Genomic DNA, 323,190 nt, shown 5'->3' with positions numbered 1-323,190 from the left:
CGCCGTCCACACCGGGGAAGCACAGGTGACAGCGGCGGAGGCAGGAGTGGCGGCGGTGATCAGGCCGCCGGCGGAGGCGAAGGCGGCCGTCGCGGCGAGCGCGCTCAACCGGGTACGAGTCATCACAGAGGAAGGGGCCCCTTTCGGACCAACGTCGTTCACGTGAAAGGGAATCACGGGAACTTCAGACGCTCTTGTGACTCGTGAGGCGGGGGCAGGGTTGCCCCGCCCCCGCACGTATTTTCGAGATGGACGTCCGGACCGCTAGCCGTACCGGCGCGGCGTCCAGGCGATCGTCCGGCCGTCGCCCCGCTCGACCGCTCGCGTCTGCGACGAGCCGATCAGCAGCAGCGTCCGCATGTCGACCTCCGACGGCTCCAGGGTCTTCAGGGTCACCACGCGAACCGACTCCTCCGGCCCGCCGACGTCCCGCGCCACGACCACCGGCGTTTCGGGCGCGCGGAGTTCGAGCAGCAGCTCGCGGGCCGCCGCGACCTGGTGCGTACGGGACTTCGAGCCCGGGTTGTACAGGGCCAGCACCAGGTCCGCGCCCGCCGCCGCGCGCAGCCGCTCGGCGATCACGTCCCACGGCTTGAGCCGGTCCGACAGCGAGATCGTCGCGTAGTCGTGGCCCAGCGGGGCGCCCGCCTTCGCGGCGGCGGCGTTCGCGGCGGTCACGCCCGGCAGGACGCGGACCGGGACGTCCGCGTACGCGGGCTCCGAGGCGACCTCCAGGACCGCCGTGGCCATGGCGAACACGCCCGGGTCGCCGCCCGACACCACCGCCACGCGGCGCCCGCGCCGGGCCAGGTCCAGGGCGAACTCGGCCCGCTCCGACTCGACCTTGTTGTCGGAGCCGTGCCGGTTCTGGCCGGGGCGTACCGGGACCCGGTCCAGGTAGGTGGTGTAGCCGACCAGGTCGTCGGCGTTCACCAGCGCGCCGCGCGACTCGGGCGTCAGCCACGGCGCGCCCGCCGGACCGGTGCCCACGACCACGACCTCGCCGCCGGTCTCCCGGCTCGCGGGCGCTTCGGCGTCGATACGGGAGGGCAGCACGGCCACCGAGAAGTACGGCACGGACTCCGGGTCGACGTCCGCCAGCGCCCCGGTCCGCTCGCCCGCCATGAACGCCCGCTCCACGTACCGGGCGTCGTCCAGCCGGCCCGCCCGCTCCAGGGCGCGGCGCACGGTCGGGAAGGTCCGGCCGAGCTTCATGACGACGGCCGAGTCCGTGGCCGCCAGCCGCGCCGCCAGCTCGTCCTCCGGCAGCGTGCCGGGGATGATCGTCAGGACCTCCTCGGCCTCGCACAGCGGCTCCCCGAGCCGGGCGGCCGCCGCGCTCACGGAGGTGACCCCGGGGATCACCTCCGTCTCGTAGCGGTGCGCCAGCCGCTTGTGCATGTGCTGGTACGAGCCGTAGAAGAGCGGATCGCCCTCGGCGAGGACGGCGACGGTCAGGCCCGCGTCCAGGTGGGCGGCCAGCCGCGCCGACGCCTCCTCGTAGAAGTCGTTCAGCGCGCCCCGGTAGCCGCCCGGGTGGTCGGTCGTCTCGACGGTGAGCGGGTACATCAGCCGCTCCTCGATATGGTCCTCGCGGATGTGCTCCGCCGCGATCGACCGCGCTATCGAGCGGCCGTGCCGCGCCGAGTGGTACGCGATCACGTCGGCGGCCGCGATGGCCTTCACCGCCGCCACCGTCATCAGGTCCGGGTCGCCGGGGCCGAGCCCCACGCCGTACAGCTTGCCGCTCGTGCCCGTCATGCCCGTCATGCCTGGATCTCCGCCTCGTGGGCGATCGCGTTGATCGCCGCGGCCGCCATCGCGCTGCCGCCCCGCCGGCCCCGCACCACCAGGTGCTCCAGGCCCGGGAACGCCGCCAGCGCGTCCTTGGACTCGGCCGCCCCGATGAACCCGACCGGGATGCCGATCACCACCGCCGGGCGCGGCGCGCCCGCCCCGATCATCTCCAGGAGCCGGAACAGGGCGGTGGGGGCGTTGCCCACCGCGACGACCGACCCTTCGAGGCGGTCACGCCACAGCTCCAGCGCGGCCGCGCTGCGCGTGGTGCCCAGCTCGGCGGCGAGCGCCGGGACGGACGGGTCGGAGAGCGTGCAGATCACGTCGTTGCCGGCGGGCAGCCGTTTGCGGGTGACGCCGCTCGCGACCATCTGCGCGTCGCACAGGATCGGCGCGCCGGCGCGCAGCGCCTCGCGGGCGCGGGCCACCACGTCCGGTGTGTACGCCAGGTCGCGGACGAGGTCGACCATGCCGCAGGCGTGGATCATCCGTACGGCGACCTGGCTGACGTCGGCCGGCAGGCCCGCGAGATCCGCTTCGGCGCGGATGGTGGCAAAGGACTGGCGGTAGATCTCCGCCCCGTCCTTCTCGTAGTCGAACACTCTGCTCTCGCTCATTTCGTCGATCCTTGTACGGTCACCACGGTCTGCTGGTACGCACCTTCGCCGGTCGCCACCATGTCGGTCCACGCGCCCTGCGGGTGGCCGCAGCGGCGGGCGCACCCCGACCAGTGGACGGGCAACTCACCCTCGCGGGGCCGCGCGTCCGTCCGTACGTCGGACAGGGACTTGGCGCAGCCGGGGCGTCCGGTGCACGCGGTGACACCGATCCAGGGGGAGTCGGTACGGGTGAGGAACCCGGCCTCGTCGAGGGCGCGCAGCCGCTCCTCGGCCGCCGCCCGGCCGGCGAGGCCCGGCAGGACGAAACCGCGCCACGGGGTGACGCGTACCTCACGCGCGGGCAGCAGCGCCCGGAACTGGGCCGTCGTCACCCGGCCGAGGCGGGCCAGGACGGAGACGACGGAGTCCGTGCCGTCGCCGATGACGCCGGGCGCGGGCGGCCCCCCGGCCGGCAGGCCGGCGTCCGGTACGGGCTCCGCCGCGATGCCGGCCCGCCGCAGGTGTCCCGTCACGTCCACGTCCTGCCCCGCCGGCAGCTCCCGCACCCGCCACGCGCCGGTGCCCGCCTCCCGGGCGGCCGCGAGGAACGCCCCGGCCGCCGCGAGCGCGGCGCGCGGCGCGTCGGCGGCCGCCACGCGGTATGTCCGGTCGGCGACCCGCAGCAGGGCACCGCCCCCCGAGGCTGCGAGCAACGTCACATCCGGGGCCAGGCCCGCCACGTCCCCCCGCCCGTCGTCCACGGCGAACAGGAAGCGGCCGGAGAGCTCGGGCGTCCAGTCCTCGGCGCACAGGAGCTCGTCCAGGCGCGCGGCCCACGCCTGCACCTCCGCGCCCGCGAGCGGCGAAACCACCATGTTCCGTACCCGTTCGTGCCGTTCGGAGGGGAGGAGACCCGCCTCCCGCAGCACGTCCGCCAGCCCGAGCCCGCAGCCCTCGCCGAGGCCCCGCAGCTCGATGTTGCCGCGCGAGGTGAGGGAGAGGTGCCCGTCGCCCAGGCGGTCCGCCGCGTCCGCGAGCAGCAGGACTTGACGGGACGTCAGCACTCCGGTGGGGAGGCGGAGGCGGGCCAGGGCGCCGTCATCGGCATGGTGCAGCCGCAGCGCACCCGGGCAAGCGTCACCGCGGTCGCGGACACGGTCCCGTATGTGAGCTTCACCCCGGTCCTGGGGATTTGGTGAGCTGGGCGGCATGGCGGCGAGCATACGCGCAGCCTCTACTATGCAGACGGCACAGGGTCCCAGGGCCCTAGGGAGGAAGCCCGGTGAGAATCCGGCGCGGTCCCGCCACTGTGAGTCCGGCCGAACCGGACGAGTCAGGAACTCCCGCCGTCCTACGACCACCCGGGGCGCGGACACCCCGAGGAAGGCCTGCGCACGCCATGACGCACGCGACCACGCCCGCCACCAGCCCCGAGGCGACGACGATCCTGCTGCTGTCGCACTCCGACACGGACCTGCTCAGCGCCCGCGCGGCCGGCGGGCCCGTGGAGTACCGCTTCGCCAACCCCGCCCGCCTCCCCCTGGACGACCTGGACGCCCTCCTGGGCGGCGCCGACCTCGTCGTCGTACGGCTCCTCGGTGGCATCCGCGCCTGGGAGGACGGCCTTCAGGTCCTCCGCGCGACGGAGAAGCCCCTCGTCGTCCTCACCGGCGAACAGGCCCCCGACGCCCAGCTGATGGAGACCTCCACCGTCCCGATCGGCATCGCGGCCGAGGCGCACGCCTACCTCGCCCACGGCGGCCCGGACAACCTGGAACACCTCGCCCGGTTCCTCTCCGACACCGTCCTGCTCACCGGCCACGGCTTCGAGCCCCCCGCCGCCGCCCCCACCTGGGGCCCCCTGGAGCGGACCGCGCGCACCACCACCGGCCCCACCGTCGCCGTGCTGTACTACCGCGCCCACCACATGAGCGGGAACACGGCGTTCATCCACACCCTGTGCGACGCCATCGAGGACGCCGGCGCCCAGGCCCTCCCCCTGTACGTGGCCTCCCTCCGCGCCCCCGAGCCGGAGCTCCTGGAGAGCCTGCGGACGGCCGACGCCGTCATCACCACCGTCCTCGCCGCCGGCGGCACCAAGCCCGCCGAGGCCCAGGCGGGCGGCGACGACGAGTCCTGGGACGCGGGCGCCCTCGCCGCGCTCGACGTACCGATCCTCCAGGCCCTGTGCCTGACCGGCTCGCGCTCCACCTGGGAGGAGAACGACGAGGGGCTCTCGCCGCTCGACGCCGCCAGCCAGGTCGCCGTCCCCGAGTTCGACGGGCGGCTCATCACCGTCCCGTTCTCCTTCAAGGAGATCGACGCCGACGGCCTGCCCGCGTACGTCGCCGACGCCGAGCGCGCCGCGCGCGTCGCCGGGATCGCCGTACGCCACGCCCGGCTGCGCCACATCCCGAACGCCGACAAGCGCCTGGCGCTGGTCCTCTCCGCGTACCCCACCAAGCACTCCCGCATCGGCAACGCCGTCGGCCTCGACACCCCCGCGTCCGCCGTCGCGCTGCTGCGCCGACTCCGCGAGGAGGGGTACGACTTCGGCGGCGAAGAAGTCCCCGGTCTGGCGTCCGGCGACGGCGACGAGCTGATCTACGCCCTCATCGAGGCGGGCGGCCACGACCAGGACTGGCTCACCGAGGAGCAGCTGGCCCGCAACCCGGTCCGCATCCCGGCCGCCGACTACAAGCGCTGGTACGCCACCCTGCCGGAGGAGCTGCGCGAGAACGTCGAGCAGCACTGGGGCCCGCCGCCCGGCGAGATGTTCCTCGACCGCTCCCGCAACCCCGAGGGCGACATCGTCCTCGCCGCCCTCCGGCGCGGGAACCTCCTCATCCTCATCCAGCCGCCGCGCGGCTTCGGCGAGAACCCGATCGCGATCTACCACGATCCCGATCTGCCGCCCTCGCACCACTACCTGGCCGCCTACCGCTGGATCGGCACCCCGGCCTCCGACGGCGGCTTCGGCGCCGACGCCATGGTCCACCTCGGCAAGCACGGCAACCTGGAGTGGCTGCCCGGCAAGAACGCGGGCCTGTCCGCCGCGTGCGGCCCAGACGCGGCCCTCGGCGACATTCCGCTCATCTACCCGTTCCTGGTCAACGACCCGGGCGAGGGCACCCAGGCCAAGCGCCGCGTCCACGCCACCCTCGTCGACCACCTGGTGCCGCCGATGGCCCGCGCCGAGTCGTACGGCGACATCACGCGCCTGGAGCAGCTGCTCGACGAGTACGCGCAGATCTCCTCCATGGACCCGGCCAAGCTCCCGGCGATCCGCGCCCAGATCTGGACGCTCATCCAGGCCGCCAAGCTCGACCACGACCTGGGCCTGGAGGACCGCCCGGACGACGACGGGTTCGACGACTTCCTCCTCCACGTCGACGGCTGGCTCTGCGAGGTCAAGGACGCCCAGATCCGCGACGGCCTGCACGTCCTCGGCGGCGCCCCCACCGGCCCCGAGCGCGTCAACCTCGTCCTGTCGATCCTCCGCGCCCGCCAGATCTGGGGCGGTACGCAGTCCCTGCCCGGCCTCCGCGAGGCCCTCGGCCTGGACGAGTCCGCCGCGACCCGCACCACCGCCGACGAGGCGGAGGCCAAGGCCCGCGCCCTGGTCGAGGCGATGGAGGCCGCCGACTGGAACCCGGCCGCCGTGCCCTCCGTCGCCGAGGGCCACGGCGAGCAGGTGGCCGCTATCCTCGACTTCGCCGCCCGCCAGGTCGTCCCGCGCCTCGCCGCCACCACCGACGAACTCGACAACGCCGTCCACGCCCTGAACGGCGGCTTCGTCCCGGCGGGCCCCTCGGGCTCCCCGCTCCGGGGCCTGGTCAACGTCCTGCCGACCGGCCGCAACTTCTACTCCGTCGACCCCAAGGCCGTCCCCTCCCGCCTCGCCTGGGAGACCGGCCAGGCCCTCGCCGACTCCCTCCTGGAGCGGTACCGCACCGACAACGGCGAATGGCCGACCTCCGTCGGCCTGTCCCTGTGGGGTACGAGCGCGATGCGCACCGCCGGCGACGACGTCGCCGAGGCGCTCGCCCTCCTCGGCATCCGCCCCGTCTGGGACGACGCCTCCCGTCGCGTCACCGGCCTGGAGCCCATCCCGCTCGCCGAGCTGGGCCGCCCGCGCATCGACGTCACCCTCCGCATCTCGGGCTTCTTCCGTGACGCGTTCCCGCACACCATCGGGCTCCTCGACGACGCCGTCCGCCTCGCCGCCTCCCTCGACGAGCCGGCCGCCGACAACCACGTACGGGCCCACGCGCAGGCCGACCTCGCCGAACACGGCGACGAACGCCGCGCCACCACCCGCATCTTCGGCTCCCGGCCGGGGACGTACGGCGCGGGCATCCTCCAGCTCATCGACTCGCGCGACTGGCGCACCGACGCGGACCTCGCCGAGGTCTACACGGTGTGGGGCGGTTACGCGTACGGGCGCGGCCTCGAAGGCAAGCCCGCCCGCACCGAGATGGAGACCGCGTACAAGCGCATCGCGGTGGCGGCCAAGAACACCGACACGCGCGAGCACGACATCGCCGACTCGGACGACTACTTCCAGTACCACGGCGGCATGGTCGCCACCGTCCGCGCGCTCAAGGGCACGGCCCCCGAGGCGTACATCGGCGACTCGACCCGCCCCGAGACGGTCCGCACGCGCACGCTCGTCGAGGAGACCTCCCGCGTCTTCCGCGCCCGGGTCGTGAACCCCCGCTGGATCGAGGCGATGCGCCGCCACGGCTACAAGGGCGCCTTCGAACTGGCCGCGACCGTGGACTACCTCTTCGGGTACGACGCCACCACCGGCGTCGTCGCCGACTGGATGTACGACAAGCTCACCGAGACGTACGTCCTGGACCCGGAGAACAAGGCGTTCCTGCAGGAGGCCAACCCCTGGGCCCTGCACGGCATCGCCGAGCGGCTCCTGGAGGCCGAGTCGCGCGGCATGTGGGCCAAGCCCGACCCTGCCGTCCTGGAACAGCTGCGGCAGGTGTTCCTGGAGACCGAGGGCGACCTGGAGGACAAGTGACCATCACGGTGGGCGGCGAGGACAAGGAACTGTCCGCGCGCCTCGACAAGGAGCTGACCGCCTTCAACAACGCGGCCACCGGCGCCCACGACGAGGCCGAACTGTCGGTGCGGGCCACCGACGACGAGTCCGGCGAGATCGTCGGCGGGCTCACCGGCTGGACGTGGGGCGGCCTCGGCGGCGTCAGCATGCTGTGGGTGCGGGACGACCAGCGCGGTACCGGGCTCGGTACGAAGCTGATGCGCGCGGCGGAGGACGAGGCGCGGCGGCGCGGCTGCGACCGCATGATCGTGTCGTCGTTCTCGTTCCAGGCGCCGCCCTTCTACCGGCGCCTGGGGTACGTCGAGACGGGCCGGTCCGAGGGCATCCCCGGCGGGAACGTCGACGTCCACTTCTACAAGTCCCTGGAGCCGTCCGCCGCGCCCCTCTTCCGGCTGGCGGTGCTGCTGGACCATCCGGCGGACGCGGTCGAGGACGCCCTGGCGTACGAGGAGAAGGCGCTCGCCCTCCTCCCGCGCCACGGCGGCCGGCTGGAGCGGCGGCTGCGCACGGCCGACGGCCTGTCGGAGGTCCACCTGCTGACGTTCCCGTCGGAGGACGCCTACCGCGCCTACCTGGCCGACCCGGAGCGTACGCCGGACGGCCGCATCACCGCGCGCGTGCTGGAGGTCACGGAGGTCTACGGCTGACAGACTCGGCCGTATGTCCTCCGTGATCGCTGTGACCGGGGCGAGCGGCCGTATCGGCGGCCGCGTCGCCCGCCGCCTCGCCGACCGGGGCGTGAAGACACGGCTGCTCGGCCGCGACCCGGCCCGGCTGCCGGAGCTGCCGGGCGCGGTGAAGGCCGCGCCCGCGCCGTACGGGGACGGCGAGGCGATGCGCCGCGCCCTGGACGGCGCCGGCACGCTGTTCCTGGTGTCGGCGCACGAGAGCCCCGACCGGATCCAGGAGCACCGCACGGCGATCGACGCGGCGCTCGCCGCGGGCGTCGGGCGGATCGTGTACGTGTCGTTCCTGGGCGCCGCGCCGCAGGCCACGTTCACCTTCGCGCGCGACCACTGGCACACCGAGCGGTACATCGAGGCGAAGGGCGTCCCGCACACGTTCCTGCGCGACAGCTGGTACCTGGCCGGGTTCGCCGCGATGACCGGCGAGGACGGCGTCATCCGTGGCCCGGCGGGCTACGGCCGGGTCGCGGCGGTCGCCCACGAGGACATCGCGGACGTCGCGGCGGCGGTCCTGCTGGGTGAGGGGGACCACGACGGCGCCACCTACGACGTCACCGGCGAGGAGGCCCTCACCCTCGCCGAAGCGGCCGCCGAACTCTCCCGCGCCACCGGCCGCACGATCACCTACGTCCCCGAGACCCGCGCCGAGGCCTACGCCTCCCGCGCCCGGTACGGCGCCGAGCACTGGGAGGTCACCGGCTGGGTCACCTCCTACGAGGCGATCGCCGCCGGCGAGATGAGCACGGCCGCCGACACGGTTCGCCGCCTCACCGGCCACGCCCCGATGACGCTGCGCCAATACCTCACGGCCCACCCCCGCTCGTACGCCCACCTGGACTGACGTCACGGCTCCTGGGCGTAGAGGAAACGCTGCCCCTCGTCCGTCTTGGACGTCACCGTGAACGTCCCCTTCAGGCTAGGGGACGTGAGCGTCAGCGTCCTGCCCTTCAGTGACACGGTCCTGTCCCGGGGGTCGAGGGGGGTCCCGAAGTAGATCTGTCCTTCCATGGGGACCTCGGCGACGGTGACGCCGTCGATGTCGAGATTTCCACCGCGCAGCCTGAAGTGCAGACGGGCCTTGGGGACGATGGTGAGGGGCACTTCGTCCGTGGTGTAGAAACCCGACCCGCCCAGGGTGCTGATGGCCGCGCTCAGGGGAGCCAGCAGAATCCACTTGCTCTTGTCGTTCATGCCGGCGACGAAGGGCTCGATGTCCGGCGCCAGTTTCCTGTCGGAGGCGGCCGCGCTCTCCTCGATGCCGCGCTTCACGTCCGGGGGCATGGACTGCGCGGCGGGCACGACCCCTTTCAGGACGACGTCCTGGGGAGTCACCGGCTCCTCGACGAGGGCCTGCCGCGCGTTCAGCCCCATGGCGTCGGCGGTGAAGAGGGCGCTCGCGCCCACCGCGTACGGCTCGAAGTTCTTGTTCACGGCCCTCAGCGGCTTCAGAGTGCCGGTCAGCCGGCCCCGCACCTGGGCGGGGTCGTCGGGATCCTCCACCAACGCCATGGCCACGGCCATCGACTCGAAGTACCGCGCCGAACCTTCCAGCGCGTCCAGCATGGGCTGGGCCTTCGCCTCATCCGGGTACTTCGCCGCCCAGGTCCGCTGCCAGTGCGCGGCCGCCGCCAGGTGCTTCCGGCGCTCGGCCGGCTCCTTGTAGGCGGCGAGGAGGCTGTTGTAGACCATCGCGCGGTACATCCGGGGCTCGGTCCGCGTCGGATAGTGCTGGGCCCGGGTGTCCTCGCCGCCCTCTGCCTTCTCCTCCAGCGCACGGAGCGACTCCCAGACCCAGCCGCCCTTCTTGTCCTGCTGTACGTAGGTGTGGAACTGCTCGTGCGTCGCGAGCCCGAAGGTGCGTCCCGCCACGTCGGCCGTGTCGAAGCCGGTGGGATCCACACCCGCCGTGCGCGCCGGCCTGACGATGATGCCCCGGCGCCCGTCCCAGGTCACGGCCCCGAAGCCGCCCTCGTTCGGCGGGACGGTGACCCCGCCCTTCGCCAGATCCGCGAGCGGCACCTCCCGCTTCCCGTCCTTGTCGACCGCCCACGCGCCCCGCCCGTCCGAGACCAGCAGGACATGGCGGGTGAAGTCCGCGCCGGGCCAGATCCTCGACGTGCGCGGCCAGACGGCGGCCACGTGCTCCTGAAGCCGGGACGCCAGCTCCGGCAGGGGCGGGGCGGTCGCCTCGGCAGCGCCGGCGCTGCTCACGGCCGAGGGCGGCGCCTCGGGCTGCGCCGCGTCGGCCGCGCATCCCGAGGCGGCGGCCAGGAGCAACGCCACGAGGCCGGACACGTACGCATTGCCTGTCGATGTCACTCCCCCACGGTGCGTGCGCCAAGGCCCTCCCGCACGGCCGGACCCGCCGAACGGGTCATCGGCTCCTCTCAGTCCTCGCCCCGGACGATGTTGCCGTCCCACACGGGCGCTTCGGGCTCCGTACCGACAACGGCGGCCTGGTACAGGCGGATACGTCCACGGAGTTCACGCCTCATCGCGATCGGCCGGTCAAGGGGCTCCGTGACCTCGGGTATGCCGGGCACGGGGTCGCTGCTGGGCCCTGCTTGCGTCTTCATACGGTACGGGTACCCCATAAACTCGGACGAAACGGTCAACAGGCTCCGGGTGTGGGCGTGCTGTTCATGGTGGCCGCGTGGCCGCCGCCCCCCGGGGTGGACGCCCCGCCCACCGTGGGCAGGGCGCTCACACCGAGGCCGTGGCGTGAGCCAGCCAGTTGGGTGATCATTACGCTCGGCCACCATGACGCACATCCGCGACTTGCACCCGAGCGCGCCGCCGCTGGACTACGTGGCTCCACGCCCTGGTGATGTGGCACCAACCGCCGCATTGGTTCCGGCCCGGCCGGCCGCCCCACCTCCTGGCGGAGCACCGCCTCGCTGAGCACCACCCGAAGGAGCGGCGGACTTGCAGGCTGCGGCCCTCTCCGTGGGGGAGTCAGCGGCGCTGATCGCCCGCGTACGGGAGGAACGCCATGGGGACCAACCAGCATCTGACGGGCGCACAATGGCGTAAGTCCCGCTACAGCGGCGACACCGGTGGCGACTGCGTCGAGGTCGCCGACCTCGACCCCCACATCGCCGTCCGGGATTCCAAGCGCCCCGACGGGCCGGGCTTCCGGGTCGCCCCAGATGCGTTCGCGGTGTTCGTCGGGGCGGCGGCCGAGGGCGCCGTCTAGGACGCGTCCCGTTCCGCGAGGCTGCGCTCGACGCAGAACTCGTTGCCCTCGGGGTCGGCCAGGGTCACCCAGCCTCTCCCGTCGGGCACGCGGTGGTCAGCGACGACCGTGGCGCCCAGCGCGACGAGGCGCTCGACCTCCTCGTCCCGGGACCGGTCCTGGGGCTGGAGGTCGACGTGGACCCGGTTCTTGACGGTCTTGGCGTCCGGCACCGCCACGAACAGCAGCGCCGAGCCCGGCGCGATGACCAGGGCTTCGGGGTCGCCCGGGGAGTCCTCGTCGGTGACCTTGCCGTCCAGTACGGCGGCCCAGAACTGCGCCAGGCTGTAGGCGTCGGAACAGTCGAAGGTGAGGTGGCGCACGAGAGAAGCCATGGGGCGCACTATCCGGCGGGGGTGGTCCGCCTGTCCACCGCATTTTTCGTGGACGTACATCCTTCGATGTACCGCGAGTTCGTCTGTGCTCACGACGTTTCGGGCCCGGGCCGCCGGGACGCTGGATGCATGACCGAGACTCTTCGCGTTCCCGCACCGACGACCGCCGGTTCCCCGAAACGCCTCGCCCTCCTCGACGTACTGCGCGGGGTGGCGATCCTCGGGACGCTCATGACGAATGTGTGGGTGTTCACGGGGCCGGGGGCGGAGTGGGGCGTCCTGCAAGGCTCCTTGGGTGAGACGTCGTTCGGGTCGTTCCCGGACGCGGCCGAGAGTGTGTTCCGGCTGCTGGCGGACGGGAAGTTCCTGTCGATGCTGACGATCCTGTTCGGGGTCGGGCTGGCGATCCAGTACGGCTCGGCGGCCAGGCGCGGGCAGCCGTGGCCGGGGCGGTACAAGTGGCGGGCGCTGTTCCTGTTCGGGGAGGGGGCCGTGCATTTCGTGCTGGTCTTCGCGTGGGACGTGCTGATGGGGTACGCGGTGACCGCGCTGCTCGTGGCCTGGCTGCTGACCCGCTCGGAACGGGCGTGGCGGCGCGTGATGTGGTGGGCGGCCGGGGTGCACCTGACGGTGATCGGGCTGCTGACGGCGGCGCTGGCGTCGGCCCCGGCGGGCTCCTCGCCGGACGGTGGCGGCGCCTCGCGGGAGGTCGTCGAGCTGTACGCGCACGGGAGCTGGGCGGACCAGATCGCCTTCCGCCTGGAGAACGCGATCGCCCTGCGCATGGAGCCGGTCCTGACGTTCTTCCTGCTCCTGTTCCTCTTCCTGCTGGGCGTGCGGCTCTTCCGGGCGGGCGCCTTCGGGGCGGACGAGGCGGCGCGGCGGATCCGGGCGCGGATGCTGGCGTGGGGGCTGGGGCTGGGTGTCCCGCTGAACGTGGCGGTCGCGGTGGGCGGTGGGGACTTCTTCCTGCTGGGGCGGTACGGGGCGGCGCCGCTGATGGCGGTCGGGTACATCGGCCTCATCGGGGCGGTGGTGGACCGCGTACGGCGTCCGGGGCCACTGATGAACGGCCTGACGTCCGTGGGCCGGATGGCACTGTCGGGTTACGTCGCACAGAACGTGATCTGCATGCTCGTCTCGTACGGCATCGGCCTGGGCCTCGCGGCTGAGCTCGGCGAGCCGTGGCGGCCGTGGTGGGTGATGGGGCTGTGGGCGGCGGTGTCGGTGGTGCTGCTGGTGGGCTCCACGCTGTGGCTGCGCCGCTTCTCGACCGGCCCGCTGGAATCCGTACAGAAGTGGGCGCTCCGTCGCTGACCGCCGACCGCTGACCGCCGACCGCCGACCGTCACATCGACCCGATCCGGAGGATCAGCGCGGCTCCGGCGGCCAGGGTGAGGACGGCCGCCGGGGCGAGCGCGTAGTCCCGTGCGCGTATGTGGGTGAGGACGGCCCCGAGGAAGTACAGCACCACGCCGATCGCGGCGGCGGACCCGATGAACGGCACGACGAGCCCGAGGAGCAGCCCCGCGGCGCCGGCCGCCTTCGCGGTGGCGAGTGCGGGCAGCCAGGTGTCCGGCACGCCCAGCTTGGTCATCGAACCGGTGATCTGGTCGTTGCGGGCGTAGGTGAAGGTGGCGGAGGCGGTGAGGACGAGGGCGAGGGCCCCGGCGACGACGGCGTACGCGATGAACATCTGATGCACTCCAATGGTCGATGGCGCTGAATGATTGAACAGTATAAATCATTTATCCAGCTCCACAATGGAGTGACTGTTACGGTGTCCGCATGGCAGCAGCAGACGGCAACCCCGCCCCCACGGACCGCCTCGGGTTCGTCCTCGCCTGGCGCGGTGAGCTGGCCGGCGCCCGGATCCGCCGCGCGCTCGGCGTCACCGGACTGCCGCCGCGTCAGGCCATGACGCTCATGCACCTCGCGGCCGGCCCCACGAGCCAGCGGGCGCTCGCGGACACGATGGAGGTCGACCCGAGCCAACTGGTCGCCATCCTCAACGACTTGGAAGGCGCCGGCCTCGCCGAACGCCGCCGCGACCCCGCCGACCGCCGCCGCCACATCGTCGAGATCACCGACAAGGGCGCGACGACGCTGCGTGAGGTCGACACCGCCCTGAACGCGGCCGAGCGCGAGCTGTTCGCCGCCCTCTCCGAGCGGGATCGCGCCTCGCTGCGCACGCTCCTGGAACGGCTCAGCGGTTCGCGCGAGGGGCTGGACTGCTCGGAGGAGTAGCGCGATCGGACAGCGTCCGTACGGCGTCGATGATCAGGTCCCAGAAGGCGGGGGCGTCGACGGCGGTGCCGACGCGGGCGTTGGCGGGACGGCCGGTGACGCCGTCGAGGTCGACGACCGTGGCGCCGCGCGTGTGGGTGCCGGTCAGCTCGACGGCGACCGGGGCGCGGACCGTCGTGACAAGGTCCGGGTCGATGAGGTGGGCGACGGTCAGCGGGTCGTGCAGGGGCGGTGCGGCGAAGCCGAAGACCTCGCGGTAGGTGGTGCCGAAGTACGTCAGCAGTTCGACGCACAGCCGTGACAGGGGCGTGCCGAGCGCCTCCAGGCGGGTGAGGACGTCGGGGGCCGCCGGGGCCTGGTGGCTGACGTTCAGCCCGATCATGGTGACGTCCAGCCCGCTGGAGAACACGATGTCGGCGGCCTCCGGGTCGGCGGCGATGTTGAACTCGGCGGCCGGGGTGCGGTTGCCGCGCCCGGTGGAGCCGCCCATCAGCACGATCCGGTCGATCCGGTCGGCGGCCAGGTCCGGGTGGGCGAGCAGGAACGCGGCGATGTTGGTGAGCGGGCCGGTCGGGACGAGGGTCACGGGCACGGGGTGGGCGAGCAGCGTCTCGCGGAGGAGCGTGATCGCGTCGCGCGGGTCGAGCGGGACGGTCGGCTCGCCGAAACCGGGGCCGTCGAGGCCCGACTCGCCGTGGAGGTCCCCGGCGACGATCCCGGCCCCGTGCAGCGGCCGCGCCAGCCCGGCGGCGATCGGTACGCCCTCGATCCCGGCGACCGTGCACACGCGGCGCGCGTTGAGGGCGGTCTTCGCGACGCTCGCGTTGCCGGCGACGGCGGTGATCGCGAGGAGCTCGATGGCGGGGTGGGCGGCGGCCAGCAGGATGGCGAAGGCGTCGTCGTGCCCGGGGTCGCAGTCCAGGATCACGGGGATGTGTGTCATGGAGGCAGTGTCACGGACGACGGCGGACGGCGGCCGGGCACGCGCGGCAAGGCGTCACACATGGGCCCGCGATCAGCGCCGTGGACGACATCCGGCACTGGATGCGCAGAGGGCGCGTGTCCGTTCCGGAGGTCACCGACGACCACCTCGGCGTGGCGCAGTCGGTGCGCGCCCGCTACCGCGCGCTCGACCTCGACCTTGCCGACGCGGTGAACGTCGCCTTGGCCGCCGAGTACGACACCGACGCCGTTCTCACCCTCGACCGCCGGGACTTCCGTTCCGTGCGGCCACTCGGCCGTCACAAGGTGTTCCGGGTTCTGCCGGACGACCTGCCCCTGTGAATCAGCGCGGGGCACGGCGGCGCACCAGCCACAGCGTGGCCGCCGCCAGGCACGCCGACCCGACGAAGGTGACCGGCAGGAACAGCCGTGGGCCGTCCTCGCCGGCCGGGTCGGGGAGGGTGGCGACGGAGACGGCGGCGGTCGGCGGGACCGAGCGCGCCGGCGCCGGGGCCGGCGGGGCCGCCGCGCTGACCGGGAGGGCGGCGCGCGGCGGGAGGAGGGAGCCCACCGGGCGGGCGTGGGGCGCCGCCGCGAAGCCCCAGTCGAGCAGGTCGCGGGCCTCCTCGTACACCGCGTAGGCACCGCCCCGGCGGGGGTTCATCACCGAGACGACCAGGGTGCGCGGGCCCTTGCGGGCGGCGGCGATCAGGGTGTGGCCGGCGTTGGTGGTGTAGCCGTTCTTGATGCCGAGGATCCCCGGGTAGCGCCGTACGCCGTCGGCGCCGGTGAGCAGCCGGTTGGTGTTGCGGATGCTGTAGGTCCAGCGCCCGGCCGGGAACTTGGCGTAGGCGGTGGCGGCGTAGCGGGCGAAGTCCGGGTTGCGCAGCCCCGCCCGGCCGAAGACCGCCAGGTCGTAGGCGGAGGAGACCTGGCCGGGCGCGTCGTACCCGTCGGGGGACACCACCCGGGTGTCGAGGGCGCCGAGCGACCGGGCCGTGGTCTGCATCTCGCGGGCGGTCTCCGACCAGCCGCCGTTGAGGCCCGCGAGGACGCGGACGGCGTCGTTGCCGGAGCTGAGGAACACCCCGCGCCACAGGTCCGCGACCCGGTAGGTGACCTCCTCGCGTACGCCGACCAGGCTGCTGCCGTCCCCGATGCCCCGCAGCTCGTGCTTGCTGACCGTGTGCTGCCGCTCGGGTGACAGGCCGGGCAGCGCGGCCAGCGCGAACAGGGCCTTGAGCGTGGAGGCGGGCGGCAGGCGCCGGTGGGCGTTGCGGGCGGCGAGGACCTCACCGGTGGCGGCGTCGGCGACCAGCCAGGAGCGGGCGGACAGCCGGGGCGGGGCCTTGACGCCGGGCGGGAGGCGCACCTGGGTGCCGGGGCGGTGCAGGAGCGCCGGGTCGACGGGTACGGCGGCCGGTGGCGGCACGGGTTCGACGGGGCGCGGGCCGGCGGCGGGGTCGGCGGCCGGCATCGACGGGAGCAGCAGCAGGGCGGCGGCCACGAGTGAACTGACGATCATTCAGCCACGGTATGGACGGGCCGGAGGGGCCGCAGGGTGATGTGCGGCCGACCGGAGTATCGCGGGTTTCCCGGGGCACCTGAGAGGGGGTCCTCGTCACCCATTCCTCTGGAGGAACGACATGAACGCGGTCCTGCGCGACAAGGTCTTCATGCGACTTCTCTCGCCGGACGGCCACGAGCTTCCCGTCCTGGCCCACCTGGTCTACGACACCCGCGACCCGTACGCGGTCACGGTCGGGTTCACCCACGGCGGGTTCGTGTACGCCGAATGGCGCCTGGACCGCGACATGCTGCGGGACGGCATGGCGCAGCCGGTCGGCGAGGGTGACGTACGGATGTGGCCGGCGCTCAACGGCAGCCGCGAGGAGCTGCGCATCGAGCTGCTGGACACCGCCGTGTTCACGGTGTGGGTGCCGTCGCTGTGGCGTTTCCTGGCGCGGACGTACGAGGAGGTCCCGGCGGGGCAGGAGCGGCTGGAGGACCTGGACGCGTTCCTGGCGGAGCTGCTGGCCACCGGGTGACACCGCCCGGGGGCCGGTTCACATCGGCCGGGCTTCACCTCCGCGAGGCTGCTTCACATCGGCCACGCTTCACATCAGCCAGGACGCCGCCGCCGTCGCCGCGCCCAGCGACGCGCCCGCCACCGTCTGCGCCACCGTGTGGTACCCGAGCGCCACGCGCGACCAGCACACGGCGACGGTCATCGCGTACGCCGCCAGCCACCAGGGCGAGTGGACCACCGAGAGCAGGGCGACGACGGCCGAGGCGACGGCCGAGTCGACCGAGATCTTCCAGACGGTGTTGACCACCAGCAGCCCGACCGTCATCACCCACAGCGCGAGCATCGCCACGAGGATGCCCGTGGGGGCGTGCCCGAGGACCATGACCACCGAGCCCGTACCGATGGAGCCGAGTATCACGAAGAAGATCGGCGCGCGCTTCGTGCGGTCGACGACGTGCCGGTCGCCCCACGTGCCGCGCCCCCGCTCCCACTCGATGTACCCGGCGGGGATCAGCCCCGCGCACAGCGCGCCGAGGAGGCCCCAGGGCAGGCCGGACCAGTGACCGGCCGCCGCCCACCCGATGGCGAGCATCCCGACGAGCAGGACGTTGCGGGGCTGGAGGACATCGGTGACGGTACGGGCGGTGTCGGTACGGGCGGTGGTGTCCGTGCTGGTCATGCGCTGTGCTCCAGGGACGCGAGAAGGGCACGTGCCCGGTCGTCGTCGGCTCTGCGGTACGCGGCCGCGACCCGTACCAGCCACGCCACCTCGTCGTCCTGGTCGGTGGCGTGCCTGGCCTCGACGGCGGCGGCCTTCCCGGCGGGCGTGCCGCCCGCCTTGGCGGCGAGGGCGGCCTTGATCCAGTACGCGTCGGCGAGCGGGCCGGGGCCGCCCGCGGCGTCCGCGGCCGCGCCGACCAGGCCGTCGGGCACGTAGTGCCGCAGCTTCTCGACGGCGTCGGCGATGTCGGCGGCCCAGCGGTCGACGCGCAGGTCGGCGGGGGTGTCGAACCGGGTCAGCTCCCGCACCAGCGAGGCCGGCGGCTCGAACGGCTGGTCGGGGAAGGCGGTCATCAACGCGCGCCACAGCGGATGCAGTTGGGCCTGCGCCCGCCAGAGCTTCACGCGCCGCCAGCCCTTGCTGAAGGCGGGGAGGGAAGCGCCCACCGCGAAGAGCGCGAACAGCACGATCTGCGCCAGCTCGGTGACCTTGTCGAAGGTCTGCGCGAAGCCGTGGCTGGGCCGGTGGACGACGCTGATCCACATGAACAGCGTCCGGCTGACGGTGTAGCCCACGCCGATGAACATGGCGGCGGTCATCATGCCGAGCCCGACCCGCAGGTGCCGCAGCCGCGCGTTCCCGGTCGCGAGCGCCCATTGGTACGCGCAGACGGCGGACGCGGCGCCCAAGTACAGGTAGAACACGCTCATGTAGAGCGTGGCGCCCCACTGTCCGGCGTGGTCGGAGACGAACCGGTCGGAGGGCACGGACCGGTCGACCACCGTGAAGAACAGCACGGTCAGCAGGATCAGCGTCGCGACGGACGCCTTCGCCGCCACGTGCTGGACGGCGCGTGCGAACCGCACGTGCCGCGGGACGCTGCCGCCCTCCGGGTAGTGGCCGTAGATGGCGACGATGTAGCTGAGGATGGCGAGGATCGCGATGGTCGCCGTGTAGTGCTTGATGAGGACGGCGAGGTCCACGACGGGGCTGTTGTTGAGCCCGGTGCGTACGGCCTCGGTCTTGGTCCACAGCGCGGCGGCGAACCCCGCGTAACAGCCCCACAGAGCCCGGCGCCGCTGGTCCTCCTCGTCGCCCCACAGGGCGGCCGGCATACGCCACAGGGCGACGGCAGTCATCAGACCGGCTATGAGGTAGCCGGCGAGGTCGAGCGCGGTCACGCGGAATCCTTGGGGGTACGTCGGAACAGGCCGCGCCGCCGGTGGGCGACGGGCCGGGACAGCGAGTTGGCGAGCCGTCCCACCATGTCATCGCTGGTCATGTCGCGCGCCATCCGGGGTATGAGGGAGGCCCCGAACTCTGCGACCCGCTCGTCGTGCGTGTCGTACTGCGCACGGGCCTGGACGGTGGCGCCGGAGTCGAGCACCCGGGAGATCAGCGAGGTGTCGAAGACCGGGAGCAGGCGGCGCAGTTGGCCGACGTCGAGTGAGGTGCCGTGGTCGAACCACTCGTGGCACAGCTCGTGCAGGATGACGTGCTGCGTCTGGTACGCGGTGGGACGCTTGCGGTACAGGACGATGCTGGTCGTGCCGGAGCTGAGGCGCAGCCCGCAGGCGGCGTTGACGCGCGCCAGGTGGTCGGGCAGTTCGCGCAGGACGATGGTGCGGCCCCGGGCGGCCTCCATGTTGGCCACGAGCCCTTCGATGGTGAAGGGGGCCGGGATGGGAAGGTCGGCGAGGCCGGCTTCGCACTCTCTCCGCAGCTCGCGCATGGACATGAACGCCTCTTGCCCTCGTGATGATCCGCGAGTTTACCGGCCGTCCGGTTGCCGCTCGTCGGAGTCCTTCTGCTTGGTCTCCTCCAGCAGCGAGAGGGCGAACTCCAGCAGCTCCGCCGGGATCCCGTCCTCGTCGTTGCCGCGCGCGGCGACTCCGCTGATGTCCCCGCTGCGCCGTTTCGCGAGGAATTGCAGACCTGCGACGACATCGCCGACGACTTCCGATTCGTCCTTGAAGAAGCGCCAGTCGACGCCGAAGCCGATGCCCAGCGCCTTGAGGATGTCCTCGGAGGGGTGGGTGACCTTGCCGGCCAGGATGTTGGAGAAATAGCTGTGGGAGAGGGAACCGCCGCGCTGTTTCACCAGGTCGGCGAAGACCCGCCCCGAGATCTTCTGGCCCGGGAAGGTCTTCTCGACCATGTACTCGACCTTCTGCTGCAACGTCCGCAGTTCGGGCGGGCGCTGCTCGCCGTTGCGCTGTTCGCCGTTGTCCATCCGGGTCCCCACGTCGCGCGATGTTCGAGTTCGGTCAACGGGCTCGTACTGTAATCGACACAGAACGTTGGCGTCTTTGCATCAGCGACAAAGTGGAGCATCCCACTCCCGCACCAGAAGCGGACTTGCGCAAGCACTCTACGTCACTGTTAACTCGAAAAAACACGGGCAGGGGGCCACGAGGGGAGTCCCTTGCCCGTGTATGACCGATGCGGCGTGCCCGGATTGGGGCCTGCACTGGGTCTGGACAGGGATGTAGCCCATCGCGACGGGGGATGCACGATGGGCTACATTCGCATTATGACACCTCGTCAAGGGTGTCGGGTCGGCCTTCGGCCGAGTTTTCGTCCGCGCCTCGCCCGGTTTCGGCGAGCGTATCGGCGTATCGCTCGCTAGCGTGACAATCCGGACCACGTATCGAGTGCGAGCGGTAAAGGGACGGAACCATGGCGGTACAACCCGAAGGCGCGCCGTGCTGGGCGGACGCGATGTTCACGGACGTCGAGGGCGCGAAGAGCTTCTACGGCGACGTACTGGGCTGGACGTTCGGCGAGGCGTCGTCGGAGTTCGGCAACTACACGGAGGCGTACGCGGACGGCAAGGCCGTGGCGGCCGTCGTGCCGCCGATGCCCGGCGCGGAGGAGCAGTCGGCCTGGTGCCTGTACTTCGCCTCGCCGGACGCGGAGGCCACCGCGCGGAAGATCCGCGACAACGGCGGCGAGGTGGTGATGGGGCCCATGCAGGTCGGCGACTTCGGGTCCATGGTGCTGGCCCGCGACCCCGGCGGCGTCGTCTTCGGGGTGTGGCAGGCGGGCGCCCATGAGGGGTTCCAGGCGCGTGGCGTGACCGGCGCGTACTGCTGGTCCGAGATCTTCACCCGCGATCCGGCGGCGTCCGACGCCTTCTTCCCCGCCGTCTTCCCGTACCGCGCCAAGACGATGGAGACCCCCGACGGCATGGACTTCAGGGTCTTCCACGTGGGGGACGACCCCGTACTGGGCCGGATGGGGATGACGGGCGAGGTCCCGCCGGAGGTCCCGCCGTACATCAACGTGTACTTCGGCGTCGACGACTGCGACGCGGCGGTGGCGAAGACCACGGAGCGCGGCGGGGCCGTGCTGTTGGGGCCGATGGACACCCCGTTCGGCCGGTTCGCGACGCTGAGGGACCCGCAGGGCGCGTCGTTCTCCGTCATCGACATGGGTACGGCCAAGGGGGACATGCCCACGATGACCGACGTGCCGTAGGGCCGCGCCCGGCCGCTCAGTCCCCGTCGTCCCCGCCCAGGGTGCTCGGCGTCACCGCGATCTCCACCTGGGGCGTGTCCGGCGACGTCGTGTCGGGCGAGAACAGCGCCATGCCGACCAGTACGGCGGCGAAGAAGGCCACGGACCCGGCGATCAGGCTCGCCACCCGGGGCCGCCGCCTGACGAATTGCCGGGCGGCGCCCGCGCCGGACTGCGCGGGCAGGGCGCGGCGGCCCCGGCCGCCCTGGCGGGGGGTGTTGGGCAGCATGTACGTGGTCGCGGTGCCGCTCTCCGGCGACCCGGGCACGGGCGCCGGCGTCGGCAGCGGGCCGCCGGGACGGCCGGGCGGCGCAGTCATGGACGCGGCGTGCCCGGCGCCCGGCGCGTGTACGCCTTGCGTCGCGTGCACGCCTTGCGCGGGCCCGGCGGCCGGTGCCGGGTGCGGGTCCGGGAGCGACTGCGCCCGCCCCTGCCAGGCGCCGGAGGCGAACCAGTCGGCGACCTCCTGGGCGGTGGGCCGCTCCTCCGGCTGCTTGGCGAGCATCCCGAGCAGGTAGTTCTCGAACGCGGGCGGCACGTCCACCCCGAGACGCAGCGGCGGCACCGGCGCGGCGTCGATGTGCTGGTACAGGATCGCCGTCGCGGTGTCGGCGTGGAACGGCGGCCGTCCCGTCAGCAGGTGGTACAGCACGCACCCGAGCGAGTACACGTCGGACGCCGGACCGGCCGGCTGCCCCAGCGCCCGCTCGGGCGCCAGGTAGAGGCTGGTGCCGACGATCTGCCCGGCCGTGGTGAGCGCGGCGGCCGGATCGTCGACGAACCGGGCGATCCCGAAGTCCCCGAGCTTGACCGTCCCGTCCGCGTCCGACATCAGGTTCCCGGGCTTGATGTCCCGGTGCACGATCCCCTGCCGGTGCGCCGACGCCAGCCCCGCCGCGGTCTGCGCGGCGACAGCCGCCACGCGCGGCGCCCGCAGCGACCCGTCGGCCGCCAGCTCCTGCGCCAGGCTGCGGCCCTCCACCAGCTCCATGACCAGGTAGAAACGGCCCTCCCACGCCCCGAAGTCGAACACCGCCACCACATGCGGGTGGCTTAGCCGCGCCGCGGTCTGCCCCTCCAGCCGGAAGCGCGCCGCCGTCTCCGCGTCCGAATCGTCCCCGAGCAGCAGCTTCATGGCCACCGGCCGGCCCAGCACCTCGTCCGTGGCGCGCCACACCTCGCCCATCGCGCCGCGGCCGATGGGCGACTCCAACCGGTACCGATCCGCCACCAGCACCCTGTGCACCTGCCTGATTCCGATCGATCCGCCACCTCAGCCACCGCCGGCGGAACAACTGCGCCGTACGGGCGAGGTGATGGGAGAGTCCGCGACGGGCTCAGGGTACCTACCGCGCGCCGTGCGCACTGCGCCACCATCGACGTACGCCACGCCACCCTCACCGAGCGGAGACCACACGTGCCCCACCAGCGCCGGCCGAAGCCCTTCCTGTACGTCGTCGTCTGCGCGGCCGGAGTCGCCGGCGACGTCGGCAAGCTCATCACGGCCGCGCAGGAGCGGCAGTGGGACGTCGGTGTCGTCGCCACCCCCCTGGCCCTCGGCTTCATCGACGCGGGCGGCATCGAGGCGCAGACCGGCTACCCCATCCGGTCCGCCTGGCGCCGCCCCGGCGATCCGCGCCCGCTGCCCGACCCGGACGCCATCGCGGTCGCCCCCGCCACCTTCAACACCCTCAACAAGTGGGCCGCCGGGATGTCCGACACCCTCGCGCTGGGCATCCTCTGCGAGTCGTACGGCGCCGGTGTCCCCACCGCCGCCCTCCCGTGCCTCAGCACCGCCCAGGCCGCCCACCCCGCCTACCGGCGCAGCCTGGACGCGCTGCGCGCGATGGGCGTCCGCATCGGCACCCAGGAATCGGACCGCATCAAGGCCGACGGCTTCCGCTGGGAGGAGGCCCTGGAGCTGCTGAACATCACTTCTGACAGCGGCCGTTGAGACCTACCCTGGAGCGGGGAGGTACGGATGCGGGCGCTCGTGGCCGGAGTGGAGTCCTACGAGGCGGGGTCGGCCTGGGACCTGGACGGGCCGGTGCGCGACGCGCTCGGCTACGTACACTGGCTGCGCGAACTCGGCGTACCGGACCAGGACATGACCCTGCTGCTGTCGCCGCTCGCCCGCAACCGGACGCTCGCCGACACCGCCGGCCTGCCCCACCGGCCGGCCGACCGGGACACCGTCCACCGGGTGCTGGCCCGTGAACTGGCCGACGAACGCAGCGACTGGCTCCTCGTCGCCTGGTCCGGCCACGGGCTCATCGACGCCGACCGCAACCGCCGGCTGCTGTTCGCCGACGCGGTCCAGCGCGACCTGCGCTGCCTCGACGTCGAAGCCGCCCTCGCCCTCTACCGCTCCGACGGCGCCCCCGGCCATCCGCGCCAGCTGTGGCTCCTCGACGCCTGCCAGACGTACGCCGACACGGCCGCGACCGCCGGCGCGCTGCGCCCCGACCCCCTGCCCCGCGCAATCCCCCGCCAACGGGCCGACCAGCACGTCCTGTTCGCCTGCGGCCCCGGCGAAACCACCCGCAACGGCATGCGCTCCGGTGTGTTCAGCGCCGAGGCCCTCCGCCTGCTGCGCGACCACCCCGACTGGCGCACCTCGCCCCGGCCGCTCGCCGAAGCGCTGCGCGGCAGGTTCGGGAACACCACCTCGCTCTGGTTCGAGGGCGACGGCGAAGCGCACCGCACCGTGGGCCACCGCTCCACGGTCGTCCCGGCTCCCCGGCGTGCGACACCGCGCCGCAGACTGGAACTGGCCGACAAACGCCGCCTGCACGACGCGCTCGCCGCCGTGGAGGTGATGCGCCGCCCCGAGTCGCGCGGCCAGATCATCGGCCTCCTGCCCGAAGCGATGGCGGGCAGCGTCCCGAGACAGGCGCAGACACGCCTGGAGATCCTGGGGCTCATCGACACGTGCGTGACCTTCAGCGACGGACTGACCCCCCTGTGGGAGGCGGTGTCCCTGGTGGACCCGGGCACACCGGCGGCGGAGGCCCTCCTGGGGGTTCTGCGGGACTACCCGGAATGGTTCACCGACCCCGGCCCGGACGGCGGTTGAGCCTCCGCGATTCGGCCACGGCGCCCCGGGCGGGGTGCAGGCTGTCCGGTAGCGCATGTTTCCAGCGGTGGGTGCTTAGGACATCATGTAAGGGCGGCGGATCGAACACCGCTCGGACACCGGGGGAGGTCTACGGCAGTGGAAAAGCCGGAAACCGCCATCATGTCGGACCTGCCCGACCTCACGGGCACCTCCCTGGAGGAGCTGCGTTCCCGGCCCGACGAGAGCAGAGCGGTTGCCAAGGCCCGGCTGCTGGCGGACGCGGGACGTACGGCGGGCAATGTCGGCGGCGGGACAGGTGGGCAAGACAGCTGGACCGCTTGATGCGCCGATACGGCGGTGGCGACGCAGAGGGACGGTATGCGCCCTGACTCACTGCACGCAGCGGAGTCGCGGCATTCTCTGACACCAGGCCAGTTCCATGAACTCAGCCGCGGGGAAGGCGGCACAGGAGCACTCCAGGTGCTGGCGCGGGCCGAGTTCAGCCATCGCCTTCTGTTGTTCGATCTCCTGATGGACGCGCTCGCCCCGCTGACCGGGGTGACCGGACCCCTGCCCGCCGCCCAGCGGGCCTGGGACCTCCTGGCCGCCGCGCAGCGGTACGCCCCTGATCCCGTGGAGGAGTTGCTCCTCCTTCCCGACACCGGGCTGTGGCTCAACCGGCTGCTGGCCCGGCTGGGCGCCTGCGGCCGGGACGCCGGCCCGCTGTGGGCGGACACGGGCCACCTGCACACCCTGGCCGCCGTCGCCGCCGCACGTGCCGGACTCGACTTCTCGTTCCCCGTCCCGGCCCACCACGGCACGGTGTGGCTCCCCACCCTGGGCCTGGCGCGGCTCCCCACGGCGCACCGGCAGGGATGCGCCTGGGACACCGCCGAGGTCCGGGCGTCCGGCGGGCGGGTGACCCTCACCGGCCGGTACGGCCGGCTCCACCTGCCCTCCCGCCCCGAACGGTCCGCTCCCGGCTGGCTGCCCGTGCGGCGCGCCGCCCTCGCCCCCGGCGCCGCGCGCCACGTCATCGTGGACGACCTGGGCACCCACCGGATCGCTCCGCTGCCCTATGGCGCCGCCGAGCGGCTGACACCGACCGCGTACGACACCTGGAGCGGACTGCTGCGCGAGGCGTACGCCGTGCTGGCCGACGTCGATCCGCCGACCGCGCAGGCCGCCGCCGTCCTGCTGCGCTCCGTCCAGCCCATGCCCGCCCACGAACCCTTCCGGGTCCGCAGCGTCACCAGCGGGCACGGCGTCGGCGGCCTGGCGTCGTCGCTGCCCGATTCGGTCGCCCTGTGCGCGGCGACCCTCGTGCACGAACTCCAGCACAGCAAGCTCAGCGCACTGATGCACCTGTGCCCGCTGTACCAGCCGGAGAAGGCCGGGCGGCTGTACTACGGGCCCTGGCGCGACGATCCCCGGCCGCTCGGCGGGATGCTCCAGGGGGCGTACGCGTTCCACGCGGTGGCCCGGTTCTGGCAGGCGTACGCGACCCGCCGCTCCGGCGAACCGGGCGGTGCCATAGCCCGGTTCGAGTACGTCCTGTGGCTGGGGCAGCTCGAGCGGGTCGTGCCGGAGCTGGCCGCCGATCCGGCGCTCACCGCCGCGGGCCGCAGCGCGTTACAGGACCTGCTCGGTGCCGTACGCCGGCGGGGCGACGGGTACGGCGACAGGTGCGGCGACGGCCCCGAGGAGCGGCTCGCCCGCCGGATGGCCGCCGACCACCGGGCATCCTGGCGGCTGGCCCACGTACGCCCGTACCCCGAGGACGTGCCGGCCCTGGCGGCCGCCTGGAGCGCGGGACGGCCCCCACGGCTCCCGGCGCGCCGGGAGGCGATACGGGACGCCGGGCACCGGCACCTGGACGCGCGCGCCATGCTCGCCCGCATCGCCCTGGCGGACCCGGCGGCGCTCGACAAGATGCGTGACACGGTGCGTGACCGCCCCGGCGACACCGTGCCGGGCGTCACCGGGGCGAGCCGGGGCGACCTGCTGTGGGCGTGCGGGGACACGGAGGGTGCGCGGCGCTTCCACGTCCGGGACCTGAGCCGACGGACCGGGGCGTGGACAGGACTGCGGCTGGCCCTGGAGGACACCGGTGACGCACCGGAGGCGGTCAGGGCCCTGACGGCGGTGCCTGAGCTGGTCGCGGCCGTTCACCGGGCCGTGAGGGACGGCCGCGGGCGTACGCCCGACCCGGTTGCCCTGGCCCACTGGCTGGGCCAGGGCGCTCTGGAATCGCCGTACGAGAGTCGGTCCGACTAGAGCGTCATCGGGTCGATGTCGCAGTTGGCCCGCCGCCAGTCGAGCATGTCCGTGCAGGCCGGGTGCTCCTGGCCGAGCCTGGCCCGGATGCCGTCGATGGCCGCCCTGTGGAGTTCCTCCGCCTCGCCGGTACGGCCCAGCGCCCGCAGATCCGCGGCCGTGTTGCCGCGCGTCACCAGCACGGTCGGGTGCTCCTCGCCCAGTGCCTCCACCAGCAGCGGAAGGACCCGCTCGTCGATCTCCAGCGCTCCGGCCGCGTCACCCTGCGCGAAGAGGTCGTTGGCGAGATTGACCTGGCAGATCAGCGTGTGCGGGTGCGTGTCGCCCACGGCGGCACGGAACCGGGCGATGGCCGACTCATTGAGCCTGCGGGCCTGCTCGACCTGGCCCAGCAGGCGCATGGTGATCGCCGCGTTGGCGTCCGCGGCGGCCGCGTGGGGATGGTCCTGCCCGAAGACCTCCGCGTACAGCGCCCTGACCCGCTCGCCCAGCCGCAGGGCCTCCTGGAACGACCCGTTCTGACGGAGGTCGATGGACAGGTTCAGCGAGGCGTGCAGGGCGTCGGGGCTGCGCTCGCCGTACCGCTCGATCAGCGCGTTGCGCGCGTTGCGGGTATTGGCCTCCGCGGCCGCGTGATGGCCGGCCTTCCGCTGGGCGACGCCCAGTCGTGCGATCGCGTTCAGTGTGCCGGGGTGCAGGTCACCGAACGTGTCGCGGTAGATGTCGATCGCTTCCTCGTACGCCTTCTCCGTCGCCGCGTACTCGCCGAGCTCCTGCTGGTCCAGGTGGAACGACGCCTCGGAGCTGAGGGTGGTGGGCGCGTCGGCGCCGAACATCTGCACCTTGGTGCGCCAGCTCGCCTGGTCGAGGTCCCGCGCTCGCGCGTACAGGCCGTTGACGCGGAGTGTGACGCCCAGGTTGTGGGCGTGCAGCAGCGTCTCGGGGTCCTCGTCGCCGTACGCCCGTACGGCCCGCTCGTAGACCTCCTCGTCGAACTCCAGCGCGCCCCGGAAGTCGCCGCGCGCCCTGCGGTCGCCCGACACCTGGCCCTTGACGCGCAGGTATTCCTCCTCCAGATCCGGGCCGGCGCCCTCCAGCGTGGCGAGCATGCGCTCACCGAGCTCGGCGGCCTCCTTGTAGCGGCCGTCCCGCCACAGGACGAACCGCAGGTGCCTGCCGAGAGCCAGCGTCTGCTGGTCGTCCTCGCCGAAGAGCCGGCACCAGTCGCGGTAGGTCTCCTGGGCGAACTCCAGGGCCGCCGCGTGGTCGCCCCAGTAGAAGAGGTACCGGGCGACGTTGTAGACCAGCTGGCGTACGTTGCGGTGGGCCGACAGCGCCGCCTTCGACGCGATGACGTGCGGATACAGCTCGCCGAACCGCTGCCAGTTCTGCGGTGCCAGCGGATCGCTGGGGGCGTTCGCCGCGAGCAGCAGGTGCGCGCCGTGGCGGAACATCCCGCGCTGTTCCTCGGTCATGCGCGCTTCGAGCACCGCCTGGACCAGCCGGTGCATCTGGATCGAGTTGGTGCGGTGGTCGATCTTCGCCAGGGAGTACCGGCTGATCTCCCGGATCGCGCGGCTGAGCCGGATGGGGTCGGTGAAGATGCGGTCCAGCTCGGGGGCGATGGGCTCGGACACCGAGTTGGAGAAGAACTGCCGGTTGACCGGTTCGGGCGCGAAGTACGTGCACAGCTTGAGGAGTTGGATGGCGCCCGCGTTCTTCCCCTCCACGTGGTCGAGGGACACGTTCCACGCGGTGGCGACGGTCTTCTCGTACTGGGTGGGCGGTGACACCGCCATCAGCTCGGCGCTCTTTTCCTCGAACACCCTCCGATATTCAGCCGGGGGCATGCCCGTTTCGGCGCGCCACGCCGATGCCTGCTCCACGGCGAGCGGCAGGTCACCGAGGATTTCCGCGAGCATGTCCGCGTCTTCGTCGGACAGGTCGGGATTGCGCCGCCGGAGCAGCTGGATGCTCTCTTCCCGTTCGAACACATCGACTTCCAGCGGATGGGCCAAGGTGTTCCACTGAGGGTTGCGCGATGTCACGATGACGGAGCCTACCGGCCCGCCCTCGGGAGTGCTCGGAAAGTATTCCTGTACGGCTGCCGGGCTTTCGGCGTTGTCGAACACCAGTAGCCAGCTGTTGTACGGGTTCCCGGTGCGCAGTGCTTCCAGCACGGCGGGTACGGCGGTAATGGCCTCGGTGCTGGCCGGGAGGTGGAGGCGCCGGGCCAGTTCGACGAACGCCTGCTGAATTTGCGTGGTCCGTTCGGCGGGGATCCACCAGACGACCTGGTATTCGGACGCGTGCCGGTACACGTATTCCAGCGCCAGCTGGGATTTGCCGACGCCGCCCATTCCGTGCAGTGCGTGCGGGAGCACGGCGGTGGGGCCGTCGCGCAGCCCGCTCTCCAGGGCGACCAGCAGCTCTTCCCGTCCCGTGAACACCATGTTCCTGGGCGGCATGTTCCCCCAGACAGCGGGCATGGCGGGTCGCGCACCCCCTCCGGCCGTAGGCTGCTGGGCCGGGGTTTGTGCCGGGGCGGGGACCGTGCTCACTTGGGGGCCTCCAGACGGGGGAATGGCGTAGTCGCTGTCGTCGGGGAGTGTCTCATCGGCGGGACCCGGAGGTGGGGTACCGATGTGTTCGCCGAGCCTTCGGGCGCGGCGCAGATGGGAACCGGAGATCGCCTGGAGCGCCGCGTGTTCGGCCTGCCGGAAACGGAGGTTCTCGGCCGTCGCCTCGACGGCCTCCAGGCTTTCCTCGCGGAACGCGGGAGCCGCTGAATGCGAGGCGCTTTCCAGGTAATCGAGGAGTTCCCGGGCCGCCTCATTGTGCGGTGCGAGGAATTCGGCGGCCTTTCTCAGGGCGCTTTCCGTGGCCGTCCTGCTGCCGGCGGCGAGGAGTTCCTCCCGTACGCCGTCGACGAAGAGATACGAATGCCCGTCGCAGCCCGGCAGCGGTTCCACCAAGGGGCTGATGAGGAGTTCCGCCAGATGGGCGTCCGTGGCGTGCGGCATGGTCTGTCGCCGCACCTCCCGCATGGTGTCCAGGTCGAGCTGGACGGCGGCCAGCCGGGTGGCCAGGCCGAACGCGGCGAGGGAGGCGCGGTTGCGGAAGCGGGCCACCAGTTCGGCCGCCGTCGGCCGCCGCGACGGGGGTGACGCGGCGTGCGACGGCGGGCGGGTGCTGGTGAGGATCGCCGGCAGGTCCGCCCAGCGCGGGGTCGTCCCGGAGACGAACCGGGCCCACGGGTCGAGCCACTCGGGGCTCAGCTCCAGGACCGGTACGGCCACCACGCGGCCGGGGGTGTCCGGCAGCAGGGACGCGGCGAGCGGCTCGGCGGGCCGCCACCGCACCTGCCCGCCCGCCGACCCGGGGCCGTGGGCGCGCAGCCGCACCCGGACCGGGAACAGGCCGGTGCCGGCCCACAGCCGCTGCGGCAGCATCTGCACCACGGTGACCGGCTGGAACCTGCCCCACAGGGCGGCCAGCCGCTGGGCGGCGCCGGACCGCCAGGCGGGGGCGGCCCCGTCCGTCAGCAGGAACACGATGCGCCGTCCGGTCGGGTCGACGAGGCCGCGCGGTGGCCGCGGCCGGCCGGCCGTGCCCGGGCCGCGCAGCACCGCCCGCTCAGGGTGGGCGGTGTCGAGAGTGAGGACGTCCACGTCACGCAGCCCGCCGTAGCCGCCCAGCGCCGAGCGGAACCGGTCGACGGCAGGTCGCCACAGGGCCATGTGCGGGGCGCTGTCCACGACGAGGACGGCGCTCCAGTGCCGTTCCGGCTCGGGGACGAGCACGGGCGGCAGGTGCGGGGCGAGCGCGATCCGCTCCGCGGTGGCCGCCTCGTCCAGGGTGTGGGCGTGCGCCGAGTCGAGGTGGGTACGCAGTGGGCGCAGGGCCCGGCCCAGTTCACGTGGCCCGGGCGTGCGGGTCAGCGCGACGGTGGCGGGGGCGGGGGTTGAGGGCTCGTCGTTCAGGTGGACGGGAGCGTCCGGCGCGGGTGCCGGTACGGGGAGTGCGGGGGTGTTTGCGGGGGCGTCGGGGGTGTCGAGGGCTTCGGGTGCTTCGGGTGCTTCGGGTGCGTCGGGCTGTGGGTGGGACGGGTCGTCGTCGCCGGGCACGGGGCCGGGGGCGGGGTCGTGCGGGGACGGCCGGTCGTCGGCGGTCGGCGGCCGCTCCGGGGCGTCGGTCTTCTCCTCCTCCGCTCCCTCGGCCTCCTCGCCGCCGGCCAGCCACGGGTGGTTGGCCGCCAGCCACACGGCGTCGGCGACCTCCCACGCGTACAGCCCGGTGATGGGCAGGCGGGTGTCGGACAGCCCGGTGTCGGGCAGGCGGGGGTCGCCCGGCAGGTCTGCCGGGCCGTCCCGCCGGTGCCGCCCTTCAGCGCCGCGGGCCGCCGATGATTCGCCGGTCACGCCGTATCCGCCCCTTCACCACCCAGAGGGTGCCAAATGGCGGCGAGGACCGATTGCCACTCCCCCGCATCGCTTCCGTCCTGCCGGTAGAGGCCCGAGGTCGCCAAATGGGCGGCGTTCAGCAACTGGTCGGCGGCCAGTCCGCCCACCCGGCCGCTGCGCCGGAGGAAATCCTGGATCAGTGCTTCCTGCGCCGGTCCGAGGCGGTCGCCGAAATGGCCCGAGACGAGTTCTCCCAATGTGTCCGCGTCCGGGTCGGGAATGTCGAGCCGCAGGCAGCGGCGCATAAAGGCCTCGGGGAACTCCCGTTCGCCGTTGGAGGTCATGACGACGACCGGGAACGTGTGCGCCCTGACCACTCCGTTCTCGACGACGGCGGTGCCCCCGGGATCAGCCGTATGGACGGTTGCCGTCGGCTCCGTCTGCTTCACCCGTACGAGTGGTGGCACGTCGAACCAGGCGTCCTCGAAGAGCGTGAGCAGGTCGTTCGGGAGGTCCGCGTCGCACTTGTCGATCTCGTCGATCAGGACGACCCTCGGCAGCCGGTACGGCAGCAACCCGGTGCCCAACGGCCCCAGCTGTACGTAGTTCCCGATCCCCGGCCGGGTCGCGGGGGCGTCGTCGCCGCCCTCCCGGGTCGCCTGGGCGCGGCCGATGGCGTCGTACTCGTACAGCCCCGACGCGAGCGTGGTGCGGCTGGTCACCGGCCAGTGCAGCACCCGGCCCAGCCGCAGCTCACGCGCGATCCGGTACGCCAGGCCCGACTTGCCCACCCCGGGGCGACCCGTCACCAGCAGCGGGCGGCGCAGCAGCAGCGCGGCGTTGACCAGCCGCACCTCCTCCGGGCGAGGCGTGCGGGGCCTGCCGGGCGGGCCGAGGCGCCGGTCGGCCTCGTCGTCCTCCGGCGGCGGGGGCATGGTCGCCGGGGCGCGGAAGTCACGCCACGGCGGGCCCTCGGGCCAGCTCCTGTCTTCGTACGGTGTGTCCGGTAACAGCTCTCCGGTGCCCCGGTAGAGCGGCCCGCCATGGTGCGCCGCGTTCACTCGGTCCCCCCTACAAAGGTGGCGGGAGCGCTCTGCCCGCCCTCGAGAAGAAGCTCGGGGTCGTCCCAGATCATGCTCATGGACCGGATCGCTTCGACGTCCCGGTCGGTCACGGCGCTCGCCCCGCCTGCGGCGGTGGTGGTGGCACGGACGGCGACGTCGGACTTCCACTGTTGCGCACGCTCGGGGAGCCCTGCCAGTCCTTCATTGGCCAAGGTCTCTCGGATCATGCTGCGGAACACCTCCGACGCCGGGTCGTCGCGGTGATACACCACTATGGGTACCCCGAGGTCGAGGGCCAGACTCATCTCCCTCAAGCCCAGCTCGCTGTCCCGGTGGGGCGGTCTGCTGAGGACCATGCCGACCACGTCGTCGTCCCGTCCGATCTTGGCGTCCAGCAGGGCGAGGTGCTCGGTGTCGGACAGCGTCTCCGGGTCGCACTCGTGCACCAGGCCGGGGCCCTCGCCGGTCCGCCAGTGCGCCCAGCGGGCCCGCCAGGCGTTGTGGAAGGCGGGGCGCTGCACCCGCTCCAGGCTGTGCAGCAGGATCTCCCGGTAGCGGCTCAGCAGGGAGTTGGGGAAGCCCAGGGCCGGGTCGCGGTCCCACCACTCCACGGGTTCGTTGAGGAGCTCCGCCGGGAGGAACAGCTCCAGGGCGGCGTTCTCGGCGCGGGAGTGGCGTAGCTGCGTCATATGCGTGAGCAACTCTGCCACAGCGACGGGGAGTTGGGAGCGGGTCACGGACTCTCGTGGCTCGGTGTGGGGGTCGCGGTGAAGGGCGCTGGAGTCCGTGTACTTCACGCAGGCGGAGACGTAGTACCGCTGGGTGCGGGCGGCGCGGCGCCGGCCGACGCCGCCCTGGGGGGTGCGGTCGGGCTCGACCTTGACGTAGATCCTGATCAGCGGTCTGACGATCGGGGCGGGCCGGCCGGGGTGCGGGTCGTGGGTGACGCTTCCGGTCAGGGGTGTGCCGCTGAGGCTCGTACGCAGGGCGGTCAGCGGGCCGGTCAGGTGCCACTGCCGGGCGAAGTGGTCGTTCCACGCCCGTAACTCGCCGATTCCGGACGCGACTTCGGGGCACAGGGCTGCCGTGTACTCCAGGAACGCCAGCGCCGGCATGAGGTCGCCGGGCCGGCTGTTGCGGTCGGCGAGGTGGACGAACGCCTCCCACGGCGTGCTGCAGTGCTCCGGCAGCGGTACGAGGCCGTCCGTGGCCCGGTCCACCAGGCCGCCCAGCTCGGACACCGGGACCTCCAGTACGCGGCGCAACGGCGTCCAGTCGGGGCCGGGGAAGGCGAGGCGGGCCTTCCACTCGGCCAGCAGCAGCGCCAGGACCGGCTCCAGGGCGGGTGCGACCAGGCAGGTGGCGTCGACGAGCCCGTCCATGCCGCCGTCGATCGCCGCGCAGTTGTTGACGACGCTGAGAAACTCCTGGCGCGGCACGGAGAAGCTGACGGCCGTCAGGCCGGGGATGTGCTGGTGCACCATCTGGCGCCACAGGTCCCTGCCGCTGTCGTTGATCAGCCGGACGGCCGGATCCTCCAGCGCCTCCACGAACGCGCGCAGGATCCGCAGCTGTACGCCGTCGAAAACTCCCGTGGCGGCCACGCGCGTCCCCCCTCGCACCGTGCCGTGTGCTCACCTGCCGACCGGCTGGCCCAGGTTAAGGGCTTTTCCGTTCAGCCGGGAAGCGCTGTGGACAACACCCGGTAGAACTGATCGTTGGCCCAGTAGGAGCTGTGGGCCGCCGAGACCGGCTGGCGGTTGTCCACCGGTACGTCGGTGATCCTCGGGTCGTTCCCGAAAGCCCCGGCGGCCAGGTAGGACAGCAGGTCGCGGCGGTCGTAGACGTTGAGCCAGCGGGGGAACGCCCCGGGCAGCCCGGCCCCGTACGGGCGGGAGGGCAGCGCGTCCAGTTCGTACAGCAGCGGGGCCTGGGAGCCGACCGTCACCAGCAGGTCCACGGACACGCCGGCGGGCGGATCGGTGAGCAGGTCGACGGCGATGATCCCGCCGAGGCTGTGGCCGAGGACGACGACCGGCCCGGAGTCGCCGGGCAGCGCGCGGATCGTGGCGGCGACGTGGTCGCGCACGGCCTGGCCGCGGGTGAGGTAGCTGAGGACGTCGCCGAAGAAGCCCACCGAGCGGCCGCTGAGCGCGGCCCGCCGGGACACCAGCAGCCGGGAGCCGAGGGAGCGCTCGAAGAGCCGGGCGGAGAAGCCGAGCGCGGAGACCAGCGCGTCGCTCAGGCCCTTGACGTCACCGCCCAGTTCGGCGGTGACCGTGTCCACCAGGTCGTCGCGCGCCGCGACCGGCACCTGGCCCGCCGCGTGCTCCGCGCGTACCAGGGCCCAGGCGGTGAGCGCGCGGGCGGTCAGCCGGGGCAGGGCGTCGCCCTCGGGGGCGGCCGTGGCGGCGGCGCGGCGCAGTCGCGGTGCGGCGAGCAGGGCGGCGACGGCCTCGGCGAGGGGTACGGCGGGGACGGCGGCGTTCCAGGCGGTGCGTACCGCCGCCGATCCGTCCAGCCGGCCGATCCGGTCCAGCAGCGCGTCGCCGGGCGCGACCGCGCCGGGGACGAAGCCCGGCGTGTTGCCCGGGGGGTGGTCGGCGAGCGCGTAGGCGCCCAGCTCGGCGAACGGGTCGGCGTACAGCATCGCCCACCGCAGCCGGTCCTCGTCGTCCTCCCGTACGGGCTCATCGGTGACGTACCCGGGGATGGAGACGCCGCCCGCCCGCAGGAACGAGCCGAGAGTGGAGCCCCAGTCGCACGGCTCGACCCGCACATCGGGCCGCACGCGCGCGAGGCCGCCGCGGATGGTCTCCAGGGCGGCGGCGTAGGACGGCTCGCGAACCCCCGTACCGTGCACGAACAGGACCGTGACCATGTTCCCCCCAAGTCGCCCCGGAACAAGCACCGTTCGGTGAGTCTAGGGCGCCGCGCCGTCACGGGGACGGTGTTCGGGTGACCGTCCGGCCCAGTCCGGCCGCCGCCCGCGCGAACAGGGCGGCGTCCCGGACGGCCGCGCCGCCCGGGTCGTTGTTGAAGTACACGTACACGTCGGCCTCGTCCGCCCAGGCGGCGGTGATGCGCCCCGCCCAGGACGCCAGCGCCTGGCGCCCGTAGCGCGGCCACGGCCGGGCGGCGCCGGCGTGGAACCGTACGTATCCCCAGGGCGCCGTGCGCCACAGCGGTGTCACGGGGCGGGAGCCCCGGTCGGCCCAGCACAGGGCGGCGCCGTACCGCTCCAGCACCGCCCGCAGGTCCCGTTCCGCCTCCCACCAGGAGGGGTGGCGCAGCTCGACGGCCACCCGGACCGTGCCCGGGAAGCAGCGCAGGCAGGCGTCGAGCGTGCCGGTGTCCGCGCGGAAGTTCGGCGGCAGTTGCACCAGGACGGGCCCCAGCCGGTCGCCGAGGCCCACGGTGCGGCCCATCAGCCGTTGCACCGGCTCCTCGGGATCGCGCAGCCGCTTGATGTGCGTCAGGTAGCGGCTGGCCTTCACCGCCATGACGAACCCCTCCGGGGTCCGTTCGCGCCAGGCGGTGAAGACCTCCGTGGACGGGAGCCGGTAGAAGGCGTTGTTGTTCTCCACGGTCGCGAAGTGGCGGACGTACTCCTCCAGCCACAGCCGCTGCGGCAGCCCGGCCGGGTAGAGGCCGCCGCGCCAGTCCGCGTACTGCCACCCCGAGGTTCCGACAAGCATGGGCACATCACCCATGCTCCCCGCTGTCTACGGCTTCCACCACGCGGCGGAGGCGTCGCGCAGCGTGTTCGTCCCGCAGTGCACCTCACCCATGCCGAGGTGGTAGGTGTACCAGTCGTCGATGTACGAGACCTTCATCCCGGCGCCCGTGTACGCGGCGGTCACGGCGGCCGTGAAGATGTCCTTGCCGCCGATGACCGGCCCCCACTGGCGCGGGGCCAGGTAGCGGTCGGTGCCGAGCAGGATGCCGTTGACCGCGCCGGGGACGTACGCGCTGGTCATGACCGTGCCGGGGCCGGCGGACCGGCCGTCGCGCTCTTGGATGGCCTTCTGCTGGCCGTACTCGCTGACCACCTCCGGTACCTCACCGGCGCCCAGCCGCGTCAGCCGGGGCATCCGGTCGCCCCGCTCGCCCACCTGCTCCGTACCGCGCGTGTAGAGCGCCGGTACGCGTACCACCTCGGCGTCCGTGACGCCCGTCTCGCGCTGGAGGACCGCCAGGTTCGCCTTGATGCGTGCGGCGGCCATGGTGTTGTCGGTGACGAGCCACTTGGAGGCGAGTGCCTGGTCGATGGTCTCCTTCGGGGCGAGTCGCTCCTGGGAGTCCGGCACGGAGAACATGCGCGTCTTGCCGTGCCCGCCCTTCTGCGCGTTGCGAAGCAGCTTCAGCCCCGCCTCGGGGTCGGCGATGCCGATCTTCCAGCCGCGCGGGGTGCCCGGGGCGGGGAGGAACTGCACGAACTCGTCCACATGGCCGACGTGCAGCCAGGAGGTGTCGAGGAGCAGCGGGTCCTGGAAGCCCTGGGAGGCCAGCATCGTGCGCATTGCTTGCGCGGGCTTGGAGCCGTCGTCCTTGCGCTCGCCCATGATGATCCGCCCGGCGGGGAAGGACCGGCCGCCGTTCGCGTACGGGGGAATGGTCTCCAGGTTCCCCATCGAGTTCAGGGTCCACTCCTCCGAGTCGCGGACCCCGGAGACCTGGACGACGCCTATGCCGTTGCCGCGTATCTTCTCGAACAGTTCGCGGCCCGCCTCACGGTCGGGCTGCGCCGAGCGCAGCATCACGCGGATGACCTGACGGCGCCCGTTGGGGCCGGTCATGCTCACATAGCCGGGCTCGACGAAGTCCTGCGCCCAGATGTCCTGGTACTTGTCGAAGGTGATCAGCGGTTGGCTGATTCCCGCCGACTTCACCTCCTTGGCCAGGCCGTTGACGAACGCCTGCTGGCGGCGCGCGTAGTCGTCCTTGCCGGGCACCTTGGTGGCCAGTACCTGCTGGGCCTGCTGGAGGTGGTGGTGGGTCAGCAGCGGCGCGACGCGGAGGGTGATGTCGTCGGTGGTGGCCGGCCTGTTGGGCGTCGTCACGATCAGGCGGATCACCGCCCGGCCGTCCCAGACCTTGCTGTCGCGGACGATGTCGGTGCTCTCGACCCCGAACTCGAGTCCGGCGCGCAGCTCGGCGGCGGTCAGGCGGGTCTTGCCCGTGACGTGGGCCCAGCCGGTGGCGCGCTTGACGAACACCCGGGTGTGCTTTCCGCCGGCCGGGACGCTCACGGCGCCGGTCGCCGTGGCGGGCAGGTTCGCCATCGGTACGGAGCGGACGCGGGCCAGGTCGGCGAGGTCGGCGGTGCCGTTGACGACGGCGTCGGACGCGTCGTTGCAGGCGGCGAGCTTGGCGTCGGACAGCGGCTTGCCGCCGGGGCCGGCGGTCGGGCACCGCTTGGTGTCGTCGTCGATGTTGGGCAGGAACACCGTGCCCCGGGCGGGGGTCCAGGCGTCCTCGCCGACGGTGTCGGTCGCGCCGGTGACGTCGACGCGTCCGTCCCGGTTCACGTCCGCCCGGAGGTCGACGCGGGGCGGGGGTGGGGCGGCGTGCACCGGTGAGACGGGCGCCAGTACGGCGCCGATCGCGGTGAGTGCCAGGGTCGCTCGTCTCGCGTTGCTCGTAACCACCATGCGTCCCTTCGTGGGGGATTGGGTTGCGGTTGCCGAGCCGGAAGAGGGCGTGGAGGAGCGTTGCGTTGCCTGGGGGCGTGGGGAATGGCGGGATTGGTGTGGGTGGGGCGGCGGTCGGGTCAGCGGGGTACGAGGGTGACCTCGGTGAGGGTACGAGCAGGGCGGCGGCGGTCCATGCGCCAAGCTGGAGTCGCCCCCTCGCCCCGACGCGCTTCCGCCGGAAGGACCCCGCCACCGTGCTCGTCGCCCGTTCCGCCGCCCTGTTCGCCGTCGCCGCGCTCTTCGAGATCGGAGGCGCCTGGCTCGTGTGGCAGGGCATCCGTGAGCACAGGGGCTGGATCTGGATCGGCGCGGGAGTGATCGCCCTCGGTCTGTACGGGGTGGTCGCCACGTTCCAGAGCGACGAGAACTTCGGGCGCATCCTGGCGGCCTACGGCGGGGTGTTCGTCGCCGGGTCGATCGCCTGGGGCATGGTCGCCGACGGCTACCGGCCCGACCGCTTCGACGTCATCGGGGCGCTCGTCTGCCTCGTCGGCATGGCGGTCATCATGTACGCGCCGCGCGGCGGCTGAGGGGTCACCCCGTCGTCAGCATCGCGGCCATGGCCGCGAGGACGCCGGGGGAGACGCGGTAGTAGACCCAGGTCCCGCGCCGCTCGGACGTCAGCAGTCCGACGTCCTTGAGTTTCTTCAGGTGGTGGGAGACGGTCGGTTGCGAGACGCCGACGTCGGAGATGTCGCACACGCACGCCTCGCCGCCCGGGTGCGACGCCACCCGCGAGAACAGGCGCAGCCTCACCGGATCGCCCAGCGCCTTGAACATGGCCGCCGTCCTGACCGCGTCCTCCTCCGAGAGCGCCTCGGAGGTCAGCGGCGGGCAGCAGGGCACGGCTTCCCCCGGCTCGATGAGCGGCAGGCCGGCCGGCTTCGTATTCGACATATGTCTATGTTGACGGCTGTCGATACAGCTGGCAAGCTCGGAGCCAGGACATCGACATCTGTCGAATCAGCGAGGGAGACCAGCCATGAGCGAGCAGCACCTTCCGGTGGTCGTGATCGGCGGCGGCCCGGTGGGCCTGGCGGCGGCGGCGCACCTGGTCGAGCGCGGCCTGGAACCGCTCGTACTGGAGGCCGGGCCCTCCGCCGGTACGGCGGTACGGGAGTGGGCGCACGTCCGGCTCTTCTCGACGTGGGCGGAGCTCGTCGACCCGGCGGCCGAGAAGCTGCTCGCGCCCACCGGCTGGACGGCGCCCGCGGGGGACACGTACCCCACCGGCGGTGACTGGGTGGCCGCCTACCTCCAGCCGCTCGCCGACGTCCTGGGCGACCGGGTCCGCTTCGGCGCCCGGGTGACCGGGGTGTCCCGGGCCGGACGTGACCGCGTGGTCGACGCGGGCCGCGAGGACCGGCCCTTCACCGTCCACATCCTGTGGACGGACGGCGGTGGGGGCGGCCGCGAGGAGCGGATCCTCGCCCGTGCCGTGATCGACGCCTCCGGCACCTGGTCCACCCCGAACCCGCTCGGCGGCGACGGCCTCCCGGCGCTCGGCGAGCGGGCGGCCGCCGACCGTGTCGCGTACCGCGTGCCCGACCTCACCGACCCGGCGGTCAGGGCCCGTTACGCCGGGAAGCGCACCGCGGTCGTCGGCTCCGGCGCCTCCGCCTTCACCGCCCTCGCCCTCCTCGCCGGCCTCGCGAAGGACGAACCGGACACCCACGCCGTGTGGATCCTGCGCCGTGGCATCACCGGCTCCACGTTCGGCGGCGGCGAGGCCGACCAGCTCCCGGCGCGCGGCGCCCTCGGCCTGCGCGCCAAGGCGGCCGTCGAGGCCGGCCACGCGAGCGCGGTCACCGGTTTCCGTACGGAGGCGGTGGAGCGCCGCCCCGACGGCGGCCTGGTGCTCGTCGGCGACGACGGCCGCCGCCTGGACCCGGTGGACGAGGTCGTGGTCCTGACCGGGCTGCGCCCCGACCTGTCGTTCCTCGGCGAGCTGCGCCTGGGCCTGGACGAGCGCCTCCAGGCGCCCCTCGCCCTGTCCCCGCTCATCGACCCGAACGTCCACTCCTGCGGCACGGTCTACCCGCACGGCGCGAACGAGCTCGCGCACCCCGAGAAGGACGTCTACCTGGTCGGCATGAAGTCCTACGGGCGCGCCCCGACGTTCCTCGCCCTGACGGGCTACGAGCAGGTCCGTTCCGTCGCGGCCGCCCTCGCCGGCGACCGGGAGGCCGCCGAGCGGGTCGAGCTGACGCTCCCGGAGACCGGGGTGTGCGGCGGCGCGGGCGTCTTCGACGAGCCGGACGCGTCCGAGGCCCCGCAGAGCGGCGGCTGCTGCGGCGCGCCCGCCACCCTCCAGATCGGCGGGACGGTGACGTCCGGCGGGTGCTGACCGCCGCTCACACCAAGAGCGCGGGGCCGCGACCGGGAGTGTTCCGGTCGCGGCCCCGCGCTCTTGGTGCCGCTCTTGGTGTCGCCGTCAGCGCACGGCGGTGAGCGTGCTCAGCAGGCCCTGCGCGAACTGGGTGGCACCCGAGAGGCCGAGTGCGCCGGCGCTGTTGAGCGGGGCGGTCACGCTGCCGAGCGGGCCGGACGCGCTGTCGAGGAGGCCGCCGCCCAGGTTTTCGGTGAGACCACCGGGCAGGCCGCCGGGCAGGCCGCCCGGCAGACCGCCGGGCAGACCGCCGGTGACGCCGCTCAGAGGGTCGGCGGCGGCTGCCTGGGCGGTGGCGGCGCCGCCGAGGGCGAGGGTCGCGGTGGCGGCGGTGGTGGCGACGATACGGGCGGTGACGCGGCGGGTCCTGGTCATGAGCTTCTTTCCGGGTCGGTTTCCGGGCCGGTTTTCCAGTGGGTTGCGCTACCCCGTCAACGCCGCCACCCCGCCGCAAGGCACGGTTCGGGCCTGCTTGTAGCGCCGAACGGTGGCGGAATGACGCCATCATGCGCCACAGATGTGCCATAGGGTCTTGCGATGACGCCATAGTGGCGCCACTATGGCACTGGGTGGCCGTGGGCCAGCCGCACACGCTCCACCAGCTAGCACCTCGACCAGTGCCACCAGGACGGGACACACATCGCCATGCACCAGGAACCCACCCGGTTACCGACCGACCGCCCCGAAGGCTGCCCCTTCGACCCGCCCACCGGCCTCGCCCGGCTGCGCGAACGGCAGCCGCTGACCCGGATGCGCTACCCCGACGGCCACGTCGGCTGGCTGGCCACCGGCCACGCCACGGTTCGCGCGATCGCGGCCGACCCCCGCTTCAGCTCACGGCAGGAGCTGATGCACTACCCCCTCCCGGGCGGCCCCGAGGGCGCGTTGCCCCCGGCAACGGTCGGCGACATGACGGGTATGGACGCGCCCGAGCACACCCGCTACCGACGCCTGCTCGCCGGGAAGTTCACCGTACGCCGCATGCGTGAGCTGACCGCGCGCGTCGAGCAGATCACCGACGAGCACCTGGACGCCATGGAGCGCCACGGACCGGCCGTGGACCTGGTGGAGGCGTACGCGCACCCCGTCCCCGCGCTGATGATCTGCGAACTGCTCGGCGTACCCGAGGCCGACCGCGAGGCCTTCACACGGCGCGCCGCCGCGATCAGCGACCCGGACGCGTCCCTGGACGAGCAGGTCGCCGCCATGACCGGGCTCGGCGAGTTCGTCCACGAACTGGCCCTCGCCAAGCGGAAGCACCCGACGGACGACCTGCTCAGCGACCTGACCGGCACCGACCTCACCGACGAGGAACTCGCCGGCGTCGGCAGCTTCCTCCTCGCCGCCGGGCTCGACACCACCGCCAACATGATCGGCCTCGGCACCTTCGCCCTGCTGAGCAACCCGGACCAGGCCGCCGCCCTGCGCGCCGAACCGGAGCTCGCCGACCAGGCCGTGGAGGAGCTGCTGCGCTACCTGAGCATCGCCCACACCGGGGCGCGGACGGCGCTGGAGGACATCGAGCTGAACGGGCAGCTGGTCAAGGCCGGGGAGACGGTCACCGTCTCGATCCAGGCCGCGAACCGCGATCCCGCCCGGTTCGCCGACCCCGACACCCTGGACCTGCACCGCAAGGCCACCGGGCACCTCGCCTTCGGTCACGGCATCCACCAGTGCCTGGGCCAGCAACTGGCCCGCGTCGAAATGCGGGTGGCGTTCCCGGCGCTGTTCACCCGCTTCCCGACGCTGCGGCTGGCCGTGCCGCCCGAGGAGGTGCCGCTGCGGACCGGCATGAGCATCCACGGCGTGCACCGGCTGCCCGTCACCTGGGACCAGGAGGGGTGACCGATGCCGGAACTGCGCGTCGACCGTGACCTCTGCGCCGGCTCCGGCATGTGCGCCCTGACCGCCCCGGAGGCGTTCGACCAGGACGCCGAGGACGGCCGCGTCGTGCTGCTGGACGCCCAGCCGCCGCCGGGGCCGGTCACCGACGCGGCCCGCGAGGCCGCCGGGCTCTGCCCCGCCGGGGCGATCACCGTGCTCGGTCGGCCCCACCCGGGCAGCGCGCCCGGGCAGCTGGGGGACTGACCGCCACCCCACCACCCGGCCGGCGGGGGACCAGGGCCAGCCCCGCCAGCGGTGCGGCCGCCAGTGCCGCCCACGGCCAGGCGCCGGCCGCCTCCACCAGGGCCCCGGCCGGGGCGCCGCCCGCCGGCACCACCACACCCGACAGGGACGACAGCGCGCCCGTGCAGAACCCGAGCCGGCGCTCGTCCACCAGGTCCGGCAGCCACGCGCGGGTGGCGGGCACCACCAGCATCTGGCCGGTCGTCAGCAGCACCACGAAGACCAGCGACGGCCACAGCCCGCCCACGGGCAGCAGCGCCCCGGCAGCCGCGAACGAGGCGGCGATCAGCAGCAGCCCGATGCGGACCGAGGCGCCCCACGACAGCCGGGCCGCCGCCCAGCGTTCCAGCGGGAGCTGCCCCGCCACCACGAGCACCGACGACAGCGCGAACAGCCAGCCGAGCGCGGCCTGCGACCCCGTCGCCCGCTCCAGCTCGGCGGGCAGCGCCAGATACAGCTGGTTGTAGGCCAGCAGACAGGAGGAGTACGCGAAGGCGAGGGCGAGGAAGCGGCGGTGGCGGAGCAGTTCCCGTACGGGGGGCGGAGGGGTGGGCGGGCCGGCCACGTCCGTCGGCTTCCGGCGGGGCATCAGCCGCCAGTGCCCCGCCAGGACGAGGGCGAAGACCGCCCCCCCGCCACACAGGCCGCGCCGACCCCCCCGTACAGCAGCAGGACGCCCAGTACCGGGCCGATCAGTGCGCCCGCCCGGCCGCCCGCCGAGAAGCGGGCGAGCAGGCGGGTGCGCGGAGTACCGGTCGCCGTCTCGTGGCGTACCGCCTCCCGCGCGATCTCCGACTCGACGGCGGGCGAGAACAGCGCGGCGGCGAAACCGACCAGCAGGACCGCGCCGGTCACCGTCCACACCGACCCCGCGACCGCAAGCCACAGGAAGCCGGTGACGCGGAGGGCACAGCCGGCCAGCTCGCAGTGCACCGTGCCCACGCCCGGTCCGTGCTCACCCGTCGTCCCGGCGTCGAACAGCGCCGGTGTGGCCGCCGGTGACGGCCGTCGCCGCGTCAGCCGGTGCCGAGGATCCGGCAGATGGGCCCCTCCGGGCAGGTGGCCGGGTCGGTGGCGTCGGCCTTGTCTTTCAGGTCGAGGAGCGCGGTGCGGGTTCGGGTCAGTTCGGCGATCCGCTCCTCGACCTGCTGGAGGTGCCGGGCGACGAGCGCGCCGACGTGGCGGCACGGGGCCTCGCCGCTGTCGCGGATGGCGAGGACCTCGCGGATCTCGGCGAGGGTGAGCCCGGCGGCCTGGGCGTTGCGGATGAAGGCCAGCCGGTCGGCCGCCCGGGGCGGGTAGTCGCGGTAGCCGGAGGAGGTGCGGGGCGGTTCGGGCAGCAGCCCGGCCTGCTCGTAGAACCGGACCGCCTTGGTGCTGATCCCGGCCGTGGTGGCGAGGGCTCCGATACGCATGCCTCCACCGTACGCCTTGACCTTCCACCGCACTGGAAGGTCTAGCGTCGCCGTCATGGACGACATGGACGACATGCGACTGACTGTGCTGATGGTGCCGGGGTGCCCGACGGCCGGCGTGCTGCGGGAGCGGCTCGCCGAAGCCCTCGCCGGGCGCGACGACGTACGCGTGGAGTGGCGGGAGGTGCGGGACGAGGCCGAGGCGGTACGGCTCGGCATGCACGGCTCGCCGACCCTGCTGGTGAACGGCGCCGACCCCTTCGTACGGGACGGGGAGACGGCGAGCCTGTCGTGCCGGGTGGGCGCGGGTGCGCCGTCCGTGGAGCGGCTGCGTGCCGCCCTCGCGGAGGCGGGGTCGGGGGCCGGGGCGGGAGCCGCCGGGCTGGTGGGGCGGGGCGGCCGGGGGCGGCTGGCGCCGGTGGACGGCGGGCAGCGGGCGGTGCAGCAGGCGGTGCTGCGTGCTTTCGCCACGCACGGCCGGGCGCCCACGGAACAGGAGCTGGCGGCGGCGGCCGAGCCGTACGCGGTTCCGGTGGACCGGGTGCTCGCGGCCCTGTCGGCCGCCGACCACCTGAGCGTCGACGCCCGGGGCCGGATCCGGGCGGCGTACCCCTTCTCGCCCGTTCCCACCGCGCACCGCGTCCGGATCGAGGGCGGCCCCGAGGTGTGGGCCATGTGCGCGGTCGACGCCCTCGGCATCGCGCCGATGCTCGGGCGGGACGTCGAGATCCGGTCGGCCGACCCGGTGACGGGGCAGACCGTCACGGTCGCCTTCCAGGACGGTACGGCGGTGTGGGAGCCGCCCTCGGCGGTGGTCCTCACCCGGGCCGGCTCATGCGCCGGCCCGGCGGTGGACGTCTGCTGCGGCACCCTGAACTTCTTCGCCGGCCCCGCCTCGGCCCGGCGCTGGGCGGACGACCACCCGGACGTGCCCGTCGAGATCCCCGGCCACGACCGGGCGGAGGCGCTCGGCCGGGACGTCTTCGGCCCGCTGCTGGGCGGGCCGGCCTGACGCGCCTACCGCAGCGGGCGGCTGCGGGAGCGCCGGGACCAGCGGACGCCGAAGAAGATCAGGTCGATGACCAGCACGACGATGCCGATGATCAGCAGGTACATCAGACCCTCGGCGACGACACCGATGAGCCCGAGGATGATGGCGACGATGATCAGGAGCAGGAACAGCGCCATGGGATGAGCACCTCCTGGATGACGGGGCGGACGGTCAGCGGCGCGCGAGCTTCCGTTCGCCGTTGGCGCCGGGCTCGTAGGACATGCCGTAGTGCTGGAAGATCGCGACTTCGCTCTCGGCGGGCAGAACGTCGTCCGTGCCGATGGACGGGGACTTGCGGACCTCACCCTTGGGGTGCGACACCTTCAGGTAGCCCGGTCCGACGATCGCCCCGTCGAGCGGGACGAACACCAGCCGCTGCCGGGTGGGCAGCCCCGTCTTGACGGTCGCCATGGCCGGTTCGTCGGTGATGGTGTCCACGTAGATGGCTTCCAGCACCCCGATCTTGTGGCCCTTGGGGTCGACGACATCGTGATTGCGCCACTCGCGGATGTCTGCTGACTGAATCATGCGTTCTGCCCTCTGAGCGGGTCTCACCTACGGTCGGTCTCGTGTTCTCGCTGTCCAGCCTCCGCCCGCGCGCCGACGGGCGCCACCGCACCGGATCCGGTACGTCATGGCTCGTCCTCCTGCGGAGGGGCGTCGGCCGACGACCTGCTGGAGGAGAGCCAGGACCGGGCGGGTTCGGCCGCGCGGGTGGTGTCCAGGGTGAGGTGCAGCCTGGTCCCACCCTCACCCCCGGCGGGGTAGCTGCGCTGCTCCGTGGCGTCGAAGCAGCGCCGGAGGACCTCCGCGACGCGCCGCGCCGTCTCGGGAGACGCGGCGACGATCCGGACCTCGGCGTGTCCGGCCGCCGGCATGGGTTCCGCGGTGCTCATGGTCAGGTCGTTCCTCACGCGGGGGGCCGTGCGTCGGGTGCGTCGGGCTGAGCGCGTCGCCGCCGCTCCGCCGTCGGTCACCCCCTGCGACTTCCCGGCCCGCGGCGTCCGTAACGTCACTGCGGCGAGGGCAAGCGGAGTACGGTGAAATCACCGACCGGCCGAAGCGCCGGATCCGTAGACGGGCGGCACCACCATGACGCACTCGGACTCCTCCTCCCCGCCGCCGCACAAGCTCCTCCCGGACGCCATTCACCACGAGGTGAAGCCGGGTACGGCGCTGCTGAGGCTCCAGACCACCCAATCCCGTGAGGGAATCCTCGACGGCGCGTGGTGGCCGCGCTCGCGCGACATCGGCACCGAGCTGCCCAACCTGATCAGCGCGCTGACCGAGCACCTCGGCCCCGTCACGCGCGTCGGCCTGGACGCCGACGCGTGGGAAGAGCTCCCCGTACGCCTGGTCATCGACGACCGCGTCGTGCACATCGACGCGTTCCCCGTCGGCGACGACACCGTCCTCATCACCCGGGGCGAACGCGACTACTTCACCCTCCTGGTCGTCCCGCCGCACGCGACTGCGGACGCGGCGCGCAGCGCGATGGCCCGAGCGGTCCGGGCCGACAACGTCACCGACGCCACCCACATCCTCATCGACACCGGCACGGGCGCCGGCAAGGGCACGGGCACGGGCACGGGCACGGCAGCACCGTGAGCCGGACCCGGCCGCGCCCGAAAGTGGTTGCAGAACGGGACTAGATGGTTCTAGATTGCAACCATGTCCGGTCGCCCCGACGACGCTTCGGCGGAAGCGTTCTCCGATGCCTTCGTACGCTTCGTACGCACCTTCGGCCTGCTCGACGCCGATCGCACCCCCTGCGGTGCCCCGCTGTCCACGGCGGAGGCCCACGCGGTCACCGTGCTGCGCCCCGGACGTATGTCGCAGCGGGCGCTGGGCGAACGGCTGAACCTCACCAAATCCACCACGAGCCGGCTCGTCGACCAGCTGATCACGCGCGGCTGGGCCGACCGGGCCGCCGATCCCGCGGACGGCCGCGTCCAACTGGTCGGACTGACCGAACAGGGCCACCGGGTCGCGGCCGACGTGGCACGCCGCCGTGCCGACCGGCTCTCCACGCTCCTCGACAGGGTGCCCAAGGCGCAGCGCCCGGCCGTGATCCGAGCACTGCGCCTGCTGGAGGAAGCAAGCCGTGACCTGTAGAGGCGTACGTCTGCTCGTGCCGTTCGTGGCGCTGCTGAGCATCGGATGCGGCGCGTCTCCGGAGGGGGCGCCGTCCCGGCAGGAACAAGTGGCCCGCAACGGCGCCTCCGTCATGCCGTTCGACCTCGAACGCACCACCCATCGGTTCACACCGGACGCCGACGGGCTGGTGGAGCAGGTCGTCACCGACGATCGTGGGGACGCCGGGCAGATCAGGCTGATCCGGGAACACCTGGCGGACGAGGCACGGCGGTTCCGCCAGGGCGACTACGCCGACCCCGCCCGCATCCACGGAACCGACATGCCCGGGCTCAAGGAACTGGCCGCGGGCGCGGCCGGCATCCGGATCTCGTACGCCGATCTCCCCGACGGCGCCGTCGTACGGTTCCGCACCACCGACCCCGCCCTGGTGGACGCCCTGCACCGGTGGGGCGCCGCACAGACCTCCGACCACGGCGAACACGCTGACCACTGACCGGGCCACCGGTCAGGCCGCGGGCCGGGCCGCCGGGACCGGCGGCCCTGGGGTGTACTGCCCGTTCGCTGATGGCTTATGTTGCGGAGGCAAAGCAAGGGGGACGGACGACACATGGCACGGGACTACGACAGTCAGCTCCTGGAGTCGGTGGCGGTACGCCGGCGCAGAATGCGGGACGCGTTGCTGTTCGGCGCGCAGCGGGCGCGGCGCACGGCGGACGAGCGGCTCGGGAAGGTCTTCGCGGGCATCGCCATCGCGGCCGTCCTGTGCGCGGGGTGCGTCGGGTGGTCCTTCCTCCAGCACACGTTGGCCAAGCAGAAGGCCGAGCAGCGGAAGCAGGAACAGCGGTACGAGCAACCGGCGAAGCAGGAGAAGCCGGAGAAGTCCGCGGAATCCGGGAAGAGTTCGCAGTAACTCCCGTAAAGGGAATGGGGGAACGCTGGCAATGCAGACGAGCGAGACCGGTGGAACCGGCCTGATAGGTTCCCGCAAGTGGTGAGCACAGCAACGACTACCCGGGCGCAACTGAGCCGGGTGACCCTGGTCGGAGAGCGACGCCGGGCCGACATCGTCCTGCCCTCCGACACCCCGATCGGTCAGCTGCTCCCGGACATCCTGCAGTTGCTGGACGACCGGGCCGCGGCCCGGCCGATGACACGGCAGTTGATCACCTCCGACGGTTCCGCGCTGCCGCACGACGCCACGCTGGCGTCGGCCCAGGTCGCCGACGGCGCCGTCCTCCGGCTCGTCAGGGCGCACTCCGCGCCGCCCGCGCCCGTGGTGCACGACGTCACCGACCAGGTGGCCGACGACCTCGACCTCCAGGCCTGGCGCTGGCGCCCCGCCGCCCGCCGGGCCGGGGCGGGCGTGGCGACGATCGCCTTCGCCGTGATCGCCGCACTGCTGGCCCGCCGGGAGTTCGCGCCGGGCGCCCTGGCCGGTGCGCTCGCCGCCGTCACGCTGCTCCTCCTGGCCGCCGGCGCGCTCGTCGCCCGCGTCGGGCAGGGCAACCGGGGCCTCGCGACCGCGCTGTTGCTCGCCTCCGGCAGCCTCGGCGTCCTCGCGGCCTGGAACGCGGCCGACGCGTACGACTGGTCCGGCGCCGTGCGGCTCGCGGCCGTGGCGGGCGCGCTGGTCGTGACGCTGGCGGCGCTCGGGTACTTCTCACCGCTCGGCCGGGGCGGGCTCGTCGGCGCCGCGGCCACCGCCGGGATCACCCTCGTCTGGGAGGCCGTCGCCGCCGTCCAGGACGAACCGGCCCGGCTCGGCGCCGTCATGGCCGTCTTCTCCGTGGTCCTGCTCGGCCTGCTGCCCCGGCTCGCCCTGATGGCATCCGGCCTCACCGCGCTCGACGACCGCCGCTCGGGCGGCGTCTCCGTCAGCCGCCACCAGGTGGCCAACGCCCTCGCGGCCACGCACCGGGGACTCGCCCTCGCGACGATCGTCACCGCGCTGTCGGCGGCCGCCGGCGGCTGGCTGCTCACCCTGGCGGACCGGCCGACCGTCTGGACGGTCGTCCTGCCGTCGGTCATCGCCGTGGTGCTCCTGTCCAGGGCGCGGGCCTTCCCACTGGTCGCGGAGGTCGTGGCGCTGTTCGTGGCGGCGGCCGTCCTCGTCGTACGGCTCCTGATGTTGTGGATGGATCACGCGGGCGGTGCCGGGCCGCTCACCGTGCTGTGCGCGGCCGCGGTACTGCCGCTGGCCGCCCTGGCGGTCCAGCCGCCGGAGCACGTGCGGGTGCGGCTGCGGCGCATGGCCGACCTGGTCGAGTCCATCGGCATGGTGGGGCTGTTCCCGCTGGCGGTCGGTGTGTTCGGCGTGTACGGACAGCTGCTCGACAAGTTCTGAGTTCTGCGGCAGGGCGGGAGAAGGGCAGACATGCCGAACGGAGACAACTGGCAGGGCGACGTCCTGCGCGACCTGCGCGCCGGCGCCCCCCGGCAGGCCACGCCGGAGGAGGGCGCCCAGGCCGCAGGCGCGGGCCCGGAGACCCCGGGCACGTCCACGCGGGGCGGGGCGCCGGCCCCGCAGGCCCCCACCGCGACGCCGGGTACGGGCCCGGACACCCCGGGCGCGTCCGCGCCGGGCGGTGCGCGGGCCCCGCGGACCCCCGCCGCGGCGCCGGGCGTGGGCAGTGCGCCCGGACCCGGGGGTGCCTCCGGTACGGGGATCGCCTCCGGCGCGCCCGGTCCCGGTGCGCAGGCCCAGGCCTCGCAGGCCGCTGCTCCGGGCGGGGCGCAGACGCCGCACGGCCCCGGCCGGCAGGGCGCGCCCGCCCCGGCGGGGTACCCCCAGGCACCCGCGTCCGTCCCGGTGACGGCCCCCGGGGCCCACACCCAGCCCCCCGGCGCCCCGGTCACCGCCGGACACGGCGCGCCCGGACAGGGCCCCGGCGCCTCCGCGTACGAAGCGCAGGCCCAGCCGGGCGAGGCGGCCCAGGAGGGAGCGCCGGTGCCACCGGCCCATCGGGCCGAGATCCCGCGGGCCGAGGTCGCGCCCGGCGCCCCCGCCGCCCCGGGCCCGCCCGGCCCCAGCGCCTCCGCGCACGGCTCGTCGGTGCACGGCGCGCAGGTCCAGCGAGCCGATGTCCCTCATCCCGGCGCCCCGGTCGCCGCCGGACAGGGCGCGCCCGGGCACGGCGCGCCGGGCCAGGGTGACCCCGGCGCGTCCCGCCGGGCCGGGGCCGTCTCGGCGGCGCACCCCCACGCCCATCCTGGGCACGCGTCGCAGCCTCAGGCCCAAGCGCAGGCCCCCCAGCCGCCCGCCCCCGCCGCGTACCTCCCGCCCCAGCAGGCCCACGACCCGCACGCCCAGGCGCGGCTGACGCAGGCCGCCCAGGAGCGGCAGGCCCGTGCCCAGCACGGCGGGACCCCGCACGTCCCGCCCGCCCAGGCCCTGAACGCCCCCGCCCCCGCCGGGTACGCGCAACACCCCGCCGCCCCCGATTCGCGTCCCGTCGTCGACAAGGGGCTCGCCGCCGCCGGGCGGAAGCCGCGGCATGGGGAGGGGTTCGCCACCCGGGCCGTGCGGGCCGTCCGCCGTACCGTCTCCTCCTCCGCCGCGCGGGAGGTCGCCGAGACCACCCGTACCGCCGAGACGCTTCAGCAGCCGGTGACGACCGGGCGGCAGATCGCCGTCACGTCGATCCGCGGCGGCGCCGGCAAGTCGACCGTCGCCGCGCTGCTGGGGCTCACGTACGCGCACTACCGGCAGGACCCGGTCCTCCTCGTGGAGGCCGACCCGGCGCTCGGGTCGCTGCCGCTCAGGCTCGGCGCCGAGACGCTGCGGTGGACCACCGGGGACGTCGCCGGGATCGTCGAGCCGCAGATGTCGCTGCTCGACGTCACCGGCTACCTCGTCCAGCTCCCCGACAACGCCTGGCTCCTGCCCGGCAGCCAGGGCCAGATCGGGGCCATGCTGGACACCAAGGCGTACGAGCGCGTCATGGTGGCGCTGCGCCGCTACTTCGGCGTGACCGTCGTCGACTGCGAGACCCTGCCCGCCGAGGTGGCGCGCGTGGCGCTGTCCGCCGCCCAGGCCCGTGTCCTGACGACGCCCGCCACGCTGGAGGGCGTCACCAGCACCCACGCGGTGCTCCAGTGGATGCAGGGCCTGCCCCGCCACGTCATCGCCGGCACCGTCGTCGTCCTCACCGAACTCGTACCGCACGCCGGGCTCGACCTCGACCAGGCCGCGCGGAAGCTCGGCTCCACCGGGGCGAGCGTCCACGTGCTGCCGTACGACCGGCACTTGGCCGCCGGTGGCCCCATCCGTACCGGGCTGCTCGCCCACCCCACCCGGCAGGCCGCCACCCGCCTCGCCGCCGACGTCTTCCAGCTCTCCCAGAAGCGCCACTGAGAGGGAGGGAGACCGATGAGCACCCGGCTGATACACCGCCCCGCCCGGACCACCCGGCCCCCGGCCGCATCCGAGGCGCGCACCATCGAGGCCCCGCCCAACCTCCCGGAGGGCAAGGCCGGCAACGTCGCGATGTCGCTGCTGCCCGTCGCCGGTGTCATGTCGTCCGTCGTGATGATGACGGTCGTCCGCAACAGCCAGTTCGCCGCGCTGGGCGCGCTGATCCTCGTCGTCACCATCATCGGCTCGCTCGTGCTGGTGTTCTCGCAGCGCGGCAAGGCGCAACGGACCCGCCGTACCCAGCGCGAGGCGTACCTCGCGTACCTGGAGGATCTGCGCGAGGAGCTGTCCGCCGAGGAGCGGGAGCGGCGTGAGCGCGCCGACGTGCTCAACCCGCAGCCGCACGCCTTGTACGACATCGTCCGCGACCCCGCCCGGCTGTGGGAGCGGCGCCGGCTCGACGCGGACTTCCTGCGCGTACGCGTGGGCACCGGCGAGATGCCGGTAAGGGATCTGAGGATCGCCGACCAGGGCGGCTCGTCCGTCCTCACCCCGCCCGACCGGTTCATGCTCAACGAGGCGTCGGCGCTGATGGACCGCTTCCGCACCGGCACCGAACTCCCGCTGACCGTCCCCCTCGACCGCGTCGGCAACATCAGTGTCGTCGGGCCACGCGAGGACTGCCTGCGGGTCGCGCGCGCCCTGCTCGTGCAGGCCGCCGCCCTGCACGCCCCCGACGACGTGGCCATCGCGCTCGCGGTGCCCGGCGAGCGGCTCACCGACTGGGAGTGGGCCAAGTGGATGCCGCACCTGCTGGACACCGAGCAGTTCGACGGCCCGGTCGCCGCCCGCCGTATCGCCCCGTCCGCGCCCCAGCTCGCCCGGCAGCTCGGCCCCGAACTGCGCCGCCGCGCCTCCTACGCCGCCGAGGTGCGCCGCGGCCTGTCAGGCAAGGACGCCCTGTCCATGTCGTCCCGCCTGCTGGTGGTCACCGACGGGCACGGTGAGGACGCCGTCGAGCTGCCGCGCCCCGACGACGCGGTGGGCCTGCGGGAGATGGGCGTGACCGTCCTGCACCTGCTGGAGCGGCGCGTCCAGGAGCCCGGCCACGTCGGCGTACGGATCACCGTCGACGGCGACCAGGTGCTCATCGAGGACCTCCGCCAGGACGAGCCGATCAGCGCGCACGGCGCGGTCGACGAGGTGTCCGTCCCGTTCGCGGAGGGCCTGGCCCGGATGCTGGCGCCGCTGCGGCTGTCCGCCGAGTCGCTGGTCGACGCGCCGCTGTCCGGGCCGGTCGACTTCGCCGACCTGCTCGGCATCGACGACGTGGCGCGCCTCGACCTCGCGACGCTGTGGGCGCCGCGCGGCGAGCGCGCCTTCCTCCGCGTACCGATCGGCATCAGCGACGCGCGCGAGCCGGTGCTGCTGGACCTGAAGGAGTCCTCCGAGCTGGGCATGGGCCCGCACGGCCTGTGCGTCGGCGCGACCGGCTCCGGCAAGTCGGAGCTGCTGCGCACCCTCGTCCTGGCGCTGGTGGCCACCCACCCGCCGGAGGACCTCGCCCTGGTCCTCGTCGACTACAAGGGCGGCGCGACCTTCGCCCCCTTCGCGGACCTGCCGCACGTCGCCGGTGTCATCACCAACCTGGAGAACCAGGCCGGTCTCGTCGAGCGAGTCCACGCCTCCCTCGCCGGTGAGGTCAAGCGCCGCCAGCAGGTCCTCAAGGACGCGGGCAACGTCGCCGACATCGGCGACTACGCGGCGCTGCGCGCCGAGAAGCGGCCCGACCTGGAGCCGCTGCCGCACCTGTTCGTCGTCATCGACGAATTCGGTGAACTCCTCACCGCCAAACCGGACTTCATCGACCTGTTCCTGTCCATAGGCCGTATCGGCCGCTCCATCGGCGTGCACCTGTTGCTGTCCAGTCAGCGCATCGAGGGCGGCAAGCTCAAGGGCCTGGACACCTACCTGTCGTACCGGCTGGGCCTCCGCACCTTCTCCGCCGACGAGTCCCGTACGGTCCTGGACACCACCGACGCCTTCCACCTGCCGCCGCTGCCCGGCTTCGGCTACCTGAAGGTCGACACCAGCCACTACGAGCGGTTCAAGGCGAGTTACGTATCCGGCGCCTACCGAGGCCCGGTGCGGCGCGCGGAGGACGAGGACACCGGTCCGCTCGCCCTGGAGTACGAGGCGTACAACACCCTCGGCCCCTCGGAGGAGACCGGCCCCAAGGAGAGCACGGTACGGCGCCGCGAGACCGGGCCGACCGAGCTGGGCGTCATGGTCGAGCAACTGGAGAACGCCCCCACCGATCCGGTACGCCGCATCTGGCTCCCGCCGCTGCCCGCCGCCATCGCCCTCGACCAGGTCGCGGGCCCCCTCCAGGCCGGCCCGCGGGGCATGCAGCTCGCCGCCCGCCGGGGTCCCCTTCAGGTGCCGCTCGGGCTGCTCGACGACCCGACGAAGCAGTGGCAGGGCCAGTGGTTCCTGGACCTCACGGTGGCGGGCGGCCACGCCGCCGTCATCGGCGGCCCGCAGTCCGGCAAGACCACCCTGCTCCGTACGCTCGTCCTCTCCCTCGCCCTGACGCACACCCCGCAGGAGGTCGGCGTCTACGGCCTCGACCTCGTCGGCGGCGGCCTCCAGGCGCTGGCCGGCCTGCCGCACGTCGGCGGCATCGCGAGCCGCGCCGACCGGGAGCGCGCCGCCCGTACCGTCGAAGAGGTCCGGAACATGCTCGCCCTGCGCGAGGAACTCTTCCGCGAGCACACCATCGACTCCGTCGAGCAGCTGCGCACCCTCCACGCGGCCGGCCGGCTGCCGGAGTTGGCCTCGGCCGAGATCGTGCTCGTCATCGACGGTTTCGGCGCGCTGCGCGACGACTTCGACGAGCTGGACGACGCCGTCGTCGACATCCTCAAGCGGGGCGGCGGGTACGGCATCCACGTCGTCGCCGGCATGCTCCGCTGGAACGACGTCCGCATCGCGACCCAGTCGTACTTCGGCACCCGCGTCGAGCTGCGCCTCAACGACGCCACCGAGACCAGCATCGACCGCAAGCTCGCCGAGACCCTCGCGCCCGACGAGCCGGGCCGCGTCCTCACCGACGGCAAGCTGTTCGCGCAGGCCGCCCTGCCCCGTACGGACTCCCTCGCCGACGCCACCGAGCTGGGCGCCGTCCTGGAGCGCACCGCCCGGCAGGTCCGCGCCGCCTGGAGCGGCGAGGTCGCCCAGCCGGTGCGGGTCCTGCCGCACGTCCTGGAGCCGCACCTGCTGCCCGGCCCGGTCGCCGAGCCCAAGCGGGTGCCGATCGGCCTGGACCAGACGGCGCTCGCGCCCGTGCTGCTGGACCTGTTCGCCCATGACCAGCACCTGCTGGTGATGGGCGACAGCGAGTGCGGCAAGACGAACCTGCTGAAGACCATCGCGGCCGGGCTGATCGAGCGGTACGGGGAGGACGAGCTGGTCTTCGCCGTCATGGACCCGAGGCGGGGGCTGCGGGGCGGCGTGCCCGAGGAGTTCCTCGGCGGGTACGCGTACAACGCCAAGCTGTGCGGGGGCCTCGCCGCCGGAATCGCCACCGAGCTGGAGAAGCGGCTGCCCGACGAGAGCGCCGCACTGGAGGACCTCGAGCCGGGCAGCTGGGGCAGCGGCCCGCGGATCGTGGTCCTCGTCGACGACTACGACGTGCTGACGACGGCCGGCCAGGCGCCGCTCGCGCCGTTCCTGCCGTACATCCCCTCCGCCGTCGACATCGGCCTCCACTTCGTCCTGACGCGCCGCGTCGCGGGCGCCTCACGCGGTATGTACGAGCCGCTGGTGCAGGGCCTGCGCGAGTCGGGGGCGTCGGCGATCCTCATGGCGGGCGACCGCAGCGAAGGACAGCTGTTCCCGGGCGTGTACGCCTCGCAGCAGCCGCCCGGGCGGGGTGTGCTCATCCGCAGGGGCCAGTCGAACCGCCTGATCCAGACGGTGTTCACACCCGAATCATGACGAAGAAGGACCGGACGGACCCATGACCAAGGACGTCATAGCCCTCACCACCCGTATGCCCGACCCGTGGGTGGTGCTCGCCGGCCTGCTCTCCGGCGGCCCCGACAAGCTGGTGAGGACGGCCGGCGAGGACGCCGTCGTACAGCTCTGCGACGAGGAGGGCCGGCCGCTCGTCTCCGTCGAGGCGCCGCTGCTGGTGCAGGTGGCGGGCGAGGCAGAGCGGCTGCTGGGGGCGACGCCGCCGCCGGTGCCGTTCTGGTGGACCGAGGCCCGCGCCACCACCGGGGTGGCGGAGGCGGAGCGGCTGGCGGGCACGTTCGCGGCCCGGCTGGCGTCGCTGACGGGCGGCTCGGCGTGGCCGCCGGAGGCCGCCCGGTCGCTGGCCGTGGTGGCGTCGGACGGGGTGGGCGTCGCGCCGCCGCAGGCCGCTGAGCGGCCCGCCGTGGACGTCCTCACCGACAAGGTGGCCGTCGTCATCCAGGACCGCCCGGTGGTGGCCATGACGGCGTGGCTGGCGGACGCGTTCCGGGCGGCCGCCGAGGGCGGGCTGGGGCTCCAGATCGTCAGTCCGGCGGGCACCACGCTGTCCCCGGCGGTACGGGGCGCGTTGTCCGGCTGGCCGTCGCGGTGGGTCGTGCAGGACGAGCGGGACGGCTACTACGACGGGCTGTCCGGGGCGGTGCTGACCTGGCAGGAGGGGATGTTCTTCCCGGTCGCGGGGCCCGACTCCACGGAGGAGGAGCTGCGGGCGCGGGTGGCCGCCTCGTACCAGGAGGGCGTCGAGGACACGGGGGAGCGGCAGTTGGCGGTGACGTTCCGCACGGTGCACCCGGCGGACGACCGGCTGGTGCTGGGCGGCGCGCTGGAGGCGGTGTGGCGTGAGCTGACCGGTGCGGCGCCGGCCGGGTGGGGTACGGCGGAGCCCGCCAACCTGCCGTGGTCGCTGCGTCGGCTGACGGACGTGGCGCACGAGCGGGCGCCCGAGCCGACGTGGGTGGTCGTGGTCGGCAGCCCGGAGCGGCCGGGTCTCGCCACCGTACGCGTCAGCCGTACGAAGGCGGGCGTGGAGGAGGAGGTGACACTGGCGTTCGGCTACGGGCCGGACGAGGAGCCGCCGGTGGCCGCCGTGCCGAGGGCGGCCGAGGTGCTGGCCACCCGGCACCACCTGCGGTCGATGCTCGTACAACTCCGCAAAGCGCGACGTGATCTGGCGGTGCCGCCGCGTTTCGAGGGGCCGGGTGTTCCGCTGGCCTTCGTGCTCGGCGCGGAGGAGGTCCGCGCGATGCCCGCCGACCGGGCCCGGAACACGCCGCTGGCCGAGGCGCCGGTCCAACTCGGCCCGAAATCCCGGCCGGCGCTGTACTACCCGCTGCCCGGCGACCCGTCCGACCTGTCGGGGTGGCAGGACTTCGAGCGGCTGGTGCGGCACCTGAAGGGCGAGTGATGTCATGTGTTCGTCACAGACAGCCCCCTGTGTGCGATTGCTGATTGCAGGAGCGACGCGTGAGTTGATAGGCATGTAGTCGTACATTCGATCCATCCATACGATCGTCCATCGCAGCGGGGGTAGCCCGATGAAGTTCGATATGGGGGCGCAGGTCCTTTCCACCCTGATGTCCCAGTCGCAGGGTTCGAGCAACGACCTGGGCCTGTTGATCCGTCAGCTGGTGCAGGCCGCAGCACCGTTGGAGGGCAAGTTCCACGGCTCGGGCAAGGTGGCGTTCGACTCGTTCAAGTCGCGCTCGGACGAGATCACGGCGGCGCTGAACGGTTCGCTGGCGGCCATCCTGGGCGGCCAGTCGGGCATGGAGTCGGCGTTCGGCTCCGGTGACCAGGAGCAGGGCGACAACGCGCGGACGCAGATGTCGTCGGCGAACTTCGACGCGGCGCGTTTCTCGGGGCGCTAGACCGATCTGTACACCGATCCGTACACCGATCCGTACACGGGGAGTTGATTGCTGATGGCTGCTGCGGGTGGCGACCGTCGTGCGTACGACACGGGTGCCTCGTCCGAGGCGCAGATGAACATCCAGGCGGTGATCGCGCGGCTGGAACAGGTGATCTCCGCGCGGGACGCGCAGGTGAAGGCCGCGATGACGGACTTCGCGGCCGATGGCGTGGCGGACGACTACCACGGCAAGGAGCTGCGCTGGAACGCGGCCTCGCAGGAGGTCCGCAACATCATCCAGCTGCTGAAGACGACGCTGGAGAAGAACGACGCGACCGCGCAAGCGACACTGCAGCGCGCGAAGGCCGCGGTCGACAACATCGGCTGACGCGGGTACCGGGGGAGCGTTTCTCATGACGGCGTGGGACATCCAGCCCCAGGGGGTGCAGGGTCAGCTGAAGGTCGTCGGCACGCATGCCGGGGACCTGGAGAAGGCCCTGAACGCCCTGGTCACGGACATGCAGCAGGCCGCGCAGGCGGCCGGTACGGCAGTGCCCGGTTCGGCCGCGAACATTCCCTTGCAGGGGCCGACGGCCTCGGGCGCGCCCCTGACGCAGAAGGCGACGGGCCCGGTGGGCGCGGCGCTGGCCGAGTACATGAACGGGCGCAAGACGACGCACTTCATCCCCATGGCGCAGCGGATTCAGGCGGCGGTCATGGGCGCGGCCAAGGCGACCAACGAGTACGTCGAGGGTGACCTCGACCAGGCCAAGGAGGCCCAGGACGCGGCACGGCAGGTGCGGCTGGACCTGCTGAAGGAGCTCGGGGGGAAGAAGTGAGCGAGAACCAGCCGGTCAACCCGGCCGAAGTGCCCGTCTTCACCGGCAATCTCGAACTGCTCGACGAGAAGGTGAAGGCGCTGTCCGGCGCCGGTGGCAAGATCGCCACCGCCGCCGGCGACGTCCACAGCTCCTTCGGCGGCCTGAGCGCCTTCTACAAGGCCCCCGAGGCGGACCAGCTGTTCGCCACCACCCAGCCGGTGAAGGACAAGGCCCTCACCATCAGCTCGGACCTGTGCACCATCGCGGGCGCGCTGGGGACGTACGCCAGTGACATCCGCCCCCTGAAGCAGAAGCTGGACGAGCTGCGCCAGGACGCCGTCACCTTCCGGCAGAAGATCGCCGAGGACGACAAGTGGCGTGAGGACGGCGACCTGGTCGAGGAGAACAACGACCGCCGCAACGAGATCGCCGAGGTCTGGACCCAGTTCCAGGCCGCCGAGCGCGCCGCCCACGCCAAGATCGTCGCCCTGGTCGGCGGCAAGGCGCTGAAGGTCAACGACGGCTCCAACGGCGAGGGCATGTACGGCTACGACGCCGAGGCCCTCAAGCAGGCCAAGAGCCTGCCGTGGGGCGACGCGGTGGAGGAGTCGACGCCGTGGTGGCAGGTGTGGGAGCACGCCTACGACTTCGGCAAGGGCGTCATCGTCGACGGCGTGTGGGGCACGATCAAGGGCCTGGGCACCCTGGTCGGCTTCCAGGGCTGGGAGGCGGCCGGGCAGGCGTGGAAGGGCCTGGGCCTGCTGGCCACGGGCCTGGTCATCTCCGCCACCCCGCTGGCCGCGGTGTACTGGACGGCCGACGACAAGCACCTCCCCGGCTGGATACGGGACTCCCGTACGGCCATGAAGGAGACCGGCAAGGCGCTGGTCGCCTGGGACCAGTGGGGCTCCAACCCGGCCCGCGCGGCCGGCGCGGTCACCTTCAACGTCCTGACCACCGTCTTCACCGGCGGCGCGGGTGGCGCGGTGTCCGGCGCGGGCAAGGCGGGCGCGGCGGCCCGGGCGATCTCCTTCGCGGGCAAGGCCGGCCGGGCGATCGACCCGACGACGTACCTCTTCAAGGGCGCCGGCGCGGGCATCACGAAGATCGGCGACGTGATGACCGGCCTCAAGGGCATGGGCAACATCGACCTGCCGCCCATCCCCGAGGGCACGGTCGTCCTCCCGGAGGGCTCCCTGATGCGTCCCGACGGCACGGTCCACCTCCCGGACGGCGCGCCTGTGCCCGAGGGCGCCATCGAGGTCCCCTCCAACACGGTCCGCCTCCCCGAATCCACGCCCATCCCCCCGGGCGTGGTCGACCTCGGCGACGGCGTGGTCAAGCTCCCCGACGACACCCCGGCCCCCGCGGGCTCGACGCCGCTCCAGGAGGGCACGGTCGCCCTCCCCAAGGACACCCCGGCCGTCCCGGCGGACGCGACGCCCCTCCCCGTCAAGGACGGCGACCCGCCGCAGTACCTGGACGGCAAGGGCAACATCCTCGACGAGAACGGCAAGGTCGTCAGCGACGTCAAGAACGCGCCCAAGGACGTGGTGGACCGGGGCACCGACCCCGACGCCACGCCCACCACGGGCGCGGACAACCCCCGCGTGGACACCCCGGCCAAGGTCCCGGCCATGGCGGGCGCGGCGGTCCACGCGGGCGACAACACCGCCATCAGCCTCGGCAACAGCCTGGACAACAACCTGGGCGACGTGGGCCGCGTCGGCGACGACGCCCCCGTACGCGTCCCGGACACCCCGGGCGGCCTCGCCGACAACATGCCCGCCGCCCAAGCCGGCAACAACCTCCCCGGCGGTGGCGCGGGCGACCACCTGCCCACCAACAACCTGGACAACACGCCGAGCACGGGCGGCAGCCGCGACGTACCGCCTACCGGCGGCCACACGGACACGCCTTCCACGGGCGGCGGCTCCCGCGACGTCCCGCCCGGCGGCTCGACGGCCGACAACGGCGTCCCGGGCGGTACGGGCGCGGACAACGGCATCCCCAGCTCCGGCCTCCCCGACACCCCGGGCGCGGGCGCCCTGGACGATGCGGCCGCCGGCGCGGACGACGCGGCCCGTGCGGGGGACGACGGGACCACGCCCGCGGGTCACGGTGCCTCGACGCCGCCCAGGGTTGAGCGGCCCGACTTCATGCGCGAGGACGGCAACCCTTACGGTGAGCGCGGTTCGCTGACGCTGCAGCAGATCGAAGAGATTCAGGTCTACAGGGCGAACGAGGAACCGGGGTACTTCGAGCGGCACTACCGCAAGGACGGCACTCGCAAGAGCCTGGAGCGTTACGACGAAAGCGGCTATACCCCGCCTCAGCTCACCAGGTTGTCGGAGGATGCGCCGTGGATCCGGGCCAAGGACGCTCCGGCGCCCCCGAAGCCTCACTTCCTGGACGAGGATTACATCCGGGTGGGGGCGGACACAGTCACGAGCCCGACCAGGCTCAAAATTCTGGAAGAGGCTGCGCAGAACCGGCACTTCGCCATCCAGTGGGACAATCTTGTCGCCGACTGGAAGGCGGAGGCCGGAAGGACTCACGCCGCTCAGGGAACCCTTGAATCGGCTGGACTGTGGGGTGAGGCCAAGGGGGCCTACAAGGAGTCCCACACTGAAATGGGCGACGCAGCGGAGGCGTTCGGAGAGAAGGCTGCTGAGCATCACTTCATTGCCGAGCGTTACCCGGACTTTGACAGGCAACCTCTCCTGGGTCCCAAGAACGGCAATGACCAGTTCGATCAGGTGTGGAAGCATGAAGACGGCCGAGTCGTCGTCATCGAAGCCAAGAGCAGTCCCGGTACGGAGCTCGGCAGCCGTGCCCTTCCGGGAGGTAAGCGGGTCTCGCAAGGTAGCCGGGAATACTTCTTCGACATCATTGAGCACATGAGAAAGCGAGGCGAATTCGAGGTCGTTGAGGCCCTCGAAAAGGCGCTCAATGACGGTAAGCTGGAGTATGTCGTCGTCAAGGGTGAAAAGAACTCCGGCACGTATACTGGCTACCAATACCGACGATTCGACATCAGCAAGGGGACTCTTCCGTGACCGTAGTTGTTGCCAGGCATGCCATGCCTGGAGGACCAGACGCCGAGCGGTTCGCGGAACGCCTCGGTGAACACGTCGTCAAAGGAATGGAGAGCATTGAGGAGTCGGTCGGCCTGATCGACTCCCGATTCGGCGCCGCTGTCCAGTTGGTTCACGCTCGCTGCGTGGTTGACCCGCGAGCCGCGGAGGCGGAGACGTGGGACGCCGTGGTCAACGCGATGCAGTTGGGTTCGGCGTTGTTCGCCGTGACGGGCACGCTTGAGGGAACCGTCGAGTGCCGTATCAACCGGAAGTTGCGGAATCTTCCGGCAGTCGGACCGCTGCCGACCGCCGATGCGCGGAACTGGTTGACGGCGTTCTGGCTGGCAGTTGTCTGTCGTGAGCAGGAGCGGATGACGCAGTTGTGCGAGATCCCGCTGGAGCGGCTGCGTTCTCCGGAAGGTCAGTACGACGAGTACGTCTACCACTGGGTCGACACGCTCCAGACGTACTGGCTGCGTCGTCCCGGACTGGTGGAGAAACTCACCGCCACGCTCCAGGCGTCGGATCCGTCGGTGGCGCGGATCGCCCCGAGGGACATGCTGCAGGGCCTGCTCTATCCGCCGATCAACCTCTTCTACCACTTCGTCCGCCGTGACGAGGAGGGCTTCAGCCCCGCCCTGGTGGAGGCACTCAAGCTCCACAAGGCGTACTGGACGCTGACCGAGGACCGGGCGACCGACATCGACGGGAGCATCGCCCTGGGCCCGCTGGCGATCGCCTGCCTGGCGTACGACGGGAAGCTGCCGATCGACGTGGAGTCGGAGTACCTGCCCAAGCACCTCCTCCAGCACGGCTGGCTGGGCGAGTACCCGACCTGAGGGCTGCAATGACGGTGAGCGTGGGACGGCATGGCGCTCCGGGGCCCGACGACCAGGAGTACGCGGAGTCGCTGGGGGAGGAACTTCTGGAGGACATCGGCTCTTTCGAGGAGTCGCCCGGACTGCTCGACGGAGCCTTGGACACCGCGATGCTCCACCTCCAGGCACGCCTGGCCGTCAATCCCGACGCGTCCGCCCTCCCGACCTGGGAGGCCACCGTCACGGCGATGCAGGTCGGCTCGGCGATGTTCGCCGTCGCCACTCGGTCCGAGGGCACCGTCGAGTGCCGCATCGCCGATGAGATGCGCACCCTGCGGGCGTTGGGACCGGGGCTGCACGCCAACCCCGGCAACTGGATCACCGCGTTCTGGCTCGCGATCGTCTGCCGTGAGCAGGCGCGGATGACCGCGCTGTGCGAGGTGCCGCTCGACGTGCTGCGCGCTTCGGGCACTGAGTACGAAGAGTTCGTCTACCTCTGGATCGACGCCCTCCAGACGTACTGGCTGGAGCGCCCAGGGCTCGGCGACAAGCTGCTGGCCGCGATCGAAGCTTCGTACCCCAACGCCATCGAGGTCGCGGACATGGAGCTGGTGGAGCGGATCCTCTACCAGCCGGTCAACCTCTTCCAGTGCTTCCTGCGCAAGGACCACGCGGCGTTCAACCAGGCGCTCGTCGAAGCCCTGGAGATGCACAAGCTGTACTGGACGGCGTCTGAAAAGCGGGAACGCAGCGTCGCCGGGTATCTGGCGCTGGGCCCGCTCGCCATCGCCTGCCTCGCCCACGACGCCGGTTTCCCGATCGAGGTCGAGTCGGACTACCTCCCCAGCGAGCTGCTCAACCGTGCCTGGCTGGGCGAGTTCCCGACCTGAGCGGCATGCGCCAGGGTGTCTGTGCCGGTCGAGCGCCCGCTCGCCGGCGCTTCCTGTGCGGCCCCCAACGGACGGACGACAACCGGAACTGCTGATGGCTTCTGTGCCGCGAATCGATATCGATGATCCAGCCGTCGACATGGATGGTTCTCAGCGCCTGCTCTACCGTGGCCGGCTTTTCACCGGCGAAGTGGCCGAGTACCAGAACGGACACCTGATCAGCCTGGACGAGTACACCGATGGGGTCCCGAACGGACTGTCCCGTGAGTGGCACCAGGACGGGACCCCGCGGTCCGAAGGCGTGGCCCGGCACGGGCACCCGGTGGGCGAATGCAAGGAGTGGTACCCCAACGGTGCCTTGCGGTCCCGGCAGCCTCACTCCGTGACGAGGACACGTGAGACGAAGACGGCGTACCGCTGACCACATGGCGCCGCGACGGCGGCGGAGCACCTCTATGACCGAAAGCGTGGGCGGTCGAGTCAGTCGGCGGGGGTGCCGTCTTCGGACTGCTGGGCGCGCGGCCGCTCAACGACAAACGAACCCTTGCCGCGCACGGTGATCACCAGGCCTCGCTCCCGGAGCTCCTGCGCGGCTCGGCGCGCAGTGAGTCGCGCAACGCCGTACTCGTCGGCAAGGTGATTCTCCGAGGGGATCGGCCTGTCCGGGGCCAGCTCCCCGGAAGCGATCCTCCTGGCGATGATGTCGGCCAACTGGACATACAGCGGTCTGGCGCTCATCGGGTCCAAGGGACCGGATCGGTCTCGCTCCTCGCTCATTTGTCCAACATAGACAGAGCCATACGCACACATTCGAGTGGATCCCTCTGTACTTGTATACAGAGGGCTGTAGCTCGGCATAGTCTCGTAAAGGAAGACCCCGGCGAGGTGGCCAGACCTCCCGGGGCGTGGCCAACGCTGAAATCGGAGCGTCGACATGCATGACCTTATCCGCGCTTTCGCCCTGTGGGCGAGGCTGGTGTTCCGGCCGCGTGCCGGGGGCCGGCATCGTGCTCGTCCAGCCGCCCGCGCGGCTGATCGCGCCGCCGTTCCCGTGCCGCCCCGGCCGGTACCGCTGCCCGCGGCGCGGTCGCCGTATGGGCTGGACGTGCCGTTGAACGGGCGTGAGAGCGCCATGGTCCGCCCGTATCTCGTGGCGGACGAGCAGCGTCAGCGGCGGCTGGCGTTGGTGCTCGCGGCGGACTTCGGGATCGACCTGGACCCGCATCTGGCCGGCGCTGGGCAGGTGGCCTGGTGAGCGCGGCGGGGGAGCGTCTGGAGCCGCAGGTGCCCGAGTGCGCCCGGTGCGGGAACCGGCGCGGTCCGTGGCGTCCGGACCCGTACGGTGCCAAGGCGGTCGTGTGCGCCGCGGGCTGCCCGGCCGGCACGGCGGAAGGTGTCCCGCCGGGCACGGCCACCACCGGCACCGAGGCCCGTGCTCGGCGGGTGGACGCACGGAAGCCGGTGCGGATGTGCGTACGCTGCGAGCGGGTTACCGCGACTCCGGTCGTCGTCTCCGAGGTGCACTCCGCTTCGGGTCCCGGCTTCAACGTTTACGCCTGCACCGACTGCGCGCCGTTGTTCCCGAAGCTGCCCGACGCGCTCGACCTGCTGGCGACCGGCCGGCACGACCGGGCCCAGACCGACTTGCCGCGCGTGCCCGGGAACGACAATGTCATCTGAACGCCATGGTCCGGGTGATGGCCCGGGAACAGCGATGCTGAGGCGTGCGCCGAGGGAGTGCGGTTCGTGGTTCTGGGACCTTGACGGCGTCACGGAACCCGGCCTGCGGCCGGCTCTGGCGACGGCGGGCCGCATGGCTGCCGTGCTGCGGGAGTACGAGTTGCTCGAGCCGGCCGACCTGGAGTGGAGCTGGTTCGAGGTGGGCAGGGGCGGCCTGGGCATTCACAGCCGCCTCGGTCTGATGGGGCGCTCTCTGGATGACACCGCGCAGCTCGCGCAACAGGTGCGGGCATGCCGCCCGGTCGGCCACCCGGCGGCAGAGGTGTCGGCGATTCTTGTGACGGGCCCGGGGCTGTGGCTCGACGCGGAGGGAAACCGCCGTCGCGAACCTCGCCTTGTCGAGCTGACCGTGTCTCCCGACCCCGGCGGTTCCTGGGCGGAGCTGTCGGTCCACCACGACATATGGGGCCCATGTGACTTCCGGGGCAGGCCGCACCTCACCGTGTACGCGCACAACGCCCCGCGACTGTCAGCGGCCCTGCGTAGTCTGGACGTCGAGTTGGAGGTCGTGGCCGCGCCTGTGGAGCCGACGTATTTCGGAGTTGCCGAAGGGCGTGGGATCAAGGCCCCCGAGATCATTGACGGAGTGGGTCCGGACCTGACCGACCTCCCGTGACGGGCCCGGTACGAGGTGCGATCAGATGGTCACGCGCATTGCGCGCCACGATTTCCGTACGGACGACGCGGCCGAGGCCATGGCCCCGGTCCTCAAGAGCGCCGAGGACGTGCTCGCAGAGCTCGAGACCTCGGAGTTCGACCGCTTCGACGCGCTGGACCAAACGCTGGCCGCCGCCAGGTGGCGGTGCCTGACGGACCCCGCAGCCGCGGAGTTCCCCACCTGGGAGGCCTGGGTCACGGCCATGCAGACCGGCTCGGCGCTGTTCGCCGCCGGTACGGCGGGCGAGGGGCCCGTGCCGTGCCGGATCGGGAGCATGGGGCAGGTGAGGAACCTCCCCGCGACCGGGCCGCAGGACTACCTGCATGCGGGGAACTGGCTCACCTCGTACTACCTCGCCGTGATCTGCCGCGAGAACGACCGTGCCCACCGGCTGGCCCAGGTGCCCGTCTCCTTCCTCCGGGCGTCCGGTGCGGAGTTCGACGAGTACGTCCACGCGTGGGTGGAGACCCTGCAGAACGCCTGGTTCGGACGGCCGGAGATGTGGGACACCCTGGTCGCGGCCGTGGACGGAACCGATCCCGAGAGCGCCCGGGTGGCGAGCCGCGAGTTGATGCTGAAGATCCTTTATCCGCCCATCGAACTGTTCCACCGCTACCAGCGCCGGCAGGTCGAGGAGTTCAACAAGGCGCTGGCTGACGCCCTGACGTGGCACAGGGAGTACTGGACCGCCGACGAAGCACGGACGCTCAGCGGCGACGGACTGGTGGCGCTCGGGCCGTTGGCCATCGCGTGCATGGCGTACGACGCCGGCATGCCGGTCGAGGTGGAGTCCGAGTATCTGCCCAAGCACCTGCTTCAGCGCAGTTGGGTAGGCGAGTACGACACGGGAGGCAGCCAGGAGCCGGAAGCGAGGGCAGCCGTCGCGTACGACCCCGACCTCCCGGCCCTGACGACGCGGCAGGCCGACTACCTCCGGGACCTGGTGCGCGGGTACCACTCCGGCCGTGGCGCGACCGTCACCGTCACCGGTGCCACCGTCCATGCCGCACAGGGCACCCGGGCCCTGCACAACCTCGCCGAGTTCTGCCGGCGCGCCGACCCGCGGGACTGGCCCCGGTTGGTGGACCGGCATTTCGCTGCCCTGGACAGCGCCGCGCAGGCGACGGCGGACGCCCCTGAGCAGATACTCCGGAGCGTCTACCTCCGCCTCGTACCGGAGGACGCCATCCCGCCGGAGGCCGCGTCCTCGTTCCGGTACGTCCGGCACATCGCGCCTGGACTGGTCGAGGTCCTGGCGCAGGACCTCCCCGACGCCGTACGCGTCCTCGACGACCAGGCCGTTGCCCGCGTGGGGCTGGAGGCGCTGCGGGCGGCCGGTCGCGCGAACCTGATCGAGGAGCCCGTCGAGCACGAGACCATGCGCACCGAAAGCGGCGCGCTGCTGCACGCCGTGACGGGCGAGTCGATGTTCGTGGCCGGCAAGGTGCTGGTCCTCGACGAGCTCGCGCGTGCCGTGACCGGGCGCGGACTCCCGGAGGACGGCGCACTCTTCGTGGTCCCCAGCCGGCACCACCTCGTCTTCCACCCGCTGGCGGACCAGCATGTGGTCGCCGCGGTGAACGACCTGGCCGCCTTCGGCCTCGGGGCGTACCAGGACAATCCGGGACCGCTCTCGCCGCGGCTGTACTGGTGGCACAAGGGCGTCGTGTCGTGCCTGACGCACATCGACGAGGCGACGCGTTCCTTCTCGGTCGCCCCACCCGACGAGCTGACGGCCATCATGCGCCGACTGCACGCCGCGGCGAACTCCTGAGAGTGGGCGGACTGGGACACCACCGGCGCACAGGTGGCCTCCCCGGCCGTCCCACTGCGCACGCTCTTCGTTCCGGCGGCGGGTCAGCCGTCGGCGGCGAGGGCGTCCAGGGCGGCCGGGATGCCGGCCGGTTCGGCGCGCGTGGTGTAGTCGGTGGTGACGAAGGCGCAGCGAATGGTCGGTGCGGCGCTCGGCTCGGTCGGTCGCACCTGCTAGGCCGTACGGGGTCGTCGGCCCGCCGTCGCCAGGGCGATCAGGAGCCCGAAGGCGGCGATCGCGGTGAGCGTACGCAGGGTGTTGAACAGGTCCCAGCGCCACAGGATCTCCGCGTGGTCGGCCGGTGCCGAGGTGACCGCCCACTCCTTGATCCGCCCGTTGATCGGCACATTGCCGAGCCGGGTGATCAGGAACGACGCCAGGGCCAGCAGGCCCGCCGTACCGGCGAGGAGTCGTGTGCGGCCGCGCGTCAGGGCGGCGAGCGTGAAGGCGCTCAGCGCCGATGTCCCCATCGCCGCCTGCATGGTGATGCCGTTCATCTTCATCAGCTCGGCGTGGAAGGACAGCCGCATGTCGAGGGGGACGGCGTCGAAGGTGGGGGCGAGATTGGCCGCGCCGTAGCCGAAGGCGCCGGCGAGCAGGCCGGTGGAGAGGAGGGCGAGCGCGTGGAGGGCGCGGAGGGGCGTGGTCATCGTCCCTCCGGGAGCGTCCGGGTGAGCTGGTGGCTGTGGCGCATCCGGCCCTCCGGGGTGAACTCCCCGAAGAAGTGCACCTCCGTGGTGATGTCCCGCCCCTTGCGCATCCGGCCGTGGATGGTGAGCCGCGCGGCGACCCGGTCGCCGGCCATCAGGGCCTCGTGTACGTCGAACCGGTACGCGACGAGGTTCTTGCGCAGCGGGCGGAGGTGCGCGACCAGCTTGTCCCGGTCGAGGTGGACACCGTCGCTGATCTGCACGATGTCCGGGGTGAAGTACCGGTCGACCACGTGACCCGGGTCCTCGTCGTCCCGTAGGGCCTGCTCGGTGAATGAGGTGAAGAAGTCGGCGATGAACTGCTCGGGTGGCTGCATGACGCTCCGTTCGGGGTCGTACGGTCGTTCCCTCGCTGGCATTTTTGACAGGCTTGTAAGATATGTAGGAGCCGACACTTTTGACAAGGGTGTAAGAATTGATGACGTCCAAGCCTGCCGGGCGGCGCCGGGCCGATGCCGAACGCAGCAGAGCGGCCATTCTCGACGCGGCGGTACGGCTCCTGGCCGGACAGCCGGACGCCGGCATGGGGGCCATCGCGGCCGAGGCGGGGGTGACCCGTCAGACCGTGTACGCCCACTTCGCCTCGCGCGACGACCTGCTGGCGGCGGTGGCGGACCGGGTGACGGAGGAGGCGACGGCGGCGATGGACGCCGCCGAACTGGACGAAGGCCCGGCATCGGCCGCGCTGCTGCGGCTGCTGGACATTGGCTGGCGGTCGTTCGCCCAGCACCCGGTCCTGCTCCAGGCCGGCCGGGCGTCACCCATGGGCGAGCGGGAGCGGGCCCGCCACGAGCCGGTCACCGACCGGCTGGTGCGGCTGATCCGGCGCGGGCAGGCGGCCGGGGAGTTCGACCCGGGAGCGTCACCGGCCTGGCTGGCGGCGGCGACGATCGCGCTCGGCCACGCGGCCGGTGACGAGGTGGGGGCGGGCCGTATGTCCCTCGACGAAGCCTCCGCCGCCGTACGTACGGCCGTGCTCCGCACCCTCGGGGCTCGGGCCGCCGCACCGGGCGACGGCCCCGACGAGCGGTAGGTGCGCGACAGGCCCCCGCCCTACGTCGCCGGAGCGGGGGCCCGGACCGTCAGCAGTACTTCGACGACCCGGTGGATCCCCACGAGCAGGAGTCGACGAGCGTGCCCGACGCCTTGCGGAGGTACGCGGTGTCCCCGTCGTTGTTCCACACGTACGCCGCCCGGCCCCAGTACCGGTGCCCGGCGGTGTTGCTGCCCCTACCGGTGTGGACCGTCACGTACCGCTTGGCGCCGATCGTGCCGCTGAAGGTGTACGTCCAGCCGGCCCGGTCCTTCAGCTTCCAGTTGGTGAGGGAGATGGCGGAGGAGCTGGAGTTGTACAGCTGCACCCACTCGGCGTTCAGCGACGTGTTGGAACGGTCGTCGGTGCCGGGTGAGTTGTAGTACACGCGATGGATGCTGACGCCCCCGGCGGCCTGGGCGGCCGGAGCGGCGGTCAGCAGGCCGCCGGCGACGGCGGTGGCCACCACGGCGGCCGAGGCGGCGAAACGAGCCTTCAAGAGTCCTCCCCAAGGTGAACCGTGGATTCCACGGCGGGGAAAAGCACACCATATGGCGATGTGGTTACTGGCTGGTTTCGCCCATTCACGATCGACCCGGTGCGGTCTCGTTCCGGAGCCGTACCGCGCGTAGCGTGATGCGCCCTACTGGAACGCGAGTGGCAGGGAGCCGCTGATGCGCGAGCAAGTCCGCTTCGAACAGGCCCGCTTGGTGATCGACCCGACTGGCCGCGACATACACGGAGAAGCCGCCCGCTTACGTGAGCGAGGTCCCCTCGCGCGCGTCGAACTCCCCGGTGGGGTCGAGGCGGTGGCCGTCAGCAGCCCCGAGCTGCTGAAGCGGCTGCTCACCGATCCCCGGGTGTCCAAGGATCCGCGCCGCCACTGGCCGGCCTGGATCAACGGGGAGATCTCCCCGCAGTGGCCCCTGTTCACCTGGGTCGCCGTGCAGAACATGTTCACCGCGTACGGAGGCGAGCACAAGCGCCTGCGCACGCTGGTCGCCAAGGCGTTCACCGCCCGCCGGACCGCCGCGCTGCGGCCGCGCGTCGAGGAGATCACCACGGACCTGCTGGACCGTATCGCCGAGGCGGGGCGGCACAACACCGTGGTGGACCTGCGCGAGTCGTACGCGTACCCCCTCCCCATCCAGGTCATCAGCGAGCTGTTCGGGCTGCCGGAGGAGCGGCGGGAGGAGCTGCGATCCATCGTCGACAGCATCTTCCACACCTCCGCCGACCCGGACGAGGTCACCGCCACCTACGCGCGGCTCTACGCCGTCATGGGCGACCTCGTCGCCGCCAAGCGGCAGGCCCCCGGCGACGACATGACCAGCGGCCTCATCGCCGCCCGTGACGACGAGGGCGACACCCGGCTGACCGAGGAGGAGCTGCTCGGCACCCTGGTGCTGATGATCGGCGCCGGTCATGAGACCACGGTCAACCTCATCGACAACGCCATCCACGCCCTGCTCACCCACCCCGAACAGCTCGCGCACGTGCGGTCGGGCCACGCCTCGTGGGACGACGTGATCGAGGAGACGCTGCGCTCGGACGCGCCGGTCGCCAGCCTGCCCCTGCGGTACGCGGTCCAGGACATCGCTCTGGACTGCCCGGGCGGGGGAGTCATCCGCAAGGGCGAGGCGATCCTCGCCGCGTACGCCGCGGCCGGCCGCGATCCGGAGCGGTACGGGAAGGACGCCGACCGCTTCGACGTCACCCGGGCCGACAAGGAGCACCTGGCCTTCGGCTACGGCGTCCACTACTGCCTGGGCGCCCCGCTGGGCCGCATGGAGGCACGTATCGCGCTACCGGCGCTCTTCGAGCGGTTCCCGGACATGGTCCTGGCGGTGCCGCCGGAGGAGCTGCGGCCCGTGGACTCGTTCATCTCCAATGGGCACACCTCCCTGCCCGTGCGGCTCCGCTGACGGTTCATGGGCCGGCGGCGTGTAGAGCGCGGCGGCCAGGGGGGCGGCGCGGATGATCGCCGCGACGTGGTCGCGCCGGGCGGGTCGCCGTGTCACGGCCGGGTGCGCAGGCCGCGGCGCCGGCGGGGGCAGCCGTGGGCGGCGGCGAGCAGGGCCTGGACGCGGTCCCCGAACTCGGCGGCGTCGCGCAGGGGTGCGGTGAACGGCAGCCGGACGTCGTGGTGGGCGCGGGCGTGTTCGAGCCGGAGCGTCACGCCGTACCGGTCCACGGCCAGGGGCGCCACGCGGCGTACGCCGTGCAGGTGGTGCGGCGGAACGAGGCGCGCCAGCCGCTCCACCGCGTCGGGGTGGTCGTCGGTCAGGTGCAGGAGCAGCCCGGCCTCGTGCTCCGCGAGCGGATCCGGCTCGGCGAGGACGAGTTCGTCCAGGCCTACGAAGACGACGTCGTCCGCCGTGCCGAAGGTGACGCGCACGGGGTCCAGGCGCAGATCGACGCCGCCCGCCGCGGTGGCCGCGCCGGCCTGGGTCAGCCACCCGGAGAGCGTCACGCGGGCGCGTACCCGGTCCCGTACGGCGGTCGGCGCCACATCGGTGAACTGGAGCATGGCGGCGAGGTCGCCGTGGGGCGCGCCGGCCACGGCCGCGGCGAGGTGCCCGTCGGCCGGCAGGCGCAGCGTCAGCCGGGCCCGGTCGTCGAGGCGGTGGGCGCCGGCCAGGTCGCAGCGGTACCCGTGGGTGATCACCGTCAGCGACCGCGCGGCGGCCAGCACCGAGCGGACCCGTTCGGCGGGGGTCGGTTCGGGCGGGCGGGCGCCGGTGTCACTGCTCATCACTCGCTCCTCGTCCTTCGTGGCGTTCCGTCTTAGGTAAGGCTTGCCTAACTTATCGGAGGGAGGGTGGCTCCCGCCACCGGGTGGGCGGACTGGGGGCGAAAAACGGACGAGAGTCGAACACCGGTCCGCCACTACGCTGTCCCAGCCCGGCCGACCTGGGCGCCGTAGCCCTTCCGTCCGAGGAGCCCCATGACCGTCACCGCGGCCCGCCGTGCCTGGCTGACCGACCTGCCCGTACTGCTGGTCGCCGTCGTCTGGGGCTCCAGCTACCTGGCCGCGAAGGGCGTCACCACGAGCCAGACCGTACTGGCCGTCCTGGTGCTGCGGTTCGCCGTAGTCCTGCCCGTACTGGTCGCCACCGGGTGGCGGAAACTGCGCGCGCTGAGCGGCGCGCAGATACGCGGGGCGGGCGTGCTCGGGCTGATCCTGGCCGCGATCTTCCTGCTGGAGACGTACGGGGTCGTGCACACCTCCGCGACCAACGCCGGGCTCATCATCAGCCTCACCATGATCTTCACGCCCCTCGCCGAGAGCCGGCTGCGCGGCACGCGCCTGCCGCGCTCGTTCGTCGCGGCCGCGGGGCTCTCGGTCGCCGGCGTGCTGCTGCTGACCCAGGGGGCGGGCTTCAGCGAGCCGTCGCTGGGCGACCTGCTGATGCTGGGCGCCGCCGTCGCCCGTACGGTGCACGTGCTGGCGATGTCGCGGATGCGCTCGGTCCAGGGCGCGGACGCCATGTCGCTGACGACCGTTCAACTTGGCGGCTCGGTCCTGGTGTTCGCCCTGCTGTGCGCGGCCCCGGGCATGGGAGCCACCCCGTGGGCCGCCGCGGCGGACTTCGGGCCCGCCGACTGGGCGTGGCTGCTGTACCTGTCGGTGTTCTGCACCCTGTTCGCCTTCTTCGTCCAGATGTGGGCGGTCCGGCGTACCTCCCCCTCCCGGGTCAGCCTGCTGCTCGGTACGGAACCGGTGTGGGCGGCCGTGGCCGGCATCGCCCTGGCCGGTGACCGGCCGGGATGGCTGGGCCTCGTGGGCGTGGTGCTGATCCTGGCCGGTACGGCATGGGGCCGTACGGCGGCCGACCCGGGACCCGGTGCGGCCCAGCAGCGGCGGCCGGCCGCCGTGGCGAGCGAGGAGGAGCCGGACGGCACCCACCCCGGCCTGGAACCAGCCGGCCGGTCGTGACCGGGAGAGAGCCGGACGGAGCAGGCCCGTGCCGGCCCTCCGACGGGTTGGCGGAGGCGCCCACCTGGTACTTCGTCGGCAGGCTCATCGCCCGCGTGGCCGTGGACCGCCGCCCCCGGGGAGCTGCTGCCACGATGACGGGACGGCGGGCGCGCCTGTGCCCGGTGGCGCCTCCAACTACCCATCGCCGCCGACTGATCCGACCGGCCACGTTAGTGTGAGTGCGTGAGCCTTCATGTCGTATGCGGATTCGGGCCCGCCGGGGCGGCCACTGCTCGGCTACTGGCTGAACAGGGCCATGAGGTACGGGTCGTCACCAGGTCGGGCGGTAGCCCGGAGCCGGGTATCGAGCATGTCGCGCTGGACGCCACGGACAGCGCGCGGCTGATCGAGACGGCGCGGGGCGCGGCCGCGATCCACAGCTGTGCCGCACCGCCCTACCACCGCTGGGCGAGCGAATGGCCACCGCTGGCCGCGTCCGTCTGCGCGGCGGCCGAGGCGACCGGCGCGGTCCTGGTCATGCTGGGCAACCTCTACGGCTACGGCCCGGTGGACGGCCCCCTGACCGAGGACCTTCCGCTCGCGGCCACCGGCCCCAAGGGCCGCGTACGCGCCGCCGTCTGGGAGCAGGCGCGGAAACTGCACGAGCAGGGGCGCATCAAGGCGGTCGAGCTGCGGGCCTCGGACTTCTTCGGCCCCGGCGTGACCGACGGCGGGCACCTGGCCGCGCGGGTCATGCCACGCCTGCTGCGCGGCAAACCGGTCTCCACCCTCGGCAACCCCGACGCCCCCCACAGCTGGAGCTACCTCCCCGACGTGGCCAGGGCCATGGCCGAGGCCGCAGCCGACGAACGTGCCTGGGGCCGGGCCTGGCACATCCCGACCGAGCCCCCACTGTCCACCCGTGACATGGTCGCCCGCCTCGCCACCCACGCGGGAACGGCACCGATCACGGTCCGCAGGCTGCCACCGGCCGTACTGGGCGTCGCGTCGCTGTTCTCCCCACTGATCCGCGAACTGACGGAGATCCGCTACCAGTTCGACCGCCCCTTCGTCGTCGACTCACGCGCCTACGAGGCCGAGTTCGCCGTACGAGCCACACCGGTCGACGAGCAGATCAAGGCCACGGTCGCCTGGTGGCGCGAGCGACGGCCCACCGCCGGCTGACGAGGCGTCGGACGCCGTTCAAGACCCTGCGGTCACACCGTCCCCACCGTCAGTACGCTGCTGCGCGGATGGACCGGGCCGAGCGGTGCATCCCAGTCAGGTGAGGTGAGACCCACGGCAGCGCCGGTCCTCAGGACCGCGATCAGGGCCTGAGGACCGGCGCTTCGTGGTGGCTAGCTGCCGACGCGCTCCTCGGACAGGATCTGCTGCCGCAGCTCCACCAGGGCTCGCAGAGCAGTGCTGTACATCTGGATGCTCTTCTCGCTGTGCGAGTTCACGGCGGTCTTGACCTCGTTGAAGGTCTTGGCGATGACCTCGTCCAGGTCGTTCTTGTCGATGCCGTTCATGCTGTTTCTCCTTTCGGTGGGCGTGGTCAGTCCCGGTTGACCGGCCACGACGTGATGGTGTGCCAGGGACCGCAGTCCTGGACGTTTTCGGTGCCCCTGCACACCGCGAGCCGGCCGGTGGTGGTGAGCCGGTAGGCATGGCGTGCCGTGATGGCGACAGTGCCGGGGCCGCACACCTCGGCCAGCTTGGTGAGCGGGCCAGGGGCGAAGTCGTTGACGAACCGGGTCCATACCGAGTAGCAGCCCTCCCCGGTGTGGGAGAGCGTTCCGCTGAGCACCAGGTTCCCGGACTGCTCGATCCACCGGTCACCGGCAGCGGTGGCGCCCCCGTGTCCGGCGGACCACGCGACGGTCCGCGCCGGCTTGCCGCCGTCCGCGGTGGTGGACGCGGCGGTGGCCGGGGCGGCGGTGGCGAGCAGGGCGCCGGCGGTGGCCGCGGCGGCGACCGGGATGCGAGCGCGCATCACATCAACTCCTTCTTCTGTGGGGACAGGTTGGGCGGGGTCCGTATGCCGTGGTGGCGGCGGAGCGCGGACAAGGCGGCGAGATGGCCGCACATGCCGTGCACGGAAGGCCCGGGAGGGGTGGACGCCGAGCACAGGTACACGCCGGGCAGTGGGGTGGTGTACGGGTCCCAGCGCGCCGTCGGGCGGGCCAGCGACTGGCGCAGGGTCATGGCTCCGGCGGCGATGTCGCCACCCACGTAGTTGGGGTTGTACGTCTCGTACTGGGCTGCCGAGACGCCACGGGAAGCGATGACCGTGTCGGTGAAGCCCGGTGCGTACTCCTCGATGCGCCGGCGGATCAGCTCGACCGGGTCGCGGGTGTCGCCGTGGGGAACGTGGGCGTAGGCCCATACCGGGCGCCTGCCCCCCACGTCCCGGGACGGGTCGGTGACGGCCGGGTCGACGACCAGGACGAACGGGTCGGGGACCGCGCTGCCCGCGGCGGTGGCGGTTTCCTGGCGGAAGATGTCGGCCCGGGTGCCGCCGAGGTGGACCGTGCCGGCCTGCCCCACGAGCGGGTTGACCCACGGGATGGGGCCGGAGACGAGGAAGTCGGCCTTCGCCGCGCCGGGGCCGTAGCGGAAGCGGCGCAGGGCGCGCCGGTAGCCGGAGGGCAGCCGGTCACCGGCGATGGCCAGGAGTTCCTTGGGGCTGACGTCCAGCAGGACGAGCGGGACGTCGCCCAGTTCGGACAGGTCCCTGACGCGGTGCCCGGTGTGGAAGACGCCACCGTGCGCGGTGATGTCGGCGGCCATGGCGTCGGCGATGCGGGCGCTGCCCCCCTGCGGCAGGGGCCAGCCGCTGCTGTGGGCGGTGTGCGCCAAGAGCATCGCGACCGCCGCCGACGCGACCGACGGCAGCTTGCCGACGGCGTGCGCGGCCACACCCGCCAGCAGCGCCCTCGCGGGCTCGGTGGTGAAGGGGGTGCGCTCGGTGGCGTGGGCGAGCACGCGGGGGGCGAGGAGCAGGGGCGTCAGAAGATCCGGCGGTGGGGTGCGCTGGCTGGACAGGAGCAGGTCGACCAAGGCCCGGGACCGGGTGGCCAGGGGCCCCATGAGCCTCGCCCAGCGCGGGCCGTCGGCGCCCAGGTGGTCGGCGGTGCGGGTGACGCTGCGCCACGCGGCGGCCGCCCGCCCGTCGGGCAGGGGATGGGCGTACGGCATGTCGGGCTGCAGCAGCCGCACTCCGCGCGCGGGCAGGTCGAACTGCCGGAAGAACGCGGAGGCAGCGGCCATCGGGTGGACGGCCGAGCAGATGTCGTGCACCACGTCCTGGTCGAAGAGCGGCTCGGTACGCAGGCCGCCGCCGATGGTGCCGGCCGCCTCGAACAGGGCCACGCTCAGGCCGGCCCGGGCGAGGGTCACGGCGGCGGCGAGCCCGTTGGGCCCGGTGCCTACGATCGCGGCGTCCGTCGTACGACTCATGAGGCGACCCCCGAGCGGGCGGTCCCGGTGGTGGCGGTCCCGGCGGTGGTGGTCCCTGCGGTTGCCGTCCCGGCGGTTGCCGTCCCGATGGTGGCCGTCCCGGCGGTTGCGGCCCCGGCGGTTGCGGCCCCGGCGGTGGCGGTCCCGGAAGGCGCGAGCTGCCGGCCCGCGAGCCGCCGGTAGGTGCTGTCGCCGTCCATCAGTTCGACGTGCGTGCCGATGGCGCGCAGGCGGCCGTCCTCCATGACGAGGATGCGGTCGGCGCCGATGGTGGTGGACAGGCGGTGCGCGATCGTGAGGACCTGACAGCGGGCACCGATGGTGGTGAGCGCGTCGCGCAGGGCCGTCTCGGAGTCGGAGTCGAGGTTCGAGGTGGCCTCGTCGAGGAGCAGCACATCGGGCCTGGCCAGCAGGGATCGGGCGATGGCGAGGCGCTGCCGCTGGCCGCCGGACAGGCCGGTGCCGCCTTCACCGAGCTCGGTGTCCAGGCCGTCCGGCAGGTTGTCGATCACCTTGGTCAGGTGGGCGGCCTCCACCGCCTCCGCGATGTCCTCGGGGGTGGCGTCCGGGCGGGCGTACGTGAGGTTCTCCCGCACCGTGCCGCGCATCAGGGGGGAGTCCTGCTCGACGAGGCCGATCCGGGCACGCAGTTCGCCGAGCGGCATGGTCGAGGTGTCGGCTCCGGCCAGGCGGATCGTGCCGCGGTCGGGGGTGAGGAAGCGCTCGATGAGCTGGAACAGCGTGGTCTTGCCGGCGCCGGACGGGCCGACGATCGCGGTCACTCCGGTGGTGGGCAGGGCGAACGACACGTCGTCCACGGCGGGGGCGACGGTGTCGCCGTAGCTGAAGCTGACGGCCTCGAACTCGACCGCCGGAGCCCCCTCGACGGTGCCGGAGCCGGTCGCGTCGCCGGTCTCCTCCTGCTCGATGGCGGCCAGGTCCCGCACCCTGTCGATGGCGGCCCGGCCCTGCTGGAACTCCCCGAGCGACATGAACAGCATCACCAGCGGGGCCACCAGATAGAACAGATACATGATGAACGCCGTCAGGTCCTGGACGGGCAGGGCTCCGGTGGCGGTGCGCGCCATGCCCCATGCGATCACCACGGCCAGGGACACCTGCGTACCGACGTTCATGGCGGGCATCAGCATCGCCGACAGCCGGGTGACGCGCAGCCCGCTGCCGCGTGCGGCGTCGGCGAGAGTGTGGAGGCGCTCCTCCTCGCGCTGCTCGGCCCTCGACGCCTTCACCGTGGTCAGGGCTCCCAGCACCCGCAGGAGTCCGGAGCCGTAGTCGCTGGTGTCCTCCCGGTTCTCCACCGCCGCCCTGCGGACCGCGCGGGCCAGCCCGAGGGAGACCACCGAGGCGGCACCGAGGCAGCCGGCCGTGGCCAGCAGCATCCGCCAGTCGATCCACGCCATGACGGCGATGCAGCCGACGGCCGTGAACCCGGAAGTGATCATCTGCGCCACGGACGAGGACAGGGCGATCCTGGCGATCGAGGTGTCCGCGACGGTCCGGGTGAACACATCGCCGTGCTCCAGCTTGGTGAACGCCCGTATCTGGGCGTGCAGGAGACGGCCGGTGAGCGTGGTGCGCATGTCGAGGACGATGTTCTCCCCGGCACGTCCGATCAGATAGAAGTGCGTCGCCGCCAGAGCCGCGTCGGCGGCGAACAGGGCGGCGATGAACACGATCGGCCACAGCACCGGCCGGTCCGTCGCGACGGCCTCGATCAGGTCGCCGATGAGAAGCGGCTGTACGAGGGTGGCGACGGTGCCCATCAGGCCGAGGAGGGTGCCGGCGCCCAGCAGCAGCCGGTGACGGCGGACGATCGAGGAAATGTTCACTGGCTGCCCTTACCGAAGACGACCGCGATGACCGCGGCGACGGCCGCGGCGAAGACGAAGCTCTTGACCCACGCGTCCCGAGTGACCACGCCGTTGTCGCGGAACATCACCAGCGTGCTCGGTACGGCGAAGGCGAAGGCGATGACGAACCACGTCAGACGGCTTGCTGTCAGCACTGCCGGACCCCTCCCTTCCTGTCTGCTCGGCGGCGTCTACGTGACGGCGTCTACGTGGCGGCGCGCGCGGTGTACCAGTCGTACGGCTGCGGGCTCTGAGCCGCGTACACGCGCTCGACGGTGAATCCGGCCCGGCTCAGGCAGGCTTCGACCTCCTCGCGCTCGATGAGGAGGACACGTTCGCCGAACTCCACCGGCGGCTCGCCGTCCGCGTCGATGCGGGTGCCCATGGTGAGGACGTCCGCGTCGTCGAGGGTGATGGTGAAGGTGGTGGTGCCGCCATGGTGCGGGGTGGGCAGCGTCACCGTGTGCTGTGCCACGAGCGGCCGGTAGGTGCCGGTGGCGTAGTACTCCAGCGACAGGGTCGCGCCCGGTGCCAGCACGGCGCGTATGTGGGAGAGGGCGGCCGTCAGCTCTTCACGGTCGGCCACGCACGCCAGCGAGCCCATGGTGGAGTACGCCGCGTCGAACGGGCCGGCGACCGGCAGCGGCTCCCGGAAGTCGGCCCGCACCAGCGACACGTTCCCGGGGACGGCCTTGGCGCGGAGCTCGTCCAGCATGGGCCGGGAGTTGTCCAGGCCGACCACCTGGGCGGCGATGGCGGCGACGGGCAGGGCGACACGGCCCGTCCCGACGCCGATCTCCAGGACGCGGGCACCGGTCACGTGCGGGCGGAGCCGGTCGACGGTGGCCTCGGCGGGCAGGGCGGGTGCGATCAGCGAGTCGTACACGGACGCGACCGCGTCCCCGTACTGCACATCCCATGTGTCCCGCGTGTGCCGCGTGTCCAGCGCGTTCTGAGTCACGGGTTCACCTCTTCGTAGTCGAAGACCATGTCGTACGTGGGGTCTTCGCTGTGGTCGTAGCCGGAGTAGCGCACCAGCAGCACCTGGAACAGCGGGAATCCCGGCTCCGGAGTGAGGCGCTGACGGACGAACTCGTTGACGAGCCGGTACGCGGACTCCTTGGCCTCCTGGTGCAGCGGGGTCATCGCACCCGGGTTGTTCAGCAGGGTGGACGCCACGTCGAAGATGGCCTTCTCGGCGCGGCGGCCGGGGAACCAGAAGGCGTGGATCAGCCTGCGGGGGGCGATGGAGTACACCTCCCGCCACTCGGTGTGCTCCGTCTTGTCCTCATTGGCGAGCCGGTAGAGGAAGTGCTGGTCCTCCACGGCCGGGTTGGGCGCGAAGAACCGCCAGTTGGGGATGAGGATCCCCGTGCCCGTCTTGTCGCCGCTGCGGACCTTGTCGTAGCTGCGGTCGGGGTGCTGGCCCAGGACCGACGCCACGAACCAGCCGGCGAGGACCGCCGGTACCGCCCGTTCCATCACCGTGGACGTCCTGCTCACGCCGCCTCCCCCTGCTCCTGCCGGTCTTCTCCGGCGTACCGCGCGGCGGCCGCCGCCACGGCGTCCTCGATGGCCCTGGTGGTGAGCGGGGCGTGCGCGACCCCGCCCGTGATGGACAGATGGGTGGAGCCGGGGATGGTCACGATCCGGCCGCCGCTGCCCGACGCGAGGTACTCGTCGTACAGGTCCTGGTGCTCGGGGGTGTCCCGCATGGTCGACTCGGCCGCGACCACCGAGACGGGGATCCGCAGCCGGTCGAGGGGCCGCCCGCCGTCGAGCATGAAGGCGTACGAGTAGTCCCACTCGCGCCGCCCGGCGCGCCAGGTGGAGGGGGCGGAGCCTTCCAGACGCAGCGTCCGCAGGTGGGGGCTGTTCTCCGCGAAGGAGAACAGGCCCTTCTTGTCGATGAGCAGACCGGCGCCGAACACCGACGACCACGGGCCCAGCTTCATCGTCAGGTTCACCCCGCGGGAGCCTTCGCGCTGCCGGCGGGAGTGCAGCAGCTCACGGGGATGGGTGGGGTCGACCAGTACCAGTGCGTGGACCCGGTCGGGGGAGGCGGCGGCCGTGCGGTGGGCGAGGTAGCCGCCCAGGGAGTGCCCGGCCAGCACGCAGGGGCCGTCGGTGGAGACGGCGTCGGCGATGACTTCGGTCAGGTCGTTCACGGACTCGCCGAGCGCGTAGTCCTCCGGGCAGCGCCGCAGCGACGACCGGTATCCGGCCCGGTCGTACAGCACCAGCGAGATCGCCGGGTCGAGGTGGTCGGCGACGAGCAGCCACGCCGCGGACGAGTTCATCAGGCCGGCGTCGCACACCAGCGTCGGACCGCCCGCCTCACCACGCCGTACGTGGTACGTGATGAGGTTGCCACTGTCGCAGCGCAGGCGGCGCCGCTCGAAACCCGCGTGGCCGGACTGGGAGGCGAGTGTGGCGTAGCCCTGGTGGGCGAGACCTGCGGCCAGGCACGCGGCCAGACCGGCCGTGGTCAGCCTCGGGAACGTCAGCCTGCTCATGCCGCCTCCCCCGTCCCCTTGGCGAGTGCCCGGACGGACGGATACGTGGACGCGAACGCCCAGGCGAAGCGCGACAGGCCCATGAAGCGGGCGTTGGCGATGTGGAAGGCGCCCATGACGAGCAGTCCGGCGTCGATGTACTTGCCCTTCTTGAGCAGCAGCAGCGGGAATCCGCACTCCAGGGCGAGAACGGTGTGGCAGACCGCCCGGGAGACGGCCGGGTACTTCTCCAGCTGGTGGTAGAACCACTCGTCGCCGTACGTCTGGGTGCGCATGATCTTCGCGAGGGCGTCGCCGGACCGCCAGGCGTCGCCGGGGAGTTTGGCCCAGCCGGACGCCCCGTAGGACAGGACGGTCTGGGCGCCGATGAACTGCACGGCGGCGGTACGGGTGGCGTCGGTGCCGCCGGCCCGGCCGAGTGCGGCGGCTGTCTGCACCAGGAACGACACCTGATCGGATCCGTCGGTGCCGAACAAGTGGCGGGGGTAGATGAGGAGCTGGCTGCCCGCCAGGTAGGCGTTGGCGACCATCCGCACCTTGTTGCTCTTCACCGGTGAGATGAGTACCGCCGCTGCCAGGGCACGGGAGCCGTGGAGGGCCTGCGTGACCGGTTCGCGGGCGATGAAGTCCTTGACGGCCTGCATCGCCTTCGTCTTGGCGGGGACCTGGGACCTGGTGTGGGTCCAGTCGTTCAGGCCGCCCGGTTCCCGGTCGGTCCTGCGCACGAGGTACTCGAGGCTGGACAGCAGGTGTGTGGCGGCGGACAGCCGCTCGGCGGTGGTGAGCGGCTTGGCGCACGCCGACTCAGCGGCTCTGCGGAGACGTGACAGCATGATCTGTTCCTGGTCGCATGTCAGTTGAGGGGCGTGGGGCGTGAGGTGGCGCGGGCCGGCGAGGACACGGGGGCGAGGACGCGCGGGGCGGCGAGGACGCGCGGGCGGTGAAAGGGAGAGGCGGGAAACCCCGAACTGCTGGAGGCTTCCCGCCAACGCCCCCTACTTCTGGGCGGCCTTCACCGCGGCGCCGACGCCGGCGGCGGCAGTCATGACGGCGGACACCTTGCCGCCGGCCACAACGCCCGCCACGAACGCGGCGGGGGTCGCCATCACAGGAGCGACCGAGCCGTCGGCCGCCTGGCCGGCGCCTGCGTTGACCTTCTCAACGAGCACGGACATGGTGCATCCTCCAATAATCTGATACATGGGAAGCGCTCCGGTTCTGGCAGACACGTGCACTGTCTGCCAGAACCGGAGTCCCCCGGAACCGGGGGCTCACCGGGCTCAGCCGGTGGCCACCTTGTACGCCGCGTAGGCAGCGCCGGTAACCGCACCGGCACCGACCACGGCACCAGCGGCCTTGGCGATCACGGGGGTCGCGAAGATGGCCGGAGTGGCCATGACGGGAGCCGTGCCGCGAGCGGGCGCGCCCGCCTCGAGCGCCCCCTTGAGGGACGCGTCGGCGTTCACCTTCTGCGTCAGCATGTGTTTTCCTCCTCTCCGTTGTGTGTCGGGGCAGGGAATATCCCGCCACCGCGCAGAATGCCCGCGGCGGGAAGTGGGATGGATGCGCTCGCCGAATTCACGGTAGGCCCGGACATGGAAAGTCGGGGCGATGGTCACCGTGAAAAGAAAACCCTGAACGTACGTCAGGCAGGGCTTCTGATGAATGGCTGATTACTTCGGCTTTACCGAGGCATACGCGGGCCACGGAGAATCGGGCGTGCGTACGCGGGTGTGGCAGCGGCGGCTGTGACGGACGCCGCGAGGTGCTACTTGACCGCCTTGGTCGCCATGTACGTGGCAACCGCGACGCCGACGCAGGCGCCCGCCTTGACGGCGGCCGGCGTGAAGATGGCAGGAGTGGCCATGACGGGCGCGATGCGCGCCCCGGGGCCGTGCTCAGCAACGAAACCCGCGAGCGAGACGTCCTGATTCACCTTGTCCAGAAGCATGAGATTCCCCCTTGACTGAGATCACGTGAACTGCGCGGACGGCCCGGGACGGCCACACCTGGAGGGCGGGGCGAGGAAGCATCGGGCGATCCGCGGCACCGGGCGGAAGATGGTCAGTCCCCGCCGTCGGTGAACGTGCCGTCAGTATATGAGCGACCAGCTCCACTTGATCAAGTAATTACCTGCGTGACCGGCGTCACAGCGTGATTATTTTCGCGGAATTTGAGGTTCCGGTTACGTCTGCCCGCTTTCACGGAATCTGCAATTCCATGCCTCGCGTCTCACTGTTCCCGCGTGAAAGGATCGATCCCTCACCCATTCATTTGAGGAAGGGTCCATGGGGCAAGAGGTACGCACTCATATTCATGCCGAGGACGTATGGCGCCGATACGGGCGGGGGAAGGGCGCGTTCGACGCCGTACGGGGAGTCAGCTTCACCGTCCGGCCCGGGCAGCTGTTCGCTCTCCTCGGAACCAACGGCGCCGGCAAGACCTCCACCGTCGAACTCCTCGAGGGCCTCGCCGTCCCGCATCGCGGTCGCATCCGTCTGTTCGGCGACCTCGATCCGGTCGCCGACCGGGCCCGGATCCGGCCCCGTACCGGGGCGATGCTGCAGGAGGGCGGCTTCATATCCCATCTGACCGTGGCGGAGAGCGTGGAGATGTGGACCCGGCTCACCTCCAGGTCCCGCCCCGTCGCCGAGGCCATCGAACTCGCCGGGCTGCCCCACCGCGCCGACGTGATGGTGCAGAACCTCTCGGGCGGTGAGAGGCGCCGGCTCGATCTGGCCGTCGCCACGCTGTCCCATCCCGACGTGCTGTTCCTGGACGAACCGACCGCCGGCATGGACGCCGAGGGCCGACACGCCACCTGGCAGCTCGTCCGGAGCCTGCAGGAGCAGGGCACGACGATCCTGCTGACCACGCACTACCTGGAAGAAGCCGAGTCCCTCGCGGACGAGTTGGCGATCATGCACCGCGGACGGATCGCCGCTTCCGGCACCGTCTCGGAGATCGTCGCCGGCCACCCGTCGACGCTGTCGTTCGGTCTGCCGGACACCTGGGCCGTTCACGACCTGCCCGTCAGCGGCAAGGCGGAGGAACGGGGTGGACGGGTGACCGTCACGACCGGGCAACTGCAGCAGGACGCCACCCGGCTCCTCGCCTGGGCCGAGGATCACGGCGTGGCGCTGGACCGGTTCACCGCGCGTCCGGCCTCCCTCGAAGAGGCCTTCATCAGCATCGCGAGCCAGGAAGGGGCGGCGGAGTGAACGGTCCGGCCATGCGGCACATGAAGGCCCTGTTCCGTATCGAGTGGAAGCTGTTCAACCGGATCAAGGCGAACTACATCTTCGTGTTGTTCGTGCCCTTGATGCTCCTGGTGTCGATGAGGTTCGTGCAGGACCAGATGGAGCTCGCCAAGCACGGCCTGAACCCGGGCCCGGTGATGGTGTCGACCGCTGCCGGGATCCTGATGATCTTCTCCCTGTACTCGTCCGTCACCGGACTGTACGTGGCGCGCAGGGAGGAGCTGGTACTCAAGCGACTGCGTACGGGAGAGGTCTCCGACCCGGTGATCCTCGCCGGCGGCGCGTCCATGTACATCACGATCGCCGTGGTGCAGATCGTGGCGGTCGCGACCGTACTGTCGGTGATGTTCGGTGTGGTGCCCCGGCAACCGCTGGCGGCGGCCGCCGGGTTGCTCACCGGAGTCGTACTGATGACGGCCATGGCGGCCGCGACGGCCGCGCTGTGCCGGACCGTCGAGTCCGTGCTGGTCGCCACGCTCCCGGCCATCTTCGTCCTGCCGATGATCTCCGGGATCTACGTCCCCCGCGAGGTGCTGCCCGAGGCGCTCGGCGACGCACTGCTGTTCGCGCCGCTGTCCCCGACGGTCGACCTGGTGCGCTCCGGGTGGACCGGTGAGCTGACAGCGGGGGAAGGGTTGATCCGAGGCGTGCTGGCGATCGCGTGGACAGCTCTGTTCGCCTGGATCGCGGCCCGCAGATTCCGCTGGGAGCCCCGCACCTGACTCCCGGCCGGAAGGCGGCGGCTTCACCACCGGCGCCGGGCGCGGGCCTCGGCATCAGGGGCGCACGTTGCCCGGGGCGGGCCTGGGGAGACGTCGGTCAGGCGATCAGCGCCCGGATCGGCATGGCGATGTAGAGGGCCAGCAGACCCACGCCCGCCAACCCGAGGGGGACGGCGCCGTCGGAGAACGTGCCCGAGAGGTAGGGCAGGGCGGCCAGCAGCACGCCGGTGACGGCGGTGGCGTGCACGGTCTGGGCGATCGGGGACCACGCCTGCTCCTGGAGGCTGTCGGCCTCCGCCGCGATCGCTGTCGGGAGCATGAGGATCAGCACCAGGATCAGGGGGAACACCGCGATGGCCGTCCCGGACAGCGTGGGTCCCCAGTCGCGGTCGAGGTAGCGGTCGAGTGGTTCGCCCTCCTCCACCACGCCGCCCAGCTCGGGTGCGGTGGGGGCCCAGAGCGTCTGGACCCGGTCGCCCGGCTTCGGCCTGTTCTCCGTGTAGGCGCCCTGGGAGCGGATTCGGCTGCCATCCGGGAGTGCCAGGACCAGCGTGGCGTGGTGGCCCGTCAGCTGGTCCTCGTCGTCGCGTATCTCCGTGACGTCGGTGGCCTCCGCCACTGTGGCTGTCGAGTAAGCGGCTCCCGCCTGGACCAGCGAGCGGACGTACTGCGACGCGTGCGATTGGCCGAGCACGTTCAGCGCCGCGATGGAGACCAGCATCAGCAGCCAGACGGCGGCCTGCCGCAGGTACACCCAGGGCACGCTCTCGTACTCGTACGCCGCCAGCCGCCGGAGAACGCCGGGCCGCTGCCGGGGTACCTTGCCGGCGCCCTTGTCCAGGGATACCGGCCGGGCCTCCGACTTCTTCGCGTCGGACCAGTGATGCGGCATCCAGTGGTAGTTGTCGTACGACCACCAGATCCAGAGCGTGACCACCCGCAGCCAGACCAGGCCGACCACCGTCCAGGCCATTGCGACGAGCCCGGGCGCGGGCAGCGGGACGCCGGCCGGCAGCCCCAGGACCCACAGGCTCAGTGATGCCGCCCCCGTGAAGGCGAGCACGCCCGATATGCGTACGAACCAGGCCGGCACGCCACCCCCCCCGTTGATCGATGACGGCCGAGTATCGCAGTCGCGCGTGGATGACGGCAGGGCCCACGACGACGATGGGGAGCTCGCCGCTTCGGCCGACTCCCGGCAGGAGCGGCGAGCTCCGGGGTGAGGGGTGGAGCCTCGGGGCGGGCCAGGGGACAGCGCGGGTTACGTGATGAGCACGGCCCACGCCGCCCCCGTCGCCGAGCGGCGCGGCCCGGGTCGGTTACAGGGAGGTACGGAAGGGGCCGGTGACCTCGTAGGTGATGCCGCCGCTGCTGGAGCCGGACGTGCCTCGCTGGGAGGAGAAGTACAGCCGGTTACCGGCGGGGTTGAACGCGGGGCCGGTGATCTCCGAGGAGGACTGGCCGGTCACCCGCAGGAACGGGGCGACGATGTCGTCGGGGGTGATGATGCAGATCTCCATGTTGCCGCCGTCCTCGGCGACGTACAGGTCGCCGACGCCCGCGGCGGTGATGTTGTCCACGCCGGTCAGCGGGGCGCCGGTGACGTTGTCGTCGTAGACCACGGCGATGGTGTTCTCGGCCGCGTTGTAGGCCCAGACGCGGTTGTCGCCCTTGGTGGTGAAGTAGCAGATGTCGGAGCGGTAGTAGCAGCCCTCGCCGCCGTTGAACACCTTCGCGCCGGAGACCTGCTTGCGCGTGGTGGTGGGGCTGCCGTCCGGGTCGGGCACGTTCGCCCAGGACAGTACGCCGGAGACCTCCTTGAGTACCTGGAGGGTGCCGGACGACAGGTCGCCCCAGGTGGTGGGTACGAACCGGTAGAAGCACCCGTCGGACTTGTCCTCGGTCAGGTAGATCACCTTGCGGACCGGGTCGGCGGCCGCGGCCTCGTGGTTGAACCGGCCCATGGCGGGGCGGCGGACGGCGGCGTTCACGCCCCACGGATCGGTCTCGTAGACGTAGCCGGTGTCGACCTCCTCGCAGGACAGCCAGGTGTTCCACGGGGTGGACCCGCCGGCGCAGTTGCGGTTGGTGCCGCCGAGGATCCGGTACGCGCCGGTGATCTGGGCGCTGCTGTTGAACTTCACCGCACTGGCGCCGCCGCCGGCGCTGCCGACCTCGGCGTTGGAGACGTAGATCCAGCCCGACCCGTCGGCGAAGCACTCGCCGCCGTCCGGGGCGTTGTGCCAGGTGTAGCCGGTACCGGACACGGTCTGGCCGGAGCGGGCGATCACCCGGCTGGTGAAGCCGGCGGGGAGCATGATGCCGTTGGCGTCGGCCGACTGCAGTCCTCCGTACGGGCTGGAGCCGGGGAGTGCGGGATATGCGGCGGCCTGCCGCCACAGCGAACCGGACAACGCTGCCGCGCCGGCGCCGACGACGGCGGCACGAAGAAGACTTCGACGTTCCACATCTACTCCTTCATCCAGGGAAGGGTGAGCATTTCGTGTTACGTGCCACCGACTGGTCACCGGGAAGCGAGAGTAGGGCCGCCGCACCGGGCCGATAAGGCTCGCCGAGGAGAACACTTTCCGGCCATCCGGTGAGCGGCGGTATCGCGCAGAATCGATCAGGCATGGAGCGGGTGAACGAGAGCCGAATTCCACCGAGCTGATGAGGAAGCCGGACAGGCGGCTCCGATACGGCGTCGTGGCGCGGCAGGCCGTGACGGCCCTGTGGAGAACGGCGCTCAGCGGCCCGCGCGGTCGGCATGCCCGGGATTCAGCCTCGCAGGCCGGAGTAGTCCCGGCCGATGGTCAGGGTGACGACATCAAAGGCGGCATTCGCGTCGACCCGCGGTACGACCGTGGTCCTCAACCGCGCCGCCACGGCGAGTGCCTGCTGTTCGAGGCCCGGGGGATGCGTCACGGTCGTGGTCGCGGTGGGCTCGGGGGCGTTGCCGGTCGCGGTGACGGTGTAGCCGGCCGTACGCAGGTGCTCCGCGGCTTCGGCCGCCGCGCCCGTGGTCCCGGTGCCGTTGAGCGCCTGGACCCTGACGCCGCGGGCCGGTGCCGGGGCGGGGGTGGTCATCCGGGACTTGTCGACCTCCTGGTCCTTCGCCAGGGCGGTGAACAGGTTCTGGGCGTGCGGATACTGCCAGGAGATGTTGGCCTTGTCGGTCGGGACGTCCAGCTCTCGCGGGTAATGGGGGACGGTCAGGAAGGTGAGGCGGTCCTTCGGTATGCCCTGGAGGGTGGAGGCGAGGTCGGTCAGGGGCTTTATCCCGGCGAGGGACGGGTCGGTGCTCACCGACTTGGTCGCCGAGTCCAGTACGTCGTAGAGGGCGCCCGGGCTGGTCAGCTTGTCCTGTGCCTTGGCGGCGAGAGCCTGCATGAACTCCTGCTGGCGACCGATGCGGCCGATGTCGGAGCCGTCGCCCACGCCGTAGCGGGTGCGGACGTAGCCGAGGGCCTGTTCGTCCTTGATGGTCTGGCAGCCGGCCTCCAGGTCGAGGCGTGCCTTCTTGTCACGGATCGCCTGCTCGGGGCAGACCTCGATGCCGTCCAGGGCGTTGACCATCCCTTTGAAGCCCTGGAAGTCGACCGACAGGAAGTGGTCGAGGCGCAATCCGGTGTTCTGTTCGATCGTCTTGATGGTGCAGGCGGCGGCTCCCCCGACGTCGCCCTGGGCGCCTCCGATGGCGAACGCTTCATTGATCTTGGCGTGGTGAGGCTCGGAGGTGGAGCCGTCCCCGCGGTCGCAGGCGGGTATCCGGATCCAGGAATCCCGGGGCAGGGAGACGACCGCGGCCCATTCCCGGTTGGCGGCTATGTGGAGGACCATCAGTGTGTCCGACTGCATGGTGTCCAGGTCCTTGCCGTACTCGGCGTTCGCGCCGGCGCGGCTGTCGGACCCGACGACGAGGATGTTCTTCGCGCCCGGGCTGAGATTGACCGGCCGGTCCTGCCCGATCTTGCCGTCGATGTCGCCGGCGCGGATGTTGCCGTCCAATTGCCGATAGAGCCACGCCCCCGTCCCGCCCGCCCCGAGAAGCAGGACGACCAGGACGCCGCCCGTCCAGGCCATGTACCGGCCGCGCCGGGTCAGCCGGGATGTCCTCGCGCGCCCCGCTCGCCTGCGGCCGCCCTGCTGCCTTCTCATGTTGCTGCCCCTCCCGCACCCCGGCCCTGCCGGCCCTGCTGTCCGTCTCGTGTCCCGTCCGGTCCCCGATCCGGGTCGACGGATGCACGAATCTACAACGACGTAGAAGATGAGTGGTGAGGGGCGGCGCACCTGGATGCTCGGCGCCTGTGGCGCGCCATGGCTCGCGTGCCATGCCACGGCCTCGCCAACACCAGCCGAACAACGGCCGACGACCGCGCCGCGACTCAGTACGATGAACCGCTCCAGCGACGGATGCCGGCCGGAGGTACGGGAGGGAGACGGCGTGACGGACCAGAACCAGGGCGGTGCCCCTCGCCAACCCCGCCGGCGCGGCCAGGGTGAGCTGGAGGCGCAGGTACTGGCCGCGCTGCGCGAAGCGCCCGGACCCGTGAACGCCGGGTGGGTGCAGGAGCGGCTCGGGGGCGGACTCGCGTACACCACCGTGATGACCATCCTGACCCGCCTGCACGCGAAGGGCGCGGTCACGCGGGAGCGGGCCGGCCGGTCCTTCGAGTGGACCCCGACCGCCGACGAGGCGGGGCTGGCCGCCCTGCGGATGCGGAAGGTGCTGGACGCCGAGGCGGACCGGGAGGCCGTCCTGGCCAGCTTCGTCACTGCGCTGTCACCGGGGGACGAGCAGCTGCTGCGCGACCTGCTGGCCCAGGCAGCCGACGAAGGGGAAGACTGACCGCCATGGGGGTCTTCGTCTTCCTGCCGCTGGTGCTGCCCTTAAGCGCATGGCCGATCGCCCGGCTCGCCGAGCAGCATCTGCATCCGCGCGCGGCCACCTGGCTCCTGACCGGGGTCGCCGGCGTTCTCGCCGTGTGCAGCACGCTGTGCCTGGCGCTGCTCGTGGTGGTCGGCACCGCGCAACTGCCCGGCAATCCGCTGCCGGACGGCTGGTCGGATCCGGAGGTGCGGGAGGCGGTGCCGTACGACGAGATCGCGGGCAAGGTGTCCATCCCGGCCCTGCTCGTAGTGATCGCGTCGTGCGCGAGGACGGCGTGGCGGCATTACCGCGTACGTCGCCGCGCCACGTACGCCCTGGCGTCGCTGCCTGCCCGGTCGGTGGCCGTGCTGCCCGACGAGACGCCGTACGCGTACGCCCTTCCCGGCAGGCGGCGCGGCCGGGTCGTGGTCACGACCGGGATGCTGGCCGGATTGAGCGCCTCCGAGCGCCGGGCGCTGTTCGCCCATGAACGGGCTCACTTGGTGGGCCGGCACCATCGCTTCCTGCTGGCGGTGCAGCTCGCGGCCCGCGCCAACCCGTTCCTGCGCCCCTTGCGTACCGCCGTGACCTACACCGCGGAGCGGTGGGCGGACGAGGAGGCGGCCGCGGCGGTCGGCAACCGGCGCGTGGTGGCGCGGGCGATCGGCAAGGCGGCTCTGGTCTCGCGCGGGGCGCCCATCGCGACGCTCGCGGGGTTCGCGACCACCGGCCCGGTGCCGCGCCGGGTGGCCGCCCTGCTGGAGCCCGCGCCCGCCGAACGAGTCTGGCCGCCCGTCTCCACGACGGTGGGCCTCGCGGCCTGGGGCGCGGCAGCCGGGACCACGGTCTCGGCGCTGTCGTCGGCGAACTCGGCCGTCACCCTCTTCTTCATCCTGAAGGCGGCGACCCCGCTCTGAACGCGTGGCCCCGGGCCGGGATTCGCTGCGGGCCTTCCCGCCCTTCAACGGGCAGAAGGGCGGGAAGGCGGTCGGAGGGGGCTTCGCCGCGTCCGAGGGACGCCACGCCTGCCAGTCACGGGAGACTGCGGACGGACCGGGCGATGCCCTCGTGCCGCGCCGGCATCGTGGCCGCGATCGTGATCGCCGCCTTCTGGGCCTACTCGGCCGACTGGTCCCGCAGAGACACCGGCGGCATCAGAGGTCGAACTCGTGCGGCGGAAGTTCGAGCACGTAGCAGGCTTCGCGTACGACGGCCTGCTCGGTCTTGTCGAAGTCGCCGTCGGCACCGCCGATGACGATGCCGATCTGGACGACGGCGCGGGCCTCGGCGGGCTTCTTCTTCGCCTTGGCGATCTCCTGGAGCACGCTGACCTTGCCGAAGTCGAAGTCGGCGGTGAGCCTGTTGAGGTTGTCGTCGAAGCGGCGCTGGAGGTCGTCGGCGGGGAAGTTCTGCAGCACCTCGTTGGTGGCGATGAGTTGGGCGACGCGGCGCCGCTCGGAGGGGTCGATGGTGCCGTCGGCGGCGGCGACCAGGGCGCACATCGCCATGGAGGCGTCACGGAAGGCACCGCTCTTGAGGTCGTTCTTCTTCGCCATGAGCTGGGTCTGCATCGTCGATGCGGACTCCTTGAGGCGGTCCCACAGGGCCATGAGAACTCCGTAATCGTCGGGGTGGTCCGGGCCGGACGGGGGCTCCAGCCGACCCGGACCACCGCGTCTTCTACATTGATGTAGAAGCTATCAGGGGCGCAAGAGCGCCTCAGCCTTCTTCGCCCTCGTCCTCCTCGCCTTCGAAGAAGTCCCCGACCTCGTCGACGACTTCGGCCGCGACCATGCCACCGACCACGCCGACGGCGAGTCCGGCCGCGCCGGCCGCGACCACGGTCCCCATACCGGGGCCGGACCGGTGGCCATGTCCGTCGCCGTGGTGGTGGTCGCTGTGTCCGTACGACGCGTGGGTGCCGTGCGAGGAGCGGTGCTCGATCAGCCGGCGTACCCAGCCGTCGACCTCGGTGTTCCAGTCGGGGTGGGCGACGCTGTCGTGGGTGACGGTGAAGCGGGTGAGCGCGTCGTGGCCGCCGGAGAACAGTCCGCCGCGCTTGTCGGCCTCCAGGACCACCTCCATGCCGCCGGGCGTGGCGAGGAAGGTCACCTCGATCTCGTTGACCGCGTGCGCGTACTGCGGAGACGGGGTGATCTCGATCTCCTGGTAGAACGGCAACTGCTGGCCGGTGCCGCCGATGTGGCCGTACTCCAGGTCCGCGGACTTGAAGCCGAAGCCGAGCTGCCCGAACGCCTCAAGGATCGCCTCTTGGACCGGCAGCGGGCCCACCGTCAGCGGGTCCAGGTCGCCTTTGTCCTTGGCGCCCGCCACCCCGAGCTCCGTACGTACGCCCAGCACGATGCCCAGCGCCTGGCCGTACAGCTCGGTGATCGGGGTCTCCCACGGCAGCGTCACCGAGAACGGAATGCTGCGCTGCTCGCCTTCGGCCAGCCGGAAGCCGCCGGCCACCACGTACCGCTCGAAGGCGACGGTGCCCTCGTGCTCACCGTCGTCCGTCTCGGCCTCGGCGCGGGCGACCAGCTCCAGGCTGATGTGCTCGATGTCGAAGTCCGCGTTGCCGCCCTTGAGGTGGACCTCGCCGGTGAGGCTTCCCCCGGGAAGCACCGTTCCCGGGGCGAGGACCGTGTCCACGGCGGGACCGCCGACACCGATCGAGCCGAGCAGCCGTTTGAACACCATCGTGGCGTTCACTCCTTCGTGATGCGTGTGGTTCTCTCGTCATGGCCCGTCGCCCTGGCTGGGCGGCGGTCCGGTGGTTACTTCGCCGCTTCGAGGGCGGCCAGGGCCTGCGCCCAGCGGACGTATTTCAGTTCGGCGAGGTCGGCTATGGACTCGACCCCGAACGCCTCCTTGAGGAGTTCACCGTCCCGCTCCGACACACCCTTCAGGGCGGCAACCGGTGCGGCGAGGACGTCGGCCAGGGGTTTGTCCGTCCATGCCTTGTCCAGCACCTTGTCCAGGTCGATCGACGTCATGACAGCTCTCCCACGGATACGGATGGATGGTGCGCAGCCGGAAGCCACGCCACCGCGCGATGTATCTACACGCATGTAGAAGCATAGGGGCGGAGCACCCTTGTGATGCGGGAAACCTCGGGACGTCCGGCAGCGAGTCTTGAAACGGCCCCTGGCGGGCTCCGCCGGCAGCCTGGCCTGCCCCGGCGCGGCAGCGCCCCGGCGGCGCGCCTGCCGTCTTCGTTTGCCTTTCCTTTACAGTGGGTGTAGAAGCATGCTGCTTCTGGCCTCACCGTCTTCCGCATATGAGAAGGAGCTACGGACCCGCGATGGGTGAACCTCCCAGTCCCAGCCGTGTCACCTCAGCCCGCACGACGCAGGAACGGGGGTGACACGGTGATCGAAGTCCTGCTGCTCCTCCTGGCACTCGCGCTGACGCTGGCGTGCGCGGTGTTCGTCGCGGCCGAGTTCTCCCTCACCACCGTCGAGCGCGGCGAGCTGGAGCGCGCCGCCGAGAACGGTGAGCGCGGCGCCGAAGGCGCACTGAAGGCCGTACGGAAGCTCACCTTCCAGCTCTCCGGTGCCCAGCTGGGCATCACCGTCACCTCGCTGGTGATCGGCATGCTCGCCGAGCCGTCGCTCGCGGCCCTGCTACGTGGCCCACTCAGGGCCATCGGTCTGGGCGGCGCGGCCTCGTCCGTCGCCACCGTGCTGGGTGTCGCCGTGTCCACGGTGGTGCTGATGGTGATCGGTGAGCTGGTCCCGAAGAACTGGGCGATCTCGCATCCGCTCGCGGTCGCCAAGGTGGTGGCGGGGCCGCAGCGCGGCTTCACGGCCGCCTTCGGGCCGTTCATCCGGCACCTGAACCACACGGCGAACCGGTTCGTACGCCGCTTCGGGTTGGAGCCGGCCGAGGAGCTGGCCTCGGCCCGTACCCCACAGGAGCTCGTGGCACTCGCCGAGCACTCCGCACGGCGGGGCGTGATCGAGCAGGACTCCGCCGAGCTATTCGTACGCACCCTGCACCTGAGTGAGCTGACCGCCGAGAACGTGATGACCCCGCGTGTGGACGTCGTCGCGCTCGAGGCCCACGCCACAGCCGCCGACGCCGCCAACCTCTCCCTGGCCACCGGCCTGTCCCGCTTCCCGGTCTACCGCGACAGCCTGGACGAGGTCATCGGCACGATCCACATCCGCGACGTCCTCGCCCTGCCCCCGCAGGAGCGGGCGACCACCCCGGTCACCGCCCTCGCCACCCCGCCGCTGCTCGTGCCGGACACCCTCCCGGCCGACCGGTTGCTGGAGCGGATGCGCGCCGAGCGCACCATGGCCGTCGTCATCGACGAGTACGGCGGTACGGCGGGCGTCGCGACCGTGGAGGACATCGTCGAGGAGGTCGTCGGCGAGGTGCGCGACGAGCACGACCCGCTGGAGATCCCCGACCTGCTGCCCGCGCCCGCGACCGAGGACGGCCGCGCCACCTGGGAGGCCGACGGCAGCGTCCGGATCGACCAGCTCGCCGCCATAGGGCTCATCGCGCCCGATGGGCCGTACGAGACCGTGGCCGGCCTGGTCGCCACCCGCCTCGCGCGCATCCCGGCCCAGGGGGACACGGTCCACGTCGACGGGTGGCGGCTGGACGTCCTGGACGTCGAGCACCACCGCGCCGACCGCGTCCACATCACCGAGCCCGCCCGCGAGACACAGCAGGTGCAGTCGGCCCGGGAGCAGCAGCTGGAGGAGGCCCGATGACCACCGTGCAGCTCTTCATCGGCGCACTCACCCTGCTGACCAACGCGTTCTTCGTGGCGGCCGAGTTCGCCCTGATCTCCGTACGCCGCAGCCAGATCGAACCGGCCGCACGCCAGGGCAACACGCGGGCCCGGATCACCCTGTGGGGCCTGGAGCACCTGTCCCAGATGATGGCCACCGCCCAGCTCGGCATCACCGCGTCCTCGCTGGTGCTCGGCGCGGTCGCCGAGCCCGCCATCGCCCACCTGCTGGAGCCGGGCTTCGCAGCCGTCCACCTCCCGTACGCCCTGGTCCACCCGGTCGCTTTCGTCATCGCGCTGTCCCTCGCCACGTACGCGCACATGCTGATCGGCGAGATGGTCCCCAAGAACATCGCGCTGGCCGCCCCGGCCAGGACCGCGCTGCTGCTCGGCCCGCCGCTGGTCGCCCTGACCCGCGCCCTGCGCCCCCTGGTGTTCTCCATCAACGCCTTCGCCAACGCCCTGCTGCGACTGATGAAGGTGGACGCGAAGGACGAGGTCGAGTCGGTCTTCACCGATGACGAGCTCGCCCGTATGGTCGAGGACTCCAGCGAGGCCGGACTGCTCTCGCCCGCCGACAGTGAGCGGCTGCGGGACGCCCTGGAGCTGGGTTCCCGGCCGGTCGGCGAGATCGCCGTACCCGCCCAGAAGATGCACACCGTCCCCCACACGATCACCCCGGCGGGGCTGGAGCGGACCGCGGCGGCCGCCAAGTTCTCCCGGTTCCCGGTCACCGGCCCGACCGGAGCCGTCCTGGGCTACCTGCACATCAAGGACACCCTGGGCGTGGCCGACCGGGACAAGCCCTTCCCGCGCACCGCGCTGCACCCGGTCACCCGGGTCCGTATAGACACGCCGCTGGACGACACCCTCACCGCGCTGCGCGCAGCCGGCAGCCACCTGGCCGCCGTCACCGGCGAGGCGGGCGCGGTCATCGGCTTCGTGACCATGGAGGACGTGCTCGAAGAGCTCGTCGGCCCGGCGGCCCCCGTGTAACCGGCCGACGCCGGCGTTGCCTTGATCCACCCATCCAGAAGGCCATCCAGAAGGCCATCCCCATGGCCATCCAGAAGGAGCACCCCTTGTCCGCCAGACCGACGGACCCCCCGGCGGCACCGCGATGACCGCCGCCGTACTCGGCCTGCTGGCCGTCCTCGTCCTGACCGCCGGCACCGGCTACTTCGTCGCCCAGGAGTTCGCGTACGTCGCCGCCGACCGCCTGGCGCTCGCCCGCGAGGCGGAGGCGGGGGACAAGCGGGCCGCCCGCGCCCTGAAGGTGCTGGAGCGGCTCTCCTTCATGCTGTCGGGCGCCCAGCTGGGCATCACCGTCACCGGCCTGGTGGTCGGCTTCCTCGCCGAGCCGTCCGTCTCCGTGCTGCTCAAGCCGGTGCTGGGCGGCCTCGGCCTGCCCGGCGGCGCCGTCTCGGTGATCTCCGTCGTACTCGCCTTCGTCCTGGCAACGGTCGTGCAGATGGTGCTGGGCGAGCTGGCCCCGAAGAACCTCGCGCTGGCCGTTCCCGAGCGGCTGGCGAAGTCCCTCGCCGCCTCGACCCTGGTCTACCTGAAGGTCGTGGGGCCGGTCGTGCACGTCTTCGACGGTGCCGCCAACAAGCTGCTGCGCAAGGTCGGTATCGAACCGGTCGAGGAGCTCCACCACGGCGCCACCCTCGAAGAGCTGAGCCATCTGATCGGGGAGTCCCACGAGCAGGGCCACCTGCCCGCCGACACCGCCGAACTCCTCGACCACGCGATGGAGTTCTCCGAGCGCACCCTGGACGAGGTGATGGTGCCGCGCGTGGACGCCGTGTTCGTACGCAAGGACGCCACCGTCGCCGAGGCCGTCGAGCTGATCGCCGAGCACGGCCACTCCAACTACCCGGTCCTGGGCGACCACCCCGACGACGTCGCCGGTGTCCTCGGCGTACGGGATCTGATGCGGCTGCCGGCCTCCGGCTTCGAACACACCACGGCGGGGGAGGCGGCCCGCCGGCCGCTGCTGCTGCCCGACACGCTTCCGCTGCCCGACGCGGTGGCGCAGATGCGGGAGCGGGACGACGAGTTCGCGGTCGTCCTGGACGAGCACGGCGGCGTCGCCGGGATCGTCACGTACGAGGACATCGCCGAGGAGCTGGTCGGCGACATCGCGGACGAGAGCGACACCGTCGTCGAGCTCGCCGTCGCCGACGGGGACGGCTGGCTGGTGGACGCCGGGCGCCGCCTGGACGAGGTCGAGCAGGCGACCGGCATCGCGCTGCCCGAGGAAGAGGATTACGACACCGTGGCCGGCCTGATCATCGACCGGCTCGGCCGCTTCCCGGCGATCGGCGACCGTCTGACCGTGGACGGGGTCCGGATCCAGGTCCTGAGCCTGGACCGGCACGTCCCCGAACGCGTACGCATGCAGCGCATGGAGCAGCCGGCCGAGGAGGCACAGGCATGAGTTTCCCGATGGCCCTCTTCGTCACCGTCCTGCTTCTGATCGGCAGTGGGTTCTTCGTCGCCGCCGAGTTCGCCCTCGTCGCCGCCAAGCGGCACCGCATGGAGAAGGCGGCCGCCGACGGGCAGCGCGGCGCCAAGGCCGCACTCGCCGGTATGCGCGAGCTGTCCCTGATGCTCGCGGGCGCCCAGCTCGGCATCACCATCTGCACCCTGGGCCTCGGCTCCATCTCCAAGCCCGCGATCTCCCACCAGGTCGACCCGCTGCTGGTGAAGCTCGGCCTGCCCAGCGGGCTCAGCTACGGCATCGCGTTCGCCTTCGCCATGATCGTCGTCGTCTTCCTGCACATGGTGCTCGGCGAGATGGCGCCCAAGTCGTGGGCCATCGCCCACCCCGAGCGCTCGGCGATGCTGCTGACGCCGCCCTTCCGCGCCCTGGTCAATGCCGTACGGCCACTGATCTGGCTGCTCAACAAGGTCAGCAACGCTCTCGTACGGCTGTGCCGCGTCCACCCGCGCGACGAGCTGACGGCCGTCCACAACCGCGAGCAGCTCACCCACCTGGTCGCCGAGTCCGAGCGCCTGGGCCTGATCAACAAGACCGACTCCGAACTGATCACCCGCTCCCTGACCGAACCGCAGACGCCGGTCTCCGGCCTCCAGACCCCGGCGGGCGACATCATCACCGTCCCCGCCGACGCCGGCCTGGACGCGATCCTGGCCGAGGCCACCACCGCCGACCGCTCCCGCCTCCTCGTCCGCGACGGCGACACGATCCTCGGCTCCGTCCACGCCCGCGACGCCCTGGTCGCCCGCACCCGCGGCCGCACCGTCACCGCACGCCAACTGGCCCGGCCCGTACCAGAGCTGAACGCCGACGACAGCGCCTCCCACGCACTCGAAACCCTGCGCCGGCACCGTGCGTCCCTCGCGGTCATCCGCGACGAGGGCGGTCGGCTCACCGGACTGATCAGCCTGGACGACCTGATCGCCCGGCTGCTCCATCCGCGGACCGCACGGTGAAGGACGCGGGGCATCGGCGTGGATGCCGCCGCTGAGGTGACCGCGGCAACAGGCGGCTCCCCACGGCCGGGCAGGTCCCTACCGGGCCACCAGCGTCACCTCGGTGGCCTTGACGCTGGTGAAGACCGGTGTGCCGTCGGCCAGGCCCAGGTCGGTGGCGGCGGCCGGGGTGATCTCGGCGACGAGGTCCGGGGCCTCGTCGGAGGTGACGAGGACGCGCATCCGGCTGCCGACGGCGGTGATCTCGCGCACGGTGCCGGGCCAGGAGTTGCGGGGGCTGCCGGTGGGTTTGTCGCGGTGCAGGGACACCGCTTCGGGGGCGATGATCGCGAGGGCGTCGGTACCGGCGGTGACGGGTTCGGCGGCGATGACGGCCGTGCCGTCCGGCAGGGTGAGGCCGTCGGTGGTGGCGGTGCCCGGCCAGGCGTTGCGGCCGAGCATGCGGGCGACCCAGGGAGAGCGGGGGTGGCGGGTCACCTCGGCCGGGGAGGTGTCCTGGAGCGCCCGGCCGTCCTCCAGGACGAGGACGCGGTCGGCGAGGGAGACGGCCTCGACGGGGTCGTGGGTGACGATGAGGCAGACGCCGCCGAAGCCGTCGAGGTGGCGGCGCAGGGTGTGGCGGACGTGGGCGCGGGTGGTCTGGTCGAGCGCGGCGAGCGGTTCGTCCAGGAGCAGCAGCCGGGGGCGGGTGGCGAGTGCGCGGGCGAGGGCGACGCGCTGGGCCTGGCCGCCGGAGAGCTGCGTGGGGCGGCGGTGGGCGAGGTGGCCGACGCCGAGGCGGTCGAGCCACTGCTGGGCGGAGACCCGGGCCTCGGCGCGCGGTACGCCTTGGGTGCGCAGCCCGTACGCGGTGTTGGCGAGGGCGGTCAGGTGCGGGAACAGGGCGCCGTCCTGCGGGACCCAGGCGACACCGCGCCGGTGGGGAGGGAGGCCGGTGACGTCGGTGTCGCCGAGCCGGAGGCGGGCGTGGGCGCGGTCGGTGAGGGCGAGCAGGGCGCGCAGGAGGGTGGACTTGCCGGCGCCGTTGGGGCCGACGACGGCGATGGTGGTTCCCGGTTCCGCGTCGAGGGTGAGCCGGTTGTAGCCGGTGACGTCGGCGTGCAGGGCCCAGAAGGCGTCCGGTTCCGGCACCGGTTCGGAGGATGACGGCGCCGGGAGCGGTACGGACACCGTGTCGTTCCGGTCGGGTCGCCGCGGTGCCGCGCCCCCCGGTGTGGGCGACGTCGTCCAGCGGCCGCGCAGGGCGACGAGGACGGCCATGGCGATGACGAGCAGCAACAGCGAGACGGACGTCGCCGCCTCGGGCTCGTCCTGGAGCAGCAGGTAGACCTGGAGCGGGAGTGTCTGGGTGCTGCCGGGCAGGTTGCCCGCGAAGGTGATCGTCGCGCCGAACTCACCCAGCGCCCGCGCCCAGGTCAGCGCGGCGCCCGCGGCCAGTCCGGGGGCGACCATCGGCAGCGTGACCGTGCGGAACACCCGGAACGGCGGCGCCCCGAGGGACGCGGCGGTCTCCTCGTACCGCTTGTTCAGCCCGGCGAGCGCGCCCTCCAGGCTGATGACGAGGAACGGCATGGCGACGAACGTCGCGGCGACGACCGCGCCGGAGGTGTGGAACGGCAGGGTGATGCCGAACCAGTCCTCCAGCCACGGCCCGAGCACCCCGCGCCGCCCGAACGCGAGCAGCAGGGCCACCCCGCCCACGGTCGGCGGCAGCACCATCGGCAGCAGCACCAGCGAGCGGACCAGCGCCTTACCGGGGAAGGACACCCGGGCCAGCAGCCAGGCGAGGGGCACGCCCAGGAGCAGGGACAGGCCCAGCGCCCAGAACGACACGACGAGCGACAGCCGCAGGGCCTCCACGGACTGCTCGCTGCTCAGGTGCTCGCCCAGCTCGCCCCAGGACGTACGGGCCAGAATCCCGACCAGGGGCAGAAGCAGGAACGCGACGGCCACCACCGCGGGCAGTGCCAGGGCGACGGGCGTGCGCGGGGCGAAGCGTTTCATCGGTGGTTCCTGCTGGTACGGGCACGAGGGCTGCCCGGTCCCCCGAGCGGGCAGCCCTCGTACGGATGGGGGATGGGGATCACGGCTTCTGGAAGCCGGCGTCCTGGAGGATCTTCTGGCCCTCGGGGGAGGACAGCCAGGCCACGAAGGCGGCAGCGGCCTCCGCGTTCTTGGAGTCCTTCAGCGTGGCGGCGGGGTACTCGGTGATGGCGTTCTGGGCGTCGGGGATCGTGACGGCGTCGACCTTGTCCGGCGCGCTGTCCGCGTCCGTCTTGTAGACGAGGCCCGCGTCGGCCTCACCGAGCTCGACCTTGCTGAGGACGGCGCGGACGTTGGGCTCCTGGGAGACCGGCTTCACCGTGATCTTCTGGGCGTCCAGGATCTTCTGGCTGTACTTGCCGGCCGGCACCTCGGGCGCCGCGAGGACGACCTTGAGCTGCGGGTCGGCGAGGTCCTTCAGCTCGCCGATCTTCTTGGGGTTGCCCTCGACGGTGGCGATGACCAGGCGGTTCTTCGCGATGACGGCCGGTGTGCCGGTCTCGCCCCGCACGCTGTCCATGCTCTTGGTGTCGGCGGTGACCAGCGCATCGGCGGGGGCGCCCTGCTTGACCTGGGCCACGAGTTCCTGGGAGCCCGCGAAGGAGAAGGTGATCTCCGTGCCGGGGTGGGCCTTCTCGTACGCGGCGCCCGCGGTCTTGAACACGTTCGTCAGCGACGCGGCGGCCAGCACGGTCAGGTTCGCCTTCGGCGCGGAGCCGGCGCTCCCCTTGGGCGACGCCGCGGAGTCCTTCTCGCCGTCGTCGTTGCCGCAGGCCGCCAGCGGCACGAGCAGGGCGGCGGCCAGGACGGCGGCCGCCGCGCGGCGACGGGTGAGGGTCTGGGGCATGAGGGTCGACTCCTGGTGTGACGTGCGTACGGGCGGGCGCCGCCCGGGGCGGTGGATGGGGTGAGCAAGCCGCGCCGGGACGGCGACGCCGCTGAACGGAACGAGCGAGAGCCGGGCGATCAGGTCCGGTCGATGTGCACGCTCGTGGACTTCACGCGGGCGGTGGCCTGCATGCCGACTTCCAGCCCCAGTTCCTCGACGGCCTCGCGGGTGAGCAGGGAGACGAGCCGGTGCGGCCCGGCCTGGATCTCGACCTGGGCCGCGACATCGCCGAGCTTGACGGCGGTGACGATGCCGGGGAAGGCGTTGCGGGCCGTGGTGTACGAGCTGTCGTCGTCTCCCTGGCCGCCCTGGGCGACCTCGATCGAGAACGCGGCCAGGTCCCGGCCGTCGATGAGGCGGCGGCCTGCTTCGTCACGGTGGGTCGCGACCCGGCCGGCGTCCGCCCAGCGGCGCGCGGTGTCGGGGCTGACGCCCAGGAGCCGCGCGGCCTGGCCAATTGTGTAGGACTGCATGTGCGACACGCTAGGGGGGTTCGGCTCGCATCTGCAATTCTTTGCGCCTTCCTCCGTGGCAGATGAGATGCCGATGGGAGGAAGCGCCAAGGGCCGCCTGCAGCGGCCCCCTGGGCTTTGCCGCGCCATGCGTCGGCACCTCCTGGTGGCTGCGAGGCAGGCCCGGCGGGCTGCCGCGAGCGTGGCTACAGTGATCAGGACGCGACAGGCAAACCCTCACAATTCGCCTCCTGTGGAGCATTCATCATGAGCTTGAGCATTCGGAACCAGATCCCGGGCACCGTCGTATCCGTCACGCCCGGCGAGGTCATGGCCACCGTCAAGGTGCGGCTCGACGGCGGGCAGGACCTCACCGCCGCCATCACCGTCGACGCGGTCAAGGACCTGGGTATCAACCAGGGTTCGGCGGTGCGCGTGCTCGTCAAGTCCACCGAGGTGTCGCTCGCCACCGGCCCGGTGCAGGGCCTGAGCATCCGCAACCAGCTCCCCGGGACCGTCACGGACATCGCCACCGGCGGTGCCATGGCGGGCGTCAAGATCGATGTCCGGGGCGCCGAGCTGACAGCCGCCATCACGAAGGAAGCAGCCGACGACCTGGGGCTCGCCGCCGGCGCCTCCGTCGTCGCTCTGATCAAGTCGACCGAGATCTCGCTGGCCACGGCCTGAGCCCGGCCGGTGCCCCGGCGCGCTGCCGCCGGGGCACCGGGGCACCGGGGCACGCCAGCCCGCCGAGGGCATGCCAGCCGGTGGTACGGGGCAGGGCCCGACCCGCACGCGCGTGATGGCGCTGACGTAGCGCGCGCCGCAGCGGTCGGACGGGACGACCAGCTGGCTGCCCTCGGCCTGGTGAGCTCACACCAGGGCCGACGCTGTATGACGAGGCCCCAGGCAGTGGATCCGCGCGGCGCGGGCGTCCGACGGGCACCTCCCGGGACTGCTCCTGGTGCTGGAACCCTCGGGCCTGTGCCGGCAAGACGGCTGTCCGTCAGTGATCTGGACGTGGCTCGGCGGTGCCACCCGAGGTCGTTTCGGCCTTGGCGTAGAGGACCTCGCGGGACTGCTCGGCGGCGCGGGTGATGCTCTCGCTGATGAAGTCGCTGAAGCGGGCGATGTTCTCGAGGCGGACGGCGGCGGGGGTGTCGGGGCCCAGGATGCCCACCCCCTGCCGCGCGATCTCGGCGAGCTGGGCGCTGGACCGGGCGGCGGCGATCGTCGACTGGTACCAGACGTCGTTGTCGACGACGTAGCGGTCGCGGCGGCGTTCGTCGCGTTCACGGCGGACGAGGCCCTGGCTTTCGAGGAACGCGATCGCTTTGGAGACGGACGCCGGGCTGACCTGGAGGCGCTGGACGAGTTCGGACGCGGTGAGGCTGCCCGCGTCGGTGGTGAAGAGGCAGGTCAGCACCCGAGCCGTCATCTTGGGCAGGCCCTGTTGCATGAAGAGGGTGGTGAACGTCTCCTCGTACTCGCGCACGGCCTCGGCGTCGCGTCCTGGGGCCGCCGCTGGGGCCTGCTGCCCTCTGGGTGCGGTCTGCCTGCGCCGGTGGGCGCGGCGTTCGGTGGCGCGGTGGGCCAGGTCGGCGCGGTAGTCGACGGGGCCACCGTTGCGCATGACCTCGCGTGTGACGGTCGAGGTCGGGCGGTCGAGACGTCTGGCGATCTCCGCGTAGGCGAGCCCGTCGGCCAGCCCCAGCGCGATCTGCTGACGTTCCTGCTGGGTGAGTCTGCCTCCCGGCATCGCGGTCTCCCTTCACGGTTCCTCAGATGCCCGCACTGTAGCTTTCACCGCTCATCCAATGCAACGCGCATGCTGCTGATGTTGCGTTAAATCTAGACCAGTTGCAACGATTCCACCCCTTCTACCTGCATTAACGCTGTTCATATGCAACGAACTCGTTGCCCAATGTCCGAACGCAACGTAGCTTTTGCGATGTCGGAAACACCAGCGAGTACAGGAGAGCACGATGCAGAAGTTCGACACCCCCGCCCCGGTCGCCGTCGTCGTCGACATCCCCGCCGGACGCCTTCAGGTCATCGCCGCCGACCGGACCGACACCACCGTCGAGGTCCGGCCCGCCAACTCCGCCAAGAGCCGCGACGTCAAGGCCGCCGAGCAGGCCACCGTCGACTACCGCGACGGTGTTCTGCGAATCGACGCCCCGGCGGCGAAGAACCAGTACTTCGGCCCGTCCGGATCGGTCGAGGTCACCGTCCGGCTGCCGGCCGGCTCGCGCATCGAAGGGAAGTCGTCCTGCGCCGAATTCCGGGGCGTCGGACGGCTCGGCGACATCACCTTCGACGGCGCGAACGGCGCGATCAAGATCGACGAGGCCGCGAGCGTCCGCCTCGCCGCCCTTGCCGGTGACGTCGTGGTCGGCCGCCTGGGCGGCCCGGCGGAGATCAGCACTCAACAGGGTGACATCAAGATCGCCGAGGCGGTACGCGGCACGGTCGCGCTGGCCACCCAGATGGGCGACGTGTCCATCGGCGCCGCCCGCGGAGTGTCCGCCTCCCTGGACGCCGGCACCGGCTACGGCCGGATCCACAACGCGCTGAAGAACACCGACGACGGCGCCGCCGACCTGAACATCCACGCGACCACCTCCCACGGCGACATCACCGCCCGCAGCCTCTGACCTCCGAAGGAGCACCCCTCATGACGAACCTGGCCATCGCGGTGAACGGGTTGCGCAAGTCCTACGGCGACAAGCTCGTGCTCGACGGTGTCGACCTGGCCGTCCCGGAAGGAACGATCTTCTCCCTGCTCGGACCGAACGGCGCCGGCAAGACCACCGCCGTCAAGATCCTCTCCACCCTTGTCTCCGCCGACCCGGGCACCGGCGCCGTCCACATCGGCGGCCACAACCTGGCCACCGACCCTCAGGCGGTGCGCGCCGCGATCGGTGTCACCGGTCAGTTCTCCGCCGTCGACGGCCTGATCACCGGCGAGGAGAACATGCTCCTCATGGCGGACCTGCACCATCTCTCCCGGCGCGAGGGGCGGCGGGTCGCCGCCCAGCTGCTGGAGCGCTTCGACCTGGTCGAGGCGGCGAAGAAGCCCGCTTCCACCTACTCCGGCGGGATGAAGCGCCGCCTGGACATCGCCATGACGCTGGTCGGCAGCCCGCGGATCATCTTCCTCGACGAGCCGACCACCGGCCTCGACCCGCGTTCCCGGCACAACATGTGGGGCATCATCCGCGAGTTGGTCTCCGACGGCGTCACCGTCTTCCTCACGACCCAGTACCTGGAGGAGGCCGACGAGCTCGCCGACCGTATCGCCGTGCTCAACGACGGCAGGAGCGCCGCCGAGGGCACCGCCGCCGAGCTGAAGCGGCTCATCCCCGGCGGGCACGTGCGACTGCGCTTCGCCGACCCGGCCGCGTACCAGAGCGCAGCCTCCGCCCTGCGCGAGGCCTCCCGGGACGACGAGGCGCTGGCGCTGCAGCTCCCGAGCGACGGCAGCCAGCGCGAGCTGCGCGCCATCCTCGACTGGCTCGACTCGGCCGGCGTCGAGGCCGACGAGCTGACCGTGCACACCCCCGATCTCGACGACGTCTTCTTCGCCCTGACCGGCGGCGGCGCCGGCGTCCCCAACCAGCCCATGGAGGCGGTCCGATGAGCTCCCTGTCCCTGGCCGTGCGCGACTCGTCCACGATGCTGCGGCGCAACCTGCTGCACGCCCGTCGCTACCCGTCGCTCACGCTGAACCTGCTGCTCACCCCGGTCATGCTGTTGCTGCTGTTCGTCTACATCTTCGGCGACACGATGAGCGCCGGAATCGGCGGCGGGGACCGCTCCGATTACATCGCCTACCTCGTGCCGGGCCTGCTGCTGATGACCATCGGCAGCACCGTGATCGGGACCGCGGTGTCCGTCTCCAACGACATGAACGAGGGCATCATCGCCCGCTTCCGCACGATGGCGATCCACCGCCCATCGGTGCTCGTCGGGCACGTCGTCGGCAGCGTGCTCCAGTCGATCATGAGCGTCGTCCTCGTCGGTGCCGTCGGCGTGGCCATCGGCTTCCGGTCCACCGACGCCACCGCCCTGGAGTGGCTGGCGGCGTTCGGGCTGCTCACGCTGTTCGCCCTGGCGCTCACCTGGATCGCAGTCGGCATGGGCCTGGTCAGCCCCAACGCCGAAGCCGCCGGCAACAACGCGATGCCGCTCATCTTCCTGCCGCTCATCTCCAGCACCTTCGTGCCGGTCGACGCGATGCCGGGCTGGTTCCAGCCGATCGCCGAGTACCAGCCGTTCACACCCGCCATCGAGACCCTTCGCGGCCTGCTGCTCGGCACCGAGATCGGCCACAACGGATGGCTCGCGATCGCCTGGTGCCTGGCGCTGACCGTTCTCGGCTACCTGTGGTCGAAGGCAGTGTTCAACCGCGACCCGAAATGACCCGCGGCCATCCCGCCCGAGGGCGGCGTACACCGACACCGCGTCGGCGCACGCCGCCCGTCGGCGTTCACGACCGGGCCGGCTCTCTGGGAGCGATAGGCCTGGGCAATGGTGGAGCGCGGACGTGCGCCGTACGCAGTCCCGGGCCCCACTCGGGGCGAATCGACGGGGGTGGTGCGTCATCGCCGTTCGGTCGAACAGTGCGAGGACACCTTCCGTGCCCGGCTCGAAGAGGGGCCATCGGCGCCGCCTTGAAATAGGCTCCGTGCCCATGAGCGCCATACAGCTGTGGAGACGAGTGCGTCAGGCGGACAGGCCGGTCGCTGTCATCGTAGGTATGGCGAACCTGCTGCTGTGCGGGCTGCTCCTCCTGATGCTGATCGGAGGAGTGCTGATCTTCGAGGCCACCACCCGGGAACAGGAGACCGCCGCTCAGCAACTCGCGGCCCGCATCTTCGGTTACTGGCTCGCGGGCGGGCTGCTGTTGTTCTCCGTACTGCGTATGATGCGGGCCTTGTTCAGCCACCTGGCCACGATGCTCCTGCCTCCCCTCGTGCTGATCTCGAGCTTGGCGTTGTCGATGTGACGCGCAGCACGGTGAAGCGCAGGCGCCGAGTCTCAAGTGCTGCGGGAGCCTGGGGCCACTGACCCGGTCCGGACGACAACAAAGCCCCGGGCCACTGGCCTGGGGCTTTCGCGTGGAGCGGGTGACGGGAATCGAACCCGCGCTCTGAGCTTGGGAACGCGGCCTGCGGTCGTGCCGTGGCTTCGTCACACGGCAGTCGTAGCTTCGCGGATGTGCTCGGTCTCGCGGTTCAGACGCTGAACTGTGCGCCGGGAAGTTGGCTGGCTTTCTTGACCATGGGGGAATCCAGCAGATGTACGCGACGGTGGCCGCAAGCACCGTCGAGGCCGTGCTGAGCCAGACTCCAGGACCACCCGCCACGGACATGGAATGCACGGGTGGTGAGGTGCCTTGCGCTCGTCTCGTGGGGGCATGACTCACTGCTGGCTCATCTGCGCCGCCAAGGGGAGGGCGTGATGTTCGGTGCGCCGAGCCTGCCGACGACGGAGCCGATCAGTTGTCCTGTGGGTCTTCCAGTTCCTGGAGCCGTTCTGCGATGTCATCGGCCCACTCCTGTGCCCATTGGCGCAGGGCAGCAATGGAGTGTGCGTCGAGTCCGTAAGCGGCGAACTCGGTGTCATCGATCCAGTCGGCGCCGCCGAGGCGGGCCTGGAGGTCGGTGAGATCGAAGGCCTCACGGGCGTGGCGGCGGCCGAGTTCTTCGAGTTCGAGATGGCTCCAGTGCTCCGTGGCGGCGCGTACGTCGATCAGGTCGCGGGCGAGTCCGCAGTGGGCCAGGGCGCGGACCTTGGTCCCGACGACATCCTCGAGGGACAGGACCAGGCCGTGCTCTGTCTGCACGGGCGGGCGCCAGAGTGCTTCCTTCAGAATGTCGACTTCGCACTCTTCGCCGCTGCCAGGGTCGGTGACGATCAGCCGGGCTGAGAGCGGTTCGGTCTCCAACGCATGCACCAGCCAACCACGCTCCTCCAGCCCGGCGCGTACGGTGTTGGCGATGTTCTCCATATGGGCAGGGCTCTCGGTGGCGACGTCTAGGTCCTGGCTGAGCCGGTCGACCAGGCCGTGGGCCTGTACGGCGTATCCACCGGTGAGCGCCAGCGGATAGGCGTCGCCCACGCTCAGTACGTCGGTGAGCAGGCGGCGGTGGAGTTCTGTCAGGTTCACGCAGCGGCCCGCGTGTCCGAGGTCAGCTCGGGGAACGCGTCTTCCCAGACAGCACGGAGGTCGCGGCTGATCAGCGTCCGAAGCTCAGGCCACATGCCGAGGAGCGTGTCACGGTTGAGGTGGCGCATCAGATCCTCGCGCATACCCTCGGCAAGGACGATCCGGTAATAGCTCATCCGCAGTCGCGGCTGGTCGAGATCGAACTCGGTCAGTCCGGACCACGCCAGGTGCAAGGGCAGGCGCACAGTTCCGTGGGCCGGGCCGGCGAGCATCGACAGCTCGGTGGGGAGCCGCCGGGCGAACTTGGCGCGGCGGAGCTCGGTGACGCTGGGCATGGATGCCATGCCACGATTATTCCGCAGGGCTCACGCCGGAACGCGGGACAGGCCCCAGTCGTGCGGATCTGGTGCGCGACGCCTGGCGTGGCCGGACAACAAGAAAGGCCCGGGTCTGCGACCTGGGCCTTCTGCGTGGAGCGGGTGACGGGAATCGAACCCGCGCTCTGAGCTTGGGAAGCTCATGTTCTACCATTAAACTACACCCGCGTAAGTCGGACCGGAGGACCGGTGCCGTACCGTCGCTCACTGTACCTCATTGGCAGGCCCCCGGTGTATTGCGCCGCGGGGTCTTTGTGCTGTGTGGGGGATGGATCCGGGTGCGGGGGGCGGGAGTTGAGGCGTACGGTGTGGGGGCGGAGTGCCGCCTGGAGTGGTGTCCCGTTGATCCCCTAATGTGGCTTTCTCGTCCACGCATTGGTTGGGGAAGAGACTCGATGGACTCCATGGAGCGCACCGTCGTCCGCTGTGCCGAAGGGCACGTTTTCAGTACCGCTTCGTTCCCGATGCAGCAGCTCGGTGCCGGCCGGATCGGGCCCGGGCGGTTGCTGCGGTGTCCGCGGTGTGCGCGGTTGCGGCAGGCCGTGCCCGTGGAGCTGCAGCGGCGGTAGCGCGGCGGTGGGAAGCGCGCGGAGGCTGTCCGATTGGGGCGGGCCCGCGCGCTCTGCGTATCCTCGGGGCGTGCTTCTCTCAGACAAGGACATCCGGGCCGAGATCGACGCCGGGCGGGTACGCATCGACCCGTACGACGACTCCATGGTGCAGCCCTCGAGCATCGACGTGCGGCTGGACCGCTACTTCCGGGTGTTCGAGAACCACCGCTATCCCCATATTGATCCGGCCGTGGAGCAGGCGGATCTGACGCGGCTGGTCGAACCCGAGGGGGACGAGGCGTTCATCCTGCACCCGGGGGAGTTCGTGCTCGCGTCCACGTACGAGGTGATCAGCCTGCCGGACGACCTCGCGAGCAGGCTGGAGGGCAAGAGCTCCCTCGGGCGGCTCGGGCTGGTGACGCACTCCACCGCCGGGTTCATCGACCCCGGCTTCTCCGGGCACGTGACGCTCGAGCTGTCGAACCTCGCCACGCTGCCGATCAAGCTCTGGCCGGGCATGAAGATCGGGCAGCTGTGCATGTTCCGGCTCAGCTCGCCGGCCGAGTTCCCGTACGGCTCCGAGAAGTACGGGTCGCGGTATCAGGGGCAGCGGGGGCCGACGGCCTCGCGGTCCTTCCAGAACTTCCATCGGACGCAGGTGTGAGCATGAGTGACGTACGGGAGAACCTGACCTACGAGAAGTTCGGGACCGCGATCCGCCAGCTCGCGCAGACCATCGCCGACGACGGGTACGAGCCGGACATCGTGCTGAGCATCGCCCGCGGCGGGGTGTTCGTGGCCGGTGGGCTCGCGTACGCGCTGGACTGCAAGAACATCCACCTGGTCAATGTGGAGTTCTACACCGGGGTGGGGACCACCCTGGAGATGCCGGTCATGCTCGCGCCGGTGCCGAACGCGATCGATTTCAGCGACAAGAAGGTGCTGATCGCCGACGATGTCGCCGACACCGGGAAGACCCTGAAGCTGGTGCACGACTTCTGCCTCGGCACGGTCGCCGAGGTGCGCAGCGCGGTCATCTACGAGAAGTCGCACTCCCTCGTGAAGTGCGAGTACGTCTGGAAGCGCACCGACGACTGGATCAACTTCCCGTGGAGCGTGGAGAAGCCCGTGGTGCAGAGGTCGGGGCAGGTGCTGGACGCCTGAGCCCGGACATGACGAAGGCCCCCGCCTTGGGCGGGGGCCTTCGTCGTACGTACGCGCGCGTCAGATCGTGCCCAGCTTGATCAGCGACAGCAGCGCCACCAGCTGGATCGCCGACGCGCCCAGCGCCTTCGGCCACGGCAGGTCGTGCGACTTGCTGACCATCGACGTGAACAACGCTCCCGCCGCCACCCAGGACAGCCACCCCACGACCTGTACGAGGGTGTTCTCGCCGCCCAGGAACAGCGCGAAGACCAGGCGCGGCGCGTCCGTCATCGACATGATCAGCATCGAGAGGCCGACCGTCGGCTGCCACGCGCCGTCACCGCCGAGCTGGCGCGCCAGGGTGTGCGTGACCGCGCCCATGATGAGGCCGCCGATGACGAACATCACGCCGGTGAGCAGGACGGACGGGATCGCCGTCGACAGCGTCGCGTTGATCGCCTCCTCGCGGGCCTGGTCGAACCCGAAGAGGGCCAGGAGGCCGTAGAGGAACGTCACCACCAGCGCGGGGCCCCACACCGCGTGGTCGCGCATCTGCCAGAACGTCGGGCCCGGGCGCTGCACGATGCCGCTGAGCAGCTGCTTCCAGTGCAGGCGCGGGCCGGCCGGCGTGGGGCCGGCGCCCGCCTGGTAGGTGGCGCCGTCCTGGTACGCGGCGCCCTCGCCGTACGCGTCGTCGTGGATGCTGAAGGCGCGCGTGTGGCCCGGGTTGTTGGCCGCGTACGGGTCGTGCGGGGCGGCCGGGGGCTGCTGCGCGTAGGGGTCGCCGAAGTACTCCGGCTCACCGTACGGTTGCCGGCCCTGCGGCCACTGCTGCTGCGGCCCCGCGTACGGGGGCGGCGGCGTGCTGCCGTACGGCGCCTGCTGCGGTGCCTGCGGGTGTTGTTGCCGTGTGCGGTTGTCCCGGCCGCGTCCGATCCTGAATCCAGCCACCCCTTGAAACTACCGGCTCCCGCTGTGGGCGGTGTCCGGGGCCGGGACGAAGGGCGCCTTTGCTGCTGAGCTGTGACATCCCCTAGGGGAGACTGAAGCGGCCGGACCCGCCCCCTGGGCAGGTCCGGCCGCTTTCGTACGAGGGGCTACTTCACCGGCTCCGGCTCGGCGTCCGCGCCCTCGTCCTCGCCGTCGCCCTCCGCCGGGGCCTCGGCCACGGGCTTCTTGACGGACTCCAGCAGCAGCTGGGCCACGTCCACGACCTGGAGGGACTCCTTCGCCTTGCCGTCGTTCTTCTTGCCGTTCACGGAGTCCGTGAGCATGACGAGGCAGAAGGGGCAGGCGGTGGAGACGATGTCCGGGTTGAGGGACAGCGCCTCGTCGACGCGCTCGGTGTTGATGCGCTTGCCGATCCGCTCCTCCATCCACATCCGGGCGCCACCGGCGCCGCAGCAGAAGCCCCGCTCCTTGTGGCGGTGCATCTCCTGCTGGCGCAGGCCCGGGACGGCCGACATGATCTCGCGCGGCGGCGTGTAGACCTTGTTGTGGCGGCCCAGGTAGCACGGGTCGTGGTACGTGATGAGGCCGTCGACCGACGTGATCGGGGTCAGCCTGCCCTCGTCGATGAGGTGCTGGAGCAGCTGCGTGTGGTGGATGACCTCGAACTCGCCGCCCAGCTGCGGGTACTCGTTCGCGATCGTGTTGAAGCAGTGCGGGCAGGTCGCGACGATCTTCTTGGCCGACTTGGGCTTCTTCGTCGACTCGTCCTCGTCGTCCTCGCCGAACGCCATGTTCAGCATCGCCACGTTCTCCTGGCCGAGCTGCTGGAACAGCGGCTCGTTGCCCAGGCGGCGGGCGGAGTCACCGGTGCACTTCTCGTCGCCGCCCATGATCGCGAACTTGACGCCCGCCATGTGCAGGAGTTCCGCGAAGGCCTTGGTGGTCTTCTTGGCCCGGTCCTCCAGGGCGCCCGCGCAGCCGACCCAGTACAGGTAGTCGACCTCGGAGAGGTCCTCGACGTCCTTGCCGACGATCGGGACCTCGAAGTCGACCTCCTTGGTCCACTCCACGCGCTGCTTCTTGGCCAGGCCCCAGGGGTTGCCCTTCTTCTCCAGGTTCTTCAGCATCGTGCCGGCCTCGCTCGGGAAGGCGGACTCGATCATGACCTGGTAGCGGCGCATGTCGACGATGTGGTCGACGTGCTCGATGTCGACCGGGCACTGCTCGACGCACGCACCGCAGGTGGTGCAGGACCACAGGACGTCCGGGTCGATGACGCCGTTCTCTTCGAGGGTGCCGATGAGGGGGCGCTCGGCCTCGGCGAGGGCGGAGGCGGGGACGTCCTTCAGGGCCTCCTCGGAGGCCTTCTCCTCGCCCTCCATGGTCTTGCCGCCGCCGGCGAGCAGGTACGGCGCCTTGGCGTGCGCGTGGTCGCGCAGCGACATGATCAGCAGCTTCGGGGAGAGCGGCTTGCCCGTGTTCCAGGCGGGGCACTGCGACTGGCAGCGGCCGCACTCGGTGCAGGTGGAGAAGTCGAGGATGCCCTTCCAGGAGAAGTGCTCGACCTGGGAGACGCCGTAGACGTCGTCCTCGCCCGGGTCCTCGAAGTCGATCTCCTTGCCGCCGGACGTCATCGGCTGGAGCGCGCCGAGGGCGGTCGAGCCGTCGGCGTTCCGCTTGAACCAGATGTTCGGGAAGCCGAGGAAGCGGTGCCAGGCGATGCCCATGTTGGTGTTGAGCGAGACCGTGATCATCCAGATCAGCGAGACGCCGATCTTGATCATCGCGGTGAAGTAGATGAGCGTCTGGAGCGTGCCGACGTCCAGCCCCTCGAAGGCCAGGACCAGGGGGTACGAGGCGAAGTACGCGGCCTCGTAGTGCTCGACGCCGTGGATCGCGCCCTCGAGGCCGCGCAGGACCAGGATGGCGAGGCCGATGGTGAGGATGACGTACTCGACGAAGTACGCCTGCCACGCCTTGGAGCCCGCGAAGCGTGACTTGCGGCCGGCCCGGGAGGGCAGGTTGAGCAGCCGGATCGCGATCAGGACGGCGATGCCGACCACCGTCATCAGGCCGATGAACTCGATGTACATCTCGAACGGCAGGAAGCCGCCGACGACCGGGAGCACCCAGTCGGCCCGGAACAGCTGCCCGTAGGCCTGCGCCAGCGTGGGCGGCAGGGTCAGGAAGCCGATCGCGACGAACCAGTGGGCGAAGCCGACGATCCCCCACCGGTTCATCCGGGTGTGGCCGAGGAACTCCTTGACCAGGGTGATCGTCCGCGCCTTCGGGTCGTCCGTGCGGCTGCCGGCCGGCACGGGCTGACCGAGCTTCACGAACCGGTAGATCTGCGCGACGGCTCGGGCGATGAGAGCAACGCCGACCACGGTCAGGGTCAGCGACACAATGATCGCGGCGAGTTGCATGGGGGCTCCTCGGGCCTGCGAGGTGGGAGATTCGGCACAACCAGTGTCACCGCTCGGCGCACTGCCTGAGTACTACTAAGTGGTAACTTATTCAGTTCGTGCTGAGCGTACCCACTTAATCGGCCGCACTGTAGCCGCGCAGGCGGTGATCTGCGTCGCTCAGGCGAGCCTGACCCGCCACCCTCCGCAACGTACGCAGCAGGAGGGCGAGGTCCAGGCCGAGCCAGTGGTGCTCCACGTAGTGCTGGTCGAGCAGCAGCGGCTCGTCCCACGGCAGGGTGGAGGAGCGCCGGATCTGGGCCAGGCCGGTCAGCCCCGGCCTGACGCTGCGGCGCCAGGGGGCATCGGCGGCAGGGGTGCCGGGCGGCAGGGGCGCCGGGCCGACGAGCGACATCTCGCCGCGTACGACATGGGGCAGGCGGGAGAGCGCGTCGAGCCGGAAGCGGCGGACGGGCAGGTGGCGCAGGGTGAACGGCCGGCCGTCGAGACCGGTTCTCGTCTCCGTCACGAAGACGCCGCCGGGCGGGCATCTCAGGGCGGTGGCGACGGTGGCCGCGAGGAGCAGCGGCGCCGCCAGGGCGAGCAGGGCCGAGCCGAGGACCAGATCGAGGATGCGCTTGGGGTGGGGGGAGGGGCGCATGGGTACACACCTGACGACTTTGCGGCTAATGGCAGCTAATGCGGCTTTTGGTTCGTTGTCCAAACGATCGCACGGTGGTGTGTGAGGGGGTGGCGGTTCTCGGGTACGCGGCGGGTCGCGCCTTCGTTCCGCGCCGTCGCCCCGCGTATAAGTTGAGCGTAAGTGACTCAACTCTGTTGACTCTGGTCTGGCTGTCGTGCATCCTTGAGCCTGTTCCACTCAAGTCAGCTGGAGGAATCGAAAATGGCACGTGCGGTCGGCATCGACCTGGGCACGACTAACTCCGTCGTCAGCGTTCTGGAAGGCGGCGAGCCCACCGTCATCACCAACGCCGAGGGCGCCAGGACCACGCCGTCCGTCGTCGCCTTCGCCAAGAACGGCGAGGTGCTGGTCGGCGAGGTGGCCAAGCGTCAGGCGGTCACGAACGTCGACCGGACCATCCGGTCCGTCAAGCGTCACATGGGCACCGACTGGAAGATCGAGCTCGACGGGAAGAACTTCAACCCGCAGCAGATCAGCGCCTTCATCCTGCAGAAGCTGAAGCGCGACGCCGAGGCGTACCTGGGCGAGAAGGTCACCGACGCGGTGATCACCGTCCCGGCGTACTTCAACGACTCCGAGCGCCAGGCCACCAAGGAGGCCGGCGAGATCGCGGGCCTCAACGTCCTGCGCATCGTCAACGAGCCGACGGCCGCCGCCCTGGCGTACGGTCTCGACAAGGACGACCAGACCATCCTGGTCTTCGACCTCGGTGGCGGCACCTTCGACGTCTCGCTGCTGGAGATCGGCGACGGCGTCGTCGAGGTGAAGGCCACCAACGGTGACAACCACCTCGGTGGTGACGACTGGGACCAGCGCGTCGTCGAGTACCTGGTCAAGCAGTTCCAGTCCGGGCACGGCGTGGACCTGTCCAAGGACAAGATGGCCCTCCAGCGCCTCCGTGAGGCTGCCGAGAAGGCCAAGATCGAGCTGTCCTCGTCCACCGAGACCTCGATCAACCTGCCCTACATCACGGCGTCCGCCGAGGGCCCGCTGCACCTGGACGAGAAGCTCACGCGCGCCCAGTTCCAGCAGCTGACCGCCGACCTGCTGGAGCGCTGCAAGACCCCGTTCCACAACGTCATCAAGGACGCGGGCATCGCCCTCTCCGAGATCGACCACGTCGTTCTCGTCGGTGGCTCCACCCGTATGCCCGCCGTCGCCGAGCTCGTCAAGGAGCTGACCGGCGGTCGCGAGGCCAACAAGGGTGTGAACCCGGACGAGGTCGTCGCCATCGGCGCCGCCCTCCAGGCCGGTGTCCTCAAGGGCGAGGTCAAGGACGTCCTGCTCCTCGACGTGACCCCGCTGTCCCTCGGCATCGAGACCAAGGGCGGCATCATGACCAAGCTGATCGAGCGCAACACGACGATCCCGACGAAGCGCTCGGAGATCTTCACGACGGCGGAGGACAACCAGCCGTCGGTCCAGATCCAGGTCTACCAGGGCGAGCGCGAGATCGCGGCGTACAACAAGAAGCTCGGCATGTTCGAGCTGACGGGCCTGCCGCCGGCCCCGCGCGGCGTCCCGCAGATCGAGGTCGCCTTCGACATCGACGCCAACGGCATCATGCACGTGACCGCCAAGGACCTCGGCACGGGCAAGGAGCAGAAGATGACCGTCACCGGCGGCTCCTCGCTGCCGAAGGACGAGGTCGACCGGATGCGTGAGGAGGCCGAGCGGTACGCGGAGGAGGACCACAAGCGCCGCGAGGCCGCCGAGACCCGCAACCAGGGCGAGCAGCTCGTCTACCAGACGGAGAAGTTCCTCAAGGACAACGAGGACAAGGTTCCGGGCGACGTCAAGACCGAGGTCGAGACGGCGGTGAACGAGCTCAAGGAGAAGCTGAAGGGCGAGGGCACCGCCGAGATCCGCACCGCCACGGAGAAGGTCGCGGCCGTCTCCCAGAAGCTCGGCCAGGCCATGTACGCGGACGCCCAGGCCGCGGGCGGAGCCGCCGGTGCCGGTGAGGCCCCGGGTGCCGCCCAGGGTGCCGCCGCTGACGACGATGTCGTCGACGCCGAGATCGTCGACGACGAGAAGCCGAAGGGGGCCGCATGACGGAGGAGACCCCGGGCTTCGAGGAGAAGCCCGACGTCCCCTCCGGCGCCACGCCTGATGACGCCGCCGAAGCCGCCGCCGCCACTCCCTCCGCGAACCCCGCGGAGGAGGGCCCGGCGGCCCCGGCAGGGGACGCGACCGCACAGATCGCCGGCCTGACGGCCCAGCTGGACCAGGCCCGCACCGCGCTCGGCGAGCGCACCGCGGACCTCCAGCGGCTCCAGGCCGAGTACCAGAACTACCGCCGCCGGGTCGAGCGCGACCGGGCCACGGTCAAGGAGATCGCCGTCGCGAACCTCCTGACCGAGCTCCTGCCGGTGCTCGACGACATCGGCCGCGCCCGTGAGCACGGCGAGCTGGTGGGCGGCTTCAAGTCGGTGGCCGAATCGCTGGAGACGGTCGCCGCCAAGCTGGGCCTGCAGCAGTTCGGCAAGGAGGGCGAGCCCTTCGACCCGACGATCCACGAGGCGCTGATGCACTCGTACGCACCGGACGTCACCGAGACGACCTGCGTCGCGATCCTGCAGCCGGGGTATCGCATCGGCGAGCGGACCATCAGGCCCGCGCGCGTCGCGGTGGCCGAGCCCCAGCCGGGGGCGGCACCGGCGGCCCCAGCGGCCCAGGCCCAGGCCACCGAGGCGCCCAAGGAAGAGCAGCAGAAGTCGGCCGACGAGGAGAGCGGTGGCCCCGAGGAGGGCTGACGCATTGACCGGTCATCGGGAGGAGGGACGTCGATGAGCACGAAGGACTTCGTGGAGAAGGACTACTACAAGGTTCTCGGCGTCCCCAAGGACGCCACCGAGGCCGAGATCAAGAAGGCGTACCGGAAGCTCGCCCGCGAGTTCCACCCGGACGCCAACAAGGGCGACGCGGGCGCGGAGGCGCGCTTCAAGGAGATCTCCGAGGCGAACGACATCCTCGGCGACCCCAAGAAGCGCAAGGAGTACGACGACGCCCGCGCCCTGTTCGGCAACGGTGGCTTCCGCGCCGGTCCCGGCGGCGGAGCCGGCGGCACGTTCAACTTCGACCTGGGCGACCTCTTCGGCGGCGCCCAGGGCGGAGCCGGTGGTGCCGGTGGTGCCGGTGGCTTCGGCGGGGGCCTCGGGGACGTGTTCGGCGGCCTGTTCAACCGGGGCGGCGCGGGCACCCGCACCCAGCCGCGCCGGGGCCAGGACATCGAGTCCGAGGTGACGCTCAGCTTCACCGAGGCGGTGGACGGGGCCACGGTCCCGCTGCGGATGTCCAGCCAGCAGCCCTGCAAGGCCTGTTCGGGCACCGGCGACAAGAACGGCACGCCCCGGGTGTGCCCGACCTGTGTCGGCACCGGCCAGGTCTCGCGCGGCGGCAGCGGCTCCTTCTCGCTGACCGACCCGTGCGTGGACTGCAAGGGCCGCGGGCTCATCGCCCAGGACCCGTGCGACGTCTGCCACGGTAGCGGCCGCGCCAAGTCGTCCCGCACCATGCAGGTCCGCATCCCCGCGGGCGTCTCCGACGGGCAGCGCATCCGGCTGCGCGGCAAGGGCGCGCCCGGCGAGCGGGGCGGCCCGGCCGGCGACCTGTACGTGGTCGTGCACGTCGACGCCCACCCGGTCTTCGGCCGCAAGGGCGACAACCTGACCGTCACGGTGCCCGTCACGTTCGACGAGGCGGCCCTCGGCGGCGAGATCAGGGTGCCGACCCTCGGCGGGCCTCCGGTCACGCTGAAGATCCCGGCCGGCACGCCCAACGGCCGCACCATGCGCGCCCGTGGCAAGGGCGCGGTCCGCAAGGACGGCACGCGCGGGGACCTGCTCGTCACGGTCGAGGTGGCCGTGCCCAAGGACCTGAGCGACAAGGCGCGCGAGGCGCTCGAAACGTACCGGGAGGCCACGGCGGGTGAGGACCCGCGGGCCGAGCTGTTCCAGGCCGCGAAGGGGGCTTGAGATGGACGGACGCCGTCGTAATCCGTACGAGCTGACCGACGAGACACCGGTGTACGTCATCTCGGTGGCGGCCCAGCTCAGCGGGCTGCACCCGCAGACCCTGCGCCAGTACGACCGGCTGGGCCTGGTCTCGCCGGACCGTACGGCCGGGCGGGGCCGGCGCTACTCGGCCCGCGACATCGAACTGCTGCGGCAGGTGCAGCAGTTGTCGCAGGACGAGGGCATCAACCTGGCGGGCATCAAGCGGATCATCGAGCTGGAGAACCAGGTCGCCGCCCTCCAGGCCCGGGTCGCCGAGCTGACGGCGGCGGTCGAGGGCGCGTCGGCGGCGATGCGGCAGCGCGAGGCCCAGGTGCACGCCTCGTACCGGCGCGACCTGGTGCCGTACCAGGACGTGCAGCAGGCGAGCGCGCTGGTGGTGTGGCGTCCGCCCAAGCGCGGCGAGTGACACACGTGGTGAGGCCCCTTCCGTTCCGGCGGAAGGGGCCTTCCGTCCGTACGGGCGCGGTCGAGGTCACGCCCTGGGCGCCGTACGACCGGACCTAGGGGATCAGCTCGGTCACGGCGTCCAGGGTGGTTTCCCACAGCGGCCGGGCGCCCGTCCCGAAGGCCGCCGCCAGGGCGGTGCCCACCGCGACGTCCTGGGCCAGTACCTTGGCGTCCCCGTCCCAGTCGGCGGTGACGCGGCCGTTGCCGGAGGACTCCAGCTCGCCGAGCCGTCGGCCGTCGCGCAGCAGCCGGCTCTCCTCGCCCCCGCACGGCACGAGCCGGTAACGGGCGTCACCCACGCGGGCGTCGACGCGGTAGGAGCGGCGTGACAGCCGCCCCTTGGCGGGCGAGATCCTGGCCGGCCGCCCGTCGACGGTGAGCGTCAGCAGGGCCGGGTCGCGGGTGCCGATCGGGATGTGCGGGTCGGGCTCCGTGCCGGGCGCGCGGACGAGCCGTACGTGCGGGAGGCCCGGGCCCCTGACGTCGAGCGTGCCGGCACCGGACCGCAGACTGACGGAAGGCGTGGTGGGGACGTGGTCGCGCATGGTCAGTGGTCCTGCTCCAGGATGCCGGACTGGGCGATCAGGTACCCCAGTTGCGCGCGGCTGCCGCTGCCGAGGACGGACGCCAGCTTGGCGATGTGGGCGCGGCAGGTCCGTACGTTCATGCCGAGGCGGCGGGCGATCGCCTCGTCGACATGGCCCTCGACGAGGAGCTTGGCGATGGAGCGCTGGACGCCGCTGATGCCGTCCGACTTCAGGTCGTACGGGATCTCCTCGTTGATCGGCACGGCCAGCTGCCAGAACTGGTCGAAGACCCCCGCGAGGTAGGCGACCAGACCGGGGTGGCGCAGTTCCAGGGCCACTTGACGGTCACTGCGCGCCGGTACGAAGGCGACTTCGCGGTCGACGATGATCAGCCGGTCGATGATCTGCTCCAGGGTGCGCACCTGCACCTCGGGTCCCACGTGTTCCAGGTACGTCAGCGTCAACTCGGTGTGCCGGGCCGTGTGCTGGTAGAGCGTGCGCATCCGGATGCCCCGGCCGAGCAGCGGCCGTACGCGGCGCAGCGCCTCGCTCAGCCCGTGGGCGGGGCGTCCGCCGCCCGGCTGGACGGTCAGCAGCTCCTTCTCGCAGCCGGCGACGACGCGGTCCAGCGTCGCGTTGATCCGGCTCAGGCCCTCCAGCACGGTGATGGCGTGCGTGGTGGGCGCGTTCTGGGCGCTGATCGCCATGAATGGCTCGAACGCGTCGGACAGTTCGACGGTGAGACGTCTACGCTCCAGGATCTCGCGCTCGATGGGCTGGAGCAGCTGCGCCAGGGCCGAGGAGGGCGGGACGGGACGGAGCCACTGGGCGTCGTCCGGGTCGGGGTGCAGGAGCGCCAGGTCGAGGAGGCACGGCACCTCATCCGCCTCTGACCGGGGTATTCGTCCGCTGCGCAAGGCGTTGGCGTAGAGCTCCGAACCCGCCTCGCACAACTCCGCGTGGGAATGGGGGTGGCCAGGCTCGTCCGGTTTTGCGCTCATCTGTACACCCCCAGGCTCCTGCATCTCAGGAACATGATGCCTGTCGTAGGTGGTGGAAGCGTGGAGAGTGAGCAATCGTCGTAGCCGCGGGGGTTGGAAAGAGACGTTGCCTTCAAGTGAGGTTGCTCGGTGATGACGAAGAGACTCATACGCGCAGTGGTTGCCAGTGCGTTCATCGCTGTCGGCGCGGTAGGGGTTCTGGGGGCGGCCGAGGGTCAGGACTCGCAGGCGGCTCCCGGCACCGGAACCACCACGCAGGACCCCGGCTGGACCGCCGCGCCCGCCACGTCGGGCCTGGTCGTGAACGACCCCTCGTGGACCGCCGTACCCGTCAGGTCGGGTACGGCCGTCGCACAGGACCCAAGTTGGACCGCCGCGCCCGCCGGGTCGGGCCTGGCGGAGAATGACCCCAGCTGGACCCGCGTCGGCGCATGAACGTTCCCGACGACTCGCGCTTCCGGCGCGAGATGGCATCTGCTTACCGGTCCGGGTGGCATTTCATCGACCTCGTCACAGCTGTGCCGCACAGTGGCGATTCGTTGATGGTCACCCTCTTCGGGGAGCCGATCGTCATCACGCGCGGAGACGACGAGGACATCCGAGCCTACCGATGCCTTCGGCGGCCCCGCGGAGCTCCGCAGCCCGTCCGATGTGCCATCCGGTACGGCATGATTTTCGTCAACCTCGACCAGCGTGACCACCAGCTGGTCGAGCCGGAGACCACCACCGCCACCCCCCGCAGCGCCTGAGCGATTCCCCCGTCGTTGTAAATCGCCCAGGTGCTTCCCCCACACAGCGGCGCCATCGTGGACCTGAACACGATGGCGCCGCTGTGCTGTGCGTACACGTGCTGTGCGTGCACGTGCTGTGCGTGCACGTGCTGTGCGTGCACGTGCTGTGCGTACACGCGCTGTGCGTACACGCGCTGTGCGTACACGTGCTGTGCGTACACGCGCTGTGCGCGCGCAGCGATGCTCTGTCCGCCCGGCTCGGGCGCTACGCCCGCCCCATCGCCCGCGTCAGGGCGATCTCGATGACGACCCGGTCCGGGTTCGGCGTCGGCGTGCGGCCGTAGCGGGCCGCGTAGCGCTCGACCGCGTCCGCGACGGCCTCCGGCTCCGTACGGACCGTCGCGACGCCCTCCAGCGTCGCCCAGCGCCCCTTGTCGACCTGGCACACCGCCACCCGCGCGCCCTCGGGGCCCGCCGCCAGGACGTTGGCGACCTTGTGGCTGTGCTTGTTGGTGATCACCCGGGCGATGCCCTTCTCGCCGCCCTCGGGGTCGTACGTCACGCCCACCGCCACCACGTGCGGGGTGCCGTCCGGACGGGGCGTGGTCAGGGTGCACATGTGGTACTCGCGCCAGAAGCCGAGATACGAGTCGCCGGGGTTACGGGGGTCGATGGCCATGCCCGCGAACCTACCGGCGACGGGTGTCGCCAACCACCTTGAGTGGAATAGACTCAACTTTGCAGACGTTGGACGAGTCATAGTAGTGGGACCCCGCAGCAACGAGGAGGAGAGACCGCCCGTGGACGCCGAGCTGACCAACAAGAGCCGGGATGCGCTGAATGCCGCGACCAGCCGCGCCTTGTCCGAAGGACACCCGGACCTGACCCCCGCGCACCTGCTGCTCGCGCTGCTCGCGGGCCAGGACAACGAGAACATCACCGACCTGCTCGCCGCCGTCGAGGCCGACCAGGCCGCCGTACGGTCCGGGGCCGAGCAGGTGCTCGCCGCGCAGCCCAGCGTCACCGGCTCCACCGTCGCCCCGCCGCAGCCCAACCGCGAGATGCTCGCCGTGATCGCCGACGCCTCGCAGCGCGCCAAGGGGCTGGGCGACGAGTACCTGTCGACCGAGCACCTGCTCATCGGCATCGCCGCCAAGGGCGGCCGGGCCGGCGAGGTGCTGGAGCGGCAGGGCGCGAGTGCGAAGAAGCTGCTGGAAGCGTTCGAGAAGGCGAGGGGAGGGCGCCGCGTGACCACACCGGACCCGGAGGGCCAGTACAAGGCGCTGGAGAAGTTCGGCACGGACTTCACGGCCGCCGCCCGCGAGGGCAAGCTGGACCCGGTCATCGGCCGGGACCAGGAGATCCGCCGCGTCGTACAGGTGCTGTCCCGCCGGACCAAGAACAACCCGGTGCTCATCGGCGAGCCCGGCGTCGGCAAGACCGCCGTCGTCGAGGGCCTCGCCCAGCGCATCGTCAAGGGCGACGTCCCGGAGAGCCTGAAGAACAAGCGTCTGGTCGCGCTCGACCTCGGCGCGATGGTCGCGGGCGCCAAGTACCGGGGCGAGTTCGAGGAGCGGCTGAAGACCGTCCTGTCCGAGATCAAGGCCAGCGACGGCCAGATCGTCACGTTCATCGACGAGCTGCACACGGTCGTCGGCGCGGGCGCCGGCGGCGACTCCGCCATGGACGCCGGCAACATGCTCAAGCCGATGCTCGCCCGCGGCGAGCTGCGCATGGTCGGCGCGACGACCCTCGACGAGTACCGCGAGCGCATCGAGAAGGACCCCGCCCTGGAGCGCCGCTTCCAGCAGGTCCTGGTGGCCGAGCCGAGCGTGGAGGACACCATCGCGATCCTCCGCGGCCTCAAGGGCCGGTACGAGGCCCACCACAAGGTCCAGATCGCCGACTCCGCGCTCGTGGCCGCCGCCACGCTCTCGGACCGGTACATCACCTCCCGCTTCCTGCCCGACAAGGCCATCGACCTCGTCGACGAGGCCGCGTCCCGGCTGCGTATGGAGATCGACTCCTCGCCGGTCGAGATCGACGAACTCCAGCGCGCCGTCGACCGCCTCCGCATGGAGGAGCTGGCGCTGAAGAACGAGTCCGACCCCGCCTCCGTACAGCGCCTGGAGAAGCTGCGCCGCGACCTCGCCGACAAGGAGGAGGAGCTGCGCGGCCTGACCGCACGCTGGGAGAAGGAGAAGCAGGGCCTCAACCGCGTCGGTGAGCTCAAGGAGCAGCTCGACGACCTGCGTGGCCAGGCCGAGCGCGCCCAGCGCGACGGCGACTTCGACACCGCCTCCAAGCTGCTGTACGGCGAGATCCCGGCCGTGGAGCGGGAGCTGGAGGCGGCCAGCGAGGCCGAGCAGGAGGCCGCCAAGAGTGGTGACATGAAAAGCAGCATGGTCAAGGACGAGGTCGGCGCGGACGACATCGCCGACGTCGTCGGCTCCTGGACCGGCATCCCGGCCGGGCGGCTGCTGGAGGGCGAGACGCAGAAGCTGCTGCGGATGGAGGACGAGATCGGCCGCCGCCTGATCGGCCAGACCGAGGCCGTACGGGCGGTGTCGGACGCCGTGCGCCGCACCCGCGCCGGGATCTCCGACCCGGACCGGCCCACCGGCTCGTTCCTCTTCCTCGGCCCGACCGGTGTCGGCAAGACCGAGCTGGCCAAGGCCCTGGCGGACTTCCTCTTCGACGACGAGCGGGCCATGGTCCGCATCGACATGAGCGAGTACGGCGAGAAGCACAGCGTCGCCCGGCTCGTCGGCGCGCCTCCCGGCTACGTCGGGTACGAGGAGGGCGGCCAGCTGACGGAGGCGGTGCGCCGCCGCCCGTACAGCGTGGTGCTGCTGGACGAGGTGGAGAAGGCCCACCCGGAGGTCTTCGACATCCTGCTCCAGGTGCTGGACGACGGCCGCCTGACCGACGGTCAGGGCCGTACGGTCGACTTCCGCAACACCATCCTCATCCTGACCTCCAACCTGGGCAGCCAGTTCTTGAGTCAGCACAGCCTGATGGACCCGGTGACCCCGGAGGAGCAGAAGAAGGAGCGGGTGCTGGAGTCGGTGCGGGCCTCCTTCAAGCCGGAGTTCCTCAACCGCCTCGACGACATCGTCGTCTTCTCGGCCCTCGACCGGGACCAGCTCGCCCACATCGCCCGGCTCCAGATCGACCGCCTCGCCGCCCGCCTCGCCGAGCGCCGGCTCACCCTGGACGTCACCCCGGAGGCCCTGGAATGGCTCGCCGTCGAGGGCTTCGACCCGGCGTACGGCGCCCGCCCGCTGCGCCGCCTGGTCCAGACGGCCATCGGCGACCGCCTCGCCAAGGAGATCCTCGCGGGCGAGGTCACGGACGGCGACACCGTGCGCGTGGAGCGGGTCGGGGACGGGCTGGTCGTGGGGGCGGTGACCGACAAGGCTGTGTAATACGTTTTGCGATACGCTGTCTCCATGGGAACTCTCAACGTCCGCACGGACGAGGCCATGGAGACAGCCATAAGGACACTGGCCGAGGAGTACGGCTCGCGCACCGAGGCCGTGCGGTACGCGCTGCTGCGTACGTACAAGGAGAAACTGATCGAGCAGGCGAAGGCAGACGCGGCCCGCGCGGAGGCCGACCCTGTCGACCAGGCGGAGATGCTCGCGATCCAGCGCTTCATGGGCGTCGCTGAATGATCTTCCGGGGGGCGATCCACGAGATCAAGGCGACGCCCGGCGCACGCGGGCATGAGCAGCAGGGCAACCGCTATGCCGTAGTGATCCAGTCCGATCAGTTCGCGACCTCGCTGGTGACGATCGCCATGACCTCGGCCAGCGCTGTGCCGACCGTCTACCGGCCGGAGATCGAGTTCGACGGGCAGGTGACGCGGATCCTGACCGATCAGATCTACTCCGTCGATCCGGCCGTCCGCTTCGGCGCTTTCAAGGGCGCCCTGGAAGCCCACGAGCTCATGGATCTCGACCGGGCCCTGATGCTCAAGCTCGGGCTTTTCTGAGCGCCGCTTGCCACCTCCCGCCCGGCATGGGAGAGGATGGCAGGAATCGTACGAAGGGAAATTCACGGTGAGCATCGACCCGGCCTCCATTCCGAACTTCGGTGGGCAGCCCGAGCCCCAGCAGGCCGCAGGACCGGCGGGCCCCGTCGTCCCGGACCAGGACCTCGTCAAGCAGCTCCTGGAGCAGATGGAGCTCAAGTACGTCGTCGACGACGAGGGTGACCTCGCGGCGCCGTGGGAGGAGTTCCGCACGTACTTCATGTTCCGTGGCGAGGACGAGCAGCAGGTCTTCTCGGTGCGGACCTTCTACGACCGCCCGCACCCGGTCGAGAACCGCGCGCAGATCCTGGAGACGATCGACGACTGGAACCGCCGCACCCTGTGGCCCAAGGTCTACACGCACCTCCACGAGGACGAGCAGGGCGGCGCGACCGTGCGGCTCATCGGTGAGGCGCAGATGCTCATCGGCACCGGCGTCAGCCTGGAGCACTTCGTGCAGTCGACGGTCAGCTGGGTGCGCGCGTCGATCGAGTTCGACAAGTGGCTCGTGGAGCAGTTCGGCCTGGAGCCGTCCGAGGGCGACGAAGAGGCCTGAGCCTCACAGCGCCATCGGGGCGAGCGCCAGCAGATACGTCCCGTAGCCGAACGACAGCCCGGCCAGGGCGGCGACCACCACGGCCGCCGCCCTCGGCCGGGCTCTGCGCAGCGCGCACGCGAGGGGCAGCAGCAGCGGGAACGCCGGCAGCAGGAAGCGCGGCTTCGACTCGAAGAACCCCGACCCGCCCACCGCGATCACCACCAGCACCGCCGTGTACACCAGCAGCGGCAGCGGCGGCCGCTCCAGCACGAGCAGCGCGAACAGCACGACCCCGACGGCCGTGAGCGCCAGCGCCACGGTGAAGCCGAGGTCCATCGGCCTGGTCACCACCGTGCGTACGAAGCCGAAGGTGCCCACCCCGAAGTCGAACCGCGACGTCCAGCCCGCCTGCACCGCGAAGTACCCGCCCAGCGGATCGCCCTTGCGCACCCCCACCCACAGCAGGTAGCCCACCCAGCCGGCCGGCGCCACCGCCGCACCCACCCACGCCCGCCGGTCGCCCCGGTCGCGCGCCAGGGCGCAGGCGGCCGTCACCACCACCGCCGCCGCCACCGCGATCCCGTTCGGCCGGGCCGCCCCCGCCAGCGCCGCCAGCGCGCCCGCCCACAGCCAGCGGCGGGTGAGGACGGCGTACAGCGACCAGGCCGCGAACGCCGTCAGCACCGGTTCCGTGTACGCCATGGACAGCACGATCGAGTGCGGCAGCAGGCCCCACAGCAGCACCAGCGTGGTCGCCACGCCCCGCCCGTACAGCCGCTCGCCGAGCAGGAAGATCCCCCACGCGGCCGCCCCTGCCGCCGCCCAGGACACCAGCAGCCCCGCCGTCCCGCCCTCCAGCGGCAGCACGGTCGTCACCGCCCGCACGAGCGCCGGGTAGAGCGGGAAGAACGCCAGGTCGGACTGGACGGTGCCGTCCGGCCAGTACAGGGTTGTGCCGTAGCCGTACGCGGCGATCCCCAGGTACCAGTCGGAGTCCCAGGACATGGCCAGCAGGGCGCGCGGCGAGCGGCCGGTGTGCCACGCCCACAGCGCCATCACCAGCATCCCGGTGAGCCGGGCGGCGGCGAACAGGCCCAGCGCCGGTGCCGCGCGGTGCAACGCCGCCAGTGGGCGCGGCACCGGGCGGGCGCGGGAGGCTGTCACGTGGTCGAAGGTCTCGGCGGACAGGGGGCACCTCCGTGCGCGCGTGAGCGGTCACCCCGACCTTGGGCGCCGCCCGCGCCCGGCGCGAGTGCTGGCAGCCCGCCCGGGTGGTCCCCGCCGCCAGGCCGCCGCACGCGCGCGTGTCGCCGTGACAGCGCGCCCTCCAGGGGCTAAAGGGGCTGAAGAGTGCCGAGCCGCTTCACCGCGTCCTGGAGCACCTCGGTCCGCTTGCAGAACGCGAACCGCACGAACGGCGCCCCCTGCTCGCGGTGGTCGTAGAAGACCGCGTGGGGGATGGCGACGACACCGCAGCGCCCGGGCAGGGCGCGGCAGAACGCGATGCCGTCGTGCTCGCCCAGCGGGCGGATGTCGGTGGTGATGAAGTAGGTGCCCTGCGGCCGGAACACCTCGAAGCCCGCCTGCGCCAGCCCGTCCGCGAGGACGTCCCGCTTGGTCCGCAGGTCCTCGCGCAGCTCGCCGAAGTACGTGTCCGGCAGGCGCAGCGCCTCGGCGATCGCGTACTGGAAGGGCCCGGCGGAGACGTACGTCAGGTACTGCTTCGCCGAGCGCACAGCCGTGATCAGCTCGGGCGTGGCGGTGACCCAGCCGACCTTCCACCCCGTGAACGAGAAGGTCTTCCCCGCACTCGAAATGGTGACCGTGCGCTCGCGCATGCCGGGGAAGGTGGCGATGGGGAGGTGTCCGGCGTCGTCGAAGACGAGGTGCTCGTACACCTCGTCGGTGACGACGAGCAGGTCGCGCTCGACGGCGAGCGCGGCGATGGCGGCCAGCTCCTCGCGGGTGAGGACGGTGCCGGTGGGGTTGTGCGGGGTGTTGAGCAGGATGAGGCGGGTGCGGTCGGTGACGGCGGCCCGCAGCTCGTCCAGGTCGAGGACGAACCGGCCGCCGCGCGGGCGCAGGGTGACCGGGACGCGGGTGCCGCCCGCCATGGCGACGCAGGCGGCGTACGAGTCGTAGTACGGCTCCAGCGCGATCACCTCGTCGCCCGGCTCGACCAGCCCGAGCAGGGCGGCGGCGATCGCCTCGGTGGCGCCGGCCGTGACGAGGACCTCCGTGTCGGGGTCGTACGCCAGTCCGTACCGCTCGCGCTGGTGGTCGGCGACGGCGGTACGCAGCTCGGGGACGCCGGGGCCGGGTGGGTACTGGTTGCCCCGGCCGTCCCTGATGGCCCGGACGGCCGCCTCGGCGATCCGGTCGGGACCGTCGGTGTCGGGGAACCCCTGGCCCAGGTTGACCGAGCCGGTGGAGACGGCGAGGGCCGACATCTCCGCGAAGATCGTCGTTCCGAACTCGGCGAGGCGGCGGTTGAGCGGCGGTCGTTTCATGGCGGCCATCCTGGGGCGAAGCTCTGGAGTTGCTCAAGTGGGCTTTGAGGCGTGATCACCGGGGGGATCCCCCTGCCACACATACGGAACATCCGGAGTAAAGGCAGGTGGGGGCCATGGTGGACGCAGGGATCTTCGAGGTGTGGTTCATCTTCGTGGGGGTTCTCGTCGTCATAGGGATCGTACGGGCCGTGCTGGGAGGCGGGGCCCCGAAGCGGCGTGACAGCTGGTGGTCCGGGGACTCCTCGTCCTCCTCCTCCTCGTCGTGCTCCAGCTGGTCGTCGTGCGGCGGCGGCTCCAGCTCCTCATGCGGAGGCGGCGGCGGATCGTCCTGCAGCTGAACCTCTGGACTTCCTCAATTCGGATTGGGAGGGGTGGGCGCGGGGGCATCCCCCTCTCACGTACGACACGGGGGATGGTGATCCGAATGGAGATAGGCCTGGTTGTCGCTGGACTGGTCGTTCTGGTGGGGTTCCTCATCGCGGTCGGTGCGGCGGGCGGTGGCAAGAGCCGGCGCCGTTCGCGCTCGGGCTCCGGCGGTTCCACCGGCGGCGGTTGGTGGTCCGGGGACGGGGGCGGATCGTCCTGCGGGGGAGGGTCGTCGTCCTGCGGGGGCGGGGGCGGGGGCGGGGGCGGCGGCGGTGGATGTGGTGGCGGAGGCAGCTGACACGGGGCAGCCGGTCCGCGACCACGGGAAGGCGCCCGGCAGTGAACTACAGCCGGGCGCCTTCGTGTTGGCACTTTGTGGAACCACTCGGTCGGTTCTTGTTGAACAGTTGAACCGGCAGGCCCCCCAGGGGATGGAAACCACGTCAAGTTGGGTAAAAACGCTGTGAGTCACTCGCAGTTCATGATTCCCTCGCTGTCGAAAACATCCAGCCCGCGGACCTCGTGTGTGGATTTCGAGACGGAGATCCCCCAGTCCCCCTGAACGTCTTCCGGGACGCCCCCGGTCCACCCGTCAAACCCTGTTTGCGGAGCCGACCCATGCTCACGACGCTCAAGACCTCCTACACCGACACGCGCGCCGCCGACCTGGCCTGGGCGCTGGGACGCGAGGCGCTCCCGGCCCTCGCCGTGCTCGACCTCGAACTGTCCGGTGCCACGCTCCAGCTCAGACTCCTCGGCGCCTCGCACCAGGTGCTGCTGGAGGAGGAGCGGGGCCGTTGTTCGGAGACCGTCGCCTGCATGCCGGGGAGCAGCACCCCGCTGCCGCTGGCTGTGGCGAAGCGGATCGGGGCATGGGAGTACGAGTTCGCCGCGCGCGTCGAGACCCTGTCCAAGGGGTCGTTCGCGGGGCGCGCGCAGGAGCTGCTGGCGCTCGTGGCGGACCACCCGAACGGCCTCGCCGGTACGTTCCCCGGTTCGCCGCACGCCTTCACGGCCATGCTCGCGCAACGGGACGAGGGCCAGGTGCGGTGGCGCACGTGGCACGCCTATCCGCAAGAGGGACAGCTGGTGGTCACCAGGACCAGCGTGGGCGTCCGTATGCACGCACCGCTCTAGTTACACCCGTGTGGGTGACAAATAGCCATCGGATCGTAACGTAGCGTTAAGTGTGTGATCGAAGCGCCGCACGTCTCCGTCGCCGTGCCGCCCGCACCGGGCGGCGGTCCGGCCCCGCCTTCCGTGCGGCAGCGGGCGGGGCGCTTCCTGGTGCTGGCCACGGTCTTCATCTGCGCGGCGTGCGGATTGGTGTACGAGCTGGAACTGGTCGCACTCGCTTCGTACTTGATCGGGGACTCCGTCAAGCAGGCGTCGGTCGTCCTGTCCGTGATGGTCTTCGCGATGGGCGTGGGCTCGCTCCTCGCGAAACGGTTGCGCTGCCGGGCGGCCGTCGGCTTCGGGCTGCTGGAGGCCGCGCTGGCGTTGGTCGGCGGCTGCTCGGCCCTCGTCCTGTACGCCACGTTCGCGTGGATCGGCGAGTCGCGGTACGCGCTGGTGGCGTTCTCGCTGGCCATCGGGGTGCTCATCGGGGCGGAGATACCGCTGCTGATGACGCTGATCCAGCGCATCTCGCGGCGGGCCGAGCAGGACGCGGGCGGGACGGTCGCGGACCTGTTCGCCGCCGACTACGTGGGGGCGCTCGTCGGCGGGCTGGCGTTCCCGTTCCTGCTGCTGCCGTGGCTGGGGCAGTTGACCAGTGCGCTGCTCACCGGGGCGGTCAACGCGGTGGCGGGCGGGGCGCTGGTGCTGTGGCTGTTCGGGCGGGACCTGACCGCGCGGGCGCGGTGGCTGGTGGTGGTGGGCAACGTGGCGGTGCTCGGCGTGCTGGCGACGGCGACGGTGCTGGTGGACGACTTCGAGCGGGCGGCGCGGCGGGCGGTGTACGGCGAGCGGGTGCGGGTCGCCGTCCAGACGGACGTCCAGGAGGTGGTGCTGACGGGCGGGCCGGGGGAGCCGCCCGAGCTGTTCCTGGACGGGCGGTTACGGGTGAGCGGCCGGGACGAGCACCGGTACCACCGGGCGCTGGTGCACCCCGTGATGCGTGGGCCGCACGCGCGCGTGCTGATCCTGGGCGGGGGCGACGGGCTGGCGGCGCGGGAGGTGCTGCGGCACGGCGGCGTGGAGTCGGTGACGGTCGTCGAGCTGGACCCGGGCGTCGTGCGGCTCGCCCGGACGGACCGGGCGCTCGCCCGGCTGAACGGGCAGGCGTACGGCGACCCGAGGGTGCGGGTGGTGTACGGGGACGCGTTCGCCCGGCTGCGGGAGTCGGCAGCGACGGGCACGGCGTACGACGTGGTGATCGCGGACCTGCCGGACCCGGGCATCACGGCCAGCACCAAGCTGTACTCGGCGGAGTTCTACGGCCTGGCCGCGCGGGTCCTCGCCGACGGCGGACGGCTCGCGGTCCACGCGGGGCCGATGGCGTCGAGGCCGCACACGTACTGGACGGTGGACGCCACGCTGCGGTCGGCGGGCTTCACGACCCGGCCCTACCGCGCGACCGGGCGGCTCTCCGGCTTCGCCGCGGGCCCCGACCGGTCCACGGACGGCACGGCGGCGCCGTACGACTGGGGCTTCTTCCTCGCCGCGCGGCACCGGGCGCCGCCGGACCCGGGCGAGGTGGTGGGGGTGCGCCGTCCGGCGGGGGCGCGGCCCACGGGCCTGCCGCCGTCGACGCTGGTGCACCCCAGGTACGGCGAGTGACCCCATTGGCCTTGCGCACATGGCAGACGTGAGGGCCGGGCGTGGGTAGGCTCGGGCTCCATGGAGCATGAGGTGTTCGTTCCGGTTGACGTCGAGACCCTCCGCGCCGTGCTGGCGGACCCCGCGCGGGTCGCCCCGTGCGTACCGGGACTCCAGCAGGACGCGGACGCGTCGGCCGGCCCCCTCTCGGGCCGCCTGAAGGTGCGCGCCGGCGGGCATTCGATCACCTACCGGGGCGCCCTGCACATCGTCGCCCAGGAGGACGGTGCGTATGCCGTGGAGGGCGAGGGCGCGGAGGTGCGCGGCACCGGCTCGGCGAAGCTGGCGCTGACGGTACGGCTGTCCCCGGTGGACGGTGGCACGACGCTGCGCTTCACGGGAACGACGAGCGCGGAGGGCCGGCTGGCGGAGCTGTCGGACGACGCGGCGGTCTCGGCGGCCCACCGCCTGCTGGACCGTTTCGCCGAGTCGCTCGCGGCGACGACCGCGACCTCGGCCGCGCCGACCGCCTCCGCCACGGCCGAGGCACCCGACGACGTCACCGACGACCAGGACGTCGACGACGACGGGGTGGACCAGGGCGCCGAGAGCGCGGGGTCCGTGTTCGACGCCCCCGTACCGCCGCCGTCGCTGGACCCGCTCGCCGAGGCCGAGTTCGAGGTGCCCGACATGCCCGACGGGACGCTGCCCGACCCGGGCGTCGAGGCGGCGCACGCCCGGCGCACCATGATCGGGCGCAGCGCCGAGGAGGTCGACCACGCCCCGCCGCGCGGCCGGTACGCGCCCACGCCCGGGCCGGAGACCGCGTCGACGACCGCCACGCTGCGGTGGCTGGCCCCCGCCGCCGCGCTCGCCCTCGCCTCGGCGGTGGTGGTCGGGCGCGCGCTGCGGCGCCGCAAGTAGGGCGCAGGTGGTGCAAGTAGTGTCGGTGATGTGACCAGTAGCGAACAGAGCGTCCGGCTCGCGGCCGGAGACGTCGAGTTGACGGTGCGTCCGGACAACGGATGCCGCATCGAGAGCCTGCGGATCGGCGGGTCGGAACTGCTGCGGCAGGGCGAGAGGTACGGCTGCTTCCCGATGGTGCCCTGGTGCGGACGGATCGCGAACGGCCGGTTCCTCAGCGGGGCGACATGGCACCAGCTGCCGCTCAACTCCCCGCCGCACGCCATCCACGGCACCGGCCGCGACACCGCGTGGCGTATCGCCCTCGCCGACAAGGCGGAGGCGGTGTTCACCTACGATCTCGCCGAGCCCTGGCCGTATCCCGGCCGGGTCACCCAGACCGTCCGGCTGACCGAGGACGCGCTCACGCTCCAGCTCGGTGTCGAGACGTACGGCGATTCCTTCCAGGCCCAGGCCGGCTGGCACCCGTGGTTCAACCGCACCCTCGGTGACCGTGCCGTACGCATCGACTTCACGCCCGAGTGGCAGGAGGAACGGGGCGAGGACCATCTGCCCACCGGCCGCCGAATCGCGCCCACGCCCGGCCCCTGGGACGACTGCTTCGGAATGCCGGACGGGGTGGACGTCACCCTCACCTGGCCCGGGCAGCTGGAGCTGAAAGTGACCAGCCGCGCCCCCTGGGTCGTCGTGTACGACGAGCAGGAGGCCGCCGTCTGCGTGGAGCCCCAGTCGGGCCCGCCGAACGGCCTCACCACCGCTCCTGAGCTGGTCACGCCCATCGAGCCGCTGGAGATCGCCACCACCTGGACATGGCGGCGACTGCGGCTCGGCGGCGCTTAAGCTCGAAGGCATGACTGACGTACGAGCCGATCTGCTTCAGCAGATCAAGGACAAGGCCGTGGTGCACGGCAAGGTGACCCTCTCCTCGGGTCTGGAGGCCGACTACTACGTCGACCTGCGCCGGATCACCCTGGACGGCGTGGCCTCGCCGCTCGTCGGTCAGGTCATGCTCGATCTGACCGCCGACATGGACTTCGACGCCGTCGGCGGCCTCACCCTGGGCGCCGACCCGGTCGCGACGGCAATGCTGCACGCCGCCGCCGGGCGTGGCCGGACGCTGGACGCCTTCGTCGTACGCAAGGCCGCCAAGGCGCACGGCATGCAGCGCCGCGTCGAGGGCCCGGACATCAAGGGCCGCCGTGTCCTGGTGGTCGAGGACACCTCCACCACCGGTGGCTCGCCGCTGACCGCCGTCGAGGCGGTCCGCGAGGCCGGCGCAGAGGTTGTGGCCGTGGCGACGATCGTGGACCGGGCGACCGGCGCGGCCGAGAAGATCAGCCAGACGGCCGGGGTGCCGTACCTGTACGCGTACGCGCTGGACGAGCTGGGCCTGGCCTGAGCGGCATAGGGCTTGACCTGGCTTGACCTGCGGGTTTTCCGAGGGGCGGACTGTTTCACGTGAAACGGTCCGCCCCTCGCGGCATGCGGGGTGGAGCCCACGGCGGAGTCTGGAAAGATAGGTGCGACGATGACGTCGCCCCCAGGTCAGGGATCAGCAACGCAACGCAACCGCAGATCACAAGGAGCGGACAGATGCCCATCGCAACCCCCGAGATCTACAACGAGATGCTCGACCGGGCGAAGGCAGGCAAGTTCGCCTACCCGGCCATCAATGTCACCTCGTCGCAGACTCTGCACGCCGCCCTGCGTGGTTTCGCGGAGGCAGAGAGCGACGGCATCATCCAGATCTCGACCGGTGGTGCGGAGTTCCTGGGCGGCCAGTACAGCAAGGACATGGTGACCGGCGCGGTCGCCCTGGCCGAGTTCGCGCACATCGTCGCCGCGAAGTACGACGTCACCATCGCCCTGCACACCGACCACTGCCCGAAGGACAAGCTGGACGGCTACGTACGTCCGCTGCTCGACATCTCCGCCGAGCGTGTCGCCAAGGGTGAGAACCCGCTCTTCCAGTCGCACATGTGGGACGGTTCGGCCGAGACCCTCGCCGACAACCTGGCCATCGGCCAGGAGCTGCTCGCGAAGGCCGCCGCCGCCAAGATCATCCTCGAGGTCGAGATCACCCCGACCGGTGGCGAGGAGGACGGCGTCAGCCACGAGATCAACGACGAGCTGTACACCACCGTCGACGACGCCATCCGCACCGCCGAGGCGCTCGGCCTGGGCGAGAAGGGCCGCTACCTGCTGGCCGCCTCGTTCGGCAACGTCCACGGCGTCTACAAGCCCGGCAACGTCGTGCTCCGCCCCGAGCTGCTCAAGGACCTCCAGCAGGGCGTCGCCGAGCGCTTCGGCAAGGCCGACCCGTTCGACTTCGTCTTCCACGGCGGCTCCGGCTCCACGGCCGAGGAGATCGCCACCGCGCTGGAGAACGGCGTCGTGAAGATGAACCTCGACACGGACACCCAGTACGCCTTCACCCGCCCCGTCGCGGACCACATGTTCAAGAACTACGACGGTGTGCTGAAGGTCGACGGCGAGGTCGGCTCCAAGAAGACCTACGACCCGCGCACCTGGGGCAAGCTGGCCGAGGCGAGCATGGCCAAGCGCGTCACCGAGGCGTGCGCGGCGCTGCGTTCGACCGGTACGAAGCTGAAGTAACCCCCTGATCGCACCCTGATCGCAGCCCGATCGTCCGACACAGGCCCGGCATCGCCTCCGCGGTGCCGGGCCTGTGACACTGGGGGCATGGGTATCCACGAAAACCTGCTGGGGGGACCTCCCCCCACTCACCTGCCCGACGACCCGGAGCCGCGCGAGCTGCTCGCGAGCGGCGCCGCGCCGGCGGACGTCGCCGCGAAGTACCCCGCCTCCTCCCTGGCCTGGGCCCAGCTCGCCGACGACGCGTTCGAGGCCGGCCGGGCCGTCGAGTCGTACGCGTACGCCAGGACCGGCTACCACCGGGGCCTGGACGCCCTGCGCCGCAGCGGCTGGAAGGGCCACGGCCCGGTGCCGTGGGAGCACGAGCCGAACCGCGGCTTCCTCCGGGCGCTGAACGCCCTGGCGCGCGCCGCGCAGGCGATCGGTGAGCAGGAGGAGTACGAGCGGTGCTCGACGTTCCTCCGTGAATCGTCGCCCCTGGCCGCGGACACCCTCGGCTGACCTGGGGTTCTCACCCTGCTGAGGCCCGCCTGCCCGGACTGGTTCCTTCCGGCCGGAGTGAGGCGGGCCGCAGTTTTTGATCTTGGTGACCGGTACGCTCGCGCCCACCGTCGGAACGGAGATCTGTTGTGGGCAAGCGTGCCGCCGCATCGCGAGGGCGTCGTCGCCGTCGGAGCACGCGACGCGGAAGAGCCGGCCGCAGCCCGGTGGGCCGGATAGTCCTGCTGTCCCTCACCCTGGTCGGCGTCTGCCTGGGCGGTGGTGCCGCCCTCGCCCACTGGCGGGGCGACGCCACCCCGCCGGCGGCCGGCCCCGGCAACGCCGCCGGCCCGCCCGCGCCCCCGGCGGAGCAGCCGGTCACCGGCCGGGACGCCTCCCCGCGCGCCGACCGCAGCGCCCCGCCCCGGCGGGACGCACCCGACACCCCCGCGACGGTCCCGTCGTCCGGTCCCGGGACCTTCACCACCGCCCGGTCCACCGGCGCCAAGGTCGACACGGGCACGTTGCGCCGCTACCGCGTCCAGGTCGAGGACGGCATCGCCCTGTCGGCCGTGCAGGCGGCGGAGGAGATCGAGCGGATCCTCGCCCACCCGCAGGGTTGGGCCGCCCACGGCCGGGGCTCGTTCCAGCTGGTCGCCGAGGACGCCGACTTCGTCATCCGGATCGCCACGCCGAAGACCGCCGACGCGCTCTGCGGCGCCCAGGGGCTCGACACGGGCGGCGAGTTGAACTGCGAGACGGCCGACGGTGTCGTGGTGAACCTCAAGCGCTGGATGCTGGGCTCGCCGACGTTCACGGGTACCCCGGCGGAGTACCGGCACCTGATCATCAACCATGAGGTCGGGCACGAGATCGGCATCCGCCGGCACATGGGCTGCGGCGGCCCGGGCAAGCCCGCGCCCGTGATGATGCAGCAGATCAAAGGCTTGAACGGCTGCGTGTCCAACGCCTGGCCGTACGGCCCCGCCGGCCGGTACATCGAAGGGCCGCTCGTGTCATGATGCGACTGGGACCCGGAACAGAACCGCGGTCCCGAGGGGACCGGGGCTCCACCTGCCGGGTCGCATCGCGAGTGAGCCAAAGGGGCGCGCGGGCGTCGAAAGGGAGAACGCGCGGAGGGTCGCGAGGTACGAGCGGCCCGAGCACGGTCGACCGTCGACGCACGCAACAGGCGCCCCGGAGGCGAACCGAGCGCCCGGAAAAAGGCGAGGCAGACCGCTACCCGGTAGCACGCATTGATGGAGACAGCGATGTCTACTCCCCCCGATGCCTCCGCGCCCGGTTCGGACACCCCGAACCTGGAGTACATAGGCACGACGCCGTACGAGGACTATGTCCAGGCGGATGTCCTCACCCACCTCCAGCACCCGCTCTCGGACGATCCGGGAGAGATGGTCTTCCTGGTCACGACCCAGGTCATGGAGCTGTGGTTCACCGTGATCGTCCACGAGTGGGAGACCGCGAGCCGCGCCCTGCGCGAGGACCGGATCCCGGTGGCGATGGACGCGCTGGAGCGCTCCGTACGCGAGCTGGAGGCGCTGAACGCCTCCTGGAAGCCGCTCGCCCGGCTCACGCCCGCCCAGTTCAACTCCTACCGGGGCGCCCTGGGCGAGGGCTCGGGCTTCCAGTCGGCGATGTACCGGCGGCTGGAGTTTTTGCTGGGCGAGAAGTCCGCGTCGATGCTGGTGCCGCACCGGGGCGCGCCGCGCGTCCACGCGGAGCTGGAAAAGGCGCTGCACGAGCCGAGCCTGTACGACGAGGTGCTGCGGCTCCTCGCGCGGCGCGGGCTGCCGGTGCCGGACAGTGTCCTGAAGCGCGACCTGTCGCAGAAGTACGAGCCGTCGCAGGCGGTCGAGGACATCTGGGCCCGGATCTACGCCGACCCGGACCAGCACAGTGAGCTGATCCGGCTCGGCGAGGCGTTGACGGACGTCGGCGAGCTGGTGTGGCGATGGCGCAACGACCACCTGGTGGCGACGCGGCGCGCGATGGGCTCCAAGACGGGCACGGCCGGTTCGGCCGGGGTGGCCTGGCTGGAGAAGCGGGCCCGCAAGAACGTGTTCCCCGAGGTGTGGACGGCGCGCAGCCATGTCTGACCTGACAGCGAAGGCGGCGGCGCTCGACGCCCACGACCGACTCGCCAAGCACCGCGAGCTGTTCGCGCTCGACGACGGTGTCGTGTACCTCGACGGCAACTCGCTCGGCGCGCTTCCCCGCCACGTACCGGACCGCATGGCCGACGTCATCGGTCGCCAGTGGGGCGAGCTGCGCATCCGCTCCTGGGAGGAGAGCGGCTGGTGGACCGCGCCGGAGCGGATCGGTGACCGGATCGCGCCGCTCGTCGGCGCGGCGCCCGGCCAGGTGGTGGTCGGCGACTCGACGAGCGTCAACGTCTTCAAGGCGCTGGTGGGCGCCGTACGGCTGACCGACGAGACGCGGGACGAGATCGTCGTGGACGCCACGACGTTTCCCACGGACGGGTACATCGCCGAGTCGGCCGCCCGCCTGACCGGCAGGCGCCTGGTGGCCGTGGCGCCCCGGGATGTGGCGGACGCGGTCGGCCCGCGTACGGCCGTCGCGCTCGTCAACCACGTCGACTTCCGCACGGGCCGGCTGCACGACCTGCCGGGCATCACGGCGGCCGTCCACGCGGCGGGCGCACTCGCCGTGTGGGACCTGTGCCACAGCGCGGGCGCCCTGCCGGTCGGGCTGGACGCGCACGGCGTGGACCTGGCCGTCGGCTGCACGTACAAGTACCTCAACGGCGGTCCCGGTGCGCCCGCCTATCTGTACGTCGCGCAGCGGCACCAGCCGCGCTTCGACTCCCCACTGCCCGGCTGGAACTCGCACGCCGACCCCTTCGCGATGACGCCCGGCTACGCGGCGGCGGAGGGCGTGGTGCGCGGCCGCGTCGGCACGCCCGACATCCTGTCCATGCTGGCGCTGGAGGCGGCGCTGGACGTGTGGGACGGGGTACCCATCGAGGCGGTACGGGAGAAGGCGCTGGCCCTGATGGACTTCTTCCTGGAGTGCGTACGGGCTTACGTCCCGGACGGCCGGGTCACGTCCGTCACGCCCGAGGCGCACGACGAGCGCGGCAGCCAGGTCGCACTGAGCTGCCCGGACGCACCCGCCGTGATGAAGGAGCTGATCGCCCGGGGTGTGGTCGGCGACCTGCGCCGCCCCGACGTGCTGCGGTTCGGCTTCACGCCGCTGTACGTCTCCTTCGCGGACGCGGAGCGCGCGGCACGCGTTCTCGGGGACGTGTTCGCGGACGTCCTTTCGGGGCGTACGGGCTGATGTTCGGCCTGATCTGCGGGGGCGCCAGTCCTGGTACCGTCCCCGCAGGTCAGGCCAATTCGGCCCCGTCACCGAAAGGTTGAGCACCATGCCCGACCCCGCCGCGCGCGACGCCGCCGAGGAAGCATCGGCCCTGTCGCATCCGGCCGTCGACCCGGACTCCACCGCTTCGTACGGTGCGCACCCGGACCAGGTCGTGGACTTCTACGCCCCTCGCGAGGCGCGCGGGGGCGACCGCGCACCGCTCGTCGTCGTGCTGCACGGCGGGGCGTGGCGGGCGCCCTACGACCGGCGGCACATCACCCCCTTCGTGGACTATCTGGCCCGGCGCGGCTTCGCCGTGGCCAACGTCGAGTACCGGCGGGGCAGGGACATCCCCGCGCAGGGCGGCGGCGGTCCGGTCGCCGGGCGGTGGCCGGAGACGTTCGACGACGTGGCCGCCGCGCTGGACGCGCTGCCCGGTCTCGTACGCGCCCACCTGCCGCAGGCCGACCCGCGCCGTACGGTCGTCACCGGCCACTCGGCGGGCGGACACCTGGCGCTGTGGGCCGCCGCCCGGCATGTCCTGCCCGTCGACGCGCGGTGGTGGCTGGACGCCCCGCCCCCACTGCGCGGGGTCGTCGCCCTGGCGCCCATCGCGCACTTCGAGCGGGCGGTGGAGCTGGACGTGTGCGGGGGCGCGGTGACGCAACTGCTCGGCGAGGGCGCCGGCTCCGAGCTGCGCGCCGGGTACGCCGACCCCGCCGCGCTGCTCCCGACCGGGATCGCCACGGCGGTGGTCCAGGGCCGCGAGGACACCGTCGTACCGCAGGCCGTCGCCGAGGCGTATGTGGACGCGGCGGCGAAGGCTGGCGAGATGGTCGGGCTGACGCTGCTGGACGGTGTCGGGCACTTCCCGCTGATCGACCCGGCGGCGGACGCGTGCGCGGTGGTCGCGGAGGAGATCGCCCAACTGGCCTGGTGAGTCGAGCCGTTGAGGACAGGAGCTGACCGCGAGGGTGCGTAGCGTCAGCGGCATGACGAACCACACGAACCACACGAACCACACGAACCTCGTGACCGGAGCAACCGGAACCGTCGGCCGCCAGGTGGTCGCCGAACTGCTGCGCCTCGGGCAGCCCGTCCGCGCCCTGACCCGTGACCCGGCCACGGCGGACTTCCCGGACGGCGTCGAGGTCGTACGCGGCGACCTCACGGACCCCGACACCCTCACCGCCGCCCTGGACGGGGCCACCGGCCTGCACCTGATCACCTTTGGCGGCGCGTACTTCGCCCCGCTGGAGACCGGCCCGCACATCATGGGGCTGGCCCGCGAGGCCGGCGTACGGCGCGTCACCGTCCTCAACGGCGGCGGCCCCACCCCGCTGGAGGACGCGGTGCGTGGGAGCGGCCTGCCATGGACGGTGCTCATGCCGGTGGAGTTCATGGGCAACGCCCTGGAGTGGGCGGAGGGCATCCGTACGAAGGACGAGGTGTGCGAGCCCTTCACCGGCCGGCTCAGCGCCATGGTGCACGAGGGGGACATCGGCGCCGTCGCGGCGGTGGCGCTCACCGAGGACGGGCACGCCGGGCAGGAGTACCTGATCACGGGTCCCGAGGTGCTCACGCTCCAGGACAAGGTCGACGCGATCGCGGCGGCCCGGGGCCGGGAGATACGGCTGGTGGAGCTGTCCGAGGCGGAGGCGGTCGAGCGGTGGCGGGCGGAGGGCCGGCCGCAGGACGTGATCGACTTCCTGGTGGAGGTGTACCGGGACACTCCGCTGGAGGGGCGTACGGTCCTCGACACCGTGGAGAAGGTCACAGCGCGCCCGGCCCGGACGTTCGCCCAGTGGGCCCGGGATCACGCGGACGCGTTCCGCGCCTGATCAGCGCCCTACTACCCCGCCGTAGTACCTGAGGGGGACGCGGAAGGATCCGCATTCAAGGTGACGACCGCGTCCCCGCCCTTGCTTACCGTTGCTGACGTGACCGACACCAAGACCCGCAGCCCGGAGTACCGGCTGGCGCAGGGCCTGCTCCAAGGGCTGCGCCGCGAGCTGTTCCATGACGTCCTCGCCTACCGGCTGCTGCCGCCCATGCGCACCGACGGCCCGGTGACCAGGCGTCTCCCGGGCCGGATACGCCAGTACGCGGCCTGGACGCCACACGCCCTGGTGGCCGGAGCGGCCCTGATGGTGCTGGCCCTCGCGCACGACGTGAGCCACCTCGTGTACGGCGTCGTCCCGGCCGCCGCGGTCCTGCTCACGCTCGTCCGGCCGGTCGCCGCCTTCTGGCTGTCGATGCTGGCGACACCGTTCGTGGTGTTGATCGGCGGCACCTGGGAGGACTGGCCCTGGTCGCCCGACTACATGGTGGCGCACCTGGTGGTGCTGACCGTGGTGGCGGCCAGGACCCGGCCGCGGACGGCCGTCTGGATGTGGGTCCTCACCGCGCTGTACGGGCTGTTCGCCGACACCTTCATCAGCCGGGGGTACGGCTCGAGCACCGGGCCCATGCTGGTCGTCTCGGCCATGGCCCTGCTCGTCGTCACCGTCCTCCACACCCGCCGCGAGGCGAAGGAGGAGGTCACCGCCCAGCAGACGGTCACCGCGCAGGAGCGGTCCAGGCGCACGCTGCTGGAGGAGCGCACCACCATCGCCCGCGAGCTGCACGACGTGGTGGCCCACCACATGTCGGTCGTCGCCATCCAGGCGGAGGCCGCCCCCTACCGGGTGGAGAACCCGCCGCCCGAGCTGGAGCAGGCCTTCGCCACGATCCGCGAGAACGCGGTCGCCGCGCTGACCGAGCTGCGCCGCATCCTCGGTGTCGTACGGGCCGAGGACTACGAGGCGCCCGACGCGCCCCAGCCGACGCTCGCCGACCTGGACGCGCTGATCGCCAACGTCCGGGAGGCGGGCCTGAGCGTGGACGCCACGGTCACCGGCGCGGCGCGTGAGCTGCCGCAGGGCGTGGAGCTGTCGGCGTACCGGATCGTGCAGGAGGCGCTCAGCAACGTGCTGCGGCACGCCCCGGGCGCGGCGGCGAAGGTGGAGGTGTCGTACGTGCTCGGCGGCCTGGGCCTCAGGGTGGTGAACGGCCCGGCGCGCGGCCTGGTGAAGCCGTCCCCCGGTGCCGGGCACGGCATCACGGGCATGCGGGAGCGGGTGGCGATGCTGAACGGCGAGATGACGGCGGAGGCCACCGGGGACGGCGGCTACGAGGTCGCGGCCTTCATCCCCGCGCAGCGGCAGGAGTCGGCATGACCATCCGCGTACTGATCGTCGACGACCAGATGATGGTCCGGGAGGGCTTCTCGGTCCTCCTGAACGCGATGCCCGACATCGAGGTCGTCGGCGAGGCCGTCAACGGCCGGGAGGCCGTCCGGCAGGTCGAGGTGCTGCGCCCGGACGTGGTCCTGATGGACATCCGCATGCCGGAGATGAACGGCATCGACGCCACCCGCGAGATCGTCGCCGCGGACGGCGACGCGAAGGTGCTGGTCCTGACGACGTTCGACCTGGACGAGTACGTGTACCAGGCGCTGCGCGCCGGGGCGTCGGGCTTCCTGCTGAAGGACGCCTCCGCGCGGCAGCTCGCGGACGGGGTACGGGTGGTGGCCGGCGGCGAGGCGCTGCTGGCGCCGACGGTCACCAAGCGCCTGATCACGGAGTTCGCCAAGACCGCCGAAGCGTCCCGCCCGCCGGCCCTGGCCCAGGTGGGCGACCTGACGGAGCGGGAGACGGAGGTGCTGGTGCTGATCGCCCAGGGCCTGTCGAACGGCGAGATCGCGTCCCACCTGGTGGTCGCCGAGTCCACGATCAAGACGCATGTGAGCCGCATCCTGGTGAAGCTCGGCCTCCGCGACCGTACGCAGGCGGCGGTGTTCGCGTACGAGGCGAGGCTGGTGACTCCCGGCTGAGCCCCGCATAAGGTCGGGCGCATGGACTTCGACCCGTGGTCGCCCGCGTTCGTCGCCGATCCGTACCCCGCGTACGCCGAGCTGCGTGCGCGGGGCCGGGTGCACTGGTTCGAGCCGGCCCGGCAGTTCCTCGTCCCGCGCCACGCCGACGTGTCCGCGCTGCTGCGTGACCGGCGGCTGGGGCGGACGTACCGGCACCGGTTCACGCACGAGGAGTTCGGCCGTACGCCGCCCCCCGCCGCGCACGAGCCGTTCCGCGTACTGAACGACCACGGGATGCTGGACCTGGAGCCGCCGGACCACACCCGCATCCGGCGCCTGGTGTCGAAGGCGTTCACGCCGCGTACGGTCGAGAGGCTGAAGCCGTACGTCCACCGGCTGGCGGGCGAGCTGGTCGACTCGCTGGTCGCGGAGGGCGGGGGCGACCTGCTGACGGCCGTCGCCGAGCCGCTGCCGGTCGCCGTCATCGCGGAGATGCTCGGCATCCCGGAGTCCGACCGGGCGCCGCTGCGGCCGTGGTCGGCGGACATCTGCGGGATGTACGAGCTGAACCCGGACGAGGAGACGGCCGCCCGTGCGGTCAGGGCGTCGCTGGAGTTCTCCGCGTACCTCCGGGAGCTGATCGCCGAGCGGCGCGGATCCCCGGGCGAGGACCTGATCAGCGCGCTGATCGGCGCATACGAGGAGGGCGACCGGCTCAGCGAGCAGGAGATGATCTCCACCTGTGTCCTGCTGCTGAACGCGGGCCACGAGGCGACGGTGAACTCCACGGTCGGCGGCTGGTGGACCCTCTTCCGCCACCCGGAGCAGCTCGCCGCCCTGCGAGCCGGGCGGGTCGAGGTGTCCACAGCTGTGGAGGAGCTGCTCCGCTACGACACCCCGCTGCAGATGTTCGAGCGCTGGGTGCTGGACGACATCGAGATCGACGGCACCACCGTTCCACGCGGCTCGGAGATCGCCCTGCTCTTCGGCTCGGCCAACCGCGACGCGGACGCCTTCGACCGCCCCGACACGCTGGACCTGTCCCGCCGGGACAACCCGCACATCTCCTTCAGCGCGGGCATCCACTACTGCATCGGCGCCCCGCTGGCCCGTATCGAGCTGGCCGCGTCGATGGAGGCGCTGCTGGAGCGGGCGCCCGCGCTCCGGCTCGTGAAGGAGCCGGAGCGCAAGCCGAACTTCGTGATCCGGGGGCTGGAAAGTCTGCTGGTGGAGGCCTGAGAAATGAGATCATCGACGGATGCCTGTTGCCTTGCGCCGGATAGCCGCGGTGATCGTCCTGCTCGCCGGAATCGCCCTCGGCTTCTGGGTCGTGTTCGGGTCCCCGCACGAGTGGGTGGGCGGGATGCGGCTGCTGAAGTTCGCCCTGGGACTGACCTCCATGGGCCTGATCAGCGCGAGTGCGTGGCTGATGTTCCCGTCCGACCCGGACGATGACGACGACGAGCCGCCGGCCCCCCTCACCACGGGCCCACTGGACGCCGTGTTAGGCCCTCAGCCCGCCAGCAGCGTCAGCCCGCCGGCAGCCTCATCCCGCCGGCAGCGTCAGCGACCAGGCCGCCGGGCGCACCGTCCACGTACGCGTCCACACCGGCCCCGTCACCAGCGCGTCCGCCCGGTAGCGGAACGAGGCGCCCGAGATGGTGACGGCGGTCGCCTCCGCCCGTACCGGTTCCGCCGCCCGGGGGCGTACGACGACCTCGGCGACCCCGCCCCGGGAGAGCACCGTCACGCCCTCCACCGGGTCGTTCAGGTCGCACAGGACCCGCCCGTCGGCCTCCACGCGCAGCCGGTGCGGCCGTGCCGTACGTATCGCCGGAACCGAGGGCGCCGGGCGGACCAGCGTCCGCACGAGTGACCGGCAGGTGTCCCACACCGAGCCGGGCTCGACCACCGACAGCCCCGAAGGCCCCTCGGGGACCCGCAGCCCCCGTACCACCACGCCGTCGCTGTCGTCGACCAGCAGGTCCAGCCGCCGCGCCGCCCCGTCCAGCACCGCCCGCGCGGCGGCCACCGCGCCCAGCGGCACGCCCAGCGCCCCGGCCAGCTCCACCGCGCCGCGCGGCCCCACCGGAACCAGCGACAGCGCCCCGTCCGCCAGCTCCCGCTCCCGGTGCAACAGCCCCACCGCCCGCAGCAGCGCCCGGTCGTCCCCGATCACCACCGGCCGGCGCGAACCCCGCCGGGAAAGCGCCCGGGCGAACTCCGCCGGAGTGTCCGGCAGGCAAATCTTCGCGCTCGCCCCGGCGCACAGGACGTCCTTCGCGATCCGTACGGATTCACCGTCGTTCCGGCGCGCGACCGCGTCGATGACGACCAGCAGCTGGTCGGGAGCCGACACCTCGGTCCTTCCTCGGGTAGCATCTTTGTGCAAGAGCCCCTTGCGCTATTGCGCCAGGGGCTTCGTCTATTCCGGGGCACCCGGTCCGACGGCTCAGGTTGTGTCGTACACCGTCGTACGACGTATGTACTCCCCGCGCCTTGGACATGCCCCGCCCGGAAGGGGTGTACGCCTGTGCCCGCACTTGTGCTGCTCGGTGCTCAGTGGGGTGACGAGGGCAAGGGAAAGGCCACCGACCTCCTCGGTGGATCCGTTGATTATGTGGTGCGCTACCAGGGCGGCAACAACGCCGGCCACACGGTTGTCGTAGGCGACCAGAAGTACGCGCTGCACCTTCTCCCTTCCGGAATCCTCTCGCCGGGGTGCACCCCGGTGATCGGAAACGGTGTCGTCGTCGACCCGGCGGTCCTGCTCTCCGAGCTGAGCGGGCTGAACGAGCGCGGCGTCGACACGTCGAAGCTGCTGATCAGCGGTAACGCTCACCTGATCACTCCGTACAACGTCACCCTCGACAAGGTGACGGAACGCTTCCTCGGCAAGCGCAAGATCGGTACGACCGGGCGCGGCATCGGCCCGACGTACGCCGACAAGATCAACCGCGTCGGCATCCGCGTCCAGGACCTCTACGACGAGTCGATCCTGACGCAGAAGGTCGAGGCGGCGCTGGAGCAGAAGAACCAGCTCCTCGCCAAGGTCTTCAACCGCCGCGCCATCGAGCCGGGCCGGATCGTCGAGGAGATGCTCCAGTACGCGGAGCAGATCAAGCCGTTCGTCGCCGACACGACGCTGATCCTCAACAACGCCATCGACGAGGGCAAGGTCGTCCTCTTCGAGGGCGGCCAGGGCACCCTCCTGGACGTCGACCACGGCACGTACCCCTTCGTGACCTCCTCCAACCCGACCTCCGGCGGTGCCTGCACCGGCGCGGGCGTGGGCCCCACGAAGATCAGCCGGGTCATCGGCATCCTCAAGGCGTACACCACGCGTGTCGGCGCCGGCCCGTTCCCGACCGAGCTGTTCGACGAGGACGGCGAGGCGCTGCGCCGCATCGGCGGCGAGCGGGGCGTCACCACCGGCCGCGACCGCCGCTGCGGCTGGTTCGACGCGGTCATCGCCCGGTACGCCACCCGCGTCAACGGCCTGACCGACTTCTTCCTCACCAAGCTGGACGTGCTCACCGGCTGGGAGCAGATCCCGGTCTGTGTCGCGTACGAGATCGACGGCAAGCGCGTCGAGGAGCTGCCGTACTCGCAGACCGACTTCCACCACGCGAAGCCGGTGTACGAGTACCTGCCGGGCTGGTCCGAGGACATCTCCAAGGCCAAGACCTTCTCCGACCTGCCGAAGAACGCGCAGGCGTACGTGAAGGCGCTTGAGGAGATGTCGGGCGCGCCGATCTCGGCGATCGGTGTCGGCCCCGGCCGCACCGAGACGATCGAGATCAACTCGTTCCTGTAGGCGCGTGGACGACGGGGAGCCCGGTCAGTACTTCTTCACGTACTCGCCGGGCTCCCCGTCCGCGCTCATGCCGTACACCAGCAGCACGTCCTTGCCCTCGGCGCGCTGGATGCGCAGGTTCTGCGACGAGCCCAGCAGGTAGTCCCGGCACTCCGGGTCGGCGCCGGAGTCCAGGGTCGGCGGGCCGATGACCACCAGGCCGCCCGCGCCGCCGACGACCGAGGTGCTCGCGCAGTTCAGCGAGCCGCCGGTCAGTTCGCCGGTCTCCTCGTCCGTCTTCGGGTGGCTGTCCTGGAAGTGGACGAGCTGCGCGCCGATCGGGCCCTGGCTGATGGTGATCTCGGAGGTGTAGAGGTCGCGTTCCGCCTCCGGGATCTCCGCGTGCGGGACCTGCTCCCAGGTGCCGACCATCTTCGGCGGCACGACCTCCGGCGCCGCCTTCACCTTCCGGAACGTGGCCGTCACCGCGCCTGACCTCCACTGGAGTACGTCGGGGGAGGTGAGGGTGAGCGTCTGGTGCGCGGCCGGGGTGCACTCCTTGGCGGGCACGCTCGTCGTCACGTCGCTCTCGCCGAACACCACCTTGTTCTCGTCCGCCGAGACGAGCTTCGAGCGGCCCATGCACAGCCGCTCGCCGGTCACCTGGACGTACGTCCCCGTCTTCTCGCCCGGCACGCCGGGGACGATCTCGATGCGGGCGGTTTCGTACGGGGCTTCCTGGGTGCCCTTGACGACACCTTCCCAGGCGCCGTGGAAGGCGACGGGGATGAGGCTTTCCACCCTGAACCCGCCCATGGGGGCGTTGTGCGTGCGGGGCCAGAAGGTGAAGGCGAGGCCGCCCGCGACGGCGAGGGCGGTGACGGTGGCGGCGCCGATGAGGAGCGGGCGCCGGCTCCTGCGGGGCTTGTGCGGTACGGGGGTGGGCTCGCCGTCCTCGTCCAGGAGCCGGGCGGCCAGCCGCCCGAGCTGGGCGAGCAGCCCGGCGGGGAGCCACGGCTCGGTGGCCTCGACGTGCGCGGCCAGGTGGGCGGCGGTGGGGCGGGCGGCCGGGTCCTTGGCGAGGCAGGAGCGGACGAGGCCGTCCAGCTCGGCGGGCAGCCCGGTGAGGTCGGGCTCGTCGTGGGCGATGCGGAACATCATGGCGTGGACGCCGCTGTCGGCGGTGCCGAACGGCGGGCGGCCGGTCGCCGCGTACGCCAGGACCGAGCCGAGGCAGAAGATGTCCGACGCGGGGCTGAGCCGCTCGCCCCGCACCTGCTCGGGCGACATGAAGCCCGGCGACCCGACGACCGCGCCGGTGCTGGTCAGCCCGCCGTCGGTGACCGTGTCGACGGCGCGGGCGATGCCGAAGTCGATGATGCGGGGCCCGTCGACGGTGAGCAGGACGTTCCCGGGTTTCAGGTCCCGGTGGACCAGCCCGGCGGCGTGGATGTGCTCCAGGGCGCGGGCCAGCCCGACGGCCAGCGACCGCACGGACGCCGGGGGCAGCGGCCCGTACTCGTCCCCGACCACGGTGCGCAGGGACGGTCCGGCGACGTACCCGATGGCCACCCAGGGCGCCTCGGCGGCGGTGTCCGCGCCCAGCACGGGCGTGGTGCCGGCGCCGCCGACCTTCTCCAGCGCGGCCACCTCACGGGCGAAGCGGCGCCGGAACTCGTCCTGGGCGGCGAGTTCGGCGTGCACGACCTTGACCGCGACGGTCCGGCCACCGGCCGACCGGGCCAGGTAGACGCGGCCCATGCCGCCGGACCCGAGCCTGCCGAGGAGGCGGAACGGGCCGATCTGGACGGGGTCTTCACCACTCAGAGGCTCCACGTGAACAGAGCATGCCAGAGTCCCGAGGCGGGTCATCCCTCACCGCAGACCCGCAGCCCCTCCGGCGTCGCGCAGGGCAGGTGTCCGTGCGTACGGATGACGTCCTGGCCGCTGCCCCGGCTGAGGTAGGTGAGGAAGGAGGAGGTGAGCGAGTCGGCGGGCGGCTGACCGTAGGTGTACGCGTACTCGATCTCCCGGTACGGGTAGCCGCTCCTGCGGATCTGGTCGACATCCGGACTGCGCCCGTCGATGGCGAGCCGGTGCAGCCCGCCGAGGTCCCTCCCCGAGCGCACCTCGCTGTATCCGATCGCCCCGGTCAGCCGGGCCACGGTCGCCAGGACCTGTTCCGTGCTGTCCAGCTCGCACCGCAGGACGGGAGACTCGCGGTCGTCCTTCGTCGCGCAGTCGCGGGACGACGGGCCGGGCTCGTTGCGGCCGAGGACGCGGCGCTGGAAGACCTCCCGCGTACCGGAGTTGGCGTCCCGGCTGACGAGGAGGACGGGCAGGTCGGGGCCGTCGAGCTGGGTCCAGTTGGTGACGCCGCCGCTGTAGAGACGCCTGATGTCCTTGAGGGCGAGGTTGTCGACGGTCACGCTGTCGTTGACGACGAGGGTGAAGAGGGAGACGGCGACGCGGCTCTCACGCAGCTGCGGGTAGCCGCCGGGCTTGGGGCCGTCGGACAGGGCGATGACGGCCGGGGATCCGTCCTTGCTCTTCGCGCCCCGGTCCGCGAGCTCACGTATCCCCGCCGTGCTGCCGTGCGCGTCGACGTGCACGGTCGCGCCGGGGCAGTCCTTCTCGTACTTCGCCGCCAGCTCCCGTACGACGGGCGCGAAGGCCGTGGAGCCGGTGACGGTCAGGGTGCCCGTGGCGCAGCCCATGGGCGGCGGGGGCTCCTCGCGCACGATGATCGCGGCGAGCGTGATGACGCAGGCGGTGAGGACCACGGTGACCGTGCGGGCGGCCCGGCTGAAGAGCGGGGGCTTCTCGTCGGGGGTCGCGGCGCGGTTGGGCCGTACCTTGCCGTCCCGGATGCCGCCGGTGACGGTGACCGGGCTGCCGACGCCGGCGCCGGTCAGCAGCACGAGGAGCTTGAAGTGCTCGCCACGGTTGAGGGGGACGCGGGGCAGGTGGATGGTGCCGTCACGGTGCTGGAGACCGGCGGCGGCCGTGAAGTGCTCCATGAGGTGGTCGGCGCCGGGGGACTGGGTGACCGCGATGGCCCGTACGGTCCGGTCGGTGAACTCCACGGTGAGGCCGTGGGAGCCGCGCGCGGTGTAGTCGTCCCCGGCGATGGACTGGGCGCCGTCGTTCTCGACGCGGAGCAGCACGAGCGTGGCGTCGGACATGTCGGGCGTCTCGTTGAACAGCCCGAGCCGTACGTTGGCCCGGCCGCCGTTGCGGGGGTCGCTGCCGATGGGGGTGTCGAGCTGGACGCGGTAACCGATGCGCTTACGGCGGGGCGGGACGCGGCGCTCGTACCAGAGCATGGCGGCCGAGACGAGGACGCCGAGCAGGGCCGTGGCGACGGCGATGACATTCTCGGGATTCAGCCACTCCACACGCTTCACGGTAGGTACGCATCGACTCGAACTGGCGCCGTACGAGCAGGAGTTCGCCAAATGTTCAACCGTCACAGGCCCTGGTCCAGACCTTGACAGGTACAGACCATTCGCGCTTCCGTATGGGCCAATCCCCCCACGGAAGGGCCCGCCCATGCTGCGACGCCTGTTGACCCTGTTCGCCGCTCTCGCCACGGCCGTCGGCCTGGCCGTCTTCCTCCCCGCCTCCACCGCGTCGGCCGCCGAGTGCGCGGCGCCGTGGAGTTCCGCCACCGTCTACACGGGCGGCAAGACCGCCTCGTACAACAGCCGCAACTGGCTGGCGAAGTGGTGGACCCAGAACGAACGCCCCGGCTCCGCCGACGTCTGGTCCGACCAGGGCGCGTGCGGTGGCGGTGGCGGTACGCCGAACCCGTCCCCCTCCGGCTTCGTGGTGAGCGAGGCCCAGTTCCACCAGATGTTCCCGAACCGGAACTCCTTCTACACCTACAGCGGCCTGACCGCCGCGCTCAGCGCGTACCCCGCCTTCGCCAACACCGGCGGCGACACGGTCAGGAAGCAGGAGGCCGCCGCCTTCCTCGCCAACGTCAGCCACGAGACGGGCGGCCTGGTCCACATCGTGGAGCAGAACACCGCCAACTACCCCCACTACTGCGACCGCAGCCAGCCCTACGGCTGCCCGGCCGGCCAGGCCGCGTACTACGGCCGCGGCCCGATCCAGCTCAGCTGGAACTTCAACTACAAGGCGGCGGGCGACGCCCTGGGCATCGACCTCCTGAACAACCCCTACCGCGTCGAGCGCGAGCCTGCGGTCGCCTGGAAGACCGGGCTCTGGTACTGGAACACCCAGAACGGCCCCGGCACGATGACCCCCCACAACGCCATGGTCAACGGCGCCGGCTTCGGCCAGACGATCCGCTCCATCAACGGCGCCCTGGAGTGCGACGGCAAGAACCCCGCCCAGGTCCAGAGCCGTATCACCAACTACCAGCGCTTCACCCAGATCCTGGGCGTCCCGACGGGCTCGAACCTGAGCTGCTGAAACGGCTCACTCCCGCGGGTGAATTCGGCATATGACAGAGGGGTGGCCACCGGCGGGTGGCCACCCCTTTCCTCGGTATATCCGCAGGTCGCACCGGAGACCGGCGTTCAGGCTCCCGGCTTTCGAATGACCGTATGGCTAACCGTTGTTGATTGCGGTGTTCGCTTCGCGTGGCGCTGGATTCACGGCACCCGAACGAAATGCCCCCGCGTGGTGCGCGCCGGCTGCTGAAAGCTCCCGGCCGCCGATCGGCGGACGGGTCAACCCAGGACCTGATCGCCGAGCTGGCCGGGGCGACGCCCACCAAGGAAGAGTTCCGGAAGCGGTACGAGGAGACCAAGGCGTACTGCGAGACGCACTTCGGCGTCACGCTGACGCACGAGACCACGACCGCGCCGAGCAGGTCTGGCAGGAACTGGAGGCCGGGCGGCCTGTGGACAGCCTGTGAGCCGGTCCACCGCAGTCGTGTACGACGAGTCCGCGCTGCTGGCGCTGGGCTCGGGCAACTCCCTGGCGTCCCAGTTCATCGCCAACACCCAGCGCGGTCCCACTCGGCACGTCTACGTCCCCGCCATGTGCCTCACCGCCGCCGACGGCGTCCGCAAGGGCCTGGCCGAGCACGTGGGCGCGCTGCCCGCCGCCGAGATCGTGGAGCTGGACTTCGCGGGCGTGTGCGCCGTGGGCGCGCTCATCCGGGACGGGGTGGAGTGGCGGCTGGGCCACGCGATCCACCTGTCACGCCCGACGCCGGACTGGCCGGACGGCCGGCCGATGCTGACGGCGGAGCCCCAGCTGTACGCGGACATGCCGCTCGTACGGACGATCAGGCTGCCCGGGCAGCGCTGACGCACGCGAGGTGCGGGGCCGGAGCGAGACCGGCCCCGCACCCGTCAGTGCATGGGCATCGGCGCGTCGGACGGCTCCAGGCCCGGCAGCAGCCAGCCCTGGGACGGCGCGAGACCGGCCAGCACCAGGAAGGCGAGCCCGACCGCCGTCGAGAACACCGGCCCCAGCCGCCACAGCTTCTCGGTGAAGATCACCGCCGCCAGCCCGGCCATCGCCGCGACGTTCATGACCCCGAGTGGGACGAGGACGACCATCAGCCCCCAGCAGCAGCCGACGCAGTACAGCCCGTGGTGTGCCCCCACCCGGAAATCCCGGGCCCACGGCCGGAACTGCGCGTAACGCATCAGCTGGCTCATCGGACTGCGGCAGTGCCGGAGGCAGACGTTCTTCAGCGGCCCGAGCTGCTGGAGCCCGGCCAGCAGGAACGCCGTGAAGCCGATCCACCGCCCCGCGTCGGGGTGCGCGTGGACGAGGTCTCCGGTCGCGGCCAGGGCCGCGTACGCGAGGAGCCCGAAGGCCGTCCAGACCAGCAGGTAGCCCCCGACGAACCCGGCCGTCCGGGCCGCCCGCGCCACGCCCGCCGAGTCCCGGCCGATGCTCCGCGCCCAGGTGATCGCCACCGGAGCGACCGACGGCAGCATCATCGCGGCCATCATCGCCAGCCACAGCAGCAGGAACAGCGGGACGCCCATCCCCATGGTCCCCGGCTCGATGCCCATGTGCCGGGCCTGCCCGACGGTCAGCACCCACGCGAGGACGGCGATCAGCACGAGCAGGGACCAGGCGGTCACGAGCACCCGGGGCGGAAGCAGGTTGCCCGGCCGCAACGGGGGCTCGGTGGTCATCCGGCGGTGATACGCGGTCGTGCTGGTCGTCCGGGAGTGGTTCACGGCGCTCCTCCCCTTCCAGGACAGCACGCCGGCCCTGGTCCGGCGATCGGTGACGGGTGCAGCATGGAAGGTGAGGTGGAGGAGGTCCGAATATGACCGATACGGATCAGACACCGAAGACCATTCCCCGATGGCACATCAAGGGAGACTGGTTCGACACCTGCAAGTGCAACGTCCCGTGCCCGTGCACCTTCGCGCAGACGCCCACGTTCGGCGACTGCGACGGAGTCCTGGCCTGGCACATACGTGAGGGCAGCTACGGAGACGTCGTCCTCGACGACCTCAACGTGCTGATGCTCGGCTCCTTCGTCGGCAACGTCTGGGCGGCCGAGCACTCCGACGCGTACGCCGCGATCTTCATCGACGAGCGAGCCGACGCCGGGCAGCGCGACGCCATACAGATGATCTTCGGCGGCCAGGCCGGCAGCTGGCCCGCCGAGTTCGTCAGGATCGCCAACATGGAAATGCGGGGCATGGAATTCGCCCCCATCGAGTTCGCGATCGACGACGACCTGGGCTCCTGGAGCGCCGTCATCCCCGGGCGCATCGAGGCCCGCGCCGAGGCGCTCACCGGCCCGACGACCCCGGAGGGCGCACGCGTGCAGAGCACAAACCTCCCGGGTTCCGAGACGGGACCGGGCCAGGTCGCGACCTGGGGCCGCTCGACGGCGGACCGGGCGGACGCGTACGGATTCCAGTGGAGCCGCGAGGGCCAGTCCAGCAAGCACATCACCTTCGACTGGGCGGGACCCGACCAGTAGCACTCCGACCAGCAACAGGATGCGGGACCCGGATTCCGGGCCCCGCTTTTCGCCTACGCGCGCCGTTCGAGCAGGTCCTTGAGGTGCTGCTCGTTCCTCGGCAGCTCCTTCTTGACCTGCGGGCGGACGACGAGCGGCACGATCACCTTCCCGATCCCGTGCGTCTCGAAGTCCAGGTCCAGCGTCACGCGCGACCGCTCGCCGTCGCCGATCGGCTCGACCGTCCCGTGCACATGACCCCGGACGGGGCCGTCGATACCGTCCATCCGGAAGCTTCGCGGAGGGTCGTACTCGCGCATCTCCATGGTCATCGGCATCTGCCGGCGACCGATCTGCCGAGTCACCCTGACCCGCGAGCCCACGCCCACGGGGGCGTCCCCTACCGGGGTGGCCGATACGGCACTCTCCTGCCATTCGGGCAGGTGGGAGGGGTCGGTCATGTAGGAGAAGACGTCCTCGGGACGACGCGAGATCTCGACGCTCTGCCTGATCGCGGACATGTCGCCCCCTTTCGGGTGATTCCTACGATCAACCCTACTCGGCCGTGCCCCGGAGGTGGGCGCGCTGTTCATGGTGGGCGTGTGGGCCGCCCTCTCTCCGAGTGTGGCGGGCTCCGGCGCCCCGTCAAGGGCGCTCCCTTCGGTCGCGTCGCTTCGCGATGTCGCTGCGCTCCACCCTTGACCGGCCGCCTCCGCCCGCCTTTTCCCACTCGGAGGGCGGCCCGGGGGGATGGGCCCGGGAGGGGCCGCCCTTTGCCGGTGCCGTTCGTGGCCGGGAGGCGGGCGCCGGAGGGGACGCGGCAGTGGAATGGGGCGGTGGCGGCTTGGCTTGGCGGCTGGCGGCCGTCTCTGGGTTGCGGTGCAGGACCTCGCTTCGGTGGGTGGTGGGTGCGCCCCAGTGGAGTGGGGCGTCCGGGGTCGGCTCGGCGGCTGCGGGTGCGGGTGGGTGGTTGGGGTTCGGGCGGGTGGCTGCGGTGGAGTGGTGGCTGGGCCTGGGTGTTGCCCGTCCGGCCAGGTGAAGGCGTGGGTGCGGCAGGGCGGCCGGCCACTGGCTGCCCGGCTTGTCGGCTCGCGGGCCCGGTCCGGTCCTGTGCCGCCCGTGCCTGCTTCCGGGCACCTCACCGGCTCCACCTGCCACACGGAACGGTCCCATCCGTCTCCTTGGTCACACCAGCACCGGGATAGGGGAGTTGTGTGCGGTGTGGGACACCTTCTCGCCGTGGTGTGCGGGCTCTGGGTGTCCGATCCCGCCCACAACTCCGGCCATGCGACACGGCTGTGACTGGAGAGTCCGAAGGGGCCCGCCCCTTCCCGGACTTCGCGCGCCCCGCGCAGGGGAGCAGCGGACCCGGCGCCAGTGTCGGCGGCCGGACCGACCCAGCCGTACCCGACTGCCCGGGAGACCGTAAGCCCAGGCCCGAGCCGGAGGCCGGGCCGTGCCGGGAGCTTCACCGTCCAGGCGCCCGACGCCCCCGCGTACCTCGGCCGGGCGGGGCGACACCACGGCCCAACACCCACCCACCCTAGCCACCTGCCTGAACCCCGACCACTCATCCGCCCGCAGTCGCCGAGCCGAGCCCGGATGCCCCATGCCACTCGGGCGCACCCACCACCCACCGGAGCGAGGTCTTGTGCCTCAGCCGGAGGACGGGCCGCAGCCGCTTTGCCCACCAGCCACCGCCCCATTCCACTGCCGCGCCCCTCCGGCAGCCGCCTCCCGGCCACCACGGAAGGGGGACGGTGCGCCCTCCGGGTGCCTGCTCCCCGGGGCCGCCCTCCGAGAGAAAACGCGCGGGTGGAGGCGGCCTGTCAAGGGTGGGCGAAGCCCATCGGCGAAGCCGACGCGAAGCGCCCTTGACAGGGTGCCGGAGCCCGCGACTCTCGGAAGGGAGGGCGGCCCGGAACGGTGACCTGGCTGGTCGGCCCGGCCGAGGAACCTCGGCCGGGCCGAGGGGCCGCCGGGGTTCTTGGAGCCACGGATGTGGACGGTGTCGGGACAGGCGGATGCCGTTCAACGCGTGCCACGGCACCGTGAGTTACGTGCCGGTGCCCGCGCTCGGCGACGTACCGCCGAGCGGCTCGTGCACCCCGTGCTGCTCCACAGCACGCTGGTCGCCGCCGACGGCCTGCCTACTCCCGGGTGCCTATGACGACCGTGGCGTACAGGTCCTCGCAGGTCACCACGCGCGGGGTGAGGCCGTCGGCGGCGACGACGGCCGTGGCGGTGGGCGCCTGGCGCTCGCTGGTCTCGAAGAGCAGGCTGCCGCCCGGCCTGAGCCACGCCGCCGCCTCGGCGGTCACCCGGCGCAGCACGTCCAGCCCGTCCGCGCCGCCGTCCAGCGCGACGCGGGCCTCGTGGACGCGGGCCTCGGCGGGCAGCAGCTCCACCTCCTCGGTCGGTACGTAGGGAACGTTGGCGAGCAGGACGTCGACGCGGCCCCGCAGCTCGCCCGGCAGCGGCTGGTACAGGTCGCCCTCGAACACCCGCCCCCCTGCTGCCGTGACGTTCCGCCGGGCGCACCGTACGGCCGCCGGGTCGATGTCGGCCGCGTACAACTCGGCGCCGTCCAGGGCGGAGACCAGGGCGGCGCCCAGCGCGCCCGTGCCGCAGCACAGGTCGACGACCACCGCCCCGGGAGGGGCGAGGGACTCGGCCTGGGCGACGAGGAACTCGGTGCGGCGGCGCGGCACGAAGACGCCCTCGTCGACGGTGATGCGCAGGCCGCGGAACTCGGCCCAGCCCAGGACGTGTTCGAGCGGGTGTCCGGCGGCGCGACGGGCGACCATCGCGTCGAGTTCGTCGTCCGTGCGGGCGGTGGACAGAAGCAACTCCGCCTCGTCCTCGGCGAATACGCAGCCGGCGGCGCGCAGCCTGGTGACGGTGGTGGAGAAGGAGAGAGGAACCGGTGTTGCGGACATGGGAAGCGGAAGCCTTTCGGGACGCCTGTGAGCGCTCCCGCGTGACTCGATGACCTGTGTCCGTGTCCTACGAGCCGTGGGAGGGGAGAGCCCGGCCTGACCTGGCGTTGATGGGTCTCACCTCCTCGGTGGGTCTCCTGCTGAAGACGGCAACACTACCCGACGGGTTTATGCGGACAGGCATTGACCTATTGGCCTCCTACGGTCGTTGGCGGAGGCGACGTCGTACGTGAGGAGACCAACCATGTCCGTACAGGCTGTTCCCGAGGGGTACACCACCGTCACGCCCTGGATCATCACGCATGACACCGCTGGTCTGATCGACTATCTGGAGGGGGCGTTCGGTGCCGAGGATCTGGGCCGGTTCGTCATGGAGGACGGCACCATCGGGCACGCCGAGTTGCGGATCGGCGACGCCCGGCTGATGGCGTTCGACAGCCCGCCCGGCTGGCCCGCGACGCCCGCGTTCCTGCGCCTGTACGTCGAGGACGCGGACGCCACGCACCGGCGGGCGGTCGAGGCGGGCGGCACGTCCGTCACCGAGGTGACGCACCTGTTCTTCGGCGACAGGGTCGGCAGGGTCCGCGACCCGTTCGGGAACCTGTGGTGGATCCAGACGCACGTGGAGGACGTCGACGAGGCCGAGATGGCACGGCGGATGACCGACCCCGTGTACGTGAAGGCCATGGAGTACGTCATGGGCGCGCTGTACCAGCCTGGCCGGCCGCAGTGATCGGCGACGCCGTGACGGTGTCCATCACCTCCGACAGCCGCTCCAGCACCCGTGCCGTCTCGGCGAACCCCTCCTCGCCCAACTCGGCGGCCAGGCGGGTCGCCAGTTCGGCGTGAGCGGGCTCTATGCGGGCGACCGTCACCCGGCCCAGGTGTGTCGGCGCGAGGAGCTTGGCGCGGCGGTGGGCCGGGTTGGGCAGGTACTCGGCCAGACCCTCGTGGACCAGCAGGTCCGCGATCCGCTGCACGCTCTGCCGGGTGATGCCCATCGCGCGGGCGATCCCGGAGACCGGCAGCGGCTCCGACAGCACGGCCCCGAGGACCTGCCACCACGCGGCGGTGAGCCCGGCCGGCCTGGCCAGTTTCTCCGATACGGCGAGGAACTGGCCGTTCAGCCGGAAGACACCGAGCGCCGTGCGGCTGAGCAGCTCCTGGAGGTCCTTTTCGAGACGGGTCACGAGCTCAGTTCCTCGAAGGCGGCCGGGTCGGAGTCGTGGAACAGCCGGTACCAGGCGTCCAGCTTCGTACCCTCGAACGCGCCCATCTTCCCGAGCACTTCGCGGGCGAAGGCGACCGGCTCCGTCGGCCCGGCGGTGATCAGGTCGCCGTCCGTGACGGCGTCGGCCTCCACGTACCGCTCGCCGCCCTTGTAGCCGGTGGCCGCGAGGTAGAAGGAGACGGCGCTGGTGTGGTCGCGGTCGTCCAGCAGCCCCTCGCGCGCCAGGCCGGCGGTCGCGCCGCATATCGCGGCCACCGGCACGCCCGCGTCGAGGAAGGCCCGCGCCTTCGCGGCGAACGGCGCCAGGTCGTCGCCCGCGTCCCACAGGTCGCCGCCCGGGAGGATCAGCAGCGCGCTGTCCTCGGGCCGCAGGCCGGTCAGGGCCAGGTCGGGGGTGATGCGCAGCCCGCCGATGCTGGTCACCGGGTCGGTCGTGGGGCCCACCGTGCGGATGTCGTACCCGCTGCGCGCGAGCCAGGCCGTGGCGTGTCCGGTCTCCCAGTCGGCCAGCGTGTCGTAGACGGCGAGATGAACGGTCTTTCCGGGGGCGGGGGTGGTGCCGGACATGGTGGCCTCCTGAGCCCGTGCGTTCAGTTGTTCGGTCGTTAGTCGTTCAGTCGTCAGTCGTTCGTTGCCGATGACAGAATGCTGTCACTTCGACAGAATGCTGTCAAGACCCTCTCTCGCGCGCCCCACGCCCGACACCCTGCCGACCCCCGCGCCTTCCGGCATACAAGATGGCCATACCGGCGCCCACCAGCGCGTCCTTACCCTGGGCGGCATGACCCCTCATCCCGCTCTCGCCGATCCCGAGGCCGGTGCCGCCGTCAAGGCCGCCGACCGCGCGCACGTGTTCCACTCCTGGTCCGCCCAGGGCCTGATCGACCCGCTCGCCGTCGCCGGCGCCGAGGGGGCGTACTTCTGGGACTACGACGGGAACCGCTACCTCGACTTCACCAGCGGCCTCGTCTACACCAACATCGGCTACCAGCACCCCAGGGTCGTCGCCGCGATCCAGGAGCAGGCGGCGAAGATGACGACCTTCGCGCCCGCCTTCGCCATCGACGTACGCTCCGAGGCCGCACGCCTCATCGCCGAGCGCACCCCGGGCGACCTCGACAAGATCTTCTTCACCAACGGCGGCGCCGAGGCCGTCGAGAACGCCGCCCGGATGGCCCGGCTGCACACCGGCCGCCCCAAGATCATGAGCGCCTACCGCTCGTACCACGGCGCCACCTCCACCGCGATCAACCTCACCGGCGACCCGCGCCGCTGGGCCTCCGACACCGCCTCCGCCGGCGTCGTGCGCTTCTGGGCGCCGTTCCTCTACCGCTCGCCGTTCTACGCCGAGACCGAGGCCCAGGAGTGCGAGCGGGCCCTCCAGCACCTGGAGGACACCATCGCCTTCGAGGGGCCGGCCAGCATCGCCGCGATCATCCTGGAGACCGTCCCCGGCACCGCCGGCATCATGACCCCGCCGCCCGGCTACCTCGCCGGCGTACGCGAGATCTGCGACCGGTACGGGATCGTCCTCATCCTCGACGAGGTCATGGCCGGCTTCGGCCGCACCGGCGCGTGGTTCGCGGCCGACCACTTCGACGTCGTGCCCGACCTGCTGACCTTCGCCAAGGGCGTGAACTCCGGGTACGTGCCCCTCGGCGGCGTCGCCATCTCCGCCGAGATCGCCGCGACCTTCGACAAGCGGCCCTACCCCGGCGGCCTCACCTACTCGGGCCACCCGCTCGCCTGCGCCGCCGCCGTCGCCACCATCCAGGTCATGGAGGACGAGAAGGTCGTCGAGCAGGCCGCCCACCTCGGCGAGAACGTCCTCGGCCCCGGCCTCCGCGAGCTCGCCGAGCGTCACCCGTCCGTCGGCGAGGTGCGCGGCCTGGGCGCCTTCTGGGCACTGGACCTCGTCCGGAACAAGGAGACGCGCGAGCCGCTCGTCCCGTACAACGCGACGGGCGAGGCGAACGCCCCCATGGCGGCCTTCGGCGCGGCCTGCAAGAAGAACGGCCTGTGGCCCTTCATCAACATGAACCGCACCCACGCCGTCCCCGCCTGCAACATCACCGAGGCGGAGGCCAAGGAGGGCCTCGCCGCCCTCGACGCCGCCCTCTCGGTCGCCGACGAGCACGTCGACGAGCACACCGCGTAACCATCTCCGTACGCCCCCTCCGGCTGGCTTAAGGTGTCCGGAACCGGACGGAGGGGGCCAGAAGCCATGCCCGCGAGCGGAGCTGTCACCCGCAACACCCTGCGGCAGCAGATCGCGGACGCGCTGCGTGACGAGGTGCTCGCGGGCCGTCTCCAGCCGGGGCAGGAGTTCACGGTCAAGCACATCGCCGAGCAGTACGGGGTGTCGGCGACGCCCGTACGGGAAGCGCTGGTCGACCTCACGGCACAGGGCCTGCTCGACTCCGACCAGCACAAGGGCTTCCGCGTCCACCAGTTCTCCGTCGAGGACTACCGGGGCATGGTCGAGGCCCGCGCGCTCATCGTGGACGGCATCTTCCGCCGCCTGTGCGACCGGACGGGCGCCCTCCACGCGCACGGGGCGCCGCTGGTGTCGGTACGGCGGCGGGCGGAGGAGGCGGCGCGGGCGGCGCGCGCCGGGGACCTGGACGTCCTGATCGGGTACGACCTGCGGTTCTGGCGGGAGCTGAGCGGCTTCGTCGCCAACCGCTACATCGCCGACTTCCTGCACCGGCTGCGCGTCCAGGCCTGGGTGTTCGCGGTGCCGCACCTGCGCGCCGCCCGCGAGCCCGGCGCCTGGCTGTGGAACGGCCACGAGGAGCTCGTCGACGCGGTCACGCGCGCCGACCCCGAGGCGGTGATGGCGGTCGTCGACGCGTACAACGAGCACTCGATGCGGTGGGCCGACCATCTGGACGGGCTGCGCTGACGGCTCGTACGGCTCTTACCGCCCATGCCGTATGGGTATGGGATGTGCACCCGAGCCGCGCATTAACCTGTCCCGACCGTCTGTCCCGACCGCCTGCCGTGAACGCGAACTGAAGGAGAGCGAGTCTCCCTTGGCCTGTGACCTGTGGTTGGTCCCCCTCGTCGACGTGCTGTGCCACAGCCCCGACAACCCCTTCGCCGAAGAGATCGCCGCGTACGACAAGGCCCTCACCGATTCCGGCCTGCCGACCGTGCCCGTCTTCGCCTACATGCCGGGCCTCTCGGGCGACGTCGCCCCGGTCGCCGGCTTCGACTACGACGCCCTGCACTTCCTGCGCCGCGCCTACCTGCTCCAGATCTGCGGCCTCGCCGTCACGCCGGTCGACGAGCTGGGCGGCGACTACGAGCAGCTGTTGGAGATGTTCGAGTCGACGGCCCAGCAGTCCCACCTGGTGTGGCACTACGACCACGCGGGTGCGTACGTGCCCGTCGACTTCCCCGCGCCGCTGTCCAACGAGGAGCTGCTGGCGGGCGGCGGCCCGCTGGGCTCCGCCCAGGGCCTGCTGCGGGAGCTGGAGTACGTCGCCCCCTCGATCGGCATCGACCCCGCGAACCCGCCGGCCGCGCCGCACCCGCCGGAGCGGCCCACGGCCCTGGAGGAGCCCGCGGGGCCGATCCCGTACGACGAGAGCCCCTTCGCCCGCGAGCGCCATGTGTGGCTGGGGCTGCACGCCGCGGCGACGCGCAGCCTGGGTCAGGGCTCGATGATCATCTTCAGCTGATGGCCCGGAGCGGGGCGGTCAGCGGGGCTCCGGTGGGCGCTGGCGCGGCATGTTGGGGCGGGTGCCGGGAGGGAGCGGAATGCGGCCCGTAGGGTGGCCGCCCTCCGCCCGGGGCGGCGCGCACGACAGCGTCGACTGCATCACGAGCGGCGCCGGGCCGGACCGGAACTCCACCATCCAGTCCGCCGTCTCCGCCCGCACCAGCTCCGTCACGTCCTCCGAGAACCGCCGCAGCACCCCCAGGCACCGCTCCGCCGCCTCGCTCGCCGTGCCCTCCGTCGGGCCCAGCACCTCCCGGATGCTCTCCGCCGCCCAGTCGAACTGGAACGCCTGGAGTCGCCGCTGCACCGCCTGCGCCGTCGCCACGTCCCGCATCCACCCGGATGTGAACCCGAAGTACCGGTCGCAGGCCAGGCACGCGGCGCCCAGCAGCAGCGACACGTACCCCCACCCCGACGCCCCGTCCAGGGCGCCCGTCAGGTCCAGCAGCGGCAACCCGGCGCCGGCGATCGCGCCCAGCGCCGTACCGATCCGCAGGGCCCGGGCGCCGCGCCGCTTCCAGAGGCGGTCCTCCAGGTACCACTCGGCCGTCCGCAGCGCCTGGCTCTCGACCCACCGGTAGAGCTCGTCCAGCCGTTCCGCCGGTTCGCCCCAGTCGCCGAGCGGAAACGGCCGCCCGGTCAGATCACCGCCGTGGCCGCCGTACCGGTCGTGGCTGTCGCCCTCCCCCCGGGCGGGGCCCCCGGGCTGCATCTCCGGCTGGCTCACCGGGGCACTCCTCTGCGCTCTGCGTGACAATCCGTATCGTGCGGGCGGTGCGGTGCGCGTGTGCGTACTGGTGCGCATGCCCTTTCCTACCGCCGAATGGTGGGCCGGAAGTGCGGAATCCCGCTATTTCCGCCCGCAAGAGCGCCTTGATCAGCTAGGGGGCACGCCCGTTTCTCACTCGAAAGAGTGAGGCCGTGTGGATGGGGCACACCGTCCGGCGACCACGTAGGCTCGGCGTACCGAATACTCATCGTCGAAATGCCAGGAGTGACCGTGATTCCCGGTGGTGGCCAGCCCAACATGCAGCAGATCCTCCAGCAGGCCCAGAAGATGCAGCAGGACCTCGCCCGCGCCCAGGAGGAGCTGGCGCAGACCGAGGTCGACGGGCAGGCGGGCGGCGGCCTGGTGAAGGCCACCGTGACCGGCGCCGGAGAGCTGCGCTCCCTGGTCATCGACCCCAAGGCGGTCGACCCGGAGGACACCGAGACCCTCGCCGACCTCGTCGTCGCCGCAGTCCAGGCCGCGAACGAGAACGCGCAGGCGCTCCAGCAGGCCAAGCTCGGCCCGCTGGCCCAGGGCCTGGGCGGCGGCGGCATCCCGGGCCTGGGCTTCTAGGGCCCGGCGGCACCCCGGGCCTGGGCTTCCAGGGCCCGGCGGCCCTGGGCCTGGGCTTCCAGGGCCCGGCGGCCCTGGGCCTGGGCTTCCGGGGCCCCGCCCAACGGCTCCGGCGCCCGCCCTTCTAACCCGTACGCACAGCAACTACCGTAAGCATCACAGCACTCCACGAGAGGCGTTCCGTTGTACGAAGGCGTGGTTCAGGACCTCATCGACGAGCTGGGCAGGCTGCCAGGCGTCGGTCCCAAGAGCGCCCAGCGGATCGCCTTCCACATCCTGCAGGCCGAGCCCACCGACGTACGCCGCCTCGCCCATGCCCTCCTGGAGGTCAAGGACAAGGTGCGGTTCTGCGCCGTGTGCGGCAACGTCGCGCAGGAGGAGCGGTGCGGCATCTGCCGGGATCCGCGCCGTGACGAGGCGGTCATCTGTGTGGTCGAGGAGCCGAAGGACGTCGTCGCGATCGAGCGGACGCGCGAGTTCCGTGGGCGGTACCACGTGCTCGGTGGCGCGATCAGCCCGATCGAGGGCGTCGGCCCGGACGACCTGCGGATCCGCGAGCTGCTGGCCCGTCTGGCGGACGGAACGGTCACCGAGCTGATCCTGGCGACCGACCCCAACCTGGAGGGGGAGGCCACCGCGACGTACCTGGCGCGCATGGTCAAGCCCATGGGCCTGAAGGTCACGCGCCTCGCCAGCGGACTTCCCGTTGGCGGAGACCTGGAATACGCCGACGAGGTCACGCTCGGGCGTGCGTTCGAAGGGAGACGACTCCTCGATGTCTGACGCCACACTGCACGCGCACTCCCTGGACCCCGACAGCTTCGCGGTCCAGATCGCCGACTCGATCGAGTCCTTCATCGTCGCCACCACGGAAGTGGCCAAGGGCGACGAGCCCGACAGCGCGGTCCCGTTCCTGCTCCTGGAGGTCTCCCAGCTGCTGCTCACCGGCGGCCGGCTGGGGGCGCACGAGGACATCATCCCGGAGGAGCGGTACGAACCGGACACGGGACCGGACCAGGACGTCGACGACCTGCGGATGCGGTTCGCGGCCATGCTCGACCCGGTGGACGTCTTCTCGGAGGTCTTCGACCCGTACGAGCCGCGCAAGGCGCCCGTACCGTGCCGGATCTCCGACAACCTGGCCGACATCGTCATGGACCTGCGCCACGGGCTGGCCCACTACCGGGCGGGCCGCACCACGGAGGCCCTGTGGTGGTGGCAGTTCTCGTACTTCTCCAACTGGGGTCCGACCGCCTCGGCGACCCTCCGGGCCCTCCAGTCCCTGGTCTCGCACGTCCGCCTGGACCAGCCGCTGGAGGAGCTGGACGGGCTGGACACGGACGAGGACCTGACGGAGGAGGCGCTCGCGGAGGAAGCGGGCCGGGTGATGGCCCAGGAGATCCTCGGCCCGCTGGGGATGCGTACGGTCAAGTAGATCCGGCGCCTCGGGCTTCACGGCACGGCTTGGCGTACGCACCCGCCACGTACCCCGGCGCGTGACCCGCCACCTGCCCCGGTACGTGACCCGCCACACATTCCGCGTACGCCCCACGGGGAGGGGCAGGCACAAGCCGAGCGGCCGTGAAGCGCCCCACGATGATCGCGTCGTGATCGCGTTGTGAGCGGGACATCTCACGATGTGATATGGCGGGGGCGTTTCCCGGCCGCTCGTTAGACTGAGCTGACCGCAAACGGACTGAGCGAGGAGCGCACGTGGGCCTTGTCGTGCAGAAGTACGGAGGCTCCTCCGTTGCCGATGCCGAGGGCATCAAGCGCGTCGCCAAGCGAATCGTCGATGCCAAGAAGAACGGCCACCAGGTGGTCGTCGTGGTTTCGGCGATGGGCGACACGACGGACGAGTTGATCGATCTCGCCGAGCAGGTATCCCCGATCCCTGCCGGGCGTGAGTTCGACATGCTGCTGACCGCCGGAGAGCGGATCTCCATGGCCCTGCTGGCCATGGCGATCAAAAACCTGGGCCACGAGGCCCAGTCGTTCACGGGCAGCCAGGCAGGCGTCATCACCGACTCGGTCCACAACAAAGCGCGCATCATCGATGTCACGCCGGGCCGGATCCGTACGGCGCTCGACGAGGGCAACATCGCCATCGTCGCGGGCTTCCAGGGCGTCTCCCAGGACAAGAAGGACATCACCACCCTCGGGCGCGGCGGGTCGGACACGACCGCCGTCGCGCTCGCCGCGGCGCTCGACGCCGAGGTGTGCGAGATCTACACCGACGTCGACGGTGTCTTCACCGCCGACCCCCGGGTCGTGAAGAAGGCCCGGAAGATCGACTGGATCTCCTTCGAGGACATGCTGGAGCTCGCCAGCTCCGGCTCCAAGGTGCTGCTGCACCGGTGCGTCGAGTACGCACGCCGTTACAACATCCCGATCCACGTCCGGTCGTCCTTCTCGGGGCTCCAGGGCACATGGGTCAGCAACGAACCGCGAGGGGACCGCAAGGTGGAGCAGGCCATCATCTCCGGTGTCGCCCACGACACGTCCGAGGCGAAGATCACTGTCGTCGGAGTGCCGGACAAGCCGGGCGAGGCCGCCGCGATCTTCCGTACCATCGCGGACAACGAGGTCAACATCGACATGGTGGTGCAGAACGTCTCCGCCGCGTCGACCGGGCTGACCGACATCTCCTTCACGCTGCCCAAGGCGGAGGGCCGCAAGGCCATCGACGCCCTGGAGAAGCAGAAGGCCCTCATCGGCTTCGAGTCGCTGCGCTACGACGACCAGATCGCCAAGATCTCCCTGGTCGGCGCGGGCATGAAGACCAACCCGGGTGTCACGGCCGGCTTCTTCGAGGCGCTGTCCGACGCGGGCGTGAACATCGAGCTGATCTCGACATCCGAGATCCGCATCTCGGTCGTCACCCGTGCCGACGACGTCAAGGAGGCCGTCCGCGCCGTCCACACCGCCTTCGGCCTGGACTCCGACTCCGACGAGGCAGTGGTGTACGGAGGCACCGGGCGGTGACCGCGCGATGAGCCGTAAACCGACGCTCGCGGTCGTGGGAGCGACCGGGGCCGTCGGTGCGGTGATGCTCCGGATCCTGTCGCAGCACGCTGACGTCTGGGGCGACATACGCCTGATCGCCTCCCCGCGCTCGGCCGGCCGCAAGCTGGCCGTGCGCGGGGAGCAGGTCGAGGTGCTCGCGCTGTCCGAGGAGGCCTTGGAGGGCGCCGACGTGGCGGTGCTCCTGGTGCCGGAGGCGGTCGCCGCCCAGTGGGCGCCGGTCGCCGCCGCCAAGGGCACCGTGGTGGTGGACGCCTCGCCGGCGTTCCGGATGGGCCCGGACGTTCCGCTGGTCGTCCCCGAGATCAACCCGCACTGCGTACGCGTACGCCCGCGCGGGATCGTCGCGTGCCCCGGCGACACCACGCTGGCGCTGATCGTCGCGGTGGGCGCCCTGCACGCCGAGTTCGGCCTGAGCGAGCTGGTCGTCTCCGCGTACCAGGCCGCCAGCGGCGCCGGGCAGGCCGGCGTCACCGCGCTGCGCGAGCAGCTGTCGCTGGTCGCCGGTACGGAGTTGGGGGCCTGCCCCGGTGATGTGCGCCGGGCCGTCGGCGACGACACCGGGCCGTTCGCCGCCCCGCTCGCGCTGAACGTGGTGCCCTGGTCGGGGGCGCTCCGGGAGGAGGGCTGGTCCTCGGAGGAGCTGCGCATCAGGGCCGAGGCCCGCAAGATCCTGGACCTGCCGGAGCTGCGCGTGGCGGCGACCTGCGTACGCGTACCGGTCCTGAACGCCCACTCCGTCTCCGTACACGCTCGCTTCGAGCACGAGGTGACGGTCGCGCGGGCGCACGAGATCCTGGCGACCTCGCCCGGTGTGGTGCTGTACGACGATCCGGCGGCCGGGGACTTCCCGACGCCGGCCGACGTCGTGGGCACCGACCCGACGTGGGTGGGGCGGGTGCGGCGGTCGCTGGACGACGACCGGGCGCTGGAGCTGTTCGTCTGCGGCGACAATCTACGCAAAGGCGCCGCCTTGAACGCCGCTCAGATCGCGGAGGCCGTCGCCGCCGAGTTCTCGGCCTGATCCAGCCTGATCCGGACTTGTCCCGTCCTGATCTCGGCGTAATCCGCGATGATCGGATCGTCGGATCTTTGTAGAATCTGTGAACGCCCTGTGAGCAAGTCTTCGGTCTGTGCCACTTGAACTGGGGCGATGGCATGTTCGACGATGCTGTACCCCCTTGCCGCAACCGGTGGTCGGGCGGGAAGCGTCTATGCGGTCGCCCCTTCGCGGCGCCCGCCATTTCGGGGCATTGGGGCGGGTACGCATGAGGGCAAACGACGCACCGTCAAAAGCGGCTGCGTGCGCGTACAACCCTGACGGGGGGAAGCGTGTCCAACAGGCGTGGCAGAGGTACTCGACATCACAGCGGTGGTTCCGCTCCGCGCTCGCGGAGCAGGGGCCGGCGGCGGGGTCGGCGTGGGCATGGGCGCTGTGCGCCCGCTCCGGCGGCCTCGTCGGCCCGGCGGCATGCCGGTGATCGCGCCCATGCCCGCCGCTAGGCGTACGACCCGTATCCCGTCCCAGCGCGGCGCCGAGACCGTCGAGAGCGCCGAGGCGACGCCGACCGCGGGTACGACCGTCGACCACCTCACCGAGACCTACCGCGCCCACTACCGGTCGTTGCTGGGTCTCGCCGCGCTGCTGCTGGACGACACCGCCTCGTGCGAGGACGTCGTCCAGGAGGCGTTCATTCGCGTCCACTCCGCGCGGAGCCGCGTCCGTGACCCCGAGAAGACCTTGGCGTATCTGCGCCAGACCGTGGTCAACCTGTCCCGGTCCGCGCTGCGCCGCCGCATCCTGGGTCTGAAGCTGCTCTCCAAGCCGATGCCCGACATGGCGAGCGCGGAGGAGGGCGCGTACGACCAGCTGGAGCGGGACGCGTTGATCAAGGCCATGCGCGGGCTGCAGCGCCGCCAGCGGGAGGTGCTGGTGCTGCGGTACTTCGCGGACATGACCGAGGCGCAGGTCGCCGAGACGCTGGGCATATCGCTCGGCTCGGTCAAGGCGTACGGGTCACGTGGCATCGCGGCGCTGCGCGTCGCCATGGAGGCCACGGCATGAGTGCATTTGAGCGGTATGGGCCGGACGGGCCGTTGAACGAGAACGACCGGACTGGGAACGGAACTGTGAACAACGGCCACAACGGGCACAACGGGCCGGAAAAGAAGCTCTCGGATCTCCCGGATGCCCAGGATCTTCCGGGTCTCCCGGATGTCCCCGACGTCCCGGGCCTTCCTGGCCTCCCGGACGCCGGTGAGCTGGGTGCCGACGAGCTGGCGCTGCGCCGGATGCTCCATGGCGCGGTGCAGGACCTGCGGCCCGCCGACGGCTCCCTCGACCACCTGCGCCGGGCGGTGCCCGCGCGGCGGGCGCGCAAACGGCAGGCTCTGGTGGGGGCGGCCGCCGCCGCGCTGCTGTTCGGCACGGCGGTCCCCGCGTTCGTCCACGTCGCGAGCTCCGGCGGCACCTCCGACGACCGCCCCGTGAACGCCGGGCACGGCGAGCAGGTGCAGGGCGGCACGGGTGAGGAGACCGGCGGCGAGGCCGGCGGACCGGGGGCGCCCAGCACCGCGGCCGGTCAGGGGACCGGCGGTGGCGGCAAGGACGGCGAGGACCCCGTGGAGAAGCCGGGCGAGCCCGCGGCCGGCACCTCGGACGGCACCGTGGGCGGCACGGCGGCACCGACCAGTTCGGTCCCGGAGAGCGTGCCGCTGTGCGAGGCGGCCCAGCTGGGTGTGGCCTCCGCGGAGGCCGGCCAGCCGGACGCGGAGGGCAAGGTGTACGGCACCTTCCGCATCGCGAACGTCTCGGGCACCGACTGCTCGATCGCCGGCGCCGGAAGCGTCGCCTTCCAGGCGATGGGCGCGGCCGACCAGGCGAAGATCACGGTCGTCGCCCACGCCGCGGGCGACCCCGCGACGGGCCTGCCCGACCCGTCCCAGGAGGCACCGGCGCCGATGCTCCTCAAGCCGTCGGGCGCGTACGAGGTGAAGTTCGCCTGGGTGCCGAGCGAGACGTGCCCGGTGGACGGCGGCGACGGCAGCGGCGGCGCGGGCGGCGGCGAAGCCTCGCCCGACCCGACCACGCCCACGGACGGTACGTCGTCGGAGGGCGCCGGCTCGGACGGTACGGGCTCGGCGGCCACGGAACCGCAGCTCGGCAAGGAGGACGACGGCACCGGCACCCGTGCGGAAGGCAGCGTCACGGTCACCCACACCGCGGAACCGGGTGCCCCGTCGGCCGAAGCCGCCATCCCCAACGCCTGCGCGGGCACCATCTACCGGACGGGCCTGCTGCCGACCCAGTAACGCGGCGGTGCGGCGCCCCGGCGCGCGCGGTGGGCGTGGTGGGCGCGGTGGGCGCGTCCCGTGCGGCGCCGGACAGGCGGGGGTGCGGTGGGTGGCCCGTTGCGCGGGCGCGGGGCGGGCGACGAGGGCGGGGGCCCCGGCGGGTGGCCCGTTGTGCGGGCGGGAAGGTCTCCGTCACTCCTGAGTGCCCGGCACTGACCACCGGAGCTCCACGCCCGGCTGCAGGCGCCCGACTTCGGCCGCCCAGGCCAAGCCCTCAGGGCCGCGCGGCAGGCTCCGGTCCCGGCCGGGGCTCGGGCGCCGCCCCTGCCTCCGCCCCGGGCTCCACGGGCGTGCCAAGGCCCAGGGCCTCGTCGCGCGCCTGCTCGGCCTCCCGGCGGAACAGGCGGAACCACATGAAGAGCACGAAGCCCGAGAAGGCGAACCACTCACCCGTGTACCCGAGGTTCTGGAACGCCTTCAGGTCCAGCCCGCTGCCCTCCGCGGCGGCAGCCGGGACCGGGGTCAGGCCCGCCGGGGAGTGCGTGAGGGTGATCCAGGCGTCGTAGACGTCGTCCTGGACGACATTCACCAGGGACGCCGCGCTGATCATGCCGACCTGACCACGCGGAAGGGCGCCCGTCGCGTGCACACCCGCGCTGCCGGTGTGCTCCGATGCCTGGAGGGCGCCGGTCACCGTCACCTCGCCGGCCGGCGCGGCCGGGGCCTTGCCGCCGTCGGGCAGCCAGCCGCGTACCACCGGCAGCGACTTCCCGCCCTCGGTGCGCAGCAGGGTCAGGACGTACGAGCCGTCCTTGCCGTCCAGTTCGCGCCCCGGGACCAGGAACTGCTCCCCGTACCGCCCGGTCGCCGTGGCGTGGCGGCCCGAGGTCTCCTTGTCGACCGGCAGCAGCTCGTCGAGCGGCGCGGCCTTCACCGAGCCCGGGTCCGGCCGCCGCTCCGCCTCCTGGTGGGAGTCGACGCGGTCCTCGAACCTGCCGAGCTGCCAGGTCCCCATGAAGATGCAGAAGGGGATCGCCAGCACGACGAAGATGTTGATCCCCCACCAGCGGGGCGTCGTCAGGAACCGGTACACACCCCCACGGTACGGAACACGGTCACCTCCCCTACGCCCGGGTCCCGAGATATCTGGCCGCGAAGGCCAGTTCCAGCCGCACCTGCTTGATCCGTTCCTCCACCACGAGCGAGCCGTGCCCGGCGTCGTACCGGTACACCTCGTGCACCGCGTCCCGGGCGGCGAGCCGGTCCACGTAGTTGTCGATCTGCCGGATCGGGCAGCGCGGGTCGTTGACGCCCGCCGAGATGTACACCGGCACCCGCACCCGGTCCACGTACGTGATCGGCGACGACGCCTCGAACCGCTCCGGGACCTCTTCCGGCGACCCGCCGAAGAGGGTGCGGTCGAGGGCCTTCAGAGCCTCCATCTCGTCGTGGTACGCCGTGACGTAGTCGGCGACCGGTACGGCGGCCAGGCCCAGCGCCCAGGCGTCCGGCTGCGTGCCGAGCCCGAGCAGAGTCAGGTAACCGCCCCACGATCCGCCGGTGAGGACCAGCCGGTCCGGGTCGGCGAGGCCGGAGGTCACCGCCCACTCCCGTACCGCCGCGATGTCCTCCAGCTCGATCAGCCCGACCCGGTGCTTGAGCGCGTCCGTCCACTCCCGCCCGTAGCCGGTCGAGCCCCGGTAGTTGACCCGCACCACCGCGTAGCCGTGGTCGACCCAGGCGGCGGGGGCCGCGGCGAACGCGTCGCTGTCGTGCCAGGTGGGGCCGCCGTGGATCTCGAACACCGTCGGCAGCGGACCCTCCGCCCCGGCCGGCCGCTGCACGAGCGCGTGGATGCGCCCGCCCGGCCCCGGCACCCACACGTCCTCGACCGGCACCGAGGAGGGCGCCTTCATGCCGGGCGCTTCCAGCACGACGCCGCCCGCTGTGGACCGCACCACCGGCGGATGCGCGGCGGACGACCACAGGTACTCCACAGCCCCGTCCGGCCGTGCCGTCGCAGCGGACACCGACCCGGCCGGGGTGTCCACCCGCACCAGGCGGCCCGTCGCGATCTCGTACCGCCACAGCTCGCTGCGCGCCTCGAAGCTGTGCACGACCAGCAGCCCGGACCCGTCCGGGTACCACTCCGCCGACACGTCACCGGGCAGGTCCAGGCGCAGCTCCGTCTCCGCACCCGACGCCACGTCCCACAGCATCGGCTCCCAGCGCCCGCGCCGCTGGTGCCCCACCAGCAGCCGGGTGTCCCCGTCCACCGGCGCGAAGCCCAGCACGGTGAGCCCCAGCTCCTCCGTCCCGCCCTTGGTGTCGTCCAGCTCGGCCACCACGGCCCCGTCCGGCCGGACCACCCGCACCGCCGCGTGCATCGCGTCACCGTGCTCGGTGTGCTCGAGCGCGATCAGCGTCCCGTCGTGCGACAGGTCACCGACCCCGGCCGACTCCCGGTGCCGGTAGATCTCCACCGGCGGCCGCCCGCGCCGTACGACGTGGATCGTCGAACCGTCCTCGTCCGTCGACCGCCCGACCACCGCCGTGCCGTCCCGCCCGATCGCCAGCCCCGCCGGATACGACGGCTCCAGCCCCCGTGTGGCCGGCTCGTCCTCCCCGCCCCCGAACGGCTGGCGCATCCACACGCCGAACTCGTCGCCGTCCGTGTCCGAGAACCACCAGATCCACTCCCCGTCCGGCGACAATACGCCGTCCGTCGTCCCGTTGGTCCGGTCCGTCACCTGCCGCTGCTCACCGGTGCCCCGGTCCCACGCGTACAGCTCGTACGTCCCGGTCGCGTTCGACACGAACAACGCCCTGCCCGGCGCGTCCCACGCCCACTCCGGCAACGACACCCGCGGCGCCCGGAACCGCTTCTCCCAGTCGGGCATGGCCTGTGCCTGCGTATCTGTCGGTTCAGTCATGCGTCCATGTAACCCGATGGTCGCAGCGGCTCGTGCGGGTCACTTCTCCTTGTAGATGTCCGTACCCTCGGGCGCGCGGTAGCAGCGCGAATCGACATCGACGCCGATCATGTCCTTGAGCGAGCCGGCCCTGTTGCTGAGCCACTCGACCGTGAGCGTGTGGTGACTCTTGCGGTCCACGGCCACGATCTGCGGGTCCTTGTCCCGGCTTTTCATCGGGCCGTCCTTCGTGATCTCCCAACCGTGCTTCGGCAACTGGACACGGAGGTTCTGCATGGCCTGCTCGAAGGTTCCCTTGCGCAGGTCGTAGATGCTCCACGGATGCGAGACGACGTAGTACTTCGTCAGCTTCGGGTCGACCGCGTCGCAGGCGCGCACTCCGGCCGCCGGCTCGGAAACGGTTCCTTCGACCCCCATCCAATCGAGGACACGACTGGAGATGTCGTTCACCTGCCGCTTCGCCGGTGCGATCTCCCGGACCTCAGGCTGGTAGCCGAGAATCTGCTCGGCGCTCGGCTCCGTCATGGATGAACATCCCATCATCACTACAAGGCCCAGCGCCGAAGCGGAACCGAGCACGGTTCGTCGAATCATGTACTTGAACGCAGAGCGGTTCTTATTCAACGGTCACCTTTCCGTAGTCGCCGACGATGACACGGGCCTGGTTCTTCAGGCTGACGGACGCGTTACCGTTCTCGCTCACATCCCAGTAGCCACTGTGGTCCTGCGAATCGGTTTCCATGATGTTGGCCCCGAATTCGGGATCCGTCGGGACGACCCCATGGTCGCCAAGGCCGACCAGCGAACCGAGCAGGGGCACTTGGTCCTTGGAGCTGGGTGCGGCCATGGCCCACATGTGGCCTGGCTCGACTCCCAGGTCGGCCGCATGGTCCGCCTGCATGCCCGGACTGCCCACCGCGATGATGTCGTCCGCCTTCAGGGGGCCGTCGAAGAAGCCCGGCGAGTAGGACTTCACGGCGTCACCGATGAGCGTGGTGCCGTAACTGTGGCCCATGAGCGTGGTGTGTCCCTTGTCGCCGCTGGCGACAAGGTGGGCCTCCCGGTTGCCGTCGAGAAACGCGCGCAGGTTGGGACCGCCTTCCGCGGCCTGGTCGTCGTACATCGCTTCAGGGAGCAGCCCCCCTCCGTCGGTGTACGGTTTCGCCGACAGCGGGGCGTCGTAGTCGAACCAGGTGATGGTGGACACAGTCGCCCCGCCCGCCATCTTGTTGCTCTGCACCCACAGCGCCTCGCTGCGGTTAAGGTCACCTTCAATGCCACGAAGGTTCGTACCCGTACCGGGTACGTAGATGGCCGTGTGGTCCGCAGTGTCCGGGTTGCCGTTGGCCAGAATGACCTTCCCCTTGCCCATGCCCTCAGGGTCGAAGCCCAGGAGATACGCCTCCGGGAGGCCTTCCCTGCCGGTTTCGTTGAAGCGGCTCTGGATGGCGCTCATCCCGTCCAGGCGGCCCTGCAGCCGTTCCCTCTCCTCGTTCCACTTCTTCCACTCGTCGGTCTCCCGTTCCCCGATCGGGTCACCGCGAAGGGTGTACTTCATCTCGTAGCGCTTCGGCTCGCCCGACAGGTGCTTCTGGAGCGCGATTGCCGTACTGCTCTGCTCGTCGCGGAGCACCACGCGGTTGGCCTCGTCGCGGACCGTGGCCGGGAGACCGTCCATCGCACCGATCGTGGCCGAGTTCAGCGAGAGGTAGCTCTCCTGCTCCTCCTGGGACAGGCCCTGCCACCATGCCGCGTTCTGCGCGGGACTGCCGTCCTTGGGCGGTGCCTCGATGCTCTTCAGGTAGTCCTTGGCGCCCGCGCGGACCCCACCCGTGTCAGCGTGTACGTCCGCCCAGTCTTCCTTCGAGACGGTCAGGTCGTCGTCGGCCTTCAGCGCGCGCAGCTTCGGTGCCCACCGCGCGTCCGCCTCCGTGGCGTCGGAGATCGCCTGGGCTATGCGGTTGGCGAACTCGACCGCCCGGCCGAAGTTCGGGTTGGGATGGATGTTGGCCGCCTGCCGCTCCAGGGCGCTCGCCAGGTCGTTCGCGTCCCCGGCCGGGTCGATCGGGGCGGAGGATCCGGCTCCCTTGGCGCTTCCGGTGACCGTGCCGCCCTCCGGGACCTTGCCGTCGACCTTCTCCCCACCGGCGGGATAGCGGACCGACCCGTCCGGCAGGACGGCGAAGTTGGCGGCCTCCGCGTCCGCGACGGCGGCGTCAAGTGCCTTCTTGGGGCCGGTCAGGTCCGCCGCGAGCGCGTTGAGCGCCGTGCTGATGAGACCGCACTCGACCTGCGTGTAGTGGAAGTTGGTTGCCAGGTCCCGCAGCTCTCCGGCGGCGGCGTCCAGGGCCTTGCCCTCAAGCTGCTTGCGCATGCCGGCGGTGATCTCGTTCTCGATCCGGTCCTTGGCCTTGCTGGCCATGTCGCAGGCCGCGCGGTACCCGTCCGCGGCCTCCTCGAACTCGGAGATCTTCAGGGCCTTGAGCGTCGCGTAGTCCATGGCTGCCGATCACCGGCCTCGGCTCTGGCCGCCGACGGCGGGAGTGTCCTCGTACGACTTGCCCAGCTTCGCGAACTCGGACTCAATCGCCTGGTCGGTCTTGAGCTGGTCGCTGCCGACCTTCTCCAGCAGGCTCTGAATGGCCCCGCACCTGCCGCTGACGTTTTCCATATAACGCTTCCACGAGGTGTGCAGCTCCCGCTGGGCAGCCGCGCTCTGCAAAGCGCCGCTGCCGGTGGATCCTGCACCGAGGCCTTGCTGGGCGTCCTCCAGCTTTGTCAGGCCCTCCCTGATGGTGCCTCTCAGCGACCCGACGCCGCTTCCCGCCTTCGTCCAGGCGGCCTTACTGGTCTTGAGCCCGCCGCTTCCCTCGCCCCCGCCCCAGCCGTCGCCGTCCGCGCCGGCGAGGTTCATCCGCGCTGCGGCGTCCTGTTTGACATGAGTCCATTCGTCCGCGAACGTCACCCCGTACCTCCCGATTCGCGTTCTCCTGTGCCGTGAGCCCCCTGTGACTCACATGACATGGCCAGTAGTCCAGAGTTGCCTTTCTATCAGTTGCGATCGCAAGTGGTCTTCGCAGGCCGGGCGACAAGATCGGGTCATCCGGCGGTAGTTCGGCGCACACGTCCGTGACATGGCGCGTACCGTCCGCTGCCTGCTTCCTCAGTCAACCCGATCGCCACGACAATTCGCTCGCCGTGCCCCCAGCCTGTGGATAACCTCCGGCGCATGTACTCCCCGACCCCCGGTGACTGGCGCGAGGCGAACCGTTCCCTCTGGGACGAGCGCGTGCCCATTCACGTCGCCAGTGACTACTACGACCTCGATGCCTTCCGGGCCGGCAAGGACACGCTGCGCGACTTCGAGGTCGCGGAGGTCGGCGACGTCGGTGGGCGGTCGCTGTTGCACCTGCAGTGCCACATCGGGCTGGACACCCTGTCCTGGGCGCGCCGCGGGGCCTCTCGGGTCGTCGGGCTGGACTTCTCCGAGCCGGCCGTCGAGGCAGCCCGGTCCCTCGCCGACGACATCGGGTTCACGCCCGAGCGGGCCGCGTTCGTGACCGCGGACGTGTACGACGCGGCCGAGGCGGTGCCGGACACCGCGTACGACATCGTCTACACGGGCACCGGGGCGCTCAACTGGCTGCCGGACGTCGACCGCTGGGCCGAGACCGCCGCGTCGCTCGTCGCGCCCGGCGGGTTCCTCTACCTCGCGGAGTTCCATCCGCTCACCGACATCCTGGACGACGAGACCGGCTCACGGCTCGTCCACGACTACTTCGCCCGCGACGCGTGGCTGGACGAGACGCCGGGCACGTACGCCGACTTCGACGCCCCGACCATCCACCACCGCAGCGTCGAGTGGCAGCACCCCATCGGCGAGGTCGTCTCCGCCCTCGCCGCGGCGGGGCTGCGCATCGAGTTCCTGCACGAGCACGACGTCTCGCTTTTCGCGCGCTTCACGGCGCTCGCGCGGCACGAGGACGGCTACTACCGCTTCCCGCCGGACCGGGCCCGTGTCCCGCTGATGTACTCCCTCAAGGCCGCCAAGCCCGCTCGTCCCTGACCGGCGCCGCCCAGCCGGCCGGATACGGCCCCTCAATGCTTCATGGGCGCCACGGGGGTCGTGTCCTCGGCGCACAGCGCCCAGATGACGAAGACGGCGATCGCGATCGAGACGATGGCCCAGACCGGCTGGTACGGCAGCCAGATGAAGTTCGCGATCACCGCCAGCGCGGCCAGCGCCACCCCGATCGCCTTCGCCCACTCCGCCCCGCTGAGGATCCCCGCACCGATGGCGGCGACCAGCAGCCCGAGCACCAGGTGGATCCAGCCCCACGCACTCACGCTGAACTCGAAGACGTACTCCCCGACGCGCCCATAGACGTCGTCCTCGGCGATGCCCGCGATCCCCTGGAGCATGCCCAGCACGCCTCCCACCATCAGCAGTACGCCGGCGAACATGGCTCCGCCGGAAGCCCACCCACCTCCACCGCCGCCCCCGGCTTCCTGGTGAGCGGTGTGATGGGCATACGCGTGATGAACCGGGCCACTCGGCCCCTCGGACGGGTTGCTCATTCCCCGAGCGTCCCGCGCCCCCACCCACCGGGCGACCGCACCGGGCCCATCCGGGTGACGCCGCCCTTCGGCAGTGCCCTGTGCCGTCTCGCCGCGCCGGAACGGGCGCCTCACCAGTGTGGTGAGTCCTTGCCACGCCTGGCGGCCGGCTTCGGTGCCGACGCTTTCCGCCAGTGCCGCGAGGGCCACTGGTTCTTCATCAGGCTGTCCACCACGGGTGTGGCGGACGCGGACCCGTGGCGATGCGGTGGTTCTGAGATGGGGGCCGCCTCGGCCGTACGGGACTGGCTTGGCCGCCTGTCCTGGACGGCCGAGCGCCTTTCGCGTTCCGCCGGGGCCGGCCGGAAAAACCCTGGGGATGGGCAAACCCCCGTTTCGATACGATGGTGGTGGCCTGTAGACCCGTTCCGTCACCATGCGTGACGGAACGTGCCGATGCGTGTGATCGCATCGGCTGCAGCCTCCCGACTTGGGTCCGCCGTGGCACTGTCACCGGCGCCGTACGTACGAAATGGAGCATCCGAGGATGGCTCGACACCTGATTACCAGCGCGCTTCCCTACATCAACGGGATCAAGCACCTGGGCAACATGGTCGGGTCGATGCTTCCGGCCGATGTGTACGCCCGGTACCTCCGCCAGCGCGGTCACGACGTCCTCTACATCTGCGCCACCGACGAGCACGGCACGCCGGCCGAGCTGGCCGCCAAGGAGGCTGGGCTCTCCGTCGCCGAGTTCTGCGCGCAGGCCCACGATGCCCAGAAGGCCGTGTACGACGGCTTCCAGCTGGCCTTCGACTACTTCGGCCGGAGCTCCTCCCCGCAGAACGTCGAGATCACCCAGCACTTCGCGCGCAAGCTCAAGGAGAACGGCTTCATCGAGGAGCGCGCGATCCGCCAGGTGTACTCGCCGGTCGACGGCCGCTTCCTGCCGGACCGGTACGTCGAGGGCACCTGCCCGCACTGCGGCTACGACAAGGCCCGCGGCGACCAGTGCGAGAACTGCACGCGCGTCCTGGACCCGACCGACCTGATCGAACCGCGCTCCGCGATCAGCGGTTCCACGGACCTCGAGGTCCGCGAGACCAAGCACCTCTTCCTCCTGCAGTCCAAGCTTCAGCACGAGGTCGAGGCGTGGATCGACTCGGTGAGCGAGAAGTGGCCGCACCTGTCCTCGTCGATCGCCCGCAAGTGGCTGACCGAGGGCCTGCACGACCGCGCGATCACCCGAGACCTGGACTGGGGCGTGCCCGTCCCCGCCGACACCTGGCCGGAGCTGGCCGCCGAGGGCAAGGTCTTCTACGTCTGGTTCGACGCCCCGATCGCGTACATCGGCGCGACGAAGGAGTGGTCGGACGCCGCCCCGGACGGTGAGAGGCGCGACTGGAAGTCGTGGTGGTACGAGGCGGACGACGTCACCTACACCGAGTTCATGGCGAAGGACAACGTCCCCTTCCACACGGTGATGTTCCCGGCCACCGAGCTGGGTGTCCGCGAGCCGTGGAAGAAGGTCGACTTCGTCAAGGGCTTCAACTGGCTGACGTACTACGGCGGCAAGTTCTCCACCTCCCAGAAGCGTGGCGTCTTCACGGACGCGGCCCTGGAGGTCCTCCCCGCCGATTACTGGCGCTACTTCCTGATCGCCAATGCCCCGGAGTCGGACGACTCGTCCTTCACCTGGGAGCACTTCACCGCCACGGTCAACAAGGACCTGGCCGACACCCTCGGCAACTTCGTCAACCGCGTGCTGTCCTTCTCCCGCAAGCGGTTCGGCGACGACGTCCCGGCGGGCCGCGCCGCCGGCGAAGCCGAGGCGAAGCTGGGGGACGAAATCGCGCGTCTGCTGGCCGAGTACGAGGAGCACATGGAGGCGCTCCAGTTCCGCAAGGCCGCCGCAGCGCTGCGCGCGCTGTGGTCCGCGGGCAACTCCTACCTGGAGGAGAAGGCGCCCTGGCTGGAGATCAAGACGGACCCGGACGGTGCCGCGCTGACCCTGCGTACCGCGATGAACCTGATCCACCTGTACGCGGTCGTCTCCGAGCCCTTCATCCCGGCCACGGCGGCCGCCATGCGGGGAGCCTTCGCGCTGGAGAACGACACCGCGACCTGGGTGACCGCCGAGCAGGCCAAGGCCCTGGACGCCGTACCGGCCGGAACCGCGTTCACCGTACCGCCGGTGCTCTTCGCGAAGATCACGGAAGAGGACCTGGAGTCCTACCGAGCGCGCTTCGGCGGTGCTCCGGACGCCTGACCGTGTCTCTGGTGCGGGGCGCCCACGCCGACCGGTTCGCGTCGGCGAGGCGCCTCGACCGAGGGCGGGCGGTCGGCGGCTGCCGGTTCGTGGGGTGCTCCCCGCTCACTCCCCGGCACCCCGCGAGTGCCCGAGCACTCAGGAGCTGTTGGGGGTGTCGCCCTCGCGACGAGCGGAGGGGAGCAGGAGGTCGCGCTCGGGGTGCTTCTCGCCGGAGACACTGCCGTCCACGCCGAGGTCCCTGCGTGCCTGCTCGTGGAACTCGTTGATCGCCCGGAACACAGCGCGGTTCCGCTCGCGCCACTCCTCCAGGGTCCCGTCAGCCTTGCCGTTGGCCTGCCAGTCGACCCGGAGGGCGACGGCGTTCAGCTCGTGCGCGGCCTCCACCACATTGTCACCGGCGAGGAGCATGATCCGCTCGAAGGCCCGGCCCCGGGTCCGGCCGGCTTCCGACATCTCGGCCAGCAGCTCTTGGTCGGACTTGTCCCGCTCCCGGAGGCCCTCGCGGCACTCATAGAGGTGGACCGCCAGGAAGATGCAGGCGCGGACGCTGTCGATGTAGTGCTCGTACGCTTCAAGTTTCCTGTTGTCCCAGCGAGTCACCAGCTCGTGCTTCTTGCGCTGGCGCTCCATGGCGTACGTCGTGAGGTGGGTGGTCAGCGCGCCCAGCAACACCGCGGCGATCGTGACCCATTGCTCGGCGCTCCCCATGCGTCCCCGTCCCCCGGACATGATGCTGATTCAGGTACCCACAGCATCTTAGGAGTTGCTGCCGCACCCCACCGGCCGGGGCCCGGTACTAGCCGAAGAGTCCCAAGCCGCTGTCCAGTGACCAGGTCTGCCACCCCATGCCGAAGAAGGCGACGGCCGAGATCAGCGCCATCATCAGGTTCTGTCCCTGCTCGCCCCAGTCGTGAATCATCAGGATCAGGTAGATCAGGTTGAGGATCAGCCCGGCGATCAGCGCGATCGGGGTCAGGAACCCGAAGACGAGCCCGAGACCGAGGGCCAGCTCGGCATAGGCGACGAGGTAGGCCATCAGGCGCGGGCGGGGCTTCACGACGTGGTCGAAGCCCTGGCGGACGAAACCCCAGCGGTGCTCGGCCGCCACCCCCGCCGCCCAGCGGATCCCGCCGCCGGCGAACCAGTCCTTCTTGTCCTTGTGGCGCCAGCTTTCCAGCCACCACAGGCCGAGGCCTATCCGAAGAACCGCCGTCCACTCGGCTCCGTCGAGCCAGATCGTCTGCATCGAGGGCCCCTTTCCAGTTTGTCTGACGGATCGTCAGTTCAGCGGAACGGCGCTCGACTGACAAGGGGTACCGCCGCCGCGTCGGCCTTGCCGCTTGCGGGGCCTGCCCATAACCTGCATCTGATGGATCGTCAGATCCTTGTCGGGAGACCGGCGAGGGGCAGGGGGTAAGCGGCGTGGCTACCGACGACAGCGGCACCATGGATCTCCCGAGGGTGATCAGCGTGGACGATCACGTGATCGAGCCCGCCCACCTCTTCGAGACCTGGTTGCCGGGCAAGTACCGCGACCGGGGGCCGAAGCCCTTCACCGCCGGCATCGGGGAGCTGGAGTACATCGGCGGGAAGTACCGGTTCACGACCGACCCGGACGGCCAGCTCACGGACTGGTGGCGGTACGAGGGCGAGATCTTCCCGTACAAGCGGATCATCGCCGCCGTTGGCTTCTCCCGCGACGAGATGACCCTCGACGGCATCACCCGGGAACAGATGCGCCGTGGCTGCTGGGACCCGAAGGCCCGGCTCGCCGACATGGACATGAACCACGTGGAGGCCTCGCTCTGCTTCCCCACCTTCCCGCGCTTCTGCGGACAGACCTTCGCCGAGGCGAAGGACAAGGAGGTGGGCCTGGCCTGCGTCCGCGCGTACAACGACTGGATGGTGGAGGAGTGGTGCGGCGACAGCGGCGGCCGGCTGATCCCGCTCTGCCTGATCCCGCTGTGGGACATCGACCTGGCAGTGGCGGAGATCCGGCGCAACGCCGCCCGGGGCGTGCGCGCGGTGACCTTCTCCGAGATCCCGACGTACCTGGGGCTGCCGTCCATCCACTGCGGCTACTGGGACCCCTTCTTCGCGGCCTGCGAGGAGACCGGGACGGTGGTCAACATGCACATCGGGTCGTCGTCGCAGATGCCCGCGGCGTCCCCGGACGCCCCGCCGGCCGTCCAGGCCGCGCTGAGCTTCAACAACGCGATGGCATCGATGATGGACTTTCTCTTCAGCGGAGTCCTGGTGAAGTTCCCCCGGCTGAAGCTCGCCTATAGCGAGGGCCAGATGGGCTGGATCCCGTACGCGCTGGAGCGCGCCGACGACGTGTGGGAGGAGCACCGGGCGTGGGGCGGGGTCCGCGACCTGATCCCCGAGCCCCCGTCCACGTACTACTACCGGCAGATCTTCTGCTGCTTCTTCCGCGACAAGCACGGCATCGAGGCGATCGAGACAGTCGGCGTCAACAACGCCACCTTCGAGACCGACTACCCCCACGTCGACTCGACGTGGCCGCACACGAAGCAGGTGGCGGCGGATCACGTCGCGGGGCTCCCCGACGATGTCGTGTACAAGCTCCTGCGGGGCAACGCGATCCGGATGCTCGATCTGCCCTTCGACCGGGATCTGTCCGCCGTTGCGGGCACCCGCTGAGCGGTAGGACGCAGTCCGGCGGCCGGCTCGCACGCCGACCGCCGGACGGGTGGCGGTACGGAATGGCCGTACGGCGCTAGATCCAGCCCGCTGCCCTGGCCGCGGCAATGGCCGCCGCCTCCGCGTCCTCGGCCTTGCTGTTCAGTTCCTCGTCCCGCCCCAGGGCCCGGCCGCCCGCCGCCTCCGCGGCGGCCAGGGACGCCCGGAGCGCGCTCCGGTAGGCGGCCTCGGCAAGCTCGCCACCGCCGTCGTGCGACAGCGCCACCTGGGCGGCAACGGTGGCGGTGGCGGCGGCGTTCCGGGCACACCGCGCGTCGGCCGCAGGGTCGGGAACGCTCTCTGCCAGGGCGTCGACGGACTGGCCGGCCAGGCGTACCGCGTGGGCGGCCTTCGACTCGGGGCTGTTGGGCACGAGCTTCGCCTGGCTGTCGACGACTCGGGCGTGGCGGCACGCCGCCACCGCCCGGTCCACGGCACTCCGTGCGCGGGCACCGTGGCGGGCGCGAAGGGCTGCCTCGGACTGGGCGGTGCCGTGGGGTGCGGTCATGACCGTCTCCTCGTCTGCCGGTGCGCTCGTCGGCGGCAGGGTGACACGCACCCTTCGAGGAGGCCAGAGCAATGCCGGAATTAATTGACCGAGGCAACAAGACGCGGGAGCGGCACCGAGCGCTACGGTTCCAGGTGAAGCCCACAGAGAGGCAAGCGGATGATCACCCCCGTCTCAGAGGCCCTGGTGACCCTCGGACGCCGGTACGTACGTGATGCCCCCGTCTCCGCGGGCAAGACCCTGCTCGCCCGCCGGGTCCTCAACCGCCACCTGCGGGAACACCCCCGCCGGCGCGTCACCGAGACGAGGTTCGGCGCCCTGGTCGCCGTCGACACCCAGGACCTCATCCAGCGGTACCTCTACCTGTTCGGGGTCTGGGAGCCGTACATGACCGGCTGGCTCCGGAGGCGACTACGACCCGGGGACACGTACATCGACGTCGGCGCCAACATCGGCTACTTCAGCCTCCTCGCCGCGCAGCTCGTCGGGGACGAGGGCCAGGTCGTCGCCATTGAGGCATCGCCGGAGTTCCACCAGCGCCTCCTGCGGAACGTCGCACTCAACGACTACCGGAACATCCGCGCGGTCAACGGCGCCGTCTCGGACACCGAGGAGACCCTGACGTTCGTGTTGGCCAGCTCCGCCAACATGGGCGCGAACAGCATCGTTCCGTACGAGGGGCCGGCCGAGTCGGCCTTCGAGACCGAGGCGCGACCGCTGCCGGATCTCCTCACGGCGGAGGAGATCGCCGGGGCCCGCGTGATCAAGATCGATGTGGAAGGCGCCGAGGGAAGCGTCGTGCGCGGGATGGCCCCGCTGCTCTCCCGGCTCCGGCCCGACGCGGAGATCACTGTGGAGGTCACCCCGGAGCGGATGGCGCAGCTCGGAGACTCCGCCGACGAGCTCCTGGAGGCGATGGGGGCGTACGGCTTCCATCCGTACCTGCTCGTCAACGACTACACGCCGGAGAGCTACGTGGCGGCGCTTCGCGGGGCCGCCCGCGTTCCGGAACGACTCCACGGGCCCATCACGGGCGAGAGCGATCTGGTCTTCTCCAGGGTCGACGCCGACACGCTCTACTGAGGGGGAGTGGCCGAGGGCGATCGTCGTGCCCGCCGCGCTGTGCGCGATGGTCTACGAGGTTCCGGTCAGCCGTTGGCCCTCGGCCGGGTAGCGCCACTGCAGGTCCGCGAGGGAGCGCGCCCGCGCCTCCACGACAGCCATCCGGGCATCCCGCTCCGCAGCCTCCGTGTGGGAGGGCTGACTCGTCGCCTGTCCGGGCCACTTGCGGTAGAGGAGGCCCACCTCCGGCGAGAACCAGCCGCGGCTGGTCGCGTTGAGGGCCATCAGCAGTCCGGTGTCCTCCGAGGCGGGGAGGGCCATCCAGCCGCCGAGAGCGAGGAGCAGGTCCCGGCGGACGAGGAGCGTGGCCGGGTGGACCTGGGCGCGGAAGTCGTTCGCCTTCCAGTACGCCAGGACCTCGCCGCGCTCGATCGCGCCGGGCTGCGGGTCGCCGGGGAAGCCGGCGGTCGAGCCGTCCGGCAGCAGGTCGAGCACGCGGGAGGTCGCCCAGCCGATCGACGCGTCCGCTTCGAGCGCGGCCAGATCGCGGGCCAGCACCCCGGGGGCCAACTGGTCGTCGGCGTCCAGAACCTTGACGTAGTCGCCGTCCGCGTGGGCCAGCGCCATCATGCGCGCGACGCCGGGGCCGCCCGGCCGGCCCTGACGGAAGGTCACGCGCTCGTCGTCGGGGACGTGCGGGGCGACCTGGTCGGTCTTGCCGTCCTCCTGGATCACCCAGTGCCACTCCCAGCCGTCCGGGAGGTCCTGCTCGCAGACCGACTTGTACGCGTCCGGCAGGAACGGGGCCGACGGGGCGTGGACAGCGGTGACGATGACGATGCGCCGGGTCACGGCACTCACCACCTTTCCAGAGGGGTGGTGAACAGCATTTCCGTGCGGTCGCCGGGCAGCGTCACGTCGGAGATCTCCACGGCCCGGTCGTCGGTGTCGTAGGACGTCTTGCGGAGGACGATGACCGACGTCCCCGGCGGGAGCTCCAGTTCCTCGGACTCTTCGGGCGTCGGCGGGCGGGCGGTGATCCGCTCCTCGATGCGGTCGAGCTCGATACCGAGCGTCAGCAGCTGATTCTGCGTGCCGCCGGGCCAGGGCTCCTTGGTCTCGTCCAGGAGGTCCGGGTTCACGGCGACCATGTCGCGTACGAGGTACGAGCTCACGAGCGCGAAGGGCGCGGTCTCCGCCGCGTACCGCGTCCGGTAGATCCGCTCGACCAGGGCCGTACCCGCAGGAACACCGAAGGCCTCGGCCAGGGACGTGTCCGCCTTGGCCTCGCCGTAGGAGGCGTGGAAGACGAGGTCGTTCACCTGGAGGCCGGTGTCGTGCTCAGTGGCGCCGGTCTGCAGCCGCTCCTGCTCGGGCTCGCGGGCGCGGCGCTTCTCCCACTGGTGGCGCGTGTTGGTGCGGAGTACGCGGGTCCGGGGCCGGCGGACGAAGTTGCCGCGCCCGTGTTGCTTTTCGATCAGCCCTTCGTCCTGCAAAAGGCGGAGCGCCTCCCGCACCGTCGGGACGCTCTTCCTGTGCCGCTCGGCAAGCGCGGACTCGGCCGGAAGCCGGTCGCCCGGGCGTAGGCGGCCGGCGCGGATGGCATCTCGCAGCTCATCGGCGATCTTCTCGTACGCCTTCGCCATGGGTGCTCACCGTTCCGATCGAGGGGCATTGCCAGCATATGACTCCTCAAGAGGTCTTGACGACCGGAGGTGGGCTTCTCCTCAGGACATGAAAGTGCCCGACCGCTGGCGACGGGGGATGCACCAGCGGTCGGGCTGTGGGCAAGACTAACAAGGCTGCCTGTGCGGCGGGAGTCGAATGCTCAGCTGTAACGGTCTGTGACCGGGATCACGCAGGCTCCTTTACTCATCGCACGGAGGCGCGTACGAGAGGCGGGGCAGATACTCGTGCCACTTTTCCGGCGTCAGAACGCCCCGAGTGGTCGAGCAAATGCGGCTGATGGCCTCGTCGACGTCGAGATTCCACAGCCGGACGGTGTCGGTCCCGCTCGACACTCCGAGCATGTGGCTTCGGGGGCTGAACGACAGGAAATTGCCTGTCTTGGCGTTGGGGCTCATCGATTGGCCGATCGGAGCGGTCTTGGACGGGACCGTGACGTTCCAGAGCCGGACCGTGTTGTCGTTGCCACCGCTCGCCAGGGTGCTGCCGTCCGGGCTGAACGTGAGCGACACGACCGCTTCGGTGTGGCCGGTGAGGGGAGAGCGCAGCCGGGTCGCCTTGCGGGAGTCGGTGACGTTCCAGAGCCGGACCGTGTTGTCGTCGCTGCCGCTGGCCAGGGTATGGCCGTCCGGACTGTAGGCGAGCGCGTTGATGGGGCCGAGGTGTCCCCTGAGCGGCGCGCCGAGCTGGGCGGCATGACGCGGGTCGGCCACGTTCCACAGCCGGATGGTGTCGTCCGCGCTGCCGCTGGCGAGAGTGCGGCTGTCCGGGCTGAAGACGAGGGCGTTGACGTAGCCCTTGTGGCCGGTGAGCGGCGCGCCGAGGGGACGGAGGCGGGACGGATCGCTGACGTTCCACAACTGTATGGTGCGGTCGTCATGGGCGGTTGCCAGCGTGCGGCCGTCCGGGCTGAACGCCAGCGCGCCGGGGCCGGCGAACCGCGTCCGCAGCGCGACGGGCGGCCCATGAGGAACAGGCCGAGTCGGGTCGGTGACATCCCACAGTTGCACTGCGCGGCTTCCCGTCAACACCGCCAGTGAGCGGCCGTCGGGGGAGACCGCCAGCGAACGCACGTCACCCTCCCCGGGCATGAACGGTTTGCCCAGCGCGACGGGCCGCTTGGGGGTCTCCACGTTCCACAGCCGAACCCTTCCGTCACGCGCGGCCGTGGCGAGCACCCGCCCGTCCGGGCGGAACGCTCCGATCCGGCCGATCATGTCCGACGTCGGTATCGACCACAGGCGGACCTTGTTGTCGCCGTTCCCGGTGGCGAGGGTTCGGCCGTCCGGGCTGAAGCCCACGGCGTACATCTCGCCGCTGCCCCCTGCCAGGGGCTCGCCGACCTGGGACGGGTATGCCGGATCGCTGACGTTCCACAAGGTCGCCGTGCTGTCCGCGCTGCCGGCGGCGAGCATGGTTCCGTCGGGGCTGAAGGCCACGGACCATACGCGACCGGTGTGGCCGGTGAGCGGCGCGCCGAGCGGTACCGCGTGACGTGGGTCGGCCACGTTCCACAGCCGGATGGTGTCGTCCGCGCTGCCGCTGGCGAGCGTGCGGCCATCGGGGCTGAAGGCCACGGAGTGCACCGTGCCCGCGTGGCCGGTCAGCACCGTGTCGATTCGCGTCGGACGACGCGGATCGGCCATGCCCCACAACCTGATCGTGTCGTCGTCGCCACCGGCTGCCAGCGTCCGCCCGTCGGGGCTGAACGCTATGGAGCGCACGGCGTCGGTGTGGCCGGTCAAGGCGCCGAGCGCCTTGGGGCGGCGCGGGTCGGCCACGTTCCACAGCCCGACGGTGCGGTCTTCACTGGCGGAGGCCAGGGTGCGCCCGTCCGGGCTGAACGCGAGCAGATAGATCGTGCCGTCGTGACCGGTCAAGGGCGCGCCGAGCGGCTTCGGACGGCCGGGATCGCGTACGTCCCACAGCCGGACCGTGCCGTCGTCCGAAGCGCTGGCGAGGGTACGGCCGTCCGGGCTGAACACCGCGCTGCTCACCCAACTCGTATGGCCCGTCAGGGGCTTGCCCAATGCTTCCGGGCGAGACGGATCCGCCACGTCCCACAGTCGAACGGTCCGGTCGTAGCCGGCGGTGGCCAGGACCCGCCCGTCCGGGCTGAACGAGGTGAGGTAGACGGCGCCGGTGTGGCCGAGAAGCGGCGTGGCCAGCGGCGAGTTCACGATCGAGATCAACCGATTGCTCGTGCCTTCGTCGTCCGGCCGCAAGCGGTGCGCCACCAGGTCGAGTTGAGCGGACAACGACGGGTCCGTGTACTGGACGCGATCGGCTTCGGCGACCACCTGCTCGAAGACGGCATCGTCCCGCTGCTGCCACGCGACCACCGCCGAACCGACAGCCAGCATCGCCAGGACGACCAGAGCCGACACCGCACCACGGCTGAGCCAGACCGTGCGCCTGCGCAGCCTGACCGAAGCAGCCAGGAATTCCACCGCGCTCCGGGTCAGCGAGGCGTCACCGGCAGACTTCGCCCACGTGTGGGCCTGCTCCAGACGAGAACCCCGGTAGAGCAGCGACGTGTCGCGGTTCGCGCCCTCCCACGCCCTGCCGTCCTCCTCCAGCCGCTGGCGCAGCAGGTTTCCGTTCCTGTCCTCGTCGATCCAGTCACGCAGGCGTGGCCAGGCGTGGAGCAGCGCTTCATGGGTGATCTCCACGGTCTCGGCGTCGAGTGTCACCAATCGGGCGTGAACCAGTGCTTCGAGCGATTCTTCCGTCTTGTTGGGGTCCGTCGACTCCTCCGCCAGTTGGCGCCGCGTACCCCGCCTACGGGTGGCCTGGGTGTCCTCGCCCAGCCTGACCAGCCTGAGCAGGAGCAGCCTCGCGGCCGTGCGTGCTGCCGGATCGAGGCTCGACCAGGCCCGCTCGGCGGTCGCCGCCACCGCTCCCTGGATTCCGCCCGCCGCGCGGTAACCGGCCAGTGTCAGCCTTCCCGCCTTCCGCCGCTGCCAGGTGGCGAGCAGGGCGTGGGAGAGGAGCGGCAGCGCCCCCGCGCCGTGCCCTCCGCGGGGGCCGTCGGCGCTCACTTCCCGGACGATCAGCTCCGCCAGGCCCGGTTCGAGTTCCATACCCACGGCTTTGGCCGGGCCGGTCACCGCTTCGCGCAGCTCCGTGGTGGTCAGTGGCCCGAGCACCATGTGCCGGTGCTGCAGCGCGTCGGCCAGTTCGGGATACGAGAGGCATTGCTCGTAGAAGTCGGCGCGTATGCCGAGGACTACGAGCACGGGGGCCGGGTCGCCCGAGTCGGCGGGCGTGCACGCGGCGTGGAGGAGCTGGATGAACGTGCGCCGGTCCGCCTCGTCGGAGCAGAGGGTGAACGCCTCCTCGAACTGGTCCACGATGACGACGGGACGTGCGGTGGCGGACGTCCGGCGTCGCGCCCATGCGGTGAAGGCCTCCCTCGCCGCGTGCTCGAATCGCGGAGTGCCGGGCTCCTCCGCGGCAACGACGGGTGCGAGCTCAGGGATCCGGTCGGTCAGCTCCGCGGCAGGACGGCCTCCCGGGACGAGCTGGAGCACCTCCCTCGCGCCGTTCCGCAAGGTGGGCACCAAACCGGCATTCAGCAGGGAGGACTTCCCCGCCCCTGAGGCGCCCACGAGCATGACCAGGCCACCGGTCTTCTCCGTCGCGCGGAGCTGAGCGACGAGGGCGTCCGTGCTCCGCTCCCGGCCGAAGAACCATCGGGCGTCCTGCTGACGGTACGGAGCCAGCCCCCGGTACGGGCACACACCACCGGGGACGGCCGGGGCTTCGGCCGGGGGCCGTTCCTCCGGTTCCGCGGGTGCCGGGGGGCGGTCGCCGACCGGGTCGGCGACCGCGCTCTCCCACAGGCGCTGCCACTGGGCCAGGTCGTACAGGCCGGGGGAAACGGGCTGGGGCCGCGAGCGCCGCGCCTCGGGTATCAGGATGTGCAGCACTACTGCGAGGGCGGCGAACTGGGCAGGCACGTTCTTGGCCCGTCGCCAGTCGCTGATCCGCTGCGCGGACACCCGCACTGGCCGCCCACGTTCGTCGACCCGCTGAAGCCGGACGACGGTCTCGGCCACGCGCTTGAGGGGCGGGTTACCGGCCTCCTTGTACAGCAGCGCAAGACGTTCCGCGAAGGCTGTGCGTGCCCCTGAGTCGGAACTCAAGGTCTCCACTCCTTACTTCCCCCGCACCTGGACATCCGGACCGGAAAACACACCCTATATGGCTGACCTGCGGTTAAGTCGCCGGCTCGATGCCGGAGCCTCCTCGGTGGGAGCCACGGCTGGCAGGATCTCGACGCAGTAGCGCATCTACCCGGGCGTCGCCCAGACAGCCCATGGCAGACCACGGGTCAGGCCCTTACGCGATCCGCGCCGGCACGGCACGGATCGACGCCGCCCGTATGATTCGGCACCGGTCCCCACGAGGGGAGGGACCGGTGCCGAACGACGCGGCGAGCGGAGGGCGCGTGGGTCGGTACGAGGCGTCCGGCGTAGGCGCGATCACCGCGAAGGCCCGCGAACGGTTCAGCCCGGCCACCAAGGGCACCGACCACGCTGGCCGACGCGGACGCGGGGCTCCCGAAAACCACTCAGGGGCCCGACCCGCTCTCGCGGATCAGGCCCCTGATCTGGTGTTTCAGCTGTCGGGGTGGCGAACGCTTCGGCGGTGCTCCGGACGCCTGGCCGTGTCTCTGGAAGCTGGACCTTCCGTTCGTGCCGGTTGATGTCCGACCGTGCCGCGTGATGCTGTTCTGCTCCTGATCAGTGCCACTCGGCGGGACGGTCAGTCCGACTGTGGTGGGTGGTGTGTTCTATCCGCTTACGCACGCTGGCACGCTGTCCCGGCATCCGGCGAAGGGTTACTGCGCTGAGGGATGGTCTGCCATCACTGTGACTGCCTTTCGTCGGAATGGCGGTGCTGGTGACGTAATGCCTACCCCTGCCGGCAAGCCTCCGCCGGAAATTCACTGGCTGGCCTTCAGGCGGTTGTCGAGGTGCTGGATATGGTGCCAGGCGGAGGGGTCGGTGCCGTCGCCGAGGGTGTAGTGCATGGCGGGGCGTCCGGCGGGGCCAAGGCGTGTCGAGCGTGGGTGCTGTACGGATTCGGCGTGGGCGCGGCCGAGGCGGTGTACAGCGTCGGGGCCGAGGGTGAAGGAGAGCGGGACGGGGGGCGGCTCGTGGTGGGGCGGTGTGGTCAGATCGGCGCGGGCGGGGCGCAGGTGGGTGAGCATCGACGTCAGATTGTGCCGGGTGGCGAGGGTCTCGGCCAGCTCGGGAAGAACATCGAGGGGCGCGATGCGGTCCGTGGTGTAGCCGAGAGCGAGGCTGATGTGCTCCTCGATCCCCGCCGGAGTGTGGATCACGCGGCAGGTGGCGATCGCCGGTCTGTCGGGGGCGCCGACGGCGACCAGCCAGGTCGAGACGCACTTCTGGGCACGGGTACGGGCCAGTTCGGTGAGCTGTCTTGGAGCCCAGGGCAGGTTGACGGGTTCGGCGGAGGACCAGCCGGCAGGTGGGGTGCCCGTGAGGGTCTGCCATGCGGCTTCCAGGGCGCCACCGAGGAGGAGGTCGTCGGTCGCGGGGTGGATGGTCCGGATGGAGAGGTGCAGTTGCTGTTCGTCTCGCGCGAGCGCGCCGGTCTGAAAGGCGTCCGCGAGGGGGGTACGGCCGTCGGCCGGTGTCACCTCGACGAAGCGGTCCTCGTGCCAGTGGAGTACGGCGCCGGTGAGGCCGTCGTAGTAGCCACACTCGGGGTGCTGGACGACCCAGCGGCCCGGGACCTTGGCCAGGAGTTTGCGAGTGGGCAGGGTCAGCCGAGTGCCGGGCGGGGTGACGATCTGCAGCTCGCGTCCTGACGGGATGGTGCTCTGCATCACGTCGGTGAGCCAGGTGGTCGCGGCGACAACCGGACGGTCCATGAGGATCACGGCGGCCCGGGGTGTGAGGACATCAACCGCGAGCGGACTGTCGACGGGGCCGTCACCGTCCGCGGAGGGGACGGCGACGATGCTGGTGTGCGCGGCGTCATGCGGCCAGGTGGACCCGCCCAGCAGCGATGTCAGCCGCCCGGCCACCGACCCGGCCAGATGCCCGGCCTCCGCAATCGACGTCGTCGCCCGCACCTCGGTCCACCACACCGGCGCCTCGGCCTCCACACCCGTACCGAGCAACCGGCTCACCTCACCCGGCACTTGCACGAACAGTGGCACGTCGACCGTCACGACAGGCCGTCCGTCCTCCGCGTGCAGATGGACGACAGCGCCCTCGGCGCTGCTGCTCACCCGCAGATCGGGCCCTCCGGCGTACAGCCCGGCGAGCATGCTGCGGGCATCCGGCATCTGTGGGGTGAGGGCGATGACGTCCTGTGTCACAAAATTCCTTCAGGCGGCTCCCGGCCGTCGGCGCCGGAGGAAGTCAGTGGGGCCGACCCGACGGGAAAGACCAACAGTGAACCGATGCATCAATTGCAAGTTTTCCCTGCCCATGCCCACGGCATAGAAGGAAAGGGAACCGGGCAGGAAATCAGTCCTCTTGGATCTCCGGAGTCAAGTGCAACGCCAGCTCCGCACTGGCGAGCATCCGAATGACCTCAATGGGAAGGTTCCGAAATTCAAGCTGCACGACGTCAACAGGGTCGATCCTGTGGATCTCTCCATCGCGGCCCTCTGCCTCGATGATGTAGCGGTAACCGCGAGGTGCAGTCGGGTCATCCACCACATTCCATCGGGCGCCATGCTTCTGGATCAGAAAATCCGCGACATATGCCATCAAGTCGGTTTGCAGTGTCACCCAGTCCGATTGCTCAAGCTGGCTGAGCGGAAGGCGCGACACATAATTTTGGAGTGCTGGGATCAGGCTTATTGGGTCATTGACGTAGACACTCGGAGGGACTCCCAGCATATCGGCGACGTCGATGATCGCTCGACGCCCCTCGTCCATCCACCGCTCGAGGTCCGGTTCGGGGGCACCCGCCCTTGCCATTTTTTTACCTTTCACCATGAGCAGCTATTTGGGAGCTGGCCCGTATTCAACAAATATAACACGGGCTTGCGTTAGATAATTCCGTAGAGCCTGGGAAGGTGGCGCGTCGGTAAATACCCAGCGAGGGTCGTAGCCCGGATCCAAACGCCGCAACGCCAGGTCCTTATTAATCTGCTCTATCAGGCCCTTGGCCAACGGCACCTCGTTTTTGACACTCTGCTTGGTTCCATCTGCCAGTGTGATCGTGCGCCACTCCAGGTAGTGCTTAACCTCGACGGCCAAGGTCCGTCCGTCCGGCAGATCCACAGGCGCGTCGACCTTCCGCCCGCCCGGCAGCTCCACAGGATAGTACGGGTGATCATTCAATGGAACCGGGAATAGACGCTCGGGACCAGCGTCGAACCATTCCCTTGCCGTCCCCTCCGCCGCGTTGAACCTTTCACGGAATCCGCGAACGGCGCGCAGCTCCCGTAGAGACAGCTCCGCCTGGCCCGGTGGTAGTGAGGGGCGCGTGAAGTCGGGCTCGACGTCCCCTGGGTCGCGCTGCCCCGACTCTTGAGAAGTGCCGTTGTCTCGGTCGCCAGTTGGTTCTTCGTGCCCCTCGTACGGCTGACCGTCCCCATCGGGGGCGTTATGACCGTGTTCCGGCTCATGAGGAGCGGAAGACTCAGGCCCTCCCTGCCGGTTGTCACCGCCGGTCCCCTGCTCGCCAGAGCCATCTCCATGCGTGCTCCCGGAGACGGGCGCATGATCCAGTGGAGAAGCCCCCTGAGAACCGCCACGGCCAGCGACGCCCGCACCATTCGCAGCTGAGCCTGTGCCCGGTGACGAGGCCCCGGAACTTGACCCATGAGCTGATGCCGCTCCGCCCCTCGGGATATCGCGGCCATTCGCATTGGCCGAACCTCCCCCACTGCCGGCCACTGGCTCGTGGCCGGCGTGTGCTGGCAGGTTCTCGCCCGCGTGTGCAGTGGCATCCGGCGTGCGGGCGCCCACGCCGACCAGCTCGCGCTGGTGAGGCGCCTCGACCGAGGGTGCGCGGTCTGCGGCTGCGGGTTCGTGGGGTGCCGGGGTGGTGTCGGGTATGCCCTTCTTCCCGGGGGTGAACTGGCCGTCCTGCACGCGAAGCTGGGAGCCGTCGGGGAACTCGAGGACGCTGTGGGCGGCGTCCGAGGCCGCGGCGGCCGCGGGGGCGCCTCGTACGCCGGCGACGAGGTCCGCCACCCGGGGCAGTTTGCGGGTGGCTGCACCGACGATTCTGGCTGCTGCGCCGATCGGGTCCAGGACCTCGCCGACTTTGGCGAAGGTGCCGGCCACCCGTGAGCCGGCACCGGCCTTGCCAGCCGCCGAGCCGGCTTTCGAGACCGCGCCCAAGGGGCCGGCGCCCAGGGTGAGGCCGTTGAAGACGACCGTGCCGAGTGCCTTGCCGGGGTTGGTGGACCAGTCGTCCCAGGCGACGAACGATGTGGCGAACTCCTTGGCGTACGGCTTGCTGTCGCCCATGAACTTCTTCATGAACGGCGAGAGGTTCGCGTCGCCGTGCGGGTCGACCAGGTACGCCTCAGCGCCGACAATCACCCGAAGCAGTCCCTCACGGGCGGCGTCTCCCTCCTCACCTGGACTGAACAGATCGACGAGTCCCTCGACCGAACCGGAAGCGTTGTCCCACAGGCTGACCCCGAACTCCTGCAGGTGGTGGTCGATCCCGAACGGCAGGACCTCGCGATGTTCCGGGCTGCCCCAAGGAAGGGAGTCGGCCTGGGACAGCTGCTCGGCGCTGAAGCCGTAGGGGTTCTCCTGCTTCGGACTGCCGTCGTTGATGTGCCACTGGGTGCCGCCCACCAGGGCGGTGATCTTGTCGGCACAGGTCACCTCGGCCTGCTGGAACGCGGCGACTGCGGCGTTCACCCCGTCCCACAGCGCCTGGTGCTCGGCGACCTTGTCCGCGTCCTTGCGCCAGTTCCCAAGCGGTCCGTCCTGGTCCTTGACCGACTCCACGAACCTGCCGGCCTGCCAGCGCAGCATCTCCAGCTGCTTGACGATCTCGACGACCTCGACCGCGTACGTCTCCAGAGCCCCGGCCACCGTCTCCAGCCGGCCGGCGAAAGAGCCCGAGGTGTCCTGCACGGCCTGTGTCGTGCCGAAGAGCTGCCCGGCCTCGGGAGCCTTGTACGAGGCGCTCAGGTGCTGGAAGCGGGTGTGGAGGTCGCTGCCGTTGTCGCGGATAGCCTTCGCCGCCTGCCGCAGAGCGATGATGTCCCGCTGCAGCTCACCCAGGTCTCCGGTGAAGGTGGGTATCTTCTCCGGGCCGATCACTTCTCGCCCGCCCCCTTGCGAGTGGCTTCCAGGAACGCCGTCACATCAGGCGCCAGCGTCGCCTGCCGCTGGGCGTTCCACGCCTGCTCCAGGCTTCCCGCGAGGTACGCATTGGTCGCCTCGATCGCGCCGTTCGCCGACCTGCTGGCACGCAGCGGCAGAGCCACCACGTCCCGCTCCGTCCCCTCGACGAACTCCCCCAGAGCTACCGCCACCAGACCGGCCGCCTGGGTGCCGCTCTCTCCGCCGACGGCCAGCGTGCCAGCCGACGCCATCGCCCCCTGAACGCATGCTCCGTACAGCTTGATCCCGGCGTTCATGCCGTCAGCGGCCTCCCTCACCTGAGAGATCACCGACTGCACGCCCATCGGATCTATGTCCCACCCCGTCACACCAACCCCCGTGGCTCACCTGGCAGATACGTTCCTGCGGTCCGTCTGAGTATCACTCGCGACATAGACAGTAAGATCTTCGTCCGTGGCCCGCAGGTCCACCAACGCACTTCCGGCCAACGCGACGGCCCGGCAAGCCCCCGTGACCTCTGAACTCACCTGGAGCAGGCTTCGGCGCTCAGGCACAGGGCTGTCCGCTGACGGTCGCGTCGCGGCCCGACGAGCTGCCGTTGATCTCAGACAGCCCGGGACCTACTGTCACTGCTTGTGCTCTCAAGGGCCGGAGCCTGATCACCATGCCGAAGCAGGGTGGGAGCGGTGGACGCCACGGTCGTACCGTCTGTACCTGCGGCGGCACAACCCTCACCGGGCGATTCCTCCGGCGCCTGAGAGGGACTTCAGAGGAGCTGACGTGACGTTCGCACGGAACCGGCGCCGCTCAGCATGACGGGCGCGATGCGCACGAAATGGCATTTCATGACTTTACGCCTGCCTTGTCTTGGAGCTGGCCAAGACTGGGTGACCCGGGTCAAACGACGGAAGGAAGCCTCATGCACAAGCGAGCACTGCAACTCGTACCCGAGGGCACCCACACTGCGGACAAGACGCGCCGCAGGATCCGAGCGCATGACGCCTGGGCGTTGGAGCTGCCCGTCCTGCTGGACACGATGAACGCCCGGGCAGTGGAGATGGACCTGGGGCAGCACGGCATTCAGGCCGCACTGACCGTCCTTTCGGGGCGGCTCTGCGTGCTGGTGCGTCCCGGTCTGAGCGAGCGGCAACTGTCGGTCGGCATTCGGTCGCTTCTCGCTCGTTACATTCACCGTCCCGCCCCTCTCCTGCTTCTTTGGCCGGAGCCCGACGGGCAAGGCGTAGTGGTGAAGGAACCGGATGACGTGTCGGACATGGCACTGGAAGACCCGCCGGACGTGACGGCCGAGGTTCTGCATCTCTACGGGGACGGAAACTGGGCGCCGAAGGACGGCTGGCGAAGCGACGACGAAGTCCTCAAGGAACTGCTGAAGCTCGCTGACATCTACCTGAAGGGCGTCGTCGAGGACATCCCTGAGGAGATGTACCCGTTGCCTGACGGGCTGGGGGCTGTCGCAGCCGCCGGCTACGACAGTGAGGGGCTGGCTCACCCGCTGGTGTTCATTCGCGGAGATCTGCCCGTCGGCCTCCGTGTCGATCTCCTCGGCTTCTGTCTCGCGCTGGCCGTCGGCGCAGAGTACGCGGACCGGGAACCGGACGAGAACGGCCTTTTTTACGTCGGCACGGAGGCGGGACCGGTGTGCGGCCCGGGTGCCGCGCTCCTCGGCGCTCTGATGGTTCAGCGCTTGGGACGGCGTCCGGGGGACTGCGCCTTCAGGCTCCTCGACCCACCGGAGGAGATCGCCCCATGGCTGGAGCCCGCTGCTTGACCGCGGGGAGGCCCTGATGGGCATCGGTCTCAGTAAGCGTCTCGTCGAGGCGCTGCTCGGCAGTCTCATCGGCGGCCCTCTGGGAGCCGGATCCTGAGATCGGCTCGCAAACGGCTCCCAAGAGCACTCCGCAAACCACTCAGGGGCCCGACCCGCTCTCGCGGATCAAGCCCCTGATCTGGTGTTTCAGCTGTCGGGGTGGCGGGATTTGAACCCACGACCTCTTCGTCCCGAATGAGGTCCGGCAGGGGGCGCGGCCTGGCCATTTCGGCAACAGTGCAGGTCAGAGGCTTGGTATGCGTGGGCCTGCGTTGGTCTGAGGGGGCGGCTGGGAGAAGATCGTCTCCCAGGATTCTCCCAGAGTGGCTGCTCGTGCGCTGGTCGATTTCTGCGAACGAGGCGTTGCAGACGCACCGTCGCCGGGTCAAGCGCGCACGTTCGCCGAGGTGGCTCGGCACATGCCCAGGCGGGTGGGTGTCCCAGGCCGGGCGGGGTGTGCCGCCGCCCCCCTTCGTTCGGGCGAAGCTTTCGCCATTCACCGCGGGTCCGGTCTCAGAGCTCCTAGCGTCGGCCACGTTGCGTTGCCCGGCGAAAGGAGCTGAGTATGAGTGCCCTTGTTGAGGATGCGCCCCCACCGGCCGTGTCACGCAGGCTTCCCGGCCGGGCGAGGCGACGAGCGGATGTTCTCCGCGAGTACGAGGAGTTCAACGCTGAGCGCCGCAAGCGGATCCCTGCGCCGCTCTGGCCCTTCTTCGCTCCCGACCCCGCCCGGTACTACCGGTGGCGCGTGCAGCTGGATTGCACATGCATCACCGAGCTCATGACACCCGACGACCAGACCCCGCCAAGTGAAAGGCGATGGCGCGCGCCCGGCGACGGCGAAGCCTTGCCGACAGGACAGCTGTACTGTCACCACGACGACAGTGGACACGACCCGTACCGGACGATCGTCGAATGGCGAGACCGCCGAGAGATCGACTTCCCACCGGATCCTGTCGAGCCCCCCGAATGGATCGACGACGCCGACACCTGGTCCAAGATTCGCCACGACGAACCGCACACTTCGGCGTTCTGGCATGTCCTGCTCGATTGCGGACATGTTGAAGGTGCCGTAGCAACAGACCTCGACTGGCTGCCCGATGACGGGCCCCGCCTGGTGGACACCACTAGGTTGAAGCGAATGACTGAGGATTGGGAGCGGCTGTGTGCGTCAGATCCGACGTGTCAACCTGAGCACCAACGGGAGCACATGCGCCGCATGCTGGCAGCCGGCTGGCCAATGCCGCGCCCAGAGCAGCCGTGCTACACCTGCCCGAACGCTCGCCAGACCATCGCCTACCAGCGTGTTGGCTGGCTCGTCCCTCGCGATTCGAAGCCTGGGCCGGAACGCCGGGCGCGACCGTCCCGTGTGGCCCTGGAACGCCAGCTGAGCGAGGCAGAGGCTCAGGCTGAGCGGCTACGAGTCCAGCTGGCGCAGCATGATGAACGAGAGGGCGTCTGACTGTCGGCGCTGGCGGCAGCGACGGGCGCGATCAACTTGGCTCAGGGCTTCCCTCCGGCCTGTCTGTACGTGAGGCTGCTGTACGAGCACTGCGCGACGGCCACGGCAACCATTACCCGTCGGGCCCAGGCACGGAATCGCGTGCCGCCATCAGCGACCACCAGTGCCAGTCCTACGACCGGAGCTTCGCCTCCGACGGAGGCAATCGCCGCGACGATGCTCGCGTCGCTGGAGCTCGACGGCGAGGCGATCGCCTCCGATTCCCGCATCGCATGGCCGGCGCGCAGCGCGTACCACCCACTTGCGCGCCTCTCGCTCCAACCGAACCTAGCCGAGTTGCGTGCCGTCGGGTTGGGGGGCAATCCGCTTTCGCCTACTCGTTTCGGGTGGGTGGATCGGGCTCTCGATCACGGAGCCTGGCCGGGTCTCTCTCGTAGATCCCAAAGAGAGTGCACCCTCTATCGGACCGTCAGAACCCCGCTCGGCCCTGAGGAAATCCCAAACTCCGTGCACTCAGTTCCTCATGTGTCGCGTCTTCTACTGTCCTACCTGACACCGGGGATCGGGTAGCTCGCTCGCACTCTTCGAGATCCCCCTGGCATCGGGAAGGAAGCACGTGCAGCAGAAGTCGATGTATGTGATCATCGCGGTCCTCGCGGCGTTGGTGGCAGCTCTCGCCGGCAGTCTCGTGGCTGTGGTGGAGGGCGGAAGGCCCACGATGGCGCTCAAGACCGGAGTGACGACCTTCGCCGGCGCCCTGACGCTCGTTCTCGGGGTCATGGTCTGCCTGGGCGTGGTGGGCTCGTGAGTGCCATGGGAGCCTCCCGTGGGGGTGCGGGTGCGGAGGACTCTGCCGCGCTCAAGGTCTTTGCAGAGGTGCGCCACCACCGGGCACGCCTGTCCCGTTTGATGAACGCCCATGACTCGGCCCGCCTCGTCCTCGGGCTGCTCTACCTGAGCCGGACCGCGCACGCTGCCCCGAGGTCCGGTGTTGCCACGTGGTCGTGGCTGCAGGGCAAGGCCGCGGAGCGTAGCCCGCGGATCGGGGCTGCCGTGAGCGGGTGCCTCGCCCATTGGCTCGCGGCGCCTGGCATTGGTCTCGACGACACAGGTACGAGGGACTCGATGCCCGTTCCGCCTCCCGGCGCCGACGACCCGCTCCGTGGTCTCATCCTGGCGATCAGCTCCGCCCAGCAGGTCGGAGCGCTGCTCGACCTGTGCTTGAGCGACCTCTCGGCGGAGCAGGCCCGCGGAAGCCACTACTTCACGCCGAGCGACATGGCCCGCCTCATGGTGGGCGCTGCCGCCCCGCAGGACGGGCACAGCGTGCTGGACCCCGTATGCGGTTCAGGCGGGCTGCTGGCCGAGAGTCACCGCTACGTCCGCGAATGCGTCGGGTTGACTCCGGCCATGACCTTGCGAGGAAGGGATCAGCACGCCCCTACCTCACAGGTCGCTCGCATGAACCTGTCCGTGCGGGGCATCAAGGCGCACATCTTCCCACCCGGGGACAGCCTCGCGGAGCCGGAGCCCGATCCCTACGACATCATCCTGGCCAACCTTCCCTTCAACCAGCACGACTGGGTGCTGGAGAACCAGATGGGCGTGGGCAGCCGCCACGGTCGCTCCATCCCCTCCGATCCCCGATGGCCGGAGCAACCTCCGCCCAAGGGATCCGGCAACGTCGCCTGGATCCTGCACATCGCGCACGCTCTGGCTCCGAGAGGCCGCGCGTCCTTCCTGATGGCCGACAGCGTGGCCAAGAGCTCCCAGCCCTCCACACAAAGGCTGCGCGAACGGCTGCTACGAGCCGACCTCGTCGAGTGCGTGATCGCACTGCCGCCCCGCGTGTTCGGCCATACCGATGCCACCGCCTGCCTGTGGGTGCTGAACAAGGACAAGCAGGCACAACCCGGCTGGGGCACCATCGACCGCCGCGGACAAGTGCTGTTCATCAACGCGCGGCGGTCCTTCGAGCGCGTTGCGAAGTCGAGTGCGCGGCGGCTGGGCGACGTCCACACGGCGCGAATGCCTGGGCACCCTGGCGGCTTGGCGCGGTGCCGTGGTGGACGGGGACGCGGCCATGCCCTACCTCGACGAGCCCGGCTGGTCTCGCGGCTGCTCGATCAAGGAGATCACCCGGCGCCGGCACGAGCTCATGCCCACCTCGTACGCCGTAGAGTCCCCCGGTCTCGAACGCGACACGCTGAGCCGGATCAACCAGTTGAAGCACGAGTTGGTCGAGAAGCTCAGCCGTGGGCACGAACTCGAGTCGCGGCTGCTGGACGTACTGGAGGAGATCTGATGACTTCGGCGGCCCACCGCGACAGCACCAGCACCGAAGCATGGCAGGCGACCGCCATCGCCGATTTCCACCCGAAGGACATGTACACCACGTCCGGCCTCCTCGACGACGACGCGCCCGAACAGGCGGGCATCGTGAGCTCGACGCATGTCAGAGACGGGAGGATTCAGTCGCCCCGCACCGGCGGGCGCAACCCTGGGGACAGCCCCCCCAGCCGGGCGACCCTCAAGGAGGGCGACCTGGCTGTCGTACTTGTGAGGCGGACGGGCGACACCGCGGTCGTCACCGCCGAGTACGCGGGATGGACCGCGACCAGGTCGATCGGCATCATCCGCGCGGCCCCGCACGTCGTGAGATGGCTTCGCATCTGGCTGCAGACGCCCACAGCGAAGGCCCGGATCGACGAGGACGTGACGGCACACGTCGAGCCCACCGTGAGCCTGGACACTCTCCGCCGCATGCAGTTCCCGCTCCCCCCGCCGGACGTGGTCGCCACGTACCACCGGGCCTTCAGCCTCCTGGAGGAGTTGATCACCCTTCACGGGGAGGCCGCACGCGACGCGGTGGAACTGGCCGACGCGATCAACGACGACTGGTGCTCCACAACTGCGGCATGGGAGAAACGGCCGCTTCGCGAAGTCGCCAAAGCGAAGACGGGTACGGGTTCCGCGCGTGCGCTCGCCCCTCACTCAAATAGCCTCGGCGTCGACGCGATCACCCCGACTGATCTCTTCGGCCTCACGGTGCCTCACGTGGAGCGGTTCCGCCTGAGCAGCCCGGCGGACGCCACGGAAGTGTGGCCACCTGGCACCTTCATGTTGAGCACCCGCCCCGATGGAGCACACATCGCCGTGACACAGCACCCGGCGACACCCACCAGATGCGTACTGGCGGTGCGGCCCGTGGACGACACGGACGGCTGGTGGCTGCTCCACGAGCTGAGAAACCGGAGCAGTGACATCACGCAGGCGGCTCAGGGACGCAACGCCCGGGAGATTTCCGCACGTGCCTTCTCTCGCCTGAGCGTCACGTGGCCCGATTCCTCCACCCGCGCCCGCTTCCACGCCTTGGCCGACCCGCTGCACACCGTCGCCAGGCAGCTGGTCTCCAAGGTCGCGACCCTGCATGACCTGAAGGACGCGCTCCTGCGCGACATCGCGGCGAAGGCCGACGTTGTCCTGGAACAGGAGGCGGAGCCCGGCGAGGAGCACGTACACCCCACTCGCCCCCCTGCGATCCCACAACCGCGTGAGGTGACGACCAGGCCACGCGTCAGGATGGTTGCCGGAGAATCTGTGGGGACCTGAGTGAGGACGATGGCGATGTGAACGCCAGGCCGCTGTTGAACCGAAGGCTGGACGGACTCGAGACAACCATCGTCGCCCCGACACAGAGGTCTTGGTCACCGCGGGCGCCACGAGGGGATCGCAGTCACCATGCTGGCGAGCCGTTCCACCAGCAGCAGCGCGGCCTGCGCCACCGTCCCGGTGCCGGACAGGTACAGATCCGTCAGCTCGTCCGCGGGGTCCACCAGCGCCACTCCCTCGGCGCGGATCTCCATCCGCGTGCTGACCCGTTCCAGCCCGTCCTGGGGCTCAATGCCGCCGGGCGCGGTCACGAGCTCGGCCAGTTCCCTGAGTCCCCGCTCGACCAGTGCGAGCAGTTCGTTGCTCACCTCGCGGGCGGCATCGGCCTCAGCCAGGGCGCCATCGGCGTCCCGCTGGATGCGCTTGCCCAGCTTCGACAGCTGGTAGCGAGCGCGGGACCGCTGGTACTCGCTGATGCTGGACGCTTTCACGGTGTGGCTGCTGCGCAGCAGATTGCCCCACCGCGCCAGCTGTTGCAGCCGGACAGTAAGGGAGTCGGCGTCGAGCCCGACGGCAGGGCCGTCGGCCTGGCGCAGCTTCGCAAGGACGTCCGGGACGGCCAGGTCCGCCAGCAGTGTCCCGCAGAAGACCTGCATGATCGCGATGTGCTCCAGCCGCTCGGGCGCGCTGAGATAGCTGTACGCGTCCAGTCGCCGGCGTGCTTCGCTGTGAGCGTCCTGGGCTGCAGGATCCCGCGCTAGGCGTTCTGCCCTGCGGCGTCCTGCGCTGCGCCGGATGAGGGAGGCTCCATGTCTGCGAGGTTACGCCGCGCGTTCGCCCCGCCACCGGTGAGTGGCTGAAAATGCCGCCTGGCTTGTGCCTGGCCAGGGCTCTGCTCCCGCCGTAAACCGGCTTCGGCTGCTTCTGCGCGCGATAGGCTCGACCAGGCACTTTTGCATCGTGGTCCGTGAGGAAAGCCTGGGGAGGCCGGACGGTGACAGCTCATTCAGGCACATCGGCACCGAGGCCCGGCGCACTCAAGCCGGGCCCGCCGCGCCCCGCACGGCAGTGGTTCCAGGAGCGTCCCTCGCCGTACCCGTGGGAGCAGGACGCGCTGGACCATGTGCGGGCTCTCATGCCGCAGGCCGAGCCCTTCCGCGCCTGGGCCACGTTCTCCTTCACCGCGATGTCCGGCCGCGTCAACGAGTGCGATCTGCTGATCGCCGTTCCCGCCGGTCTCTTCCTCATTGAGATCAAGGGGCATCCGGGGCAGCTCCGCAACACCGGGTCGACCTGGAACTTCCAGGGACCTGACCGCATGCGGACCATCAACAACCCCCTGCACCTGACCGACCTGAAGTCCAAGGAGCTGAAGAGCCAGCTCCAGTGGGCGGCCCGCAAACTGGGCCTGTCGGAGCGGGTGGTCCCGCGGGTCGAGCCCGCCGTGTTCCTGTCGTCGCCCGACCTGGAAAGCCACCTGGACGAGGTCCAGCAGATCAAGGTCTATGGCCGTGACGACGGCGGCAGCGGCCTGAAGCGGATCTGGCAGGACTTCCTCGGTCTGCCCCCGGACCGTCCCGACCGGCGCATCACGCCGGAGTTCGCCCGGCACACCCTGCCACAGCTGCTCAAAGCGATTGGGATCCGCCAGTCCGCGGCCAACCTCCGCTTCGGCGACGCCTGGAAGATGGAGCCGCACCCGCTGGACGCCGGACCGTCCTGGGAGGACCGCCTGGCTACCCGGGACGACGGTCTCGTCCAGGAGGAGGGCCGGGTCCGCATCTATCTGGTGAGCCAGATGGCGACGGAGGCGGCCCGCAGAGCCACCGAACGCGCCGCGCGCCGCGAGTACCAGGTGCTGCAGGGCATCACCCACCGCGGCATCGTCGACGCGCTCGACTACCGCGAGCACCAGGGCGGACCGGCGATCCTCTTCCGCCACCGCCACGGCGATCTCCGCCTCGACCAGTACCTGGACACCTATGGCGGCAGGCTCACGCCCGAGATCCGCCTGGACCTGGTCCGGCAGCTCGCCGAGGCGGTCCGCTACGCGCACAACCGTTCGCTCTACCACCGGGCGCTCGCGGCCCGCTCCGTGTACGTGTCGTTCCGGGCCGACGGGGCCAACCCCGAGCTGCGGATCACCGACTGGCAGACGGCAGCGCGGGACTTCGACAGCAACGCCACGTTCTTCCGCTCCATCGGCGGCTCCGCCCTCGACGCCGCCCTGATCGAGGACGCGGCCCGCGTCTACCTCGCCCCCGAGTCGGACCAGCCGTACGCGGACCCCGCCGACCTGGACATCTTCGGTCTCGGCGCACTCGCCTACTTGATCCTCACTGGTCGGCCGCCGGCCACCCAGCGCAGCGGCCTGGCCGAACGCCTTCGCAGCGACGGCGGGCTGCGCCTGTTCGCGGTGACCGATGGCCTGCCCGACGCCCTCGACGACCTGGTGTTCCGGGCGACCCGGGCCGATGTCAACGAGCGGCTCGGCTCGGCCGAGGCGTTCCTGGACCTGCTGGACGAGGCGGAACGCGCCAGTATCCTCCCGGACTCACCGGCGGCGGCCTGTGTCGACCCGCTTGAGGCGGTGCCCGGGCAGTCGCTCGACGCCGAGTGGACGGTACGCCGTGTCCTGGGTACCGGCGCCACCGCCCGCGCCCTGCTCGTGGAGCGGGCCACCGAGGACGAGGACGGCCGCACCCAGATCGACGAGCACGTCTTCAAGGTCGCCCTCGACGAGGAGAAGGCGGGGCGGCTGCGTGCCGAGGAACGGGCGCTGCGGAATGTCGGCGGAGGCTCTGTCGTCCAGCTGCGCGGCGAGGGACTGCGGGAGCTCGGCAGGCGGACCGTCCTGGAGCTGGAGTACGCCGGCGAGCAGTCGCTGGGTGAGCGACTGCGGGGCAAAGGGCGGCTCAGTTACCACGAGCTGGAGCGCTTCGCGGACGATCTGTTTCACGCCTTGGACCAGCTCGCCGCTCAGGGTGTGCGCCACCGCGACATCAAACCGGACAACTTCGGCATCCAGCGCCGCAAGGACCGCACCTGGCAGCTCAAGCTGTTCGACTTCTCTCTTACGGACGCCTCCGACCGGGATGTGAAGGCCGGCACGCGCGGCTACCTCGACCCGTTCCTCGGCTCGATGCGCCGCGCCCACTACGACGACCACGCGGAGCGGTACGCCGCCGCTGTCACCCTCCACGAGATGGCGAGCGGCGAGCGCCCGCTGTGGGGCGAGGGGCAACTAGACCCGCTGACCAACGAGTCGGCCGAACTCCACGTCGCCACCGAACTGTTTGAGCCCGCGCTGCGCGAAGGACTTACCGCCTTCTTCCAGCGTGCGCTGCATCGCGACACCGAGCAGCGCTTCGACACGCTGCGGCAGATGTGGGACGCCTGGCGTGAGGTGTTCCGGGCGGCCGACGCGACCGCGCCCGCCACGACCCCCTCCACCGTAGGCACCTCGTCCGACGACCCGGAGGAGGCCCGTGACCGCGCCGCCACGGCGGCCGACCTTACGACGCCGCTGGAGGCCGCGGGCCTGTCCCCGCGCGCCGTGTCGGTGGCGGGCGGACTGGGCGCGACGACGGTCGGGGAGCTGCTGGACATCCAGCCGTACGCCATCTCCAAGGCCCGCGGCGCGGGCGCCCTCGTCCGCAAGGAACTCAACCGGCGCCGCAAGCAGTGGGCATCCGCGCTTCGCCCGGCGGCGCCGTACGCATCCCGCCGGCAGGCGCCGGACGAAGCCGCCCTGGAGCAGTCCGCCCACGGCTCCGGCGAGGCCCGCATCCTGTCGATAGACGACATGGCTGCGCTCCTCGCTCCCGAGCCGGGCCGGAAGGGTTCCCACCGTGCCGAGGTCGTACGCCTCACTCTCGGGTTGCCCACGGACGACGGCGGGCTGTCCCCTCTCGGTACCTGGCCCGTTCAGGCCCGGATCGCCGACCACCTGGGCATCAAGCAGACCTCCGTCTCCCGCCACCACCGGGGTGAGATCAGGAGGTGGGCGGAGGCGGACTGGCTGGCCCCGGTCCGCACTGAGCTGACCGAGATCGTCCAGGCCGTGGGCAGGGTGATGACCGCCGACGAGGCCGCGGCCGAACTCCGGGCCCGGCACGGCGCAGGGTCGGACACGCCTGAACGGACGCTCGCCAGGGCCCTGGCCGTCGTACGTGCCGCGGCCGACGCGGAAACCGCCGAACGCCTGGACGAGGAACCCGCGGAGCAGCACGAGCCGAGGTTCGCCGTGCACCGGCGCGGCGACACGGTCCTGCTCGCCGCCGAGTCCCTGCCGGGCGCGGACGATCCCAGCCCGCGGGAGCTGGCGGAGTACGCGGCGCTCCTCGGCCAGGCGGCCGAACGCCTGGCGCGGCAGGACCCGCTACCCGGCCGCGGCGAGGTCCTCCGCGTCCTGCGGTCCGTGCCCGCACCCGACGGGCTGGCCCCGCTGGCCGACACCCGCCTGGTGTCCCTGGCCGCCGCGACGGCCCCCGGCGTCGCGGCCACGCCCCGGCTGGAGCTGTACCCGCGTGACCTCAGCCTGGAACGGGCGCTGCGCATCTCCCAGGCGGGAGCGGGTGTCCGGCGCGACCGGGGGATCACCGTCGGTGAGCTGGTGGCCCGGCTGCGTGCCCGCTTCCCCGCCCTGGACCTGGTATCGGGCTCCCGGGAACCCACCCATGTGGAACTGCTGGACGCCCTGGAAGGGGCGCGCTTCGACCTCGTGTACGACGACGAGGCGGAGAAGTTCTTCCCCAGGGCGCCGGAGTCGAGGGGCCCGTGGAGCTCCACCGGCGCCCTCACCAGCTACCAGCCGCCCACCCCCGTCACCCGGGCCGACCGGGAGGACCCGCACGGCCCGCTGCGGGAGCGGCTCACCGCCGTGGCGGAGCGGGGCGGGTTCCTCGCCCTCACGGTGAAGGCGACCGCGTTCGCGGGAGCGGCGGAGACCGTGGCATCCGTCTTCCTGGTCAAGGCCGTCGACCTGTCGGACGTGTTCCTCACTGCCTTCCGCGCCCTGGCTGCCGAGAAGGGACAGGACTGGCAGAAGGTCCTGCGCGCCGACAGCCTCTCCACCCCCGGCAACATCAAGCCGGGGCTGGCATCCTTCGTTCGGGTGGTGTGGCAGCGCGTGGAGGAGGCGGTGCTGGCCCGCGCCGACGCGCCGCGCACCGTGCTGTTCCTCCACGACGCCGGCCTGGTCGCCCGGTACTGGGACGAGGGCGGTCACGCCTTCCTGGTCCGGCTCCAGAACGCGGCCCGCCGCCCCGCCGACGCGCCGCACGGCCTGTGGCTGCTGTGCACGGTCGAGACACGCGCCCAGGAGCCGAAACTGGACGGCCGGACGGTGGAGGTGATCGGCGGCGACGGGGAACGGGCCCACCTGGACCGGGAGTTCCTGGAGTCACTGCGGGTGCCGTCCGGCACCGGCTGACGGCTCACGCCTTGCGGGGCACCCCGCCCTTGCGGCCGATGTTGAACGCCAGCCGGTACACGTCGGGGAGGTCGAGGGCGCCGCTGGTGCGTTCGGTGAGGACGCCGAGATCCACCAGTTCCTCTATCAGTGCGAGTGGATCACCGGCGTCACGGGGACCGCTGCTCTCGCCGTCGTCCTCCCGCATCCGGCGCAGGGTTTCGGCGAGTCCGCCCCGCTCCCAGCATTGACGGACGTGTGATGGCTCCATCGGCACCTGCCCGCCCTCGAGTTGCTCGATGGCGGCGGCGGCCCAGGCGATGTCCTCCGTCAGCTCCTCCACCCGGACCCGCGACGCCTCGTGCAGGCTCTCCCGGATCGCCTCGTAGTGCAGCGGGTACGGGTGTCCGGCGTACCGTTCCGTTGTCAGGGCCGCGGCCGAGCGCAGGGCGAGCAGCCAGGTCCTCGGGCTTACCCGTCCTTTGCCGTCCTGGAGGTGGTTCGGAACCCAGGTGAAGGTGTGGCCCTTGCGCCGGTCGGTGCCCATGTACGGCCCGGCCAGCGAGACGAAGACCTTCTCCTGGCACTTCTCGTCGGCGATCACATCGACCGGCGCGATGAACCGCCCCTCGTCCTCTGCCCGCCACTCGCCGTACTGGGCCCGGAACTTCGCCGCTTCGGCACTCGGATCGTTGCCCAGCCGGTGGAAGAGCAGCCCGTAGAGGTTCTCCCGGCTCCATTCCAGGTCGGCCGCGTTCGCCCCGAGCTTGGAGGCGTCCGGGAACCTCTTGGGTGCGCTGTCGTACATGTCCGGGCGTACGAAGATCTTGGCGCGCAGAGCCCCCGTGGTCAGCCGCAGCTCCAGTGCCACCTGGAACAGCGCCGACACCAGCCGGTCGGCCGTCGCCCGGTCCGCGTGGAGATGGTCCAGGGCGTCGAAGAGCAGCACGCGCGTCTCCCCGCTGTCCCGGGCCTCCCGGTCGGCCTTGCGCAGTGCGTCCTCGTAGGCGTCCTCGTTCTCCTCCGCCCACCGGATGCGGCCGGCCCAGTCGGGGATGCTCGCGATTTCCGGTACACCGAGCGCCATCATCACGACCGTGTACCAGAAGAACTCGAAGACCTCAGGGCCGGCCACCTCGCGCAGCAGTCTGGCGATCTTGCGCTTGCTCGGGTACGGAGTGTCGCTCCCACCCCCCGTGGTGAACCCGGTGGTAACCCTGACCCGCCGCAGCCGCGGCATCATGTACGACCTCGCGGCCACCTCCCGCAGCTCGGGGTCGGTCAGCGCCTTCGCCCAGTAGGTCTTGCCGGTGCCTCGCGCTCCTCTGACCACGGTCACGTCCGGGTCGAGCGCGAGGCGGTGGCTGGACGGCGTGAACAGCCGTCGCAGGTCGGGGCTGTCCGTGTCCGCGTCGAGCGCGACACCGAGGGCCCTGGTGATCAGGGTGCGGTACTCGTCGGTGGTCGGTGCGGCGGTCATGAGGACTCCGGGGCGGGGTGCGGTGGCGGCAGCAGACGCTCCACCGTAGTCGTGAAGGTCCGGTATGCGGCGTCGACGAACGGCAGCTCGGGCCAGTCCCGGCTGCGCAGGGGGTCCAGCCCCACCAGGTCGTTTCCGAAGAGGATGGGGATGGCGGCGTGCGGCGCGTCGTCGTCCTCCAGGGGAGGGTGGTAGAGCTCGTCGCCTTCGTCGTCCGCGCCCTCCTCGTCTGTGTCGAGCTGGTCGTAGAGCGTCGAGGCGAACAGTCCCTGGGCGCGGTCGATCAGGACGGGCAGCCGCTTCGCGTCCCCGGCGGAGTGGAACATGGCCGCCACGATCCGCAGCCGCTCCCGCAGCTCCCGGGCCAGGGCTGGGCGCTGCTGCCACTGCGTGAACAGCATCCGGTAACCCTCCCAGGTCGAGGGGTTGTCCACCGCGAACAGCAGCGCGAGCCCGCTGAGATGGGTCAGGGTGACCGCCGCGATGTCGTGCATGCCGGCCCTGCTATCCAGCAGGACGACGTCCGGTGGCCGCGACAACTCGGTCACCTGGTCCTCGCAGGCGGCGATCGCCTCTTCCAGTCGCAGTGCGAACGGCCGATCGCCATCACCGGGATTGAGCCCGGCGAGGTCGCTGTAGATGCGGTTCAGCTTGGCGAGGTAGTCGTACGGTTCCCCCTCCAGCGGCGAGCCGCCCGCGGGCGCCAGCCACACCTCCCCGTTGCCCTTGAAGGGCAGCGCGGAGCTGCGCGCCACCAGCTCCAGCCCGTCGGCGTTGCCGACACCGGCCTCTACCAGGTGGTCGACGATGCCATGGCGGGGGATGCCGGCGGGGTCCTCCAGCAGGTTGGAGACGCCCGGGGACTCCAGATCCAGGTCCACCACGAGCACGCACCGGCCCGTTCCGGCCAGGTATCGGGCGAGGACGGCGGTGGCGGTGGTGCGCCCCACTCCGCCCTTGAAGCCGTACAGCGCCACCCGCCGGTCCCGCCGCCGTGAGGCTCCGGCGGACGGCGCGGGGGTGCTCCGTGCCCACTCGGTGCCGATGACGGTCCGCTCCAGGACGTGCACACTGCCGGGCCCGGTTCCGGTGGCCTGCCGGGGGGTGACCTCCACGCGGTCGTCGGCGTCGAAGTACAGCTCGGGCGCGAAGAGCTTGTCGCCGAAGAGGAGGGGTTCCAGCCCGGTGAAAGGGCGCGTGGCGGCGGTGAACGCGTCCCGGAGGTTCACCACGGCGGGGTCATTGGGTGTGAGAGGGCTTTGCCGGTCGTCGATGAGGAGGCAGGCCCGGCCGAGCACGTCCCGGGTGACGACGACGTCCATGCCGAACTGCGCCGCTGCCTGCTGGGCGTGGTCGAGGGCGACCTGCCAGGCGGTGTCGAATCGCACGGGGGAACGGCTCATGCGTGGGTCCTCGTCCCCAGAATGCTCGCCTGCTCGTGGGCGGCGATGAGGTCGTACGCGGCCTTCAGATGTCGGTCGAGAGCGGCGTCGGTAATCGTGGTGCCGTCGCAGTACCGGTCACCGACGTCCCAGCCGGCGAACGGGTTCTTCCAGATGAGCTGAGTGAACAGTGCGCCCGATCCGCCACCCCGGCGGCGGTGGGCGACGGCGGTGAGGTGTTCCCACAGCTCGGGGAGATGCCCGTGTTCCTGCGGTTTCCTCGTCCGGCTGCCCGGGGCGCCCTTCACGGTGGCCACTTCGGCGTTCTCCAGCCGGTTCCGCGTGTTGAGCCGGGAACCCAGGAAGTCGGCCAGGATGGCCTTGATGCCGCATTCCGCCGCCAGCCCAGCCAGATGATCCGCAGATATCCGCAGGTCCTTGGCAGCGGCCAGCGTGGCCGCGCGATAGTGATTCCTGCTCGCCGTCGCGAATGCGGGCGGCGGCTGTGTTGCGGAGGGTGTCGAGGCCGTCACGACGATCACTTTAGCGAGTCGTTCAAGAGGGCTGCGGGGGCTTCCCCCAGATCGTGGCGACCCTGGGCCGTCGTACGGGGGCGTGGGTGCGGCAGGATGGGAGGTCCGGTCCGCGGATGACGCGGTGGGGCGCTGACGCGGTGCAGGGAGAAGGAAGCGAAGAGTGACGGTGACGACTACGGGCACGGACAAGGCGGCCCTGCTCAAGGACCTGAAGAAGCTGGTCGTCGCACTGGAGGACGACCTGCGGGCCCGCAGCGAGTCCGAGGAGGAGTTCCGCACCCGCCTGGACCGCGAGTGGCGCGAGGCCAAGGAAGCCAGGCGCACCGCCCTGTCCTACCCCGCCTGGCGTGATGAGCGTGTCACGCAGGCCGCGGTGGCGTGGGTGCTGGGCTGCGTCTTCGTCCGCTTCTGCGAGGACAATGGCCTGATCGACGAGCCGTACCTCGCCGGCCCCGGCGAACGCCTCGCCGAGGCGGAGGCCCGGCACGAGGCGCATTTCCGCACCTACCCGCACCACAACAACCGCGACTGGATCATCGAGGCGTTCCGCCACCTGGCGAGCACCAACGAGACGACCGCCGGCCTCTTCGACGAGCGGCACAACCCGCTGTGGGGACTGACCCCCGGGTACGAGACGGCGACGGAACTGCTGATGTTCTGGCGCCGTTGGGGTGCGGACGGCGAGATCCGCTACGACTTCACCGACCCCGAGTGGGACACCCGCTTCCTCGGCGACCTGTACCAGGATCTGAGCGAGCACGCCCGCAAGACCTACGCGCTGCTGCAAACCCCGGAATTCGTCGAGGAGTTCATCCTCGACCTGACCCTGGAACCGGCGGTCGCCGACGACGGGCAGGGCTTCGGCCTCAACCCCGTGTGGACCGGCCCCGACGGCCGGGAACGCCGCGGCCTGCGCACCATCGACCCAGCGTGCGGCTCCGGCCACTTCCTGCTGGGTATCTTCCACCGCCTGCTGGACAAGTGGCGCCAGGCTGAACCCGGCACGGACGACTGGACGCTGGTGCGCCGGGTGCTGGAGTCCGTCCACGGCTGCGACAAGAACCCCTTCGCCGCGACCATCGCCCGCTTCCGGCTCCTGGTCGCCGCGATGCGCGCGGCGGGTACGCGGCGTCTGGCGGACGCGCCGCCGTTCCCCATCAACGTGGCCGTGGGTGACTCGCTGCTGCACGGGCGGGACGCGGCGGGCATCCAGACCGATCTGGACACGCTGTTCGCGGAAGCGGTCGTGGGGCGTAAGGAGGGGGAGACGTACGCGTACGCCACGGAGGACGTGTGGGAGTACGCGAAGCGGGTGGACCTCCTGGGGCGGGGGTCGTACCACGTGGTGGTGGGGAACCCGCCGTACATCACGGTGAAGGATAAGCAGGAGAACGAGAACTACCGAGCGGCGTACGACGCCTGCGCGGGGACCTATGCGCTGTCGGTGCCGTTCGCGCAGCGGATGTTCGAGCTTGGGGTGAAGGGGCCCGGCGGGCGGCTGGGCGGGGGTGGGTTCGTGGGGCAGATCACCGCGAACTCCTTCATGAAGCGGGAGTTCGGCAAGAAGCTGATCGAGGTCGTCTTCCGGAACCGGGTCGAGCTGTCGCATGTCATCGACACCTCGGGCGCCTTCATTCCAGGGCACGGTACTCCCACGGTGATTTTGGTGGGGCGCAACCGCATTCCCAGCCCGGAACGAATGCTGCGTGCGGTGCTGGGCGTGCGGGGCGAGCCTGCGCAGCCGGAGGACGCGTCGCAGGGGGCCGTTTGGCGGGCGATCGTGGAGCAGGTGAACAGGCCGGGCAGTGAGTCGGAGTGGGTTTCGGTGGAGGATGCGGCGGCTGTCGAATACTCCGCGCATCCTTGGTCCTTGACTGGCGGTGGAGCAGGAGACCTGTTCGCTATTTTCGAGCGGGCGCGCGCCAAATTGTCGGATGTTTTGCTTGAAGGCGGTCGGACTACGCATACGGGCCTGGATGATGCGTTTTATCTGCCGCGCTCGGCTGTGCACACCCGCAGCCTAGCGCACGGATGTGTCGCCGTGGTTCGAGGTGAGGGGCTGCGCGATTATGTTCTTTCGGCCCCGATGCAGACCTTCTTCCCCTACTCGGAGGAGGGGGAGCCGCGCGGGCTTTCCCAGCGTGAGGAGCAGTTCCTCTGGCCTAGCCGAAGCGTACTGCGGCAGCGCATTGATTTCGGTGAAACGCCAGAGGAGAGAGGGCTGCGTTGGTTCGACCACAGCATGTTCTTTCCGCGTCGTTTCCGGAGTCCGCTCTCTGTGGCCTTTCCATTTGTGGCGACGCACAACCACTTCGTGCTGGACCGAGGCGGCAAGGTATTCAACCGTACTGCTCCAGTGATCAAGCTGCGCGAGGGGGCAGGTGTTGAAGAGCACCTGGAGTTGTTTGGACTGCTCAACTCATCAACCGCGTGTTTTTGGCTAAAACAGGTAAGCCAGTCCAAGGGGAACGGCGGTATCGGTGGCGGCATCTCGGATGAGCTGTGGGAGCACCGTTTCGAGTTCACCAGCACCAAGCTGCACGAGTTCCCCCTCCCTGCCAAGCTCCCGCGCCACCTTGGCTGCCTTCTCGACACCCAGGCGCAGAAGTTCGCCGCGTTTGAGCCTTCGGCCGTGGCCGCGACTGTCGTACCCACGCGGCAAGCGCTGGATGACGCGGAAGCCGCGCACGCCAAGGTCCGCCGTCGCTTGATCGCCCTGCAAGAGGAGCTGGACTGGCAGGTATACGGCCTCTACGGGCTGCTCACCGATCGCGAAGTCGCCAGGACCGTGGCCCTGTCACCCGACCCCGACACCATCCCCGAGGTGCAGCTCGGCGAGCGCGCCTTCGAGATCGTCCTCGCCCGGAAAGTCGAGGCCGGGGAGGTGGAGACCGCCTGGTTCACGCGCCACGGCTCAACCCCCGTCACCGAGATCCCCGCCCACTGGCCGGACTGGTACCGCGAGATCGTCCAGGCACGCATCGACCTGATCACCAGCCGCAAGGACATCGCCCTCGTCGAGCGCCCCGAGTGCAAGCGCCGCTGGGCCTCCGAAGCGTGGAAGAAGAAGGAACGCGCCGCGCTGCGGAACTGGTTGCTGGACCGTTGCGAAGCCGAGGACCTGTGGTTCGAGGTTCGTGACGGACTGCGACGCCCCCGGACGCTGACCGTCAACAACCTCGCTGACCGGCTCGGTTCCGACCCCGACTTCACGGCCGTCGCCGCCCTCTACGCCGCCGACCACCTGAAGAAGCCGGACCTCCCCCTCGCGCAGATCCTCAGCGAGATCATCGCTGACGAGCACGTGCCCTACCTCGCCGCCATGCGCTACAAGGACTCCGGGCTGCGGACCCGCCGGGAGTGGGAGAAGGTCTGGGAGAAGCAGCGCGAGGAGGACCGTACGGGCTCGCGGCTCGACATCGACGCACCCACGAAGTACAAGTCCTCGGACTTCCTCAGGCCGTCCTACTGGTCCCACCGTGGCAAGCTCGACGTCCCCAAGGAACGGTTCATCTCCTACCCGGAGGCGGGTCCGGACAGTGACTCCACGCTGATGCTCGGCTGGGCCGGCTGGGACCACAAGGACCAGGCGCTGGCACTCACGCAGCTCATCGAGACGCGCGTCAGGAACGATGCCTGGGGCGCCGAAAGACTTGTACCGCTGCTCGCAGGGCTCCGTGAGGTCATGCCGTGGGTGCACCAGTGGCATAGCGCCTACGACGACGAGTGGGAGGGCTCACCGGCCGAGGACCTGGAGGCGGAGTTCCAGCGATACCTGCGCACGCACGGGGTGAGCGAGGCACAGATGGAGGACTGGCGTCCGGTGCGGAAGACACGCGGGCGGAAGGCCGTACAACGCCAGGAGACAACCGAACAGCCCGAGCTGGACGACGCGTAGAGCAGGGCAAGGGGAGAGCCGCTGTGCTTGACCCGCAGTACGGGGCCGGGCAAGAGGTCGGGGCGGACCTGGATCGCACCGCAGGAACCGGCGCCGGGTATCCCGCGTGAGCACACCCGGCCATCCGCCCCCGGATGATCACCCAGCGTGAGACCTGGTCCTGGGGGCGTCACGATCTCTCCTCGCGTTGGCGGACCCACCTGGCAAGATGGAGGTCGCGCCAACGCCAGAGGGGGGCGCTGTCCGGGCCGGCCGCCAGCACAGTGAGGGAAGATCGCCTGATGTCGACCACAGAGTTGTTCCTCCGGGATGTCATCGACATCAAGGAGGACGTCCACGCGGGCGATTTCAAGGTCGACCTCTCCCAGGGCTTCCACGAGGCCGATGAGCGGGTGGCGGAGTACGTCGTCACCGAGCAGTTGCAGAAGGCGTTCCGCAAGGCGCTCGGCATCGTCGCGAAGGCCGTCCGCACAGGCGACTCGCACGCCGCGTACCTGCACGGCTCGTTCGGCGCCGGTAAGAGCCACTTCCTCACCGTGCTGCACGCCGTGCTCAACGGCCACGACGGCGCCCTGGACAAGCGGGGGCTGAAGGAGGTCGTCGGCGAGCACCGGGACTGGCTGGGCGGCAGCCGGTTCCTGATGATCCCGTACCACCTCGTCGGATCGACTGACCTCGACTCGGCGCTGCTCGGCGGGTACGTCCACACCGTGCGGGAGCTGCACCCGGACGTGCCGACCCCCGCCGTCTACCGGTCGGACGCGCTGCTTGCCGACGCGGACAGGCAGCGGAAGTTCCTCGGCGATGACGACAAGTTCCGGCAGTGGCTCGGCGCCGGTGCGGCGGTGGCCACCCCCGGCGGCGGGGCCGAGGACGACGAGGACGACCTGCCGGGCATCGACGGGGGAGCGGACCTGCCCGGCACGGGCGGCTGGAGCAGCGCGGAGCTGGACCGGGCCTTCGCCGCGCCGCCCGGCAGCGAGGAGCGGGAGCGGCTGGTGTCGGCACTGCTGACCGGGCCCATGGCCGCGTACACGCAGGCCGCCCGCGGCGACGCGCACTCCTTCATCCCGCTGGAGAACGGCCTGAAGGTCATCTCCCGCCACGCCCGGTCGCTTGGCTACGACGGCGTCGTCCTCTTCCTCGACGAGCTGATCCTCTGGCTCCAGGCGCACATGGGTGACCAGGACTTCGTCCGTGACCAGGTGCAGCGGTTGGTCAAGCTGATCGAATCCGCCGACAGCGGTCGGCCCGTGCCGATCGTCTCCTTCATCTCCCGCCAGCGCGACCTGTCCCAGCTGATCGGCTCCGACGTGGCGGGCGCGGACGTGCAGAACCTGGAGCAGCAGGTCGACTACCTCGCCGGCCGGCTGGACGTCGTGGAGCTGGAGGACAGCAACCTCGTCGAGATCATCAAGCACCGGGTGCTCGCTCCGAGGCCGGGCATGGAACAGGCGCGCGACGATGCGTTCAAGCTCGTGGAGTCGTCGCGGGACGAGGTGCGGCAGGTGCTGCTCGACGCACAGGGGCGCACCGAGGCGAGCTGGGACGACTTCCGCACCCTGTATCCGCTGTCCCCGGCGCTGCTCAATGTGCTGGTCGACCTGTCCGGTGCGCTCCAGCGCGAGCGGACCGGTCTCAAGCTGGTGCAGGAGCTGCTGCGGCGGCACCGCGACGACCTGCGGCTCGGCCAGCTCGTTCCGATAGGCGACCTGTGGGACGTGATCGCCGAGCGGACCGGTGAGGCGTTCACCGCGAAGCTCCGCAAGGAGTCGGAGATCGCGCACCGCTTCCACGCCCGCGTTCGCGAGCACCTGCTGACGAAGTACGGCTCGGCGGACGACAAGCGTTTTCAAACCGACGAGCGGCTGGTCAAGACGCTGCTGCTGGCCTCCCTCGCGCCCAACGTGCCCGCCCTGACCCGGCTCACGGGCGGTCGGCTCGCCGCGCTGAACCACGGCACCATCAGGACCCGGGTGGGCGATGCGGGGGCCGTCGCCGTCAAGCGCCTGCAGGAGCTCCAGGCCGAGGGCTTCGACGGCGAGCTGCGCAGCGAGGGCGACCCCGCTGATCCGGTCTTCCACCTGCACCTGTCCGATCTGGACGTCGAGCCGCTGCTGGAAGAGGTGCAGGGCGTCGCCGACCAGGACGGCTACCGCCGCCAGTGGATCAAGGACCAGCTGTGGGCGGCGCTGGGCATCCCCGACGCCCAGGCGTTCGTGTGCGAGCGGACGGTCGTCTGGCGCGGCACCAAGCGCACGGTCGAGTTTGTCTTCGGCAACGTACGCGACCCGCACCTGCCGGACGCCGAGTTCTCGCCGCAGACCGAGGGCAACCTCCGCTTCGTCTTCGACTACCCCTTCGACGACCACGACCACTCGCCGATGGACGACGTTCAGCGGGTGGAGCGGATGAAGCGCGCCGGCAGGACGGTGCCGACGATCGTCTGGCTGCCCCACTTCCTGTCCGAGCAGAAGGCACGCAACCTCGGACGCCTGTTGAAGATCAACTACCTGCTGGAGCGCGACCGGCTCGACGACCACACGGCGACCCGCCCCGCCGAGGAGCGCATCCAGATCCGCAACCAGCTCAAGGCGTCCCGCGACAGCCTGACCAGCCAGCTCACCGACGCGCTGCTCCAGCTGTACGGCATCAACCGCGCTGACCCCGGCACCGCGGGCGCCGAGGTGCCCGAGGGCCACCACCTGATCTCGCTCCAGCCGGGCTTCACTCGCACCCGGCCCGAACCAGCGGTCGGCTTCGAGGAGAACCTCCTCTTGCTTGCCGACGGGCTCCTCAGCGCCCGCCATCCCAAGCACCCCGACTTCGACCCGCGGCTCACACGCAAGGCCGTCACCACCCGCGAGCTGAAGACCACGCTCGAATGGATCACGAGGGCGATGGAGGACGGCTCTCGGCGCGTTGTGGTCGACAGCCAGCACCTCCCCGTCGTCCGACGGATCGTGCACGCCCTCCAGCTCGGTGAGGTCCACGATGGGCCGCTGAACGTGACCACCGACTGGCGCCTGCGCATCAACAAGAAGGCTGCGGAGACCCCCGACGCCGGCCCGGAACTGTCTGTCGACGACATCCGCCGGTGGATCGAGGACCTCGGTTACACCGGCCTCGACCGCCACGTCAGCAACCTGATCATCGCCACGTACGCCCTGCTCGACGACCGCACCTGGGTCTACCAGACCTCGCCGCTGCCCAAGGCGCCGGAGCTGGAGCGGATCGGCCCCGGGTACGGCCTGAGGGCTGTGGAACTGCCCACCGAGGACGAGTTCCACACCGCGCTCGGCCGCGCCGGGACGATCTTCGGCAGGACCGTCTCACGTGTCCTGTTCGCCCGTAACGTCGCCCGGCTCGCCGAAGGCGTGCGCGCGGTCGCGGAGGAACACCGCGTGGCCCTTGGTGAGGTGCGTACCCTGCTGACGGAGCATGCCGCCCACCTCGGGCTGACCGGGCCCGGTGGAGCCGACGCGCCTCGCCTGAAGTCCACCAAAGCCGCCGCCGACCTCGTTGCCCGGCTGCTGCGCACCGCCGAACCGGCCGCGTGCGTGCGGGAGCTGGCCGCCGCCGCTTACGACGTGACCGACGAGGAGATCGCGGGCGCCCTGCGGCACGCGCCGGAAGTGGCCGCCGCGCTGCGCGGCACCGACTGGTCGCTGCTGGACACCGTGCGCCGTGACCTCGTCGTACGCGAGGACAGCGTCGGCGAGCGGGCGGCCCGGTTCCTGGACGAGGTGCACCGTACCGCCCGCGACCACGAGCAGGCCATCTCGCTGGTGCCCGTGCTGGACCGGCTCCCGGACACCGTGATGGCGCTGCTGCGCGAGGCCACCCGCCTCGCCCAGGCAGCGCAGCCCGCCCAGCCGGCCACTCCGCCCGCGCCGGTCACGCCGGAGCCAACCGCCGAGGACGTCAGCCTCACCGATCACGGCAAGCCCCCAGTCCCCTCGACGCCCGCGCAGGACCAGCCCTCCACACCGGACGACGCCTCCCGCGGCCAGGGCGGCGCAGAGGCCGTCGTCCCGGCTCGGGCCGGTCGCCGACCTGCCGTCCACCTCATCGAGCCCACCCGGCTGGAGGTGTCGCTGGCCACCACAGTCGCCGAGCTCGACGCCGAGATCCGCGCCTACCTCGCTGCCCACCCCGGCACCCGCATTCAGGTCACTTGGCAGCCGGTCACCGAGACCGGGTCCGGTCCCGACGGTTCCGCCGGATCTGCGGCGGAACCGGGCGACGGGAACGCCGGCTGATGGCCCCAGCCCTGCCCCGGGTGGGCCGTCGTACCGTCGAGGCCCTGCTCGCCGCGAACGCCGAGGATCTGCGCGCGCGCAGCCTCGTGCTCGTCCACGGCCAGTACGCGTCAGGCGCCCCGCCCCGGTTCACCGTCACCCTGGACGGCGAGGCGCGGCGCGTCCACGTACGGGACGAAGCCTCCGTCCTCGGCGTCGTCGCCGCCCTGCACGAGCACCGGAGCGCAGGCGCTTCCTCCGACGTGCTCGTGGTGACGACGGGCGTCGACGACGAGCAACTCGGCTGGGATGTGCGTGGCAGGGCCGTACGGCGCAAGACCCTCACTGTCGAGAACGCCGAGGTCGTCCTCCAGCGTTTCGGCGCCACTGCCCTGGACCCGCGCATGTACCGCGAGCGGTGGCTTCTGGAAGCTCTGGTCGAAGCGGAGCCCGCCGAAGGCGGCTGGCCGCGCGTCGGCGGAGTGCTGACCCGGGACGCTGCACTGCGTGCCCTCGCCGCCGAACGGCTCGGCCTGCGCGCGGTGCACGGCTCCGGCCAGGACGGGCAGGTCACCCTGGACGCCGACACGCTGCTCGCCTGGTCGCACTCCCCCGCCGGTCCCCGGCGATTCGCCGAACTGGGCTCCACCGAGCGCGCCGAACTGAAGAAGTGGCTCGCGGAGGTCGCCGGACCGGCCGTCCCCGTCTTGCTGTCCCTCGCCGAGGCTGGACTCGGCCACGACGCCCTGGCGCTCGGGCTTCTCGGCGCGGCACTGCGGAATCCGGGCGCCCAGCCCGACACTGTGCTCGCCCTCGGCGGACTATTCGGGCAGGTCATGCCCCGGCGGTCGGAACTCGCCGTGTTCACCGACGCCGTGGAGGGAACCCTCACCCGCTGGATCGCCGATGCCCGGACCAGCCAGGACGCCCGCCGGCGCGTCGTCGCCGTACTGGACCGGGCCGACGAGCTGGTCGGCAAGGCGGGTCTCGCCCAGGGACTCACCGCGAGCCGGTTCCTACCCTTCAGCTTCACCGCGCAGCTGCGCAGGACCGTCGCGGAAGCCCGCCGTTCACCGGCCGCCGGCGAGGCCGCGCTGGCCGACCTGCTCGGTCACGCCCTGGCCGGCCTCCGCCCGGACCACATCCAGGCCGCCGAGACGGCCGTGCGGGTGGCGCGCCGACTCAGTGGCCACGAATCAGCCGTCACCAGCGTGGCCGCCGCCGTACGGGCCCATGTCTCCGACTGGGGCTGGCTGGACCGAGCGATCACCGTGCTGTGGGCGGGCGACCCAGACGGCGACCTGGAGACCGGCCGGGACCTGCGCGCCCTCTACGAACAGGCACGTGACCTCAGGCAGCGTCTCGATCAGGAGTTCGCCCGGAGGCTCGCAGCCTGGGCCGCGCACGCCACCGCCCAGCACCCCGACGGCTGCCTCGTCGTCGAGAACGTGCTGGACACCGTTGTACGCCCGCTGAGCGGCCAGGCCGCTCCGCTCCTCCTCGTCCTCGACGGCATGAGCAGCGCGGTCGCCGCCCAGCTCGGCGAGGAGGCGGAACGCGACGGCTGGCGCGAAATCGTGCCACGTCCGGAGGCAGGTGAGGCCCCGGCACGGCTCGCCGCTGTCTCGATGTTGCCCTCGATCACCCGCGTCAGCCGTGCCTCACTGCTGACGGGTGAAGCGGCGAGTGGCGGTCAGTCGACCGAGACGAGCGGCTTCACCGCCTTCTGGAAACGGCGGCGCAAGGCGGCGGCCCTCTTCCACAAGGCCGCCATCGGCGGCGAGGCAGGCCACGCGCTCTCGCATGAACTCATGACCGCCCTTTCCTCGGACGCCGTGGTGGGCGTGGTCCTCAACACCATCGACGAGGCACTGGACGACGGCCGGCACGGCCGCGGAACCACCTGGTCCCTGGCCGACGTCACGCACCTGCGCGAACTGCTCGCAGCCGCCCGCAGCTACGGGCGCCCGGTCGTCATCGTCGCCGACCACGGACACGTCCTGGAACGCGGCAGCCGCTCCGACGCCCCGACGGCCGCCGCCGACGGCGCGGAGTCCGCCCGGTGGCGCACCGGTGGCTCGGCGGGCGAAGGGGAGATCGCCGTTCACGGCCCGCGGGTGCGCGAGGGCGGGGGGACGGTGATCCTGCCGTGGCGCGAGGACATCCGCTACACCGGGCGGCGCGCCGGGTACCACGGAGGAGCCTCCCTGGCCGAAGTCACCGTCCCGGTGCTCGTCCTGCTGCCGGCCGGGGAGGAAGCCCCGAAGGACTGGGTGCCGCTGCCGCGCGAGCTGTCCACACCGAGCTGGTGGCGGACACCGGTCACTGGCGCTGGCAATGCTCCGGCCTCCACTGCCGCGACCGCTGATCAACCTGCGGTGTCGGAGCAGCCCTCGCCCGCGCGGCCCACGGCGCCCTCCGAGAGCGCGAAGGCCGCCGAGTCGCGGCCGTCCGCCCGGACGGAAGCCGGACCGCCGGTGGCCGAGTCGTTGGGCAGCACGGTGGTGAGCAGCGAGGTATACGCGGCCCAGAAGGAGTACGTCCGCAAAGCGCCCGAGGCGAAGGTGGTGGCTGCGGTCATCGACGCACTCGTCACAGCGGGCGGCACCATGTCCCCGGCTGCTCTCGCCGCGGCCATCTCGGCGACCGGACGGGTCCGCCGCAACATCGAGGGCTTCGTCGCCACGGTGCAGCGACTGCTGAACGTCGAGGGGTATCCCGTCCTCGGGTTCATCGACGGTGGACACGCGGTCAAGCTCGACGTGCCGCTCCTGCGCGAGCAGTTCCTGCCGAACTCGCAGGACGACGGAGGGAACGAGAAGACGGACGAGGTATCGAGCCGGGAGGAGGAGAAGGCGTGACCGACCTCGCCTCCGTGAGCGCGGTCCGGCGCCGTGAGGTCATCGACGCCCTGCGGCGCGGCACGGTCCCGCAGTCCGGCCTCGACCTGTTCGCGGTCGGACTGGACCGATTCCAAGCCGCTCTGGACGACGACCTGGCGACCGTCACGCGCGGTGGTGCCGCCTTCCACGCCGTACGCGGCGACTACGGCTCCGGCAAGACCTTCTTCGCCCGCTGGCTGGCCGAGCGTGCCAAACGTGCGGGACTCGCAACCGCGGAAGTGCAGATCTCCGAGACCGAGACACCGCTGCATCGGCTGGAGACGGTCTACCGTCGGCTCACCGAGCGCCTGGCCACCGCCACCCACCAGCCCAGCGCCCTGCGCGCAGTCGTCGACTCGTGGTTCTACACCCTGGAGGAGGAGGTCCTCGACGGCTCGGAGATCGACGAAGACGACGAGGAAGCCCTCGCTGCGGCCGTGGACACGCTGATGGAACGCCGGCTCGCCGACGTCGCTCGCACGACACCCGCGTTCGCCGCCGCCCTGCGCGGCTACCGCCGGGCCGTCACCGCCGGGGACGGGGCGACGGCGGAAGCCCTGATCGCCTGGCTCGGTGGCCAGAAGTCCGTGGCCGCCTCCGCCCGTCGGGCCGCCGGAGTGCGTGGAGATCTGGATCACTTCGCCGCGCTCGGCTTCCTCCAGGGACTGTTGACCGTGCTGCGCGACTGCGGCCACCCGGGACTGCTCCTCGTACTCGATGAGACGGAGACCCTGCAACGCGTCCGCGGCGATGTGCGGGAGAAGGGTCTCAACGCGCTGCGCCAGCTCCTCGACGAGATCGACGCCGGACGCTTCCCCGGACTCTTCCTCGTCATCACTGGAACGCCCGCGTTCTACGACGGGCAGCAGGGTGTCCAGCGGCTCCCTCCACTGGCGCAGCGGCTCGCCACCGACTTCACGACCGATGCCCGGTTCGACTCGCCCCGGGCCGTGCAGCTGCGGCTGCCAGGCTTCGACCTGCCGCGGCTCGGGGAACTCGGCCGGACTGTGCGGGACCTCTACCGAGGGGCGGCACGCCATCCCGACCGTGTCGCCGCGCGCGTCGACGATGCCTACGTCAGCGAACTCGCCACCGCCGTCACCGGCGGTCTCGGCGGAAACGTCGGGGTCGCCCCCCGTGTCTTCCTGCGCAAGCTCGTCGCCGATGTCCTCGACCGAGTCGACGAGTTCGCGGACTTCGACCCGCGTGAGCACTATGAGCTCACCGTCTCCGATGGCGAGCTCACCGACGTCGAGCGCAACGCCGCCGCCGACCAGGCGGACGACATCGACTTGGAACTGCCGTGAATGCCGCGGACGGCCTGGAACCGGCGCTGGTTCACCACATCGTGAACACCCTGGGCTGGAAAGGACTTCGTCCGCTCCAAGAGGCCGCAATCGAGCCACTGGCCGCGGGGGACGATGCCCTGCTGCTGGCACCGACGGCCGGGGGGAAAACGGAAGCCGCGTGCTTTCCCCTGCTGTCCCGGATGCACGCCCAGAGATGGTCCGGCACCTCGGTGCTGTACGTGTGTCCGCTCAAGGCGCTGCTGAACAACCTGCTGCCGAGAGTGGAGACCTACACCGCCTGGCTCGGCCGGACCGCGGCCCTGTGGCACGGCGACACACCGGCCGGTGCCAGGCGGCGCATCCTGGCGGCCCGGCCCGATGTACTGCTCACCACGCCCGAGTCGCTGGAAGCGATGCTGGTCAGCGTCAACGTCGACCACGCGTCCTTTTTCTCCGGGCTGCGGGCTGTGGTGGTCGACGAGGTCCATGCTTTCGCCGGCGACGACCGCGGCTGGCACCTGCTGGCCGTACTGGAGCGGCTACAAAGAGTCGTGGGCCGCCCTGTACAGCGGGTCGGCCTCTCCGCGACCGTAGGCAACCCCGAGGGCCTGCTCACCTGGCTCCAGGGGTCGGGAGCCGGGAAGCGCCCCTGCCGCGTCGTCGCCCCTCACCTGTCCGAGACGGAGCTCACGTCGCGCGTTCGGAACTCTGTACCACCCGGTGATATCCAGCTCGACTACGTCGGATCGCTAGACAATGCGGCCACCGTGATCAGCGCCCTCCACCGAGGCGAAAAACGTCTGGTCTTCTGCGAATCACGGCGCCTCGTCGAAGAGCTGGGCGCCAAACTACGGGCCAAGGGCGTGACCGCCTTCCTGTCGCACGCTTCGCTTTCCCTCGACGAACGCAGACGTGCGGAGACCGCGTTCGCCGAAGCGCGTGACTGCGTCATCATCTCCACGAGCACACTCGAACTAGGCATCGACGTGGGCGACCTGGACCGTGTCATTCAAATCGACGCACCCACCTCCGTCGCCTCGTTCCTGCAGCGCCTGGGACGTACCGGACGCCGTCCCGGAACGACACGCAACTGCCTCTTCCTCACACTCGACCAGGGCGGTCTGCTGAGCGCCGCCGGACTCCTGCTCCAGTGGTCGCGAGGCTGGGTGGAACCCGTGATCGCGCCGCCCGAGCCCCGGCACATCGTCGCCCAGCAGCTGCTGGCACTCTGCCTTCAGGAACACCGCGTCGGAGACCGGCTGTGGCAGGAGTGGTGGAACGGCTTGGGGCCGTTCGGAGGGTCGGCGGAACCGATCGTCCGGCACCTCGTCGAGGAGGGTTACCTCGACCGGGACGGCGGATTGTTGTTCATCGGCCCGGAAGCCGAACGGCGTTACGGGCACCGCCATTTCATGAACCTCACCGCCGTCTTCACTGCCCCACCGCAGTTCACCGTCCTTCAAGGCCCCACCGAGATCGGCCGTACCGACCCCGCCCTGCTCACCGAGCAGGTCGCCGGCCCTCGTCGGCTTCTCCTTGCCGGCCGCAGTTGGCAGGTCACCTACGTCGACTGGCGGCGCAAGCGCTGTTTCGTTGAGCCGGCCGACGGGGGCGGCAAGGCGAAGTGGAGCGGCACTGGATTCGGCCAGGGGGCATCCTTCGAAGTTGCCCGTGCGGTGCGTGAGGTGCTGCTCGGCGCCGATCCTCCTGTCTCCCTGACCCGGCGCGCCACCGCGGCAATGGTGGAGGCACGTGAGCACTTTCTGGAGAGGGTCCATCCGGGAGGCACTCTGGTCGTGCGCGACACAGCAGGGCAGGCGCGCTGGTGGACCTGGGCGGGCCACCGTGCGAATGCCACACTGGCCGCGACCCTGGAAGGCGTCGCGGTGCCCGCCCAGAGGATCAACGACCACTGGATCCGGCTCCGGGAGGACCTCACCCCCGTGTCATGGAAGGAAGCCGTGAGCGAAGCAACGGAGCGGCTGTGCCTTCCCGCCGTTGACGAGCGGGCGGTGCGGGGATTGAAATTCGGTGACGCGCTGCCGCCGAGGCTGGCTGAGGCAACGCTGTCCGCCCGGCTGGCCGACCTGGACTCCGCTGCTGCCATCCTCGCCGAGCCGGTACGCTTCGTCCGCGCGGGCGTGTAGGAGCCCGAGACGACCGCGGTCGCCCGGCTCGATCTCAAAAGAGGGCAACGTACCTATGCGAGAACGGCAGCTCGGGCTGAAGCATGGGCTGGATGCTGCCCGTTGGGTCTGGATTCGGCCGAGTGCGGCTGCGGTGGCGCCGTGTCCCTATGATGATGATTGCCTCGGCCGTCCGGGACTCGCTTGGCCGCCTGTCTCGGACGGCCGAGTGCCTTTCGCGCTCCGCCTGAGCCAGCCCCGAAACCCAGGGGAGTGGGAGACCCCAGTTTCGATACGATGGCGGTGGCTTGTAGACCCGTTCCGTCACCGTGCGCGACAACAGCGTGCGATTGGAGTGATCGCATCGGCTGCAGCCTCTCGACTTGGGTCCGCCGTGGCACTGTCACCGGCGCCGTACGCATGAAATGGAGCATCCGAGGATGGCTCGACACCTGATTACCAGCGCGCTTCCCTACATCAACGGGATCAAGCACCTGGGCAACATGGTCGGGTCGATGCTTCCGGCCGATGTGTACGCCCGGTACCTCCGCCAGCGCGGTCACGACGTCCTCTACATCTGCGCCACCGACGAGCACGGCACGCCGGCCGAGCTGGCCGCCAAGGAGGCGGGGCTCTCTGTCGCCGAGTTCTGCGCGCAGGCCCACGACGCGCAGAAGGCCGTGTACGACGGCTTCGAGCTGGCCTTCGACTACTTCGGCCGCAGCTCCTCCCCGCAGACCCGCGAGATCACCCAGCACTTCGCGCGCAGGCTGAAGGAGAACGGCTTCATCGAGGAGCGCGCGATCCGGCAGGTGTACTCGCCGGTCGACGGCCGCTTCCTGCCGGACCGGTACGTGGAGGGCACCTGCCCGCACTGTGGTTACGACAAGGCCCGCGGTGACCAGTGTGAGAACTGCACGCGCGTCCTGGACCCGACGGACCTGATCGACCCGCGCTCGGCGATCAGCGGTTCCACGGAGCTGGAGGTCCGCGAGACCAAGCACCTGTTCCTGCTGCAGTCCAAGCTTCAGCACGAGGTGGAGGCGTGGATCGACGCGGTGAGCGAGAAGTGGCCGCACCTGTCCTCGTCGATCGCCCGCAAGTGGCTGACCGAGGGCCTGCACGACCGCGCGATCACCCGTGACCTGGACTGGGGCGTGCCCGTACCCGCCGACACCTGGCCGGAGCTGGCCGCCGAGGGCAAGGTCTTCTACGTCTGGTTCGACGCCCCGATCGCGTACATCGGCGCGACGAAGGAGTGGGCCGGCGCGGCCCCGGACGGTGAGAGGCGCGACTGGAAGTCGTGGTGGTACGAGGCGGACGACGTCACCTACACCGAGTTCATGGCGAAGGACAACGTCCCCTTCCACACGGTGATGTTCCCGGCCACCGAGCTGGGTGTCCGTGAGCCGTGGAAGAAGGTCGACTTCGTCAAGGGCTTCAACTGGCTGACGTACTACGGCGGCAAGTTCTCCACGTCCCAGAAGCGTGGCGTCTTCACGGACGCGGCCCTGGAGGTCCTCCCCGCCGACTACTGGCGCTACTTCCTGATCGCCAACGCTCCCGAGTCGGACGACTCGTCCTTCACCTGGGAGCACTTCACCGCCACGGTCAACAAGGACCTGGCCGACACCCTCGGCAACTTCGTCAACCGCGTGCTGTCCTTCTCCCGCAAGCGGTTCGGCGACGACGTCCCGGCGGGCCGTGCCGCCGGCGAGGCGGAGGCGAAGCTCGGGGACGAGATCGCGCGTCTGCTGGCCGAGTACGAGGAGCACATGGAGGCGCTCCAGTTCCGCAAGGCCGCCGCCGCGCTGCGCGCGCTGTGGTCCGCGGGCAACTCCTACCTGGAGGAGAAGGCTCCCTGGCTGGAGATCAAGACCGACCCGGACGGCGCCGCGCTGACCCTGCGTACCGCGATGAACCTGATCCACCTGTACGCGGTCGTCTCCGAGCCCTTCATCCCGGCCACGGCGGCCGCCATGCGCGGAGCCTTTGCCCTGGAGAGCGACACCGCGCCCTGGGTGACCGCCGAGCAGGCCAAGGCCCTGGACGCCGTCCCAGCTGGCACCCCGTTCACCGTGCCGCCGGTGCTCTTCGCGAAGATCACGGAAGAGGACCTGGAGTCCTACCGCGCGCGCTTCGGCGGTGCCCCGGACGCCTGACCGTGCCTCTTGAAGCTGTGCCGTCCGTTCGTGCCGGATGATGTCCGACCGCGCTGAGTGATGCTGGTCCGCTCCTGACCAGTGCCACTCGGCGGGGTGGATCCCACCCGTGGCGGGTGGTGTGTTCCACGCTCACGCAAGATGTCCCGGCATCCGGCGAAGCGTGACTGCGCTGAGGCGCTCTGCCGCATCGGTACCTGCCGCGCCGGCCCCCGCGGTGCTGCCGGTGACGCAATGCCCACCCGTGTCGGCGAGCCTCCGCTGGAACTTCACTGGTCGGTCTGCAGGCGGTTGTTCAGGTGCTGGAGACGTTGCCAGGCGGTGAGGTCGCTGCCGTCGCCGAGGGTGTAGTGCAGGGCAGGGCAGACAGCGGAACCCAGGCGCATCGGTCGTGGGTCTTCGAGAGATTCGGCGTGGGCGCGGCCGATGGCGTCTACAGCCTCGGGGCCGAGGGTGAACGAGAGCGGGACGGGGGGCGGCTCGTGGTGGGGCGGGATGGTTAGATCGGCGCGGGCGGGGCGTAGGTGGGTGAGCATCGAGGTGAGGTTGTGCCGGGTGGCGAGGGTCTCGGCCAGCTCGGGAAGGACATCGAGGGGCGCGATGCGGTCCGTGGTGTAGCCGAGGGCGAGTGTGATGTGTTCCTCGATCCCCGCCGGGGTGTGGATCACGCGGCAGGTGGCGATCGCCGGCCTGTCGGGGGCGCCGACGGCGACCAGCCAGGTCGAGGCGCCCTTCTGGGCACGGGTCCGGGCCAGTTCGGTGAGCTGTCTGGGAGACCAGGGCAGGTTGACGGGTTCGGCGGAGGACCAGCCGGCGGGTGGGGTGCCCGTGAGTGTCTGCCATGCGGCTTCCAGGGCGCTACCGAGGAGGAGGTCGTCGGTCGCGGGGTGAATGGTCCGGATGGAGAGGTGCAGTTGCTGTTCGCCTCGCGCGAGCGTGCCGGTCTGGAAGGCGTCTGCGAGGGGGGTCCGGCCGTCGGCCGGTGTCGCCTCGGTGAAGCGGTCCTCGTGCCAGTGGAGGACGGCGCCGGTGAGCCCGTCGTAGTAGCCGCACTCGGGGTCTTGGACCACCCAGCGGGCCGGGACCTTGGCCAGGAGGCTGCGGGTGGGCGGGGTCAGTCGAGTGCCGGGCGGGGTGACGATCTGCAACTCGCGTCCTGACGGGACCGTGCTCTGCATCAGGTCGGTGAGCCAGGTGGTTGCGGCGACAACCGGTCGGTCCTGGAGGATCACGGCGGCCCGGGGTGTGAGGACATCAACCGCGAGCGGACTGTCGACGGGGCCGTCACCGTCTGGCGAGGGGACGGCGACGACGCCAGTGTGCGCGGCGTCGGCAGGCCAGGTGCACCCGCCCAGTAGCGATGTCAGTCGCCCGGCCACCGACCCAGCCAGCCGCCCGGCCTCCGCAACCCTCGTCGTCGCCCGCACCTCGGTCCACCACACCGGCACCTCGGCCGCCGCCTCCGTACCGAGCAACCGGCTCACCTCACCCGGCACTTGCACGAACAGTGGCACGTCGACCGTCACGACGGGCCGCCCGTCCTCCGCATGCAGATGGACGACAGCCCCCTCGGCGCTGCTGCTCACCCGCAGATCGGGCCCTCCGGCGTACAGGCCGGCGAGCACACCACGGGCATCCGGCATCTGTGGGGTAAGGGCGATGACGTCCTGGGTCACAACATTCCTTGAGGTGGTCGCGGACCACCGGATGGCCGAGGGAGTCTTCCTTCGGCCATCCGGGCGGTGCCTTACTCGCGGCCGGAGAGTTCCTGTAGATCTTCCAGCGAGGAGGCTTGTCGCAGTGAGGCGGGCACGATGGCCCCGGCCTGTGAGTCGTCGGGCCACGCCGACAGGTCGCGCAACGCCTGAGTCGGAGATAGTCCGCGGTTTTTTGCGTCGCTCAGGCGCGTCAGCCATGTGGGCCCAGCATCTACGGCGTCATCGCCGGCCGGGGTGCGCGGTTCATACCCCGCGGCGTCGTCGACATCAGATGCCCACAGGTAACCGATAACGCGATCGCCAACGGCCACTTCGACAAACTCGACAGGTGACTCGGTCTCCAGGCTGTATGAGACAGCGTCCGACGGAAGCCTCGCCAGCATCTGATCAGTCCGGCGCGGAACTTCGAACATGTACCACGAATCCAGCAGATCCGGATCTTCGTCCGGAAGGTCTTCGAAACCGTTCTTGCTTGGAATGCCGTACGAAGTGGAATCCGAAGGAATGGTCTCAGCCGCCATCAGATCCTCGATAGCGGCGAGGGCGGACTTAAGGCGTGGCGCGTTCTCTTTCTGCACCTCGGGCTGCTTGTGGCCTCGCAGGTTGTGGGACATCCAGGCGTCGGAGAACGTGTGAAGTGTCAGGGTTCCCGCACCGCTGGCCCAGGCATCAACTGAGATCGTGAAAAGCTTTCCCACGTGATGGGGCTCGCCGGCCCGGAGGCAGGTGCCAGGGACTGAGAGGTCGATCGTGACCACGCCGACACGGTCCCAGTCGACAGTAGGCACGTCGCTGAACATTTCATTCCTGGAGAGGGCGCTTTGCAGCTCTACATGCACTCTCTTCAGGCTGACGAGGACGGCGGCGCCATCCTTCGCTCTGATGGTGAGGTCGGCTTGCGCGGCATTGTCGGCGAGACCGCGCGCGCGGAGGACCAACCACGCGTTGAGTGCCTCTTGTGCGCACCGTGTTGTCGGATCGCCGCCCGAGACCTGTGTTTTGGTCTCCCAGGACCAGCCACCGACGGGGAGAGTCGTAATCACAGAACACCTCGTGGGTCGACCTTGGAGCCGGGCGGAATAATGATCGTACCGTCGTCGAGCCGGAGCACAAACATGATGCCACGCCCCTTCTCGCTCTTGAACGGATGCTCGCCTCGATGAACCTGCAGGAGTTCCTCCGGAATCCCTCTGGCTTTCCACTCGGCCACTGACCCCTGGCCGTCAATGAGCATGATTTTGTGGTCGGCCGCAGACTTTGACAACTGCCCCAGATTGTCTGGCTTGGTAATCGAGTCGAATGGATTCTTAGGGTTGTTGAGCCGTTTCATCTGGTAGCCGTAGGTGTTTCCTGCGTCGTCTGTCACGCGCACGTCGAGGTCTGCTTTGATCGAGGGGTTTTTGACCTCAAGCTCGATGGTCTGCAATCCGGTTTTGTGGAATTGGTCGGCGAGTCGGAGCTGGTCCATGGCGCGAGGGGCCTGGTCCGCGATTCCGGAGCCCAACATGGACACGGTGTCCCTGTAGCCGGGGAACTGTGACAGATGGCCGGAAATGATGATGTCGGCGATCTCGCGCCCGGAGGGGGATTCGCCCAGCCTTTGCACGATCTTCTCGATCACCTTGGGCTTCATTGTGTTCCTGGGAATGTTGCTGATTCCCTCGCGGAGCTGACGCTCGGCCTCGCCCCCTCGTTCCATGGGGCCTGAGGTCGTGGTGTCGGGCTTCTCACCGCCCGCGTGGCCATCGTCTGCATGCCCCGTTCCATCGCCGCCACCAACATTGGGTGTGGCTTCGGAGTGCCCTGAAGAACCTGAGTCCGGGGTTTCGGCTCCGTGCCCGCCACCGGAATGTGGCTGTGCTCCGGCTTTCTGACCTCCGTGCTGGTCACCTACGCCCGCGTGACCGCTGTGGGGTGTGGAGTTGTCGTGAGAAGGCCCGCCTCCACTGGGCGCCTCGTGACTGGCCTGGGGCGGCAGGTTCTCGCCCGCGTGAGCGGTGGCATCGGGCGTGCGGGCACCCGCGCCAACCAGTTCGTGTTGGCGCGGTGTCTCGATCGAGGGCGCGCGTTCGGCGGCTGCCGGCTCGTGAGGGGCAGGGGTCGTGTCGGGTTCGCCCTTCTTCCCGGGGATGAACTCTCCGTCCTGGATGCGGAGCTGGGAGCCGTCGGGGAACTCGAGGACGCTGTGGGCGGCGTCTGCGGCCGCGGCGGCCGCGGGGGCGCCTCGTACGCCGGCGACGAGATCGGCAACCCGGGGAAGGGAGCGAGCGGCCGTGCCGACGGTCTTGGCCGCCGCGCCGATCGGGTCCAGGACCTCACCGACCTTGGCCAGGGTGCCCGCCACGCGGGAGGCCGCACCCGCCTTGGCTGCCGAGCCCGCCTTCAGTGGTCCGACGCCCAGGGTGAGGACGTTGAAGACGACCGTGGCGCTGGCCTTGCCAGGGTTGGTGGTCCAGTCGTCCCAGCCGACGAACGACTTGGCGAACTCCTTGGCGTACGGCTTGCTGTCGTCCATGAACTTCTTCATGACCGGCGAGAGATCCCGGTCGCCGTGCGGGTCGACCAGGTATGCCTCAGCGCCGACGATCACTCGGAGCAGTCCCTCGCGGGCAGCGCCTCCCTCTTCGCCCGGGCTGAAGAGGTCGACCAGTCCCTCCACCGTGCCGGCCGCGTTGTCCCACAGGCCGACCCCGAACTCCTTCAGGTGGTGATCGACCCCGAACGGCAGAAATTCGCGTTCCTCCGGGGTGCCCCAGGGAAGGGACTCGGCCTGGGACAGTTGCTCGGCACTGAAGCCGTAGGGGTTTTCCTGCTTGGGGCTGCCATCATTGATGTGCCACTGTGTGCCGCCCACCAGGGCAGTGATCTTGTCGGCACACGTCACCTCGGCCTGCTGGAACGCGGCGACCGCGGTGTTCACCCCGTCCCACAGCGCCTGGTGCTCGGCGACCTTCTCCTCGTCCTTGCGCCAGTTCCCCAGCGGGCCGTCGTCGTCCTTGACCGACTCCACGAACCGGCCGGCCTGCCAGCGCAGCATCTCGAGCTGCTTGGTGATCTCGACGACCTCGACGGCGTACGTCTCCAGAGCCCCGGCCACCGTCTCCAGCCGGTCCGCGAAGGAGCCCGACGTGTCCTGCACGGCCTGCGTCGTGCCGAAGAGCTGCCCGGCCTCGGGCGCCTTGTACGAGGCGCTCAGATTCTGGAACCGGGAGTGGACGTCGCTGCAGTTCTCCCTGATGGCCTTCGCCGCCTGCCGTAGAGCGATGATGTCCCGCTGCAGCTCACCCAGGTCGCCGGTGAAGGTGGGTATCTTCTCCGGGCTGATCACTTCTCGCTTGCCCCCTTGCGCGTGGCTTCGAGGAACGCCGTCACATCAGGCGGCAGCGTCGCCTGCCGCTGCGCGTTCCACGCCTGCTCCAGGCTTCCAGCGAGGTAGGCGTTGGTCGCCTCGATGGCGCCGTTCGCCGACCTGCTGGCACGCAGCGGCAAAGCCACCACGTCCCTCTCAGACCCCTGGACGAACTCCCCCAGAGCAACTGCCACCAGTCCGACCGCCTGGCCGCCGCTCTCTCCGCCCACGGCCAGCGTGCCCGACGAGGCCATCGCCCCCTGCACAGCCGCTCCGTACAGCTTGATCCCGGCGTTCATGCCGTCAGTGGCCTCCCTCACCTGAGAGATCACCGACTGCACGCCCATCGGCTCGATGTCCCACCCCGTCACACCAACCCCCGTGACTCACTTGGCAGATACGTTCCTGTGGTCCGTCTCAGTATCACCCACGGCACTGACAGTAAGATCTTCGTCCGTGGCCCGCAGGTCCAGCAACGCAGTTCCGGCCAAGGCGACGGCCCAGCAAGCACGCGTGACCTCTGGGGGCTCGCCTGGAGTATGCCCCGGCGCTCGGCACAGGGCTGTGTGCTGAGGGTCGCGTCGCGGCCCGACGAGCTGCCGCTGATTTCCACCCACTCGGACCATCCGGCGGCCACACTCGCGCGAAGGCCGACCGACAGCCAGCGTTAATCAGCAAGGCTGCGGAAGCTGGCGGAGAACGACAGGCAGAGCCTAATGCAGCTTCTGTCGCCAGGGGTGCCCTGGCGCGGTCGTCGCGAGGGCGTCCAGCAGCCAAGCCCGCTGGTCTCTGTCCAGGAGCGGGAGGACCGCCTCGAAGTCCACCTCGTCCTTCTCCCTGGTGTGCTTCGACTTGTAGAAGAGCTGTACCTCAGGTGCGAGGTACGGTGTGCCGTCCGGGGCGACGCGGCTGAGACGTGCGAGTGGCATCCGCACGCGTCGGTCGCGCCTCGACACCCATTCATCTTCGACGGCATCGTCGAGCATGAGCTGCACTGACCATGGCGAGTCCGGCGTTCGGCGACACCAAATGTCATGAAGGGGCTCTTCGAGAACCTCGCCAAACCGCCATACGCGGAGCTTGCCGGTGCCCGGTGGGTCTGCGACATGGAGATCCCAGCCTGACAGGCACTCCTGGACTTGTGACTGATCGCGCCGCAGCACGAGAACGTCAAGGTCTCCATGTGTCCGCAGCTCGTGCCCGACGGCGAGTTCGATCGCGCGACCACCGGCAACCCACCACGAAAATTCAACCGCCCGGAAAAGCTCAGCCAGTTCGCTGATTGGAGCGGGACTCCACTCCTCAGGATCGTTGGTCGTCACGAAGTCATCCTGCCAGCAAAGCGACAAGCCGCCAGGCATCACGGTGAAGGTCCCAGCTGAAGCGCTTGCGGACGTATTCTCCGAACGTGGCGAACTTCGAACGGGACTGGGCGTACAACCTGGCGGGTGGGCTGCTGGCTGAGAGTCTGCCGCGCAGATGGGCGCACACGCAGGGGGTGGCTGCGTGCGCCAGACGGCTCGGGCCGCTCTTGAAGGGGGAGAGGGCCGCAGTTCTGGAGGCGGCGGCCGTACTGCACGACATCGGATACGCGCCGCGGCTCGTCGATACCGGCTTCCATCCCCTGGACGGTGCGCGCCACCTGCGGGACGTTCAGTTCGCGCCCGAGTCCGTCGTGCGGCTGGTGGCGAACCACTCCTTTGCCCTCTTGGAGGCGGAGGAGCGTGGGCTCCGCTCGGAGCTGGCCGGCGAGTTTCCGTTGCTTGGTGATCCGCTGCTCGTGGACGCGCTGGTGTACTGCGACATGACCACGACGCCTGACGGCGGGCGTACGACGTCGGAGGAGCGAGTCGGCGAGATCCTCGGCCGCTACGGGGAGGACAGTGTCGTCGGGCGGTTCATCCGCCGGGCCGCCCCTGCGATCCACGGCAGCGTGGAGCGCGTAAGGGCGGCCGCGGTCGAGGCGGACGTCGTGCTCTGAGGGGTCTATCTCAGGTGGGGATAGTCGCCGGCCAGGTAGTGGCCGAGCTGTTCGTGCATGCTCGGGTGGATGTCCAGCTCGCCGAAGTCCTTCGGGTGGACCCAGCGGACACCGTCCGCTTCCTCGTTGACTGTGGGCTTCCCGCCGACGGGACGGCCGATGTACACGGCCTCGTACTGCTGCCGGATCTCGCCGTCCGTGTACTCGATGATGTGCTCCGGGTTGGAGTAGACGCCGAGGAAGCCGGTGACCTCCGCGACGATGCCGGTTTCCTCCTCGCACTCGCGGACCGCGCATTGTGCGGGGCTCTCTCCTATGTCCTGGGCGCCGCCGGGCAGGGCCCACTGGCCGGTGTCGCGCCGGCGCTGGAGCAGGATGGCGCCGTCGTCGTTGACGACGAGCATGTTGCTCGCGGGGATCAGGGTGTTGGCCTTGGGGGCCTTGGGGTCGTGGTAGTACTCAGTCCTGCCCACGGTGGTGCTGCTCCTGCCTGTCGGGCGCCCAGGGGCGCGCGGATGACCAGACGGCCTCGAAGCTCTCGCCGTACCGCTCGAACCATTCTGCGTTGGTCGTGCGCCTGAGCTGGAGGAGCGGGTTCGCGCTGGCCGGCCGGCCCCAGATGTGGGGGTTGAATCAAGAGGTGGTCGTCGTAGCGGAAGATCGAGTTGTAGAGCGTCGTGTCGTGGAGTCGCACCTCACAGCCTGGATGGCCCACGAGGTCTCGGTAAGTGAGCGAGGCCCTGATCTTGGCAGCCAGTGCGTCGCCGATGCCTTCCTCGCGTCCACATGTCCGTTACTGAGACCGCGTCCTACGGCCGGTTATGGGGTGAGCCGGTTTGGCCCGCGGAAGAGGAAGGTCGCCTCGCGGATCGAGTCCAGGCCGAGCAGCACCATGAGCACTCGGCCGAGGCCCATGCCGAGGCCGCCGTGCGGCGGGCAGCCGTACCGGAACGCGTTCAGGTAGTCCTGCAGCGGCTCGGGGCTCATGCCCTTCTCGGCGGCCTGCTTCAGCAGCACGTCATACCGGTGCTCACGCTGGGCGCCGGTGGTGACCTCCAGGCCCTTCCACAGCAGGTCGAAGCTCAGGGTCAGGCTCGGGTCGTCGGCCGGCCGCATGTGATAGAAAGGCCGGATGCTCACCGGGTAGTGCGTGATGAACACGAACTCGTGCCCGGTGGCCTGCTTGATGTGAGCCGAGATGCTCCGCTCGCCCTCCGGGTCCAGGTCCACCTTGACCCCCTCCGGGTCCCAGCCGCCCTTGCGCAGGATCTCGTGCGCCTCGGCCATGGTGATGCGGGGGAAGGGAGTCGTGGGGACGGTGACCTCGACGCCGAAGTGCTCGGCAATCGCCTCGCCATGGGCGTCGGCCACCTTGGCGATCGCGTGGGCGAGCATCTGCTCCTCGAACGCCATCACGTCCTCGACGCCGTTGATCCAGGCCAGCTCCACGTCGACGCCGGTGAACTCGGTGGCGTGCCGAGAGGTGAACGACGGCTCGGCGCGGAAGACGGGCCCGATCTCGAAGACCTTGTCGATCCCGGCCGAGATCGCCATCTGCTTATAGAACTGGGGCGACTGTGCCAGGTAAGCGCTGCGGTCGAAGTAGCCGAGCTTGAAGACCTCCGCGCCGGACTCCGAGGCGGTGCCCATGAGCTTGGGGGTGTGCATCTCGGTGGCGCCCTGCGCGTAGGCGTACTCGCGCATCCCCTGCTCCAAGGTGGTCTGCACGGCGAACATCAACTGCGTGGCGGGACGGCGGCGCACGTCCAGGAAGCGCCAGTCGAGCCGTTGCTCCAGGCCGGTGTTCTCGTCGATCGGCAGCGGCGTGGCGGCCAGGTTCAGGACCTCCACCGCTTCGGGCACGATCTCCAGGCCGCCGAGCTTGACCTGGGCAGCATCGACGACAAGGCCCGTGATCTTGACTGCGGACTCGGGGGTGAGGGCTTCGAGCTGCGCTTCCAGCGGCCCCTCGTCGCGCTTGTGGGTCACCTGCACCATGCCGGTGCTGTCCCGAACGATGACGAACTGCATCTTGCGCTGCAGGCGGGGGGTGTTCACCCACCCGCAGACGGAAACGGTACGGCCGACGTGTTCTCGCAGGTCGGAGACGTGTACGCGGCTGTGGATCATTGCGGTCCTCCGAAGGACGTCGTCATGATCCCTTGGGAGTGCGGGCGAGAAGGGCAACTCGCGGTGCCACCGCACTTTCGCCGCCACATAGTGGCGGCCTCATTCGGGCCCGGTGACGGGGGCCGGCCGGCGGGGCATTGGACCCACGAACGGGGTCGTTCCTCCCCGCGCTCAGGAGGGTCTTCACCCGGGAGCGCGAGACCGCCTTCCCAGCTTCCGGCGGCTCTCTGGGCTCGCGTGATCCCTGGCTACTCGTCTCCGTCATCGCGTTGCACGGAAGGATACGGACACCGCGACCGCCTCCGCAATCAAACAGAGCCACAACGACCACCCAAGGCTCGTATGGGGGTCTGGGGCGGTGCAAGGCGGTTCTCACCTGGGAGAAAGCCGTTGGCGGCTAGCCCGGTGAACCCGGCCGGACGGGGGCGAATGAGACCAGAACTGAGACGATGGCGGGGTGCCAGGTGTGCGGTGCCCGTGGCCCGAGAGAAGGGCCAGTGCCGGATGGTGACGGCTGCCTCTCGCGAACTACGCTGGGTGTCACCTTGATCCACTTCACGTAGTAGCGGACTTCCTGGCGGGAAGCGTGTCGTCATCGCGTAGCGGTCTGAAGGCCGTGGGTGTCAGCCTCGTTCTGCTTGCAACTGTCGGGTGCGGCGGTGATGACGCCGAAGCCAAGGCTGCTGGCACCCCGAGCGCAAGTGGGGTGGCTTCGGCAACGCAGCCTGGAGCGCAGCGCGAGATCCCTGTAGACCCCCAGGCGGTGCTCTGTAAGGACTGGTCCGGGGGCTTGAGCGCGACGCAGCGTGACAGAGTTGTGCGCCACCTCCTTGTGGACAAGAGGCGGGAGGAAGGCATCCAGGCGGACCCGCCCGAGAGCATGTTCCCCCGCATGGCTGCTGATGTTGACCGGTACTGCGGGACAGCGCCTGAAACGTTGGTTAGTGCGGCCGTGTCGACCATGTTCATCTTTGGCAAGGACACATACCGGCAGTAGAGGACGCGAGCGCCCCCTCAACTTCCGCCGAGTCTCCCAGCAGGTGTCGACTGGGCGTACGAGCTGCTGCGTAAGGGTCTCCCGCGCAGGCGGGTAGAGGGGGCGGGCGAGTGGAGGGCGAGGACGGCCGAAAAGCGTTGGTATGGGGGTAGGGCGAGTGGTCCGGGGTGGAGGCTCCACGTCGGTACCCTGGAGCGCATGTCTACTGCCCCGGTTCGCGTTCGTTTCGCCCCGTCCCCGACCGGCATGTTCCATGTCGGTGGTGCACGGTCCGCTCTCTACAACTGGGCGGTGGCACGACAGTCCGGCGGCACGTTCGTCCTGCGGATCGAGGACACCGACGCGGCCCGGAACAAGCCGGAGTGGATCGACGGGATCATCAACGCGCTCGCGGCGATCGGCATCCATGGCGAGGACCCGGCCTTCGAGGGGCCGTACTTCCAGTCGCACAACGCCGACCGGCACCGGGAAGCGGCTCAGCAGCTCTTCGCGGCTGGCCGGGCGTACTACTGCGACTGCACCCGGGAACAGCTGAAGGAGCGCACCGGGTCGGACCACCTCGGGTACGACGGCTTCTGCCGCGATCGCGGGCTGGCCTTCGAGGAGCGGCGGGCCCTGCGGTTCCGTACGCCGGACGAGGGCGAGACCGTCGTGGTCGACCTGGTCCGCGGGGAGCCGGCTTTCCCGAACAGCGCGATCGAGGACTTCGTGATCGCCCGTGGCGACGGGTCCCCGGTCTTCCTGATCGCCAACGTCGTCGATGACCTGGACGAAGGCATCACGCAGGTCATCCGCGGCGAGGAGCACCTGTCGAACACGCCGAAGCAGCAGCTGCTGTGGGAGGCGCTCGGCGCCACGCCGCCGGTGTGGGCGCACCTGCCGGTGATCGTGAACGAGAAGCGGCAGAAGCTCTCGAAGCGCCGTGACAAGGTCGCGCTGGAGGACTACCTCGCCGAGGGCTTCCTCCCCGAGGCGATGGTGAACTACCTCATGCTCCTCGGCTGGGGCCCCGGCGGTGACCAGGAGATCATGCCGTACGAAGAGCTGGAGCAGCTCTTCCGTATCGAGGACGTCAACACCGCGCCGGCGTTCTTCGACGTGAAGAAGCTGACGGCGTTCAACGGCGACTACATCCGCGCGCTCTCGCCGGAGCAGTTCGCCAACGCCTGCGCGCCGTGGCTCGTCGCCCCATACGCGCCGTGGGCGCCGGAGGCGTTCGACAAGGACCTCTTCGAGGTGGCGGCCCCGCTGGCTCAGACCCGACTGGCGCTGCTGTCGGAGATCACCAGTTACGTGGACTTCCTGTTCCTCGACGAGCCGGTCGAGGACGAGGCGTCGTGGAACAAGGCGATGAAGGCGGGCGCCGGCGACATCCTGTCCGATGCCCGTGCCGAGCTGGCCACCGTCGCGGACTGGAAGGCGGACGACCTGAAGGCCGTCCTGCTCGCCGTCGGTGAGAAGCACGGACTCAAGCTGGGCAAGGCGCAGGCGCCCATCCGGGTCGCGGTCACCGGCCGGACGATTGGGCTCCCGTTGTTCGAGTCCATGGAGCTGCTCGGCCGGGACCGCGTACTGGCCCGTCTGGACGCGGCGGCCAAGAAGCTGGCCGCCGCGCAGGCGTAGTCGCCGTTCAGGCGACCTTCGCGAGAAGGTCGCCCCAGGCGTTGCCGAAGTAGTTCAGATCGAACCGGGCCAGGGCCTCGTACGCGGCCTTGGTCTCTGTCTGGCGTGCCGCCGCGCGTTCCCGGACCTGCGCAGGCAGTCGGCCGAGGTCCGGGGTTGGCTGGCCGGTCAGCGTGGCGAGGTCGCCCAGGCCGGCCACCGGGCGGATCAGGCAGGGCAGGCCAAGCAGTAGGGCCTCGGCCGCGCAGCGGCTCCAGCCCTCCCGCATCTGGGGGAGGAAGATGCCGACGTCGCACGCGCAGAGCAGCCGCAGGTACCGCTCGCGCTCCACGTCGTAGTGGGCGCCGTCGAAGCCGATGGTGTTGCTGCCGCTGGTGATCACCCGCAGCCCGGGCGCGCCGGCCAGGGCCGCCGAGACCTCTTCGGTGCCCTTCCAGTGCACGGCCTTGCCCGCGTACACGCCGATCACGTCCGGGGGCAGGTCGAACTCGGCGCGGCATTCGGCGCGGTCGAAGCCGCGTGCCCGCTCGACCTCCGTCATGTCGAAGGCGTTGTAGATCACCCGTACGTCGCGTACGCCTCGGGCCCGGAGGAAGTCGGCCCAGTACGGGGCAACGCAGACCACGGCGGCACACTGCGGCAGAACTCGGAACAGGTGTTCCCAGAGCATGGCCTCGATGGGGGTGGAGTCGTGCTGCAGCGGCTCGTAGTGGTGCAGGAGAAATACCGTGCGGGCCCGCATCTCCGGCGTGAAGAGCAGCAGGCTCAGGTCGTCCCACACGAAGATGCCGCTGGCGCTGTCCAGGGCCCGTACTGTCGGGGCCAGGCGGGCGAGGTGGCGGAGCTTGCGCCAGCGGCGGACGCGGTAGGTGCGCTTGTAGTCCGGGACCGTGCGCCACTCCACGTCGTCAGCCGTCGCCTCGTGGAGCATCCGCAGGTAGACCCGGCCTCCGGTGCGACCGACCGGCTCCATCGAGTAGACGACCCGCTTCACGGACGTACCTCCTGTCGGTGTCGGACGTACTCAGCGTGGAGCCGTGCGTGCATGGCCTCCAGGTGGGGGCTGAGGCCGCGGGCGGCGTCGGCGAGCGGGAGGTGGAAGTCCTCCAGGCCCTGAACGAACCGCCGGCGCCTGTCGAGGTTCGGAGAGGCGGCGAGATCGCGGAGGTTGTGGAGGCGGTCGGCGAGCCGGACGAGGAGGTCCTCGGGCGGGAGCGCTGCCTGCTTGAAGCGCCAGCGGGTCTCGTCGCCGGCGGCCTTGGGCCGCTGTTCCAGGCGGTGGTCCGCCGTCATCGCCCGCAGGCGGGCGGTGAACGGGGCACCGAGGTGCTGGACGAGCAGCGCCTCCGTTGCGGGGGCTACCTCCAGGGCGTCGTGGAGGAGGGCGAGGAGGAGGGTCTCGACTTGGCTGACACCGATCTCCGTCCTCAAGAGCGTGATGATTGCGAGCGGGTGCTCCAGGTACGGGGTGCCCTGGTCGCGGGTGTGGCCGTTGTAGACCGTGCGGGCGAGGGCGCCAGCGACGCGGGCGCGGGACTGCTCGTCCGCGCTCCACGCATCGGCGCCGAGGACGGTCAGGACGTGGGACAGGTCGATGGGGTTCATCCGCCTCACCTCGTACGGAGGGTTGTGGCACGGGGGTCGGGCACGTGGTCGGCGAGCAGCAGGGTGTCCCCGACCGCCAGAGCGTCGAGGCCGAGGTCCGCCGCCGCTGCCACGGCCTGCTCGGCGGTCCGCAGGATGGGAGTGCCCTTACGGTTGAAGGACGTGTTCAGCAGCAGCGGCAGTCCGGTGCGGTCGTGGAACCGCTCCAAGAGCACGCGCAGGCCCTGGTGGTCGGCGGCGACGGACTGGACGCGGGCCGTGCCGTCGTGGTGGGTGACCGCGGCAATGTGGTCGGCTCGGCATCGGCGGACGCGGGCGACACGGTTCATGAAGGGGTCGCCCGCCGACATGAACCACTCCGTGGCGTGCTCGGCGAGGACGGCCGGGGCGAAGGGCCGGTAGGTGGCCCGCTTCTTGATCGCGTTGAGCCGATCGCGCGTGGTGGCGTGGCCGGGGTGGGCGAGGATCGAGCGATGGCCGAGGGCTCGCGGCCCGAATTCGAGTTGTCCCTGCATCCAGCCGACGATGTGGTGTTCCGCGAGGAGCGCGGCCACTGTGGGTGCCAGTTCCGGTCCGAGTTCGGTCAACGCGCGGTACCCGGCCGGCACCGCCTTCGTCGGCAGAGCGCCGGGGGTCGGGCCCCAGGCCGCGTCGGTCGGCACAGGGAGGCGCTCCTGCCCGAGCTGGTAGTGCCAGCCGTACAGCGCGGCGCCCACGGCGGTGCCCGCGTCGTGTGGCGCGGGTGCCACGAAGAGGGTGTCGTAGCCGCTGTCGGCGGCCAGCTGACCGTTGAGGTGGGAGTTCAGGGCGCATCCGCCGGAGAACACCAACGTCGAGGCTCTGGTAAGCCGTTGCAGGTGGCGGGCGATGTGGACGACGGACTCGGCGAAGACCTCTTGTACGGCGGCGGCCAGGTCGGCCCGCTCGTGTTCCGGCTGCTCGGCGACATTGTCGGTGGTCCATGCCCGGCCACCGAGCAGCAGCGGTGTGCTGCTGTCCGCCGAGCCCCAGGGGTGGTCGATGCGGACCTCGCCGTCGTCGCCGAGCCGGATCAGCTCGCGGATCTGTGCTCCGTAGCGCTGGGGATCGCCGAAGGCTGCGAGCGCCATCGTGCTGCCCTCGGGCTCGTCGCCGGGCGGGATCACCCGCCGCGCGAGGTTCCGGTAGAAGTGCCCGAGCGAGGAGTGAACGCGCCGGGGCCCGGCCGGGCTGGGCACGACGGTCGGCATGCCCTGGTGGAGGCGGTCGATGCGATCGGGCCGCAGGTCGTACCCCGTGATGCGCTCCCGTCCCGGACCGAAGTCGGAGCCGAGGGAGGAGCCCCCGGCGTCGATGACGAGACCCGCCGTGTGCTCGTGGCCGGAGAGCAGATAGCCGGAGAGCACGTGGGCCGTGTGGTGGGAGAGGAGGCGGAGGTGTTCGCCGAGCGGAGCGGGCAGGAGGGCGGCGAGTTCGTCGCGCTCCTCGGCCAGCCACCAGCCGGCGGCGGGGTTCGGGCGCATGGAGGCGGCCCAGACGGCGTCGATGTCTTGCGGTTCGATGCCGGCGGCCTCCAGGCACCACTGGAGCGCGCGGGTCGGGGAGGTGAGCGTGCCCTTGCGGGTGGGGTGGTTGTGCTTGACGCCGCTCCACCGTTCCTCTTCGGCCGCGTAGAGGCGGCCGTTGACGACTAAGGCTGCGCTGGTGTCGTGGTGGAAGTTCAGTCCGAGGACTGCGGGCATGGTCGTGTACCTCCGGTCTGAGGTCAGATAGTCAAGGCCGGTGCGGGGAGGAGGGTGGCGCCCGAGTCGGTGTACTCGTGGCAGCGCAGGCAGAACCGGAAGTGGTGGCCGCGCGGCGCGAACACCTTGGCCGCGAAGTCCTCGTCCCAGATGCTGAACTCGCTGTCGTCCTTCGCCATGGCGTTGAAGCAGCGGTAGCAGGACCCGTCCATCTCGATCATCAGGTGCTGGTCGAGGTAACGGTCACAGAGGCCACGCAGCTCGTTCGCCGGCTGGCCGACGTCGACGTGGTGCACATGGTTGGTGACGTGGATGGCGCCGTACGTGCGGCACAGGCTCGCGAGCTGCGTGAGGTGGGAGGAACTGATGCCTTCCAAGACGCTGTTAATGACCACGGTCTTGCCGGCCTCGCGAAGGCGGGGCACGACGGCGTGGACCTCGTCGTAGTTCTCGTGCTCGTCGTCGCAGCCGATGAGGACCTGGTCGTACGAGCGGAGGGTGGCCTCCATGATCCGCTTGTTGCGGGCCAGGGTGATGGCGTTGGTGCCCAGAACCATGACCTTGTCCGGCAGGCGGGTCCGGGCCGCGTCGCTAAGGGCGGGGAAGTCCCGGTGCACGGTGGGCTCGCCGCCGTTGATGTGCAGCTGCTGGAAGGGGATGGTTTCCAGCCGGGTCAGGATGGTGGAGAACAGCTCTTGGGGCATGTTCTCGCCCTGGGCGCCGTCGGCGAAGATGCAGAAGTCGCAGGACCGGTTGCACTTCGTCGTGATCTTGATCTTCGCCGTCTTCAGGGCGCGGGGCAGGGGTGCACGCGCGGGCATGGCGGAACTCCTTGGGTCAGGGGTGGACGTCGATGGCGGCGAGGCTGAGGAAGTCCTGCACGGTTGACTTCTGCCGGTGCCAGAGCGAGAGGGTCGCGCGCAGGGTGCCGGCGGTGGTCGGGCCGGTGGGGATCAGGGCCGCCATCCGAGCGGCCAGCCGCTGGGCAGAGGTGCCCTCGTCCGCCGCGAGCGTGTTCAGGGTCTGCGCGGCGGCTCGGAGTTCCTTCGCCTCGCGTCGGATCAGGTACTCGGTCGCGACACCGGGCGGCGGATCGAGGTAGTACAGCCAGCGGGCGACGCGGACACGTAGCATCCCGGCGGTCATCACCCAGTCGGTACGGGCCTGCTCATCGATCTTGCTGGCAGTGCTGGCCGCGTCGGGAACGCGGCGCATCGCAGCCTCCAGGGCGACATGGGCCGTGCGGAGCAGGTGACGCGGGCTCCGCGGACGGGCATCGGGTCGATCTTCGGCGTGCCCGAGGAACAGCTCGGCGTACCCGTCCAGCCCGTCCGGCCGCCATTGCGTGAGGGCGGCCGTCTTGCCGGGGCAGCGGGTCCGTGTCGCGAGCGCGGCGGCGGCGAACCAGCACGGCGCGAGGTAGTGCCAGGCCACGCAGTGGCGCCGGTACGCGGTGATGTCCTCCGCCACGTTGTCGGCGCTGTCGGCCGCCAGTTGGTACCGGCCGCCCAGCCGTCCGTGCAAGATGCCCCGGTAGAACCGCTCGTCGACCTCGCACCACGGCGCCATCTGGGCCCGGGACTTCCAGCGCTGGAAGTCCCGCGAGCTCCCGCTGATCAGCGACCAGGTCGCGAGCTCTGGCGCGGAGACGAGCCGTGCGTCGGCCTCGGCCACGGTGAACGCGAAGCCGGGTGGATGCTCCAGGAGACGTCGGTGGGAGACCTCCCTGCCGACCGCGGCGGCGTGCGCGGAGGCCAGGCGGTGGTTCCACTCCTCCCAGTCCGCCGGGGCCTGGGGGAGGAGGACCCGCACGTCGATGTCGGAGTGGGGAGCCAGCAGGTCGGCCGGCTGCCACTTGTGGGTGAGCATCACCGCGCCCACGCCGTGAGTGTCCAGCTCGCGTTCGTACAGCGCTCCGAGCCCCAGGTAGAGGGGCGGCGCTCCGACCACCGCCATCACCGCTCGCTCGTGGAGGCGCGGGAGCAGGCGGGCCGAACCGCGTCCGTGGTGAGGAGAGGCAGCACGGGCAGGACGGGGGTGCCTTCGGGGCGCTCCATCCGGTCCCAGCGCAGGTCGTAGTCGACGTAGTGGAAGCCCTGCCAGGCGTCATTCGAGTTGCGGTCGAGCATGGCCTGGAAAAGGTGCGCGAAGGCATCGCCAAGGGTGCCGTCGGCGAGGTGGGGCTTCAGGGGGATGTCGCGGTTGTGGAGGATGCACGGGCGGGCCACACCGGTGGGCGTGATCTTGATGCGGTTGGCGTCGGAGCAGGTGGCGCAGCTGGAGTTGGAGATGAAGCCGATCGATCCGGCCCAGCCGTCGGGGCGGAGGTACTGCCCTGGGCTGCGGACCCCGAGCTCGTCCCTGCGTACTTCGCCGGCGTTCGCGAACCACTGGTGGAGGTGATCGCGGACCTCCGCCTCCTCGATGAACTCGGCGTCGAAGAGCGTCTGGGCGGGGCCGATGTTCTGGAGTTCGATCAGCCGGACGGCGACGGGCAAGTCACGGGCGAGCTCGGCCACGGCGAAGGCGTCGTCCAGGTAGGTGCGCTGGAGAACGCAGTTGATCTTCACGCGCAGGCCGAGGGTGAGGGCGGCATCGAGGGTGCGCCGGGTAATGCGCGGGTCGCCGCCGCCCATGATCTCGGCGGACCGGTCGGGGTCGAGGCTGTGCAGGCTGAGGTTGAGGTACGTCAGGCCGGCGCGGTGGAGCTTTTCGACGCTCAGGCCGCGGCGCAGGTTGCCGTGGCTGGTCATGCCGATCGCGGCGTCGGGCCCGAGGCCGTCGGCCAGGCCCGCGATCACGTCGAGGATGTCCGCCCGGAGGGTCGGCTCCCCGCCGGAGCAGTGCGCCTTCCTGATCTCCCAGGCTCCGGCCTCGGCGGCGATGGCCGCGTAGTCGGAGGCGGTCAGGGGACGGTCCTTGTGCCCGTAGTCCGGCATGCAGCGTGGCTTGCAGAACACGCAGTCCAGGTTGCAGAGCGAGTTCAGGGTGAAGGCCAGATAGGGATGGTTGCGGCCGGTCGCGGCGAAGGCGGCGGCCAGATTGCGGTGGCGCGTGATGGGCATCGGTCAGCCTCCTACGAAGGGAGAGCGGGCAGCGGGCACCTCGGCCAGGCCGTTGAGCGGCTGGTCGGTGAGGTAGCGGCGCAGGTTGTCGGCGAAGAACGCGACCGCCTGATCCATGTACGTGCGGCTGAGCGTGGAGCTCTTAGGCGTGAGTACGACCCGGGGGTGGAGCCGCAGCGGATGGCGGGCGGGCAGCGGTTTCGGCTCGAAGACGTCCAGAGCGGCGCCTCGAAGGCGGCCGGCGTTGAGGGCGGCCAGGAGCGCCGCCTGATCGACGGTCGCCGCGCGGCCGAGGTTGAGGAAGAGGGACCGGGGCTTGAACGCCGTGAAGAGGTCGTGGTCGAAGAAGCGGTCCGTGGCGCGCGTGGCGGGCAGCAGATCGACCACCACGTCGGCGGCGGTGACCGCCTGGTGCACCGCCGACGTGTGCATCCATGTGATCCCGCCCTCGGCGGCCACTGGCGGCGTCCGCCGTACGCCGATGACATCCATCCCGAAGGACCGGGCCGCACGAGCGAGGTGTCCGCCGATACTGCCGCAGCCGACGATGGTCATCGCCGCGCCCGCCAGGTCGAAGAACTCCTCGGCGAGGTCGTCCTTCCACCAGGACCGGTTCCGCTGGACTCGCTGACTCATGAACAGCCCGCGGGAGAAACCCAGGACCAGCCCCATGGCGTGCTCGGCCATGGGCCGGCCGTGGAACCCGTAGGAGCGGGTCAGAGCCACCCCGACGGAATGGGCCTCGGCAACGGGCAGATGGTCGGTGCCGGCGGCCGGGGAGGCGATCCACCTCAGATGAGGCGCGCCGAACAGCCACGACGACTCGAACCTCCAGCCGAAGTAAATGTGCGTCTCGGCCAACTGGTGCGGCACGGCCTCCTCGGTCGCCGTACGGAACTCGACACCGGGGAAGGCGGCGGACAGTGCCCGCTCGTGCTGGGCGGACAACCGCCAGAAGGAGTGCGGGGACTCCAGGCTGATCAACACCACCGGTCGGTTCATCGTGCCCGGCCCTCCGCGGTGGGCGACGGTGCCAGAGCCCAAGGGGCGATGCGTTCGATGAAGGAGCCGATGCTGGCCTCGTAGTCGTGGTGCGAGCGCACCAGGGCCGCCCCGGCGCTCCGGAGCCGATCGCGTTCTCGGGGCAGGACAGTGAGGGCACGGTGCAGGGCGGAGGCCAGAGATCGGGCGTCGCGCGGGGCGGCGGTGAAGCCGGTCTCGCCCTCGACCACGGTCTGAGCCAGCCCGCCGGCAGTGGTCGCCACCACCGGGCCCGCACCGGCCGCGAACGCCTCCAGGGGGATGCGCCCGAAAGGCTCCTCTCGGGAAGGAACGACGACTGCGCGCAGGGCCGGGCTGTGCAGCCAGGCACGGATCGCGGGAGTGAAACGCGTGATCGGGGTCGCGTCCAGGCCGTAGGTGCGGATGCGTGCTGCCAAGTCCTCCTGGTACGAGGTCGGGCGCTCCTGTTCGTCCGAAGTCACGGCCGCCAGGAGAAGGTGAGGAGCGCGGACTCCGCGCTCCTTGAGGATGCGCAGCGCCTCCAGAAGGTCGTCGAAGCCCTTCGTCGGCACGGCACGGCCCATGGCAAGCAGGAAGCCAGCGCGGGCCTTGAAGGGCAGGGTCGGCGCGCTCGTCGGACGAGCCATCTCCTCCTGGATCAGCCCGTTCGGGACGCTCACGATGCTTCCCCGGGGGACGGCGTAGCTGACGATGAGGTGGCCCCGCATGTGGGAGGAGATGGCGCCGATCCGCCCGCCTCGGACCGTCGCCGCCCGCAGAGCGTCCCGCTCCCAGCGGACTCGGGACATGTCCTTGGGTCGCGTCAACGCCGTCGTGGAGCGGGGAACGAGTAGCAGGTCCGTGGTCGGCGAGGTGTAGGGGGCCAGTCCGAGGAACGGGATGTCGAGGCCGATGAGGAGGCACCGGCTCGCTCGTTCAGCGATGCGTACGGCCGCCTCGCCCGCCAGGTCGCACAGCTGCACGGAACCGTGGATCGACTCCGGCGCCGCCTGGACCTCCGGGATCGTGATGACGTCGGCCTCGGCCTGCCGCAGCATCTGCTGGACCTCGCTGGCCCACCGCCGGTCATGGGCTCCTGCCGTGTCCGACACGTACGGGGTGATCACGGAGAGGCGGCCCGGCGGCAGCAGGCGGGCGAGTGCCGTGAGGAAGGCCCGGTTGCTGAAACCGGTGCCCGACGCGGCGCCGTAGAAGCCCTCGTGGAGGGCGACGACGACACGGGGCTGGCGGACCAGCTCAGGTACGGCCGTGGGCGGGGGTGGTGGAGTCGCTTGGTCGATGCGCACCGTGTGGTGCCTCCTTCACAGACGGGGTATCGCGGGCGTGGGCATCAGGTGTTGGCCGTCGAGGGGCGGGCCTCGCGGGCGAGTCGGCACCAGGCGCGGGTGCCGTGGGTGTCGGTCGTCAGCGACCAGGCATCGGCCAGGGCCTCGACGATGACGAGCCCTCGTCCCGATTCCGCCTCCTCACCAGGAGCCGACGGAGCGGACGGTGCGGGGGGACAGCAGCCGCCGTCGGTGACGGTGATCTCGACCTCCAGGCCACCGGTGGGCGGGGTCGTGCGGTCGACGCACAGGACCAGGGGCGGGCTGCCCGAGGCGAACGCGTTCGTCGCGAGCTCGGACGTGATCAGTCGGGCGTCATCGAGGAGGTCCGCCTCGGTGCCGTGGAGTGCGACAGCCACAGCCTTCCGGGCGACCTCGGCCGCCTTCGGCCCGTACGGCAGATCCGTGATCAGCGTGGTCGCGCCGGCGCCGTCGGTGGGCCCGGACCCCGGGACGCAGTCCGGACGCTCGGTGTCGTGGTCCAGCACACTGCCGAGACGGCCTCGGGAGGTGCTCGTGCGGTGTCTCAAGGCCCACCTCCTTCTCCGTCGGCACCGAGGGCGGCGCCTTCCGCCGGGATCCAAGAACACCGGAGGAGGGGGTCGCGCGGGACCCGATCAACGGGTCAACTCGGTCAACTTCCTTGAGAAGGAGCTGAATCGGTCGTCCGAGGGCGTCACCATGAGGGAGCGCGAGAAGTGATGGATGAACCACTGGGGCAAGAGGTGGTTGTACGTGGCACCGCAGGCAGGGCAATCCAACGACGTACTGGCGGGGTGCCTGGATGAACTCGGATGGAGCCCCAAGGCGCTTGCTCGCAAGCTGAACAGAGTGTTCGGAGCGGGGACGGTGGCCGAGTCGGCCCCGTACCACTGGCGGGACGCCGGCTCGCTGCCGCGCTCGCCGTTACCGATGATGGCCGCCTACGTGCTCTCCCAGGAACTGGGTAGACCTGTCTCGGTGGCCGATCTTTGGCAGGGCCGCGTGGGTGACTCCTCGGCGCTCGTCCCGGCGGACACGGATCTCGCACGGCCCTGGACCGTGCAGGGCATGGAGGCGATCGTGGAGGACTGGGTGATGGGAGGGCTGGTCGACCGACGCCGATTCCTCGCGATCTCGGGCGCAGGGCTTCTGGCGATCGTCGCCCAGTACCTCGACGGCACTGCGGGGCGCGGTCAATACGCGCCCCGGATTTCACCATCCGTGGGCGCCGATCCGCTCGTGGACCAGGTCGAACAGCATCTGCCCATGCTTTCCGCGCTCGACGACGAGCACGGAGGGGCACGGCACCTCCCTTACGTGGGTGCCCAGTTTCGTGCGGTCGGTCTGCTGATCCGCGAAGGCGGTCACGCTCCCGCCGTCGCGAGCCGCCTCGTCCGCGCGCTCGCGGAGATCGGCCAGCTGGCTGGCTGGATGGCCTTCGATGCCGCTGACCACGGTCTGGCGCAGCGCTACTTCGCTACCGCGCTGCGGGCAGCACACCAGGTCAACGACCTGCCCCTCTGCGCCCACATCCTCGGCGATCTCTCCTTCCAGGCCGCGAGCCGGGGCCACCCAGCGGACGCCATCGCCCTCGGCGAGGCCGCTCGCCGGGCCAGCGACGCCGCCCCGCCGGTCGTACGGGCATCCGTCCTGTCCCGGCTCGCGTACGCGTACGCCGCCGCCGGGCGTGACAACGACTTCGCCCACACCCGTGGGGCCGCCCGGGAACTGATCTCCAGCCGGGACGGCAGCCAAGAAGAGCCACGCTGGATGTACTTCCTCACCGACAACCACCTGGACTGCCAAGCCGGTTACGGCCTCATTCAGATGGGCCGCGCCCAGATGAAAGCGGACGGGGGCACAAGGGGCCGGCGCTTCCTCGCCCAAGGGACGGAGATGCTCCAATCCGGGGCGTACGACGTGCCGCGCGGCGACGCCAGCCAGCGCAGGGCCATGTTCGAAGGGGCCTGGCTGGCCCTGGGCCACAGCGCCCATGGTGACCTGGAGGCCGCTTGCCAGGTCGGCCAGATCGTCGCTGACCGCCTCGACGTCGTGCGCTCGCCTCGCAGCGCGGCCCTGCTCCACCAGCTCGCCGCAGACCTGCGCCGCCGACAGCGCAACGCCCACGTGCGCAGCTTCCTACCGGCCCTGGAGCACGCCCTCGCCGAACACGCCCCGTCGATGTCACCTGGCCGTTAGGGTCAGGATCATGACCGCGGGGGAGCGCGTTGTCGTTGTCGGGGCTGGGGTGGCCGGGCTCACCACCGCCGTCGTTGTCGCCGAGGCCGGAGCCTCATTGCACGTGATTGCCGAGCAGGTGCCCGGCGTCACGTCGCTGGCGGCCGGGGCGATGTGGGGACCGTATCTGGTCGAGCCGAAGAACAAGGTCGACCAGTGGGGGCAGCGGTCCCTGGAGATCTTCCGCGAGCTGGCCAAGGACCCGTCGACGGGCGTCCGGCTCACCAGCGGCATTGAGGCGTCCCGCACGGCCGAGGCGCCCCCGGACTGGGCCACCACTCTGCCCGGCTTCCGGCCGTGTGAGCCGACTGAACTGCCGGCCGGGTTTTCGGCCGGCTACCGGTTCACGGTGCCGCTGATCGACATGCCCACCTACCTCGACTTCCTCCTGCGTCGCCTCCATGCCGCTGGGGGGACGGTCGAGCGGCGACGCCTGGCTTCGCTCGCGGACGCCGGCCCTGCTCCTGTGATCGTCAACTGCACGGGCCTGGGTGCCCAGGAACTGGTCCCGGACCATGACCTTCGGCCCATCCGCGGCCAGCACGTCGTCGTCACCAACCCGGGGCTGACCGAGTTCTTCTCCGAGGACACCGGCCTCTCGCCGGACCTGCTGTGCTTCTACCCCCACGGTGACACCGTCGTCCTGGGCGGCACCGCCATTGACGGCGAGGGCGGCCTCGCCGCTGACGACAAGGCCGCGGCCGGCATCCTGGCCCGCTGTGCCGAGGTCGAACCCCGCCTTGCCCAGGCCCGCGTCCTAGAGCACAGGGTCGGCGCTCGACCGACCCGCCCCGCGATCCGTGTGGAGGAGGAGTTGTGGGAGGACGGCACGGTGGCCGTGCACAATTACGGGCACGGGGGTGCTGGCGTCACGCTGTCATGGGGGTGCGCCGAGGAAGCCCGGGATTTGCTCCGGGCCCGACGCGGATGAAGGCACGTCGGGACGAACAGACATGATGTGGCAAAACGCGGAGAAACGGACGGGCGTTGCCGCTGCCGTCATCATTCGCGAGGGACGTGTATTGCTGGTGCGTCGCCGTGTCAGCGAAGGCTCGCTCTCCTGGCAGTTCCCGGCCGGCAAGGTCGAACAAGGCGAGACCCGCGAAGACGCCGCCGTGCGTGAGACGCAGGAGGAGACCGGTCTGACCGTGGCGGCTGTGAAGCTGCTCGGCGAACGGGTCCACCCGACTACGGGCCGGCTGATGTCCTACGTCGCGTGCGAGGTGGTGAGTGGCACGACCCATATTGCGGCGCCCGAGGAACTGGCGGAGCTGGCTTGGATGACCCGTGGCGAGATCTCCAAGTACGTGCCGTACGGGCTCTTCGCGCCCGTGCAGGAGTACCTCGACGGGGCGCTGCCATCCTGACCGCCCTGACGCAACTAAGAACTCCTAACGAAATGATCTTAGGGGGCAGGCGCCGAACCGGGCGGCAATGGCGTCCCGCAGGGAAGCGGGGCGGCGCTCGCCCGTCGGGGCGCCGTTGAACTCGGCGCCGCCGCGCGGCGGTCCGGTCGGGGCCATGCGGTACAGGTCGGGGTCGCCCTCAACCGCGGTATTGTTCGCAGCGCCGAGCGTGGCAGCGAACGTCTCCTCAGCCGGATCGAGTTGGAGATCTCCGAGAGGAAAGAGCGGCTGTTCAGCAGCCGGTCGGCGCGGGCCCCTGCTCGCCCGCGGCCCGGTTAGCGGCGAGCTCGACGCGCGCCGTACGCAGCTCGGCGGAGAGGTCGCCGAGCTACTTGTCGCGGCAGCGACCGCAGCGGCGAGCTTGGCCGGGTCCTGCTCGGCCTCGGCCCCGTCGGGATTGAGTGCCTTGTTCACGGCTTCGAGCGCTGCCTGCAACTGGTCGCGCTGCTCGGCTGCCTCAGTCGCCTGCTGCTGCGCGGCGACGAGCTGCTGCTCGGTGGCCGGGTCCGCGGCGGGCGGTGCGGGCGGGGTGCCCGGGTCGGTGTTCGGCGGGTTCGAGCCCTGCTCGCCGGCCGGGGCCGGCGGTGCGCTCGGGTCGCCGCCCTCGCCCGAGCCGCCCTTGATCGGCCAGATCGGGCGGCCGTCGCGGCGGAAACCGAGGGCACTCTCGCCCGTGCGGGGTTGGACGGGCAGAGCGGAAGTGTTCATCCGGACAGCTCCTGTCAGAGGGGCGGGGTACTTTCAGCCCGTGCGAGACACAACGGGACAAGAAGCAGAAGCCGAATGGCTGCGGTTCGAAAAGCAGATCGCGGAAGAGGCACGCCGCATGTACCCAGGCGCGCGGGTGGAGCACAACACCCACGTCATGGGGCGGATCAGCATGAAGCCGCGGCAGATAGACGTTCTGGTGACAGCGAACGTCGGGCCGCACGAGATCATGATCGTGATCGAGTGCAAGTGGCGTCGCCGACGGGTCGACGTCGGTGTCATCGACGGACTGATCGGCAAGTTGGAAGACGTTGGCGCCGACCGAGGTGTGCTGTTCGCGAACCTCATCCCGACAGAGGCGGCGCGTCAGCGCATGGAGAATGCGACCCAACCGCGCCTTGACGGCTATGTCTTCAGGCTTGAGCCGCGCCTCTCAAGGGCTGAGGCAGAAGAGATTGTGTCTCAACACGACCTGTACCACTTCGACGATGATCCGATCCCGTCGGCAACTGAGGCCAAGCTCAAGGAAGCCTTTGAACGACTGCGGTTCGACGCTACTTGGTGAACGGCCGTGCCTGTGCGTACCCGCACACGAGGGCGCCTCGACGGTTTCCTGCGCGAGCCGGTCGACCGCCCGAGTGTTCGGCGTCGAGTCGGCGATGCGGCGTGCGGCGCCGTCGTCGAGGGCGCCGAAGTTGTACGCCTCGGCGACCGCTTCCCAGACCTCAAGCTGTCTCGCGGTGGCAAGCGCGTCGACGACGAACTGCGCGGCGCATGGGCTGTACCGCGGCGAGCTTGGCTGTTGCCCATCCGGGCGCCTCGTATCCGTCGGCGAGCTGCCTCGCCACGACGCCGAGCAGCCGCTGCTCGGCGTCCGCGCAGAGGTCTCGAACGCTGGCCGAGAGATCCTCGACCATGCCAGGGTGGATCGGCATCGATCCCCCCAACAGCCTTGCTGGGCAGCACTGTCAGCCCGTTCACATACGATCTGGCCTATGCCACAGTCGCGACCTGCAATCCCCGCCTCGCTGAGGCGGGAACTCCTCGAAGAGGCTGGTTATAGCTGCGCGATCCCAGGATGCGGGGTCACTATGCCGTTGGACCGTGCACATATCTTGGATTGGGCGAAGACTCGCGACGACCGGTTCGGCAACCAGATCATGCTGTGCAAAAACCATCACGGGCTGCACGGGAAGACGATCAGCACGCAGGATCTGCGTGTGATCAAAGCCAAGTTGGCTTTTAGGCAGCGCCGTTACAACGAGCACGCACTTGCGATGCTGCGATTGCACGCAATCCTTCGGATGCCACGCCTTGTGCTCCGCGTGGACAACCCAAATCTGAGAGCTACGGTTGATCCGCTTGCTCGGGACGGCTATTACCGATTCGGTGGATATGAAATTGCCGAGGATCGAATATCCGTTATCGAGCAATGGGAGCTGACGACAAACGGACGGTTCTTTACGTGGGCATGGCGCGAATCAGGCGACACTTTGAAGATTCCTACCGAATCAAAAAGGTGCCGTAATGCAGCTTGAGCCTTAAAGCTCCTATCGGAATGACTTCAGGCGTCGCCAGCAGATGAGTGCGCATCCGAGGGTGAGGAAGGCTTCGTGGATGTCGTCGCGGATCTCCCAACGGATGCGCAGCCGTCGGAACCAGTGCAGGTGGGCGAATGCGCGCTCGACGACCCAGCGTTGGGTGCCCAGGCCGGAGCCGTGCTCAGTGCCGCGCCGAGCGATCACCGGTTTCACACCAAGGTTCCGGACCAGGCGACGGTACTTGTCATGGTCGTAGCCGCGGTCGCCCAGCACCACGTCCGGGCGGCGCCGGGGCCGGCCGCGCCTGCCCCGCACCGGCGGCACGGCCTGCAGCAGTGGAACGAGCTGGGTGACGTCGTTGCGGTTGCCGCCGGTCAGGGTCGCGGCGAGCGGGATGCCGGTGGCGTCGGTGATCAGGTGATGTTTGCTGCCCGTCCTGCCCCGGTCGACAGGGCTTCGTCCGGTCTTGGCTCCCCTTTTAACGCCCGGATATGGGAGCCGTCGACCGCCGCCCGGGAGAAGTCCAGGGCGTTGGCGCTCCGGAGTTCGGCCAGGAGGGCTTCGTGCAGCCGGGGCCACACCCCAGCCTCGGTCCACTCCGCCAGCCGGCGCCAGCAGGTCATCCCGGAGCCGAAGCCGAGTTCCTGCGGCAAGTGTTCCCAGGCGATCCCGGTGTGCAGCACGAACAGGATGCCCTGGAACACCAGCCGGTCCGGATGCCGCTTGCGTCCAGGATGCCGAACCCTGCGCTCCACTCTGGGCAACAGCGGCTCGATCACCGCCCACAGCTCATCGTCGACTTCCCACGGCTTCGGCCGCGCCACTCCGCACCTCCGGATCACATGCTCCGGAGAGATCCAACCACCTCAAAGATCATTTCGTTAGGAGTTCTAAGGCGGGCGCCCAGGAGTAAACCTCGAACGTCGGTCGCGGGGCGCTGACGAGACTGGTCCTGGCTCTTCTCCGGCACCTGCGTGGAGACGCTCAGCTCGCAGAGCGCAAGAAGTTCGGCTCCGCCCGAAGCCGCTCGGGGATGAGACTGGGCAGACGCTCGAACCCCGCGTGGTCCTTCACGCCAGTCGGGAGAGGCAAGCGGCGCGGGCGGTGGGATGGGCTGGCCTCGCCCCGGATTGGTTCATGCAGTTCCACCTCGCTTGTAGCCGACCCACAACCGACCACCGGCCTGCCCGATCACCTCGTCGACAGCGGCTACGAGGGGCTCTACCCGCCCCTCCAAAACCTCCCGCAGGCCACGGTGCAGTCGCAAGTTGAGCCCCGGTGAGGTCGTCTCCAGACGGCGTGCGAGCCACTTTCCACCCCCGCCCCACGAGCCGCCGATGGCTAGTGCCAACTCGCCCGTCCGTCGAACCAGTTCGGTGGCAATGAACAGTCGCTCGCTCTGGTCGCTGCTCCCTGCGAGGTCGTCGAGAAGGTCGGTGATCGCGTAGCGGCGATCATCGATCTCGTCGGCCGACACCATGGGTGGCCCGGCGGCGGTCAGCTTTCGGGCCTCAGCTGCGATGCGCGCTCCGACTCCGTCAGTATCGAAGAGCAGCTCACCTTCGGCGCACATCCAGAGCAACGGCGACCGGCGCTTGCGTACTTCCCGCTCAACGTACGCGTACCACGTCGCTTCGGTGTGCACGAACATCTCCACCGGCCAATCGTCACTCCGGAGGCTTGCTCGGTACGGGGCCGGGGCTCCGTGGAGCAGGACCACGATGTCGAGGTCCGACGTTGCCGTCCGGCGGCCCGTCACGACGCTGCCTCCCAAGAAGGCAGCCCGGGCGTCGGGGTGGTGTTCATCTACAACGGCATGTGCGGCCTCGATCGCATCCATGCGGCAACTATCAGCATTCTGCCCACCACGCGCACGCCGTTTCTCCGGCATACGACAGTGCTGTCTCACGCCTCGTCGCAGTTCGCCCGGGGCAGACAGCAAAGATCCGTGAACGACTGGCCAACGCTGCAACGGCATGTCAACGTGGACGACCTTCTTGCAAACCACCAGGTCAAAGAGGTGATCGCCCGTGATTCCGGAACCCCCGAGTCCCGGATTCTCCACCACCATCGAGGCCCTGCGGTTGCGTAAGTGGCAGCTCGGCCCGGGCCAGCCCACGCTCGTAATGGATCAGTTCTGCGCCGACGACTTCAACCTGGTCGTCGACGACCGCGCGGACGTACACGTCAACTCCAAGGACGGCTCCTTCTATCTCGGATGGTTCCCGTCCGGCCGTCCTGGCACCGACGGCGAGGGATGGAAGATCGCCATTACCGGGACGGCCAAGGTACGCGGCTACCACATGTCCTTCGACACCGAGACGCCGGCCGATATCGTCGCCGCCGCAGTCGCTCGCGTGCTGGAGACCTCCCAGCATCTGTGACAGCAGAGGCTCGAGTCGGCGGCCCTCGGGCGGCTCGGCCGTCGCCTCGCCAGGCCGCCATGTGGAAACGAAGACCGGTCATCTGCCATCCAAGGCCGCCGCAAAACCGGCACGGCACTCCTGACCAGCCGCCAGGCACCGGCGGCAATGAAACCCCCACGCCTTTGGAGGCGCCCTGCATCCCGACTTCCCGTTCGAACCGCTCACCCCGACCGGCGACCCGTCCGCGTACTGGGTTGGCCCCCGTCACCTGGCTGGTGACGACGGACGTCTGTACGACGCTGTCGCCGACACACTCGCCGGCCTGGGCTGGACGAGCCTGGCGATCGTTCGTGGTCGCCAGGAGCCGGATGAGGCGCCGGAGGACCGTCAGGTCCTGCGCAGCACCGTCCTGCACATCAGTCCCGACTCCCTGCGGTGGGCGCAGTGGGTTCTGCCGGACGAGCCGTTCCACCTGGGAAACCTGCCGATCGCCTGGCAGGTCTCCGCTCGCACGGACCTGAGCAGTCCGCTCGCCCAGTGGTCGGCCTACTTCACGCCCGAAGTCCCGGGGGAGGCCCTCGCCGACTTCCTCGCTGCTCTCGACGCCCGCGATCAGCCCGCCCTTTCGCTCGGTGGCTCCGAGTTGGTCCTCGACGCCGTTACGGCGCACGGGTGGCTGCGTGACGTCGACCAGCCCGGCACGGGGGCGGTCGATCCGACCTTCGCCTCCCACATCCGCCTCGGGGAGGTGCCGCCACTCATCCAGGACGCCGACTCTCGGGTGCTGGTGGTTGAGACGGACGAGGCGGTCCTGGCTGGATGGCAGGCGTGGGCTGAGCCGGTGTTCGGCTCGGGATACCTGTGGGCGGCTTCCTTCGGCCCCAGCGTGCCGCACGACCTCGTCACCGCCTTCGCCGACTCCCTCAGTTCCAGCGCACCGGTCCTGCGCCGGGTGCTGCCGGAGAGCACACGCGACCGGCTCCTGTGCGCTCCGGCCAGCTAGGGGTCCTGTCCGATGGGTCGGTGACGAGCTGAAGACCGGCCTCCGCCCGACTGGCGGGACCGTCGGCGACGACGCCCAGTACGTTTCTGCCGAACGGGGGAACACATACCGGGTGCCGACCTCAAGCGCATGGCCCGGGCCAGCCAATCGTGACAATCGCGGTCATGACATCGATGACGGAGACCTTCCACGAGGCCCTGCAAAAGGCGCTGGTCGGTCGGGACACGGTCAGCATCCGCAGCACCCTGATCGAGATGCTGCAACGAGACCCCTCCAAGACGGAGGTCTCAGCAGCCAACAAGGCGGCCCGAAGGATCGCTGAGGACGGGGACGCGGTCCTCATCTCCCTGCTTCCCGACCAGGCCGGCGCCGACGCCTACGTGCCTACGGGCCGCGGGGCTAGGAGTCGGGCCTCGAACTACCTGACCGTGGACGAGAAGATCATCAAGGACTTGCCCTGCCGCGTCGAGTTCGACACAGAGAAGTGGGACGCGATCATTGACGAAGGCATGCGGCTCACCCAGCAGAAGATCGAAAGCGACCCATAGCTCTCGGCGTTCCTGCCTGGCTGGAAGGCGGAACCGCGTGCCGAGAAGAGAACCCGCCTCGCGGCCAGCTGACCGCTTGACGCAGGCGATGGAGCTTCGAAAAACCACCGGTACTCCATCGCCATACCGCCTCGCTGGCGCCCGCACAAATCCGCGACCCACCGGACGCGCCTAATAAGGGCCATTCAACACATCGAAGCCGGGCCTCCCGACGGGAAGCCCGGCTTCGATGCGTGTCCTGTCCTGGCGAAGCCCGTGCGCCACGGCTCGCGGCTGTCGGCTACCGGGACGCCGTACACCTCGGTGTCAGATGCTGGCATCCATCCCAGGGGCCGGTCGCATCCTCACGCTGGGCGCTGGCGACCGACCCTCGTCAGAAGGCGTACGGGGCGAACGGACGAACCGGGTCTGCTACGAGGCGGAGCAGTCGATCGAACTCGGTCCGGTCGTCCTCGTTCATGAGCTGGACGGCGTTGCCGAGGGTCTTCTCGGTGAGCTGCTCCATGAACGGGGCGAGGAAGTGCTGCAGAGCCTCCGGCGCTTCCTCCACCGTGCGCAGGTACTCCCGATAGTGCGCAAGCTGTTCGTTCACCTCTTCGAGTTCGACTCGGGTGGCGGTGAAGACCAGGGCCTGTTCCTCCTTGCTGAACGGGCGTCCGTCGCGGTGGGTCCATGTGTTGGTGTCACGTCGGCGCTTGAAGTCGGCGTCGCAGAGGAGAGCGACGATGTCGGGGCGGGGTCGGATCTCGGTCTTGGGCATACGGGTGCTCCTCACAGGAGTTTGGGTGGGTGCAGGCATCAATGGTCTGGAGGATCGCCGGTTTGCCCAACCGGCGATCGTCGGCTATGTTCCGCCCGCCTTGCCGGTTAGCGCCGACGGCCGGAGTCGTTCGCTGAGCTGGGCGCCGGCTGTGTGGAGGGCGCCGGAGACACGGTGCGCCGACTGCCTCGGGTCGGGGTGCCGTGGGGGCTTTCGGGTAGGGCGGGCAAGTGGGCGCTGCGTCGCAGGCGCCACACGAGAACGTCGCTGATGGACGTGGCGGTGCCGAGCTCGCGCCGTCGGGTAGCTTCGGCAAGCAGGGCGGCCGGGTCGTGGCCGGCTCTCTGGACGTCGTCGAGGGTGGCGGCCAGGGCGGGCCAGCCGGGTTCGGCCCGGATTCGTTCGGCCAGCTCCGGCAGCACCTCGTGGAGAAGGTCGGCTTGCCGTTGCCGAACACGCGGGGCCAGACGATGCCCTCGCTGGCCGAGGATGGCCATGGGGTGGGCTGCGGCGGCCTGGTAGGCGGCGCGGAGGTGTTGGGCGGCTTGTTCGGCGGCGGCTGCCTGCTGGCTGTGGTGCCTCTTGGCGTGCCAGTTCGCCGTGGCGATGGCGAGGAAGAAGGCCATGTCGATGAGCATGGCGGTGGTGGCGCCGTCTTCGCCGCGGCCGAGGGCGGGCCCGCTGTGGATGAGATCGCGGGCGGCCTGGCGAAGGGCGCGGTCGTGCCCGCGTACGGCCTTCACGTGGGAGCGGCTGGCCCGCTCGAACACGAAGGCGGCCTTGCGGAGTTCAGCGCGGGCGTGGGCGGCGGAGGTCTTGGCGAGCGCGTCCAGGACCTCCCCTGCCGCAGCGATCTGCGCTGCTGCTGTGCCGTCGTCGCCGTGGTCGATGATCAGCAGGGCCTGCCACGTGGCGGCGGTGGCCCGGCGCCGCGCGAACGCTGGACCTGTCACGTGCGGCAGGGCGGGTTGCTCCGGCCTGGAGCCGTCCGCCGAGGTGGCAGCCTCCGCGGGAAGGGTCCAGCGTTCGCGGATGCGGGGCAACGACAGGTCGGGTGCGAGTGTGGAACCGGCGTAGAAGACCGGCTCATCGTCCTTGTTGCGGTCGTCGGGGAGGGCGACCTTGTAGCCGAGCAGGTCGCCGGAGGGCGCAATGCGCTTGCGGATCAGAAGACCGGCGGCGGCCAGCCGGTCGAAGAACTCCTCCTCGCTCGTTGCGCCGGCCACCGCACGCCGTACGGTCTCCCGCAGCTCCTCGCGCGCCGGGCGCTCTCGACCCTCGCGTTCGGCCTTGTGCCGCTCCGCACTAGTAGCCCGCTTGGCGGCGGTGCCGTCCCCAGACGCGACCTGGTGCAGGCCGAGTTCCTTTTCGAGCAGGCGGCACGCGGCCTGAGCGCGTTTGCCGGAGCGGTGGTGGTCCGGGCGGCGGCCGTCCTCCCGTACGAGGGTGGCGATGATGTGGATGTGGTCGTCGGCGTGGCGGACGGCGGCCCAGCGGCAGCCTGCGCCATCGCCAGGATCGATGCCGGTGGCGGCGACCATGCGGCGGGCGATGTCGCCCCACTGCTCGTCGGACAGGATCGGGTCGTCGGGCGCGGCGCGCACCGAGCAGTGCCAGACGTGCTGGTCGGGACGCCGGTCCGCGTCGAGCAGGGACAGGGGCTGGTCGAGGAGGTGCTGGAGGTCCTTCTTCGTCGCCGAGGGGTCGCGGCCGGGGTCGGGGGCCATGCCGTCGAAGGAGGCGACCAGGTGTGGGTCGATGTGTTCCTCGTGGGTGCCCTTGCCGTACAGGTAGTGCAGGAGTCCGAGGGTGTTGCTGCCCTGCTGGTGGATCCGGGGGATCAAGCCGCTCGGCCCTCCTGTCGGTTGGTGATCCTGTCGGCTGCCCGTTGGACGGCCTGTGCGGCACGCTGCAGGTCGGCGAGGGCGGCGGCGAAGTGTGGTGCGTCGGCACCGGAGTTGAGTGCCTTGACCGCCTGGTTGACGTTGCTGCCCGCCCAGCCGAGCTGACGGCGCACACCGAAGAGGGCAGTCAGGATGTCCCGCTCGGTGGCGATGGCCGCTGCGGTGCGGGACTGGTCGCGGGCAGCGGCCAGGGCCGAGTGGGCAAGGAACCCGGCCACGCTCATATCGACGTGCTCGGCGCCGGATCGGATGATGGCGATTTCTTGTTCGTTGAGGCGGACGCTGTGGGCGGGGCGCTGCCTCTTGTCACGCGGACGCGACTTTCCCTTCCTGGCCTTGCCCTTGTGGTTGGCCTTGCCTGGCTGCGGTCCGCCCTCGGTCGCAGCCCTCCCGTCCGGCGCCCCCTGGTGCCGGACGGGCCCCGCCACCCCCGGGGCGGGGTCGGGTTCGGGCGCTCCCCCTGCGGGGGAGTGTCCGGACCTCCAACTTGCTCGCGCTGGGGACGGGGTGGTTGGTACGGCGTTGTCGCTGGTGGTGGGGTCTTCGCGGTGTGGGTCGTGCATCGAGCCTCCGTCTCAGGGTGGTGGCTGTGGGAGCGGTTGGTTGTGGGGATCAGGGAGCGGGGTCGCTGGGCGCGGCCTTTAGTTGGCTTTTGAAATCGCGGACGACGCGTCCGGCGTCGTCGCTGGAGACGGTGTAGCCGGCGTCGCGGAGGGCGTCCTCTACCCGGTCGCGGCCGATGCGGCCGGTCTCCTCGTACACGCGGCGGGCGAACTTGAGGATGAGCTCGTCGGAGGCGCGCGGTTTGCGGTCCTCCTGTTTCTGCCGGGCAGCCGGTTTTCGCTTGCGCCTGCCCGGGGCGCTGTCGGAGGCGTCGCTGCCCGTATGCGGTGGGCCGTCTTCGGGTTCTGCCCGTCGTGTGGGCAGTCCTGGCGTCGGGCGGGCAGGTTGCGGGCGGGCAGTTGGGGGCGCCTGGTCGTCGCCTGGGTGCGATGGATGCGGGCGGGCAGCGTCCTCCGCCCGTGGCGCTTGGTCCAGACGGGCGGAGGGCGGTTGGCTGGTCTGCCCGGAGCGACGGGAGGTGTACGAGGTCGGGGCGTGCCAGCGCGGCGGCAGTGCGACGGTGGCGAGGCCGAGAGCCTGCTTGCGGGTGGCGAGCTTGCGCAGCAGCAACTCGTCCTGGAGCGGATCACCGTCGACGTCGGCCCGCTCCAGCGCCTCGTGCAGACGATCGGACAGGCGCCGGCCCCGCAGTGTGCCGCGCTGCTTGTCGGTCATCGATTCGGCGCGGAGGATCAGGGTGACGGCTTCGCTCAGCGCACGCTCGCGGATGAGCCGGGCGGCGTCCGCGTCCTGGTCGGCGATGCCTAGCCGGGCCAGCAGCCGTTCACGCATCTGCCGGACGAGGACGGCGGCCAGACCGCGTGATGCGGCCTGCGGTGTGCGGTGGCGCAGCTCGATGCCCATGGCCAGGTGCCACAGCATCGCGGCCATGACCGGGCCTACGAAAGCGCGCACGGTGCCGCCGACGAGCCCGAACTCGGCGTATGCGGGGATGATCTGCACTCCGGTGAGCACCCACACGAGGACGCCTGGCACGCCCGGCGCGCGTGCGGGCCCGTTGAGGTTCTGGCGTGCCATCAGCGCGGTGGCGAACAGGGCTAGCTCGGCGGTGGCGAACATGAAGGCGCGCTCGACGGTGCTGCCCATGTCCAGGTAGTCGGCGGCGAACCGCCAGCTGGTGTCCGCGCTGTAGGCGGTGCAGCCGAGCGCGGCCATGGCGGCGACCGGCATTGCGACGGTCCCGCGCCAGCGGTTTGCGCCGGGCGGCTGACGGCGCTGCTGGCGGAGCATCCATCCGGCGAGCATGAGCAAGGCGAGCAGTACCGCTGTCGTTACGGGGGAGGTGACCCAGTCCGGAAGGAGCGGGATGCTGGCGCTCTGGGCAGCCAGGCGCGTGAGAGGGGAGGGCAGGGTGGGGCTCCAAAGGTTGGGGGAAATGAAGGGCGGGAGTGGCCGCTTGGCTCGGTCTCCCGGGGGTCTGCGCCGCCAAGGGCAGGGTGTGGTGATGCGAGGCAGGGCGGGGGAGGGGCACGCGCACGGGCCGATCAGGCGGTGGGAGCGCTCCGGCGGCGTCGATCGGGGCCGGTGAGGATGACGCGTTCGGTCATCTCGGCGAGGCGGGAGGCGACGCGGTCACCGAGCGCGGTGCGCAGCTCGGGGGTCGGCAGGTTGGTGGTGATCAGGGTGGGGCGCATGTGCTCGTACCGGTGGTTGATCAGCCGGTAGGTGAGCTCCTCGGTCCACTCGCTGGTCCTGGCCGCTCCGAGGTCGTCCAGGAGCAGCAGTGGGCACTTGGCCAGGGCCTGCAGCTCACGCTCGCTGTCGAAGCCAGAGCGCGGACGCAGGCGGGCGTACAGGTCGGCGGCGGTGACGGCCTCCCAGCGGAGCCGGACCCCCACTGCGAGGAGGCCACGGATGGCGCCGTACGCCTGGTGGGTCTTGCCGGTGCCGGTGGGGCCGGCGATCAGCAGGGAGGAACCCTCCGAGATTCCCGGTGCGCCTGCAGGTCCGGGGCGGCCGGCGCGGGCGATCTCGTCCACCCAGGCTGTGACTTGGGGGTGGTCGGTCAGAGCGCGCCGGTAGCGGGCGGGGATGCGGGCGTCGGCCAGCTCCAGTGCGGTGACGGGTTCCGACGGCGGCTCGTGCGCGGTGGCGTCGGGGCCGATTCCCCGCTGGGTCAGGATGGCGCCGAGGCGGTCGGCTATCCGGCCGACCTGGTGCGGGTCCCGGGTGAGGGTGGCGGTCACAGGTCACCTCCGTAGGCGGCGGCGACGTCGGCGGGGTTGGTCCATGGCCGGTGGGCGGCGGCGGGCGCGGGCGCGGAGGCGTTCATGGCCTCGTGGACGAGGCTGGGCAGGGTGCTCGGGTGCAGGCCCTTGGCCCGGTGCCGTGCGAGACCCGCCCGTACGTGGACCGGGTCGATGCCCTCGTCGAGGAGCTTGCGTACCTGCCCGCCGAGATGGCTGAGGACGTCTCGGGGCGGTCGGTGGGTGCACGCGGCGGCGTACTCGCCGATGAGGTCCTTCGCCGAGACGGTCTGCGGCGCGGGGGCGCTCGCGCCTCCCAACGGGGTAGTTCCTAGATCCCTGTTCCTAGGTCCTAGATCCGGATCGTGAGGGCTCACCGCAGGCTCCGTGAGTCCTCCCCGCACTTGCGGTGAGGGCTCACTGACTCGCGCCTGACCTGCGGATTCGCCATTCACGGCAGCCTCCGTGCTTCCTCCCTGCCCCTTCACGGAGGGCTCCGTGACTGCTCCGTGCACCTGCGGTGAGGGCTCACGCGTGACGCCGAGGTCGTGGTGGGGGCAGGCGGGGTTCCGGACGCCGCTGGGGCGGTTGATCTTCTGGTGCTTGGCGAAGGAGACGATGTGCAGGTACCGCTTGCCGTCGTCGCCCTCGTAACGGCAGATCAAGCCGGCGGCGTCGAGCTGGGTGAGATCGTCCTCGACCTCCACCGGGCCGTGCTCGCGGCGCAGCGACCACAGCTGGCCGGCGATGACGGCCGCCTGGTCACGGAACCGGCCTTGGTCGTCGGCGAGGGTGAGTAGCCCGAAGAAGGTCCGTTCGGCGGACAGGGACACGGCTGCGAGGGACTCGGACGCGAACGCCTCGGGCTTGATCGTGCGGATACGGGCGATGCCGATCGACCACCTTTCGAAACGGGGGGCAGGGAATCCGGCGGGGCCGGGGTGCGTGGACAACACAGCCACACCCAGGGGCCAGAAGTCCAGTGTTAGTTCAAATCCCCGACACAACTTCTATCCGGCCGCTTGACGGTAGACGCGAAATCCCGGTTGGCCAAATCAACCCGAAAATTCACCAGTGGTCGGCGCATCGCTCACAGCAGACAGGAATAGCGTTCCCAAGCGGCCCCGACGCAAGCTACAACACACCAATGCCGCCACGCCCCCTTGAAATCGGACCCGCCGGACAAGCCACCGCCCACGCCATCGAGCGCACCCGCGCCGCCCGCGGTTACTCCCAGCGCCAGCTCGCGGCACGCGTCACCGCGCTGGGCCGGCCCATGACCTTCACCGCGCTCTCTCGCATCGAACGCACAGTCCGCCGCTGCGACATCGACGACCTCGTCGCCATCGCTGCCGCCCTCGGAACCCCACCGCACACCCTCCTCGCCGGCCATCACGCACACCCAGGGCCGGTCGGAGCGGGCGGAACATAGCCGACGATCGCCGGTTAGCCAAACCGGGGATTCTCCGCATCATTGTCCTGACGCCGAACCCGGCCGCCTGTTGTGGGGTCTCCTTTGCGAGTCCCCGGAAAGGGAATTCCTCTGTTGTCCGATCCCGTGATATCTCCCGCTCTCCCCCGCCTGCATACGGCTCGGGAAGTCGCCGAAGCCCTGGGCTGTTCCGTCTGGTGGGTCAAAGAGCGCGCCCGGCGTCGGCTCATTCCCTTCACGTACGTGGGCGGCTCCTATCGATTCACTGCGGAACACGTTGTGGAAATAGTGCGGCTGCACGAGGAATTTCCTTCACGTGCCCCGCGACGGCCTGCGCCTCGCCTCTCAGTCCCCGTGTCCATCGCCAGCGAGCCCGGCGCCGCCTCGTCCGGACCCGCGCTCACCGCACGGCCACCGCGTCGGCTGCTCAAGGCCCAGTCCCAGTACGACATCACCGCCTAGACAGCCCCAGCGAGAGAAGGGAGGCAACACTTGGGGTACGCGGAGAAGCGCAGCACCTACTGGCGGGGCCGCTACAAGCTCGCCGACGGCAAGTACGGCACCGTCTCCGACTCGACGGGCGCCGTGGTCAAGTTCGCCACCAAGCGGGAGGCCAAGCAGGCAGCCGACGCTGAGGAGGTCGCCGTCCGGCGTGGTGAATGGCGGGACCCCGCAGCCGGCCAGGAGACTTTCGGTGAGTACGCCAGCCGCTGGTACGCCGACCAGGACCTCGCCGCGTCCACCATGCAGAACTACCGGCGTCACATCGAGGAACACCTCCTCCCCACCTTCGCGGACAAGTCCCTCTCCGGCATCCTCCGCTCGGACGTGGAGCGCTGGGAGAAGGCGGAGAGGGCCGTGTACGCGGCTTCCAGCGTGAAAACCTGGCGCTCGACCCTGCACCTCATCCTCGAGGACGCAATCGACGAGGGCCTGATCGCATCCAACCCAGCCGCCCGACGGCGGGGACGCGGCAAGCGTGCCGGCCGCTCCCGCGACCGCGGCCCCGAGAAGGTCATCACCGACCCGCTCGGTGCCCTGCTGATCGCCGAGCGGGCGGCCCTGCTTTCCGGGCGGGACGACGAGTTCGTGGCCGTGACGCTCAAGACTTACACCGGCATGCGGTGGGGCGAGATCGTCGGTCTGGAGACGGAGTTCGCGCGCCCCGGAATCGTCCGCGTCGAGTGGCAGCTGTACGAGCTCGATTCCGGCGAGCTGGTGCGCGTACCGCCGAAGGACGACAGCTACCGCACCATCGACGCCACGGACTGGCTGTCCGCCCTCGTTGCCGATCACATCGCCCGTACGAAGCCGGTGCCGTGCCCCTGCCACGGCAAGACTTACGTCTTCCGAGGCCAGGGTGCCGCCCGCACCAGCGGACACGGCGGCGCGAAGCTCGTCGACGTCGCCCGCCGTGCCGAAGTGTCCACCGGCACGGTCTCCAACGTGCTAAACCACCCCGAGCGCGTACGAGAGGAGACGCGCGTCCGGGTCGAACTCGCTGTAGCAGAGCTCGGTTTCGTACGCAATGCGGCCCCCTCCCAGGAGGCGGCCCACTGGAGGCGCAACGGCTTCGCTACCTGGCTCTTCCAGCCGGCCGCCACCGGCTGGTACCCGAAGAAGGCACCCCAGGAGCCGCGCCCCGTCCCACTCCTGGGCGAGCGCTGGCCCGGCGTCCCCGTCCGCGGCCGGAACGCGAGCCAGCGGGCCGATGCCTGCTGGCTACCCGTTGCCAAGGGCCTCACCCCGCACGGCCTGCGTCACTCCCACCGGACCCTCATGGAGGACCTCGGCACGGAGAAGGTCCTCATGGACGAGCGCATGGGCCACCTCGACGGCTCCATCTCGGCCCGCTACGCACACGTGACCCCGGGCATGCGCCGCCGTCTCCTCGCCGGCCTGACCAACCAGTGGGAGGCGGCCCTCGACGCCCGCCGCGCGATGTGCCCGCGGTCCCCGGTGCAGGTGCTGGACCGCCTCCTCGCCGCGCGCTGAGGACGGGACCGCTCACACGGAGAACAGGTCGTCCTGAACGAAGTCGACCACGTTCCGCTGGGGATAGAAGAGCCCCAGCAGCATGAACGTGCGAGGATGTGCCGCGATGTTGCCGACGAAGCAGTGGATCGCCCGATCGGGGGTGACCATTCGGTCGAACCAGCGCTCGCGCAATTTGTCCAGGACGGCCTGCTCGCCGTAGGTGCGCCGGAATTTCCGGTAGGACTCGCCGGCCTCCCAGTCCTTGAGCCCCATGTCGTGCCCCGTGCAGGCGTCGTCCGCGCAGCGGAAGCGATAGCGGAACTCGAACGGCACCCACTCCAAGCGCCGCAGGTCTTGGTCGAACAGGTCCAGCTGGTCCGCGAGCGCGGCCTTCGCAGCGGGCCACGGCTCCGCCTCCGTCAGCCGGAAGTCGATGATCTCCGCCGGCCGGAAGATGCCGAGCGAGGTCCCCTTGGCCTCCTGGTCGCGCTTGATAGCGCAGAGCGATCGCGCGACGAGCGGCTCGACGTACGAGTACCGCTGCTTCCAGCCGTCGGAAGACGGAACCTGCTCGATGACCTCCAGCGTGTCGAGATCGGGCCGCAGGCTCTCGGGGCGCCTGTCCCTGTGGTGAGGGCGGACGTCGACCTCGACGATCGAGTACTTCTTGAACTGCGCGCCCTGCTCCAGCAGCCGGAACGGGACCGGGAAGAGCCGCACATGCTGCGGGCGTCCCTGGTCCACCCGGATCCCGGCCACACAGCTCGTCTCGCGGTACTTCGACGACAGTTCCGGATACGTCTTGACCGTGATCATGATCCTGGCACGCTGCCGGTCATCGGCCATGCTGCCCCCCTCCGCTGAATCGCCCCGGTTCAGATGGGAAGGGAGCGGCCGTCGTCGGTCAAGACCGACGACACGGGGAGTCGGTGGGATCAGGCCAGCGGTCGCACGTCCACCGCGGCCCGCTTGCGGACCGTGTCCAGGACGACCTTGCGGTGGCAGCGCTCCTCGTCCTTCTCGAAGCACAGCACCGCGACACGGGACTGGGCGGCGTGCTCAGCCAGACGGTCGAGATCCGTCTGCGCCGCGTCCGACCGCAGAATGCTGCGGAACCGGGCGCGTCCCACACCCACTCGACCGTCCCAGAACGGCGCCCGGTTCTCCTTTGGGTTCCCCAGGGCACGCAGGTGGGTGTACTCGATGCCGGCCTCGGCGAGCGCCTGCCCGAGGCGGGTCTTGCTGAAGCCGGGCTTGCGGCTGATCGGCGTGAGCCGTACGTCGGCAACCACCTGGATGTCGCTGTCCAGGAGGGAGGAGACGAAGGAGCCGATGTCGCGACCCTCGTAACCCGCGGACCAGAGCCCGGGCGTCGGCTTCGCCTGTCGGAAGAGCTCCTCCAGCGATACGTCCAGGGCTTCCGCGATGTCGCCGACCGTGAAGAAACTCGGCTGGATCGCTCCCTCGCTCTCCAGCCGCCTCAGGGTGCTCGTGCCGACTCCTGCCTCCTTGGCAAGACGCTCCACCGACCATCCGCGCTCTTCGCGCAGGGACCGGATCCGCCGTGAGAGCGCTCGGGCCCGGCAGGCGTGGTCGGAGCTGTTGGCGGAGAGTCGAGCGGCCATGGGCGGTGATCCTAACGGGGTGCGAACCATGTCGTCTTGCCGTCCTGGGGGAGAAGCGCGTTTCCGGTTGGTGAGAGGTGGCGATTCACGAACGCACAGGAGGATCGGACGTCACGGCTGCGCCATCCACTCCCCACAGTGCACCTTCCTGGGAGACCCCGACCAAGATCGTCTCCCAGGTTTCTCCCAAACGATCTACAAAGCCAGTCAGGGGCCTGATTCGATCTCTCGAATCAGGCCCCTGACCTGGTACTTCTCTGTCGGGGTGGCGGGATTTGAACCCACGACCTCTTCGTCCCGAACGAAGCGCGCTGCCAAGCTGCGCTACACCCCGATGTCACCGCGTGTCCCGGCGACGTCGTTTACTTTAGCCCACCGGCGCCGGGAGACGAAATCCGGTTTTCGCGGCCTCGGAGGTGCGGCCTGATCCGGTCCAGGCCGACCAGGGCCAGGGCCAGGGCATAGAAGAGCAGGCCCAGCACCAGGGCGTCCTTCAGTACGCCGGCGTAGCCGTGGGTGGGGACGTCCAGGAAGGGGTACGGGTAGCGGGCCGGGGTGCCGGGGGAGAGGAGGGCGCCGCGGGCCAGGGCGAAGAGTAGGTACGCCAGGGGGTAGAGCAGCCACAGGGCGGCGTCGCGGAGGCGCAGGCCGCCGGGGCGGGTGAGGAGCAGCCAGTCCAGCAGGGTGGCGAGCGGGGTCACGGTGTGCAGGAGCTGGTTGGCGACCTCATGGGGGCCGGCCGAGGCGCCGGTCATGGAGAACGCGGCGGTGTCGTCGGCCAGGATCAGGTGGTAGACGAGGCCCGTGATGGAGATCAGGAGCAGCGCGCCGGCCGTGACCCGCGGCGGCAGCGGCGGGCGGGCCGACCAGGCGCGGTGGGCCGACAGGGCGAGGACGGCCGCGAGCAGCAGGTTGCTCTGGATCGTGAAGTAGCTGAGCACCCGGCCCGGACTGCCCAGGACCAGGTCGATGACGATCCCCGTGACCGCCGCCAGCGCGATCAGGGCGCGGAAGGCGGCGGCGTACGGCCGGCGGACCCGAGGGACGACCGCCGATGCGGGCACATGCGTCGAAAAGGGGGCAGTCATCCCTCAACGGTAGGGGAGGGTGATCAGTCCCGGGGGGTGAGGGTGAGGAGCGTGGCCTCCGGCGGGCAGGCGAAGCGGACCGGGGTGTAGCGGTTGGTGCCGCAGCCCGCCGAGACGTGGAGGTACGCGGTGTTGCCGCCGGCGCGGTGGGTGGACAGGCCCTTGACGCGGTCGGTGTCCAGGTCGCAGTTGGTGACCAGCGCCCCGTAGAAGGGGATGCACAGCTGTCCGCCGTGCGTGTGGCCCGCCAGGATCAGCGGGTAGCCGTCGGCCGTGAAGGCGTCGAGGGAGCGCAGGTACGGGGCGTGCACGACGGCCAGCGACAGGTCGGCGTCCGGCTCCGGACCGCCGGCGACCCGCTCGTACCGGTCGCGCTTGATGTGCGGGTCGTCCAGGCCGGTGAACGCCAGCTCCAGGCCGTCCAGCTTCAGCCGGCCGCGCGTGTTGCTGAGGTTCAGCCAGCCCGCCGTGTCGAAGGTGTCGCGGATCTCCTCCCACGGGTTGTGCACGGCTCCGACGGCCGGCGCGTTGCCGTTCAGGCCGTGCCGTCCCTGGGCCTTCTCGATCAGGTAGCGGGCCGGGTTGCGGAGCTTGGGGCCGTAGTAGTCGTTGGAGCCGAAGACGTACACGCCGGGGAAGTCCATCAGCGGGCCGAGCGCGTCCAGGACCTCCGGTACGCCGTCCGGGTCGGAGAGGTTGTCACCGGTGTTGACCACGAAGTCCGGCCGCAGCCCGGCCAGCGACTGGAGCCACGCCCGCTTCTTGCGCTGACCGCTCACCATGTGGATGTCCGAGACCTGAAGCACGCGCAACGGCCGTGTCCCTCGCGGCAGTACGGGCACGGTGATCCGGCGCAGCCGGAAGGAACGGGCCTCGAACCCGGCGGCGTAGGCCAGGCCGGCCGCGCCGACCGCTGCGATTCCTGCGGTGACTTTCAGGGGAACTCCGTATCGCGCGCGCATGCGGCCATCGTCCCAGAACGGCGAGGGCGCGGGAAATGCGCGGGCGTGCGGGTCGTCGCACCTGCCACACTTGTCCGCATGACCACGCTCAAGTCCACGTTGAAGGAAGACCTCACCGAGGCGATCAGGGCGCGCGACGAGCTGCGCTCCTCGACCCTCCGGCTGACCCTCGCCGCCATCACCAAGGAGGAGGTCGCGGGCAAGCAGGCGCGCGAGCTCTCCGACGACGAGGTGCAGAAGGTGATCGCCAAGGAGGCGAAGAAGCGCCGTGAGGCGGCCGAGGCCTTCGAGCAGGGCGGCCGCGCCGCGCAGGCCGAGCGTGAGAAGGCCGAGGGCGCCATCCTCGACGCGTACCTGCCGCAGCAGCTCGGCGACGACGAGCTGAAGCAGATCGTGGCCCAGGCGGTCGAGGAGGCCAAGGCGGCCGGTGCCGAGGGTCCGCGTGCCATGGGCGCCGTGATGAAGATCGTGAACCCGAAGGTCGCCGGCCGCGCGGAGGGCGGCCGCGTCGCCGCCGTGGTCAAGCAACTCCTGGCCGGCTGACCCCTGCTGGGGCGGGATGAGGCCGGTCCACCCAGGCTGAGGACCGGCCTCCGGCCGCCCTCGGAGGTCCTGGGCGGCTGCCCTCGTGGCTCCCGGGCCACCCGCCGCCGTCCAGCGAGCACCTACGCGCTCATGGGGTCCCGTCGCGCTCGGCCTCGAGGCCGTTGAGGAGGGCTCGCAGGCCGCGTTCGAAGGTCTGCTCGGGTGCCGCGTTGTAACCGGCGGCCGGCGTGGCGAGGCGGGCGCGCAGCCGGGGGAATCGCATGGCGACTTCGTTCGCCTTCGCCAGGGTGTCCTGGATCAGCTCTTCCGCCTCGCCGCCGTCGCGGCTGAGCCTTCGCGTCAGGGAGCTGGTGGCGGAGGCGCCGAGGGCGCTGCCGAGTACGTACGTGAAGACGGCGGCCGCCGCTCGGTCCGCATCGGTGCCGGCGAAGCCACCGGTCTCGTAGACGGCGAGGCTGTGGTCGTCGTGGCGGGCCTTGCCGGGCCCGTAGAAGAGGTACGAGCCGAAGGCCTGCACCAGCCACGGGTGCCTGCTGAGCATCGCGTGCAGACCGGTGGCCATCTTCATGGCCGCCGTCCGCCAGTCGACCGTGTCGAGGTCTGGCAGTTCGATTTCGTCCCACACCTGGTCGCCGGCGAGCAGGACGAGTTCGCTCTTGGTCTTGACGTGCCAGTAGACCGCCGTCGCGGCGGTGCCGAGCCGCTTGCCCAGAGCCCGCATGTTCAGGCCTTCCAGGCCTTCGTCGTCGAGCAGGTCGATCGCGGTCCGGACGATTTCTTCCCTGGTCAGTGTGGAGCGAGGCATGCCCACACCATAGGTGCGCGCGCTCGACTTGTACAAAGTTCAGGAACGCTATTGCACTTAGTTCAAGTGCCGCTGTACCTTCGTCCTGTACTTAGTTCAAGGCCAGGGGGGTGCCGCCGCACGGCGGCCCTATGAGGGGAGACCGACCATGAACACGTTCGTCGCCGTCATGCAGATGCTCGTCGCCGCCGCGTTCCTGAGCATCCCGGTGGTACGCGCCCGTTACGGAGCGACCGCGACGGTGGGCGCGGAGGCGGAGCTGCGGCGCCAGGGCGTGCGGACGACCGTGCTGGCCGAGAACGGTATGCGGTTCGACGCCGGTGGCCACGAGACGTGGGCACCGGTCTCCATCGCGGCGGTGATGGCCGCGGTGGCGGCGGTGAACCTGTGCGACGGCTCCTGGGCCGAGTCCCTGACCTGGGTCGCCCAGTCGATCGTCCTGGCGACTAACGGCGTCATCCTCTACAGCAACCTGACCGCGGTGACGTCCGTGCGTGCCGCCTTCGCCCGCAAGGGCGACGCGGACCTCGCCCGTATCGACGTGCCGGCCCTCCTCAAGGCGGCGGAGGACGGTTTCCCCTCCTGGGTGTGGGTTCTCCAGAACGCGCGCCACGTCGTGGTGTTCGGCGCCTCGGTGCTCGCTCTGGCGGCGCTGTTCATCGCCTGACGCCCACGTACGAAAAAGGGGCGCCCCACCGGAACTCCGGTGGGGCGCCCCTTCCTGTCTCAGCGCCAGCCGCCGCCGTTGCCCTGGCCACGCTGGTTGCCGCCGCCGATCATGTCCGGCGGGATGGTGATCCCGTCCCACGGTTTGTCACCGCCGCCACCGGGCTTGTTGTCGTCCCCGTCGTCGCCGCCGGTGCCGCCCCCCGGCTTGTTGTCGCCGGGCTTGCCCTTGCCCTTGCCGTTCTTCGGGGCGTCGGGGATGTGGACGTCGACGAAGTCCGGCGCCTCGTGGCCGTCCAGGGCGCCCGTCATGGCGTCCTTCCAGATGGGGCCCGGCACCTTTCCGCCGAAGACCTTGTCGTGGTACTGGCCGCCGATGGTGATGTACTCCATCTCCACGTCCTGGCTCGGCGAGCCGACCCACACGGCGCCCGACAGGTTCGGGGTGTAGCCCACGAACCAGGCGTTCTTGCGGCCGTCCGTCGTACCCGTCTTGCCCGCGTTGTCGCGGCTGCTGAGGCCCGCCGACTGGCCCGTACCGGAGTCGATCACACCGCGCAACAGGTTGTTGATGGTGTCGGCCGTCCGCTCCGACATCGCCTTGGTGCAGCTGGTCTTCGGGACGTCCAGGCTCTTGCCGTCCGCCGTCTTGATGGACTCGATGGCGGTCGGCGTGCAGTACGTGCCGCGGTTGGCGAAGGCCGCGTACGCGGAGGCCATGTTCAGCGGCGAGATGCCGTTGGAGCCCAGGGTGAGGCTGGAGGGGCGCTCGGGCAGCTTCTCGTCGTTGCCCATCACCACGTTCAGCTTGTCGGTCATCTCCACGACCGGGCACATGCCGATCTCGCCGATCATCTGTACGAAGTACGTGTTGACCGACATCGCCATCGCGTCCTTGAGGTCGTACGGGCCGACCTCCGACTCGTTCTCGTTCTCCACGGTGTCCCCCTGGTTGACCCAGGGCTTCCCACTGCACGTGGAGACGGACGACGGGTAGGGCATCTGGTACGGCGACGGGTACACCTGCGTCGCCGGCTTGCCCTGCTCTATGGCGGCGGCCGCCACGAAGGGCTTGAACGTCGAGCCGGTCGGGAAGCCGTAGTTCGACCCGCCCATGCCCTTGTTGACCGAGTAGTTGATCTGGGTCTCGTTCTTCCCGAAGCCATACGGCCGGGACTGGCCCATGGCGAGGATTTTGCCCGTGCCGGGCTGAACCATCGTCACGGCCGTGGCGACCTTGTCGGTCTGGTAGACGTGGTTCTTGATCGACTCCTGGGTCGACTTCTGCGCCTGCGGGTCGAGCGTGGTCCTGATCGTCAGGCCACCGCGGTTCCAGATCTTGCTGCGCTCCTCGCGGTCCTTCCCGAAGACCGGGTCGGAGAGGAAGACCTCGCGTACGTAGTCGCAGAAGAAGCCCGCGCCGTCCACGGCGGTGATGCAGCCGTTCTTCGGCTTGCTGACCTTCAGCTGGATCGGGGTGGCCTTCGCGCGCTCCGCCTCCGCCTCGCTGATGTCGCCGACGGCCGCCATGCGCGACAGGACGACGTTGCGGCGCTTGATGGCCTCCTCCACGTCGTTCACGGGGTCGTAGCGGCTCGGCGACTGGACGATGCCGGCCAGCATCGCCGCCTCCTCCAGGTCCAGGTCCTTGGCGGGCTTGGAGAAGTACCGCTGGGACGCGGCCTCGATGCCGTACGCCTGCTGACCGAAGAAGGTGATGTTGAGGTAGTTCTCGAGGATCTTCTTCTTCCCGAGCTCCTCCTCGACCTGGATCGCGTACTTGAGCTCCTGGATCTTGCGGCCGAGGGTCTGCTGGGTGGCCTCGGCGACCTTGTCGGGGTCGTCGCCGGCCTCCTCCACGAAGACGTTCTTCACATACTGCTGGGTCAGCGTCGAGGCGCCCTGCGCGACCCCGCCCGACTGGGCGTTGCGGTTGAGCGCGCGCAGTACGCCCTTGAGGTCGATGGCGCCGTGCTCGTAGAAGCGCGAGTCCTCGATCGCGACGATCGCCTTCTGCATGTACGGGGAGATGTCCTTGAGGTCCACGACCGTGCGGTCACGGGAGTAGACCGTGGCGATCTGGCCGCCCTGCGAGTCCAGAATCGTGGTGCGCTGGCTCAGCGGCGGCCGCTTGAGATTGGCCGGGATCTCGTCGAACCCCTGGACCGTGCCCTTCGCCGCGAGCCCCAGCGCTCCCGCGGCGGGCAGGGCGATGCCCGCCAGTACGGCTCCGGCGAGCACGCTGACACCGACGAACTTGGCGGCCTGCTGGGCTCCGGTCAGGCCACCGCCCGAGCGCTTCTTTGGCATGGGGGAAGCCTAATCCGTCGGTGGTGGCGTTCTGAGGGAGCGGGTGCCTTACGGGATGTTCGCGTACGAGGTTGTGACATGTGGGGCTCCCGGTAGGGGCTCCTGGGGAGGCTCCCTTGTCGTTTTCCGGACACGTGGGCAGGCCTTGGCCTAAGCTGGTCACACCTGTCACAGCAGTTGCACCCCGGCATGACCCCCGCATGACCCCCCTCCGCATGACCTTCCGTGATCCCGAGCCGCGCCGGGCCGTGTCCGTTTCCGCCTCATGCGTCAGCACACGCCCTTTGTGGCTCCTCTGAAGTGCCCTGCTCTACGGCGTTCATTACATATGTCTATCGCTCACTCCCCTGGGTGATCTGCCGCGTACGCATAGTCCGTTCGGACCATTCAAGATTGGGCCCGAAGGGGGTGTTGCGCTGTGCCCACCTTCCGTAACGTCCTCAACTGGTGGCGGTGAATATGCCGCTGCCGCCGTGGGGGAGCCTCGATTCGGGAGAGGACGGCGCCGGTATGGGCTGGGTAGCTGACTGGAGTGCGCAGGCCGCCTGCCGCACAACCGATCCGGACGAACTGTTCGTACAAGGAGCGGCGCAGAACAGGGCCAAGGCGGTGTGCACCGGGTGCCCGGTGCGGACCGAGTGCCTGGCCGACGCGCTGGACAACCGCGTCGAGTTCGGCGTATGGGGCGGTATGACGGAACGTGAGCGCCGCGCACTGCTGCGGCGGCGGCCGACCGTCACCTCCTGGCGCCGGCTGCTGGAGACCGCGCGTACGGAGTACGAGCGCAGCGCGGGCATCCTGCCCGTCGCGCTGGACGACGACGAGACGTACGAGACGTACGCGGCAGTGGGGTAGTAGTGAGGTAGCGGTGCGACAGGCGCGAGCCGGGCCTGACCGGCCCCGGACGCCGCCGTACGGTCAGCGGTGCCCTGCCGCCAGACGGTCGCCGATGGCGCGGAGGCCCGCCAGATCGTGTACGTCACCGGGGAGCGCGGGCACTTCGGTCACCGCCACCTCGGGGTGAAGCGCGGTGAACCGGTCGCGCGTGCGCTGTTCCCGCGCGAGCACCTGCATCCGTTCGGCATGCAGGCGCAGCAGACCCGCGGTCAGTTCCGCGACGGCGGGCGATGGGGCGGTGGTGACGGTGCCGCCTGCAGCGGTGGAAGCGCTGGAGCGTGCTGCTGTGGTTTCGGGGGCCTCGGGCTCGGGAGAGGTCGCCTCGGGGCCACGAACACCAGTCTTCCCGGCCCCCTGATCCACAATGCGGCCCTCTTCAAGATTTTCCGCCGCGGCCAGCGCCCGCTCGGCGGACAACCGGCCGGCTCCGCTGCCGTGCACGCGGTTGAGCACCAGCCCGGCCAGCGGCATCCGCTCCGCCGCCAGCCGCTCCACGAAGTACGCCGCCTCCCGCAACGCGTCCCGCTCCGGCGCGGCCACCACCAGGAAGGCCGTTCCCGGCGCCTGAAGGAGCCGGTAGGTGGTGTCCGCCCGCGTACGGAAGCCGCCGAACATGGTGTCCATCGCGGCCACGAAGGTCTGTACGTCGCGCAATAGCTGACCCCCCAGAAGCCTGCCCAGGGTGCCCGTCATCATCGACATGCCGACGTTCAGGAACTTCATCCCCGCCCGGCCGCCCACCTTCGCCGGCGCCATCAGCAGCTTGATGAACTTCCCGTCCAGGAACGACCCCAGCCGTTTCGGCGCGTCCAGGAAGTCCAGCGCGGAACGGGACGGAGGGGTGTCGACCACGATCAGGTCCCACTCCTCGCGCGCCCGCAGCTGGCCCAGCTTCTCCATCGCCATGTACTCCTGCGTGCCCGCGAACCCGGCCGACAGGGACTGGTAGAAGGGGTTGCCCAGGATGGCGCCGGCCCGCGCGGGATCGGCGTGCGCCTCGACGATCTCGTCGAAGGTGCGCTTCATGTCGAGCATCATGGCGTGCAGTTCGCCGTCGCCCTTGATGCCGTCGACCCGGCGCGGAACGTTGTCCAGCTGGTCGATGCCCATCGACTGGGCGAGCCGGCGGGCCGGGTCGATGGTCAGGACGACCACCTTGCGGCCGCGCTCCGCTGCCCGTACGCCCAGGGCGGCGGCCGTCGTCGTCTTGCCGACACCGCCCGCGCCGCAGCACACGATGATGCGCGTCGCCGGGTCGTCGAGCAGCGGATCGACCTCCAGGCCGGGAGCCCCATCGAGAGTCATGCGCCCACCCCGAGCTTCCTCAGTTCCTTGGCCAGCCGGTAGAGACCGGCGATGTCCGCCCCTTCCCCCAGGAAGGGCAGTTCGTACGTCGGGACCTGAAGCTTCGCCAGCGCCTCGCGCTGCTCCCGCTCCAGCTCCACCCTCTGCGCGTGCTCGGCGGCCTGGTCCAGGAGCGGGCCGACCAGCCGGGTCGAGCCGCTGATACCCGCCGCGGCCAGCGCCTTGGCGATGCCCTTGCGGTGGTCGCCCGCCGCCGCCCGTACCGCGTCCTCGTCCAGGACGTGCGGGCGGACCATGTTCACGACGACGCTGCCCACCGGCAGGTCGGCCTCGCGCAGCTCGGCGATGCCGTCGGCGGTCTCCTGGACCGGCATCTCCTCCAGGAGGGTCACCAGGTGGACGGCCGTCTCCGGGGACTTCAGCACCCGCATCACGGCCTGGGCCTGATTGTGTATCGGGCCGATCTTCGCGAGACCGGCAACCTCGTCGTTGACGTTCAGGAAGCGGGTGATGCGGCCGGTGGGAGGGGCGTCCATGACGACGTAGTCGTACACGAAACCCCCCTGTTTGCCCCCCTCCTTCTCCCGTCGGCGTACCGCCTCGCACGCCTTGCCGGTCAGCAGCACGTCCCGTACGCCCGGCGCGACGGTGGTCGCGAAGTCGATGGCGCCGAGCTTCTTGAGCGCGCGGCCCGCCGAGCCGAGCTTGTAGAACATCTGGAGGTAGTCGAGGAGCGCGCGTTCGGCGTCGATGGCCAGCGCGTACACCTCCCCGCCGCCCGGCGCGACGGCGATCTTCCGCTCCTCGTAAGGAAGCGCCTCCGTCTCGAAAAGCTGTGCGATGCCCTGCCTGCCTTCGACCTCCACGAGGAGAGTCCGCTTGCCCTCGGTCGCGAGGGCGAGCGCGAGGGCGGCGGCGACCGTCGTCTTACCGGTACCGCCCTTGCCGCTGACGACCTGGAGCCTGCTCACGTATTCGAGCCTAACCAGTCGTGCCGTGGGCCAGTCGCCCCCGGGTCGGATTGGGCGGGTCACGGCCGCAGAACCTCCCGTGCCCGAAGGGCTACGGGGGCATGGGCGACTGACGACGGCTCCGCTTCCGAAGGACGAACCGTCGAGCGGACGCGTGTGGCCGCCTGAGCGGGAGGCTGTCTTGGGCAGCGGCTACAGTCGGCTCCATGACCAAGTGGGAATACGCGACCGTGCCCCTTCTCGTGCACGCGACCAAGCAGATTCTGGACACCTGGGGCGAGGACGGCTGGGAGCTCGTCCAGGTCGTCCCCGGGCCGAACAACCCCGAGCAGCTCGTGGCCTACCTGAAGCGGGAGAAGCCGTGACGGGCCGTGTGGAGGCGACCCTCGCCGAGCTCGGCCTGACCCTCCCCGACGTGGTGCCACCGCTGGCGTCGTACCAGCCGGCGGTCCAGTCGGGCGTGTACGTGTACACGGCGGGTCAGCTCCCGATGGTGGACGGCAAGCTTCCGGTCACCGGCAAGGTGGGCGGCGAGGTCACTCCGGAGGAGGCCAAGAAGCTCGCGCGGATCTGCGCGCTCAACGCGCTGGCCGCCGTGAAGTCGGTCGCCGGGGACCTGGACCGTATCGCGCGGGTCGTGAAGGTCGTCGGGTTCGTCGCCTCCGCGTCGGACTTCACCGGGCAGCCGGGCGTCCTCAACGGCGCCAGTGAGCTGCTGGGCGAGGTGCTGGGCGACAAGGGCGTGCACGCGCGCAGCGCGGTGGGCGTCGCGGTGCTGCCGCTGGACGCGCCGGTCGAGGTCGAGATCCAGGTGGAGCTGGTCCAGGACTGAGCGTCCCCTGTACGGCCCCTGTAGGGCCTTGTACGGCCTCGTGCCCGGGTGGGCGCGGGGCCGTTGCCGTACCCACCTTTCTCTCGAACATCTCGGCGGATGCGCATAGCATCCGGCCATGCCCAATGGTCAGTGGTACCCACCGGAGTGGCCCGACCGCATCCGTGCGCTCGCCGGCGGCACGCTCACGGCCGTGACGCCCAGGCGGGCCGCGACCGTCCTGCTGCTGCGGGAGGGGGCGGAGGGTGCGGAGGTGCACATGTTGCGCCGGCGTACGTCCATGGCCTTCGCGGGTGGCGCGTACGCCTATCCGGGTGGCGGCGTCGACCCGCGCGACGAGCACCCGGTGCGGTGGGCGGGGCCGTCGCCGGCCGAGTGGGCCGCCCGGCTCGGGGTCGCGGAGCCGGCCGAGGCGCAGGCCATCGTGTGCGCGGCGGTGCGCGAGACGTACGAGGAGTCCGGCGTCCTGCTCGCGGGGCCGACCGCCGGCTCGGTCGTCGCCGACACGCGGGGCGACGACTGGGAGGCGGACCGGGCGGCCCTGGTGGCCCGGGAGCTGGCGTTCGCGGACTTCCTGGACCGGCGGGGCCTGGTGCTCCGCTCCGACCTGCTGGGCGCCTGGGCACGCTGGATCACCCCGGAGTTCGAGCCGCGCCGCTACGACACGTGGTTCTTCGTGGCCGCCCTCCCGGCGGGACAGCGTGCTTCGAACGCCTCGACGGAGGCGGACCGCACGGTCTGGATCCGCCCGGCGGACGCGGCGGCGGGATACGACCGGGGCGAGCTGCTGATGATGCCGCCGACGATCGCCACGCTGAGGGCCCTGGAGCGGTACGGGACGCCCCAGGAGGCCCTGGAGGGGGCCAGGGGCCAGGACCTCACTCCCGTACTGGCACAGGCGCGTCTGGAGGGCGACCAGGTGGTGCTGAGCTGGCCGGGGCACGAGGAGTTCACGAAGAGGGTCGGCGCGGGAGGTGGGGACGCATGACCGACGCCGCCGCGCTCCCCGGGCAGCCGCGCGGAGCCGTCGTCTCCGGCCCCGCGACGGAACGTGCCGTCAACGTCCTCGCGCCCAACCCGTCCGCGATGACCCTGGACGGCACGAACACCTGGATCCTCTCCGAGCCGGACTCGCCGCTCGCCGTCGTGGTGGACCCGGGCCCGCAGGACGAGGCCCACCTGCGGCGGGTGATCGACACCGCCGAACGGCTCGGCAAGCGCGTCGCGCTCACCCTCCTCACGCACGGGCACCCGGACCACGCCGAGGGCGCGGGGCGGTTCGCCGAGCTGACCGGCACGCCCGTGCGCGCCCTGGACCCGGCGCTGCGGCTCGGCGACGAGGGCCTGACGGCCGGGAAGGCGGTCGAGGTCGGGGGCCTGGAGCTGCGCGTCGTCCCGACGCCGGGGCACACCGCCGACTCGCTCAGCTTCCACCTGCCGGCCGACCGGGCGGTGCTCACGGGCGACACCATCCTGGGGCGCGGTACGACGATGGTGGCCCACCCGGACGGGCGGCTCGGCGACTACCTGGACTCGCTGCGGCGGCTGCGCTCGCTGACGGTCGACGACGGCGTCCACACCGTGCTGCCGGGCCACGGCCCGGTCCTGGAGGACGCCCAGGGGGCGGTCGAGTACTACCTGGCCCACCGCGCCACCCGGCTCGCCCAGGTCGAGACGGCCGTCGAGAACGGCTACCGGACGGCGGCGGAGGTCGTCGCGCACGTGTACGCGGACGTGGACCGGTCCCTGTGGCCGGCGGCCGAGCTGTCGGTGCGGGCCCAGCTGGAGTACCTGACGGAGCACGGCTTGATCTGAGGGCGGAGGCCTTGGGGCAAGGCCTGGGGGCGGGCTCCTTGGGGCAAGGCCTTTGGGCGGGGGCCTTAAGGCGGGGCCAGGCGTTGGAGCTTCGGCCGGGAGCGGCGGCGGCCCATGCTTTACGCTCCGCTTACTTCTCTGCTCCGTTTCCCTGGGGGGATCCGTGTTCGTCCTGTCCATCCTGTTGCTCATAGCCGCCGCGGTGCTGTTCTTCGTCGCGCGCGGCAGCGATCGCCGGGGCCTCAAGCTCGGCTCGGCCGGTGCGCTGATCGCCGGCCTGTTCGCCGCCGTCACCAGCTGCCTGCACGTGATCAGCGCGTACGAGGTCGGCGTCCCCGTCACCTTCGGCAAGGTCGGCGCGCCCATGACGTCCGGCATGAACATCACGTCGCCCTTCACCAACGTCACCACCTTCTCCACGCGCCCGGTCGACCTGAACCTCTCCGACAAGGACGTCGTCGAGGTCCGCTCCTCGCAGGGCGGCGTGATGTACGTGGAGGTCACGGTGAAGTGGGCGGTGACGCCGGCCAAGGCGGTCGAGCTGTACAAGCTGGCCGGCAGCGAGGAGGCCATCCAGCAGCGGCTGGTCTTCCCCGACAGCCGGGAGATCATCCGTAACGTCTTCGCCCGCCACACGAGCGAGGAGGGCTACGCCACCGCCCGCGAGCAGATCAACACCGAGATCGGCGATCTGATCAAGGAGCGCCTGGCCCCGCGCGGCATCGACGTGACGACCGTGAACCTGCGCAACGTGAAGCCGTCCGACCAGCTCCAGAGCCAGATCGACCGCAAGATCCAGCAGCAGCAGGCCACCGAGCGGGCGACCGAGGCCGCCCGTACGGCGAAGGCGGAGGCCGAGCGGCGCCGGATCGAGGCGGAGGGCATCGCGCGGGCCAACAAGATCCTCAACGCCTCGCTGACCGACAAGGTCCTGCTGAACCAGTGCATCGACGCCTACAAGGAGGCGGCCGCGAAGAACCCGGTGTACGCCGTGCCGTGCGGCGGCGGCAGCGGGAACCCGCTGATCGTGGACGGCACGAAGAACTGACGTACGCGACGAAGGGCCGCCCCGGTGCTCCGGGGCGGCCCTTCCGCGTATGCGGTGCGTACTAGCGCGAACGCTTGGCGAGGCGCTCGACGTCCAGCAGGATCACGGCGCGCGCCTCCAGGCGCAGCCAGCCGCGGCCGGCGAAGTCGGCGAGCGCCTTGTTGACCGTCTCGCGGGAGGCGCCGACGAGCTGGGCCAGCTCCTCCTGGGTCAGGTCGTGCACGACGTGGATGCCCTCCTCCGACTGCACGCCGAAGCGGCGCGAGAGGTCGAGCAGGGCACGGGCGACACGGCCCGGCACGTCGGAGAAGACCAGGTCGGACATCTGGTCGTTGGTCTTGCGCAGGCGGCGGGCGACCGCGCGCAGCAGGGCCGTGGCGACCTCGGGGCGGGCGTTCAGCCAGGGCTGGAGGTCGCCGTGGCCGAGGCCGAGCAGCTTGACCTCGGTCAGGGCGGTCGCGGTGGCGGTACGCGGGCCCGGGTCGAAGAGGGACAGCTCGCCGATCAGCTCGCCGGGGCCGAGGACGGCGAGCATGTTCTCGCGCCCGTCGGGGGACGTGCGGTGGAGCTTCACCTTGCCCTCGGTGACCACGTAGAGCCGGTCGCCCGGGTCGCCCTCGTGGAAGAGCGCGTCGCCACGGGCGAGCGTCACTTCACTCATCGAGGCGCGGAGCTCCGCGGCCTGCTCGTCATCGAGCGCCGCGAAGAGCGGGGCGCGCCGCAGAACGTCGTCCACGAGTTCTCTCCTATGTCGACCTGCTCAGGGACGTTGGGTCCCATGATGCCGGACGGTAAAACAGTGCGATCAATCACAACAAGTTTGACGCACTGGTAAGCGTGTCCGTACGGCAGGGGCCCGATTGGGTCGTGATCGACCATGGCCGGGGCGGATGTCAGCGGTGGCGCTTAGGCTGGCCGGGTGTCCAATTCGCCGGTGAGAGCGCAGGCCGAGGGGGCCGGGAGAGTGTCAGGGGAACAGAATTCCGCTGTGGGCGAACAGGTGTCGCCCGCGCCAAGGAAAGCCGCAAAAGCGGGCAAAAAGGCGAAGGCGGCCAAGCCGGTAAAGGTGGCCGAGGTCGACGACCAGGCGCTGAAGAAGGCGCCGAGGCCGTGGAAGCCGGAATCGCGTCTGGCGATGGTCCGCCGCGCCCGCAAGATCAACCGTGAGCTGGCCGAGGTCTATCCGTACGCCCATCCCGAGCTCGACTTCCGCAACCCCTTCGAGCTGCTCGTCGCGACCGTCCTGTCGGCCCAGACGACCGACCTGCGGGTCAACCAGACGACACCCGCGCTGTTCGCGAAGTACCCGGCACCGGAGGACATGGCGGCGGCGGTTCCGGAGGAGCTGGAGGAGATCATTCGGCCGACCGGCTTCTTCCGCGCCAAGGCCAAGTCGCTGCTGGGCCTGTCCGCGGCCCTGCGGGACGACTTCGGAGGGCAGGTCCCCGGCCGCCTGGAGGACCTGGTGACCCTGCCGGGCGTGGGCCGCAAGACGGCGAACGTGGTGTTGGGCAACGCCTTCGGCGTACCGGGCATCACCGTGGACACGCACTTCGGCCGACTGGTCCGGCGGTGGAAGTGGACCGAGCAGGAGGACCCGGAGAAGGTCGAGGCGGAAATCTGCGCGATCTTCCCCAAGTCGGAGTGGACGATGCTCTCCCACCGGGTGGTGTTCCACGGCCGGCGCATCTGTCACTCCCGCAAGCCGGCCTGCGGTGCCTGCCCGGTCGCGCCGCTGTGCCCGGCGTACGGGGAGGGCGAGACGGACCCGGACAAGGCGAAGAAGCTCCTCAAGTACGAGATGGGCGGCTACCCGGGCCAGCGCCTGGCCCCGCCCCCGGACTACCCGGGCCGCCCGGCGGCGCCCCTGGGCGCCGGCGACGAGTGACGGAACGAACCAGTGGCTGGAACGCGTTGTGAAGCCGGGGGTGCCTATGACGCGCGCTGAAGAAGACACGCACAACCGCGGGGCCGACCGGACGGGCCGGCCCGCCGCCGCGCGCCCGGCGCCGGGCATCGAGCGCTCCGCCCCACGCAGCGCCGCCGCCCGCGCGCCCGGCAGCCCCCCGCCCACCCCCGCCCCGGCCGCTCCCACGCAGGGCGCCCGCCCGCCAGCGGCTCCCGCCTCGGGCGGGAGCCCGTCGGTTGGTCCCGTGCAGGGCGTCCGCTCGTCGGTTGGTGCCGCCTCGGGCGCCCGCTCGTCGGTTGGTCCCGCCCCGGGTGCCCACTCCTCGGCCGCTTCGGCGCCGAGCGGTTCCGCGCAGGGACGCACGGCAGCCGGTTCTCCCGCCCAGGGCGTTCACCCGTCGGCTGCTCCCGCCCCGGGCGCCCACCCGTCGGCCGCCTCCGGACCGCCGGCCCACTCCCCGGTCGCTCCAGCCCCGACCGTCCACCCTGCGGCCGCTGCCGCGCCGGGGCCTGTAGCAGCCGGTTCTTCCGCTCCGGCAGGTTCCGGATCCGGAACCGGGTCCTCGGCGGTTGGTTCTTCGGCGTCGGCGGGGTTCTCCACGCGGCGGGCCCGGCCGGCCGGAACCGTTGCCGGCGGCAGCGTCCCGGGCGCGGGCGCGCCGGGCAGCCCCGCGCCCGGGGTGGTCCCCGCGCGGGGGGATGCCGCGGCCGGGGCGAGGCCGGTGGCGACCGGGAGCGGGGCTCCCGGGGGAGCCGTTCCGGCCGGTGCGCGGAGGCGGGCCGGGCAGCCGGAGCCGCCCGCGAACCGGCTTGTACCGCCGGCCGTCAGCGACGAGGGGCTGCCCGACTGGCTCGAGCCGGTCGCCCGCGTATCGCGCGACATCGCGCCCGAGCAGCTCAGCCGCTTCCTGCCGCCCGAGCACGGCGGCCGCCAGTCCGCCGTGCTCGTCCTCTTCGGTGAGGGCGACCACGGCCCCGAGCTGCTGCTCATGGAGCGTGCCGGCAGCCTCCGCTCGCACGCCGGGCAGCTGTCCTTCCCCGGCGGCGCCCTCGACCCCGAGGACGGCGACCCGGAGGCCGACGGCCTGTTGCGCGCCGCGCTGCGCGAGGCCGAGGAGGAGACGGGCCTCGACCCCACCGGCGTACAGATCTTCGGCGTGCTGCCCCGGCTCTACATCCCCGTCAGCGGCTTCGTCGTGACTCCCGTCCTCGGCTGGTGGCGCTCCCCGAGCCCCTTCCACGCCGTCGATCCGGCCGAGACGGCCCGTGTCTTCACCGTCCCCGTGGCGGATCTCACGGATCCGGCCAACCGCGCCACGACCGTCCACCCCAGTGGCCACCGCGGCCCGGCATTTCTGGTCGAATCGGCCCTGGTCTGGGGTTTCACGGCCGGTGTGATCGACCGGATCCTCCACTTCGCCGGCTGGGAGCGACCCTGGGACCGGGAGAAGCAGGTCCCGCTCGACTGGCGCTCATGACAGGCTGACCTGTGCTCGGCGGCCGTAACGCGGCCGATTGGGGCGACTGGGGCGACCGGAGACGAATCTGCGAGGCTAATGACGGTGAACGTGCTGGACATTCTGCTGCTGGTCGCCGCCGTGTGGTTCGCGATCGTGGGGTACCGCCAAGGATTCGTCGTCGGCATCCTGTCGGTGATCGGCTTCCTCGGCGGCGGACTCGTCGCGGTCTACCTGCTCCCCCTCGCCTGGGGGCCGCTGACGGGCGACGCCAAGGTGTCGACGACCGCCGCGATCGTCGCCGTCGTCATCGTGATCGTCTGCGCCTCGGTGGGCCAGGCCTTCACCACCCACCTCGGCAACAAGCTGCGCCGCCACATCACCTGGTCGCCCGCCCGCGCGCTCGACGCCACCGGCGGCGCCCTCGTCAACGTGGTGGCCATGCTGCTCGTGGCGTGGCTGCTCGGCTCTTTCCTGGCCCAGACCACCCTGCCGACCATCGGCAAGGAGGTCCGCAGCTCCAAGGTGCTGCTCGGCGTGGACCGGGCGCTGCCCGGGCAGGCCGACACCTGGTTCACCGACTTCTCCTCGGTCCTCAAGCAGAACGGCTTCCCGCAGGTCTTCAGCCCCTTCGCCAACGAGCCGATCACCGAGGTCCGCGCCCCGGACCCGGCGCTCGCCGGCAGCCCCGTTGCCGCGCGCGCCAAGAGCTCCATCGTCAAGGTCGTCGGCACGGCACCGAGCTGCGGCAAGGTCCTCGAAGGCACCGGCTTCGTCTTCGCCGAGCGCCGCGTGATGACCAACGCCCATGTCGTCGGCGGGGTCGACGAGCCGACCGTCCAGATAGGCGGCGAGGGCAGGCGGTACGACGCGAAGGTCGTCCTGTACGACTGGCAGCGCGACATCGCCGTACTGGACGTACCGGACCTCAAGGCCAAGCCGCTCCGGTTCACGGACGCGGACGCGCGCAGCGGTGACAACGCGATCGTCGCGGGCTTCCCGGAGAACGGCGCGTACGACGTCCGCTCCGCGCGCGTGCGCGGCCGGATCAACGCCAACGGCCCGGACATCTACCACCGCGGTGAGGTCCGCCGCGATGTGTACTCGCTGTACGCGACGGTCCGCCAGGGCAACTCCGGCGGCCCACTGCTCACGGCGGACGGCAGGGTGTACGGGGTCATCTTCGCGAGGTCCCTGGACGACCCGGACACCGGCTACGCCCTGACGGTCGACGAAATCCGCCAGGACATCGAGCTCGGCCGGACCGCCAACCAGCAGGTCGACAGCCAGGGCTGCGCGCTCTGACGGGCCGCGCGACCCCGGCGCCGCGCGCTCCGACCGGTTGCGCGGCCCCGACGGCTGCGCGCTCCGACGGGCTACTCGGCCCCTACAGGCCGCGCGTGCCTTGACCGGCTGCGCGTACGGACGCTGGGCGCCCTCACCGGCCGCGTACTCCGGCCGGCGCCGTCACCGTACGAGCCCTGGCCGCGCCGTCAGCGTACGAGCCCTGGCCGGCGTCCCGCCGGCCCTAGCCGCGTGTATGCCGCAGGCGCGCGGAGACCCAGCGGGCCCGGCGGCGGAGGATGCGGGAGATCCCGAGGCGGGGGTCCGGCCCCTGGCCGGCCGGTGGGCCGCTCCTCGGGGGAATCGGCGCAGAGGCCGAGCGGCGGTTCCGTGCTGCGTCAGCGTAGTCGTGCGTCCAGCCCATACCCCGACGTCTGCCCGGGCCCCAAGGTCGGTAACCGCCCCGGGGCCCGCCAATTGGCCTATGCGGCGGGCAATTGGCTGTTCGTCATACAACCCGTTCGTCGCGCACCCGTGCGACCGCCCGACCGGTGGCTCCCGGTGCCGTCAACCGTGGCTCTCGGTGCCACGGCCGGGATCAGCGGTCCGGCTCGGGGTCCTTGAGCCAGCTGATGAGCTCCGTCGAGAACGCCGCCGGGTCCTCCTCATGAGGGAAGTGGCCCAGACCGTCGAACAGCCGCCACCTGTACGGGGCTTCCACGTACTCGCCCGACCCCGCCGCGCTGCGCGTCCGCATCGCCGGGTCCAGGGAGCCGTGCAGATGCAGCGTCGGCACTCGCACGGGCCGCTTCATACGGCGGTTGAACTGGATCCCGTCCGGGCGGGCCAGCGACCGCACCATCCACCGGTACGGCTCGATCGAGCAGTGCGCCGTCGACGGGATCGTCATAGCCCGCCGGTAGGCCGCGATCGCGTCCTCGGCCGGCTGCTGTCCCGGCCCGGACCAGTCGCGGATCAGCCGCCCCACCAACGCCGCGTCGTCCGCGACGAGCTGACGCTCGGGCAGCCACGGCCGCTGGAAGCCCCATACGTACGAACCGGCGCGCGACTGCGAGAAGTCCGACAGCATCGCCGAACGCCACCGCCGAGGGTGCGGCATCGACGAGACGGCCAGCCGGCGCACCAGCTTCGGCCGCATCACCGCCGCCGTCCACGCCAGGTACCCGCCCAGGTCGTGCCCGACGAGCGCCGCGTCCGGCTCGCCGAGCGACCGCACCACGCCCGTGATGTCGAGCGCCAGGTTCGCCGGGTCGTAACCCCGAGGCGTACGGTCGCTGCCGCCCACGCCCCGAAGGTCCATCGCGACCGCCCGGAACCCGGCGTCGGCGAGCGCCGGCAGCTGGTGCCGCCACGTCCACCAGAACTGCGGGAAGCCGTGCAGCAGCAACACCAGCGGGCCGTCGCCCATCTCGGCGATATGGAAGCGCGCCCCATTGGCCGCCACGTCGCGATGTGTCCAGGGACCATCGATCCGTACGGGGCTGCCGGTGTTGCTCTCAGGGACGGTCATGCAGACGAGCGTGCCACAACCTCGGCCTCGTCCTTGACCGGAAGGGCGGGACGAACCGGACGGGATGAGCCGGCGAGGGAGGTCTCACGCGGGTGCGGCTTCGCGTTGCCCAGCACGGCGGCCGTCTGCTTGGCCGAGGCGATGGACCGCTCCGGCGGCTTGACCTTCTTGAACTTGGACACCGCCAGCACCGCCAGCAGCCCCGCCAGCAGCAGATACGCGCCGCCGACGATCAGGAAGGACCAGGCGAGTCCGAGCCCCAGGTTGTGGATGCCGTACGCGGCGGCGAAGCTCAGCACCGGCAGCGAGAAGAGCGCGAAGACGCCCGCGACGCTGATGGCCGCACCGCCCATCACGCCGCGCTTGACGTCCTGTCGCAGTTCGGCCTTGGCCAGCGCGATCTCGTCGTGCACCAGCGCGGACATCTCGGCGGTCGCCGAGGCGACCAGCTGGCCGAGACTGCGCTCGGCGCCGGGTCCACCATTGTCGGCGGGGTAGCTCATCGTCTCGCTCCCTCTTCTTCTCCTACGGTCCGACCTCAGATCATGCCGGACGGTCGCCGTCCGTGCGCGATGCCCCCGCCAGTTCGGCCGCCTCGGCCGACTGAGAGGCGGCCGCCTCGGCCAGCCGCCGGTGCTCGGCGGCCTTCTTTTCGTGGATCTCCGCCATCCGCAGGTGGTACGCCGGGTCGTGCTGTTCGTACACGTCCGGTATGCCGTCCATGTCCTCGTCGCGCTCCTCCTCCGCGAGCAGCGCCTGATACCTGCGCACCCGCAGCTTCAGCAGGATCGCGGCGAGTACGGCGGCGATGAGCGAGCCCATCAGGACGGCCGCCTTGACCTCGTCGGTGAGTGCCGTGTCCCCGGCGAAGGCCAGCTCGCCGATGAGCAGCGAGACGGTGAAGCCGATGCCCGCGAGCGTGGCGACGGCGAAGAGGTCGGACCAGGTGAGGTCCTCGTTGAGTTCGGCTTTGGTGAAGCGGGCCGCCAGCCACGTACCACCGAAGATGCCGATGGCCTTGCCGACCACCAGGCCCAGCACCACACCGAGGGTCTCGGGCCTGGTGAAGACGTCGGCCAGCGCGCCGCCGGAGACGGACACGCCCGCCGAGAACAGCGCGAACAGCGGCACGGCGAACCCGGCAGACAGGGGCCGCACCAGGTGCTCGATGTGCTCGCCCGGGGAGTGCTTCTCGCCGTCGCGGCGGGTGCAGCGCAGCATCAGGCCCATGGCGACACCGGCGATGGTGGCGTGGACGCCGCTGTTGTACATCAGGCCCCAGATGGCCACGGCCAGCGGCACGTACACGTACCAGCCGCGCACGCCCGTGCGCAGCAGCACCCAGAAGACGACGAGGCCGGCGACGGCGCCGCCGAGCGCCACGAAGTTCAGATCGCTGGTGAAGAAGACCGCGATGATCAGGATGGCGAACAGGTCGTCGACGACGGCCAGGGTGAGGAGGAAGGCGCGGAGCGCGGACGGCAGCGAGGTGCCGATGACGGCGAGGACGGCGAGGGCGAAGGCGATGTCGGTGGCGGTCGGCACCGCCCAGCCGTCCATGGAGCCGCCCCCGGTGACGTTGACCAGGACGTATACGAGTGCAGGGGCGATCATTCCGCAGAGCGCGGCGATCACGGGGAGGGCGGCCGCCTTCGGGTCGCGCAGCTCGCCGGCGACCAGCTCGCGCTTGAGCTCGATGCCGGCGACGAAGAAGAAGACGGCCAGCAGTCCGTCGGCCGCCCAGTGCTGGAGGGAGAGGTCGAGGCCGAGGGCGGCCGGGCCTATGTGGAAGTCGCGTACGGCCGCGTAACTGCCGCTGATCGGGGTGTTCGCCCAGACGAGGGCGGCGATGGCGGCGAGCAGGAGCAGGACGCCGCCCACGGTCTCCGCGCGCAACGCGTCCGCGATGTACGTCCGCTCGGGGAGGGAGAGGCGGCCGAGGAACGTGCGCGGGCGCGAGGTCGTGGCGCCGACGGCGGGCGGGCCGCCGCGCGTGAGCGATACGCCGCCGGTGCTGGGCGTGGCCGGGCTGCCGGGGCCGGGCGCAGGCGGGCCGCTGGGCGTGGCGCCGCTGGACGTGGCCGGGCTGCTGGGCGTGGCGCCGCCGGGGTCGGGCGTGGCCGGGCTGCTGGGCGTGGCGCCGCCGGGGTCGGGCGTGGCCGGGCTGCTGGGCGTGGCGCCGCCGGGGTCGGGCGAGGCGCCGGAGTTGGGCGTGGGCGGCGTGCCGGCGTTGGGCGGGGTGTTCGGGTTGGGCGCGGCCACGGTGGCGGACCTCCGGTTGGTCGTTCGGCGGGCATGGCGAAACACATGCCGACCAGACTTCCCGGCGCACCCTGAGACTCGTGTCGTTGAATCGTATTGTCGTGTTGTTGACGCGGTCCCCACACCCTACCCGGCGTGCGCGAGGGCATATCCGGTGAATGTCACCTTATGCGCGAAGAGGGCATCCGGCGCGTCGTCGCCGGATGCCCTCTTCGGTGGTGGCTGGTACGCCGATCAGTCCTCGCTGGAGGCGGTCGGCAGCTTGGACTGGATCAGGTCCATGACGGACGAGTCCGTGAGCGTGGTGACGTCACCCAGCTGGCGGTTCTCCGCCACGTCCCGCAGCAGACGGCGCATGATCTTGCCGGAGCGCGTCTTGGGCAGCTCGGCCACCGGAAGGATCCGCTTGGGCTTGGCGATCGGACCGAGGGTCGCGCCCACGTGGTTGCGCAGGTCGGCCACGAGGGTCTCGTCCTCGCTCGCCGTACCGCGCAGGATCACGAACGCCACGATCGCCTGGCCGGTCGTCTCGTCGGCCGCGCCCACGACCGCCGCCTCGGCGACCTTCGGGTGCGAGACGAGCGCCGACTCCACCTCGGTGGTGGAGATGTTATGGCCGGAGACCAGCATGACGTCGTCCACGCGGCCGAGCAGCCAGATGTCGCCGTCGTCGTCCTTCTTGGCGCCGTCACCCGCGAAGTACTTGCCCTGGAAGCGGGACCAGTAGGTGTCGATGAACCGCTGGTCGTCGCCCCAGATGGTGCGCAGCATCGACGGCCACGGCTCGGTGAGGACCAGGTAGCCGCCTCCGCCGTTGGGCACCTCGTTCGCCTCGTCGTCGACGACGGTGGCGGAGATGCCGGGCAGCGGCGTCTGCGCGGAGCCCGGCTTGGTCGCGGTGACGCCCGGCAGCGGCGAGATCATCATCGCGCCGGTCTCGGTCTGCCACCAGGTGTCCACGATCGGGGTCTTGCCGCCGCCGATGTTCTCCCGGTACCAGATCCACGCCTCGGGGTTGATCGGCTCACCGACCGACCCGAGGACGCGCAGCGACGACAGGTCGAACTTGGCAGGGATGTCGTCGCCCCACTTCATGAACGTACGGATGGCGGTGGGCGCGGTGTAGAGGATCGTGACGCCGTACTTCTGGACGATCTCCCAGAACCGGCCCTGGTGCGGGGTGTCCGGCGTGCCCTCGTACATCACCTGCGTCGCACCGTTGGCCAGCGGCCCGTACACGATGTACGAGTGGCCCGTCACCCAGCCGATGTCGGCGGTGCACCAGTAGACGTCCGTCTCCGGCTTGAGGTCGAAGACCGCGTGGTGCGTGTACGCCGCCTGGGTGAGGTATCCGCCGGAGGTGTGCAGGATGCCCTTGGGCTTACCCGTCGTACCGGATGTGTAGAGGATGAAGAGCGGGTGCTCCGCGTCGAACGCTTCGGGGGTGTGCTCGGTGGACTGGCGGGCGACGATGTCGTCCCACCACACGTCCCGGCCCTCGGTGAACGCGGTGTCCTGGCCGGTACGGCGCACCACCAGGACGTGCTCGACCTGCGGGCACTTGGCGACCGCCTCGTCGATGGCCGGCTTGAGCGCGGAGGGCTTGCCGCGCCGGTAGCCGCCGTCGGCGGTGATGACCAGCTTGGCGTCGGCGTCCTGGATGCGGGAGGCGACGGCGTCGGCCGAGAAGCCGCCGAAGACGACCGAGTGCGCGGCACCGATACGGGCACAGGCCAGCATGGCGACGGCGGCCTCGGGGATCATCGGCATGTACACCGCGACCCGGTCACCCTTACGGACGCCCAATTCGGTGAGCGCGTTGGCCGCCTTGGAGACCTCGTCCTTGAGCTCGGCGTACGTAATGGCCCGGCTGTCGCCCGGCTCGCCCTCGAAGTGGATGGCGACCCGGTCGCCGCGCCCCGCCTCGACGTGCCGGTCCACGCAGTTGTACGCCACGTTGAGCTTGCCGTCGGCGAACCACTTCGCGAAGGGCGGGTTCGACCAGTCGAGGATCTCGGTCGGCTCGGTGGCCCAGCTGAGCCGACGCGCCTGCTCGGCCCAGAAGCCGAGCCTGTCCGCCTTGGCCTGCTCGTACGCGGCCGCCGTCACGTTGGCGTTCGCGGCCAGCTCCGCGGGCGGTGCGAATCGCCGCTCCTCCTTCAGAAGTCCCCCAGAGGGGGCGCCCCCAACCAGGCTTTCGTTGCTCACGACATCTCCCATTCCCAGGGCGTCCGATGTGTCCCAGCCCATAGCTCATCAGTCGGATGCCCAGGTGACAAGAGCATCCGGCCAATTGGTTTAGACCTGTTGAGGGGCGGAACCGGGTGGTCAAGTGACCCCTCCTCCCCGGGCGGTGGGGAGAAGGGGTCACCGCCCCTTTCCACGGACGAGGCGCCCCGAAGGTTCAGGGCGGCCGGGCCGAGGTCCTGGCAGGGCTGTCAGGCCGGCGCCCCCTCCCTGGGTGAGGGCCGGGAAGGTGGCCGGGCGGGTGCGGGGGAGGGCTTGGGCGAAGGCGCTGGGGAGGGTGGATGGGAGGAGGTGGGGTAGGACGCGCGGCTCGGCTTCGGCTGGGGGGACGGGGCCACCCAGTGGAAGACGAGGCTCTCCCCGTTCTCCCGAGCGCCGCCCGTGCGCGTGTCGCGGCCGTTTCCGTTCCCGGTCCCGCTGCCGTTCCCGTACTCAGTCCCGTTCCCGTTCTCAGGCCCGGTGTCGGGTTCGGGGTCCGACAGGAGATACGCCTGCGCCTCACCCACGTGGAAATACATGCCGTGCAGCTCCAGCGTGCCCTCCGCGAGCCGCCGTGCCACGGCTTCGTGGGCCTTCAGGTGTTCCAGTTGCTGGACGACATTGGTGAGGCACAGCTGCTCGGCCGCATCGGCCGGCAGTCTGCCCGCTCCGTCTCCGGACGGGCCTCCGGACAGCCGGGCCCAGGTGCGGTGCGTGCTCTTCATCCGCTCCAGGCTGGGCAGCCCGTGTCGCAGCCAGCGTCGCAGTGGCGTATCGGGGGCGTCCGGGTTGCCGCTCAGCAGGGTCTGCATCGCCCCGCAGTCCGAGTGCCCGCACACGGTGATGGACTGCACGCGCAGGACCTCCACCGCGTACTCGATCGCGGCGGCCACGGAGTCGTCCCCGCTCTCCGCGCCCGGCAGCGGCACCAGATTGCCGACGTTCCGCACCGTGAACAGGTCGCCGGGGCCGCTGGCCGTGATCATGCTGGTGACCAGTCGGGAGTCGGCGCACGTCAGGAAGAGCTGCGACGGTCGCTGGCCCTCCCGCGCGAGTCTGGCCAGCTCGTCGCGTACCAGTGGAGCCGTATCGCGCTGGAAGGAGCTGAGCCCGCTGGCCAGCTGATGCCCCTTCACGTACCGCTCGGCGTCCGTGGCGGGGTGTTCGCCGCAGTGGTGGTTGCGCCACGGTGTCCACGGGCGGCAGCAGGCATGCGCGCCCGCGCCGGGTTCGGCGATCCGCACACCGGTGCGGCCGGTCATCTCGACCTGTCCGCCCCGGACCACATGGGACATCTGCCAGTCCTGCAAGGTTTCGTAGGCGGCGTGGTCCATGAAGGACCCGTCCAATTCGACGACGGCCTTCGCCCCCTGGGGGATCTGGTGCAGTGCCCGGCTCAGCCGGGGCACGGCGAGAAAGGTCAGCTGACCTCGTACCCGGATGTGTTCGACGCCGCCCTTGGTCTCCCTGGTGATCCGCGTCCTCGTCAGCCGGTGCATGGCGACACCGCTGGCAACGAGGATGCCGAGCGCCACGCCCTCCAGGATCCCGATGAGGACGACCCCGGACACCGTCACGGCGTAGACCATCACTTCGCGGTGGCGGGTGACGCTGCGGATGTGGGTGATGCTCACCATCTGGATGCCGATCACCATGACGAGTGCGGCCAGCGCGGGCAGCGGGATCAGATCCAGGACGGGTACGAGGACGAGGGCGGCCAGCACCACCCACAGGCCGTGCAGCATCGTGGAGTTACGGCTCACCGCGCCCGCCGACACATTGGCCACGCTGCGTACGGCGACGCCCGCGACCGGCAGCCCGCCGAGCGCTCCGGACACGATGTTCGCCGTTCCTTGCCCGGCCAGCTCCCGGTCGAGGTTGGAGCGCGGCACATGGGTCGTCGCATCCTTGCGGGCGGCCACCAGCTTGTCGACGGCGACGGCCGACAGCAGTGACTGGACGCTGGTGACGAGCGTGATGGTCAGGACGCCGGTGGCGATGCCGAGAACGGGTCCCTCGGGCAGCCCTGGCAGCGCGTGACTGCTCCAGGAGGGCAGGTCCACACGGGGTACGCCGATCCCGGCGGCGACGGCCAGTATCGTCGCGGCGGCCACGGCGGTGAGCGCGGCCGGCACCTTCCGCAGCCCACGCCCGACCCGCCCGGGAAGCCGTGGCCACGCCAGCAGGACGACGACGGTCACCGCGCTCACGGACACGGCGGCCGTGTGCAGGCCGGCCAACTGGGCGGGGAGGCCCCGGACGTTGTCCACGGCGGAGCTCTGCGGCGTACCACCGAGGACGACGTGGAGCTGGGCGAGGGCGATGGTGACACCGATGCCGGCCACCATGCCGTGCACGATCGCCGGGGACACGACGAGGGCCGAGCGCGCCACCCGCAGCGCGGACAGCGCGAGCTGGGCGAGCCCGGCCAGGACGGTGATGGCGCACGTGGTGCGCCAGCCGTACTTCTGGATGAGCTCGGCGGTGACCAGCGTCAGCCCGGCGGCGGGCCCGCTGACCTGGAGCGGTGAGCCACCGAACCGGCCGGCGACGATGCCGCCGACGGCGGCGGCCACCAGGCCGGCCTGGAGCGGCGCGCCGGTGGCTAGCGCGATGCCGAGGGAGAGCGGCAACGCGATGAGGAACACGACGATGGAGGCCGACACGTCGGCGCCCGCGACCCGGAACCGGCGACGGTCCCCTGGCGGCGGGCTGTGCGGCCGCTTGAACCGGGGGCTCCCGGCAGTGCGGAACGCACGGCCGGTGCGGTCGGTCTGGTTGGTGCGGGCCGGGATGCAGGCAGTCATGGTTCCCGTCTCCTCCGGGGCGGCGCGGTCGCGGTACGTGCGGGTGGAACGAACGTGGGGCGCGGCCGTGGGTCACGGCGTGCAGCGGCGGGAGTATGCCAACTCTCTGTAAACAGATCGTAATGCAGAGTAAAGACTCCGGCATTATTTTCGATGCAAAAGGGGCAATGTTTCATCCCATTCAGTGATTAATCGTTCTAGTACGGCTTGTCGTATCTTCACATCCCCTTCCGTGGTGCGACGTTGACGGCGCTCGCGCTCGCACTCGCAACAGAGACCTCCGTGGACCACGAGAAGGGTGGGCGGAACATGGCCGCCACGAAGAAGACCGCCACGCACGGAATCCCCGCTCGGAAGAGCCCCGCCCGGAAGGGCCCCGCGCGCGGGGCCACCCGGCGGGGGCTGGCCGCGCACAGGGCCGTCACGTGCAGGTTTCCCGTCACCACGGTGGCGCTCGCGGCCGGGGCGGCGGTGGCGCTGGTGGCCGGGCTCGCCGGATGTGCCGGTCCCGACGAGGCCACCAAGGGCGCGGCCGGCCCCGAGCGGGGCGCGGCGCCCAAGAGCGTGGTCCGCCTCATCGGCGACGGCTCGACCGCCTACACCGGCACCCAGCCCGGTCTGCACAAGCCGCAGCGCCTCAAGCCCGGCCAGAAGCCACCGCAGTTCGTGGTCTTCTCCTGGGACGGCGCAGGGGAGGACAGCCAGAAGCTCTTCTCCCGCTTCCGCGAGGTGGGCAGGAAGTACGGCGCGACGATGACGTACTTCCTCAGCGGCGTCTATCTGCTGCCGGAGGAGAAGTCGACGCTGTACGACCCGCCCGGCCATGCCCCGGGCCGCTCAGACATCGGCTTCAACGACACCGGGGGTATCCGTGACACCGTGCGCGAACTGCGCGGCGCCTGGCAGGAGGGCAACGAGATCGGCACCCACTTCAACGGCCACTTCTGCGGCCCGGAGAGCGGTGTCGGCACCTGGTCGGTCGAGGACTGGAAGAGCGAGATCTCCCAGGCCAGATCCTTCGTCAAGAACTGGAAGACGAACTCCGGCCTGACGTCGGAGAAGCCGCTGCCGTTCGACTACGACACGGAGCTCATCGGCGCCCGAACGCCCTGCCTGGAGGGCAGGGAGAACCTCCTCCGCGCCGCGAGCGAGCTCGGCTGGCGCTACGACACCAGCGGCATCAACAACCAGGTGTGGCCCGGGAAGGACCGGGGCCTGTGGGACCTCTCGCTCCAGATGATCCCCATCCCGGGGCGGTCCTTCGAGACGCTGTCCATGGACTACAACTTCATGGTCAACCAGTCCGGGACGGCCAAGGGCGCGCCGTCCATGCACCAGTACTGGGGCGACCAGTTCCGCGACGGGATGCTGCAGGCCTTCGACCGCGCGTACAACGGCAACCGCGCTCCGCTGATCATCGGCAACCACTTCGAGTCCTGGAACGGCGGCACGTACATGCGCGCCATCGAGGAGACGATCGCGGAGGTCTGCGTCCGCAGTGAGGTGCGGTGCGTGTCGTTCCGGCAGCTCGCCGACTGGCTGGACGCCCAGGAGCCTGCCGTGCTGGCCAAGCTGCGGACCCTGAAGGTCGGCGAGGCTCCGAAGGACGGCTGGACGGCTTTCCTCGCCGCCCGGCCGACCGCCGCCGCCTCGCCCGCTGCCCCGTCCGCCGCCACCCGCCGTCAGGCGGGCTGAACGGCGTCGAGTCCCTCACCGAGTACGAAGCCGGGGTCGACCTGCGCGGCCAGGTCGGCGCCCGTCTTCGCGTTGCCCCAGCTCTCCGCGTTCTTCAGGTGGAAGTGCACCATCTGGCGCGTGTAGCGCTCCCAGTCGCGGAACCGGTACGAGTCTTCCGCGGCGTTCTGCAAGGACTGCAGCGCCATCCGGTTGTCGGCCTCCAGCAACTCGAAGCGCGCCGGGCGGCCCTTCTCCATCGAGCGCACCCAGTCCGAGTGGCCGACCGTGACGAGCAGGTCGTCCCCGATCTCCTCACGGAGGAAGTCGACGTCCTCCATGCCCTGCACCTTGTTGCCGACGACCCTGAGCGTGACGCCGAAGTCGCGTGCGTACTCCTTGTACTGGCGGTAGACGGAGACGCCCTTGCGGGTCGGCTCGGCCACCAGGAACGTCATGTCGAAACGGGTGAACATCCCGGACGCGAACGAGTCGGAGCCGGCCGTCATGTCGACGACGACGTACTCGTCGGCACCGTCGACCAGGTGGTTCAGGCACAGCTCGACCGCCCCGACCTTGGAGTGGTAGCAGGCCACGCCGAGGTCGGACTCGGTGAACGGCCCGGTCGCCATCAGCCTGATCTCGCCGTCGTCCAGCAGTACGGGGCGGGCGCACGCCTCGTAGATCGGGTTGCTCTCACGGATGCGCAGCAGCCGGGACCCCTCACCCGGCGGAGTCGTCTTGATCATCGTCTCGGGGGAGGGGATCCGCGGGTTGGTGCCGCGCAGATACTCCTTGATCAGCGGCAGGTGAGCGCCCATCGCCGGCAGCGCGGCCGCTTCGGCCTCGTCGAGGCCGAGGGCGGCGCCGAGGTGCTGGTTGATGTCGGCGTCCACGGCGAGGACGGGGGCCTCATTGGCGACCAGGTGGCGGATGAAGAGCGAGGACAGCGTGGTCTTTCCGCTGCCGCCCTTCCCTACGAAAGCGATCTTCATGTTCAGATAGCGTAGCGGTGCGTAGTGGGCTGCTTGCGTGAAGTCGCCAGGATGTATGAGGAACGCCACTCCAAGGTGGGGGCCGGATGCCCGGGCGCGTAGCCTCCCTACTTATGAGTACGAATCCCGCTGACCCCCTGGTCGCGCTGGGCGCGCTGCCCGGCGTGCCCGCTGCCGTGGACTCCGTTCGCAAGGCCGTCGACCGGGTCTACGGGCACCGTGTGATGCGGCGCCGCAGCAATGAGGTGACCTCGGAGGCGGCGCTGCGCGGCGCGCGCGCCTCGGCGGCCCTGTCCGGTGCGGACTGGGCGCTGGAGGAAGTGCGTCGGCGTACCGACTTCAGTGGTGACGAGGAGGCGCGCACGGTCGGTGCCGCGCTGCGTCTGAGCGCTGAGGCCGGGCAGCTCCTGTCGATCTGGCGGCAGTCGCCGATGCGGGTGCTGGCCCGGCTCCACCTGGTCGCGGCGGGCGATCCCGGCAGGTCGGCCGGTGCTGTGACCGGCTCGGCGGCCCCGGCGGCAGGTTCGGCTGCCGACTCGGTGGCCGACTCGGTGGCCGGCTCGGTGGCCGACTCGGTGGGGCGGCCACGGCGGGACGGTGAGCCTGTCGACGAACCGCTGATCCAGGCGCCGCTGCCGGATGCCACCGAGGTCGCCGGCCGGCTGGAGGGGCTGTCCGACCTGATCGTCGCGGGCAGCTCGGCCCCGGCGCTGGTGACGGCCGCGGTGGTGCACGGCGAGTTGCTGGCGCTGCGGCCCTTCACCTCGTACAGCGGACTGGTGGCGCGGGCGGCCGAGCGCATCGTGCTGATCGGCAGCGGGCTGGACCCCAAGGCGATCTGCCCGGCCGAGGTGGGCCACGCCGAACAGGGGCGGGCCGCGTACGTCGCGGCGTTCGAGGGCTATCTGTCCGGTACGCCGGAGGGCATGGCGGCATGGATCGCGCACTGCGGGCGCGCGGTGGAACTCGGCGTCCGGGAGTCGACCGCGGTGTGCGAGGCGCTCCAGCGCGGCGCGGCGTAGGAGGGCTTCGAACAGGGTTGCGGCGGTACCGCAGGAGGGTACCGCCGCTGGCACGTCCGCAGAGTTACCATGCGTCCTCGATATGTGCCCATCAGGCGGGGACTTTGCCCTACGCCTGGTGCGGCTGGCCCGTAATCGACGGGTCGACGTCGCGTGGGTGCTCAGCTTCCGTGCTGTTCGGTCCGTGGGGCCTTCTTGCTCAACAGGTAATCCTTTCGGATGTCCTCGGTCTCGCGGGCCGTTAAGTCCTTTGTACTACCGTCCGGGGTGATGCGAAAGCCCTGGCTCCACTTTTTACTTTTGGGGTCGCATACCCGTTACGCGGCCCTGTCGATGCCCCGCTTACTCCTTACCCGCACCTTATGCGGGGTTCTCGGTGATTTAGGTGTCAATGTTCGGTTGAGCGGGTGCCCTCAGGCCGACTGCCGACGCCGGCTGGCGTACCAGACGAGCCCGGCCGTGGCTGCCGCCGCACCCACGGCCGCTGCCGCGACGAGCGCGGGGCGCGGTGGCATCCGGAAAGCGGGCAGGCGCTGCTTCAGCCGGACGGGGCGGTTGAAGACGAGAACCGGCCAGTCGCGTGCGGCCGCCTCGCGGCGCAGCGCACGGTCTGGATTGACCACGTACGGGTGGCCCACGGTCTCCAGCATCGGAAGGTCGGTGGCCGAATCGCTGTAGGCGTAGCAGCGCGAGAGGTCGTACCCCTCCGTTTCGGCCAGTTCGCGGATCGCTGCCGCCTTGGTGGGTCCGTAGGCGTAGTACTCCACCTCCCCCGTGAAGCAGCCGTCGTCGCCGACGACCATCCGTGTCGCCACGACCCGGTCGGCCCCGAGGAGCTCGCCGATGGGTTCCACCACCTCGGCACCGGAGGTGGAGACGATCACGACGTCCCGGCCGGCGGCGTGGTGCTCCTCGATAAGGGACGCCGCCTCGTCGTAGATGATCGGGTCGATCAGGTCGTGCAGGGTCTCGGCGACCAGCTCCCTGACCTGCTGGACGTTCCAGCCCTTGCAGAGCGCGGAGAGGTACTCGCGCATCCGCTCCATCTGCTCGTGGTCGGCGCCGCCGGCCAGGAAGACGAACTGGATGTAGGCAGTCCGCAGTACGGCGCGGCGGTTGATCAGACCGCCTTGGTAGAAGGACTTGCTGAAGGTCAACGTCGATGACTTCGCAATGACCGTCTTGTCCAGGTCAAAGAAGGCTGCTGTGCGCGGCAAGGAGTGGTTTTCCACGAGCCCGAGCATAGGTGCCCGCCATTCGGCGTACGCTGGGGCGTGTGGGTTTGCCTGAGAAGGCTCTCGGGTACACCATGGAAGTCACGGATCGTTCGCGACCGTGCTAACCCGGTCCGGCTCCTCCCCCCCCGAGTCGGCCGGAGAGACGACCCCCGCTCTCCCCCCCGGCGGGGGTCGTCGCATGTCCGGACGCGTTTTCGCCCGTTCCCGGCGGCTTGAATCGATCATTCCACTCCTCCTTGCCTCGCTGCGGCGGGCTGTCCGCCATGCGCTCTTCTCGTCACTCAGCGTAGCCGATGCGCTGCTCTGGGGAAGTCGCTGGTATGGGCTACTGGGATATTCACAACCGGCGAGTTGTCCACAGTTTTTGAGCAAGATCCACTTCTTTTCCGGAAGTCGTGCACCGTGATTCCGGCCGCGAAGTCCGCGGATGCCAGGAATCGCAGATCTCTCATCCCGCGAGGGCGGGGCGGAGACCACGCGGAGTCCGCGCTCTGGGCTACGCGAAGAGGAAGCGACGAGGAAGCGGAGAGCGCGGGCGTACGGGACCGAAATGACGCGCGCAGATCACCGCGGCTCGCATCCGTGCCGAATCCGCGTCGGTGCCACGCCGGTGCGGCGTCGGTGCCGCGTCGGCTGCACGCGCCCATCGCGCGCATCACAGCGAGAAGACAGGGAAAGAAGGGGGCGGAAATTCATGGCTGGATCCATCACATCCGAGCGGGCGCCGACCATCGAGGGACGGCGGGCGGGACCGCTGATCGTGACCGAGGACGCCGAGCTGCTCGACGACCTGCTGCGGCTGTGCGCCGCGGCGGGCGCGCACCCGGAGGTGTACCACTCGGTGCCCGAGCGCAGAGGGAGCTGGGAGGCCGCGCCGCTGGTCCTGGTGGGCGATGACGCGGCCGACCGGTGCCGGGGTGCGGTACGCAGGCGGGGCGTGCTGCTCGTCGGGCGGGACCAGGACGATCCCGGCGTGTGGCGGCGGGCGGTGGAGATCGGCGCGGACTGTGTGCTGCGGCTGCCCGACGCCGAGAGCTGGCTCGTCGACCGGATCGCCGACGTGGTCGAGGGTGTGGGACGGCAGGCGCTGACCGTCGGGGTGATCGGCGGGCGCGGCGGTGCCGGGGCGTCGACGCTGGCCTGTGCGCTGGCCGTCACGGCGGCGCGCGAGGGTCGGCGGACGATGCTCGTGGACGGCGATCCGCTGGGCGGGGGGCTCGACGTCCTGCTGGGCGGCGAGCAGGCGGAGGGTCTGCGGTGGCCGGATCTCGCCGTCTCCAAAGGCAGGGTCGCCAGTGGGGCGTTGGAGGAGTCACTGCCTTCCTTGCGGGGGCTTCGGGTCCTCAGCTGGGACCGGGGCGACGCCGTGGCCATCCGGCCGGAGGCAATGCGGTCGGTGCTGGCGGCGGCGCGCAGACGCGGCGGCGTGGTGGTCGTGGATCTGCCGCGCCGGGTGGACGAGGCCACCGCGGAGGCGTTGGCGCAACTGGACGTGGGGCTGCTCGTCGTGCCCGCCGAACTGCGGGCCGTCGCGGGCGCCAAGCGGGTGGCGTCCATGGCGGGCATGGTGCTGCGGGACCTGCGAGTGGTGGTGCGCGGGCCGTACGCGGCCGGGGTCGACGACCAGTGGATCGCGGACGTGCTGGACCTGCCGCTCGCGGGAGAAGTGCCGGTGGAGCACGGCCTGTTGGCCGCTCTGGATGGGGGTGCCCCGCCGGGTGACAGCGCGCGGGGGCCGCTGGCGCGGTTCTGTGCGGCGTTCTGGGAGCGGGCGCTGGCCGGGGAGAGTGCGTCGTGACGGCGGGCCTGTTGGAGGCCGTTCGCCAGCGGCTCGTGGAGAGCGGCACGGATCCGACTCCGGCCGGTGTGGCGGCGGCGCTGCGGGCGCAGGGCCGGTTGCTGGGCGATTCGGAAGTGCTGGGCGCCGCCGAGGAGTTGCGGTGCGAACTGGTGGGGACCGGCCCCCTGGAGCCGTTGCTCGCCGACCCGGCGGTGACGGACGTACTGGTGTCGGCGCCGGACCGGGTGTGGGTGGACCGGGGCGCGGGGCTGGAGTTGTCGGGCGTCGTGTTCCCGGACGCGGCGGCGGTGCGCAGACTGGCGCAGCGGCTGGCGGCGGTGGCGGGACGGCGGCTGGACGACGCCCGGCCGTGGGTGGACGCGCGGCTGCCGGACGGGACGCGGATGCACGCGGTGCTGCCGCCGGTGGCGGTCGGTTCGACCTGCCTGTCGCTGCGGGTGGTGCGGCCCCGGGCTTTCTCCCTCGCGGAGTTGACGGCCGCGGGGACGGTGCCCCCGGGCGGGGACCGCGTGCTTCGGGCGCTGGTCGAGGCCCGGGCGTCGTATCTGGTCAGCGGCGGCACGGGGTCGGGGAAGACGACGCTGCTGTCCACGCTGCTCGGGCTGGTGGGCGAGCGTGAGCGGATCGTCCTGGCCGAGGACTCGGCCGAGTTGCGGCCCGATCACCCGCATGTGGTCCGGCTGGAGGCCCGGCCACCGAACCAGGAGGGCGCGGGCCGGGTGACGCTGCGGGACCTGGTGCGCCAGGCCTTGCGGATGCGGCCCGACCGGCTGGTGGTGGGCGAGGTGCGGGGCTCCGAGGTGACGGATCTGCTGGCCGCCTTGAACACGGGGCACGAGGGCGGCTGCGGAACCGTGCACGCCAACACCGCCGCCGATGTGCCTGCCCGCCTGGAGGCGCTGGGCACGGCCGCGGGGCTCGACCGGGCGGCGCTGCACAGCCAGGTGGCGGCCGGCCTGTCGGTGGTCGTCCATCTGGCGCGGGACCGGGCCGGGCAGCGCCGGATCGCCGAGGTCCACGTGCTGGAACGGGACGTGCGGGGGCTGGTGGTCACGGTTCCCGCACTGCGGTGGGGCGCCGAGGGGTTCCGGTACGAGGAGGGTTGGGAGCGGCTGCGGTCGCTGATCGGTGGTGTGCGGTGGTGACGGGACAGCCGATGTACGCGGCGGTGTGCGCGGGTGCGGCGGCCTGGCTGGTGCTGGACCGGCAGCAGGGACTGCGGCGGGCACGGCTGCTGTTCGCGGGCGCCGGTGAGGTGGCGACCCCGGCCCGCTGGTCCTGGCGGCGGTGGGCGCCGGTGGTGCGGGTACGGCGCGAATGGCTGTGCCTGGTGGTGGCGGTGGTCCTGGCGGTGCTGGGCGAGTCGGTGCTGCCGCTGGTCGCGGGGGCGTGTGCCGTGCCGCTGGTGGGGCGGCGCCTCCGGGTCAGGGAGCGCGCCCGTGAGCGGGAGGAGCGGGCGGACGCGGTGATCGCGCTGTGCGGTGCGGTGGCCGGCGAGTTGCGCGCCGGATGGCAGCCCGGGCCGGCGTTGCTCTGGGCGGCGCGTACCACCGGGGCGCTGGGGGCCGAGGAGGCGGCGGTCCTGGCGGCGGCGCGATTCGGGGGCGACGTACCGGAGGCGCTGCGGCGGGCAGCGCGGGAGGACGGCGCGGACGGCTTGGCCGGCCTGGCGGCCTGCTGGCAGGTGGCGGTGGACGGTGGGGCCGGTCTCGCGGCAGGCCTGGACCGGCTGGACGCGGCGCTGCGGGAGCGACGGGACCAGCGGGAACGGCTGAGGGCCCAGCTGGCGGGCGCTTGGGCGACGGTGGGATTGCTGGCGCTGCTGCCGGTGGTGGGCCTGGCGATGGGGTGGGCGCTCGGCGCCGACCCATTGCGGGTGCTGCTGCACACCCCTGCGGGCCTTGGCTGTCTTGCGGTGGGCGGGCTCCTGGAGGCCTTGGGCCTGTGGTGGGCCGGTCGGGTCGTACGGGCCGGGGAGGAGCCGTGAGCGGCCCGTTTTTCCACAGCCTGGGGGTGACGGTGGCCTTGTCGGCCGGCGCGATCTGGCTGACCTGGACGGTGGCGGCCCGGCGGCGGGAGCGCCGGGTACGCCGGCGGATCGCCGCCCTGCTGGGGGCGGAGCACGCGCGGCGCCGGGCCTGGCGGCCGGAGTACGGGGCATGGGTGCGGCGCTGGGCGGCGCCTGCGGGTGCCGCGCTGAGCGGGTACGTGGCGGTCGGCGGGATCGCCGGGTGCGCGGTGGGTGCCGCTGCCGCGTATGGCGTACGGAGGTGGCAGCGGCGGCCGCGTCCGGGCGTGGACGGGCACGGTGACGGTGAGGCGGCGCACGGGCTGCCCCTGGCGGCGGACCTGCTGGCCGCGTGCCTGTCGGCCGGGGCGGGGCCGCGCGAGGCGGCGGAGGCCGTCGGGGAGTCGCTGGGCGGTCCGGTCGGCGACCGGCTGGCGAGAGCGGCGGCCGAACTGCGGCTGGGCGGCGAACCGGCCGAGGTGTGGGGGCGGTTCGGTGAGATACCGGGCGCCCGGCCGCTGGCGCGCTGCCTGGAGCGGGCGAGTGCCTCGGGTGCTCCCTCGGCCGAGGCGGTGTCCCGGCTGGCCGCCGGGCTGCGAGCGGAACAGGCGCGACGGGCCACGGCCCGCGCGCAACGGGCGCAGGTACTGATCACCGCCCCGGTGGGGCTCTGCTTCCTGCCCGCGTTCCTCGCGGTCGGAGTGGCGCCGGTGGTCATCGGCCTGGCGAGCGAACTGTTATGACGGATCGGCATCTCATGGGGGTTGGTATGTGGAACCGGATGGTGAAGGCCCTGACGGCGAAGGTGCGTCGGGACGCGGGGATGACCACGGCCGAGTACGCGATGGGGACGCTGGCGGCGTGTGCCTTCGCGGCCGTGCTCTACAAGATCGTCACGAGTGACGTCGTGTCGGGCGGGCTGCAGTCGGTGATCGGGAGGGCGCTCGATGCCCAGTTCTGAGCCCGGTCCTGAGGCCGGCGGTGATCGCGGATCGGTGACCGCCGAGGCGGCGACGGTCCTGCCGGCGCTGGTGCTGTTCACGATGGCGCTCGTGTGGGCGCTGATGGCGGCCGCCGCGCAGATCCAGTGCGTGGACGCGGCGCGGGCCGGGGCGCGGGCGGTGGCCCGTTCCGAGCCACGTGAGGAGGCGGTGGCGGCCGCCCGGTCGGCCGCCCCGGGAGGCGCCCGGGTGGCGGTGGAGCGGGCCGGGGAGCTGTGGCGCGTGCGGGTGGAGGCACCGGCCCCCGGGCCCGGCCCTCTGCGACTGACCCTCCACGCGGAGGCGGCCGCCCTGGCCGAGGACACCGTGGGGGTGACGCCGTGACGACCTCTGATCGCGCCCAGCGCCCTGGCCCGCGCCGGGGCCGGGGCCCCGTCCCGGCCCCGCGGCGGGTTCCGAGGCGGGCCTCCGGGTCGGCCCGGCGGCCGGGGCCCATCTCGGCCGGCTCGGATCGTGGCTCTGCCCGGCGGCCGGTCCTCGGTCCTGCCCCTGGCTCGGATGGCGGCTCGGCCCGGCGGCCGGTGCTCAGCTCCGCCCTCAGCTCGGTCGGCTCGGATGGCAGTTCGGCCCGGCGGCCGGTCCTCGGCTCGGCCCTCGGGCCTGCCCGTTCGGATGGTGGCTCGGTTCCGGGGCCGGCGCCTGGATCGGCCTGGCGGCCGGGGCCCGGGGCGGCTCCGATACCGGCCCATGGAGCGGGGCGCTGTGCGGATCGCGGGGCGGCGACGGTGTGGGCGGCGATGGCGGGCACCGTGATGTGCGTGGTGTTCGCGGCGGTCCTCGCCCTGGGGCAGGCGGTGGCCGCCCGGCACCGGGCCGGAGGCGCCGCGGACCTGGCGGCGCTGGCCGCGGCGGACCGGGCGCTGTGGGGTGTGGCCGACGCGTGCGGGGCGGCGGCCAGGGTGGCGCGGGCCCAGGGCGCGGAGGTGGTGCGGTGCACCCTGCGCGGCGAGATCGCGGATGTGACGGCACGGGCCCGGTTCGGGCCGTACGCGCCCGGGGTCAGGGCGCGGGCGGGGCCTCCGGGGGCGCTTCCGGGGCTCCCCGCAGCAGTTCCGTGAGGAGGCGCACGGCGCCCCGCTTGTGCAGCGGGTCGTTGCCGTTGCCGCACTTGGGCGACTGGATGCAGGAGGGGCAGCCCGCCTCGCACTCGCAGGACGCGATGGCGTCACGGGTCGCGGTGAGCCACTCGCGGGCGGTGTGGAAGGCGCGCTCCGCGAAGCCGGCGCCGCCCGGGTGGCCGTCGTACACGAAGACCGTCGGGAGCAGCGTGTCCGGGTGGAGCGGGACCGACACGCCGCCGATGTCCCAGCGGTCGCAGGTGGCGAAGAGCGGCAGCAGGCCGATGGACGCGTGCTCGGCGGCGTGCAGGGCGCCGCCCAGTTGCTCCGGGTTCACCCGGGCGGCGTCCAGCTGGTCCTCGGTGACGGTCCACCACACGGCGCGGGTGCGCAGGGTGCGTGGCGGGAGGTCGAGTTTGGTCTCGCCGAGCACCTCGCCGGTGATCAGGCGGCGGCGGAGGAAGGAGACGACCTGGTTGGTGACCTCGACGGATCCGTAGCACAGGCGCCCGTCGCCCCAGGGGATCTGAGTGTCGGTCTCCAGGACGGAGATGGCGGTGGTGTCGCGGGCGGTGGTGGAGTACGGGGGGTTGGCCTCCTCGACGAGGGCGACCGAGTCCTTCAGGTCCAGTTGCTTGACCAGATAGGTGCGGCCCATGTGGAGGTGGACGGCGCCTTCGTGGACGGCGGCGTGGGCGGCCGACTCGTCGACCGTGCCGAGCAGCCGGCCCGTTCCGGCCTCGACGATCTGGACGGGGCTGCCGCCCTCGCCACGGATGTCGGTGAGGTCGGCGGCACGTTCGCGGCGGGTCCAGTACCAGCCGGACGCGCGCCGCCGCAGCAGGCCGGCCGACTCCAGCTGGGGCAGCAGCTCCGGGGCGGCAGGGCCGAAGAGGGCCAGGTCGGCGTCGGTGAGCGGGTGTTCCGCCGCCGCCGCGCACAGGTGGGGGGCGAGGACGTAGGGGTTGTCCGGGTCCAGGACGGTCGACTCGACCGGCTGGCGGAACAGTGCCTCCGGGTGGTGGACGAGGAAGGTGTCCAGCGGGTCGTCGCGGGCCACGAGCACCGCGAGAGCACCCTGCCCGGAGCGTCCGGCACGGCCCGCCTGCTGCCACAGCGAGGCCCGGGTGCCGGGGTAGCCGGCGATCACCACGGCGTCCAGGCCCGACACGTCGATGCCCAGCTCCAGGGCGGTCGTCGCGGCCAGCCCGAGGAGTTCACCCGAGTGCAGGGCCCGCTCCAGGGCGCGGCGCTCCTCGGGCAGGTAGCCGCCCCGGTAGGCCGCGACCCGCTTGGGCAGCGAGCGGTCGACCTCCGCGAGGCGTTCCTTGGCGATGACCGAGATCAGCTCGGCACCGCGCCGGGAGCGTACGAAGGCGACCGAGCGGACGCCCTGGATGGTCAGGTCGGTCAGGAGGTCGGCGGTCTCGGCGGTGGCGGTACGGCGCACCGGGGCGCCCTGCTCGCCCTGAAGTTCGGTGAGCGGCGGCTCCCACAGTGCGAAGACCAGTTCCCCGCGCGGCGAGGCGTCGTCGGCGACCTCGCGCACGGGGAGACCGGTCAGCCGCCCGGCGGCGAGGGCCGGCTGGGCGGCGGTCGCGGAGGCGAGGAGGAAGACGGGGGAGGAACCGTAGCGGGCGCAGACGCGGCGCAGTCGGCGCAGCACCTGGGCGACGTGGGAGCCGAAGACCCCGCGGTAGGTGTGGCACTCGTCGATGACCACATAGCGCAGGGCGCGCAGGAAGGAGGACCAGCGCGGGTGGGAGGGGAGTATGCCCCGGTGCAGCATGTCGGGGTTGGTCAGGACGTAATTGGCGTACTGGCGGACCCACTCCCGCTCCTCGACGGGCGTGTCGCCGTCGTACACGGCGGGCCGGATCCGGTTGCCCAGCGGGGCGGCGAGCGCCTTCACCGAACGCCGCTGGTCGGCGGCGAGGGCCTTGGTGGGGGCGAGGTACAGGGCGGTGGTGCCCCGGCCGTTGGGCGCCTCGGAGCCGTCCAGCAGGGTGGACAGGACGGGTGCCAGATAGGCGAGGGACTTGCCGGACGCGGTCCCGGTGGCGATGACGACCGACTCGCCGTCCAGGGCGTGCTCGGCGGCGGCCGCCTGGTGGGCCCAGGGGTGCTCGATGCCCGCCGTATGGATGGCGTTGATCACTTCTGGCCGGATGCGATCGGGCCAGACTGCATGCCGACCCGCTCTTGGGGGCAGGTGCTCCGTATGAGTGATGCGCGTAGCCCGGTTCGCCCCTGCGGCGAGCCGGTCGAGGACCGTACCGGGGGAGGGGCGGGAGTCCCTGCTCTCGGGAGGTCGACTGGGGCGCTGATTCATGGCCATCGGCACCGAGTGTGTCACCGGCGTGACGGACAATGCTCCCAAGGCGTCGTGCATGGCTGCTGGTAAGTGATTGAATGCCATCGCGGCTGGCGATCCGTCCCCTGGCTCCGTCCGGAGAATCCGAGGGGCGACCGCTCGATAGCAAGGTGCTGGAGGATCCGTGGACCTGTCCCTGTCGACTCGCAATGTGTCCGGCCCTGGTGGCGACCGTACGGTCGTCGAGGTCGGTGGCGAGATTGATGTGTATACCGCGCCCAAGCTGCGCGAGCAGTTGGTCGAGTTGGTGAATGACGGCAGCTACCACCTGGTTGTCGACATGGAGGGCGTGGACTTCCTCGACTCGACCGGCCTCGGCGTGCTGGTGGGCGGCCTGAAGCGCGTGCGCGCGCATGAGGGATCGCTGCGCCTGGTCTGCAACCAGGAGCGCATTCTCAAGATCTTCCGGATCACTGGTCTGACCAAGGTGTTCCCGATCCACACCACGGTCGACGAGGCCGTCGCGGCCACCGACTGAGTCGGCTCGCCGCGTCGCGCCGCACCGGCAGTTCCTGGCCGGGTCCGTTCCGTTCCGGTCGGCCCCGTCCGAGGGCCGTCGGACCGGGCGGGGCCTGGTCGGGACCGGCCGGCCCCACTTGGGTCGGCCGGCGGCCGGTCGGCAGCCGGCCTGGAGCGGGTGCGGCAGCCGGTCGGGCCGGTCCGCAGACGGCGGCCGGACTGGCCGGGTCGGTCGGGCCGGTCGGTGCGACCGGTGTTCCGGCCGTCCCTTCCAGCCGTTCTTCCGGTCGACCCGACCGGAGGACCGGCCGGTGGATTCGAGGAGGAAGCAAGAGCAGGGTGCCGGGCGTCCAGCCCGGTCCTCTGAGAGGCACGCTCGCACGTCCGAGGGGGACCGTATGGCCACCGTTGAACTCCGCTTCAGCGCCCAGCCCGAGCACGTCAGGACCGCCCGTCTGGTGGCGGCCGCCGTGGCGCGCCGGGCCGGGGTCGACGAAGCCGTGCTGGACGAGGTCAGGCTCGCCGTCGGCGAGGCGTGCTCCCGCGCGGTCGGGCTGCACCGCAGCAACAACGTGACCTCCCCGGTCCGGGTCGTGCTGACCGAGGAGGAGAAGACGTTCTCCATCGAGGTCGGTGACGAGGTCCCGGGCGCGGGTGTCGCGGCGGCCGACGCCGCCGGGGTGCCGGGCAGCCGCAGCGCCGCGCCGACCGAGGGGTTCGACGACGCCGAGGGCGAGGACGAGATGGGCCTCGCGGTCATCACCGGACTGGTCGACGACGTCGAGGTGTCGGCCGGTGAGGCGGGCGGCGTCATCCGGATGACCTGGCCGACGAATCCCGCGGCCATGCTTCCCTGACCACCGCACCAGCGAAATGGAAGGCCCTGCTGAGCAGGGCCTTTTTGCATTTTCTAGATCGTCCCACCGAGCGTCAATGGTTTAAAGTCGTTACTGCTTTCGAGTGGATTCCTTGTGTCGCGCATTTGCCGACTGGCAAGCGAAGGTCAATTCTGTTCTACGGCGCTCTGTTTTGATCAGGTTCTGCTCCCTACAATCCGTCCACGTCTTGAGCTCTTCTGACGTCAAGGAGGACGAATGGCGGGGCTCTTCACCACACACGTGTCCGACCACCCGACTTCTCTCGCGGCCGCGGTCCTCACCGATGACAACCGGATCATCGTGGTCGTCATCGCGGCCGTGGCCCTGGCCGCCCTGATCGTGGCCCAGCTGCTCGTACGCCAGGTACTGGCGGCCGGTGAGGGCACCGCCGCCATGAAGAAGATCGCGGCGGCCGTCCAGGAAGGCGCGAACGCCTATCTGGCCCGTCAGCTGCGGACCCTCGGTATCTTCGCGGTCGTCGTGTTCTTCCTGCTCATGCTGCTGCCCGCGGACGACTGGTCGCAGCGCGCCGGACGATCACTGTTCTTCCTGGTGGGCGCCCTTTTCTCGGCGGCCACCGGTTACATCGGCATGCGTCTTGCCGTACGGGCCAATGTGCGCGTGGCGGCGGCCGCGCGTGAGGCGACACCGGCACCCGGAGAACCGCAAAAGGACCTGACGACCGTCTCGCACAAAGCGATGAAGATCGCTTTCCGTACGGGTGGCGTGGTCGGCATGTTCACGGTGGGCCTCGGCCTGCTAGGCGCCTCCTGCGTGGTCCTCGTCTACGCGGCCGACGCGCCCAAGGTGCTGGAAGGTTTCGGCTTGGGCGCCGCGCTCATCGCGATGTTCATGCGTGTCGGCGGCGGCATCTTCACCAAGGCCGCCGACGTCGGCGCCGACCTCGTCGGCAAGGTCGAGCAGGGCATCCCCGAGGACGACCCGCGCAACGCCGCCACCATCGCCGACAACGTCGGGGACAACGTCGGCGACTGCGCGGGCATGGCCGCCGACCTCTTCGAGTCGTACGCCGTGACACTGGTCGCCGCGCTGATCCTCGGCAAGGCGGCGTTCGGAGACCTCGGTCTGGCCTTCCCCCTGATCGTGCCGGCGATCGGCGTGGTCACCGCGATGATCGGCATCTTCGCGGTCGCCCCGCGGCGCGCCGACCGCAGTGGGATGACCGCGATCAACCGCGGGTTCTTCATCTCCGCCGTGATCTCGCTCGCCCTGGTCGCCGTCGCGGTCTTCGTCTACCTGCCCTCCTCGTACGCCTCCCTCGAAGGCGTCACCGAGGCCGCCATCACCACGCACGGCGGCGATCCGCGCGTCCTCGCGCTGGTGGCGGTCGCCATCGGCATCGTGCTGGCCGCGCTGATCCAGCAGCTGACCGGATACTTCACCGAGACCAGCCGCCGCCCGGTCAGGGACATCGGAAAGTCGTCCAGGACAGGCCCCGCCACCGTCATCCTCGCGGGCATCTCCATCGGCCTGGAGTCCGCCGTGTACACCGCGCTGCTGATCGGCCTCTCGGTGTACGGGGCGTTCCTCCTCGGCGGTACGTCGATCACGCTCGCGCTGTTCGCCGTGGCCCTGGCGGGCACCGGACTGCTCACCACGGTCGGCGTCATCGTCGCTATGGACACCTTCGGCCCGGTCTCCGACAACGCCCAGGGCATCGCCGAGATGTCCGGCGACGTCCAGGGCGCGGGCGCGCAGGTCCTCACCGACCTCGACGCCGTCGGCAACACCACCAAGGCCATCACCAAGGGCATCGCCATCGCCACGGCCGTACTGGCGGCGGCCGCGCTCTTCGGCTCGTACCGCGACGCGATCGCCACGGCCGTACGCGAGGTGGGGGCCAGGGCGACCGAGATGAACCTGACCATGGACATCTCCCAGCCCAACAACCTCGTCGGGCTGATCTTCGGTGCCGCGGTCGTCTTCCTCTTCTCCGGTCTGGCGATCAACGCGGTGTCGCGGTCGGCCGGAGCGGTGGTCTACGAGGTGCGCAGGCAGTTCCGCGAGCACCCAGGGATCATGGACTACAGCGAGAAGCCGGAGTACGGGCGCGTCGTCGACATCTGCACCAAGGACGCCCTGCGCGAACTCGCCACGCCCGGTCTGCTCGCCGTCATGGCGCCCATCGCCGTCGGCTTCACGTTCGGGGTGGGTGCCCTCGGGTCGTTCCTCGCGGGGGCCATCGGCGCCGGCACCCTGATGGCCGTCTACCTCGCCAACTCCGGAGGCGCCTGGGACAACGCCAAGAAGCTCGTCGAGGACGGCCACCACGGCGGCAAGGGCAGCGAGGCGCACGCCGCGACCGTCATCGGCGACACGGTCGGCGACCCCTTCAAGGACACGGCCGGCCCGGCCATCAACCCGCTGCTGAAGGTGATGAACCTGGTGGCGCTGCTGATCGCGCCCGCGGTCGTACAGTTCAGCTACGGCGACGACGCCAGCGCGGGCGTACGGGCGGTGGTGGCGACGCTCGCGATCGTCGTCATCATCGGCGCCGTGTACGTGTCCAAGCGCCGTACGGTCGCCATGGGTGACGAGGACAACAGCACCGCCGGGCGGGTCACCAGCAAGGCGGCGACCTTGTAGCGCCTGGGGGTAACACCCTGTCAGCAGGCGGGCGGACGGAACGCGGTGACGTTCCGTCCGCCCGTTACCGCGTTTGGGCTCGCGGGCGGTGAGCCGGCGGTGAGCCTTCTCTCTCCCGTTTCCCTCTTGGTGCAAATGGTTGTAAAAGCGTACGAAACGGTCGCACGCCATGCGAATGTCGCCCACTTGGCGTGTATGTTCCGGGGCCGAGAGCCTTGGAAGGGACCAAACCGGTGAACAAGAAGCTTGCGGCCGCACTGTCCGGCGGTGCGGTACTGGTGCTCGCACTGTCGGGCTGCAGTGACGATGACGGCGGCGACAACAAGGTGGACGCCTGGGCCAAGAAGATGTGCGACCAGGCGCAGCCGCAGATCCAGAAGCGGGCCAACGCCCAGCAGACCATCATCTCGACGGCGGCGGACGGCAAGCCCGCCGACATCCAGGCCGCCGACTCGAAGGCCTTCCAGGACATCGCCGACGCCGACAAGGCGCTCGCCAAGGCCGTGCAGGACGCCGGCGTACCGCCCGTCGACAACGGCGAGAAGCTCCAGCAGGACGCGGTCAAGGAGCTCAACGCCACGGCCGCGGCGTACGAGGGCCTCAAGAAGCAGGTCGACGCGCTCGACCCGAAGAACCAGCAGAAGTTCGCCGACGGGCTGCAGGGCGTCGCCAGCGGGCTGAAGAAGATCGAGAAGATGGACCAGGACGCGCTGAACAAGCTGCAGTCCGGCCAGCTCGGCCAGGCGATGGCCAAGCAGCCCGGCTGCCGCAGGGCCGAGGCGACGGTCTCGCCGACCGTGCCGCCGGCCAAGCCGGGCCCGGCCGCGTCCGCTTCGGCGAGCAAGGCCGCCCAGTAGCCTCCCAGGCCCACCGATGAGGACTCCGGCCCGGTTCCCCCCGTTCGGGGGCCGGGCCGCGCGTCCATTGTCAGTGGCGGCGGTCACAATGGGCAGGTGAGTACGACCAGTCTTACCGCCAGCCTTCCGGTGCCCGACCGCGCCGGCCGCCTCCGCGACGCCCTGCTCGCCGCCGACTTCACCGCCGACGGCCTGCTCGAGCTGCTCGGCGCGTCCGCCTACGCCGCGCTCGCCCGCAGCGAGACGGTCCCCGCCCTGCGCGCCACCCGCGCGGACGGCCCGCTCGCCACGCTCGTCCGCCTCTTCCTCCTCCAGCGGCCCGTGCCCTATGAGCGGGCGGCCGCCGTGCTGCCGCTGGACGAGGCGCTCGCCGACGGATGGGTGGTGGACGACGGCGGCGGCCAGGTCCGCGCCACGGTGGACGTACGGCCGTACGGCGGACCGGAGGGCCAGGACTGGTTCATCGTCTCCGACCTGGGCTGCGCCGTGGGCGGTGCGGCAGGGGCGAGCGGCCGCGGCGAGGGCGTCGTCCTGGGCGTGGGCGGCGCGTCCACCACGCTCGCCGGGATCACGGTCCGTACGCCCGTCGCCTCCGCCCTGGACCTCGGCACCGGCTCCGGCATCCAGGCGCTGCACGCCGCGCAGCACGCCACGCGCGTGACGGCGACGGACCTGAACCCGCGGGCGCTGGAGTTCGCCCGGCTCACGCTGGCGCTCTCCGGGGCGCCGGAGGCCGACCTGCGCACCGGTTCGCTGTTCGAGCCGGTGGCCTCGGAGACGTACGACCTGATCGTGTCGAACCCGCCATTCGTGATCTCTCCCGGCGCCCGGCTGACCTACCGGGACGGTGGGATGGGCGGGGACGATCTGTGCAGGTCGCTCGTTCAGCAGGCGGGGGAGCGGCTGAACGAAGGGGGGTTCGCACACTTCCTGGCCAACTGGCAGCACGTGGAGGGTGAGGACTGGCAGGAGCGCCTGCGCTCCTGGGTGCCGCGCGGGTGCGACGCCTGGATCGTGCAGCGCGAGGTGCAGGACGTGACGCAGTACGCCGAGTTGTGGCTGCGGGACGCCGGGGACCACCTCCTGCTGGACCGGGAGGAGTACGCGGCGCGGTACGAGGCGTGGCTGGACGAGTTCGAGGCGCGCAAGACCCGGGCCGTCGGCTTCGGCTGGATCACGCTCCGCAAGTCCGGTGCGGAGGAGCCGTCCATCGTCATCGAGGAGTGGCCGCACCCGGTCGAACAGCCGCTCGGCGAGACGGTACGGGCGCACTTCGCGCGCCAGGACTACCTGCGCACGCGCGACGACGCCGCGCTGCTCGCCGACCACTTCGTGCTCGCCCCGGAGGTGATGCAGGAGCAGGTCGGACTGCCGGGCGCGGAGGACCCGGAGCATGTGGTGCTCCGGCAGAACCGCGGCATGCGCCGCGCCACCAAGGTGGACGCCGTCGGCGCGGGCTTCGCCGGCGTGTGCGACGGGACGCTCAGCGCGGGACGGATCCTGGACGCCATCGCCCAGCTGATGGGCGAGGACCCGGTGCTGCTGCGGGACCGCACACCGCAGGCGATCCGGCTGCTGGTGGAGGAGGGGTTCCTGGAACCGGCGACGGGGGTGTGAGGGGAGCGGGCGCGCGGGCTGCGGGGCGGCCTGCGTGGCAGGGCGGCCCACCCGGCGAGGGGAGCCAGATCGGGCGTGGTTGGGGCTCGGCGGGCGCGGGTGCGGCGGGGGCGCCGGGTGCGGTTGGGCCCACCAGGCCCGGGTAGCGGGGTCGGACGCGGCGGGTGCGGTCGGGCCCCTGGGCCGGGGTAGCCGGGTCGGACGCGGCGGGGTGCGATCGGGCCCACCTGGACCGGTGTGGCGGGGGCGGCCGCGGTCGGGTCCGCCCGGCCCGGGTAGCGGGGTCGGCGCGGTCGGGCGTGGTTGGGGCGCGGCGGGCCGCGTGGGCTTTCCTGGGGTGATCGTGACGGCGGGTGGCCCGGCGCGAGTGCGGTGACGGTGTCGCGAATGTGCGAGGGCTCGGACGTCCCGTGGCGTGGTCCTGACACGGAGACACGGAGACCGGCGCCGCGTGGGTGAACCCGCGGCGCGTCCCCCGTGCCGTTCACCCACAATTCGCGCTCACGATGCCCAGAGGTGTCAGCCTCGCCCTCGGGGCAACCCAGGGGATCACCGAGGAACGGGGTACGGGCATGGAGAGCGGACCGGCCATCTTCGCGGGCGCGGCGTTCACGCTGTTCGGAGCGGGACTGCTGCTGTGGACCGGGACACGTGTACTGCACCGGGCGCCGGTCGCGCACGGCGTGAGTCCGGTGGCGGCGATCACGTTCGCGACCTCGCTCGGAACGGCTTTCGTGGTCCTCGGGGTGTGGTGTTTCGGCCGCGTCTGACAGCGCGGCGGAATGGGGGGCTCCGGGTTCTGAGGGGAGTCCGGGCGGCAGGAATGCCCGGACTCGGGTTACCGTTCGAGTGGCCGTTGCGGTCTTTTGCCGTTTGACACGGGGGCGGGTTGTACCGTCACACTCCGCAGCGACAGCAGCGTCAAGAGCACAGCGTCACAGAGTCACAGCAGTGCGCAGTGCGCAAGGAGTGCACGCGGTGAGACCACACCGCGCGGCACGCGCCACCGAGCGTCGACCGGAGAGAAGAGCGAAGTTGTCCCCGACCAGCGAGACCGCACAGGGCGGCCGCCGACTCGTCATCGTCGAGTCGCCTGCCAAGGCGAAGACGATCAAGGGCTACCTCGGCCCCGGCTACGTCGTCGAGGCGAGCGTCGGGCACATCCGCGACCTCCCCAACGGCGCCGCCGAGGTGCCCGAGAAGTACACCGGCGAGGTACGGCGTCTCGGGGTGGACGTCGAGAACGACTTCCAGCCCATCTACGTCGTCAACGCCGACAAGAAGGCCCAGGTCAGGAAGCTCAAGGAGCAGCTGGCAGAGTCGGACGAACTCTTCCTCGCGACCGATGAGGACCGCGAGGGCGAGGCCATCGCCTGGCACCTGCTGGAGGTCCTCAAGCCGAAGGTCCCGGTCCACCGGATGGTCTTCCACGAGATCACCAAGGACGCGATCCAGGCCGCCGTCGCCAACCCGCGCGAGCTGAACAAGCGCATGGTCGACGCCCAGGAGACCCGCCGGATCCTCGACCGCCTCTACGGCTACGAGGTCTCCCCGGTCCTGTGGAAGAAGGTCATGCCTCGGCTGTCCGCCGGCCGTGTGCAGTCCGTCGCCACCCGCCTCGTCGTCGAGCGGGAGCGCGAGCGCATCGCGTTCCGGTCCGCCGAGTACTGGGACCTGACCGGCACGTTCGCCACCGGCCGCACCGGTGACTCGTCCGACCCGTCGAACCTCGTCGCCCGCCTGGCCACGGTCGACGGCCGCCGTGTCGCGCAGGGCCGTGACTTCGGTCCCGACGGGCAGCTGAAGGCGTCCTCCGGCCAGGTGCTGCAACTGGACGAGGCGAACGCCCGCGCCCTGGCCGCCGCGCTCGCCGACACGTCGTTCAGCGTCCGCTCCGTCGAGTCGAAGCCGTACCGCCGCTCGCCGTACGCGCCCTTCCGCACCACCACCCTCCAGCAGGAGGCCAGCCGCAAGCTCGGCTTCGGTGCCAAGGCGACGATGCAGATCGCGCAGAAGCTGTACGAGAACGGCTTCATCACCTACATGCGTACGGACTCGACCGTCCTGTCCGACACCGCCGTCGCTGCGGCCCGGGCCCAGGTCACGCAGCTCTACGGGGCGAACTACCTGCCGGACAAGCCGCGGGTGTACGCCGGCAAGGTCAAGAACGCGCAGGAGGCGCACGAGGCGATCCGCCCCTCGGGTGATCGTTTCCGCACGCCCGCCGAGACGAGCCTGACCGGTGACCAGTTCAAGCTGTACGAACTGATCTGGAAGCGGACCGTCGCCTCCCAGATGAAGGACGCCGTCGGAAACTCCGTCACCGTCAAGATCGGTGGCCGGGCGAGCGACGGCCGGGACGCCGAGTTCAGCGCGTCCGGCAAGACGATCACTTTCCACGGCTTCATGAAGGCGTACGTCGAAGGCGCCGACGACCCGAACGCCGAGCTCGACGACCGTGAGCGCCGGCTGCCCCAGGTCGCCGAGGGCGACGCGCTGACCGCCGAGGAGATCACGGCGGACGGTCACGCCACCAAGCCGCCGGCCCGCTACACCGAGGCCTCGCTGGTCAAGGAGCTGGAAGAGCGCGAGATCGGCCGCCCGTCGACGTACGCGTCGATCATCGGCACGATCCTGGACCGCGGCTACGTCTTCAAGAAGGGCACGGCCCTCGTTCCGTCGTTCCTGTCCTTCGCCGTCGTCAACCTGCTGGAGAAGCACTTCGGCCGGCTCGTCGACTACGACTTCACCGCGAAGATGGAGGACGACCTCGACCGCATCGCGCGCGGCGAGGCGCAGGCCGTGCCGTGGCTGAAGCGCTTCTACTTCGGCGAGGGCGACGCCGCCGGCGCCGCCTCCGAGGCGGGCAACGGCGACGGCGACCACCTCGGCGGCCTGAAGGAGCTGGTCACCGACCTGGGCGCGATCGACGCCCGGGAGATCTCCTCCTTCCCCGTCGGCAACGGCATCGTGCTGCGCGTCGGCCGCTACGGCCCGTACATCGAGCGCGGCGAGAAGGACACCGAGGGCCACCAGCGCGCCGACGTGCCGGAGGACCTGGCGCCCGACGAGCTGTCGGTCGAGCTCGCGGAGGAGCTGCTGGCCGCGCCGAGCGGCGACTTCGAGCTGGGTACGGACCCGGCGACCGGGCACCAGATCGTCGCCAAGGCCGGCCGCTACGGCCCGTACGTCACCGAGATCCTTCCCGAGGGCACCCCGAAGACCGGCAAGAACGCGGTGAAGCCGCGCACGGCCTCCCTCTTCAAGTCGATGTCCCTCGACACGGTGACCCTGGAGGACGCGCTGCGCCTGATGTCGCTGCCGCGCGTCGTGGGCACCGACGCCGAGGGCGTCGAGATCACCGCGCAGAACGGCCGCTACGGCCCGTACCTGAAGAAGGGCACGGACTCGCGGTCGCTGGAGAACGAGGACCAGCTCTTCACCATCACGCTGGAGGAGGCTCTGGCGATCTACGCCCAGCCGAAGCAGCGTGGCCGCGCGGCCGCCAAGCCCCCGCTGAAGGAGCTGGGCACCGACCCGGCGAGCGAGCGTCCGGTGGTCGTGAAGGACGGCCGCTTCGGCCCGTACGTCACGGACGGCGAAACCAACGCCACGCTGCGGACCGGCGACAGCGTGGAGACGATCACGCCGGAGCGCGGGTACGAGCTGCTGGCGGAGAAGCGGGCGAAGGCCCCGGCGAAGAAGACCGCGAAGAAGGCGGCGGCCAAGAAGGCGCCGGCGAAGAAGACGGCCGCGAAGAAGACGACGACGGCCAAGAAGACCGCCGCCAAGAAGACGACGACGGCCAAGAAGACGACGGCCAAGAAGGCCACGGCGTCCAAGGCCTCGTCGGACGACTGACCCGAGGCCCCGACCTGGGGCCCAAGGCGTGGGAGCCGCCCCGCCCCCGCCTGACGCGGCGGTCGCGCCGCATGGCGCGCGCCGGGCGTGTGCCGGGTCCCGGACGCGGTTCATAGGCAGGGCCTGGGACGCGGGTCGTTGACGGGGCCTCGGACGCGGGCCATAGGCGAGCCTTGGCGCGGCGGCTTCGGGACGCGTAACAGGGGCCGGCCTTGGAAGCGGGGCGTAGAACCGGGCCTCGGACGCGGGCCATAGGCCGGGCCTCGGGCGCGGGTCATACGCCGGGCCTCGGACGTGGCGGCTTCGCGCCGCATGGCGCGCGCGAGGGCGTCGGCCCGGTCCCGGACGTGGCGGCTTCGCTTTGCCGCCTGCCGCGGGCAGGCTGCCGGTTCGGGGCCCGTGTCGGGTCTGGCCGATACGACGGTCAGTCGTTTGTTCGGGCGGGGACGACTGGGTGTCAGTCGGTCCGGATAGGCTGAGGGGATGACGCGAGCCGAGCAGCCAACGGTCTTGAGCCCCACCTCAGACTCCGACGCCGCACTTGCCGCAGACTCCCGCGAGCGCGCCGTACGGGCCCTGTTGCGCAACCCGCCGCTGAGGCGGTTGTGGAGCGCGCAGCTCGTCGGCGGGATCGGCGATGCCCTCGCCGTGCTCGTCCTGGTGCTGCTGGCCCTGCAGGCGGCGGTTGTCGAAGGAGCCTTCGGAGGCGGGTACCGAGGCGCGGCCTTCGCGGTCGCCGCGGTGTTCGGGGCGCGGGTGCTGTCCACGCTCCTCTTCGGCGCCGTCCTGCTCGGCCCGCTGACGACCCTCACCGCCCCCAAGGGCCCCCTCGACCGGCGCTGGACCATGGTCGGCGCCGACGGCGTACGGGTCGTGCTGCTGGTCATCGCGCCGTTGTGGATCGACTGGACGCCCGACCACGCCCTCGCGTTCCTCCTGGGCACCGTCTTCCTGGCCGGGGTCGCCGAGCGGTTCTGGACCGTCGCCAAGGAGGGCGCAGCCCCCGCACTGCTGCCCGCCCCGCCCCCTGAGGGGGCCGCCGTGAGGCCGCTGCCGGACCACATGGACGCGCTGCGGCGACTGTCGCTGCGTACGAGCTTCGCCGCCGTACCCGGCGCCGCCGCCGCGCTCCTCGTCGCCACGCTCGTGGGCAATGTGCTCGCGACGGGCATCGACTGGTTCTCCACCCACCAGGCGGCCCTCGGTTCGTACGTCGCGGCCGGACTGTTCGCCGCGTCCGTCTCCGTCCTGTACTTCCTGGAACTGCCGGACGCCCAGACCCCGCGCCCCCGCTCCCCGCTGGAGGGCCTGCGCCGCCCGTCGACCGGAAACGGCGTCGATAAGGGCCGTACGGGAGCCATACCGCTGCTCGTGCTCGCCTGCGCCGCCGTCGCCGGAGCCGTCGCGTCCGCCACCGCCGTGGCCGTCCTGCACGCCAGGGACCTGGGCGGCGGCCCCGTCGCCTTCGCGCTCCTGGTGCTGGCGCTGATCGGCGGCACCGGCCTGGGCATTCGCCGCGCCCCCGCCGTACTGCCCGCCCTCTCCCGCCGCCGCCTGCTGGCGCTGGCGACCGCCGTCACGGGCGTCGCGCTGCTCGCCCTCGGCCTGGTGCCCGACACGGCGACCGTGCTGTTCATCGCGCTCGGCGCGGGCTTCGCGGCCGGCGTCGCCGCCAACACCGGGCACACCCTGCTCGACCAGGAGGCGGAGGAGTTCCGGCGGCCGCGGCTGACCGAGCACCTCCACGCCGTCGTACGGGTCTCCATCGCGCTCGGCGCGCTCACCGCCCCGCTGCTGGCGGCCGCGATCGGCCCGCACCGGCTCGCCGGCGGTGACTTCGTCTTCGCGCACGGCGGCGCCGCCTTCACGCTGATGCTGGTCGGCGCCCTGCTGCTGCCCGTCGCGGCGCTGGTGCTGGCCAGGACCGACGACCGTTCCGGGGTGCCGCTGCGCCGCGACCTGCGGGACGCGCTGCGCGGGGCGGACCCGGCGCAGGCCCCGTCGAAGACCGGTTTCTTCATCGCCCTGGAGGGCGGCGACGGGGCGGGCAAGTCCACGCAGGTGGAGGCGCTGGCCGAGTGGATCAGGGCCAAGGGCCACGAGGTGGTCGTCACGCGCGAGCCGGGCGCGACGCCGATCGGCAAGCGGCTCCGCTCGATCCTCCTCGACGTGTCGAGCGCCGGACTGTCCAACCGCGCGGAGGCTCTGCTGTACGCCGCCGACCGCGCCGAGCATGTCGACTCGCTGGTCCGCCCGGCCCTGGAGCGGGGCGCGATCGTCATCTCCGACCGGTACATCGACTCGTCCGTGGCCTACCAGGGCGCCGGCCGCGACCTGTCTTCGACCGAGATCGCCCGCATCTCGCGCTGGGCGACCAGCGGCCTGGTACCGCACCTCACCGTCCTGCTGGACGTCTCGCCGGAGACCGCGCGGGAGCGGTTCACAGAGGCGCCGGACCGGCTGGAGTCGGAGCCGGCGGAGTTCCACCGGCGCGTACGGAACGGGTTCCTCGCCCTCGCGGTGGCGGACCCCGGGCGGTACCTGGTGGTGGACGCGGGCCAGGAGCCGGAGACGGTCACCACCGTGGTACGCCACCGCCTCGACCAGATGCTGCCGCTCTCCGAGGCCGAGGTGAAGGCCATGGAGGAGGCGCGCAAGCGGGCCGAGGAGGAGGCCCGGCGCAAGGCCGAGGAAGAGGCGGCGCGCAAGGCGGAGGAGGAGCGCCTGGAGCGCGAGCGCCAGGAGCAGCTCGACAGGCTGCGCGCCGAGGAGGAGGAGCGCAAGCGCCGCGAGGAGGAAGAGGCGCGTCAGCGCGAGGCCGAGCGGCAGGCCGAGGAGGCCAGGCGGCGGGCGGAGGAGGCGCGCCGGCTCGCCGAGGAGGAGCGGCGGCGCCGCGAGGCCGAGGAGAAGGCCCGCCGCGAGGAACAGGAGCGGCTGCGCCAGCTCAAGGAGGAGCAGGAGCGGCTGCGGGCCGAGGCCGAGGCGCGGCGCCTGGAGAAGCAGCGCAAGGCCGAGGAGGCCCTGCTGCGTGCCGAGGAGGCACGGCGTCTCGCGGAGGCGGCGGCAGCGGCGTCGGCGGCCGCGTCCGCCACCGAGACCACGGTGCCGACGCCGGTCGTGAACCCTGACCAGGAGACCCAGGAGGTTCCGGCGCCGCGCGTCAACATGCGCAAGGACGACGACGAGACGGCCCTCCTCCCGCCCGTGCGCGAGGAGGCCCCGGCGCCCGCGGCCGACGAGACCGCCGTGCTGCCTCAGGTACGGGACGTACGTGACGCCGGGCGGGCCGACGACGAGACGACCGTCCTGCGGCCGGTACGCGACACCGGGCCCACCGGGCCCGCCGCCCCCTCCGACGCGGAGGAGACGGCCGTCCTGCCACCCGTACGGGACGGGGGGCCCGCCGACCGCGTGCCGCCGGGGTTCTTCCGGGACGAGGTCCGGGACGAGGTCCGGGACGAGGAGCTCGGCCGGCCGGGCGCCGAGCGGACCCGTGAGCTGCCGCAGGTCGACGAGCAGGGCAGGCCGCGGCGCCGCTCGGACTGGGCGGAGGAGACCCCGCTGGACGACCTGCCGACGCTCGCGGACGAGCTGCTCGGCCCGCACGACGAGGACGAGGACTACGGGCGCGGAGGCGGCCGCCGCCGCTGACCGGCCGCGGGGCCGGCGGCCCGGCGTCCGTTGTCAGACCCCTGCCCCACAATGGAACCCACGTCGGGAAGCCGGATCGATACGTACGCAGGAAGGCGGTGACCCATGCCCGTATGGGACGACCTGGTCGGCCAGGACCGAGTGCAGGAGCAGCTGCGCGCCGCCGCCCGCGACGCCGACGCGCTGGTCACCGCCGACAAGAGCGGCACCGCACCGCCCGACGCGTCGAAGATGACGCACGCGTGGCTGTTCACCGGCCCGCCCGGCTCCGGGCGCACCACCGCCGCCCGCGCCTTCGCGGCCGCCCTCCAGTGCGTCAGCCCCGACCGGGCGCTGGGCGGCGAACCGGGCTGCGGGTTCTGCGACGGGTGTCACACCGCGCTGATCGGCACCCACGCCGACGTGTCCACGGTCGCCGCCGTGGGCACCCAGATCCTGGTCGACGACATGCGTGACACGGTCCGCAAGTCGTTCACGTCGCCCGCGAACGGCCGCTGGCAGGTCATCCTCGTCGAGGACGCCGAGCGCCTCAACGAGAAGTCCGCCAACGCCGTCCTGAAGGCGGTGGAGGAGCCCGCTCCCCGCACGGTGTGGCTGCTGTGCGCGCCGTCCATCGAGGACGTCCTGCCCACCATCCGCTCCCGCTGCCGCCACCTCACGCTGCGTACGCCGCCCGTCGAGGCCGTCGCGGACGTCCTGATCCGGCGCGACGGCATCGAGCCGGAGGCCGCGTACGCCGCCGCCCGCGCCACCCAGGGCCACATCGACCACGCGCGCCGCCTCGCCACCGACGAGCGCGCCCGGGCCCGCCGGGCCACCGTCCTCAAGCTGCCGCTGAGGGTGGAGGACATCGGCGGCTGCCTCAAGGCGGCGCAGGAGCTGATCGACGCGGCGGCCGAGGACGCCAAGGAGGTCGCCGAGGGCACCGACGTCAAGGAGACCGAGGAGCTGAAGGCGGCCCTGGGCGGTACCCCCGGTGGCAGGATGCCGCGCGGTACGGCGGGCGCCATGAAGGAGCTGGAGGACAAGCAGAAGCGCCGCAGGACCCGCACGCAGCGCGACAGCATCGACCTGGCCCTCGGCGAGCTGACGAGCTTCTACCGCGACGTCCTGGCGCTCCAGCTGGGCGCGGGCACGGCCCTGGCCAACGAAGACGTGCGTGACGCGCTGGACCGGACGGCCCGCGAATCGACACCGGAGCGGACCCTGCGCCGGATCGAGGCGGTCCTCGCCTGCCGCGAGGCCATGGACCGCAATGTGGCGCCGCTGCTCGCGGTGGAGGCCATGACCATGGCGCTGCGCGCGGGGTAACCCGTACGGGTAGTACGCGACCACAAGCGGTGAACGTCCGGATACGCTCCGGGCATGGACTCCAGCCGTCTGCTCCGCACGTCCGCCGTCGCCCTCCCGCTCCTCGGCCTGCTCATGGCCGGCTGCACGGACGGGGGTTCGACCCCGGCCGCCTCCGCCCCGGCCTCGGCCTCGGTCGCCTCGACCGAGGAGCTCAGGGCGTACTACGGCCAACGGCTGACCTGGCGCGCGTGCGGCGCCCCCGGTTTCGAGTGCGCCACCATGAAGGCCCCACTCGACTACGCCAAGCCGCGCGGCGAGCAGATCAAGCTGGCCGTGTCCCGGTTCAAGGCCACCGGACCCGGCAAGCGCCTCGGTTCGCTCCTGGTCAACCCGGGCGGCCCGGGCGGCTCGGCCGTCGGCTACCTCCAGGGGTACGCGGGCGTCGGCTACCCCGCCCCCGTCCGCGCCCGCTACGACATCGTCGCGGTCGACCCGCGGGGTGTGGCCCGCAGCGAGCCCGTCCGGTGCCTCGACGGCCGGCAGATGGACGCGTACACGCAGGTCGACCAGACCCCCGACGACCGCGGCGAGGTCGCCCGCCTCGCCGCTTCCTTCAAGGACTTCGCGGCCGGCTGCCAGAAGCGCTCCGGCCGGATCCTGCCCCACGTGTCGACGGTCGAGTCGGCCCGCGACATGGACATCCTCCGCGAGGTGCTGGGCGACAGGCGGCTCACCTACGTGGGCGCCTCGTACGGCACGTTCCTGGGGGCGACGTACGCCGAGCTCTTCCCCTCCCGCACCGGCCGGTTCGTCCTGGACGGGGCGATGGATCCGTCCCTGTCGACCGCCGAGCTGAACCGCGACCAGACGGCCGGCTTCGAGACGGCCTTCCGGTCCTTCGCCGCCGACTGCGTCCAGCAGCCCGACTGCCCGCTGGGCACCGAGTCGCCCACCCACGCCGCCGCCCACCTCAAGGCGTTCTTCGCCGAGCTCGACGCCGAGCCCGTCCCGACCGGCGAGAGCCGCCGGCTCGGTGAGGCCCTGGCCACCACGGGCGTGATCGCCGCCATGTACGACGAGTCCGCCTGGCCGCAGCTGCGCGAGGCCCTCACCCGGGCCATGGGCGGCGAGGGGTCCGCCCTGCTGGCCCTGGCCGACAGCTACTACGAGCGCGAGGAGGACGGCACGTACTCGAATCTGATGTACGCCAACGCCGCCGTGAACTGCCTCGACCAGCCGCCCGCCTTCACCGGCCCCGACCAGGTCGCCGCCGCCGTCCCGTCGTTCGAGAAGGCCTCCCCGGTCTTCGGCGCGGGCCTGGCCTGGGCCTCCCTGAACTGCGCGTACTGGCCCACCAAGGCCACCGGCACCGCCCACCGCATCCACGCCGACGGCGCCCCGCCCATCCTCGTCGTCGGCACCACCCGCGACCCGGCGACCCCCTACAAGTGGGCCGAGTCCCTCGCCGCCCAGCTCTCCTCCGGCAGGCTCCTGACCTACGAGGGCGACGGCCACACGGCGTACGGGCGCGGCAGCGACTGCATCGACACCGCGATCAACACCTTCCTCCTCGACGGCACGGTCCCTCCGTCCGGCAAGCGCTGCCGCTGAGCTGCCGCCGACGTGTGTGCGAGGCACCCCCTGGACCTGTGTAGACTTGTCCCCGCTGCTGCACCCGACAGGGGATCGCACGGCATGCCGCCTTAGCTCAGTTGGCCAGAGCAACGCACTCGTAATGCGTAGGTCTCGGGTTCGAATCCCGAAGGCGGCTCAGAGAAAGGCCAGGTCAGACCCCGTCTGACCTGGCTTTTTCCTTGTCGGGCAGGGCTCTGCTGGTAGGTGTGTTGCCCCGGATCGTGCCGCCGAATCCAAGGGGAGCGCGAGGGGTGCGCATGAGCGCAGAGCTTGTGCAGAGGGGTGCGCGGCGGGCAGTGCGGCGGCGCTGCTGATCGGATCGGCGCGGCTCCTCGGAGATCACGCCGGTTTTGTGCAAACGCTCCAACCTCTGCTTCTACGCTGGGCACTGTGGCAGACCCAAAGGACACCCTCGCGTTCAAGACGCTCGTGACGCAGTCGAGCGCCGTGCTGCTGACCCATGGGGTCGAGGTAGAGGCGACGTCGGTGCGGGGCGTCGCGGACCACCTCGTTGAGGTCATGGCTCAGCAGGTGGGCGTGGACCAGGAGGAAGCCGTCCACCTGGTGACCCCCGAAGCCGTCGCCGAGATCATCATGAAGGCGGCGACCGAAGACAATCGGGGAGCGTCTGTCGGCCCGCATGCGATGCGGCCGGTACGGATCGACGACCGTACGGTCAGCGTCTCCGTCGAGTCGCTGGGCCACCTGGTCATGGCCGCATCGCAGGCCGGCAAGTACGCCAGC

287 protein-coding genes, 3 tRNA genes, 7 pseudogenes and 1 riboswitch (1 of these 298 running past the window's edge) are annotated in these 323,190 nt (G+C 71.0%); of the genes and pseudogenes, 156 read left to right on the top strand and 141 right to left on the bottom strand.

The features are described 5' to 3' along the window. Window positions 1-264: 264 nt before the first annotated feature. Genes BKD26_RS15935 through BKD26_RS15925 form a run of 3 tightly spaced genes read right to left on the bottom strand, consistent with a single transcriptional unit; the run spans window position 265 to window position 3,607 of the window. Complete coding sequence (locus tag BKD26_RS15935; RefSeq protein ID WP_084898523.1) at window positions 265-1,761, bottom strand: precorrin-2 C(20)-methyltransferase; 1,497 nt, start codon at window positions 1,759-1,761, stop codon at window positions 265-267. 5 nt (window positions 1,762-1,766) lie between these two features. Next, window positions 1,767-2,414: a precorrin-8X methylmutase gene (locus BKD26_RS15930; RefSeq protein ID WP_084898469.1), complete on the bottom strand. Its 648-nt coding sequence runs from the start codon at window positions 2,412-2,414 to the stop codon at window positions 1,767-1,769. After that, a complete protein-coding gene (locus tag BKD26_RS15925) occupies window positions 2,411-3,607 on the bottom strand; it encodes a cobalamin biosynthesis protein CobG (RefSeq protein WP_241518673.1) in 1,197 nt (398 codons plus the stop codon). Before BKD26_RS15925 ends, BKD26_RS15930 begins: the two co-directional genes overlap by 4 nt. Window positions 3,608-3,625: 18 nt before the next feature. Next, window positions 3,626-3,762: riboswitch (cobalamin riboswitch) on the top strand. A 33-nt stretch (window positions 3,763-3,795) separates the two neighbouring features. Between BKD26_RS15925 and cobN the strand changes: the two genes are divergently transcribed. The 3 genes from cobN to BKD26_RS15910 are packed head-to-tail and all read left to right on the top strand — an operon-like array spanning window position 3,796 to window position 9,000. After that, window positions 3,796-7,431: a cobaltochelatase subunit CobN gene (gene cobN / locus BKD26_RS15920; protein ID WP_084898467.1), complete on the top strand. Its 3,636-nt coding sequence runs from the start codon at window positions 3,796-3,798 to the stop codon at window positions 7,429-7,431. Further along, window positions 7,428-8,120 (top strand): GNAT family N-acetyltransferase, encoded by a 693-nt coding sequence (locus BKD26_RS15915; protein WP_107417863.1) that lies wholly within the window; start codon window positions 7,428-7,430, stop codon window positions 8,118-8,120. The genes cobN and BKD26_RS15915 overlap by 4 nt, the downstream gene beginning before the upstream one ends. Window positions 8,121-8,133: 13 nt before the next feature. Continuing rightward, window positions 8,134-9,000, top strand: coding sequence for an SDR family oxidoreductase (locus tag BKD26_RS15910; protein WP_084898465.1), 867 nt, complete (start codon window positions 8,134-8,136; stop codon window positions 8,998-9,000). Window positions 9,001-9,002: 2 nt separating this feature from the next. Here the strand turns inward: BKD26_RS15910 and BKD26_RS40270 are convergent, their stop codons facing one another. Both BKD26_RS40270 and BKD26_RS39780 read right to left on the bottom strand, forming a co-directional pair. Beyond that, window positions 9,003-10,478 (bottom strand): hypothetical protein, encoded by a 1,476-nt coding sequence (locus BKD26_RS40270; protein ID WP_179166556.1) that lies wholly within the window; start codon window positions 10,476-10,478, stop codon window positions 9,003-9,005. A 68-nt stretch (window positions 10,479-10,546) separates the two neighbouring features. Beyond that, a complete protein-coding gene (locus BKD26_RS39780; protein WP_143662658.1) occupies window positions 10,547-10,735 on the bottom strand; it encodes a hypothetical protein in 189 nt (62 codons plus the stop codon). A gap of 343 nt (window positions 10,736-11,078) precedes the next feature. Between BKD26_RS39780 and BKD26_RS41340 the strand changes: the two are divergent. Beyond that, a pseudogene (locus BKD26_RS41340) lies at window positions 11,079-11,192 on the top strand (XRE family transcriptional regulator); the annotation flags it as partial. Continuing rightward, window positions 11,152-11,355 (top strand): DUF397 domain-containing protein, encoded by a 204-nt coding sequence (locus BKD26_RS15900; RefSeq protein ID WP_084898463.1) that lies wholly within the window; start codon window positions 11,152-11,154, stop codon window positions 11,353-11,355. The pseudogene BKD26_RS41340 and the gene BKD26_RS15900, both read left to right, overlap by 41 nt. On the opposite strand, the gene BKD26_RS39775 is transcribed toward BKD26_RS15900, so the two are convergent. Further along, window positions 11,352-11,729, bottom strand: a complete 378-nt coding sequence (locus BKD26_RS39775) for a VOC family protein (RefSeq protein WP_084898462.1) — start codon at window positions 11,727-11,729, stop codon at window positions 11,352-11,354. The genes BKD26_RS15900 and BKD26_RS39775 overlap by 4 nt on opposite strands. Before the next feature lie 129 nt (window positions 11,730-11,858). On the opposite strand from BKD26_RS39775, the gene BKD26_RS15890 reads away from it, so the two are divergent. Then, the gene (locus BKD26_RS15890) at window positions 11,859-13,046 is read left to right on the top strand and encodes a DUF418 domain-containing protein (RefSeq protein ID WP_107417861.1); all 1,188 of its coding nucleotides are present in this window, start codon (window positions 11,859-11,861) and stop codon (window positions 13,044-13,046) included. A gap of 31 nt (window positions 13,047-13,077) precedes the next feature. Here BKD26_RS15890 and BKD26_RS15885 read toward each other — a convergent pair whose 3' ends face one another. Beyond that, the gene (locus BKD26_RS15885) at window positions 13,078-13,425 is read right to left on the bottom strand and encodes a DoxX family protein (RefSeq protein WP_107417860.1); all 348 of its coding nucleotides are present in this window, start codon (window positions 13,423-13,425) and stop codon (window positions 13,078-13,080) included. Between the two features lie 92 nt (window positions 13,426-13,517). On the opposite strand from BKD26_RS15885, the gene BKD26_RS15880 reads away from it, so the two are divergent. Continuing rightward, window positions 13,518-13,976 (top strand): MarR family winged helix-turn-helix transcriptional regulator, encoded by a 459-nt coding sequence (locus BKD26_RS15880; RefSeq protein ID WP_084898460.1) that lies wholly within the window; start codon window positions 13,518-13,520, stop codon window positions 13,974-13,976. Here the strand turns inward: BKD26_RS15880 and BKD26_RS15875 are convergent. Beyond that, the gene (locus tag BKD26_RS15875; RefSeq protein WP_084898459.1) at window positions 13,936-14,919 is read right to left on the bottom strand and encodes a nucleoside hydrolase; all 984 of its coding nucleotides are present in this window, start codon (window positions 14,917-14,919) and stop codon (window positions 13,936-13,938) included. The genes BKD26_RS15880 and BKD26_RS15875 overlap by 41 nt on opposite strands. A gap of 68 nt (window positions 14,920-14,987) precedes the next feature. Between BKD26_RS15875 and BKD26_RS15870 the strand changes: the two are divergent. Next, a pseudogene (locus BKD26_RS15870) lies at window positions 14,988-15,260 on the top strand (PIN domain-containing protein); the annotation flags it as partial. A 1-nt stretch (window position 15,261) separates the two neighbouring features. Here the strand turns inward: BKD26_RS15870 and BKD26_RS15865 are convergent. Continuing rightward, window positions 15,262-16,443, bottom strand: coding sequence for a serine hydrolase (locus BKD26_RS15865; protein ID WP_084898458.1), 1,182 nt, complete (start codon window positions 16,441-16,443; stop codon window positions 15,262-15,264). A 121-nt stretch (window positions 16,444-16,564) separates the two neighbouring features. Here BKD26_RS15865 and BKD26_RS15860 point away from each other — a divergent pair, with 121 nt between their 5' ends. Then, window positions 16,565-16,966 carry an SsgA family sporulation/cell division regulator gene (locus BKD26_RS15860; RefSeq protein WP_084898457.1) on the top strand — a complete coding sequence of 134 codons (402 nt, stop codon included), beginning with the start codon at window positions 16,565-16,567 and terminating at the stop codon, window positions 16,964-16,966. Between the two features lie 69 nt (window positions 16,967-17,035). Here BKD26_RS15860 and BKD26_RS15855 read toward each other — a convergent pair whose 3' ends face one another. Genes BKD26_RS15855 through BKD26_RS15840 form a run of 4 tightly spaced genes read right to left on the bottom strand, consistent with a single transcriptional unit; the run spans window position 17,036 to window position 19,901 of the window. Continuing rightward, the gene (locus tag BKD26_RS15855) at window positions 17,036-17,626 is read right to left on the bottom strand and encodes a hypothetical protein (protein ID WP_073756682.1); all 591 of its coding nucleotides are present in this window, start codon (window positions 17,624-17,626) and stop codon (window positions 17,036-17,038) included. Then, window positions 17,623-18,849, bottom strand: coding sequence for an MAB_1171c family putative transporter (locus tag BKD26_RS15850; RefSeq protein WP_084898456.1), 1,227 nt, complete (start codon window positions 18,847-18,849; stop codon window positions 17,623-17,625). The genes BKD26_RS15855 and BKD26_RS15850 overlap by 4 nt, the downstream gene beginning before the upstream one ends. Then, on the bottom strand, window positions 18,846-19,406 hold the full coding sequence (locus tag BKD26_RS15845) for a toxin (RefSeq protein ID WP_084898455.1): 561 nt from the start codon (window positions 19,404-19,406) through the stop codon (window positions 18,846-18,848). Before BKD26_RS15845 ends, BKD26_RS15850 begins: the two co-directional genes overlap by 4 nt. A 33-nt stretch (window positions 19,407-19,439) precedes the next feature. Then, a complete protein-coding gene (locus BKD26_RS15840) occupies window positions 19,440-19,901 on the bottom strand; it encodes a hypothetical protein (protein ID WP_084898454.1) in 462 nt (153 codons plus the stop codon). Window positions 19,902-20,347: 446 nt separating this feature from the next. Here BKD26_RS15840 and BKD26_RS15835 point away from each other — a divergent pair, with 446 nt between their 5' ends. Next, window positions 20,348-21,148: a VOC family protein gene (locus BKD26_RS15835; RefSeq protein WP_084898453.1), complete on the top strand. Its 801-nt coding sequence runs from the start codon at window positions 20,348-20,350 to the stop codon at window positions 21,146-21,148. A gap of 16 nt (window positions 21,149-21,164) precedes the next feature. Here the strand turns inward: BKD26_RS15835 and BKD26_RS15830 are convergent, their stop codons facing one another. Then, on the bottom strand, window positions 21,165-22,373 hold the full coding sequence (locus tag BKD26_RS15830; RefSeq protein WP_107417881.1) for a serine/threonine-protein kinase: 1,209 nt from the start codon (window positions 22,371-22,373) through the stop codon (window positions 21,165-21,167). Window positions 22,374-22,604: 231 nt separating this feature from the next. Between BKD26_RS15830 and BKD26_RS15825 the strand changes: the two genes are divergently transcribed. The 4 genes from BKD26_RS15825 (at window position 22,605) to BKD26_RS15810 (ending at window position 26,522) form a co-directional block, all read left to right on the top strand. Then, the gene (locus BKD26_RS15825; protein ID WP_107417858.1) at window positions 22,605-23,141 is read left to right on the top strand and encodes a flavoprotein; all 537 of its coding nucleotides are present in this window, start codon (window positions 22,605-22,607) and stop codon (window positions 23,139-23,141) included. A gap of 27 nt (window positions 23,142-23,168) precedes the next feature. Next, window positions 23,169-24,263: a caspase family protein gene (locus tag BKD26_RS15820; protein WP_084898452.1), complete on the top strand. Its 1,095-nt coding sequence runs from the start codon at window positions 23,169-23,171 to the stop codon at window positions 24,261-24,263. A gap of 138 nt (window positions 24,264-24,401) precedes the next feature. Continuing rightward, the gene (locus BKD26_RS15815; protein ID WP_084898451.1) at window positions 24,402-24,587 is read left to right on the top strand and encodes a hypothetical protein; all 186 of its coding nucleotides are present in this window, start codon (window positions 24,402-24,404) and stop codon (window positions 24,585-24,587) included. Between the two features lie 174 nt (window positions 24,588-24,761). Continuing rightward, the gene (locus BKD26_RS15810) at window positions 24,762-26,522 is read left to right on the top strand and encodes an HEXXH motif domain-containing protein (RefSeq protein ID WP_241518672.1); all 1,761 of its coding nucleotides are present in this window, start codon (window positions 24,762-24,764) and stop codon (window positions 26,520-26,522) included. Here BKD26_RS15810 and fxsT read toward each other — a convergent pair. From fxsT to BKD26_RS15780, 6 genes are all read right to left on the bottom strand, one after another. Next, on the bottom strand, window positions 26,519-30,943 hold the full coding sequence (fxsT, locus tag BKD26_RS15805; protein ID WP_241518671.1) for an FxSxx-COOH system tetratricopeptide repeat protein: 4,425 nt from the start codon (window positions 30,941-30,943) through the stop codon (window positions 26,519-26,521). The two genes, BKD26_RS15810 and fxsT, sit on opposite strands and share 4 nt — an antisense overlap. Continuing rightward, the gene (locus tag BKD26_RS15800; protein WP_084898449.1) at window positions 30,940-31,986 is read right to left on the bottom strand and encodes a MoxR family ATPase; all 1,047 of its coding nucleotides are present in this window, start codon (window positions 31,984-31,986) and stop codon (window positions 30,940-30,942) included. Before BKD26_RS15800 ends, fxsT begins: the two co-directional genes overlap by 4 nt. Next, window positions 31,983-33,593: a hypothetical protein gene (locus BKD26_RS15795; RefSeq protein WP_084898448.1), complete on the bottom strand. Its 1,611-nt coding sequence runs from the start codon at window positions 33,591-33,593 to the stop codon at window positions 31,983-31,985. Before BKD26_RS15795 ends, BKD26_RS15800 begins: the two co-directional genes overlap by 4 nt. 71 nt (window positions 33,594-33,664) lie before the next feature. After that, window positions 33,665-34,870 carry an alpha/beta fold hydrolase gene (locus BKD26_RS42020; protein WP_084898447.1) on the bottom strand — a complete coding sequence of 402 codons (1,206 nt, stop codon included), beginning with the start codon at window positions 34,868-34,870 and terminating at the stop codon, window positions 33,665-33,667. Window positions 34,871-34,928: 58 nt separating this feature from the next. Then, window positions 34,929-35,693, bottom strand: a complete 765-nt coding sequence (locus BKD26_RS15785) for a DUF72 domain-containing protein (protein WP_084898520.1) — start codon at window positions 35,691-35,693, stop codon at window positions 34,929-34,931. 21 nt (window positions 35,694-35,714) lie between these two features. After that, window positions 35,715-37,643, bottom strand: coding sequence for a protein-arginine deiminase domain-containing protein (locus BKD26_RS15780; protein ID WP_084898446.1), 1,929 nt, complete (start codon window positions 37,641-37,643; stop codon window positions 35,715-35,717). 236 nt (window positions 37,644-37,879) lie between these two features. Between BKD26_RS15780 and BKD26_RS15775 the strand changes: the two genes are divergently transcribed. Continuing rightward, window positions 37,880-38,215 (top strand): YnfA family protein, encoded by a 336-nt coding sequence (locus BKD26_RS15775; protein WP_084898445.1) that lies wholly within the window; start codon window positions 37,880-37,882, stop codon window positions 38,213-38,215. Window positions 38,216-38,219: 4 nt separating this feature from the next. Here the strand turns inward: BKD26_RS15775 and BKD26_RS15770 are convergent, their stop codons facing one another. Then, on the bottom strand, window positions 38,220-38,582 hold the full coding sequence (locus BKD26_RS15770; RefSeq protein WP_073756696.1) for a metalloregulator ArsR/SmtB family transcription factor: 363 nt from the start codon (window positions 38,580-38,582) through the stop codon (window positions 38,220-38,222). Between the two features lie 85 nt (window positions 38,583-38,667). On the opposite strand from BKD26_RS15770, the gene BKD26_RS40820 reads away from it, so the two are divergent. After that, entirely contained in the window at window positions 38,668-40,032 is a 1,365-nt protein-coding gene (locus BKD26_RS40820; RefSeq protein ID WP_193791267.1) for an FAD-dependent oxidoreductase, read from the top strand. A gap of 87 nt (window positions 40,033-40,119) precedes the next feature. Here BKD26_RS40820 and BKD26_RS15755 read toward each other — a convergent pair whose 3' ends face one another. Further along, entirely contained in the window at window positions 40,120-40,449 is a 330-nt protein-coding gene (locus BKD26_RS15755; protein ID WP_084898443.1) for a hypothetical protein, read from the bottom strand. 270 nt (window positions 40,450-40,719) lie between these two features. On the opposite strand from BKD26_RS15755, the gene BKD26_RS15750 reads away from it, so the two are divergent. Together BKD26_RS15750 and BKD26_RS15745 are read left to right on the top strand one after the other, a co-directional pair. After that, complete coding sequence (locus BKD26_RS15750) at window positions 40,720-41,919, top strand: cytochrome P450 (protein WP_084898442.1); 1,200 nt, start codon at window positions 40,720-40,722, stop codon at window positions 41,917-41,919. Between the two features lie 3 nt (window positions 41,920-41,922). Continuing rightward, complete coding sequence (locus BKD26_RS15745) at window positions 41,923-42,162, top strand: ferredoxin (RefSeq protein WP_084898441.1); 240 nt, start codon at window positions 41,923-41,925, stop codon at window positions 42,160-42,162. Here the strand turns inward: BKD26_RS15745 and BKD26_RS15740 are convergent. Beyond that, window positions 42,107-43,122, bottom strand: a pseudogene (locus BKD26_RS15740) (MFS transporter); the annotation flags it as partial. The gene BKD26_RS15745 and the pseudogene BKD26_RS15740 overlap by 56 nt on opposite strands. Window positions 43,123-43,217: 95 nt before the next feature. Then, window positions 43,218-43,616, bottom strand: coding sequence for a heavy metal-responsive transcriptional regulator (locus BKD26_RS15735; protein ID WP_084898519.1), 399 nt, complete (start codon window positions 43,614-43,616; stop codon window positions 43,218-43,220). A 55-nt stretch (window positions 43,617-43,671) separates the two neighbouring features. Here BKD26_RS15735 and merB point away from each other — a divergent pair, with 55 nt between their 5' ends. Further along, entirely contained in the window at window positions 43,672-44,628 is a 957-nt protein-coding gene (gene merB, locus BKD26_RS15730) for an organomercurial lyase (protein WP_241518670.1), read from the top strand. Window positions 44,629-44,633: 5 nt separating this feature from the next. Here the strand turns inward: merB and BKD26_RS40265 are convergent, their stop codons facing one another. The 3 genes from BKD26_RS40265 to BKD26_RS15720 all read right to left on the bottom strand — a co-directional run bounded on the left by BKD26_RS40265 (window position 44,634) and on the right by BKD26_RS15720 (window position 45,563). Beyond that, window positions 44,634-44,804, bottom strand: coding sequence for a hypothetical protein (locus tag BKD26_RS40265; RefSeq protein WP_179166554.1), 171 nt, complete (start codon window positions 44,802-44,804; stop codon window positions 44,634-44,636). A 34-nt stretch (window positions 44,805-44,838) separates the two neighbouring features. Continuing rightward, window positions 44,839-45,195 (bottom strand): PRC-barrel domain-containing protein, encoded by a 357-nt coding sequence (locus BKD26_RS15725; protein WP_073756707.1) that lies wholly within the window; start codon window positions 45,193-45,195, stop codon window positions 44,839-44,841. A 104-nt stretch (window positions 45,196-45,299) separates the two neighbouring features. Then, window positions 45,300-45,563, bottom strand: a complete 264-nt coding sequence (locus tag BKD26_RS15720; protein ID WP_084898440.1) for a hypothetical protein — start codon at window positions 45,561-45,563, stop codon at window positions 45,300-45,302. Window positions 45,564-45,759: 196 nt separating this feature from the next. On the opposite strand from BKD26_RS15720, the gene BKD26_RS15715 reads away from it, so the two are divergent. From BKD26_RS15715 to BKD26_RS15650, 14 genes and pseudogenes are all read left to right on the top strand, one after another. Then, window positions 45,760-46,275, top strand: a complete 516-nt coding sequence (locus BKD26_RS15715; RefSeq protein ID WP_084898439.1) for a DUF5994 family protein — start codon at window positions 45,760-45,762, stop codon at window positions 46,273-46,275. Between the two features lie 63 nt (window positions 46,276-46,338). Next, entirely contained in the window at window positions 46,339-46,782 is a 444-nt protein-coding gene (locus BKD26_RS15710) for a MarR family transcriptional regulator (RefSeq protein ID WP_084898438.1), read from the top strand. Continuing rightward, the gene (locus tag BKD26_RS15705) at window positions 46,772-47,257 is read left to right on the top strand and encodes an aspartate carbamoyltransferase (RefSeq protein WP_143662657.1); all 486 of its coding nucleotides are present in this window, start codon (window positions 46,772-46,774) and stop codon (window positions 47,255-47,257) included. The genes BKD26_RS15710 and BKD26_RS15705 overlap by 11 nt, the downstream gene beginning before the upstream one ends. A 114-nt stretch (window positions 47,258-47,371) precedes the next feature. After that, window positions 47,372-47,674 (top strand): hypothetical protein, encoded by a 303-nt coding sequence (locus BKD26_RS15700; protein WP_084898436.1) that lies wholly within the window; start codon window positions 47,372-47,374, stop codon window positions 47,672-47,674. Between the two features lie 78 nt (window positions 47,675-47,752). After that, complete coding sequence (gene eccD, locus BKD26_RS15695; protein WP_084898435.1) at window positions 47,753-49,108, top strand: type VII secretion integral membrane protein EccD; 1,356 nt, start codon at window positions 47,753-47,755, stop codon at window positions 49,106-49,108. Window positions 49,109-50,200: 1,092 nt separating this feature from the next. Then, a pseudogene (locus BKD26_RS42265) lies at window positions 50,201-51,118 on the top strand (MinD/ParA family protein); the annotation flags it as partial. Between the two features lie 15 nt (window positions 51,119-51,133). After that, window positions 51,134-55,117 (top strand): type VII secretion protein EccCa, encoded by a 3,984-nt coding sequence (gene eccCa / locus BKD26_RS15685; RefSeq protein ID WP_084898434.1) that lies wholly within the window; start codon window positions 51,134-51,136, stop codon window positions 55,115-55,117. A gap of 22 nt (window positions 55,118-55,139) precedes the next feature. Next, window positions 55,140-56,561, top strand: coding sequence for a DUF6177 family protein (locus BKD26_RS15680; protein WP_084898433.1), 1,422 nt, complete (start codon window positions 55,140-55,142; stop codon window positions 56,559-56,561). Between the two features lie 130 nt (window positions 56,562-56,691). Continuing rightward, entirely contained in the window at window positions 56,692-57,024 is a 333-nt protein-coding gene (locus BKD26_RS15675) for a hypothetical protein (RefSeq protein ID WP_084898432.1), read from the top strand. A 54-nt stretch (window positions 57,025-57,078) separates the two neighbouring features. Next, complete coding sequence (locus BKD26_RS15670; protein WP_084898431.1) at window positions 57,079-57,393, top strand: pore-forming ESAT-6 family protein; 315 nt, start codon at window positions 57,079-57,081, stop codon at window positions 57,391-57,393. A gap of 25 nt (window positions 57,394-57,418) precedes the next feature. Next, entirely contained in the window at window positions 57,419-57,844 is a 426-nt protein-coding gene (locus tag BKD26_RS15665; protein ID WP_084898430.1) for a DUF6507 family protein, read from the top strand. After that, window positions 57,841-60,885 carry a hypothetical protein gene (locus tag BKD26_RS15660; protein WP_084898429.1) on the top strand — a complete coding sequence of 1,015 codons (3,045 nt, stop codon included), beginning with the start codon at window positions 57,841-57,843 and terminating at the stop codon, window positions 60,883-60,885. The genes BKD26_RS15665 and BKD26_RS15660 overlap by 4 nt, the downstream gene beginning before the upstream one ends. After that, entirely contained in the window at window positions 60,882-61,745 is an 864-nt protein-coding gene (locus tag BKD26_RS15655; RefSeq protein WP_084898428.1) for an immunity 49 family protein, read from the top strand. The genes BKD26_RS15660 and BKD26_RS15655 overlap by 4 nt, the downstream gene beginning before the upstream one ends. Before the next feature lie 20 nt (window positions 61,746-61,765). Next, window positions 61,766-62,614 (top strand): immunity 49 family protein, encoded by an 849-nt coding sequence (locus BKD26_RS15650; protein WP_241518669.1) that lies wholly within the window; start codon window positions 61,766-61,768, stop codon window positions 62,612-62,614. 480 nt (window positions 62,615-63,094) lie between these two features. Here the strand turns inward: BKD26_RS15650 and BKD26_RS15640 are convergent, their stop codons facing one another. Continuing rightward, window positions 63,095-63,391, bottom strand: a complete 297-nt coding sequence (locus tag BKD26_RS15640) for a GntR family transcriptional regulator (protein ID WP_084898426.1) — start codon at window positions 63,389-63,391, stop codon at window positions 63,095-63,097. Window positions 63,392-63,548: 157 nt separating this feature from the next. On the opposite strand from BKD26_RS15640, the gene BKD26_RS15635 reads away from it, so the two are divergent. From BKD26_RS15635 to BKD26_RS41320, 4 genes are all read left to right on the top strand, one after another. Further along, complete coding sequence (locus BKD26_RS15635) at window positions 63,549-63,869, top strand: hypothetical protein (protein ID WP_084898425.1); 321 nt, start codon at window positions 63,549-63,551, stop codon at window positions 63,867-63,869. Next, window positions 63,866-64,294 (top strand): hypothetical protein, encoded by a 429-nt coding sequence (locus tag BKD26_RS15630; RefSeq protein WP_084898424.1) that lies wholly within the window; start codon window positions 63,866-63,868, stop codon window positions 64,292-64,294. Before BKD26_RS15635 ends, BKD26_RS15630 begins: the two co-directional genes overlap by 4 nt. 133 nt (window positions 64,295-64,427) lie before the next feature. Next, window positions 64,428-64,970, top strand: a complete 543-nt coding sequence (locus tag BKD26_RS15625) for a hypothetical protein (RefSeq protein WP_347104896.1) — start codon at window positions 64,428-64,430, stop codon at window positions 64,968-64,970. 25 nt (window positions 64,971-64,995) lie between these two features. Next, window positions 64,996-66,786 carry an immunity 49 family protein gene (locus BKD26_RS41320; RefSeq protein ID WP_179166553.1) on the top strand — a complete coding sequence of 597 codons (1,791 nt, stop codon included), beginning with the start codon at window positions 64,996-64,998 and terminating at the stop codon, window positions 66,784-66,786. A gap of 83 nt (window positions 66,787-66,869) precedes the next feature. On the opposite strand, the gene BKD26_RS42010 is transcribed toward BKD26_RS41320, so the two are convergent. From BKD26_RS42010 to BKD26_RS15610, 3 genes are read right to left on the bottom strand one after another with little or no spacing between them, the layout of a single operon-like run. Next, window positions 66,870-66,995 (bottom strand): hypothetical protein, encoded by a 126-nt coding sequence (locus tag BKD26_RS42010; RefSeq protein WP_277622386.1) that lies wholly within the window; start codon window positions 66,993-66,995, stop codon window positions 66,870-66,872. A 3-nt stretch (window positions 66,996-66,998) separates the two neighbouring features. Next, on the bottom strand, window positions 66,999-67,475 hold the full coding sequence (locus BKD26_RS15615; protein ID WP_084898422.1) for a DUF1772 domain-containing protein: 477 nt from the start codon (window positions 67,473-67,475) through the stop codon (window positions 66,999-67,001). Beyond that, the gene (locus BKD26_RS15610; protein ID WP_084898421.1) at window positions 67,472-67,852 is read right to left on the bottom strand and encodes a nuclear transport factor 2 family protein; all 381 of its coding nucleotides are present in this window, start codon (window positions 67,850-67,852) and stop codon (window positions 67,472-67,474) included. The genes BKD26_RS15615 and BKD26_RS15610 overlap by 4 nt, the downstream gene beginning before the upstream one ends. Before the next feature lie 101 nt (window positions 67,853-67,953). On the opposite strand from BKD26_RS15610, the gene BKD26_RS15605 reads away from it, so the two are divergent. Further along, window positions 67,954-68,568: a TetR/AcrR family transcriptional regulator gene (locus BKD26_RS15605; protein WP_084898420.1), complete on the top strand. Its 615-nt coding sequence runs from the start codon at window positions 67,954-67,956 to the stop codon at window positions 68,566-68,568. Window positions 68,569-68,617: 49 nt separating this feature from the next. Here the strand turns inward: BKD26_RS15605 and BKD26_RS15600 are convergent, their stop codons facing one another. Further along, entirely contained in the window at window positions 68,618-69,067 is a 450-nt protein-coding gene (locus BKD26_RS15600) for a lamin tail domain-containing protein (protein ID WP_084898419.1), read from the bottom strand. A gap of 175 nt (window positions 69,068-69,242) precedes the next feature. Between BKD26_RS15600 and BKD26_RS15595 the strand changes: the two genes are divergently transcribed. Then, window positions 69,243-70,493: a cytochrome P450 gene (locus BKD26_RS15595; protein WP_084898418.1), complete on the top strand. Its 1,251-nt coding sequence runs from the start codon at window positions 69,243-69,245 to the stop codon at window positions 70,491-70,493. A gap of 92 nt (window positions 70,494-70,585) precedes the next feature. Here the strand turns inward: BKD26_RS15595 and BKD26_RS15590 are convergent, their stop codons facing one another. Next, on the bottom strand, window positions 70,586-71,323 hold the full coding sequence (locus BKD26_RS15590; protein ID WP_084898417.1) for a DUF2470 domain-containing protein: 738 nt from the start codon (window positions 71,321-71,323) through the stop codon (window positions 70,586-70,588). A gap of 192 nt (window positions 71,324-71,515) precedes the next feature. Between BKD26_RS15590 and BKD26_RS15585 the strand changes: the two genes are divergently transcribed. Further along, window positions 71,516-72,508, top strand: coding sequence for a DMT family transporter (locus BKD26_RS15585; protein WP_084898416.1), 993 nt, complete (start codon window positions 71,516-71,518; stop codon window positions 72,506-72,508). A gap of 225 nt (window positions 72,509-72,733) precedes the next feature. Beyond that, complete coding sequence (locus tag BKD26_RS15580; RefSeq protein ID WP_084898415.1) at window positions 72,734-73,675, top strand: NAD-dependent epimerase/dehydratase family protein; 942 nt, start codon at window positions 72,734-72,736, stop codon at window positions 73,673-73,675. Between the two features lie 173 nt (window positions 73,676-73,848). Here BKD26_RS15580 and BKD26_RS40260 read toward each other — a convergent pair whose 3' ends face one another. The 12 genes from BKD26_RS40260 to BKD26_RS15530 all read right to left on the bottom strand — a co-directional run bounded on the left by BKD26_RS40260 (window position 73,849) and on the right by BKD26_RS15530 (window position 82,290). After that, the gene (locus tag BKD26_RS40260) at window positions 73,849-74,022 is read right to left on the bottom strand and encodes a hypothetical protein (protein ID WP_179166552.1); all 174 of its coding nucleotides are present in this window, start codon (window positions 74,020-74,022) and stop codon (window positions 73,849-73,851) included. 26 nt (window positions 74,023-74,048) lie between these two features. After that, a complete protein-coding gene (locus BKD26_RS15575) occupies window positions 74,049-74,486 on the bottom strand; it encodes a hypothetical protein (RefSeq protein WP_084898414.1) in 438 nt (145 codons plus the stop codon). Beyond that, window positions 74,486-75,952, bottom strand: coding sequence for an NAD(P)/FAD-dependent oxidoreductase (locus BKD26_RS15570; protein ID WP_084898413.1), 1,467 nt, complete (start codon window positions 75,950-75,952; stop codon window positions 74,486-74,488). Before BKD26_RS15570 ends, BKD26_RS15575 begins: the two co-directional genes overlap by 1 nt. After that, window positions 75,949-77,802 carry an ABC transporter ATP-binding protein gene (locus BKD26_RS15565; RefSeq protein WP_084898412.1) on the bottom strand — a complete coding sequence of 618 codons (1,854 nt, stop codon included), beginning with the start codon at window positions 77,800-77,802 and terminating at the stop codon, window positions 75,949-75,951. Before BKD26_RS15565 ends, BKD26_RS15570 begins: the two co-directional genes overlap by 4 nt. Then, window positions 77,799-77,978, bottom strand: coding sequence for a hypothetical protein (locus tag BKD26_RS15560; protein ID WP_084898411.1), 180 nt, complete (start codon window positions 77,976-77,978; stop codon window positions 77,799-77,801). Before BKD26_RS15560 ends, BKD26_RS15565 begins: the two co-directional genes overlap by 4 nt. Window positions 77,979-78,028: 50 nt before the next feature. Then, a complete protein-coding gene (locus BKD26_RS15555) occupies window positions 78,029-78,784 on the bottom strand; it encodes a class I SAM-dependent methyltransferase (RefSeq protein ID WP_179166551.1) in 756 nt (251 codons plus the stop codon). After that, the gene (locus BKD26_RS39110; RefSeq protein ID WP_143662656.1) at window positions 78,781-79,326 is read right to left on the bottom strand and encodes a hypothetical protein; all 546 of its coding nucleotides are present in this window, start codon (window positions 79,324-79,326) and stop codon (window positions 78,781-78,783) included. The genes BKD26_RS15555 and BKD26_RS39110 overlap by 4 nt, the downstream gene beginning before the upstream one ends. Beyond that, window positions 79,323-80,339: an alpha/beta hydrolase gene (locus BKD26_RS15550; protein WP_084898409.1), complete on the bottom strand. Its 1,017-nt coding sequence runs from the start codon at window positions 80,337-80,339 to the stop codon at window positions 79,323-79,325. Before BKD26_RS15550 ends, BKD26_RS39110 begins: the two co-directional genes overlap by 4 nt. Further along, window positions 80,336-81,172 (bottom strand): hypothetical protein, encoded by an 837-nt coding sequence (locus BKD26_RS15545; RefSeq protein ID WP_084898408.1) that lies wholly within the window; start codon window positions 81,170-81,172, stop codon window positions 80,336-80,338. The genes BKD26_RS15550 and BKD26_RS15545 overlap by 4 nt, the downstream gene beginning before the upstream one ends. 162 nt (window positions 81,173-81,334) lie before the next feature. Beyond that, complete coding sequence (locus tag BKD26_RS15540; protein WP_084898407.1) at window positions 81,335-81,514, bottom strand: hypothetical protein; 180 nt, start codon at window positions 81,512-81,514, stop codon at window positions 81,335-81,337. 105 nt (window positions 81,515-81,619) lie between these two features. Further along, the gene (locus BKD26_RS15535) at window positions 81,620-81,820 is read right to left on the bottom strand and encodes a hypothetical protein (RefSeq protein ID WP_084898406.1); all 201 of its coding nucleotides are present in this window, start codon (window positions 81,818-81,820) and stop codon (window positions 81,620-81,622) included. Window positions 81,821-82,107: 287 nt separating this feature from the next. Beyond that, on the bottom strand, window positions 82,108-82,290 hold the full coding sequence (locus BKD26_RS15530; protein ID WP_084898405.1) for a hypothetical protein: 183 nt from the start codon (window positions 82,288-82,290) through the stop codon (window positions 82,108-82,110). Window positions 82,291-82,627: 337 nt separating this feature from the next. Between BKD26_RS15530 and BKD26_RS15525 the strand changes: the two genes are divergently transcribed. Next, the gene (locus tag BKD26_RS15525; protein ID WP_084898404.1) at window positions 82,628-83,560 is read left to right on the top strand and encodes an ABC transporter ATP-binding protein; all 933 of its coding nucleotides are present in this window, start codon (window positions 82,628-82,630) and stop codon (window positions 83,558-83,560) included. 11 nt (window positions 83,561-83,571) lie between these two features. Continuing rightward, window positions 83,572-84,321, top strand: coding sequence for an ABC transporter permease (locus BKD26_RS15520; RefSeq protein ID WP_143662655.1), 750 nt, complete (start codon window positions 83,572-83,574; stop codon window positions 84,319-84,321). A gap of 97 nt (window positions 84,322-84,418) precedes the next feature. On the opposite strand, the gene BKD26_RS40255 is transcribed toward BKD26_RS15520, so the two are convergent. From BKD26_RS40255 to BKD26_RS15505, 3 genes are all read right to left on the bottom strand, one after another. Then, window positions 84,419-85,414, bottom strand: a complete 996-nt coding sequence (locus tag BKD26_RS40255) for a hypothetical protein (RefSeq protein ID WP_084898402.1) — start codon at window positions 85,412-85,414, stop codon at window positions 84,419-84,421. Window positions 85,415-85,640: 226 nt separating this feature from the next. Then, window positions 85,641-86,789 carry an alkaline phosphatase PhoX gene (locus tag BKD26_RS15510; RefSeq protein ID WP_084898401.1) on the bottom strand — a complete coding sequence of 383 codons (1,149 nt, stop codon included), beginning with the start codon at window positions 86,787-86,789 and terminating at the stop codon, window positions 85,641-85,643. 310 nt (window positions 86,790-87,099) lie between these two features. Continuing rightward, entirely contained in the window at window positions 87,100-88,404 is a 1,305-nt protein-coding gene (locus BKD26_RS15505; RefSeq protein ID WP_084898400.1) for an LCP family protein, read from the bottom strand. A 361-nt stretch (window positions 88,405-88,765) separates the two neighbouring features. Between BKD26_RS15505 and BKD26_RS15500 the strand changes: the two genes are divergently transcribed. Both BKD26_RS15500 and BKD26_RS15495 read left to right on the top strand, forming a co-directional pair. Further along, window positions 88,766-89,170 carry a BlaI/MecI/CopY family transcriptional regulator gene (locus BKD26_RS15500; protein WP_241518668.1) on the top strand — a complete coding sequence of 135 codons (405 nt, stop codon included), beginning with the start codon at window positions 88,766-88,768 and terminating at the stop codon, window positions 89,168-89,170. 5 nt (window positions 89,171-89,175) lie between these two features. Next, window positions 89,176-90,108, top strand: a complete 933-nt coding sequence (locus BKD26_RS15495; protein WP_084898398.1) for a M56 family metallopeptidase — start codon at window positions 89,176-89,178, stop codon at window positions 90,106-90,108. A gap of 237 nt (window positions 90,109-90,345) precedes the next feature. On the opposite strand, the gene BKD26_RS15490 is transcribed toward BKD26_RS15495, so the two are convergent. From BKD26_RS15490 to BKD26_RS15480, 3 genes are all read right to left on the bottom strand, one after another. Then, entirely contained in the window at window positions 90,346-90,801 is a 456-nt protein-coding gene (locus BKD26_RS15490; RefSeq protein ID WP_084898397.1) for a tellurite resistance TerB family protein, read from the bottom strand. A 109-nt stretch (window positions 90,802-90,910) separates the two neighbouring features. Then, window positions 90,911-91,894, bottom strand: coding sequence for a sporulation protein (locus BKD26_RS15485; protein WP_084898396.1), 984 nt, complete (start codon window positions 91,892-91,894; stop codon window positions 90,911-90,913). A 77-nt stretch (window positions 91,895-91,971) separates the two neighbouring features. Beyond that, window positions 91,972-92,190 (bottom strand): hypothetical protein, encoded by a 219-nt coding sequence (locus BKD26_RS15480; RefSeq protein ID WP_084898395.1) that lies wholly within the window; start codon window positions 92,188-92,190, stop codon window positions 91,972-91,974. 375 nt (window positions 92,191-92,565) lie between these two features. Between BKD26_RS15480 and BKD26_RS15475 the strand changes: the two genes are divergently transcribed. The 4 genes from BKD26_RS15475 to BKD26_RS15460 all read left to right on the top strand — a co-directional run bounded on the left by BKD26_RS15475 (window position 92,566) and on the right by BKD26_RS15460 (window position 97,400). Further along, window positions 92,566-93,921, top strand: coding sequence for a hemolysin family protein (locus tag BKD26_RS15475; protein ID WP_084898394.1), 1,356 nt, complete (start codon window positions 92,566-92,568; stop codon window positions 93,919-93,921). Beyond that, the gene (locus BKD26_RS15470) at window positions 93,918-94,937 is read left to right on the top strand and encodes a hemolysin family protein (protein WP_084898393.1); all 1,020 of its coding nucleotides are present in this window, start codon (window positions 93,918-93,920) and stop codon (window positions 94,935-94,937) included. Before BKD26_RS15475 ends, BKD26_RS15470 begins: the two co-directional genes overlap by 4 nt. A 124-nt stretch (window positions 94,938-95,061) precedes the next feature. Beyond that, on the top strand, window positions 95,062-96,381 hold the full coding sequence (locus BKD26_RS15465; protein ID WP_084898392.1) for a hemolysin family protein: 1,320 nt from the start codon (window positions 95,062-95,064) through the stop codon (window positions 96,379-96,381). Then, window positions 96,378-97,400 (top strand): hemolysin family protein, encoded by a 1,023-nt coding sequence (locus BKD26_RS15460; RefSeq protein ID WP_084898391.1) that lies wholly within the window; start codon window positions 96,378-96,380, stop codon window positions 97,398-97,400. The genes BKD26_RS15465 and BKD26_RS15460 overlap by 4 nt, the downstream gene beginning before the upstream one ends. 78 nt (window positions 97,401-97,478) lie before the next feature. Here the strand turns inward: BKD26_RS15460 and BKD26_RS15455 are convergent, their stop codons facing one another. The 3 genes from BKD26_RS15455 to BKD26_RS15445 all read right to left on the bottom strand — a co-directional run bounded on the left by BKD26_RS15455 (window position 97,479) and on the right by BKD26_RS15445 (window position 100,805). Then, window positions 97,479-99,404: an ABC transporter permease gene (locus tag BKD26_RS15455; RefSeq protein WP_084898390.1), complete on the bottom strand. Its 1,926-nt coding sequence runs from the start codon at window positions 99,402-99,404 to the stop codon at window positions 97,479-97,481. 79 nt (window positions 99,405-99,483) lie between these two features. Then, the gene (gene modA / locus BKD26_RS15450) at window positions 99,484-100,290 is read right to left on the bottom strand and encodes a molybdate ABC transporter substrate-binding protein (RefSeq protein WP_084898389.1); all 807 of its coding nucleotides are present in this window, start codon (window positions 100,288-100,290) and stop codon (window positions 99,484-99,486) included. 119 nt (window positions 100,291-100,409) lie between these two features. Beyond that, on the bottom strand, window positions 100,410-100,805 hold the full coding sequence (locus BKD26_RS15445; RefSeq protein WP_084898388.1) for a helix-turn-helix transcriptional regulator: 396 nt from the start codon (window positions 100,803-100,805) through the stop codon (window positions 100,410-100,412). Window positions 100,806-101,051: 246 nt separating this feature from the next. Between BKD26_RS15445 and BKD26_RS15440 the strand changes: the two genes are divergently transcribed. After that, window positions 101,052-101,471: a TOBE domain-containing protein gene (locus BKD26_RS15440; RefSeq protein WP_084898387.1), complete on the top strand. Its 420-nt coding sequence runs from the start codon at window positions 101,052-101,054 to the stop codon at window positions 101,469-101,471. A 96-nt stretch (window positions 101,472-101,567) separates the two neighbouring features. Here BKD26_RS15440 and BKD26_RS41315 read toward each other — a convergent pair. Together BKD26_RS41315 and BKD26_RS15435 are read right to left on the bottom strand one after the other, a co-directional pair. Beyond that, window positions 101,568-101,642, bottom strand: a pseudogene (locus BKD26_RS41315) (molybdopterin-dependent oxidoreductase); the annotation flags it as partial. A 148-nt stretch (window positions 101,643-101,790) separates the two neighbouring features. After that, window positions 101,791-102,543: a helix-turn-helix domain-containing protein gene (locus tag BKD26_RS15435; RefSeq protein WP_084898386.1), complete on the bottom strand. Its 753-nt coding sequence runs from the start codon at window positions 102,541-102,543 to the stop codon at window positions 101,791-101,793. Between the two features lie 226 nt (window positions 102,544-102,769). On the opposite strand from BKD26_RS15435, the gene BKD26_RS15430 reads away from it, so the two are divergent. From BKD26_RS15430 to BKD26_RS15415, 4 genes are all read left to right on the top strand, one after another. Then, window positions 102,770-103,441 carry a DUF4097 family beta strand repeat-containing protein gene (locus BKD26_RS15430; RefSeq protein ID WP_084898385.1) on the top strand — a complete coding sequence of 224 codons (672 nt, stop codon included), beginning with the start codon at window positions 102,770-102,772 and terminating at the stop codon, window positions 103,439-103,441. A gap of 20 nt (window positions 103,442-103,461) precedes the next feature. Next, complete coding sequence (locus BKD26_RS15425; protein WP_084898384.1) at window positions 103,462-104,427, top strand: ATP-binding cassette domain-containing protein; 966 nt, start codon at window positions 103,462-103,464, stop codon at window positions 104,425-104,427. Further along, window positions 104,424-105,209 carry an ABC transporter permease gene (locus BKD26_RS15420; RefSeq protein WP_084898383.1) on the top strand — a complete coding sequence of 262 codons (786 nt, stop codon included), beginning with the start codon at window positions 104,424-104,426 and terminating at the stop codon, window positions 105,207-105,209. The genes BKD26_RS15425 and BKD26_RS15420 overlap by 4 nt, the downstream gene beginning before the upstream one ends. A 337-nt stretch (window positions 105,210-105,546) precedes the next feature. Further along, window positions 105,547-105,795 (top strand): hypothetical protein, encoded by a 249-nt coding sequence (locus tag BKD26_RS15415; RefSeq protein ID WP_241518667.1) that lies wholly within the window; start codon window positions 105,547-105,549, stop codon window positions 105,793-105,795. A gap of 492 nt (window positions 105,796-106,287) precedes the next feature. Here BKD26_RS15415 and BKD26_RS15410 read toward each other — a convergent pair whose 3' ends face one another. The 3 genes from BKD26_RS15410 to BKD26_RS15400 form a co-directional block, all read right to left on the bottom strand. After that, complete coding sequence (locus BKD26_RS15410) at window positions 106,288-106,959, bottom strand: nucleotidyl transferase AbiEii/AbiGii toxin family protein (RefSeq protein WP_084898381.1); 672 nt, start codon at window positions 106,957-106,959, stop codon at window positions 106,288-106,290. Further along, window positions 106,956-107,303 carry a transcriptional regulator gene (locus BKD26_RS15405; RefSeq protein ID WP_084898380.1) on the bottom strand — a complete coding sequence of 116 codons (348 nt, stop codon included), beginning with the start codon at window positions 107,301-107,303 and terminating at the stop codon, window positions 106,956-106,958. Before BKD26_RS15405 ends, BKD26_RS15410 begins: the two co-directional genes overlap by 4 nt. 127 nt (window positions 107,304-107,430) lie before the next feature. Next, window positions 107,431-107,504: transfer RNA gene (locus BKD26_RS15400), tRNA-Gly, on the bottom strand. A gap of 471 nt (window positions 107,505-107,975) precedes the next feature. On the opposite strand from BKD26_RS15400, the gene dcd reads away from it, so the two are divergent. Then, on the top strand, window positions 107,976-108,551 hold the full coding sequence (gene dcd / locus BKD26_RS15395; protein WP_073756795.1) for a dCTP deaminase: 576 nt from the start codon (window positions 107,976-107,978) through the stop codon (window positions 108,549-108,551). 2 nt (window positions 108,552-108,553) lie between these two features. Next, window positions 108,554-109,051 carry a phosphoribosyltransferase gene (locus BKD26_RS15390; protein WP_084898379.1) on the top strand — a complete coding sequence of 166 codons (498 nt, stop codon included), beginning with the start codon at window positions 108,554-108,556 and terminating at the stop codon, window positions 109,049-109,051. Between the two features lie 60 nt (window positions 109,052-109,111). Here the strand turns inward: BKD26_RS15390 and BKD26_RS15385 are convergent, their stop codons facing one another. From BKD26_RS15385 to BKD26_RS15375, 3 genes are all read right to left on the bottom strand, one after another. Beyond that, on the bottom strand, window positions 109,112-109,984 hold the full coding sequence (locus BKD26_RS15385; RefSeq protein ID WP_084898378.1) for a YIP1 family protein: 873 nt from the start codon (window positions 109,982-109,984) through the stop codon (window positions 109,112-109,114). Between the two features lie 146 nt (window positions 109,985-110,130). Beyond that, window positions 110,131-112,410: a (Fe-S)-binding protein gene (locus tag BKD26_RS15380; protein WP_084898377.1), complete on the bottom strand. Its 2,280-nt coding sequence runs from the start codon at window positions 112,408-112,410 to the stop codon at window positions 110,131-110,133. A 115-nt stretch (window positions 112,411-112,525) separates the two neighbouring features. Then, window positions 112,526-113,050, bottom strand: coding sequence for a sugar transferase (locus BKD26_RS15375; RefSeq protein ID WP_084898376.1), 525 nt, complete (start codon window positions 113,048-113,050; stop codon window positions 112,526-112,528). A gap of 243 nt (window positions 113,051-113,293) precedes the next feature. Here BKD26_RS15375 and dnaK point away from each other — a divergent pair, with 243 nt between their 5' ends. Genes dnaK through BKD26_RS15355 form a run of 4 tightly spaced genes read left to right on the top strand, consistent with a single transcriptional unit; the run spans window position 113,294 to window position 117,517 of the window. After that, complete coding sequence (dnaK, locus tag BKD26_RS15370; protein WP_084898375.1) at window positions 113,294-115,147, top strand: molecular chaperone DnaK; 1,854 nt, start codon at window positions 113,294-113,296, stop codon at window positions 115,145-115,147. After that, entirely contained in the window at window positions 115,144-115,848 is a 705-nt protein-coding gene (gene grpE, locus BKD26_RS15365) for a nucleotide exchange factor GrpE (protein ID WP_084898374.1), read from the top strand. The genes dnaK and grpE overlap by 4 nt, the downstream gene beginning before the upstream one ends. A gap of 33 nt (window positions 115,849-115,881) precedes the next feature. Beyond that, window positions 115,882-117,069, top strand: a complete 1,188-nt coding sequence (gene dnaJ / locus BKD26_RS15360; protein WP_084898373.1) for a molecular chaperone DnaJ — start codon at window positions 115,882-115,884, stop codon at window positions 117,067-117,069. A 1-nt stretch (window position 117,070) separates the two neighbouring features. Beyond that, complete coding sequence (locus BKD26_RS15355; RefSeq protein ID WP_084898372.1) at window positions 117,071-117,517, top strand: helix-turn-helix domain-containing protein; 447 nt, start codon at window positions 117,071-117,073, stop codon at window positions 117,515-117,517. Between the two features lie 94 nt (window positions 117,518-117,611). Here BKD26_RS15355 and BKD26_RS15350 read toward each other — a convergent pair whose 3' ends face one another. Next, window positions 117,612-118,103 (bottom strand): hypothetical protein, encoded by a 492-nt coding sequence (locus BKD26_RS15350; RefSeq protein WP_084898371.1) that lies wholly within the window; start codon window positions 118,101-118,103, stop codon window positions 117,612-117,614. A gap of 2 nt (window positions 118,104-118,105) precedes the next feature. Continuing rightward, window positions 118,106-119,086 (bottom strand): helix-turn-helix transcriptional regulator, encoded by a 981-nt coding sequence (locus BKD26_RS15345; RefSeq protein WP_084898370.1) that lies wholly within the window; start codon window positions 119,084-119,086, stop codon window positions 118,106-118,108. 431 nt (window positions 119,087-119,517) lie between these two features. Between BKD26_RS15345 and BKD26_RS15335 the strand changes: the two genes are divergently transcribed. Continuing rightward, complete coding sequence (locus tag BKD26_RS15335; RefSeq protein ID WP_073756807.1) at window positions 119,518-119,835, top strand: (2Fe-2S)-binding protein; 318 nt, start codon at window positions 119,518-119,520, stop codon at window positions 119,833-119,835. A gap of 247 nt (window positions 119,836-120,082) precedes the next feature. On the opposite strand, the gene BKD26_RS15330 is transcribed toward BKD26_RS15335, so the two are convergent. Next, complete coding sequence (locus BKD26_RS15330; protein WP_084898368.1) at window positions 120,083-120,496, bottom strand: TIGR03618 family F420-dependent PPOX class oxidoreductase; 414 nt, start codon at window positions 120,494-120,496, stop codon at window positions 120,083-120,085. A gap of 121 nt (window positions 120,497-120,617) precedes the next feature. Here BKD26_RS15330 and clpB point away from each other — a divergent pair, with 121 nt between their 5' ends. The 4 genes from clpB (at window position 120,618) to BKD26_RS15310 (ending at window position 124,409) form a co-directional block, all read left to right on the top strand. Beyond that, a complete protein-coding gene (gene clpB, locus BKD26_RS15325) occupies window positions 120,618-123,245 on the top strand; it encodes an ATP-dependent chaperone ClpB (protein ID WP_084898367.1) in 2,628 nt (875 codons plus the stop codon). A gap of 24 nt (window positions 123,246-123,269) precedes the next feature. Next, window positions 123,270-123,494, top strand: a complete 225-nt coding sequence (locus BKD26_RS15320; protein ID WP_206603686.1) for a hypothetical protein — start codon at window positions 123,270-123,272, stop codon at window positions 123,492-123,494. Continuing rightward, on the top strand, window positions 123,491-123,814 hold the full coding sequence (locus BKD26_RS15315) for a type II toxin-antitoxin system PemK/MazF family toxin (protein ID WP_084898366.1): 324 nt from the start codon (window positions 123,491-123,493) through the stop codon (window positions 123,812-123,814). Before BKD26_RS15320 ends, BKD26_RS15315 begins: the two co-directional genes overlap by 4 nt. Window positions 123,815-123,881: 67 nt before the next feature. Beyond that, window positions 123,882-124,409 carry a YbjN domain-containing protein gene (locus BKD26_RS15310; protein ID WP_084898365.1) on the top strand — a complete coding sequence of 176 codons (528 nt, stop codon included), beginning with the start codon at window positions 123,882-123,884 and terminating at the stop codon, window positions 124,407-124,409. Window positions 124,410-124,412: 3 nt separating this feature from the next. On the opposite strand, the gene BKD26_RS15305 is transcribed toward BKD26_RS15310, so the two are convergent. Both BKD26_RS15305 and BKD26_RS15300 read right to left on the bottom strand, forming a co-directional pair. Next, complete coding sequence (locus tag BKD26_RS15305) at window positions 124,413-125,531, bottom strand: hypothetical protein (protein WP_084898515.1); 1,119 nt, start codon at window positions 125,529-125,531, stop codon at window positions 124,413-124,415. A 194-nt stretch (window positions 125,532-125,725) separates the two neighbouring features. Further along, window positions 125,726-126,910: a pyridoxal phosphate-dependent aminotransferase gene (locus BKD26_RS15300; RefSeq protein ID WP_084898364.1), complete on the bottom strand. Its 1,185-nt coding sequence runs from the start codon at window positions 126,908-126,910 to the stop codon at window positions 125,726-125,728. A 107-nt stretch (window positions 126,911-127,017) separates the two neighbouring features. Here BKD26_RS15300 and BKD26_RS15295 point away from each other — a divergent pair, with 107 nt between their 5' ends. The 16 genes from BKD26_RS15295 (at window position 127,018) to BKD26_RS15215 (ending at window position 142,490) form a co-directional block, all read left to right on the top strand. Then, window positions 127,018-127,242 carry a hypothetical protein gene (locus tag BKD26_RS15295; RefSeq protein WP_084898514.1) on the top strand — a complete coding sequence of 75 codons (225 nt, stop codon included), beginning with the start codon at window positions 127,018-127,020 and terminating at the stop codon, window positions 127,240-127,242. A gap of 646 nt (window positions 127,243-127,888) precedes the next feature. Next, window positions 127,889-128,407, top strand: coding sequence for a DUF2617 family protein (locus tag BKD26_RS15285; protein ID WP_084898363.1), 519 nt, complete (start codon window positions 127,889-127,891; stop codon window positions 128,405-128,407). Between the two features lie 84 nt (window positions 128,408-128,491). Then, a complete protein-coding gene (locus tag BKD26_RS15280; RefSeq protein WP_241518682.1) occupies window positions 128,492-130,051 on the top strand; it encodes a polyamine aminopropyltransferase in 1,560 nt (519 codons plus the stop codon). Window positions 130,052-130,111: 60 nt separating this feature from the next. Continuing rightward, window positions 130,112-130,954, top strand: a complete 843-nt coding sequence (locus BKD26_RS15275) for an SRPBCC domain-containing protein (RefSeq protein WP_084898361.1) — start codon at window positions 130,112-130,114, stop codon at window positions 130,952-130,954. 30 nt (window positions 130,955-130,984) lie between these two features. Then, window positions 130,985-131,794: an aldose epimerase gene (locus BKD26_RS15270; protein ID WP_084898360.1), complete on the top strand. Its 810-nt coding sequence runs from the start codon at window positions 130,985-130,987 to the stop codon at window positions 131,792-131,794. 10 nt (window positions 131,795-131,804) lie between these two features. Continuing rightward, window positions 131,805-132,353, top strand: coding sequence for an orotate phosphoribosyltransferase (pyrE, locus tag BKD26_RS15265; RefSeq protein ID WP_084898359.1), 549 nt, complete (start codon window positions 131,805-131,807; stop codon window positions 132,351-132,353). Window positions 132,354-132,436: 83 nt separating this feature from the next. Continuing rightward, complete coding sequence (gene fbaA / locus BKD26_RS15260) at window positions 132,437-133,570, top strand: class II fructose-bisphosphate aldolase (protein WP_277622384.1); 1,134 nt, start codon at window positions 132,437-132,439, stop codon at window positions 133,568-133,570. Between the two features lie 87 nt (window positions 133,571-133,657). Continuing rightward, window positions 133,658-134,071, top strand: coding sequence for a DUF3151 domain-containing protein (locus BKD26_RS15255; RefSeq protein WP_073756819.1), 414 nt, complete (start codon window positions 133,658-133,660; stop codon window positions 134,069-134,071). Window positions 134,072-134,277: 206 nt separating this feature from the next. Then, window positions 134,278-135,072 (top strand): DUF3152 domain-containing protein, encoded by a 795-nt coding sequence (locus BKD26_RS15250; protein WP_347104880.1) that lies wholly within the window; start codon window positions 134,278-134,280, stop codon window positions 135,070-135,072. Window positions 135,073-135,321: 249 nt separating this feature from the next. Then, entirely contained in the window at window positions 135,322-136,167 is an 846-nt protein-coding gene (locus BKD26_RS15245) for a tryptophan 2,3-dioxygenase family protein (protein ID WP_084898357.1), read from the top strand. Next, window positions 136,160-137,371 (top strand): kynureninase, encoded by a 1,212-nt coding sequence (gene kynU, locus BKD26_RS15240; protein ID WP_084898356.1) that lies wholly within the window; start codon window positions 136,160-136,162, stop codon window positions 137,369-137,371. The genes BKD26_RS15245 and kynU overlap by 8 nt, the downstream gene beginning before the upstream one ends. A gap of 88 nt (window positions 137,372-137,459) precedes the next feature. Continuing rightward, complete coding sequence (locus BKD26_RS15235) at window positions 137,460-138,335, top strand: alpha/beta hydrolase (RefSeq protein ID WP_084898355.1); 876 nt, start codon at window positions 137,460-137,462, stop codon at window positions 138,333-138,335. 52 nt (window positions 138,336-138,387) lie between these two features. Then, on the top strand, window positions 138,388-139,236 hold the full coding sequence (locus BKD26_RS15230; RefSeq protein ID WP_084898354.1) for an NAD(P)H-binding protein: 849 nt from the start codon (window positions 138,388-138,390) through the stop codon (window positions 139,234-139,236). A gap of 99 nt (window positions 139,237-139,335) precedes the next feature. Then, the gene (locus BKD26_RS15225; protein WP_084898353.1) at window positions 139,336-140,613 is read left to right on the top strand and encodes a histidine kinase; all 1,278 of its coding nucleotides are present in this window, start codon (window positions 139,336-139,338) and stop codon (window positions 140,611-140,613) included. Then, the gene (locus tag BKD26_RS15220; RefSeq protein WP_084898352.1) at window positions 140,610-141,269 is read left to right on the top strand and encodes a response regulator transcription factor; all 660 of its coding nucleotides are present in this window, start codon (window positions 140,610-140,612) and stop codon (window positions 141,267-141,269) included. Before BKD26_RS15225 ends, BKD26_RS15220 begins: the two co-directional genes overlap by 4 nt. Before the next feature lie 21 nt (window positions 141,270-141,290). Then, window positions 141,291-142,490, top strand: coding sequence for a cytochrome P450 (locus BKD26_RS15215; RefSeq protein ID WP_084898351.1), 1,200 nt, complete (start codon window positions 141,291-141,293; stop codon window positions 142,488-142,490). 307 nt (window positions 142,491-142,797) lie between these two features. On the opposite strand, the gene BKD26_RS15210 is transcribed toward BKD26_RS15215, so the two are convergent. Further along, window positions 142,798-143,610 carry a diacylglycerol kinase gene (locus BKD26_RS15210; RefSeq protein ID WP_084898350.1) on the bottom strand — a complete coding sequence of 271 codons (813 nt, stop codon included), beginning with the start codon at window positions 143,608-143,610 and terminating at the stop codon, window positions 142,798-142,800. Between the two features lie 174 nt (window positions 143,611-143,784). Here BKD26_RS15210 and BKD26_RS15205 point away from each other — a divergent pair, with 174 nt between their 5' ends. After that, on the top strand, window positions 143,785-145,068 hold the full coding sequence (locus tag BKD26_RS15205; RefSeq protein WP_073756830.1) for an adenylosuccinate synthase: 1,284 nt from the start codon (window positions 143,785-143,787) through the stop codon (window positions 145,066-145,068). 24 nt (window positions 145,069-145,092) lie between these two features. Here the strand turns inward: BKD26_RS15205 and BKD26_RS15200 are convergent, their stop codons facing one another. Beyond that, window positions 145,093-146,883, bottom strand: coding sequence for a serine/threonine-protein kinase (locus BKD26_RS15200; RefSeq protein WP_084898349.1), 1,791 nt, complete (start codon window positions 146,881-146,883; stop codon window positions 145,093-145,095). Window positions 146,884-146,915: 32 nt separating this feature from the next. Beyond that, window positions 146,916-148,445, bottom strand: coding sequence for a substrate-binding domain-containing protein (locus tag BKD26_RS15195; protein WP_084898348.1), 1,530 nt, complete (start codon window positions 148,443-148,445; stop codon window positions 146,916-146,918). 154 nt (window positions 148,446-148,599) lie between these two features. Between BKD26_RS15195 and BKD26_RS15190 the strand changes: the two genes are divergently transcribed. Both BKD26_RS15190 and BKD26_RS15185 read left to right on the top strand, forming a co-directional pair. Continuing rightward, complete coding sequence (locus BKD26_RS15190) at window positions 148,600-149,487, top strand: glycoside hydrolase family 19 protein (RefSeq protein ID WP_084898347.1); 888 nt, start codon at window positions 148,600-148,602, stop codon at window positions 149,485-149,487. 444 nt (window positions 149,488-149,931) lie between these two features. Next, window positions 149,932-150,333 carry a hypothetical protein gene (locus BKD26_RS15185; protein ID WP_084898346.1) on the top strand — a complete coding sequence of 134 codons (402 nt, stop codon included), beginning with the start codon at window positions 149,932-149,934 and terminating at the stop codon, window positions 150,331-150,333. Between the two features lie 44 nt (window positions 150,334-150,377). On the opposite strand, the gene BKD26_RS15180 is transcribed toward BKD26_RS15185, so the two are convergent. Continuing rightward, window positions 150,378-151,178, bottom strand: coding sequence for a DUF2182 domain-containing protein (locus tag BKD26_RS15180; RefSeq protein ID WP_084898512.1), 801 nt, complete (start codon window positions 151,176-151,178; stop codon window positions 150,378-150,380). A 137-nt stretch (window positions 151,179-151,315) separates the two neighbouring features. On the opposite strand from BKD26_RS15180, the gene BKD26_RS15175 reads away from it, so the two are divergent. Beyond that, the gene (locus BKD26_RS15175; protein ID WP_084898345.1) at window positions 151,316-151,984 is read left to right on the top strand and encodes a DUF1326 domain-containing protein; all 669 of its coding nucleotides are present in this window, start codon (window positions 151,316-151,318) and stop codon (window positions 151,982-151,984) included. A gap of 53 nt (window positions 151,985-152,037) precedes the next feature. On the opposite strand, the gene BKD26_RS15170 is transcribed toward BKD26_RS15175, so the two are convergent. Both BKD26_RS15170 and BKD26_RS15165 read right to left on the bottom strand, forming a co-directional pair. After that, window positions 152,038-152,484 (bottom strand): SRPBCC family protein, encoded by a 447-nt coding sequence (locus tag BKD26_RS15170; protein ID WP_073756833.1) that lies wholly within the window; start codon window positions 152,482-152,484, stop codon window positions 152,038-152,040. Between the two features lie 1,629 nt (window positions 152,485-154,113). Beyond that, the gene (locus BKD26_RS15165; RefSeq protein WP_084898344.1) at window positions 154,114-154,902 is read right to left on the bottom strand and encodes a putative protein N(5)-glutamine methyltransferase; all 789 of its coding nucleotides are present in this window, start codon (window positions 154,900-154,902) and stop codon (window positions 154,114-154,116) included. A 244-nt stretch (window positions 154,903-155,146) separates the two neighbouring features. On the opposite strand from BKD26_RS15165, the gene BKD26_RS15160 reads away from it, so the two are divergent. Then, complete coding sequence (locus BKD26_RS15160; RefSeq protein WP_084898343.1) at window positions 155,147-155,635, top strand: VOC family protein; 489 nt, start codon at window positions 155,147-155,149, stop codon at window positions 155,633-155,635. On the opposite strand, the gene BKD26_RS40250 is transcribed toward BKD26_RS15160, so the two are convergent. Both BKD26_RS40250 and BKD26_RS40245 read right to left on the bottom strand, forming a co-directional pair. Continuing rightward, window positions 155,598-156,092 carry a MarR family transcriptional regulator gene (locus BKD26_RS40250; RefSeq protein ID WP_179166549.1) on the bottom strand — a complete coding sequence of 165 codons (495 nt, stop codon included), beginning with the start codon at window positions 156,090-156,092 and terminating at the stop codon, window positions 155,598-155,600. The two genes, BKD26_RS15160 and BKD26_RS40250, sit on opposite strands and share 38 nt — an antisense overlap. Further along, window positions 156,089-156,700, bottom strand: a complete 612-nt coding sequence (locus BKD26_RS40245) for a type 1 glutamine amidotransferase family protein (protein WP_179166548.1) — start codon at window positions 156,698-156,700, stop codon at window positions 156,089-156,091. The genes BKD26_RS40250 and BKD26_RS40245 overlap by 4 nt, the downstream gene beginning before the upstream one ends. A 214-nt stretch (window positions 156,701-156,914) precedes the next feature. Here BKD26_RS40245 and BKD26_RS15150 point away from each other — a divergent pair, with 214 nt between their 5' ends. The 3 genes from BKD26_RS15150 to BKD26_RS15140 all read left to right on the top strand — a co-directional run bounded on the left by BKD26_RS15150 (window position 156,915) and on the right by BKD26_RS15140 (window position 159,819). Further along, entirely contained in the window at window positions 156,915-158,291 is a 1,377-nt protein-coding gene (locus BKD26_RS15150; RefSeq protein WP_084898342.1) for an aspartate aminotransferase family protein, read from the top strand. 66 nt (window positions 158,292-158,357) lie between these two features. Beyond that, a complete protein-coding gene (locus BKD26_RS15145) occupies window positions 158,358-159,038 on the top strand; it encodes a GntR family transcriptional regulator (RefSeq protein ID WP_084898341.1) in 681 nt (226 codons plus the stop codon). Window positions 159,039-159,168: 130 nt separating this feature from the next. Continuing rightward, window positions 159,169-159,819 carry a hypothetical protein gene (locus tag BKD26_RS15140; protein ID WP_084898340.1) on the top strand — a complete coding sequence of 217 codons (651 nt, stop codon included), beginning with the start codon at window positions 159,169-159,171 and terminating at the stop codon, window positions 159,817-159,819. A gap of 18 nt (window positions 159,820-159,837) precedes the next feature. Here the strand turns inward: BKD26_RS15140 and BKD26_RS15135 are convergent, their stop codons facing one another. Beyond that, window positions 159,838-160,587, bottom strand: coding sequence for an SLATT domain-containing protein (locus BKD26_RS15135; RefSeq protein WP_107417854.1), 750 nt, complete (start codon window positions 160,585-160,587; stop codon window positions 159,838-159,840). 273 nt (window positions 160,588-160,860) lie between these two features. On the opposite strand from BKD26_RS15135, the gene BKD26_RS15130 reads away from it, so the two are divergent. The 7 genes from BKD26_RS15130 (at window position 160,861) to BKD26_RS15100 (ending at window position 167,538) form a co-directional block, all read left to right on the top strand. Further along, window positions 160,861-161,202, top strand: a complete 342-nt coding sequence (locus tag BKD26_RS15130; RefSeq protein WP_079136718.1) for a YbaB/EbfC family nucleoid-associated protein — start codon at window positions 160,861-160,863, stop codon at window positions 161,200-161,202. A 183-nt stretch (window positions 161,203-161,385) separates the two neighbouring features. Continuing rightward, complete coding sequence (gene recR / locus BKD26_RS15125; RefSeq protein ID WP_064067261.1) at window positions 161,386-161,985, top strand: recombination mediator RecR; 600 nt, start codon at window positions 161,386-161,388, stop codon at window positions 161,983-161,985. After that, entirely contained in the window at window positions 161,978-162,637 is a 660-nt protein-coding gene (locus BKD26_RS15120) for a DUF5063 domain-containing protein (RefSeq protein WP_073756842.1), read from the top strand. Before recR ends, BKD26_RS15120 begins: the two co-directional genes overlap by 8 nt. 278 nt (window positions 162,638-162,915) lie before the next feature. Continuing rightward, the gene (locus BKD26_RS15115) at window positions 162,916-164,187 is read left to right on the top strand and encodes an aspartate kinase (RefSeq protein WP_084898339.1); all 1,272 of its coding nucleotides are present in this window, start codon (window positions 162,916-162,918) and stop codon (window positions 164,185-164,187) included. Between the two features lie 7 nt (window positions 164,188-164,194). After that, window positions 164,195-165,250, top strand: coding sequence for an aspartate-semialdehyde dehydrogenase (locus BKD26_RS15110; RefSeq protein WP_084898338.1), 1,056 nt, complete (start codon window positions 164,195-164,197; stop codon window positions 165,248-165,250). Window positions 165,251-165,652: 402 nt separating this feature from the next. Beyond that, window positions 165,653-166,291, top strand: coding sequence for a SigE family RNA polymerase sigma factor (locus tag BKD26_RS15105; RefSeq protein WP_084898337.1), 639 nt, complete (start codon window positions 165,653-165,655; stop codon window positions 166,289-166,291). Continuing rightward, window positions 166,288-167,538: a hypothetical protein gene (locus tag BKD26_RS15100; RefSeq protein WP_241518666.1), complete on the top strand. Its 1,251-nt coding sequence runs from the start codon at window positions 166,288-166,290 to the stop codon at window positions 167,536-167,538. Before BKD26_RS15105 ends, BKD26_RS15100 begins: the two co-directional genes overlap by 4 nt. 256 nt (window positions 167,539-167,794) lie before the next feature. On the opposite strand, the gene BKD26_RS15095 is transcribed toward BKD26_RS15100, so the two are convergent. Genes BKD26_RS15095 through BKD26_RS15075 form a run of 5 tightly spaced genes read right to left on the bottom strand, consistent with a single transcriptional unit; the run spans window position 167,795 to window position 173,418 of the window. Next, a complete protein-coding gene (locus tag BKD26_RS15095; protein WP_084898336.1) occupies window positions 167,795-168,613 on the bottom strand; it encodes an SURF1 family protein in 819 nt (272 codons plus the stop codon). 31 nt (window positions 168,614-168,644) lie between these two features. Beyond that, window positions 168,645-170,453, bottom strand: a complete 1,809-nt coding sequence (locus tag BKD26_RS15090) for a prolyl oligopeptidase family serine peptidase (protein ID WP_084898335.1) — start codon at window positions 170,451-170,453, stop codon at window positions 168,645-168,647. Window positions 170,454-170,492: 39 nt separating this feature from the next. Then, window positions 170,493-171,077 (bottom strand): hypothetical protein, encoded by a 585-nt coding sequence (locus BKD26_RS15085; protein WP_143662654.1) that lies wholly within the window; start codon window positions 171,075-171,077, stop codon window positions 170,493-170,495. Then, window positions 171,070-172,953: an alpha/beta hydrolase gene (locus tag BKD26_RS15080; RefSeq protein ID WP_084898333.1), complete on the bottom strand. Its 1,884-nt coding sequence runs from the start codon at window positions 172,951-172,953 to the stop codon at window positions 171,070-171,072. The genes BKD26_RS15085 and BKD26_RS15080 overlap by 8 nt, the downstream gene beginning before the upstream one ends. Window positions 172,954-172,962: 9 nt before the next feature. Further along, entirely contained in the window at window positions 172,963-173,418 is a 456-nt protein-coding gene (locus tag BKD26_RS15075) for a hypothetical protein (protein WP_241518665.1), read from the bottom strand. Window positions 173,419-173,682: 264 nt separating this feature from the next. Here BKD26_RS15075 and BKD26_RS15070 point away from each other — a divergent pair, with 264 nt between their 5' ends. Then, complete coding sequence (locus BKD26_RS15070) at window positions 173,683-174,519, top strand: class I SAM-dependent methyltransferase (RefSeq protein ID WP_084898332.1); 837 nt, start codon at window positions 173,683-173,685, stop codon at window positions 174,517-174,519. Window positions 174,520-174,551: 32 nt separating this feature from the next. On the opposite strand, the gene BKD26_RS15065 is transcribed toward BKD26_RS15070, so the two are convergent. Then, window positions 174,552-174,917, bottom strand: a complete 366-nt coding sequence (locus BKD26_RS15065; RefSeq protein ID WP_084898331.1) for a hypothetical protein — start codon at window positions 174,915-174,917, stop codon at window positions 174,552-174,554. Window positions 174,918-175,557: 640 nt separating this feature from the next. Between BKD26_RS15065 and metG (BKD26_RS15060) the strand changes: the two genes are divergently transcribed. Next, a complete protein-coding gene (gene metG, locus BKD26_RS15060; RefSeq protein WP_084898330.1) occupies window positions 175,558-177,279 on the top strand; it encodes a methionine--tRNA ligase in 1,722 nt (573 codons plus the stop codon). A 138-nt stretch (window positions 177,280-177,417) separates the two neighbouring features. Here the strand turns inward: metG (BKD26_RS15060) and BKD26_RS15055 are convergent, their stop codons facing one another. Both BKD26_RS15055 and BKD26_RS15050 read right to left on the bottom strand, forming a co-directional pair. Continuing rightward, window positions 177,418-177,990, bottom strand: a complete 573-nt coding sequence (locus BKD26_RS15055; RefSeq protein ID WP_084898329.1) for a hypothetical protein — start codon at window positions 177,988-177,990, stop codon at window positions 177,418-177,420. Window positions 177,991-178,078: 88 nt separating this feature from the next. Further along, entirely contained in the window at window positions 178,079-178,528 is a 450-nt protein-coding gene (locus BKD26_RS15050; RefSeq protein ID WP_084898328.1) for a DoxX family membrane protein, read from the bottom strand. Window positions 178,529-178,728: 200 nt separating this feature from the next. Here BKD26_RS15050 and BKD26_RS15045 point away from each other — a divergent pair, with 200 nt between their 5' ends. Beyond that, window positions 178,729-179,946, top strand: a complete 1,218-nt coding sequence (locus BKD26_RS15045; protein ID WP_084898507.1) for an amidohydrolase family protein — start codon at window positions 178,729-178,731, stop codon at window positions 179,944-179,946. Between the two features lie 76 nt (window positions 179,947-180,022). On the opposite strand, the gene BKD26_RS15040 is transcribed toward BKD26_RS15045, so the two are convergent. Then, window positions 180,023-180,493 (bottom strand): hypothetical protein, encoded by a 471-nt coding sequence (locus BKD26_RS15040; RefSeq protein ID WP_084898327.1) that lies wholly within the window; start codon window positions 180,491-180,493, stop codon window positions 180,023-180,025. Window positions 180,494-180,652: 159 nt separating this feature from the next. Here BKD26_RS15040 and BKD26_RS15035 point away from each other — a divergent pair, with 159 nt between their 5' ends. After that, entirely contained in the window at window positions 180,653-181,576 is a 924-nt protein-coding gene (locus BKD26_RS15035) for an FkbM family methyltransferase (RefSeq protein WP_084898326.1), read from the top strand. 51 nt (window positions 181,577-181,627) lie between these two features. Here the strand turns inward: BKD26_RS15035 and BKD26_RS15030 are convergent, their stop codons facing one another. The 7 genes from BKD26_RS15030 to BKD26_RS15000 form a co-directional block, all read right to left on the bottom strand. Beyond that, entirely contained in the window at window positions 181,628-182,407 is a 780-nt protein-coding gene (locus BKD26_RS15030; RefSeq protein ID WP_084898325.1) for a glycosyltransferase, read from the bottom strand. 5 nt (window positions 182,408-182,412) lie between these two features. Then, on the bottom strand, window positions 182,413-183,201 hold the full coding sequence (locus tag BKD26_RS15025) for a GntR family transcriptional regulator (protein WP_084898324.1): 789 nt from the start codon (window positions 183,199-183,201) through the stop codon (window positions 182,413-182,415). A 222-nt stretch (window positions 183,202-183,423) separates the two neighbouring features. Then, entirely contained in the window at window positions 183,424-187,398 is a 3,975-nt protein-coding gene (locus BKD26_RS15020) for a hypothetical protein (RefSeq protein WP_084898323.1), read from the bottom strand. 794 nt (window positions 187,399-188,192) lie between these two features. After that, window positions 188,193-189,599, bottom strand: a complete 1,407-nt coding sequence (locus tag BKD26_RS15015; RefSeq protein WP_179166546.1) for a DUF6177 family protein — start codon at window positions 189,597-189,599, stop codon at window positions 188,193-188,195. 151 nt (window positions 189,600-189,750) lie between these two features. Continuing rightward, the gene (locus BKD26_RS15010; protein ID WP_241518664.1) at window positions 189,751-190,227 is read right to left on the bottom strand and encodes a hypothetical protein; all 477 of its coding nucleotides are present in this window, start codon (window positions 190,225-190,227) and stop codon (window positions 189,751-189,753) included. 6 nt (window positions 190,228-190,233) lie between these two features. After that, window positions 190,234-192,525 carry a hypothetical protein gene (locus BKD26_RS15005; RefSeq protein WP_084898321.1) on the bottom strand — a complete coding sequence of 764 codons (2,292 nt, stop codon included), beginning with the start codon at window positions 192,523-192,525 and terminating at the stop codon, window positions 190,234-190,236. After that, window positions 192,522-192,917, bottom strand: a complete 396-nt coding sequence (locus BKD26_RS15000; RefSeq protein ID WP_084898320.1) for a DUF6507 family protein — start codon at window positions 192,915-192,917, stop codon at window positions 192,522-192,524. Before BKD26_RS15000 ends, BKD26_RS15005 begins: the two co-directional genes overlap by 4 nt. Window positions 192,918-193,468: 551 nt before the next feature. On the opposite strand from BKD26_RS15000, the gene BKD26_RS14995 reads away from it, so the two are divergent. The 5 genes and pseudogenes from BKD26_RS14995 to BKD26_RS41305 all read left to right on the top strand — a co-directional run bounded on the left by BKD26_RS14995 (window position 193,469) and on the right by BKD26_RS41305 (window position 199,451). Beyond that, window positions 193,469-194,338: a hypothetical protein gene (locus BKD26_RS14995; RefSeq protein WP_084898319.1), complete on the top strand. Its 870-nt coding sequence runs from the start codon at window positions 193,469-193,471 to the stop codon at window positions 194,336-194,338. Window positions 194,339-194,942: 604 nt separating this feature from the next. Continuing rightward, window positions 194,943-195,839: a hypothetical protein gene (locus BKD26_RS39770; protein ID WP_143662653.1), complete on the top strand. Its 897-nt coding sequence runs from the start codon at window positions 194,943-194,945 to the stop codon at window positions 195,837-195,839. Continuing rightward, window positions 195,840-196,027 (top strand): annotated as a pseudogene (locus BKD26_RS41310) (aminotransferase); the annotation flags it as partial. It lies immediately after the preceding gene. A gap of 428 nt (window positions 196,028-196,455) precedes the next feature. Continuing rightward, the gene (locus tag BKD26_RS14985) at window positions 196,456-196,647 is read left to right on the top strand and encodes a hypothetical protein (protein ID WP_084898318.1); all 192 of its coding nucleotides are present in this window, start codon (window positions 196,456-196,458) and stop codon (window positions 196,645-196,647) included. 5 nt (window positions 196,648-196,652) lie between these two features. Then, on the top strand, window positions 196,653-199,451 hold the full coding sequence (locus tag BKD26_RS41305) for an N-6 DNA methylase (protein WP_241518681.1): 2,799 nt from the start codon (window positions 196,653-196,655) through the stop codon (window positions 199,449-199,451). 95 nt (window positions 199,452-199,546) lie between these two features. Here the strand turns inward: BKD26_RS41305 and BKD26_RS14970 are convergent, their stop codons facing one another. Continuing rightward, window positions 199,547-200,161 carry a DUF2397 family protein gene (locus BKD26_RS14970; protein WP_277622388.1) on the bottom strand — a complete coding sequence of 205 codons (615 nt, stop codon included), beginning with the start codon at window positions 200,159-200,161 and terminating at the stop codon, window positions 199,547-199,549. Window positions 200,162-200,445: 284 nt separating this feature from the next. Here BKD26_RS14970 and pglW point away from each other — a divergent pair, with 284 nt between their 5' ends. Continuing rightward, a complete protein-coding gene (gene pglW / locus BKD26_RS14965) occupies window positions 200,446-204,885 on the top strand; it encodes a BREX system serine/threonine kinase PglW (protein WP_084898317.1) in 4,440 nt (1,479 codons plus the stop codon). Between the two features lie 4 nt (window positions 204,886-204,889). Here pglW and BKD26_RS14960 read toward each other — a convergent pair whose 3' ends face one another. The 3 genes from BKD26_RS14960 to BKD26_RS14950 are packed head-to-tail and all read right to left on the bottom strand — an operon-like array spanning window position 204,890 to window position 208,259. Beyond that, a complete protein-coding gene (locus tag BKD26_RS14960; RefSeq protein ID WP_084898316.1) occupies window positions 204,890-206,344 on the bottom strand; it encodes a hypothetical protein in 1,455 nt (484 codons plus the stop codon). Continuing rightward, window positions 206,341-207,747, bottom strand: coding sequence for an AAA family ATPase (locus BKD26_RS14955; RefSeq protein WP_084898315.1), 1,407 nt, complete (start codon window positions 207,745-207,747; stop codon window positions 206,341-206,343). The genes BKD26_RS14960 and BKD26_RS14955 overlap by 4 nt, the downstream gene beginning before the upstream one ends. After that, window positions 207,744-208,259, bottom strand: coding sequence for a hypothetical protein (locus BKD26_RS14950; protein WP_143662652.1), 516 nt, complete (start codon window positions 208,257-208,259; stop codon window positions 207,744-207,746). Before BKD26_RS14950 ends, BKD26_RS14955 begins: the two co-directional genes overlap by 4 nt. Before the next feature lie 163 nt (window positions 208,260-208,422). On the opposite strand from BKD26_RS14950, the gene pglX reads away from it, so the two are divergent. The 6 genes from pglX (at window position 208,423) to metG (BKD26_RS14920) (ending at window position 224,860) form a co-directional block, all read left to right on the top strand. After that, on the top strand, window positions 208,423-212,160 hold the full coding sequence (gene pglX / locus BKD26_RS14945; RefSeq protein ID WP_084898313.1) for a BREX-2 system adenine-specific DNA-methyltransferase PglX: 3,738 nt from the start codon (window positions 208,423-208,425) through the stop codon (window positions 212,158-212,160). A gap of 281 nt (window positions 212,161-212,441) precedes the next feature. Continuing rightward, a complete protein-coding gene (locus tag BKD26_RS14940) occupies window positions 212,442-216,422 on the top strand; it encodes a PglY protein (RefSeq protein ID WP_084898312.1) in 3,981 nt (1,326 codons plus the stop codon). Further along, window positions 216,422-219,262 (top strand): BREX-2 system phosphatase PglZ, encoded by a 2,841-nt coding sequence (pglZ, locus tag BKD26_RS14935; RefSeq protein WP_084898311.1) that lies wholly within the window; start codon window positions 216,422-216,424, stop codon window positions 219,260-219,262. Before BKD26_RS14940 ends, pglZ begins: the two co-directional genes overlap by 1 nt. Then, complete coding sequence (gene brxD / locus BKD26_RS14930) at window positions 219,259-220,590, top strand: BREX system ATP-binding protein BrxD (protein WP_084898310.1); 1,332 nt, start codon at window positions 219,259-219,261, stop codon at window positions 220,588-220,590. The genes pglZ and brxD overlap by 4 nt, the downstream gene beginning before the upstream one ends. After that, window positions 220,587-222,719, top strand: a complete 2,133-nt coding sequence (locus BKD26_RS14925; RefSeq protein WP_084898309.1) for a DEAD/DEAH box helicase — start codon at window positions 220,587-220,589, stop codon at window positions 222,717-222,719. Before brxD ends, BKD26_RS14925 begins: the two co-directional genes overlap by 4 nt. A 419-nt stretch (window positions 222,720-223,138) precedes the next feature. Next, a complete protein-coding gene (gene metG / locus BKD26_RS14920; protein WP_084898308.1) occupies window positions 223,139-224,860 on the top strand; it encodes a methionine--tRNA ligase in 1,722 nt (573 codons plus the stop codon). 269 nt (window positions 224,861-225,129) lie between these two features. Here metG (BKD26_RS14920) and BKD26_RS14915 read toward each other — a convergent pair whose 3' ends face one another. From BKD26_RS14915 to BKD26_RS14895, 5 genes are all read right to left on the bottom strand, one after another. Next, a complete protein-coding gene (locus tag BKD26_RS14915) occupies window positions 225,130-226,536 on the bottom strand; it encodes a DUF6177 family protein (protein ID WP_179166544.1) in 1,407 nt (468 codons plus the stop codon). A gap of 71 nt (window positions 226,537-226,607) precedes the next feature. Further along, a complete protein-coding gene (locus BKD26_RS14910; protein WP_084898307.1) occupies window positions 226,608-227,621 on the bottom strand; it encodes a hypothetical protein in 1,014 nt (337 codons plus the stop codon). After that, complete coding sequence (locus BKD26_RS14905; protein ID WP_084898306.1) at window positions 227,618-229,906, bottom strand: hypothetical protein; 2,289 nt, start codon at window positions 229,904-229,906, stop codon at window positions 227,618-227,620. Before BKD26_RS14905 ends, BKD26_RS14910 begins: the two co-directional genes overlap by 4 nt. Further along, window positions 229,903-230,298 carry a DUF6507 family protein gene (locus BKD26_RS14900; RefSeq protein ID WP_084898305.1) on the bottom strand — a complete coding sequence of 132 codons (396 nt, stop codon included), beginning with the start codon at window positions 230,296-230,298 and terminating at the stop codon, window positions 229,903-229,905. Before BKD26_RS14900 ends, BKD26_RS14905 begins: the two co-directional genes overlap by 4 nt. Before the next feature lie 342 nt (window positions 230,299-230,640). Continuing rightward, window positions 230,641-231,249: an amino acid transporter gene (locus tag BKD26_RS14895; protein WP_084898504.1), complete on the bottom strand. Its 609-nt coding sequence runs from the start codon at window positions 231,247-231,249 to the stop codon at window positions 230,641-230,643. A gap of 86 nt (window positions 231,250-231,335) precedes the next feature. On the opposite strand from BKD26_RS14895, the gene BKD26_RS14890 reads away from it, so the two are divergent. Next, complete coding sequence (locus BKD26_RS14890) at window positions 231,336-231,908, top strand: HD domain-containing protein (protein WP_084898304.1); 573 nt, start codon at window positions 231,336-231,338, stop codon at window positions 231,906-231,908. 5 nt (window positions 231,909-231,913) lie between these two features. Here the strand turns inward: BKD26_RS14890 and BKD26_RS14885 are convergent, their stop codons facing one another. The 3 genes and pseudogenes from BKD26_RS14885 to aspS all read right to left on the bottom strand — a co-directional run bounded on the left by BKD26_RS14885 (window position 231,914) and on the right by aspS (window position 234,038). Beyond that, complete coding sequence (locus BKD26_RS14885) at window positions 231,914-232,381, bottom strand: NUDIX domain-containing protein (protein WP_084898303.1); 468 nt, start codon at window positions 232,379-232,381, stop codon at window positions 231,914-231,916. Continuing rightward, a pseudogene (locus BKD26_RS41300) lies at window positions 232,368-232,692 on the bottom strand (XRE family transcriptional regulator); the annotation flags it as partial. The pseudogene BKD26_RS41300 and the gene BKD26_RS14885, both read right to left, overlap by 14 nt. A 35-nt stretch (window positions 232,693-232,727) precedes the next feature. After that, the gene (aspS, locus tag BKD26_RS14875; RefSeq protein ID WP_084898302.1) at window positions 232,728-234,038 is read right to left on the bottom strand and encodes an aspartate--tRNA(Asn) ligase; all 1,311 of its coding nucleotides are present in this window, start codon (window positions 234,036-234,038) and stop codon (window positions 232,728-232,730) included. Window positions 234,039-235,281: 1,243 nt separating this feature from the next. Here aspS and gltX point away from each other — a divergent pair. Continuing rightward, the gene (gltX, locus tag BKD26_RS14865) at window positions 235,282-236,658 is read left to right on the top strand and encodes a glutamate--tRNA ligase (protein ID WP_241518680.1); all 1,377 of its coding nucleotides are present in this window, start codon (window positions 235,282-235,284) and stop codon (window positions 236,656-236,658) included. A 7-nt stretch (window positions 236,659-236,665) separates the two neighbouring features. Here the strand turns inward: gltX and BKD26_RS14860 are convergent, their stop codons facing one another. The 9 genes from BKD26_RS14860 to BKD26_RS14820 are packed head-to-tail and all read right to left on the bottom strand — an operon-like array spanning window position 236,666 to window position 245,927. Further along, a complete protein-coding gene (locus BKD26_RS14860) occupies window positions 236,666-237,652 on the bottom strand; it encodes a glycosyltransferase (protein ID WP_084898299.1) in 987 nt (328 codons plus the stop codon). Beyond that, complete coding sequence (locus tag BKD26_RS14855; protein WP_084898298.1) at window positions 237,649-238,263, bottom strand: HD domain-containing protein; 615 nt, start codon at window positions 238,261-238,263, stop codon at window positions 237,649-237,651. Before BKD26_RS14855 ends, BKD26_RS14860 begins: the two co-directional genes overlap by 4 nt. Window positions 238,264-238,268: 5 nt before the next feature. Beyond that, a complete protein-coding gene (locus tag BKD26_RS14850) occupies window positions 238,269-239,984 on the bottom strand; it encodes a carbamoyltransferase C-terminal domain-containing protein (protein WP_084898297.1) in 1,716 nt (571 codons plus the stop codon). 23 nt (window positions 239,985-240,007) lie between these two features. Next, entirely contained in the window at window positions 240,008-240,805 is a 798-nt protein-coding gene (locus tag BKD26_RS14845; protein WP_084898296.1) for a radical SAM protein, read from the bottom strand. Window positions 240,806-240,821: 16 nt separating this feature from the next. Beyond that, window positions 240,822-241,940: a hypothetical protein gene (locus BKD26_RS14840; protein WP_084898295.1), complete on the bottom strand. Its 1,119-nt coding sequence runs from the start codon at window positions 241,938-241,940 to the stop codon at window positions 240,822-240,824. After that, a complete protein-coding gene (locus BKD26_RS14835) occupies window positions 241,940-243,049 on the bottom strand; it encodes a radical SAM protein (protein WP_084898294.1) in 1,110 nt (369 codons plus the stop codon). The genes BKD26_RS14840 and BKD26_RS14835 overlap by 1 nt, the downstream gene beginning before the upstream one ends. A gap of 3 nt (window positions 243,050-243,052) precedes the next feature. Then, a complete protein-coding gene (locus BKD26_RS14830; protein ID WP_084898293.1) occupies window positions 243,053-244,051 on the bottom strand; it encodes a D-2-hydroxyacid dehydrogenase in 999 nt (332 codons plus the stop codon). Then, window positions 244,048-245,358 (bottom strand): glycosyltransferase family 4 protein, encoded by a 1,311-nt coding sequence (locus BKD26_RS14825; protein WP_084898292.1) that lies wholly within the window; start codon window positions 245,356-245,358, stop codon window positions 244,048-244,050. The genes BKD26_RS14830 and BKD26_RS14825 overlap by 4 nt, the downstream gene beginning before the upstream one ends. A 44-nt stretch (window positions 245,359-245,402) precedes the next feature. Next, window positions 245,403-245,927: an ATP-binding protein gene (locus BKD26_RS14820; protein WP_084898291.1), complete on the bottom strand. Its 525-nt coding sequence runs from the start codon at window positions 245,925-245,927 to the stop codon at window positions 245,403-245,405. 205 nt (window positions 245,928-246,132) lie between these two features. On the opposite strand from BKD26_RS14820, the gene BKD26_RS14815 reads away from it, so the two are divergent. Genes BKD26_RS14815 through BKD26_RS14805 form a run of 3 tightly spaced genes read left to right on the top strand, consistent with a single transcriptional unit; the run spans window position 246,133 to window position 248,984 of the window. Next, window positions 246,133-247,578, top strand: a complete 1,446-nt coding sequence (locus BKD26_RS14815) for a transcriptional regulator (RefSeq protein ID WP_084898503.1) — start codon at window positions 246,133-246,135, stop codon at window positions 247,576-247,578. 10 nt (window positions 247,579-247,588) lie between these two features. Continuing rightward, a complete protein-coding gene (locus tag BKD26_RS14810; protein ID WP_084898290.1) occupies window positions 247,589-248,548 on the top strand; it encodes an FAD-dependent oxidoreductase in 960 nt (319 codons plus the stop codon). Window positions 248,549-248,570: 22 nt separating this feature from the next. Further along, window positions 248,571-248,984 (top strand): NUDIX hydrolase, encoded by a 414-nt coding sequence (locus tag BKD26_RS14805; RefSeq protein WP_084898289.1) that lies wholly within the window; start codon window positions 248,571-248,573, stop codon window positions 248,982-248,984. A 24-nt stretch (window positions 248,985-249,008) separates the two neighbouring features. On the opposite strand, the gene BKD26_RS40235 is transcribed toward BKD26_RS14805, so the two are convergent. Next, the gene (locus BKD26_RS40235; RefSeq protein ID WP_179166543.1) at window positions 249,009-249,731 is read right to left on the bottom strand and encodes a hypothetical protein; all 723 of its coding nucleotides are present in this window, start codon (window positions 249,729-249,731) and stop codon (window positions 249,009-249,011) included. A 40-nt stretch (window positions 249,732-249,771) separates the two neighbouring features. On the opposite strand from BKD26_RS40235, the gene BKD26_RS40230 reads away from it, so the two are divergent. Together BKD26_RS40230 and BKD26_RS39765 are read left to right on the top strand one after the other, a co-directional pair. Then, entirely contained in the window at window positions 249,772-250,296 is a 525-nt protein-coding gene (locus tag BKD26_RS40230) for a restriction endonuclease (RefSeq protein ID WP_179166542.1), read from the top strand. 526 nt (window positions 250,297-250,822) lie between these two features. Beyond that, window positions 250,823-251,269, top strand: a complete 447-nt coding sequence (locus BKD26_RS39765) for a hypothetical protein (protein WP_143662651.1) — start codon at window positions 250,823-250,825, stop codon at window positions 251,267-251,269. 12 nt (window positions 251,270-251,281) lie between these two features. Here the strand turns inward: BKD26_RS39765 and BKD26_RS14795 are convergent. Together BKD26_RS14795 and BKD26_RS14790 are read right to left on the bottom strand one after the other, a co-directional pair. After that, window positions 251,282-252,096, bottom strand: a protein-coding gene (locus BKD26_RS14795; RefSeq protein WP_107417851.1) for an IS5 family transposase whose coding sequence is annotated in 2 segments (ribosomal slippage) — window positions 251,282-251,751 and window positions 251,751-252,096 — 816 coding nt in all. Because the reading frame shifts where the segments join, the coding sequence is not laid out codon by codon here. Window positions 252,097-252,407: 311 nt separating this feature from the next. Then, window positions 252,408-253,112, bottom strand: coding sequence for a nucleotidyltransferase domain-containing protein (locus tag BKD26_RS14790; protein WP_084898287.1), 705 nt, complete (start codon window positions 253,110-253,112; stop codon window positions 252,408-252,410). Window positions 253,113-253,302: 190 nt separating this feature from the next. Between BKD26_RS14790 and BKD26_RS14785 the strand changes: the two genes are divergently transcribed. The 3 genes from BKD26_RS14785 to BKD26_RS14775 all read left to right on the top strand — a co-directional run bounded on the left by BKD26_RS14785 (window position 253,303) and on the right by BKD26_RS14775 (window position 255,189). Then, the gene (locus tag BKD26_RS14785) at window positions 253,303-253,656 is read left to right on the top strand and encodes a DUF317 domain-containing protein (RefSeq protein ID WP_084898286.1); all 354 of its coding nucleotides are present in this window, start codon (window positions 253,303-253,305) and stop codon (window positions 253,654-253,656) included. 175 nt (window positions 253,657-253,831) lie between these two features. Further along, window positions 253,832-254,641: a DUF317 domain-containing protein gene (locus BKD26_RS14780; RefSeq protein ID WP_084898285.1), complete on the top strand. Its 810-nt coding sequence runs from the start codon at window positions 253,832-253,834 to the stop codon at window positions 254,639-254,641. Window positions 254,642-254,805: 164 nt separating this feature from the next. After that, window positions 254,806-255,189: a hypothetical protein gene (locus BKD26_RS14775; protein WP_143662650.1), complete on the top strand. Its 384-nt coding sequence runs from the start codon at window positions 254,806-254,808 to the stop codon at window positions 255,187-255,189. A 373-nt stretch (window positions 255,190-255,562) separates the two neighbouring features. On the opposite strand, the gene BKD26_RS14770 is transcribed toward BKD26_RS14775, so the two are convergent. From BKD26_RS14770 to BKD26_RS14745, 6 genes are all read right to left on the bottom strand, one after another. Then, complete coding sequence (locus BKD26_RS14770; protein WP_084898283.1) at window positions 255,563-255,949, bottom strand: hypothetical protein; 387 nt, start codon at window positions 255,947-255,949, stop codon at window positions 255,563-255,565. Between the two features lie 107 nt (window positions 255,950-256,056). Next, a complete protein-coding gene (locus tag BKD26_RS14765; protein ID WP_084898282.1) occupies window positions 256,057-257,793 on the bottom strand; it encodes a relaxase/mobilization nuclease domain-containing protein in 1,737 nt (578 codons plus the stop codon). Further along, window positions 257,790-258,071 carry a mobilization protein gene (locus tag BKD26_RS42260; protein WP_347104858.1) on the bottom strand — a complete coding sequence of 94 codons (282 nt, stop codon included), beginning with the start codon at window positions 258,069-258,071 and terminating at the stop codon, window positions 257,790-257,792. Before BKD26_RS42260 ends, BKD26_RS14765 begins: the two co-directional genes overlap by 4 nt. 394 nt (window positions 258,072-258,465) lie before the next feature. Next, window positions 258,466-259,707: a hypothetical protein gene (locus BKD26_RS14755; protein ID WP_241518661.1), complete on the bottom strand. Its 1,242-nt coding sequence runs from the start codon at window positions 259,705-259,707 to the stop codon at window positions 258,466-258,468. Window positions 259,708-259,961: 254 nt separating this feature from the next. Beyond that, a complete protein-coding gene (locus tag BKD26_RS14750; RefSeq protein WP_084898279.1) occupies window positions 259,962-260,663 on the bottom strand; it encodes an ATP-binding protein in 702 nt (233 codons plus the stop codon). Continuing rightward, complete coding sequence (locus BKD26_RS14745; RefSeq protein ID WP_084898502.1) at window positions 260,660-261,553, bottom strand: hypothetical protein; 894 nt, start codon at window positions 261,551-261,553, stop codon at window positions 260,660-260,662. Before BKD26_RS14745 ends, BKD26_RS14750 begins: the two co-directional genes overlap by 4 nt. A 257-nt stretch (window positions 261,554-261,810) precedes the next feature. Between BKD26_RS14745 and BKD26_RS14740 the strand changes: the two genes are divergently transcribed. Beyond that, window positions 261,811-262,095 carry a helix-turn-helix transcriptional regulator gene (locus tag BKD26_RS14740; protein ID WP_084898278.1) on the top strand — a complete coding sequence of 95 codons (285 nt, stop codon included), beginning with the start codon at window positions 261,811-261,813 and terminating at the stop codon, window positions 262,093-262,095. A 492-nt stretch (window positions 262,096-262,587) separates the two neighbouring features. After that, the gene (locus BKD26_RS14730; RefSeq protein WP_084898276.1) at window positions 262,588-264,090 is read left to right on the top strand and encodes a LacI family DNA-binding transcriptional regulator; all 1,503 of its coding nucleotides are present in this window, start codon (window positions 262,588-262,590) and stop codon (window positions 264,088-264,090) included. 12 nt (window positions 264,091-264,102) lie between these two features. On the opposite strand, the gene BKD26_RS14725 is transcribed toward BKD26_RS14730, so the two are convergent. From BKD26_RS14725 to BKD26_RS14705, 5 genes are all read right to left on the bottom strand, one after another. After that, window positions 264,103-264,918: a hypothetical protein gene (locus tag BKD26_RS14725; RefSeq protein WP_241518660.1), complete on the bottom strand. Its 816-nt coding sequence runs from the start codon at window positions 264,916-264,918 to the stop codon at window positions 264,103-264,105. Between the two features lie 89 nt (window positions 264,919-265,007). Then, window positions 265,008-265,697 carry a DUF488 family protein gene (locus tag BKD26_RS14720; protein WP_084898275.1) on the bottom strand — a complete coding sequence of 230 codons (690 nt, stop codon included), beginning with the start codon at window positions 265,695-265,697 and terminating at the stop codon, window positions 265,008-265,010. Between the two features lie 260 nt (window positions 265,698-265,957). Next, a tRNA-Pro gene (locus tag BKD26_RS14715) sits at window positions 265,958-266,031 on the bottom strand. A 28-nt stretch (window positions 266,032-266,059) separates the two neighbouring features. Beyond that, entirely contained in the window at window positions 266,060-266,785 is a 726-nt protein-coding gene (locus tag BKD26_RS14710) for a Pr6Pr family membrane protein (protein WP_107417850.1), read from the bottom strand. A 23-nt stretch (window positions 266,786-266,808) separates the two neighbouring features. Beyond that, on the bottom strand, window positions 266,809-267,747 hold the full coding sequence (locus tag BKD26_RS14705) for a metallophosphoesterase (RefSeq protein WP_084898274.1): 939 nt from the start codon (window positions 267,745-267,747) through the stop codon (window positions 266,809-266,811). Between the two features lie 78 nt (window positions 267,748-267,825). On the opposite strand from BKD26_RS14705, the gene BKD26_RS14700 reads away from it, so the two are divergent. Continuing rightward, window positions 267,826-268,290 (top strand): GatB/YqeY domain-containing protein, encoded by a 465-nt coding sequence (locus tag BKD26_RS14700; RefSeq protein WP_084898273.1) that lies wholly within the window; start codon window positions 267,826-267,828, stop codon window positions 268,288-268,290. Between the two features lie 130 nt (window positions 268,291-268,420). Here the strand turns inward: BKD26_RS14700 and BKD26_RS14695 are convergent, their stop codons facing one another. Beyond that, window positions 268,421-269,098, bottom strand: coding sequence for a TetR/AcrR family transcriptional regulator C-terminal domain-containing protein (locus BKD26_RS14695; RefSeq protein ID WP_084898272.1), 678 nt, complete (start codon window positions 269,096-269,098; stop codon window positions 268,421-268,423). Between the two features lie 148 nt (window positions 269,099-269,246). Between BKD26_RS14695 and BKD26_RS14690 the strand changes: the two genes are divergently transcribed. After that, window positions 269,247-269,765 (top strand): hypothetical protein, encoded by a 519-nt coding sequence (locus tag BKD26_RS14690; RefSeq protein ID WP_084898271.1) that lies wholly within the window; start codon window positions 269,247-269,249, stop codon window positions 269,763-269,765. Between the two features lie 59 nt (window positions 269,766-269,824). Here BKD26_RS14690 and BKD26_RS14685 read toward each other — a convergent pair whose 3' ends face one another. Further along, window positions 269,825-272,074, bottom strand: coding sequence for a transglycosylase domain-containing protein (locus BKD26_RS14685; protein WP_084898270.1), 2,250 nt, complete (start codon window positions 272,072-272,074; stop codon window positions 269,825-269,827). Between the two features lie 510 nt (window positions 272,075-272,584). Here BKD26_RS14685 and BKD26_RS14675 point away from each other — a divergent pair. Then, window positions 272,585-272,929, top strand: a complete 345-nt coding sequence (locus BKD26_RS14675; RefSeq protein ID WP_058940833.1) for a WhiB family transcriptional regulator — start codon at window positions 272,585-272,587, stop codon at window positions 272,927-272,929. A gap of 63 nt (window positions 272,930-272,992) precedes the next feature. Here BKD26_RS14675 and BKD26_RS14670 read toward each other — a convergent pair whose 3' ends face one another. Next, window positions 272,993-274,276, bottom strand: a complete 1,284-nt coding sequence (locus BKD26_RS14670) for an ArsA family ATPase (RefSeq protein WP_084898269.1) — start codon at window positions 274,274-274,276, stop codon at window positions 272,993-272,995. Then, window positions 274,273-275,247 (bottom strand): ArsA-related P-loop ATPase, encoded by a 975-nt coding sequence (locus BKD26_RS14665; RefSeq protein ID WP_179166541.1) that lies wholly within the window; start codon window positions 275,245-275,247, stop codon window positions 274,273-274,275. The genes BKD26_RS14670 and BKD26_RS14665 overlap by 4 nt, the downstream gene beginning before the upstream one ends. Window positions 275,248-275,453: 206 nt before the next feature. Between BKD26_RS14665 and BKD26_RS39095 the strand changes: the two genes are divergently transcribed. The 5 genes from BKD26_RS39095 to BKD26_RS14645 all read left to right on the top strand — a co-directional run bounded on the left by BKD26_RS39095 (window position 275,454) and on the right by BKD26_RS14645 (window position 278,942). Next, window positions 275,454-275,612: a DUF4177 domain-containing protein gene (locus BKD26_RS39095; RefSeq protein WP_019992579.1), complete on the top strand. Its 159-nt coding sequence runs from the start codon at window positions 275,454-275,456 to the stop codon at window positions 275,610-275,612. Beyond that, window positions 275,609-276,079 (top strand): RidA family protein, encoded by a 471-nt coding sequence (locus tag BKD26_RS14660; protein WP_084898268.1) that lies wholly within the window; start codon window positions 275,609-275,611, stop codon window positions 276,077-276,079. The genes BKD26_RS39095 and BKD26_RS14660 overlap by 4 nt, the downstream gene beginning before the upstream one ends. A gap of 118 nt (window positions 276,080-276,197) precedes the next feature. After that, entirely contained in the window at window positions 276,198-277,067 is an 870-nt protein-coding gene (locus BKD26_RS14655) for an NUDIX hydrolase (protein ID WP_084898267.1), read from the top strand. Further along, window positions 277,064-277,894 carry an MBL fold metallo-hydrolase gene (locus BKD26_RS14650; protein ID WP_084898266.1) on the top strand — a complete coding sequence of 277 codons (831 nt, stop codon included), beginning with the start codon at window positions 277,064-277,066 and terminating at the stop codon, window positions 277,892-277,894. Before BKD26_RS14655 ends, BKD26_RS14650 begins: the two co-directional genes overlap by 4 nt. Window positions 277,895-278,057: 163 nt before the next feature. Further along, window positions 278,058-278,942, top strand: coding sequence for a prohibitin family protein (locus BKD26_RS14645; protein WP_084898265.1), 885 nt, complete (start codon window positions 278,058-278,060; stop codon window positions 278,940-278,942). Window positions 278,943-279,003: 61 nt separating this feature from the next. Here the strand turns inward: BKD26_RS14645 and BKD26_RS14640 are convergent, their stop codons facing one another. After that, window positions 279,004-279,678, bottom strand: coding sequence for a Crp/Fnr family transcriptional regulator (locus tag BKD26_RS14640; protein ID WP_014046869.1), 675 nt, complete (start codon window positions 279,676-279,678; stop codon window positions 279,004-279,006). Between the two features lie 252 nt (window positions 279,679-279,930). On the opposite strand from BKD26_RS14640, the gene nth reads away from it, so the two are divergent. From nth to BKD26_RS14625, 3 genes are all read left to right on the top strand, one after another. Beyond that, the gene (gene nth, locus BKD26_RS14635; protein ID WP_084898264.1) at window positions 279,931-280,830 is read left to right on the top strand and encodes an endonuclease III; all 900 of its coding nucleotides are present in this window, start codon (window positions 279,931-279,933) and stop codon (window positions 280,828-280,830) included. 859 nt (window positions 280,831-281,689) lie between these two features. Then, entirely contained in the window at window positions 281,690-282,328 is a 639-nt protein-coding gene (locus BKD26_RS14630) for a CoA pyrophosphatase (RefSeq protein ID WP_241518679.1), read from the top strand. An 84-nt stretch (window positions 282,329-282,412) separates the two neighbouring features. After that, window positions 282,413-283,612, top strand: coding sequence for a MarP family serine protease (locus tag BKD26_RS14625; RefSeq protein WP_179166539.1), 1,200 nt, complete (start codon window positions 282,413-282,415; stop codon window positions 283,610-283,612). 223 nt (window positions 283,613-283,835) lie between these two features. On the opposite strand, the gene BKD26_RS41295 is transcribed toward BKD26_RS14625, so the two are convergent. The 6 genes from BKD26_RS41295 to BKD26_RS14595 form a co-directional block, all read right to left on the bottom strand. Beyond that, complete coding sequence (locus BKD26_RS41295; protein ID WP_084898261.1) at window positions 283,836-284,015, bottom strand: hypothetical protein; 180 nt, start codon at window positions 284,013-284,015, stop codon at window positions 283,836-283,838. A 174-nt stretch (window positions 284,016-284,189) separates the two neighbouring features. Continuing rightward, on the bottom strand, window positions 284,190-285,122 hold the full coding sequence (locus BKD26_RS14615) for an alpha/beta hydrolase (RefSeq protein WP_084898260.1): 933 nt from the start codon (window positions 285,120-285,122) through the stop codon (window positions 284,190-284,192). Next, a complete protein-coding gene (locus tag BKD26_RS14610) occupies window positions 285,119-285,625 on the bottom strand; it encodes a phage holin family protein (RefSeq protein ID WP_084898259.1) in 507 nt (168 codons plus the stop codon). Before BKD26_RS14610 ends, BKD26_RS14615 begins: the two co-directional genes overlap by 4 nt. Before the next feature lie 40 nt (window positions 285,626-285,665). Further along, window positions 285,666-287,384, bottom strand: a complete 1,719-nt coding sequence (nhaA, locus tag BKD26_RS14605) for a Na+/H+ antiporter NhaA (protein WP_241518659.1) — start codon at window positions 287,382-287,384, stop codon at window positions 285,666-285,668. Window positions 287,385-287,618: 234 nt separating this feature from the next. Continuing rightward, complete coding sequence (acs, locus tag BKD26_RS14600; protein ID WP_107417876.1) at window positions 287,619-289,604, bottom strand: acetate--CoA ligase; 1,986 nt, start codon at window positions 289,602-289,604, stop codon at window positions 287,619-287,621. 218 nt (window positions 289,605-289,822) lie between these two features. After that, window positions 289,823-292,417, bottom strand: a complete 2,595-nt coding sequence (locus BKD26_RS14595; protein ID WP_241518658.1) for a SulP family inorganic anion transporter — start codon at window positions 292,415-292,417, stop codon at window positions 289,823-289,825. A 309-nt stretch (window positions 292,418-292,726) separates the two neighbouring features. Here BKD26_RS14595 and BKD26_RS14590 point away from each other — a divergent pair, with 309 nt between their 5' ends. Beyond that, entirely contained in the window at window positions 292,727-294,112 is a 1,386-nt protein-coding gene (locus BKD26_RS14590; protein WP_241518657.1) for a hypothetical protein, read from the top strand. Here BKD26_RS14590 and BKD26_RS14585 read toward each other — a convergent pair. Further along, a complete protein-coding gene (locus BKD26_RS14585; protein ID WP_073756916.1) occupies window positions 294,100-295,086 on the bottom strand; it encodes an ATP-binding protein in 987 nt (328 codons plus the stop codon). The genes BKD26_RS14590 and BKD26_RS14585 overlap by 13 nt on opposite strands. A gap of 113 nt (window positions 295,087-295,199) precedes the next feature. Here BKD26_RS14585 and BKD26_RS14580 point away from each other — a divergent pair, with 113 nt between their 5' ends. Then, window positions 295,200-296,108: an oxidoreductase gene (locus tag BKD26_RS14580; RefSeq protein ID WP_084898258.1), complete on the top strand. Its 909-nt coding sequence runs from the start codon at window positions 295,200-295,202 to the stop codon at window positions 296,106-296,108. A 413-nt stretch (window positions 296,109-296,521) separates the two neighbouring features. On the opposite strand, the gene BKD26_RS14575 is transcribed toward BKD26_RS14580, so the two are convergent. Further along, a complete protein-coding gene (locus BKD26_RS14575; RefSeq protein WP_084898257.1) occupies window positions 296,522-297,352 on the bottom strand; it encodes an HAD-IB family hydrolase in 831 nt (276 codons plus the stop codon). Between the two features lie 688 nt (window positions 297,353-298,040). Here BKD26_RS14575 and ssd point away from each other — a divergent pair. The 7 genes from ssd (at window position 298,041) to BKD26_RS14540 (ending at window position 303,214) form a co-directional block, all read left to right on the top strand. Then, a complete protein-coding gene (gene ssd, locus BKD26_RS14570) occupies window positions 298,041-299,144 on the top strand; it encodes a septum site-determining protein Ssd (RefSeq protein WP_084898256.1) in 1,104 nt (367 codons plus the stop codon). Beyond that, on the top strand, window positions 299,141-300,292 hold the full coding sequence (locus BKD26_RS14565; protein WP_084898255.1) for a TadA family conjugal transfer-associated ATPase: 1,152 nt from the start codon (window positions 299,141-299,143) through the stop codon (window positions 300,290-300,292). The genes ssd and BKD26_RS14565 overlap by 4 nt, the downstream gene beginning before the upstream one ends. A gap of 11 nt (window positions 300,293-300,303) precedes the next feature. Continuing rightward, entirely contained in the window at window positions 300,304-301,134 is an 831-nt protein-coding gene (locus BKD26_RS14560) for a type II secretion system F family protein (protein WP_084898497.1), read from the top strand. Window positions 301,135-301,160: 26 nt separating this feature from the next. Further along, window positions 301,161-301,898, top strand: coding sequence for a type II secretion system F family protein (locus BKD26_RS14555; protein ID WP_193791268.1), 738 nt, complete (start codon window positions 301,161-301,163; stop codon window positions 301,896-301,898). Between the two features lie 14 nt (window positions 301,899-301,912). Further along, window positions 301,913-302,116 carry a DUF4244 domain-containing protein gene (locus tag BKD26_RS14550; RefSeq protein WP_241518656.1) on the top strand — a complete coding sequence of 68 codons (204 nt, stop codon included), beginning with the start codon at window positions 301,913-301,915 and terminating at the stop codon, window positions 302,114-302,116. Next, window positions 302,103-302,480, top strand: coding sequence for a TadE family type IV pilus minor pilin (locus BKD26_RS14545; RefSeq protein ID WP_084898252.1), 378 nt, complete (start codon window positions 302,103-302,105; stop codon window positions 302,478-302,480). Before BKD26_RS14550 ends, BKD26_RS14545 begins: the two co-directional genes overlap by 14 nt. A gap of 413 nt (window positions 302,481-302,893) precedes the next feature. Next, window positions 302,894-303,214, top strand: coding sequence for an Rv3654c family TadE-like protein (locus BKD26_RS14540; protein WP_107417875.1), 321 nt, complete (start codon window positions 302,894-302,896; stop codon window positions 303,212-303,214). Here the strand turns inward: BKD26_RS14540 and BKD26_RS14535 are convergent. Beyond that, entirely contained in the window at window positions 303,156-305,633 is a 2,478-nt protein-coding gene (locus BKD26_RS14535; protein WP_084898250.1) for a DEAD/DEAH box helicase, read from the bottom strand. The genes BKD26_RS14540 and BKD26_RS14535 overlap by 59 nt on opposite strands. Window positions 305,634-305,712: 79 nt before the next feature. On the opposite strand from BKD26_RS14535, the gene BKD26_RS14530 reads away from it, so the two are divergent. The 12 genes from BKD26_RS14530 to BKD26_RS14475 all read left to right on the top strand — a co-directional run. Continuing rightward, on the top strand, window positions 305,713-306,066 hold the full coding sequence (locus BKD26_RS14530; RefSeq protein ID WP_003967428.1) for an STAS domain-containing protein: 354 nt from the start codon (window positions 305,713-305,715) through the stop codon (window positions 306,064-306,066). 379 nt (window positions 306,067-306,445) lie between these two features. After that, window positions 306,446-306,904, top strand: coding sequence for an ATP-binding protein (locus BKD26_RS14525; RefSeq protein WP_084898249.1), 459 nt, complete (start codon window positions 306,446-306,448; stop codon window positions 306,902-306,904). Between the two features lie 237 nt (window positions 306,905-307,141). Beyond that, the gene (locus tag BKD26_RS14520) at window positions 307,142-309,532 is read left to right on the top strand and encodes a sodium-translocating pyrophosphatase (protein WP_084898248.1); all 2,391 of its coding nucleotides are present in this window, start codon (window positions 307,142-307,144) and stop codon (window positions 309,530-309,532) included. 233 nt (window positions 309,533-309,765) lie between these two features. After that, complete coding sequence (locus BKD26_RS14515; protein WP_084898247.1) at window positions 309,766-310,389, top strand: small secreted protein; 624 nt, start codon at window positions 309,766-309,768, stop codon at window positions 310,387-310,389. Between the two features lie 96 nt (window positions 310,390-310,485). Continuing rightward, a complete protein-coding gene (locus BKD26_RS14510) occupies window positions 310,486-312,006 on the top strand; it encodes a class I SAM-dependent methyltransferase (RefSeq protein WP_084898246.1) in 1,521 nt (506 codons plus the stop codon). A gap of 572 nt (window positions 312,007-312,578) precedes the next feature. After that, window positions 312,579-312,776 carry a hypothetical protein gene (locus tag BKD26_RS14505; RefSeq protein ID WP_084898245.1) on the top strand — a complete coding sequence of 66 codons (198 nt, stop codon included), beginning with the start codon at window positions 312,579-312,581 and terminating at the stop codon, window positions 312,774-312,776. A 265-nt stretch (window positions 312,777-313,041) separates the two neighbouring features. Further along, entirely contained in the window at window positions 313,042-315,867 is a 2,826-nt protein-coding gene (gene topA, locus BKD26_RS14500) for a type I DNA topoisomerase (RefSeq protein WP_084898244.1), read from the top strand. A 483-nt stretch (window positions 315,868-316,350) separates the two neighbouring features. Continuing rightward, window positions 316,351-319,518 carry a dTMP kinase gene (gene tmk / locus BKD26_RS14495; protein ID WP_084898243.1) on the top strand — a complete coding sequence of 1,056 codons (3,168 nt, stop codon included), beginning with the start codon at window positions 316,351-316,353 and terminating at the stop codon, window positions 319,516-319,518. Window positions 319,519-319,623: 105 nt separating this feature from the next. After that, on the top strand, window positions 319,624-320,829 hold the full coding sequence (locus BKD26_RS14490) for a DNA polymerase III subunit delta' (protein ID WP_084898242.1): 1,206 nt from the start codon (window positions 319,624-319,626) through the stop codon (window positions 320,827-320,829). Between the two features lie 54 nt (window positions 320,830-320,883). Next, on the top strand, window positions 320,884-322,422 hold the full coding sequence (locus BKD26_RS14485) for an alpha/beta hydrolase (protein WP_084898241.1): 1,539 nt from the start codon (window positions 320,884-320,886) through the stop codon (window positions 322,420-322,422). An 86-nt stretch (window positions 322,423-322,508) separates the two neighbouring features. Beyond that, a tRNA-Thr gene (locus tag BKD26_RS14480) sits at window positions 322,509-322,582 on the top strand. 254 nt (window positions 322,583-322,836) lie between these two features. Then, window positions 322,837-323,190 carry the 5' portion of a hypothetical protein gene (locus BKD26_RS14475; protein WP_143662649.1) on the top strand. It continues 288 nt past the right edge of the window, so 354 of the gene's 642 nt are visible here — the first part of the coding sequence; the start codon lies at window positions 322,837-322,839; its stop codon lies off the right edge, out of view.

Origin of the sequence: Streptomyces sp. CB03238, assembly GCF_002099185.1 — a bacterium.
Taxonomy (GTDB): Bacteria; Actinomycetota; Actinomycetes; order Streptomycetales; family Streptomycetaceae; genus Streptomyces.
Note: the sequence above shows the minus strand (reverse complement) of the source record. Positions and strands in the feature narration are given on the sequence as shown.

What these genes read in the sequence shown, in the direction of transcription:
- BKD26_RS14700 (WP_084898273.1), top strand. Translation starts at nt 267,826, where the DNA reads ATGACCACGCTCAAGTCCACGTTGAAGGAAGACCTCACCGAGGCGATC.
- BKD26_RS14650 (WP_084898266.1), top strand. Translation starts at nt 277,064, where the DNA reads ATGACCGACGCCGCCGCGCTCCCCGGGCAGCCGCGCGGAGCCGTCGTC.
- BKD26_RS15335 (WP_073756807.1), top strand. Translation starts at nt 119,518, where the DNA reads ATGAACGTTCCCGACGACTCGCGCTTCCGGCGCGAGATGGCATCTGCT.
- BKD26_RS15415 (WP_241518667.1), top strand. Translation starts at nt 105,547, where the DNA reads ATGGCGAACCTGCTGCTGTGCGGGCTGCTCCTCCTGATGCTGATCGGA.
- acs (WP_107417876.1), bottom strand. Translation starts at nt 289,604, where the DNA reads ATGGGAGATGTCGTGAGCAACGAAAGCCTGGTTGGGGGCGCCCCCTCT.
- BKD26_RS14580 (WP_084898258.1), top strand. Translation starts at nt 295,200, where the DNA reads ATGAGTACGAATCCCGCTGACCCCCTGGTCGCGCTGGGCGCGCTGCCC.
- BKD26_RS15865 (WP_084898458.1), bottom strand. Translation starts at nt 16,443, where the DNA reads ATGATCGTCAGTTCACTCGTGGCCGCCGCCCTGCTGCTGCTCCCGTCG.
- BKD26_RS39775 (WP_084898462.1), bottom strand. Translation starts at nt 11,729, where the DNA reads ATGGCTTCTCTCGTGCGCCACCTCACCTTCGACTGTTCCGACGCCTAC.
- BKD26_RS15375 (WP_084898376.1), bottom strand. Translation starts at nt 113,050, where the DNA reads ATGCGCCCCTCCCCCCACCCCAAGCGCATCCTCGATCTGGTCCTCGGC.
- BKD26_RS15890 (WP_107417861.1), top strand. Translation starts at nt 11,859, where the DNA reads ATGACCGAGACTCTTCGCGTTCCCGCACCGACGACCGCCGGTTCCCCG.
- BKD26_RS15255 (WP_073756819.1), top strand. Translation starts at nt 133,658, where the DNA reads ATGGGTATCCACGAAAACCTGCTGGGGGGACCTCCCCCCACTCACCTG.
- BKD26_RS15440 (WP_084898387.1), top strand. Translation starts at nt 101,052, where the DNA reads ATGAGCTTGAGCATTCGGAACCAGATCCCGGGCACCGTCGTATCCGTC.
- BKD26_RS14755 (WP_241518661.1), bottom strand. Translation starts at nt 259,707, where the DNA reads ATGCTCCGCCAGCAGCGCCGTCAGCCGCCCGGCGCAAACCGCTGGCGC.
- BKD26_RS15080 (WP_084898333.1), bottom strand. Translation starts at nt 172,953, where the DNA reads ATGGACTACGCGACGCTCAAGGCCCTGAAGATCTCCGAGTTCGAGGAG.
- BKD26_RS15715 (WP_084898439.1), top strand. Translation starts at nt 45,760, where the DNA reads ATGACGCACTCGGACTCCTCCTCCCCGCCGCCGCACAAGCTCCTCCCG.
- BKD26_RS14685 (WP_084898270.1), bottom strand. Translation starts at nt 272,074, where the DNA reads ATGCCAAAGAAGCGCTCGGGCGGTGGCCTGACCGGAGCCCAGCAGGCC.
- aspS (WP_084898302.1), bottom strand. Translation starts at nt 234,038, where the DNA reads ATGATCCACAGCCGCGTACACGTCTCCGACCTGCGAGAACACGTCGGC.
- BKD26_RS15170 (WP_073756833.1), bottom strand. Translation starts at nt 152,484, where the DNA reads ATGTCCGCGATCAGGCAGAGCGTCGAGATCTCGCGTCGTCCCGAGGAC.
- BKD26_RS15615 (WP_084898422.1), bottom strand. Translation starts at nt 67,475, where the DNA reads ATGACCACGCCCCTCCGCGCCCTCCACGCGCTCGCCCTCCTCTCCACC.
- BKD26_RS15725 (WP_073756707.1), bottom strand. Translation starts at nt 45,195, where the DNA reads ATGATTCAGTCAGCAGACATCCGCGAGTGGCGCAATCACGATGTCGTC.
- gltX (WP_241518680.1), top strand. Translation starts at nt 235,282, where the DNA reads ATGTTCCATGTCGGTGGTGCACGGTCCGCTCTCTACAACTGGGCGGTG.
- BKD26_RS15490 (WP_084898397.1), bottom strand. Translation starts at nt 90,801, where the DNA reads ATGGCCCTGTGGGACCGCCTCAAGGAGTCCGCATCGACGATGCAGACC.
- BKD26_RS40245 (WP_179166548.1), bottom strand. Translation starts at nt 156,700, where the DNA reads ATGTCCGGCACCACCCCCGCCCCCGGAAAGACCGTTCATCTCGCCGTC.
- BKD26_RS15420 (WP_084898383.1), top strand. Translation starts at nt 104,424, where the DNA reads ATGAGCTCCCTGTCCCTGGCCGTGCGCGACTCGTCCACGATGCTGCGG.
- BKD26_RS15065 (WP_084898331.1), bottom strand. Translation starts at nt 174,917, where the DNA reads ATGTTCGCCGGCGTACTGCTGATGGTGGGAGGCGTGCTGGGCATGCTC.
- BKD26_RS14725 (WP_241518660.1), bottom strand. Translation starts at nt 264,918, where the DNA reads ATGGCCGATGACCGGCAGCGTGCCAGGATCATGATCACGGTCAAGACG.
- pglZ (WP_084898311.1), top strand. Translation starts at nt 216,422, where the DNA reads ATGGCCCCAGCCCTGCCCCGGGTGGGCCGTCGTACCGTCGAGGCCCTG.
- BKD26_RS15300 (WP_084898364.1), bottom strand. Translation starts at nt 126,910, where the DNA reads ATGGCCGCCATGAAACGACCGCCGCTCAACCGCCGCCTCGCCGAGTTC.
- BKD26_RS15540 (WP_084898407.1), bottom strand. Translation starts at nt 81,514, where the DNA reads ATGTCCGTGCTCGTTGAGAAGGTCAACGCAGGCGCCGGCCAGGCGGCC.
- BKD26_RS14850 (WP_084898297.1), bottom strand. Translation starts at nt 239,984, where the DNA reads ATGCCCGCAGTCCTCGGACTGAACTTCCACCACGACACCAGCGCAGCC.
- BKD26_RS15525 (WP_084898404.1), top strand. Translation starts at nt 82,628, where the DNA reads ATGGGGCAAGAGGTACGCACTCATATTCATGCCGAGGACGTATGGCGC.
- BKD26_RS14545 (WP_084898252.1), top strand. Translation starts at nt 302,103, where the DNA reads ATGCCCAGTTCTGAGCCCGGTCCTGAGGCCGGCGGTGATCGCGGATCG.
- BKD26_RS15640 (WP_084898426.1), bottom strand. Translation starts at nt 63,391, where the DNA reads ATGAGCGAGGAGCGAGACCGATCCGGTCCCTTGGACCCGATGAGCGCC.
- BKD26_RS15050 (WP_084898328.1), bottom strand. Translation starts at nt 178,528, where the DNA reads ATGCAGACGATCTGGCTCGACGGAGCCGAGTGGACGGCGGTTCTTCGG.
- BKD26_RS15910 (WP_084898465.1), top strand. Translation starts at nt 8,134, where the DNA reads ATGTCCTCCGTGATCGCTGTGACCGGGGCGAGCGGCCGTATCGGCGGC.
- BKD26_RS15675 (WP_084898432.1), top strand. Translation starts at nt 56,692, where the DNA reads ATGAAGTTCGATATGGGGGCGCAGGTCCTTTCCACCCTGATGTCCCAG.
- BKD26_RS15380 (WP_084898377.1), bottom strand. Translation starts at nt 112,410, where the DNA reads ATGCAACTCGCCGCGATCATTGTGTCGCTGACCCTGACCGTGGTCGGC.
- BKD26_RS15435 (WP_084898386.1), bottom strand. Translation starts at nt 102,543, where the DNA reads ATGCCGGGAGGCAGACTCACCCAGCAGGAACGTCAGCAGATCGCGCTG.
- BKD26_RS15350 (WP_084898371.1), bottom strand. Translation starts at nt 118,103, where the DNA reads ATGCGCGACCACGTCCCCACCACGCCTTCCGTCAGTCTGCGGTCCGGT.
- BKD26_RS15460 (WP_084898391.1), top strand. Translation starts at nt 96,378, where the DNA reads ATGAGTTTCCCGATGGCCCTCTTCGTCACCGTCCTGCTTCTGATCGGC.
- BKD26_RS15220 (WP_084898352.1), top strand. Translation starts at nt 140,610, where the DNA reads ATGACCATCCGCGTACTGATCGTCGACGACCAGATGATGGTCCGGGAG.
- BKD26_RS15175 (WP_084898345.1), top strand. Translation starts at nt 151,316, where the DNA reads ATGACCGATACGGATCAGACACCGAAGACCATTCCCCGATGGCACATC.
- BKD26_RS15465 (WP_084898392.1), top strand. Translation starts at nt 95,062, where the DNA reads ATGACCGCCGCCGTACTCGGCCTGCTGGCCGTCCTCGTCCTGACCGCC.
- BKD26_RS15145 (WP_084898341.1), top strand. Translation starts at nt 158,358, where the DNA reads ATGCCCGCGAGCGGAGCTGTCACCCGCAACACCCTGCGGCAGCAGATC.
- BKD26_RS14855 (WP_084898298.1), bottom strand. Translation starts at nt 238,263, where the DNA reads ATGAACCCCATCGACCTGTCCCACGTCCTGACCGTCCTCGGCGCCGAT.
- BKD26_RS14505 (WP_084898245.1), top strand. Translation starts at nt 312,579, where the DNA reads ATGGAGAGCGGACCGGCCATCTTCGCGGGCGCGGCGTTCACGCTGTTC.
- BKD26_RS15345 (WP_084898370.1), bottom strand. Translation starts at nt 119,086, where the DNA reads ATGAGCGCAAAACCGGACGAGCCTGGCCACCCCCATTCCCACGCGGAG.
- BKD26_RS14810 (WP_084898290.1), top strand. Translation starts at nt 247,589, where the DNA reads ATGACCGCGGGGGAGCGCGTTGTCGTTGTCGGGGCTGGGGTGGCCGGG.
- BKD26_RS40820 (WP_193791267.1), top strand. Translation starts at nt 38,668, where the DNA reads ATGAGCGAGCAGCACCTTCCGGTGGTCGTGATCGGCGGCGGCCCGGTG.
- BKD26_RS15070 (WP_084898332.1), top strand. Translation starts at nt 173,683, where the DNA reads ATGTACTCCCCGACCCCCGGTGACTGGCGCGAGGCGAACCGTTCCCTC.
- BKD26_RS15770 (WP_073756696.1), bottom strand. Translation starts at nt 38,582, where the DNA reads ATGTCGAATACGAAGCCGGCCGGCCTGCCGCTCATCGAGCCGGGGGAA.
- BKD26_RS15405 (WP_084898380.1), bottom strand. Translation starts at nt 107,303, where the DNA reads ATGGCATCCATGCCCAGCGTCACCGAGCTCCGCCGCGCCAAGTTCGCC.
- pyrE (WP_084898359.1), top strand. Translation starts at nt 131,805, where the DNA reads ATGACTGACGTACGAGCCGATCTGCTTCAGCAGATCAAGGACAAGGCC.
- BKD26_RS15710 (WP_084898438.1), top strand. Translation starts at nt 46,339, where the DNA reads ATGTCCGGTCGCCCCGACGACGCTTCGGCGGAAGCGTTCTCCGATGCC.
- BKD26_RS15625 (WP_347104896.1), top strand. Translation starts at nt 64,428, where the DNA reads ATGGCTGCCGTGCTGCGGGAGTACGAGTTGCTCGAGCCGGCCGACCTG.
- BKD26_RS14550 (WP_241518656.1), top strand. Translation starts at nt 301,913, where the DNA reads ATGGGGGTTGGTATGTGGAACCGGATGGTGAAGGCCCTGACGGCGAAG.
- BKD26_RS14690 (WP_084898271.1), top strand. Translation starts at nt 269,247, where the DNA reads ATGAACACGTTCGTCGCCGTCATGCAGATGCTCGTCGCCGCCGCGTTC.
- BKD26_RS15520 (WP_143662655.1), top strand. Translation starts at nt 83,572, where the DNA reads ATGCGGCACATGAAGGCCCTGTTCCGTATCGAGTGGAAGCTGTTCAAC.
- BKD26_RS15320 (WP_206603686.1), top strand. Translation starts at nt 123,270, where the DNA reads ATGGGAACTCTCAACGTCCGCACGGACGAGGCCATGGAGACAGCCATA.
- BKD26_RS15285 (WP_084898363.1), top strand. Translation starts at nt 127,889, where the DNA reads ATGCTCACGACGCTCAAGACCTCCTACACCGACACGCGCGCCGCCGAC.
- BKD26_RS15930 (WP_084898469.1), bottom strand. Translation starts at nt 2,414, where the DNA reads ATGAGCGAGAGCAGAGTGTTCGACTACGAGAAGGACGGGGCGGAGATC.
- BKD26_RS15295 (WP_084898514.1), top strand. Translation starts at nt 127,018, where the DNA reads ATGGTGGACGCAGGGATCTTCGAGGTGTGGTTCATCTTCGTGGGGGTT.
- BKD26_RS39095 (WP_019992579.1), top strand. Translation starts at nt 275,454, where the DNA reads ATGACCAAGTGGGAATACGCGACCGTGCCCCTTCTCGTGCACGCGACC.
- BKD26_RS14955 (WP_084898315.1), bottom strand. Translation starts at nt 207,747, where the DNA reads ATGAGCCGTTCCCCCGTGCGATTCGACACCGCCTGGCAGGTCGCCCTC.
- BKD26_RS14740 (WP_084898278.1), top strand. Translation starts at nt 261,811, where the DNA reads ATGCCGCCACGCCCCCTTGAAATCGGACCCGCCGGACAAGCCACCGCC.
- BKD26_RS14535 (WP_084898250.1), bottom strand. Translation starts at nt 305,633, where the DNA reads ATGGCATTCAATCACTTACCAGCAGCCATGCACGACGCCTTGGGAGCA.
- BKD26_RS15735 (WP_084898519.1), bottom strand. Translation starts at nt 43,616, where the DNA reads ATGCGTATCGGAGCCCTCGCCACCACGGCCGGGATCAGCACCAAGGCG.
- BKD26_RS15480 (WP_084898395.1), bottom strand. Translation starts at nt 92,190, where the DNA reads ATGACGTCGATCGACCTGGACAAGGTGCTGGACAAGGCATGGACGGAC.
- BKD26_RS39770 (WP_143662653.1), top strand. Translation starts at nt 194,943, where the DNA reads ATGAGTGCCCTTGTTGAGGATGCGCCCCCACCGGCCGTGTCACGCAGG.
- metG (WP_084898308.1), top strand. Translation starts at nt 223,139, where the DNA reads ATGGCTCGACACCTGATTACCAGCGCGCTTCCCTACATCAACGGGATC.
- BKD26_RS15570 (WP_084898413.1), bottom strand. Translation starts at nt 75,952, where the DNA reads ATGAGTCGTACGACGGACGCCGCGATCGTAGGCACCGGGCCCAACGGG.
- BKD26_RS15550 (WP_084898409.1), bottom strand. Translation starts at nt 80,339, where the DNA reads ATGAGCAGGCTGACGTTCCCGAGGCTGACCACGGCCGGTCTGGCCGCG.
- BKD26_RS15190 (WP_084898347.1), top strand. Translation starts at nt 148,600, where the DNA reads ATGCTGCGACGCCTGTTGACCCTGTTCGCCGCTCTCGCCACGGCCGTC.
- BKD26_RS14675 (WP_058940833.1), top strand. Translation starts at nt 272,585, where the DNA reads ATGGGCTGGGTAGCTGACTGGAGTGCGCAGGCCGCCTGCCGCACAACC.
- BKD26_RS14995 (WP_084898319.1), top strand. Translation starts at nt 193,469, where the DNA reads ATGCACAAGCGAGCACTGCAACTCGTACCCGAGGGCACCCACACTGCG.
- BKD26_RS41295 (WP_084898261.1), bottom strand. Translation starts at nt 284,015, where the DNA reads ATGGGCTGGACGCACGACTACGCTGACGCAGCACGGAACCGCCGCTCG.
- BKD26_RS14560 (WP_084898497.1), top strand. Translation starts at nt 300,304, where the DNA reads ATGTACGCGGCGGTGTGCGCGGGTGCGGCGGCCTGGCTGGTGCTGGAC.
- BKD26_RS15160 (WP_084898343.1), top strand. Translation starts at nt 155,147, where the DNA reads ATGTCCGTACAGGCTGTTCCCGAGGGGTACACCACCGTCACGCCCTGG.
- BKD26_RS15875 (WP_084898459.1), bottom strand. Translation starts at nt 14,919, where the DNA reads ATGACACACATCCCCGTGATCCTGGACTGCGACCCCGGGCACGACGAC.
- BKD26_RS15485 (WP_084898396.1), bottom strand. Translation starts at nt 91,894, where the DNA reads ATGGTGTTCAAACGGCTGCTCGGCTCGATCGGTGTCGGCGGTCCCGCC.
- BKD26_RS15720 (WP_084898440.1), bottom strand. Translation starts at nt 45,563, where the DNA reads ATGAGCACCGCGGAACCCATGCCGGCGGCCGGACACGCCGAGGTCCGG.
- BKD26_RS14720 (WP_084898275.1), bottom strand. Translation starts at nt 265,697, where the DNA reads ATGGCCGCTCGACTCTCCGCCAACAGCTCCGACCACGCCTGCCGGGCC.
- BKD26_RS15745 (WP_084898441.1), top strand. Translation starts at nt 41,923, where the DNA reads ATGCCGGAACTGCGCGTCGACCGTGACCTCTGCGCCGGCTCCGGCATG.
- BKD26_RS15390 (WP_084898379.1), top strand. Translation starts at nt 108,554, where the DNA reads ATGAGTGACGTACGGGAGAACCTGACCTACGAGAAGTTCGGGACCGCG.
- BKD26_RS15455 (WP_084898390.1), bottom strand. Translation starts at nt 99,404, where the DNA reads ATGAAACGCTTCGCCCCGCGCACGCCCGTCGCCCTGGCACTGCCCGCG.
- BKD26_RS14610 (WP_084898259.1), bottom strand. Translation starts at nt 285,625, where the DNA reads ATGAGCTACCCCGCCGACAATGGTGGACCCGGCGCCGAGCGCAGTCTC.
- BKD26_RS14960 (WP_084898316.1), bottom strand. Translation starts at nt 206,344, where the DNA reads ATGACCGCCGCACCGACCACCGACGAGTACCGCACCCTGATCACCAGG.
- BKD26_RS15590 (WP_084898417.1), bottom strand. Translation starts at nt 71,323, where the DNA reads ATGAGCAGTGACACCGGCGCCCGCCCGCCCGAACCGACCCCCGCCGAA.
- modA (WP_084898389.1), bottom strand. Translation starts at nt 100,290, where the DNA reads ATGCCCCAGACCCTCACCCGTCGCCGCGCGGCGGCCGCCGTCCTGGCC.
- BKD26_RS14940 (WP_084898312.1), top strand. Translation starts at nt 212,442, where the DNA reads ATGTCGACCACAGAGTTGTTCCTCCGGGATGTCATCGACATCAAGGAG.
- BKD26_RS15150 (WP_084898342.1), top strand. Translation starts at nt 156,915, where the DNA reads ATGACCCCTCATCCCGCTCTCGCCGATCCCGAGGCCGGTGCCGCCGTC.
- cobN (WP_084898467.1), top strand. Translation starts at nt 3,796, where the DNA reads ATGACGCACGCGACCACGCCCGCCACCAGCCCCGAGGCGACGACGATC.
- grpE (WP_084898374.1), top strand. Translation starts at nt 115,144, where the DNA reads ATGACGGAGGAGACCCCGGGCTTCGAGGAGAAGCCCGACGTCCCCTCC.
- BKD26_RS14835 (WP_084898294.1), bottom strand. Translation starts at nt 243,049, where the DNA reads ATGCCCATCACGCGCCACCGCAATCTGGCCGCCGCCTTCGCCGCGACC.
- BKD26_RS15670 (WP_084898431.1), top strand. Translation starts at nt 57,079, where the DNA reads ATGGCTGCTGCGGGTGGCGACCGTCGTGCGTACGACACGGGTGCCTCG.
- BKD26_RS14830 (WP_084898293.1), bottom strand. Translation starts at nt 244,051, where the DNA reads ATGAACCGACCGGTGGTGTTGATCAGCCTGGAGTCCCCGCACTCCTTC.
- dnaJ (WP_084898373.1), top strand. Translation starts at nt 115,882, where the DNA reads ATGAGCACGAAGGACTTCGTGGAGAAGGACTACTACAAGGTTCTCGGC.
- BKD26_RS14705 (WP_084898274.1), bottom strand. Translation starts at nt 267,747, where the DNA reads ATGCGCGCGCGATACGGAGTTCCCCTGAAAGTCACCGCAGGAATCGCA.
- BKD26_RS15100 (WP_241518666.1), top strand. Translation starts at nt 166,288, where the DNA reads ATGAGTGCATTTGAGCGGTATGGGCCGGACGGGCCGTTGAACGAGAAC.
- BKD26_RS15165 (WP_084898344.1), bottom strand. Translation starts at nt 154,902, where the DNA reads ATGTCCGCAACACCGGTTCCTCTCTCCTTCTCCACCACCGTCACCAGG.
- BKD26_RS15245 (WP_084898357.1), top strand. Translation starts at nt 135,322, where the DNA reads ATGTCTACTCCCCCCGATGCCTCCGCGCCCGGTTCGGACACCCCGAAC.
- BKD26_RS15935 (WP_084898523.1), bottom strand. Translation starts at nt 1,761, where the DNA reads ATGACGGGCACGAGCGGCAAGCTGTACGGCGTGGGGCTCGGCCCCGGC.
- BKD26_RS15110 (WP_084898338.1), top strand. Translation starts at nt 164,195, where the DNA reads ATGAGCCGTAAACCGACGCTCGCGGTCGTGGGAGCGACCGGGGCCGTC.
- kynU (WP_084898356.1), top strand. Translation starts at nt 136,160, where the DNA reads ATGTCTGACCTGACAGCGAAGGCGGCGGCGCTCGACGCCCACGACCGA.
- BKD26_RS14695 (WP_084898272.1), bottom strand. Translation starts at nt 269,098, where the DNA reads ATGCCTCGCTCCACACTGACCAGGGAAGAAATCGTCCGGACCGCGATC.
- BKD26_RS15275 (WP_084898361.1), top strand. Translation starts at nt 130,112, where the DNA reads ATGGAGCATGAGGTGTTCGTTCCGGTTGACGTCGAGACCCTCCGCGCC.
- BKD26_RS15105 (WP_084898337.1), top strand. Translation starts at nt 165,653, where the DNA reads ATGGGCGCTGTGCGCCCGCTCCGGCGGCCTCGTCGGCCCGGCGGCATG.
- BKD26_RS15045 (WP_084898507.1), top strand. Translation starts at nt 178,729, where the DNA reads ATGGATCTCCCGAGGGTGATCAGCGTGGACGATCACGTGATCGAGCCC.
- BKD26_RS14615 (WP_084898260.1), bottom strand. Translation starts at nt 285,122, where the DNA reads ATGACCGTCCCTGAGAGCAACACCGGCAGCCCCGTACGGATCGATGGT.
- BKD26_RS15855 (WP_073756682.1), bottom strand. Translation starts at nt 17,626, where the DNA reads ATGACCAGCACGGACACCACCGCCCGTACCGACACCGCCCGTACCGTC.
- BKD26_RS15750 (WP_084898442.1), top strand. Translation starts at nt 40,720, where the DNA reads ATGCACCAGGAACCCACCCGGTTACCGACCGACCGCCCCGAAGGCTGC.
- BKD26_RS15505 (WP_084898400.1), bottom strand. Translation starts at nt 88,404, where the DNA reads ATGGCCTGGACGGGCGGCGTCCTGGTCGTCCTGCTTCTCGGGGCGGGC.
- BKD26_RS15025 (WP_084898324.1), bottom strand. Translation starts at nt 183,201, where the DNA reads ATGGCGAAGGCGTACGAGAAGATCGCCGATGAGCTGCGAGATGCCATC.
- BKD26_RS15680 (WP_084898433.1), top strand. Translation starts at nt 55,140, where the DNA reads ATGACCAAGGACGTCATAGCCCTCACCACCCGTATGCCCGACCCGTGG.
- fbaA (WP_277622384.1), top strand. Translation starts at nt 132,437, where the DNA reads ATGCGGGGTGGAGCCCACGGCGGAGTCTGGAAAGATAGGTGCGACGAT.
- BKD26_RS15120 (WP_073756842.1), top strand. Translation starts at nt 161,978, where the DNA reads ATGTCTGACGCCACACTGCACGCGCACTCCCTGGACCCCGACAGCTTC.
- BKD26_RS14485 (WP_084898241.1), top strand. Translation starts at nt 320,884, where the DNA reads ATGGACTCCAGCCGTCTGCTCCGCACGTCCGCCGTCGCCCTCCCGCTC.
- BKD26_RS14840 (WP_084898295.1), bottom strand. Translation starts at nt 241,940, where the DNA reads ATGGCGGTGGTCGGAGCGCCGCCCCTCTACCTGGGGCTCGGAGCGCTG.
- BKD26_RS15585 (WP_084898416.1), top strand. Translation starts at nt 71,516, where the DNA reads ATGACCGTCACCGCGGCCCGCCGTGCCTGGCTGACCGACCTGCCCGTA.
- BKD26_RS14775 (WP_143662650.1), top strand. Translation starts at nt 254,806, where the DNA reads ATGACATCGATGACGGAGACCTTCCACGAGGCCCTGCAAAAGGCGCTG.
- tmk (WP_084898243.1), top strand. Translation starts at nt 316,351, where the DNA reads ATGACGCGAGCCGAGCAGCCAACGGTCTTGAGCCCCACCTCAGACTCC.
- BKD26_RS15495 (WP_084898398.1), top strand. Translation starts at nt 89,176, where the DNA reads ATGGGGGTCTTCGTCTTCCTGCCGCTGGTGCTGCCCTTAAGCGCATGG.
- BKD26_RS15835 (WP_084898453.1), top strand. Translation starts at nt 20,348, where the DNA reads ATGGCGGTACAACCCGAAGGCGCGCCGTGCTGGGCGGACGCGATGTTC.
- BKD26_RS15430 (WP_084898385.1), top strand. Translation starts at nt 102,770, where the DNA reads ATGCAGAAGTTCGACACCCCCGCCCCGGTCGCCGTCGTCGTCGACATC.
- BKD26_RS15470 (WP_084898393.1), top strand. Translation starts at nt 93,918, where the DNA reads ATGACCACCGTGCAGCTCTTCATCGGCGCACTCACCCTGCTGACCAAC.
- BKD26_RS15635 (WP_084898425.1), top strand. Translation starts at nt 63,549, where the DNA reads ATGCATGACCTTATCCGCGCTTTCGCCCTGTGGGCGAGGCTGGTGTTC.
- BKD26_RS41305 (WP_241518681.1), top strand. Translation starts at nt 196,653, where the DNA reads ATGGGAGCCTCCCGTGGGGGTGCGGGTGCGGAGGACTCTGCCGCGCTC.
- BKD26_RS40265 (WP_179166554.1), bottom strand. Translation starts at nt 44,804, where the DNA reads ATGGCGCTGTTCCTGCTCCTGATCATCGTCGCCATCATCCTCGGGCTC.
- BKD26_RS15780 (WP_084898446.1), bottom strand. Translation starts at nt 37,643, where the DNA reads ATGGTGGTTACGAGCAACGCGAGACGAGCGACCCTGGCACTCACCGCG.
- BKD26_RS14770 (WP_084898283.1), bottom strand. Translation starts at nt 255,949, where the DNA reads ATGCCCAAGACCGAGATCCGACCCCGCCCCGACATCGTCGCTCTCCTC.
- BKD26_RS15885 (WP_107417860.1), bottom strand. Translation starts at nt 13,425, where the DNA reads ATGTTCATCGCGTACGCCGTCGTCGCCGGGGCCCTCGCCCTCGTCCTC.
- BKD26_RS40260 (WP_179166552.1), bottom strand. Translation starts at nt 74,022, where the DNA reads ATGAACGGCATCGACAAGAACGACCTGGACGAGGTCATCGCCAAGACC.
- BKD26_RS14585 (WP_073756916.1), bottom strand. Translation starts at nt 295,086, where the DNA reads ATGAAGATCGCTTTCGTAGGGAAGGGCGGCAGCGGAAAGACCACGCTG.
- BKD26_RS15845 (WP_084898455.1), bottom strand. Translation starts at nt 19,406, where the DNA reads ATGTCCATGCGCGAGCTGCGGAGAGAGTGCGAAGCCGGCCTCGCCGAC.
- BKD26_RS41320 (WP_179166553.1), top strand. Translation starts at nt 64,996, where the DNA reads ATGGTCACGCGCATTGCGCGCCACGATTTCCGTACGGACGACGCGGCC.
- BKD26_RS15755 (WP_084898443.1), bottom strand. Translation starts at nt 40,449, where the DNA reads ATGACCAGGACCCGCCGCGTCACCGCCCGTATCGTCGCCACCACCGCC.
- BKD26_RS14670 (WP_084898269.1), bottom strand. Translation starts at nt 274,276, where the DNA reads ATGACTCTCGATGGGGCTCCCGGCCTGGAGGTCGATCCGCTGCTCGAC.
- BKD26_RS15040 (WP_084898327.1), bottom strand. Translation starts at nt 180,493, where the DNA reads ATGACCGCACCCCACGGCACCGCCCAGTCCGAGGCAGCCCTTCGCGCC.
- dnaK (WP_084898375.1), top strand. Translation starts at nt 113,294, where the DNA reads ATGGCACGTGCGGTCGGCATCGACCTGGGCACGACTAACTCCGTCGTC.
- BKD26_RS14655 (WP_084898267.1), top strand. Translation starts at nt 276,198, where the DNA reads ATGCCCAATGGTCAGTGGTACCCACCGGAGTGGCCCGACCGCATCCGT.
- BKD26_RS15180 (WP_084898512.1), bottom strand. Translation starts at nt 151,178, where the DNA reads ATGACCACCGAGCCCCCGTTGCGGCCGGGCAACCTGCTTCCGCCCCGG.
- BKD26_RS14790 (WP_084898287.1), bottom strand. Translation starts at nt 253,112, where the DNA reads ATGGATGCGATCGAGGCCGCACATGCCGTTGTAGATGAACACCACCCC.
- BKD26_RS15215 (WP_084898351.1), top strand. Translation starts at nt 141,291, where the DNA reads ATGGACTTCGACCCGTGGTCGCCCGCGTTCGTCGCCGATCCGTACCCC.
- BKD26_RS14575 (WP_084898257.1), bottom strand. Translation starts at nt 297,352, where the DNA reads ATGCTCGGGCTCGTGGAAAACCACTCCTTGCCGCGCACAGCAGCCTTC.
- BKD26_RS42020 (WP_084898447.1), bottom strand. Translation starts at nt 34,870, where the DNA reads ATGGTCACGGTCCTGTTCGTGCACGGTACGGGGGTTCGCGAGCCGTCC.
- merB (WP_241518670.1), top strand. Translation starts at nt 43,672, where the DNA reads ATGGACGACATGGACGACATGCGACTGACTGTGCTGATGGTGCCGGGG.
- BKD26_RS14540 (WP_107417875.1), top strand. Translation starts at nt 302,894, where the DNA reads ATGGCGGGCACCGTGATGTGCGTGGTGTTCGCGGCGGTCCTCGCCCTG.
- BKD26_RS15830 (WP_107417881.1), bottom strand. Translation starts at nt 22,373, where the DNA reads ATGGGCGAGGTGTGGCGCGCCACGGACGAGGTGCTGGGCCGGCCGGTG.
- BKD26_RS15595 (WP_084898418.1), top strand. Translation starts at nt 69,243, where the DNA reads ATGCGCGAGCAAGTCCGCTTCGAACAGGCCCGCTTGGTGATCGACCCG.
- BKD26_RS15330 (WP_084898368.1), bottom strand. Translation starts at nt 120,496, where the DNA reads ATGGCCATCGACCCCCGTAACCCCGGCGACTCGTATCTCGGCTTCTGG.
- BKD26_RS14845 (WP_084898296.1), bottom strand. Translation starts at nt 240,805, where the DNA reads ATGCCCGCGCGTGCACCCCTGCCCCGCGCCCTGAAGACGGCGAAGATC.
- BKD26_RS15925 (WP_241518673.1), bottom strand. Translation starts at nt 3,607, where the DNA reads ATGCCGCCCAGCTCACCAAATCCCCAGGACCGGGGTGAAGCTCACATA.
- BKD26_RS15090 (WP_084898335.1), bottom strand. Translation starts at nt 170,453, where the DNA reads ATGACTGAACCGACAGATACGCAGGCACAGGCCATGCCCGACTGGGAG.
- BKD26_RS40235 (WP_179166543.1), bottom strand. Translation starts at nt 249,731, where the DNA reads ATGAACACTTCCGCTCTGCCCGTCCAACCCCGCACGGGCGAGAGTGCC.
- metG (WP_084898330.1), top strand. Translation starts at nt 175,558, where the DNA reads ATGGCTCGACACCTGATTACCAGCGCGCTTCCCTACATCAACGGGATC.
- BKD26_RS15425 (WP_084898384.1), top strand. Translation starts at nt 103,462, where the DNA reads ATGACGAACCTGGCCATCGCGGTGAACGGGTTGCGCAAGTCCTACGGC.
- BKD26_RS15840 (WP_084898454.1), bottom strand. Translation starts at nt 19,901, where the DNA reads ATGGACAACGGCGAACAGCGCAACGGCGAGCAGCGCCCGCCCGAACTG.
- BKD26_RS14710 (WP_107417850.1), bottom strand. Translation starts at nt 266,785, where the DNA reads ATGACTGCCCCCTTTTCGACGCATGTGCCCGCATCGGCGGTCGTCCCT.
- BKD26_RS15880 (WP_084898460.1), top strand. Translation starts at nt 13,518, where the DNA reads ATGGCAGCAGCAGACGGCAACCCCGCCCCCACGGACCGCCTCGGGTTC.
- BKD26_RS39765 (WP_143662651.1), top strand. Translation starts at nt 250,823, where the DNA reads ATGCCGTTGGACCGTGCACATATCTTGGATTGGGCGAAGACTCGCGAC.
- BKD26_RS15575 (WP_084898414.1), bottom strand. Translation starts at nt 74,486, where the DNA reads ATGCGCGCTCGCATCCCGGTCGCCGCCGCGGCCACCGCCGGCGCCCTG.
- BKD26_RS15530 (WP_084898405.1), bottom strand. Translation starts at nt 82,290, where the DNA reads ATGCTTCTGGACAAGGTGAATCAGGACGTCTCGCTCGCGGGTTTCGTT.
- BKD26_RS14805 (WP_084898289.1), top strand. Translation starts at nt 248,571, where the DNA reads ATGATGTGGCAAAACGCGGAGAAACGGACGGGCGTTGCCGCTGCCGTC.
- BKD26_RS14595 (WP_241518658.1), bottom strand. Translation starts at nt 292,417, where the DNA reads ATGACTGCCTGCATCCCGGCCCGCACCAACCAGACCGACCGCACCGGC.
- BKD26_RS14590 (WP_241518657.1), top strand. Translation starts at nt 292,727, where the DNA reads ATGGCCGCCACGAAGAAGACCGCCACGCACGGAATCCCCGCTCGGAAG.
- BKD26_RS15230 (WP_084898354.1), top strand. Translation starts at nt 138,388, where the DNA reads ATGACGAACCACACGAACCACACGAACCACACGAACCTCGTGACCGGA.
- BKD26_RS15900 (WP_084898463.1), top strand. Translation starts at nt 11,152, where the DNA reads ATGGGGACCAACCAGCATCTGACGGGCGCACAATGGCGTAAGTCCCGC.
- BKD26_RS15315 (WP_084898366.1), top strand. Translation starts at nt 123,491, where the DNA reads ATGATCTTCCGGGGGGCGATCCACGAGATCAAGGCGACGCCCGGCGCA.
- BKD26_RS14525 (WP_084898249.1), top strand. Translation starts at nt 306,446, where the DNA reads ATGGCCACCGTTGAACTCCGCTTCAGCGCCCAGCCCGAGCACGTCAGG.
- BKD26_RS15545 (WP_084898408.1), bottom strand. Translation starts at nt 81,172, where the DNA reads ATGCTGTCACGTCTCCGCAGAGCCGCTGAGTCGGCGTGCGCCAAGCCG.
- BKD26_RS15010 (WP_241518664.1), bottom strand. Translation starts at nt 190,227, where the DNA reads ATGGTGAAAGGTAAAAAAATGGCAAGGGCGGGTGCCCCCGAACCGGAC.
- BKD26_RS15445 (WP_084898388.1), bottom strand. Translation starts at nt 100,805, where the DNA reads ATGCAGTCCTACACAATTGGCCAGGCCGCGCGGCTCCTGGGCGTCAGC.
- BKD26_RS15860 (WP_084898457.1), top strand. Translation starts at nt 16,565, where the DNA reads ATGAACGCGGTCCTGCGCGACAAGGTCTTCATGCGACTTCTCTCGCCG.
- BKD26_RS15535 (WP_084898406.1), bottom strand. Translation starts at nt 81,820, where the DNA reads ATGCTGACGCAGAAGGTGAACGCCGACGCGTCCCTCAAGGGGGCGCTC.
- BKD26_RS15700 (WP_084898436.1), top strand. Translation starts at nt 47,372, where the DNA reads ATGGCACGGGACTACGACAGTCAGCTCCTGGAGTCGGTGGCGGTACGC.
- BKD26_RS15665 (WP_084898430.1), top strand. Translation starts at nt 57,419, where the DNA reads ATGACGGCGTGGGACATCCAGCCCCAGGGGGTGCAGGGTCAGCTGAAG.
- BKD26_RS15055 (WP_084898329.1), bottom strand. Translation starts at nt 177,990, where the DNA reads ATGGGGAGCGCCGAGCAATGGGTCACGATCGCCGCGGTGTTGCTGGGC.
- BKD26_RS14520 (WP_084898248.1), top strand. Translation starts at nt 307,142, where the DNA reads ATGGCGGGGCTCTTCACCACACACGTGTCCGACCACCCGACTTCTCTC.
- ssd (WP_084898256.1), top strand. Translation starts at nt 298,041, where the DNA reads ATGGCTGGATCCATCACATCCGAGCGGGCGCCGACCATCGAGGGACGG.
- BKD26_RS15235 (WP_084898355.1), top strand. Translation starts at nt 137,460, where the DNA reads ATGCCCGACCCCGCCGCGCGCGACGCCGCCGAGGAAGCATCGGCCCTG.
- BKD26_RS15035 (WP_084898326.1), top strand. Translation starts at nt 180,653, where the DNA reads ATGATCACCCCCGTCTCAGAGGCCCTGGTGACCCTCGGACGCCGGTAC.
- BKD26_RS15610 (WP_084898421.1), bottom strand. Translation starts at nt 67,852, where the DNA reads ATGCAGCCACCCGAGCAGTTCATCGCCGACTTCTTCACCTCATTCACC.
- BKD26_RS39780 (WP_143662658.1), bottom strand. Translation starts at nt 10,735, where the DNA reads ATGAAGACGCAAGCAGGGCCCAGCAGCGACCCCGTGCCCGGCATACCC.
- BKD26_RS15605 (WP_084898420.1), top strand. Translation starts at nt 67,954, where the DNA reads ATGACGTCCAAGCCTGCCGGGCGGCGCCGGGCCGATGCCGAACGCAGC.
- BKD26_RS15355 (WP_084898372.1), top strand. Translation starts at nt 117,071, where the DNA reads ATGGACGGACGCCGTCGTAATCCGTACGAGCTGACCGACGAGACACCG.
- eccCa (WP_084898434.1), top strand. Translation starts at nt 51,134, where the DNA reads ATGAGCACCCGGCTGATACACCGCCCCGCCCGGACCACCCGGCCCCCG.
- BKD26_RS14490 (WP_084898242.1), top strand. Translation starts at nt 319,624, where the DNA reads ATGCCCGTATGGGACGACCTGGTCGGCCAGGACCGAGTGCAGGAGCAG.
- BKD26_RS15820 (WP_084898452.1), top strand. Translation starts at nt 23,169, where the DNA reads ATGCGGGCGCTCGTGGCCGGAGTGGAGTCCTACGAGGCGGGGTCGGCC.